The following is a 461,373-nucleotide window of genomic DNA, read 5'->3' as shown; positions in this document are numbered from 1 at the left end:
TGTGGGCTCGCCTGGAGGAATGTGGGGCGCGTGCCTTGTACAAGGCTTCGCATGCCGCACAGTGTTGAGGCGCCAGATATCTGCGTCAAATTGGCTGAAAAAAGCGGGGGGTATCAGTGGGACAAATAACCGGGCGCCTCGCTGCCCTGGATTTCGGGCATCCAGATGATTCGCTGCGCTAGCAGCAGATAGGATGCCGGCAGATCAGACATCATTTTGTTAGCGTAACGAACAAGGTTGAAAGCGATGAAGAAGTTTCATCAACGACATGGATGAATCTGGATAAATTTTATTTACTTGACGAAGGTTGATGGCTTTATTACCGTGTAGTCCAAAATGAATTCCGTCCAATCAACCGTAAGTCGAAAGGAGCATGCATCAAACGTGTTTGTAAAAAAGTACGCGAAACGTGCATCAGGCGTGTCCCAGATAGCGCTGCTCTTCATCATCCTTGTCACCCTTGTTACTCTTTCAATCGACCCCTCATGACCCCAGCGACGATCGAACGCATCGAAACCTGTCTCGTTGATTTGCCGACGATTCGTCCTCACAAACTCTCAGTCGCCACGATGAACGGGCAGACCCTGATGCTCGTCAAGGTGTATTGCAGTGATGGCGTCGTCGGGATCGGTGAAGGCGCGACGATTGCCGGCATGGCATATGGGCCCGAAAGCCCGGAGTCGATGAAGCTGGCGCTCGATGCTTATCTGGCGCCCGCGGCCATCGGCCGTGATGCCGTTCGTGTGCAGTCTTTGATGGCGTATCTCAGCCAGCTCGTGAAAGGCAATCACTTCGCCAAAAGTGCACTGGAAACGGCGCTGCTCGATGCTCACGGAAAGCGTCTGGGTATACCGGTGAGTGAGTTGCTCGGCGGCCGCCGCCGCGATCGCCTGCCGGTGGCATGGACGCTGGCATCGGGCGATACCGCGAGAGACATCGCCGAAGCGCAAAAGATGCTCGAGCTACGCCGCCACAATATTTTCAAGCTGAAAATTGGCGCGCAAGCCCCCCAAGCCGATATCAAACACGTTGCCGGGATTAAGCGTGAGCTGGGCGATCGTGCCGCCGTGCGTGTCGATGTCAATATGGCGTGGAGCGAAACCCAGGCAATGTGGGCCATTCCCGCGCTAGCCGATGCGGGTTGCGAGCTGGTCGAGCAGCCCGTTGCCTCTGCTGCAGCCCTGGCGCGTCTGATGCGCCGTTTTCCGGTGGCGTTGATGGCCGACGAAATTCTGCAGGGGCCAGAGAGCGCGTTTGAGATTGCGCAGAACCATGGCGCGGATGTGTTTGCTATCAAGATTGAGCAAAGCGGGGGGCTCTTCGCTGCACAGCGTGTCGCTGCCATTGCTGATGCCGCGGGTATCGGGCTTTATGGCGGCACGATGCTTGAAGGCGCTTTTAGCACGGTGGCTTCGGCGCATTTGTTCGCCAGCCTGGGGAATCTTCAATGGGGTACCGAATTATTCGGTCCGTTGCTGATTACCGAAGAAATCCTGACGCAGCCCCTTGATTACAGCGATTTTGAGTTGACCGTGCCCCATGGTCCTGGCCTGGGCATCGAGCTGAACGAAGCCGCAATCAAGCGCTTTACCCGCGATGGACTGACGAAAATCATTCTTTAATTTAATTTCGACGTAACCCGAAAGGACATCAACGATGCTGTTTCAAGTACGAATGGATGTGCATCTTCCAGTCGATATGCCTGCCCATATCGCCAATGACATCAAGGCGCGCGAGAAGGCTTATTCACAGGAACTGCAACGCAGTGGCAAGTGGCGCCATATCTGGCGTGTGGTAGGCGAGTATGCGAACTACAGCATCTTCGATGTTGCAAGCCATGCCGAGCTGCACGACATTCTGACGGGCTTGCCTTTGTTTCCGTACATGACGATTTCGGTAACGGCGATGTGCCGCCATCCGTCGTCCATCCGCGACGACGACTTCTAAGCCCGCGCGGTGCGTGCTGTTTTTGAACGAGTGTTTTTTGCCATTTGCCCCAATACAAGCGGAGACAAAATTATGAGCGTCAAGGTGTTTCAAACCGAGGAAGTACAGAACCTGTTAAAGGTTGCCGCCAATCTTGAAGGTGAAAAAGGTCATGCCCGGGCCAGGGCGATTACGCATCGTCTTTTGAGCGATCTGTTTAAGGCAATCGACGATCTCGACATGACGCCCGACGAAGTCTGGGCCGGTGTGAACTATCTCAACCGGCTTGGCCAGGACGGTGAAGCGGCGCTGCTTGCGGCGGGGCTAGGTTTGGAGAAGTTCCTCGACATTCGTATGGATGCGGCGGATCGTGCTGCGCATATCGATGGTGGCACGCCGCGTACCATCGAAGGTCCGCTGTATGTCGCGGGGGCGGTGGTACGCGATGGCATTTCCAGGATCGACCTCAATGAAGATGACGATGCAGGTCCGCTCGTCATTCGTGGCACGGTCACGGGGCAAGACGGCAAGCCGGTCGCGGATGCGATGATCGAATGCTGGCATGCGAACTCCAAAGGTTTTTATTCGCACTTCGATCCAACGGGTGCGCAAAGTGAATTTAATCTGCGCGGTGCAGTGAAAACCGGAGCGGACGGAAAGTATGAATTTCACACGCTAATGCCAGTGGGTTATGGCTGCCCGCCACAGGGTTCAACACAACAGTTACTGAATGTGCTGGGTCGCCATGGCGATCGTCCGGCGCATGTACATTTTTTCGTGACCAGCGACAAACACCGCAAGCTGACAACGCAAATCAATATCGAAGGCGATCCGTTGATCTGGGACGACTTCGCTTATGCAACCCGTGAAGACCTGATTCCGCCCGTCGTGGCCAGGACCGGGGGTAAAGCGTTGGAGCTAAAGACGGATGCCTATAAAGAGATCGAGTTCGATTTCAGGTTGACGCCGCTTGTTCAGGGCAAGGACAACCAGATTGTTCATCGCCTGCGGGCGGTTGTTGAGGCATAGCTGTAGCGATTGTGTTGCAAACGATCGAGATCCACGGAAAGCGATAAGCCAATAACGCTTTGGATCTCGATCTGGCCGATTGCACCGCGACGGGTATTGATCCCGCATTTATATCGACGTAACCCACGACCACGATTGAAATGCCAGCGCGCGCCATATAGCGCGCTGGTTTTAAATTGCTGTCGAGGCCGATGATCCAGCCGTTATTCCATGGCGATACCAAGCGCTTTCATTTTTGTTTTAGTCACGATAGTAAAATTGGCAATTTTCTCGAATTTTTCAAAAAACACATCGTTCAATTCAAGCCAGAGATTTTCGATATGGTTAGCGTGATTGCTATCGCTCTAGGCTGGGTTGTTTATCCCTCCCCCGCCACCCAATCCCCCGATTTCCCCCCGTGCTTTTCCAGCACCTTCACCTCTGTGATAGTCATCCCCCGATCCACGGCCTTGCACATGTCATACACGGTGAGCAGCGCGACCTGAACCGCAGTTAGCGCTTCCATCTCAACGCCCGTGCGTCCGAGCGTTTCGGCTTGTACGGTGCAATGCACACCTGGCAAGCCCTCATCGAGTTCGAAACTGGCCGTGACCCGTGTCAGCGCAAGCGGATGACACAGTGGAATCAGTTCGGCGGTGCGTTTTGCGCCCTGGATCGCCGCGATGCGCGCGATGCCGATCACATCGCCTTTTTTCGCATCGCCGCGGCGGATCAAGGCCAGCGTTTGCGGCAGCATGCGGATCGAGCCGCGCGCCAGCGCGATGCGTTTCGTTTCTGCCTTGCCGCCGACGTCCACCATATGCGCCTGGCCCGTGGCATCGAAATGGGTGAGTTCAGACATGTTCGCGCTCCGTAAGAGGGGGCTTATCATAGCAGCGCCCTTGCTTGATTCATGGTCTGGCGCGCCAGACGCCAGGCTTCCTTTGGTGCCGCAACCCTTTGCCGCGATGTGTTCAAAACGTCTTCTTGCCGTATGCCTGGTCACAACGCTCGCGGTCCCGCCTCATGCCCTGGCCCAGCGCGCCGCTTACGCGGCTGGCGCTGCACCAGCCAGCATGCCTGCAGCGGCACCGGATGCGTCTTTAGCCGCCGATCCCACGCCCCACGTACCACGGCCGATCGCGCAAGGCGTATTCGGCACGTATGGTGGCGCGCAAAGTCGCCTGAATGGCGATGCAGAAGGGTGGCGCGCCTCAGCGCCGATGCCACAACTGCCTGATCTCGGCGATGGCTCAGGTGGAACGCTCACGCCGCAGGCTGAGCGCAAGCTCGGCCTGCGGATGATGCGCGACGTGTGGCGCGATCCCGATTATCTCGATGACTGGCTGATACGCGACTATCTAAATTCCGTCGCGGCGAAGCTCGCTGCTGCGGCGAGTACGCAATACATTGGCGCTTATCGTCCGGATTTCTCTCTCTTTGCCCTGCGCGATGCACAAATCAACGCGTTCTCGCTGCCTGGAGGCTTTATTGGCGTGAATACGGGCTTGATCGTGGCGACACGGACAGAGTCCGAACTGGCCTCGGTGATCGGGCATGAGATGGGGCATGTGTTGCAGCGTCATATCGCACGCATGATGGCGCTCGGCGAGCGCAACAGTTATGCCGCGCTGGCGGGCGTCTTGCTGGGGGTGCTGGCCGGGGTCGTGGCGCGTAGTGGCGATTTGGGCAGCGCGATTGCGCTGGGTAGCCAGGCGTATGCGGTGGATAACCAGTTGCGCTTCTCCCGTGCCGCGGAGCATGAGGCGGACCGGATCGGGTTCCAGATGCTGGCGGGCGCTGGCTACGATCCCTATGGCATGGTGATGTTTTTTCGCCAGCTCGATCATTCCGCGATGGGAGAGGCGGCGGTGCCGTCCTATGTCCGCACGCATCCGCTGACGGGCGAGCGCATCGCCGACATCGATGATCGCGCGCGTCGGGCGCCGTACCGGCAGCCGCGTCAGGCGACGGAGTACGGTTTCGTGCGGGCTCGCGTGCGGGTGTTGCAGGAGCGTTCGCGCGGGGCGTATATGGAGGTCGCATCGCGCTTGCGCAGCGAAATCAGTGAGCGTACTGCGCTGAACGTCGCGGCGAATGAATACGGCATCGCGCTCGCGCAGATGCTGCTGGAACGCTATGACGAGGCCGCCGTGTCGCTGGCGGCGGCGCAGCATGCTTTTACGCTCCAGCAGGCCACGCCGGATCATGCCGCGCCGGGGTCTCCCAGCCTGGATGTGCTGGCCGCCGATATCGCGCGGCGTGCGGGGCGTAATGACGATGCAAGGCGGCTTGCCGCGCTGGCGCAAACGCGCTGGCCGGGGTCTCATGCGGCGCTGGAGATTCACTTGCAAACGCTGTTGGGCGCGCGTCGTTTCGCCGAGGCCGAGGCGCTCGCGGAGCAGGCAACCCGGGCCGATCCGCAGCAACCGATGTGGTGGCGTTATCTGGCGCAGGCCTCGGCGAGTACCGGGGACATGCTCACGCAGCATCGTGCGCTGGCGGAGAAATTCGTGCTGGAAGGCGCGTGGCCTTCGGCGATTCGCCAGTTGCGGCAGGCGCAGGATAGCGGGCAGACCGACTTCTACAAGTTGTCGACAATCAATGCCCGCTTGCATGATTTAGAAGCGCGTTACCAGGAAGAACGCGATGACGAAAAAGCCGGACGTTAGCCGCGCACGGTTGGTGCTAGTGGCTGTTGGTGGTTGTTGGCAGCCGTTGGCGGACGATGTCAAAGGCCGGACGGCGGCGCGGCCAGGGCGGCAGGGCTGGCGACGAAACCGAACCGGCGCGCGACCTGGGCGCGCGCGATATTTTCAAGCGTGAGCGTGTGCGTGCTCCGCCAGTGAAACGCGCCGCTTTGTCCGTCGTCGGCCAGCGTTGCGTGGCTGGCGAATAGCCCGAGATCGTGATCGTGCAGCAAGGCGATACGGGGTGAATGAGGCGTGGCGGCGTGAGTGGCAAAGAGCACGCTGCCTTCTTCGTCGATCAGCCCGAGAGCGGGCTCGAAGGTCTGGCCCGCCTGATCGGTTAGCGTGAGCGCGCCGCTCTCTGCTTCGGCGCCAAGGCGCACGATCCACGGCGTATAGGCCAGCTCGACATAGACGCGTTGCGGTCCATTCTGAAAAAACCATTGCCCCTGCGTATCGCAATCGTAATTACGGTTGATGAAGCCAAGCAGTGCGGCATGGCGAATCACCTCGCCTGCCGTGCCATTGGCCTGGGCCGCTGCATCGCGCATGCGCCACTGGCCGCGCCGGTCCAGCAGCAGCCAGCCGGTACAAGCGGGCACATTGGGCCATTTGACGAGCGCCTCGCGGACGATTTCATCCATGGTGCGCGAACGGTGCCAGATAGCCCAGCACGCGTTGTGCGAGCCAGTCGATACGTCCTGGAAACGGCCCCGTCATGAACCCGACGTGGCCGCCGTGCATGGGCTGATCGAGTTCGACGGCTGTGGCGACTTCGGCGGACGTTGGCAGCGCCGTGCTGGGCAGGAACGGGTCGTTACGCGCGTTGAGTACCAGCGTAGGGACGGTGATTTGCGACAGCAGGGGGCGGGTAGTGGCGCGGCTCCAGTAATCATCGGTATTGCGAAAACCATGCAGCGGCGCGGTGACGACATTGTCGAATTCGTACATCGTGCGGCTGGCGAGCATCGCTTCACGGTCGAAAAGGCCAGGGTATTGCGTGAGCTTTTGCTGTGCTTTGCGTTTGAGTGTTTTCAAAAAATTGCGGGTGTAGATCATGCCGAGCCCCTGGGCTAGCACACGGCCACCGGCATGAACGTCGAGCGGCGCGGAAATGGCGGCGGCCGCGGCGATGAATGTGGCGTCGTCGCGGCGTTCGCCGAGCCAGCGCAGCAGCACGTTGCCGCCGAGCGAGACGCCTGCCACCACGATGGGCCCGCGATGGCGCTCGCGCAGCCGCTGCAAAATCCATTCGACTTCATTGCTGTCGGCAAGGTGATAAAACCGCGGCAACAGGTTAAGCGGCCCGCTGCAACTGCGAAAGTGCGGCACGACGCCATGCCAGCCCCGCGCACGGGCCGCGGCCATCAGCACATGCGCATAGTGCGAAGCCGAGCCGCCTTCCAGCCCATGAAACAGCACAAATAGCGGTGTTGGTGGCGTGTTTGCTCCCTGTGCGTGGGGCTTGCCTGCATGGGGGGCAAGCCAGTCGAGTTCGATGAAATCGCCATCGGGGGTATCCCAGCGCTCGCGTTCGTAGGCGACTTCGGGCCGGTGCGCGAGCAGTGCGGGAATGATGGTCTGGAGATGGCTGCTGGGTAGCCACAAGGGCGCGCGATACGGCGTCACCTGCGGCTCAGCGTGTCCGGACGTCATGCTTGCATTTGCAGAAGCGGCAGATGTCACGGTGCGAGATGAAGTGCGCATGGTCGCTAACGGGGAGGAAAAGCGTGCCGGCGCGTTGCTGAGCCAACGGCGGGCGCTCAGTGCAAGACGCCCTGGCCACGGCGCAATTGCAGTGCGAACTGGCTGGCTGTGGCGGCGGGCATGAGGCTCGAATGAACATGCGCGATGCGCCATTCGCCGCGCTCCTGGACCATGACATAGGTGCTGAAAACCATCGTGGGAGTGCTGTTTTGGCCGGGCGTGCTTTGCGCTTCCACAATCGCGTACACCACGGTGCCGAGGCTGTCGTACACGCGAATATCGAGGGGCTCGATGTTGATGGGCATGGTTTCGAGATGAACTTGCAGCCCGGCACGAATATGGTCGAGTCCGTGCAGGTGTTCGCCATTGGCACAAATAAAACTGGCGAATTCTTCGTCGATCCACAGTTCCATCAAGCGTTCGATATTGGCTTCAGCGATGGCCTGATACCAGGCGTGGAGGGTATCTGCGGCAGCTTCGAAAATATGGGCGAAACGTGGCATGTCAGGTTTGTCTCGTGTGCGCAGTGCGCGGGGTTGCAAGGCGGTAGCCCGTGCGCCGGTGCAAGGGAGGGGCACAGGCTCCGCTCGTTCTGGCTGCTATCGTGTGATGGAACGAATGGAGCGTGGGAACAACCAGGGCGGCTAGCGGTGCAGCAGCATGCCGCGCAGATCGCCGAAGACCTGTTCGGCACTGAGTTGCCGCAGGCAGTTCAAATGGCCGAGCGGGCATTCGCGGGCAAAACAGGGACTGCATTCAAGGTGGAGCCATTGTACCTTTGCCCATTCGGAGAGGGGCGGGGTGTGACGTGGATCGGTCGAGCCATAGATTGCCACAAGGGGCCGCCGGAGTGCGGCGGCGACGTGCATCAGGCCGGAATCATTGGTGACCACCGCATTGGCCCGGGCGATCAGCGCACAGGCCTCGCCTAGTGCGGTTTGGCCGCACAGGTTGCGCACGTTCGGCGCGCGTTCGGCAATGGTTTGTGCCAGCGCGCTGTCTTTCGCCGAACCGAGCGCGATGATCTGCATATACGGAAACGAATGGCTCACCATCTGCGCCAGCGCGGCGAAATGCTCGGGCGGCCAGCGTTTGGCGGAGCCGTATTCTGCACCGGGGCAAAATACCAGCAGTGGTACCCGCGTATCAAGATTGAAACGGGTGCAGACGCGCGCCGCTTCGTTCAGGTCGGTTTCGAGATGCGGTTGCGCCAGCTCGGCCGGTGCCTTGGCGCCAGGCGCGTAGGCGAGCGCGGCATAGTGTTCGACCATCGGCGTGCGCACGTCACGGCGCGGATTGGCGTGCCGCACGTTGAGCAGGCCGTAGCGGTGTTCGCCGGTATAGCCGATACGTAGCGGGATGGCCGCGAGCCACGGGATCAACGCGGATTTCAAAGAATTCGGCAGCACATAGGCGGCATCGTAGCCGACGTCGCGTAAATCGCTGGCCAACTGCCAGCGCCGCAGCATTTGCAATTTGCCGTGCGCGAGGTTAGTGGCGTAGACGTCGTGGATCTCTGGCATGCGTTCCAGCACGGGCGCGACCCAGGTAGGCGCGACCGCGTCGATGACGAGGCGTGGATGCAGCTTGACGAGGCGCGAGAGCAACGGCTGCGCCATCAATGCGTCACCAATCCAGTTTGGTGCGATAACCAGCGCGCGACGCATCAGATAGGGTTCCGGTGTCGAAAGATCGCCCGGCGCGCAACGCGCGTGGCGATTGTGGGTTATCAGGGAAGAAGGGCGGCGCCATGCCGGGGCCGCCTGTGTAACCTGGACGTTTGATGCCGGATGCCCGGCGTCAAACGCGCGGCACTTAGTGGTTCTGGGAGGCCGGGGTGCTGAACTTTGGCTTCGCGGGCTCTGGGCTCTGGTTAATGGCCTTTGACCACTTCGCCATCACGCAGCTTGTAGCGTGTGCTGCAATAAGGGCAGCGCGCTTCGCCGTGCGCGATATCGAGGAAGACCCGTGGATGGGCGCTCCAGCGCGGCATGGAAGGGTTCGGGCAATACGCGGGCAGATCATGCGCCGCGAGTTCGACCAGCGGCATGTCCTTGATTTCGCTCATGAGACGGTTCTCTTTTCTAGCTGGGTTTGTGAGTGGCCTGAGTAGCGGCTGTAACCCGGGCTGTGACCCGGGCTGTGACCCGGGCTGTAACCCGGGGAAGCTGGCGTGGCAGGGCCTAGACTTTGGCTAGCCAGTGCGCGTACTGCGGGTTCTTGCCCTGCACGATATCGAAGAACTCTGCCTGCAGTTTTTCGGTGACCGGGCCGCGCGAGCCTGTGCCGATCGTGCGGTTATCGAGTTCGCGGATCGGCGTGACTTCCGCTGCGGTACCCGTGAAGAAGGCTTCGTCGGCGGTATAGACCTCGTCGCGGGTGATGCGCTTTTCGATCACTTCGATGCCTGCGGCGCGCGCCAGCGTGATGACGGTGTCGCGCGTAATGCCGTCGAGGCACGAAGCGAGATCGGGCGTATACAGCTTGCCGTTGTTGACGAGGAAGAAGTTTTCGCCAGAGCCTTCGGAGACATAGCCATCGACATCGAGCAGCAGGGCTTCGTCGTAGCCATCGGCGGTGGCTTCCTGGTTGGCGAGGATCGAGTTCACGTACCAGCCCGAGGCCTTCGCCCGGACCATCGACACGTTGACATGGTGGCGCGTGAACGACGAGGTTTTCACGCGGATGCCTTTTTTCAGGCCTTCGTCGCCGAGATAGGCGCCCCATGGCCAGGCGGCGATGGCGACGTGGATCGTATTGCCTTTGGCGGAAACGCCGAGCTTTTCGGAGCCGACCCAGATGATGGGACGCAGATAGCAGGATTTGAGCTGGTTGACGCGCACGACTTCAAGTTGTGCGGCGGCGAGGGTTTCGTGATCGAACGGCACATCCATCTGGAAGATCTTCGCCGAGTTGAGCAGGCGTTTGGTGTGTTCGTTCAGACGGAAGATGGCGGTGCTGCCATCGGCGCCCTGATAGGCGCGCACGCCTTCGAAAACGCCCATGCCGTAATGCAGCGTGTGGGTGAGCACGTGGATGTTGGCATCGCGCCAGTCGATGAGCTTGCCATCCATCCAGATTTTGCCGTCGCGGTCGGCCATTGACATGTGATTCTCCAGGCAGGGTGCAGTTTTTGCAGTTTTGTGAGGCTCGGACAATGGGGTGGACCTTGCCGACCGCCCTTGCGGACCCTTGTGATTCGGGGGGGCTGTGTGCCGACCAAGCGGCAAAAGCGCCATTTTAACGTCTTTTTGCCTCTTGAACGGGGCCCGCTGAGCGGGGATTGCCGGGGATGATCCTGGCCTGGCCAGTCTTGCCCGCCCTCCACCAGCGGGCTGCGAAACCTCGACACGGCCTTGGCCACCCCGCCCGCCATGCCTACACGGCAGAAGCCTCTGGACGCTATAATCGGCGCCGCCGCCTGCTATATCAAAAATCCATTTGCGCCAGGGGATCTGCGGAAAAACTGGTGTGTCTTCTCGCCGTATGCTGGCTGCGGCGCTCGTGCTGGGGCGGTCTGCTTCATGTTGTTCCACCTGTCTGATATTGATCGCCGTGCTTTCCGTGAGGGCGTGCGCGCTTATTCCCCGACGCTGATGGCGATTTTCTCCTGGGGTCTCGTCACCGGCATGGCGATGAGCAAATCGGTGCTGACGGTGCCCCAGTCGCTGGGGATGTCGTTGCTGGTCTACGCCGGCTCGTCGCAACTGGCCGTGCTGCCCCTGCTGGCAGCGAAGCTGCCGCTCTGGACCATTCTGCTGACCGCAACCATGGTGAACCTGCGTTTCGTGATTTTCAGCGCGGGGCTGGCGCCACATTTTTCCACCTTGCCACTCTGGCGGCGCTTGCTGATCGGCTATTTCAATGGCGATGTGATTTATTTGCTGTTTCAGAAGAAAAACTTCGCCACCGGCCCGGTGCCAGGCAAGGAAGCGTATTTCTGGGGCATGGCGGCGGCGAGCTGGCTGTCATGGCAGGTTTCGTCGGTCGCGGGCATTTTTCTGGCCAGTCTTTTTCCCGATAGCTGGGGCCTGGCGCTGGCTGGCACGCTGGCGCTGATCCCGATCATGGTGTCCGCGATTGCAACGCGCTCGACGCTGGTTGCGGTGGCCGTCGCCTGCGTCGTGGCGCTGCTGGCGTTCGAGCTGCCGTACCGGCTGGCGTTGCCGCTGGCGGTGGTGGCGGCGCTGGTCGCGGGCAGTCTCACCGACCTGATGCTGGAGCGCGCCGATTTGCGCCGCATTCGTCAATCTCGCTAATTTCACTTCGCTAATCTCGCCAGCACACGCCCGACGCCCCATGAGCACGCTCCAGATCTGGCTAGCCATACTTGGCATGACGTTTGTCACCGCGCTCACGCGCGCACTGTTCTTGCTAGGCGGCGAGCGCACGGTGCTGCCGCCGCGTGTGCAGCGCATGCTGCGCTATGCGCCCGCCGCCGCGCTGGCGGCCGTGGTGTTGCCTGACGTGCTGGCCACACCCGGCGGCTTGTCGTTCGCCCCTTCCAATCATGAGTTTTATGCCACGCTCGCGGGCCTGGGCTGGTATGTGTGGCGGCGCAGCATGCTGGGAACCATTGTCTTTGGCATGGTGGTTTTCACGGTGCTGCGGCTCGCGCTGTAACACCGCTCTCAAGCGAGAGCAGCCCCGATTGGCGCGGCGTCCATGCGGCTCTCGAATACCTGGCATTCGCTATGGCAGGGGCCGAAACAGGAACGGGATCGGCTAAAATGCCCGTCTTTCCCCCTTTCCCTTTTCCTTGAAACACTGCAAACGCAGCAAGCGCCAGATGCCGCATAGCGCGCACTTATTGTTTCCCCTGTGTTTTCCCTGCGCGGCCTGCGTGCCTGCGTGTTTTTCCTACGGTTTCCTTTTCTCTTTTCTCTTTTCTCCTTTCTCTTTGCCCCCGCCATGACCCAGGTACCCCACGTATTGCGTCTTTCTGATCTGATTGCTGCAGGCAAGCTTGCTGGCAAGCGTGTTTTTATCCGCGCGGACCTGAACGTGCCGCAAGACGAGCACGGCAACATCACCGAAGACACCCGGATTCGCGCTTCCGTGCCCGCGATTCGCGCGGCGCTCGATGCGGGCGCGGCCGTGATGGTGACGTCCCATCTGGGCCGTCCTACCGAAGGCGTATTCAAGCCGGAAGATTCGCTCGCGCCGGTCGCGCAGCGTCTGGCTGCATTGCTGGGGTGTGAGGTGCCGTTGCTGTCGCATTGGGTCGAAGATGGCGTCAAGGTCGCGCCAGGTCAGGTCGTGCTGCTCGAAAACTGCCGTCTGAACAAGGGCGAAAAGAAAGACGATGACGCGCTTTCACAGAAAATGGCGCGTCTGTGCGATATCTACGTCAACGATGCCTTCGGCACCGCTCATCGCGCCGAAGCCACGACCCACGGCATGGCCCGCTATGCCCCGGTTGCCTGCGCGGGCCCGTTGCTGGCAGCCGAGCTCGATGCGCTGAGCAGCGCGCTTGGCGCGCCCAAACGTCCGCTGGTGGCGATTGTCGCGGGCTCGAAGGTATCCACCAAGCTCACCATTCTGAAATCGCTGGCCGACAAGGTTGACCAACTGATTGTGGGCGGCGGCATTGCGAACACCTTCATGCTCGCGGCGGGGCTCAGGATCGGCAAATCGCTGGCCGAGGCCGACCTGGTGGCCGAGGCGAAAATCATCATCGAGCAGGCGCGTGCGCGCGGCGCGTCGGTGCCGATCCCTACTGATGTCGTCACCGCCAAAACGTTTTCGTCTACGGCTGTCGCCGAAATCAAGGCCGCCACCGAGGTCGCCGACGACGACCTGATCCTCGACATCGGCCCGGACACGGCCAGGGCGCTAGCCGCGCAGCTAGGCCAGGCGGGCACGATTGTATGGAACGGCCCGGTCGGCGTGTTCGAGTTCGACCAGTTCGGCAATGGCACGAAAATCCTGGCCCAGGCGATTGCCCAATCCCCCGCGTTTTCGCTTGCCGGGGGCGGCGATACGCTCGCGGCCATCGCCAAGTACGGCATTCACGATCAGATCAGCTATATCTCGACGGGCGGCGGCGCTTTCCTCGAATTCCTCGAAGGCAAGACGCTGCCCGCTGTCGCGGTGCTCGAAGCACGGGCTCGCGGCTAACGTGGCCGCGCGCGCCACGCTCGCCCGCCGCGCGCTGCGGCAACGGCAGCAAGCCGCTGCCCGTGTGCGTCGCGCGCGTGTCTCGCGTCTGGCCGCCGCGCCCGCGCCGGGGTTTGAACCCGAGCCCATGGCTCAAGCAGCTCAAGCAGCTCAAGCAGCCCGCTTCCCCCCTCTCACGCTTGTCACAACAACAGCGCCAGATTCCACTGACGCAGCACAACGTGTAACGCCTGCCCCGCGCGGCGTTCATTCCGGTGAATCCATCCAGACGAGGAGATACATGCATCGCGCCACCAAGATTGTCGCCACCATTGGCCCCGCTTCCAGCACGCCAGAAATTCTCTTGCAGATGATGCAGGCGGGTCTCGACGTGGTGCGGCTCAACTTCTCGCATGGCACCGCGGACGATCATCGCCAGCGCGCTGAATTCGTCCGCGAGGCCGCGCGCCGCGTGGGCCGCGAAGTCGCGCTCATGGCGGACCTGCAAGGCCCGAAAATCCGCGTCGGCAAATTCGCGGAGGGCAAAACGACGCTGGTGCCCGGCAACGCGTTCGTCCTTGACGCCACGTGCGAGCTGGGCAACGACGAGCGCGTCGGGCTCGATTACAAGGATTTGCCGCGCGATTTAAAGCCCGGCGACGTGCTATTGCTCAACGATGGCCTGATCGAACTGGACGTGACACGGGTGATCGGCAGCGAGATTCATACCGTCGTCAAGGTCGGCGGCGAGCTGTCGAACAACAAGGGCATCAACCGTCAGGGTGGCGGGCTCTCCGCTCCGGCGTTGACGGCCAAGGACATGGAAGACATCCGCACCGCGATGTCGCTGGGTGTGGATTTTGTCGCGGTGTCGTTTCCGAAAAACGCGACCGATATGGAAATGGCGCGCCAGTTGGCCAACATCGCGGGCGCACCGTACGGCATCAAGCCGAAGATGATCGCCAAGATCGAGCGCGCCGAGGCGATTCCAGCGTTGCAAGGCATTCTCGACGCCTCCGACGGCATCATGGTGGCGCGCGGCGATCTCGCGGTCGAAGTGGGTAACGCAGCGGTGCCCGCGCTGCAAAAGCGCATGATCCGCATGGCGCGCGAATCCAACAAACTGGTGATCACGGCCACGCAAATGATGGAGTCGATGATCCACGCGCCGGTGCCCACGCGCGCCGAGGTGTCGGACGTGGCGAACGCGGTGCTCGATGGCACGGATGCGGTGATGCTGTCGGCTGAAACGGCGGCGGGCAAGTATCCGGTGCAAACCATCGAAACCATGGCGGCGATCTGCGTCGAAGCCGAGAAATCCGAACATGTCGAACTCGACCGGGATTTTCTCGACCGGACTTTTACCCGGATCGACCAGTCGATTGCGATGGGCGCGCTGTTTACCGCGTATCACCTGGGCGCGAAGGCCATCGTCGCGCTGACCGAATCGGGCGCCACCGCGCTCTGGATGTCGCGTCACTGGACTCACGTGCCGATCTTCGCGCTCACACCGCGTCTTGGCAGTGAGCGCACGATGGCGCTGTACCGCAACGTCACCTCGCTGCACCTCGAAACCAGCACCGACCGCGATATCGCCTTGCACCAGGCCCTTGAGATCGTCGTGAGCAAGGGCTATGCATCGCGCGGCGACATGGTGGTGCTGACCGTTGGCGAACCGATGGGGCAGGCCGGTGGCACCAACACGCTGAAAATCGTGCGGGTAGGCGAGCCTTACTGATTTTACTGATTGTATGGATGTGGATTCAGAGCCTTGGGCGGCCGCGTGGACAGCATTCGCCACGCCGCCACTCAAGGCTTGTCGCAAACAGGTTAAAGCCAGCCAGGGCCTGGGCCGGGCCTGGTTCTCGTGCCCCACACACAACCGGCGCAGACCGGCGCTGCCGTCCCGGCGAGACAGACATCTATCGCGTAATAGCGGATATGCGCTTTGCTTCAAGATAAAATCGCGGAATTGATGCCGACGGCACAGAAATTCGTTTCAATCTCAGGAGTCTCACCATGCCTCTCGTATCAATGCGTCAGTTGCTGGACCACGCCGCCGAAAACGGCTATGGGCTGCCAGCATTCAATGTGAACAATCTCGAACAGGTGCAGGCGATCATGGCCGCCGCCGATCAGGCGGGCGCTCCGGTCATCATGCAGGCCTCGGCGGGGGCGCGGAAGTATTCGGGCGAGCCGTTCCTGCGCCATCTGATCGAAGCCGCCATCGAGTCTTATCCCCACCTTCCCGTGGTGATGCACCAGGATCACGGCCAGTCGCCCGCCGTATGCATGGCGGCGATCCGCAGCGGGTTTAGCAGCGTGATGATGGATGGCTCGCTCGAAGCCGATGGCAAGACGGTCGCTTCGTATGAATACAACGTCGACGTGTCGCGCAAGGTGGTGGAGCTGGCGCATTCCATCGGCGTGACGGTCGAAGCCGAGCTCGGCGTGCTGGGCTCGCTCGAAACCATGAAGGGCGACAAGGAAGACGGCCACGGCGCGGAAGGCACGATGACGCGCGAGCAGCTTTTGACCAATCCCGAGCAGGCCGCCGATTTCGTCAAGCTCACGCAGTGCGATGCGCTCGCCATTGCTATCGGCACGTCGCATGGGGCGTACAAGTTCAGCAAGAAGCCGACGGGCGATATTTTGTCGATCGAGCGCATCAAGGAAATTCACCAGCGCATTCCGAACACGCACCTCGTGATGCACGGTTCATCGTCGGTGCCGCAAGAACTGCTGGCCGAGATCCGCGAATTCGGCGGCGACATGAAAGAAACCTACGGTGTGCCGGTCCAGGAAATTCAGGAAGGCATTCGCCACGGCGTGCGCAAGATCAACATCGATACCGATTTGCGTCTGGCGATCACCGGTGCGATTCGCCGCTATCTGGTCGAAAATCCGTCGAAGTTCGATCCGCGCGATTATCTGAAACCCGCGCGCGAAGCCATGAAACAGGTTTGCCTCGACCGCTATCTGGCGTTTGGTTGCGAAGGCCAGGCGAGCAAGATCAAGCCCGTGGCACTCGAAAAAATGGCCGAACGGTACCGCTCGGGCGATCTGGCGCAGATCGTGCGCTAGTGGCTGGCCCGGTTTATTAATTACGCGTTGTTCGTTGTTAGCTGTTAGCTGTTAGCTGTTAGCTGTCGCTGCCCGGACGGCCAGGTTGATGCCTGGGTGCCGTCCGGCGCATGATTCATGATTCGGGGGGCGGTGCTCCTCTTTTTTGCAGCTTCGGTGCTGCTTATTTCTGTTCAATCCTGCTCATTCACGACGATGCCTACCCTTTACGAATCCACGCTCCGTTCGCTGCCGCTGCTGGGCCGCGGCAAGGTCCGCGACAACTATGCGGTGGGTAAAGATCAGTTGCTGATCGTCACCACTGACCGCCTCTCGGCATTCGACGTCATCATGGGCGAACCGATCCCGGCCAAGGGCCAGGTGCTGAACCAGATGGCCAATTTCTGGTTCGGGCATCTCTCGGACATCGTGCCGAACCATCTGACGGGCATCGCACCCGAAACCGTGGTCGCCGCCGATGAAGCCGATCAGGTCAAGGGCCGCGCGGTGGTGGTCAAACGGCTGGAGCCCATTCTGGTTGAAGCCGTGGTGCGGGGTTATCTGGCCGGTAGCGGCTGGAAAGATTACCAGGCGAGCGGTGCGGTATGTGGCGTGCAGTTGCCGCCGGGCCTGCAAAACGCGCAAAAGCTGCCCGAACCGATTTTCACGCCGGCCGCGAAGGCCGAAATGGGCCATCACGACGAAAACATCAGCTACGACGACATGGAGCGCCGCATCGGCACCGAGCTTTCCGCCACGATCCGCGACATCTCGCTCAAGCTCTACCGGCAAGCCTCGGCCTATGCGGCAACGCGCGGCATCATCATCGCCGACACCAAGTTCGAGTTTGGCCTCGATAACCAGGGCAAGCTGTATCTGATGGACGAAGTGCTGACCGCCGACTCCTCCCGTTTTTGGCCCGCTGACCAGTATCAGGTGGGCACCAATCCGCCTTCGTTCGACAAGCAGTTCGTGCGCGACTGGCTCGAAACCCAGAACTGGAACAAAGAGCCGCCTGCGCCGAAGCTGCCCGACGAAGTCGTCGCCAAAACCGCCGAAAAATACCGTGAAGCGCTCGAACGCCTCACGGGCCAGACGCTTGCGTAAGCCTGGTTTAGTACGTTGCCCCACAAGGAAAGCCCGCCGATGAGCGAAATCCAGACCCGTCATACTCACAGCGCGCCGCTTGTTGGCGTGCTGATGGGCTCCAGCTCGGACTGGGACACCATGAAACACGCCGTTGCGATCCTGCAGGAGTTTGGCGTGCCGTATGAGGCGCAGGTGGTGTCCGCGCACCGCATGCCCGATGAGATGTTTGCCTATGCGGCAAGCGCCCGTGAGCGCGGCTTGCAGGCGCTCATCGCGGGCGCGGGCGGCGCGGCGCACCTGCCAGGCATGCTGGCGGCCAAAACCACGCTACCGGTGCTGGGTGTGCCGGTGGCCAGCCGCTACCTGAAAGGCATCGATTCGCTGCATTCGATTGTGCAGATGCCCAAAGGCGTGCCGGTTGCGACGTTTGCCATCGGTGAAGCCGGGGCGGCCAATGCGGCACTGTTCGCCGTCTCGGTATTAAGCGTGACGCACCCGCAGTACGCTGACTCGCTGGCTGCGTTTCGCACGCGGCAAAACGCAGCGGCTCATGCGATGACCTTGCCCGCGCTGTAACCGCGTCTGATGCTGTTTTTCCGGCGGCTACAAACCCGCGCTTGCGCGCGGGCTTGTAGCCGCTAGCCGCTAGCTGCTAGCCGCGATTGACCAACCACCCAGATGAATCCAGACACTCTTCCTTTTTCCCCTATCCTGCCCGGCGCCTGGCTTGGCATGGTGGGGGGCGGCCAGCTTGGCCGCATGTTCTGTTTTGCCGCCCAGGCGATGGGCTACCGCGTCGCGGTGCTCGACCCCGATGTCAATAGCCCAGCCGGAGCGGTGGCGGACCGGCATATCTGTGCCGCCTATGAAGATGAAACCGCGCTCGTTGAACTGGCCCGGCTGTGCGCGGCGGTATCGACCGAATTCGAAAACGTGCCTGCCGCGAGCCTCGATTTTCTGGCGCGCACGACGTTCGTGAGCCCGGCTGGACGCTGCGTGGGCATCGCTCAGGAGCGGATTGCCGAAAAGCGTTTTATCGCCTCGGCGGGCGTGCCGGTCGCGCCATATGTCGCCATTGAGTCGTCCGAGGCGCTTGCCGCGCTCGACGATGCCACGCTCGATGCCGTGTTGCCGGGCATTCTCAAGACGGCACGGCTGGGGTATGACGGCAAGGGCCAGGTTCGGGTGAACCATGCCCACGAAGTGCGTGAGGCCCACGCAGCGCTGGGCGGCATCGCTTGCGTGCTGGAAAAGCGTTTGCCGCTGAAGTTCGAGGTTTCGGTATTGATCGCGCGCGGCGTGAATGGCACCACAGCGGTGTATCCGCTGGCGCAGAACATCCATCGTGATGGCGTACTGGCGCTAACTACGGTGCCCGCGCCCGACGCCAGCGAGCATTTAAGCGCCGGGGCGCAGCAGGCTGCGTTGCAGATTGCCGAAAAACTCGGCTATGTGGGCGTGCTGTGCGTGGAATTTTTCATTCTTGAAGACGGTTCGATGGTGGCCAACGAGATGGCGCCGCGCCCGCACAATTCAGGCCATTACACCGTCGATGCCTGCGCGACGAGCCAGTTCGAGCAGCAAGTCCGGGCGATGACCGGCATGCCGCTGGGCGATACGCGTCAGCATTCGCCCGCCGTGATGCTGAATCTCCTGGGGGATGTCTGGTTTCGTGAACAGAATGCGAGCCATCCCGCGAGCACGGCGCTCACGCCGCCTTGGGCCGAAGTCGCGGCGCTACCGGCCGCGCGCTTGCATCTGTATGGCAAGGAAGAGGCCCGGCGTGGCCGCAAGATGGGCCATGTCAATTTCACCGCCGCCACGCTCGATGAAGCCTGTGCCGCCGCGAACGAGTGCGCGCGGCTTTTGCATATTGTGACGGCCTGATGTTGCAGCCGTCTGACGTCGCCAGGCGGTTTAGCCGCCGGTTGCCCAGCCACTTAACCCTCAGCCGGACTCCTGCTTCCGTCCTCACCGATGACCGACTCTTCGAACCCTGCTGCTGACTCTGGCGCCTCTCGTTCTCGTGGATCTGTGGCTGGCCCCAGCGCCGTGCAGATCGACGCTGCAGCGGCTTTGCTCGATGCGGGTGAGCTGGTCGCGTTTCCCACTGAAACGGTCTATGGCCTCGGCGGCGATGCGGTGAGCCCCACGGCCGTCGCCCGTATTTATGCGGCGAAAGGCCGTCCGGCCAATCATCCGGTGATCGTTCATCTGGCTGCGGGGGCTGATCCGCTGTACTGGGTGGAGGCTTGGCCGTCTGCTGCGCAACAGTTGCTCGAACATTTTTGGCCCGGGCCGTTGACGCTCATTTTGAAGCGTGCATCGCGGATTCCCGCCGCCGTGAGTGGCGGGCAGGATTCGATCGGTTTGCGCTGCCCGTCGCATCCGGTAGCGCAGGCGCTGCTGGCGGCATTCAGCGCGCGCCGCGCTGGCCATGGCGGGGTCGCGGCGCCATCGGCCAACCGTTTTGGCCATGTCAGCCCGACCACCGCGCAACATGTGCGTGAGGAGTTTGGCAGCGCGATCCATGTGCTGGATGGCGGCGCCTCCGGGGTGGGGATCGAATCGACCATTCTGGATTTGTCGCGCGGGTTTCCCGTGCTGCTGCGCCCCGGACACGTGACGCCTGACGACATCGCCGCCGTGCTGGGCGAAGCGCCACGGCTTGCGGATGGCTCGGAGGCGGGTACGCCGCGCGCCTCGGGTACGCTCAGAGCGCATTACGCACCGCGCACACCGCTTGTGCTGCAACCCTTCGAGGGCCTGGAGCCGTTGCTGTTGCAGGCGAGCGCGGCTCAAGCCCGTGTCGCGCTAGTGGCGCGGGCCTCGCGCGCGCGGCGTTGGGTGGGCGTGGAGGGCGTGCATTTCGTTGCGGCCCCTGAAGACCCGCTTGCGTATGCGCGCGAACTCTACAGTTTGCTGCGGGCGCTGGATCGAGCCCAGGTCACGCGCATCCTGATCGAGAAACTGCCCGACACGCCTGAATGGATCGCGGTCAATGACCGGCTGGGCCGCGCGGCAGCGGCGTTCGATGCGCAAACTTAAAGTTCGGGGCCTGGGCTGCGGGCCCGAATGACACAACGCGAGGCAGCTTGAATGCCTGAATGGCCAGGCGTTTTGCCTGTGCGCTTGCAATCAGGGTGGGTTTCGAGGGTGGGTTGCGTGGTTTTGCCCGCGGTTGTGCCCAACCGGGGTCCGCCGTGATCGATGGCGTTGTCGCCATCGATCACTTCTCTTTGACAGCCGTTACTTCACTTGCCCAATCCGGTCGCGGCGATCTGGCTCTGAACATACTGCGCGAACATCGCGTGCACCCGGGTCGTCGGATGCACGGAATCGGCGAAGATGTACGTCTGGTCAGCATTCGCTACGGTATAGGTTTGCGGCGAGCAAAAGAGCGACGTGCCGAACGCGGCCGGCGATGGCGCACCGAACGCCGTTGCGGCTTGCACCATCGCCTTCAGGTTACAGGCGGTGTCGGTGTTCGAGACCGTGAAGCCATTCGCCTGATAGTTGTTCAGCAAGTCATCCTGCCACGCATAGGTATTGATCTGGATCAGCTTGGCCGGATCGGCTTTCAGCGCTTGCAGGGTGCCCGCCAGCGTCTGGTTAAAAAGCATGGTCAAGCGGGTCAGCGTGGTTTGTGAGCCGGTTGAAACAGCCTGCGGGGTGCTGCCGAGGTTCGGCAGATTCATTAGCACCACATGTGTCGCACCCGCCTGGATGATCTGCGCGATCACCTGGGCTAGCTGTTGCGCGGCCAGACTCACTTGCTGCACGGTATTGTTCTGCGTGGCAATAGGGTCCGCACCGGCTGCAATCGCCGCGCCGGCTGCGGTGGCCTGATAAAAGATATCGTTGGCGCCGCCATTCACCAGCACAAGCTGGTTCGCATTGAAGCTGCCTTTGGCCGCGAGGTATTGCTGAACCTGCGTTTGAATAGGCACCGTGGTGGCTTGTGCAAAGTCCGCATTCGGTATCGAGGCGGGGGCGTGGCCGATGCCGTTCGGATCCGTCACGCGCGAGCCGCCCTGGGCATAGCTTAGGCCCGTCGAGGCCACTAGTGGCTTGCCGAAGCCGCCCAGATACGCGGGTGTCAGCGAGCCGCCGTAGTATTCAGCGACCTTTTGTGTCCAGACTTCGCCGGGGTTGGTGGTGAAGCGTCCGCCACCAAAACTGGCCTGAATCACGGGCGAATACGTGCCGGTATCCGACAGGCTGTCGCCGAACGAGACCACCTGCAGTTTGACCCCACCAGCCGGCAGGCTGCCTGAATTGTTGTTATCGCCGCCGCCGCCGCATGCGGCAAGCAGGACGAGCGCCGCGCTGGCGAGAGCAACCTGCGCCATGCGCCGCAGGTTCCAGTGTGGTGAGCCGTAGTGTTTCATTTAACTTCATCTCCTCTTAGGGGTGGCGTTTTTGCCATGTGATGCAGGCAGCGTCCGCTGCGTGAGCGCAGCGTGACGGCCGCTTGCAAACTCTTGTGCGGGCCGCGCAGGGTGGCAAACGGGGCCGTGGAGGTGTCGCTTCGGTGGGACAAGTGCGGTGCCGATGCCATGGCCTGCCACCGATGCCGGCAGGAAAGACCGGCGCCATCATGACAGGCAGGCGCCATTCGGCGCTGAATTGCAGGAATGTCTTCCTCCAGGGCCGCCCCTCCTGGCCGCAAGGCGTAGGGTGGGGCGTTGTCGTTATGGTGTTGGCAACGGGTGAATCAATAACGTGGGTTGCTCCGGTTGCCGGCATTCAGGGCCCGGGACGCGGGACCCGGGCCTGGCCTGCTGCGCGCGGCGCGCCCTGCGTTTTAAACGCTGCCCGACAGCCTACACGTTCCACTGCGGGCCACGCGCGGCTTTTTGAGTGTTTTTGCTAGAGGAATTACTCAATGCCTGGCTTGGCGCTGCGGGTTTTTCCTGGGCTTGGCATAGGGCTTGGCGGGTGCGGCTGGAAACGGTTGCGTTGGCCCGGCATAGACCCATTCGAGCAGGGCATCGTGAGCGGCCTGGCCTGCTTCGGCGTGGTCGTTGTTGATGAGACTCACGATGACGTAACTTGTGCCATCCATCGATGCGACATAACCCGCGATGGCACGAACATCGCGCAGCGTGCCGGTCTTGATGTGGGCGTTGCCGCTGATGGGGCGAGTCGTCAGGCGGCGGCGCATGGTGCCGTCCACGCCCACCACCGGCAATGAATCGACGAAAGCCTGGGCCACGGGGCTGGCATTGGCGTTTTGCAGCAGGTCTGCCAACGACAGTGCCGAGACCTGTTCGTGACGCGAGAGCCCCGCGCCGTTGTCGAGCACGAGATGCTCCATCGGCAGCCCGTTGCGATGCAGGAATGTTTCGATCACGCGCGCGGACTGCTCCGGTGTCGCGGGCGGCTTGCCCGACACCGCGCCAATCGTCAGAAACAGGTTGCGCGCCATGGTGTTGTTGCTGAACTTGTTGATGTCGCGCACCACATCGGCTAGCGCCGGGCTGCGATGGGTGGCGATGAGCCGCGCGCCAGGCGGCACGGCCCCTTCACGTGTCGTGCCGTTAAACGTGCCACCGGTTTGTTGCCACTGCGCAAGAAAACCGCCTGCGAGGAAGTCCATGTGGTTCAGCACGGCGTAGTTGATCGTGCGCGGGCCGCAGCGTAGCGGATAGTTGCCGCTAAAACGCGCGATGATGCCGCCATCCGGGCTGACAGTCACGGCGGGCGTGAGCGTGGTGGCGTCGGGACGGCAGGGCCCGCTGTCGGCGTGAAGCTGATTGTCGAGCCGAAGCTGGGACAGGGCGGGGAGCACGTCGATGGCGACTGTGCCGTCCGGCGCGGGCGTGAGCGTGAACAGTAACGACTTGAAGGCATACAGCAGCGGGTCGGGGCCGACGTTGTAGGGCTCATGGATATCGCTGTCGAAGGGCGGCAGATCGCGCGTTGCAGAAGCAAAAAACCGCTTGTCGAACACCAGTGCGCCGTCAATGCCGTTAATGCCCGACTGACGGATTTTTTGCACCAGGTCAATCAGCTCTTCCGGTACCAGCTTGGGGTCGCCCGTTCCCTGAAGATATAAATTGCCGTGCAGCACGCCCTGGCTGTCGAGTTCGCCATCGGCATAGGCGGTGGTGCGCCAGCGATAGTCCGGGCCGAGCAGCGACAGGCCAGCATAAGTGGTGACGAGTTTCATGGTGGAGGCGGGCATCATCGGCTGCCCGGCGTTGAGCGCGACGATGGGCGTAGGTTCGCCGATTTTCTCGATGACGACGCTGACCGCCGGCAACGGAATGCGTGCGCGTTGCAAGCCGGCCATGACGGCCGGCGGCAAGATGGTGCTGGCGTTGACCGAAGGGTGCGGGGCTTTTTTGCGGGCCTCGGCGGGGGCGGTGCCAAGCAGTGCGGAGCTGGCCAGCAGCAGCGCGGCAGCACGGACGAGCAGGTGGCGCCGTGTGTTGGCGAAGTGGTTGCGCTGGCTGAGCGCAGCGAGATTGGGCGCGGGCGGTGCCGCAGGATGCGGTACGGTGCGCTGGCTGAGCAGCGAAACAAGAAAGGCGTGCGTCATAGGCGAATCATGGACGGGGCGAGTCAATGAAAAAGGCTGCGGTTTTCTGGCAGGCCGTCGAAGGAAGATGAGGCCGGACATTCCGATCAAGATCGGGATCGGGATCGGGTAAAGGCGCTCATTGTAGAGATACCGCATGCGCGCGATAAAAAATCGCCGGGCGGAGCCTTGAGCGACGCGGGCTAGAATGCCCGCTTATTGACTTACGAGATCAAGAGAGCCTGATGCGGATATTGCTAGTCGAAGACGACCGGATGATCGCCGAGGGCGTGCGCCGGGCGCTACGTGGCGAGGGTTTCGCCGTCGACTGGGTTGACGATGGCGCCGCGGCGCTGGATGCGGTGACGCATGAACCCTACGATTTGCTGCTGCTCGACTTGGGGCTGCCTGGGCGCGACGGGCTCGATGTGCTGCGCACCTTGCGCGCGCGCGGTCATGCCTTGCCGGTGCTGATCGTGACGGCGCGCGACGCCATCGCCGAGCGGGTCACCGGCCTCGATGCGGGCGCGGACGATTATCTGGTCAAGCCATTCGATCTGGATGAGCTAGGCGCCCGCATGCGTGCGCTGATCCGGCGTCATGCGGGACGCAGCGATTCGACGATCCGGCATGGCCCGCTGACACTCGATCCCGCTGCGCGCCAGGTCACGCTGAATGGTGCTCCGGTGGTGCTGTCGGCCCGCGAATTCGCGTTGCTCGAAGCGCTGCTGGCACGCCCCGGCGCGGTGCTCTCCAAAAGCCAGCTGGAAGAAAAAATGTACGGTTGGGGCGAGGAGATCGGCAGCAACACGGTCGAGGTCTACATTCACGCGTTGCGCAAGAAGCTGGGCGCTGAACTGATCCGCAACGTCCGCGGGCTGGGCTACATGATGGCAAAGGACATTTGACGCGATGCGCTCCATTCGCCGTCAATTGCTGTTCTGGCTGCTGGCCATTGTGTTGCTCGGGGTTGGGCTGGCCGGCTGGCTCATCTACCGTCAGGCACTGGCCGAAGCCAACGAGCTGTTCGACTACCAGTTACAGGAAATCGCCGCGGCGCTGCCGGCCCAGCCGTTTTCGCAGGTCCTTGGCTCGCGCGATACCGGTGACGAAGGCATCGTGCTGCAGATCTGGAATCGCAACGGGGTCCTGATGTATTACTCGCATCCCCGCGCGCCGCTGGCGCCGCGCGCCGAAATCGGTTTTTCGACCGAGCACACCGAGCGCGGCGACTGGCGCGTGTACGGCGCTATCGTGGGCGATAACGTCGTGCAACTGGCACAACCGGTTTCGCTGCGTAACCGGCTGGCGGCGAATGTCGCGTGGCGTACGATCTGGCCACTGCTGGTGCTGCTGCCCCTGCTGGGGATCGCGGTGTGGGTCGTGGTCGGACGGGGGCTCGCGCCGCTGCGGCGCGTCACGCGTGCGCTCGAAGCTCGCCATCCGGAAGCGCTGGACCCCTTGCCTGTCACGGGCTTGCCGCTCGAAGTCCAGCCACTGGTGCAAGCGCTGAATGGGCTGCTCGAGCGTCTTGCTAGCGTGCTCGAGACGCAAAAAGCCTTCGTCGCGGATGCTGCGCACGAATTGCGCACGCCATTGGCCGCCGTGCAAATCCAGGCGCAACTGGTGGCCCGGGCTCACGATGACGTCACTCGCAGCGAGGCGCTGACCGACCTGCAAGCGGGCGTGGCTCGTGCGACTCGGCTGGTCGGGCAATTGCTGGCGCTCGCCCGCTCCGAACCGGATCAGCACGGCGTGCCGCAGCGCGTTGAATTGCAACCGTTGCTGGGCGAATGTGTGGCCGCGTGCGCCTCGCTGGCTGAGGCGCGCGGTGTCGATCTCGGTATTGAGGCGAGCGAAGCCGCGAGTGTGACGGGCGATGCCGAAGCCCTGCGAGTGATGTTCAATAACCTGCTGGATAACGCGACGAAATACACCCCGGCAGGTGGCCGGGTGGATGTGAGCTTGCAGGTGGAAGCGGGCCATCCGGTAGTGCGGATCGACGATAGCGGGCCGGGTATTGCACCGGCTGAACGTGGGCGTGTGTTCGACCGTTTTTATCGCGTGGGCGCGGGGGCGAACCGTGAGCGCACGGATATCGCGGGCAGCGGGCTGGGGCTGGCGATTGTGCGGCGTATCGCGGGGCAGCAAGGTGCGCAGGTGACGCTGGACGACGCGCCTGCAGGGGGATTGAGAGTGACCGTGCGTTTTTGATTCGGTGCATGACGCTTCCTGGTCCGGGGGCCTTTTCCGGCTTTAAGACTCTTTTAAGCGGTGCTGGGTACGCTTGCGGCTATTCCATTCGTCGGTTTTGCATCCAGGAGCCCGCCCATGAAAGCAAAAATCTTGTCCCGCAGTGCGATTGCGCTGGCCGTTGTGGCTGCGTTGTCCGTCGGCTATTTCGCCGGCCATCGTCAGGAGGCCCCGGTGCCGCAGGTTACAGCGCCGGCTCCAGCGGCGCTGATGCCCGCTGAAGCGGCCGCCCGAACGGGGGTTCCCGATTTTTCCGGGCTGGTCGAAACCTATGGCCCGGCGGTCGTCAATATCAGTGCCCGGCATGTGACGAAGCAGACCGCGCTGCGCGGCAATAACGGTGCGTTGCAGTTGCCGATTGATCCAGACGACCCGTTCTATCAGTTTTATCGGCGCTTCTTTGGCAACCTCCCTGGCATGCCGGGAAGCGGCGAGGGCGGTGGCGGTGGCGGCGGGGCGGGACCATCGGATCGTTCAGGCACGAGTCTTGGCTCGGGCTTCATCGTCAGCAACGATGGCTATATTTTGACGAACGCCCACGTGGTCGACGGCGCGGACATCGTGACCGTGCGCCTCACCGACAAGCGCGAATTTCGCGCCAAAGTGATCGGCGCGGATCGTCAATCCGATGTCGCTGTGCTGAAAATCGATGCGAACAACCTGCCCGTGGTGAAAATCGGCGATCCACGTCAAAGCAAGGTCGGCCAGTGGGTGGTGGCGATTGGCTCGCCTTATGGTTTCGATAACACCGTGACCTCCGGCATCATCAGCGCGAAGTCCCGCGCGTTGCCGAACGAAAACTACACGCCTTTTATTCAAACCGATGTTCCGGTCAATCCCGGCAACTCCGGTGGGCCGCTTTTTAACCTGCAAGGCGAAGTGATCGGTATCAATTCGATGATCTATTCGCAGACGGGGGGGTTCCAGGGTTTGTCGTTCGCCATTCCGATCAACGAAGCGGTGAAGGTCAAGGACGATCTCATGAAAACCGGACATGTGAATCGTGGCCGCCTGGGGGTGGCGGTGCAGGACATGGACCAGACGCTCGCCAATTCGTTTGGTCTGAAAACACCGCATGGCGCGCTAGTGAGTTCGGTTGACCCTGATGGCCCAGCCGCTAAAAGTGACTTGCAGCCCGGCGACGTGATCCTGTCGCTGAATGGCACGCCCGTGACGGATTCCGTCGCTTTGCCCTCCCAGGTGGCCGGTCTGGCGCCGGGTAGCACGGCGGAGCTGCAAGTCTGGCGCGGCAAGGCGACGAAAAACATCAAAGTGACGATTGGCGCGCTTTCCGACACCAAAGTGGCGGCAGCCGATGCGCCTGCGCAATTGCAAGGCCGGTTGGGCGTGGCGGTCAGAGCGCTGACAGCTCAGGAACAGAGCGGTGGCGCCTCGCATGGCTTGCTGGTTTTGCAGGTGAGCGGGCCGGCGGCGAATGCGGGCATTCAGCCCGGGGACGTGATTCTGGCCGTGAATGGCCAGTCGGTTAGCCGCGTCGAGCAACTTCGGCAAGGGGTGGCCCAGGCCGGTAATAGTCTGGCGCTACTGATTCAGCGCGATAACACGCAGATTTTCATCCCGGTTGATCTCGGCTGAGGCAGGCGTAGGCGTATTGAGCGAGGCCGGCTGGGGCAGCCACGTGCTTACGCGCGGCGCGACTGGGGGAACCTGGCTAGCAACGGCTGGGTCCGTCATATAGGCGCGCTGCACGGCAAAACGGCGGGGGTTCAATATGTGTGCGGCATGTTGCATGGCCATGGCATTTGAAACCGGTGAAAAGGGAGCAAGAGCAATGAAAAGTTCAGATCAGCAGTACGGCAGCGTTTATCGAAGTGTCTACAGAAGAAGTGCCGCTTGTGCGGTTGTTGCCGCACTGGCGTTAGGGGCAGGCCTGATGAGTCCGGCTTATGCGAAGGATAGGGCGCCTGCGATCAGCGGCGGCACGACGACGGATAACACCAGCGCAGGTAATGAAAATGGCGGAGGCTTGCCCCAGGTGGAGCAGCAAGGGAATGTCTCATTCGTTTCGGGCGGTGTTGGCCAGGATGAATCGAAAGCCATGCGGCAGGCGCAAAATCATTGGCCGTTATCGTTGAGCTTTACCGGACCGGGTGCGAGTTTCCTGGCGGATGTTCAGGTTCGAATTGCCGATTCACATGGAACGGCCGTATTGAATGCCACCTCAAGAGGCCCGTATATGCTGGTTAAGCTGCGTCCGGGACGTTATGCCTTGCAGGTGGCCTATCAAGGCCACGAGCAAAGCCGGGTGATTACGATTCCTGCTAAAGGCAGCGCTAAAGCGGCATTTCGCTGGGAGATTGAATAAAGCGTTTTTAGCTTTGGGGTGTTAAATGCTTGTGGCGTATTTGTCTGATTAGACATTGGCGCGCATCGGGTGAATCTATCGCCGATAATAAAAACCACGGGTGAAGTTTTCCCCGTGGTTTTTTGTGGCTAAATGGCGTTTCGCCGCTGGCGGCTTTGATGAGGCTGATGACATGACTTTTTCTTGTGCGCCTGATCCTGCGAGGCCTTTGCCTGAGGCGGCCGCGCTGCAGCGGTTTGACATGATGCTGAAGCCGCACCGGGTGCGGGTAATTCAGCATGGCGTGACAGTGGCGGATTCTATAGCGGCGCTGACGCTGGCTGAAGCAGGCTTGCCGGAGGTGATTTATTTTTCGCGCACCGGCGTCAATCTGGCCCGGCTGGAACGTTCTTCTTATACGTCGCATTGCCCTTATAAAGGCGATGCGGCGTATTTTCATTTGCCTACTGAAGAAGGCCGCATTGAAAACGCCATCTGGTGTTATGACCGACCTTTGGCTGGCGTCAATGCAATCAAGGAATATCGGGCTTTTTATGCCGCGCGAGTCGACCGTATTGATCAGACATCTTAATTTTCCAGGTTTGCTGCATATTAATCAGTAGCGAAGTCGGGGAGGTTGCCATGGAACTGAATGACGCATTACGGATTCCGCTTGCGCTATCTGATGTGAGCGCCGCGTTACAGGACATCGCACTGTTGCGCGCGAGCCTTGACCACTGCGAGACCTTCGAGCGCCTGCCGAACGGCGGATATAGGTTGATGCTCGTTGTGCCGCTCGGACCGCTGCGCGCGTGCTACGAGATTCGCGCGCATGTGGCCAGCCAGCGGGCTAACGATGCCATGGCGGCACAGGCAGCGGTGCCCGCACAACGCACGCTGAATTTCAAGGCGCGTGCGGACGGCATTGGTTCGCTACGCGGCCAGATCAGCATCGAGCTTGGCGCCGATGATGGGGCTGGCCAGCCAGACACGGAGCCCGGTACACGGATCGATTATTCAGTGTGGGCGATGTCGGCGGGGGCGCTGGCCGAACTGCCTGCACGTCAGATCGAAAACGCGTTGCATGAACTCGCGGATGATTTTTTCACGGAATTTTGTGCCGTCATCCAGGCCAAGCACGGCGTGGGGCCTAATCATGCGCGCCGGGACAATGCGGTAGGCAGACAGCATGTTTTTTTGCGTCCGATACATCTTGGCGTTGCGGTAACACGACACGCCCGCGGCCGCGACGACATGCTGACGGGCCGCACCGCTGGGTCTTTGCGTAGCGCACACGGCATGGTGCGTGAGGAGCCGGTGCCGCATGCCATGCCTTACTGGGTGTGGGCAGCGATGATTTTTTTTGCAGCGTTGCTGCTGTATCTGGTGCGCTGGCTCAATGTGTCTTAACGCGGCTGGGCATCGGGTCTTGGCCGACCGCTGGAACGAGAGGGATTGGGATGCGCAGCCTGCGGCTTAGACGCAGCGTGTCGAACATGGCTTCGACCGTCGCTTCGGCATAGGCGCCATCGCCCATCGTGCCTGGCAAAAACAGCATGTCGCGCAGTGTGCCGCTGACGAAAGCATGCAACATAGCGGCGGCGCGAGGGGTGTCCAGATCGACGGGCAGTTGCCCTTTTGAAATCGCGTTGCGCAGACCCCCTTCAATATTGCTCAATGCTTCGAGCATATTGGTTTGGTAGCGCAGCATGACGGGCCCCATTTCTTCAACGAATTCACACTTCAAAAATAAAATGTTGAATACCCGGCGCCGTTGTGGGTTATTGAACGTGTCGCGCACGCAAAGCTTGCAGATTTCGATGAGCCGGCCGAGCGGATCGACCTCGTGGGGGTTCAGCGTGGCGGCCTTGAGTTCATCGAGCGGCAAGAGCACACGGTCGAACATTTCCGTAAAAAGATCGCCTTTGTTAGCAAAATGCCAATAGATTGCGCCGCGCGTGACGCCCGCTGCGTGAGCGATATCAGCCAGCGAAGTGCGCGATACACCTTTTTCAAAAAAAATTTGTTCGGCGGCATCCAGAATGCTGTTGCGTGTCTCCTGCGCTTCTTCCTTGGTTCTTCGGACCATATAAATGTGCCTGCTGAAAGGACGGATTATTCTGGCGCCTCGTGCATCTGCGGAATGTTAATGATTTCATCCCGTGTCTCATCGGATCAAACAGGCGACAAATAACCTGCTGGATGAAGACCGGGTCAAAGTTGTGTAGGGTGCCGGGGTTGGACGATTGTCTCATTTTTACATGCGTGTGTGAATGTATGTATGATGGCAACCCGTCGCGTAGATAGCATGCCAATAGCCCAAGCTGCGACGACCGGTTAAAATCCGAGACTGTTGTTTTGCCTGATACTTTTTCGCCCGGCTTGAGTTTTTCCACCGTTTTGCAACACATGTAAAACGTGAAAAAGTGCGACAGATGCGAGACGACAGGCTTTCGGTGTTTGTAAATCTTGGGTTTACCCGGTTTGGCGCGTTGTTTCGGCGTTGCTGCACGCGCTGTGGTTTCAACGGGCTTTCTATCACGCGTTGCGAGACCCATGTTGTGCGCCATCACGCCATCCACGCCATCACTTCCCAGGCAGGCCAGGCAGGTATGGACGCACTTTTTCATTTTCAGATCATTGACAGAGGTCGCTCCATGCGCATCGAACGGATCCCACTCCGCGTAATCAGTGCCGCGACGACTGCCATCTTGCTGGCAGCGTGCGGGCCCAAACAATCAGCGCCACCGGCAAAAATTTTCGAAGTCGGCGTGGTTGCTGTGCAGCAAACGGCAGTTCCGGTTGTCCTCGAGTTGCCGGGCCGCACCAGTGCTTACCTCGTTGCCGAAGTGCGGGCACGGGTGGACGGTATCGTGTTGCGGCGCGAGTTTGTCGAAGGCAGCGAGGTCAAGGCAGGACAGCGTCTTTACAAGATCGATCCAGCGCCTTATGTGGCCGCGCTCAATACGGCGAAAGCAACACTGGCGCGTGCCGAGGCCAATCTGGCAAGCACGACCGCCCAGGCGGAGCGCTACAAAGTCCTCGTGGCCGCCAATGCGGTGAGCAAGCAGGATTACGACAACGCCGTCGCCGCGCGCGGTCAGGCTGCGGCGGATGTCGCAGGCGGCAAGGCGGCTGTCGATACAGCGCGAATCAACCTCGGTTATACCGACGTCACATCCCCCATCACAGGCCGTATCGGCAGGTCTTCTGTCACGCCAGGCGCTTATGTGCAGGCTAGCCAGGCCACCTTGCTGTCAACGGTGCAGCAGCTCGATCCGGTCTATGTCGACTTGACGCAATCTAGTCTCGATGGTTTGCGCTTGCGCCGGGATGTGCAGGAGGGACGTCTCAAGACAGCCGGTCTGCATGCAGCCAAGGTCACGCTGATTCTCGAAGATGGCCGGCCTTATTCTGAGACAGGAAGGCTCGAGTTTTCCGATGTGACGGTGGACCAGACCACGGGTTCGGTCACGGTGCGCGGTCTTTTCAAGAACAAGGACCGGGTCTTGCTGCCAGGCATGTTCGTGCGGGCACGGATCGAAGAAGGCATGAACGAGCGTGCGTTCCTCGTGCCGCAGGTCGGCATCACGCATGACCAGAAAGGCCAGCCGGTGGCGCTGATCGTCGGTGCGGATAACAAGGTGGTATCGCGGCCGCTCGTCACGACGGGTACATCGGGTTCGAACTGGATTGTTGAAAGCGGTCTGAATCCCGGTGATCGCGTGATTGTTCAGGGTACCGACAAGGTCCGTCCCGGCATGCAGGTCAAGGCCGTTGCCGCCCAATTGCCACAACCTGCCACACCAGGCTCTGATGCCCAGGCCGCCGCAGCCGCGTCAGGTGTCAGCAGCGCGCCAGCCCACGCCGCCTCCGCTGCGTCCGGCGCGTAATCACAGGGAGCCTGCTTCATGGCAAAGTTTTTTATCGATCGCCCAATTTTTGCCTGGGTGATCGCCATCATCCTGATACTCGCAGGGGTGGCTTCGATTTTCACGTTACCGATTGCGCAATATCCCACTATTGCGCCGCCGTCCGTGCAGATCACCGCCACCTATCCAGGCGCTTCGGCCACGACAGTAGAAAATACTGTCACCCAGGTGATCGAGCAGCAAATGAGCGGCCTCGATCACTTGCTGTATCTGTCATCTACTTCGGACGATTCAGGCATCGCCACCATCACGCTGACCTTTGCCGCGGGAACCAACCCCGACATCGCCCAGGTTCAGGTGCAAAACAAGCTGCAACTCGCTACCCCACTGTTGCCTGAGGCCGTGCAGCGGCTGGGCACGAAGGTCACGAAGTCGAGCAGCAGCTTCTTGCTGGTGATGGCTTTCGTGTCCGAAGACGGCACCATGAACAAGTACGACCTGGCGAACTACGTCGCGTCGAACATTCAGGATCCGGTCAGCCGTCTGGATGGGGTGGGAACGGTTACGCTGTTTGGTTCGCAGTATGCGATGCGGATCTGGCTTGACGCCAGCAAGCTCACCAACTTCGGCTTGACGCCGATCGACGTGCAAAATGCGTTGCAGGCACAGAACGTCCAGGTGGCGGGCGGTTCGCTCGGCGGCACGCCTTCGGTACCAGGCCAGATGCTGCAGGCCACCATCAGCGAAGCGACACTGCTGACCACGCCGACTCAGTTTGAGAATGTGCTGCTGAAGGTCAATACCGATGGCTCGCAAGTGCGCATCAAGGACGTTGCACGCGTCGAGCTGGGTGGCGAAAACTACAACTTCGACACCAAGTACAACGGCCAGCCGACGGCAGGGTTCGGTATTCAGTTGGCAACTGGCGCGAATGCGCTGCAAACGGCCAATAACGTGCGGGCCAAGATCGACGAGTTGTCGAAGAACTTCCCGCACGGTTTCGCCGTGAAGTACCCGTATGACACGACCCCGTTCGTGCGCCTGTCGATCGAGGAAGTGGTCAAGACGCTGATTGAAGGCATCGTGCTGGTGTTCCTCGTGATGTACCTGTTCCTGCAAAACCTGCGTGCCACGCTGATCCCGACGATCGCCGTGCCGGTGGTGCTGATGGGCACGTTTGCGGTCATGGGCGTGGTGGGTTTCTCGATCAATACGTTATCGATGTTCGGGCTGGTGCTGGCGATTGGGTTGCTGGTCGACGATGCGATCGTGGTGGTCGAAAACGTCGAGCGGGTGATGAGCGAGGAAGGTCTCTCGCCACGCGATGCAACACGCAAGGCGATGGAGCAGATCACCGGGGCATTGGTGGGTGTGGCGCTCGTGCTTTCAGCCGTGTTTGTGCCGGTGGCGCTTTCGGGCGGTTCGGTGGGGGCGATTTATCGCCAGTTCTCGCTGACCATCGTTGCCGCGATGGTGCTGTCGGTGCTGGTGGCCATGATTCTTACCCCGGCGCTGTGCGCGACCATTCTCAAGCCAATTCCACCGGGTCATCACGAAGAGAAAAAAGGCTTCTTCGGCTGGTTTAACCGCAACTTCGAGCGCAGCCGCGACAAGTATCACGTGGGCGTGCATCACGTGATCAAACGTTCGGGCCGCTGGCTGATCATTTATCTCGTGGTGATCGTCGCCGTGGGGCTGCTGTTCGTGCGCCTGCCGAAGTCGTTCCTGCCCGATGAAGACCAGGGCCTGATGTTCGTGCTGGTGCAGACGCCTCCCGGCTCGACCCAGGAGCGCACCGAGCGGGTGCTGGACGATGTGTCCAACTATATGCTGAAGTCCGAAGGCAATATCGTTGACTCTACTTTTACCGTGAATGGCTTCAGCTTCGCGGGTCGTGGCCAGAACGCGGGCCTCGTGTTCGTGCGGATGAAGGATTATGCCCAGCGGCAAAAGGCCGACGAGAAGGTGCAAGCGCTAGTAGGCCGGGTGTTCAAGCATTTCGGCAGCTACAAGGATGCGATGGTGTATCCGGTCAATCCGCCTTCCATTCCTGAGCTGGGCACCGCATCGGGCTTTGACTTCGAGTTGGAGGACCGCGCCGGCTTGGGGCACGTGGCGCTGATGGCCGCGCGTAACCAGTTGCTGGGTATGGCGGCGAAAGATCCGATGCTCGCCCAGGTGCGGCCAAACGGCCTGAGCGATACGCCGCAGTTCAAGGTGTCGATCGACCACGAAAAAGCCTCGGCGCTGGGTGTGTCGCTGGCCGCGATCGACCAGACGTTCTCGATTGCATGGGCCTCGCAATATGTGAACAACTTCCTCGATACCGATCACCGGATCAAGAAGGTCTATCTCCAGGGCGATGCACCATTCCGCATGAATCCAGAGAATCTGGACGACTGGTATGTGCGCAACGCGACGGGGAGCATGGTGCCATTCACTTCGTTTGCGAAGGGCGCATGGACCTACGGTTCACCCAAGCTTGAGCGCTACAACGGTATTTCAGCGGTCGAAATCCAGGGTGCCGCAGCGCCGGGCAAGTCGACCGGGCAGGCGATGGCGGCGATGGAAGCGCTGGCGGCGAAACTGCCCGCCGGGATTGGCTATGAATGGACCGGGTTGTCGTTGCAGGAGCGCCAGTCGGGTTCGCAGGCGCCGTTTTTGTACGGCATCTCGATTCTCGTCGTGTTCCTGTGTCTGGCTGCGCTGTATGAAAGCTGGTCGATTCCGTTCTCGGTGATCATGGTGGTGCCGCTTGGGATCTTGGGCGCGCTGCTTGCAGCCACGCTGCGCGGTTTGGAAAACGATGTGTTCTTCCAGGTGGGGTTGTTGACCACCGTGGGGCTTTCGGCGAAAAACGCGATTCTGATCGTGGAGTTCGCCCGGGATCTGCAAGAAGGTCAGGGCATGGGGCCTGTCGAGGCTGCGCTTGAGTCAGCGCGGCAGCGGCTGCGTCCTATTCTGATGACTTCGCTGGCGTTCATTCTTGGCGTGTTGCCACTTGCGATCAGTAACGGCGCCGGTTCGGCCAGCCAGCATTCGATTGGCACCGGCGTGGTCGGCGGGATGCTGACCGCGACGTTCCTCGCCATTTTCATGATTCCGATGTTCTTCGTCGTGGTCCGCGCGCGGTTTAGCGGTGAGCGGGAAGATCCGGACGTGGCGCTCGCCCACTATGAGCAGCACCATCCCGAGGACGGTAATGGCTCGGGCAAGGAAGGACATTGAGATGCAAAAACACTCTTTGATAGCAGTGGCCGTCGCGTTCATGGCGGCAGGCTGCACGATGGCGCCGAAGTACGAGCGTCCGGAGGCGCCGGTGTCGGACGCTTTTCCGCAAGGCGGCGTGTATGCCACGCAGCCGGTTGCTTCGGCTGAGCGCACGGCGAATGGCCAGGCGGCGACGGATATCGGCTGGCGTGACTTTTTTGTCGACCCACGCCTGCAACGGTTGATCGAGATCGCGCAGAAAAACAACCGCGATTTGCGGGTCTCGGTGCTGAATATGCAGGCTGCGCGGGCGCAATATCAGATCACCCGCGCCGGGCTGATGCCGTCGCTGAATGCAGCGGGTTCGGAAAACAAAACGCGGACGCCGAGCAATCTGTCGTTGCCCGGGCAGGAGGTCTCCAATCAGTATTCGGTGGGGGTCAACGCGTCATGGGAGATCGACTTTTTTGGCCGCATTCAGAGCCTGAAAGACCAGGCGCTGGCGCAATATCTGGCCACGGCGCAGGCACGCAAGGCGGCGGAGATCGCGCTGGTGTCGTCGGTGGCGGACCAGTATCTGACAGTGCTGGCCTACGACGATTTGCTGAAGGTCACGCAAGACACTCAGAAGGCGGCGCAAGATTCGTACAACATTACGAAATTGCAGTTTGATACCGGCAGCGGCTCCGAGCTGGATTTGCGTCAGGCGGAGACGGTTGTTGCGCAGGCCAGCGCCAATCTGCAATCGCAAGCGCGCTTGCGAGCCCAGGCGGAAAACGCACTGGTGTTGCTGGTTGGCGAGCCGCTGCCCGCGGATTTGCCCGCAGGTTTGCCGCTCAGCAGCCAGAATCTGTTAACCGATATTCCGGCTGGCTTGCCTTCCGATCTGTTGACGCGTCGCCCTGACATCATGGAAGCCGAGCAGCAACTGCGCGCGGCCAACGCGAATATCGGTGCGGCGCGAGCAGCGTTCTTCCCGAAGATCTCGCTGACCGGCAATTTCGGCACGCTGAGCCCGTCGTTGGGCGGGTTGTTCAAGGCGGGGTCGGCAGCGTGGGGGTTCGCGCCGCAGATCACGCTGCCGATCTTTAACGGTGGGGTGAACATCGCTAATCTCGATCTGGCTAACGTGCAGAAGAACATCCAGATTGCGCAGTACGAGAAAGCGATTCAAACGGCGTTTCGTGAAGTGGCGGACGGTCTGGCGGCGCGCGGCACGTATGACCAGCAGATTACTTCGCTGGACCGCAACCGCTTCGCGCAACAGCGCCGCCTGGATCTGTCGAACCTGCGTTACACGAACGGCGTGGACAGTTATCTGTCGGTGCTGACCGCGCAGACCGATCTGTATTCCGCGCAGCAAACGCTGATCACCGCGCGGCTGCAACGCCTGACGAACCTGGTTGATCTGTACCAGTACCTCGGTGGTGGCTGGATTGAGCGGGCCGGAGATGAACCGCGCCCGGCGGATGCACCGGTCGATTACAGCACGACGAGTGTTCCGGTGGCTGCGTCTGCGGTGGTGACGGCCAGTCAAGGCAGCGGGGCTACGGCAGGTGGACTGGCTCCTTAAACGGGATGCGGGACGGTCAAATTTGTTTAGCTGACTGAAACGGGCTGGGTTCTGTATGGCACAGGATCCAGCCCGTTTCGTTTGAGGCGGCTGCGTTTGTGACTATCGTAGTGAAGCTAATGGTTGATAGATAACCTGCTGCCCAGAACCTTGCAGTACATCTTTGGATTCAGTTTTTCAAATGGACGGGACCCTGCAAAAGAAAAATATTTGTAATAAATTTTTTTATTGCAGGCAATCTCGTGCCAGCCATATCTTCTAATGAGAAATTGTTGGCTTAATGGGTTGGTAGCTTCTGTAAACATCATCTCGAATTTGTGCTGTTGTGCGATACGTATTTGGGCATCGAACAGTTTTTGTGATTCGGATGAATTTCCCGGTTCCATGGCAGCCGTAAATATATGCAATATTTTGTCGGCTCCAAGTGCCGGCTGCTCAATAGAATGGCTAATCTGATCCAGCAATTCAACTATCGGAGCCATGCTATCCGGTATTTTGTCGGGCATAGCCAATGGGATCGAGTAGTCGTGGGCGATAACAATACCGACAAATTCATTTTTGGGTGATATCGCAATCGTCGACAGTTTGGCCTCTATTGCCTGGTCCACAATGGGCGAAACAAATTTTTTAAAATCATTTTTCGGTACGTTCAGGCAGGCCGTTAATGGTTCTGCTTCGCAAAACTGGCGTGTCAGACAGTCAATGGCCGGGTCTCGCCAGTCATTATTCAGGGTCGTAATCATGGGTATTTCTCCGCTTTGGTAAACGGTTACGCGTCTAAAGTCGCATCGTGTATGTGTTGTAGTGGCGTTGCCCTGGCCGCGGACAATGCGTCTGTTGTTACCGCATCGAGTGAATGCCAGATGTGGTCTACCCAGTCCAGATGTTCCGGTTTCATCAGGGCGGAGCGCAGACAAACTACGTAATCCTGATCCCAATTGATGATCTCGCCTTCTGTTGCTGCAAATAGCTTTCTGGGCATACTCGCAAGCGCCAGATGAAGATTTTGTTCATTAGACCGTTTAAATATTTCTCTAGCCAGTCGTGACGATTCGCTTGCGCTACCGGATTTAACCGCCCAAAAAACAATGTCTAACTGCGGACGAAAAGCAACGATAAAACGGCGGTCACTTTTCAGTTTGTCAAATAAAGCAAGCGCTGCTTCCCGCGACTTGCTGAGAGAAGAGGCAAAGGTTCCACCCCGAATTAAAGGCAGTAGCTTTTGGGTTGCCCATAAGGCAACGGCTGAGGCGCCGGCTCTGGAACATTCCAGGCTGATCTCGCCCAAATGGAGTTCATCGGAACTAAAGTACGTATAGGGCGAATCATGCTTGTAAAACCTGCCCACGGAGGGGTCCTTGAAGAGGATGCAGCCACAACCGTAAGGCTGGAGTCCGTGTTTATGCGGATCAATCACAAGGGAATCGACTTTGTTCAGGCAATCAAACGCAGCCCTGGTTTCAGGATCAAGATTGTCCGTGAGGGAGAAATACCCGCCATATGCCGCATCGGCATGAATACGGAAACCATATTGCGCTTGCAGTTCAAGGATTTGCGGTAAAGGATCAACGGAACCCGTTGCTGTCGTTCCCATGCTCACAACCACGGTACCAATCTCTTCTTCCTGCAAGAGCCGTTGCAATACATTGATATCCATCCGGGCACGGCTATCACATTCTATTGATAGAAACGGAATGCGAAGCACTCCACTTATCCTGGCGTGAGCGTAATGCGCTTGCGCGGAAGCAACGATTTTTTTCGTCGGATGCAAATTCCTGGCGATCCACAAACCCTCGAGGTTGGCCATGGTTCCACCGCTGCACAGATGCCCCAAATGAGTTGTCCAGCCGAATATTCCGGCAAGCTCCGCCACGGCTTCCTTCTCCATTGCTGAACTTGCTTTGCCACCGTCCAGATCATGATTGTTGGGGTTGAGCCAGAGCGAGAGCATGTAAGCAAGACGGGCGATTTCCGTTGGAGGCTTAAGCATCTGGCCGGCATACATCGGATGATGGTACGGATAGTTGTTTTCCATCCGTTTGGCGACTTCCAGCATCACGGGGCGAATGGCCGTTAAATCAACCGATTGATCGAGCTTTGGCAGGTAGTTAAAGCTGGCGTTTAGTTGAGTTAGTGCTTCTTGAAATACTTGAAGGCTTTTGGTTTCAAATGTCATTTTTCTCTCTGGTGAGTTGAATGAAAACGGATGAAGTCAGGTAATGCAGCGACGATCAGGCAAGCGTCGTCGCAATCATTGAACTGCCGATATCCGATCGGCCGTGAACAATTCGTTTGCCGGCATTAGCCGTTTATGCGAGGGAGGGGGTGGCAAATGAGCGGTTTGCCAGGGTGATTAGAACGAGGACGTGAAGAAGCCACAGCCTTACGGAAATTATCCGCAGGCTTGTGGCCGGTAGCGCGTGGATTACATTGCCCACGCGTCCTTCATCTTTCAGTCAGCTTCTATCGGGTTTGCCATTGGCCTTTATTGGCCCGTGGCTGGCTCGATGGTGATTTCTGGCACACTCAAGATCGCTGCTTAGGCTCCCGCGTCGGCCAGCGTGTGGCCGCCGTACGGATTGCCTGGCAGAGCGCGCCTCACCACACGCTCTGCCCTGTGTGCCGCCATTGACACCTTGACGCCCAATTTGTATGGCGTAAGGCGTTTTGCCCTTGGCCGGATATCAATTTCCGGCGCGTAGAGCCTGTTCTTTCTGCTGCGGGAAAATTTGTTTCGTGTGTTCCGTCAAATCCTGCAACGCGCCGCCTCTCCGGCACTTGGGCGATGATTCAGGGTGGTTAGTTAGGGCGAACTTTGGCCGTATGAAGCTGTTCGTCGGGCGCTGCCGTAATGAGTTCGATTTCCGCTTTTTCACCGTGTTGGCTGCCGCGCCGGCCGCCACGACTGCCTACATCCCGTCCGGCATCACCGATGGCTTTCTTGGCCGCGCGCTCGTCCTTGGTGCCGTTAAAAATCAGGTTTAGCAAGACAGCGGAAGCCGAGGCCAGCAAGATTCCGCTGTGCAGCAGGGGTGACAGCGCATTCGGCAAACGCGAGAAGAAATGCGGCGAAACCACGGGTACTAGCCCCAGGCCGACGCTGACTGCAACGATGAACAGGTTATGGTGATTGCCGACGAAATCGACTTTCGACAGTACCTTGATACCGTTTGCCGCCACCATGCCGAACATCACAATGCCTGCGCCACCCAGCACGAACGGGGGCACCGATGCGACCACTTGAGCCATCTTGGGAAAAAGTCCGAGCAACACGAGAATCACACCGCCAGTCGCGCAGACGAAACGGCTTTTGACACCCGTCACCCCAATCAGGCCGACATTCTGTGAAAACGAGGTGTGGGGGAACGAATTGAAGATGCCGCCGATTAGCGTGCCTAGCCCATCGACACGCAAGCCACGTACCAGCGCTTTTTGATCGACCGGACGATCGACCATGTCGCCCACGGCGAGGAACATGCCGGTCGATTCAATGAAGGTGACAAACATGACGGTGAGCATCGTGGCAATGGCGAGTGGATCGAAATGCGGCCAGCCGAAATGAAAGGGCATCACGATGCCGAGCCATGGCGCGCTGGTTACACCGTCAAAGCTGACGTGGCCCAGCAGGGCGGCCAGCACGAAGCCCGCGACGATACCGAGCAGCACCGAAATATTGGCCACGAAGCCTCTGCCAAACTTGTTGATCAGCAGGATCAGCATCAGGACGATAAACGACAAGCCCAGATAGAGCGGGTTGCCGTAATCGGGATTGCCCGAGCCGCCTGCCGCCCAGTTGATGCCGACTTCCATCAGCGATAGCCCGATCACGGCAATCACCGTACCCACGACGACGGGCGGGAAAAAGCGCAGCAGCTTGCCAATGGCCGGGGCGAGGAAAATACCGATCAGCCCGGCGGCCATGGTCGCGCCGAAGACATCCAGAATGCCGAGCTGCGGATTCACGCCAATAGCCACCATTGGCCCTACCGCAGCGAATGTACAGCCCATGATGACTGGCAGGCGAATGCCGAAGATCCACAGGCCAAGCGTCTGGATCAGGGTGGCGATACCGCAGCAAAAGAGATCGGCACTAATAAGAAAAGCGATTTGGTCTTTCGGCAAACTGAGCGCACTGCCAATGATCAGTGGCACGGCGACAGCGCCGGCATACATGACCAGTACGTGCTGAATACCGAGTGTCAGCAACTGCCCGGTGGGCAGCCGCTCATCACACGGATGAACGGTGTTGGAGTGCATCTTGTCTCTCCACATCTAATGTCGGGGGAATCATTCAAGGTATGCGGAACGAAAATCTGCAACAAGCCCACAGGACACTATTTCGTCCTTTCCAGGGCTGATATGTGAGAAGTGGCTTTGCCTGATTCATCGGGCATCGGGTTTCCGAATGCGCTGGCGTGGGCCTTGCAAACCCTTGTGGCAGATGGGCGATTGACAAATGACGTGGGCTTTGGGGTCATTCGGCTAACGCAGCCAACTTATCGTTTGTCTGATGGGATGTATTTGCTTTTACATATAGTGGGGTTTTAGTCCGTGCTCCCGAGCGGATGGGTTAACCCTCTGTCTGGCAAATGGCATACCCATTGCCCACCTCATTGCCCACCTGTTACGAGGGTGAATTCGCGCGTCGGTGAAGCTGCATGATGAACGTTGCGTGATTAATATCCCTGCCGGGTTGATCCGCAATTGCAGCGTTGTCATGCCTACAATGTCGCCTGCCGTCAAAGAGATGACGATCCGGGTCATCAGGCCGAAGGGCTTTTCGGCGACGATGTGGGTTTATTGTGCTGGCCAGTGCAGGTAGTGCGATCGCGCGATGAGGCAGCGCTGGGCGCTTAACGATAACGGATCACCGGATCACCGGATCACGACTTACAGGGAAGATTCACGATGAAAACCAGAGCAGCCATTGCATGGAAAGCGGGCGCGCCCCTGACGATCGAAGAAGTCGATCTGGAAGGCCCGCGAGCGGGAGAAGTGCTGATCGAAGTGAAGGCCACGGGGATCTGCCATACGGATTACTACACGCTGTCGGGAGCGGATCCGGAAGGACTGTTCCCGGCGATACTCGGCCATGAAGGGGCGGGCATCGTGGTGGATACGGGGCCAGGCGTTGGCACGTTGAGCAAGGGCGATCACGTGATCCCGCTCTATACGCCGGAATGCCGCCAGTGCAAGTTTTGCCTGTCGCGCAAGACGAACCTGTGCCAGGCGATTCGTTCGACGCAAGGCCGTGGGCTGATGCCGGATGCGAGCACGCGTTTTTCGTTTGAGGGCAAGCCGTTGTTCCATTACATGGGCACGTCGACGTTTTCGAATTACATCGTGGTGCCCGAGATCGCCGTGGCGAAGGTGCGTGAGGACGCGCCGTTCGACAAGATCTGCTACATCGGCTGCGGGGTGACCACGGGTGTTGGCGCGGTGGTGTATTCGGCCCGGGTCGAGGCGGGTGCGAACGTCGTGGTGTTTGGTCTGGGGGGCATAGGCCTGAATGTGATCCAGGGCGCGAAGATGGTCGGCGCGGACAAGATCATCGGGGTCGATCTGAACCCGGGGCGTATCGAACTCGCGCGGCAATTTGGCATGACGCACTTTATCAATCCGCGTGAAGTGGACAACGTGGTGGATCACATCGTGCAACTCACGGATGGTGGCGCGGATTATTCATTCGAATGCATTGGCAACACGAAGGTGATGCGTCAGGCGCTGGAGTGCACGCACAAGGGCTGGGGGCAGTCGTTCATCATCGGGGTGGCGGCCGCGGGAGAGGAAATCAGCACGCGGCCGTTTCAGCTGGTGACGGGCCGCGAGTGGAAAGGCTCGGCTTTTGGCGGCGCGCGCGGGCGCACGGATGTGCCGAAGATTGTCGACTGGTATATGGAAGGCAAGCTCAATATCGACGATCTGATCACACACCGTCTGCCGCTTGAGCGGATCAACGAGGGTTTCGAGCTGATGAAAAAGGGCGAGTCGATTCGCTCGGTCGTTCTTTACTGAGGGGGGCGATGCTCGAACTTATCGCGGAGCATGTATGCCATGGTGGCGTGCAGCGCTTTTATCAGCATCTGTCCACGGTGACGGGCCTGCCGATGCGTTTTGCGGCGTATCTGCCGCCGCAGGCATTGCAGGCGAATGGCGCACGGGTGCCGGCGCTGTTCTATCTGGCGGGGCTGACTTGTACTGAAGAAACCTTTGCGATCAAGGCGAATGCCCAACGTTTTGCGGCGCGCTATGGCATCGCGCTGATCGCGCCCGATACCAGCCCGCGTGGCGCTAATCTGCCGAACGAAAGCGAAGCGTGGGATTTCGGTGTCGGCGCGGGGTTTTATGTCGATGCGACTGAAGCGCCGTGGTCAAAGCACTATCGGATGTATTCCTACGTGCTTGATGAGCTGCGTGCAACGGTCCTGTCAAACCTGCCTGTTGACGGTATGCGGCTCGGTATCTTTGGCCATTCGATGGGCGGTCATGGCGCGCTGGTGCTGGCGCTGCGCAATCCGGAGGTGTTTCGCTCGGTTTCAGCGTTCGCGCCGATCGCTGCGCCGATGCGCTGTCCGTGGGGCGAAAAGGCTTTCGGTGGGTATCTCGGTGCCGCGCGTGACGCCTGGCGTCAGTACGATGCCAGCGAACTGGTTGCACAGAGGCCCGTGCGGTTCGCGGCGGGTATTTTGCTAGACCAGGGGTTGGCGGATGCGTTTCTCGCCACGCAGCTCAATCCCGATGTGTTCGAAGCGGCTTGCCGTATCGCGGGGCAGCCGCTGACTCTTCGCCGTCATCCCGGCTATGACCACGGCTATTACTTCATTTCGACGTTTATCGAAGATCACATCGCGCATCACGCACGGGCGCTAGGCTGTACGTGATGCGGCTCAAGGAAACAGAACGCTGGCGAGACGAATCACGCCTGGCGCCGCCGTAGCAGGCTGGCGCCATACACCAGCGCGGCGAGTACGGTGATCCAGAAACTGGTTGGCCAGTCGGTGTAGAACGCCAGCGTCACGCCTAGCCAGGCTTGCGCCAGTGCTAGCACTGCAGCTAGCGTTAGCCCGGTCGAAAGCCGGGTTGTCAGGTTTTGTGCCGCGGCGGCAGGCCCGACCATCAGCGTAAACACCAGCAGCACGCCGACGATCTGCGTGCAGGCGGCTACAGCCAGCGCGGCGATAGCCAGAAAGAGCATCGATATAAAGCGTAACGAGATGCCTTTGGCTTCGGCCAGTTCAGGCTGGAGTGAGGCGAACAGCAGTGGCCGCATGATGATTGCCAGCGCGGCCAGGCTGACAACGCCGAGACCTGCCAGCACGCCGAGCATGGCCGTGTTCACGCCGAGGATATTGCCGAATAGCAGCGCGGTCACTTGCGTCGCATAGGCCGTGAAAAAGTGCAAAAACAGTAAGCCAAAACCGAGCGCGAGCGATAGCACCATGCCAATGCCGACGTCGCGCCCCGCGAGTTTTTCGCCGAGCGCGCCCATGCCGATACCTGCGGCAAGCGTGAAGCCGATCATGCCCCAGATGGGCGACAAGCCGATCAGCACCGCTCCTGTCGCGCCGGTAAAGCCCACGTGCGAGAGCGCGTGGCCCGCAAAGGTTTGTCCGCGCAGCACAAGGAAGTAGCCCACGATACCGGACAGCACGGCCACAATGCCCGACGCCGCGAACGCATTCACCATGAAATCGTATTCAAGCATCGTGTGGGTTTCCGTGGCCGTCGCCAGAGGCTTGCGTAGGGTGCGCATGTGCATGGGTGTGCGAATGCGCATGTGAATGATCGTGATCTTCGTGACCGTGATCGTGCTTTTCGATTTCGATATCTCCGGACATGACGAAGATGCGGCCGTTGACGCGCATCACGTCGATGGTCGAGCCGTACAGCTGCGATAGCACAGGTTGGGTGATGACTTCATCGACCGTGCCGAGGGCGGCAACGCCATTTCCCAGGTATAGGACGCGGTCTAGCGCTTGCAGCAGCGGGTTGAGTTCGTGGGCTGAAAACAGCACGGCGATCCCCAGTTCCTGCTGTACGCGGCGCACGAGGCCGACGACACTCTTTTGGTGGTGAGGGTCGAGGCTGATCAGCGGTTCATCGAGCAGCAGCAAGCGCGGGTTGCCTAATAAGCATTGCGCGAGCAGTAGCCGCTGGCGCTCGCCTCCCGAGAGCTCCGCCAATGGGCGCTCAGCGAGCGCGCAGCCATCGACCAGTTCCAGCACGCGCTCCACCTCGGCGCGTGTTTGCGCATTGGCATGCGGCCAGCCCCAGCGATGCCCGTCAGCCGCCATGGCGATGAAGTCGCGGCCACGCACGCGGCGGCCGGCTAGCGCGCTTCGTGTTTGCGGCATATAGCCAATCGCCGGATTGCCCCGCATCACGGGTTTGCCAAGAACGCGGATCGTCCCTTGCGCCACCGGTACGAGGCCAAGCAGTGCGCGCATGAGCGTGGTTTTACCCGCGCCATTCGGTCCGAGTACGCCGATGAATTCGCCCTGGTTGACGCTCAGGCTGGCATCGCGCAGCAGTGCGCGGCCGCCGAGCGTCAGCAGCACGTGCTCCAGTTCCAGCACCGGAGAAGCGGTAGCGGCGTTCATGGGGTGGATTGCGTGGGCGCGGCGTTTGCAGCGCCTGCCGCGAGCGCCTGGCCGAGCGCATCGAGCTGCGTCAGCATCCATTGCTGGAATGTTTTACCTGCTGGCTGGGTTTCGGTGACCTTCAGCGTGGGCACATGCGAGCGCTCGGCCAGCTTGAGCAGGCGCTGGGTCAATGGTTCCGTGGCTTGGCTGTTATAGATCAGCACGTGTACGCGTTTTTCCCGCAAATCGCGCTCGAACGCAGCGATATCGGCGGCGCTGGCTTCCGTGTCATTCATCGCCGCGAGCTGAAAGCGCTGGTTGCGCATCGTCAGGCCGATGGCGTCCGAGAGGTAGCCGAATACGGGCTCGGTGGCGGTAACGGGCACGCCAGCGTAACGGGCGCGCAGCGCGGCGATTTTGTCGTCGAATGGTTTGAGGGAAGCGATGAACTGCGCGAGACGGGCTTCATAAGCCGCCCGGTTCGCGGGGTCGGCGGCAATCAGCGCAGCGCTCACGGCCCGCGCCACGGCGGGCATCGTCGCGGGGTCGTACCACAGGTGAGGGTTATCGCCGCTTTTTTTTCCGGTGAGCTGGGCCGCGACGATCACGGTGCGCTGCGGGTTGCGCGAGGCATCGAGCAGCTTTTTCATCCATGGGTCGTAATCGGCGCCGTTATAGACCACAAGCTGCGCGCGATGCAGCGCGCGGGCGGTTTTGGGGCTGGCTTCGAACAGATGCGGGTCCTGGTCTGGATTATTCAGGATGCTGCTGACTTCCACCCGGTCGCCGCCCAGTTGTTGCACGACATCGCCATAGAAATTCTCGGCGGCGACCACGGGAATCTTCGCGCCAGCGGCGTAGGCCGTTTGTGTACCGACGAGCGCTACAGTGGAAAGGGCACACAGGGCACAAAGTTTCGCTATAAGGAGGGCGCGACGCGCGCCATGCCGCAACGAACAGGCGAGTTTCATGGGCTTTCCTGAAAGAAGAGAAAGAAATGACGCACAAGGCGCCGGGGTTAGCGCGGTTCAATGGGCGCGGTTGCCACCGTGTTCTGGCGTGCCTTGCACGCTGCGCACAGGCCGCTGAGTTCAACCACCTGGTGATGCACTTCGAAGCCCTGCGCCGGATCGGTGTGCGCCAACTGTTCGGCGAGCGCGCCGCCCGGAATTTCAACGGTTTCGCCGCAGACGTCGCAGATCAGAAACTGGCTTTGATGCGGCCGGTCAATTTCACAGCACGCGAAAAACGCATTTTTTGATTCGATCCGGTGAATAAAACCGTTTTCGACGAGAAATTCGAGCGTGCGATACACGGTAGTGGGCGGCACGCGACCTCGTTCGGGCGCGAGCGCGGCAAGCAAATCGTAAGCACCAATGGGTCGAACGCTGGCGACGATCAGCGCGTACACCTGACGGCGCAGCGGTGTCAGTGCGAGACCGCGTTCGGCGGCGAGCGCCTCGGCGTGCTTGAGACGGTCTTCGATGAGGAGGCTGTTGGCGGACGAGTGAGCCATGAATGAGGGCGGATAGGTCCGTTTGAGACGAGGCTGCAATGATATAACGTATCGTAGCGATGTGTCATTGCCTGATGGGACTGATTGGAGTCAAGCGTGACATGGCTATCGTGTCGCACGTACGCGCGCGCCTGCCTTGATCACGGCGATCAAGGCAGGCGCGCGTTAGAAAGGAATCGCTGCTTAGGGGGATGTGGCTTGGACTGTTGGAAGAAGAGGGGGCGTCATCATCCATTGCTTGAGAAAATCTTGTTCTGCTGAAAAGAGGCTATCGAAAATGCGACGAGCGGGTTTCTGAACAGGTGGCTTGACCGGTTCTTTCTGTAAAAGGGGTTGCAGCATTATATTTTCATCATCCGATGATATTTCTTCTGCGTCAGATAATATTTCGGTGTTATCCGATGATATGTCTTCCGCCATATACGAGGATGCCATTTTTGTAAATTCTGTGATAAATCCGGAAATTACGGTAATATTCCAGCGTTTCTGTGCCGCCAAGGCTGGGTTTGTATAAAAGTCGGCATACATTTTTCCATGATGAATATCGTCGGAAAATGTTCTTAAAATATTGAGTCTTGAATCAAGTTCGTTAGAAAGAGATGCGATGATATTTTTTTCTTTATCGGAAAATTGATAAAATCGTTTTTGCACTAACCTGATCAACGCTGAATTGATCGCGTCTGTGTCGAAATTCCTGAGAATCTCGCTATAGCGCTTATGGTGTTGTATGGTTGCTTTTAGCTTGTCAATCTCCTGCCATGATTGTTCAATGAGTTTTATAATAATCTCGAGTAATCGGGTCTTGGATGTTTCAGATGCAATAAGATTATCGATGGATGAATGCAGGAAAGTCCTGTCTTGCAAATGATCCTCGATTATTTCTGCCGCTGATAGCGCTTTGCCTGCAGGATGATTTCCAATGAATGCGTCAAGTTTATTGAGTTTTGTATCTTCAACGAATGCGATGCTCTCGGGGAGTTGGAGTTCGGCCGAATAGAGCCCGGAAACTTCGAAAGTTTTATCCAGATTAACAACGACCTTGTCTGTTATCGCCTCGGCAACCTGCGATGCGGCTGGAAGTGGCGGCACCACAGCCGTCGCGGGTTCACGGTTGAGGCTATCCAGCGTGTCAATCATCTGTCCAATGTGCTGTACCAGGGTTTTGGGCACTTCGATAGCCACCGACTCCAGCCCAACAAAAGTATTGTGTAAAGCATATAAGGGACGCAATAATTGCACGGCATCATTCTGCGTGCATTTTTCCGGTAGTGGAGCCTTGTTTACAGAATCATTGATTTCGTCCAGCAAGGTGTGGATGGAATCTTCCTGTTTCAATGTCCTCAGCGCTTGCACATAAGCTGAATAAGTGAAGCTAAATTTTCCGATTTCGGTTAATTTTGATAATTGCTCATTCGGCTTTAACTGCGTTTTTAATTTTGCTGCAATGATCGTATCGTGCAGATAATTGCTTAAGCCGGACTGCGCGTTTTGTGCGTGTGCTGCTTCGCTTGATAAAAGCCGGCTGACATAATGGGTGATATTGGTGCGGACATCATCTGTAATGCTGATGGAGCAATTCACGTTGAGCGCAGCAAAAGTATTTTTAACCAGTGCGGCGAACGTTTTATTTTTGGGATCAGTACTGCTTTGGGCCCAGTCATTGAGCAGCGCAAGTGCTTCGGCTGTTTTTGTTGTGGTGCCTGTCGTGGCAGGAGTCGGCGAATCCCGATACGGTACGGCAGATGTATTACTGATGACCATCTCCCAGCACATGACGTCGGGAACCTGTTTCATGATGGCGTCAATCTGCCTGGTTACTTCGGCAATTTGCGAAACAACCCCGTTAATATTTTGCAGTTGATGCTGTTTCAGTAATTCCTTGCGGGCCAGTTTGATTTCATGAACCGCGAAGGAAATATTTTTATTCGCGCTCAAAAGGCTCACGGAAGCGAGAAATTTCGAATAATACGGATTTTCGCCGTAGACTTTCATATCGCCGTTATCGAGTAGCGGCTGGATTAATTGACAGGTTCTTTTGCTTAATCCCGCTTGTAGCTTGAGCACTTCCTTTTTATGGGCATTCGTTGTCGAAAGCCGGGTCAGTTCATCTAAAGCCGTTGCTGCCAGCGTGATGATGTTGTGCGCGTGGCCCTGGTGGATCGCGTGATTCGACAGAAAGCCGGGTGCGGGAAGATTACCGTCTTTGGCGTAAGCGTTCAGACACTTGATTAATGCCGTGCGTGCCTTGTTCACGGCAGCATGGTTGCCGGGTTCGGCGGGGTCGATGTGAAGCTTCTGGGCTTTTGCGATGGCCTTTTCGAGGTTATCGGCCACCGTAGCCGGGTTGGTTTTTGTGCATTTGGCCGTGCGTGGTCCATTCGCAGGCTGCTGGGTGATCGTCTTCATGGAGAACGACCTGTTTCCCGGTGTGCTTTTCCCGGTTCCCGTCACACGGTTTTGCAATGATGCTGAGTGAGCGCATGTGTCCGGTGGTAGCGCCTCATAGGGCCGTGATCTTTTCAGATTGGAGAGGCGCGCGAATATCGAAGCGGTCATGGCAATTTCCGAAAATGTATCGCCGCAAGTGCAGCAAGTTACCGCTTTGGTAACGTTGCGCTGCAAACGGTTCCAGGGGCCGCGACGGCTAAAGCCGTGTGCGCACGTGCCACAGTTCGGGAAACAGCACGACATCGAGCATCTGGCGCAAGTAGCGCACGCCGCTGGTGCCACCGGTCCCGGGCTTGAAGCCGATGATCCGCTCGACGGTTGTTACATGACGAAAGCGCCATTGGCGCAACGCATCCTCCAGATCGACCAGTTCCTCGGCCATTTCATACAGATCCCAATGCTGCGTGGGCTCACGGTAGACCGCCAGCCAGGCCGCTTCGACGGAGGCATCGTGGCTCACCGGTCTTGTCCAGTCGCTGTCGAGCCGCGCAGGGGCAATCGCAAAGCCGCGGCGCGCCAGCAGGCGCACGACTTCGTCGTACAGCGAAGGCGCTTCCAGAGCGGCCTTGACCTCGGCGTGAATATCAGGGCGATGGACGTGAGGCTTGAGCATCTGCGCGTTTTTATTGCCCAGCATGAATTCGAGCTGGCGGTACTGGTATGACTGAAAGCCCGATGAGCTTTCGAGGTAGGGCCGCATGGCGCTGTATTCGGACGGGGTGAGCGTGGCCAGCACGCTCCAGGATTGCACCAGTTGCTCAAAAACGCGCGACACGCGCGCGAGCATCTTGAACGCGCTCGGCAAGACACCGTCACGCACGGCGGTGCGCGCCGCCTGAAGTTCGTATAACGCGAGCTTCATCCAGAGCTCGCTGGTCTGGTGTTGAATGATGAACAGCATCTCGTTGTGATCGGGCGAGCGTGGATGCTGGGCGGACAGCAGCGAGCCGAGTGCGAGATAGTCGCCATAGCTCATCGCTTGCGCAAAATCGAGCTGGGCGTTGTGCCAGCCTTCAGGAGGGGCCGCGGGCGCAGCCGTCTCACCGTGTCCGAACGGGCAGCCCGATGAGGAAGAAGACGCTGGGGGTAACGGCGGTGATGACGGCGGCACAGGATTGTGCATGGCGAGCTCCTCAGGTGACGTTGCCGCGTACGGCGAATTCGGGTGCACGCCATGTTTCGCTGGCGAGTACGTGATAGAGCGCATCGACGGCATCCCAGATATCGACGAAACGCGTATACAACGGCGTGAAGCCGAAGCGCATCCCATGCGGTTCGCGGTAATCGCCGATCACGCCGCGCGCGCTCAGCGCCTGGATGACGGCATAGCCTTGCGGATGCTCGAAGCTGACTTGCGAGCCACGCTGCGCATGCTCGCGTGGCGTGATGAGTTTGAGCCCGAAGGCGCCGCAGCGCGCTTGCACCTGGTCGATGAAGAGATCCGCCAGCGCCAGCGATTTACGCCGCAGCGCGTGCATATCGGTTTGCGAAAATACATCGAGCCCGCATTCGACAAGCGCCAGCGACACGATAGGCTGGGTGCCGCATAAAAAGCGGCCGATACCGTCATCGGGCTGATAATCGGAGGTCATGGCAAAGGGCGCGCGATGCCCCCACCAGCCTGACAGCGGTTGGGTGAGTGTTTTTTGGTGTCGCTGCGGAACCCAGACAAACGCTGGGGCGCCGGGGCCGCCATTCAGATACTTGTAGGTGCAGCCGAGCGCATAGTCGGCCTCGACACCATTCAGATCGACCGGTACCGCGCCTGCGGAATGTGCCAGATCCCACAGTGCCAGCGCGCCTTTTTGCTGAATCAGGCGTGTCAGCGTGGCCATGTCATGCATATAGCCGGTACGGTAGTTCACATGTGTCAGCATGACGAGCGCGGTGGTGTCGTCGATGGCGTCGGGCAGCGCGGCGGCGTCATCGACCAGACGCAGCGTGTAGCCACGATCGAGCTGCTTGATCAGCCCTTGGGCGATATATAGGTCGGTGGGGAAATTCGCCCGCTCGGAGACGATGACACGACGCGTCGGCGCCCGTGCCTGTTGCAGGTGCAGGCCCGCTGAGAGCAGCTTGAACAGGTTGACCGAGATCGTATCGGTGAGTACCACTTCGCCGGGCGCGGCGCCGATCAGCGGCGCGAGCTTGTCACCAAGACGGCGCGGCAGCGCGAACCAGCCCGCATCGTTCCAGCTTCGGATCAGTCCTTCGCCCCATTCGGTGGCCAGCACCATTTGCGCGCGTTGCGCGGCAGCGGCGGGAAGCACGCCTAGCGAGTTGCCATCGAGGTAAATCGTGCCGGCCGGTAGCGCGAACTGGTCACGCAAACGGGCGAGCGGGTCAGCGCTATCGAGTGCAAGTGCATCGTCACGGGTTGTCATGGTGCGGAGGCCGAAGAAGAGCGAACAGCGGATCTTCCCGATCATAGGCGAGGTGCGACACAATGTGCTTGCGAAAAAACTTCTTGAACAGACTTTCTCAGCACATAATTTGAACGAAATCAAAAAGGGAGAGCAAAAATGAATGCGATCTCACTGGATGCCACGGATTGCCGTATTTTGGCCGTGCTTCAGCAAGAAGGGCGTATCAGTAATCTTGACCTTGCCGAACGCATCTCGCTATCGCCTTCGGCCTGTTTGCGCAGGTTGCGGCTGCTCGAAGAGCAAGGGGTCATCGACCGCTACCGGGCGTGTCTGAACCGCGAGGCGCTAGGTTTTGAACTGGAAGCCTTTGTCCAGGTTTCCATGCGCAACGATCAGGAAAACTGGCACGAGCGCTTTGCGCAAGCTGTGCGCGACTGGCCGGAAGTGGTGGCCGCCTTCGTCGTGACGGGCGAAAGCCATTATTTGCTGCGCGTGCTGGCGCATCACCTCAAACACTATTCGGATTTTGTTCTGGAGCGTTTGTATAAAGCGCCCGGGGTGATGGATATTCGCTCGAACATTGTGTTGCGCACCTTGAAAGAAGATGCTGGCGTGCCGGTGGCGCTGGTGTCGGGCACGACCGCGGCGAAAGACCTCACGTGAGGGGTGTGACGGCGCCGCGGTGCGGTTTGGCTTTAAAGCGGGCGCAAACCGTGGAACAAGCCGTTCTGGAAAACGAGCGGCGCGAGTTCGGCGGCATCGGGATGCACGCCGCAGCGCTCCACCTCACCGACGAAAATCACGTGATCGCCTTCCTGGTAGCGGCTGCGGTTATGGCATTCGAACCAGGCTAGCGCGCCATCGAGCACGGGCATGCCGCTCGCGCCTGCCGCATGCGACACGCCTTCGAAGCGGTCGCCTTTTAACGTGGCGAAGCGTTTGCATAAATCGAGCTGCGATGCGGCTAGCACGTTGACCACATAGTGGCTGTTCATCTGGAACACCGGCATGGACGCTGAACGGGTGGCGAGACTCCACAGTACCAGCGGCGGCGCGAGCGAGACCGAGTTAAACGAACTTGCCGTGATGCCAATCAGCTCGCCCGCGTCAGTGCGGGTGGTGATGACCGTAACGCCCGTGGCGAACTGGCTGAGAGCGCGTTTGAATGCGCCCTGGTCGAAGTTGGGCGGACTGGCGCGCTTCATTGAACGAAAACCCCTTGAGCCGAGCAAACGGCAGCACTGTGCGCCTGAACGGAAAACAGTGCGGAAAACCTGGATAAAAGAAATAAAGCGAAAGTCATAAACTGGATCGGCGGATTGACGTGATTTTAACGGAAAGCGCGCCAGATACGTGGGGTGGTGGTGGCGAACCGTGACCTTACTCCTCGGAAGGATTCGACGGTGAGGTTCGTGGCGTCCCATGCACGGTCATCCGCACTCCACGCGATCGTGCCTTCCTCGCTACTCAGTTTATTTCTCGACCGGTGACTCGCCTGCGTTCGTATACTCGACAGTCGGGATACCGCGAACCTTGGGGGCGGCCATGAATGACTGTCCTCACATGGGTGCATTCATGGCGTAGGCATAGTGGCTTTGTGCTGTAGGCGGCGGTAGAGTGCTGCATCGGGGGGAGCTCAGCCCCGTTCCAAAAAATCCTAAAATCGGATAGAATGTCCGCATGAATACGATTACCGAACAAATCTCTTTCTTGAAAGAGATTGCGGAACACGACACCGCCAAAGCCAAAAAGAGGACTCAGGGAGGTGTTGCCACATCTGATGTGGTCATGTCTGCCTTTATCTCTGGGAATGCAGAGGTGTTTCCGCAGATTCTTGATTTGCATGTTCCAGACGGTTCCAGGATTGCAGATGTTACTTATGGAACCGGAGTGTTCTGGAAGAATGTGGATCTCAGCCGATACGAGCTTCTTCCGTCAGACATAGCAACCGGCATTGATTGCCGAGCATTGCCATACGAAAACGAAAGCCTTGATGTCATTGTGATTGACCCTCCCTATATGGAAGGGCTTTTGAGAAACAAAAAGGATCACAAGGCTGGTGCTGGAACTCACTCAGCTTTCAGGGAATACTATTCCAATGGAGATGAAGTAAATCACGACGGCCCCAAGTGGCATGGAGCAGTTACCGATCTATATTACAAGGCTGGTGCAGAAGCAATCCGGGTTCTGAAAGACAAAGGGATTGCCATTGTTAAATGTCAAGACGAAGTTTCTGCAAACCGTCAATGGCTAACTCATGTTGAAATTATCAACCACTACGAGGAACTTGGCTTTTACACCAAAGATCTTTTCGTAGTGGTTCGGCAAAACAAGGCCGCTATTGCCAGACTAAAAAAGCAAGTTCATGCACGGAAAAATCACAGTTATTTTTTGGTCTTCGTTAAAGTGCCCAAGGGGAAAAAGCGATCCCAAATGAGGGGTTAAGATTTGGGAGCTTTGACAACATCCACGGTCTTAACCTCTATTACTTCCTCACCAATCACCTCCGGCTTAGGTTGAGCTTTCTCCTGAATCAAGTCATCCAGAATCTTGAATGGGTCACTGGTAAAAGGAGCTTGCGGTGGCCAAGTGACAGGAACTAAAGAAGCTATTAATTGTTTCCGCTGTTCCTCTGTATATTTCTTGTACGACGAAGTGGGTAGATCTTTATTCTTGGCGAAAGCAAAACGCCACTCTTCACCGAAGGCGAAGCAATTTATTGCCAATAGGTCAAATTCACCACGAAGCAGCAAAGTTGTATTTAATTCCGTACCGTCTGCAAACTTCACTATTCGGCGGTCACTACCGTCAACTTGAGATTTCCCGGCCCAAGTGTCATTGCCCAAGTCTTTGCACATGTTTGTTTGCAAGCTTTTGACTTCAACAATGAATTCATGGCCTTTGTATCTAATGCGACGATCCCCCTTCTTGCTTCTATCGTGATCATCGTCTTTTGACGACTCAGTGATTTCAGGGTGATTCAAGAACTGGTCGTGGAATTTCTTCTCGGCAATGTAGCCAAGATTCATGCCTCGCAAGCTTGGGTTCTGGTCTATTAGCTCAGTAAATTCTTCCTCAGAGATCTCCCATCTCTCAAGGATAGATTTCTTCTTGGTCATCGGTATCAAGCCTTTTTAGGATAGAAATAGGCTTGACACCGAGAGCTTTACAGACATCCAGGAACTCAACAACGTCAAGCCGTCGCTCACCGCTTTCGTATTTCGAAACATACGATTGCGGTTTGCCAATGCGAGACGCGACCTCCTGCTGGGTCAGGTTGTTCTTCTGACGGGCCTCTATCAGTGCCCCTTGGAAGTGCTCATACTTTGTGTTTCTCGCCATACTGGCCATTGTCAATCCTCTTTTGGAATATCCCAAAAGAGGATTGGAAGCTAGGGCAGGGAGGGCAAGAGGGCAAAATTCAAAAAAAGAAAGCTAGTCTTACGACTAGCTCAGATTGCTGACGAACCCCACGTTTTTCGGAGCGTGGGGTTTTGAGTTTTAGGCGAAGGCGATTTCGGTGCAGTGCGGGCCGAATCGGCTCAGATCGGCCCGCAAGGTGTCAAACAGACGATCCGCCTTGAGAGGACTACCATCGACATTCCTGCTCATACGAACCCGGAAGGCGCCCTGTTTGTTCTTGGCCTTAGTCTTGTTCTTCCAGACAACTTGAGTGATCCGCGAGGCAATGCAGACACTTTTCGGCTTCTTCACAGCCCCCAGCCGGACAGGGCTCAAGCGTCTTCTTTGGCAAATTTTGGCGTGGATCAGCCACTTTTGCCAAGAAAGCAGAAACCACTTACAGGAGAAAGTATATGGAAAATCAACAAGATACGAAGCTTGAGACGATAGTTTTAGGCGGCGGCTGTTTCTGGTGCCTCGAAGCCGTATTTCTGGAAGTGGAGGGGGTGATAGCGGTCGAATCGGGTTATGCCGGTGGGCATGTTGAGCACCCGGTTTACGAACAGGTTTGCGATGGCGATACCGGTCATGCCGAAGTTGTAAAGGTGGTGTTTGATCCAGAGCGCATCAGCTACCGGGAAATTCTTGAGATCTTTTTTACGGTTCACGACCCGACCCAGTTGAACCGGCAAGGTGGCGATGTTGGCACGCAATATCGTTCCGTGATTTTTACGCACACCGCCGCGCAGCAGGCCTGCGCGCGGCAGGTCATTGACGAGATCGGCGCACAAGGCTTATACGACGGCAAGATCGTCACGCAAGTGGTGCCGCTGGATGGACTGCACGGCGCGACATACTGGCCGGCAGAGGCCTATCATCAGAATTACTTCGCGCAGCATCCCGGGCAGGGTTACTGCACTTTCGTCATCGCGCCCAAAGTGGCCAAATTCCGTCAGAGATTTGCCCACCGGATGCGGCGCGTATAAATCGGCGCATCAGCCCACGTATAAGTTAGTTCGCACATCAAACGCGCGGCGCTGGAACATCAGGTCCAGCGCCGCGCGTTTTTAGGGGCCGTGTTTGTTGTGGTGATCTTAGCGTGCCTTTTCGTACATATAGCGCCGCGACCATGGCAGGGTCGATGCCGGACGCCCAGCTTTGCGGCAAACCACCTGGTAAATCGACACATCGTCTTCGTGGAACGCATAGGCGCAGCCCGCGAGATACACGCGCCAGATACGGAACTTCTCGTCATCGACCAGCTTGCTGGCTTGCTCCGCATGTGCTTCGAAATTCGCTGCCCATAAATCGAGCGTGCGCGCGTAGTGCCGCCGCAAGTTTTCGATATCGAAGGTTTCGAGCCCGCCGCGTTGCATGGTTTCGAGCGCCAGGCTGATATGCGGCAGCTCACCATCGGGAAACACATAGCGGTCGATAAAATCGCCACCGCCTAATGCGGTTTCGCCGCTGTTGTAATCGGTTGAGGTGATGCCGTGGTTCATGACGACGCCGTCATCGGTCAACAGGTCGTGAATTTTCTGAAAATACGCCGCCAGTTTTTTCCGGCCCACGTGTTCGAACATGCCGACGCTGGTGATGCGATCGAACTGTCCGGTGACATCGCGGTAATCCTGCAGACGGATGTCGATCTGGCCTTCCAGCCCGGCTGCCTTGACGCGCTGGGTGGCGAGATCGAACTGGTTTTGCGACAGCGTGACGCCCGTGCATTGCGCGCCGAACTTTTGCGCCGCACGCAGCACCAGCGCACCCCAGCCACAACCGATATCGAGCAGCCGCTGGCCTGGTTGCAGCTGGATCTTCGTCAGGATGTGATCGATTTTCTTGATCTGCGCGGTGGCGAGATCTTCATCGCCATTTTCGAAATACGCGCACGAATACACCATGTTCTCGTCGAGCCACAACTTGTAGAACTCGTTCGAGACGTCGTAGTGATACTGAATGGCTTTTTTATCCGAGTTTTTCGAATGATGGAAATAACGTCGTACGCGTTCCAGCTGACCGGCATGGGTAACCGTGCTGCGCGCTAGCGCATAGCCGATATTAATAATGTCAGACAGCTTGCCGTCGATGTCGATTTTGCCCTTGATATACGCCTCGCCCAGATTGTCCAGGCTGGGCTTGAGCAGATACGGCAGCGCCGTGGCGCTTTTTACGTGCAGCGTGACCTGGGGCGCGGCGAACTGCCCAAAATCGTGTTGCTGACCGTCCCACATTACGAGACGTGCGGGCAGGTTCGCCTGAGTTTTGACCTCTTCAACCCAGTGAGCCAGTTTTTTCTCCCAGAACATGTGATTTCTCCGTGTCCAATGAAATGCAAAGCAAAAACCTGGTGTGTTCCGTTCCGTCTCGTTCCGTTTCACTTTCACTGCATTGCTTAACGTCAAACATGAAGCTTGAAACATGAAACGGACGGGTGCCCCTTTAGCTCAGCCGCGAAGGGGCAATACCGCAATACCGCAATACCGCAAAAGCATTGATGCAAACAGGATGAAAGACCATGAGTCCGTCAGGGCGCGAGCCGTGCCATGCGCCATTCGCCGTTTGCGTCACGCGTATAGCGCAGCCGGTCATGCAGGCGCGAGGGCCGCCCCTGCCAGAATTCGAGCCTGTCAGGCGCGAGCCGGTAGCCGCCCCAGTGCGGCGGGCGCGGCGGATGATCGCCGTATTGCGCCGCCACTTCGTGTTCCCGCGCTTCGAGCCATGCGCGGTTTTCAATGACCTTGCTTTGGGGCGAGGCCCATGCGCCAAGCCGTGAACCGAGTGGACGCGAGGCGTAATACGCATCGCTTTCAGCCGCGTCGATTGGGTGTGCCAGGCCTTCGATCCGGACTTGCCGTTCGAGCTCGATCCAGTAAAAAAGCAGGCTGGCGTGCGGGTTGTGCGCGAGCTCAACGCCTTTGCGGCTGGTGTAGTTGGTAAAGAAGACAAAACCACGCTCATCCACGCCCTTGATGAGCACAATGCGCGTGGAGGGCCGGCCATGTTCGTCGACGGTGGCGAGTGTCATCGCATTGGGTTCGGGAAGCTGGGCCTCAAATGCCTGGGCTAACCAGGCATTGAACTGGCGGATGGGATTGGCGTCGGCATCAGCTTCATCGAGTGAATCGAGCGCGTAGGTTTTGCGAAGTTCTGCGAGCGAAGTCATGGGGTAGGCAAGTGCTTCAGTGCGGAAAGTATAGCGAGCGCATGAATTGTCCGTGCGCAACATGACAGAACGTGTTGCCTTCACGACAAAAGCGGTAGCAGCAGGTCAACAGGCACAGCACAGCAAAACAGCACAGCAGGCCAGGATCACTTTGCGGACGGAGCGGAAGCGGTGTGCCGGGTGACGAGGCATTCAGGCAGAATACGGGCGTTCAATACAGAGCTTTCAATTATGTCAACGTCAGGCGAAGCCAAACGCGCTCCCGATCTTACTCCCAGCGCTTGCGCATTCAAAGTGGCGGATCGTGCGCGCCGTTTTGCTGGTGTCGCGCGTTTATATGGCACCGCCGGGCTTGAGGCGTTCACGCGTGCGCATGTCGCGGTGATCGGCATTGGCGGTGTGGGCTCATGGGCTGCCGAGGCGCTGGCGCGCAGTGCGGTTGGCACGCTGACGCTGATTGATCTCGACAATGTGGGCGAGAGCAACACGAACCGGCAGATTCACGCGCATGACGGCAACTATGGCAAAGCCAAGGTCGAAGCGATGGCCGAGCGGATTGCGCTGATCGATCCGGAGTGCGAGGTAAGGCGGGTTGAAGATTTCATCGGGCCGGAGAATTTCGCGGCGTTGCTAGGTGGCGGCTTCGATTACGTGATCGATGCCATCGACAGCGTGCGCACCAAGACAGCGCTGATTGCATGGTGTGCCGAACGGCGTCAGCCCTTGATTACCGTGGGGGGCGCAGGAGGGCAGCTTGACCCGACCCGTATCCGCATCGACGATCTGGCATTGACGATTCAGGATCCGCTGCTGTCGAAAGTGCGGGCGCAATTGCGCAAACAGCATGGTTTTCCGCGTGGTGCGAAAGCGAAGTTCAAGGTGAGTGCGGTGTATTCGGATGAGCCGCTGATTTATCCGGCTTCGGCGCCTGAGGCAGAGGGTCCTGCCACCGTCACCGGGGTTGAAGCCGAAGCCGAAGCCGAAGCGGGAGTGACAGGGCTTAACTGCGCGGGGTTTGGTTCAAGCGTGTGCGTGACGGCCAGCTTTGGTTTGGCTGCTGCGGCTCATGTGCTGCGCGCCCTGATGCCGCGCGCCTGAAAGTTGTTAGTTCAGCGCCGTTGCTAGTTCAGCGCCGCGCTGAGCTTGCGGCGCCATTGCGCCACCCGCGCGCTTTGATGCGCGGCGAGTTCGAACACGGACAGCATGGTTTTACGGCCAATATCATCGCGGAACGCCCGGTCGCGTTGCACGATAAACAGCAGATGGTTAAGTGCCTCGTCGTACTGGCAACGGGCGATCAACGCGTTAGCCAGATCGAAGCGCGCTTCGAGATCTTCGGGGTGGCTGGCGACGCGTTCGGCCAGGGCGTTGGGTGGGGGCAGGGCCGCGGCGGCATCGAGCGCGTCCAGGCGCGTCTTGAACGCGTTATAACGCGCGTCAATGCCCTGGGTGGTTTTCGGCGAGAGTCGTGCCGCTTCGGCGCGGGCCTTGTCGAGGCGCTGGTCTTCCAGCAGTAATTCGAGCAGGTCGAGCCGGATTTCATCGTCGTCCGGTGTTGCGTCGAGCCCGCTGCTCAGCAAGGTCAGCGCTTCTTCACGACGGCCTTCGCTCAAGGCCGTCTGCGCGAGCGTGCGCACGGAGAGCGTGGCTTGCGGCGCCAACCGTTCGATAAACGCGCGCAACTGGTTTTCAGGCAGTACGCCATTGAACTGGTCAACCGGGCGTCCCTCCGCAAACGCGATGACATGCGGAATGCTGCGCACCTGAAAGTGCGCGGCCAGCTCCGGATTCTGGTCCACGTCGACTTTTACCAGGCGCCATGCGCCTGCGGCTTCGCTTTCGAGTTTTTCCAGCAGGGGGCCGAGGTTCTGGCAAGGGCCGCACCATGGCGCCCAAAAATCGACCAGCACAGGCATCTGCATCGAGGCCGCGATTACATCGTTTTCGAAAGTGGCTAGCGTGGTGTCCATTTCTTCCTCGTCTCTAAAGCGGTTCTGGCGGTTCTGGCGGTTCTGAATCTGTCCGGGGCAGTAGTTGGGGGCACATCGGACTGTTTCAACGCGGTTTGCGGGGTGGCTGGGCAATCCATCCGGTTTCACCGGGCACCTGGCCCATCGTCTGGGCTGCCCATGCGTCACGGGCGCGCTCAAGACGCGCGCGGGTGCTGGCGACAAAATTCCATTCGATCAAGTGCTCGCCCGCCAGCTTTTGGCCGCCGATCAGCATCACGGTTGCGCCCGCGTGGCTGGTGAGCGTGACGCGCTCGCCGGGTGTGAGCACGGCCATGTGCAGCGGCGCCAGCGGAGTGCCATCGAGCGCCAGCTCGCCTTCGACCAGATACACGCCGCGCTCTTCCTGTTCGGCATCGAAGGTGAAACGGCTGGCTGCGGCGAAATGGGCCGCGGCGTAAAGCATGGGGGAGTACGTCGTAACGGGCGAGGTATGGCCCAGAGCCGATCCGGCGAGCAGTTGCAGCGTCACGCCGTCGAGGACGATGCGCGGTAGTGAGGCTGCGGCGTGATGTTCGAATGACGGCGCGATTTCTGCGTGACTGGCGGGGAGCGCGACCCATGACTGGATGCCTCGCAGGAGCTGGCCGCTGGCGCGCTCCGCAGCGGGCGTGCGCTCGGAATGCACGATGCCCCGGCCTGCGGTCATCCAGTTGACGTCGCCTGGGACGATCTTTTGCACTGAGCCGACGCTATCGCGGTGCATGAGTGCGCCTTCGAACAGATACGTCACCGTGGCGATCCCGATATGCGGATGCGGCAGCACATCCATGCCTGCGCCGGGGAGGCTCGGGTGAGCGCGCTGATCCATGTAATCGAAAAAGATGAAGGGGCCGATGAGACGCGCGTCCATGGCGGGCAGGACACGGGCCACCGTGAAGCCGCCGATGTCGCGCGGATGCGGTTTGAGTATCGCCTTGACCGGAGCCTTGACTGGGGCGGACATAAGACACTCCAGGAAAATGGGGGGCGGTCCATTCTACTGTGCTGACCTTGCCTGGCCTTGCTGTGAGGGCCGACGCCAAGCCTTTTGTCGTGGCCGACGCTATCTCAATATAGCGGCTATACTCCGGCGCTTTAAGCCATTGCGCATACAGGGAGCACTTCGTGTCGCCGAAGGATTTATTGCTGGCGTTAGTCGTCGTGATGGCATGGGGCGTCAATTTCGTCGTCATCAAGGTGGGGCTGCACGGCGTGCCGCCGATGTTGCTGGGGGCCTTGCGGTTTACGCTGGCGGCGGTGCCGGCCGTGTTTTTCGTCAAACGTCCGGCGCTGCCCTGGCGCTGGCTGGTGGCATATGGCGGCACGATTTCGCTAGGGCAGTTCGTGTTTTTGTTCTCTGCGATGTCGCTGGGCATGCCAGCGGGTCTCGCCTCGCTCGTGTTGCAGGCGCAGGCGTTTTTCACGCTGATTTTTGCCGTGCTGTTTTTACAGGAACGGTTTCGTCTGCAAAACGCCATTGGGCTGTTGATCGCCGCGGTGGGGCTGGCAGTGATCGGCATGGACGGCGGCCACACGATGACGCTGACTGGTTTTGCGCTGACCTTGTGCGCTGCCGTGTCATGGGCGCTGGGCAATATCGTGACGAAGAAAATCGGCGCCTTTGGCCCGATTGATCTGGTGGGGCTGGTGGTTTGGGGCAGCGTGATTCCGCCGTTGCCGTTTTTCGCGCTGTCGTATCTGTTCGAAGGGCCGCAACGGATCGGGGTGGCCCTCTCCGGGATCAGTGCCGCGTCGATTGGCGCGGTGGTGTATTTGTCGTTTGTGGCGACGCTTCTGGGCTATGGCCTCTGGAGCCGTTTGCTGTCGCGTTATCCGGCCAGCCAGGTGGCGCCGTTTTCGTTGCTGGTGCCGATTGTTGGACTAGCCTCGGCGGCGTTATTGCTCGATGAGCATTTGTCGTTGCTCGCGCTGGGCGGTGCCGCGCTGGTCATGGCCGGGCTGGCGGTGAACGTGTTTGGCGGCTGGATTGCGCGGCGTTTCGGCGTTTGATACCGCGCTGAACTTGGGGCGGCCCAGCCCGCCCCAGCCCGCTCCGCCAAGACCCGTGCCGCGCCGCCTAGGTCATGCGGTTTTTCGACAGCGGCGGATTGGCGGCGAAATAGCGCTTGATGCCATTCAGAATCGAATCAGCCATTTTGTTGCGATAGGCGTCGTCGTTCAGGCGGCGCTCCTCATCGGGATTACTGAGAAAAGCGGTTTCGACCAGAATCGACGGAATATCCGGCGCTTTCAGGACGGCAAAGCCGGCTTGTTCGACCGAGCCCTTGTGCAGCTTGTTGATACCGCCAATTTCTTTCAGCACGAAGCTGCCGTAGCGCATCGAGTCGCGGATTTGCGCGGTGGTGGACATGTCGAATAACGCGCGGTTCACCGTGGCGTCCGCTGATTTGATATTGATGCCGCCGATTTTGTCGGAGGCGTTTTCCTTGTTCGCCATCCAGCGGGCCGCGGCGCTTGAGGCGCCATGTTCGGAGAGGACGAATACTGATGAGCCGCTGGCCGAGGGCGTGGTGAAGGCGTCGGCATGGATCGAAACGAACAGGTCGGCACCGACCCGGCGCGCTTTTTGTACCCGGACATTGAGCGGCACGAAGAAATCGGCGTCACGCGTCATCATGGCGCGCATGTTGGGCTGGGCGTCGATTTTCGCGCGCAGCTTTTTGGCGATATCGAGTACGACGTGTTTTTCATACGTGCCGCTAGCGCCCACGGCGCCGGGGTCTTCGCCACCGTGCCCGGGGTCGATGGCGATGGTCAGCAGACGCGTGGTGCCGCCGCCCGATTTGGGCGTGGTGAAGCCGTAGCTGTCGTCGGCGTTGTCTTTGCGCGCGAGGACGCTGGGTGGCGTGGCGGTAGTCGGGCCTGACGCCGGAGCGGGCCCGGGTTTGGCGGGTGGCTTGCTGCTGAGAATCGGCGGCAGCGCCGCACTGTGCGTGGGCGGAGTCGCGGGCGGGGGGGCGGCGCTGTTGCCCGCGTAGCGTTCGAAGAAGGCTTCGCTATTGTTATCGGCCATGGGGGGCGCGCCTGGGCCGCTCAGTGCAGCGGGCGGCGTGCTCTGGCTGTCGTTCAGGCGTTGCTCCTTGCGCTCGCTCTGCGCTAGCAGTTCCATCAACGGGTCAGGGGCGACCGCCGGATAAAGATCGAACACCAGCCGGTAGCGATATGTGCCAACCGGCGGCAGCGTGAAGACTTGGGGTTTAACCGAGCCTTTCAGATCGAACACCATGCGCACGACATGCGGTTGATACTGGCCCACGCGCACCGCTTCGATTTGTGGATCGTTAGGGGTGATCTTTGACACCAGGTCTTTCAGCGCCTGGTCGAGTTCAAGCCCGTCCAGGTCGACCACCAGGCGATCAGGGCCTTCGAGTAGTTTTTGTGTGTTTTGCAGCGGCTGGTCGGATTCGATCGTCACGCGGGTGTAATCGCGCGCGGGCCACACACGCACCCCAAGTACCGAACTGGCCCACGCCAGACGCGGGGCGATCAGGCCGAGCACGAGGCAAGAGGCTCCCGCGCGCAAGATTTGCCGGCGCTGCCCATTATGGCCAGCGCTAGCGGTGGATTCGATCGAATGAAACGGTTTGATCAGCATCTTTCGAGACATGCCTTTCCTGATTCGCTGTAGGCCCGTGCCATGAGCTGGCGGCCAGAGCCGCTGCTGTCGAGGTCGAGCGAGAAGACAAGATCCGGCAGGCCAAGCAGCGCGCCTGCCCGCTGGGGCCATTCGACAAGGCAAATCGCACCGTGGCCGAAGTAGTCGCGCAAGCCCGCATCGGCCCATTCGGCCGGATCGGTGAAACGGTAGAGATCGAAGTGATACAGCGCAAGTTCCCCATCGGGCTGATCGACCGTGTAGGGCTCAACGAGCGTGTAGGTAGGGCTGCGCACGCGTCCCGTGTGGCCCAGGCCGTGCAGGGTGGCGCGCACCAGCGCGGTTTTGCCTGCGCCGAGCTCTCCGCTCAACTGAATCTGGAGGCCGTGAAACGACGTGCCGCTAGAGTGCCGCAGTTCGCTGATGGCTTCCGCGAGCTGGGCGCCAAAGGCGCGCGTGGCGGCTTCAGTGGCGAGCGTGAACTGGCGCTCGAACAGCACGGTGGCGGATGACGGGAGCGCGGAATCGGGCGGGACAGGCATTCTCGTAAAATAGCGTGATGAAGCGAAGTCCTGAAAGTCCTGAAGAACCCACTGTGTCTGAGTTTGGCGCGCCGCTCCCGGTTTATGAACCGGGAGCGGCGCGCTCATTTGATGCGGCAACGCTAGCGGTTTTGGCGCAGCGTATCCGTCACTGGGGCGAAACGCTGGGTTTTGCCGCCGTGGGCATTAGCGATACCGACCTCGGGGAGGCGGAAGCAGCGCTGGCTGCATGGCTTGAAGCCGGTTTTCACGGCGAGATGGATTATATGGCGAAACACGGCATGAAACGCGCGCGGCCTGCCGAACTGGTGCCGGGCACGTTGCGTGTGATCAGCGTGCGGCTGGCGTATTTGCCCACTGCCACACTGGGCGGTGCGGATGCGGATGCGGCTGGGGCTGGGGCGGCCGACTGGCGCACGGCCGAGCAGGCACGTCTCGCTGATCCCTCGGCAGCGGTGATATCGGTGTATGCCCGTGGCCGCGATTATCACAAGGTGATGCGCCAGCGCTTGCAGCAACTTGCGCAATACATTGAAAGCGCCATTGGGCCTTATGGCTATCGCGTGTTCACGGATTCCGCGCCGGTGCTGGAGGTGGCGCTGGCGCAAAAGGCGGGCCTCGGCTGGCGTGGCAAGCACACATTGCTGTTGCAGCAGGATGCGGGCTCGCTGTTTTTTCTCGGTGAAATATACGTCGACGTGCCATTGCCGACCGATGCGCAAACGGCCCCTGAGCGTGCACCGCAAACCGCGGGTGCACATTGCGGCAGTTGCACGCGCTGCCTGGGGGGCTGCCCGACAGGTGCGATTGTTGCGCCTTATCGGGTTGATGCGCGGCGCTGTATTTCCTATCTGACGATCGAGCTTAAAGGTAGCATCCCCGAAGCATTGCGGCCGCTGATTGGCAACCGGGTCTATGGCTGTGACGATTGCCAGCTGGTATGTCCCTGGAACAAGTTCGCCCAGGCTTCGCCGGTGGGCGATTTCGATGTGCGTCATGGGCTCGACCGCGCAACGCTCGCCACACTGTTCGCGTGGAGCGCGGACGATTTCGACACCCGGATGCAGGGTAGTGCGATTCGCCGGATTGGCTATGAGCGCTGGCTGCGCAATCTCGCGGTGGGCATGGGCAATGCGTTGCGCGCCGATCGGGCTAGCCTCACGGAAGAGGCGCGGCAAGCGATCGTGATGGCGTTGCGCCGCCGTGCCGATGATGCTTCGCCGCTGGTGCGCGAACATGTGTGCTGGGCGCTTGAGGCGGCATAGCGTGGGGCATTGTCGTTGTCGTTGCCTAAGGCCGCTGGGCTTGCTGAGACCGTTCAAGCCCGCGTTTTTCTGAAAACTGCTGTGCCCTCGCAAGGAGTGCCGTGATGTGGAGTGCCGTGATGGATGCCCCCTTTGGCAAGGTTGGCATTCGTGTTGCCGCCAGCCAGGTGCGCGAGATTGTCTACTTGCCGCGATCGAGCGCGCTCATCGCGCCTGATACGCCATTGGCGCAACAGGCCGTCACGCAGATCGAACGCTATTTCGCCCAGCCGTACGCCGCGTTTGACCTGCCTCTGGCGGATCTGGGCACGCCGTTTCAGCGACGTGTCTGGCATGCGATCAGCGCGATCCCGCAAGGCCAGGTGTTGACCTACGGGCAGTTGGCGCAGCAGATCGGCAGTGTGCCGCGCGCGGTGGGACAGGCCTGCGGCTCGAACCGGTGGCCGCTAGTGATTCCCTGCCATCGGGTGGTCGCGGCGAATGGCATCGGTGGTTTCGCGCATCATGCCGGCGACGATTTTTTCCGCCAGATCAAAGGCTGGCTGCTGGCCCATGAGGGCGTTTTGCGCTTTGCGGCATGAGCGACACGGGCGACATGAGCGATACGGGCGACACGGGCGACACGGGCGGCACGGGCGATACGGACGGATTGGATGGCATGGACCAGGCCGTGGCGGCGGAATCCGCGGTTGAGTTGCTGCAACGGGCGAGCATCGCCTCGATCGATACGTTTTGCGATGCGTTGTGGCTTGAGCATGGCTTGTCGTCTAATACCATCGAATCTTATCGTAGCGATTTGCGCATCTTTTCCCAGTGGCTTGCGGCGGCGCGCACGGTGTCGCTGGATGCGGCCAGCGAAGCCGATCTCGATGCCTACAACGTAGTGCGGCAGCGCGATCGGCCGACATCGTCCAACCGTCGTCTTTCGGTGTTTCGCCGGTATTACGCTTGGGCGGTACGCGAGCATCGCGCCAGCACTGATCCGACCTTGCGCTTGTGCTCGGCGAAACAGCCGATGCGTTTGCCCTCGACGCTGACCGAGACGCAAGTCGAAGCGTTGCTGGCGGCACCGCCAGTGGATACCCCACGGGGCCTGCGCGACCGCACGATGCTCGAACTGATGTATGCGAGCGGCTTGCGTGTCACCGAGCTGGTTACGCTGAAAACCGTCGAAGTCAGCCTGAATGATGGTGTTGTGCGCGTGATGGGCAAGGGAGCGAAAGAGCGCCTGGTTCCATTTGGCGAGGAAGCGCATGCCTGGATCGAACGATATTTGCTTGTGGCCCGCCCAGCGCTGCTGGGAGAGCATGCGGCTGATGCGCTGTTTGTCACGAGCCGGGCTGAAGGGATGACACGGCAACAGTTCTGGCACATCGTGAAGCGTCGTGCGGCGGCAGCGGGAATCCATGCCGCGTTGTCGCCGCATACGCTGCGCCATGCTTTTGCCACGCATTTGCTGAACCACGGCGCGGATCTGCGCGTGGTGCAAATGCTGCTTGGCCATAGCGATATCACGACCACACAGATTTATACCCATGTCGCCCGTGAGCGGCTCAAAGTGCTGCATGCACAGCATCATCCGCGCGGTTGATGTGCCGCGCGCTATGGTTCTATTGCCATGCCGCGCAGATGCCGAAGCCGCCGGCGCCATGCCAGGAGCGTGCGCTGAGCCGCTGCCGCCCCGCCGGAAGCCCCGGCGGGAGGCCGGCATACCTTGGTGGTGGATCACAGCAATTCGCGCAAACGATGCTTGAGCAGCTTGCCCGTTGCAGCGGCGGGCAGTGCGGCGAGGACACGGATTTCGGCGGGGCGCTTGTAGGGCGCCAGACGGGCGCTGCTCCAGGAGATCAGTTCGGCGGCCGTCACCTGGGCCTGCGCGCCCAGTTCGACGAAAGCGACGACTTCCTCATTGCCTTCGACTGCCCGCCCGATCACGGCGGATTGCACGACGTCCGGGTGGGCATTGAGCACCTGTTCGACTTCGGCCGGATACACGTTGAACCCTGAGCGAATGATGAGCTCTTTGCTACGGCCCACCACGTGTAGCGCGCCATCCGCGTCTTGCCGCGCCAGGTCGCCTGTTTTCAGCCAGCCCTGCGCGTTGACCGTGAGGCGGGTTTGCTCCGGATTGCGGTAATAACCGAGCATCACGTTTGGACCGCGGACCCATAACTCACCGATTTCGCCGCTTGCCGCGGGTGTGCCATCCGGCAACATGAAGCAGACTTCGATACCCGGAATGATTTGCCCTGCCGAGGTGTCAGTGCGTGGCGCGTCGAGCCGGGTCTGGGCGATGGTTGGGCTGCTTTCGGTCATGCCGTAGCCGTTGTGCAGCACGAGGCCGTAGACGCTTTCGGCACGCGCCTTGAGCGCCGCATCAAGAGGGGAGCCGCCCGAGTAGGCAAAGCGCAGATGCGGCGCCACCCATGGCAGGCGCTGAGTGTGCAGATGCTCGAGAAGCTTGGCGTGCATCGCGGGTACGCCCTGGAAGATCGACACGTGTTCGTGGGCCAGCGCATGACGCACGGCTTCGGGCACGAAGCGCGGCGCGAGCCGCAGTGTCGCGCCTGCGTACAGGCTGCCGAGGCATACGGAAGCCAGCCCATACACATGCGAGACCGGTAACACGGTGTAGACCACATCGCTGGGCTCAATCCGGCGCAAGGCGCTGGACAGGGCGGCGATAAACAGCAGGTTGCGATGCGACAGCATCACGCCCTTGGGCGTGCCCGTGGTGCCGGTGGTATAGATCAGTGCCGCACATGGGCTGTGGCTGGTTGCTGCGGGCTCTGCCGTGACCGTGTCATCGCAGGTATAGGCCCACTGGCCAATCTCCAGACCGTTGCCAGGTGCGGGCGCACTCTGTGCCTGGTGCTGCTGTGCATGCCGTTCGGCATCGCGCGAAGTCTCTGTGACATAGGCCACGACGCGAGGCCGTGCATGGGCCCGGATGGCGTCGAGTTCCGGAGCGGATAGCCGCGCATTCGATACAAGTGCCCACGCATCGAGTTTGGCGCTGGCGAGTAGCAGCACGATTTGCGCGATGCTGTTTTCAGCGACGATCATGACCCGGTCGCCGCGTTGCACCCCCCATTCGCTTAACTGGTTGGCCGTGGCATCGATGGCCAAGACGAGTTGCGCGCGGTTCAGGCGGCGGGCGTCTTCGATGAGCGCGATGGCTTGCGGATCGCTGGCCGCGTTGCGGCGGGCAATGTCGCTGATGCGTGCAGGCAGCGCGGCGAGTAGCGCGGGAATATCGTCGGGGCCAGGCGAGACGCTGGCGTCTGGGTTTGCGTTCAGGCCTGCGCCTGACACGATGCTTGAAGCGTGCGGCAGGGACATCAGTATGGTCTCCTTGACAGGGCGGTAGCCATGAACGTTGTGCGCTTGTGCCGCCAGTTGCCGAGCGATCGTGCCATAGCCGCTGGGCACGCACAATCAGCCATTTGGCTAGTAGCGTGATCAACAAAGCCACCTTTACAATGCGCCGATGAGCAAATCCCGACATGTTTCTGAAACCCCTGCCACGCAGTATTTGCGTCGCCATGGCGTGACGTTTGGCGAGCATCCCTATGTGTATGTTGAGCATGGCGGCACGAAAGAATCCGCCCGGCAGCTTGGCGTGGATGAGCACCACGTCATCAAGACACTCGTGATGGAAGATGAACACGCCCGGCCGCTGATTGTGCTGATGCACGGCGATCGCACGGTTTCAACCAAAAACCTGGCGCGGCAAACCGGGGCCAAGCGTATCGCGCCCTGCAAGCCGGAAGTCGCCAACCGCCATTCGGGCTATCTGGTTGGTGGCACGTCGCCGTTTGGCACCCGCAAACCCATGCCGGTTTATGTCGAAGCGAGCGTGCTGGCGCTGGAAACCATTTGGCTGAACGGCGGGCGGCGTGGGTTTCTGCTGAGTCTTGCCCCCGTCGTATTGACGACGCTTCTCAATGCCACACCTGTGCAATGCGCTAGCCTCGAATAAGCGGGGTGGCTTGGGGTGGATCGGGGCGAATCAAGGGAGGCCGCCTTGATCTGCTGCTGGCTGCGCGCCTGTTATTACAAGCATTACAAGCGGCTTCGGTAGAATGCGCGCTTGTCTCATTTTTGCCCGCAGCGCGCTCGCCGCACGCGGCGGGCGTCCTCGCTCTCTAATAATGACAAGAGTCTTTCAATGGAAAACCTGATTGTCGCCGTTGCCGCTTATCTCATTGGCTCGGTGTCGTTTGCTGTGGTGGTGAGTGCGATGATGGGGCTGGCTGATCCACGCTCATACGGCTCACAAAATCCCGGCGCAACCAATGTCCTGCGCAGTGGCAACCGCCTTGCCGCTGTACTGACATTGCTTGGCGATGCTTTTAAAGGCTGGCTCGCGGTGTGGCTGGTGGGCCATTTCGGGCCGCGTTACGGCCTGGACAATACCGCCGTGGCGGTGGCTGCGCTGGCGGTGTTTCTGGGTCATCTTTATCCGCTTTTTTTTCGCTTCAAGGGCGGCAAAGGCGTGGCGACTGCCGCAGGCGTGTTGCTGGCGATCCATCCGGTACTGGGCCTGGCGACGCTGCTGACCTGGCTGATCGTGGCGTTTTTCTTTCGTTATTCGTCGCTGGCGGCGCTGGCGGCAGCGGTGTTTGCCCCGCTGTTCGATGGGTTTTTATTCGGTGTGAATAGCGTTGCGCTGGCCATCACGTTGATGAGCGTCTTACTGATCTGGCGTCACCGCAGCAATATCGCCAAGCTGGTTGCGGGGCAGGAGAGCCGGCTGGGCAGCAAGCCGGGGGGCGGGAAGCTCGAGGCCGAGCCCGAGCGCCGGCACTAAATAAACGAGGGGGCGTGGCGCGTGATTCAGCGCATGAGCCCCACCTTGTTAGTCGCGGAAGTTATTGAAATCGAGCGGGGTGTCGGTCACATCTTTGCGCAGCATGGCCATCACGCTTTGCAAATCGTCCCGCTTGGTACCCGCAACGCGTACTGCATCGCCCTGAATACTCGCCTGGACCTTGATCTTGCTGTCCTTCACGAGCTTGACGATTTTTTTCGCCAGATCGCCGGAAACCCCTTTTTTGACTGTCACGACTTGTTTGACCTTGTCGCCGCCAATTTTTTCGATCTTGCCGTACTCAAGAAAGCGCACGTCCACGCCGCGCTTGGCCATTTTTGACAGCAGGACATCCTTGACCTGGCTGAGTTTGAATTCGTCGTCGGCGAAGGCGGTCAACTCACGTTCTTTTTGTTCGACGCGGGCGTCTGAACCCTTGAAGTCGAAACGTGTGGCGATTTCCTTGTTGGACTGCTCAAGGGCATTTTTCACTTCGATCATATTTGCTTCTGAGACGACATCGAACGACGGCATGACATTCTCCTGTTGAACCTGTGTGCGGCCGCCTGTGCATGAGCCAATGCGCGTAAGCCGGAGGGCGGGCCTTAAGGGGTCGCTATAATGGCGCGGGCGTCATTTTACCGACGCCTTTCCTGTTTCCCCAAGACAGTTACAGCCAGAGAAGGCATTTCGCCCTCGTCGTCCTCGTTTTGACCCGATTCCAATGCTTCAGCCCGACGCCTCCCGCGACGTTTTCCACGATGCTCCCGCTTTCCTCGCCGATTATTCGTTGCGGGCACATCACACGTTTGGCTTCGATGTCCGGGCGCGTGTTGCCTGCCAGATCGAGCGTGAGACGCAACTGCGCGCCGCATTGCAGGCCGCGCCGTTTGCGGCGTTGCCGCGGCTAGTGTTGGGCGGAGGGAGCAATATCGTGTTCACCCGCGATTTCGACGGGCTGGTGTTGCACATTGCGCTGCGAGGGCGGTGCGTGGTCGCCGAAGACGACGATGCGTGGTACGTCGCCGCCGCAGCAGGAGAGAACTGGCATCAGTTTGTCTGCTGGACACTCGCACAGCGCATGCCTGGCCTTGAGAATCTCGCCTTGATTCCCGGTACCGTGGGCGCGGCACCGATTCAAAATATCGGCGCTTACGGGCTGGAAATGGGGGAGTACCTGTTTTCGCTATGCGCGCTTGAGCTGGCCACTGGCCGCGCGTTCGAGTTTTCCGCGGCGGCATGCCGTCTGGGTTACCGGGACAGCTTCTTCAAGCAGGAAGGGCGCAATCGTTTCGTGATTACGTCGGTGAAGTTTCGCTTGCCGAAAGCATGGACGCCGCGTGCGGGCTACGCCGATCTCGAACGCGAACTCGCCGCACAAGGGCGCGATGTGGCGCCCGATGCACAAGCGATCTTCGATGCCGTGGTGGCGGTACGGTGTGCCAAGTTGCCGGATCCGGAGGTGCTGGGCAACGCGGGGAGTTTTTTCAAGAATCCCGTGATTGAGGCGGCTCAGTTTGCTGCGCTGCGTGCGCGTGAACCCGGGCTCGTGTCGTATCCGCAAGCGGATGGCCGGGTCAAGCTGGCGGCGGGCTGGCTGATTGACCAGTGTGGCTGGAAAGGCCGCGCGCTGGGCCCGGCAGCGGTGCATGAGCGCCAGGCGCTCGTGCTGGTGAACCGGGGCGGCGCGAGCGGGGGGCAGATTCTGGCGCTCGCGCGCGCGATTCAGCATGACGTGGCCGAGCGCTTTGGTGTCGCGCTGGAGCCGGAACCGGTTTGCCTGTAACGCGCGCAAAACCTTGTGCCCAGATAAAACCCCGCTGGATGCCAACCAGGCAATCCAGCGGGGTTTTATTTGGCAGGACGGCACGGCGCGCAATGCGCCGTGTCGCGTGAACTACGCGTGAACTACGCGTGAACTACGCGTGAACTACGCGTGAACTACGTTAACCGCGTTGACGGCGAGCGTTTTCGGCGATCCGCATGCGCAGCGCATTGAGCTTGATGAAGCCGCCTGCATCGGCCTGGTTGTAGGCGCCGCCATCATCGTCGAACGTGGCGATGGTTTTATCGAATAGCGTTTCTTTGGAATCGCGCGCAACCACCGTGACGCTGCCTTTATAAAGTTTGACGCGCACCCAGCCGTTGACCTTTTGCTGCGTATGGTCGATCAGGACTTGCAGCGCGCGGCGCTCCGGGCTCCACCAGTAACCGTTGTAAATTAGCGCGGCGTAACGTGGCATCAAATCGTCTTTCAGGTGGGCGACTTCACGGTCGAGCGTGATGGATTCAATGCCGCGATGCGCCTTGAGCATGATCGTGCCGCCAGGCGTTTCGTAGCAACCGCGTGACTTCATGCCGACGTAGCGGTTTTCGACCAGATCGAGCCGCCCGATGCCATGTTTGCCACCCAGGCGATTGAGCTCGGTCAGCATGGCGGCGGGCGAGAGGCGCTGGCCGTTCAGTGCGACCGGGTCGCCGTGTTCATATTCGATGTCGAGGTATTCGGCTGCATCCGGTGCGGCTTCTGGCGAAACCGTCCAGCGCCACATCTCGGCTTCGGCCTCGGCTTTCGGGTCTTCAAGGTGACGGCCTTCAAACGAGATGTGCAACAGGTTGGCGTCCATCGAATACGGTGCGCCGCCTTGCTTGTGCTTCATTTCGATGGGAATGCCCGCTTTTTCCGCGTAGGCCAGCAGTTTTTCGCGCGAGAGCAGATCCCATTCGCGCCATGGGGCGATGACCTTGATACCGGGTTCAAGCGCGTAGTAGCCGAGTTCGAAGCGGACCTGATCGTTGCCTTTACCGGTCGCGCCATGCGAGACCGCTTGCGCGCCGCTAGCGCGGGCGATTTCAATCTGGCGTTTGGCGATCAGCGGACGCGCGATCGAGGTGCCCAGCAGATACTCGCCTTCGTAGATCGTATTGGCGCGGAACATCGGAAACACATAGTCGCGCACGAACTCTTCGCGCAAGTCTTCAATGTGGATGTTTTCCGGCTTGATGCCCAGTTGCAGCGCTTTTTTGCGCGCGGGTTCCAGCTCTTCGCCCTGACCGATATCAGCGGTGAAGGTGACGACTTCGGCGTCGTAGTTGTCCTGTAACCATTTCAGGATGACGGAGGTATCAAGGCCGCCGGAATAGGCGAGCACGACTTTCTGGGTATCGCTCATGGTGAACTCGTGGCAAAGAGGCTGGCTTTAAGTACCAAGCCGGTGGCGCGGGCCGGGACGGGCCGTCCGGCGCGCGAAAGGCGCTATTTTGACATTAAACCCACAGCGTTTTGCATTTTTGCGTTTTACTTTCCGGGTTGGCGGCCTCGGGCCTTGCATCTCCGAAACGCTGTACAGAGGCCGCCACTGCGCCACTGCTTTAGTGATTAAGCTTGCCGAGCAGCAGGAACTCCATCAGCGCTTTTTGCACATGCAGGCGGTTTTCAGCTTCGTCCCAGACGACGCTTTGCGGGCCGTCGATGACTTCGGCGCTGACTTCCTCGCCGCGATGGGCGGGCAGGCAATGCATGAAGAGCGCGTCGGGGTTGGCACGGGCCATCATCGGCGCATCGACGCACCAGTTGGCGAAGGCCTGCTTGCGCGCTTCGTTTTCAGCCTCGTAACCCATGCTGGTCCAGACGTCGGTCGTGACGAGGTCGGCTCCCACGCAGGCTTCGTGGGGATCGGCGAATTCACGGTAAAACGGCGCGCTTTGCGGCGTAAGTCTGGCGGGATCGAGCGCGTAGCCCGCGGGCGTTGACAGGTGCAGGGTGAACCCGAGGATTTCGGCGGCTTCGATCCATGTGTAAAGCATGTTGTTCGCGTCGCCGATCCATGTCACGGTTTTGCCGCGAATGGGCCCGCGTTGTTCGACATAGGTGAAGATATCGGCTAGCACCTGGCAGGGGTGGAACTCATTGGTGAGCCCGTTGATGACGGGCACCCGAGAATTTTCGGCAAAGCGCTGGATGATGTCCTGGCCGAAGGTGCGGATCATGATGATGTCGACCATCCGCGAGATGACTTGCGCGGCGTCTTCGATGGGCTCGCCGCGGCCCAGCTGGGTGTCGCGCGTGCTCATGAATACCGCGTGACCGCCGAGCTGGAAGATGCCCGCTTCGAACGACAGGCGAGTGCGCGTCGAGTTTTTCTCGAAGATCATGGCCAGCGTGCGGTCGTGCAACGGATGGTAGGTTTCGTAGTTCTTGAATTTGCGTTTCAGAATGCCGGCGCGTTCGAGCACGTATTCGTAATCGTCCAGCGAGAAATCCTTGAACCGCAAATAATGGCGAATTTTCTTGGTTGTCATGAAACGGAGGTCACACCTGCAGCCGGCGACAGGGCCGGGCCGATGCTGTAATTGAAAGAGGGTTGAAAATTGAAGACAGGCCGAAGCAGCATAAAGGATTTTACGGCGTTTGACGAGTTGGCCAAAAGGCTTGCCGGACAAGGCTTGAGCGGGTTGGCTGAATTTTTGCGGGGCCTGGAACGTCACGCGAGCAGGGCGGCTGCGCTATAATTTCGGGGTTTTTGTCTGTCCGGCAAGCTAGCTCATGTGTTGTGCAGTGGTGGTTGTGCAATGCGGTGTTGTGCAGTGTGAGCACATCGTGCGCATTGTGCGCATCGTGCGCATCGTGCAATACGTGGCGCTTACCGTGTCTCTGTGAACCATGGTGGGCATAGGGCCGGATTTGCATACGCAGCAGCACCCACCCGATGTGCCGGCAACTCCCTGAGCCGGGCGCCGTACAGGTATCCCTACATGGTCGAAGTACCTCCAACCGAATTCTTTATCCAAGGCATCACCAAAAGCGGCAAAAAATTCCGGCCGAGCGACTGGTCGGAGCGGCTCGCGGGTGTGCTGTCGTGTTTCGGGCCGGGGGCGCGGGGGCCGAACGCCCGTCTGCAATATTCGCTCTATGTGCGCCCAACCTTGCTGGGCGATCTCAAGTGCGTGATTCTGGATTCGCGCTTGCGCGATATCGAGCCGATGGCTTTCGATTTCGTGATGAATTTCGCCAGAGACAACGATCTCGTTGTGACCGAGGCTTGTGAGCTGCCGCCGGAACACGGTACGCAAAAAGGCAGTGCCCGTTATCAGGGGCGCCCGGACGAGTAGCGAAGTCGCGCACGTGATGGTGCGCGACGATGCAAAAACGCCTCGCAGTTCAGACTGCGAGGCGTTTTTTATTACGGCCAGCATGCTGGCGGAGTCGCTGCTCAATTTCCGTTCAGATCTTGGGCGAGTTCGGCGGAACGAACACTTCCAGCCCATCAGTGCGCTGGCGGGTGAGATAGGTTTTGATCGCCGTTGCACTGACAGCAGGGTATCGTTTTGCAGCCAATGCTACCCACGCGTCACGGTAGCGGAGCCAGGCCCGCTGTGTTTCGCGGATACCTGTGGCGCTGATCGCACCCCACATGGATTCTTCGGCTGACCGGCTACGTGGACGCTGCGTGAAGCGATAGGCCTTGTTCAGCGCTTTGTCGGCTTGTTCAAACGCGGCCTTGGAGGCGCGGGGAAATTTTCCTTTTTCCAGCAAGTCGAGTGTTTCAGTAAAACTATCTTCTTGTGAGGAACGCGCCGCGGCGGCATAAGCGTCACTTGCCCCGTCTGTCCTGTCGATTTCGGATTTGGCGTAAGTATCGAGATATGAGTTCTTCGCTTTTTCGAGCGTAGCAAACGCATTTTTATCCGCGGGGCTCCATGCTTGAGTGATGGCGGCCAGGCGTTGTGCGCGGGCGGCCGAATCGAAGGATAGTTTTATCGCATCGCAATGCTTGCTGCCTGCCGTGCTGCTAACGTCATCGCATTGATCGAATTTCTCAGTTGATCCATCCGAGAGCATTTTTCGAAGATGAGTCGCGCTTTCCAGGAGATCAGGAAACGGGCCATCGCGGGAGGTGCACGCTATTTTCAGGGCAGCCGCAACATCGCGCTGAACGCCGTATCCGTTCGCGTACGACATCGTCAGTACTTGCCGGTCGTTCTTTCGCAAGGCGCATTGGTATGCGGCCTTGTAATCGGGATGACCGCCTGGGGCGTAATAAAGCGCTTCGCAATCCTCGTCCCCTTTTTGTCCTGACTTAGGGTTGAGGTCTACGCCAGGCACAACCTTGTTTTTCACCGGTGCGCAGATTTCCAGGAACGGATCGGTTGACTTTGAGGACGGGCCGTCTTGCGCTGGAGCTGCATGGACGGTGATCAGATTCAATGTCAGAAGAAGTGGGCCAAGCTTGAGAAAACGCATTTTCGTTGTCCGGAGCAAAACTGCAGTAATTTGAGATAGCGTTGGTTTCAGGCGAAAGTTTCAGGCGAAACATGGGGGAGGTGCCCCAACCGGAAGCCATAACGTTATCCCTGCGCTGTCGGGCGGCATCGCAAAATTAATTTCGCAATTATACGGAGAGAATAGTGAGCGCTCCTGTCTTGTGGGAAGGCCGGTGTTGCCCGATCCTGTGCGCTAGTTGCCAGGTGTTTGAGGCTACAGCTTCGTGTACGTGATCTGCCAGCCTGAGCGAGCCTGAACGATCGCAGGCTCGCTGTTCGCGCGATTAATTATCGGTTGAAGCAGGGGGATTTAAAGAGGAACACTGCGGAGGAGCACTGCGGAGGAGCACTGCGGAGGAGCACTGCGGAGAGTCGCTGCGCCAATGAGGTTGGCGGCGTTGAAACAGAAAAAGCCCGCTGCGGCGGGCTTATCCAGAAACTGAGCCAGAAACTGCGAGGCTTTTGTGCTGCGCTGAACTTAGGCTGCGGGAGCTTGCAGGCCTTTGATCGCGGCTGCGAGGCGGCTTTTATGACGTGCTGCCTTGTTCTTGTGAACGATTTTCTTGTCGGCGATGATGTCGATGGTTTTGGCTGAAGCCTGGAAAATTTCAGCAGCCTTGGCCTTGTCGCCACTGTCGATCGCCTTGCGCACGGCCTTGATGGCTGTACGGAACTTCGAGCGCAGCGCCGAGTTGTGCGAGTTGGCCTTGGCGGCCTGGCGAGCGCGTTTGCGTGCTTGTGCTGTGTTAGCCATGACGGTTCCTTATCCTGTTCCTGTTTGCAGCCCGGCTGTTAAAGGTGACCGGACGCTGCTTTTAGATCCGAACCCTTGGAAGCGATTGCCCAAGGGCGCAAAAATATCGAAGAATGACTGATTCAGCGAAGCGAAATCACGCTAGTGCTGCCCGTGTTTGATTCACCCGACTCATCCTCAGACTCATCTCCCCACCTCCACTTCCACTTCCACGTGCGCTGTAAAGCCGCGTTGCAAAGCCGGTTAATACAAGCAATACAAGCGGTTACAGCGAGGTGCAAAGAATGAAGGCGCGAGCAAGCGAGCTTCGAAACCGGCGATTATAACAACAAAATCAGCCATATGCGAAAAAACCAGCCTCGGCCACGCCTCAGCCAGGCGGAGGGCCGTGACCGCTGCGAGATAACGCGGACTAAATCGCGTTCTGGCTCGTCGGGAGTGGGTGGCATCCGTATAATGAGCGCCCCATGAATCTCTTCAGAGCCTTGCTGACGGTCAGCGGCTTCACGCTGTTGTCGCGCGTGACCGGACTGGCCCGTGAAACGCTGATCGCGCGCGCGTTCGGCGCTAGCCCCTACACCGACGCGTTTTACGTCGCCTTCCGTATTCCCAACCTGTTGCGCCGTATTTCCGCCGAAGGTGCATTTTCGCAGGCATTCGTGCCTATTCTGGCCGAATTCAAGAACCAGCAAGGCCATGACGCGACCAAGGCGCTGGTCGATGCGACTTCGACCGTGCTGGCGTGGGCGCTTGCGCTGCTCTCACTGATCGGCGTGGCGGGGGCTTCGTGGGTCGTGCTGATCGTCGCTTCTGGCTTGCGCGCCGAGGGCGAGGCCTTCACCCTGGCCGTGACGATGACGCGCATCATGTTCCCGTACATCGTTTTTATTTCGCTCACGTCCCTGGCGTCGGGCGTACTCAATACCTACAAGAACTTCTCGCTGCCCGCGTTCGCTCCCGTGCTGCTGAATCTCGCTTTTATCGCGGCGGCGGTGTTTGTCGCCCCCTATTTGCAAACGCCCGTATATGCGCTGGCATGGGCCGTGATTGTCGGCGGCGTGCTGCAGTTCATGGTCCAGTTGCCCGGGCTGAAGAAAATCGGCATGTTGCCGCACATTGGACTGAACCCGTTACGTGCGCTGGCGCATCGCGGCGTGAAACGGGTGCTGGCGAAGATGGTGCCCGCGATGTTTGCCGTATCCGTGGCGCAGATCAGTCTCATTATCAACACCAATATTGCTTCGCATATCGGCCCCGGCGCGGTGTCATGGATCAATTACGCCGACCGTCTGATGGAGTTTCCCACTGCGCTGCTGGGCGTGGCGCTGGGCACGATCTTGCTGCCAAGCTTGTCGCAAGCGCATGTCGATGCCGATGCGCACGAATACTCAGCGCTGCTCGACTGGGGTTTGCGTGTGACGTTCCTGCTTGCCGCGCCGAGCGCGGTCGCGCTGTTTTTCTTTGCCGAGCCGCTGACGGCGACGCTTTTTCATTACGGCAAGTTCGATGGCCATGCGGTGGTGATGGTCGCGCGGGCGCTGGCCGCTTATGGCGTTGGCCTGATTGGGCTGATTCTGATCAAGATTCTGGCACCCGGTTTTTACGCCAAGCAGGACATCAAGACGCCGGTGAAGATCGGCATCGGTGTGCTGATCGTGACCCAGATCGGCAATCTGGTTTTTGTGCCGCTGCTAGCGCATGCCGGGCTCACCTTGAGTGTGGGGCTTGGCGCGTGTGTGAATGCGCTGCTGCTTTTCATTGGTTTGCGGCGGCGCGGGATTTACATGCCATCCCAGGGCTGGTTGCTGTTTTTTGCCCAACTGGTAGGGGCGTGCTTTGTGCTGGCAGGGGCGATGCACTGGTTTTCGGGCAGTTTCGACTGGATCGGCCTGCATGCCAGACCGCTTGAGCGTATCGCGTTGCTTGGCGCATGCCTTGTGTTATTCGCCGTACTTTATTTCGGTATGCTCTGGGCGATGGGTTTTAAATACACTTATTTCAGACGACGAGTGGCGTGATGGGTATAACCCGGGTTCTCGATTATTTCAGTACGCTCGTCGCCGAAGATGAGAGCCTGCCGCTGACCGAAGCCGTGCTAGCGCTGGCCCAGGATGCCTATCCGGATCTCGATATGCAAGGCACGCTGGCCGAGCTCGATGCGCTGGTGCTGCGTTTGCAGCAACACTTGCCGGACGACGCCAGCATCGAACACAAAGTGCTCCAGCTGAACGATTTCTTTTTCCGTGAGCTGGGTTTCTCCAGCAATACCAACGATTACTACGATCCCGACAACAGCCATTTGAATATGGTGCTCAAACGCCGCCGCGGGATTCCGGTTTCGCTGGGTGTGCTGTATCTGGAGATGGCCGGACAGATTGGCATTCCCGTGCGTGGCGTGTCGTTTCCAGGGCATTTTCTGCTGCGTGTGATGACGCCTGCGGGCAATGTGATGCTCGATCCGACCACGGGCCATTCGCTTTCCGAAGGCGAAATGATCGAAATGCTGGAGCCTTATGTCGCCACGGCTGGGGAATCGGTGGGACGGGCGCTGCGTTTGCTGCTGCAACCGGCCACGCGGCGCGAGATCGTCGCGCGAATGTTGCGTAATCTGAAGGCCACTTATTTGCAGACGGAGCGTTGGCAGCGCCTGCTCGCGGTGCAGCAACGGCTGGTCATCCTGTTGTCCGACAATATCGAGGAGGTGCGTGACCGTGGCTTCGCGTATGCGCGGCTCAACTATCTGCGCCTCGCACTGGAAGATCTCGAACACTATCTGGGCGACCGGCCGGATGCAGACGATGCGGCTGCCGTCGAGACGCAACTGCACGAGTTGCGCCAACGTGCCCAGCAGAACAATCACGACTGATTTTCAGCTTCACTTTTCACGTTTTGCCTCTTGCTTCTCGCTTCAAATCCATTGAGTCAAATTCCTCTCACACCGCTACTGCTCACGGTTGAGCCGCGCTTTTAGCGGTGTTTTATTTCGGCTGCATCCGAATCGCACCATCGAGCCGGATCACTTCGCCATTGAGCATCGGATTGGCGAAAATCTGCTCCACCAGCATGGCGTATTCAGCGGGCTTGCCTAGACGGGGTGGGAACGGCACCATCGCGCCGAGCGCGGCTTGCACCTCTTGCGGCATGCCTAGCAGTATGGGTGTTTCGAAAATACCTGGGGCAATCGTCATCACGCGGATCGCGTTGCGAGCGAGGTCTCGTGCCAGTGGCAGTGTCATGCCCGCGATGCCCGCCTTCGATGCGGCATACGCGGCTTGGCCCATTTGTCCGTCGAAGGCCGCGACGGATGCGGTGTTGACGATGACTCCCCGTTCGCCGAGCGCGTTCGGTTCGTTTTGCGCCATCGCGGCGGCCGCGAGCCGCACCATGTTGAAGGTACCGCCCAGGTTGATCGAGAGGGTGCGGACAAATGCCTCGAGCGGGTGCGGGCCTTCCTTGCCCAGGGTTTTGATCGCGGGGGCGATACCCGCGCAATTGATGAGCCCGCGGACGATGCCGAACTGTGTGGCCGCGGCGATAGCCGCTTGCGCATCGTCTTCCCGGCTGACGTCGCAGCGCACGAAGCGTCCGCCAAGCGTTTGAGCGAGCGCCTGGCCCGCGTCCTCGTTCAGGTCCGCGAGGACGACCCGGCCGCCCTGTTGCGCGAAACGTTGGGCGGTTGCCGCGCCTAGCCCGGAGGCGCCGCCCGTAATCAGAAATACATTGCCGTTGAGATCCATGGTGTCTCCTCCAGGTCAGGGTTTTCTGCGAACTGATTCTAACGGCTGGCAGGTGTCTGGCTGCGTAAACACAAACACACAAAAACGTAAACACAAAAACGCACAAAAACAAAACCCGCCAGGATGGCGGGTTTTGTGGGGGATGCGTTTTTGGGCCATCAGGCCAGAACAGGCAGCCGCCCAGGGCTGCTATTGGCCGCTATTGCAGCGCGGCAAACACGCGCGAGCGGATTTCATCGACGCTGCCCATCCCTGAAATGCGGCGGTACTGCGGCGCTTTCAGTGGTGTGGCCGGGTCGCCCTGTTGTGCCCAGCGGGTGTAGTACTCGATCAGCGGACAGGTTTGTGCCACATACACATCAAGCCGCTTGCGCACGGTTTCTTCCTTGTCGTCGTCGCGCTGGATCAGCGGCTCGCCGGTGATGTCATCGCGGTTCTCGACTTTAGGCGGATTGAAGCGTGTGTGATATGTCCGGCCTGACGCGGCATGAACCCGGCGCCCGCTCATGCGCACGATGATTTCATCGAATGGCACGTCGATCTCAAGCACGTAATCGATCGCCACGCCTGCCTGCTTCATGGCTTCGGCCTGAGGCAGCGTGCGCGGAAAGCCGTCGAACAGATAACCGTTGGTGCAATCGGGCGCAAGCAGGCGCTCTTTGACCAGATTGATGATGAGCGTGTCCGGGACGAGTTCGCCTGCCTCCATATAGCGCTTTGCTTCGACGCCGAGCGGCGAGCCCGCCTTGACCGCCGCACGCAGCATGTCGCCAGTGGAAATTTGTGGAATGCCGAATTCGGCCTTGATGAAGTTTGCCTGGGTGCCCTTGCCCGCTCCGGGAGCGCCCAACAGGATCAAACGCATGTGATATCTCCAGATCTGTGTAAATGCTGTGCGCTGCTGGCGGCGGTTTGCCCTGCGTGAGCGCTTATGCCGGCCTCATCGAGTTCCGTCGCACGGCACAGTGAAAATGGCAGTGCGAAGGAACGGGTGACGCGGACAAAAGGGAACTGGGGCCAGGCAAACCCGGGCGTCATTGCCGACGCGCGATGTTGCAGCGAGGGGTGCGCAAAACGTCCGATTATGCCACGGCTTATTCTGCCGCTGAACCAAATAGCGACTGCACACGTGCGAGATCGGCGGGGGTGTCGACGCCAGGCAGGGGCGCTTCGCGGGTGAGCAATACCGCGATCCGTTCGCCGTGCCACAGGGCGCGCAACTGTTCGAGCGCTTCGGCTTGCTCAAGCGGTGACGGGCTGAGCATCGGATAGGCGCGCAGAAACTGCGCGCGATAGGCATACAGCCCGATGTGACGGTACACCGCCATCCCGGCGGGGGGGGCGGGCAGAGAGGCCTGTCCAGACCATTGGGACAGGTAGGCGTCACGTGCCCAGGGAATCGGTGCGCGGGAAAAATACAGCGCGAGGCCGCGCGCGTCGAGCACGACCTTGACGACATTGGGATTGAAAACGTCGGCGGCATCGGTGATGGAATGTGCCGCCGTGGCAATGGCGCAGTGAGGATGAGTGGCCAGATGCAATGCTACGTCGCGCACCAGCGCCGGGTCGATCAGCGGCTCGTCGCCTTGCACGTTGACGATCAGCGTGTCGTCGCTCCAGCCGAACTGGGCGGCGACTTCTGCCAGGCGGTCGGTGCCGGAAGGATGGTCAGCACGGGTGAGCACCGCGTCGAAACCATGCGCGCGAGCGGCGTCAAGCACCGCGGGCGCGTCGGATGCCACCAGCACCTGCTGCGCGCCGGAAGCGCGCGCGCGCTCGGCAACGCGCACCACCATGGGTTTGCCGCCGATATCGGCGAGCGGCTTGCCCGGCAAGCGGGTGGACGCCAGACGTGCAGGCACGACGGCAATGAAAGGCACGATGCTGGAATCGGTCATGGAATGGCGGGGAAGAGGGCTGCGGGGCTGCGGGGCTGAAGGGCTGAGGGGCTGAGGGAAGCCAGAGGGGGAAAGCCGGAAGCGGGCCTGGCCCCCGATCTCCAGGCCGGCCAGGATCGGGCTGGGCTGGAGCGGCAGGCTGAAGCCTAGTTGTCGGGCGTCGCTGGCGGTGGTTCGACGACGGTGCCTTCAACGGTTTGCCGGGCTTCATTGACGAGCATGACAGGAATGCCGTCGCGGACTGGATAAGCCAGCTTGTCCACGCTACAGACCAGTTCCTGGGCTGGGCGCACATAACTGAGAGGGCCCTTGCACAGCGGGCAAACAAGAATTTCAAGCAAGCGAGCGTCCACGAAGTTTCTCCACAACAAAAGCAATGAGGCGAGGGTCAAGCACGGCATCGACAGGGACAACCCAGATTCGTGCGTCGTGCCAGGCGGCCAATTTTACTGCATCCTTTTCCGTGATCAGGATGGTGTCGGCATCGGCGCTGGCGAAGGGGTTGCTGGCAAAGGCGTAATGATCGGGCAGCGCTTGTGTGCGAGGGGTGAGCCCCGCTGCACGCACGGTGGCGAAGAAGCGCTCGGGGGCGCCGATACCGGCGGCGGCCAGCACCCGTTCGCTATCGAACTGGGTGAGCGGCCGACGCAACGCGGGATCATCGAGATGCCAGGCTTCGCCGGGAGTGAGATCGAGCGCGAAAGTATTCGGCCAGGGCGGAAGCACGCGATCGTAAGGATTATTGATGAGCGTTGCATCACGCTGGCGTGATAGCGGCTCGCGCAACGGGCCAGCGGGCAGAAGAAAACCATTGCCGCCGAGCCGATGATCGAACACCACGATTTCGACGTCGCGCTTGAGCCGGTAATGCTGCAAGCCATCGTCGCTGACGATCACATCGACTTGCGGGTGGGCCGCACACAGCGCTTGCGCGGCGGCAACGCGATCAGGATGGACCCAGACGGGCGCGCCTGTGCGGCGGGCAATCAGCACGGGTTCATCGCCTGCGGCACTTGCCTGGGACGCCGCCGTGACAGCGGTTGGCCGGTGCAGTTTGACGCCATAGCCGCGCGACACGACGCCCGGCGTGAAGCCTGCATGACGCAAGGCTTCGACCAAAGCAATCACGCTCGGGGTTTTGCCGGTGCCGCCGACAGTGACATTGCCGACCACCACCACCGGCACGGGCAGTTGCACCGTCTTGAGCCAGCCCAAGGCATAGGCGCTGCGGCGTAGACCGGTGAGGGCGCCGAACAGGCATGCCAGCGGTGTGAGCGCCCAGGCCAGTGGACCGCGCTGCTGCCAGGCGCGGGTCAGGTGTGTTTCGAGCGTGGCGCGCAAACCGCTCATGAAAACTGCGCGCTCAACGCGCTGGTTAAGGCTGACATCGGTGCGATTCTCCGGGAAGGGGCGGGGACAGGGCTTCGGCGATAGACCGGCACCGTGAAGATCGGCGCCTGCCGGTGGTTGTCTGGCGGTTGTCTGGCGGTTGTCTGTTTGTTCCGGGCAAGGCGGAGATGATGCGGAAAAAAGCGCCCAGCGCTGCCCTAGCCTGAACCCGGCACTCTAGCGCGCGAGCCCCTCGCCCGGCAAGCCGCGCATCGCATGTGAACGTTTTCAGCGGAAAGGCAGATCAGCTTCATGGCCAGGCGAGATGCGCTGCAATCTGTGGATAACTTTGTGGAGAAGTTGCTGTGACATGTCCTGAAAGGGCCGCCAAACCTTGCTTGTATCGCTATACCCACGTATTTTAGGGATAAAAAACAAATATAAATCATATGCTTATGATGAGATTTGTGGCGCTGGCAGGCAATTGTTACAAATTATGGATGCAGCCCGGAAATTGTGAACACTTTGTTCTCTCCACGTTATGGCGGCTGGACGCCGATGGCTGTCCGGTCTATTGTCTGGGCCGATCTTGTGCAACGGGTGTTCCGTATGACTTTCTCTCAGATGACGCAGGCCATGTCTTCCGGCGCTGATGTCGTGGTGCCGGTTTCGGCGCTGAACCAGGCCATTGGCTCGATGCTGGAGCGTTCGTTTCCGCTGGTTTGGGTGGGCGGTGAAGTCTCGAATTTCACTCGTGCCGCAAGCGGGCACTGGTATTTCTCGATCAAGGATGCGCAGGCGCAGATGCGCTGTGTGATGTTTCGCGGCCGGGCGCAGCACGCGGGATTTCTGCCACGTGAAGGCGACCATATCGAAGTGCGTGCGCTCGTCACGATGTACGAGCCGCGCGGTGAATTGCAACTGAATGTCGAAGCCGTACGCCGCACTGGGCAAGGACGGCTGTACGAGGCGTTCCTCAAGCTCAAGGCGCAACTCGAAGCCGAAGGGCTCTTTGCCGCCGAACGCAAGCGGCCCTTGCCGCTGCATCCGCGGGCGATCGGCATCGTCACGTCGCGCGAGGCCGCCGCCTTGCGCGACGTGCTGACCACGCTCGCACGCCGTGCCCCGCATGTTGCGCTGATCGTTTATCCCACACCGGTGCAAGGTGCCGGCGTGGGCGCGAAACTCGCGGCGATGGTCACGACGGCGAGCGCGCGGCGCGAAGTGGATGTGCTGATCGTGTGCCGTGGTGGCGGCTCAATCGAAGATCTCTGGGCCTTCAATGAGGAAGTGCTGGCGCGCGCGATTGCCGCGAGCGCGGTGCCAGTGGTGAGTGGTGTCGGTCACGAAACCGATTTCACGATCGCCGATTTTGCCGCCGATGTCCGCGCGCCTACGCCGACCGGTGCCGCAGAGCTCGTGAGTCCGCCCCGCGCGACGTTGCTGCGTGAACTCGGGCAACGCCACGCCATGCTGGCGCGCGGCTTCGAGCGCTTGCGCGAGCGGCGCGCGCAGCAACTCGACTGGCTCGCGCGACGGCTGGTGTCGCCCACGGAGCGCCTGGCGCGGCAACGCTTGCACTTGCAGCAACTGGCAGCACGTCTGGCGTCTGCTGGCGCGCGCCCTGTGCGCGATGCCCGGGCTCGCTTCGCGCTATCGCAGATGCGCTGGCAACGCTGGCGTCCAGATCTCGTCGCGCATCAGATCCGGCTGACAGGGTTGGCCTTGCGTCTCGATCAGGCATTGCAATGGCGGCACGAACGCCACAGCGCCCGCGTGACGACGCTGGCCGCGCGGCTTGAAGTGCTGAGCCCGCAGCGCACGCTGGAGCGTGGTTACGCTGCGCTACTCGACAGCCGGAATGGTCGCGCGCTGCGCACGCCAGCGAGTCTCAAGCCTGGGCGTCATCTCACGCTGCATCTCGCCGAAGGCACGGCGGACATCACGCTCGCTGACGTGCAGCCGCGTCTCGGCAGCGATCTATAACACGGTTCAGGAAGCGGACTAGCATAGCTATCGAGCACCTGACGTAGGTAAATACCGCTGGTTTGCGGGGTTATTCCAACTCGCCTACAATTCCTGGTCCTACGGTGTCATCCGCAGAACTCCCCCACGAACAGAAAAGGAACAACATCATGGAACATACGCTCCCGCCGTTGCCTTACGCTAAAAACGCGCTTGCCCCGCATATGTCGGAAGAGACTCTCGAGTTTCACTACGGCAAGCATCACCAAACCTATGTGACAAACCTGAACAATCTGATCAAGGGCACGGAGTTCGAAAGCCTGCCGCTCGAAGAGATCGTCAAGAAAGCCAGCGGCGGTGTTTTCAATAACGCCGCGCAAGTCTGGAATCACACCTTTTTCTGGAACAGCCTGTCGCCGCAAGGTGGTGGCGCACCCACCGGCGCACTGGGTGAGGCGATCAACAAGAAGTGGGGCTCTTATGACAAGTTCAAGGAAGAGTTCGCCAAGACCGCAATCGGCACGTTTGGCTCAGGCTGGGCATGGCTCGTGAAGAAGGCAGACGGTTCGCTGGACCTGGTCTCCACCAGCAACGCAGCGACACCGTTGACGACGGATTCAAAGGCACTGCTGACAATCGACGTTTGGGAACACGCGTATTACATCGACTATCGCAATGCTCGTCCGAAGTTTGTTGAAGCATTCTGGAACATCGTCAACTGGGATTTCGCCGCGAAGAATTTTGCGTAAGCTTGGGCGCTCGGTTGATCATTGCCGCGTGGCGACTCAAGTTGGCGCGCGATAAGGTTTGAAGATTGTTGTGGTGCAAAAAGCCCTCCGTGTGAGGGCTTTTTGCTTTCAGGGCGCCTGGCGGAGCATGAGGTTCATGCATGGTGCGCTACTTCTCCAGTTCTCTCCTTCAGCTTGGCTGAACCAGTCATGGCCCATGCAACGTTTCCCTTTGAGTAGCACAGCGTTTTGATCCCAATGAGCACCGACGTACGTGAGCAGTGCGGACCGGGTAAGCACCTATTGGCCTGAATTTGTCTATACAAGTAAATTCGTGTGCAGGAAAGCTAACTATAGAAGCAGCCGGCACTCAAAAGATCCCATCCGGCTAGGTCCGTCGCTTTCATAGTCTGCGGTTTGCCATGGCATTGGATACGGCATCTGAAACGTAGCGTTCTGGAGGATATTCTGTGGCGGTTTCCACCCAAATCCCTGCTGGCAGTGCGTTGATCGAGTCGCGCTCCATTGATTACATTCCTGATTCAGAACGGCACGGACGTTTGTTTAGTCAATTCACGCTTTGGTTATCGGCCAACCTGCAAGTTACGGCCATCGTGACCGGGGCGCTTGCCGTTGTGCTGGGTGGAGACGTGTTTTGGTCGCTTGTCGGGTTGTTGCTCGGGCAGGTCATGGGTGGCGCAATCATGGCGTTGCATGGTGCACAGGGGCCCCAGCTCGGTCTTCCACAAATGATCTCTAGCCGTGTGCAGTTTGGGGTCTACGGCGCGGTAGTTCCGATCGTTCTTGTCTGCCTGATGTATGTGGGGTTTTCCGCAAGCGGATCGGTGCTGGCTGGTCAGGCGATCGCCCAGTTGCTTAATGTCAGCGATTCATTGGGCATTATGATTTTCGCCCTCGTCATCATGCTGCTGACAATCCTCGGCTACCGTGCGATTCATCGTGTGGGACGTATTGCAAGCATCGTGGGAGTGATTGCCTTTGTGTTTATGTTTGCGCAACTTTTCGCGCGCTACGACATTGGCATGCTGCTTGCAAACCGGCACTTTACCCTTCCAGGTTTTTTATTGTCGATGTCGCTATCTGCCTCATGGCAGATAGCCTTTGGCCCTTATGTTGCGGATTACTCGCGTTATTTGCCCTGTACGACCTCGCCAGTACGAACGTTTTTTGCTGTTGGACTAGGTTCAGTGATCGGCGCACAGGCTGCCATGACCTTCGGTGTGTTCGCTGCCGCGCTTGCGGGAAACCAGTTTTCGCACCATGAGGTGTCGTATATCGTCGGGCTTGGGGCAAGCGGCGCCATCGCAGCGCTGCTTTATTTCAGCATCGCTTTCGGGAAAATTACCGTGACGACGCTGAACGCCTACGGCAGCTTCATGTCGATGGCGACGATCGTCAGCGGCTTCCGCGGTCAGCATATGATTTCGAACCGCCATCGCCTGCTCTACATTCTTGGAATGGTGGGGGTATCGACGTGGGTCGCGCTTGCTGGAAGACATTCGTTTCTAAAAGAATTCAGTGCCTTCATTCTGTTCCTGCTGGCTTTTTTTACCCCGTGGAGCGCGATCAATCTGGTGGATTTTTACTGTTTTACCCAATCACGTTATGACATCCCGGCCTTATCGGATCCGGATGGCCGCTATGGCCGCTGGAATGGAATAGGGATCGGGGTTTACCTGATCGGTGTCCTGGTCCAGTTGCCGTTTATTTCCACCAGTTTTTACACGGGGCCACTGGTCGACGCGCTGGGCGGTACGGATATCTCATGGATTCTCGGCTTGGCCGTACCTGCATTGCTTTATTACGTATGTGCTCGTGCTTCATCTCGCAGCATTTCTGAGGATCTCATCCTTCCCACCCCGGGCCAAGGCAAGGGCAACGTACATGGTTGAGTTCGCGCACGTGCTTTGTCTGACGAACAAGAATACAGACGTGTTCGTGTCCATGTGTTGTGAAGCGCCTGGACAATATCAGGCGTGACTCAATAATTTTCTCCAAACTCGAACGTGGTTTGGACTGGCGACTGCCAGCCCTTTTTCTACGAACTATTCAATGTTCGACCCGCAGGCCGACGCCCGTGCGGCGCGGAAATTCCCTGCACATTCATCCAGCGCAAACAAGATCTGTTTAGCCTTGGCCTATCTCTTTCAGGGTTCGGCAGCGATAGCTCAACGATTTTGATTTCTTGCGCGAGCAACCTTCGTGGCATGGCCGGCGCGCTTCATCTCTTCCTCATCGTCCAAACAAAATGAATTGGTACACGTATTGATACGTCTTGAAAGACGCCATGCGTATGCGTTTTATGTCTTAACTGTCGAGGTTTGAAACGATTTTAATTTTTTGAGGGTTTAATGAATTATAAAATTTTTAAAATCAATATTTGGAATAACGGATTTAATATAAAGAGAGTGTTAAATAATGAAAAATATCATTTTTGCGTGAGATTAGTGGTTGAACTTGGAAAAAATATCGAGTAATCTCGAATCGTGGTATATGGCAAAGACGTTAAATAATTAAGTAAAGCATATGAAGGCGAAGAGATAGGCATTCAGGGAAATCAGCTTTTGCAATAAATCGCCGCAATAAAACTTGCTTGCTTGTCTGGCAGGGTATGCCGTACGTCCATTTAAAATACCATCAATAATATATATGAGAGACTCATTGGCATGGAGGCGTAAGAATTCCGTCTGATGTAAAAATACAATTATTTTGTAACCAGAAGTTATTCATGGCTGGATCAGTCATGGATATTATTCGTCCATTTTCCATGAAAACGGCGATATTCCTGTTTAATTTAATGAAATTGTGCTGATTTGATTCTGCTGGTCTGTATGAATCTGAATAATTTTGTTTTTGTTAAAACCTTAAGGAGATGTCCATGCTTGAAACGCCTATTGCAATCGTAGGAATGGATTGCCGACTTCCCGGCGCAGCCTCTGTTGCGCAATTTTGGGAAAATTTGCGTAATAAGAAAAGTGGCATATTAAGACTCGCGGGTGCTGCTGAAGCAGGAGTGTATCTTGCGGCGGGTTATCTGGATAATGCAGATCGTTTTGATTATCCTTATTTTAAATTGGGTAAAAGAGAAGCGTCGATGATAGACCCGCAACATCGACTGTTTTTAACCTGTGCCTCAGGTGCACTTGAATCGGTTAAGAAACATACTTCTGCGGAAAAATTTTCAAATAATCGGGTGGGGGTATTTGCAAGCTGCCCGATGAATACATATTTGCCCTATACAAGAAATCCCGTTGATACCAGTCTTCATACACTGGAGGGATTGCAATCGACATTACAAAACGACAAAGATTATATTTCGTTGCGAACGGCAAACATACTTAATCTTCAGGGCCCGGCTATTAACGTTCAGGCATCTTGTTCGAGTTCGATCGTTGCCGCCCATCTGGCTTGCCTCGCCCTTGCAGCAAAAGATTGTGATGTTGCACTGGTGGGCGGGGCTAGTGTTATGACGCCTCAATTACGTCCGTATCGCTTTGTCGATGGCAGCATATTTTCTGCCGATGGGCATTGCCGTCCTTTTACAGAAAAAGCAAATGGCACGGTTCATGGCAATGGCGCTGCGGTTGTCGTTCTGAAACGTTTGAAAGATGCTATTCGAGATAAAGATGCGATTTTTGGCGTGATTGTTTCTTCGGCAATCAATAATGATGGAAACCGCAAGGATGGTTTTACTGCGCCCAGTGCAGAAGGTCAGCGTGAGGTCATTGAGCGTGCATTAGAGCATATTGATGTTGAAACAATCGGCCTTGTGGAGGCTCACGGAACTGGAACCAGATTGGGGGACCGGATTGAAATCGAGGGTTTGACCAAGGCATTTTCTGCGAAAAGCAAAAAGAAAGGCTATTGCGGTCTGGGCACAGTAAAGGCGCATATCGGCCATCTGGAAGCGGTATCTGGAGCGGCTAGTTTGATTAAGGTGGCATTGAGTTTAAGCCAGAAACAGATTGCGTCCGATATTTACGATGCAGCACCTGTCGATTTTTCTGATACTCCATTTTATGTTCCACCCACATGTACATCATGGAACTCGGAAAATGGCAAAAAAAGACGGGCATCTATTAGCTCGTTTGGAATGGGAGGGACTAATGCGCATATGGTGATTGAGGAGCCACCAGCCGGGCTTGAGGGTCATATCGGCAGCTTGCCAGAAAAAAAATCTGAACAACAGAATCTCCCAATGAGCTGGATGCGGCCGACTCCGGAAAATACAGAGTCTGGATTGGGTATGTGTATTAATTTTTCAGAAACCGAAGTTGCTTATGAAACGCTCATTAATATCCATTCCTATGAATGGTTAAAAGATCACCTGCTCGCGGAAGCTGCCGTTGTGCCAGGAACATACTTCATTAATTTATTTAAATCAATTGCATTTACATTCGATCACAATATTGTCTGGAAACTTAATGCGATCGATATTAAAAAAAGTCTGACGGTTAATGAAAGCCGAACAGTCCTCAGAATAAATGCCCAGAAAAATACTCAGGGCTGGAAGATTCAAATTGAAAGCAGGGCGGCTGATGGTTGGGAATCGGTAGTTCACGCAACGGCCGAAGCTGTGCCATCAATGTTCTCTGCGAATGATCGGCCTCATCTTTCAGATTTACTAAAAGGCAAACAGGTACCTCTCAGGGTCGAAGATATTTATGCGGGCATGAATGTTTCGTCGGGCATGTATCACGGGCCCCATTTTCAAAAGGTGCGGCACGCAGTGGAAACTCCACTTGGGGTTTTAGGTGTTATTGCGGATTTTGAAGATCATCTGAAAGAGCCAATAGATAGGGAAGTCTGCCTGCTGGATTCATGTTTGCAATTATTCCGGTTTGCACACGGCCAAAAAGACGCACACACAAACAGTGGTTATTTGTTAACCGGGATTGAATCGATCGATTTACCGGCTTTGTCTTTTCGTAAAGGGCAAGGGATGTGGTGCCTGGCGCAGCGTAGGCCGGAATCCGTGGGAAATAGCTACATCACGGATTTTCTATTGTTTTCAGAAGATAGCGATCCTGTAGGGGAAATTCGAGGAGCGCATGAAAAAGCTTTAGGAGGCCGCTCCAGCGAATCAAAAACGGGTACTTCTGTTCCAGTTCAGAAAGAAGTCATGGTGGGAGATCGTTGGAGCCGGGAGCGTCTTATTTCTGTATTAAAAAGCATTGTTGCTGATGCTATTGGTAAGGAAGCAGAAAATATTTCACAAACCGATTCGCTGGAAGTGCTGGGGATGGATTCGTTTTCAATTCTCGAGCTTAGTTTGGTTATAGACGAAAAAATTGGTCAAAAAATAGATAGCGATGATGTCGAGCGGCATTCAACGGTTGAAACCATCGCTGATCGACTCGCTATTAAATTAAATGGTTGAGGGAGCAAGAATAATGACATTGAAAAATAATGTGGGGGACTGTCTTGATAAGCCGGACCGGCTTATTAATGCAGCACGTTTGAATGCGTTATCTCATGGGCATGAATTGGCATGGGTAGATAATGTGGCACAAGAAAAATTCACGCATCAGGATATTCTGGAAAAAACTTTTATTGCAATCGAACGCTTGCGTTCCAGAAATTTAGAACCTGGTCAGGTTGTCTGCCTCATCCTTACCAGAACTGGAAATTTTCTGCCGCTCTTGATGGCTTGTATCGAGTTAGATCTTGTTTTGGCTCCTGTTGCCGAGGATCGGAATGATATTCAAGCCAGTATTCGAGGCCTTCGTGCCAGACTGGTTTTATATGGAGATGGATTTTCATTAGAGCCAGAGAGTATTTCATCGAAGGTAGAAGTTTTATCGATTAGTGCATTTATGTCTGAAACATGTTCCGGCGCAAAGCAGGATTTACAAAATTATGTTCCGTATCACGAGTTGAAGGAAATTCCTGCTTTATTGATTCAGACGTCTGGAACAAGCGGACAACCAAAGTATGTTGAATTAAGCGAAAAAAATCTGGCCTGGGATGGCTTTAGCCTTCAGTCGCGCTATCGATGTAGCTGGGAAGACCGGCTGCTGTGTACATTGCCATGGTCGCACATGAACGCCATTATGCTGACAGGATGTTTGCCATTAATCGCTGGCGCGACCACCGTATATAGCAATATCACCCGGTCAAGCGATCCCGTGGCTGCCATACTTGCGGAAAAAGTATCCATTGTTAGCCTGACTCCAACATTAATTTCTTTTTTAATCAAAAGAAATAATTCGGGTCTGGATTTGTCGACGTTGAAATTTGCTTTTTGTGGTGCGGCGCCCCTGAATTCTGATTTGTGGAGAGAGGGTGAGAAATTATTGAAATGTAAAATTTATCAGGGCTACGGCCTGACTGAAACGACTTGTTGGGTTGCTTCGTCGGTTCCAGGGCAGGTAAACGACTATGTTGGCGCCGGAAATCCGCTCGCGGGTGAGATTAATATCGATACAACCGGAGATTTTGAATTAATAACGCAAACCAGTCCGTTAGGGAATGGTAGCCAAAAGTTAGGCGAAATTCAGATTCGCGGGCCACTTCTTATGTGCGGGTATCGCTTGCAGAATGGCAAACGTAATTCTAGATTGACTGATGCCGGTTATTTTAAAACAGGAGATATCGGTTATTTTGACCAGAATAATAATATTTGCATTGTTGGACGAATTAAAGAGGTGATTATTCGTTCGGGGATTAATGTTATTCCTGAATCGATTGATGCTGTGTTGCGTAAACACCCTGCTATTGCCGAGAGTAAGACAGTCGGGGTGGAGGATCCCCTGTTGGGTGAGCGCATTGTCACTGCTTATGTTCTGAAAGAAGGTGCTTCATTAAAAGATATTGAATTACGCCGCTTTGCAGCTGGGAAATTATCGGGGAAATTTTTGCCTAATGAATACGTGCATGTTTCACATTTGCCATCTACTGCAGTGGGAAAGGTTGCGATTGAAGAACTAAGGCGGTTGGTAAGAGGGGATTATGCCCGTGATGCTTTTGAATCTATTAATACATGGAAATATAAACGCGCACATCCTCAAGAACCAGATCGAATCATCCAGATTTTCCAAAAGAAAATATTGATGTCCCGGCCATTGGAATTTATTACTTATTGGGGAGCAGGGCTAAAAACATCAGCTTCTGATTCTGACCGGCAGGCAATGCAAAGATTGCGTGAATTTGTTGATGCTCCGGCCGCACATTCGCGCTTGCAGGCAAAGCTTAAATTGATATTGACTGATACACATGCATTATTAAACGGAAAACCCAGGGAGCGTATTGAAAGTTATTTCAAGGATGTTCAGGCGCTCTGTCAAAAATATGGTTTTTCGTATGTCCGGTCGAGTGAGTTGTGGCAAAAAGCTGGATTGAGTATGGCCGATGTTTTGCATCAGGCGGAATCAGTTGATTTGCCGGGAGTTATTGATGTGTTAGGCCTGTCTCCTGATCTGGTTAATCGCCTGGTCAATTCAGCCACTCGGCACGTGGAGGTGGGCGGGACTGATGATGGCTTGAAACGATATTTGCTGGCTTGCCAGGCGGAGCGTGCAATGATGGCGGACGAATATGATGGATCTATTTTTCTGACTTACAACGATCCAGAAATGCGCTTTCTTTCCCCACCATTACCCTCTATTTCGATTTCCTCATATAACCGGGGTACGGCAATCAAACCCTGGTTTGCGGATCATTAATGCGGTCGAGCGGTTGAGGTGAATGAAAATGTATAGGTTATTTGTTTCGTTCTTGAATGGAGCGGAATAATAAATTCTTCTATTAAAGCGGAGATGATATGAACACGTTGGAGCAACTTTCTAAAAATGATCTGGTGAAACCAAAAACATATTTTATTACAGGGGCAACGGGTTTTGTCGGAAGCCATTTTCTTTATTGGAGTTTGCGGCAGGCAAGATCGATTTATGTTCTGGTAAGGGCTGATGATCTGCCATCGGCTCGATCGCGTATTATCATGGCGCTAACGAATGTAGCCGCTGCATATAAGTTGCCGCTGAATATAGATTATTTGAATAAAATCACTTTTATAATTGGAGATGTCACGTTGCCGAACTGTGGTATTTCTGATGCGCATATAGCAGAATTGGCGGAGGCTAACATTGATGAGTTTTGGCATATTGCGGCAAATCTCCAGTATGAAGAGAAAAATAAATCTTTGATTTATAATGTTAATGTCAATGGTACCCGCAATGTGCTTGATTTGATAAAGCAGATCAGGGGTAAGCGGTTTTTTTATGTTTCTACAGCATACGTATGTGGCAAGATGCAGGGGCCTATTATGGAGGTGCTGCATCCGCTGGATATTGAATGTAATAACAGCTATGAAGCAAGTAAAAATATTGCGGAACACTCTATTGATGATTTTTGCCGGGAAAATGAAATTGAATACAATATTTTCCGTCCTTCGGTAGTCGTTGGCCCGTCATCGACTCATCATAATGGCAACAGTGATTCCGGTTTGTATGGTTTGGCTCGCGGTTTTTTTGATGCAAGGAAACTTCTGGGAAAAGCAAGCGATCCGATCCGCTGTTATGGAAGAGCTGACTCATATATTAATTTTCTTCCGGTAGATCAGTTGATTGTTGAAATGATAGCGGTTTCAAGGAAGGATTTTATTAATGAGAAGATTTATCACGTGACTAATCCGGAGAATTTTAATTGCGAAAGGGTAATGAATATTATCGCTGCAAATTTTAATTTTCAGATCAAGCTTGAGGATGAGATACCATCCATGTCTGGTGTCGAAAGATTTTTTGTGCGGCGCTGTGATTTTTATTGGCAATATGTTTCGTCGAGGAAGATTTTTCAAAGATCGCAGCCAGCACTGCTAGCGATAAACTGGAATGATGTCGAGCAGTATATAAATAGTTATTGTCAGGAACTGGAGAGCTTGCAAAGTAAAGAGTCTGGATTTGATTCTTATTTGATTAAAACTGGTTCCGAAATCGAGTTTCCTGTTTATGAAATGGGAAAAAATAAAGGCAAGGACAAAACCATTATTATGGTGAATGCAGTGGGAATGTCCGCTGATTTTTTCCTGCCGCTGGCCAAGAGATTGTCGGAGCATGCGCGTGTCATTACGTGGGATCGGCGGGATTTGCCTTTACTCACTCCCTTTGATCCGGGTAATTGCGGTGACGAGCGGCATATCGATGACCTGATCACGATTTGTGATTTTATCGGGGTGGAGCGCGCATCGGTTTTGTCGTGGTGTACGGGGACCCAGTTGGCGATGCGGGCTTTAGCCGCCTATCCCGACCGGTTTATCGCCGGAATATTTTTGAACCCGGATTTTACTTTGGAAACAGACGAAGAGATCAGTCAAACTGAATTTCAACGAAGATTGCGAAAAATGTTGCCGATTATTGCGAATGATTTTTCGGTCGCGGAGCATTATTATGATTTGATGTTTGCGCCGGCGAAAAATGATAATCGTAGTGAAAGTTCTGCGATGATATCGAGTTTTGTTAATTTGACTGACAATGCAGTGTTGATGCGTTTAATGAGTGAGCCGTTTGGCTCACCAGAAAAAATTTATCGATATGCAAATATCTTTAGTAACATGGCCTTGGGCGGTGGTAGGGAGAATAATTTATTGATTAAAGAGGTGGCTCAGCCAGTTTATATTTATACGAGTGTGAATGATTCCATTGCGCATTATAAAATTGCGGAATGCATGGGGGGCAGGCTGAAACATTCAGAAGTTTATATTGATTCTTTTGGTGATCATTTCTCCCATTATCACGATTCAGCGCTGTCTGGGAGAATTTTGTCATTCCTGGATAGGGTGGGAACAGGCAAAATCGAAAAAGAAGTCGAAAAAGAGAGCGAAAGCGAAAAGGTAATGATTTAAATAACGTAAATATCAGGGTTTTGCCGCCGCATCACAAAGAACGAGGTTTTATTTCTTCGTGATGCGGTGATTCCATGAGGTCATGCTGATGACTAGCCGGATATTGCAAATGGCCTGGTATTTTCATCGGCGTAGCGAGCTAAACGAACGGTAAACGATTGTGAACGGTTACCTATTACATACACGAACATACGAAGAGGCAGAGCGATGGTTGGACCACGTTTCCAATGGGATGATCCGTTGTTGCTTGAGCAGCAGCTTACCGAAGACGAACGGATGGTGCGCGATGCGGCCAGAACTTATGTTCAGGATAGGCTCGCGCCCCGTGTAGTTGAGGCATTTCGTCATGAGCGGACTGATGCGGGGATCTTTCGGGAGATGGGCGAAATAGGTCTTCTCGGGCCAACCATTCCTGAAAAATACGGTGGTGCTGGCTTGAATTACGTGAGTTATGGCTTGATCGCGCGTGAGATTGAACGTGTCGATTCGGGGTTTCGTTCGATGATGTCATCGCAGTCATCGCTCGTCATGATGCCAATACTCGAATTCGGCTCTGAAGCGCAAAAGGAAAAATATTTACCGAAACTCGCAACAGGCGAATGGATTGGGTGTTTTGGCCTGACCGAGCCCAATCACGGTTCTGACTCGGGAAGCATGATGACTCGGGCCAAACGGGTGCCCGGTGGTTATTCCTTATCCGGTACGAAAATGTGGATTACGAATGCGCCCATTGCGGACGTTTTTCTGGTGTGGGCCAAACTTGATGAAGAAGGGCGCAATGCGATTCACGGTTTTATTCTTGAGAAGGGATGGAAAGGTTTAAGCGCACCCACTATTCACGGAAAAATAGGTCTGCGCACGTCGGTCACGGGCGAGGTGGTACTCGACGAGGTATTCGTTCCGGAAGAGGGACATTTACCCGGCGCCATCGGAATGGATGGTCCATCCGCCGGTTTGAATTGCGCCCGGTTTGGCGTGGCCTGGGGCGCGCTCGGCGCCGCAGAGTCGTGCTGGCATATTGCGCGTCAATATGTCCTCGATCGTCACCAGTTTGGTCGCCCGCTTGCAGCGAACCAGTTGATCCAGAAGAAACTGGCCGATATGCAAACTGAAATTACCCTTGGCCTGCAAGGCGTACTGCGTTTTGGCCGAATGAAGGATGACGGAATGGCGGCTCCCGAGATTGGATCCATCATGAAACGTAATTCGTGTGGCAAGGCGCTCGAGATCGCTCGCCTGGCGCGTGACATGTTGGGTGCTAACGGTATTTCCGATGAGTTTGGTGTCGCGCGACATATGGTCAATCTTGAGGTGGTGAATACGTATGAAGGCACACACGATATTCATGCCTTGATACTCGGACGAACGCAAACAGGTATCCAGGCATTTTTCGATCTGCGCTCAGCCAAAGAGGCGTCACAGCGCAAATAAATCTGTATTTAAAGTTACTGGAATTTTTAATGAAGTCTGTAAATTCTCAAAAAAATCTGTCATGGCTGGGTTTGGCAGTTTTATTGACCGGAGGTTTTGTCACTATCTTTGATATGTTCGTTGTTAATCTCGCTATTCCCGCAATTCGTGATGATTTGCAGGCGAGTTTTGCACAAATTGGTTTTGTCATTGCTGGTTATCAACTCACTTTTGGCATGTTGCTGATCGCTGGCGGGCGGCTTGGCGACCGGTATGGGCGGCGCAAGCTATACACACTTGGCATGCTTGCCTTTACCGCTGCATCCGCCCTATGCAGTTTTGCGCCAGGTGCATTTTTCCTGATTCTCGCCCGTGCCTTGCAAGGCGCCGCCGCTGCGCTGCTATTACCGCAGGTTTATGCCTCGATTCGTATCCATTTCGATGAACATGGACGCCGCTGGGCTTTCGGCCTGCTTGGCATGACATTCGGTGTTGCCGCAATTAGCGGGCAAATTATTGGAGGAACGATTGTCGGAAATGACTTAATGGGTTTGGGCTGGAGAGTGATTTTTCTGGTCAATATTCCCATCGGAGTCGCGGTGGTGATATTTTGCAAAACGATTAAAGAATCTAGCGTGCCGCACACAATCGGTCTTGACTGGGCTGGAACCGTAATGGCCAGTGCGGGGCTCGGGCTGATCCTTGTTCCATTGATGGAAGGGGCGAGCCTCGGATGGCCAGTCTGGACTTATGTTTCATTGCTTGCGGCGATCATCCTGTTGCTAGCATTTATACGATACGAACGGTATTTATCCGAAAAAGGCGGGTTCCCGGTTATCGATATGGCTTTATTTCGTGAGCATTTATTTTCTGGCGGCACACTTGTTATTTTTCTGGTCTATTCGACATCGTCATCGTTTTTTCTATGCATGGCTTTATTGCTGCAAACGGGATTCGGATTAAACCCCATTACTGCTGGCCTGATTTTCATACCCGCGAATGTCGCCTTCACCCTGGCCTCTCTTGCTGCGCCAAAACTTGTTAACCGTTTCGGTAACGGAACGATTGCAGCTGGCGCGCTGTTGTATGCCGCGAGTTTTGCCGCTCTGATAGGGCAGGTTACTTTCATGCGCGGTTCGGCGTTGTCCCTGTTTGTGCTTACACCCATGCTGTTTGTATTTGGCATCGGTCAGGCACTGTCCATGACGCCGGTGATCAATCTGGTTTTAAGCTTGACGCCCGACCGGACAGCGGGAATGGCGGCAGGGTTGATCTCCACGATGCAGCAAGTCGGTGGAGCATTCGGGGTCGCTATCGTCGGAATATTATTTGTCGATATTTTAAATTTAAGCGGCGTTGGCGAGATGCAGAACAGCGAGCGCTATGCCAAAGCGTTTACAGGCGCCATGGTCTACAACTTTTGCGCGGCTACTGTGGCGGCATGTGTGATTTTCTGGATCGACCGAATGCAGAAAAAACGCATGGCAGCCAGCTTGCCCAAAGCTGCATAGCCTTCAAGTTTCTTGCAACAGCGCGCTACCTGCGAGTACTACAACAATCGCGTTCCCCCAAAAAAACCGCGCCACGCGTGACAAGCGTGGCGCGGCTGACTTTAGCCCTGCGCGTTAAAAAACCTGTTATGTGCCAGGTGAATTATTTTGCTTTGGGCTTCGGCTTCAGCACGTGTTCTGCATCGACCTGTTTTCTGACTCGGGCAACGCTTGTGGCATCCACTGCCGTTGCATGGTTGCCCCAACTGCTGCGGATGAAAGTCAGCACATCCGCCACTTGCTGGTCAGTCAAACGCCAGCCGAAATCGGGCATGGCAAGTGGTGCGGGATCGAGCATGGCCGCTGGCATTTTTGAGCCGCTTAGCACGATGTGAATCAGCGAGGTCGGATCGGGCGAACGAATGACCGGATTATTTGCCAGCGATGGGAACGTAAGCGCCGCGCCTGTCCCATCCGAGCGATGGCAGGCATTGCAGTTGTCCAGATAGACCCGCGCGCCACGAGCGCTCAGATCGCCGTTGCGCAGGGCGTTCGTCGCCGCCGTTGCCTCTACTGCAGCGGTGGCGCCAGATGCGGCTTGCAACGGAGCCGCATGCGGCTGGGCGCTCAGGCTTTTCAGATACACCGCCATCGCGTCCAGATCGGCATTGCTCAGATACTGCGTGCTGTCGTTGATCACGTCCGTCATGGCGCCAAATGCAGCGCTATGAGCTGTCCGCCCAGTTTTCAGGAACTCGGCGATCTGGTCTGCGGACCAGCCCGCCAGACCCCGGCGAATGTCGCCAGTGAGCGTCGGCGCATTCCAGCCGCCGAGGGTCTCGCCGCCAAGATACTGGCGCGCGTTTTTGCTGCCGTTGGCGCTAAACGCTTTCTCCTCGCCCGCCACGCCATGCGGCGTGTGACAGGCGCCGCAGTGGGCGAGGCCCTGGATGAGATAGGCCCCGCGATTCCACTGCGCGCTTTGCGTTGCATCGTAGGCATAGTGCGGCTCGCCTTTGATGAAGAGCAGGTTCCAGCCCATCATCAGCATGCGGATGTTGAACGGAAACTTCAGCCCGGTCGGCCGGTCGGCCTGCTTCACGGGTGTGACGCCTTGCATGAAGTACGCGTAGAGCGCTCGCATGTCGTCGTGCGAGAGGATGCGGTACGACGGATAGGGCATCGCGGGATACAGGTGGCCATAACGTTTCGACTTGCCCTCACGCACGGCATGGTCGAAGTCGGCAAAGGTATAGCTGCCGATCCCGGTGACCTTGTCAGGCGTGATATTGGACGAGTAGATCGTGCCGAAGGGGGTATCGATCGGCAGCCCACCCGCGAATGGCTGGCCTTTGGCGGCGGTGTGGCAGGCAATGCAATCGCCCGCGCGCGCCAGATAGGCGCCGCGTTGCACGAGTGCCTCGGGCGAGCTTGCCGCCGCTGTCGTCGTTGTTGCCGGGGCCGCATGGGCGGCATGAGTCAGGAGCAAGGCGAGCAGCGGCGTGAGCAGCAAAGCCAGTGCCACGATACGGGCACGCATGTCGTGGCGCCCGCTGAGGCGTATTGAGGAAGACACAGAGGAAATTTTCATGTTGGGAGCCCTCGTCAAACGCTGATGAGTGCGCCGGGCTGCTTCAGGTACTGCGTCCGGATCGCATGCGCGGCCCAGTACGCCAGTGCACCGACCGTGCCCGTTGGGTTGTACGAGAAGTTCTGCGGAAAAGCGCTCGCGCCCAGCACGAACACATTCGGCACATCCCAGCTTTGCAGATACTTGTTGACCACGCTGGTATCGGGCCGCTCGCCCATGATCGCGCCACCCGTGGTGTGCGTCGTCTGGTAAGGCCGGACATCGTAGTGATCGCCGAACTGCTTGGTGCTGATCGCCATCTGTTTGGGCTTCATCGCGCGGCCGATTTGCGCCGCCTGGTTCGTGGTGTATTGCGACATGCGGATATCGTTGTCTTTCCAGTCGAAGGACATGCGCAACAGCGGCAAACCGTGGGCATCGCGGTAGGTCGGATCGAGATCGAGGAAGTTTTCACGGTATGACATCACCGAGCCTTCGGTGCCGATCGTCATCGAATGCAGGTAGTGCTCTTTCATCGCGGCTTTCCAGCCCGCGCCCCAGTTCGGGGTGCCGGGCGGCAGGACCGATTGCTGGATCGGTCGTCCGCCCGTGGTGTTGACCGAGGTGTAGGCGCCACCGATAAAGTTCAGCGGGCCGTGGTCGAAGTTGTCGCCGTTGAATTCGTCGATGACCTGGCCGCCGCCGCCTGAGCCGATGAACGGGTTGATATGCACGTCCTTGTCGAAAAACAGCGAAACGCTGCCGTTGAGCTGGTAGGCGTAGTTTTTGCCGACGGTGCCGCGTTCGGTTTTCGGGTCGTATTGCTGGCCGATCTTCGAGAGCAGCAACAGGCGCACGTTATGAAACTGGTAGGCCGCGAGTATCACGAGGTCGGCGGGCTGTTCGACTTCGTTTCCCTGAGCATCGATGTAGGTCACGCCGGTGGCTTTCTTGCCCGTCGAATCCAGATTGACGCGTGTCACATACGCCTGGGTGCGTAGCTCGAAGTTCGGCTTTTTCATCAATGCCGGAATGATGGTGGTTTGCGGTGAGGCCTTGGCATACATGTAGCAGCCAAAGCGTTCGCAAAAGCCGCAGAAGTTACAAGGGCCCAGTTGCATGCCATAGGGGTTGGTATAGGCTGCCGATGCGTTCGAGGCGGGGGCGGCGAACGGATTCAAACCCAGCGAGCGTGCGGCCTGCTCGAACAACGAGGCCGGCAGGTTGTTGGTGAGCGGCGGCAGCGGATAGCCACGCGAGCGTGGGCTTTCGAACGGATTGCCGCCCTTGAGGATCTTGCCCTGAACGTTGCCTGCCTGGCCTGAGACGCCGCAGATGTATTCGAATTTGTCGTAAAACGGTTCGAGTTCGTCGTAGGTGATGCCCCAATCCTGGATGGTCATATTCGCTGGAATAAACGCTTTGCCGTAGCGTCCTTCGTAGTGGCTGCGCAGCTTGAAATCGGTGGCGGTAGCGCGCCAGTGCATGCCGTTCCAGTGCACGCCCGCACCGCCTACGCCATTGCCAGGCAAGAACGAGCCGATCTGCCGGTACGGCAGCGCATCGTCTTGTGGGGTGTGGCGCACCGTCACCGTTTCGCCGGCGAGGTTTTGCATCAGCTTGTAGCGGATGCCGTAGGACAGTTCGTCCACGATCTTCGGATAGGCGAAATCGGGGTAGGTGTCGCGTGCGGGGCCGCGCTCCAGCGCCACGACATTCAGACCGGCTTCGGCAAGTTCCATCGCCATGATGGAGCCGGTCCAGCCAAAGCCGACGATAACGGCATCAACGGGTTTTTTTTGGATGACTGACATTTACTGCTCCCGGCCCAGGATACCGACAGGGCCATACGGATAGGGTTGATTTTTACCAACGAACTCAAGAAAGTCGGCGCGGGCACCGGGAAAGCCGATCATTTTCCAGCTTCCTCCATCTTTATTGCCGCCGTGCATCGGGTCGGCCAGATAACCTTCGATCGTGTTCTCGCGCAGGAAGTCGAAGAAGTTTTTCGCATCGACGTCGTTGAAACTGATTTTGTTGCCATCGAGCTGATGCAATAAGGCATCCTGATCGGCGCTGGAGAGCGCGGCGAAGGGCTTGCCATACTGCTTCACGCAGTATTGATTGGTCGCGGCGATGCCGAGACGGTAGACCTCGCGCGGTGTCAGACGCGACTGATAGCCAAACAGTGGAGAGGCCTTGCGGTAGGGGCCGAGCATGTACCAGCGGGCGGCGTGACCGAACTCGCCTTCCATCTGGGTATCAATGAAAGTCGGCACGTTGAGCTCAAGCGCGCCCGGGCCGTTCTTGTCATTCGGCACGAGACGCGCGACCGCTGCGCGGATAAAGGTCCATTCGTCGGCGGTGAAGTAACGTGGCGAGTGCTCGATGTCAGGGGCGTCGGGCGCGGCAGTCACGCGGGCGGACGCGGCGTTGCCGCTGGCATTGCTGGCATTGTTCGCGGGTGGCCCATCGCAGGCGCTGAGGCCGCCTGCGATGGGCAACAGTGCCGCTGAGCGCGTGATGAACCAGCGCCGGGCGCTTGAGGGCACCTCGGAGTCGGCAGGGGGTATGGGGAGGATAGGAATCTTTTTCATGGATATGCGTTGGCACGTTTCAGGGAACTTGCGCGAACCCGCCTGGCGGATGCAGGCATCTGCATCTGGCGATGGGCACCGTGGAAGCGGGTGAAGTGTCGTGCGGATAAGAGATGCCGTGGGCTATGCGGGGAGCCAAGCCATGGGCGGACAGGTGGCGGGAGTCTGGCGCACGATGCAAAAGCGCAAGTTGCCGCTGAGGGTTAGACATGACGTTCTGCTAAAGCGGGTTTGGTACTGAGTACGGCTAGTCAAAAATGACATGAAACTGGTGCGCTATCTTGTCGCAGACTAGCAGCGGCGCAATTGTACGAATTCCGGAACGTTCTGCACCTGGATTAGGAAGTATCTTGAATTAATGGGAATTTTCTTGAGGTGTGGTCGTGCCGATGAAAATGAAGATAAATGAATCTGTAGGAATTGGCGGTATTGCGAACACGCGAAGAAGGCGGAAAAACGGGGATGAAACGGAGACGATGCGCGGCTCCGGGAGGGGGCGGATATCCAGCGGGATCGGGTGACGGCTTGGGTTTTGTTTTTACTTTTTAAGCCGTCACGCTGAGATGAATGGAATGACGTTATTCAGAATGTGAATCTGAAGAGGCGGTCGTTTTGCGCGGACGACGGCCGCGCGTGGTTTTCTTCGCGGCAGGTTTATCCGGCGCGGTGGTGGGCGATGGCACAGCCGCATCGGGCTGGGGTTCGTCAACCGTGGGCACTTCGTGCGCGGTAGCGCGGCTCGCGTTGGCCTCGGCGCTTTTGTGGCTCTTGCGCGCCACGGTTTTGCGGCTGCTTCGGGGGCTGCGCGGCTTTTGCGCTGGGCGCGCCACGGTGTTATCGGGCACCTCTGCATCCTCTGGGCTGCGGGCATGGGTCGCGGGCAGCGGGGTATCTGCCACGTTTTCCGCGAAGACTTCAACGGCCGGCGGCAGTGCTGTTTCAGAGGTCGTTTCAAGCTCGGTTGCGCATGTCGCAGCCTTGGCGGCAGAGGCCTGCTCATGGCCCGCATCGGCTGAGGCACGGCCGCGCGGCGCGGGCTTGCTGCGTCCGCTCCGCCCTTTACGCCGTGTTTCGTGTTTGTCGCTCGCCGTGGTGCCGGACGTACTGGCCGCGCTGGAGGTATCGCCTGCTGCAATGACGCCAGGCCGCTGCGCTGCGCTATCGGTCGGCTGGCTCACTGTTCGGTCAGACGGGCTGTCACTTCGCGCCACGCTCGCGTTGCTGCGGTACACATAGGTACCTGATTTTTCGTCACGGCCAAACTCAAGCAGGCCACGTGCCTGGGCTTCTTCGAGCAGATTGCCAAAGGCGCGAAAACCGTAATAGGTTTCGTTGAAATCAGGCTTGCGCCGTTTGATCGCGTTTTTCAGCACGGAGGCCCAGATCTTGCCGCCGTCGCCGCGCTCCGTGGCCAGTGCATCGAAGGTCTGTACCGCGATTTCGATGGCTCGGCCACGCCGCGTTTCGAGGTCTTCCTTGGGCGGCTTGGCTTCTTCGGGGGCTCGTCTGGCCGAGGGTGGGGTGGGCTTGGCGCTGTCGCGCCGGACATTGGACGTCCGCTGGCTTTCGCGTACGAGATCGTCATAAAAAATGAATTCGTCGCAATTGGCGATCAGCAAATCCGAGGTGGATTGCTGGACGCCGACACCGATCACCTGTTTGGCGTTCTCGCGCAGCTTGGACACCAGCGGCGAAAAATCGGAGTCGCCGCTAATCACGACGAAGGTGTTGACATGCGATTTGGTGTAGCACAGGTCGAGCGCATCGACCACGAGCCGGATATCGGCGGAATTCTTGCCTGACTGGCGCACGTGCGGGATTTCGATCAGCTCGAAGTTCGCCTCATGCATGGTTGCCTTGAAGCTCTTGTAGCGCTCCCAGTCGCAATACGCTTTCTTGACGACGATGCTGCCTTTGAGCAGCAGCCGCTCAAGCACCAGCTTGATGTCGAACTTCTCGTATTTGGCATCGCGCACGCCAAGCGCGACGTTTTCGAAGTCGCAAAAGAGCGCCATGCTAAGGGTTTCCGGGGGGGACGCCATAAGTTCTCCAGTTCAAGGCAATGTCGTTCAGTGTGCGGGTGGCCAGAGGGTGCGTCTTGATGCTGGAGCCGTGACCGATACGCTGCGATAGCTGCACAGTTATAACTGATTTGCCGCTGCATCCCAGTTGATATCGGCGCACAGCACTTGCATGCCGTGGGCGCTGGGTATGGCAATCGACGCAGTGATGCACAGATGCGCTTCGTTAATCGATAGATACGGTGGCGTCAGATGCACTTGATCGGGCGCGCGCATCGCTTCGATGAAATAAGGGCGGCGCGCCCAGCTGGCGCCTTCCGAGTGCAGCAGCGGCTTGAAGCGCCGCGCCCGTGGCAAGGCGCCGCGCGGCGGCAACACGTTGTCGCCGGTTTGCCGCCCGGTGTGGTCGAGCACAAAGCAGCGCGCCGTATCGGGCAGCGCGAGCAGCGGCCCGGCGGCCTGCGCCAGCGTAACGCCTGCTGCAATCTGCGCGCTGGCTTGCCCGAGTGCGGCGACATAGGGTGCCAGATGCGTGGTTTGCTTCCCTTCGCGCGCCGCAACCCGCTCGCGCAGCGCTGCCGTCAGGCTATCCATCAGATGGGCGGCGGTTTGTGTGTGTAGCGGCTCAGCGCTTGGGCTGGCAAAGTAGCTGCCCTGCACGAAATCGACATTGCATTCGAGAGCGATCAGCGCGTCGCGCTCGCTGGCGAGCCCGCTCATCAGGACCAGTTGCCCCGATTCATGCAGCAGCGATACCAGCCCGGGCAGCACGCGCTCGATATGCGCATGCTGGCTGGCCTGCGCGAGGATGCCGCGATCGAGCGTGACGATGTCCGGGCGCAGGTTCCACACCCGGTCGAGATTCGAATGTTTCGCGCCAAAGCCATCGAGCGCGATCAGAAAGCCGGCTTTATGCAAGGCCCCGACGATTTCGATCACGCGCGTGGTTTCGCCACCGGCTTGTTCCGGCACTTCGAGCACCACGCGCTGTGGCGCCAGACCCAGCGCTTTAAGCCCGGCGAGCAAGGCGTCGCCATAGCTGGTGTCCACCAGCGCGGCAGGGTGCAGGCTGAGAAATAACCACTCGTCATCGTGGTGGTCGAATGCCTGGAAATTACCCAGATGCAGTGATTCGGCGAGCCGTCCCATTTCGAGCAGATCGCCGCGCCGCGCGGCCTGGGTAAAGACTTCGTGCGACGGCACCTGGCGGCCTTGCTCGTCATGCGCACGCAGCGAGGCGTGATAGCCGACGGCTCGCCGGTGCGACACCGAAAACACCGGCGCAAAGACGCTGAATACCGTATAGCCGCCGTATAGCACGGTGCGGCGCGAACCCACGTCACCGGGTATCGGACGCGGGGGCTGAAAGCCAGGAGGATCGAGGTCGATCATGCGAGGTCGGGCGCCTGTGGGTGGAGGGATGGAGCGACGAAGGGGGAGCCAGGCCGGGAACCGGTGACGCGATAGCGTACACGCGGTTTTGAGCTTACAGGATTGAGAAGCAGGAAGCGTGCCCAGGTGCGGCGGGGCAGGCATGATCCGCTTCGAGGTGTGCTGGGCCACGTACTCAAGCCCGTTCCGACGGATCGGTTTTTTTCAGCATGCCTCGGGTTTCGGTCGAAACCTGGGCAAAGATCCACATCGTGCCCGCTGTGATGATCCCCATGCACAAGAAGGTGGCATGAAACGCTGGCAGCGAGTTGCCCGGCGTGTCGCGCGCAATGATGCCGGTGAACGCGGAGAGCAGCGCGCCCGCGACGGTGACGCCAAGGCTCATCGACAGCATCTGCACCAGTGAAAAGAGGCTATTGCCGCTGCTGGCGCCACCGATGCCGAGGTCTTTGAGCGTGAGCGTATTCATCGCGGTGAACTGCACCGAGTTGACCGCGCCGAAAAACGCGAGTTGCACGAGCCGCAGCCAGAGCGGCTGGCCGGTGCTGGTCAGGGAGAAGCTGGCGATGGCAGAGCCGACCAGCAAGGTGTTGACCATCAGCACGCGCCGGTAGCCGTAACGGGTGATGAGCCAGGTGACGATGCGCTTGGACGTGATCGCGGCGGCAGCGATAGGCAGCATCATCAGGCCCGCTTCGAAGGCATCGTAGCCGAGGCTGACTTGCAGCAGCAGCGGAATCAGATAAGGCATCGCGCCACTGCCGATACGGGCGAACAGGTTGCCTAGCAAGCCGACGCTAAACGTATGGATCTTGAACAGGTCGAGCGAAAAGATGGGTTGCGGCGCGCGGGTCGCATACAGCCCATAGGCGACAAAGCACGCCAGCCCGAGAATCAGTAGCACCAGCACGGCGGCGTGACGGATGCCCAGTTCGGTACGGCCATCGAGTGCAAACGAAATGGCCACCATGCCTGCCACCAGCAGCAAATAGCCTTTGTAATCGAACGCAGCGGTATCCGGATTGCGGCTATCCGACATGAAGAAGTAGGTGGCGATGCAGCCGCACAGGCCTACGGGCACGTTGATCAGGAAGATCCAGTGCCACGAGGCGGCGTTGACCAGCCAGCCGCCGAGCGTGGGCCCGATCAGCGGGCCGATCAGCCCTGGAATGGCGACAAACGACAGCGCCGGCAAATAGCGTTCGGCGGGAAAAGTCCGCAGCACGGCGAGCCGCCCGACCGGCAACAGCATGGCGCCGCCAGCGCCTTGCACGATGCGCGCCAGGACGAGCCAGTCCAGCGTAGGTGCGCTGGCGCAGAGGATCGAGCCGATCGTGAAGATGAGGATGGCACTGAAAAAAACGCGTCGCGTGCCGAATCGATCGGCAAGCCAGCCGGAGACCGGGATCATCACGGCCATCGTCAGCGAATACGCGATGACCACCGATTGCATGTGTAGCGGCAACTCATTGAGGCTGTCTGCCATCGCAGGCAAGGCCGTGTTGACGATGGTGGCGTCGAGCGTCTGCATGAAAAAGCCCATGGCGACCAGCCACAGCATGATGGTGAGCGAACGGGCGGTAGGCGGCGTGGACATGGACGAGAGGGCGCAGCGGCCGGTAGCGGATCAGGTTGGATGAGGTTCGCAGGCGTTTTCAGGCAAACGAAATGGCAAACGAAATGGCAAACAGCGTGCACGCTGCGGCGAATGCGCCGTCTAGCTTGTGAGTTCGATGACGAAATCGTAGTAATCGTTGCGGCAATAGGTATCGGTGAGCTCGATGGCACGCGGCTCGGCGGTGTAGCCGACACGGGTGATCAGCAAGAGCGCATCGTTCGGGGCGATGCTCATTTGCCGGGCGATTTCGGGGCTGGCATTGGCCGCGCGAAAGTGCTGCAGCGCCCGCACGATCGACAGGCTGCGCTGGTCCAGATAGCTATAAAGCGAATCGCCGATGGCAAGCGGATCGGGAATCAGCGCGGCGGGAAACGTGGAATTTTCGACGGCCATCACGGTGCCGTTAGCCAGCCGCAGCCGTCGCAAATGAATCACGGGTGCGCCAGGCGAGAGGCCCAACTGGATCACTTCGTCGCGGTTGGCGGGCCGAACTTCGCGCGACAGCCACCTCGATGCCGGCGTGAAGCCGCGCCGCTGCAGCATCTGGCTGAATGACGACAGGCGCGAGAGCGGATCTTCATAGCGCGGCGTGATGAAACTGCCAGCGCCCTGGGTGCGCCGGATCAAGCCCTGTTCGACGAGCAGCGCTATCGCCTTGCGTGCGGTGATGCGCGACACGCCCAATGCTTCGGAAAGCAGTCTTTCCGAAGGTAAGGCTTCGCCTGCTTGCCAACGATTTTTGTGAATCGCGTGGCTGAGCTTGCGTGCGAGTTGCAGATAAAGCGGGGTGTCGTTTTCCGGGTCCGGGCGCAGATCGCGCCATCGGTCTTCCGTGATTGAATTCATGGGACGCTTGCAGGGAGGCTTGGGCGCCAATTCTATGTCATTGGGCTGTGGCGCTTGCGGGCTTTTTGTTGCAGGCGGGCTCTTGAATCCAGCCCGCCTGGCTCGTTTGCCGTCTAGTTGCAAGGATGATGCAAATGGACCGAGCCCAGCACCGCGACTTCGGCGGGGGTGCGCTTGAGCGTTTCAGCATCGATTCCGCGTGTATCGGCGATGAATTCGCTGATGATCGAAGCCACCGGCGCATCGCGCAGACATAACGAGACGCGCTGGGTTTCGTTCGCGGGCAGCGCGGCACGCTGCCCGAGAAACAGCACGGCGTATTGATAGCCGTGGATGATGCCGCGAATGGCTCCCACGCATTGGCCCTGGGCGACGTTATCGCCTTTTTGCAGGCAGCGTTCGGCCAGCGAGTAAGCGGAGAACGAGGGATCGACGCCTGGGGCGGCCTGCGTGAGTTGCTGCGCCTGCGGCGCTGGCTGGGAGGAGGTTTGAGCGTGGGTTAAGGGGGCGAACAGGGCACTGGTGGCAGTCAGCAGACCAACTGCAGCGTGCATGGCCGCACGGAAAACGGATCGTTGCATGGAGCTTGCCCTCTTTGTTAGTGGTTGAACTGGATAGGAGGGAGCCGCGGCTATTTGGTTCCTGAGCCGGGGCGATTTAGCCTGGGGTAAACGTAAACACAAAGGCAAACGTAGAGCGCTTACTTGCGCTTCGCGTTGATGATGGCCTCCGACACGTTGCCCGGCGCTTCGGCGTAGTGGCGGAATTCCATCGAGTACGTCGCGCGCCCCTGGGTCAGGGAGCGTAACGAAGTCGAGTACCCAAACATCTCGGCTAGCGGTACTTCGGCACGCACCAGCTTGCCGCCGCCGCCCGCGATGTCCTCCATGCCCTGAACAATGCCGCGCCGGCTCGAGAGGTCGCCCATCACGTTACCCATGAACTCTTCAGGGGTTTCGACTTCGACGGCCATCGTGGGCTCCAGCAGCACGGGCTTGGCCCGGCGCATGCCTTCCTTGAAGGCCATCGAGCCTGCCATGCGGAACGCATTCTCGTTTGAATCGACATCGTGATAGGAACCGAAAGTCAGCGTCACTTTCACATCGACTACCGGATAGCCCGCGAGCACCCCGGCCTTGAGCGTTTCCTGAATGCCTTTGTCCACCGCTGGAATATATTCGCGGGGCACGACGCCGCCCTTGATCGCATCGACAAACAGATAACCGTCGCCGGGCTTTTGCGGTTCCAGCTTGAGCACCACGTGACCATACTGGCCACGCCCGCCCGATTGCTTGACGAACTTGCCCTCGACATCTTCGACCGTGCTGCGGATGGTCTCGCGGTACGCCACTTGCGGCTTGCCCACCGTGGCATCCACGCCGAACTCGCGCTTCATCCGGTCCACCAGGATCTCGAGATGCAGCTCGCCCATGCCTGAGATGATCGTCTGCCCGGACTCTTCATCGGTTTGCACACGAAACGAGGGGTCTTCCTGTGCCAGCCGGTTCAGCGCAATGCCCATCTTTTCCTGGTCAACCTTGGTTTTCGGCTCCACGGCCTGCGAGATCACCGGCTCTGGAAAGATCATCTTTTCGAGGATGATCACGTGGCTGGGGTCGCACAACGTATCACCCGTTGTGGCTTCCTTGAGGCCCACGGCGGCCGCGATATCGCCTGCGCAGACCTCCTTGATTTCCTTGCGTTCGTTGGCGTGCATTTGCAGGATCCGGCCAAGACGCTCCTTCTTTTCCTTGATCGGGTTGTAGACGGTATCGCCCGAATGCACGACGCCCGAATACACACGAAAGAAAATCAGCTGGCCGACATACGGGTCGGTCATGATCTTGAAGGCCAGCGCGGAAAACGGCTCATCGTCGCTGGGATGGCGCTCGACTTCGTTGTCGTGTTCGTCATGGCCAAGAATGGCCGGGACATCGACCGGTGAGGGCAGATAGTCGATCACGGCGTCGAGCATGGCCTGCACGCCCTTGTTCTTGAATGCACTGCCGCACAGCATCGGTACGATCTCGTTGGCGATCGTGCGTGCGCGCAGGCCCGCCTTGATCTCGTCTTCGCTGAGTGGCTGGCCTTGCAGATATTTGTCGAGCAAGGCCTCGTTCGCTTCGGCTGCCGCTTCGACCATTTTTTCGCGCCATTGCGTGGCGGTGTCGAGCAGCGCCGCAGGAATGTCGGCGTATTCGAACTTGATGCCCTGGCTCTCGTCATCCCAGACAATCGCTTTCATTTTCACCAGATCCACCACGCCCTGGAAATGATCCTCCGCGCCCACCGGAATCTGGATCGGCACGGCGAGGCCCTTCAGGCGCTCGGAGATTTGCCGCTGCACACGGAAAAAATCGGCGCCGACGCGATCCATCTTGTTGACGAAAGCGATGCGCGGCACCTTGTATTTGTTGGCTTGGCGCCAGACGGTTTCGGATTGCGGCTGCACCCCGCCGACCGAGTCATAGACCATGCACGCACCATCCAGCACCCGCATCGAGCGTTCGACCTCGATGGTGAAATCGACGTGCCCGGGCGTGTCGATGATGTTGATGCGGTGTTCGGGATAGTTGCCCGCCATGCCTTTCCAGAAAGCGGTGGTAGCCGCCGAGGTGATGGTGATGCCGCGCTCCTGTTCCTGCTCCATCCAGTCCATGGTGGCCGCACCGTCATGGACTTCGCCGATCTTGTGCGTGACACCGGTGTAAAACAGGATGCGTTCGGTGGTGGTGGTTTTGCCAGCATCAATGTGAGCGCTGATGCCGATGTTGCGGTAGCGCTCGATGGGAGTCTTGCGTAGCACGTGTTTCTCCTTGGAATGGCGCGTGAGCGGAAACGAAAAAGAAAACGAAAACTAAAACTAGAAGAACGTGAAAACGTCTAGGTGCGTCTTTGCGTTTGGGTGGCAGTGCCGTGTACTGCCGTGTACGCATCAAGCGCGGTCAGGCGAAGACAAAAAACAGTGACGGCTGCGCTCGGCAGACGGCAAGCATACGCCTTGGCACGGGCTTTTGCTGGCCTCTGCGATGCCGGGTGACACGGCTGGAGCGGCGGTTCGGCGGCGCGTTTCGCCTCGCACTGGGCCTCAAACGTGAAAAAAGCCGGTGACGTCAAACGTCTTACCGGCTTTCCAAACGGTGGCAGCGAAGCGGTGGCAGCAAAGCGGTGGCAGCAAAGCGGCGGCAGCAAAGCGGCGGCAGCAACGCGGCCCGGCGCGCTTATTGCGGCGGGGGCAGCCCCTGAAGCTTCATGCCAGGCTTGATGCCTTTGGCCGTGAACCAGCCCTGACCCATTTCCAGCGCGTAGACGCCGTTATTCTTCGGACAGTGGTTGCTGGTGGTTTCGGCCTGCATTTCAGCGATATCGGTGATCGTGCCATCTGCGCGTATGAAGGCAATCGAAAGCGGAATCAGCGTGTTCTTCATCCAGAAGCAATGCACAGCGTTTTCATTGAACATAAACAGCATGCCTTCGTTCGCGCCGAGCTGGGTGCGGTACATCAACCCTTGTTCGCGGTCGGCATCGGTGGCGGCGAGCGCGGCGTCAATCACGTACATGCCCGCGGTGAGTTTGACGTGAGGGAACTCGCTGGGCTGTTTGGCGCCGGCTGGCATGCGCTCCGCGGCAAGCGGCGCGGCATTGGCGTGAGGCGCGAGCGCCGCGAGAGAAAGCACGGCGAGCGGCAATGTGAGCGCAAAACGCGCGAGCAATGAGCGCAGGTGAAATTGCACAGCCAGACTCCTTGGTGGAAAAAAGATGAGCGCATGGTACGCGAGCCCGGTAAAAACAAAAAGGCGGACTGCCTTGTGGACAGTCCGCCTTTTTACGCGGGAAAACAGCAGCGGCATGGATACAGCCAATACCGCAACGTTTCCAGACAGCGTTTTACGACATGCTTACTCAGCAGCGCCCGAAGCGGCTTCAGCTGCAGCAGCCTTTTCCTTCTTGTGTGCTGCTTTCTTGTGGTGCGTCGACTTCTTGTGCTCAGCCTTCTTGGCCGACGAAGCAGCAACAGCCGGTGCGGCAGCAGCGGGAGCAGCCGGTGCGTCAGTTGCAGCAGCTTGTGCGAAAGCAGCCGTTGCGAAAAGGCCAGCGACCAGAGCAGCGATCAGTTTGTTCATTTTGTGAATCCTCAGCTTGAGTTGATTAACCAAGTGACCCGGTTAGATAGAGTCATGTCGGTAAACGTGCCGTCCTCCTTTCGGTTGACAGTCACCGCGCAGAAAATTTTGCGGTGCCTGCCAGCGCCTGGACCCTTGGCTAAACCCTTGCAGCAGTTCGCTTTGAGACCCTTAAGGCTGAATGCCGGACGGCTTGGGGTGGCATCTGCGTCGAATAACGCGTGAGCGCGTGGCGCGGTTGACGCGATTTTTCAATTTCTCTGCAGGCCATCCCATGGGGCGTGAGGCGGCAGGCTCCGGTGTTCGCCCGGGGCCAGTCCCAGCGCGAAAATATCCAGCGCGCCGATTCCCACCCGCACCAGACGCAGCGTCGGAAACCCCAGCGCCGCGGTCATGCGGCGCACCTGACGGTTTTTGCCCTCACTAATAGAGAGCGCAATCCAGGTTGTGGGAATGGCCGCGCGAAAACGCACCGGCGGCTGGCGCGGCCAAAGCGTTGACGGCGGTTCAATCAATGCCGCTTGACAGGGACGGCTCACGTAATCGCCGAGATCGACGCCACGAGCGAGCGCGGCCAGATCCGCCGCTTGCGGCGCGCCTTCAACCTGCGCCCAGTAATGCTTGAGCAGTTTGTGCCGGGGCTCGGCGATGCGTGCTTGCAACGCGCCATCATCGGTGAGCAGCAGCAAGCCTTCGCTATCGGCATCGAGCCGGCCAGCCGGATAAACCCCCGGCGTGCTGATCCAGTCCGCAAGCGACGCGCGCGTTGCGTGGGAGGAAAACTGGCAGATCGTGCCAAAGGGCTTGTTGAGGGCAATCAGGGGCATGCGTCAAACCAGGGCGAGATCAGGAGGCGCGGAGGGCGGACAAACGGGCGCAGGGGCGTGCGGTGGCACGTGGCGGGATATTAATGCATAATGCGCAACGTTCAAGTCTTATATAAGACCTAAGAGATGACCTAAGAGGCAAGGCAGCGCCGGATGGCATTGCAGCACGCGTAGCGTGGGCTAGAATGGCCGCCTGGCGCGTCCGGGGTCAAGAGCCTTGTATGCAACGCGCTTTGCCATGCTGTCCTGCCGTATTTCTTCGCTTCATCCGCACAGCCCTCACTGGAGTCCAATCATGTCGTATCAGCACATCAAGGTTCCGAGCGGCGGTGACAAGATCACCGTCAACGCCGATTATTCGCTCAACGTGTCCGACCAGCCGATCATTCCGTACATCGAAGGCGATGGCACCGGGGTCGACATCACCCCGGTGATGATCAAGGTGGTCGATGCGGCTGTGCAAAAAGCCTATGCCGGCAAGAAGAAAATTCACTGGATGGAAATTTTCGCGGGCGAAAAAGCGACTCGCGTGTACGGCCCTGATGTCTGGCTGCCCGAGGAAACGCTCGAGGTGCTGAAAGACTACGTGGTCTCGATCAAGGGCCCGCTCACCACGCCAGTGGGCGGTGGCATCCGTTCGCTGAACGTTGCGCTGCGCCAGGAGCTTGATTTGTATGTGTGCCTGCGCCCCGTCCAGTATTTCAAGGGCGTGCCCTCGCCGGTGCGTGAGCCGGAAAAAACCAACATGGTGATTTTCCGCGAAAACTCTGAAGACATTTACGCCGGTATCGAATGGGCCGCCGAATCCGAGCAGGCGAAAAAAGTCATCAAGTTCTTGCGCGAAGAAATGGGTGTGAAGAAGATCCGCTTCCCGGAAACATCGGGCATCGGCATCAAGCCGGTGTCACGCGAGGGCACGGAGCGCCTGGTGCGCAAGGCGATTCAGTATGCGATCGACAATGACCGGCGCTCGGTGACCCTGGTGCACAAGGGCAATATCATGAAGTTCACCGAAGGCGCGTTCCGCGATTACGGTTATGCGCTGGCGCAAAAAGAGTTTGGCGCTGAGCTGATCGACGGCGGCCCATGGATGAAGTTCAAGAACCCTAAAACCGGCAACGAGATCGTCGTCAAGGATGTGATTGCCGATGCGTTCTTGCAGCAAATCCTGCTGCGTCCCGCCGAATATGATGTGATCGCCACGCTGAACCTGAATGGCGACTATGTTTCCGATGCACTGGCTGCGCAAGTGGGCGGCATCGGCATCGCGCCAGGTGCGAACCTCTCGGATTCGATTGCGATGTTCGAAGCCACGCACGGCACCGCGCCGAAGTACGCGGGCAAGGATTATGTCAATCCAGGTTCGGAAATCCTTTCTGCGGAAATGATGCTGCGCCACCTCGGCTGGACCGAGGCTGCGGACGTCATTATCAAGTCGATGGAAAAATCAATTTTGCAAAAGCGGGTTACCTATGATTTCGCGCGGCTAATGGAGGGCGCGACGCAGGTTTCGTGTTCCGGTTTTGGCCAGGTGCTGATCGAAAATATGTAAGACAGTTTCCTCGTATCGGGTTTGATACGGAGAGCGGAAAACCCCGGCAAAGCTTGGCTTTGCCGGGGTTTTTTATTGTGTGTCCGTTGATCCTGCTGATTTAATTTTCGCCGATGGACAAGCTTGGGAACCTGTTGCTCACGTCGTGTTACTTAGTCGGGAGGAAGAGCGTGTGTCAGGTTCAAATGCGGGGAGTGGGGGCCAGAGCCAGCCTGTTTCAGCCTCACCGTGAAATTCAGTTCGCAAGCAAGGTTTATATATTGAAAGTGTGTCCTTGTTTATTTTAAAGACAATATCGTTGATCTATTTAGTGAAGGTTGAGTGAAATGGGGCGTGCTGAATTTGATTCAGGATTAACGGTGAGGTGGCTAAGCCTTCATTCTGTTCATGAGGAAAGTATCAAGCTGGGCGAATTGAAAGGTTCAAATACCAGGATTGTTGCCTCAGGACGGAATAAGATCGATGCCATCTATCGTAATGGTATCGTGTCAAATCATCTCCCAAAAGTTACTCTGGATCCTTCTGGGAAGCCGCGCGTTCCGGTAAATCGTTCTGGTGATAACAGGGTGATTAAAGTTGCTGCGAATAAAGCACCAAATAATATTGACGGGAAGTCAGCGCTTGATCGTTCTGCAAGCAGTAAAAGTGATGAAGTTAAGCAGGAAAATACAGATATCTTTTCGAATAAACAAAAAATAACCTGGACAAAAAAAGTTATAAATTTCTTCGCCAGATTGCTGGAAACGCTAAGCTTCAGTGAGTTTAGAAAAACCAGGAATGAGATTTCTAATAAAATAAAGGCGAGAGAAAATTTAAAAGAAAAAGCAAAAGTGCTATTTTCTGCTGATTTGGAAATAACTGAAAATTCAGTTACGCAGGTGGAAACATTTTTGCGAGAAATATCGCGCGATGATTTGACGTGGATCTTTGATGCAAGCCAGCATTTGAATAATCCAGGCCAGGATTTAAAGCGTATTTGCCTGAAATTTATTTTCAGGCATTTTTTGCATGAAAATGATTCGACACTGTTTAAATTTTATCTGTCGAATACGGATATTTTTAAAAAATCAGCGAATATTTTGGAAGAAGTGATTCCCATGGATAAATCTCAGTTAATTCTGAACCATGGGCGTGGACAATTGACTTCGCTTGTTTTTACCCTGAATGATTTTGGTGCGGGTGGGGTCGAGGAAGCCATGGCTGGGAAACATTGCATGAATTACGCACATAAGGCATTGGACTGTTTTAGTAAAAGCTATATCGATCATGAAACATATCTTGAAAATAGAACATATATTGACCATTGGAAAAATAATAAAACGGATGTAGTTGATAAAAATATGATTCTTATTGGAAAAATGCTAGAGCATCTTGTCGCCGGATTTAAATCGGGCGTCTTGCCGGGCAAGATCGATAAACCTGTTGCAAAACAGTGGAATTTGATTGAAGAAAATATAATTAAAACGCAGGAAAAGGTAGGGCGGTTTTTTGATCAGGCATTGCTGGAAGCGAAATAAGATTTAATTTCTTCAGCGCTCTCCCCCGGAATTTTTTAATTACCGGGGGATTTTTTTGTCTGTATCAGGCAGCGTTCATATGAAAATGAAATAGAAAATCGCTGCTTTTGCCAATTATTTTTCATTGTTTTAAAAATTGATGCCAGCCTGTGGAACCAGAATGGTCATCATGTTACCTATGCCATGTGAATAAAATCGGGGTGTAAAGCTGATACGGATTTAATTTATATGAGCGAGGCTAGATGACATGAGCAGGATAAAAATTGTTCAAAGTCCAAATTTACAGAGCACGTCGAATTTGGCCTCATCTTCCAGCGAAGGTTATCTGGGTCATCAAGGTGGATCAACCACTACGGAAGATTCCAGCTCATTGTGGTTGGCGCTTGGCAACACGGATGACATTGAGCGGCGAAGTGATACGGAAAATCAAGTCTGGGCGAAAGGGGAGCTTTTGAAAGTATCAGTTAACCCAGATCAAACTGGCCAGCCCAAAAACTATTTATCCCGAGTAACACGGAAAAAGGTAGAGGGATTTTTTTGGGGCGAAATAAAAGATTATAAATTTAATATTGTCGAGCAAAGAGATAATCTGCATAAAACTGATGCGAGTTTTAAAACATTAATCGGTTTCGTTTTGACAGAACGTTTGGCTGATTTTGAAGCATTCTTGCAAATAATGAGTAATAACTGGCTGTCTGAGTTAAGTAGGGATATGTCATGCGGTATTGATTTGCTACGAATTGCCTGTAAAAAAAGAGAAGGCCTCAAGGCCGTTTTGGCTTTGGCAGAAAAAGACAAAATGAGCAGCGGAAAATATTCTGCACAATCCATGCAAATTTGGCTTTGCAACAATCTGGATGGCGTTGCGCCGCTCGAATACGCTTTGAATACATTGATTGCTGGAGCACATGAGGTTACGGCAATCTCACAAGCTGAAGTTGTCGAATTTCTTGAGGGGTTTGATCAGGAGAAGCTGGCATTATTTTTCAGAAAAAATAATACTTTAAAACAGTCATTTCTGGAGATGTGTTTTGGCTTGCCGCAGTATCCGAAATGCCTGCCTCTGGTCAGATTTACCTTGATCAATGATGAAATATTTAATCTTGCGAATTTTGAGGCTGGTTGGCTATCTGAAAGTGAAGGTCAAAATTTGATTCAGAAGATGGCGTATACGTGTAGAACAATTTATAGCAAATTGAATTCTGGCTGGCAAGATGCGATTGAAGATCTAAAACGCCAGATTGATTCTGAAATACAGTGGCATAAGAGTTTTATGAAAGTTATTAAAAATTACGATAAAGATAAAAAACATTATCTCGAAGAATTGGGAAAAATCGATTTGTCAGATAGCGAAAATTTGTTGGTTATTGAAGTGGAAATCGTGCGAGAAATATTTCTAGGATTGGCAAGATATAGAAGAAGAGCGGCAGATGAACGCTACCGGAGACAAAGCAGTCTGGAACAAAGCCAGATCATGAAAGCAAAAGAAAATATTGAAAATGGATTGTCGGGAGAAATTAAAATAAATTCTCCCATATTAAAACAAATGAAAAAGGAACTCGGGCGGCAAATTGATGAGTTAACAGCCCTGTCGGATAAGAACGGTGACAGTGTATGGCTGTCAGATAAATTGAAATTGGAATGCAAATTGGGCAACTTGAAAAAAATTAGAGAAGATGAAGCCGGGTTGATGCATGATATATCTGATAAAGAAGTATATGTTCTTGGGCCAGAACAAAAAGAAAAAATAACAAAAATTCTGCTGGAGCTCGAGAAAAAATATATGATGAATATTGAAGAGCCAGATTTTAATGAAAGATGGACGGCTGATGTGGAGTGGATTAGGTCATATTTTGACAGGACAGTTGGCGATTCAGGCATTCAGGGGAAAGTAATTAAAAAGAGTGACCCTTACTTGCAGAAGGTGAAGGTTGAACTGAAAAAATATGAAGAAGATTTTGCCATAATGTTAAAAGCAGGGCAGGATGAAATAGAACAAAGAAAATTTGATTTAGAAAAACTTCTTGAAGAAAAAAGAAAATGTATTCGTGATGAAATAAATATTTTATCGGAAGCGAAAGTGGCATTGAAGCGATCGAATATTTCTGGAAAACAGGTTGATTATATTGTGACGTTAATGCAGTTGGTCAAGGAAAAAATTGCAGGCGATAGTGATGTAAGTCATATAAAGCTGGATGAAATAAATGCGATTATTCGTCAGCTGGGTGCAAATTGAATTGCGATGGGCTTGGGCTTGAATCGTGCGGGGTTCTCCAGTGATTTTATAATCCGCAAAATAATTGACAAAACGCTTCCTGTTTTATGGAACCTGTTGGATGATGATTGTTACTTAGGTACTGAATTTTCCAGATTGTTGGGTTTTTGATAAATATGGCTATTTGTTATTCTTTGATTTTTGGCCTGCCAACGCTCTGAAAATTAAAATTTAATGCTGTAATTTTATTTTGACACATCGTATTTTAAATTAAGGTTGATATGGAAAATTTTAATAATGTTGGAGGTATCAGGAATATTTTTAGCCGTGCTGTGCCTCGTAAAAAATGTATTGAGTCGGGCTTGCTGACGGTGTCAGGGCTGGTGAGGAAAGTAGAGAGCATGGATGTAAATGGCTCGCCAAAAAGCCAGAGCCATGGAGGAATTAATTTTGAATCTTCGATTGATGGGCGTGATATTTATCTTATTAGTTTGCAAAAGCGGATCGAACACTTTGTTAAAAAACACGAAGAGAAAGGAGACAATCTTTTTTTTAATTTATCCGCGCGTGAAATTTTGGATTCGTTGGGGGAAGGATTTAGAGCGCTGGAAAATGATGACTTGTTTAAAAATATTCAAGGGGGAGAGATGGCTTTTTAAATATAATTGCGGACCATATAGTAAAATCTGGTTGCAAGACAGTCGGGCGAGATTATTGTGCTTCGTTGTTCGCCTGTGTTTTTCATCTAAAACTGAATGGCAAGGTATGCCTGAATGAGTTTAAAAGGGTATTGGGGCTGGAGCAGGACGAGATAATGAGGGACTTGCTGCAGCGTATTTATAATGGTTTGGATGAGATTAATAATATTATTAAAAATATAAAAGATTCTATAGATGATCCGCAGCGGGAAATCAAAAGGCTGAAAATTGATCTTGGAAATAAAAAAGAAAAATTGGAAGCGGAGAAGCAAGCCGGACCGGGTAATATTGCCTGTTTATCCAGTGAAATCAGGGGCATTGAAGATAAAATTATGTTGCTGGAGAAAATTGATCGAAAGCAGGCAACGTTTCCCCGTATTCAAACAGGCGATAGAAAAAAAGCGATCCATAAAAATTTGGATGCGGTAGTGCGAGGCATCAGAAACCGCGCGGCAATTGCTCCTGAAATAATGAATCATCTTTTATATGTGGCGATTAAATATATGGAGCTGGCTGAGATTTTTGATAATGGGGAATATTTCACGATTTCGGCTCCGTCCATTTTTGTTCAGCGCCTGTCTGATTTGCGTAGCTCGGCTGAGGCCTGATTGCAGCTAGCTCTGTGTCATGACGCCAAATATCGCTACGATGCGCCTGGAACGATCGTTGTTTTTCGCCATCCGCGCTTTCTCCCCTGGCTGCGGGCCGATGAGTCTGCCTAATGGGTATTTGCTTCGCAGTCAGTACAGACTGGCTCTCTCACATTTCAATTGTCGTGTGAGGCACATGTACAACCAGTATGGAAATGGGGCGGGGAAAACGAGCGCAGCGATATCGTTGAAAATTCTGGAACTCATTCCCCGTCTTTGTTACCAAGATAGCGGGATATGAATTTTGCGCGCGATAGCGTAGAGATCTAGCATTGTTGTATGCAACACGCTGTCATTTTACATGATTATGGGGTTACTGTGTTGAATGGCAAAGTTGATTATATTTAATCGGATTTTTTCAAATAATAATTTGAAGGCTGGTGTTAGTGTTAATGATGATGTAGCTAGATTTTTTGTAAAAAAGTGGATTGTTGGCTGTATCTGGTTGGAGTATGGCTTGGGGTGCGAATATTTTGATTTATTTTTTATGGGGCTTATGTCATGTACGTTTTCACTAGTAAAGTGAGGTCGGCAAGTTATATTAAGGTCAAGCCTAAAAATTCAGGTGAAGATCTTTCTACGTTTCACGTCCTTGGGGAAGAAAGGAGTGTAACAATCAGTGCGGATGGCGGGAGCGAAAAAAGAAATGTCTATGAAGAAAAGGGATTTAAAAGGAAAATCGATAATTTGCGTACGAGTCAGGTGCCTTCGGCTGATGCATTGAAATGTCAGGCGGGATCATTGTACATCTTGATTGATAATCTGCTATCGACGGATGCCCAGTTTGGTGAAGAGGTAAGTGCTCAGAATTTTAGATCGAATGCAGAAGCGATTTGTACTATTTTTCAAACAATTTTGCGAGAAGATCCTAAGGCTTTGATGAAAAATAAATTTATCACTGAAAATGAGAGGGATAGATTATTGGGGGTAATTTTAAAGCGTTGTTATTTCCCTGAGGCTGCGCTATTGCTTAGATATGTTTTTGGGAATTGTAAGGAAAAAGAAAAATATAAAGTGGAGGTTCTCAGGAACATAAAAGAGGTGGCGCAGTCGGATTTGAATAAGCTTGCATGCAAAATTTATGAATCGATGTCTGAACTCTGTAACTATATCGATATTTATTGCTTGGCATCCCTGCCGGATGGGGATGATAATCAATATGCTTGTGAATTGGCGAATGAAAATCTGGAAAAATTGAAGCGCGAATCGGCTTCAATGGTTGATGGAGTAGAAAAAAAACAAAAAGATAAGAAAGTCAAAAGGGCCGAGGAAATCGTCAAGCGTGTTAGGAGTATGGTCGAACCCGGGAAAAAGCGGCCTCATTGGCCAACTGGAGATTTGAAAAATGACATTCGCTCGTTGTTCGATAAAATCGAGGCTGCTTACAGGAACAATCAGATGGAGAAAATCCCAGGCTGGGTGACCGGACAAATCACGCTGAAAGCCATTGAATTATCTGACCTCTTGGGCTATGTCATGACTACCCATGATTTTAGTAAAACGAATTATGACGAATACGTAGTCCGTGCGGCCCGGATACATTGGCAGACGCCAAATATTTTATTTGGTGAACCAGTTGTTCTGCCCCTGTCGTTCAAGCCGTGACCGCCGCCCCAAGATACAAATGTGCCAGTTGCGGATCACGGGCGATCTCATCGGCAGGCCCATCCAGCCGCATCCGCCCACCTTCCAGCACATAAGCGTAATCGGCCACCTCCAGCGCCAGCCGCACATTTTGCTCAACCAGCAGGATCGAGATACCGGATTCGGCCAGATCCAGAATGATCTGGAAGATCTGCGTGATGATCTTGGGCGCAAGCCCCAGTGAAGGTTCATCGAGCATCAGCAAATCCGGTTCAGCCATGAGCGAGCGGCCAATCGCCAGCATTTGCTGCTGTCCGCCGGAGAGGCGGTTTGCCGAAGCGTGGCGGCGCTCCTCAAGAATCGGAAACAGCGCGTACACCTGCTCACGGAGCGCCGCAGCGGTTTTCGTGCCGCGTCCCAGGTGTGCGGCGACCAGGTTCTCCTCCACGGTTAGCCGCTGGAAAATCTGCCGCCCCTCAGGGCAGTGCGCGAGGCCGCCGCGAATCACCTGGTCAGGGCGGGCCCGGGTGAGATCGCGTTCGCCCAGGGCGATACGCCCGCTCTTGACCTTGACCATGCCCGAAATCGCATTCAGCAGGGTCGATTTACCCGCGCCGTTGGGGCCGACCAGCACGACAATCTCGCCTTTTTGCACCTTCAGGCTGACGTCATGCAGTACCTGCTTGGTGCCGTAGCCGGCGGACAGATTTTCGACGCTGAGCCAGTTGGCGGATGCTTTCGAGTTCATTTTCAGTTCCAAGGTAGGCTTGCTGCACGTCCTGGCTGGCCTGGACTTCGTCGGGCGTGCCGTCGAACAGCAGGGCACCGTTTTGCAGGACGTACACGTGATCGGAGATCGACATCACGAGGTCCATGTCGTGCTCGATGACGATGATGGCGAGGTCCGGGCGGCGTAAGGCCTTGAGCCGCTCGCGCAGCTCGGCGCTTTCGGCTTCGTTCAGCCCGGCGGCGGGCTCGTCGAGCAGCAGCACCCGCGGCCGCCGTGCCAGCGCCCGCACGATCTCGAGCATGCGCTGGCGGCCATAGGAGAGCGAGGCGGCTTCGTCGAAGGCCTGGCGCTCAAGACCAAACTGCTCGAGCAGCGTCATGCAGTAGGCGAGACGTGTTTCGCGCCGTTGCCGCGCGCTGGCGGGCCATACGAGATCGCGCCATACCTGGCGTGCTTCGGCGGGAAAAAGACAGACCTCGATGTTTTCGATTACCTGCATGCGATCGAACAGCCGGATGTTTTGAAACGTTCGCGCGATGCCGGCCAGGCTGATCTGATACTTCTGCAGGCGATGAATGGCCTGGCCATCCAGATAAATCTCGCCCGAGGTAAGCTCATACGAACCGGTGGCAAGGTTGACCAGGGTCGATTTCCCGGCGCCGTTGGGGCCGATGATCGCGTGGATCTTGCCCGCCTCGAAGCGCATCGAGACATCATTGATCGCGGTGACCGCGCCATAGCGTTTGGTGAGGTTTCTGAATTCGAGTGTCATCGTGTCAGCACCGATTTGATGAGACGCTCAATGCCATAGCGCCGTGGCACGAGCCCTTGTGGCCGCAGGATCACCAGCACGACCATGAAGAGGCCGAGCAGCAGCATGCGGTACTCGGCGAAATCGCGCAGCACCTCGGGCAGAAGGACCAGGATCAGCGTGCCGACAATCACGCCCAGGATATTGCCCACGCCGCCAATCACGATCATCAGCACGATCAGTACCGATTCGGTCAGCGAGAAGCTGTCGGGGCTGACATAGCGTTGCGAGGTGGCGAACAGCACGCCGGTCAGGCTGCCGATCGCCGCGCTGATGGCAAAGGCCCAGAGCTTGACCGAAGTCGTATTGATGCCGATGCTGCGCGCCGCGTCCTGGTCTTCGCGGATCGCCGCCCAGGCCTTGCCGAGGATCGAATGTTCAAGGCGGTACACGAGATAGATCACTGCCAGCGTGATGCCCAGCAGCAGCCAGAAGAAACTCTGCGGTGTGACCGGAGCCCAGCCGAACAGGCTGGCGCGGTCGATCTGCGAGATGCCTTGCGGGCCATTCGTCAGGCTGTCGAGGTTGTTGAGAATGATGCGGATGATCTCGCCGAAACCGAGCGTGACGATCGCCAGGTAGTCGCCACGCAACCGCAATACGGGAATGCCTAACAGCACGCCTGCCAGTGCGCCGAGCACGATGGCGACAGGCAGGATCAGCAGAAACGGCACGTGCAGCCCAAGTTGCGGGCTGGCGAGCAGCGCACAGGTATAAGCGCCCACCGCGTAAAACCCGACAAAGCCGAGATCGAGCAAGCCGACGTAGCCGATCATGATGTTCAGGCCGACGCCGAGCATGATGTAGATCAGTACGCTGTTGGCGACACGCGCATAGTGCCCGCTGGCGAACGCCACCGAGACGCAGGCGGCCAGCGCGGCCAGCAGCAGCAAGCTGGAAAGGATGCGCTCGCGCGGAGTGGCCGGGCCGCTATGGCTGGCTGACAAGGTGGTGGCCTTCATCAGTAGTCCCTCTTGTAGACCATGGTTTCTTCGGAGATTTTCTCGCCCAGCAAACCGGTGGGGCGAACCAGCAGCACGACGATCAGCGTCATGAAGGCGAAGATGTCGCGGTATTCGGTGCCCAGCACGCCGTGGCTGACGATGGGCAGCAAGCTGGTACCGAAGACTTCGAGAAAGCCCAGCACCAGCCCGCCGAGCATCGCCCCTGGAATGCTGCCGATGCCGCCCAGAATGGCGGCGGTAAACGCTTTCAGGCCGACGGTCGCGCCCATCGTCGGTGTCACGAGGCCGTAGTAGTTGCCGTACAGCACCCCGGCCACGCCGCCTAGCGCCGGACCCAGCAGAAACACGAGGCTGATCGCACGGTCGACGCGAATGCCGAGCAGCATCGAAGTGCGCGAGTTTTCCGACACGGCACGCACGATGATGCCGAGCCGCGTCTTGTTGACGAACAGGTACAGCGCGCCGAGCAACGCGAAGGCAAAGAACGTAATGCAGATTTGCGTGGAGGTGAGCGTTGCGCCACCTATCGTGAACTGATGCGCGGGGATCAGTTGTGGAAAGGCGACCGGTTGCGGGCCGCAGACCACTTGCACGGCGGCCTGAAATGCCAGTGACAGACCCAGTGCGCTTAGCAGCGGAGCGAGCCGTGACGAATGACGCAACGGTTTGTACGCGAGGCGCTCGACCATGACCCCGACCAGCCCCACCACGGCGAATGCCGCCAGCAAGCCGATGCCGGCAAGCACCGGCCAGGTGATGCTGGTTTGCGGCAGCCACAGCATGAGGCCAACGCAGATATAGGCGCCGAGCATGAAGAACTCGCCATGGACAAAGTTGATGAGCCGCAAGACACCGTAGACCATCGTGTACCCCAGCGCGATCAGCGCATACAGGGAACCGATGGTCAGCGCATTGAACAGTTGCTGTGTAAGAAAGGCTGTCATGGCAAGAGATCCTGATGTTTACAACAAGGTCTGGCATGGCTGCCACCGTTGAGCTGCCCGGTGGTTGGCGCCGCGAGCGGCATGGCGCAAATGACGAATGGCGTATGACAAATGGCGCATGCAAATTGTGTGGCGCGCCGTTATTTTTTCAGCGAAAGCCCGTGCTACTATTCACAACGGTGAATTTATCTCTAAATCTATCACGTTCATGAAAAATTCAAAAATAATTTCACACAAAAAGCTGCGAGGGGAGCCGGAGAAACTAGATCCGGAGGCCGCAAGCCATGGCGTGCGAGGGATTGGCGAAGACATCCGTGGCTTGCGCAAATCGCGCCGCATGACGATCAACCAGTTGGCTCATGCGCTCGATCGCTCGGTGGGTTATGTGAGCCAGATCGAACGCGGCCTGTCGACTCCGACGCTCAAGGATGTCTATGCGATTAGCGCGACGCTCAATGTCACGGTGGGCTGGTTTTTGCGCAATAACGAACCCGGCGTGGCCCCGGCGGATGAACGCGGTTTCGTGGTGCGTCAGAGCAACCGGCGGCGCATGAGCCAGGATGGCATCCTGACTGAAGCGCTGTCGCCGCAACTCGGTGAGAAGCTTGAATTCATGCAGTCGACATTCGATCCTGGCGTGGTCACCGAAGAAAAAACCGTACAGGGCACCGGGCTGGAGTGCGGCATGGTGCTGAGTGGCCAGCTCGAACTCTGGATCGACGATCATTATTTCGTGCTGAACGCGGGCGATAGTTATTCGTTTCGGCGTAGCCAGCGCTATCACTCGCGTAACCCGTCCCAAACCGAACCGGCCGTGATTATCTGGGTATTTGCGCAGTGAGTTTGCTTTCTGCCTGAGGTTGCCGGGGCTTTCGCGGCCTTGTGAACTCGTGAGTTCGTGAGTTCGTGAGTTCGTGAGATTGCCGCCGGGGCCCCGCCTCCCATTCCGGAGAGCGGGGCCTCGTACTTTGCGCGGCTGGCCTTATTTGCTGACCAGTTTGAAACCCTTGCCGTCCACACGGAACATGAAGAGGCCGCCGCCCTTGAGCGCGCCATTCTGGTCGAATACCACCTTGCCCAGCAGGCTATCGAAATGGCTTAGGCGCATCGCAGCCAGGATGCCCGCGCGGTCGAGCGATTTCGCGTTTTTCATCGCATTCACCACGGTTTGGCCCGAGACCCAGCCATATACCGCTTGCGGGCCTGGCGCAGCACCGAATTTCGCCTGATATTTCGCGGCGAAATCGCGCAACTCGGGTGAGGCGTCGTAAGGTAGCGCCTGGAAGGTGACATAGGCATTGGCTGCGGCGCCGCCGGAGAGCTCATTGAACTGCGGCGTGTAAGCGCCGTCCGGGGCCATGAAGGTGGACTTCATGCCGGCCGCGCGCATCTGTTTGACGAACAGGGCGAGCTGCGGCATCGTGCCGCCGAAATACACCACGTCAGGCGCTTGCTGTTTGAGCGAAGCCAGTACCGAGCTGAAATCGACATCCGTGGGGTTCACGCTGGAGGTGCTCACGATGTTGCCGCCCAGGCTCTTGAACTTGCCCGTGAACGCTTGCGAGACCCCCTGGCCGAAGGCCTGCTTGTCGTTCACCACGGCGGCTTTGCGCGAGCCGAGCGTGGTGTAGGCGTAACTGGCGGAGAGCTCGCCCTGCACGGAATCGTTCGGCGCGCCCTGGAAGACCTGTTTGAAGCCGAGCTGTGTGACTTTCGGATTGGTTGAAATGGTCAGTTGCGGCATCCCGCAGCCGCTATAGATATCCATCGTCGGAATCGTGACGCCGCTATTCATGTGCGCCACTGCGGTGACCACGTCGCGCTGGTCGCAAAGCTTTTGCGCGATGAGCGTGCCTTCGCGCGGATCAGCCTTGTCATCGAGTTTTTGCAGCGCGATCTTGCGGCCCCCGATGCCCCCGGCAGCATTCGCCTGGTCGATGTAAAGCTGCAGCCCATTGAGCCAGGAACTGCCGAAATACGCCTGGGCACCCGAGAGCGGGGCCGAGGCGCCGATGGTCAATGGCTCGACAGCGAAGGTGCTGGCGGAAAACGTAGCCAGCGTGGTAAACACGGCGGCAAGAAGCGGTTTCTTCATGTCAGACTCCTGTGGGCACAGGCCAGATGCCGGTGAGATGCACGGGCGCTGGCGTGTGACGGTTCGTGTAGCGATGCGTCGTGTTCAGGTTGGGCAACCCGGTCCTAGCCAGGTAGCAACCCGGTAGCAACCCGGTAGCAACCCGGTAACAAGCGAAGTAGCAAGCGGCTCAGTCCAGCAGACGGCCAAATGCCAGCGTGAAATCCGCGACGATAAACTCCGCGCCCAGCACCTTGAGGACCGGCAGCTCGTGCAGCGGATCCTGCGCATTGCCGCCGAGCGAAACGGTGGCGCTGCCCAACTGACGTTGATGCACGATGGCGTCTTGTAGTTCATTGACGATCACCCGGTCCATGTCGAAGCCCTGACCGTTCACCGCGGGAAAGCGTTTGACCTGAAAGCGCGGCTGCAACGGCGGTTTGTCGAACGCCACGTTATCGTCGGGACGAAAATCGGCGTCGATCAGAATTTCACCGCGCCGCACGACCCGGCCTCGCACCCGGCCTTCATGTTCCGACCAGTCGACCTTCGACATCTTCTTGGGATAGCCCCAGATTTCACGCCCGGCCGCCATTGAATCATCATTTGTGACAAATTCGTATAGAACGTGTCCACCACGTTGTCCGCCGCACTCGACCGGCACCACGATCCCGCCTTCCCGATAAGCGCCCAGCGGGCCGCCGTCGGGCACATCCATCACGAAGACTTCCATCACGTCCGATACGGCACTGAGGTGCCGTGGCAGCATCCGCGCGAGCGCTGCACCGTCCGTGCGGCAAAACACGCTCAGCTTGCGGTAGTTGCGGTAGTAGTACGGCGGCTTGGGAAACAGCGGCGCCGCGTCGGGCAGCGAATATACGGATGCAGTCATGGCGAGTCTCCGGGGAAAAGCAAAAAAGCCGAGGCAAATAAATCTGGTGTGAAATTTTGTCTCAATATATCATCAACGTGAATAATTTGAATATATTTTCATGACCGGGAGTTCCCTGGGCTTGACGGTCCGATCTCGTTCAGATTTTTACTTTGGAGAATCACGTGTCGAAGTATCTGGTGCAAAACGGCAATAACGCCCCGATCCATGCGCCTTTGATCCCGGACCCTTTTGTCCCGTATCACTGCCCGCGTCAGCGCTCGCTGAACGCGGTGTGCCGCGTCGATCGGGCCACCTTGCAACGCTACCTCGCGCCCACGCCGTTTACGCCGGTGGATGATCGGGTGCTGGTGTATGTGGCTGATTTCATGAACTGCAACAAGGTGCCGTTCATGGACGCCGGCATCGTTGTGCCGGTGCATTACGGCGACGGGCAGGGCGGCTATTTTCTGTTCGAGTACGAAGACGACGATGCGGCGATTGCCGCAGGCCGCGACCTCTGGGGTTATCCGAAGAAATTCGGCGTGATCGAGCTGCTTGAAGACGGTGAGCGGGTGCGGGGCACGGTGGTGCGCAAGGGCGTCACGCTGATCTCGATCGATTGCGATTTGGCGCAGGCGAGCGCGCCGCCCGCGCTGGTGACCACGCCGCATCTGAATCTCCACGTTCAACCTGCGCCCGATGGGGGCATCCTGAACAAGCGCGTGATTGCCCGCGATACCTCGGCGGATTTTCAACTGACGTCGGCGCGCCATGGCGCGGCCCAGGTTCAACTGGCTGGTATTGCCACCGATCCGCTGCATGAATTCGCGCCGCTGGAAGTGCTGGGCGCGTCATATGTCATTGGCGATTTTTTCGCCACCGAGCAAAACGGTTGGGGTCGCACCGTTGAAGTGCTGCGCTAGCGCGCAGGCCCGGCTCGCGTCCGGCTTGGGATGATTTCCACAGGTTCCACAGGTTCATATCGAAGATGACAGGCAAACACATGAAGGTAGATCGCAAGGAAGCCGCTCTCATCACGGGCGCGGCCTCGGGTATCGGGCGCGCGAGCGCGCTCGCGCTGGCGCGCCGTGGCGCGAACGTCGCGCTGGTGGATCTCGACCTGGAGCGGTTGCAGGTCGTGCGCGACGAGGTCGCCGCGTGCGGGGGCGAGGTGCTGGCGTTGCGCGCCAGCGTCACGCATTCCGCCGATCTGCAGGCGGCGGTACAGGAGGCGGCACGAGCCTTCGGCGGACTGCATACGGTGGTGGCCGCAGCGGGCATCGCGCGTCGTGGCCGCGTGACCGACATCGACGAGGACGAATGGGACCAGGTGGTGGACGTGAACTTGCGCGGAGTGTTTTTGCTGGCACGCCATGCCATTGGCCACATGATCGAAAGCGGTGGCGGCAGTTTTGTCGCGGTGAGCTCGGACGCGGGTTTGCGCGGCTCGATTGGCTATGCCGCGTACAGCGCGTCCAAGCATGCGGTGATCGGCCTCGTGCGCTGTCTGGCGCTCGATTACGCGCGTGAAGGGATTCGCAGCAACGCGGTGTGTCCTGGCTTCGTCGAGACGCCGATGGCGGATGAACTGTTCGCCGACAACCCGCGCTACGACCGGGCGTTCTATGAAAGCCGCATGCCGTTGGGGCGGCTGGCGCGTGCCGAGGAGGTGGCGAACGTGATCGCGCATCTGTCGTCGCCGGAGGCGAGCTATACCAACGGCATGTTCTACACGGTCGACGGTGGCACGACGGCGGGCACTTTCGGTTGAGGCGAGGGTGCGTGCCGCGCCAGTCGCCGCGCACCCGTGCTCCGAGATAAGGTGGGGCGTGCTGAAAGGCGATGTGTTGCGGGGATATGCCGGCTGATACGCCTCAGAAGACCGGTTTTTCGAGGAAGTCGTCTGCAGAGGCGGGGTGTGCCTGTGCGCTATGATCGCCACGCTGGCGTTTCCGGTTGCGCACGGCGTACCGGAAAATAGGCCTCTATACGCCCCACTATTGAGGATTCCCTGATGAGCCGTAGAACTCGCAGAACCTTTTGCACCCAGACTTTGAGCCTGGCGCTGGCCTCGCTTGTCACGCGCACGGGCTGGGCCCAGCATGCGGGACATGATTTGTCCGCGATGCCGGGCATGAAGCCTGAAGCCGCGCTTGTGCCCGACGGCACGGCGCTGGCCGCATCCGATGCCCTGCCAGTCGGCAAGCCGCTGGCAGCATTACGGACGCTGGCCAATGAAAGCCGGGAAGCGGGCGTGTTTCGTGCAACGCTGGTGGCGCATCCGGTGTCGCATCAGTTGCTCCCGAACGCCGCGACGATGTTCTGGCAATACGATGCGTCAGCGACATCCGGCGCACCGGGGGCACAGGGCGCAGCGGGACACCATGCGGCGATGGGCCCGGCGATCGGTCCACTGATTGACGTCTGGGAAGGCGATACCGTCGAAATTCGCTTCGTCAATCATTTGCCCCAACCGTCGACGATTCACTGGCACGGTTTGCCGGTGCCGCCGGACCAGGATGGCAATCCGGCAGATCCGGTCGCTCCGGGCGCATCGCGCGTCTACCGCTTCACGCTGCCCAAGGGCTGCGCGGGCACGTACTGGTATCACCCGCATCCGCACATGATGACGGCGGAGCAGGTGTTTCGCGGCCTGGCTGGCCCGTTCGTGGTGCGGGCGGCGGACGATCCACTGAAGAGCTGGCCGGAGCGGCATCTGTTTTTCACCGATCTGAAACTCGCCGAAGACGGCACGATCGCGCCCAACGACAGGCTGGACTGGATGAATGGCCGCGAAGGGCAATTTGTCTTGTTGAACGGCGCGCATCAGCCGCTCATCGAGGTGGGCGAGGACGAGCGCTGGCGCGTGTGGAATGCCTGTAACGCGCGTTATTTGCAACTGACGCTGGGCGCGGGTCGGCGTTTTAGCCAGGTGGGCACCGATGGAGGTTTGCTGGAGCACGCGCGCACAGGATTGACGACGTTGCTGCTGGCGCCGGGCGAGCGCGCTGAACTGATTGTGGCCGCGGGCTCGGAACCGGCTCAGGCCAGTTTGAGCGCCGCGCGCTACGACCGCCGCAAGATGGCGCTGTCGCATGGCAGCCTTGAGCCAGAGCCGGAGCGTGTGCTGGCGCACGTGTCGTTCGCACCGCGAGCGGGCGCGGGCAGGGCGCTACCTGCGCTGCGGCCGCTGCCTGCGCTGGGTAAGCCGGTGGCGCGCAAATCGGTGATCTTCACCGAGGCCATGGAGATGGAGGGCAGCCACGCCGGACACGCGATGCCGCCGCGCGCGGCCAATACGAATACGCCGCCGGCCGGGATGAAATTCATGATTAATGGCGCGGTGTTCGATCCGGCGCATATCGCGCTGACCAGCCGGCGTGACGAGGTCGAACTATGGTCGATCGAGAACCAGACCGACATGGACCATCCGTTTCATTTGCACGGCACGCAGTTTCAGGTCGTGGCTCGGGATCAAAACGGTGTCAGCACACCCGAAACCTGGCGCGCCTGGCGCGATACGGTGAATGTGCAGCCAGGTGAAACCGTGCGCATTGCCACTATCCAGCCTATGGCGGGGCTCCGCATGTTTCATTGCCATATTCTTGAGCACGAAGATCTCGGGATGATGGCGATGCTGAAAGTCGTTTAATCAATTCGCATAACCAGAATCAGTCTGCATATAAAAAAACCCGGCATTAAGCCGGGTTCCAGACTACGGGAATCGAGAAGATTCAGACTGCTTCCTGAATATTCGATGCCTGTTTGCCTTTGGGTCCTTGTACAACTTCGAAGCTCACTTTCTGGCCTTCCTTGAGGGTTTTAAAACCGTTCATCTGGATTGCCGAGAAATGCGCAAAAAGATCTTCGCCGCCCTCATCAGGCGTAATGAAACCGAAACCTTTTGCGTCATTGAACCATTTGACTGTACCAGTTGCCATTCCTGCTTCCCCTGTCTCATGTGACTACCACGAGCCCTCGAAAAACTTAACGGCCATATTTAAATACGGCCGCTTCTTCTTTCACAAGCTCACCAACGGCATTACTTCGATTTAATCTGCATTGAAATAAGTGCCAGCTTTTTATTGTTGAGGCTCTTTATTCGAGTGTCAAGAAAATTTTGAGATATGACGGATAACGTTGTAAAGAATCCATTTGCAGATTTCCATGTTGTTTCTGGTATTGCAAAACGACATACGTTCTATCTTGAAAAGTCGCATAATCGACGCACATGAGTCGGGTGGTTGCGGTGCCGGAGGTGGCGCGCTTCATCGGTAACGTGTGTATGGGTTTAGGCCAGGGCGGTGCCAGGTGTGTGCGATACTTCCCGCAATGGGTGCTGTGCCCGGGAACATCGGGTTGCCAGCGGCAAGCCAGCGTTGCTGGCAGCCAGAACCAGGCTGGGCTGGTACCGCGACCGGCCTGGCGCACGACGTAGGGATACATCCCCGTTCGCGGTTCTGGAGGACGAGCCTTAAAGGGCGCTTCAGGTTGTGCGGGCGGGTTTTGGCAGGGGTGCGGGCCTGACCGAATGTTTAAAATGTATGTATGGCGATTATTCCGGACAAGCAGGGCAACACTGTGCTCGAGCGGCAGACGCGCAAGCTGAAGCCGCCGTCTATGTACAGGGTGGTGTTGCTGAACGACGACTTTACGCCGATGGAGTTTGTGGTGATGATCGTGCAGGAGTATTTCAGCAAGGATCGTGAAACGGCCACGCAGATCATGTTGAAGGTGCATCGGGAAGGTAGAGGTGTTTGTGGGGTCTACACGCGGGACATCGCGTCGACCAAAGTCGAACAAGTCGTTACCCACGCACGGCAGGCCGGGCATCCGCTGCAGTGTCTGATGGAGGAAGCATGATTGCCCAGGAGCTGGAAGTCAGCCTGCACATGGCGTTTATGGAAGCACGCCAGGCACGGCACGAGTTCATCACGGTTGAACATCTTTTACTCGCGCTGCTGGACAACCCGGCAGCCGCTGAAGTGCTGCGCGCCTGCGCGGCCAATATCGAGGAGTTGCGCCAGAACCTGCGCAACTTTATTCACGACAACACGCCCACGGTGCCCGGCGCGGAAGACGTGGATACCCAGCCCACACTGGGGTTTCAGCGTGTGATCCAACGCGCGATCATGCATGTGCAATCCACCTCGAACGGCAAGAAGGAAGTCACCGGCGCGAATGTGCTGGTGGCGATCTTCGGCGAGAAAGATTCGCATGCGGTCTATTACCTGCAACAGCAGGGCGTGACGCGTCTCGACGTTGTCAATTTCATTTCCCACGGTATCGCCAAGACCAGCAGCACCGATGCCGCAAGGACAGGCGAAGCCAGCACTGAATCTGATGAGGCCGCCGCACAAAAAGAAACCCCGCTGGCGCAGTTCACGCAGAACCTGAACCAGATGGCCAAAGAGGGGCGTATCGACCCGCTGATTGGCCGCGAGGCTGAGGTTGAGCGTGTCGTGCAGGTGCTGTGCCGCCGGCGCAAGAACAACCCGCTGCTGGTCGGCGAGGCCGGAGTGGGCAAGACAGCCATTGCCGAAGGGCTCGCCTGGCGCATCACGCGCGGCGAAGTGCCCGATATCCTGGCGGACGCCCAGGTGTACTCGCTCGATATGGGCGCGTTGCTCGCGGGCACCAAATATCGTGGCGATTTCGAACAGCGGCTCAAAACGGTGCTCAAGGAGCTCAAGGAGCGCCCGCACGCCATTCTCTTTATCGACGAAATTCATACGCTGATCGGAGCGGGCGCCGCATCGGGCGGCACGCTGGATGCCTCGAACCTGCTCAAGCCGGCGTTGTCCTCGGGCACGCTCAAATGCCTTGGCGCGACAACGTTCACCGAATATCGCGGCATCTTCGAGAAAGACGCTGCGCTGTCGCGCCGCTTCCAGAAAGTCGATGTGTCCGAGCCCACCGTCGAGCAAACCGTGGCGATCCTGCGCGGGCTGAAATCGCGTTTCGAAGAGCACCATGGCGTGAAGTATTCGGCAGGCGCCCTGTCGGCCGCGGCTGAGCTGTCCGCGCGTTTCATTACCGACCGTCATTTGCCGGACAAGGCGATTGACGTGATTGACGAGGCGGGCGCGGCCCAGCGTATCTTGCCGAAGTCAAAGCAGCGCAAGACGATCGGCAAGGGTGAAATCGAAGAAATCATCTCGAAGATTGCCCGCGTGCCGCCGCAAAGCGTGTCGCAAGACGATCGCAGCAAGCTGCAAACGCTCGACCGCGACCTGAAAAGCGTGGTGTTCGGCCAGGATCCGGCGATCGACGCGCTGGCGGCGGCGATCAAGATGGCGCGGGCGGGTTTGGGCAAGACCGACAAGCCGATCGGCTCATTTCTCTTTTCGGGCCCGACAGGCGTCGGCAAAACCGAAGTGGCGCGGCAGCTCGCGTTCACGCTGGGTATCGAGCTGATTCGCTTCGATATGTCCGAATATATGGAGCGGCATGCGGTCAGCCGTCTGATTGGCGCGCCGCCAGGCTATGTCGGTTTCGACCAGGGTGGCCTGCTGACTGAAGCCGTGACGAAAAAACCGCATTGCGTGCTACTGCTCGATGAAATCGAAAAAGCGCATCCGGATATTTTCAATGTGCTGCTGCAGGTGATGGATCACGGCACGCTGACCGATAACAACGGACGCAAAGCTGATTTCCGCAACGTCATCATCGTCATGACGACCAATGCCGGTGCCGAGTCGATGAGCAAGACCTCCATCGGCTTTACGACGCAGCGCCAGGCCGGTGACGAAATGATTGATATCAAGCGGATGTTCACGCCAGAGTTCCGTAACCGTCTGGATGCGACGATCAGCTTCCGTGCACTCGATCAGGAAATCATCGTGCGCGTGGTGGACAAGTTCCTGATCCAGCTCGAAGACCAGCTGCACGAGAAAAAGGTCGATGCGCTATTCACCGATGCCTTGCGCAAATATCTGGCTAAACACGGTTTCGATCCGCTGGCGGGCGCGCGGCCGATGCAGCGCCTGATTCAGGATACGATCCGCCGGGCCCTGGCTGACGAATTGCTGTTTGGCAAGCTGGTGAATGGCGGCCGTGTGAGCGTCGATGTCGATGAAAACGACAAGGTCGTCCTGACCTTCGATGATTCTTCGGCAGCGCCGCGCAAGCCGAATCCGGAGGCGGTTGAAGTCGAATAGTTTGAGTGGTTTGAATGGTTTGAACTGGCTGACTGAAAGCCAGGCCAGTGCTGGATGCTGGATGGCACGACGGCGCAAGGGATGAAGTTTCCCCCTCGCGCCGTTTTTTTTGTGCCCGGCGCGCTAGCGCGTTTGCGGTATCCGGCTTATTGCTTGCCGGTGCTGCCAAAACCGCCCGCGCCGCGCTCGCTCTCAGCGAAATCCTCGACGATATTGAATTGCGCCTGCACCACTGGCACGATCACGAGTTGCGCGAGGCGCTCCATTGGGTTGAGCGTGAACGGCTCAGCGCTGCGGTTCCAGGTGGAGACCATCAACTGGCCCTGGTAATCTGAATCGATTAGACCGACCAGATTGCCAAGCACGATTCCGTATTTATGTCCGAGCCCTGAGCGCGGCAGGATCAGCGCGGCATAGCCGGGATCGGCGAGATGAATCGCCAATCCCGTGGGCACGAGCGTCGTGCCGCCCGGTGGCAGCATCAACGGCTCATCGAGACAGGCCCGCAGATCAAGCCCAGCGCTGCCGGCCGTGGCGTAGGCGGGCAGCAGATCGCGCATGCGCGCGTCGAGAATTTTCAGATCGAGTTTCATGCAGGTCCAAAAAGTTCGCAAAACGTCAAAAATAGAAAAAAGCGATCAGGACGCGCGTTCCAGCTGGAACGCTTCGGCCAGCAGTTCATAAGAGCGCAGGCGGGCACGGTAGCTGCCCGCCACGGTCAGCACGATGAGCTCGTCGGCCTGGAACTGTGTCTGCAGCATATGCAGACGCTCAGTGACGGCCTCCGGCGTGCCGATGATGCTGCGCGGCCTTTCGCGCGCGATGAGAAGTTGCTCGCGCTCGCCGTACTCTTGCGCCTCGCCCTGCTCGAGCGACGGGATCGGCTCATTGAGCCCATACGCCATCTGCACGCGGCGCAGATCAACCGCTTTTTCAAGCGCTGCCGCTTCTTGCATGGTGTCCGCACAAATGACGAAGACGGCTGCCGCAAGATAAGGCCGTGGCTCATGTGTCGCGCGGAATTGCTCCCGGTACATCTGCGCCACGCGCTCGCCAAAATGCGCGTTGATGAAATGCGCAAAGGCGAAACGCATTCCAAGCTGCGCCGCCAGCGCGCCGCCGAAGTCACTGGAACCCAGCATCCACAACTGTGGCCGGGTGCCGGTTTGCGGCTGAAGCAAGACACCATGCGCCAGATGATCGGTGGGCAGGGTCTGATGAATGATGTCCGTGAGATCGGTGACTTGCTGCGTGAAAATATCGCCCCGGTTATAGGCCCCGGCGGCCACCGCCTGAGCCGTGCGCAGGTCGCCACCGGGTGCGCGTCCGACCCCCAGATCGATCCGGTTGGGAAAGAGCGCTTCGAGCATCATGAATTGCTCGGCAATCTTGAATGGGCTGTAGTAAGGCAGCATGATGCCGCCGGAGCCAAGGCGAATGCGCTGCGTGATGCTGCCGATTCTGGCGAGCAGCACTTCGGGGCAGGGGTTGCAGACCGCGCGCAGGCCGTGATGCTCCGCGCACCAGTAGCGCGTATAGCCGAGCTCATCGGCGAGCTGGGCGAGTTCAAGGGTCGCGGCAAGCGCATTGGCGGCGGTGTGGCCGTCAATGACGGGGGTCTGGTCGAGGACAGAAAGCAAAGTCATGGAGGTGCCTCTCTTCCGGGGTGGAAAGGGGGTGGGCTCAGGCGCGCGGCAGCCGTTGGGCAATTTCGGCGATCAGCGCGCGCGCCAGTTCCTGTTTTTCCGCGCGTGGCAGCCGCGTGATGCCGTTGGCGTCAAATAACACGACTTCGTTGTCGTCCTGGCCGAAGGTCTGCGGGCCTAGGTTGCCAACCAGCAGCGGCACGTTTTTGCGCTGCCGTTTTTGCTCGCCGTGACGTTCCAGATCTTCGCTTTCCGCGGCAAAGCCCACGCAATAAGGCGCATCGGGCTGCCGCGCGACTTCCGCGAGGATGTCGGGGTTCTCGACGAAGGTGAAGCTGGGCAGCGCTTGGGCCGCAGTCTTCTTGATCTTGTGGGCGCTGACGTGAGCGACGCGCCAGTCGGCGACCGCTGCGACGCTAATGAAAATATCGGCGCGCGGTACAGCGCACATGACTGCCGCGTGCATCTGCTGCGCAGTTTGTACGTCTTCGCGCAGCACGCCCCACGGCGTCGCCAGCGCGACCGGGCCCGCGATCAAATGAACGTCCGCCCCCGCGTGCTGCGCAGCCCGCGCGAGCGCGAAGCCCATCTTGCCGCTGGAACGGTTGGTGAGGCCGCGCACCGGATCAAGCGGCTCGAAGGTCGGCCCCGCGGTAATCAGCACACGCCGCCTGGCGAGAGGCTTCGCGCTGAAAAAAGATGCGATGGCTTCGTAGGTTGCGCCGGGCTCGAGCATCCGGCCATCGCCGGTTTCGCCGCAGGCCTGGGCGCCCGAGTCGGGCCCCAGCACCGTCACGCCATCGGCGCGCAGCTGCGCAACATTGCGTTGGGTCGCGGGGTTTTGCCACATCTGGCGGTTCATCGCGGGCACGACCAGCAAGGGACAAGCGCGGGCCACGCACAGCGTCGCAAGCAGATCATCGGCCATGCCGTGCGCGAGCCTGGCCAGAAAATCGGTGGAGGCGGGGGCGATCACGATCGCATCGGCTTCGCGCGACAAATCGATATGCGCCATGTTGTTGGCCACGCGCGCGTCCCACTGGCTGGTATAGACGGGGCGGCCAGAGAGCGCTTGCATCGTGACGGGCGTGATGAATTGCGTCGCCGCCTCGGTCATCACGATTTGCACGCTCGCGCCAGCCTTGACCAGCAGGCGCGTGAGTTCAGCGATCTTGTAACAGGCGACGCCACCGGTCAGGCCGAGGACGAGATGTTTTCCAGCGAGTTCTGCGATAGCCATCGGGTGCCTCCGGCACAGCGTAAAGGCAGGGCTCGCCTCTCGCATCGGGCAGGCGAGCCCTGAAATACCATGGCGCGGTCAGCTAGCGTGAGCCGTGCCGCACGCGGCGCAATTCGTCGAGTATCAGCAAAATCGCGCCAACCGTGATGGCGCTATCGGCCAGATTAAAGGCCGGAAAGTGCCACGTGTTCAGATGAAAGTCGAGAAAGTCGATCACATGGCCATACGCCAGCCGGTCGATCACATTGCCCAAAGCGCCGCCCAGAATAAACGTCAGCGCCGTGCAAAAGAGCCGCTGGGCGCTGTGACGCTTGAGCATGTAGCCGATCACCAGCGCCGCAACGAGGCCGAGCGCGGTGAGCGCCCAGCGCTGCCAGCCGCCGGCCGAGGCGAGAAAGTTGAACGCCGCGCCCTGGTTGTACACCAGCACCAGATTGAAAAAACCGGTAAGCGGAACGGCTTCGCCATAAGAGAAGACCCTGAGGATGGCGATTTTGCTCAGCTGGTCACACAGGATGATGACGAAGGCGAGGCCGAGCCAGGGCGCAAGCGACGTGCCGGTAGGTTTGGACAGGGTACGGGCCATTATGCGGCGCTCCGGGTTTCACCCTTGCCGAACAGGTTGTCGATGCAACGGCCGCAGAGCGTGGGATGTTCAGCATGCTCGCCGACATCGGCGCGGTAGTGCCAGCAACGCTCGCATTTCAGATAGCTCGAGGCCGTCACTTCGATGGCTTCCTCGGCTTCGCTTTCGACCTTGACCACGGTGGCCGCCGAGGTAATCAGCACGAACTTCAGATCCGCGCCGAGGCTGGCCAGCGCCGCATGGCGCGCTCCGCTCGCGCGGATTTCGACTTCCGCCTGGAGCGATGAGCCGATCAGGTTCGACACCCGCGCTTCTTCCAGCGCCTTGGTGACGTCGCTGCGCACGGCGCGCAGCAGGGCCCATTTATCGAGCAGCAAGTCCGCATCCGCGATAGCCGGGAACACGTGATAGGTCTCGGTGAAAATGGTTTCGTGGCCAGGCTGGAAGATCTTCCAGGCTTCTTCGGCGGTAAATGACAGGAACGGTGCGATGAGGCGTAGCAGCGCCTGTGCGATATGGTGCAGCACGGTTTGCGCCGAGCGGCGCGCGGTCGAATCAGCCGCGCTCGTGTAAAGCCGGTCTTTCAGCACATCGAGGTAAAAGCCGCCGAGGTCTTCCGAACAGAACGTCTGGAGCCGCGCCACCACCGGATGGAATTCGTACTTGTCGTAATGCGCGAGGATGTCGCCTTGCAGCGCGTTCGCCAGGGCCACGGCATAGCGGTCGATCTCGAGCCAGTCTTCGACCGGGCGCGCGTGCTGGGCAAAATCGAAATCCGACAGATTGGCGAGCAGGAAGCGCAGCGTGTTGCGGATACGGCGATAGCCTTCGGTGACGCGCTTGAGGATTTCTTCGGAGATCGCCAGCTCACCGGAGTAATCGGTGGAGGCAATCCACAGGCGGATGATTTCCGCGCCGAGCCGGTTGGCGACCTCATGCGGGTCGATGCCATTGCCGAGCGATTTGCTCATCTTGCGGCCTTCGCCATCCACCGTGAAGCCGTGCGTCAGCAGCGCCTTGTAGGGCGGGCGGCCGTCGAGCATCGAGGCCGTCAGCAGGGACGAATGGAACCAGCCGCGATGCTGGTCCGAGCCTTCCAGATAGAGATCGGCCGGAAATTGCAGCGAATCTTTGTGCGAGCCGCGCAGCACGTGCCAGTGGGTGGTGCCGGAATCGAACCAGACATCGAGCGTGTCGCGGTTTTTTTCGTACAGGTTGGCGTCGTCGCCGATCAGCTCGCGGGCGTCGAGCGTCTGCCAGGCTTCGATGCCGCCTTGCTCGACGCGCTGGGCGACGGCTTCGAGCAGTTCGGGCGTGCGCGGGTGCAGCGCGCCTGTTTCCTTGTGAATGAAGAACGCCATCGGCACGCCCCATTGCCGCTGCCGCGAGAGCGTCCAGTCGGGCCGGTTGGCGATCATGTTGAAGAGGCGCTGTTTGCCCCATGCCGGATAAAACGCCGTGGCTTCGATTCCGGCGAGCGCCGTTTCGCGCAGCGTCGGGCCGCAGCCGTTGGGGTGGAGATCCATGCCCGCGAACCATTGCGAGGTGGCGCGATAGATGATGGGCGTCTTGTGCCGCCAGCAATGCATGTAGCTGTGGGTGTAATTCTCGGTGCGCAGCAGGGTGCCCGCGGCATCGAGCGCGGCGACGATCTGCGGGTTGGCCGCCCAGATCGACAGGCCGCCAAAGAGCGCGAGTGATTCGATATAACGGCCGTCGCCCATGACCGGGTTGAGGATGTCGGAGTCGTGCATGCCGTGCGCCTTGCACGAGAGAAAATCCTCGACGCCATAGGCGGGCGATGAATGCACGATACCGGTGCCGGTTTCGGTGGTGACGTAGTCGCCGAGATGAACCGGCGCGGTGCGCCGGTACGCCGGATGCGCCGTGGCCAGCGGATGATGAAAGCGGAGTGCCGCGAGTTTGGCGCCCGGCGCCGTAGCCAGCACTTCGCCCGCGAGGCCATATTGCGCGAGGCAGGCCGCGACGCGCTCTTGCGCGAGGATCAGGAGCCCACGCGGCGTATCCACCAGCGCGTAGACGATGTCCGGATGAACGTTGAGCGCCTGGTTGGCCGGAATCGTCCAGGGCGTGGTGGTCCAGATCACGATGCCGCCTTCGTCACGGGGCAGTTGCGCGAGGCCAAACGCCGCCGCCGTGGCGGCGGGGTCGGCGAAGCTGAACAGCACGTCGATGGTGGGATCGGTTTTGTCCTTGTATTCGACCTCGGCTTCGGCCAGCGCCGAGCCGCAATCGAAACACCAGTTGACCGGTTTCAGGCCGCGAAACACAAAGCCTTTTTCCATGATTTTGGCGAGCGCGCGGATCTCGCCGGCTTCATTGGCGAAGTTCATCGTGCGATAGGGGTGGTCCCAGTCGCCCAGCACGCCGAGGCGGCGAAACCCGGCCTTTTGCTTTTCGATCTGTTCGCTCGCGTAGGCGCGGGCTTTTTGCATGACTTCGATGGCGGGCAGCGTCTTGCCGAACTGTTTTTCGATCTGGATCTCGATCGGCATGCCGTGGCAATCCCAGCCCGGCACGTAGACCGCGTCGAAGCCCGCCAGATTGCGCGCCTTGACGATCATGTCCTTCAGAATCTTGTTGACCGCGTGGCCAAGGTGAATGTCGCCGTTGGCATAGGGCGGGCCATCGTGCAGGATGAATTTTTCGCGGCCTTTGCTGGCGGCGCGGATCGTTTCATAAACCTTGCGTTCTTGCCACTCCTTCACCCATTGCGGTTCGCGTTTGGGCAGGTCGCCGCGCATCGGAAATGGTGTGTCGAGCAGGTTGACGGGGTAACGGGCCTCTGCTTTCGAATCAGCTTTCTTGTTGCTCATGATGAGTTCGTCGTGAATCCGGTCGGGGCGCGCGGGGCGCGGAGAAAAATAAAAGCGAATAAAAGCGAATAAAAGCGGGGCAAGAGCAGGGCAAGAACCGTGGGATCAGCGGCGACAATGCCAGGTCGTTACCGTTGCATGACGGGTTCTGGCGGGCGCCGCGTGCGGCCCGCCAGACTAGCTAATTCGATCGGTCGCGGAGGTGGCAAAACCGCCCGCATCGCCACCATGGCGGGCAAACCAGGCCCGGGTCTGGGCGACATCGTGGGCGATGGCGACGGTCAGCGTTTCGAGGTCGATGAATTTTTCCTCGTCGCGCAGCTTGTGCAGAAATTCGACCCGCACGAGTTTGCCATAGGCATTGCCGTGCCAGTCAAGCAGGTGCACTTCGAGCAGCACCCGCCCGGAGTCATCGACGGTAGGGCGCACGCCAAGGCTGGCAACGCCTGGCAGTGGCCGTGCCTCGAGGCCGTGGACGAGCACCACGAAGATGCCGGAGAGCGCCGGACGCTTGTGCTGGATCGGCAGGTTCAGGGTTGGAAAGCCGAGGTCGCGGCCCAGCTTCATGCCGTGCGCGACGTGAGCGCTGATCTGGTAGTGGCGCCCGAGCGCGGCACGCACCACATCGAGCTGGCCGGCACTGAGCGCGGCACGCACGGCCGAGCTGGAAATACGCGCGCCGGAAGCGTCAGCCACGGTCGCCATCTGTTCGACTTCGAAGCCGTGGCGCTCGCCCGCTGCCTTGAGCGAGGCGAAATTGCCCGCACGCCTCGCGCCATAGCAAAAATCATCGCCCACCATGACCCAGCGTGCATGCAGGCCATTGACGATGATGCGTTCGACGAAGGTATCGGGCGACTGGCTGGCGAAGGTCTGGTTGAAATGCTCGACGACGATGCGCTCCACGCCGTTGGCCGCGAGCGCTTCGAGCTTGTCGCGCAGCATGGCGATGCGCGGCGGGGCGCTGGCGGGGTTGAAGAACTCGCGTGGATGCGGCTCGAAGGTCATCACGCAAAGCGGCAGGCCACGGGCGTCGGCCGCTTTGCGCGCGCGCGCCAGCAGCGCCTGATGGCCGCGATGGACACCGTCGAAATTGCCGATGGTCAGCGCGCAGGGCGCACGGCTTTCGGCATTGGGAAGACCGCGGAAGACTCTCACGATAACAGGCTGGGCAGACGGGGCAAACGGGGATAGGGCGGGTGAGTTGCCGCAAAACGGTCGATTATAAACGCTCAAACGCGGGCACGCCGAGATGGCGCGCTTAACCCGTCCTCGCTGGCCCCCTGAATGATAAAATCCGCCGATGAAAAAACTCGTAATCTTGATTTCAGGGCGAGGCAGCAACATGGAGGCCATCGTTCGCGCCTGCGCGAACGAGCGCTGGCCCGCCCGGATTGCCGCGGTGATTGCCAATCGTCCCGATGCCAGCGGCCTCACGTTTGCCGCGGCGCATGGCATTGCCACGGCGGTGGTGGACCACCGCCAGTTCGCCCAGCGCGAGGCTTTCGATGCCGCGCTCGCCGAGGTCATCGATGGCTTCGCCCCCGATCTGGTGGTGCTCGCCGGCTTTATGCGGGTGCTCACGCCCGCGTTTGTCGAGCACTATGCCGCCCGCCTGCTCAATATCCATCCTTCACTGCTGCCCAGTTTCACGGGCCTGAAAACCCATCAGCAAGCGCTCGATGCCGGGGTGCGCCTGCATGGCGCCTCGGTGCACTTCGTCACGGCGCAGCTCGATCACGGGCCGCTCGTGATCCAAGCCGCGGTGCCGGTGCTGGCGGGCGACGACGCCGCGAGGCTAGGCGCGCGGGTGCTGGCCGCCGAACACATCATTTACCCACGCGCAGTGCGCTGGTTCGTTGAAGGACGCCTCGCGTCCGACGGGCTGGCCGTTGTGCTGACGCCACCAGAGCCGCAATGGCTCTTTGCCGACTACACCGCCGGGGAGGGCGTATGAGACTGCATGGTTTTCTGATTGGACAAACTGAAACACTGCTGGCCGAAGTGCTGAAATTCAACGGCCCCGCTGATGCGACCACCAGCCGTTTTTTCCGCGCGCATCCGAAGCTCGGGCACGGCGAGCGTGGCGTGATCGCGGAAGCCGTGTTCGCGGTCTTGCGCCGCCGCATGGAATTCGCCCATTTGTCGGAAAGCGGCAGCGGCAGCCCGGCGCGGCGCCTGACGTTGCTGGGGTTGATGCAAACCGCGGGGCGCTCGGCGCTTAAACCGTTTGTCTCGGAAGCGGAAGCCCACTGGCTCGACCATGTCTCGAAGATCGACCCGGAAAGCCTGCCGCTGCGCATTCGCCTGAATTTGCCTGACTGGATCTATCAGGCGCTGGCGGCGCGCTTCGAAGCCGATGAACTGGCCAGGCTGGCCGCCGCGCTGAATTACCCGGCGCCGCTGGATTTACGCGCCAATCCGGTCAAGGCGAGCCGCGCCGAGGTGCTGGAGGCGCTGTCGCGCGCGGGGATCGAGGCGGGCGAGACGCCCTTTGCTCCATTGGGCGTGCGCGTGGTGGGCAAGCCGCCGCTGACTAAACTGGACGCGTTCCAGCAGGGCTGGCTCGAGGTGCAGGACGAAGGCAGCCAGTTGCTGTGCTCGATGGTGGCGCCCCGGCGGGGTGAGATGGTGGTCGATTTTTGCGCGGGCGCGGGCGGCAAAACGCTGGCGCTGGGCGCGATGATGCGCTCGAGCGGGCGGCTGTATGCGTTCGATGTGGCGGAGCGCCGTCTGGCGAAGCTCAAGCCGCGCCTTGCGCGCAGTGGTTTGTCGAATGTGAACCCGGTGCTGATCGACAGCGAGCACGATGCGAAGATCAAGCGCCTCGCCGGCAAGATCGACCGCGTGCTGGTGGATGCGCCCTGCAGCGGGCTGGGCACGCTGCGCCGCAATCCCGATCTGAAATGGCGTCAGTCGCCGGAATCCGTCGCGGAACTGACGCCGAAGCAGTTGTCCATTCTGACGAGCGCGGCGCGGCTGGTGAAGCGCGGCGGCCGCCTGGTCTACGCCACGTGCAGCATTCTTGAAGCGGAAAACGAAAAGGTGGTGCAGCAGTTCCTGGCGACGCATCCCGATTTCACCCTGGTTCCGGCGCGCGACGTGTTTGCCGAGCAGCGTATCGAGCTGGATACGGGCGATTACCTCTCACTCTGGCCACACCGCCACGCGACCGATGGTTTTTTTGCAGCGGTGCTGGAGCGCCGTGCGCAGCCTGCCGCTGAGCGTGTTGCGGCTTCGGTTCCGGTTCCGGTTGCAGAGGCGGCAGCATTGCCGACGCCGACGCCATCCGGCGAGAGCGAGAGCGAGATCTAGGCCGTTCTCTGTTTTGCTTTTTTCGTTTTTTCCTCGACGTCGGCCGACGCCGGGGCAGGCCGATGCCGGGTGTGGACCCGCACCACGCCCGGCAGCCGGTTGCGCACGGCTGGCACGCCCATCGCCGCGCGCAGCAGAGACCAGCCGAAGCCGCTGAAGCCGTTCCAGCGGATGTCCTCGACGCTCCCGATCGACGCACTCCAGTCGCGCAGGCGGCCAATCTCTTTCCAGTCGAGGCTCCATGGCATCGGCGGGACCTGGTAGTGGGGCGTCTTGCGCAGGCCGCGAAGCGTCTTGCGCGAATACCAGCGGGGAATCACGTCGAACAGCAAGCACGCCGCGCCGAAGTGCCCGGCGATCGTGCGAATCAGCATCCTGACCTCGGCCTTTGCCAAATACATCAGCAATCCCTGGGCCGTGATGAATACCTCTTGAGCTTCCTGAGCCTCGTGGGCCTCAAGCGCGTGATGCGCTGCGGAACGGGCGATGAGGGCATCGACCTCCCGCAGCCATGAGGTGTCGAGCACGCTCTTGCGGACGTAACGGCAGCGCTCGCGCTCGGGCAGAAAACGCTCGCGCAACGCAATCGCCTCCGGGAGATCGACCCCGATCCAGTGCACCTGGCCGTCGTCGCAGCGCTGGAACTGGGTCTCCAGCCCGCAGCCGAGCTCGATCACCGTCCCGCCAGGATGCGCGGCGAGCCAGGGTTTCACGACGTCATCAAAGACCCGTGAGCGCACCGCGTGCGATAAGTCCGCCGCCCCGAAGCTGCGTGCGTAGTCGTAATCGATCGATTCGAGGAGACGTATCGCATCCGGGTCGTGCAGCAGCGCACCGGAGCGCCGCGCGTGGGTTGCCCGGTTGTACAGCGTCCATAGCATCGTCTCGGGCACCCCGGACAGCGTAGCGGCGTAGCGTTCGTCGGTCATGGGCTCATCCTCGCAGGAAGGGGGCGTGTCAGCGGGCGTCCGGGCTCGCCTGTCCGGCTGCGGCGCGCAGGTGCCGTGCGACGGACGCGAGTTTTTCGCAGGTCTCGGTCCATTCGCGCGCCGGTTCCGACAGCGGGACGAGCCCGGCGCCAGCCTGTAGCCAGCAGCGCGTGCCATCCCTGAACACCGAGCGCAGCACGAGCGCGGCGTCGAGCGCCCCATCGCTGTCGATGATCATCACGGCCCCGCTGTACAAACCACGCGGCGTGCGTTCGTGGCGGCGGATGCTTTCAAGCGCCGCGCGCTTCGGAATGCCCGACGCCGTCACCGCCGGAAACAGGCCGATGAAGGCGTCCCATGCGCAGCGCCCGGCGGCAAGCTGGCCTTTGACGCGTGACGCGAGGTGCTGCACGGTGCCGCGACGATGCACCGACATGAATTCGCTGATACCGATCGTGCCGGGTTCGCAGATCTGGGACATCTCGGCCAGCGCGAGCTGCACCGATACCGCGTGTTCGGCGATTTCCTTTGCATCGCGTAGCAACTCGCGCCGCAGGCGCTCGTCCTCGGTGGCGTCGCCGGTCAGCGCACGCGTTCCGGCGAGGGGCTGCGTGCTGACGAAGCCGTTGGCGTCGACTTCGACGACGGTCTCAGGGCTGAAGCCGTAGGCTTCGAATTCGCCATCGCGTAGCAGGAACGAACGCGCGGGCGTGTTGGCGCGGCGGCCTTCCAGGTAGCTCTGCGTCATGTCGAGCGAGAGCGGCGCGTCGAGCGTGCGCGACAAGATCACCTTCTCGTAAGCGCCTGCCCGCATTTCGCGTAGCGCAGCGGCAACCTGCGCCTGGTAAGTCGCCTCGGCGCCGGCCTGCTCGATCGACGTCAGCGCCTGGCCTGGCGGTAGCGCTGGCGCGGCGTCTTGCGCCGCGACCTGCTGCGCAAGCGTGGCCAGCGCCCCCGGATCGAGACTGCGGATCAGCGCTTCGCCGCTGCGCAGACGAATCTCGTGTCGCGGCACGAACAACTGCAATAGCGCTTGATCGCTGGCTGGCGTGCCGAGCCCGTGGAGCCGATGCGCGAACTCGAACGAGACCCGGCCATACGCGCGCCAGTCGTCGAATGGCAGAGCATCCAATGCCTCGGCCACGCGGGTGGGGCTCTGCTTGTTGTCGCTGCGGCACAGATGGCCGTCGGGCGTGAGCGTGAGGCTTAACGCCGCATCGAGCCCGATGCTCCACTCTTCTCCGCGTTCGTACACCGCGTAGCGCCTGGCCGAGGTGGTCCGCGCGAGTCGCGCGGCCAGATCGAGTGGGTGGCTCGTCAGTGGAACGCGGAGTTCGGCATAGCGGCCGCGCGCTGGCGTTCGGGCTGCGGCGGGAACGGCCTGGCATGGCGTGCGTTCGAGCGCCAGCGCGACAAGCCGCGTCTTGTCGATCTTGCCGACTGCGGTGAGTGGCCAGCGCTCGAGCGTTTCGATCTGGTCGGGCCGCTTGAAATCGCTGAGGCCGAGTTCGGTCAGCGCCTGGTTGAGCGTCTCGCGCTCGGGCGCCTCGCCTTCGGCCAGCAAGAAGGCGCAGATCCGTTCGCCGAGCGCGGGGTCCGGCACCGCGACGACGACGGCCTCCCGCACACCGGGCACCTGGACGAGCAGTGTTTCGATTTCGCTGGCCGGGATTTTTTCGCCGCCGCGATGGATCTGCTCCTTGATCCGGCCTTCGACGACCAGGTTGCCCTCTGGGGTCAGCCGGACGAGATCGCCGGTCCGATAGAAGCCGTCGGCGGTGAAGCTGCGCGCGTCGGCTTGCGGCGCGCGGTAGTACGCGCGAATCGTGTACGGGCCACGGGTCAGCAGTTCGCCGACTGCGCCAGCGGGCACGTCGCGCAATGCGGCATCGACCACGCGCAGCTCATCGTCTGGCGAGAGTGGCCGGCCCTGCGTGTTGCTGACGACATGCGGCGGGTCGTCGAGCGCGGTACAGCAGAGCAGCCCCTCGGCCATCCCGAAGACCTGCTGCAACTGGCCGCCGAGCCGCTGCGGCAATTGCGCGGCGAGCTCGGGATCGAGCCGCGCGCCGCCGACCTGGACGACGCGCAGGCTCGACAGGTCACTCTTCTCCCACGCGCGAGCCTGAACCCAGATCCGCGCGAGCGGCGGCACGAGCGCGACATGGGTGACGCGCTCGCGCTCGATCAGCGGCATCACTTCGTCGCAGCTTGCGCTGTCGGACAGCACGACGGTACCGCCACAGGCCAGCGTGCCCAGCACGCCAGGACAGGCGAGCGTGAAGTTGTGGGCGGCGGGCAGTACCGCGAGATAGACGCTATCAGCGCCGAGTCCACAGCGCCTGGCCGCGGCGTTGAAGTTGTACTGATAGTCGGCGTGCGTGCGTGGTATCAGCTTCGGCGTGCCGGTTGTGCCGCCGGAGAGCAAAAGAAGCGCGGTCTCGCCTGGCGCGGGTGAGACGTCCGGCGCGCCCTCGTCCTCGCCCTCGTCATCGTTCTCGCCCAGCGCGGCGACGGACGATAGCGTGACGAACGGGGCGCTCCGTTTATCGACGCTCTCGAGGCTGCCATCGACGACGATCTGCCGCAACGAGGGATGCGCGGCGGCGAGCTCGCCCGCGAGCTGCCGATAGTCGAAGCCGCCGAAGTCGCGGCGGCGCTCGGGGATGAAGTAGGCGACCGGCTCGGCGAGGCGGGCGAGCGCGTCGATATCGCGGGCGCGCTGGGCGGGCAGCGTGAGCACCGGGATCGCGCCGAGACGCATCAGCGCGAAGCAGACTGTGACGAAGCCGATGCTGTTCGGCAACTGGACGAGCGCACGCTCGCCGCGACGGATACCGCTGCGGTGCAAGCCTGCGGCGAGCTGCTCGACGCATTGCGCGAGCTTGAGGTAGGACAGGCGTTCGGCGCCCGCCACGAGCGCTGTTCGCTCGCCGAACGTGGCGGCCCAGCGGGACGGGCACTCGCCGAGAGCGACAGCAGGCAGGGTGCGGATGTCGTGGTCTTGCTGCAGATACGTTTCCATCGAGTTCTCCGAAAGACGGGTTAGCGTGATGCGAGAATCGGCTCGAAATGCCGCAGCACGACCTCCGCGAACGCGTGCGGCTGCGTGGTCAGGTAAAAATGGTCGCCTGCCAGCGTCACCGGCGGCCCGGTGTCGTGCAGCCAGACATCCCATGCCTCGACTTCGTCGCGCGAGGCCTCGCGGTCGTCGCTGCCGTGGAGCAGCAAGGTGGGTGTGCGCACGCGCGGATGCCCCACGTGCTGTTCGCGGCGGTAGCCTTCGGTCGCACGAAAGTCGGCGCGCAGCAGCGGCATGAAGAGCGCGAGCAGCGACGGTTCGGCCAGCAGTTCGGGGCTCATGCCGCCGATTTCGCTCAACGACGCGACAAACGCTTCGTCGCCGAGGGCGCTGAGGCGCCGCCGCGAGCGGAGATGGGGGGCGTGGCAGCCCGAGAGGACGAGGCCGGCAGGTGGGCAGTGGGCGCGCTCAAGCAGCAGGCAGGTTTCGAACGCGACCTGTGCGCCCATGCTGTGTCCGGCGAGCAGCAGCGTGCGGCGCTGGGCCTCGGCCAGTGTGGCGATTTCAGCGGCGAGCGGCGCGGCGAGCTCGCCGGTCTGCTCGGCGCAGGGCTCGCGCATCCGGTGTTCGCGGCCAGGATAGACCACCAGCGACAGGCCGAACCGGTTTCCGGCGAGCGAGCGCCAGCTACGGAACGCGCTGCTGCTCGCGCCAGCGAACGGGCAGAGCAGCAGGTGCGGCGCGTTTTGCGGCGCGGACAGAACGGGCCGCAGCAGCCGTGAGCCTGGCATCATGAGAGTGTCTGAACCGGTGGCGCGTCGAGCAGCTCGCGGGCGGCGATCGTGCGCGGTGGCGGAACGTGGGTTTCACGGGCAGCGCCCGCACAGCGCAGCGTGCGTTGCCACAGTCTGGCGAGCGCCCGTTGATAGCCCGCGCCGAAGCCGGGCGGCACGGCGGCGCCGTCCAGATGCGCACGCAACGCCTGCAGTACGTGGCTGATGCCAGCCGGGCCATCGATTTCGAAGGCGCTTTGCCAATCGGGCGGGGCCGCATGGAGGCCGAGCACCGGCGTTGCGCCGAGCCACGCGCGCTCTTTGGCCTCCGCCGCGCGCCGGTACAGGCTCGCCTGAGCGGTACGGTGTCGCGGGTCGTACAGCGCGGAGGCCCAAAGCACCGGCCCATAGCTCGCCTCCAACGACAGATAACCGGACGGCCAGCCGAGCGTCAGCTGATGCATGGCGAGGCTGTGCATGTCGATGTCGAGCGGATCGACATAGGTTTGCAGGCGCAGCGCCGCATTGAACCCCGGCAACTTCAGCCGCAACGCATGCCAGACAGGATCGTCGTCGGCGAGCGCGGTCACGGCAACGTCGGCAATGTCGGCCTCTTCGGTTTCTTCGGTTGCGCCGCACGCTTGCAGCAGCAGATCGAGCGACGAGTAGAGCAACTGACGGCTCGTGGTGAGGTGAGCGAAAGACGGCGTGGCGCCGTCGAGCAGGCGGCGCACGCGCTGCGCCTGTTCGATCCAGCAGCGTCCGGCTGGCGTATGCGGATAGAAGCTGTTGACCCAGTAGACGCCCCCATGCTGCCCGGCTGTCTGCTGCAGGCGAGCGAGGTCGTCGGGATGCAAGGGATGCTCGTGCACGACGTGCATCCCGCGCCGCAGGAAGGTTTCGGCGAGCGCGCTGCCCGCACCGCCGACGACGGTTGAGCGCACGACCACGCAGACGATGTCGATCTCGTCGGGCACCTGCTCAGGTGCCGTGTAGAGCGGGATGCCGAACGCATGGGCCAGCTGTCGCGCGCGTGCGCTGCCGTGCGCCAGCAGGCCGGCCAGCTCAAGGCCCGGTTGCGCCTGGAGGAACGCGTTTAGATAGATCTCGCCGAATTTTGCGCCAGCGATCAGGACGCGGCGCTTGTCTGGAGGCATCGTTGTCATCTCGTTTCCCTGACGTCGAGGTTGTGCCGCCAGCGCTTGAGCAGCGTCGTTGCGCGTTTGGCCGTGGTTTCGTCCATCACCAGTTGCCAGTGGTCGGCGTCGAGCGCGTGACGCTCGGCATGCCCGGCCCAGCCAGCCCAATCGTGTTCCGCGGGGCGCCAGTGCGCCGGACGGCGGGTCGCGTCGAGCCACAGGCAAGGCAGTGGCAGCCTCTCCGGCGGCGAGGCCTGCGTCAGCAGCGACAGCAGGTGTTCAAGACGCGCGAGCCAGGCGCGGGCTTGCGGCAGGTCGGGGGGGACAGCCTGCCCTGAGCGGGCGGCGGCGTGCATGAAGCACTCGATTTGCTCATCGGCGCCCAGCTGCTCCAGATTCGCCGGTAGCGGTACTTCGACCCGTCCCCGCGCGAGCATGCGCAGCAATCCGGCGCGGCTGTCAGCGCGAAAGTCTTCGCGGCAGACCGGGTCGAGGAGCGCGAGCCCAACCGTTTGCTGCTGCTCATGCAACAGGCGCGCGGCGGCGGCGGCGACGAACGCCCCATACGACCAGCCGACGAGCGCATAGGGGCCGTCCGGCTGCACGGCGCGCAGCGCGGCCACATAGGCGTGCGCCAGCGCATCGAGGCTCGTGGCGGTCGCGGCAGCGGGCGCTTGCAGACCGTAGACCTCGGCATCCAGTTGCCGCGCGAGCGGCAGATACGCGCTGAGTCCGCCATCTGACGCATGGAACAGGAAGAAGCGTCCGGTGCCGCTGCCCTTTGCCAGCAGCACCGGGTTGCCGCCGTCGGCTGACGGCGGCGTATCCAGCGTTGCGCAGAACGCGGCCAGCGTCGGGTGGGCGAACAGGTTTTGCAGGCTCGCGCCGTGCAGGCCTTCGCGGTTGAGCTGAGCGATCATCCTCGTGGCGATCAGACTGTCGCCACCGGCTTCGAAGAAATCGCTGTCGTGCCGGACCGGCTGCGACAGCAGTGAGCGCCAGACTGCGGCGACACGCTCCTCGAATGCGGCAGGCTCGCGTTCGCGGGCCCGCCGCGCCCGTCCGGGCGTTGTTGAGCCCTGCCTGGCTGCGGTTGTGGCGGTACCGGTACCGGTGCCCGCTGCGGCTTGCGGCGCTTGTGGTGCTTGTGATGCGGCATCTTCGCCGTCCGTGGGCAGATGCTCGCGCTGATGCAGTTGCAGCGGCGGCAACGCGATATTGCGCGGCGCGAGCCGGGCGCGCAGGAAGCGTTCGATCTCGTGGGTATCGAGCCGCGCGATGCGCTCGGCTCGCGCGACGATCAAGTGTTGCCGCCACGGCGTGCGGGCCTGTTGAGGCCAAACCAGTTCCTCCGCGAAACCTGCTTCGGCGAGCGCGGCGCGCCACAGCGGCAGGTCCAGCATTGGCTTGTCGTCTGCGGTGCGGATGTCCTTGTAGCCGCCCAGGCCCTCGATGAAACCGACGCTCGCCATTTGCATCGCGCTGTCGCGCTCGGTGGCCTCGATCAGCAGCAACCGGCCACCGGGTTTGAGCAGCCGGCCGAGCCGCCGCAGCGAGTGGACCACATGGCTGGCGTCGTGCAGCGTCTGCGCGGCGACGATCAGGTCGTAGCCGGGGGCCGGGTGCGCGTCGAAAGCGGCGGGCCGGTTGAGGTCGAAGTGCGCGCATTCGAATTGCGGGCAGTCGCTAAAGCGCGCTCGCGCGTCGTCGAGGAACAGCGTTGAGACGTCGGTGAAGCAGTAGCTGGCGAGACGCCCGGCGAGCGCGGGCAGGACGTATTGCGTGGTCGCCGCGGTGCCTGCGCCGACCTCGAGCACGCGATAGCCGGTCGCGCCACGGCTCAGCGCGTCGGCAATCGGGGCGGTACAGGCGTTCAGGCAGCGCATCACCGGGTTCTCGGCGTACAGGCTCCGGGGCACGCTGTCGTCGTCGCCAAAAAAGAGCGCGAGCGGCGCTTGCGTGCCATCGAGCAGCGCATCGTGGCGCGCGGCGCAGGCCTCCAGATAGTGGCCGAGCGTGCGGCTCCAGGCGGTGTCCGGCAGCGCGGCGAGCGGTGGCAGCGGAACCTCCGCCAGCGCTCGCTGGCTAACGAAGCCGTCGCCGTCGCGTTCGAGCCAGCCGAGCTCACTCAGGTGCGCGAGCCATTGGCGGATCAGCCTGCGGTACTGCGGCAGCGCGCGTGTGCGCGCGTGCACCGCGTCGACGGTGTGACGCTCTCCCGTGTGGACGAAGAGCCCGTGACGCAGCAACGTGTCGGCGAGTGCGCGTAGCGCACGGGCTTCCAGCCAGGACCAGGTGGCTTCGATCTCCTGAACTTCCGCATCGCTCAGTGATGGCAGCGTCGCGCTATCGAGGTCGAGCGCCGGGCCGGGCGAGGTGTCCGCGTTCGCGTCCGTGCCCGTATCCGTATCCGTATCCGTGTCCGTGTCCGTGTCCGTGTCCGTGTCCGTGTCCGTGTGCGGTACGTTGTCTTCGGCGACGAGCGTCACGTAAAGCGAGCGGCCGTCCGGGGCGGCTTGCGCCTGCGCGGCGCGCACGGCCGGGTGGGCGCGTAGCGCGGCCTCGATCTCGCGCAGGTCGAAGTCGAGATCGAGGCCGAGGCCCGCGCCGTTGCTCGCTGGCCATGGCATGGAGGGGTACGGCCCATGTCCGCTGGATGCTGGCGCAAGCGGCGCGCCGGGCTGCGACATGCGCTCGGGATCGGCCGCGGCCCAGGCGAGAAGCGCCTGATAGTGAGCGAACATCGCATCGGCGAGGCCCTCGGCCAGCACGTCATCCATGCAGTACCAGTTGAACACGAGCTCGCCGTCGATCTCCATCACCTGATGATCGAGCCAGACCTGCGGCGTCTGCGTGAATACATGCACCGGATCGCCGAGGAGGCGTGTCATGGCCTGATCGATGCTTTGGCCGTCCAGCGACATCCCGAGCACGCTTGTGAACACGATCGGCATCAGCGGTTGCCGCTGGCGCGTGTGGCCGCGGCCCAGCTCGCGGATCACCTCGACGCCGTTGACGCGACTGTGTGCAACGCGTTGCCACAGCCGGGCCTGGGTGGCCTCGATCGTTGCGCGCAAGGTAGCTTCGTTGCCGAGCGCGAAGTCGATCAGGAGCACGGAGGTGAAATCGCCGATCAGTTGGGGCACCTGCGGATGATCGGGACGCCGGTTGAAGAACGTGAGGCTGAGCGTGAAGTCCGGGTGTCGGCTCCAGGGAGCGAGCGTTTGAGCGAACAGCGCGAGGAGCGCGGCGGACGGCGTCACGCCCCAGTCCCGCCAGACGCGTTTGAGCGTGTCCCATGCGGCGCGGGGAAGCCGCGCCTGACGGGTCGTCACACGCGGCCGCGCGCCGGACGGCGAGGCGGCGAGCGGCAGACGCGGTGCGCCTGGCAACGACGGCAGCACGTCATGCCAGTAGCGCCACGCGTTTCGCGTTGCCGGTTCGTCGCGCCGCGCCTCGTCGGCGAGCACATAGTCACGAAAGGTGAGCGACAGCGGCTCGAGCGTTTCGCTGCGATACGCGCGGGCGAGGTCGTCCATCATCACCTTGAAGCTCTGCACGTCGAACAGCAGCAAATCGAGGTGCATGTGCAGGCGGTAGCGGTGTTCGTCGAGCTCGCTTGCCACCAGTTCGAACAATGGCCAGCGGTCGGCGGGCAGGACGCGGCGAGATAACGCGTCACGAGTTTGTTCAAGGGCACGTTCCTGCTGCTCCGGAGACAGTGCGCGCAAATCGTGGCGTGCGAGGCGGTACTCACCGGCCTCCGGCAGCACGCGCTGACGGCCGTCTGGGCCGATCACCAGCCGCAACATGTCGTGCCGGCGCACGAGCGCATTCCACGCGCGCTCGAAGCGTTCGAGGTCCAGTTCGTCGTGCCGCTTGTCCCATTCGAACAGCACATGGCAGGCGAGCCCGCCATACTCGATGAGCTCGGTGCGGCCCAGCCAGTAGGCATGCTGGATGGGTGTGAGCGGAAACGGTTCGTAGCGGTTCGCGGCATCGTGAGTGAGCGCGGGCGGCGCTGCCTGGGGGCTTGCGCCGGTCGGCGGCGCGAGCTCGACGATCAGCCGCGCGAGGCCCGCGAGCGTCAGGTCACGGTACGCCCGCTCGGCATCGAGGTGCACGCCGAACGTGCGCTCGATCTCGGCGCTCAGTTCGAGAAAGAGCAGTGAATCGAGCCCGAGTTGCAGCAAATCGCGCTGCGGTGTCAGCCGGTCCGGATCGTCGAGCCGTAGCTGTTCGGCGATGCGTGTGCTCAGCCAGCGCGCGACAGCGGCACGGTTGGCTTCGGCGTTGCCGTCCAGCAGGGGCGCGGCGGCTGCGGTTGCGGGCGCCGCGGCACGCGGTGGCGCTTGTGCCGGGATGGGCTGCCGTGCGGTTTCCAGCAGCGCGCGGCGGCTCGTGTCGAGGCGCTCTGGTATGACGCGCATCGCCAGACGATACGGCGCACCGCGCATCACGGCTTGCTCCAGGTGCCAGAGCCCCTCCGCCGTGGTGAGCGCGCCCATCCCGGCTGCGGCCAGCCTGGCGAGCGTTGTGGAGTCTGCCGCGCGTCCGGTCTCGGACCATGCGCCCCACGCGATCGAGATCGTCGTTGTTGCCGTTGTTGTTGCTGTTGCCGTGCCCCGATCCTGCGCGAGGCCGTCCAGGTAGGCGCTCGCTAGCGCGTGAGCGCCCTGGCCCGGCGAGCCCAGCGTCGCGGCGGATGAATACAGCAGCAGATAGCTGCCGTGGTGCGCGTGCAGCCAGTCGCGCAGCACGCGCGCGGCATCGGCCTTGACGGCCAGCACCGGCGCGAGCCGGGCTGTGTCGAGCGCGGCGAGCGGCGCATCGTCGAGCACGCCCGCCGCGTGGATCGCGCCCGCGATCCCGCCATCCGCGCTCAACTGCTCCAGTGCCGAGCGCAGTTGCGCCTGATCGGCGACGTCGCAGCGCAGCCAGCGCAGCGTACAGCCATGGCGTTCGTGCCATGCGCGCTGGCACTCGGGCCAAGCCGCAGATGGGCGCGGCGCAAGCAGCGCGATTCGCCGCGCGCCTTGACGCGCGAGCCATTGCATGCTGACGCGGCCGAGGCCGCCGAACGCGCCGGTCACCAGATGCCAGCCGTCGCCGCGCAGGCTCAGCGGGGGCAGCGCAGGTGCCACGTAAGGCTGCGCGGACAGATAGGGCACATAGGCTTGAGCATCGCGCACCGCGACCCAGCGCTCGCCCGCGCCGAGCGCCGCGAGGCCGGACAGCAGGCCGCAGCAGTCGGCTGGCGCGGCAAGGTCGAGCGCCGCGATCGCGCGCTCCGGTTGTTCAGCGGCGGCGACGCGCAGCAGGCCCCACACCGCGTGCTGGGCGGGCTTGACGCATTCGCTGCCGGACACGGCCCAGGCCCCGCAGGTCACGACCACGAGCGGGCGGCGCGCGTCATCGGCGAGCGCGTCGAGCACGCGCTCGGCCAATGACAGCGGAGCGTCGTCGTCTGGATTGAGCAGAAGCAGGAGGCGGCCTGCGTTTGGGGACAGCGCGATTCCGGCCTGCGTGAGCAGGCTGGCCGCCGCTTCGCTGGCGTCGGAGAGCGCGAAACCTGCGCCTGCGAGCTCCGCGCTCTCCGCACTCTCCGCACTCTCCGCACTCTCCGCACTCTCCGCACTCTCCGTTCGTGTGGCGCTGCTGTCGGCGAGGGGCCGCCAGCGCCATGTGAAATGCGTACCGGGCGCGGCGCGCGGCGCGGGCAGGCCGTCATCCGGTGCGTGAACCCCGGCGCTGGCGAGCCGTTGCCATTCGCCTTCGCCCTCGCCTTCGCCTTCGATACCTTCGATCGTCACGCGGGCGGAACCGAACGGCGGACGTTCCCAGCGCAGCCGGACCCGTGAGAGCCAGCCGGGCGCGGCCAGCGGCGCACCGTGCAGCGGTAGCGCGCGGCCGTCACCGTGGCGGCGCGACAGCTCGGCGCACGCGTCTTCGAGCCGGGCGCGCCAGCGCGCGTCGTCGCCGATGCAATCGGACCAGTTGGCGAGGTAGCAGCCATCGCCGCTCAGCGACTGGCCGAGCAGCGGGTCGCCGTTCGGCGCGTTTGACGTGTTCGGCGTGTTCGGCGTGTGCGGCGCATTCGGTGCCAAGGCCTCGGTGGCCACGTGCGACGGCACGCGCGCGATCAGGATGTGCTCGCCGATCCGAGCGGCGGCTGTGCCGTCGTCGGGCAGCCAGTCGAGCTGGGCAAAGCCAGCCGCGCGGCACTGTTCGTCCCAGCGCTCGGGCGTCAGGAACAACTCGCCGCCACGTGCGGCTTCGTCGTGAACCGGCGCGACCAGCGGGCCGAAGGTGAAATCGAAGAGCCGCATCGGCTGGGTGATCTCGCGCAGCAGCAGGCGGCCGCCCGGTTTCAGCAGCCAGCGCAGGTTCGAGAGCGTGCGCCCCACGTGCTGCGTGGCGTGGATCACGTTGGCCGCAATGATCAGGTCGTAGGATTGCGCATCGAAGCCTTGCGCGTGCGCGCTCTTGTGCAGATCGAACAACCGGTAGTCGATGAAGCCGTAGCGGGCAAATTTTGCTTCGGCGCGGCGGATGAAGAGGGCGGAAATATCGCTGAAGTCGTAGCGCAACGCCGGTGCGTCAGCGAGCGCTGGCAGGATCCATGCGCTCGTGCCGCCGGTGCCGCCGCCGACTTCGAGGATGCGCAGCGGCTGATGCATCCGCCCCGCGGCCTCGCGCTCGCGCACGATGCCGTCCACGACCGCAGCGGCAATCTGGTTGAAATAGCGGCCAAAGCTGAATTCCTGGTACAGCGTTTCGACGTCGCCGGAGGCGCCTTCCGGGAAGATCACCGCGACCGGCTCGAGCGCGCCGCTCATCATCGCGTAGAGGCTTGCGCCTGCGCGCTCGACCGTGTCCGCGATCGTATCGAACCCCTCGCAATAGCTGCGCAGCTCGTCGATCAGTGCGCTGCGGCGTTCGTGCGGGATGGGCTGCGCGGGCGCATAGCGGTCGGCGTTGGGGGTGACGTCGGGGGTGACGTCGCGGCGGTAATAACCGTCCTCGGCACACGCGTTTAGCAGGCGCGTGAGCAGTTGCCGGTAGCGGGGCAGCAGGCGGCCGCCACGCAGGATCTCGAGCACGCTCGCACCTTGCTCGATACGCTCGCCGACGCACTGCCGCACCAGCGTGTCGACATCGATCGCATGGAGTTGCGTGACGCAGTCGTACAGCGCTTGAAGGCGCGCCAGGTCCAGTGTCGCTGCGGCGCTCGCCGCGACACGCCGCCCGGCCGCGAGCGGGCCATCGGCGGCGGGGGCGGCGGGCTTTGCGGGCTCGGCTTCGCGCCAGTAGCGCTTCTTCTCGAAGGGATAGAGCGGCGCGTGGATCTTGCGTCCCGGCGCGCGTAGTCCGTCGCGCCAGCGAAGGTCGAGGCCCGCCGCGAAGAGTTGCAACGCGGCCTGCCGCAGCGTGCCGGGCTCTGCCTGGTCACGCCGCACACTGGCGATCCAGCGCGCCGCATGCGGTGAGTCGCGCTGGCCGATGCCCGTGAGCGGGGCATCGGGCCCGAGCTCGACGCACACAGTCGCGCCGAGTGTCAGCGCGCGTTGCAGCGCCTGGCGCCAGCGCACCGGCTCGCGCATGTGGCGGCGCCAGTAATCCGGCGCGTTCAACGCGTTCGCGTCGATGGGCTCGCCGCTCAGCGTCGAGATCAGCGGGATCTGCGCGGGCTCGGCGACGAGCCGTGCGGCCGCGCGCCCGAATTCATCGGCAATCGGCTCAAGCAGCGCCGAATGCGCGGCGCCACTGACCGCCAGGCGGCTGTGGCGAATCGCGTGCTGCGCGAGTTCGGCGGCAAACGCGTCGATCGCGGCTTGCGCGCCGGAAAACACGAGATGGCGTTCGCCGTTGCACACGGCGAGATCGAGGCCGTGGCCCGCGGCCAGCGGCAACAGGGTCGCTTCGTCCGCGAACGCGGCCAGCATGGCGCCGTGTCCGGCGCTCTTTTGCATCAGTTCGCCGCGCAGCCGCACGAGCGGCATCACGTCTTCGATCCGGTAATGCCCAGCCACGACGGCGGCGGCGTATTCGCCGAGCGAATGGCCGAGCACCATGTCGGGCCTGAGGCCCTGCGCCTCCCAATGCGCGGCCAGCGCCAGCTCGAAGGCGACGATCGCGGGCTGCGCATACTCCATCTGGGCGAGCAGCTCGGGCTGTGCGCCGAACAGGGCTTCGGCCAGCGGCGTTTCGAGCCCGGCGTTGCACGCGGCGCAGCACCGGTCCAGGCAGGCGGCGAACGCGGCTGAGTGGGCGTAAAGCGCACGCCCCATCCCGGGCCATTGCGATCCTTGTCCGGTGAAGAGCCAGGCCACCTTGCCGGCCGCTCCGCTACCGGTTTGCAGCGGTACGTCGTCGATGCCGCTCGCATAGGCGGCGAGCAGGGCGGCGGCCTCACCGTCGAGCGGCACGGCGAGCCGGAACCCGAGATCGAGCTGACGGCCCTGCAACGCCGTGTACGCAAGGTCGGCCGCGCTGGCGTGCGGCAACGCGCGGGCATAGACGCCCGCCAGCCTGCGCAGCGCGCTCGCGCTTTCCGCGCTGAGCAGCAACGCGGGGTTTTCCGCGAGCGTTTCAGTCTGTGCGCGGAGCGCACGCAGTTCGTCGGGCAGCGACGAGACGATCACGTGGCAGTTGGTGCCGCCGATGCCGAACGACGAGACGCCCGCGATCCTGACGGGCGCGCTCCATGCCTGCGCTGCGGTGGGCACGTGGAACGGACCGCGCTCAAGCCGGAGCGCCGGGTTCGGGCGGCGAAAATTCAGGCTCGGCGGAATCACGCCGCGCTCGACCGCGAGCACCGTCTTGATCAGGCTGGCGATGCCCGCTGCGGTGTCGAGGTGGCCGAGGTTGCTTTTCACGGAGCCGAGTGCACAAGGCGGGCCACCGTTCGCATGGAACACGCTGTGCAGCGCCTCCAGCTCGATCGGATCGCCAAGCGGCGTGCCGGTGCCGTGTGCTTCGATCAGGCCGATCCCGGTGCTCTCGACATCGGCGACGAGCATCGCCTCGCGGATCGCCTCGCTTTGGCCGAGCACCGACGGAGCGGTGTAGCCGACCTTGTGGTGGCCGTCGTTATTGATCGCGCTGCCGCGCAGCACGGCGAGCACCGGGTCGCCATCGCGCAAGGCATCGGCGAGACGGCGCAGCGTCACCACGCCGACGCCATTGCCAGCGAAGGTTCCGGCCGCGTCGGCGTCGAACGGGCGGCAGCAGCCGTCTGGCGCAAAAATCATCCCCGGCTGGTGCAGATAACCGCTCTGCTGCGGAAACGAGAGGGCGGCGCCTCCGGCCACCGCCATCTCGCATTCGCCCGCGCGCAGGCTTTCGCACGCCATGTGAACGGCGACGAGCGAACTGGAACAGGCGGTCTGCACCGTCAGCGCCGGGCCGCGCAGGTTGAGTTTGTAGGCGGCGCGCGTGGCGAGGTAGTCCTTGTCATTGCCCAGCAGCGACTGGAGGCCTTGCACCCGGGCCACGTCGGCCATCCGCACGGGCTCGCGGCCCGGGTACGTGCTGATCCGCACGGCGCCGAACACGCCGGTTCTGTGCGGCACCTCGCGCGGCGCATAGCCGCCGTGCTCCAGGGCGTGCCACACCGTTTCCAGGAACAGGCGTTGCTGCGGATCGATCAGTTCAGCTTCCTGGCGCGAGTAACCGAAGAGGTCTGCATCGAACGCGTCGGCGTCGTCGAGCACCGCGCCGACGCCGACGAAGTTCGGCGCGTCGAGCGTTGCCGCGTCGAGGCCTGCGGCGATGAGTTCGTCGCGTGTAAAACGCCGGCTGCAATCCCGTCCTGCGACGAGGTTGCGCCAGAAGGCCTCGCTATCGTCAGCCTCGGGGAAGCGGCAGGCGAGGCCGATAACCGCGATCGGCTCGCAGTGCGGGTAGTGGCTAGCGACGAGTGCCTCGAAGTCAACGGAATCATGATCCGCCGCTTCGGGGTTCGAGTGACCGGCGGCGATGCGTGCATCGAAGTCCGGTTTGGCGGAAGCGGTCGCAGCGGTGTTATCCATGGATAACCTCGGATTCGGAAGAGGCAGGGGGGCGCAGCGCTACGGCTTGCGCCGCTTGTGCCGCTTGTGCCGCTTGCGCCGCTTGCGCCGAGCGGGCGAGTCGGCGGCACAACCCGCGCGCTGGCACCAGGCTCGCCAGCGCGACGAGCGCCAGCGTCATCAGTACCGGGCGATAGCCGGTGTGATGGGCGAGCCGTAGCGCGACGACGGACACGCTCATGGCGACGATGGCATCGGCGGACTGGAACAGCGCGTAATCAGCCGCTGGCTGATGCGGCCGCACGAGGCCCATCAGCGCGTTGTAGAGGACGACGAAGCCGATCGCCGCCGCGACGTTGACGAGTCCGAACACGACGAGCCATGCCCAGAGGCCGAAGTACGGGTAACCGAGCGCGGCGAGGGCGGCGAGGGCGGCGTGCAGCAGCATCACCGGCAGCAGGCAGCGCAGGCCACCGAGGCGCCGCGCAAGCTGGCCGCCGAGCATGATTCCGGCACCGCTCCCGAGCGTGCCGTAGAGGGTCGTCGCCTCGCCTAGCGCGCTCAGGCTGAGCCCCTGATCGACGAGCATCACCGTCTGAAGCACCATCAGCCCGCGAATGGCGATGTAGAAGATTGCGGTGAGCGTGAGTGCGGGCCATAACGCGCGCACGCTGCCCAGTTCAAGCCGGGGGCGCTGGCGTGCCGGATTCGGCGGCGTGAGCGGCGCGCGCGCGAGCACCGGCAGCAACAACACAAGCGTGAGCAGCGCCATGCCGAAGAAGCCGCTGCGCCAGCTCGCATGCTGCGCCAGCGTGAGGAAGACGAAGCTGCCGAGCACAAGGCCCAGGTAGCTGCCGCCGACCTGCGCCGCGTTGGCGAACGGACGGCTGCGCGCGTCGGTCGAGCAGATGGCGAAACCGTCGGCATAGACGTCGTGGCTGGCGCTGAGCGTGGCGAGCAGGATCAGCGCCAGCATGACGCTGCCGACCGCGTGCAGCGGTGACACGAAGCCGATGCACACGAGCAGCGCGGCCATCATCAGTTGCACCAGCGCGAGGCTGCCCAGGTAGCGGTTGCCGCAGAGCGGCAGCGTGTGGCGTTCGCACCATGGCGCCCAGAGGAACTTGGCAACCCACGGCAGCATCGTGAAAGGCAGCCAGCTCAACTGGGCGAGGTCCAGCCCGGCGTGACGAAAGTAGCCCGCCACGCCCTGGAACATCAGCCCGGTCACGATGCCTTGCGGCAGGTAGGCGCACCAGTAAGGGAGATAACGCATCATCACGCGGCTCCCTGGCGGCGTGTACGACGCGTGTGGCGCTCGTTGTGCCGCGTGTGCCGTTGCGTGTGCCGTATTGCGCGCGGGTCTGCCAGCGGGGCGGCACCGGCCAGCAGGGCGGCGAGCGCCTGCGGCGAGGGATGCGCGAAGAGATCGGTGAGCGTCAGTGCTCCATAGCCTGCCTGCTGCAACTGGATGTGAAGCTGCACCAGTTTCAGCGACGTGGCCCCGGCTTCGAAGAAGTTTTGCCCAGCGGCGATCGGGCTGCCGACCACCTGATGAAAGTGCCCGCGCAGCGTGTCGATGAGCGCCTGGGTTGCCTCGTTCGCCAGGGCGGCCTGCCCTGGCGCTGGTGCTGACGCTGGCGTTGGCACAATCGGGCCAGGAGCCGGTGCGGCGGGCTTGTCCGCATACTGCGCGAGCGCCTGCGTGGCGCGCGGCACCAGCGTATCGAGCGGCAGACGCCACGCGGGCGCCTCATCGGCGAGACGGTGCAGGAGCGCGACATACTGGCCGAACATCGCGCGCAGCAGGTCCGGCTCGAACAACGCTTCGACCACGTCCCAATTGAAGCGCAGTTCTCCTTCGGACTCGTAGACCTGGTGGTCGAGCCAGACCTGCGGCGTTTGCGAGATGCCCCAGCGTGGTTTTAGCCACGACGCGTGCGCGAGGAAGCGATCGGTGTCGAAGCCGAGCGCGCTCGTGAACACGACCGGCATCTCGGTCGATGCACGGCCGCGCCGCAGCGCCAGCTCGCGCATCACCCAGAGCCCGGAGACGTCGCGCTGTTCAAGATCGCGCCAGAGCCGCTGTTGCAGACGCTGCGCGCTATCCAGCCAGTGTTCGTCAGGCTGCCAGGCGACGAGCAGCAGCGAGGTGAAATCGCCGAGTACGCGTTCGATCTGCGGATGAACCGGGCGGCGGTCGAACAGCGTCAGGTTCACGCACAGGTCGCGGCGCGCGCTCCACGCGGACAGCACCGCGGCGAAGGCGGACAGCAGCAGCGCCGACGGCGTGATCCGCACGGCGGCCGCATGCGTTTTCAGCGCCTGCCAGCGCTCCGCCGTCAGGCACCCGGATAGCCGCCCGAAGCGTGGCACGCCGATCTCGGCGGGCGCACGCGCGAGCGGCAGTTGCGGGGCCGGGGGCAGGCCATCGAGACGCCGCCGCCAGTAAGTGCGGGCCGCCTGTACCGCCTGTGCGGCTTCGCTCGCGCGCAGGCCGGCGGCCTGTTCGAGATAGTCGCGGAAGCCGATTTCGAGCGGCGGCGGTGCGCTGTCCGGAGCGAGATAACGCTGCTCCAGCTCGGCCAGCAGGATCTGCATGCTCAGGCCGTCTAGCAGCAGGTTATCGAGGCAGACGTAGACCCGGGTCAGACGGCCACCGTCACCGGCTGCCTGCACGTCGAACACCGGCCAGTGCGAGGGATCCAGCACCTGGTGCGCGAGCGCGGTGCGCAGCGCGAACGCGTCGGCTGAGTCGAGGCTCACCAGGCGGTGGTAGCGCAGCACGAAGTCCGGCACGTGCGGCAACACTTGCTGCCGGCCATCGACGATGATCGCGCGCAGCATGTCGTGACGCTCGATCAGCCAGCGCCACGCTGCCTCGAAGCGTGGCAGGTCGAGATCTTCGACTTCGAATTCGACAAAAAACTGCGAGCCGACGCCGCTCAGCGCAAAGCCTGGCTGGCGGCCGACCAGATACGCCTGCTGGACCTCGGTCAGCGCGAATGGCGTATACCGTGCCGCTGCGTCGTGCCGTAGCGAGCGTGGGGTGGGCGCGGCGCCTTGGCGTAGCGTGGCCGCGAAGGCGGCCAGCGCCGGGTAGTCGAACAGGTCGCCGAGTTGCGCGTCGTAGCCGAGCTGGCGCAACGCGCCGATCAGCCGGGTCGCCAGCAGGCTGTCGCCGCCTAGCTCGAAAAAATCGCTGCGCCGGTGCACCGTGGGAGCCTCAAGCAACGTTTGCCAGAGCCCGGCCAGCGCCTGTTCGGCAGTGCCGTTGGGCGCTTCGCCGGTGCAGTTCGGCACGGTAGGTTGCACGGCGAGGGCGGCGAGCGCGGCATGGTCGATCTTGCCGTTGGCCGTGAGCGGCAGCGCGTCGAGACAATAGAGCCGCTGCGGCAGCATGTACGACGGCAACTGTGCCGCGAGCGCCGCGCCGATCTTCTGGGGGTCCGGCTGCGCCAGATGCGCACGGGCGCGCAGCACGAAGCGCTGTTGCGCGCCGATGAGGTCGGCTCGCTCGTGATGCAGTCCGTGCGCGTCGAACAGCGCACGCCATGCAGCGCCGTCGCGCAGTGGTGTGCTCGCGCCGTCATCGTCCGTGTTTAGCAGGTCGGCGCCGACGAGGGTGAGCGCCGACGCAGCGCGCCGCTCCAGCACGTGCAGCAGCGCGGACGGTGCGGCCAGCGCCACGATCCGGCCGAGCGTTGCAGTGCCGAGGCGGTGCAGCACGTTGTTCGCCAGGACCACGTCGGCGCTGTGCCGCAACGCGGTGTCGGCTGCGGCATCCCAGCGGCGCACGTCCGCCTGCGGATAGGCGGCGAGGCGCTCGCGGGCGCGCAGCACCATTTCTTGCGATTCGTCGAGCGCGGTGTAGACGAGCACGCCCTGGCCGACGCGTTCGAGCAGCGCCGCGCCACCGAGGCCGCTGCGCGCGCCCGCCTCGACGACTCGCACCGGCCGCCCGAGTTCGCGCGACATCCGTTCGAGCGCCTCCGCCAGGGCGGTGAGTGTCTCGGCGTTGCCGTCGTCGTTTTGCAGCAGGCTTTCGGGCGAGAGCAGCGGGTGGTCGAGCAGGGTCTCGGCGGCGCGCTCGCCGCGCAGGATCGCGGCCAGCGCGGCGTGTTGCGAGGCCAGCGCGTCAGCAAGCCCGAAGAGTGGCTCGGCGGGCTCAAGCGGCAGCGCGTGCGTCTCGTAGTGCGGTCCGCGCACACGGCGGCCGTCGGCATCGCCTTGCAGGCGCTCCGCCTGGTCGAGCAGCGCGAGCCAGCGCGCGAACAGGCCGCGCCACCGGGGCGCCGCGCGGTAGCGGGCGCGCAGCGCATCGGCGTCGAGCGGCTCGGCGAAGTCGAAGCCTTGCCGTTGCAGATGCTCGTGCAGGAAATCGGCAACGAGCCGCGCGACACGCGCGTCATAGGCCTCGTGCGACTCGCTGGCGTCCGTTGCGTGGCGGAGGTTGCTTGCCAGGCTTGCACCCGTGTGGCCGGGATCGAACAGGGCGCCGTAGTCGGACGGCAGCGCCGGGTCGGGCTGCCGCTCGGTGCACAGCCGGTTCCCGGCCACGACGACGAACGCGGCCAGCGATTTCTCGCGTTCGCCAAGCGCGAGCGTGATGCCGCTCTTGATGCCGTCGATCCGGGCTAACGCGGCATCGATCTCGCCGAGCTCGATCCGGTAGCCGCCGATCTTGACCTGCTTGTCGCGCCGGCCGAGAAACTCAAGCGTGCCATCGGGCCAGTAGCAGCCGAGGTCGCCCGTCCGGTACCAGCGCTCGCCGGCTGCCTGCACGAACTGCTGCGCACTGCGTTCGGCGTCGTTGAAGTAACCGGGCGCGACGCCGACGCCGCCGATCCACAACTCGCCAGGCACCCAGTCGGGGCAGTCGCGGCCGAGCGCGTCGACGACGCGATAGCGCTGGTTCGTGAGCGGGAAGCCATACGGGATCGAGCGCCACGCGGGCGGCACGTCGCGCACGTCGAACGCGTTCGACCAGATCGACGCCTCGGTCGCGCCGCCCAACGCGACCAATGCGCCATCGGGACGGAAGGCGCGATAGCGGGCGGGCAGATCGAGCCCGATCCAGTCGCCGGAGAGGAGCGCCACGCGCAGCCGCGACGGTGCGTCGAGCGCGAAGCCTTCGCTGTAGGTGAGCAGCATGTCGAACAGCGCGGGCACGCTGTTCCAGAGCGAGACCTGATGGCGCTCGATCAGTTGGCACCAGACGGAGGGATCGCGCCGCTCGCGCTCGTCAAGCAGCACGAGTGCGCCGCCCGCGCCGAGCACACCGAAGATGTCATAGACCGAGAGGTCGAAGTGCAGTGCCGAGAGCGCGAGTACGCGCTCGCCTGGGCCGACCCGGTAGCGGCGGTTCAGGTCGTCGCAGGTGTTGAGCGCCCCCCGGTGCGAGATGACGACGCCCTTCGGCATGCCTGTCGAGCCGGATGTGTAGATCACGTAAGCAGGCCCGGCGGGGGCGCACCCGATGGGAGCGGCAAGCGGCTCGCTGCGCACGGCGTGGCGCCAGTTGAGATAGCGTGCGGCATCGGTGGCATCGGTGGCATCGCGGGTTGCGCTCGCGTCGTTGCTGGCATCGACCTCGACCTCGACCTCGGCATCGACGAGCACAAGCGCAACACCCGCGTCCTTGTAGATTTTGCGGCGCCGGGCGAGCGGCTGGTCGAGCGGCACAGGCACGTAGACCGCGCCCGCGTAGAGCGTGCCCAGCACCGCGATGATCTGGCCGATTCCCTTCGGCATGCTGATTGCAACCGTCGCCCCGGCAGGTACGCCGTGCGCGGCCAACGCGCCAGCGCAGCGCCGCGCGAGCTCGGCCAGTTCGGCAAAACTCAGTTGCACTTCGCCGTGGAGCAGTGCCACGGCATCCGGCGTGCGTTCAGCCAGGCGAAAGAACGCTTCGTGGAGCAGCCCTTCGGGCACCGGCCGCCCGGTCGCATTCACGCGCTCGCGGGTGTCGCGCTGGGCTTGCGGCATCAGGTCCGGCAGCGCTGCGCGCCACGCGTCCGGTTCGGCGGCGAGCTGGTGCACGAGCGCCGTGTAGGCGTTAAACAGGGCCTCGATCAGGCCGGGCGGGAACAGCGCATCGTTGCTGTCCCATTGCAGCCATACCGACGAGCGGTGTTCGAACGCGAGATGGTCGAGCCACACCTGGGGCGTTTGCGAGATTCCCCAGGCGGGCTCGCCCAGCACGCTTTCGCTGCCGTCGCCGTAGAGCGGGCGGCCCAGGTTGCTCGTGAACACGACCGGCGCGCCGTGTGGATGGCGATTCTCCTTTTTCAGTTCCCGCAGCGCTTCAACGCCCGACCAGTGGCGCTGTTCGTGAGCCTCGGTGAACGCGTCCTGGTTCGCACGTGCGAGCGCGTCGAAGGTCGCGCTTGCGCCTTCGCCCGCGCATGCAAGGTCGAGAAGCAGGATGCGGGTGAAATCCGCGATCATCCGCTCGACCGCCGGATCGAGCGGCTGCCGGTCGAACAGGGTCAGGTTCAATAGCAGCCGCGACTGGCCGCTCCAGCGCGCGAGCACCGCGCCGAACGCCGTGGCGAGCGCCATCGTCGGCGTCACCCCGCAGGCGCCCGCGTGCTGCTTGAACGCGCGCCATGTCGCGGCATCGAGTTCGGCGCGGCGGCGCTGGATCCGGACTGCTGTGATGCGCCCGGGCTCTTGCGCGAGCGGTAGCTCGGGCGCGGCCGGTAACGTCGGCAGCCGGTGGCGCCAGTAGCGGATCGCGTGTTCACGGGCCTCGCGCGTCTGCTCGCGCGTCTGGGCCAGATAGCTGCGGAAGTCGTAACGCGAATCGGCTGGCGGCAGCGCGCGGCCGGAGACAAGCGCGGCGAGCTCTTCGAAGATCAGCGTGAAGCTCGCGGCGTCAAGCACGAGCAGATCCAGGTTGACGTGCAGACGGTGGCGGCCTTGCGGCAGCAGCGTTAGCTGGAAGTCGAAGGTTGCGCCACGTTCGACTTCCAGCACGCGATGGCTGAGCGTGTCCCGCAACGCGAGCAGGCGGCGTTCCTGCTCCGGCGCGCTCAGCTCGCGCAGATCGTGGACCGCGACGCCTGGCCAGACGGGCCGCTCAAGCCACTGCTGTCGGCCGTCCGGAAGAAAGGCAACTTGCAGCATCGGGTGGCGGGCGAGCAAGGTATCGACCGCGCGCTCAAGCGCGTCAGCGGTGAGCCCTGTGCCGTCGAACTCCTGGTACAGGTGACAGCCGACTCCGCCGAGCGTCTGCTGCGGCGAGCGACCCACCAGGTACGCGTGCTGGACCGGCGTCAGTTCGAACGGAACGCCGTCGCGCATTGTCGGCCACGACGCGGCTGGCGTGTAGGGCAGGCAGGGCAGGCAGGAGGCACGGTCGGGTGGCGGCGTGCGCCGCGCGATGAGGCGGCTCCACCCGGCGAGCGTCGGTTCACGATACAGCTCGCGCAGCGTGAGCGGATGGCCATCGACGCGCAGCCGGTCGAGCCACGCCATCAGATGAATCGAATCCAGGCCGAGCTGCAGCAGGCTGGCGTGCGGATCGAGTTGCTCCGGCGCGAGCCGCAGTTCGGCGGCGAGGGCGTGGTGCAAGGCTGCATCGAGCCTCACGCCGTCGCCCGTCTCGACAACGTGCGCGGCTTCGAGGTGGCGGGGTGTCTCGGACATGCGCGTTCTCCTGCGAGTCAGTCAGTGAGCCGGTTGCGCTCGGGCGGGGGGACACGGGCAGGCGCCAGTTGTGCGCGTGAGCCTCGCATTGCCAGAGACGGGCATAGACGCCCCCGGCGGCAATGAGTGCGTCGTGCTGCCCGGTCTCGACGAGCCGGCCGTTGTCGAGCACGAGGATCTGGTCGGCATGCGCGATGCTGCGCAGCCGGTGCGCGATCACGACGACTGTCCGGTTGCGCACGAGCGCGCTGAGCGCCTGCTGGATTTCGGCCTCGGCGGACGGATCGACGCTCGCAGTCGCTTCGTCGAGCAGCAGGATCGGTGCGTCTTTCAGCAGCGCGCGGGCGATGGACAGGCGCTGGCGCTCGCCGCCCGACAGCGCCGCGCCGCCGGTGCCGAGCCGCGTGTCATAGCCATGCGGCAAGCGCTCGATGAAGCCGTGCGCATGCGCAAGCCGGGCGGCCGCGATCACGTCGTCGCGTGTCGCGCCAGGCCGGCCGAGCCGCAGGTTCTCGAGCACGGTGCCGGAGAACAGTACGACGTCCTGGAACACCATCGAGACCTGCGCGTGCAGCACGTCGGTGCCGATCTCGCGCACATCGACACCGCCGATCCGGATCGCGCCTTGCTCGACATTCCACAAGCGCGCGATCAGATGGACGAGCGTGCTCTTGCCCGCGCCGCTCGGGCCGACGATCGCGGTCAGCGTGCGTTCGGGCAGCGTGCAGCTGAGGGTGTCGAGTACCCGAGGCTCGCCGCTGCCGTAAGCGAAGCCGACGCCATCGAACACGATCTCGTAGCCGTCGGGTTTGCGCGGCGTGGCAGGCTCCGGCAGCGATGGCTCGTCGAGCAGCGCTTCGATCCGCTCCAGCGCACGCCGGGCGAAGCGCAGCAGCAGCGTGGTGAAGCCGATGTCGTACAACTGGCGATAGAGCGGTAGCGACAGCACGGCGAAGCTCAGCAGTGTGTCCACGCGCAGGCTGCCGCCTGCAACCTGGTAAGTCCCCGCCAGCACCATCAGCACGAAGCCCGCTTCGAGCGCAAAGCCGAATGCACCGAGCCATGGCGCGGGCTTGAGCTCGAGTCGCAACGCCGCATCGCGCTGCTGGCGCAGCGCACACTCGACACGCGACCACGCCGCGCCGAAGCGGCCAAAGCTGCGGATCACCGCGATCCCCTCGACATAGTCGTGCAACTCGGCCTGGGCATTGCCTGCCGCGCGTGCGAGCGCAGGGCTCTCGCGCGCGGCGAGGCGCTGGCCCCACCAGAGCGCGAGCGCGGCGAGTGGCAGGAGCGCGAGGACGGTCAGCGCGAGACGCGCATCGAGCCAGCAGAGAAACAGCAGCAGGAAGCCGGCCATGGCGAGGCCCGAGGCGAACACGCCGAGAAAATGCGACCACAGGTGCTCGACAAGCTCGAGATCGCCGGTGAGCCGTGCGCCAAGATCGCCGGTCCGCGCCTGCGAGAACCAGCCCATGGGCAGCCGTTGCAGATGTTCGGCGATCCGGATTCGCGCTTCGCCCATCATCGCGTAGGCGCCGCTGAAGACAAGCGGCAGCGCCCGCGCGCCGACGGCGATCCGCGCGAGCAGGCACAGCAGCATGCCTGCGGCGAGGGCGGCAATCGCAGCCGGGCTGGCGGAGCCGCCGAACACGCGCCGCAGCAGCAGGTAGAGGAGCGGATAGGGCGCGGCGCTCAGCAGCCCCTCGAGCACGGTGAGCGCCAGGCCCCGCGCGAGACGCGCGTCGTGTTCGCCCGAGAGCCGGTAGCCGGCTTGCAGCAGTTCGCGGATCATGCGTGGGCCTCCGGCTCGGCGTTCCGCTCGCCGCGGGCGAGGCCGTCTTGCCGCTCACCGAGCCGCCAGTCGCGCGCACGGTTGTGGTCGCGCCACAGTTGCCGGTAGGTCGGGCACTCGGCCAGCAATTGAGCATGACGGCCGTTGCCGACCACGCGGCCCGCGTCGAGCACGACGATGCGCTCGGCGTCGACGATGGTGTGCAGCCGGTGCGCGATCGTCAGCACGGTGCGGCCGCGGCACAGTGCCGTGAGCGCTTGCTGGATCAGCGCTTCGTTCTCGGCGTCCGCATAGGCGGTGGCCTCGTCCAGCACGAGCACCGGGGCATCCTTGAGCAGCGCGCGGGCGATCGACAAGCGCTGGCGTTCGCCGCCGGACAAACGCGCGCCTCGTTCGCCGAGCAAGGTGTCGTAGCCCTGCGGGAGCCGCTCGATGAACGCGTGCGCGCACGCCGCGCGGGCGGCGGCGATGACTTCGTCGCGGCTCGCGTTGGCGCGGCCAGCGCGCAGGTTGTCGAGCACGCTGCCAGGGAACAGGTGAACGTCCTGGAATACCGTTGCGACCTGCTCGCACAGCGCGTCGAGCGGCCAGTCGCGCACGTCGAGGCCACCGAGCGTCACGTGGCCCGCGTCGGCCTCGGCGAGGCGCGAGACGAGCCGCGCGACTGTGGTCTTGCCCGCGCCGCTCGCGCCGACGATGGCGGTCAGTTCCCCGGCGCGGGCGATGAAGCTGACGTCGGCGAGCGCGGCGCGTCCGTCGTAGGCATGGGCGACTTGCTCGAAGGCGATGTCGAGCGGCTGATCCGGCACGCGTGCGCCGGGTGTTTCGCGCAGCACGGGTGCGCCGAGCACCGCATTGACCCGCGCCAGCGCTTCGGCGCGGCGGTTCTGCTCACCGGCCGCGAAGGTCAACCGCAACAGCGGCAGCAGCACGGCTGGCGCGACGAGCAGAAATAGCAGATACGTCGCCAGATCCAGCGATCCACGCACGTAAAGCCAGGCGCCGAGCGGAGCGACGACGATCAGGTTGGCCGAGATCAGGGAGGCGAACATCACCCAGCCCAGCGATGCGGCGCGCGAGAACGCGGCGACCCACGCGGCTGCGCCGCGAATGCTTGCGGCCAACTGGCCGAAGCGTTCGGCAGAGACGCCGAAGCTCTTCACGACGTGGACGCCACGCACGTACTCGCCGAGCTCATCCGAGATCCGCCGTTGCAACGCGTCCCATTCGCGCATCCGGGACGCCGCGCCACGCATGGCGAGCCGCTGCGCGCAAAGCGCCAGCAGCAGCGGCGCGAGCGATGCGAGCGCGAGCCGCCAGTCGGCCGCGAACAGCAGCGCCAACGCGGCGAGCGGCATCGCGGCGGCGGCGGTGGCGTCGGGCAGCAGATGCGCGAGGAAGCCTTCGAGCGAGGCGACGTCATCGCCGAGCGTGCGGCGCAGCGAGCCTGATCCCTGCGCGCCGAAGAACGCCAGTGGCACTGCGCCGAGGTGCCGCGCGAGGCGCACACGCAGCCGGTGCAGCAGATTGATCGCGCCCAGATGAGCGGCAATGTGGCTCGCGCTCATCGCGGCGGCGCGCAGCGCGCTCGCCGCGAGCGCGTACAGCGCGAAGCGCAGTGCCGCAGCCGGGTCGGGCGTCGGCGCCAGCAGCACGACGGCGATCTGGTAGACACACCAGAGCGGCAGCAGATTGAGCGCCGCCGCTAAAACCGCCAGTGCGGCGGCGGCCCCGAGGGGCAGGGGAGCGAGCCGCAGCAAGCCGGGGAGCGTTAGCGCACGCGTATCGGCATCCGCCTTGCCGACGCCTCGCTCGGGTGCCCGATGCACGCCTGGGCTCATGACGCATTCCTGTGCGCGAGCCAGGCCTGCGCGTGTGCGACGGCTTGTGCATCGGTTGCGACGATCGCATACGGATGGGGCGGCTTGACCGATTTCGCCCGGGCGCGCATCCGTACTTCGAACGCCCCCCGCGTCGCGGCATCGGCTTCGATCCGCACCGCGCGGATACACCCGCGCCGTTGCAGCTCGATGGCGTTGCTCATCCGCAGCGCGAACGGTTCGCCGCGCGCATCAAGCGCCTCGATCTGGACGAGCAGCGCCTCGGCTTGTGCGTCGGGCACGGGCTCAGGCCGGTGAAGCTGGACGATCGGCCAGGCAGGGGTATCGACAGGCTTGATGGATTCGATGACTTCGATGACTTCGATGGATTCGGCCATGGCCTTGCCTCCTCAGAAAAAGTCGAGGTGGAGATTGACGCCGACGGTGCGCCCCATGTTGATCTGCGCGTAGGCGAGGCCGGGGCCGCCTGTGAATGCGTAGGTCCGGTACAGCCGGTTCGTCAGGTTGAGCGCGTACGCGGTCAGTTCGATGCGCGAGTTCGGCCGCCAGCCGAGGCGAACATCAACGGTCGTGTAAGACGGCTGGCTCAGCGAGTTGGCGACGTCGAAATCCTGCGGGCCGACACTCCTTACGTCGAGCCCCGGGCGCAGTGCGCCATAGCGCGTACCGATCCGTCCTTGCAGGTGCGCGCCGAAGCTGTAGCGCGGAACGAATGGCACGCGGTTGCCGCCATAGCTGATCCCATTGCCCGCGTCGAAGCGGCTGAACTTCGCTGCGGCGGCGGTGCCGTCCAGGCCCAGCGACCAGCCGGGCAGGAAGCGCCAGCCGGTGTTGAACTCCAGGCCGTTCGCGTAAGCGTGGCCCGCGTTCCTGATCGTCTGCGCGCCGACCGCGCCGACGTACAACTGCATGTCGCGGGTTTGCGTCCGGAAGAGCGCGGCCTGGAGGCTCACGTCGCCGTGCTCGTAGCGTGCGCCGAGCTCGTAGTTCATCGACGTTTGCGCAGCGAACGGCCGTGCATCGGCCAGCGCTGCTGGCGCGAGGTTGTAGCCGAGCGGCTTGTAACCCTGGGCGATGCGCGCGTAGACGCGCCACGCGGGGGTCAGCCAGTAACCGGCGGACAGTTGCCCAAGCACGTGATACCGGCTGTCGCTGCCGTCTCCGTCGAATTGGAGGGCACCGAGATAGCGGTTGTCGAAGCGCGTGTTCGCGGAATCGCGCGAGACGCGCACGCCGCCGCCGAGATCGAACGCTGGCGTGACGTGCCAGGTGCCGTCGCCGTAGACGGCGAGCGTCTGGCTATCGTTGTTCGAGCGCGTCACCGCCCCGGGCACGACAGTGGGGGTGAACTGATAGAACGTCGACGTGCGCTGCTGCATCACGTCTTGCCGGTACAGGCCGAACACGGCGTCCCACGGGCGGCCTTTGCCTTGCGTGGCGAGCTTGATTTCCTGCGTGTTTTGCCGCCAGCGCTCCGGCTGGTCGGCGAGGTACGGGCCGTACGGGAACGTGCGCGAAAAATGGACGTTCTGCCACGCGGCGACCCCGCTCAGCCGCCAGTCGCCGAAGCGGTAGCTGCCGGCCAGCGATTCGCTGTTGCTGCAGCGGTGCATCCTCGGGTCCGGCGTGCCTGGGCTCGCGCTCGACAGCGTCTTGGTATCGACCGCGTTGAACGGCAGATACACGTCCTGCTGAGCGCGGCTACATTCGGCGCTCACGCCGACGTTGATCTCCCACGGCTTGCCCTCCGGCGCGAGCCGCAAGCGCGCCGCCCCCGCCTGGTTGCGGACGCCGCCCAGATTGCTGCTGCCGCTCGCGGGGTTGCTCAGGTTGCCCGGCTGCGAATCGGCGACGACGCTCAGCGAGCCGTACAGCAACCCTGGCTTGAGCGCGCCGCTGATGTTGCCTTTCGTGTAGTAGCCATGGCGGCTTGAGAGCCCGCCGTCGACCGACGCGAGCGTTTCGCCATCGGGCTTGCGCGTGACGATGTCGATCACGCCACCCTCGGCGCTTTTGCCGTAGAGCGTGCCTTGCGGGCCACGCAGCAGTTCGACCTGCTCGACGTCGGTGAGCGTCTGGAGCGAGAACGTTGGCAACTGCGGGACGCCATCGATGTAGAAGGTGACGGCCGGGTTGTAGAAGTCCTGCGCGGACGCCACGCCGCGCACCGAGACGATCGGAAACAGCTCGCTGCCGGCCTCACTGATCTGCACGCCGGGCAACACGCGCGCGAGACCGGCGGTGCTGTGAACTTGCGCGTCGTCGAGCGCCTGGGCTCCCACCCTCGCCACGCTGCCGTTGATGTCCTTCACGGCCTGCTCGCGCTTGTCCGCGGACACGGTGATCGGTGCGAGCGTTGGGACGTCGCTGGCCGGTTGTGCGAGCGCGCTGGCGGACAGTGCGAAGCCTGCCGCGATGAGCGCGGGCGAAAAAGCGGAAGACCGCGAGGGGGGGCGAGCGAAAAATGGGATGGACGGCATGACGGCGTTTGCTAGCGTGGCTTGCTTCGGTAATGAACAAGTCAGCAAGGCTAGGGCGCGAAGACTCGGAAAAGTCGCACGATCGGTAGCGAAACAGCATAATCAGTAGTTAATAACGATTCTTATTTATACTGCGCGGATTGTGGGGCCCCCAGTAGGATCGCTAAGCGTTTCTCGTATCTCGTATTAAGTTTCGATGCAGGTTAGTCATGCCATCCGAAGTCACTCAATGCCGAGTCGTTTCGCCCGACGAACGGAACATCAAACCCATGCCCGGCATCCGCTGGGGACGGATCAGTGCGGACTTGCGGATTTGCCTCGTCGACGAGATGCCCCGCAGCGACATTCTGTTGCCGGCCGACGCGGGCCGGCACGTGTCGCTAGCGATGATGCTTGACGGCAGTGGGCACTTCCTGATGGATGGCGGGGCACCGTGCCTGTATCAGCCGGGCTGGTGCTATTTGAGCTGCGCGTGGGAGCGTTTTGGCGGGATCGATTATTTCCCCGCCTATCACCGTCTGAAAGTGGTGCTGCTGCAATATCGGGAAGACTGGCTCGACGCGCTGACACCGCTGCTGCTTGAGGTACAGCCGGGCGCGCAGCGTTATCTGCACCCGGCGCGGCGGGCTTGTGTGACGCGGATGCCGATGTCGCCCGAGCTGCGCGCGTTTGCCCAGACCTTGTTCGACGACGGCATTCCCGTGCGTCCACTCGATTTGTTGAAGCTTGAGAGTCACGCACTGTCCGTGTTGTGGCAGGTCGCGCACCGGTTGAGCGGCGGCGCGGGCGGGGACGAGGGCGCGCACGGCGGGCCGGCCGCGCAAGCCGACCGGCTGACGGGCCGCGAGCGGCGGCTGCTGGTCGGCGCTCGCGCGTACATCGACGCGCACTGTCTGGAGCCGCTTGAAGTGGCGACGATCGGGCGCGCGGTCGGCCTGGGGCATCATGCGCTGAAGCAGGGCTTCCAGACGCTGTTCGGCACCGGAGTCTACGGTTACGTGCTTGAACGGCGGCTTGAGCATGCGGTGAAGCTGCTTGACGAAAGCGCGCTGCCCGTCAAGGAAATCGCCTGGCGCTGCGGCTTCGCCCATGCGAGCCATCTTGCGCGGCAGTTCCGGCAACGCTATGGCGTCACCCCGCGCGCTTACCGCAGCCGTTGATTCTCCCGTACTGGCTCCATGCCTTGCCGCTGTGAGGTTTGTTAAACCCCTGTTAAAAACGGTCCGCGAGGTATCATTGCCGATTGGCGTTTTGTTTGCCTTGCGGCTGAATGTCCGGCTTGGCCTCCGGGTTCCCGGAGCGTAAAAGAAGCACGGCGGGAAGCACGGCGGAAGCACGGCGGGAACTGTGGGAGCGGCGGTAAGGAACTGCTGCAAGGAACTGCCACGAAAGGACGGGACGAGACCGCGGGCAGGCATCGTCTTCTCGCCTGAATTTAGCAGCACGATTTAGCAGCACGACGCAGCGTGCCTGTCACTGCTGCGCCCCGGCGTGTCGACCGACGCGCTTCACTGTCACTTTATCGTTCAAGCATGGCTGTCATGTCCGATCGTTTCTTCTCTCATATGTTTGGCGACGTTGTGCGCGACTACGGCCAGCCCGCGATGCTCTGGCAGGCCGGCGTGTTGCTGGTGACACTCCTGCTGGCCTGGGTGCTGGCGCGGGTGTTGCGCCGCTATCTCGATTTGCGCCGCCAGACGCGCTACGAAGCCTTGCGTTTTGGCGCGGAAAGCCTCAACCGGGCGTTTTTTCCCTTGATCGGTGCGGTGCTGGTATGGCTGGCACGGGCGATTACCTCGCCGTTCATGCATACGGCGTTGCTCAATCTGGCGCTGGTGCCGTTATTTGGCATCGGCCTGATTTACATCGTGTTCTTTTTCGCCCGGCGCGTGTTTGGCCGCTATGGCGAAAACCAGACCTGGCTGTCGCTGGTTGAGCGGCTGGTGTCGCTGATGGTCTGGATCGGCATGGTGTTGACCGTGATGGGCATTCAGGATGATGTGCTGGCCTGGATGGGCAGTGTGCATTTTCGTATCGCCAACACGCATCTGTCGCTGCTGTCGCTGTTCTCGGGGGTGCTGTGGGTGGGCGTGACGATGATCGTGGCGATGTGGCTCGGTTCCGCCTTCGAAGATCGTGTGATGCGGGCCAGCTCGCTCGACGCCAATCTCAAGGTCGTGCTGGCCCGGCTCGGGCGGGCGCTACTGGTGGTGGTGGCGGTGCTGGTCAGCCTGTCGCTGGTCGGTATTGATATCCGGGTGCTAGGTGTGTTTGGCGGTGCGCTGGGTGTGGGGTTGGGCTTTGGCTTGCAGAAGATCGCCAGCAATTATGTTTCGGGCTTCATTATCTTGCTCGACCGCTCGCTGCGGATTGGCGACACGATCAACGTGAGCAGCTTGCAAGGCATGGTGACGCAGATTCGTACGCGCTATACGGTGGTGCGTGGCCTCGACGGGGTCGAAACGCTGATTCCGAATGAAAAGCTCATCACCGATGTGGTGCAAAACAGATCGTCATTCCAGACGCAAGGTTATGCCAAGGTCGCAGTCCAGGTCGCTTACGAAACCGATCTGCCGCAAGCGATGGCCTTGCTCGTCGAAGCCACGCAAGACGTGCCGCGGATCTTGCAGGAGCCGGCGCCGGCGCCTTATCTGGTGGATTTCGGCTCGGATGGCATTGATCTCGAACTCGGTTTCTGGATTGAAGATGCCGCGACGGGCACGGTGAGTGTGCGCTCGGCGGTCAATCTGAATATCTGGCGGCTCTTTGCCAAACACGAGATTTCGATTCCTTTTGCGCAGCGCGAAGTCCGCATTCTCAATGCAGGTGGCATATTGCCGCAGAATGACGGGGCTGACGCAAGCCTTGCCGCGCCGCCGCGTGGCGCATGAGGCCACGAGGGAAGGCCTCTGGCCGGTATTGGGGGCCAGAATTTCCACCAGCCGCAGAAATTGCCCCTATTTTTTTCCAGACGATATACGGGAACGCTTCGCGTAGAATGGCGTCCAACCGCGCTGTAAGCTTTTATTCGCTTTCCTTCATTGACACCCGCTGTTCCACCAGGGTGCCATCGACCTAAAAGGTAAATAGCCTTGCTGAATTCCCTGCTCGACTTCCTGGCTCACGGACTGCTGCGTTTTTCCTGGTGGCAGCTCGTTATCTACACGTTCGCTGTCACACACGTGACGATCATCGGCGTGACTGTCTATCTCCACCGTTGCCAGGCGCATCGCGCGCTGGACCTGCATCCGGCGGTGGCGCATTTCTTCCGTCTCTGGCTCTGGATGAGCACGGGCATGCTGACGGGCCAGTGGGCTGCGATTCACCGCAAGCACCACGCCAAATGCGAAACCGAAGAAGATCCACACAGCCCGCAAACCCGTGGCATCTGGAAGGTGCTGCTGGAAGGCGCCGAGCTTTATCGTGCCGAAGCCAAAAACGAAGAAACCATGCGCAGGTTCAGTCATGGCACGCCCAATGACTGGATGGAGCGCAACGTCTATACCCGTTACCCGATTTTGGGCGTGAGCCTGATGATGATCATCAACGTCGCGCTGTTCGGCGTGGTGGGGTTGACGGTCTGGGCGGTGCAGATGATCTGGATCCCATTCTGGGCCGCGGGCGTCATCAATGGCCTCGCCCATTTCTGGGGCTATCGCAATTTCAATTCATCGGATGCCAGCACCAACATCTTTCCGTGGGGCATCCTGGTTGGCGGCGAAGAGTTGCATAACAACCACCACACCTATGCGACCTCGGCCAAGCTGTCGAACAAATGGTACGAGTTCGATATTGGCTGGATGTATATCCGGATTCTGTCGGCGCTGCGTTTGGCCACGGTCAAGAAAGTCGCGCCGATGCCGCGTTTGGCCGCGGGCAAGCTGGTGCTTGACCAGGATACTTTGCAGGCCGTGCTGGCAAACCGTTACGAAGTGATGGCCCGTTATGGCAAAGCGCTCAAGCGGGCTTACCGCCAGGAGTTGGCGCATCTGAAGGAAGTCGGCGCGCGCGAAAAGTACTTGCTGGTCCGCGGTGCGCGTAGCTGGTTTCACAAGGAGGAAGCGGGCCTGGATGAGCCGCAGAAGCGCCAGTTGCCACAAATTTTCGCCAGCAGCCAGAAGCTGCGCACGTATATCGAGTTGCGCAATGAGCTGGCCGCGATGTGGGAGCGCTCGAATGCCTCACGCGAACAATTGCTGCTTCAGTTACAAGACTGGTGTGTGCGGGCTGAACAAAGCGGCATCAAGGCCCTGCAGGAGTTTGCAACCCGGCTGCGCCGCTACGCCTGAGCTTGAATTCCATTAAAATCCGATGACGTCACAAAAACCCCGCGTTGGCGGGGTTTTTGCATTTGGGGCTAGTAAAACAGCCCGGCAGGCGCATCAACCAAGGCAGAGGAGACCATGAACCAGGCGATCAGGAGCGTCGAATATGACCGGCCGCAAGCGTCGGGCACGACGTGTGGCGTGGGTGAAGCGTGGGCCAGCGTGCCGGAGACACCTTCAGCGGAAGAAAAGATCGCGCTCAAGACACGCATTCGCGCTTTACTCGCCCGCGAAAAAGCGGTGCTCGTGGCGCATTACTACGTCGATGCCGAGCTGCAGGAGCTGGTCGATGAAACCGGTGGCTGCGTGGCGGATTCGCTGGAAATGGCGCGTTTTGGTCGCGATCACGAAGCGCAAACGCTGGTTGTCGCAGGGGTACGCTTCATGGGCGAGACGGCGAAAATTCTGAGCCCGTCCAAGCGGATTCTGATGCCTGATCGGGATGCGACGTGTTCGCTCGATCTGGGCTGTCCAGTTGATGATTTTTCCGCGTTTTGCGATGCGCACCCAGACCGCACCGTGGTGGTTTATGCCAATACCAGCGCGGCAGTCAAGGCGCGAGCGGACTGGATGGTGACGTCGTCGATCGGGCTTGAAATCGTAGCCGAGCTGCATGCACGCGGAGAAAAAATCATCTGGGCGCCGGACCGTCATCTAGGCGGTTATATCCAGAACAAGACAGGTGCCGATATGTTGCTGTGGCAAGGCTCATGTCTCGTTCACGACGAATTCAAAGGGATCGAACTCGATTTGCTGCGCGCGCAATATCCGCAGGCCAGGGTGCTGGTGCATCCCGAGTCGCCCGCGAGCGTGGTGGCGCTGGCCGACGTGGTGGGCTCCACGACACAACTGATTGACGCCGCCCAGCGGCTGCCCGCGACGCATTTCATCGTGGCCACCGATCTGGGTATCTTGCACAAGATGCGTCTCGCGGCACCGGGCAAAACGTTCATCGCGGCACCCACCGCAGGCAACAGCGCGACGTGCAAAAGCTGTGCGCATTGTCCGTGGATGGCGATGAACGGTCTGGCCAATCTCGCTCGCGTGCTTGAGAGTGGAAATAACGAAATCTTGATTGACCCGGCGCTGGGCCAGCGGGCCAGACTGCCGATCGACCGGATGCTCGATTTCGCTGCCAGGCATAAGACGCGTGTGCAGGCAAGCGGCGATCTGGCACGCGATCGGATGCTTTTTTCTAATGTGGGAGCGGCATGATGGCTGCACTGGACACTACGTTGCTGGATCCTGTTTCGCCGTTATCCGGGCAAATCCGGGCTCAATACGGCGAGATTTTCGCTGCCACGCTGAGACGCAACGTGATGGATGCGCTTGCCGAGGATATCGGCGCAGGGGACCAGACCGGGCGTCTGGTGCCTGCTGAGGCGATGCGCACAGCGCGTATCGTGGTGCGCGAGGCGGCGGTGTTATGCGGTGTGCTCTGGTTTAACGAGGTGCTGCATCAGGTCGATTCGCGTATCGAGGTGCGCTGGCATTACCGCGAAGGTGCGCGGATGGCGGCGGATTCAACCGTGTGCGAGCTGTATGGGCCGGTGCGCGGATTATTGACCGCCGAACGTAATGCGCTGAATTTTCTTCAGCTTTTGTCGGGCGTATCGAGCGCGACCCGGCGCTATGCCGAAGCGGTGTCGCATACCTCCGCGCGTATTTTCGATACCCGTAAAACGCTGCCGGGCCTGCGTTTGGCGCAGAAGTACGCCGTGCGCATTGGCGGCGGTGAGAACCAGCGGCTGGCGTTGTACGACGGCATTCTGATCAAGGAAAACCATATCGCGGCGGCCGGTGGGGTGGGTGCTGCCATGGATGCGGCGCTGGCGCTGGATGCGGGGGTGAGTATCCAGATCGAAGTCGAAACGCTTGAGCAGCTTGACACCGCGTTGGTGCATGGGGCGCAATCGGTCCTGCTGGATAATTTCTCGTTCGACGCGATGCGCGATGCGGTGCGTATGGCTCGAGGGCAAGCGGTGCTTGAGGTATCGGGCGGGGTGAGTTTTGAAACGGTGCGGATCATCGCGGAAACAGGGGTTGATCGTATTTCGGTTGGGGCGTTGACCAAAGACGTCCGGGCGACGGATTACTCGATGCGTATTGTTTGATGCTGCTTCGGAGCGATGCCGCGGAGGTGAGGTTGATGCGGCGCCGACGTGCGGTTGATCTGAAATAAGCCGCCGTTTTAAAAGGAAAAGGCCATCGAAACCCGGTTTCGATGGCCTTTGTACTTTGTACTGTGGCTGACCCGCTTACACGTTGCGATTGCGGATATGTTCAGGTGCGAGGACCGTGGGTAGCGCTTTGGGCAGCGTCGCCGGCCAGTCGCGGCTGTAGTGGAGCCCGCGGCTTTCGCGCCGCGAACGCGCACTATCGACAATCAGCGTGGCCACCTCCACCAGATTGCGCAGCTCAAGCAGATCGCGGGTGACCTTGAAGTTCGCGTAGTACTCGTGGATTTCGTCGCGCAGCAGCATCAGCCGATGTTTGGCTCGCGCCAGCCGCTTATCGGTGCGCACGATACCGACGTAATTCCACATCAGGCGGCGCAATTCGTCCCAGTTGTGGGCGACCACGACCTCTTCATCGGGATCGGAGACCCGGCTTTCATCCCAGTCGGGCAGGGGCGCGTGTATGGCGCCGCCGAAGCCCTCGTGCTCGATTGCCGCCGCCGCTGTGCGGCCCGTGACAAGGCATTCGAGCAGCGAATTGCTGGCCAGCCGGTTGGCGCCGTGCAACCCGGTGCATGCGGTCTCGCCGACGGCATACAGGCCGCTCAGGTCCGTTCGGCCAGACAGGTCGGTGACCACTCCGCCGCAGGTGTAATGCGCGGCCGGAACGACGGGAATCGCTTCTTTCGTGATGTCGATGCCGAATTCAAGGCAGCGGGCCAGGATGGTTGGGAAATGTTCGTGCAAGAACGCGGCGGGTTGGTGGCTGATATCAAGATAAACGCAATCGACGCCCCGTTTTTTTATTTCAAAGTCAATCGCGCGCGCCACGATATCGCGCGGTGCGAGTTCAGCCCGTTCGTCGTGATGGGGCATGAAACGCGTGCCGTCGGCAAGCTTCAGAATGCCGCCTTCGCCGCGCACGGCTTCGGAGATCAGGAACGATTTGGCGTAGGGATGAAAGAGGCAGGTGGGGTGGAACTGGATGAACTCCATGTTCGACACGCGGCAGCCTGCGCGCCATGCCATCGCCACGCCGTCACCGGTGGCCGTGTCTGGATTGGTGGTGTACAGATACACCTTGCCTGCGCCGCCTGTCGCTAAAACGGTGTGGGGCGCTTCAATCGTGACAATGCGATTGGTGGCGAGATCGAGGGCATACAGGCCGTGACAGCAGCGCCCCGGCAGGCCCAGCCGGTCCGAGGTGATCAGGTCGATGGCGTAGTGATTTTCCAGCAGCGTGATGTTCGGATGATGCCGCACCCGTTCGCCCAGCGTAGCGACCACGGCATGGCCGGTTGCATCGGCTGCGTGAATGATGCGCCGGTGGCTGTGTCCGCCCTCCCGCGTCAGGTGAAAACCGAGTTCGGCTGCATCATCGCGGGTAAAGGGCACGCCCTGGCTGATCAGCCATTCGATCGCTTCCCGGCCATGTTCAACGATGAAACGCGTGCTGGCTTCGTCGCACAGGCCACCGCCGGCGATGAGCGTATCGCGGACGTGGTTTTCAATGCTGTCGCCTGAATCGAGCACGGCAGCGATGCCGCCTTGGGCCCAGTCGCTGGCCCCTTCGGCCATGGGCCGCTTGGCGATGATAGCGACTCGCCGGGTTTGCGCGAGATTAAGGGCAACACTCAAGCCAGCCAGACCGCTGCCGACAATAGCGACATCGAAATTCATCTCCGAAAAGCTCCAGATTCTTTAGGGTTGCTGCGACAGGCAGCGTAAAGAAAAGAGAATACGCGCTGGCTGCTGGCTGTTACGGCGATCCGTTAGCCGAAAGGCTTTAAGCGCAAATGTTCAGATGCAAAAACAGGGGCGGTGGTGAACCGCTGAAGCGAAAACCCGCGCAGAAAAACAAAAGCCCCGCACGAATGCAGGGCTAGTGTCATGTTGTCTTTTCAGACTGAAACCAGATCGAGGATTACTTGATCTTGGTTTCTTTGTACTCAACGTGCTTGCGGACGACGGGATCAAATTTCTTGATCAGCATCTTTTCAGGCATGTTGCGTTTGTTCTTGGTGGTTGTGTAGAAGTGACCCGTGCCAGCGGTCGATTCTAGCTTGATCTTGTCGCGTGCGCCTTTTGCCATGATTTACTCTCCTTAGGCGTTTTTGCCGCTAGCGCGCACTTTTTCGAGCGCGGCGTCAATGCCGATTTTGTCGATCAGGCGCATAGCGGCGGTTGTCACGCGCAAACGCACGAAACGCTGCTCGCTTTCTACCCAGAAGCGGTGCCATTGCAGGTTCGGCAGGAACCGGCGCTTGGTCTTGTTGTTTGCGTGGGAAACGTTATTGCCGCTTTTCGGGCCTTTCCCAGTTACTTGGCATACGCGTGCCATCAGAGCACTCCTAATACGCTTAAATTCTGAGTTCGAATGCCGCGAAAAACTTGCCTGGAAGCCGTGCCGAGCAGAAAAACCGGTCATTCCAACCTCAACCGGTTACAACCTGCAACCTTTTACAACCTTTTCTCACAACCTTTGCTCACAACCTTTGAATCAACAAACCCATCCAGCTGGATGGGCTCAAGGCTGATTGCTAAAAATTGCCCAAAATTGCTAAAAAAGCTGGTTCTCTGGATCGACCCGCAACTTCCCGGAATATTTTTGTGACGTTAGAACCGGGTTGGAAACAGGAAAAAAGCGATTCTAGCAGAAAAAAAGCCGAAAAATCAAACGCTTTTTGTTCTGGATGCTGCGGACAGCAAGGGCTGGGGCCCGGCTGGGAGAGGCATCCTGTCTGGCCGTTCCGGCGCTAAATCCAGCCCGTCTGGGCAAACGAGTACGTATCGCTCGAACCGATCACCAGATGGTCGATCAGGCAGACGTCGATCAGTGCCAGGGCTTCGCGTAACACGCGGGTCAGTTTGTGATCGTTGGCGCTGGGTTTGACGGCGCCGGACGGATGATTATGCGCCACGATCAGGCTGGCGGCGTTCAGTGTCAGCGCCTGGCGCACGATCTCGCGCGGATAGACCGCCATGCGCGTCAAGGAGCCCCGGGCGCTTTCTTCCGATCGGATCAACTGATGACGCGCGTTCAAAAACAGGCAGACAAACACTTCATGCGGCCGGGCGCCGATCAGCAGGCGCAGATAATCCTCGACGGCCTGGGGAGAATCGAGCAGCGAGCCTTCACTCATTTTTTCTGCCAGCGCGCGGCGGGCCAGCTCAAGTACAGCGAGCATCTGCGCGATTTTGGCGGGCCCAATACCGTGCAGCCCGTTGAAATCGGCAGGGGTTGCGTGGAGCATCGCGCGCAGTGACTGAAAACGCCGAAGTAGCGAGCGCGCCAGTTCGAACACGTTGCGCCCTTGCATGCCGGACCCGAGCACAAGCGCGATGAGTTCCGTGTCGGAGAGTGCGGTGGGCCCCACGTTGAGCAATCGCTCTCGCGGCATGTCGCGCTGGGGCCAGGTGCGGCAACGCCCGCTTGTTCCGGCTGGCGTGGGTTCAGGGAGGTCATTCGAAACGTGCCCGATGACGTCGATGACAGGCAAGAAACAGTGGGTGTTTTCCATCGTGGATCTTCCGTAGGGGAGGGCTGGGCGGGCGTCGGGCTGCCTGAGCGCCGCGATCCCGCTTTAGCCGGGGAGAAATATGTGGCTTACAATGTCGCCTTCGCATGCGGCGCTGCCTGTGCTGCTGTGCTGTCACAGTCTGCCCAGATGGCATATGCCCTTATCCGCCGCGCTTCACCGCACACGCGTTCGCGTGTCTCGCGCTGACTGAACCCGTTGATCGAACCTACACCATGAGCATTATTGACATCTCCGAAGTGAAACCTGGTTCGCACGTCACGCTTCATTACCGCCTGGCGCTAGCCGATGGCACCGAGATCATCAATACTTTCACTGAAAAGCCCGCTACGCTGCTGCTGGGGGTAGGCCAACTGGCACCGCCGCTGGAAGATATTCTGCTTGGCCTGAAGGTCGGGCACCACTCTACCTTTCAGCTAGCAGCGGGGCAGGCATTCGGGCCGCGCAATCCTGAACTGCTCCAGCGGGTATCGCTGGCCACGCTGCGTGAAAACAGCATGATTGGTGAAAATTTCGCTCCGGGCGACCTCATCGAATTCAACGCGCCCGATGGTGGGCGCTACGCCGGGGTACTCAAGGAAGTCGGCGAAACCTCGGCGCTTTTTGATTTCAATCACCCGCTTGCGGGCCAGGCGCTGGCATTCGAAGTGAAAATCATCGGAATTTTGTAAATCATGGGCATCATGGATACGACACTCGCCGAAGCTGAAATCCTGCTGGCGCAGCCGCGCGGATTTTGCGCTGGCGTCGATCGGGCGATCGAAATCGTGGAACGCGCGCTCAAACTGCATGGCGCACCGATATACGTCAGGCATGAGATCGTGCATAACGCATATGTGGTTGAGGACCTGCGGAAAAAAGGCGCGATTTTTATTGAACTGCTCGCAGAGGTGCCTGAGGGCAATACGGTGATTTTCAGCGCGCATGGTGTGTCGCAAGCCGTGCGTGCCGAAGCCGCGGAGCGGGGGTTGCGAATCTATGACGCGACCTGTCCGCTCGTCACGAAAGTGCATATCGAAGTCGCCAAGATGCGCCAGCAAGGTTTCGATATCGTGATGATTGGCCACAAGGGGCACCCTGAGGTCGAAGGCACGATGGGCCAAACCGACGAAGGCATGCATCTGGTCGAAGACATTGCCGATGTCCTGGCGCTTGATCTGGCCGATCCCGAGCGCATTGCCTTTGTCACGCAGACCACTTTGTCGGTGGATGACGCCGCCGAAATCATCGCCGCGCTCAAGACACGTTACCCGGCGATTCGTGAGCCGAAAAAGCAGGATATCTGTTACGCCACGCAAAATCGTCAGGATGCCGTGAAGTTCATGGCGCCGCAGTGCGATGTGGTGATTGTCGTTGGCAGCCCGAACAGCTCCAATTCGAACCGCTTGCGCGAAGTGGCCGAGAAGCGCGGCATTCCGTCTTATATGGTGGATTCGCCCGATCAGATCGACCCAGCCTGGGTCGCGGGCAAGCGCCGCATTGGCGTGACCGCTGGCGCATCGGCCCCCGAGGTGCTGGCTCAGGCGGTGATCGGACGTTTGCGTGAGCTGGGCGCCCGGAATGTACGGGCGCTCGATGGCATCGAGGAAAACATCGCGTTTCCGTTGCCGCGCGGGCTGGGCCTGCCTGCTGAATAACAGGGCGGCCGGTTTGGCGGGTTCGTTCAGGCCATCGGGCTATTCTGCGCCCGATGGCCCTTGATCGGGCCGGGCTGTCCGGTTCCGTGTTTTTTTGTGTGTTGGTGTGTTTGTGTATTGTTTTCGGGTTGTTTCCGGCTTCTGGTTTCTAGTGACGGGCTTCATCCGGCGGGGCAGTTTTGCTGATCGCTGGCGGCGGCGCGTCCTGGTTGTTGCGCGCCCAGAAAAACCGGTCGGGGATGCACGCCCCCATTCCTGGGCGAAACGCTGAACGCACGGCGCGGTAGAGATACTCCTGGGCTTCGCGTACGGCATCGACGGGCTCCTGGCCATTGGCCAGCAGTGCCGCGATGGCTGAGCCCAGCGTGTCGGTGAGCCCCATCACCCGCTGGGTATCGCGCTCCCAGATATCCTGACGCAATTGTCCATCGTCGCTATAGAGCGTATTGACGAGCCGGTGCGTGCCTGTTTCCAGCGACAAAATATATTCGCAGCCTTGCGCCAGCAAATGAGTGATCGCGGCTTCAAGGCTGGGTGCATCGGCATCGCCATCGGGCTGCGCGAGTGCGAGGAGCGTGGCGGGGCCGGCGACGAGCAGCGAGGTTTGCGGCACCAGCAATTCAGCCATGGCTTCGCGTAATTCGTCGGCGGCGAGCATATGTTCGTCGGCGAGTGTGAAATCCGGGGCAAGTATCAGCGGCACATCGTCGTAATCGGCCACGACTTCCGCGATGGCGCTGACGACTTCGGCACGAATGGTCGCGCCCACCTTGAAGACCGCGATGGGCATGTCTTCAAGCAGCATGCGCGCCTGGGAGGCGACCACTTCGGGTTCGAGACTGGTCACTTCGTCGCAGCCTGCCGAATCGCGCACGGTGTAGCCAGTGAGTACGGTAACGCCATGGCAGCCCATGCTGGCGAGCGTCATCAGGTCGGCTTGCAGCCCGCTGCCGCCGGTTGGGTCGGAGAGGCCGAAGGTGAGAGCGATCGGGGGGGAGGCACTAGGCATGAAAAATGAAGGAAAGTGAGAGGGACCGATAAAACACGGTGGGCGGCTACGCCGGCTGCCCACCCAACTGGCTGGATTATGCGGCCTAAAACGCCACCAGGGCGTTTTTTCACACCGCCGCCCGCAGGCGCATCGCTAGGCACTGGGGCGGCAACACGGTACCATCACGGCTCCCGTTGTGCGGGGTTCCCCTGATTTTTGACTCGATACAAGCATGGAATACAAAAGCTGGATGTGCCTGATTTGTGGCTGGATTTATGAAGAAGAAGCCGGATTGCCCGATGAGGGCATCGCACCTGGCACGCGCTGGGAAGACGTGCCGATCAACTGGACTTGTCCCGAATGTGGCGCGCGCAAGGAAGATTTCGAAATGATCCAGATCTAGGAATCCCAGGAACCGGATGTTTTCTCGGGCGGCGTTGCCAGCCGCCGTCAGGCTGTTTCTTCGTCGTTTTGCGTTTTTTCTGCCTGGCTTATGACAGACCGTTTGACAGACCGTTTGACAGACCGTTTTGCCCATCCTCCTTTCAGCACTGTTTTGCCGCATCCACATGGTGGTTCTGTGCTTGCCGCTGAGCGTGCGCTGACCGATGCGCGCTACGCGCTTGCGCGGCAGCAAGACCCGGGTGTTGCGCTAGCCCGGGCGGCGGAGGTTTTGCGTGAGGCAGGCTGGCTAGCCGGTCACCGCTTTGCCAGCGTGTTGTTACAGGCTTCGCGGTTGATACAGGCGCAAGGAGCGCAAGAGGCGCCGGAGCGTGGGATGCGTGTCTTGCTGTGCCGGGCGCTCGATGATTTCCGGGCGCTCATCGACCGGCATGATTTGCGTGAAACCGCAAGTTCGCCCACGCTTTTTGCCCACTATGTGCAACTGGGCGCGGCATTGCCGCCTACCCAGGCCGGTTTTGTCCTCGATGATCTCGCGCTGGCAGGCCGCCCCGTGCCCCCGGTCACGCATGGGTTGCAACCGGCGCATCGGCTGGCGCACCTGCGAGCCCGCTACGAGCGCGCCTTGTTGCCGGTTTTGCGTGCGGCTCCGGCTCCGGCGCTGTCGTCGGATACGGATACGGATGCCGCCGCTAGCTTTGATGTGTCTGACGTTGCCGCCAGAGAGGCGGCGTGCGACACGCTTGATGCCTGTCTCGAAGCGTTGCGCGGTTATGGCCCTTACGATTTCTGGCAGCTTGCTGCATCGTGCGCGCAGGTGCTGCGGGCGAGTGCCTGTGCTTCACGTGACGCCGCTCTGCGGCGTTTTTACGCGCGCTGCAATCTGGCGCTAGCCGATTGCGCACGCGCTGACTGGCAGCCGCCACGGGCATGGGTGCGTGGCATGCTGGCACTGATCTGGTGTGAATACGCATGGTTTGGCGCGGCGGCCAGCGAGGATGGCCAGAGCGAACAGGCCGGACAGCATATCGGGCTGTTGCTGGATTACGGGCTGACGGTGCCGGCTTTTCAGGCCCTGGGCGCGGCCACGGCCACGGCCGGGTTATCGGACTTCGGTGGCAGGCTGGATGCCGCGCGCTCGCCGGAGGGCGAGCCGCCGGTGACGCGAACGCTCGGCGTACTCACCGTCACGCTTCGCGCCTATGAAGATTTTCTGCAAACGGCGGATGCTGCCATGGCCGTTTTGGCTGATTACGCGCATCGCGCACGTGATGGGGCGCCTGTCCATCCGAGCGCGGCGTTTCAGGCGAGTGTCGCTGCGGCCCGTCTGGGTGCGGCGGCGGGCGTACTGGGCCTGGGCCATATCGCGCTGCTGGCGGATGCGCTGGGCCTCGCATGGCGGATGCAAGCCCATGAGGCCGCAGGTGCATTCAGGCGGCGTGGGCGGTTGCCATCAGGCGCGAGCCCAGCGGATGACGTCCGCGTCTTGGGCCTCGCGCTCGAAAAGCTGCATGCGATGCTGCATAAAGTAGCCGCGGGCGTTGCCCCGCCTGAGGGCGGCACCGCCTTCGCCGCGCTGGTGCGCTGGCTGGAGCAGGCGGACTAGAGGGCGCCGCGGTGGCGGGGGCGGGTGGGCGCCCGCTGGCCCCGCGCTCCGGTTACAGACTCGCTAACCCATATCCGGCGCGGCTGTCGCCCATGATAGAGTGCGGGCTAAATGAATTGCTCCTGATTGGCCTGCTGATTGGCCTGCTGATTGGCTTGCTGATTGGCCTGATTACGCAGCTTGCTGTGCTTTGCCATGACACCAGGCCTATTGTTTTGCACTGTCTTTGCTAGAATTCGACCCATGTCTACGAGTCCCGATCGCATCAACCTGACTAACCAGTTCCTGATCGCCATGCCAGGCATGGCCGATCCCACTTTTTCCGGGGCGCTGATTTATCTGTGCGATCACAGCGAGCGCGGCGCGCTCGGGCTTGTCATCAACCGTCCCACCGATATTGATCTGCAAGCGCTCTTCAACCGTATTGATCTCAAGCTCGAAATCGAACCGCTGTTGCATGTGCCCGTGTACTTTGGCGGCCCGGTGCAAACCGAGCGCGGCTTCGTGCTGCATGATTCGGCCGAAGGCCATACGTATACCTCGTCGATGCAAGTGCCTGGCGGCCTCGAAATGACCACTTCGAAAGATGTGCTGGAAGCCGTCGCCAGCGGCACGGGCCCTGCGCGTTTCCTGCTCACGCTCGGACATGCCGGTTGGGGCGCGGGCCAGCTTGAGGACGAAATTTCGAAAAACGGCTGGCTGACGGTCGAAGCCGATCCCAAGATCGTCTTCGACGTGCCTGCTGATGAGCGCCTCGAGGCTGCGCTGGGGCTGCTTGGCGTGTCGCTGCCGATGCTCTCCGGCGAAGCGGGCCACGCATGATCCATGCGGGTGGACGCGAGGCCACGCTGCTTGCGTTCGACTATGGCGAAAAACGTATCGGTGTGGCGCTCGGCAATACGCTGACCCGCCGTGCCCGCCCTCTTGCCGTCTTGCACAATCGCAGCCGCGAATATCGTTTCGAAGCGGTAGGCAAGCTCATCGACGAATGGAAACCCAATGCGCTCGTGGTCGGGTTGCCGCTGCATCCCGATGGCGCGCCGCATGCCATGACGCAACTGGCGCGGCGCTTTGGCAATCAGCTCAATGGCCGTTTCAGCCTGCCGGTGATATGGATCGACGAACGCTACTCGTCGGTCGAGGCGCAAGCCGGCATCCGCGCGGGCATTGGCCGGGCGGACATGCTCGACGCCGAGGCCGCCAGCATTATTCTTCAGCAATATCTGGACAAACTTTCCGACGATCATGAATTCCATTGACGCCGAAGCGCTTTATCGCGTTCTGCTTGAGCAGATTCGCGCCGCGCTGGCCCACTCCTCTGGCGAAGTGGCGCTTGTAGGGATTTACAGCGGCGGGGCATGGCTCGCCGAACGCCTCGCGCATGACCTGAAACGCCCTGCATTTGGCGTGGTCAACGTGGCCTTGCATCGTGACGATTACGCGCAAAAAGGCCTGCATGCCCAGGCGAGCCCAACGGCGCTGCCGTTCGCCATCGAGAACTGCCACATCATTCTGGTGGACGACGTGCTGTCTACCGGCCGTACCGTGCGCGCCGCGCTCAACGAGCTATACGACTACGGCAGGCCCGCCTCGGTTGAGCTGGCCGTGCTGGCCGATCGTGGCGGGCGCGAGCTGCCCGTGGCGGCGCGTTTTGTCGGCGGTGTGGTGACGGTGCCGGAGGGCCAGACGCTGGTTCTCGCCCGCGATAGCAGCCAGCATTTCTCGTTTCGCACTGAAGCCAGCACTGACACTGACATGGGCTCAGCCAGCACGGCTAGCGTCTGAGGCTTGAATCCTGTTGTTTCCGGGGTGCCAGACGCACCACGATGAACCGCCACGTTTGAACCAGGTACACCATGAACATTGATACCCCAGGCCCATCGGGCAGCGCTACGCCAGTGGAGCGTTTTCGCTACGGCTTCCTGAAGGGGCATCCGCAACTCACGAAAAACGGCGAGTTGAAGCATCTGCTGTCGATCGAGGGCTTGCCGCGCGCCATCGTGAACCACATTCTCGATACGGCCGAACAGTTTGTCAGCGTGACCGACCGCGAGGTGAAGAAGGTGCCGCTGTTGCGCGGCAAATCGGTCTTCAATCTCTTTTTCGAAAATTCCACACGAACCCGCACAACCTTCGAGATCGCCGCCAAGCGGCTCTCGGCGGATGTGATCAATCTGAATATCAATGCATCGTCGGCCAGTAAGGGGGAATCCCTGCTCGACACGATCAACAATCTTTCCGCGATGCATGCCGACCTGTTTGTTGTGCGGCATGCCTCAAGTGGCGCTCCTTATCTGATCGCGGAACATTGCGCGCCGCATGTGCATGTGATCAACGCGGGCGACGGCCGCCATGCACACCCCACCCAGGGGTTGCTCGACATGTACACGATCCGTCATTACAAGCGTGATTTCACCCGTCTGCGAGTGGCGATCGTCGGCGACATCCTGCATTCGCGTGTCGCGCGTTCGGATATCCATGCGCTCACCACGCTTGGCGTGCCCGAGGTGCGAGCCATCGGGCCGCGCACCCTGCTGCCGGGCGGCATCGAGCAGATGGGCGTGCGTGTCTTTCATAATCTCGATGAAGGGCTGCGTGATGTTGACGTGATTATCATGTTGCGCCTGCAAAACGAGCGCATGAGTGGCGCATTGCTGCCCTCGGCGCAGGAGTATTTCAAGACCTGGGGGCTGACGCCGGAGCGGCTTGCACTGGCCAAACCCGATGCCATCGTGATGCATCCGGGGCCCATGAACCGCGGCGTCGAAATTGATTCGCACGTTGCGGATGGCCCGCAATCGGTGATCCTGAACCAGGTGACCTTCGGTATCGCGGTGCGGATGGCGGTGATGGGGATCGTCGCCGGCGCTAACGATTAATACACGTTGAATGAACGATTGATTGATTCATCACCGTGTTGCACCGCGGCGCACGCATTGCAACACGCATACGCCGGTCGCGGAACATGCACGCGAAGGGCCAACGCAGAAATGCAGAAATGCAGAAATAAAGGCAGCGTATGAAGATTCATATCCAGGGTGGCACGCTGATCGACCCAGTCGCGGGAATCGAGCAACAGCAGGACGTGTTTATTGCCGCAGGCAAAATCATCGCGCTGGGCGCAGCCCCCGCTGATTTCCATGCCACGAAAACGCTCGATGCCCGTGGTTTGTCCATAGCTCCTGGCCTCGTCGATTTGTCGGCGCGGCTGCGCGAACCTGGCTCTGAGCACAAGGCAACGCTCGAGTCGGAGATGGCCGCGGCGCTCGCGGGGGGCGTGACGAGTCTCGTGTGTCCGCCCGATACCGATCCGGTGCTTGACGAGCCCGGTCTGGTCGAGATGCTCAAGTTTCGTGCGCGCAACCTGAACCAGGCGCATGTTTATCCGCTGGGCGCGCTGACGGTGGGCCTTAAAGGGCAAACCATCACTGAGATGGTCGAATTGACCGAAGCGGGCTGCATCGGGTTTTCCCAGGCGGATGTGCCGGTGTTCGACACGCAGGTACTGCTGCGTGCGCTGCAATATGCCAGCACTTACGGCTACACCGTCTGGCTGCGTCCGCAAGATGCCTGGCTGGCGCGTGGCGGGGTGGCCGCGAGCGGGGCGCTGGCATCGCGCATGGGGCTTTCGGGTGTGCCGGTTGCGGCGGAAACCATCGCCTTGCATACCCTTTTCGAGCTGGTGCGAGTGACCGGCGCCCGCGTGCATCTGGCGCATGTGTCGTCCGCGGCAGGCGTTGCGCTGATGCGCGAGGCGAAAGCCGAAGGCTTGCCGGTGAGCTGTGACGTGACGGTGAATCACATTCATCTGATCGACCTCGATATAGGTTATTTCGACGCGCAATACCGGCTGGATCCGCCCTTGCGCGGGCAGCGCGACCGCGAAGCGATCCGCGCGGGGCTGCTTGACGGCACGATCGACGCGATCTGCTCCGATCACACTCCGGTCGATGACGATGAAAAACTGCTGCCCTTCGATGAGGCAACGCCGGGTGCGACGGGGCTTGAGCTGTTTTTGTCGCTGACGGTGAAGTGGGCCAATGAAGCGGGGATTCCGCTGGCGCAGGCGCTGAACCGGGTGAGCGCGGCGGCAGCGGATGTGCTGAAGCTTCCTGCCGGGCGCATCGCGTGCGGCGCGTCCGCCGATTTGTGCCTGTTCGACCGCGATGCCCACTGGCGCGTCGAGCCGCGCATGTTGAAAAGCCAGGGACGCAATACGCCATTTCTGGGCTACGAACTGCCCGCCCGGGTGCGCGCGACGATCGTCGCAGGCCACATCGCGTTCGAGCAGCGCTAAGGCATTGCCTCATTTTTTTGCCTCACCTCATTCCATGAAACCATGAAACTCGCATGGCGCAAGGCGCGGCTGATGCTCCACCTGGCCAAGGGCTACTGGCTGGTGACAGTGCGTTTTCCGCGAGCTAGCGCGGCAAGGCAGGACGCGCTGAATCAGGCCTGGTCGCGCGATGTATTGCGACTATGCGGCATCCGTCTCGTGGTGCATCACGACGCTGCCCGCATCGATCAGGGCGTGCTGATGGTCAGCAATCACGTGTCGTGGATGGATATCTCCGTCATCAACGCATGGCGTCCGACACCGTTTGTCTCGAAAGCCGAGGTCCGTCACTGGCCGCTCGTCGGCTGGTTGGCGCAGCGGGTGGGTACGGTGTTTATCCAGCGTGAAAACCGCAGGGACGCCCGGCGCATCATGCATGAACTGGCGGAGCGGCTGACGGCAGGCGAGCGCATGTGTTTGTTTCCCGAAGGCACCACATCTTCTGGGACGGCGCTCCTGCCGTTTCACGCCAATCTGTTGCAGGCTGCTGTTTCAGCCGCCTGTCCGGTGCAGCCGGTGTGCCTGATGTATGAGGATGCCGCTGGCCGGCAATCGGCCGCACCGGCGTATATCGGCGAGATGTCGCTGGCGGCTTCTCTTGATGCGATCTTGCGTCAGGGGCCGCTGACCGCCCATCTGCATATTGGTCAGCCACTCGATGCGGGCACGAACCGGCGGCAATTGGCACAGCGCGCGCAGGCGGCGGTGGGCAGCGCCTTGTGCGCCTTGCAGCAACGCAAGCAGAACAATGCGTTGCCGGCCATGGACGAGCCGGTTCATGTCCCCGCCGCCGCGCTTTCTCCTGCGCTATTGGCGAGGTACGAGACGCAGGACTAACTGCGGAGTCGGCTCATAGAGCCCCGGTTACGGCGCTTAGGCGCTGGACGGGCCGCAGCCCGGGCAATTGACCTGGGTGAGTTGCCGCTCCGCAGGCCGGGATGCCAGCCGCACGGCAGAGAGCCGATTGCCCCAGACACAGCCTGAATCCAGCCCAACCAGGTTGTCGCGCAAGGTCAGCCCAAGCGCGGCCCAGTGCCCGAATACCACCGTCGTGCTGGCTGTTTTGCGGTGAGGCACGTCAAACCATGGAACACAGCCTGGCGGCGTGGCATCAAGCCCACCGCTCGTGGTGAAATCGAGTACCCCCTCGGCCGTGCAAAAACGCATCCGCGTAAGGGCGGTGCACGTCAGGCGCAGCCGCTCGATTCCTTTCAGATGCGGGTTCCACTGATTGGGTGTATTGCCGTACAAGCCCGCCAGGGTTTCTTTCCAGTCCGGCGCGCGCAACGCGCGCTCAAGCTCATCGGCCAGTTCCAGCGTGAGCGAGACATCCCACTGCGGCAGCACACCCGCATGTACCAGCAACATGTCATGAGCGAAATGGGCGATGGGCCGGTGCCGGACCCAGTGCAGCAGATCGGCGGCATCGGGCGCATTGAGAATGTCGTCAAGCGTGTCGCCTTTTCGTGCGCGCCGAATGCCCGCCGCAACCGAAAGCAAATGCAAATCATGATTGCCGAGAATCGCCACCGCCCGTTCACCCAAGGCCATCAGGTCGCGCAGCATGACGAGCGATTGCGGTCCGCGATTGACGATATCGCCTGAGAACCATAACGGCGTGTCGCTGGAAGGCGCGGCTTTGGCAAGGAGTTGCTGAAACGAAGCCCGGCAACCGTGCAGATCGCCGAATGCGAGCGGCGTGGAGGAGGGCGGGAGAGGAAGGTTCATAGGCGCTGGAGGAAGGTGGACTGTGCAGGGGGCCAATCTGGTTGGACCCTCCGAAGGGGGATATTGTGACACTCGGAGGATCGGGGTGATCCGTGATAGACGCCATGACTGTGGTGAGCCATGCGTGGGTGGTATAGCGCGACGACTAAAAAAAGAACAGATATGTAACGCTGGCCTATATGGCCACTTCGACAACCGGCGGAAAACGAGTCCACCTGGCCCGAATCGACGAGCGATTTATAACCTGAAACCTTTGCGCTGACGATCCCCCGGCTCGGGTGCCATACGTACGCTACGTACGCTACGGGCGTTGAGCGATATAGGCGGAATGTCACGCCCGAATATTGAGCTGATCCAAGGTAACCGGACATGATCCTCCTTGCCCAGCAAAACGACACGATTGATTCACTGTGCTGGCAGTACTACGGCCGCATGGATGGTTCAGAGGGCTGTCTCGAAGCGAAGGCGGGAGCGCCACCCATGATGTTTTTTTGCCGGCCGGCATCCTGCTTGTCCAGCTTCTGGCCTGATCCGGCGCAAATCGAAACTACGACGCGCTATTACAACTTTCGATTAATAAAAGGAGAGCCGTCAAATGGCTGAACCCAATACGACTGCACTGATCATCTCCAAACTGACTGTTGGCATGGCCCGCCTGGCACCTGGCGTGGACGGCAACGCCTTGATTGGCGCGTTCGCAGGAGCGGCGCTCGTTGTTGTTACGTCGAAAGATCTCGGCATTTTCACCCGTGTTGTGCACATGCTGATTTCCTTCGTCATGGGATATGTCGCGGCTGGGGAAATCGTGAACCAGACTCCAATCGGATCGACGGGTGTTGCCGCGTTTTTTGCGGCTGCGCTGGTGATTGCTGTCACGTTGCAGCTGCTCGAGCGCGTGAAAACACTCGATCTGTTATCGATGTTCAAAAAGAGAGGTTAAACATGTCAATCGTGTTTTCGCTTATCGCCGTGGTGGCCTACCTTATCGTCATCGTTCGCGTGGTGACGTACCGCAAGCACGGGGCGCGATACCGTCCGCATGTGTCATGGATTGCATGGATCCTGGTCGCCGTGATGGGCGGAGCGGTGATCGACGCGGTGATTCATGCCCAGTCAGTCGGCCTGTTTGAGGCAGGCTGCGCTGTGTTACTGGCGTTTTTCGTTTCGCGGGTGCGAGGCAATATCGCCTGCCTGCTGGAGAACAGGTGAATCATGAAAATACATCGACGTGGCGATTGCGGTGATGACGTGGGCCTGTTGCAGCATCGGTTGATTCGTGCGGGCCAGCCGGTGACGGTGAATTACCTCTATGACGATGAGACGGAATTAGCGGTTGCCGCGCTTCAACGTTGTGCCGGGCTTGTCGTCGACGGCATAGCCGGACCCAAAACCTATGCCACGCTAGCGAACGGGCAGCGTGATCGCAAGCATCTGCGCGACGCCGATCTGATTGAGGCGGCAGATGCGCTGGGTGTGCCGGTTGCCTGCATCCGGGCGGTGAATGAAGTCGAATCGCGCGGTAGCGGTTTCTTGCCCGATGGGCGGCCCGTCATTCTTTTTGAGCGTCACAAGTTCTGGCAGCGGCTCGAAAACCATGGCATCGACCCTGCGCCGCTTGCCGTGCAACTGCCCAATATCGTTTCGCAGAAGGTCGGGGGCTACCAGGGGGGGGCCGCCGAATACACGCGTCTCACCCGCGCCGAGCGGATCGACCCCGTTGCGGCATGGGAATCGTCGAGCTGGGGCGCATTTCAGATAATGGGCCACCACTGGCAGCGCCTCGGTTACGCCAGCGCCGATGACTTCGTCGCCCACATGGAGAGCAATGAGAGCGCCCAGCTCGATGCCTTCGTGCGCTTCATCGCGGCGGATTCCTCCCTGCTAGCGGCCCTGAAAAGCCGCAAGTGGATTCAGTTTGCCAAGCTTTATAACGGCCCGAACTACGCGAGAAACCTGTACGACGCGAAGCTGGCGCAGGCGTATCTGAAATACGTCGCCCCACACTACCCACGTGTGGATGCGGCGGCGGCATGAGTCTGCCGGCCAGGGCGATCAGGGCGATTAAGGCGATCAGCTTGCCGTTCGCGGAGCCGGGTTATAGGTTCTAAGCGAGAGGTTCTAAGCGAGACAATCTCCGATCAAGAAAAATCTTAATTATTTGAAAATAACTTAAGTTAAATCCACGAATAATCCCAGTTCCAGTTAATAAATAAAGAGTATTTCGATTGGAAGTGACTAAACGGGGTTCGGATTGTGATAGTTTTATCCGGCTTTTTGGAAGGCAGGCCGACAATCGGCCTGATGAGATTGGGCATTAATGGAACGTGTTTTTAAAAATTAACCTGTCACATTGAAGTGGCTGACTTGCTGGCCTGATTTTTCCACCCTCTTGCTGCCGGGTGCTTCAATCAGTGACAACAAATGAGGTTCATCGCTTATGAATAAAATTATTGCTTGCATGGTCCTTGCATTATCAAGCGCAGCTTCTGCACAAGAGACGGTAATTAATGGCATGGACTTTGGCCCGCTAGCTAAACTGGCTGGAACCTGGAAAGTAGTGGATTCTGGCGGCGTGGATTTGGCGCCAGGACAAACGGGTTCGAACGTTGGCAAAGGGGGTTCCGCAGTCGAGCCCTATGATGAAGTATGGACTTTTGAGCCAGCCGCGGATGCAACCAATGCAAGTGACCAGTATCTGGTTGCGATGTATTTCAAACAGGAGGCATTTAGAAAAAAAGACAAGAAAAAATTTCATGACCAGAGAGGTTATTTAATCTACGACAAAAAAAATCAAATGGTTTATGACTCTTTTTGTATCCCAAGGGCTGTTTGTATTGTGGCGGAAGGTAAGGCGGGGGATAAAATGGTTTTGCAATCCGGACCTCAAGGGGTAGCTGAATCCAGATATATGTCGAAAAATGCTAAAACCAAGGATTTTTCAATTAGTTTTGATATTTCTGATAAAACTGTGAAATATACGCAAAAAACCAGGTTGCGGATATATGGGAAATCATTCGATCATATCGATACAAGCACGCTGGTTAAAACTAAATAATAAGGTTTTGATTCAGTCTGTTTAGCTGGCTGAACCGTCCCGGGAATCGTGGAGGCTGGCTGGTTTAAGTTGATGCGGGTTCAGCGGCAGCTGTTTCAAGTTGCCGATAGAAATTTGCCTCAGCTTCGGCGGGCGGGATATAGCCGAGGGGTTCCATCAATCGATAATGATTGAACCAGGCCACCCACTCCAGCGTTGCCAGTTCAACGGATTCCTTTCAAGCGTGGAGCCTCCGCAAAATCCGGGGCGGTTCAATGCGGATTGAATGCGCTTGGGCGCTCATGTGTCCCGGGGAATTTTCCGAAAATGCGATATCTGGTCGGGGTTCACGTGTGGTTTCACCATTCTCAAGCCCAACTGCATCGGAATGCCGGGGTGAAGCGAGCAAATTACGAGACGATGAAGTGCGTGAAAATAGCATCAAATGATGCTATAACTAGTGCCTATATTTCTGGAGAGTCCCATGCGAACAACCATTGCGCTTGATGACGATTTGATCGCCAAAGCTCAAGCTTATACAGGTGTTGAGGAAAAAACGGCACTCGTGCGCGAAGCGCTAAAGGCCTTGATCCAGCGTGAAGCCGCGAAACGACTCGCTAATCTTGGCGGTAGCCAACCCGGCATCAAGGGCGCGCCGCGGCGCCGGCAGGACGTCGAATGATTCTTGTCGACACGTCGGTCTGGATTGACCATATCAACGCTTCTGATCCTGTGCTGAGTACCTTGCTTGTCGAGGAGCGTGTGCTGGCTCATCCTTACGTGATAGGTGAGATTTCGCTCGGTAGTCTGCGCGAGCGTGACCTCGTGCTTGGCGCGTTGCTCGATCTTCCACGTGCGCCAGTTGCAACACCGGAGGAGACGTTTTATCTGATCGAGCGCGAAGGTTTGTTCAATCGTGGAATTGGATACGTCGACACGTCGCTGTTGGCGTCCGCGCGACTACAACCGGGCATCACCATCTGGACGCGTGACAAGCGATTGAAGAAAGTTGCCGACGAACTCAGTCTTGGCGCGATGCTCGCGCATTAGGTAACGGAAAGCCCGTGGGGGCGAGATGAGATGGATGAACGCGCCGGTGTGGCGACGACACGTCTTGGGCGCAGGATGGGACGATGTCGAGCCGGACGCGTTAGTTTGGGTTTCCATTGTTGCACTCGACATGGCATGGCGTGATAGCGACGAGTATATTGGCGAAGCGGGCCGAGGCTCGAAGCATGGCGATCGCTACGTGAGGTTTGGACGGTGGTTAGAGGCCGCAACTTTTGTAGATGTGCCTATCTTCACAGACGGTCGTCACCGTTCGCCTGGATGCGCGATCACGGATTGCGTTCGCTACCGATAGAAGTGCCGCTGGACTTCAGCTTTTGTGGGAAATGTTGCAGATTGAGTTGGGAAGCCTTGCTTGTGGACCTTTGCAGTCCAGTTCCCTTTGCAGTTTAGTTCCCATTTGGGCGCTGCTGGAATGTTGCCATGCTGCTTTATGCTGCTTCTCTATTCGGGACCACTGTCTCCGTATTGTCTCGGAGAGTGGTGGGTGGTACAGGGATTGAACCTGTGACCCCTGCCGTGTGAAGGCAGTGCTCTACCGCTGAGCTAACCACCCGAATAGCTTTCCATTATGTCAGTGTAATCGCGCCCCGTAAAGCATTTTCTATCTATTGGGTACTCAATCAGGTGCCCCAGCGAGGCGTCCAGGTGGCTTCGTCACTTCGGCCCTCACTTAAGCCCCCGGCATTAAGCCCCCGCATTAAGCCCCGGCACGCCAGACACTGCTAGCCTTGAGCGCCTGATCCAGCCCATCCAGCACGGCTTCGTGGGCTTTCTGCTCTTCATCGCTGGCAGCCAGTACCAGCAAATCAAGCGCTTCAAGCGCTATCCCAGGCAACGGCAGGGCCATCTCGTGATTCGCGGGGGTCTCGTCGCCTAGCTCAATGACCAGGTTTTCCTGGCCTCGCGTCATGGCTAGATAAACATCTGCGAGCAGTTCGGAGTCGAGCAGCGCGCCGTGCAGCGTGCGATGCGCATTGCTGATGCCGAAGCGGTCACACAGCGCATCCAGTGAGTTCCGCTTTCCGGGAAACATGCTCTTGGCTTGAGCGAGCGTGTCGATGATGCCGTCGCAATGCTGTTCGAACGGCGGTAATCCCAGCCGGGCGAACTCGGCATTGAGAAAGCCGATATCAAATGGCGCGTTGTGAATGATCAGTTCCGCGCCCTGGACGAAATCGCGCAAGGGTTCGGCAATCTCAGCGAACTTCGGCTTGTCGCTTAAAAACTCTGTGGTCAAGCCATGAACGGCGAGCGCCCCGGGGTCGCTGTCACGTTCTGGATTGACATAAAAATGCAAATTCTTGCCTGTCAGGCGGCGATTCAGAAGCTCGACGCAGCCGATTTCGATAATGCGGTCGCCCGTGCGCGGATTCAGGCCGGTGGTTTCGGTATCGAGAATAAGTTGACGCATGTCGGATGACTTTGCTCTAAGGCGAATGAAAAACGTATGAAAAAAACAGGAAAGCCAGGCGCGCAAACGCCGCGTGACTCAATGACTCAATGACTCAATGACTCAATGACTCAATGACTCAATGACTCAATGACTTAAACCTGTGCCAAAAGCGCCGCGACGCCCTGATTGGCTAGCGCATCGGCGCGTTCGTTTTCTGGATGACCCGCGTGGCCTTTGACCCAGCGCCATTCGATGTCGTGTTGTTGCACGATCGCATCGAGCCGCTTCCATAGATCGGCATTTTTCACCGGGGTTTTGGCTGCCGTCATCCAGTTTTTCTTTTTCCAGCCGTGAATCCATTCGCTAATGCCTTTTTGCACATACTGCGAATCGGTATGAACGATGGCTTTGCACGGGCGCTTCAAAGCCTCCAGTGCGGCGATGACGGCCATCAGCTCCATGCGGTTATTGGTGGTGTTGGGTTCGCCGCCAAACAGCTCTTTTTCCTGAGTGCCAAAGCGAAGCAGTGCGCCCCAGCCGCCGGGCCCAGGATTGCCCTTGCAGGCGCCGTCAGTGAAGATGTCGATGAAATCTGGCGTCATGGTGTGTGGTCGCGTGCATTACGTGTGTGGGGTGTGGCGGCCGGCGTGAGTCCGGGGGGCAAAACAGTTTTTTTGACTTTCACTGGCCCGACCAGATGCATGCCGCGCACACGCTTGACAGCCTTGATCATGTACGCCGCACCAAAGATGGGCCACCAGCGGTCGCCCGCGGCTTCCATGAAAGCGTAGCGCGAGAGCCATTTGTCGCTGGCAAGCGGTGGACGGTAACAGCCGAAGCGTCCGCGTTCAAGGTCAAAACCCAATAATTTGATCCAGTCTTTGATGCGGGTGAAGGCGATCAGATCGTGCGTGGCGGGGACAAACGGGCAACCGGTCATTTTGCCAACCGATTGCCGTGCGCCCCACAGCGAAAGCGAATTAAATCCGAGAATCACCAGTTGCCCCTCGGGCATCAGGACGCGTTCGGCCTCGCGCAGCAGCCGGTGCGGGTCGCTGGTGAACTCAAGCGTGTGAGGCATCACGATCAGGTCGACGCTTTGCGCTTCGAACGGCAAATCGAGCAGGTCGCACCAGAGGGTGCTCCGGTCTGCTGGCGCATGCTGCTGGGCAAGGGTTTTAATCCGGGTGGCCGGAGGCACGGTGTACGGCGCGCTGGCGCCGCTGGCCGTGTCGAGCACCAGACCCCGGCACGGCATCCGGTTTTCGCGCAGCGCATCGAGTTGCGGCAAGCCAAGCTGGAGCGCGTGGTAGCCGAAAATATCCGAAACCACATGATCGAGTTGTGCCTGCTCCCATTGCAGGACATAGCGTCCTGGCGGGGAATGGGTCCAGGCAGGCCAGTCTATAATCGGTCGGTTAGACATATTGAAGAATGCGTCGCCTATGAATGCGCTTGAGTACGTACCCGTCCCGGCTTTCGAGGACAACTACATCTGGCTGGTGTCGGACGGAACGCATGCGGTGGCTGTCGATCCGGGGGATGCTGCTCCGGTGCGTGCCTGTCTGGCGCAACGGGGCTGGCGGCTGGGTGCTATTTTACTCACGCACCACCATCGGGATCACGTCGGTGGAGTGGCCGATCTGCTGAATGACCATGTGGTTCCTGTGTATGGGCCAGCCCGCGAGGCGATCAGGCATCTGACCTACCCCGTGGGTGCGGCTGACCGGATAAGTCTTGAGCAACCTGCGCTCGATCTGGCTGTACTCGATGTGCCAGGCCATACCTTGGGGCATATCGCATACTTTCAGGCGGCAGATAATAACGGTCCGCCGCATCTTTTTTGTGGCGACACGCTTTTTTCCTGCGGCTGTGGCCGGCTTTTCGAAGGTACGCCCGCGCAAATGCTGGCTTCGCTCGATGCGCTCGCCGCGTTGCCTGACGCTACCCTGGTTCATTGCGCCCACGAATATACGTTATCCAATATTCGCTTCGCCCTTGCGTGCGAGCCTGGCAATGCCGCGCTTCAGGCTTGGCGTACCGAAGCCGAAGCGTTGCGCGAGCGCGGCTTGCCCACTTTGCCTACGACATTGGCTCATGAACGGAAGGTCAACCCTTTTTTGCGAACCGGTAGCGCCGAAATTCAAGAGACGCTCGCACAACAGTTTCATGAAACGGTGCCGGATCGGCTAGCCGTATTCACATTGATGCGCGAATGGAAAAACCGTTTTCGTTAATCTTGCGTAGCATCCCGGAAAGCTCATCCTGAAAATTTGAATGCTTCTCCAAGCCCAAGATTTGTTTGGGTTTTTTGTTATTTTTTATTGACTCGGGCGAGGCACTTTCGTACTATCGGCTGCAAATTCCAGTCCCTTCGGAAGTGCACACATTCATGCGATTTATTTTTAGTGCGTTACTGGTTCTGACGCTTGCTGCCTGCGCCAGCACGGAACCCGTAGCCAAGCGTTCTCCCGCCGCCTCAACCGTCTTCAATCCAGCCAGCAAGCAAGCCGTCGCCGACGCGCTTCGCAAAACAGCCAGCGCTAACGAAACCATCGATATTGATCAAGGCTCCGTCACTCAGCTGACGAGTGGCGATAGCGATCTTTGGGGCCGGATTCGACGCGGTTTCCAGATGCCTGATCTGCGAAGCGATCTGGTTGATATGCAGGTGACCTGGTACGCCCAGCGTCCCGAGTATGTGCAGCGTATGACGGAGCGTTCGCAAAAATACCTGTACCACATCGTCGAAGAGCTCGAGGCGCGGCATATGCCCACCGAGCTCGCGCTGCTGCCCTTTATCGAATCCGCCTATAACCCCCAGGCGTTATCGGTGGCCAAAGCGGCAGGCATGTGGCAGTTCATTCCTGGCACGGGCCGCTCGTACAAGCTCAAACAGAACATGTGGCAAGACGAGCGCCGTGACGTGCTCGCGTCGACCAGCGCTGCGCTGGATTATCTGTCGCGCCTGCATGACATGTTTGGCGACTGGTACCTTGCGCTGGCGGCCTACAACTGGGGCGAGGGCAATGTGCAACGCGCGATCGCGCGCAATGAGGCGGCCGGCTTGCCGACCGATTATCAAAGCTTGCGCATGCCTAACGAGACCCGTCATTACGTGCCCAAACTGCAGGCGGTCAAGGATATCGTGGCCAATCCGCAGACGTATGGTCTGACCTTGCCGCCGATTCCAAACCATCCGTATTTCGTGACCGTCACGACATCGCGCGATATCGATGTCGACACGGCTGCGAAGCTGGCGAACATGACCAGCGACGAGTTCCGCTCGCTGAATCCGTCGTTCAGAAAACCCGTGATTCTCGGCGCGACCCAGCCGCAAATCCTGCTGCCATTCGACAATGCCAGCGCGTTCGAGCGCAATCTAAGGACGTACACGGGCTCGCTTTCGTCGTGGACGACTTACACGGTAACCGAGCGTGCCGGTCCAGCAGTCATTGCACAAAAAATCGGCGTGGATGCTTCAACGTTGATGGCCGTCAACAAGATTCCCGCTGGAATGCGTCTGAAACCCGGTTCCACCATTGTTGTGCCGCGTGGCGACGATGATGAGGATATCAGCGCCGATGTCGCGGAAAGCGGCATGCTGGCCATGGAGCCCGATGTGCCGGACACACGCAAGATGTTGATTCGCGTGCGGCGCAAGCAAACGATGGCTGCGCTGGCAGTGCGCTATGGCGTGTCGGTGGCGCAACTCAGATCCTGGAATAAATCGCATGGCACTGTGGTGGCGCCGGGGCAGGTTGTGGTGTTGCATGTGCCGGTTGGCCGGGCGTTGCCGAGCGAGCCGGGGCCGCAGCGGATTGCGACGAATGTGCGGGGCGGCCGGGTTGAGAAGATCAGTACCCATGTGCGTGCAGCAAAGGGCGCACAGGGAGCGCACGGCAAAAAAGCGAGTGCTTCATCGGGTACCGCCAGGGGGGCGAAAACCGCTTCTCCGGCGAGCAAAGGCAAGCCCGTGGCGAAAGCAGCCAGCAAGACGTCGAAGGTTGCAAGCCGCTAATCAGTCATCGCTCACGCGTGAAAATGCGGACAAGCGCTCAGTTACAACAAGAGCGAGAGCGGGCCCTATCGGGTGGTGAGGCGTATGTGAGCCGAGCCTGATGTCAGCTCGGCTCATGCCTTGTCAGCAGGTGCCGTCATCTTTGCGATGACGGCATTTTTGTTTGCGGCAGGTTTATGACAGGTTTTTGATGCATTTCGCGCTTGAGGCCTGGTCAAGGCCGCTTTGTCCTGTCGCGCTGGTTTTTTGATCGTTTGTGTTTGCTCGTTTCAGGTCCAATCAGAAAGGCTCGATTTTTCCTCACTATGTCGTCAACACAAACTCGTGTTTTCTTCCTGTTTTCTCTCGGCTATTTTGTTTCCTACGTTTTTCGGGGCATCAATTTAGGTTTTGCGCCGTTTATTACGCATGATCTAGGGCTATCCGCTGTCGATCTGGGTTTGCTCACCAGTCTTTATTTTCTGGGCTTTGCCAGTGCGCAAATTCCGGCAGGTGTTTTTCTGGACCATTACGGTTCGCGCCGGGTGACCGCTGCCACGCTGCTTTTTGCCGCAGTAGGCGTTTGGGTGTTCGGCACGGCGCATAGCCTCGGCGTGATGATGGTCGGGCGGCTTTTGACGGGGGTTGGCGTCTCGGTATGCCTGGGCGCGGCTTTCAAGGCGCTGGCGCAGTATTTTCCCGTTGGACGTTTGCCCTTGATGAATGGCCTGGTGATGGCGGTGGGCGGGCTGGGCGGTGTGGTAGTGGGTTCGCCGCTCACCTGGATGCTGGGTTTCACCGGCTGGCGCACTATCTGTATGGCGCTAGGCGTGTTGACGGTTCTCGTGGCCGTATCCATTTGGGCGTGCGTGCCCGATACGCGCGAAACCCACCGCCAGGCGAGCCTTGCGGGTCAGTTCAAGGGGACGCTGCACATTCTGAAAAGCGCCGCGTTCTGGAAGATCGCATCGTTTTCGGTGGTGACCCAGGGCGTGTTCTACGCCATGCAATCGTTGTGGGTGGGCGCGTGGTTGCGCGATGTCGCCGGGCTGGCATCGGCAGAGGCGGCGGCACTGGTTTCCGTGCTGGGCGTGGCGATGATGGCGGGCTGCGTGGGTTTCGGCGCGGCGGCGCGTAGCCTTGAGCGGCGGGGCGTGTCGCTTTACGCCTTTTGCGGTGGGGGCATGGTGCTTTTCGTGATGGCCCAGTTGCTGATCATGTTGGGCGCGCCACTACCTGCCAGCCTGCTCTGGGGCGCGTATGGGATTTTTGGCGGAACCGGTATCTTGAGCTACGCGATCCTGGCCCGGCATTTCCCGGCGCATTTGATCGGCCGGGCGAATACCACTTTCACGCTAGTGATCTTTTTGCTGATTTTTGGTTTTCAGCTTGGCGTGGGCGCTGTGCTGTCGCTTTGGCCGATGACCGCAGGGCATTATCCAAGTGCCGCGCACCTGAGCGCGTGGAGCATTTTGCTGGTGCTGCAGGTGTTGAGTGCGATCTGGTATTTCCTGCCCAGCCGCACGCTGGCCAGGCCATTGGCCTGAAATCAAGGGCTAAAGCGCCTTGGCGATGCGGTGAGCGCGAATATTCCACGAGTCTCACCGCACCGTGGATGGCCATCCTGAATTTGAAAGAAAGGGTATTTTGGCGCTATAATCCGAAAGTTTGAGCTTATCAACCCGAACCCTAGCGCCTACCTTTTTCATCCCGTTCATCCGCCGCGCGTCATCCAGGTTACCTATCTCATTCACAGCGAGCCAATTCCGCGAGCTACACACGACCAACGGCACAATCCGCCATGACAGGCAAAAATTCATCGGCCTCAAGCTTTAAAGCGGAAGCCTTGCTGGATTTCCCTGCGGGTTTTGTGCCCGAACTGTGCGAATGATAGGGTTTGCCTTCCACGCGCCGGGCGAGTCTGCGCGCGCATCGTTTGATGCGTTTCGACGCGGCTTTGCTGGCCGGATAAACAGGTTGGCAACAGGGTGTTCCCCCAAGGAGTTCCCCCCGTGTTGCCGTCCCTTCCCCCCGCTTTACTCGCGCTTGCCGACGGCACGGTCTTTCGTGGTTATTCGATCGGCGCTGCTGGTCATACCGTCGGCGAAGTCGTTTTCAATACGGCAATGACTGGCTATCAGGAAATCCTGACCGACCCCAGCTATGCCCGCCAGATCGTTACCCTGACGTATCCGCATATCGGTAATGTGGGCGTCAACGACGAAGACGTCGAAGCCTCGAAAGTTCATGCTGCTGGCCTGATCATCCGCGACCTGCCGGTTCAGATGTCGAATTTCCGCGCGCAGCGTTCGCTTTCCGACTATCTCACCGCAGAAGGCGTGGTTGCCATCGCGGGTATCGACACCCGCAAGCTGACGCGCCTGCTGCGCGACAAGGGCGCCCAGAATGGCGCGATTGTCGCGGGTCTGGACGACGAAGCCCGGGCCATTGAGCTGGCACGCGCGTTTCCTGGGCTAGCCGGCATGGATCTGGCCAAAGTGGTGTCCACCCCGTCTTCTTTCGCCTGGACCCAGGCCGAATGGCGTCTGGGCCAGGGCTATGGCGTGCAGGAAGCGCCGAAGTATCGCGTGGTGGCCTTCGATTTCGGCGTCAAGTACAACATTTTGCGCATGCTTGCCGAGCGCGGCTGTCACGTCACCGTGCTGCCCGCTGAAGCCTCTGCGGCTGATGCGCTCGCGCTCAGGCCCGATGGCATTTTCCTCTCGAATGGCCCGGGCGATCCGGAGCCTTGCGAGTATGCGATCGCCGCCACGAAAACCTTGATCGAGCAGGGCATTCCGACCTTCGGCATTTGCCTTGGACACCAGATCATGGGCCTCGCGCTGGGCGCCAAAACCGTGAAGATGAAAACCGGACATCACGGCGCCAATCATCCGGTGAAAGATCTCGAAGACGGTCGCGTTGTCATTACGTCGCAAAACCATGGTTTTGCGGTCGATGCGGCTACCTTGCCCGCCAATGCCCGTGTGACACACGTTTCGTTATTCGATGGCTCGCTGCAGGGTTTTGCGCTGACGGACCGTCCGGCGTTTTGCTTTCAGGGCCACCCGGAAGCATCACCGGGGCCGCATGACATCGCCTACCTGTTCGACCGCTTCACGGCGTTGATGGATGCCGCACAGGGTAGCCGAAGCACCGCGGCATAAGCGCGGCACGCAGCCTGGCGGCAGATGCGACTGGCCGCAAACATGCAGAAAGTAGAAAGCGCGCGCAATGGCAACCCCGACGCGCGCCAACCGAAAGAATTGAGCAATACATTAGCGAGAGCGTTATGCCGAAGCGGACAGACATCAAGAGCATTCTTATCATCGGCGCGGGTCCGATCATCATCGGGCAGGCGTGCGAGTTCGATTATTCGGGCGCGCAGGCGTGCAAGGCGCTGCGTGAGGAAGGCTTCAAGGTCATTCTCGTCAACAGCAATCCGGCGACGATCATGACGGACCCGAACACGGCCGATGTCACCTACATCGAGCCGATCACCTGGGAAGTGGTTGAGCGGATCATTGCCCGTGAGCGCCCGGATGCCATTTTGCCGACGATGGGCGGACAGACCGCGCTGAACTGCGCGCTTGATTTGCATCAGCACGGCGTGCTGGCCAAGTACAAGGTCGAGCTGATTGGAGCCTCGCCCGAAGCGATCGACAAGGCCGAAGACCGGCAGAAATTCAAGGATGCCATGACGAAGATTGGCCTCGGTTCGGCCAAATCGGGCGTTGCGCATTCGATGGAAGAAGCCCTCAAGGTGCAAGCTGAGATTGCCGCGGCCACGGGTAGCGGGGGTTATCCGGTGGTGATCAGGCCATCGTTCACACTGGGCGGCTCGGGCGGCGGGATTGCCTATAACCGCGACGAATTTGAAGAAATCTGCAAGCGCGGGCTAGACCTGTCGCCGACGCGTGAACTGTTGATCGAAGAATCGTTGCTGGGCTGGAAAGAGTACGAGATGGAAGTGGTCCGCGACAAAAAGGACAACTGCATCATCGTGTGTTCGATTGAGAACCTCGACCCGATGGGGATTCACACGGGCGATTCGATCACCGTCGCTCCCGCTCAGACCTTGACCGACAAGGAATATCAAATCCTGCGCAATGCTTCGCTGGCCGTGCTGCGCGAGATCGGCGTGGATACCGGGGGCTCGAATGTCCAGTTCTCGATCAATCCCAAAGATGGCCGGATGGTCGTGATCGAAATGAACCCGCGTGTGTCGCGCTCGTCCGCGCTGGCCTCCAAGGCGACGGGGTTTCCGATTGCCAAGATTGCCGCGAAGCTGGCCGTGGGCTACACGCTCGACGAGCTGAAAAACGAAATCACCGGGGGCCAAACCCCCGCCTCGTTCGAGCCGACGATTGACTACGTCGTGACGAAAATCCCCCGTTTTGCGTTCGAGAAATTCCGCGCCGCCGATTCGCGTCTGACGACACAGATGAAATCGGTGGGCGAAGTGATGGCGATTGGCCGCACGTTCCAGGAGTCGTTCCAGAAAGCGTTACGCGGGCTGGAAGTCGGCGTCGATGGGCTTGATGAGAAAACCGTCAGCCGCGATGAAATCATCCGCGAGATCGGCGAAGCGGGCCCTGACCGGATCTGGTACGTCGGCGATGCATTCCGGATCGGCATGACGCAGCAGGATATCTTCGAAGAGACCTCGATCGACCCGTGGTTCCTCGCGCAAATCGAGCAGATCATCCTGAAGGAAAAGGCGCTGGCGGGCCGCACGCTTGCCAGTTTGTCCAAAGCCGAACTTTATTTTCTGAAGCAAAGCGGTTTTTCCGACCGGCGTCTGGCGAAGCTGCTGGACGCGAGCCCGGCGCAAGTGCGCCAGCGTCGCATCGAGCTCGACGTGCGCCCGGTGTACAAGCGCGTCGATACCTGTGCGGCCGAGTTCGCCACGAAAACCGCCTACATGTATTCGACCTACGAGGAAGAATGCGAAGCCCATCCCACCAGCAACAAAAAGATCATGGTGCTGGGCGGCGGGCCGAACCGCATTGGCCAGGGGATCGAGTTCGATTACTGCTGCGTGCACGCGGCGCTGGCGATGCGCGAAGACGGCTATGAAACGATCATGGTCAACTGCAACCCTGAAACCGTTTCGACTGATTACGACACGTCCGATCGCCTGTATTTCGAATCGTTGACACTCGAAGACGTGCTTGAAATCGTCGACAAGGAAAAGCCTGTGGGCGTGATCGTCCAGTATGGCGGCCAGACGCCGCTGAAACTGGCGCTGGATCTGGAAGCCAATGGCGTGCCGATCATCGGCACCTCGCCGGACATGATCGATGCCGCCGAGGACCGCGAGCGCTTCCAGAAACTGCTGCACGATCTGGGTCTGCGCCAGCCGCCAAACCGCACCGCTCGCGCTGAAGACGAGGCGTTGCGGCTGGCCGATGAGATTGGGTATCCGCTGGTGGTGCGTCCATCCTATGTGCTGGGCGGTCGCGCGATGGAAATCGTGCATGAGCCACGCGATCTCGAGCGCTATATGCGCGAGGCGGTCAAGGTTTCGCACGATTCACCGGTGCTGCTCGACCGTTTCCTGAACGATGCGATTGAATGCGATGTGGACTGTATTTCCGACGGTGAAGCGGTCTTTATCGGCGGTGTCATGGAACACATTGAACAGGCCGGCGTTCACTCGGGCGATTCGGCCTGTTCGCTGCCGCCGTATTCGCTGTCGGCCCCCACCATTGCCGAGCTCAAGCGGCAGACGGCGGCGATGGCTCGCGCGCTGAACGTCGTTGGGCTGATGAACGTGCAGTTCGCCATTCAGCAGGTGCCACAGGAGGGCGGGGGCGCGCAGGACGTGATTTACGTGCTCGAAGTCAATCCCCGGGCATCGCGCACGGTGCCTTATGTCTCGAAGGCGACCAGTTTGCCGCTAGCGAAGATCGCCGCACGGGCGATGGTGGGCCAGACGCTGGCCGCCCAGGGGGTAACGAAAGAAATTGACCCGCCGTATTTCAGCGTGAAGGAAGCGGTGTTTCCGTTCGTCAAGTTCCCGAGCGTTGATCCTGTGCTGGGGCCTGAGATGCGCTCGACGGGTGAGGTGATGGGGGTGGGGCAGACCTTCGGTGAAGCGCTCTTCAAGTCGCAACTGGCCGCCGGTTCGCGTTTGCCTGAATCGGGCACGGTGTTGCTGACGGTGATGGATGCGGACAAGGCCAAAGCGGTCGAAGTCGCACGCATGCTGCACGAGCTGGGTTATCCGATTGTCGCCACCAAGGGGACCGCCGCGGCAATTGATGCAGCGGGCGTGCCTGTGAAGGTGGTGAACAAGGTCAAGGACGGCCGTCCGCATATTGTCGACATGATCAAGAATGGCGAGATTGCGCTGGTGTTCACGACGGTCGATGAAACGCGTGCGGCCATTGCCGATTCGCGTTCGATCCGGATGAGTGCCCAGGCCAACAAGGTCACGTATTACACGACGATGTCAGGCGCGCGGGCGGCGGTTGAAGGCCTGCGTTATCTGAAGGACCTCGAAGTCTATGATTTACAAGGGCTCCACGCTCGCCTAAACTGAGGCTTCAAATTTTTGCCAACGATGTACGTGCCGCGGTTAAGCGGTGTTCTGTCAGGCACCGGCCCTTTTAGCCGGTTTCTTGCGGAATGCGCTTAACCGCGGTGATTTTTTATGGCCATTTTTGCCACAAGAACTGTTATGAGCACTATTCCATTGACGAAGCGCGGCGCAGAGAAATTGCGCGAAGAGTTGCAGCGCATGAAATCGGTTGAACGCCCGGCCGTGATTAATGCCATTGCTGAGGCGCGGGCACAGGGCGATTTATCGGAAAACGCCGAATACGATGCGGCCAAGGAAAAGCAGAGCTTTATCGAGGGCCGGATTGCGGAAATCGAATCGATGCTGGCTGGCGCGCAAGTGATTGATCCCGCGCTGGTGGATGCGGATGGCCGCGTGGTGTTTGGCGCGACGATTGCGCTGGAGGATCTTGATTCGGGGGTCTCGGTGACTTATCAGATCGTCGGTGACGATGAGGCCGACCTCGAACATGGTCTGATTTCGATTAGCTCGCCTATTGCGCGGGCCCTGATCGGCAAGTCCGAAGGCGATGTGGCCTCGGTGCAGGCGCCAGGCGGGGTGCGCGAATACGAAATCATCTCGGTGCGTTACGTGTGAGGTGCTTGATGAAGCGCGGTACAAAGTGTTGTCCGATGATGTCCGGTGCGCCGCAGCGCATTTTCTGCCTGCTAACGGTGGTTTGGGTCGGCAGCCTGCTCACATTGGGTTATGCGGTGGCGCCAGTGCTGTTTACGTCGCTCGACCGGATGACGGCGGGCATGATGGCGGCGCAGTTGTTCCGCCTCGAAGCTTTCACGGGTGTGGTTTGTGGCGTGTTGCTGCTTGGGCTGGCCAACATGCTGGTCCGCCGTGGCTGGCAGGGCTATCGCAAGCTGCGCTGGCTGGTCGCCGGAATGCTGCTGTGCGTGCTGGTGGGATACTTCGGGCTGCAACCGTTTATGAACGCGTTGCGGCTTGCCGCGCTGAGCGAGGGCACTGACGTGGGTCATTCCGCTTATGCCAGCCGTTTTGGCATGCTTCATGGCGTGTCGAGCGTCTTTTATCTGCTTGAAAGCCTGCTGGGGCTCGCACTGGTATGGATGCTGCCGGTGGGACCACGTTCCCTACCTGATGATGCAGCCATGGCGGAGGAGAATGCCGGTTAACCCGTCGCGCCACGGTATGTAACGGGTAATGGGTAACCGGTAACCGGCAATTGCATCAGTTGTGCATCATGGCCGCTTGTGCCTGGCGCTGGTCCAGGCGCCGATCGAGCCGCCCTGGCGGGAGCCGCGACCCTTACTTTGATGATTGATGCTGGCGTTTGGCGCTTACCTGGCGTTTTTTCGCCCGTTTGATGTTGCCACCCGCGGTGACGCGTTCATTGCCCCGAACCAGCACTTTTTTGGCGCGAGGTTTATGCATGGGGTTTTCGGTAGGTTTGACGACTTTCACTACGCGTGGCGCACGCCCTTTGCTGTCGGTCTTGGTGTCCTGCGCAGCTTCGCGCGCACTGGGAAGCGCGCCGCGTTTGACCTTGACGGGAGCCGTTGGCGCTGCCTCGGGTTTCCAGATCACCAGCAGCTTGCCAATGTGCTGAATGGGCGCGGCGTTCAACTGGTCGCAGATTTGCTCATAGATGGCGACGCGCGCTTCACGTTCGTCGCCAAACACGCGGATCTTGATCAGTTGATGGACATTAAGGTGCACGCGGATTTCCGCCAGTACGGCGTCAGTCAGACCTTCGGCGCCGATTAGCACAACCGGTTTGAGCGCATGTGCCTGGGAGCGCAATTCGGCGCGCTGGTCGGAAGATACTTTAAGAACTGGCATGGAAAGTGAAAGGCTCGACTAAAATGGCGGCACCCGGTGTCCGGCTAAAATCATGGCCAGACAGGGAAAGCGCGTTAAGAACGACAGAAGGATCGCGGTTGCAGGCCTGTTACGGTTCAAAAGAACAGAACACGGCGTAACACATACGGTACGCATGTAGATGCTTGTAGATGCTATTTCAGCAAGACATCTGCAAGGTATCAAGGCAGGCCAGCCGCCGCGCGATATAAACGCGTATTATCCGCTAAAAGCACGACGTTACGTACAAGAGTTCATCGCTTAATGGCAAAAAACCGTTTCAACCATTCGTGGCTCCACGATCATATCAACGATCCCTACGTAAAACTGGCGCAACGCGAGGGCTATCGTGCCCGAGCGGCTTACAAACTCAAGGAAATCGACGAGCAGGACAAACTGGTTCGGCCTGGCCAGCTCATCGTCGATCTCGGTGCGACGCCAGGCAGCTGGAGCCAGTACGTCCGCAACAAACTGGCCGCGAGCACACGGCGCGGCGCTGAACGCGAAGGCGGAATTGATGGCACGATTATTGCCCTTGATTTGCTGCCGATGGAACCGATTGCGGATGTGCATTTTATTCAGGGCGATTTCCGTGAGGATAGCGTGCTGGCACAGCTTGAAGAAATCGTCGGCGAACGTCAGGTTGATCTTGTAATTTCAGACATGGCGCCCAATCTGTCAGGCGTTGCGCTCGCGGATGCGGCCCGGATTGAGCATGTTTGCGATCTTGCGCTGGAATTTTCACAAAATCATTTAAAGCCTGACGGAGCATTGCTGGTCAAATGTTTTCATGGCAGCGGCTATAGCCAGATCGTTGAAAAATTCAAGCAACAGTTTCGCACCGTGGCCGCGCGCAAACCCAAGGCATCGCGCGATAAATCGGCAGAAACGTTTATTTTGGGCAAACATTTGAAGCATCCCCGCTAAACCACTGTTAAACGGGAATAAAGCGGGAATTAAAGCTGGAATATACGCCGTCCTGCATGACTTGCCGCACCAGAAAACACGCGTGATCCTGGTTTGCCAGGCTATTTGCGCGTTAGTGAATGGTTATGGCAGGGGTCTGCAGACTGGATTAGAATGCCTGAGGGTTCGCCGCAAGGAAAATGTAGGCGCCCGTTCTATGAGTGAAGGAGTGGTGCTTTGAACAACAATATGTTTTCGAAGGCGGCAGTGTGGCTGGTTATCGCACTGGTGCTGTTTACTGTGTTCAGGCAGTTCGACAAGCCGCGAGTCCAGGAAAGTGTCTCGTATTCCCAGTTCATGGACGACGCCAAAAATGGCAAGGTCAAGGACGTCGTGGTCCAGGGCCGCAATCTGACCGTGACGCCGGCAGACGGGCAAAAATATCAGATCGTGTCGCCGGGCGATATCTGGATGGTGGGCGACCTGCTGAAATATAACGTCCAGGTGAGCGGCAAGGCAGACGAAGAACCGAGCATGCTGGTGTCAGCGCTGACTTATCTCGGCCCGACTCTTCTGATCATCGTGTTCTGGTTTTACATGATGCGGCAGATGCAAGGGGGCGGCAAAGGCGGGGCCTTCTCGTTTGGCAAGTCGCGGGCGCGTTTGCTGGATGAAAACAATAACGCCATCAATTTCACCGATGTCGCCGGCTGCGACGAAGCGAAGGAAGAAGTCTCCGAACTGGTCGATTTCCTGCGCGATCCGCAAAAATTCCAGAAGCTCGGTGGCCGCATCCCGCGTGGTGTGCTGCTGGTTGGCCCGCCCGGAACCGGCAAGACCTTGCTGGCCCGAGCCATTGCCGGTGAGGCAAAAGTACCGTTCTTCAGCATTTCCGGTTCGGATTTCGTTGAAATGTTCGTTGGCGTGGGCGCCGCCCGCGTGCGTGACATGTTCGAGCAGGCCAAGAAGCATGCGCCCTGCATCGTGTTTATCGACGAAATCGACGCCGTTGGCCGCCATCGTGGCGCGGGCATGGGCGGTGGCAACGACGAACGTGAGCAGACGCTCAACCAGATGCTCGTCGAGATGGATGGTTTCGAAGCCAATTCCGGTGTGATCGTGATTGCGGCCACTAACCGCTCGGACGTGCTCGACAAGGCCTTGCTGCGCCCGGGCCGTTTTGACCGTCAGGTTTATGTGGGCCTGCCCGACATTCGTGGCCGCGAGCACATCATGAAGGTGCATTTGCGCAAGGTGCCCATTTCAAATGACGTGGATGCTGCGGTCATCGCGCGCGGCACACCGGGTTTTTCAGGTGCGGATCTGGCCAATCTCGTCAACGAAGCGGCACTTTTTGCCGCACGGCGGGGCAAGCGGATTGTCGAAATGGTCGATTTCGAAGATGCCAAGGACAAGATTTTCATGGGTCCGGAGCGCAAATCCGCGGTTATTCGTGAAGAGTCCAAGCGTGCAACGGCTTACCATGAGTCGGGCCATGCGGTGATCGCCAAGCTTTTGCCCAAGGCCGATCCCGTGCACAAGGTCACGATTATTCCCCGTGGCCGCGCGCTGGGTGTGACCTGGCAGTTGCCGGAACACGATAACGAGACTTATTCGAAAGATTATCTGCTGGACCGTCTCGCTATCCTGTTTGGCGGGCGAGTGGCTGAAGAGCTGTTTCTTAACCTGATTAGCACGGGCGCATCGGACGATTTCAACAAGGCGACAGCGACGGCACGGGCGATGGTGGCGCGCTTCGGCATGACGGATGCCTTGGGGCCCATGGTTTATGTCGATGACGAAAACGATGCGACGCCGTTTGGCCGCGGGTTCACGCGGACGATCTCCGAAGCGACCCAGCAAAAAGTCGATGCTGAAATCCGCCGGGTGCTCGATGAGCAGTACAACCTTGCCAAACGCCTGCTCGATGAAAACCGCGACAAGGTCGAGGCGATGACTGCAGCGCTGATGGAGTGGGAGACCATCGATGCCGACCAGATCAACGACATCATGGCAGGCCGTCCGCCACGTTCGCCTAAAAATGCGCCGCCGCCTGCCGGTGGTGCGGCGCCCGGTGGCAGTACGGGCACGGAAGTCAAGCCAGGCAATGCGGCTGCACCTGCCTGATCGTTGAGCGGTTCAAGATACGGGCCGGTGTGAATTCACACCGGCCCGTTTTGCATTTTTACAGTCGTTGTCGTTCTGAAGTGGCATCCCGTGTCCAACCCTGATCTGCTTTCCCGTACGTCCCATCCTGTTGCCCGTCCACTGCAATGCGGCCGGTTCACGCTGACATTCGAGCGGCCGTTGGTGATGGGTATTCTGAATGTCACGCCTGACTCGTTTTCGGATGGTGGCAAGTTTGTCACTGAAGCCGATGCGCTGCGTCAGGCGGAGCAGATGTTGCGCGATGGCGTGGACATCATTGACATTGGGGGCGAATCGTCGCGTCCCGGTGCGCCGCCTGTACCGCTCGATGCTGAGTTGGCGCGGGTGATTCCGCTGCTCGAACGGTTGCGCGAGGCGCCTGTGCCGCTGTCGGTCGATACCTGCAAGCCGGAGGTGATGCGCGCCGCGCTGGCCGCTGGAGCCGACATGATCAATGACATCTGGGGGTTTCGCTTGCCTCGCGCGATCGAGGCGGTGCGCGACAGCGCTTGCGGCCTTTGCATCATGCACATGCGCGGTGAGCCGCAAACCATGCAGCGCGATGAACCTCAGGGCGAGCCGTTCTATCAGGATGTCGTAACCGAGGTGCGTGATTTTCTGGAGGCGCGCATCGAGGCGCTGCTTCAAGCCGGTGTAGCGAAGGCGCGTCTTTGCGTCGATCCGGGCTTTGGTTTTGGCAAGAGCGTGATCGAACACAACTATGCCTTGCTGGCCCATTTGCCCGAAACGGCACCGCATGATGTCCAGCCGTTTCCACTTTTGGCCGGCATGTCGCGCAAGTCGATGCTCGGTGCCGTGACGGGCCGTGCGGCCTCGGAGCGGCTCGCGGCCAGCCTCGCTGCCGCCGTTTGTGCAGCGGAGCGTGGCGCGGCCATCGTACGTGTCCATGACGTGGCGCAGACGGTCGATGCACTCAAAGTCTGGAGCGCGATGCGCGCGGCCGCATCGCATATCTAATCCTGCAAGCACAGCAACAAGGGGGAAATTTCAACGATGGGACGTCGCTATTTTGGTACGGATGGGATTCGCGGCAAGGTGGGCGATGCGCCGATCACACCTGATTTCGTGTTGCGTCTTGGCTATGCTGCGGGCAAGGTGCTCGCCGGCGCGGATCATTGGGCGGGCTCGGCGCAACGCCCCACGGTGCTGATCGGCAAGGACACACGGGTTTCGGGTTACATGCTCGAAGCAGCACTGGAGGCCGGGTTTTCGGCTGCAGGCGTGGATGTGATGCTAGCCGGGCCGATGCCGACACCCGGCATCGCCTATCTGACCCGTGCGCTGCGCCTGGCGGCGGGCGTGGTCATTAGCGCCTCGCACAATCCGTATTACGACAACGGCATCAAGTTTTTCTCCGCCGATGGCAACAAGCTACCGGATGAAGTCGAAGCCCAGATCGAGGCCCAGCTCAACGAACCTCTCGCCTGCGCGGCCTCGGAGCAGCTTGGCAAGGCGCGCCGCCTCGACGATGCCGCAGGCCGCTACATCGAGTTTTGCAAAAGCACATTTCCGGCTGCGTTCGATCTGCGTGGCATGACGCTCGTCGTGGATTGCGCGCACGGCGCAGCCTACGACGTCGCACCGCACGTGTTTCATGAACTGGGTGCAGACGTGATTCCCATCGGCGTTGCGCCTAATGGTTTCAATATCAACGATGGTGTGGGTGCCACCGCGCCCGATGCGCTAGTGCGCGCGGTTCGCGCCAATCACGCGGATCTCGGTATCGCGCTCGATGGCGATGCGGACCGGCTGCAAATCGTCGATGCGGCGGGGCGGCTCTATAACGGTGATGAACTGTTATATGTGCTGGTCAAAGACCGGATGAGCACGGATGGCAAAGTGCCCGGTGCGGTCGGCACGCTGATGACCAACATGGCTATCGAAGTGGCGCTGAAACAGGCGGGTGTGCCGTTCGTGCGCGCGGCGGTGGGCGACCGTTATGTGCTTGAGCAATTGCGTGAGCACGGTTGGCAGTTGGGCGCGGAAGGCTCGGGGCATATTTTGTCGCTCGACCGTCATTCGACGGGAGATGGCATTGTCTCGTCGCTGCTGGTGCTCGCGGCGCTCAAGCGCAGTGGCCGGACGCTGGCGCAGTTGCTTGAGGGCGTGGCCCTCTTTCCGCAAGTACTGGTTAACGTCCGGATCAAGCCGGACATGGACTGGAAAGGTAACGCCGCGCTCCAGCAGGCGCTTGGCGCCGCCCAGGAGGCGCTTGCCGGGCACGGCCGGGTGTTGCTGCGCGCCTCGGGCACCGAGCCGCTGTTGCGCGTGATGGTCGAAGCGCCGCAGCGCGCCGATGCGCAATACCACGCCGAAGCCATTGCCGCCGTGGTGCGCAGCGCCAGCGCCTGAGCGTGCGGGGCGGCCGCTTCGGCCCCCCGTGCTGGGTGGCCGGATATGACAGTCCGATGACTGTCATATCCATTTCATCATTCGTCACGGTTTTGTCATAAAACGTCCTTAAGCTGCGTGGTGTTGTGTGATCCGCTCATCCCTTCTGGAGGTTTTATGAAACTGATGTACACCGCGTTCGTGGGTCTTGCTAGCCTGGGCTTCGCGCTGGCCGCGCAGGCTGCCGATATCACCGGTGCGGGCAGCACTTTCGCTGCCCCGATCTACACGAAATGGGCCGATGCCTACCAGAAATCCGGCGGTGGCAAGGTCAACTACCAGGGGATCGGCTCCTCGGGCGGGGTCAAGCAGATCACGGCGAAGACCGTCGATTTCGCCGGTTCGGACGCGCCGCTCAAGGACGATGCGCTCACTAAGGAAGGCCTGTTCCAGTTTCCGACCGTGGTTGGCGGCGTGGTGCCCGTGATCAACGTGCCAGGCGTCAAGCCTGGCGAGCTGACGCTTTCCGGTGAAGTACTCGGCAATATCTATCTGGGCAAGATCACCCAATGGAATGATCCCGCCATCGTCGCGCTTAATCCCAAAGTCAAGCTGCCTGAAAGCGCTATCGCCGTCGTGCGCCGGGCCGATGGGTCGGGCACGAGCTTTATCTGGACCCACTATCTGTCCAAGGTGAATCCCGAATGGAAAGCGAAGGTGGGTGAAGGTTCGACGGTGAACTGGCCGACAGGAACGGGAGGCAAGGGCAACGATGGCGTCGCGGCATTCGTGCAGCGCTTGCCGGGTGCGATTGGCTACGTCGAATGGGCCTATGCGAAGCAAAACCGCTTGGCTTATGTCGGGCTGAAGAACGCCGCAGGCACCCGGGTTGAGCCGAAAACCGAAACGTTCAAAGCCGCAGCGGCCGGGGCCGACTGGTCGAAGTCGTTCTACCAGATCCTGACCAACGAACCCGGCAAGAACGCCTGGCCTATCGTGGGTGCCACTTTCGTGCTGCTGCACACGACCCAGGACAAGGCGGCACAAGGCACCGAGACACTGAAGTTCTTTGACTGGGCGTTTCAGCATGGCGCACAGGCGGCCAGCGATCTCGACTACATCACGCTGCCGGAATCCGTCGTAGCCGAAATTCGCACGCAATGGAAAGCGAAGATCAAGGATGCGGCAGGCAAGGCGCTTGTCGAATAAATGGCTCTCACGTGACGTTCGTCATGTCCGCGCCGGCAGGCCATGTTGGCGCGCGGTTGTTTTCAGCAGTGGGTTCCCATGTCCGATGATCGTTTTGCTGCGCCTTCACCGCGTGCTGTTTCCGGCCCGGCTGGGCCTTCCGTGCAAAAAGCGCCGGGCCGTTTCGGCGATCTGATTTTCGCCGGTCTCGCGCGTGGCTGCGCCATCATCACCTTGCTGCTGCTCGGCGGCATCCTGGTGTCGCTGGTGCATGCCTCGCTGCCGTCACTCAGGCAGTTTGGCTGGCATTTTCTGTGGAATGCCGATTGGGACCCGCCCGCTGAGCAGTTCGGTGCGCTCGTGCCGATCTACGGCACGCTCGTCACGTCGGCGATTGCCCTGGTGATCGCGGTGCCGGTCAGCTTCGGTATCGCGCTTTTTCTCACGGAACTGGCGCCTGCCTGGTTGCGCCGCCCGCTTGGCATCGCCATTGAACTGCTCGCGGCGATTCCATCGATTGTCTATGGCATGTGGGGGCTGCTGGTGTTCGCGCCCATCTTTGCGCTTTGGTTTCAAAAGCCGCTGGGCCAGGTGCTGGGCGGCATGCCTTATGTGGGTGCGCTGTTTCGCGGCGCACCGATTGGCATCGGCATCCTGTGCGCGGGCGTGATTCTGGCCATCATGATCATTCCGTACATCGCCGCGGTCATGCGCGACGTGTTCGAAGTCACGCCCGTGCTGCTGAAAGAGTCGGCGTATGGCGTGGGCTGCACCACCTGGGAAGTGATGTGGAAGATCGTCCTGCCCTTTACGCGCACCGGTGTCATCGGCGGCATCATGCTGGGCCTTGGCCGCGCGCTGGGCGAAACCATGGCGGTGACCTTCGTGATCGGCAATACCAATCTGCTGGACAACGTCTCGCTGTTTTCTCCGGGCAACAGCATTACTTCCGCGCTGGCCAATGAATTCGCCGAAGCCAGCCCTGGCTTGCATACCGCGGCGCTGATGGAGCTGGGCCTGATTCTTTTTGTGATCACCTTCATCGTGCTGGCGGTCTCGAAGCTGTTGCTCTTGCGTCTTGAGCGCAAAGAGGGGGTGAAATGAGCCGTTCCTTGCCGGAGACGCCGGAGACGCCGATGACAGGCATGCCCGCCTCAGGCACGGGAGCCGCGTTTGAAACGATGCGTGTGCGTTTGCAACGCCGCCGCCGCATCACCAATGCCGTGGCGCTGTCGCTGTCGCTGGCGGCGATGGTGTTTGGCCTCGTGTGGCTGATCTGGATTTTGTTCACGACCTTGCGCCTCGGCGTGGGGGGCTTGTCCCTGGCGTTATTCACCGAATCGACGCCGCCGCCCAATACCGATGGCGGTGGGCTGGCCAATGCCATCGTCGGCAGTTTGATGATGGTGGGGCTGGCAACACTCACGGGTACGCCGGTCGGGGTGCTTGCGGGCGTGTTTCTGGCGGAGTATGGCCAGAAAAGCCCGCTGGCCAGCATCACGCGTTTCGTCAACGACATCCTGCTGTCCGCGCCGTCGATCATCGTCGGGCTGTTCGTGTATGCGCTGGTGGTGACCCGGATGGGGCATTTCAGCGGCTGGGCCGGAGTGATCGCGCTGGCGCTGCTGCAGATTCCCATCGTGATCCGCACCACCGAAAACATGCTTAAGCTGGTGCCTCATTCATTGCGCGAAGCCGCATTCGCGCTTGGCACGCCGAAGTGGCGGATGGTGCTGACAATCACGCTCAAGGCATCGCTGGCGGGCATCGTGACCGGCGTGCTGCTGGGCGTGGCGCGGATTGCGGGTGAGACCGCACCGCTGTTATTCACGGCGTTGTCGAACCAGTTCTTCACCTGGGACATGAACCAGCCGGTCGCCAATCTGCCGGTGACCATCTTCAAGTTTGCGCTGAGTCCATTTGCGCAATGGCAGTCGCTCGCGTGGGCCGGGGTGTTCCTGATCACGCTCGGCGTGCTGGGATTGAATATCCTCGCGCGCACGATCTTCTCAAAACGCTAAGGAAACCGACCGATGAACCTGATGACGAGGTCTTCTCTTCACACCTCTTCCCGCAACGCGATGGCCCATGCGTATGAGCGCACCGCCACGCAGGGGCAGCACCTGGCGCACGCCGTGCAGGCGGCAAAGATCGAAGTCAACGATCTGAACTTCTTTTACGGCAAATTTCATGCGCTGAAAAACATCAACCTGCGGATTCCCGAGCACAAGGTCACGGCTTTCATTGGCCCTTCCGGCTGCGGTAAATCCACGCTGCTGCGCACCTTCAACAAAATGTATGCGCTGTATCCCGAGCAGCGTGCCGAAGGCGAGATCCTCATGGATGGCGAAAACCTGCTGACGTCACGGCGCGATATCTCGCTGCTGCGTGCACGCGTGGGCATGGTGTTTCAGAAGCCGACGCCGTTCCCGATGTCGATCTACGACAACATTACCTTCGGCGTGAAAATGTTCGAGAAGCTCTCGCGCTCCGAGATGGACGATCGTGTTGAATGGGCCTTGACCAAGGCGGCGTTGTGGAATGAGGTCAAGGACAAGCTGGGCCAAAGCGGCTACGGGCTCTCGGGCGGCCAGCAGCAGCGGCTGTGCATCGCGCGCGGCATTGCGGTGCGCCCGGAAGTGCTGTTGCTCGATGAGCCGTGTTCCGCGCTGGATCCGATTTCGACGGGCCGCATCGAGGAGCTGATTGCGGAGCTGAAAAGTGACTATACGGTGGTGATCGTCACGCACAACATGCAGCAGGCCGCGCGTTGCTCGGACTACACCGCCTACATGTATCTGGGCGAGCTGATCGAGTTCGGCGACACTGAAAAAATATTTATTAAACCCGCCCATAAAGCAACCGAAGACTACATCACCGGCCGTTTTGGCTGATATTTTTTTGCCTGGGCCACGGAGCGCGACATGTCCGACAAACATCTTTCCAGCCAGTTCGATGCCGACCTGAACCTGGTTTCATCCAAAGTGCTCGAAATGGGCGGGCTCGTTGAGTCGCAGATCATCAATGCGATGTACGCGCTGAATCATTTCGATGCCGAGATGGCCGATCAGGTGAGCGCTGCCGAAGTCCGCCTCAATGCAATGGAAATCGAAATCGACGAAGAATGCAGCAACATCATCGCGCGCCGTCAGCCTGCGGCGCGCGATTTGCGTTTGCTGATAGCGATTTCGAAGACCATCACCAACCTCGAACGCGCTGGCGACGAAGCCGAAAAAATCGCCAAGCGCACCCGGCGCCTGATGGAAGACGGCGCTTCGCGCACGATCAACATCGCGGAAATCAAGCTCTCTGGTGAGCTGGCGGTGTCGATCCTGCGGCGCGCCCTCGATGCCTTTGCCCGGCTCGATACCGTGGCAGCGGCGCAGATCGTGCAGGACGACCGTGCCATCGATGAGGAATTCCGTGCATTCGTGCGCAAGCTGATTTCGTACATGACAGAAGACCCGCGCTCGATTTCGGTTGGGCTCGATTTTCTCTTTATCGCCAAGGCGATTGAGCGCATCGGTGACCACGCTAAAAATATCGCTGAATTCATCATCTATATCGTCAAGGGCACCGACGTGCGGCACCAGCCGCACGACGCGCTTGAACGCGAAGCCCTGGGCTGATGGGCCGCGGCGTTAAACTCAACCAGACCAGATAAAACCAGAGGTGCCAATGCCGGGCAGCATTCTCGTCGTCGAAGACGAACCCGCGATTGCCGAGCTGATAGCGGTCAATCTCCAGCATGCGGGTTATTGCGCGATTCGCGCGTACAACGCGGAGCAGGCCGAGAGCCTGATCCGCGACGTATTGCCCGATCTGGTCCTGCTCGACTGGATGTTGCCGGGGTGCTCAGGCGTGGCTTTCGCCCGCGAGCTGCGTGCGAGCGAGCGCACCAGACATATCCCGATCATCATGCTGACCGCGCGCGGCGATGAGCGCGACAAGGTGCTGGGCCTCGAAACCGGCGCGGACGATTACGTCACCAAGCCGTTCTCGCCCAGGGAACTGATGGCGCGCATCAAGGCGGTGCTGCGCCGCCGTGCGCCGCAGCTTACCGAAGACACCGTGGTGATCAACGGCCTGAGGCTCGATCCCGCCACGCATCGGGTCGCGGCGCACACGGTGCAAGGCGAGCTCCGGCTGGAGCTGGGGCCAACCGAATTTCGTCTGCTGCATTTTTTCATGACGCATCCGGAGCGAGTGCATAGCCGCACGCAATTGCTCGATCAGGTGTGGGGCGACCATGTGTTTGTCGAAGAGCGGACCGTTGACGTGCACATCAAGCGGCTGCGCGCGGCGCTCAAGCCCGCAGCGTGCGACGCGATGATCGAAACCGTGCGCGGTAGCGGCTATCGTCTTGCCATGGGCGTTAGCTGACCGTTTGGCGGGCCATGGGTCATGGGCAGTGGGCGGTTGATGACAGTGGTGTTTTCCCGTGTTTTTCTCAACGCAAGGTCATGAATTCCATCTGGGCGCGCTTCCTTGTTTTCCTCGTGCTGCTGCTTGTGCTGTGTGCCGCTGTGGCGGCCATAGCTGGGCTGCAAGCGGCATTGCTCCTGGCGGTGCTGCTGCTGCTGGCGCACGGCCTGGTGGGGGCGTTTCACCAGCAGCGTCTGTGGCGCCTGCTCGATACCCCGGCGTATGGCGAGATTCCGAGCGCCTCGGGTGCCTGGGGCGAAATTTATTACCGTCTGTACAGGCTCGCCAAGCGCTGGCATGGCCAGATTCGTGATGTCGAACAGCAGCATGCGCGATTTATTCAGGCGATTCAGGCATCGCCTAACGGCGTCGTGATGCTCGACGAGCGTGACCGGATCGAGTGGTGCAATGCGATTTCGCAGGCGCATTTCGGCCTCGATGCGCCGCGCGACTTGCACCAGTACATGACGCATCTGGTCCGTCAGCCTGACTTCGTGCGCTATCTCAACGCGCATCAGTACGCCGGTGCGCTCTTGATGCCGGGCATGGGCGAGGCGCGCCACAACGTGCTGTCGGTGCAGGTAATTCCCTATGGCGAGCGGCGCAAGCTGGTGCTGTCGCATGACATCACTGAGCTCGAGCGCACCGATGCGATGCGGCGCGATTTCGTCGCCAACGTTTCGCATGAACTCAAGACACCGTTGACCGTGCTCACCGGGTTTCTTGAAACGATGCGCGAGTTGCCGCTTAGCGTGGCCGAGCAGCAGCGCTATCTGGCGCTGATGGCGCAGCAGGCTGCGCGTATGCAGCACATCGTGAGCGGCCTGCTGGTGCTGGCGCAGCTCGAAGGCGATAGCCGCTTGCCAGGTGAGCAGGCGCTCGAGATGCACGCGGTGTTGCGCCACCTGCGCGAGGATGCTGAGAATCTCTCCGGTGGGCGGCACCGGATCACGTTCGACTGTGATGAGCGCTTGAGTGTCACGGGTGCCGAAAGCGAGATTCTGAGCGCCCTGGGCAACCTCGTCACGAATGCGATTCGCTACACACCCGAGGGCGGAGCGATTGACGTGAGCTGGTACGAGGTGAAGGGCTGTGCGACGTTCGCCGTGAGCGATAGCGGGCTAGGCATTCCGATGGCTGACATGTCGCGGCTCACCGAGCGTTTTTATCGCGTGGACCGTAGCCGTTCGCGCGATACCGGTGGCACCGGGCTGGGTCTGGCGATCGTCAAGCACGTCTTGCAACGGCATGATGCGCGGCTCGAAATCAAAAGCGAAGAAGGGCGCGGCAGCACGTTCACCGTGCAGTTCCCGGTGGCGCGTACCGTGCGCTGTGAGACACCCGCGGCTTGAAAGCGCTTGAAGGCGCTTGAAGGCGGGTACAACTTCGTCAAGGCGGGCAAAACTTCGCTAGCAGATTCAACTGTGCGTTGCGCGCGATTTTGCCGGTGCGGCGGCGTACGTATTCGCCGTTGCTTTGCATGAGCCAGGCCGTCTGGTTGTCGCTGAGCAGCGCCGACAGGCCTTCGGCAATCACGCGTCGCTTGAGCTGCCGTTCGCATACCGGAAACGCGACTTCAACGCGCCGGAACAGGTTGCGATCCATCCAGTCGGCGCTGGACAAATAAACCTGTTCTTCGCCACCGGCATGGAAGTAAAAGATCCGGTGATGCTCCAGAAAACGCCCGATGATCGAGCGCACCGTGATGTTTTCGGAGAGCCCCGGCACGCCGGGTTGCAACGCGCACACGCCACGCACGATCAGGTCGATTTTCACGCCGGCTTGCGAGGCGGCATAAAGCTCGGCAATGACCGTCGGTTCGAGCAGCGCATTCATCTTGGCGATGACGCGTGCTTTCCTGCCCGAACGCGCATGGTCGGCTTCGGTGCGGATCGCCTCCAGCAGTTTCGGCTGCAACGTGAAGGGCGCTTGCCACAGTTCGCGCAGCGCCAGCTTGCCGCCGATACCGGTGAGTTGCTGGAACACGTTATGCACGTCTTCGCACAAGGCCTGATTGGCGCTCATCAGGCCAAAGTCGGTATACAGGCGCGCGGTGCGGGGATGGTAGTTGCCTGTGCCGAGATGGATGTAGCGTTTCATCGTGGTCTTGCCCGCAACGGATACGCGACGCACGATCAGCATCATTTTCGCGTGGCATTTATGACCCACGACGCCGTAGACCACATGCGCGCCCACGGCTTCGAGCTGGTCCGCCCAGTTGATATTGGTTTCTTCGTCGAAGCGCGCCAGCAGTTCGACCACCACCGTGACTTCCTTGCCGTTACGTGCGGCCAGCATCAGCGCATCCATCAGCGGCGATTCGCTGCCGGTGCGATAGATGGTCTGCTTGATCGCCACGACGCTGGGATCGCGTGCGGCTTGCAACAGTAGCTCCAGCACGGGCTGGAAGCTCTCGTAAGGATGATGCAGCAGGACGTCGCCCTGATCGAGCGCGTCGAACAGGTTGGCGCCGTTTTTCAGCCGCGGCGAGATGGCGGGTGTGTGTGGAATAAATTTCAGATCGGGCCGCTCCACCATCTCGGGCAAGGACATCAGGCGCGCGAGGTTCACTGGGCCCGTGATGTAATAGCAATCGGATTCGGAGAGCGCGCTTTCATGGAGCAGGCGGCGCACCAGATGGGCGGGCGTATCGGCGGCGACTTCCAGACGCACCGCATTGCCCAGGTGGCGCGCGGGCAGCTCGCCTTGCAGCGCGACACGCAAGTTCGTGATTTCGTCTTCATCGACGAAGAGTTCGCTATTGCGTGTGATGCGAAACGGATAGCAGTGACGCACGACCAGATCCGGAAAGAGCGCATTGATAAAACGTTGCAGCAGCGAACTCAGCAAGACGAAACCATAGGAATAGCCCGAGAGCGCTGGCGGCATGCGCACGAGGCGCGGCAGGGCGCGAGGGGCCTGCACGATACCGAGCAGCGCTTGCCGCCCGAAGGCATCCTTGCCCTCGAGCTCGACCACGAAGTTCAGGCTTTTGTTGAGCACGCGCGGAAACGGATGCGCTGGGTCGAGCCCGATGGGCGTCAGCACGGGCAGCAACTCATCGGTGAAGTATTGATGCGCCCATTCGGTTTGCGCCGCGTCCCAAACGGGCGTGCCATGAAAATGGATGCCTTCGCGCTCAAGCGCGGGCAGGATGGTGTCGTTAAGCAAGGCATATTGCCGCTGCACGAGCCGGTGCGTGCGCTGCGCGACCTGATCGTAAACATGCTGTAGCGACATGCCATCCGGCGCCAGGGCCCCCAGGTTGTCGCCCATCTGCTCTAGCAGGCCCGCGATCCGGACTTCAAAGAATTCATCGAGGTTATTGCTGGTGATGCAGATAAACCGCAGGCGCTCGAGCAAGGGCATGGCAGGATCGGCGGCCTGCGCCAGAACCCGCTCGTTGAACCCGAGGATGCCCAGTTCGCGGTTCAGCAGAGGAGGAGAAGGGGGCATGAGGAGCAAGCTGGGAAGGACGGCGGGCAGGGGACGTGACACTCGGCGCAACTCGGGGCGAAACTCGGGGCGCAACTCGGCGAAGCCAGGCATGCCGGATGTCCGGAAACTCTCACAGTATGATGGCGCTTTGATGACAGGCCTAATGCGGTAAATTCTACGCTGTATTCGCGGTGCTTTTTTTTGCGCCGGCAGGTGTTTCCTTGCACCCTTATCTGTCCCGTTGGCCCACCCATTTTCTTGCACCTCACGGAATGTCTGGCCATAGCCTTGTCGAGTGACGCTGCAAGGCTCAAGATGGCCGGGATGTTTTTTTCAACAGCGCGTCCGGAGTTCGCATCGCCATGGCTCAACCTCCGCTTTTGCTGGCCGCCGTCGATCTTGGCTCGAACAGTTTCCGGCTGATTGTGGGCCGGGTCGAGGAAACCGGGGCTGGCAGCCAGATCTATCCTGTCGATGCGCTGCGCGAAACGGTACGCCTCGCGGCCGGGCTCTCAGGCGACAAACTGCTCGATCAGGCTTCCCAGGTGCGCGGCTGGGATGCGCTGAAACGCTTCGGCGAACGCTTGCGCGATTTCCATCCCGAGCATGTGCGGGCGGTGGCGACCAATACGTTGCGCATTGCCAAGAACGCCGCTGATTTTTTACATGAAGCCGAGGCCGCGTTGGGTTTTCCGATCGAAGTCATCGCGGGCCGGGAAGAAGCCCGGCTGATTTATGCCGGTGCCGCGCATTCGGTGCCCGCCAGCCCTGGCAAACGGCTGGTGGTTGATATTGGCGGCGGCTCGACCGAGTTCATCATCGGCGCGCATTACACGCCGCTGCAAATGGAAAGCCTGTATATCGGCTGTGTGAGCCATAGCCGCACGTTTTTTCCGGCGGGCAATGTCGATGCTTATACGATGCGTCAGGCCGAACTGGCGGCCGCGCGTGAAATCCAGATCATCGCCAGCGAGTACAAAAAGACCGGCTGGGATCAGGCGATCGGCTCTTCCGGCACCGCGCGGGCGCTAGCCGAACTGATCGAGGCTAACGGTTTCAATGATTCGGGCGTGACGCATGGCATTTCGCGCGGTGGGCTGGAGCGGCTCAAGCGCGCGCTGCTCAAGGCGGAGAACGTCAACCGGCTGAAACTCGTCGCGCTCAAGGCGGACCGGATTCCGGTGTTGGCGGGGGGGCTGTCGATCATGCTGGCGGTGTTCGATGAACTCGACATTCGCTACGTGGACACGACCGATGGCGCGCTGCGCCTCGGTGTGCTGTATGACCTGCTGGGCCGCTCGCAGCATGAAGACATGCGCACCGTGACGGTGGAGGGCTGCATGCGCCGTTACGGGGCCGATCGCGCCCAGGTGCGGCGCATCAGCGAGCTGGCGCTGCATTTTTACAACCAGTTCACGGAACCCGATGCCGAGCGCCGCGCCGAGAGCCTGATGTTTCTGGGCTGGGCTGCAGCGTTGCACGAAATTGGACTGTCGATATCGCACAGCGCCTATCACAAGCATTCGGCTTATATCACCAGCCATGCCGACATGCCGGGTTTTTCCCGCACGGACCAGGCGCGGCTGGCGGCGCTCGTGCTGGGGCACGTCGGCAAACTGGGCAAGCTGGCGCAGGCGCGTGAGGTCGAATGGCGGCTGCTTTTTTGCTTGCGCCTGGCCGTGCTGCTGTGCCGGCGACGTGCCGACAACGGCTTGCCCGAGATTCAGGTCGCCGAAGCCCATGGCGGCTATGAAGTGCGCATCCCTGGGCGCTGGGTGAAACATAATCCGCTGACCGATTACAGCCTGATTCAGGAAGCCGCCGAATGGGAGAAGGTGCGCATGCCTTACCGCGTGGTGTATGGCGATTAGCACGGGGTGATTCGCTATAATGCGGGCCTTGGCGCTTCAGGCTTGGCCGAAGCGCTTGGCCAAAGGCCTGGCTGAAGTTTCGCTTGCGTACCCGCCAGGCTGTGCCGCAATCCTCCGACTTCCCTTCCGATCAGAGAGCGCTCATGAGTTTCAATCACGTCCCCGCAGGCAAAGACCTTCCCCACGATTTCAACGTCATCATCGAAATTCCCGCGCAAAGCGATCCGGTGAAATACGAAGCGGACAAGGAGCTGGGCTTGCTCGTCGTCGACCGCTTTATCAGCACGGGCATGCGTTATCCCGCGAATTACGGTTTTATTCCGCAAACGCTTTCAGGCGATGGTGATCCGGTGGATGTGCTGGTGCTGACGCCGTTTCCGCTGCTGGCGGGCTCCGTGGTGCGGGCGCGGGCGCTCGGCATGCTGCAGATGACCGACGAAGCCGGCGTTGACGCCAAGCTGATCGCGGTGCCGCATGACAAGGTGTGCCCAATGACGGCCAGCCTGAAGTCAGTCGATGATGTCCCGGCCTATCTGAAAGACCAGATCAAGCATTTCTTCGAGCAATACAAGGCACTCGAAAAAGGCAAGTGGGTGAAGGTCGAAGGCTGGGCGGGCGTCGAAGCCGCGCACAAGGAAATCGCCGACGGCGTGGCCAATTACGGCAAATGAGCCGTCAATGAGCGAGGGCTGGGGCCGCCTGGCTGTCACCGGTATCCCGGACTGCCCGGGTGGCGCGGCCTGAGTTTCTGCTGCTCCGCTGCTCCGCTTCACCGCGAGATAACCGCGCGTGCCTTGTCAGGGCCGCGCGGTTTTTCATGGGCAGAAGGGCAAGGGGGCACTTAGCGCTTGCGGCGGGCCTTGGCGGGTTCATCCGGCACGGGCTCGGCTGGAGTGGGCAGCACCGAATCGAGCGTGCGCTGGCCGGTGGCGAGCGCCCGTTTTTCGCGGGCGGGAAGACGCTTGATCCAGTACTCCGCCCGTGAGGCGCTGGCGCGATCGGCGCGCTCGAACGCCACCAGCAGGCAGACCGGTTTGCGCAAACGGGTATAGCGTGCCCCGGTGCCGTTGAGGTGTTTGTGATAGCGCGCCTCGACATCGGTGGCGATGCCGGTATAGATGCTGCGGTCAGCGCATTCGATCAGATAGACAAACCAGGGCATAAGGACGACAGGTTCAAGGATCAGGCCTCAGAGGCCTTGCACAATGCCGTGACAGGCGGCTGGCGGCAAGGGATTTCGTCCATTGCCGCCAGGACGCCAGGACGCTATGGGCGGGTTTGCGTCATTGTGGCGCCACCCAGGATGTACCCGGTTCACCTATAACGTTCTATTACGCCCTATATAACCCCATTACCCCCATTAACCATTAACCCATTTACCAGGAGGCGATCATGAAGCCCAGGCAGTGCAATCCGCTGTGGTCAGGCCTTCTCGTCTGCGCGCTTATGCTGGGTGTGTCTGGCGCCGCGCGGGGCGAGACTGGCCTGAGTGACCCGCAATCCAGCCAGACCATCGAAGTCGCAGGAGCACGGGCGCATTTTGCCCAGGAGTTCTGCGGCTTTTCGCCGGATAACGTGGCCAGCTATCGGGCAACGCTGAAAAAAGCCTTTGCGACGGTTGAAGATTTCGATGAGCGTTGGCAAACCGGTTGGCAGCAGGAAGAAAAGGGCGCGATTCCGATGCGTGCGTTGCGTCTGAGCGACCCTGCCGATTTCGCGGCGCGGCTCAAAGGCGATTGCAGCCGCGTGAAGTGGCAGGCAGATAACCTGTTGCGCACGCATCCCGTCGCACCTTGAGCCCGGGGCCGCGCATGCAACGCAACGCAGCGCAACGTGATAGGGCATCGGAGTGTGGAGTACAAGCGAAAGTACAAGCGAGAGTACAAGCAGGAGTGCAGGTACGGTGAGCAGTCACAACATTGAGATCCAGGTCGTCGATTCCCTGGCGGACATTCCTGCCGCGCAATGGGATGCCCTCGCGCAGGGCAATCCGTTTGTGCAGCATGCGTTTCTCAGCGCGTTGCACGACAGCGGTGGCGCATGCGCCGCGACGGGCTGGCAGCCCTATTACCTGCTCTTGCGCGAGGCGGGGCGCCTGACAGGTGCGCTGCCGCTTTATCTGAAGTCCCATTCACGGGGCGAATACGTGTTCGACTATGCCTGGGCCGAGGCCTTCGAGCGTCATGGCTTGCGCTATTACCCCAAGCTGGTGTCGGCGGTGCCCTTTTCGCCGGTGACAGGGCCCCGGCTGCTGGCTGCCACGCATGCGGCACGCGTGCTGCTCGCGCGGGGCGCAATTGCGCTGGCGATGCAGCTTGGGGTGTCATCGCTTCACGTGTTGTTTACCCATGAGGCCGATTTGCCTGCGCTGACCGAGGCGGGTTACATGCTGCGCGAAGGGGTGCAGTTTCACTGGAGCAACGTCGCTTACACCAGCTTTGAAGCTTTTCTGGCGCAGATGAGTCAGGACAGGCGCAAGAAGATTCGCCAGGACCGGCGGCGTGTGCAGGACGCGGGCGTCACGTTTCGCTGGTTGAGGGGAGCGCAGATTGACGCGGCGGCGCTCAGTTTTTTCTACGAGTGTTATGACAACACTTACCGCGAGCATGGGAACCCGCCTTATCTGAGCCTCGCGTTTTTCACCCAGCTCCACGCGGCCATGCCCGAGGCGCTGATGCTGGTGCTGGCCGAGCGCGCGGGCGAGCCGCTGGCCTGCGCGCTGAACCTGGTCGCGGGCGAGACGCTGTATGGCCGCTATTGGGGGACGCGGGCGTTCGTCTCGGGGCTGCATTTTGAAACCTGCTACCTGCAGGGCATCGAATACTGCATTGCGCATGGGCTGGCCGCTTTCGAGGGCGGCGCGCAAGGCGCGCACAAGATCGCGCGCGGGCTGTTGCCCGTGCCGACGTGGTCGGCGCACTGGATTGCCGAGCCCCGTTTCGCGGAGGCGATTGCCACGTTTCTCGACCGCGAGACCGCCGTCATGGAGCAGCATATCGGCGAGCTTGAAGCGCATACGCCCTTCAAGCGGCCCCAGCGCTAGCCGTTGCGATGAGCCTTCAGTGGGCGGGCCGTGGATGAGGCGCCATGAAGCCCGTGCAGCGGCAATCTCCGGGGTGGCCCCGTGAGATAATCAGGCGCTTTTTGCCTTGCCCCGTTTTTATTCAGCCGTATTGACCCTTGACCCTTGACCCGCCCCGGCTTTGCTTTGCCTTCGGACAGCATGCATCATCCGCTCCTGAATGTGCTTCTGTATCGCCTTTGTCTCGGCCTTGTGCGTCGTGCCGTCCGTTTTGCCCGTCTCCGCTCCTGCCATGAAGACCCTAATCGCTCTTGCTCAACTCAATGTCACTGTTGGCGACTTCGCGGGTAACGTCGCGCGTCTCGTCGCCGCCGCGCAACGCGCGCATCGCGCAGGCGCGCAGTTGCTGGTGGCGCCGGAACTGGCGCTGTCCGGTTATCCGCCTGAAGATCTGCTGCTGCGTCCCGCGTTTTACGCCGCCAGCGCCGCCGCGTTAAGCAGCCTCGCGGCCCAACTCAAGGCCTTGCCGGGCTTGCATGTGCTGGTTGGCCATCCCCATCGCACCGCGCGGGCTGACGCGCCAATCGGGCGTGACCTGCCGCCGGTCGATACCTTCAACGCCGCCTCGCTGCTGTGCGATGGCGCCATCGTGGGCACTTATCTGAAGCAGGAACTGCCGAACGCCGAAGTCTTCGACGAAAAACGTTATTTCGCCTCCAACCCGCAGCCGTTTGTGTTCGACCTCAATGGCGTGACCTATGGCGTGCTGATCTGCGAAGACGTCTGGCATGCCAGGGCAGCGCAGCAGGCGAAAGCCGCCGGCGCCCAGGTGTTGCTGATTCCGAATGGCTCGCCGTATCACCTGAACAAGGAGGCCGTGCGCGTCGACATTCTGCGCGAGCGCATCCGTGAAACCGGCTTGCCCATGGTCTACGTGAATATGGTCGGTGGCCAGGACGAACTGGTTTTCGATGGCGGCTCGTTCGTGCTTGATGCACAGGGCGAATTGGTCGCGCGCATGGCGCAGTTCGAAGAAGCGTGCGCCCTGGTCGAGTTCGATGGGCCGAGGCCGGTGCCACCTGGGTCGATTCCGGCGGCATCCATGGCAGCTGCATTGCCGCTTGCATCGCTCGCACCATCGCTGTCACTGGAAGCGCAGGTTTATGCCGCCCTGGTGCTCGGCGTGCGCGATTACATTGGCAAGAATGGTTTTCCGGGCGCGCTGCTGGGCTTGTCCGGCGGTGTGGATTCCGCGCTGGTGCTGGCCGTGGCCTGCGACGCGCTCGGCCCTGAGCGCGTGCGTGCCGTGATGATGCCGTCGCGCTACACCGCCGATATCTCCACCACCGACGCCGCCGACATGGCCCGCCGCACCGGTGTGCGTTACGACGAAATAGCGATCGCGCCGATGTTCGATGCCTTCCACACGGCACTGGCAACCGAGTTCGCAGGCCGCAAGCAGGACGCCACCGAAGAAAACATCCAGGCGCGCATCCGCGGCACGCTGCTGATGGCGCTTTCCAACAAGTTCGGCTCGATTGTGCTGACCACGGGCAACAAAAGCGAGATGGCGGTGGGATATTGCACGTTGTATGGCGATATGGCCGGAGGCTTTGCGGTGCTCAAGGATATTGCGAAGACGCTGGTCTACCGGCTGTGCCGCTACCGCAATGCGGCGACTACCTTTGCCACGCGCGATATCATTCCTGAGCGCATCCTGACGCGCGCGCCGTCGGCCGAGCTGCGCGAAAACCAGACCGACCAGGACAGCCTGCCGCCCTATGAGGTGCTCGACGCGATCATGCGCCTGTATATGGAAGAAGACCGCCCGCTGGCCGATATCGTGGCGGCGGGCTATGCGGCTAAAGATGTGCAGCGCGTCACGCATCTGCTCAAGGTCAACGAATACAAGCGCCGTCAGGCGCCGATCGGGATCCGGGTGACGCACCGGGCATTTGGCCGCGACTGGCGCTATCCGGTGACTTCGCGTTATAACGAGCCGCTGGCCTGACGCCGCGCCAAATCGGACGTACGGCCCGGCGCCGCTTTTTGTCTTCCGCATGACCCTGACACGAGACGAGGTTTTCCATGAAACGCATCACCGCCATCATCAAACCGTTCAAGCTGGACGAAGTGCGCGAAGCGCTCGCTGAAGTGGGGCTGACCGGCTTGACGGTGACCGAGGTAAAAGGCTTTGGACGGCAAAAAGGTCATACCGAGCTGTATCGCGGCGCGGAATATGTCGTCGATTTTCTGCCCAAGGTGAAGATCGAAGTGGTGGTGACGCAGGACCAGTGCGATCAGGTCATCGACGCGATCATCGGTGCGGCGCGCACGGGCAAGATCGGTGACGGCAAGATTTTTGTCGCTGAAATCGAGCGGGTGATCCGCATTCGCACGGGCGAGGAAAACGAAGCCGCGGTGTGAGGTAACAGGCATGCCAGCCCCGGCCAAACTGTTTTCACCTCGTGCCTAAAAAAAACGGTGCAAAGCCCATGTGGGTTTCGCACCGTTACGCGCCTCTCATAGCAGCGTGAAAACAGTTCTGTGGCCGCCCTGTGGTGGGCCATGCCTTACATAAAATAGCCCGCGCGTTAGAACACGTGCTGAATGCCCGCGTACACGCCCGACTGGTTATGGCCAACCAGTGGATTGTCTGACGCTGCGCTGACGCCGGCGTTATTGGCATTCAGGCCGAAGTTTGCCGTGCTGCTGTTGCGCACGGTGGCAATCTGGATGTCGAGTAGCGTGCGTCTCGACAGGTTGTACGAGCCGCCGACGGTGTAGATCGTCGCATTGCCACCGCCCTTGTTGGCATTCACGTGATATACGGCTGCGATCAATGCCGCGACCGGCGTGGCTTGCCAGGTCACGCCGCCCCATTCGTGATCGACCGAGGTTGGCACGATGCCCGAGACTGCCGTAGCTGCGCCGCTGGTGCGAATTGCCTGGTAAGCCGCCTGAATCTTGAACTGGCCGAGGAAGACATTGACGGCGGCGGTGTACTCGCGTGAGTACTGGAATGCATTGGTGAACTGACCGTTATTCGGATTGCGGATTTCGTCGTAGATCCCGCGCACCTGGAAGAGCGGCGCCGTGTAGGTGACCTGCAGGCCGGCCTGACGGCCTTGACCCGTTGGGTTGCCATTGGCGTCCAGCGGCGAATTGCCGTTCCAGTTAGTGGTATTGGACAGCGAATACTGGCCGTACACGTCAAAACCCGCGATTTTCGGCGACTGATACGAAATGTTGTTGCTCGACTGGGTCCAGTTACGGCCGCGCACCAGCGATGCCGATGACCAGTTCGACTGGCCAAACGGGTCGAAATCCCAGACGCCGTTGGCGATGAACAGCTCACGGCCCAGCAGCAAGGTGCCGTAGTTGTCGTTCGACATACCTATCGTGGCCCAGCGATTGAAAATCCCGCCTCCGCCTGGGCCTGCGCCCGTCATCGTGTTAAAGCTGCCTTCGAGGTGAAACAGCACCTTGTTGCCGCCACCGATGTCTTCGATACCTTTTATGCCCCACAGGCTCGTGCCCCAATCGCCGCTTTCGGCGCGGAAACGGTTTCCGCTGCCTGTTGCCTGGCCTTTCGGACCTGAGCCTGTCGGTACACCCGACATATATTCGAGCCCAGCGTCGAGACGGCCGTAAAGCGTGACGCTGCTTTGCGCATGGGCAGCTGCGCCCATGGTCAGCAACGAGGCGGCGAGCAAAGCTTTTTTCATTGTTTTCTCCATACCCTGTCAAAAAATAAACCCAGCATTGCGAACGGCGTCCGCATGCCGGTGGCACGGGACAGAAAGGCTAAAACTGGGCGCTATAGGGGTAGACCGGCACCTTGATGGCTGATTGTCATGGGGTGCAGCAGGCAAAAACTCAAGGCTTTTCTGCCCGATGACACACCGCGATGCAGCGTTGCTGCCGGTCTGTCTCCTCGTGATTTTGAAGTAAAACTACTTTTAATGTCCATCATTTTGCTACTCTGGTTACTAATTTAGCAAAAATAGTTGGGCCACGGGCGAAGAAAATAAGCGTGTTTCACGAAGGTGTCTCGAAATTGCCATGGCCGGGGCAGGTTGGCTGACAGGGGCGATGCCGGAAAAATGGCGTGGAGCCTTGTCTGTCAAGGCGAGCAGCTTGGCCCAGGATGCGCCCTAAGGATTGCCACTATTGACGCATGAGATGGCTCGGGTTAAGCGCGTTGCGCGTATGCCGTGACGGCATAAAAAACATGAAAAAAAGCGCTGCCCGTTCGGCAGCGCTTTCGTTTTAGGGCCGTTCACCCTGCGGCTGGCGCGATCGCCCCGGAGATGAGAGCTTAGGGTGTGGCGTTGATGTGCCGCCGCCTGCCGTTCTTCGTTTTTCGTTTTTGTTTTTCGTTTTACTTCAGGCTGCCGGACAGAAACTGCTTGAGCCGTTCGCTTTTGGTGTGCTGAAACACTTCGTCGGGGTGACCTTGCTCTTCGACCCGGCCTTGGTGCAAAAACATCACCTGATTCGACACGCTGCGCGCGAACGCCATTTCGTGCGTGACCACGACCATCGTGCGGCCTTCTTCCGCCAGCTTCTGCATGACCTTCAGCACTTCGCCAACCAGCTCCGGATCGAGTGCCGACGTGGGTTCGTCGAACAGCATCACATCGGGGTTCATGGCCAGCGCACGGGCAATCGCCACGCGCTGTTGCTGGCCGCCCGACAAATGCGACGGATACTGCTTTTCGAGGCGCGGCGCCAGCCCCACTTTCTCCAGATAGACCCGTGCGCGCTCTTCTGCTTCGCGGCGTGACAGGCCCAGCACATGCACTGGCGCTTCGATGATGTTTTCCAGCACGCTCATGTGCGACCACAGGTTGAAGTGCTGAAACACCATCGCCAGCTTGGTGCGCACGAACTGCAACTGCTTGTGATTGGAGACGCACAGCGCCCCGGTTTTGTCCTTGTGCGTGCGCACCTCTTCGCCATCGACGACGATCCGGCCGGCATTGGGCTGCTCGAGAAAGTTGATACAGCGCAGCATCGTGCTTTTGCCGGAACCGGACGAGCCGATCACGCTGATCACATCGCCACGGTTGGCTTTGAGCGACACGCCTTTGAGGACTTCGTTGTCGCCATATTGCTTGTGGAGGTTATCGACAAAAAGTTTTTGTATCGGGGAATTCATCGGGGTCCTTGACAGGCTTATTTGCCCTGCGGCCGCAGATAGGCGAGCCAGCGGTGCTCGGCTGCGCGGAACAGCCAGACGAGCGCGAATGAAACGACGAGATAGATCAACGCGGCAATGCCGAAGGCGCCAAACGACTGATAGGTGGCGGAGTTCACATCGCGGGCGATCTTGAGGATATCCGGCACGGTGGCCGTGAAGGCGACCGTGGTGGCGTGCAGCATCAGGATCACTTCGTTGCTGTAGTAGGGCAGGGAGCGGCGCAGTGCCGAAGGCAGAATCACCCGCCGGTACAGCGTGAAGGGCGACATGCCATAGGCTCGTGCAGCTTCGATCTCGCCATAAGGTGTCGCGCGGATGGCGCCCGCGAAAATCTCGGTGGTGTAAGCGCAGGTATTGAGCGTGAACGCCAGCAGCGTGCAATGCATGCCATCGCGGAAGAAGGCATCGGTGAGCGGGTGCGCACGGATGAAATCGAGGCTGTAGAGGCCTGTGTAGCAAAGCAGCAACTGCACGTAAAGCGGCGTGCCGCGAAAAATATAGGTGTATAGCCACACGCTGCCCGAGAGCCATTTGCGCTTTGAAACACGCGCGACCGCAAGCGGGACCGACAGGCAAAAACCGAGGCCGATCGACACCACCAGCAGCCACAGCGTGATGGCGAGACCGGTAAAGCGGTAGCCATCGGTATAAAGATAGTTGCGCCAGTATTCGTGAATCAGCTCGATCATAGGTCCGCCTTGCGCACGCCCGTCGAATAGCGTTTTTCGAGGTACATCAGCACGAAGTTCGACACGGTCGTGATGGCGAGATAGATGGCTCCAGCGAGTAGCGTGAAGAAAAAGAAGCGCAGCGTGCCTTTGCCCGCGTCTTGCGAGGCCTTGACCACATCGGCCAGACCGATGATCGACACCAGTGCGGTGGCCTTGACCATCACCTGCCAGTTGTTGCCAATGCCTGGCAAGGCAAAACGCATCATCTGCGGAAACATGATGCGCGAGAACACCTGCCAGCCGCTCATGCCGTAAGCTGAGCCGGCTTCAAGCTGGCCGCGCGGCACCGCGAGAAACGCGCCGCGAAAGGTTTCGGTGAAATACGCGCCATAAATAAAGCCCAGCACGATGACGCCTGCAATGAAGGGGTCGATGTCGATCTGGTCCCAGCCGAGCAGGTCGGTGAGTTGATTGAGCCAGATCTGGATGCCGTAAAACAGCAAAAGCATCAACACCAGGTCAGGCACGCCGCGCACGAGCGTGGTGTAGAGCGTGCCGATGCCAGACGAGATGCGGTTGCGTGAGAGCTTCGCCGCCGCACCGATCAAGCCAAGCACGAAAGCAAAGGCCAGCGATAGCAGCGCAAGCTCGATGGTTTGCCAGGTGCCCGCGAGAATCTGCGGGCCGTAGCCTTGAAAAAGCATATGAGAGTCCTTGACGGCCCGACTGGATAACTGCGGGGCAATAGCGCTGCGCGATTGCGGCGTTAAGCCGTGGACGCATTAAAACACTTCAATGACGAATGAGTGGCCCTGCTTGAGCCCCTGGCTAGCGGTTCTGATAGATATCGAAATCGAAATACGGCTTGGCGAGTTTGTCGAAGGTGCCATCCTGGTGCATTTGCTTTATTGCCTGGTTGAATTTGGCCTTGAGCTCGGTATCTTCCTTGCGCAGGCCGATGGCGGTGCCTTCACCCAGTATCTTGGGATCGCTCAGCGCGGGGCCGGCCCATGCGAAACCTTTGCCGCGCGGGGTCTTCAAAAAGCCGACTGACGCTTGCGCCTCATCTTGCAGCGCGGCGTCGAGCCGGCCTGAGTCCAGATCGGTATAAACCTGATCCTGAGTCTGGTAGGGCACGACGATCACGCCCTGAGGCTCCCAGTAGGTCTTGGCATAGACTTCCTGGATGGTGCCCTGCTCAACGCCGACGCGGCGGCCCTTGAGCGACTGGACGGTAGGCCGCAGCGGCGAACCCGCGCGAGCGACCATTCGGGTGCCCGCATCGAACAGCTTGTCGGAGAAGTCGATTTGCTGGCGGCGTTTCTCGGTCGCGGTCATGGACGAGACGATCGCATCGAATTTTTTCCCCTTGAGCGCCGGAATCATGCTGTCGAAATCCTGCTCGACCCAAACGCACTTGACGTTGATCCGGGTGCAGAGCTCCCGGGTCAAATCGACGGCGAAACCGACAATCTGGCCATTCGGAGCTTTCGATTCAAACGGCGGATAGCTGGGGTCGACGCCGATGCGCACGGTTTTCCATTCTTTTGCTCCCGCGCTGACAGCCATCATGGCCAGCGCGATGCACAGTGCGAACTTCTTCATGTTTCTCCTGACTCTGCTAATAGGGGTGCTGTGGGGACTGCGACATGACAATTTTCAGGGCGTGCCCCGGCACGGTTGTCTGCTGCCATTTGTCATTTGCCATTTGTCATTTGTCATGCCACACAGCGGTAAAAATAGCCTCCCGGCGTCATGGCGCGATGCCATCATGCCAGAGGTCAAAATTATGCGGCCCGGGTAAGGTGGCCTGATAGAGCCTAAAAGAGCCTAAAAGGCCGGGAAAATGCCCCGGATGGCCTATTAAGACAAACAGCGGCAGTGACGACGGCTAGTGGCGAAAAGCGCGCGGTATTTTACCCGAAGCCGGATTCGTCGTTACGAATGCCACCTTCGGCGGGGGGCGAGGCTAGCCAGGACGCGCAGGCATCCCCGGCGCCGGAAGGCTTCAATGTCTGCTAACGGCAGACAAGTGACGTTCTTTAACCGCCACAAGCCATGTGGCCTCCTGCATAATGCAGCGCTGCATGGCGCGGCGTTTCGGGCTTCGCTTCGAACGCCCGTGCACAGCGGCCCGCAAGGGCCATTCAGTGGTTTATCGTTCCTCGTTTCTGGTGGTGTGCCGCCATGTTCTCCTGCTTTCCCCCTCAAACTTCCCGCGCGCCGCGGCGTGTCTCATCTGGCCTGGGGCCATCCGCCCGCGACGCTTCACCGTGTGCGCTCGTACGGGCGGGTTGATTCGATGGCCTGGTCTTTTTCGTCCCGTTTTTCTTTCCGTTTGCTTCCCCGCCTTGCGTCCCGCTTGCCGCTCAGGCTGCCCCAAACTCGTGGCGGGCGGATCGCCCTGGCGCTGGCCGTGGTGTATCTGGTGTGGGGCTCGACCTATCTGGCCGTACATGTGGCGCTCGGGTCGTTTCCGCCGTTGCTGATGTCGGGCCTGCGTAACCTGTGCGCGGGTCTTGGGTTGCTCGTGTTCGCCCTGCGGCGTCAGCCCGTGTGGCCGACGCTGCTTGAGATTCGCAATGCGGGGGTCGTCGGCACGATGCTCGTCGGCATGTCGAGCGGCATGCTGGCTTATGGCATGCGCACCGTCAGTACCGGGACCACTGCCGTGATGGTGGCTACCGTGCCGCTCTTTGTGACCGTGATTGCCGCGGTGGCGGGACGCAAGGTCGCCCGACTCGAATGGTTCGCCGTTGCGCTTGGCCTGCTGGGCATCGCCATCCTGAGCCATGGCGATGCCTCGTCGGGTTCCGCAGGCGGGAGCCTCGCTATTTTGTGTGGCGCGCTGTTCTGGGCGGGCGGGGCCTTTCTGGCGGGACGCCTCAAACTGCCCGCCGACCTGTTCGTTTCGACCGCTTTGCAAATCGGCCTGGGGGGCGTGGTGGCAACGCTCGTGGCGTGGATCTCGGGTGAGCGCATGCTCGATTTGCACGTGTTACCAGTGCTCGCGTTTTTGTATCTGATGCTGGTGGGCTCGATGGTGGCTTATGTCGCCTATGGCTATCTGATCCAGAACACCAGCCCGATCATTGCCAGCAGTTGCATGTATGTGAATCCGGTGGTCGCCGTCGCGCTGGGCGCGTTGCTGCTGGGCGAGCCCGTGACACGTTCGACAGTCATCGCAACGGGCGTGATCCTGGCGAGCGTGGGGCTTTCGTTCTGGTTCGATTTCAGACGGCGCGATGCCTGATTTTGTCTGATGCCACAACCGGCTAGAGCCGGGCTGCGAGTTCCGCACCTTCGCGGATCGCCCGTTTTGCATCGAGTTCTGTCGCCATGGCCGCGCCTCCGATCAGGTGATAGCGTGGCCCGGTGGCCGCCGGGGTGGCCGGATAGAGTTCGCGGCGCGCTTCTTGTCCCGCGCAGACCACGATGGTGTCGACGTCCAGCCATTGCTCGCTGCCCGCGCGCGCGATTTTCAAGCCGCGCGGCGCGATCTCCCGATACGACACGCCATCCAGCATCTTCACCGCGCCGCGCGCCAGCGTGGCGCGATGGACCCAACCCGAGGTCTTGCCCAGCCCCGCTCCGAGTTTGCCCAGCTTGCGCTGCAAGAGCCAGATCTCGCGCGGTGGTGGCGCGACGCGAGGCGGCTTGAGGCCGCCGCGCTCACGCACTGCAAGATCGACTCCCCATTCGTCGAGCCAGTCTTCTCCCGGCTGGGGTTGCGGAGCGCCAGCCGGATGCAGCAGGAATTCGCTGACATCGAAACCAATTCCGCCCGCTCCGATCACGGCGACACGCTGCCCTACGGGTGCGCCGCGCAGCACCTCGAGATAGGACAGGACGTTCGTCCCCTCGGCGCCCGGCAGCGACAGGCGACGTGGCACGATGCCGGTGGCGACGATGACATCGTCAAAATCGGCCGCTGCCAGCTGTGCCGCATCGACATGAGTATTCAGCCGGACGTCGACACGGTGACGTTGCAGCTGGCTGGCGAAGTAGCGCAGGGTTTCGCTGAATTCTTCCTTGCCTGGCACACGCATGGCCAGATTGAACTGGCCCCCCAGCACAGCTTGTGCCTCGAACAGCGTCACCTGATGGCCGCGCGCCGCCGCCACGGTTGCAGCGGACAAGCCCGCCGGCCCCGCGCCGACGACCGCAATGCGGCGCAAGCGTTGCTGGGCGCTCAGGGGTTGATAGCGCAATTCGGTTTCGCGGCCGGCACGCGGGTTGACGAGGCATGTGGCGCGCCGGTTCTGAAACGTGTGATCGAGGCAGGCCTGATTACAGGCGATGCAGGTATTGATTTCATGGGCGCGGCCGGTCGCTGCCTTGGCGACAAACTCAGGATCGGCGAGCAACGGCCGCGCGAGCGAAACCAGATCGCCCATGCCTTGCGCTAGCAAGGTTTCGGCAACCTCTGGCGTGTTGATCCGGTTCGAAACGATGACCGGCACACGCACCGCCTGCTTGAGCCGCATCGCAAGCGGGGCGAAAACCGCACGCGGCACGGAAGTCACGATGGTCGGAACCCGCGCCTCATGCCAGCCAATGCCGGTATTGAACAGCGTGACGCCTGCCGCTTCGAGCTTCTGCGCGACGTGCAGGGTTTCTTCCCACGTATTGCCGTCCTCGACCAGATCGATCAGCGACAAACGGAAGATCACGATAAAGTGCTCGCCGCAAGCCGCACGGACCTGCTCGACGATGTCACAGGCGAGCCGCGCGCGGTTATCGATGCTGCCGCCATAGTGGTCGGTGCGCTGGTTGGTCCGCAGGCACAGGAACTGGCTCAGCAGATAGCCCTCACTGCCCATGATTTCGACGCCGTCATAGCCCGCGCGTTGCGCGAGCCGGGCACAGCGCACGTAGGCGCGCACCGTGCTGGCGATGCCGCCCAGGCTCAGCGCCCGCGGCTTGAACTTCGAAATCGGGGATTTGAGCGCCGAGGCCGACACGACGAACGGCTGATAGCCATAGCGTCCGGCATGCAGGATCTGCAGGGCGATCTTGCCGCCTTCGTCATGCACCGCGCGTGTGAGCAGGCGATGATGGCGCAGATCGAACACGGAGTTCAGGGTTCCGCCGAACGGCAGCAGCCAGCCCGCGCGATTCGGCGAAAAGCCTCCCGTGATAATCAACCCAACGCCCCCTTTGGCACGTTCGCGGAAATACGCCGCGAGCTTGGGATAATTCCAGAAGCGGTCTTCCATACCCGTGTGCATCGAGCCCATCACGACACGATTGCGCAGCGTCGTGAAGCCGAGATCAAGCTTCGATAGCAGATGAGGGTAAGACATGTGGGGTGCCTGATTGGTAAAGATTGAATGCGCACGAACGATACACTGCGTATCCTGGCGGCTTTGCCGAAGAAAAATTCTAATGACGTAGCGGCTGGGTGAAACTGCTTCTGGCGATAACGATAGCGATACGGGTAACGAAGCCATGCCAGGGGATGAACTACTGCGTTAGACATCGAGAGGTTGAACGAAGTGGACGTGATATCGAAGCCGTCGTCGCAACTGCAAGACGAGCCGGTTCAGGCGAATACGGCAAGGTCGGCCGCCCCGGACATGGAGCCCACGCCCAAAGGCTTGCGGGGCTGGCTATTGCTTGCCGTGCTGGGTCTGGTGTTGCTGCTGGCCGTGACCGTCGCGCAATTGCGCGACCCCATCAAGTTGATGTTGACGTGGGAGCTGTATGCGGTGTTCTTTCGGCCTGAAACCGCGGATTGGTACCGCGTCGTGCTGCTGCTAACGGGCTTGGGTGTCGCACTTGATCTTGTCGTTGCGATGGGGCTGGGATGGCTTTTACTGCTGGTGTACCGGCGCTCGCGGCGTTTTGTGCGGCATGTTCAGATCTGGCTGGTGAGCGTTGTGGCGCTGCAGTTTCTGCTGTATCTGGCGGGCACGTATCTGAGTGATGCGATTGCTGTGCCCATCGCGTTGCCGCTGGGTGGATTGCTTCGCTCGGCAGTGCTGGCGGCACTTGGGGTGCCGTATTTCAGCGCATCGCAACGGGTCCGCCACACTTTTGACCAGCCATGATTGAGATGAGCCATGCTTGTGTCGTTTTTGTGCTGGATAAGCGGTTGGTATGGCCGCAACGCGGTGGTAGAATCTCGTCCGCCCTGCCGGGGTGATGAAATTGGTAAACATAGCGGACTTAAAAAAATTGAGTGCCCAGCCGGAAACGGCTGGTGTAGAACCCCTCAAATTCGGCGAACCCCCTGATGCGCAGTTCAGCCATCGAGGCAATACCGAGCCAAGCCCGCCAACGCTTCCTGAATCAGATCGTTACGTTTAACGGTTCAGGCGCCAGGTGTGGAAGGTGTAGAGACTAGACGGGGGGCGCCTAAGACGGCACGCTGGCAACATGTTGCATGCAGCGCGTCGGGATGGCGAAGGCATAGTCCAGCGCACGAACGTTCATGTCTTCAGGCTCGAATGGCGTCGAAAGACGTAGTGTGACGAAAATCCGCCGCCTAACGGCTTGCCGGTTCAAGTCCGGTCCCCGGTACCAGGGCCCCCCACCTTTTCCTTCACTTTTTTAACAAAAGTGCATGGAATATCAAAGATTTACTGGCTTTACAGCGCCACCGCTTTCCATCAATATCTCCATCAATTTATTCGAAGATTGGCACCTGAGTGCACCAGGTTTGCACCGGGATTTGCACCAGGGTGTTGGATGGCAACATATGCAAAGCGGGGCGGCGTCTGGCGTGCACAGGTCAGGCGTAAAGGTGTGTACCTGTCCGAGACCTTCAAAAGCAAGGCCGATGCCGTTGCCTGGGCGACAGGCAAGGAGCACGAGATCCATATCGGTGCGATCACTCCGGGAACCGTTCATACGGTAGCGGATGCCATGCGCGAATATGAAAAACGCGTGTCGCCCACAAAAAGAAGCGCGCGCTGGGAAGCCATCCGGTTTGGGGCGTTTATCCGCGATTTCCCGGAGTTGGCCGACATGCCGCTTGCTGATGTCACGGCGGAACATATGGGCCGATGGCGAGACGCGCGGCTTGCCGGTGACGCCGGTGCGAAGCGGCCGCCCGTTGGTTCCGCTACGGTGTTGCGAGAAATCAACCTGTACTCGCATGTGTTCACAACCGCGCGTGATGAGTGGAAGTGGACGAAAGAAAGTCCCTTTACAGGTATGCGCCGCCCCACAGAACCGCAGCCGCGGAAGCGGCGGATATCGGATGACGAGCGCGATCGGGTTTTGCTCCAGCTCGGCTATCGGCATGACGCAACGCCGAAAACAAAATCCGCGCGAATCGGCGCGATGTTCGTTTTAGCGCTTGAGACAGCGATGAGGGCGGGTGAGATTGAAGGGCTTCGCTGGGATCGTCTGGACGATGCGGGCCGCTATGCGCATTTGCCGCGCACGAAAACAGAAATCGCGCGTGATGTGCCTCTTTCGCCCAAAGCGTTGCGGGTTATCGAGCAAATGCGCCCGTTACACAATGAATTCGACGGTTTTATTTTCGGCGTAAAAAGTGAGATTCGAAGCGCTTTGTTCCGCAAGGCAACGAAAGCTGCAATGCTGGAAGATTTGCATTTTCACGATGCCCGCCGAGAGGCGCTCACGCGATTATCAAAAATATTCAATGTGATGGAGCTGGCAAAAATCAGCGGGCACCGCGATCTGAGCATTCTTCAGTCAGTGTATTACGCGCCGCATGCCGCTGATCTTGCCGATAAACTCCATCATTTTGTGACTACATGAGATTCCGCCCATAGTATTACGTCTCTGGCGCGCCAAAGACGGCTACCGATGCCACCTTTTTGATTCGGCAAGCGGATCGGCCTGGGGAATAGATCAACGTTCACAATCACGTTTCTCACATAATTTTCACTCCGCTTTAAATATCCAGAGATTAACCGGATGTCCCATAAATCGACATCGAGTGGAATAGCTGCGCGTTTTTTATCTAACAGCTCTACAACTTTTCCGGCCAGGGTTTCAATTTCACTCATGATTAAATTCCTGTGCCTCTTGGGCTTGTTTCGATACCGGTTCGAATTATTTCCAGATCAGGGCAATAAATTTTTCTATATAACTCGGCCAAAATTCGTTATTTTATGGATTAAGTAAACTGCCAATTTTTGATACTTCAATCCATGTTCGCGGCATTAGCCCATATGTGCGCATTTTGAGCCGCTTGATGTCGGCTATCGCTACCGCTATCGCGCTCCTCGCGCATGCGATGCAATAGCGGATTCCACTTCCCTGAGCGTTTGAGGTGACAACCTGTTGACGGCGGGATCACTCAGCACCAGCTGTAATGCTTGCAAAAGTTGCTTTGCAGCAGCGACGGTGATCTTTCCAGCCAGTGGTTTTGTGATTGCTTTTTTTGTGATTCTGCTTTGCCCGGCTTCGGCGGCTTGATCAACCGCATTTTGCAAACGGCGAAATGCCTCGTCGGCGCCGTTCGCGCGAATTTCATTAATAGCGAGTGTTGATGAAATATGTTTTGACCGGACTAGTTCATGGAGCCCAGCAGGCGCATTGGCTAGCAGTAGGACATCGCGGATTGTCTGGTCAGTAATATTGAGGCGAGTACGGATTGTCTCGTTATCAACATTTAACGCCTGGAGTTCGACAACCTTGGCTGCAAGTTCGAGTGGCGTTAGTTTTTCACCCTCATTGTTCACGATGCCGGAAAAAATCAGATTGATTCGATTCACCGATTTAGCATCGTCAATGACAATAGGCAGCCGCTCAATTTGAAACCCTTCTTTAATGGCAAGAAGCGCCGCATGATACCGGTGTTGTCCTTCGTAGACGAAAATTAAATCTTTGCTATTCACTTTTCGGATAAAGCAGCCCAAGGGCTTTTTCCGATCATAGCCGTTAGCTTTTATCAGCTCGGCTATGTGACGTACACGGCCAGGATCAAGCGGGCGAACGTTGTCGGATGGATCGTAATGAATCTGATCAGGTGGGACAGCCCATAAATCCGAGGAGCTGCCGCCAGCGGATTTAATAGCCGCTTTTGTATTGCCATTGATCATTGATTCACTGGCATCACGGGTTTTATGCCGCAGTGACCGAAGCCACTCACGGTGGCCTGGACCATGTATATCAGCCTCAAAAATTCTTTTGGCGGGCGTAGCAGGGTGTCGCGGCATTTTTTCTCCATCGGTGAGTTGATGGATCGAGTATTGCAAATGTACTTTCAGTGGTCAAGTGCATTTGCAATTAAATTTTTGAGTTATAGCCTCAACATGGTGACAGCGACGCGTTCTGCTGACTTCGATGCGGTAAGCAACTGTTCGCCCCGGCATTCGGGATCTCCTCCTACAGCTCTCACCGCGTAATTTGCACGAGGGCCGTGACAGACAATGAGAATGAAGTCGATTGCGCCCGACAGTACGTCAGCTCGTAGACAGTTAAGGGCCGTGAGCATTTCGTGCAATCCTTTATCGCCGCATGCCTGTTTTGTATTCGTTGCCGAGCGGCTGTTAAACGGTGCACCACGGCGGCGATCATCGAAATAAAAAAGTTCTGCAATGCGATCTGATTCATGGGTGCCTGCCTCTGTTGCGGTGCAGTTATTTCGATAATCTTGGTCCACATTCAGCCTCTCTGAGTATTTTTTGAATGACAACTTGCCGTGCCCCGCGGTTGGGTTCCTCGCCGGATGGGTGTCGTTATTTACTCAAAATCACGGGCCGAAAGAAATGAAGGATTTTGCAACCTAATGTCTGATACAGAAACATTTTCGAGATAATGCCGGGTGTATGAGATGAAACAAGACATATCTAAAAATAATTTTGAAATAATCAGACAAAACAAAATTTACTGGGAATTTTGTTTCTAATATGTCAAATCTCAAAAATATAGTGAGGCGAAATGTCGCAACCTCCCGTGATCTGAACTGGGATTTGTTTCGACGATTTCTTCAGGTGACGGGCTACCGCAGTTATACGGAAGCTGCGCGTGGCTTGGGCGTGCATCGTCCGACGGTCGGCCAATGGATCGTGGATTTAGAGGCCGCGCTGGGTTTGAATCTAGTCATCCGGTACCCTGGGGGACGAGACTTTGGACTAACCCCAGAAGGATTGAAATTGCGGCGTCTGCTCATTATTGGCGATGCTCGCTTATCCGAAATATTGGGTTTACAGCCGGATGGGCGCAATACACGAGACGCATGGAGTTACGTTGATGAAGCGTTCGCCGCTTTGTTGCAAGCGAGCAAGATGAGAAATCGTTGATTTCCAGGCTATCTGTGCGGCAGTGACCGGGCGCTACAACTACGCCATCTGCTTTTTCTTTTTCTTGCCGTGAGGCACGGGGGTGATGAGAGAAGGGGTATTTTTCAAAAACAGGGATTCGGGCGCTGTACTGGTTACTGTGTGCCCGGAGGCTCGCGGTTTTCGCGCGGATAGCTCTTCCAGTAACCGGTCGTTTTCGGCGACTTGCGCTTCCAGCCTGATCAAGAGTTCTTTTTGCTGCGTTGGCGTTAGGGACTCGGCAAGGTCCGCAATTTGCTCAGCAATAGAACTACGGCGTGGGAGCGGTTTATTCGATTTTGAATCGCCACCCGTTCGCCCTCCATTTTGAAGCCATAGGGCTGTCACGTGCAGTGCTTCTGCAAGCGCCAGAAGATGCTTGCTACCCTGATTTCGCCCTGATTCAATTTGAGCGATCGTAGACTGAGAAATGCCGGAATCGCGCGCTAGATCGGCCTGCGTTAACCCGGCCTCAATCCTTTTCGCCCGTACCCGTTCGCCGAAAGTATCCATATTGCAATCGTAATATGCAGATCAATCGCTTTGGTACTTGAAAGACAAGTGCAAATGCAATAATATTTGCCGCATGAGCGCTCACCCGATTCTTTCAAAGCTTCTATCCCATGGATTAACGCAGATGGAGATTCATCGCCGATCCGGGATTCCCCAATCGACAATTTCCCATCTTCACACAGGTAGAAGAGGGAAGCGACCGTCTTACGACGTGATTGTAAAACTCGAAAAACTGCTGCGCGATATAAGCACGGCTTCAGCCAGTTTTACTGATGTCAGTAGTTTGGGTGAAGGAGCGAACGAGCATCATCCGTGTGATTGACGGCCATTCAACAGGACAGGTTTTGACGATTTTATTTCGTCCGCTGCGCTCTATGCTCGCGTCGATCAATGCTGTGAGAGGGCCACGATTTGTAGCGGGGCGAGCGAGATGGCGGCGTTGTTTTGTCAGCACATCATTATTCGTAGGAGGCGCGGCGCGTGGCAACCATTGATCAGATCACCGGCCAGCTCGTGGCCGCAGGCCATCCACCCTTGCCTGATGGCCATCCGGTCGCGGATGGCCGACCTCATCGATATGGCCCACGAAAAAAATACTGGTATTCATTACACGAGATAGTCAAGTCTGGACAGGTTGCGGGTTATGCCGGGGCGTTCGGCTACTGGTCGGGCGATGATAACGGTGCGAAAGCGTTTGTGTGGCAGGGCGATTCACTGTCAAAAGAGGATATGGAGGCAACGCGGGCGCGTCAGCAGGAAACCGAACGAAAAGAAGAACAAAAGCATCAGCAAGCGGCAAAGCTGGCCGCCCGACGTGCGCATCAGCAATGGGAAGCATCGTCGGATGCGAGCGATTCGCCCTATCTTGAACGAAAACAGATTTCCGCTGAAGGCGTTCGTGCTGACAAGGAGGACGGTACGCTTTTTGTTCCCATGTATCGCTACGACACGGGTGAAGCGCAACTGGCTGGTTTGCAAAAAATTACCGATACCGGGGCAAAAAGGTACAACCGTGGCGTTGAAAAAAAAGGGGCGTCTCTTCGGCTGGGTGAAATTCAGGCCAATGACCGGATTGCCTTGATTACAGAAGGCTATGCGACGGCGCGATCCATTCGCATGGCAACCGGCGAACGTATTTCTGTTGTCGTGTGTTTTGATGCGGGCGGAATTTTGCCGGTTGCCGTTGCATTGCGGGCAGCGTACCCCGATTTGCATGTGCTGATTTGCGCTGACGACGACTGGAAAATCGAGCAGCGCATGCGGGATTGTCTGGCGACAGAGTACGGCTACAGCGGTGCTTTGGTCATCGGTGGGGCCGCAGTGCCGGTGACGGTAAAAAAATCATCCTGTCTGATGCAGGCCGAGTTCGCCCAGAAGAACGGTGGCGTGAAATTCTTGCGGCTTTCCGTTCGAAATGACTCGGGAGCGGAGCGGGTTCATTTCTTTGCCAACACGGGACGCATGCGTGCTGAAGAAGCTGCTGCGGAGGTCGGGAACGCAAGCGTTGTTTTCCCATGCTTTGCCAATCGTGAAGAGCGGAAGTTCACAGATTTTAATGACCTGCATGGCGAAGAGGGTTTGCATATTGTCAAAGCCCAAATTGAACGGGCGATTTTGTCTGCTTTGGCCCTTGGTGATGAGCCTCTTCCGCGAAGCGTTGAAGATGTGACTGACCCGTTGTATAGCGATGCTGTGGCGTTGGTTAGGCAAGGGACGCATGCAACGGTATCGGGAGTTCAACGAGGCTTGCGGATCGGTGTCAATCGCGCCATGCGATTAGTCGAAGATATGGAAAAAGCCGGTGTTCTCACGGCTCCTGTCGCAAATGGCGTCAGGGCAGTGATCAAGGCTGGAGGCACTGCGTCGATGTCCGCTGGCGCGGCGGATGATGAGGCCGCTGATAGGGATCGTGAGGCACACACCTGGCAACGTGATTTGCGGCGCACGGACAGAGGCGCCTTACTGCCTAGCCTCGATAACGTCTTCGCCATTCTCTCGAATGATGCATCGTGGCGCGGCGTTTTCGGCTTTGAGCAGTTCGCACTTCGCATCGTGAAGCTCAAACCGCCACCATTTGAAGGTGGTGAAACTGGCGCATGGTCAGACCGTGATGATGCTCGCTGTGTGCTGTGGCTCGGACAACGGTACTCGTTCAGTCCGCGCAGCGATATCGTTGCCGATGCAGCATTTCTTGTCGCAGACCGAAATCGCTATCACGAGGTGCGCGACTATCTTGATGGTTTGAGATGGGATGGAACGGCACGACTGCGCACGTGGCTCATCCGGCATGCACTTGCCCCGGATACGGAATATGTGCGGCTCGTCGGATACAAGTTTCTTCTCGGCGCCGTAGGGCGTGTGATGAAGCCCGGCTGCAAAATGGACAATCTGTTGATTCTCGAAGGCATACAGGACGCAGGCAAATCAGGCTTGTTTCGCACGTTGTTTAGCGAGCGCTGGTTCACGGATGCCAATATCGTGATCGGAGACAAAGATACGTTCGCGGTCATGGCGGGCAAGTGGTTTATCGAACTTGCTGAACTCGATGCATTAAGCAAGAGCGATTCGTCGAATGCAAAGCGTTTTTTCACAACGGCAGTAGATACGTATCGACCGCCTTATGCTCGCCGTGCGGTTGACGTGCCTCGCCAGGGCGTTTTTGGTGGCACGGTCAACTTTGATACATACCTGAAGGATGAATCGGGCAACCGTCGCTATTGGCCGGTCAAAGTGGGGGCTTCGCTTGATCTTCCTACCCTTGCCCGCGAGCGCAATCAGATATGGGCAGAGGCGTATCAGGTGTATCTGGAATGGGAAGCCGGGAACAAGGCCGCGGATGGCAGCCTGCCTGCACCATGGCGAGTCCTGCCGCACGAAAAACCCCTGTTCTCTATCGAACAGGACGCCCGGTACGAAGGTGATATTTACGAAACGATGATTGCCCGTCACCTTGCCAGGCACAATAAAGTGACGATGGAGCAAATCCTTCTCGACTGTCTGAAGCTGGAGATATCGAAGTGGACACCCGCTGAGCAGCGTCGCATTGGCAAGGCCATGAAGTCGCTAGGCTGGGTGCGCAAACGCGAAGCGACGGGTACCCGTGAGTGGTACTACACCCCGCCAGATCCCGTTGGCATGCAAGCGGCGCATGACGATAATGCGCCGCTTTAATCTCGGGGCCGCGACTCCCCGCTCATGGTTTGCCGCCAGCTTTGGCGCGCGCGATCGCGTATTACGGCGCGCCGCGTTGTGCATCCTGGCGCGCCGTAATACGTCTCAAGTTCCATGTTTTGGCGTCCCATGTCCCGGCGTCCCAGGCGCTTCACCTCGCCTGCGTGCGTGTGATGCATGCGACGTGCAGGCGAGGGCGCGCATGTCGTGGGTGCGTGCCCGCGGACAGGATATTTTTTTCTGGGACGTTGGGACGTTGGGACAACGAAGGGGGAAGCGATGATTGATCTCAAGGAAAAAGCCGGTGTGGCGATGAATGCCCGGGGGCCATTTTCAGAGCGCGGCGGTGATCCGGAAGTTACTTTGGGCGCGCTCGCTTTTGCAAACGATCTGGGCCGCTTGCTGTGGCGGATGAAATACGGACAGGACATAACGCGTGCGGGCATGCGGCGGACAACGCTGCTTCTCGCAGAGCGCGTGCGCGCATCGGGAAAATTCAAGCGGGCGCGGTTTGCCGGATTGAATCAATCAGACCGTCAAAAGAAGGGGCTGGGAAAAGACGTTGATAAAAAAATGGCGGATATCGTTGAGCGTTTCGCGGAGCGGCTAATTGTCGAGTGGGTTGCAGACGTGTGTCCGCATTGCAATGGCCAGCGATCACATTCGTTATCAGCATTGCCGCGCCGGGTGATGGCGACGTGTTCAAAATGCAAGGGCGCGGGCCGTATTTGCATAAGCGAAGAGCGAATACCGTTTGCTCACGGCATGCATGGCCCGATGATTTTCAGAGAGTGGGACCGTTGTGATGCGTGTCACGGGCAGCGGTCGGTGCTTGAATCTGTTGCAGTAGAAAAAACGAACGCATCGCAGATTTGCCGATACTGCAAGGGGGCCGGACGCTTGCCAGTAGATGACGCGGCGCGCGCGGTGGCGCTGGGTGTCTCACTTGATATCTATCGCCGACGTTGGGTCGATCAGTTTTCCGCGATGCTGTCGATGCTGGATCAGATTGATGGACGAGTTGGAGACGTGATGCGAGCGCAATTGCGATTCGGAACAGCTTGAAAATGAGAAATTCCTGGAATAGTATTCGTTCTATCCTTTACGGCGGCACTGGATTTCGCTGGCACAGCGCGTTAGTCGTGCAAACCTTTCGAGACATAAGAACAATTCAAAGCGCTTGTCAGGTTCGGTGGAGTCGTGCGTCTTCATGAATCGTTAAACAAAGCCCTGAACGCTAAAACGTCAGGGCTTTTTTGCGGATGGATGACGGGCATTGCTGAATAGCGCAGTGTCATGCTGCGTAATTGCGTAATTACGTAATCGATAACGTTACGACTGATTTCAACAAATACATGTTTCGCGCAACCCGCTTGGCGGGTTTTTTTACGACCGCCTTCGGGCGGTTTTTTCTTGATGGACATCGTGATTGAACTGGAGGGGGAGATGTACGACGCTAAAAAAATGAAGGCTGAACTGGCGCGCGATGAGGACCGGCGAGCGCGTATTTACGTTGATACCGTGGGGAAAGTCAGCGGTGGGATCGGTCGAAATCTGACGGATAAAGGCTTCCGCGAAAGCGAGATAGATCTGATGTATGTGAACGACATCGCGGATACGGAGCAATTTCTCGACCGGAATTTACCGTGGTGGCGGAATCTGGACGACGTGCGCCAGCGCGTCGTCGTCAACATGGCTTTCAACATGGGCGGCAAGCTGCTCACGTTCGTGAACGCACTCGCCGCGCTGCAGCGTTGTGATTATGAGGCGGCGGCCAACGGCATGAATGATTCGAAGTGGGCTAAACAAGTTGGTGCGCGAGCGCAGCGTCTGGTCAATATGATGCGCACCGGGAGGGTCTGATGCAGCTCGACGATCATGAAAAAGAACTGTTGATGATGCTGATCGTTGGGGCTGCGATTGGGCTTGGAAAGTTACTTGTGGGCGAAGAGCGAATCTCCGCGCGCATCGTGCTAGGACGGATGATTGTCGGTGCCGCGTTATCGGCCAGCGCTGGCGCAATTCTCATCATGTTTCACGATCTACCCCCGACCGCTTTGATCGGCGTGGCATCCGCACTTGGGATTCTCGGGCAGTCGGTGCTTGAGGGGGTGGTGCAAAAGTTTCTCGAAAGGCTGCCGGGAAATGAGGGGACCTGAGGAGGGGACCTGAGGAGGGGACCTGAGGAGGGGGCCTGAGGAGGAGGCCTGAGTCAAAGCAGGGAATGGTTTTATGTCGTGGTAATGGGCGATTCCGGCGCGGTGTGTATGTGTGTATACATCCGCTTCGGTCTCGCTTTTTTATTTTCATCTGAATTTTTAAGGAGCACATTGTGAATGCCGAGATCATGAAAAAATCGCTCATTTTGCGTTCGTGCAATGCGGACATGACATCTAGAAATCAATTCATCTGGCCACAGGTTGGCGGTGTCGTGGAAGCCAGCGACTGGCAAGCTACATCGCAATGCGGTAACGGCTTGCATGGCTGGCTGTACGGTCAGGGGGATTATCGTTGTAGCGCGTATCTACACGAAACTGCAAAATGGCTCGTCGTTGAAGTTGACGAAGCTGACATTATTCCGCTTGATGGAAAATGTAAGTTTCCTCGTGGCACGGTGGTGTTTGTCGGCGACAGGGCCGCGGCGGCAGCGTATATGACCGAGCATGAGCCCCGCTCGCAAAACGTTGCTGTAATAGGCCTGGCTAAAATAGTGAATAACAATCAGGTAGCGGAAGGCGGGGCCTTTTCAAACCTGATTGGCGGCCATGGGTCCGCGTTAACGGGTTCGGCGTGCTCGAAGCTTATCGGTGGAAATAATTCTTCGTTAATCAGTGGAATGCGTTCAACTCAGCATGGTGATGAAGAATTAAACAAGGTTAATGATTTTTCCATGTTAATTGGAGGAAGTTACTCAAAGCTTATTGGTGGCAGTCATTCAAGCTTAATCGCGGATGAAAATTCGACGTTAGTCGGTAGCAACGATTCAAAGCTCGTATGCGGTCATCGTTCGGCCTTAACTGCAGGGTCTCGTTCGATGCTGATCGGCGGTGAACTTTCTGCGTTGACCGGCGATGATCGTTCAATCCTGGTGGGCGGGGCTCGCTCGAAGTTAACCGCGGGTTCACGCACGGTGCTCGTCGGAGGCGCGCTCTCCGGGCTAACGGGAGGGGATCGTTCGATGCTTATAGCGGGCGACCGTTCCATGCTGACGGGCGGTTTGTACTCCGTGCTAGTGAGCGGTAACCGGGCGATGCTCACGAGTGACGATGAGTCAACGTTGACAGGTGGCTTCGACTCCGTACTGGTGAGCGGCGATAAATCGCGGCTCACCGCAGGAGATGACTCCCGGCTTACAGCAGGAGACAACTCCATGTTAACGGCGGGCCATCACTCGATCGTGACGAGCGGTGATAACTCCGTTCTGGCCGCAGGCGATGGCAGCAAGTTGACGGCAGGAAAAGATTCGGTCTTGTCCGGTGGAAATCAGTCAGTGTTGACCGCGGGGGCTAATTCGGAACTGCGTGTGCGTTACTGGGATATGGAAGCGGAGCGCTATCGCACAAAAGTGGGATACATCGGTGAAGAAGGGCTGGAGCCGAACGTATCGTATTCTTTAAACGCGGCGTATCAATTCACCAAGGCTGAGGAAAGCGCCGCACCATGAAGTTATAAATTCTTGGGGTAATAAATAGCGTGTTTTCGAGGTACCCGCTTCGGCGGGTTTTTATTGCCTGAGGGAACCGGTGTTGCCGATGAGCAGCATTCGTCGGCGGCAATTTACTGTTATGCAAAGTCCTGGGAGCTTGAAGGTGCTGCACCATTTTTGCAGCGCGTGGAGTTATGTGGTTGATTATTGGGGATTTATAAGTCCGGTCCCCGGTACTAAAGCGTATCGGGGCAATACCCGGGTTTCACCATCAACCCCCACCAAGTCTAGCTTCGCGGGGTTTTTTGTTGATATGGCTCTTGGTGGAATTTCGGTCGAACAAATCAATAAAGTTAACGGCCACAGGCGTCAGGTGTGAAGCCATGTGCTCTGACTCGTGTTTAGCTCCGGCCTCCCAACGAAGACATTCCGGAAATATCGAGTTTTCTCCTGAAAACTCGCCAGCTTAAGCTTGTCTGGCTAAATCAGCGCTCACAAAAATTGTATTCGTTGTCACAGTTAAAACGGCGAACCGCTTGACAGTAGTGATACGCCGTTTTGATTTCAGTATGAGCGTCCACGCGAACTAATTACCGCGATATTCAACCTTGAACTGGGCCTCTTTATCCTGGCCGAGCGCCTCTACTAGCCAGGGCATCACCGCCTTCAAGGTAGCGGCCAGCGTATACGGCGGGTTCAGGATGAACATGCCACTGCCAAACAGGCCAAAGCCGCCACTCGGCGGGCGGCTTACCGTCAGCGACACATGCAGCCAGTTTTTCGCCTGCAGGCGTTTGAGCTGATCGGGAAAACGTTGCGCTTCGAGCCGCGTCACCTGGGGATACCACACGGCATAAGTGCCCGTAGCAAAGCGGCTCAGACATTCTTCGAGGCAGTGCAGCGTGCGCGAATAATCGCGTTTGTCTTCATAGGATGGGTCAATAAGTACCAGCGCCCGGCGCGTTGGCGGGGGCAAAAGCGCCTTGATACCTTCAAAGCCATCGCCGTCGTGCAGCATGGCGCGTCTGCCCGCATCACGAAAATTGTGGCGCAGCACTTCAATTTCTGTCGTATGCATTTCGAACAGCCGCATCCGGTCTTGCTCGCGCATTTGCCGCCACGCGACATAAGGCGAGCCTGGGTAGTAACGGAGCTGGCCATCGGGATTCAGTGCGGCAACCTCATCGACATAAGCGGCAAGCGCGGCGGGCAGATCGGTCCGGCTCCATAACCTGGCGATGCCGCTTGCGAACTCGCCAGTCTGGATGGCATAGCCTTCCTGAAGCGAATAAACGCCCGCACCCGCATGGGTATCGATATACCAGTAGCCCTTGTCCTTTTGCTTCAGGTAGTCCAGCAATTGCACGAGAACAGCGTGTTTCAGAACGTCGGCATGATTGCCTGCATGAAAGGCGTGGCGGTAACTGAGCATGAGAGAGGGTGAGGCGAGATGAACAGCGAGGGTGGGTAGGGCAAAACCTTGTGGGCATGACGTATGGTATGTAGCGCCGCCGCGTATTGTACGCGACACGTTTTCAGGCGGAATCAGGCTGGGGGCAGCGTGCGGGTTGAAAGGTGCCTGGCAGCGGGTTCATGCACAATAGCAGCGCAAATTGGGCGATGCTATTCGGCTAGATGGCCTACCTCATCTGGTTAGTTCCCCGACATTGCGTAATCGGGTTTGATTGCATATCTATTGCGGAGATTTTTCATGACTTCACTGAGTACCAGTCTGAATGGCAAGGTCGCGGTTGTGACGGGTGCGGCGAGCGGCATTGGCAAAGAAATTGCACTTACGCTGGCACAGGCAGGTGCGGCCGTTGCCATTGCCGATCTGAATCAGGAGGGGGCCAATGCCGTGGCCGCGGAAATCCGCGAGGCGGGTGGCCGTGCGCTGGGTGTGGCCATGGATGTGACTGACGAGGATGCGGTGGCGGATGGCATGGATGCCGTCGCGGCCGAGTTCGGCTCAATCGACATCCTGGTTTCCAACGCAGGTATCCAGATCGTTAATCCTATCGAGAACTACGCGTTTTCCGACTGGAAGAAAATGCAGGCCATCCACGTGGATGGCGCGTTTCTCACCACCCGCGCAGCGATCCGGCATATGTACAAGGGCGACCGGGGGGCGTCGTGATTTACATGGGATCGGTCCATTCGCATGAGGCTTCGCCGCTCAAGTCAGCCTATGTCGCGGCCAAGCACGCCTTGTTGGGCTTGGCCCGTGTACTGGCCAAGGAAGGCGCCAAACACAATGTGCGTTCGCACGTGATTTGCCCCGGTTTCGTCCGGACTCCGCTGGTCGACAGGCAGATTCCTGAGCAAGCAAAAGAGCTGGGCATCAGCGAAGAAGAAGTGGTCAAGAAAGTCATGCTGGGCAATACCGTCGATGGTGTGTTTACGACGGTCGAAGATGTCGCGCAAACCGTTCTGTTCCTGTCGGCATTCCCGAGCGCGGCGCTGACTGGCCAGTCATTCGTCGTGAGCCACGGCTGGTACATGCAGTAATTCGGCCTCGGTCGTTCAGTCATTCAGGGGAATGAGCATGGCGCAACGCAATGTCAGGCGTACCCGCATCGAGCTGCCGCAGTACGAAACCATTGCGCTCATGCTCCAGGGCGGGGGCGCGCTGGGGGCTTATCAGGCCGGGGTTTATCAAGGTTTGAGCGAGGCTGGCATCGAGCCCGACTGGATCGCCGGGATTTCAATCGGTGCGTTGAATACCGCGATTATCGCGGGCAATGCACCTGAAAACCGGGTGGCACGGTTGCGCGAATTATGGGAGACCATTTGCCAGCCAGCCTACAGCTTGCCGCTGCCGGGTTTTATCGAACATACGCTGTTTGATTCGACAGATGCGGTGCGCAAGACTTTGACCGCGATGCAGGCAATGGGCGCAATGCTCGAAGGGCAAAAAGGGTTTTTTGTGCCGCGCTTTCCGCCGCTCATGCCGACGGTTACGGTTGAGCCCAGTCTCGCCAGCTATTACGACACCACGCCGCTCAAGGCCACGCTTGAGCGTCTGTGCGACTTCGACCGGATCAATACTGGCGAGATGCGGGTTGCCGTTGGGGCGGTCAACGTAGGGACAGGCAATTTTGCCTATTTTGATAACCGCGACACGATATTGCGCGCTGAGCATTTCATCGCCTCAGGCGCTTTGCCCCCGGGTTTTGCCGCGGTCGAAATTGACGGCGAGTATTACTGGGATGGCGGCCTGATGTCGAACACGCCGCTTTACGAGGTGATCCAGACCACGCCACGGCATGACACGCTGGCTTTCCAGGTTGATTTGTGGAGCGCGCGCGGACCGGTTCCCGACAATCTCCTGGATGTTCAGGGGCGCACCAAGGACATCCAGTTTTCGAGCCGGACACGGCTTGTGACGGACATGTTGCAGCGTTCGCAGCGCTTTCGCCATGTTTTGCGTGAAGTCCTGGCGCGGGTCGCACCCGAGCACCGCGATGATCCATGGTGCAAGCTTGCGGAAGATTTATCGTGTGCCAAACGTTACAACGTGATTCATCTGATTTACCGGCACAAGGAATACGAAGGGCATTACAAGGACTACCAGTTTGGTGTGTCAACCATGCGGGAACACTGGCGCAGCGGCCTGGAGGACATTCGCCGTTCGCTGGCCCAGCCGGGATGGCTTGCGTTTCCAGACAACGATGCGGGCTTTGTGACCCACGATATTCATCGGGATGGAAGCTGAGACGGACACGAACACGAACATGAATGCGAACGCTTGCCCCATGCGGTCACGGCGGCTCATGTAAAAACTGCGCACCGCTTTTTCAGAACGGTGCGCAGTGCAAAAACAGAACAACAGAAATACAACGATAGCCCGCCAGATCATAAAGAAAGCGGGCGGGCCAGGTGCCCCGAAGGGCTTAAACCTTGGGGCCTTACAACCCGATGGCCTTTACTTCAGGACCTGTGCAATGGCATGGGCAACCCCATCGAGGTTGCGCGTATTGAGCGCTGCCACGCAGATTCGGCCGGTGCTGACCGCATAGATGCCGAACTCTTCGCGCAGACGGTCCACTTGTGCTGCAGTCAAGCCTGAGTACGAGAACATGCCGCGTTGCGCATTGACGAAACTGAAGTCGCGCTCGACGCCCGCCGCTTGCAGGCGTGCCACCAGACCATTGCGCATGGCGCGAATCCGGTCGCGCATTTCACCCAGTTCGGTGTCCCACATCGCGCGCAGTTCCGCGGAGCCCAGTACCGCCGCGACGACTGAACCACCGTGGGTCGGCGGGTTCGAGTAGTTCGTGCGGATCACGCGCTTGAGTTGCGACAGCACGCGTGCCGCTTCTTCCTTGCTGCTGGTGATGATGGACAGCGCGCCGACACGTTCGCCATAAAGCGAGAACGACTTTGAAAACGATGACGAGACGAAGACATTCAGGTCGGCCGCCGCGAACAGGCGCACGGCTGCCGCGTCGGCTTCGATGTTTTCGCCGAAGCCCTGATAGGCGATATCGAGGAATGGCACCAGTTGCCGCGCCTTGACGACGGCTACGACCTGCTGCCATTGGTCTGCCGACAGATCGACCCCTGTCGGGTTGTGGCAGCAGGCATGCAGCACGACAACCGTGCCGGCGGCATAGTGGTTGAGCGCGTCCAGCATGCCGTCGAAATTCACGCCGCTGGTTGCCGCATCGTAATAAGGATATGAAACGACTTCGAAGCCTGCGCTTTCGAACAGCGCACGGTGGTTTTCCCAGCTTGGGTCGCTAATGGCTACCTTGGCGTTCGGGTTGACGCGCTTCAGGAAATCGGCGCCGATTTTCAGCGCGCCGGTGCCGCCCAGCGCCTGGGCTGTGACGACCCGTCCGGCGGCAAGCAGGGGTGAATCGTTGCCAAGCAACAGTTTTTGTACGGCGGCATCGTAAGCGGCGATGCCCTCGATAGGCAGATAGCCGCGTGGCAGGGCGGCCTCGATACGGGCTTTTTCTGCTTCACGCACTGCGCGTAACAGGGGGATTTTGCCGTCTTCGTTGGTGTAGACGCCCACGCCCAGATTGACCTTGGTGGTGCGGGTGTCGGCGTTGAAAGCTTCATTGAGTCCCAGGATGGGGTCGCGGGGGGCAAGTTCGAGGGCGGAGAAAAGGGACATGATGGTTCGGCAGTAGTGGAAAGTGTGGAACGTGTGGAAAAAGGGGCTTTCAGCGCGGGCGTTCGCCAGCCTTGGGGCAGCACCCAGCGGGCGGCTGGTTGGCATCGAACTGCGGCGATGGGTGGAATGCAGTGCAACATTGTAGCGAATCCCGCCTGTTTTATTTGCGACATGGAGTAGCCGGGCGCGACTTTGTTGACAGCTTGCATGGCGTTTGGGCGCCTGACTGAAGGGCGATGTCGATCCAGCATCTGGGGCCATATCGTCAGCGGGCAAGTTGGCAAGCCGGCTTATAGCTTGACACTTGCCTGCCTGTTCGTCCTCAAGGCCCGAGCCAGCAGCCAACAGCACGTGCCGCTGATTTGCAGGCAAACCGCTAGAATGTTCGTTTGTTCCTGGCCGGGGGCCGCCTTTATGTCCGGACATTCCACGCGTGACGCAGCCGACACGCTAGACGAAAGCAAATTCGTTTCGTTCGATGGCTCTCCATTTCAGCTTTACCAGCCGTTCGAACCCGCGGGCGACCAGCCCAGTGCTATCAGCACACTCGTCGAAGGGGTCGAAGACGGCCTGTCGTTTCAGACGTTGCTAGGTGTAACGGGGTCGGGCAAAACCTTCACGATGGCCAACACCATTGCCCGGCTGGGCCGTCCGGCTATTGTCTTTGCGCCCAACAAGACGCTGGCGGCGCAGTTGTACTCAGAGTTCCGCGAGTTTTTCCCGCGCAATGCCGTCGAATATTTCGTTTCGTATTACGACTACTACCAGCCCGAAGCTTACGTGCCGCAGCGCGATCTGTTCATCGAAAAAGATTCGGCAATCAACGAGCATATCGAACAGATGCGGCTGTCCGCGACCAAAAGCCTGATGGAGCGGCGCGATGTCGTGATCGTGGCGACGGTGTCGGCCATTTACGGTATTGGTAATCCGTCCGAATATCACCAGATGATTCTGACGGTGCGCACTGGCGACAAGCTTGGCCAGCGCGACATCATTGCACGGCTGATTGCGATGCAATACAACCGCAACGAGACCGATTTTCAGCGTGGCACATTCCGCGTGCGGGGCGACACGATTGATATTTTCCCGGCCGAACACGCCGAAATGGCGGTGCGTATCGAGCTTTTCGATGACGAAGTCGAAACCCTGCAATTGTTCGATCCGCTGACAGGCCGGGTGCGACAGAAAATCCCCCGGTTTACGGTGTATCCGTCGTCACACTATGTGACGCCGCGCGAAACCGTGATGCGGGCGGTCGAAACCATCAAGGACGAACTGCGCGAGCGGCTCGAATTCTTCTATCAGGGGGGCAAGCTGGTCGAGGCGCAGCGTATCGAACAGCGCACGCGTTTTGATCTGGAGATGTTGCAGGAGCTGGGTTTTTGCAAGGGGATCGAAAACTATAGCCGGCATTTCTCGGGCGCGGCCCCCGGCGAGCCGCCGCCGACCCTGATCGACTATCTGCCGCCAGATGCCTTGATGTTGCTGGACGAATCGCATGTGCTGATCGGCCAGCTCAATGGCATGTACAACGGCGACCGGGCGCGCAAGGAAAACCTCGTCGATTATGGTTTTCGCCTGCCGTCGGCGCTGGATAACCGGCCGCTCAAGTTCGCCGAATTCGAGCGCAAGATGCGTCAGATCATTTTTGTCTCGGCGACGCCGGCTGATTACGAAAAGAAAACTTCAGGGCAGGTTGCCGAGCAACTGGTGCGCCCGACGGGGCTGGTCGATCCTCTTATCGAGGTGCGCCCGGCGAGCACGCAGGTCGATGACGTGCTTTCTGAAATTCACGAACGGGTCAAGGCTGGGGACCGGGTGCTGGTTACCGTGCTGACCAAGCGCATGGCCGAGCAGCTTACCGAGTTCCTGGCGGAGCATGGGATCAAGGTGCGCTATCTGCATAGCGACATCGATACGGTCGAGCGGGTCGAGATTATCCGCGATCTGCGCTTAGGGACGTTCGATGTGCTGGTGGGGATTAACTTGCTGCGGGAAGGTCTGGATATTCCCGAGGTGTCGCTCGTGGCGATTCTGGATGCCGACAAGGAAGGGTTTTTGCGAGCGGAGCGTTCGCTGATTCAAACCATTGGCCGTGCGGCACGTAATGTGAATGGCCGTGCGGTGCTCTATGCCGACCGGGTGACCGATTCGATGCGGCGCGCTATTGACGAGACCGAACGGCGGCGGGCCAAACAGATTGCCTTCAACGAAAAAATGGGTATTACGCCGCGCGGCGTCGTGAAACGGATCAAGGACATTATTGATGGCGTCTATAACGTTGATGAAGCACGCGCCGAACTGAAAGAGCAACAACAACGGGCCCGGTTCGAAGACATGTCTGAAAAACAGTTGGCGAAAGAACTCAAGCTGCTAGAAAAGCAAATGATGGAACATGCCAAAAATCTCGAGTTTGAAAAAGCCGCGCAGGCCCGCGATCAGCTTGCGCTGTTGCGTGAGCGTGTGTTTGGGGCCAATGTCGGCGACCACGTGAGTGGCGCGGGGTGAAGCCACGGAAAACGCTACTGAAAACGCCATTGAGGATGCGACTTGATGTCACGGAGCATCGGGCGACCGGTTAGCCGGGCTTCCGCCAAAGCTTGTTCTAACCTTCTGAAACCCTTACAGGGAAAGGTCTTGCGCCGATTTGCCTGGTTCTCTGCAATGAAGAATGCTACACTTGACGATTATTGAGAATTGTTCGCATTAACACTATTGATTGCTTTCGCAATCGTGTTGAATAGTGTGGGTGGTGTTGATGTTCAGGGTGCGGACAGTATTCGAAGTGGGCTGTTGTGCGGCGCACTTATCTTCCTTCCAGTCTGATTTACCAGGAGTTTCCATGCGGGTTTCTTCATTTTTGCGTGGTGGGGTTGCCACCGCAGCGGCGATTATTGCACTGTCGGCCGTGGCCGCCGAGTATCCGATTGGCAAGCAGCAGATTCAAGGCGGGATGGAAATCGGCGCGGTATATCTGCAGCCGATCACGATGGAGCCGGAAGGGATGATGCGCAAGGCATCGGATTCGGATATTCACCTCGAAGCGGATATTCACGCGGTGAAAAACAACCCAACGGGTTTCGCCGAAGGCGACTGGATGCCGTATCTGCAAGTGCGCTATGAGTTGTCGAAAGCGGGTTCGAAGGATGTGCAAAAGGGCGATCTGATGGCGATGGTGGCAAGCGATGGTCCGCACTATGGGGACAACGTGAAGCTGTCGGGCCCGGGCAAATATCATTTGAAGCTGTTTATCGCGCCGCCGGTGCAAACCGGTCACATGGCGTTTGGTCGCCACGTGGACAAGGAAACAGGCGTGGGCCCGTGGTTCAAGCCGTTCGAACTGAACTATGACTTCACTTTTGCAGGCATTGGCAAGAAGGGTGGTTACTGACCGGCGTCTTGACAGACGGTTTTGTGGCATGTGGTGCGTCTTTGGCGCGCCATCTTCTTTCTGGAATAGCCAATGAGATTCAACAGGATATTGACGGTTTTCGCGGTTTTCGTTCTGGTAGGCGCGCGCGCCAATATTGCGCAGGCGGTCGATTTGCCGACGTTCAAGCTCGAGATGAACGACGGCAAGCTGACGCCGGCGCGTATCGAGGTGCCGGCCGGACAGCGCATCAAGATTGAAGTGCGTAACACAGGCAAAGGCGCGGCTGAATTTGAAAGCGTGCAGTTGCGCAAAGAGAAAGTGCTGGCGCCGGGGGCTGATTCATTCGTCGTGATCGCCCCGCTGTCACCCGGCGAATACAAGTTTTTTGATGATTTTCACCAGCAGGCTCAGGGTGTGATCGTTGCCAAATAAACAAAATAATCAAATAGCCAGATAAGGCGATCTTGATGGCGTCTGGCGCAGGTTAAGTGTTGGAGGTTTTCGATGGGTCAGGTGTTGTTTGTCGTGTGGCGGGAAAGTGTCGAGGCGCTGCTGGTGGTCGGCATTTTGTATGCGTGGCTGACAAACGGAGACGCCGATGCCCGGCGGGGCTTGCCTTATTTATGGGCTGGCGTGGCCGTGGGTATCCTGGCGGCGATCGCGCTGGGTGTGGCGCTGATCAGTTTTACCGAAGTCTTGTCAGGTGACGCACAGGATTATTTTCAGACCGCGATGGTGCTGGTGGCCTGCGTGCTGATCGTGCAGATGGTGCTCTGGATGAAGCAGCATGGCCGCACGCTCAAGCGCGACATGGAGCAGTCGCTGCAACAGAGCAAACGGGATGCGAACTGGTGGAGCGTTGGCGTGCTGGTCGCGCTGGCGATTGCGCGTGAAGGTAGCGAAACGGTCATCTTTCTTTATGGCCTTGGTTTTGGCCAGTCGGGACATGTCGATAGCGCCCAGATGCTCGCCGTCGTCATTGGCCTGGCGCTGGCGTTCCTGACGTTTTATGTGCTTCAGCTCGGGGGCAAGTTCTTTTCCTGGCGGCTCTTTTTCCGTGTGACCGAGATCATGCTGTTATTTCTCGGCGCAGGCCTGTTCCAGACAGGGGTCGACAAGCTGATCGACAAGGAAATCTTGCCGACGCTGGTCGATCAGGTGTGGAACACTTCGGCCTTGCTGGATGATTCGAGCACATTGGGTTCGCTGGTGGCGACACTGACGGGTTATCGCGCTCATCCGGCATTGATGAACCTGCTGGCCTACGCGTTGTACTGGGGCGTTGTTTATCTACTGGTGCGCCGTGCCAACCGGCGCCCGGTACAGCAAGCGACAGGGCGTGCAGCATGAGCCAGGTGAGCCAGACAAGCACGGTATCAAGCCCTTCTGGCCGCCAGCGGCTGGCTGCGGCCGGGCAATGGATGCAGCGTCACGGTTCGCTGATTCGTGGCATCCAGTGGCTGGTTGTCGCGGTTTATGCTTTCCTGATTCTCGTACCGGTTTTTATGCCACTGCCGGGCGATACCGCACATCTCTGGAATAACCTCACGCTTGCTGCGCAGTTTGTCTTTTGGGGCATCTGGTGGCCGTTCGTGCTGCTGTCGATGGTGCTGCTCGGGCGCGTGTGGTGCGGGGTGCTGTGTCCTGAAGGCGCGCTCGCTGAGTTTGCCAGCAAGTACGGCCGGGGCCGGGCTATTCCACACTGGATGCGCTGGGGGGGCTGGCCTTTTGTCGCGTTCGGCCTGACAACCATCTATGGCCAGATGGTCAGCGTTTATCAGTATCCACGGGCGGTCTTGCTGGTGCTGGGCGGGTCGACGCTCGCAGCGATGGTCATCGGTTTGCTGTACGGGCGCGAAAAACGTGTCTGGTGCAAGTATCTGTGTCCGGTCAATGGTGTTTTTTCGTTGCTGGCACGGCTTGCGCCGTTTCACTACAAGGTCGATGAAGACGCCTGGCGCCGCTCTTATACCGCAGGCGAACATGGACATCGGGTCATTCCGGTCAATTGCGCGCCACTGGTGCCTCTGCGCAAAATGAAAGGCGCGGCGCAATGCCATATGTGCGGCCGCTGTAGCGGCCACCGCGATGCGATTGCATTGACATGGCGCCCACCGTCGCAAGAAGTGGTCGAACTGGGGGACAAGCAGGCGAGCGCGTGGGATACCGCGCTTATCCTGTATGGCTTGCTGGGCATCGCGCTGGGCGCATTTCACTGGACGGGCTCACCCTGGTTCATCTCTCTCAAGACGTTTTTTGCCACGTGGCTGATTGATCACGACATCACATGGCCGCTTGAAACAAACGCGCCCTGGTTTCTGTTTACGCACTATCCCGAACAGAACGACGTGTTTTCCTGGCTCGATGGAACGATGGTGATCGGCTACATCCTCGCCACGGCGCTGGTCTATGGCACAACGCTGCTGCTGCTGCTTGCCGGGGCCGTCCGGATGTTGGGACGTTTTGTCCCGGTGCGCTTGCATCATCTGGCGCAAGCGCTGATTCCCATAGCGGGTGCGGGTGTGTTTCTGGGGCTGTCCGCGACGACTCTTTCGTTACTTCGTGCGGAGCATGTGCCGTTATGGTGGGCCTCGGACATGCGGCTTGCCATTCTGGTTGTGGCCAATACATGGAGTGCCTGGCTAGCGTGGCTTGTGACGCGGCGCTATAGCGCGCAATTTTTATCGCGCGGCCTTGCCATGGTCTGGTTTGCCGGCGCGCTCGCCGTGGTTGATAGCGCGTGGTGGCTGATGTTCTGGGGCTGGGTGGGCTGAACTCATAAAAAGCTGGCCTCATAAAAAATAACCCGTGGAACGGTGCCGTTCCACGGGTTATTTTGTTGCCTGACTCGTTAATGACTCTAATGACTCGTTAAGGCGGCGCTTTAACGTAAAGCACCCGCGTTGCAATGAGAACCAAAAAATGGCCTGGCTGGCTGCGACGGCTGGCTTGGTGTCTGCACGAAGGGGTCTAGATCTCGCGTGCAAGCCGTCGTGGCTGGCTAATGCCAACACCTCTCTGGGAGGTGGTCCCCACAATACCCGGTGTTACTACTTCGTCAGAATCAGCTTGCCTAGCCGCGTTGTCCGAAGGTAATAAATCTCGCCATTGTGCTCAATGCCGATCTGTTTTAAACCCTGTAGCACGGCATGGCTTTGAACGGTGCGTGCTGTTGCGGTGGTTGCGGTAACAGCAGCGGAAGCTGCAACTGCTGCCGGAAGGCGGCTGGTTAACGCTGAAGCCGTTGATGAGGCTGTTGAGCGACGCACATTAAGCGTAGAAGGGCGGGTCCGTTCAGTCATTCTTGGCATCAGGTTGGTGAGTCGATGGATGAATTCTAAATGATAATAGTTCCTATTTGCAATATCTAAAAATTCATCGAATCTTCTTTTCAATAGTCCAACAATCCTGTGGCTCGAGGGCCTGACTCGAGGGTGACCCACCTGACGAATGCGGTACATCGGGAACGCGTTATCCGTCAGGCGCGAAAAACCGGGCTGACGGGGTTTCTTTTAGTGCAGTGGGCTAGAACTGGCGTTGCCCTGAACGTATTGACGGATCAGCCGAACGGTATCGATATCCGCTTCGTGATAGGCCGATTTGACGATTTCCTGGGTCTGGATCGCGTCCTGGTCGTCAGTGACCGGCAAGGTGGTGTGGTAGCTGAAACGCAAAAACAGTTGCGTGGGTCCAGGCTGTTCGATGGTCATCGTCAGTGAACCGCCTACATAGGTTTCGGTGGCCTCTATGTCGTAACGCACGCTTTTGTTTTCAATCAACGTCACGCGGTCGCGCACGATAACTGTGCCGTAATGGAGTTCACGCTCCATCGTCGTGCTGGAGCGGGAGGCAATCGTGCAGCTATCGAGACCGATGACGAATAGTTGCGGTTGCTCTGCCCGCAACACGAGCCCCTCCCAGAGCTGGGCGAGCGTCATGGGCTCGTGCTGCGGATTGAGCGGATCGTTGATCTGGATCAGGTGTTCGAAATTCAAGGCAAGGGCTTCCTTTGGGAGCGGGGTGGTGGGGTTTTGCGTGTCTGGGCGAGCGCGCTCGCTGAGTGCCGGGAGGGCGGGCTGCGTGGTTCAGGCTGCAGCGAGCCCGGTTCTGATCGAAACCGGATGCGTCAGGATTTTATGGACTGGGCATGCATTGGCAATTTGTAGCAGGCGCTCCCGTTGCTCGCCAGACAAGTGGCCTTCAAGCACGATCCGGCGTTCGATGGCCGCACCTTCGTTGCTGTTTGTGCTGTTTGTGCTGTTTGATTCGAGCGCGAGTGTGACATGGACATCATCCAGCGGCCAGCCCTTGCGTTGTGCGTACATCTTGAGCGTGATGGCGGTGCAGGCCCCAAGACTGGACAACAACAAGGCCACAGGGGTGGGCCCGCGATCGCCACCACCATCGGCTTTGGGTTCGTCGGCGAACCACGCATGAGCGCCGTCATCGAGTGCAACCTTGAAATTCGTCGAACTGATCTGTGCGGTAACGCTGGGTGCGGCCATATCCACTCCTGAAGTGTCTGAAATAAGCGTGCGTCTGGCGCGCCTGGCGCATTTGGCACGAAATAACTCACAAATGAACATTGTGAACGAAACTTGCCTCTCCAGCCGGTGCCTTCAGGCTGCGTTGGGAGGGCGGGGTGGGGCCATAAGGGTAAATAGACAAAGCGCTGGAGCCGTCTCGTTTCGTTGCGCGAAGCTATTATAGAGGCCGCTTTTAGCGCCTATTGGTGTTGATTGGCGTTGACTGGCGTTTAACGTTCGCAGGTTGTTCTAATAGATGGGGCGATAGTATGAAAATTGATTCGCATAATCTGAATGACCTGATGTATTTCTCGCAAGTGGTCGAACACGGCGGGTTTTCCGCGGCTGAGCGGGTGTTGGGCATTTCCAAATCGCGGCTGTCGCGGCGTCTGACCGAACTGGAGGCTTCATTGGGGGTGCGTTTGCTGCAGCGCTCCACACGCAAGCTGGCGCTTACCGAAGCCGGGCAGCTCTTTTACCAGCATTGCCAGGCGATGCTGCTGGAGGCGCAAGCAGCGGTCAATATCGTGCAGCAGTTGCGCGCTTCGCCGCGAGGCACGGTCCGGGTGAGTGTGCCGGTCACGATAGCGCAGACCATTCTGTCGCAGATTTTGCCGGAATTCATGCGGCGTTATCCCGAAGTCCGGGTGTCCATGCGCGTGACAAACCGTGTGATCGATCTTTATGAAGACGCGATTGATGTGGCGCTGCGTGTGCGTTCGGTGCCGCCCGAAAGCGCGAATATCATTGTCCGGCCGCTGTGGCGCACCCATCAGATGCTGCTTGGCGCGCCAGCCTTGCTGGATCAGCATGGGCCTTCTTTACAGCCCGCCGATCTCGCGCGCTTCGATACGCTGGATACGCCGACCCATGACGGACGACACATCTACCATCTGATCGCGCCGGATGGCAGACGCCATACGCACGAGCATCAGCCGCGTCTGGTGAGCGCGGACATCACCACCTTGCGTGCCGCGGCGCTAGCGGGTATTGGCATCACCGCCTTGCCAGAAATGATGTATAGCGCCGCGCTGCGCACGGGGCAACTGCTGCCGGTGATGTCTGGCTGGACGTTACCCGTGCCGCAACTGTATGCCGTATTTCTGTCGCGCCAGGGCATGGTGCCCGCCGTCAGAATCTTCGTCGATTATCTGGTCGAGATGCTTGACCCTGAAGTGGGGAAGTATCGGGATCAGGAGTGTCCGGAAAGCGCGGCTGGCGCACCGGTTACACCGTAAGTGCCAGCGCGCCGTAACGTGCAGGCTGAACGTCATAGTGCTTTTGGATTGAAGCGCTGACGAGCGATCGGCACTTTCAATGGAGGCGGGCTTGTATCTATACGTTACGCCACCTATATTGAAATCCCTTCCTCTAAGAATTTTCTTATGTGGATCTTAACGGCCGCCGTGATGGCGAGCCTTATAGGGCTGATTGCGCTGTCCGTGGCTGCCACGGCTGTCGCATGCATGGGTGACGAGCTGCTCGAAAACCGTGTGATTCCTCTGCCCGAAAGCGCCGGGTGCGCAAAAAAAGGCCTTCATCGTTTTGATGAAGGCCTTTTACTTTGTGGCTTGAGCGCCGTGGCGCCGGGCGAAGTTAATGGCTTTCAGGCTGGGTGACAAAGCCTATTTTGGTCAGGCCGCCCGCTTGCGCGGCGGACATGACCTTCGCCACGTTTTCGTAGGCCACTTTGCGGTCGGCGTTCAGGTGCAGCTCGGGCTGCGGGCTAGCCTGGGCCGCCAGCGCGATTTTCTCGCGCAAGCCCGCTTCGCTCACGACCTGCTCGTCCCAGAGAATGGTGCCGTTGGCCTGTACGGAAACATTTACCTGAGCGGGTTTGGTCTCTTCTTTCTGGCTGCTGGCATGCGGTAAATCAATTTTCACGGCGTGACGCATGACCGGAATCGTCACCATGAAGACAATCAGCAAAACCAGCATGACGTCCACAAGGGGCGTCATGTTGATTTCATTCATCAGGCCGTCGTCATCGTCGTCGGCAAAGGGGCTCATGGCCATGTCGGTGCCTCGCCCGGATTAGTGGTTGTGCGTCGTGGCGAGGCGCAGGCCATCGCGGCGGCGGGAGGATGACAGGCGTGTCCCTGTCACAAAGAAGGCGTGCAGGTCGTGGGCAAAGCGGCTCAGTTTGTTGACCATCGCCTTGTTGGCGCGGGTCAGCGCGTTGTAGCCCAGCACAGCCGGAATTGCGACGAAGAGGCCAAAGGCCGTCATGATCAGTGCCTCACCCACGGGGCCCGCGACCTGATCGATGGACGACTGGCCTGTCGCGCCGATTGTCAGCAACGCATGATAAATACCCCAGACCGTGCCAAACAGCCCGACGAAAGGTGCGGTGCTGCCAATAGAGGCGAGTATGGCCAGCCCGCTTTGCATGCGCGCGATGCTTTCGTCCATGGTGTTTTTCAGACAACGCGTGATCCAGTCGGATACGTCCATGCGGTCATGCAGATGGGGTTGAGTCTGATGATGATGATCGGCGGCTTCCTGACCGGCCAGGGCGAGCGCCAGAAAAGGGTTGTTTTGCGGGGTGGAGGTGTCATGCCCCAGTTTTTTGATGCCATCGGCGAAATCGTCGGAATGCCAGAACGCCTGTTCCGCATTCTGGGTCAGCCGCTTGAGACGAAAGACGTTCCAGCCTTTGATGACCATGACGCTCCATGACAGCACGGACATGATCAGCAGCGCGATTGCGATCCCGCACGTGACGAAATCGCCCTGTGCCCAAACGTGCGCTAAACCATAGTTTTGCATTGCAATTCCTTTGTCTTTGTGTGAGTTCTGCTTCAGTCATTGAGACCGAATTCAAAAGGCTGGGTGTACATGGCCCGGATGGGGGTGCCGTTTTCGATATACGGACGACACGAACTGGCGCGCATCGCCGCAACGGCCGCGTCATCCAGACGGCTATAACCACTGCTCTTTTTGAGCTCGATACTTTCGATTTTGCCGCTCAGGCCAACGACGAAGCGAACATGCGCGGTGCCGCTTTCCCCTCGGCGCTGCGAGAGCGCGGGATAAGCCGGCTGAATGATATTGCAGTCGAGGTGAGCCACGTTTTTGGGTGCGCTCAGCGCCATCGTGGGCCCGGGTGCTGGTGTGGCGGCAGCGGCAGGTGCCGCGGCGGCAGGCGCGGGCTCGGTTGAGGGCTCGGTTGAAGCAATGGCGTGGGCCGAAGGCGCGGTGGCTTCCGGTAACGGTACGGACGGCGCGGGTTTGGCCGCAGGCGCAGGCCGGGGTTGTACTTTGGGCTTGGCCCGCGGTGGCGTGGGCGGTGCTGGAGTGGGCGGCAGTGGCGTTGACTGTAGCGCTGCTGGCGCGGCGGTGGGCGTCGGGCTGAGCAGCTCAGCGGTGATCGTGCGTGATTCGATCGCGCGAGGAGGCGTGTCGTTGTGGGCACGAAGCAAGACCGTGAGCAACACGATATGGATCACGACCACGACAGCTATCGCTGCAATGATGCGAGGATTCATTCGGGTAAGGTCGGCTGACAAGGAGCCGGTAGAGGCCGGGGATGAGGCTTGCATGCTAGCGCAACCGGATGCGTGGGTTCTGCACTTTCAGGTAAGGCAGTGTCATTTGCGGAAGATCAGCAACGAAATGCACAGGGTGGTTACAAAGCCGAGCAGCAATTCCATCTCGAACTCCTTGGATGGGGGTGAGAGTGGTCAGCTGGCTGAATAGCATGCGGCTTGCAGACGGGGTGCGCTAGATGAAGCGCGGTGCGCAGCGAATGAGGTGGGTGAGGTGGGCCTGGCGTGTTGGGTTTCGTGCAATCACGTGCAACGGGAAGGCCAATAATGGCACGGTGTTCAGTGTTGAATGTTAAAAGATGTCAAGCAGTATCAATCAGTATCAATCAGTATCAAGCAGCCGTACGCTGATAAAACGTCACCGGAGCAGACTGTTGTGCATAGTGCTCAACGCCACAGCGGCTGGCGCAGACACCTGATTGCGCCATGACATCACGCACGGACTCTTCGCATTTGCCACAGCATGTCGCCACGCTGAGCTCAAACTGAAGCTCATCGAACGAGTCCACGCCTTCTGCGATAGAGGCGCGGATTTCCCGGTCGGAAACAGATTTGCAGACACAGACAATCATGATGGGGTACGAAGAGTAACGGTAATGCGAATTATTATCATTATGTTTTGTGGGTTTGGCAAGCCTGATACGGGAATATTGTTGTGCACAGCGCAATTGTCCGGTTTTTACGCGGGTAGGGCGTGATGAGGGCGCATGCGCACGTCACGCCTGTCACCCAGGTTGGCCGGGATATCAGGACGTCCTGTCGTCATGAAATGGGGGACAGGGCGTAGCAGGCGGACCCGCCGCCCGTCAGGGCAATTTACGCCGTTCGAATAACGGCACGTTCTCTGGGACGTGGTGGAACGTCTGCCTGTCAATAGCGAAGATGGCGGCGTCGGGGCGCCCAAAGACAGCGGGCTCGTCCAGCGTGCCGACCTTGATCAGAACCAGGCCGCTCAGGCGCGGTGAGCGCGTCAGCAAGTGCGTCCCGCAGGTGCCGCAAAACTCGCGCGTGACGGGCTGGTCGATATCGTTGCGTGTGAATGACTTCGGTTGCCCGGTGAGATAACGGAATCCGTCGGCGGGCATGACCATGATGACATTCGGATGGCCGCCTGAAAGGTACTGGCATTCGCGGCAGTGGCACTGAAGGCGGCTGCGCACTTCACCCTGTGCCTGATAGCGAATTTCACCGCAATAACAACCCCCGGACACTGACCTGACGATTGGCATGCCGGTGCGGGCGCGGACCCGTCCATGCTGACACCACCGCAGTGCGGGAAGGCGACGATTACCTCATCAACGGCACCAAATGGTTTATCACGGGTGCGCTCGGCGCTGCCTACGCCATCGTGATGGCCCGGATGGAAGACGTGCCGGATGACGACGAGACCACACTCATCCACGGCGATTACCGGCTCGACAATCTCGTCTTTCATCCAGCCGAGCCCCGGGTGATCGCGGTGCTTGACTGGGAATTGTCCACGCTGGGTCATCCACTCGCGGATTTTGCCTATCACTGCATGAGCTGGAGGATCCCGTCGACGGTCTGGCGCGGCATCGGAGGGTTGGATCTGGCCACGCTTGGCATTCCCACAGAGACGCAATATATCGGCCAATACGAAGCAGCCACTGGGCGTTGCGTTCGGCAGCATTGGGATTTCTATCTGGCCTATAACCTGTTTCGCATGGCTGCAATCATGCATGGCATCGGCGAGCGGGCTCAGCACGGCAATGCCGCGGCGGCGGATGCCCTCGAGACGGCCGCGAAGGCAGAGCCACTGGCCGCTATCGGCTGGCAGTGCGCGCAGCGGTATGACGACACCCGCCGGGAACGCGAGCCAGCGCGCTTTGATGGAGGAGGCGACACATGAACCGGGGTAATCCGGACGCTGCCATGCTTTCCAGGAGCTAGTGCGGGACGGTCAACGTTGACGGTTGACGGTTGACCATCGGCGGATTCGGTCTATGCGGTATTCCCGAGAGGCTGACCGACGCGATGATGCATACCGGCGTGCAGGGTCTCACGGCGATTTTCAGCCACGCGGGCATCGATGCGGTTGGCCTGGGGAAATGACTGGATGACGCTGTATTTATGGTTACGGCCGGGGTTCGGCCGATGAGAGGTATTCCGGGGGCGCGGTGCGGCGTGAGGCGATCTCGATCTGCTCCACGGGGGCGTCGATTTGCAGCAGCAGGGCGGCGAGTTGCCGCTGATGCGCGCCATCGCTCGTTGAGCAAAAGCGCGGTAAGCCTGCATGACTGTCATGACTGGCCAGTAGCGCATGCCGGCCGAGAACGCGCTCCAGTTGCTGGGCAATGGCGATGCTGGTGTCGATCAAGGTGAGCTGCTCGCCGGCGATATCGCGGATCGCCGCGTCGAGAAACGGATAGTGCGTGCAGCCGAGGACGAGGGTATCCGCCCCCGCATCCAGCATGGGCTGCAGATAGCTTTGCAGCAGGGTACGGAGTGCGTCGGAGTTGATATCGCATTGTTCAACGGCTTCGACCAGGCCGTGGCCAGGCTGGCACAAAAAGCGGCAGTCAGAGCCATATTGATCGAGCAGTGCCTGAAAACGGATGCTGCGCAATGTGGCTTGTGTGGCCAAAACGCCCACGATGCGTGTTCTGGATATCTGGGCGGCAGGCTTGATGCCGGGCTCAACGCCCACCAGTGGAATGGCCAGTTGCTGGCGGACAAGGGCGATGGATTGCGCCGTCGCCGTATTGCAGGCGACGACCAGCGCCTTGGCTCCCTGCGCTACCAGCCACTGACCGATCGCCAGGGTCCGGTCGGCGATGAAATCGTCATCGCGCTCGCCATAAGGTGCATAACGGGAATCGGCGACATAAATCAAAGCTTCGTCAGGAAGCTGCGCCCGAATGGCCCGCAACACGGACAAGCCCCCTAAGCCGGAATCGAAAACCCCGACTGGTGCCGTGGCCGACATCGTCAGCGAGGCATGGCGTGGCGAAGGGGTCATAAGAGGCGGGAGGCGAAAGGAAGCAGCCGGTAAGCGGTGCCCGGCAGATCATCAGCCACCATGAGTCACCATCAGCCACGCCATCGCGTGAATCGTGAATGTAAACACCGTAGACATGGACTGATGCTGACTAGTGCTGGCTGACGTTGTGCATTCAGGAATCGAGTGTCATGGCGGATTGCTGGTAGTTTTGAATCCCAACTTTGCCGATCAGATCGATTTGTGTTTCAAGCCAGTCGATGTGTTCTTCTGTGTCGTCGAGAATTTTTGTAAAAATCTCACGTGAAATAAAATCGCGTACTGATTCGCAATACACAATGGCTTCCTTACATGTGCTTTGCGCGATCTTTTCAAGTTTCAGATCGCATTCCAGAATTTCCCCGGTTTCCTCGCCAATCAGCAGCTTGTGCAAATCCTGAAGATTAGGCAGGCCATCCAGCATGAAAATGCGTTCAATCAGCCAGTCAGCGTGTTTCATTTCGCCGATGGATTCGTCGTATTCGTGTTTGCCGAGTTTTTCCAGACCCCAGTGCCGGTACATGCGGGCATGCAGGAAATACTGGTTGATCGCTGTCAGTTCATTCTTCAACTGCGCGTTGAGATATTCGATAACTTTTTTGTCGCCTTGCATGATTCTTCCTTTTTGTTTGTGGGGGTTTTAAAGCAGCAACAACAATAAACGCCGAGCCTGAAAAAGCCAAGGCCCGGATGCATGAGTTCACAGTTGCGAACAGATTTTCTTGACACCATGTCAAAGCAAACCGCTGCGGCGTGGTGTCATGGCAGCCTGAAAAAACCGTGCTGTTCAGACAGACACCCGCGGCAACTTGCCGATCTTCGCCTGCCACTCTTTAGGCCCTGTCTGATGAACTGACGTGCCTGTCGAATCGACCGCCACGGTCACCGGCATGTCCTGAACATCGAACTCGTAAATCGCTTCCATGCCCAGGTCTTCGAAGGCCAGTACCCTGGCACCCCGAATGGCTTTTGAAACCAGATAGGCGGCCCCACCTACGGCCATCAGATAAGCCGCCCGGTGTTTCCGGATCGCCTCGATGGCGACCGGGCCGCGCTCCGCTTTGCCGATCATCGAAATCAGGCCGGTTTGCGCCAGCATCAGCTCGGTGAACGAGTCCATGCGCGTGGCGGTGGTGGGGCCGGCTGGGCCCACCACTTCGTCGCGTACCGGATCGACCGGGCCCACGTAATAGATGACGCGATTAGTGAAATCGACAGGCAGCTTTTCGCCTTTGGCCAGCATGTCGGCAAGCCGTTTATGCGCCGCATCGCGGCCCGTCAGCATCTTGCCGGACAGCAGGAGCGTCTGGCCTGGCTTCCAGCTGGCAACCTGCTCGGGCGTCAGCGTATTGAGGTCGACGCGCTGGCTGGTTTCAGTATTGGCTACCCATTGCACTTTCGGCCAGGCGTCCAGCGAGGGCTGCTCAAGCTGGGCGATGCCCGAGCCATCGAGGGTGAAGTGCGCGTGTCGCGTAGCCGCGCAGTTCGGGATGATGGCCACCGGTTTGCTGGCGGCATGTGTGGGCGCGGCCATGATTTTCACGTCGAGGACCGTGGCCAGACCGCCCAGCCCCTGAGCACCGATACCCAGCGCATTCACCTTTTCGTACAGCTCGATCCGCAGGGCCTCGATCCAGTCACGTGGCCCACGGGCGATGATGTCCTGGATATCGATGGCATCCATCAGCGATTCTTTGGCCATCACCATCGCTTTTTCCGCGGTGCCGCCGATGCCGATGCCCAGCATGCCTGGCGGGCACCAGCCTGCGCCCATCAAGGGCACGGTTTTGAGCACCCAGTCCACGATCGAATCGGAGGGGTTGAGCATGGCGAACTTCGTCTTGTTTTCGGAGCCGCCGCCCTTGGCCGCGATCTGGACCTCGACGGTATGGCCCGGAACGATTTCGTAGTGGATCACGGCCGGGGTGTTGTCTTTCGTGTTTTTGCGCGCGCCCTCGGGCGGGCTCACGATGGAGGCGCGCAGCACGTTGTCCGGATGGGTATAGCCCCGGCGCACGCCCTCGTTGATCATGTCGGTGACGCTGAGTGTGGCGCCATCCCAGCGGACATCCATGCCGACCTTGACGAACACCGTGACGATGCCGGTGTCTTGGCAAATAGGCCGGCGGCCTTCGGCGCACATGCGGCTATTGGTCAGGATTTGCGCGATCGCATCTTTCGCCGCGGGGCTTTGTTCGAGTTCATAAGCGCGGCCAAGCGCCTGAATGTAATCGAGTGGATGGTAGTAGCTGATGTGCTGAAGGGCGTCAGCAATGCTCTGGATTAAATCTTCCTGCTGGATAACGGTCATGACGCTCTCGTGGGGACGGGGGCACTTGATCTGCCGCGTTCTTGGGCGGAACGAAGTCAGTCGTGCGCTTTTTCGGGGAAAACAGTATTGGGCACAGCAGGGTGCCCGTGAGCGTTCTCGTGGAAATGCTCGGGATGCGTATAGGTGGTCAGACGATCGACCCACGCCATCACTAGCGCCGAGGCGAGGAACGCAATATGGATGATGACCTGCCACATCACCGCATGCGCGGAATGCTGGTCGGGATTGATAAAGGTTTTCAGCAGGTGGATGGATGAAATGCTGATCAGCGCCATCGACAGCTTGACCTTCAGTACACCCGCATTGACGTGATCGAGCCATTCGGGCTCGTCGGGATGGTTTTCGATGCCAAGACGCGAAACAAAGGTTTCATAGCCGCCGACGATCACCATGATGAGCAGGTTTGAAATCATGACGACATCGATCAGGCCCAGCACGACGAGCATGACGTTGGTTTCGTCCAGCGTCATCGAGGCGGTGACCAGATGCCAGACTTCTTTCAGAAAGAGGACGACGTAGACCCCTTGCGCGACGATGAGCCCGAGGTATAGCGGCACCTGTAGCCAGCGGCTCATGAAGATCACGGCAGGAAGCGGGCGCATGGGACGGCGAGGCTGCGTAGCAAGGGGACGGCGTGGAGCGGACATGGGACTCGGGAGGATGAACGCGGAAAAAAAGAGCGTGCAGGGCTGGATTGCCCCTGGCGCCAGGCGCGCTATTGTACAGCCTCAGGTATCGGAATCGCATCGCCATGGACAAGCGCCCAGGGGCCTGGGGTCAAGCCCTGGGTGTGGTTTTCAGGCGCGGCCTGAAGGAAGCGGGGGCGCCTGTTTTTTCTGGCGGCCCTTGCCGCTGGCAAGGCCAATGCCCGCGATGACACAGATCAGCGCCACACCGTGCGCGAGCGTCGGACGCTCATGCAGGAACAGGATGCCGTAGAGCGCTGCCGCAATCGGCAGCACCGCACAGAACACGCCGGCCTGGCTGCCGGGGATATGACGGATGCCTTTCATCCAGAGCCAGAATGCGAAGATGCTGGCGGCCAGGCTATACCAGAGCACCAGCAGCCAGATACCGGCGGGCACGCTTGAATAATCGAAATGCAGCAGCGCGCCCGCACCGAGCGGCAGCATCAGCAACAGGCCGAACAGGTGGGTATAGGCGCAGATCTCGAGCGGTGCGAGCGTTTGCGTGAGGCGGCGCGACAGGATGACATAGAGCGATTCGCAGCACACCGCGCCTAGCACCATCAGATTGCCCGCGAACGAGCCTTGTGCCGCGGCGTTGGCATGAACGTCAGCCTGCGCCAGATTGATCACGCCGATGCCGACGATGGCGAGCGCAATCGATGCCAGGGTCCATCCATTGGGCCGTTCTTTCAGAAAGAGCCAGGCAAACAGCGCGACGATCGCGGGAATGGTGCTGGTAATCACGCCCGCTGCGACGGCGCTGGTGCGCTGCACGCCGTTGAGCATGAGCAGCGTAAACCCGAAGGTGCCGAAGAACGCCTGCAAGAACAGGTTGAGCCATTCGCTGGCGGTGACGCGCCGCAGTTTGGGCCAGCGCAGGAGCGGCCCAAGCACCGCCATCGCAAGCAGAAAGCGCAGCAAGGCGAACAGCGAAACCGGGAGAAACGCGACAATGGATTTACCAATGCCGACATTGCTGCCGACGAGCAGCATCGATGCGATCAGGAGCAGGGCGTAGCGATTCAAGCTGGAATCCGGTCGGCGAGTTCAGTGAGGTTCAGTTAGCATGACGCGAGGGCGTTTGTTATAGCGTAAACAGGGTGCAGGGTGCGAGTAGTGATTTGCCGCGACTCGCATGCGCTCACGCCAGGCGTGCGGTGCAGGGCGCCAGACCTCCTCTCCGACGTAAGTGCCGGGTAAGTTGTAGCGCTTATTGTCGCGTGACCATACAGGTTCCAGTTCGGCTTACAAGTTTGATCATCATCAGGGGGTAGTCGATGTCTGCGATTGAATCGGTTCTTCACGAACACCGGGTTTTCCCGCCGTCGGCAGCGGCGATGGCCGGGGCTGCGGTGTCCGGCATGGAGGCCTATCACGCGCTTGCCGCCGAGGCCGAGCGCGACTACGAAGGCTTTTGGGCGCGTCTGGCACGCGAAACATTGAGCTGGAGCAAGCCTTTTACCAAGGTACTCGATGAATCAAACGCTCCGTTTTATACGTGGTTCGAAGATGGCGAACTCAACGTTTCCTACAACTGTCTTGACCGTCATGTCGAAGCGGGCAATGGCAACCGGGTCGCGGTGATCTTCGAGGCGGATGACGGCCACGTCACCCGCGTTACTTACCTCGATTTGTTGCAGCGCGTGTGCCGGATGGCGAATGCGCTCAAAAAGCGCGGCGTCAAAAAGGGCGACCGCGTGGTGATTTACATGCCGATGTCGGTCGAAGGCATCATCGCCATGCAGGCATGCGCGCGTCTTGGCGCGATCCATTCGGTGGTGTTTGGCGGGTTTTCGTCGAAGTCGCTTCATGAGCGCCTGGTGGACGTGGGCGCGGTCGCGCTGATTACCGCCGATGAACAGATGCGAGGCGGCAAGGCGCTGCCGCTCAAGCAGATCGCCGACGACGCCCTGGCGCTTGGGGGGTGCGAGCATGTCCAGAGCGTGATCGTTTATCGCCGCACGGGCGGCAAGGTGGCGTGGCACGCCAGCCGCGATGTCTGGATGCATGAGCTGATGCAAGCCGAAGCCGATACCTGCGCGCCGGAGCCGCTGGGCGCGGAGCATCCGCTCTTTATTCTCTATACCTCGGGCTCGACAGGCAAACCAAAGGGCATTCAGCACAGCACCGGCGGTTATCTGCTGTGGGCCGCCCAAACCATGAAATGGACCTTCGACTGGAAGCCCGCCGACGTGTTCTGGTGTACCGCCGATATCGGCTGGGTGACGGGGCATAGCTACATCACTTATGGGCCGCTGGCGCTGGGCGGCACCCAGGTAGTGTTCGAAGGCGTGCCGACCTGGCCGGACGCCGGACGTTTCTGGCGCATGATCGAAACGCACAAGGTCAGCGTGTTCTACACTGCGCCGACAGCGATTCGCTCGCTGATCAAGCTGGCCGAAGCGGATGCGAAAGTGCATCCGCAACGCTTCGATCTTTCGTCGTTACGCATCATTGGGACGGTGGGGGAGCCGATCAATCCCGAAGCCTGGATGTGGTATCACGACAAGGTCGGCGGTGGACGCTGCCCGGTTATCGATACGTGGTGGCAGACCGAAACCGGCGGACACATGATTACCCCGCTGCCCGGCGCGACCCCGCTGGTGCCGGGCTCCTGCACCTTGCCGCTGCCCGGCATCATGGCCGCCGTGGTGGACGAAACCGGCCACGATGTGCCCAATGGGCAAGGCGGCATCCTGGTGATCAAGCGTCCATGGCCCGCGATGCTGCGCACTATCTGGGGTGATCCTGAACGTTACAAAAAAAGCTATTTTCCGGCCGAGCTAGGCGGCACGCTCTATCTGGCGGGAGATGGTACGGTGCGCGACAAGGAGACCGGATACTTCACGATCATGGGTCGTATTGATGACGTGCTGAACGTATCGGGCCATCGCCTTGGCACGATGGAAATCGAATCGGCGCTGGTTTCCCATCCCCTGGTGGCGGAAGCGGCGGTGGTGGGCCGGCCCGACGACACGACAGGCGAAGCCGTGGTGGCTTTTGTGGTGCTCAAGCGCTCGCGCCCGGCAGGCGATGAAGCAACGCAACTGGCGCAAGAGTTACGCGCCTGGGTCGCCAAAGAAATTGGCCCGATTGCGAAGCCGAGAGATATCCGCTTTGGCGACAATCTGCCCAAGACGCGCTCGGGCAAGATCATGCGCCGGCTGCTGCGCTCGCTGGCGAAGGGCGAGGCGATTACGCAGGATGTTTCGACGCTGGAAAATCCAGCGATTCTGGAGCAGTTGGGGCAGGTGCTCTAGGGGCAGGCTGGTTACACGCGCTAATTTTTTGTGTTTTTACAGCGTTTGAAACAATCGCGTCAATCGCGTCAATCGCGTGCGAAAGACGCTGTAACAGTTGGGCGAGGTAGTCTGTTTGCCATCGCTTCGGCAAAATACTACCTCGCGGTTTTGCTGTTTATCCCGGTGCGGCGGGTCATACGATGTCTACGAGAACCTCATCGTTAGGGGCGGCCCGACATCGCTGTACATGACCCCTCGGCACCGCCTGGAAGCGCCGTGCCGGTTCAGCGTGTCAGGTTCACTTTCGCCAGATCGATCAGCTCGCTGCCGCGGCCGTTCATGACCGCTTTCATCATGAAGAGGCCGAAATGCCAGGCTTCACCGAAGGTCGTTTTGGACGGCATGATCAGTTCCTGGGGCGAGCTGACGACATCGACCAGCACCGGCCCGTCATGTGCGAGCGCGGCCTTGAGCGCGCCTTCGAGCTCTTGCGGTTTCTCGACGCGGAAGCCTTTCACGCCCACCGCCTCAGCCATGCGTGCGAAGTTCGGGTTGACCAGATCGCAGCCGGAATCGACGAGGCCCGCCGTGCGCATTTCGATTTCCACAAAACCCAGCGTGCCGTTGTTCAGAACGATCAACTTCACCGGCAGCTTCGCCTGAACCAGCGTGAGGAAATCGCCCATCATCATCGTGAACCCGCCATCACCGGACAACGAGATCACCTGACGTCCGGGATACGTGGCTTGTGCGCCAATGGCATGCGGCATCGCGTTGGCCATCGAACCGTGATTGAACGAACCGATCAGGCGACGCCGACCGTTTAACTGCAAATAGCGCGCCGCCCATGCGACCTGCGTTCCGACGTCGCAAGTGAAGATCGCGTCGTCAGCCGCGAGCTGGCTCACGAGCCGCGTCACGTATTGTGGATGGATCGTCGTACTCGACGGACGGCTCTCCGCAAGCGCGTCGAGATCCTTGCGCGCTTGCCGGTAATGCGCGAGCGCGCTGTCGAGATACGCTGAATCGGTTTTTTCGTTGAGCGCGGGCAGCAACGCGGCAAGCGTGTCCTTGACTGTGCCGAGCAGGCCAAGATCGAGCGCACAGCGGTTGCCGAGTGCTTCGGGACGCACGTCGATCTGGGCGACCTTCGCGTTTTCCGGATAGAACTGGCGATAAGGAAAATCGGTGCCGAGCAGCAGTAGCATGTCGCATGCCTTCATCGCGGCGTAGCCCGACGCGAACCCCACCATGCCGGTCATGCCGACGTCGTAAGGGTTATCGTGCTCGATGTACTCCTTGCCGCGCAACGAGTGCACGATAGGCGCTTTCAGGCGCCTGGCAAGCTCGATCACTTCGTCGTGCGCGCCCGCGCAGCCAGCGCCACACATCAGCGTTACGCGCGATGCCGCGTTCAGCATGCCCGCGAGGCGTGAGACCTCGTCGTCGGCCGGGCGCAGCATGGGCGGCGCCGAGGGTAGCAGCCAGGGTGCCGGCTTGGCCGTCGTAGGGGACAGCATGATGTCGCCCGGCACCACGATGACCGCCACACCGCGCCGTGCGACCGCGACACGCATCGCGCGGGCCAGGATCTGTGGCAACTGGCTGACGTTCGACACCAGTTCCACGTAATGGCTGCACTCCTTGAACAGGTTTTCCGGATGCGTCGCCTGAGCGTAGTCGATGCCGATCTCCGAACTGGGAATGTGCGCGGCGATGGCGAGTACCGGCACGCCGCTGCGGTGGCAGTCGAACAATCCGTTGATCAGATGCAGGTTGCCCGGTCCGCAGCTCCCGGCGCATACCGCCAGGTCGCCAGTGAGATGGGCTTGCGCCCCCGCCGCGAAGGCGGCGCCTTCCTCATGCCGGACGTGGATCCAGTCGATCTTGCCGGAGCGTCTGAGCGAATCAGAGATGCCGTTCAGTGAATCGCCGACGATACCGTAAATGCGCTTTACGCCAGCTTGAATCAGTGTATCGACCAGGTAGTCCGCTGCTGTTGCCATGATGTTCCTTTGTGAGTGAGCGGATTCGCACAGCGCTTTCAACCGGTCAACCTGTATTGCGTTGCATCAGGTTCTTGAGCACGTGCGGGTCCGCGACCGTGTCTGAAATGTCCATGTGTCAGGCCCGCGCTATTTCTTCGTACCGATGCGAGCGTCGACAGTTTATCGCCCGTCGCGTTGGGGGATCGGTGAGGAATGCAATATATGGATAACGAAGCAGGAAGTCGGCAGAACGGACGGCAAGAATGCTTCGCGGAACGCGTACCGTTGCTGTCAGCGGTGCTGGGTGTGAGGGAGGGAGGAGGGTTGGGGCGAGTGCTTTTCCTGGCGGGTTGTCTTCCTGGACTACAACGAGGAACGACCTCACAGCGCACTGAACTATCTTTCGCCAGCAGAGTTCGCGGCGAAACATCGGGCAACAGCGGATGTGACCTGACGGATATTTTCGTACCACTGGTTTCTAGAGATTCACAGCTCCAGTGGTTGAACTACGTCCGCTAGCCCGGCGAAATTCTGCCGGGCTTAGGTACTGCAAACTCGAATGCGGGCGCACTTCGTTGTAGTGTGTACTTCGACGACTCGACTTGAGCGAATCGATCCCGCCACATCAATCGCCAGGCACTCCCGCGTATATTCGTCGACCACCGTCAGGCATTTGACCTGCTGGCCATTCGCACAGGCGTCGAATACGAAGTCATAGCACCACACCGAGTTTCGAGCTACCAGCGCCTGGTCGGCGACCAGCTTCTTCAGCCTGACATTCTCTGCTTCAAGCGCTTTGAGGCGTTTAACGTCGTCGCGGACCATCTCGCCGAAGCGCTTTCGCCAGGCGTAGATCGACGCTTCGCTTACGCCGTGGCGCTTGGCCACTTCAGGAACGCTCTCCCGATCCGCCTCGCGCAATATCCGCACAATTTGTTCGTCGTTGTACCGGCTCTTCTTCATACCAACTTCTCTCTAGATTTCTTTGGTACGAAATTTCACGGTCAGGTCACTACCGCTAAACCCGCATTAACTTAAACCAACCAGCCTCCACGATTCCCGGGGCGGTTCACCACCTCAATGGAACGTTATTTCGAGTAATGTTACTAAAATCATGAGGCGGCAATAAGCCGACTTCATATACATCAACCAAAAAGTTAATTCGAACATGCAAACTTCATCAGCAACATCTTCTAGAATTGATAGAAATCTGTCGATTAATACGGATCAGAACAACGAAACTACATCATCAAATATCGGAGGAAAAATATGTACTATTGACTCGGTTGATACGGGCTCTACAACTGCCAAGTCGCAGTCATCTTTCACGGATCAAATCAAGATTGAAAATCGAAGTGTTACGCTAGCCAGTCCCCAAACGGAGACGCAGGATAAGGTCGACAACCCAGGGAAAGTTCCGCACAATTTTTCAGATAATATTTCCAAAGAACAAAATATTACAACTGAAAAATTTAATTTTTTAAAAAGAGTTGATGAGGAAAGACTGGCGCACGTGAAAATTTTAAAATTAGCCGCGCAAAAACTTTCATCTGAAAATTTTATAAAAAATAACTCGGATTATGAAAGCAACCGCCTCTCTCCTCTGATCAGAGCAATTCAGATCCTATTAAGCAAAAGTGAAAATATTTCCGAAGAGTCCTTTAGCACAGATTTAGCGAATTTTTCGTTTATGAACTCGTTGCCTCCCGAATCTATCCCACTCCTGAATAGCCATATTTCTAAAATAGAAGAATTCAATAAAGACGCCAATTCATTAATATATGAAACGCTTCTGGGGGCCCCAGTGGGCAGCATGGGTCGTCCTACTATACCGACGCAGAAGAGGAATGAAAAACTTGATGCTTACAAAAAAAATTTGGAGCAAATGAAAAATTGCAAGAAATTTCTGGAAGGGACTGTGAGGGTACTTTCCGGTGTTCTTTCCACGAAAAGTGATTTAACCGATAACCAAAAAGATGGAAATAATAAAGTTATCAACATGGCCAGCACCCTATTAAAACACAGTGATAATATTAATGAAAAATACAAAATAGAGTCCTTCGACAAAAATTTTCCGGAATTTTTGTCCGGCGAGCCGCTATCTCCCGATTTTTACCAGATCCTGGATAACCTGATGGCAGATATGGGAAAATTTATTATCCGTGCATCGTCTTTAATGAATAGCTTAATGTCTGACAAGCCAGTGTACTTCGTAGATTACTCATAGACTCCGTTGACGCGATACGCCCACGTCACACTTGGGCATATCGCGCATACAATGTAGTATCGTCGTCACCAAAGCCGAATCGCGTATCTAGCTAGCTCACTAACTTGATACGCGACCGGAATTTTGGAAAGGGCGATTTTATATAAACAGGCAACTTAAAGATCAACGAAACGCGGCAACAGGTCCTGGTCAGCCAAACGGATTTCGATATCGTTTGCCGCCTTGACGTGATCGCGGTTGTTCACATCGAATACCGCGTCCGTCACGCTAACGATGATCGTGCCTTGCTGCCTGTCGTCGCGCATGACAGGAATCAGGTCGCGTGCTTCGGGAACCTGGCTTGACTCGAGGACATGCGGCAAATAAAGCATCCAGCTAACGCCGGGCCGATCTTCGAATACCTGCTTTCCCTGATATTTCCTTGGCCCAAACGTTAAATTCGACGGAGTATAAATTTCGACGACCTTTTCTACAACTTCCACCGCCGATCTATAGTCTCCAAGCCTGGAGGTTTCGGCAGTCATTTCATTGACCGTCAACTCGAAAGTATTGGAAAACACCGTGCTGTCAATGCAAAATTCAATCGAGCTGCCACAACCTTTTTGTAAATCTCCATTCCATATTCCGATGAACTTGGCGTCGTCAATAACATCAGCATTTTTTCTTCGCAATTCGTCAATGACTTCTTTTCTGATCGCGCGACCACTGAAAACCGGGAATCGTTGAGCATCGGCAATACTACTTCCGCCCAGAAACCAATCCCCATCCAATTTCGCATCCTTTTCAGCAAGAAGTTCAATGACAGGTCGCAAACGTCGGAGGTGAAATTCAAAATCTGCCTTTCTTAGGTTTTCACTATCTCGATGCTGTGAAGTTAAGTACATGAAATTCTCACGGCTGATAAACAGAGGGGACACTGGCGCGCGCAAGCGTATCCATCAGATACACTCGTGCTTCGGGTGTTTGAAAGTACCATATCAATTTTGTTGGTGGATTTTTCTTAACAAGCGTGCCTTGTTTAAATATTTGGGTTTTTGTCGAGGTAAATCCATCAAAGTTGTATTTCGGATCGCCATTTTCATCAAAAAATTTATCCAGTAATTGATCGTAATTTCCCTTGGCTTCCTGCAATAGGCACTGCTCTTTTACAAAGCCGTCGAAATCCGTCCCCAGCCAGGCAAACTCCATATTCCAGTCATCCTTAGTCTCTCGGCCTCTGCCATCCGTCGTGATACCGTATTCGTATCCAGTGATGCGGGCTTGATAACGCCGCGGCTCGGGGTTCATGTTGTGCTTTCTCCGCACTTTTTCGCCGCTTTTCTCAGGCGGGCACTTGCAACGCGGTTGCTGCGTGCGCGTGTTTGCCTGTGCTTCCGCTCTCGCCTTGTCATTGTCCTGTGCCGTGTCTCCCGGCAACGCCAGAACAGCCGCCGCCGCCGCGCCGCCCGCCACCGCCGTTGCGGCACCTGATGAAACGAACGCCGACAATGCGGCTGCAATGGCTTCGCCAGCCCCTCCGAGCAGGGGAATTACGAATACCGCCATTTACCTGTTCTCCTTCTTCTCACGCAGCTTCGCGCGTGCTACATCCATTGCCATATCAAAGCGCTGTTCAGGGGGCATGCCCGGTTTGCCGAGCCATGCCGCGATGGCTGGCTTCGTGTAAAAGCCAGCTGCAATCGCTTCAAGATATAGAAACTGAACGATCTGCCGGTCGTAGGTGAATCCAAGCTCTTTCGTGCGCGCATAAGCTGCATTGAGCCGGTCGCGCAAAGTCGGATCGTCGGCCAGCCTGGGATAATCGCGCACGATATGGCCGCGGATAAAGTCCACATAGTTACGGTCTTCGTAGACTTTCAGGATCGCCCATTGTTCTTCAGTGAGTTGCATTGTCGTTGATGGTGAACCGTTGTCCTTCGTTGAGGTATTGCCATGCTTCGGCGGTCCTGAAAAGGCTCCGGCTGGCCTTGTCCTGGTACGCTGCATTCAGCGCATGCAATACCCTGGGGTCCCAGAAGCGCAGCAGTGCAGACTGCCCGGTTGGTAGCCTGGTATTCAGGTGCGGGCGCAACTTTGCGGCTTGCCTCTCCAAACTCTCTGAAGTAATCAGCCAGATCACCCCAGGGCGGCCCTGTTCGAGTTTGCCAAGGTCTCCAACACGCTCCCGCGCTGTCTTCGGGTCAATCAGCCACGGACCCGCATGCGCAAGCGCAATCTCTTTCGTGCCCGCGAACAGCGAAACCGCCATGCCATCTTCGGGCGTGAGTTGCCAGCCGGTGTGCTGCTGATACTGGAGCCCATCAACCAGCGCCACGACATGGCTACTGTAGTGGTGACGCTTACGGAATTCGCGGAGTTGTGCAGCAACAGAGGCAGGAATCATCAGCGTTCCAATGTCATCGAGCCTTGCTCGGCGGCGTGAATCATGCATTCGAGACAAATACTCGGCTGGGGCAGGAGCGACCACGGCGTAACGCCATACATCGATGCCTTGCCCTGCTTTTGCACGGTAATGGTCTTGAGGAACAGGTCGCCGGGCCCGCCGAGCGTAATGCTGCCGTCCTTGATTTGGACGAACGCGCCGCCGCACTCCAGGATGATTTCCTGCGCCGCAGAAACCTTGACCTTGCCGTTGACGCTGGCGACGTTCACGTCCTTGTCCGCAATGAGAGACATCGGGCCGCCTTGGGCCTGGACTTCGACAGGGCCTTTGGTCGCAAAAATCTTGATGCCGAACTTCTGTGCGAACAGTGAAATTCTTTCGCCCGCCGTGACCGTGAAGCGCTTCAGCACACTCCAGTCGGCATTTTTCCCGGCAACGGTTGAAATGCTGTCCTGCGCCGAAAGCTGAACGCCACCGCCCGCGACAATGCCCGCCGATGCGGGCGTGCTCATCAGCAGGCCTGGTTTCTTCAGGCCGTCCAGATCGTCCTTCATCTGCTGTTGTGCGGCGGTGTCGGCAGGCTCGGCCTTCGCGCTGCTGGCCGAACCAGCCAGTGTCTTCGCAAGTTCCAGCGCGCTTTCCAGTTGCGCAATGGTTTCCTGCATGTCGAGCTGGTGCCCGGTTGCGCCGGGGCGGTCATAGGTCGTGACCATCACGCCCTTGCCCGCACGGTTCACGCCGTAACCGGACGTACGCGCTTCAAAGCCTTCGCCCCGATATTCGAGCTTGCTGTTTACCAGGTAGCCGAGATTCAGTTGTGACTTGCCCGAGTGGTCGGTGCTGAGCTTGATGCCCTCCTGGCCCGACCAGTCCTCCATGCGCAGCTTGTTGTTCTTCTGCGTGCGGATCACGTTGCGCGAGAGCCAGCGCCGGTCATTCGTCACCAGGTCGCGCGCCTGGCTGTGATGGTGAAACGCAACGATTTCAGGCTTGTCCGGGTCGCCATCACGACAGGTAATCACGGCTTCGGCATCGTCCAGCGCTGGGAAATGCATGCCGGTTTGCAGCTTGCCCGCGAACGGTTTTGCCAGCCTTAGCGGTACGCTCTCGCCACCGTTAGGCCAAGTCTCGAAGTCCGCATCGAAGCGAACGATGTAGTGGCCGTCTTTTGTGATGTACGCGTATGAGTAGGCGTCCGGGCTTGTGACGCGCGCTGACAGGGTACCGGTCACTTTGGCCCAGGTTTCCGGCTCAAATTGGAGACGAAAACGGCGGTCGGCGGGAATCGCCCTGTAGCTGTTCATATAGGACGCATCGCGTGCGCCGCTATGGGTGACTTCGACAATCAGTTGGCCTTTCGGTGCATCGGGCAAGACAATATCTGTTTCCAGCACGTAGCCCGGCTGCAAGGCCAGGACATTGCTTTCGCCTTCATAGACGACCTGCCAGGCAATCGCCGCTTCGTGGCGGAGTTGCGCTTCCCACTTCGCGCCTGCCTGGTCCAGGTGGTGAGTGCCATAAATATAGGGCTGACCATAGGTGGTGGAATCGCCTGGGGCCACATTGACTTCGTCTTTCAGACGCTCCCACGCTTTTTCAGGGTTGTAATCCGCAACCACGAACGACTGCGGCACGATCACGGTATGGGTCCTGATCGCCGTTACGGCCTCGACGCCGTCCGCCTCAAGTCCCGCCGCTTCGCGGTACGGCACGATGCGTTGCGGCTCATCGTAAATGTAATGATCCTGATCATCTCCGTAGACCACCTGGTCGCCGTATTCCGTCTCCTGGATATAGCTGTAGATACCCGCTTTCTCCTGGAGCATGTGGGCATAGGCTGCATCGCTCATGCCGTGCTGCATGCGGAACGCGTGTGTCGGGTACTGACGGCGCAGACGAAAACTGAATTGATGCTCACGCATTCCATGACCGCGCAGGATTTCCGCGAGAATGCCGGGCGTTGAAGCATGCTGGAAAATCCTGTTTCGGGTGACTGCGGCGAGCCGACCGACATGCGACTTCAGGACAATTTGATACTTTACATAGTCGCTCGTGGTCTGAATCGTGGAAAAGCGTTCTATGAAGCCGCTGAATTTTCGCGGTTGGCCATCCTCGGACACGATGCTAAACGTCGCATCAAGGTTCAGATAATCGGTGCGTGGAAGCTGTTCGGGATGCGTCACCTCGACAATCACTTCGGACGGTGCGCCCATCTTTTCGGTGGCCTTGAACGACACGACCGAGAGCGCCGCCGCGCTGGCGGTGCCGGGCACGTCGAGAAAATACATCTGGCGCCCCGCGACACCCTGACGTAATGGATCAAATTCTGCCACTTCCCGCTCCCTGAAAAGATCAGCGATGCAGCATTAGCTGTCAAACCTGTTACCTGACCATTTAAATCCATTAAGGTCCACGAATTTAATATGGGATAAGCAGCGATTAACAAACCGTGACAGAATTTCGCATTAATCTATTCCCGATGCATATTTCTGCGGCAATGTACTGGCGATTGATGTGGCGTGATCGATTCGCTCAAGTTGAGTCGTCGAAGTGCTTGGTCGATTGATTAGCGTGCATGGCGCACCGCGTTATCTCCGGTCAGACAATGGGCCAGAGTTTGTCAGCACAGCGCTATTGAAATGGGCGGTTCAAGAGCAGATTGAGACGGCACTGATTGATCCGGGTAAGCCTTGGCAAAACGGCACCAACGAAAGCTTCAACGGAAAATTCCGTGATGAATGTTTGGCGATGGAATGGTTTCGCAACCGGATCGGAGCGAAGATCGTGATCGAAGACTGGCGTACACATTACAACGAAGTGCGTCCGCATTCGAGTTTGCAGTACCTAAGCCCGGCAGAATTTCGCCGGGCTAGCGAACGTAGTTCAACCACTGGGGCTGTGAATCTCTAGAAACCAGTGGTACGAAAATACCCGTCAGGCCAGATGGACCAGAAAAAACAAAAACCCCGTAAGTTCTTGAACTTACGGGGTTTTGATATTCCATTGTGGCGGAGAGACGGGGATTCGAACCCCGGATAGGTATTAACCTATACACGCTTTCCAGGCGTGCGACTTAAACCGCTCATCCATCTCTCCGCGAGGACGCAGAGTATAGCAAACTCTCGCCCATTCGCCAGGTTTTCCGCGCCTCTCCTTTGGCTTGCCAGCATCGCTCCATCTCACGGATGCCGGATATAGTCGACCAGTGCCCGGGTATAGGCATCGGGACGCGTATCCAGCAAGCTCACCGCAATCGCGCCCAAAAAACCAGCAGGGACACCAAACACGCCCGAACTGATCGGATCGATACCGAACCAGTGCACGCCGCGATACCCCGTGAGCTGGATGAAAAACGGATAAGTCGAGACGATGTAGTAAACGCACACCAGCAATCCAGCCACCATGCCTGCCACCGCGCCGCGCCGTGTGATTCTTTTCCAGAACACACCCAGCACCAGGACCGGAAAAAGACTCGATGCCGCCAGCGAAAACGCGGCACCCACCAGAAACAAGATATTTCCCGCATTGAGCGATGCCACATAAGACGCAAAAAGCGCCACGCCTAGCAATAAAAGCTTCGAAACACTCACCCGACGCTGGCTCGAGGCCGTCGGGTCCACCATGAAATAGTAGATATCGTGCGAGAGCGCATTGGCAATCGTCAGCAATAACCCATCCGCTGTCGAAAGCGCGGCCGCGAGCGCTCCTGCTGCAATCAGGCCTGACATGACGTAGGGCAGCCCGGCAATCTCGGGTGCCGCTAGTACCAGCATGTCGGGTTGTATCTGAATTTCGCCCCAATGCACGATGCCATTGAGATTGCTATTGCTGATACTCAGCAAATAAGGCTCGACCTTGCGCCATTGCATGACCCATTGCGGCAGTTCGCTAAAACGTTGGCCTACCAGGTGAGTCAGGATTTCGTATTTGATCAGGACAGCCAGCAACGGCACGGTCAAATAGAACAGGGCGATGAAAAAGAGTGTCCAGCCTACCGAGCGGCGCGCAGAGGCCACCGATGTCGTGGTGTTATAGCGCGTCAGAATATGCGGCAGACTCGCGGTCCCAAGCGAGAGGCACAGCAACAACGCAAGAAAATTGATGCGATGGTGCTCGCGTGCTTCTTGTGTCGCAGCGGGAAACGGTTCATGCATCGGCAGGGGCGCGGCTGCGCGGGCTAACAGGGTGTCGCGCTGCTCCGTCCACCTGATCTGCGCGCTTGCCGCATTCAGTGGAAACGCTTCGAACGCCCGCTCAAGCGTGTTGATCTCGCGTAACGGACCGTTACGTCGCCGCAACGTCTTGATCTCCTGCTCCATGCGCTGCCGTTCGGTCACAAATGAGCCAGGCAAGGTATCGAGCAGGCTCTGGATGTGTGCCGCCCGTTGCCGGTACTGATCCCGGATGATCTGTTCCTCTGGCGCAGCAAGCACCTCGTGCTCACGCGTTTCGACTTGCGTCATCAGCTTGCCGTAGCTGAAATGCGGTATCCAGCCGAGCCCATCCTTGTGCGCAATCATTGCCACGGGAATCAGGATGGCGGCAATCAGAATGATGTATTGCGCCACTTGCGTCCAGGTCACCGCGCGCATGCCGCCGAGAAACGAACAAACCAGAATGCCCGCCAGCCCGCAGAAAATACCGATGGCGAAATCGACGCCGATAAAACGCGCGGCAATCAGGCCGACGCCCTGAATTTGCGCGACAAGATAGACAAACGAACACAGAATCGTGGCGAGTGCGGCGAGACCACGGACCAGATTGCTTGAAAACCGTGTGCCGAGAAAGTCGGCGATGGTATAGCGCGCCAGCTTGCGCACATACGGGGCGAGCAACAAGGCCACGAGACAATAGCCGCTGGTCCAGCCCATGAGATAGGCGAGGCCATCGTAGCCGGTTGCATAGAGTGACCCGGCGAGGCCAATGAAAGAGGCCACTGAGAGCCAGTCGGCGGCCGTCGCCATGCCGTTGAAGACGGCTGGCACACGCCGCCCGGCGACGTAGTATTCGACCAGATCCGAGGTGCGCGATAACAGGCCGATGACCGCATAAACCGCGATGGGCACAAACAGAAAGACATAGCCGATCCACGTGCCAGGCCCGGTGCTGCGCTCGATTTGCAGCATCACATAGATAAATGCCAGAAAGCCCAGCGTGTAGAACGCGTATGAACGAATCAGCCGGTGCGTGAGCGTCATGAGGTAGACGGTTGGGGCTTGCCGTTTGCCGGAGCGTCTGCATGCTGCCGCAAGATTCGGTCCGCGCGTTGCATCAGCACGATGTAGCTCACGACGAGCGCCAGATAAATCAGGATCGCGCCTTGGGCACCGAAGTAAAACGGCAAGCGGAATCCAGCGAAAGAGATTTCATTGAGTTCGCGTGCGGCAAATGGGAGCGCAAACGTGACCAGGCCGCCTAACGTCAGTAATCCCGCGATCAGACGCAGGTTAAAACGCCAATACCGTTGGTAAGCGAGCGCCATTTCGGCCGAAACGGCTGGCGGCTCCACGGGCGGCGGTGGGCGGAAAGGAGAGGGCCTGGACATGTGTCTGTGTACCAAAAAGAGATAGCGTTCGCAATTAGGATTGCCCATGCAGACCGCTAGATAAGGACATCGTCACAGAATGATTTAATTTTGAGATTTTATTGAGGAAGGGTTAAACACCTTGATGTTCTAGAGTGGATCAATTTTAAGATTGATCCCATAGGTTTAGGACTGGGGCGACGTGTATTTTTCTCGGCTAGGTAAATAAGTCAATAAGAAAAAGCAAAGGCCAGAGATGGGTGCACCGATATCGTTTCGGATGGAGATTATTTTTTTAACATTTGCGCGACAGTATTCATGGCGATATGAAATGTCGCGCTCGCTACGAACGTTACGAAATTCTGATTTCGATACAGTCGGGCAATGGCCTTCTTATCTTGAAAATAAGGTGTTGAAAGACATCCGCAATTTTAAAAGCAATATCGAAATACAAAAAATAAAGGCCCGACAGGCAAGCCTGTCGGGCCGGGTTCGGTTCATCGCAATGAAGCGATAACCTTATTGTAGCAACGGCTCTCACCCCGGAAGACTACAACGAGGGCCACTCTAAATGATTAGGATCGTCAGTGCAATTAAAAAATCTACCGTATACATTGGGCCTGGATATTGGCATGGCTTCAGTGGGCGCTGCGCTTTTGCTGCCCGATGCCCAACGTATTATTGCGATGCATGTTCGAACTTTCGATCGGGCCGAGGTGGCTAAAACAGGAGAGTCGTTGAATAGCATTCGGCGTGAATCTCGTTTAACCCGCCGTAGGCTTCGGCGGCATGCCCATCGGCTGGTCAGGCTGGCGCGTTTGATGAGGCGGAGGGGAATCATTGATTCAATCGTGCCGAAAGAATTTATCGATCCTCTGGTTTCGCCGTGGACGTTACGGGCTGAGGGTCTTGAACGGAAACTCGAGCCGGGAGAGTGGGCAACGGCTCTTTACCATCTTGTTAAACATCGCGGCTTTCAGTCCAATCGAAAATCTGAAGCCAGGATAGACGAGAAAGCCGGACAAATGCTTGCTGGTGTTGGGCATATTCAGTCTCTTTTGAAGGCGCAAAACTACCGGACGGTAGGCGAGCTAATCGCACATGATCAATATTTCAAGGAGGCGAAACGCAATAAGGGTGGGAGTTATAGCCATACCGTTGCGCGCTCGGATATCGAAGCGGAATTAAACACTTTATTTGAGTGTCAGCGTGAACTGGGGCAGCGTTATGCCGATGCGAATTTCCAGAACGAAGTGCGCACTTTGCTGTTGGCGCGGCGTCCTACATTATCGGGGGAGAAACTATTGCAAATGGTTGGCCGTTGTACGTTCGAAAAAGACGAGTTCCGTAGCCCCAAAGCGAGCTATCGTGCAGAGCGTTTTGTCTGGTTGGGCAAGCTGAATAATCTGAAAATTATCAATGGTGGAGATGCGCGTCCCCTGACAGATGATGAGCGACGGAAAATCATTGAGTTGCCATTTATCCTGTCGAAATTAACTTTCCAGCAGGTACGAAATGTCCTGGATCTGAAGCGAACACAGCGGTTTAACATGGTGTCGTATCGCGTTAATCCTGACGCAGCGGAAAAAAATCATGAAGACAGTGTTTTTTTTGAAGCAAAATATTTTAAAGAACTATGTGGTGCATACAGGAAGGCTGGCCTGGATAAAGAGTGGCAACGGGACTCTATTAATCCAGACCGGCTCGATACGCTGGCTTATGCATTGACCTGTTATAAGAATGATGCCGAGAGCCGTGACTGGATGATGGAACAAGGTATCGAGCCCGGAATTATCGAGGCGGTGCTGGTCGAATCATTTGACCAGTTTATCCATTTGTCACAAAAGGCATTAAAAAAAATCATTCCTTTTATGGAGCAAGGTCAGCGTTATGATGAGGCGGCTGCGGCGGCAGGTTATCACCCTAGCCAGTTGAATAGGGATGCGATTAAAACGAAATGGCTCCCACCGCCTGACTCGGGGTTGATTCGTAATCCAGTAGTGTATCGCGCGCTGAATCAGGCACGGAAGCTGGTTAATGCGGTTGTGCGTCAATATGGGCCTCCGGCCGCCGTGCATATCGAATTGGCCAGGGATTTATCAAAATCTTATGATGAACGTAAAAAAATAGAGCGGGAGCAAAAAGAGTTTCAGATGGAAAAAGAAAAATCGGTTTCTGATTTTGAGGAACGCTTTGGTTTCAGGCCCAAAGCGCTAGACCGTGAAAAGTGGCGGCTTTTTCGGGAGCAACTGGATCAATGCCCCTATTGTCAGAAAGCGCTGGATATTAATCAGCTGTTTAGCGTGGGTTATGCGCAGGTGGATCACGTATTGCCGTACTCGCGCAGCCTGGATGATGGAATGAATAATAAGGTTGTTGTGCATATTGCCTGCAACCAGAACAAGGGGAACCGCACGCCTTATGAATTTCTTGATGGAGAAAATGATAGTGAGCGCTGGCGGTACTTTAAAGCATGGGTGGAAGGAAACAAGGCATTGCGCCAGGGCAAGAGAAATAGTCTGTTACGGATTCATTTTGGCGCGGAGCAAGCAGAAGAATTTCGGGCGCGCCATCTTAACGATACCCGTTATATTTGCCGGGAATTTAAACGGCTCGTTGAGACTTATCTGGAATGGCATCCCGACGTGAAAGGCTCAGAACGTTGCGTGGTGGTATCGGGCAGGCTCACCTCGCTGCTGCGAGCGCGCTGGGGATTAATCAAGATTCGGAAAAATGGTGATTTGCATCATGCGATGGATGCGGCTGTTATTGCTGCCACGGGACGTAATTTGATCAAGCGGATGGCCAACTATGCTCGTAGAAGGGAACTGGAGAGCGTCACTGAACGATATACCGATCCAGAAACAGGGGAAATTCTGAGCAAACTTACCACGGTCATTCCTGAGTCTCGTTTTCCTGAGCCATGGCCGCATTTTCGCAAGGAATTACAGGCCTGGCTGACGCCCGATCCGGCTAGCCAACTGATTGACGTACCGGGTTACGACGATGCGTTGCGCGAAGCCATCCGTCCGGTAAGGGTGTCACGCGCACCGACGCGACGGGGTTTGGGTGCGGCCCACCAGGACACGATTCGCTCGATACGGGAAGGATTTGTCTCGGCCATCAAGACACCGCTTAAAGAGCTGGGCATGAAGGATCTGGAAAATATCGTTGGGTATGGGCGTGATACAGGGTTAATCAATACAATTCGGGCGCGGCTTGAAGCATTTGGCGGAGATGGAAAAAAAGCATTTGATGAAAAACAGCCGCCTTTATGTAAGCCATCAGCTAATCCGGAGAATGCGCCGATTATCCGTAGCGTCAAATTAATCACAACACAAAAAAGTGGCGTACTGGTGCGTGGCGGTATTGCAAATAATGGTGCAATGCTTCGGGTAGATATTTTTTCTAAAGATAGCCGGTTTTATTCTGTGCCACTTTATGTGTCGGATATCGTGAAAAAAGAAATGCCGAATCGAGCTTATACTTCTGGAAAAAATGAGAATGATTGGGTGGTAATGGACGATGGTTATCAATTTTTATTTAGTTTGTATCCCAATGACTGGGTGACGGTTCGCCTTAAAGATGAGGTACGTGAAGGCTACTATGCCGGTTTTGACCGGGCAACCGGCACCATCAATATCTGGTTGCATGATCGTAATCAGTTACAGGCCAAACAGGGTCTGCTTAGAAGTAATGGGATTAAAACCGCACTGTCGATTGAGAAATGTCATGTGGATTTTCTGGGAAATCTGCATCGTGTGCGGCAGGAAAAACGTGAACCATTGCGTGTCTCTAAAGGGCAGAGGTAAACGGTGGGCTGGCGCAGTGTGGTTATTGCTAATCCAGCCGCGCTGACGCTGGACAATGGTGCCATTGGCATTCGGCAAGCAGGGCAAAGCGCGAGAGTGATGCTCGAAGACATTAATGTTCTGATACTGGATCATCCTCAGATCAGTCTGACTGCTCCACTTCTTGCGGCTTGCGCCGAAGCCTGCGTGGCTGTCTTGACCGTCGACGCGGCTCATTTGCCTAATGGTGTGCTGCTGTCGTACTTGCCGCATAGCCGGGCATTAAAAGTGATGACCGCACAATTGGCTATTGGCCTGCCGACGCGGAAATGTCTGTGGCGACATATTGTGAAAATGAAAATTATGAATCAGGCAGCCATACTAAAGATTGTGGGGCGAGATGAATCTGGACAGCGCTTGTTTAAATTGGCCAGGACGTTACGTTCGGGTGATCCGGATAACCATGAAGCGCAAGCTGCACAAGTTTATTTTCGACATATTTTTCATGCTAATTTTAATCGAGGACAAAGTTGTTTTTATAATGCGGCATTAAATTATGGTTATGCAGTGATTCGCGCTGCAATTGCCAGATCGCTGACGAGTTATGGATTTTTACCGGCATTCGGAATTTTTCACCATAACGAACAGAACGCTTTTAATCTCGCGGATGACTTGATTGAACCGTACCGGCCTTTTGTAGATGCTGTTGTGTTGCACCATTATCCGGATGAGCCTGAACGCGAACTGGCGCCAGCTGACAAAGCCAGGCTTGTTAAGGTACTGCACCAGGATATCAGGATTTCAAGTCATCGTGCAGAAGAAGGGCGCTGCACATTAATGGCTGCAGTGGATGCAACGGTGTCAAGTCTTTCGGGTATCGTATTGAATGGTACCCGGATTGAAAGCCTGGTTTTGCCGCTGTTTGATGTTTCAGTTCATGACGATTTGTGATCATGAGCCAAATTACTCGTCGATATATGCGTCTACTTGTTTTCTTTGACTTGCCAGTTACGACTCGGGAAAAACGTCGGACATATACTATTTTCCGTCGGTTTCTGATTCAGGACGGTTACGACATGATCCAGTGGTCGGTTTACGGGCGAATGGTGAATGGTTTCGATGATGCGGAAAAGCACATGAAACGTCTCGCCAACAATCTTCCAAAAGAGGGCTCGATACGCTGTCTTCAGGTTAGCGAGAAGCAGTTTGCCAATATGAAGTTGCTGGTCGGGTTGCAAAGTTTTCAGGAAAAGAAGGTCAATGCCAACCAGATGCTGCTTTTTTGAAGGAAAAAAAGCGTCGGAATTCCTTGCAAAGCTATGCTGGCAGGGGATTCCGGCGGGGATATTGTAGGCTTCCGGGGTGAGAGAGGGAGCTACAACACTCTTCTTCGACGTAAGCTTGAACTTTTGATTGTAGGCTTCCGGGGTGAGAGAGGGAGCTACAACACTCTTCTTCGACGTAAGCTTGAACTTTTGATTGTAGGCTTCCGGGGTGAGAGAGGGAGCTACAACCGATAAAGCCATGCAGGCCATCAAGGTCTTATTGTAGGCTTCCGGGGTGAGAGAGGGAGCTACAACACATATTCCGGCGAATGCGCGTGTCTCATCATTGTAGGCTTCCGGGGTGAGAGAGGGAGCTACAACGGTAGTCGACAACGCCCCTCTGCTGGTCAAATTGTAGGCTTCCGGGGTGAGAGAGGGAGCTACAACTTTGTGACGATGCGGGCCTGACTCGATATGATTGTAGGCTTCCGGGGTGAGAGAGGGAGCTACAACTTGAAACAGGCGCATCGTATTGCGCAGTGCATTGTAGGCTTCCGGGGTGAGAGAGGGAGCTACAACTGCCGTCGTTGCCGTCTGCGAAATCGCAGGATTGTAGGCTTCCGAGGTGAGAGAGGGAGCTACAACCGGGAAGCCATCATTTAGTGATGCCGCGCCATTGCAGGCTTCCGGGGTGAGAGAGAAATCTATAACGCGAAACATCATGAAGAAACGAAGCCCCGGATTGTAAGCTTCCGGGGTGAGAGAGGGAGCTACAACTGCGAACGGCACCGTCTTTATGACCGTTCATTGTAAGCGTCCGGGATGGAAAAAGGCGTCCCAAAAAAACCATTGATGAGGCTCGACGATGCCCCCAAACGTTCAAAAAACGCATCGAGGATCCCATCATAAAAAGCCATCACAAGCATAAAAAGCCATCACAAGCACACATAAAACATACGGCTGGTTGCTGGCTGTCTGAGCGACACGGCGCATGCCCGACGCTTTATTTTCTGCGGTCCCCATACGCCAATCCGCTAGCCTCCCTATCTCTATTTAAGTATCGCCGTAATTTTTGTATGCCTTCTTGAGCGGAGCGGCTAAATTACGGCATTCGGCATGCATGCCAATACCCGGCGCCGGTGTCGGCGGGCGATAGGCGCCGCGCCTTGCCAACCTGCTGCAGACCACTACAGACTGCGGCCAGTAACAGGCGTTGAAGCGGACAGCGAGTGCCGGCTGCCTGTGCTGCTCTTTCACGGAAAAGGGCAAAAGATAAAAGGAGAAACCTGCCGTGTCTGAACAGAACGTTTCGCCATCCCGTTTCACCCGAATCGTCACGACGCTGTCCGCTCCCGTCGTCATCCCATCATTGCTAGCCGTGGGTGTCTTGCTGCTGTTGTGCGCAGTCTGGCCTCAGGAGGCCGATGATCTTTTCTCTCAGGGGCAACGGTGGGTCAGCCATCATTTCGACTGGTTTTATTCCCTGGCCGTTACGGTTTTCCTTGTTTTTCTCATCGTGGTGGCGGCAAGCCGCTTCGGTGATATTCGTCTCGGTCCGGATGACGCCAAGCCCGAGTTCAGCTTTATTTCCTGGAGTGCGATGCTGTTCGCGGCAGGCATGGGTATTGGCCTGATGTATTTCGGCGTGGGCGAGCCGATGCAACATTATCTGAAGCCGCCCACCGTTGCGGGCAGCACGCCTGCGGCAGCCCGTGAAGCGATGCTCACGACGTTTTTCCACTGGGGTTTTCATGCATGGGCCGTGTATGGCGTGATGGGGCTGGTGCTAGCGTATTTCGGCTTTCGCTACAACTTGCCGCTCACCATGCGTTCGGGGCTCTACCCGTTATTGCGGCACCGGATCAATGGGGTTTGGGGTCACACCGTCGATGCTTTTGCGCTTGTCGCAACCATCGCCGGGATTGCCACGACGCTGGGCTATGGCGTGCTTCAGTTGAGCGCGGGCCTGCATCAGGTGGGGGGCTGGAATACCGATTCTGACTGGTTCCGCACGGCGCTGGTGCTGGCTGTTGTGGTGCTGGCGGGTCTTTCGGCGGCTACGGGGCTTGACCGGGGCGTGCGGCGTCTGAGTGAAATCAATCTCACGCTCGCATTCTTGCTGCTGGCGTTTGTGATCGTTACGGGCCCTACAGTGTTTTTGTTTCAGGCACTGAGCGAAAACATCGGCAACTATTTATCGAGCGCGGTTGCCCTGTCGTTGCATACCTTTGCCTATGAGCCAGCGCGTGAGGCCAACTGGTTTGGCAACTGGACGATTCTCTACTGGGCGTGGTGGATTTCCTGGTCGCCGTTTGTCGGCATGTTTATCGCGCGTATTTCGCGGGGGCGCACGATTCGTCAGTTTGTCGTGGGTGTGTTGCTGGTGCCGACGGCGTTCAATCTGCTCTGGATGACGGCATTTGGTAATAGCGCAATCTGGCTGGATACGCACGTGGCACTGGGAGGGCTGGCGCAAACGGCGACCAACGTCGATGCGCTGCTGTTTCATTTCTTCGAATATTTCCCGCTGACGAAGCTGTTGTCGTGGTTGGCCATCGTACTGATCGCGGTCTTTTTTGTGACGTCGGCGGATTCAGGGGCGTTTGTGATCGACACCATTGCATCGCGCGGGGCGGTGAACTCGCCGCTCTGGCAGCGCTTGTTCTGGGCGGCGGTGCTGGGCGCGACGGCGACGATCCTGCTGGCGGCGGGCGGCTTGAAAGCCTTGCAGGCGGTGACGCTGGTGGCGGCGTTGCCCGTTGCCCTCATCATGCTGGCGCTGTGTTATGGGCTGTGGCAAGGCTTGAGGGCCGACCGGGCGCATTATTCGCAGGATCTCGCGCCTTCGACGAATTTCTGGAGCGGACGGCATTGGCGGCGGCGTCTGGAGCAGATGGTGCATCAGACGACCGAGCCCCAGGTGCGTCAATTCTTGCGCGAAACGGTGTTGCCCGCCTTTCAGGACGTGGCGGCCGAATTGCGCGGGACAGGCGCTGACGCGGTGATTCATCAGGATGAAAACGACGGCTCAATGCGTTTGATCGTGCCGCACGATGGCTTGCGTGATTTTGTTTATGGGGTGCGTCCGGTGCGCAAAACGTTGCCTGCGTTTCTGGTTCGCAATGCGGCTGACCCGGAGGCCCAGGGGCATATCCATGAACCGGTGACTTTCTTCGAGGATGGCCGGGAAGGCTACGACATCCAGTATTTGCGTCAGGAAGAAGTCATCGCCGATATCCTGCGCCAGTATGAGCGCTACCTGTCGCTCAACGCGGATCAGCGCACGCATTTGTTGAGCCGTGCGCCGGGACATACGGAGGCGCGGAAAGCGGCTCCCGATTGAGAATGAAGCGGCTTCCCAGGGACACTTCAGAAGCCGTGCAACGCTTTTTATTGGCCCGTGGCGTCAAGCGTCATTCCCGCTGGACGCTGGGCCAGATGCGCGCTGAGTACTTGCCGGATTGCCGTGTCGAACGGTGTTCGGCATCCTATTTCCAGGTTTTCCAGACGGCTTGAATCAAGATGGCAATTGCGTGGCCGGGGTGTCGCGTCAAGCGGCATGGGCACGGCGGTAATCGGTGCATCGAGCTGTAACGCATCGGCCAGCCGCACGGCCATATCGTATTTGCTCATCGCTTCATTGCCCGACCATTGCGTCATGCCGCAAACCGGCGTGCCGTTGGCATGGCATTCGAGCAGTTGCCGGATGACGACGGCGACATCCGGCGTAAAAGTGGGATACCGGATGGCCCATGCATCCATGGCGGCGGCTTGCGGTTGCGCGCTCGCGCGGGTTGCCGCGGCCGCTATCAGCGGAGGCACGAGGCTGGTGACGGCGGATTCCTGCCAGTCGTCGATCGGCCCATAAAGCAGGGGGAGCCGGAGCACGCATCCGAGTGGCGTGGTTTCCGTCAATGCCTGTTCACCCTGGAGCTTGCTGCGGCCGTAGGCATTGAGAGGGGCGGGCAAGTCCGTGCAGCGATACGGCGGGTTCGTGCCATCGAAGACGTAATCCGTCGAAATAGAGAGCACCCAGGTGCCTGTTCGCCGCGCGGCTGTGGCGAGGGTGCGCACGGCTTCAACGTTGAGCGCCGAGGCGAGTGCGGGGTTGTGCTCGCATACGTCGGGGCGGCGTTCCGCGGCCAGAATGACCAGGGCATCGGGGGCTTCGTGTTCGACGAACTGGGTGAGTGCTGCCGCATCGCGGATGTCGAGTGTGATGTGACCGGGCGCGGCCCGGCGCAAGCAGGTCGCAATGGTTTGCCAGCTGCGCTGTCGCCCCAGTTCAGCCGTCACGGCGCGTCCCAGCAGGCCCGACGCGCCAATCACGGCGACCTTGAAGCGGGATGTGGTCTTTCGAATCATGGATTGCGCGGTGCGGCCGTGACGGTATAACCGGCTTCCTCGATGGCGTGCTGAAGTGTTGCAGCGGGTTGGGCTGATTCGATGGCGACCCGTCCGGCAGCCAGATCGATCTCGACGCGTGCCGTGGCGTCCAGGGCCTGCACGGCACGCGTGACGGCCGCAACGCAATGCTGGCAGCTCATGCCTTCCACTTTGAATGCGAGGTTCATGTGTTTTCCTGTTAAAGATCAAGAGGGGGAGTTGAATTATGCCTTCCTGCATGCACCTGAGCAGCAGGATAGGCGAGGGCGTAGGCGCCGTGCGCACCGTGCGCACCGTGCGGAAAGGGAAATCAATAAAAAAGGTGATTGATAGGAGAAAGTGCTGATGAATATCGGAGAAGCGGCGCGCCTGTCGGGCGTCACGGCGAAGATGATTCGCTATTACGAAAGCGTTGGCCTGCTTGCCGCAAAGGCACGGACGTCGTCGGGGTACCGGATTTATGGCAAAGCGGAAGTGGAGGCCTTGTGTTTTATCCGGCGCGCGAGGCGGCTTGGGTTTCTGGTCGACGATATTCGCCAGTTGCTGATGCTTTGGCGGGATGGTTCGAGGTCCAGTGCGGAGGTCAAGCGGATCGCGCTTGAACAAATTGCCGACCTCGATCTGCGCATTGCCGAGCTGACGGTGATGCGCGATAACCTGGTGCAACTGGCGCGACAGTGTCATGGCGATGAGGGGGCGGAGTGTTCGATCATCGATGGCCTGGCGGATCGGGCCGGGTTGCCAGGCGGCGCCCATCATGGCGCCCGGTCCAGCGAATAAACGGAGCCGCAGACGATTGTTGGGATTTGCCCACAAGCGTGCACCAGCAGGGTGCAAAAAATATCCGGATATTTTTGAATCTTACTAATAATCAATAAAATCAAAGGGTTGAATTTGCATTTTGATGCTCGTGGAGGGGGCTTGATGCCTGTTGACAGTGCATGCCCCCTAGCCAAACTCCGTTAGATGTCTATAATCCGGGTTAACCCGTTTTAGGGTAATCCCTGATTTTTCAGCCGCCGGGGATAGGTCGAATCCTTGGAGAACATTATGTTTGCTTATTTTCTTGAAAACTTGAGTAACTGGTTTGAACGTGCTGAGCGCAACCGCCGCGAAGCCTATCTGGCGTCATCAACGGATATCGTTCAGCTTGAACAGCGTATCCGCTCTCTCGAAACGAACGGCTACTCGCTGTAAGCATTCGTTTTCGCCTGTGTGAGCGGCATCTGAGCAGCACCTGAGCCGCAGCTCTGGATCCAAAGCCCCGTACATCGGGGCTTTGCCGTATCTGAACGACGCTTTATGATTTTTTGCCTGTATCGAGCGCGCTTCACGCTAGCCTGAATTTTTTTACACCGTTAAGGTAAAGCGCTTAAGCGCTCTTAGGCCGTTCGTTTCATTGGATTCATTGGCCTGATTTGTCACCGGATTCCCTATGTTGCCTGCTATGCGAATACTTCGTTCGATACGAACCCGGCTTCCCGTTATGTTGCTTTTGGCATGGGTGACTGCGAGTGCCACTGCGGCGGGGACAGGGCAGGGCGGCGCGCGGCCGCCCAAGGTGCTGGACTCGCAGCAAGGCATCCAGGATGGGGAAAATGGGTTGATGCTGCAAACAGCGCCCTTATTGCGAGCCCCGATCGTTGCGCCGCAACCGATGGCGGCCCCGGCTGAACTGGCACCATCGAATACTCCACCGCTCATCGTGGCGCCTTATATCGAGTACCCGGTTGGCCGCCCCGTACCCTATCCACCTCATCCGCCTCATCCACCCCGTCCTCATCCGCAGCCTATGCCCACACCACCGCTGCCGTGAGCCCCTTGGGGTTTGCGCTAATGCGGTTCACCAGACCCGCGAGACCCTTTTCGCATCTTTCCGAAATGCCTGTGCCATGTGCAATACGGCTCATTAAATCGACAAGTTTTGTGCAGATCGCCATAATCCGTTGCCATATGCCTTATCTCATAAATGGCGGGAAGGGGATTAAGCGATGGGCAAAGGACGTATCGAAGCGTTTAGCGATGGCGTAATCGCCATCATCATCACGATCATGGTGCTTGAGTTGCGAGTCCCGGAAGGCGCGAGTCTGGCCGCCTTGCGCCCGCTTTTGCCGGTTTTTTGCGCATATGTGCTGAGTTTCATCTACGTCGGCATTTACTGGAGCAACCATCACCCTATGTTCCATGCCGTGCAGAAGGTGAATGGCGCCATTTTATGGGCCAACCTGCATTTGCTTTTCTGGCTCTCGCTGTTGCCCGCGGTGACGCACTGGATTGGGGAAAGCCCCTTGTCGGCATGGCCTGGTGCGATGTATGGCATGGTGCTTTTTATGGCTGCCATAGCCTATTTCATTCTGACGCACGTCCTGATGCGCCATCACGGCGCTGACTCAACCCTTGCCCGGGCCATGGGGCGGGACGTGAAAGGCAAGATGTCGGTCGGTCTCTATCTCGCGGGCGTTGCGCTGGCGTTTGTCGCGCCATGGGTTTCGGCACTGCTCTATACGCTGACCGCGGCGATGTGGCTCATACCGGACCGGAGGATTGAGCGCGTGCTGAGCGCTGAATCATGATTCATGAATGATGAAGGCTAATCGCGCGTGGGCCCAGGCGCATGGCCCAGCGCGCCATGACGCTGCGCTGGATTGATGGCTGATGGGGTTGATGGGGTTGATGGGGCGTTAAGCCCGCGCCACGGCCTCCGGGGCATAACACACCTCATCGGCCTCGAGGTTTGCCGCGTCCTCGCGCAAAATGGCATGCGCTTCAGCCTGCGTGGCGACCGAGGGGGCCGAGCCCAGCAAGGGCTGGCGAGCGGTTTCGGTCAAGGCCAGCACCGCCACGGCCCCGATCAGCGAAGCGCCCATCAGGTAATACGCGGGCATCATCAGGTTGCCGCTGAAATCCACGAGCCACGCCGTGATGAGAGGGGTCGTGCCGCCGAACAGCGATACCGAAATATTGAAGCCAATCGCCAGCGCACCGTAACGGATGCGCGTCGGGAACAGGGCGGGCAGCGCGGAAGGCATCACACCGGTAAAGCACGAGAGCAGCACGCCGATGATCAGCAAGCCGCAGAACACCGGAAGCATCGTGCCTGTGCGGATCAGCAGGAGTGCGGGGATCGACAGGATAAAAAGACCGATGCAGCCCACGAGCATGACGGGCTTGCGTCCAACCGTATCCGAGAGCCGTCCTGCCAGCAGGGTCATGGGCATCATGAGCAGCATGACCAGCAACACCAGAAAGAGGCCGTGGGTTTCGTTGAAATGCAGCGTGGCCGACAGATAGCTGGGCAGATACGACAGCGCCATGTAATCAGTCACATTGAAAATCAGCACGAGGCCGATGCAGATGAGAAGCGGTTTCCATTGCTGGACGAGCAACTGGATAAACGAGGGCTGGGGCCGGGCCTTGTCTTCGGCTTCGCGCGCCTCAGCCTGTTTTTTGAAGGCGGGCGTTTCTTCGAGCTTCATGCGGATATATAGCCCGACCAGCCCTAGCGGGCCCGCGATCAGGAACGGTATACGCCAGCCCCATGACAGCAGGGCTTCCTGCGAGAGCAGCGCAGTGAGCAGGGTGACGGTGCCTGCGCCCAGCACATAGCCAATCAGCGTGCCGAACTCAAGAAAGCTGCCCATGAAACCCCGCCGCCGGTCGGTCGAGAATTCAGCGATGAAGGTGGCCGCGCCGCCATATTCGCCACCGGTCGAAAAGCCTTGCACGAGCCGCGCCACGAGCAGCAAAACCGGCGCGAGAATGCCGATCGAGGTGTAGCTCGGGATCAGGCCAATGGCGAACGTGCCCAGTGCCATCATGATCATGGTCATGGCGAGCACGCGCTGGCGGCCGATCCGGTCGCCCAGCGGGCCAAAAACCATGCCGCCGATGGGACGCACGACAAACGCCGCAGCAAAGGTGCCGAAGGTGGCTAGCAGTTGAGCCGAGGGGCTGCTGGCGGGAAAGAACACTTTGCCGAGCGTCACCGCAATGTAGCTATACACGCCGAAATCGAACCATTCCATCGCATTGCCCAGCGCCATCGCGCTCACCGAGCGTTTGAGCAGGCTGTGATCGACGACGGTGATGTCGCTGGAAGAAAGGTTGTTGTCTTGCTTGTGCTGGCGCCACAAGCCGTTGCCGAAAGCGGTCATGAAAACTCCAATGACGGCGACACAATGCGTCAGGCATTGCACGCAGTTGCTGGGCAAGTGCAGTTTTCCGGGAGCGGAAAGGGGGTGCCGCCGGGGGGGGGCCGCGGCCACTGGCCCACAAGCATGAGGAAAAGCAGGTCCCATGCGGCGCCGGTTGCGTACCAGTTGGCCGTGAAACTGCACTTGAAGGGTAGGGTTGCCGGGAGGCGTCTTTACCTGGCCGGGACACGGGGGCAAAGAGCCGGGCGGGTGCGGCTGGAAGCGTCACTGAAAAATCAGTTTGACGGGCCGTGTGCCGCGAAAGATTGAAACTGAAAAACGTGTGTCCGATGCGAGGTGGACATACCCGTTTTAGGGTTTCAAAATTGAAAATGAAGTGGGTTACTGTTAGAAGAGCGAACATGATAGCACGATGACAGAGGATTATGCAAACCCAAAACCCGCCAACGCGCCAGCCAGCGGGGCGCAAATGCTTTTGCCACAGGCCTTTACGCGCAATTGTCAAAAATTGATGATGACCGGATAAGCTGCCTGGCTCAGGAAATGCAACGCCGCTCACGCTTCAAAAAAAGCGTCCGTCATCCGGCTGGCCAGACCATAAAAAATCCGCGCACGCGGCGCGGATTGGCGGGGGACGAGTTGGGTGTACGTCATTTAGCCCGGTGGCGGCACAAAGCCTGTGGCCTGATCCGCGCCTTCACCGAAGAAGAATTTTTCGGTTTGCTTGAGCAGATACTGGCGTGCCCGGGCGTCGGCCATATTGAGCCGGTTTTCGTTGATGAGCATCGTTTGCTGTTTCAGCCACGCCTGCCACGCTTCTTTCGAGACGCTTTCGTAAATGCGCTTACCGAGTTCGCCCGGCAGCGGTGGGAAATCAAGGCCTTCCGCTTCCTTGCCAAGTTTCGCGCATTGAACCATACGAGCCATGTTGTGCTTCTCCTGTTTCTTGTGATCAGTGTGGGGGCTGGCGCTTTGAAATCCGGCGCAACCTTGAAAAATGCGCTTCAGAGATGCTTCATCAGAACCAGCGATTTGCGTTGCCAGTTATAGAGCCGGCGCCGGTCTTCAGGAAGGTCGTCGACCGTCACCTTGACGAAGCCGCGCTTCAAAAACCAGTGCTCGGTGCGTGTGGTCAGCACGAAAATGCGTGTCAGGCCACGAGCGCGGGCACGCTGTTCGATGCGCTTGAGCAGCCGCTCGCCATCGCCGGAGCCCTGGGCTTCGGGGGCGACCGTGAGGCATGCCATTTCGCCGATGCGCTCTTGCGGATAGGGATAGAGCGCCGCGCAGCCGAACAGCACGCCATCGTGCTCGATGACCGAGAAATGATCGATGTCGCGCTCGATCTGGTGACGCCCGCGCCGTACCAGCGTGCCATCGGTTTCGAGCGGCTCGATCAGTGTCAGGATGCCGCCGACGTCGTCAGGCGTGGCTTCGCGCAGGCTTTCGAGGTTTTCATAGGAAATCATCGTGCCCACGCCGTCGTGCAAAAACAGCTCGAGCAACAGGCTGCCATCCAGCGCGTAAGGCACGATATGCGCCCGTGCCACGCCGCCGCGGCAGGCACGAATCGAATGCTTCAGATAAAAGCCTGCATCGCCTTGCACCTCGCCGCTTTCGTGCAGCCGGTAGGCGTCGTCGAGCGAGAGTTCGCGGACGAGCTCACCCGCTTCGTCCATGAGCCCGGGGGTTTCGGTCAGAAACACGATCTTGTCGGCGCGCAGCGCGATGGCGGCGGCCGAGGCGACGTCTTCCATGGCCAGGTTGAAGGCTTCGCCGGTGGGCGAGAAGCCGAGGGGCGAAAGCAGCACCAGCTTGCGGCTGGCTAGCGAATGACGGATCGAATCCGCATCGATCTTGCGGACAAGGCCCGTATGGGCGAAGTCGACGCCATCCAGAATGCCGACCGGCCGCGCCGTGACGAAGTTGCCCGACACCACGCTGATGTGCGCATGCGCCATCGGCGTATTGGGCAAGCCCTGGCTGATGGCGGCTTCGATGTCGAGACGGACTTCGCCTGCGGCCTCCTTGGCGGATTCGAGCGCGCGGGCATCCGTGATGCGCATGCCATGAGAAAACTCGGATTCGACGCCATGCAGGCTCATCTGTTCTTCGACCTGGGGCCGCGAGCCGTGAACCAGCACGATCTGGATGCCCATGGCCTGCAATAGCGCGATGTCGGACACGAGCGCGTTGAGCAGGCCCTGATGCACGACTTCGCCGCCAAAACCGACGACGAATGTCTTGTTGCGAAAGGCATGGATGTACGGTGCAACCGAACGCATCCAGTCAACGAACTGGGCGTGTGGCAGGCCGGTTTCCGCCACGCCAGGCGCGGCTGGCGCGCTGGCGGAGGGGGGAGGGATGTCGGTTGGGGAATTCATGGCCCGGATTATAATGCGGCCCATGTCGAATGTACCCAAAAGCCCCGCTCCGGCGCGCCCTGATTTGCCGTCCGAGGCCCGACAGCGCAAGCCCGTCCGCCGCGCGTCTGCCCCTTCCGCTTCCGTCGCCGCTTCTGCGGCTTCCTCTCCCCAGGCCCCCGTCAAATCCCGCCAGACGCCACCCGCAAGCAACACCCGCGCGCCGCGCGGCGCGCGAGCGGCGGCGCGTCAGGTCACGCCCAACCCGGTGCCACCGGTCACCTTTCCTGAAGCGCTGCCCGTCTCGGGCCGCCGCGATGAGATCGCCCGGGCGATCACGCAGCATCAGGTGGTCATCGTGTGCGGTGAAACCGGTTCAGGCAAAACGACGCAATTGCCGAAAATCTGCCTCGCGCTTGGACGCGGGCTGGGTGCCGGAGGCACCGGCCTGATCGGCCACACCCAGCCGCGCCGGATCGCGGCGTCAGCGACCGGGCGGCGTATCGCCGAAGAACTGGGCACGCCGTTTGGCGAGGTGGTCGGCTACAAGGTGCGGTTTACCGATAACCTGGCGCCGGGGGCTTCGGTGAAGCTGATGACGGATGGCATCCTGCTGGCCGAAACCCAGACCGATCCGCTGCTGCGTGCCTATGACACGCTGATCATCGACGAGGCTCATGAGCGCAGTCTCAACATCGATTTTCTGCTGGGCTATCTGCGCGAAATTTTGCCCAAACGCCCTGATCTGAAGCTGATCGTGACGTCGGCGACGATCGACGCCGAGCGCTTTGCCCGCCATTTCAGCCAGGGCGGCACGCCCGCGCCGGTGATCGAGGTGAGCGGACGGCTGTATCCCGTGGAAATCCGCTACCGCCCGGTGGTCGAAGACAGTCCCGCCGTGAAAGCTGCGGAAGGCAGCGCCACGGCCGCGCGCGAGCGGGCCCGGCCACAGCGGGCCGCTTCAGGCAAGGACCGCGACCTGATGGACGCGATCGTCGACGCTGTCGACGAACTCTGCCGCGTGGGGCCTGGCGACGTGCTGGTGTTCTTGCCCGGCGAGCGCGAAATCCGCGATGCGGCCGAAGCCTTGCGCAAGCACCATCCGCCGCATACCGAAATCCTGCCGCTGTTCGCGCGTCTGTCGGCGGCGGAGCAGGAGCGCGTGTTCCGTGCCTCCAACGCTCGCCGCATCGTGCTGGCCACCAACGTGGCTGAAACCTCGCTGACCGTGCCCGGTATCCGCTATGTGGTGGATACCGGGCTGGCGCGCGTCAAGCGCTATTCGTATCGCAACAAGGTCGAACAGTTGCAGGTCGAGCCGATTGCCCAGGCGGCGGCGAACCAGCGCGCGGGCCGCTGCGGCCGGGTCGCGGATGGCGTGTGCATTCGCCTGTACGAAGAGAGCGACTTTCAGGCGCGCGCGCGCTTCGCCGATCCGGAAATCATGCGCTCGTCGCTGGCGGCGGTGATTTTGCGGATGAAATCGTTGCATTTGAGCGCAATCGAAACCTTTCCCTTTATCGAGCCGCCCCCCGGCCGCGCCATCGCGGATGGCTACCAGTTGCTCAACGAGCTGGGCGCGGTCGATGACAGCAATGCGTTGACGCCGCTTGGGCGTGAGCTGGCGCGCTTGCCGCTCGATCCCCGGGTGGGCCGGATGATTCTGGCGGCGCGTGAGCAGCACGCGTTACGCGAGGTGCTGATCATTGCGAGCGCGCTCTCGGTGCAAGATCCGCGCGACCGGCCGAGCGAAGCCCAAGAGCAGGCAGACCAGGCGCATCGCCGTTTCGCCGACGAGCGCTCGGAGTTTTTGCCATGGCTGAAGATCTGGACATGGTTCGAAGAGGCCATCGCCCACAAAAAATCGAACCGGCAACTGGGTGAGGCATGCCGCGCGCAGTTTCTGTCCCAGTTGCGCCTGCGCGAATGGCGCGATGTGCACGCGCAATTGCTGACCGTGGTGCGCGAGCACGGCTGGCGGCTGAACGAGGCCGAAGCGACCTTCGAACAGATTCATCTGTCTTTGCTCACAGGCCTGCTGGGCAACATCGGCCTGAAAGCCGATGACGAGCCCTATTACCTGGGTGCACGCGGCATCAAGTTTTATCTCTGGCCCGGCTCGACGCTGGTGAAAAAAGCGGGGCGCTGGGTGATGGCGGCGGAACTGGTCGAAACCAGCCGACTGTACGCGCGCGGCCTCGCCAAAATCGAGCCGGAATGGATCGAGCGCGTCGGCGCGCATCTGCTGAAAAAATCGCTGTCTGAACCGCACTGGGAAAAGCGTGCCGCACAGGTCAGCGCTTATGAGCGGGCGGTGCTTTACGGCCTGCCGGTTTATCACCGGCGGCGCGTGAGTTTTGGCCGCCAGGACCCCGCGCGGGCGCGCGAGCTGTTCATCCGCGGCGCACTCGTGGAGGGCGAATTCGAGACAAAACTGCCGTTTTTCGCCCATAACCGCAAATTGCTGGCCGACATCGAACAGCTTGAGCACAAATCGCGGCGCCAGGATGTGCTGGTGGATGACGAGCTGATTTTTGCCTTCTACGATCAGGCGATTGCGCCGGGGATTTACACCGGCGCGTCGTTCGAGCGCTGGTACCGGGACGAAGCGGGCAAAAGCGGCCAGCCGGAGGGGCAAACGCGGTTGCTGTACCTGTCGCGCGACGATCTGATGCGGCATGAAGCCGCGGGCGTGACCACCGATCTCTTTCCGAAGCGCATGACGATGGCGGGCGTCGAGATGGCGCTGACCTATCACTTCGAGCCCGGCACGCCGCGCGATGGCGTTACGCTGGCGGTGCCGCTCTTTGCGCTCAACCAGGTCAATACGCGGCGTTGCGAATGGCTCGTGACCGGCATGCTGAAGGAAAAGGCGCAATTGCTGCTGAAATCGCTGCCGCAAAAACTGCGGCGCCATTGCGTGCCCTTGCCCGACTATGCAACGGGCTTTGCACAACGGATGAGCGGCGCGCGTTTTGGCGCGGGCGGCCTGATCGAGACCTTGATCGCCGATGTGCGCGAGCAAACCCAGGTCGTGCTGAAAGTGACCGATTTCAAGCTGGAGACGCTGCCTGCGCATCTTTTCATGAATTTCAAGGTGCAAGACGAGCATGGCCGGCAACTGGCGATGGGCCGCAACCTGGCGCAATTGCGCGCTGAGCTGGGCGGCCAGGCGCAGCAGCATTTCCAGAAAATAGCGAGCGGTGCGGCAGGTGTGGCGCTGGCCAGCGCCACGCTCGCGCTGGGCTCGGCGTCAGCGGGGGTGCCGGAGGCGGCGGATGCGGAGGCGGCGGGGCGCAAGCGGCACCCGTCTAAAGCGTTCGCCACGGCGCCAGGTGCCGCCGGTGCAACTCAGGCGGCAGCGGCGGCATCCTCCACCGCGCTGTACGAAAATCTCACGACATGGAATTTCGGCAAGTTGCCGGAGCTCCTCGAAATTCGCCGGGGCGGACAAACGCTCTTTGGCTATCCGGCGCTGGTGGACCGGGGCACGCATTGCGATGTCGAGGTGTTCGATTCGCCGGATGAAGCGGCCCGGATTCATCGTGCAGGGTTGCGGCGGCTGTTCGCGTTGCAACTGAAAGAGCCGATCCGCTATCTGGAAAAGAACTTGCCCGGATTGCGCGAGATGGCGCTGCAGTTCATGCCGCGCGGCACGCAAGAGGCGCTGCGCGAGCAGCTGGTCGATACGGCGCTGGACCGGGCCTGCCTACAAACGCCGTTGCCTGACGATGACGCCAGCTTTCACCAGCGCCGCGACGAAGGACGCAGCCGTCTGACCTTGCTGGCCCAGGAAATCGCCCGGCTGGCGGGGCAGATTCTCACTGAATACGCGACGGCGGGTAAAAAGCTGATGCAGGCCAAACCCTACGCAAGCGCCCACGCGGACATGCAAAACCAGCTGGATGCGCTGATCGGCAAGCGCTTCGTGATTGATACGCCGTATCTGCAACTCACGCATTTCCCGCGTTATCTGAAGGGGATTGCGCTGCGTATCGACAAGCTGAAAGCCGATCCGGCGCGCGATGCGCGCCAGTTGGCCGAGTTCCAGCCGCTGTGGCAGCACTATCAGCGCGCCTTGGCACTGCGCGGTGGGGTGCCGGATGCACGTCTGGTGGAGTTTCGCTGGTTGCTGGAGGAATTGCGGATTTCGCTGTTTGCCCAGGAACTGCGCACGCCGATGCCGGTTTCAGTGAAGCGCTTGCAGAAAGTGTGGGAATCCATGCAACGCTGACCTCACGCCGGGTTTTGCCGCTTTTGGCGCTGGGCCGCCCGTTCGTGTGAAGCCGAAACCAGACTGGCGTCAACCGTCCAGCAAGGCAAACGTTCTACAATAACGATCGTTTTCCGATATAGGTTTTTATGCGTATTTCTTTTTTCTCAACTTTTGCTCGCACGTTCGCGGCGAGTGCGGTATTGAGCGCCGCGGCGGGTTTTGGGGCGCCGCTTGCTCACGCGGACAACGTGATTGTGCTCAATTCCGGTGAGGCCACGCTCAGCCTGATCGACCAGGCCAGGCGCGAAGTCGTCGGCACGGTGCCCACCGGCAAGGAGCCGCATCACTTGATGGTGACGCCCGACAACACGTCGCTGATCGTCGCTAACTCGGTGTCGGACAACCTGATGTTCGTCGATCCTAAAACGGGCAAAGTGCAGCGCTGGCTCGAAAACATCGAAGATCCTTATCAACTGGGCTTCTCGCCCGATCGCAAATGGCTCGTGACCGCGGGCTTGCGCCTCGACCGTATCGATATTTATCACTACGACGGCCATAACCCGACGCTCGCCGCACGCCTGCCGCTGGCCACGATGCCCAGCCATCTGGCATTCACGAGCGATAGCAAGACGGTTTTTGTCACGCTGCAGGTTTCCGGCGAGCTCGCCGCAGTGGATCTGCCCACGCAAAAAGTGAAATGGAAGATGAAGCTGGGCAAGGCGCCCGCCGGGCTCTGGATGACGCCGGGCGAAAAGTATCTGCTGGTCGGCATGACGGGGGCGGATTACGTCGCGGTGGTGGATTGGCGTAACCAGAAAATCATCAAAACCATCCCCACGGGCAAGGGCGCGCACAATTTCCGCTCGCTGGCCGATGGCCGCCATGTGGCCGTCAGTAATCGCGTCGCCAGCACCATCAGCATCATCGACGAAGACACGCTGACCAATGTCGGCAATATCACCGGCTTGCTGCCAGGCCCCGACGATATGGAACTGACCGCCGACAAACGCTATTTGTGGGTGACGTTCCGCTTTGCCAAACGGGTCGGCATTATTGATTTGACTACCCGCAAGCTGATTCAGACCATTGCGGTGGGGCGCTCGCCACACGGCATTTACTTTTTCGATCGTGCGCCGGTGACTGCGCCGAATGGCGCCTGACGGCCCGATATGCTGAAGCGGAGGCGGCACGCATTATGTTTCACCTGATTTTTTCTTCGATAGACGGTTTTATTTCGACGGTGCAGACGTGGCTATACATCGAAGTGGTGCAGCCGTTGCTGTTCCACTTCGACCTGATGGTCTACGACGAAGACACTTACGACAGCCTGTACTGGGTCCTGGTCGGCGTGCTCGAAGTGCTGGTGATGTATGCGCTGCTGCGGCCGCTGGAAGCATTGCGTCCGGTTGAACAGTGGGACAACCGCAAAGCGGTGCGGGTGGACGTGATCTACACATGGATTGCCAAGCTCGGCATTCTGAACCTGTTTTTCTTCTTCGCGCTTCAGCCCTGGTTTGACGAACTGCAAGGCTGGCTGCGCCTGCACGGCATCGCCAACATCGAGTTCGATAATCTCTGGCCCGGTGTGACCACCCAGCCGCTGGTCACCTTCGTGATGTATCTGCTGGTGCTGGATTTCGCCGGTTACTGGTATCACCGCTGGCAGCACCGGATTGGCGTCTGGTGGGAGCTGCACGCCGTGCATCATAGCCAGCGCCAGATGTCGCTCTGGTCCGATGACCGCAATCACATACTCGACACTTTGCTGCAAGCGTCGTTTTTTGCCGCGATTGCGCTCGTGATTGGCGTCTCACCAGGGCAGTTTGTCGTGCTGACCGCCATCACCAATCTCGCGCAAAGCGTGCAGCACGCCAATATCCGGCTGTATTACGGCTGGCTGGGCGAGCGCTTGCTGGTCAGCCCGACGTTTCACCGGCGTCACCATGCCATCGGTTATGGCCATGAGGGCCTGAAATACGGTTGCAATTTTGGCGTGCTGTTCCCGTGGTGGGACATGCTGTTTCGCAGCGCATCCTTTAGCCGCGAGCTTGAACCGACCGGCATCTCCGATCAGCTCGAAGGCCGGCATTATGGCGAGGGCTTCTGGGCCCAGCACGGGCTGGCGTTCAAGCGCATCGGCGAGCGGCTGGCGTTCAGGCGCCGCCGCGTGGACAACGATGCGTCTGCCGTCTGATCACGCCGGGGTTCTCACGCGCCGCTCCGGCTTGCCGGGCGGCGCGCCTGATGATGACTGTCTGACGGCATCCTTGCGTTTGACGGTTCGTTTGACTGTGCGTTTGACTGTTCGCTTGACGGTTTTTGCCGCGTTTTCTGCTGTTTCTTCCGCCCGCTTGTCCTGTTCCCGCCTCTGTCCCTGTCTCTGTCCCCCTTCTTTTTTCGGCTCTCCGCTCGCATGAACGATCTATTGCGCTCGTTTGGGCGTGCGCTTCTGGCTGTATTTCATCCGCGCATGCTGTGGCTCACGTTTTTGCCGTTTGTCGTGGCCGCGATCCTGTGGGGTGGGGTGTTCTGGCTGTCATGGCAGCGGCTTGCCGGCGCGGTGCGTTTCTGGCTCGACGGCGGCGCGTTGACAGGCAATCTGTACGGCCTGCTCGACTGGTTTGGGTTTGCCTCGTTGCATTCGGTGATCGCGCCGTTTCTCGTGATGATCCTGGCGATCCCGCTGATTGTTCTCACGGTGCTACTGCTGATCGCCACGCTGTCGATGCCGGGCGTGGTCCGCTATCTGGCGGTACGCCGTTTTGCCGGGCTCGAGATGCGGCACGGGGGCACCTGGTACGGCGGTCTTGCCCATGCGCTCTGGACCACGCTGGTCTGTGCCGTGCTGCTTGCGATCACGCTGCCGTTATGGCTCGTGCCACCCTTTTTCGCGGTGATTCCACCGCTGTTGTGGGGCTGGCTGACCTATCGCGTGATGACGTATGACGCGCTGGCCCTGCATGCCAGCCAGGAGGAGCGCCGTGCGCTGGTGCGGCGCTATCGCTGGCCGTTGCTGCTGATCGGCATCGTCAGCGGGCTGTTGGGGACGCTGCCGTCGCTGCTCTGGGTGTCGTCGATCTGGCTGATCGCGCTGTTTCCGTTCATCACGGTGGCGATGATGTGGGTTTATGCGTTGATTCTCGTGTTCTCGGCGCTCTGGTTTGGCGATTACTGTCTGAGTGCATTAGCGCGTATGCGTGCTGAGGCGGGGCAGGAGCCCCAGTTCAGGCGTTTGCCGGAACGTCATTTCTGAATTTGCATTTTGCGAGGTAGCCATGGCAGTCGGGGCCATCATCATCGGCGACGAAATCCTGTCGGGCAGGCGCCGTGACAAGCATCTGCCGAAAATCATCGAACTGTTACAGGCCAGAGGGCTGTCGCTGGCCTGGGCGGAATATATCGGCGACGATCCCGCCCGTATCACGGCGACGCTGCAACGCACGCTGGCTTCGGGCGATATCGTGTTTTCAACCGGCGGCATCGGCGCGACGCCGGACGATCACACGCGGCAATGCGCGGCGGCGGCGCTGGGTGTGCCGCTTGAATTGCATCCGGAAGCGGCGGAGCTGATCCGTCAGCGGATCGTCGACATGCATCCGGCAGATGCCGCCACGCCCATCGATTTCGCTTCGCCTGAAAGCCTGCACCGGCTCAACATGGGCACGTTTCCGCGTGGCGCGTCGATTATTCCGAACGGCTATAACCGGATTCCTGGCTTTTCGCTGGCCGATCATCATTTCGTGCCGGGGTTTCCCGTGATGGCCTGGCCGATGATCGAGTGGGTGCTGGATACGCGTTACGCGCATCTGCATCACGCCACGCCGCACACGGAGAAATCATTGCTGGTGTTCGAATTGCCCGAATCGACGCTCACGCCGCTGATGGAACAAATCGAGCGCGATTTCGCTGGCGTGCGGGTTTTCAGCCTGCCCAGCGTGGGCGATGCAGAGCGTGGCGGGATTTACGCCCGGCGGCATATCGACCTCGGCGTCAAGGGCGAGCCGGAGGCCGTGGCAGCGGCGTTCGTCAAGCTGCGCGAGGGGGTGTATCTGCTAGGCGGCGATATTGTCGAGCCCTAGAGCCCTAACTCAAGGCGCTCTGGCGCGCTGGCCTGATCCGTCGCGCCTTGCCTGTTTCAGGCGCCAATCCAGGGCAAGCCGCGAAAGCACCATCCCGAAACGGTCTTGCGATGCCCCTGGCTATCCTTGTCGCCTTCGAACCCTTCGAGCAAATCAAACGCCCGGCTGAATCCCGCCTGGCTGGCCGCCACCGCCGCCAGCTTCGAGCGCGCCGCGCTGCGGCACAGCAGCAGCAGCGGGGTATCTGGCGTGAGCGCCTCGCATAATTGTCCGATGAATGCCTCATTGGGTGCGCCACCGGGGTAGCGGATCCATTCGAGATGAAGATATTGCCCGTCGCCAACAACCGGACGTCCCACCCAGTCCAGTTCGGCGCGGGTGCGCACATCGACCAGCCGCGCCTCGGGATCGAGCTGCAAGAGCTCGAAAGCCTCAGCCGGCGAGAGCGCCCCCGCATAGGGCAACTGGTTGCTGGCGCGGCGCTTGCCGGCCTCTGCATAGAGCTGTTCGAGCGTACTCATGGCGCTTGCCTCCTGTAACGGCAAAACGGCATTCTAGCGCGCTGCCCGCGACGAAGAATTTTGGCATGGCCAGCATGTTGAGCGCGTCAGATGTGCCATATCGGTGCAAAATGCTCCCCGCGCACCAAAACCATGAGCGGGATCAACGGCATCTTCTGGTTTGCACGATGCTGGTGCAAGCGCGCGTCATGCCTGCCATGTGGCGCTCGGATCGAGCTGCATGGCACGGATGATGCTTAATAGTTCCACGTGACCGGTTCACCGCATGTTGCCAGGCCTCGCTGCCAGGGTGCTCCGGTGCTTTAAGCCCGCTTGAAGCGGCGGCCCATCCGCCGAATTCCGAATTCGTTAATCAGGAGAAAAGGTTATGAGTAAATCCGTGGCTGACGTCATGCAGCTCGTCAAGGACGAAGACGTCAAATTTGTCGACTTCCGTTTCACCGATACACGCGGTAAAGAACAGCACGTTTCGGTGCCGGTATCGGCCTTCGACGACGACAAGTTCGAAAGCGGCCATGCCTTCGACGGCTCCTCGATTGCCGGCTGGAAGGGCATCGAAGCTTCGGACATGCTGCTGGTGCCGGACCCGGATACGGCTTTTCTCGACCCGTTTTACGAAGAAGCGACACTCGTGCTGACGTGCGATGTGGTCGAACCCGCCGATGGCAAAGGGTATGAGCGCGATCCGCGCTCGCTGGCCAAGCGCGCCGAGGCCTATCTGAAAAGCACGGGCCTGGGTGACACGGCCTTCTTTGGTCCTGAACCTGAATTCTTTATTTTCGATTCGGTGCAGTGGAATACGGATATGTCCGGCTGCTTTGTCAAGATCGGTTCGGAAGAAGCGCCGTGGTCGTCGGGCAAGGAATTCGAAGGCGGCAATACGGGCCACCGTCCCGGCGCCAAGGGCGGTTATTTTCCGGTCGCGCCCGTCGATGCGTTTCAGGACATCCGCTCGGAGATGTGCCTGCTGCTCGAACAGATCGGCATTCCCGTCGAAGTGCATCACCATGAAGTCGCAGGCCAGGGCCAGAACGAGATCGGCACGCGCTTTTCGACGCTGGTACAGCGCGCCGACTGGACCCAGCAAATGAAATACATCATCCATAACGTTGCCCATACCTATGGCAAAACCGCGACGTTCATGCCCAAGCCCATCGTGGGTGACAACGGTTCGGGCATGCACGTGCACCAGTCGATCTGGAAGGATGGCCAGAACCTGTTCGCGGGCAACGGCTATGCAGGCCTGTCGGAATTCGCGCTGTTTTACATCGGCGGCATCATCAAGCACGCCCATGCCCTGAACGCGATCACGAACCCGACGACGAACTCGTACAAGCGTCTGGTGCCGCACTTCGAAGCGCCGGTCAAGCTGGCGTATTCGGCGCGTAACCGCTCGGCCTCGATCCGCATTCCGCATGTCTCGAACCCGAAGGGTCGCCGCATCGAAACCCGCTTCCCGGACCCGATGGCCAACCCGTACCTGTGTTTCTCCGCGCTGATGATGGCGGGCCTCGACGGCGTGCAAAACAGGATCCACCCGGGCGAAGCCGCCGACAAAAACCTGTACGACCTGCCGCCTGAAGAAGACGCACGCATTCCGACGGTTTGCGCTGGGCTCGACCAGGCGCTCGACGCGCTCGATAAGGACCGTGAATTCCTCACACGTGGCGGGGTATTCACCGATTCGATGCTGGACGCGTATCTGGAGCTCAAGGGCGGCGAATTGCAACGCTTCCGCATGACGACGCATCCGATCGAGTTCGAGATGTACTACTCGCTGTAAGCGGCAAGGTCGATGTCGATGTCGATGTCGATGCCAATGCCGGTGTTATTTCTCGCAGGGCGGGCAGCGCAGTGTCTGTCCTGCCGTGGCAGATGACATGAATGGCGTAACAGCAAGGAGGGACGGCGGTGCCGTCCCTTTTTCGTTGGCCTGCGATGTTGGCCTGCCGATGTTGGCCTGCCGATGTTGGCCTGCGATACCTGGCAGGACGCGATAGGGAGCAATGAAGCCATGGATCTTCCGACGCGCAAGGCGGCGCTAAAAAATCTGGAACACAGCAAAAGTGGCCAGCCCGAGCCGCTCACGAACGATCTGGCGCTGGCCGAATCCGGTTTGCTGCCGGGCTTCGAGGCATTCCCGACGGTGGTGCTGGTGCTGGAAAAACACACGTTGCGCGTGGCGTTCGCCAACCCGTCCGCGGAATCGCTGCTGGAGCTGTCGCGGCGGCAACTGGCCCATCTGGCCTGGTCCGATCTCTTTAGTAACGCCGATGAACTGATCGCCATGATCGCGGCGATTGCCGGGCACCGGTTTCAGGCGACACATCTCGACGCGGTGCTAGAGCGCCCCGGGCACGAACCGTTGCCGGTGCATGCGGTCATCGGGTTTCTTGAAAGCGCGCCTGACTACGTGCTGCTGGAGCTGTTCGAGAACGAGCGGCATTTGCGCACGGACCGCGAAGCGCGCATTCACGATCTGACGGCCGTCAACAAACAACTGATCCGCAACTTGGCGCATGAGATCAAAAACCCGCTGGGTGGGATTCGCGGGGCCGCGCAGTTGCTCGAATTCGAACTGGATGCGCGCGAGCGCGGGGCGCTGCGCGAGTACACCCAGGTCGTGATTAAAGAGGCCGACCGTTTGCAGACCCTGGTGGACCGTTTGCTTGAGCCGCACCGTCATCCGCATATCGTCGGTGATGTGAACATTCATGAAGTGTGCGAGCGGGTGCGCGCGGTGATTCTCGCGGAGTTTCCGCAAGGGCTGACGATCGGGCGTGATTACGACGTGAGCGTGCCCGAGTTGCGCGGCGACAAGGAGCAGCTCATTGCGGCCTTGCTCAATATTGTGCGCAACGCCGCCGAGGCGCTGCGCGAACAGATCGGGCAGGGCACCGCGCGCATTGAACTGCGCACGCGCATCGCGCGCAAGGTCACGATCGCCCGGCGGTTGCGCAAACTGGCACTGGATTTGCGAGTGATCGATAACGGCCCCGGCATTGCCGAGGACATCCGCGAGCGGATTTTTTTCCCGCTGGTATCGGGCCGTGAAGAGGGCAGTGGCCTGGGGCTGACGCTGGCACAGACCTTCGTCCAGCAACACGATGGCCTGATCGAAGTCGAAAGCCGGCCAGGTCATACCGAGTTTCAGATTCTGTTGCCGTTCGCGGATTGATGCGATGGAGGCGATTGACGTGATTGAGGCGATTGACGTGATGAAGGCCTCGCTGGCCTTTTATTTTCCCGAGCCACTTATATGAAGCCGATCTGGATAGTCGATGACGATGAATCAATTCGCTGGGTGCTGGAGAAGGCACTGGCGCGTGGCAACCTGCCGAGCCGCAGTTTTGCCAATATCCGCGAGGCGTTAGCCGCGCTGGAGCATGACCGTCCCCAGGTGCTGGTTTCCGATATCCGCATGCCAGGCGGCTCGGGGCTGGAACTGCTGCAAGCCGTGCGCGAGCAGGTGCCGGGGCTGCCCGTCATCATCATGACGGCGTTTTCGGATCTGGATAGCGCGGTGTCGGCATTTCAGGGCGGCGCGTTCGAATATCTGGCGAAGCCCTTCGACGTCGATCGCGCCGTGGAGCTGATCCGCCGTGCTGTCGATGAAAGCCTGCGCGGCGCGCCGGTTGCCGCCGAGCGCATGGCCGATACCCCCGAAATGCTAGGGCAGGCGAGCGCGATGCAGGATATGTTCCGCGCGATTGGGCGGCTCTCGCATTCGGTGGCGACCGTGCTGGTGACGGGCGAATCGGGCACCGGCAAGGAGCTGGTGGCGCGGGCGCTGCACCGTCATAGCCCACGCGCGAGCGGCCCCTTCATCGCGCTCAATACGGCGGCCATTCCTAAGGATCTTCTCGAATCCGAGCTGTTCGGCCATGAACGCGGGGCGTTCACGGGCGCCCAGGCACAACGTCTGGGACGGTTCGAGCAGGCCGAGAACGGCACGCTCTTTCTCGATGAAATCGGCGACATGCCCTTCGATTTGCAAACGCGCTTGTTGCGGGTGCTATCGGACGGGCAGTTTTATCGTGTCGGCGGACATCAGCCGGTGCGTGCCAACGTCCGGGTGATTGCCGCGACGCATCAGAATCTCGATGCGCGTGTGCGCCAGGGGCTATTCCGCGAAGACCTGTTTCACCGTTTGAATGTGATCCGGCTGCGCTTGCCCGCCTTGCGTGAGCGCAGCGAGGATATCCCTTTGCTGATGCGCCATTTTCTGCAAAAAAGCGCGCGCGATCTGGGCGTCGAGCCCAAGCGCGTCTCCGCAGCAGCGCTGGCGCATCTCGCTTCGCTGCCGTTTCCGGGCAATGTGCGTCAACTGGAGAATCTGGCGAACTGGCTGACCGTGATGGCGCCCGCGCAAACCATCGAAGTCAAGGATTTGCCGCCGGACCTGCTACCCGGGCAACTGGGTGTGTTCGAGATGAATGCGGGCCCAATGCTGGATGCGGGTCAGGGGTTTCCTGCCGCTGAGCAGGGCACCGGGGGCGCAGCGCAGCCCGCGTCCGCGATCGTTGCCGCGCAGGCCAGGGGCATGGCCGACAACGGCTGGGAGAGCGGCTTGCGCAGCGAAGTCGCGCGGCTTTTGCGGGAAAACGGCGAGGGCGTGATGGATGCGCTCTCGCGGCGCTTCGAGGCGGCGATCATCCGCGAGGCGCTCGATTTCACCCGTGGGCGCAAGGTCGAAGCGGCGGAGCGGCTCGGCATCGGCCGCAATACGATCACGCGCAAGATTCAGGAGCTGGATCTCGAGCCCTGAGAGACGGGGCATGGGGCTCGCCGGAGCCCGTATTTCAGTTGTGCTCATCGGCCCCCGAGCTGGGGCATGGATCGACCTCATATAATTAGCCTCGAACTCAAAACGGCGTGTGCACGCGAGGCCAGGCTGGCGCGTCCGTAAAAGAAAATTTATTCGGCACAACGAGGTTGGAGATGCAACAGCACACGATTCAACAGGAGACCCTACAGACAGCTTCTGCCCGGGATCTCTTCATGCCGCGGTTCCTCATCGGTATTTCCCAGGGATTAGTCCTGTATCTGCTCACGAACGCTGCCCATCAGCGCAGCGGCATCGCAACGATCCCGCTTCTGTTTTTTCCGCTGGTTCTGCTTAGCTTGTTCATCCCGCCAGCGGTTATCGTGGGTCTGTACCGGATGAGAGGGGACCGGCTCACGATGTGGGTCGCCGTGCTCACCGCAGTTGTCGCGGTCTTGGGCTATCACGACGCGTGGCGCTCGACAGGCGCTGAACTGGCCGGCATGCAATTGTTCGGCCGCGCCGGAGGCCCGCTGCCGTCAATGGCCGTGACCTTCTACAGCGGCGTGATCCTATTTATCGCTTATGGCCTGATTCTCGCCGGCGAGCATGCAAGGTCGTGGTACGCCCCCTACGAATCGTATTTCGAGTTCGCCTGGAAACTCGGGCTTCAGGTCGGCCTTTCCGCGTTGTTCGTCGGTGCGCTCTTTCTTGTGCTTTGGCTGGGAGCCGGGCTCTTCCTGTTGCTGAAGCTGGATTTCCTCACGCGGCTTTTGCTCGAATCGTGGTTCAACATTCCCGTGAGCGCGATGGCGTTTGCCTCAGCCTTGCATATCACCGATGTGAGGCCGGACATCATCCGGGGCTCGCGCACGCTGGTCTTGTCGCTTCTTTCGTGGCTGCTCCTGGTCCTCGTGATCATCGTTGGCGGCTTCCTCGCCTCGCTGCTGTTCACCGGGTTCGACCTGTTATGGGCCACGCGCTCCGCGACAGAGATCCTGCTCGGTGTCGCGGTATTGGAAATCGTTTTCGTGAACGCTGTTTTCAAGGGGGGGCTGGCATCCGATCTCGCTCCGCGTGTGTTGCGTGTCTGCATGAGAATGGCCTGCCTGACGCTGCCCATACTGGTGGTCCTTGCGATTTACGCGCTCGCACTGCGGATTGGGCAGTATGGGTTCACGCCGCATCGTATTGGGGCCTGTGCGGCAACGTTCGTGGCTTGCCTCTATGCCATGGGCTATGCGTGGGCGGCGCTGGCCCGTACCGCTATCCTCACAAGGATCGCGCCCGTGAACGTGATCGCAGCATGGGTTTCAATCGCGGTTCTCGTGGCTGTATTCACGCCGTTGGCGGATCCGGCACGCCTGTCGGTGAACAGCCAGGTGGGCCGCCTGCTCGCCGGCAGGGTTGAGCCCGACAAGTTCGATTACAACTTTCTGCGCTACCGCTCCGTGAGATACGGACTGCAAGCGCTCGTGCGCCTGCAGGGGGAGACTCAGGCCGCCCATGCCGCGCGCATCCGCGCACTGAGCGCGCAGGCTGCCCGTCTGCCCGGCCAAGACCCTTTGGCCGCGGACCATCCGGATACGGCAGCGCTCGCGCTTAACATCGTGTCGCGGACTCCCGGGCAGCCGGTTCCGGCCTCGTTTCTCTCGCAGGACTGGCAACGGGTCACGCTGCAGCGGCGTCTTCCCGATTGCCTGAACTATGGTTCGATGAAGTGTGACGCTTACCTCGTCGATCTGGGCGGCGCGCACAAGCCTAACGTGGTGCTCTTTTCTGGCAGTGACAGTACGGGATTCGTTTTTGGCGAGGCCAGCGATGGCGCTTGGCAACTGGTGGGCAAGCTTTCGATCGCACCGCACTGCACTGCGGTTCGGGATGCCCTGGCGCAGGGGACTTTCCAGCTCGTTGAACCGCAGCTTCGAGATATTCAGGTCAACGGTCAGCGTATTGGCGTCACGGTGACGCCGGAGCGTGATGCCGCCTGCTCGGGATGAGCCTGGGTTCGCGCGGGGTTCACGGCGCCCATCAGGATGCGACCGGCGCAGGGTGCGCCGGTCTGCGCGCTCAATCCAGCACGGCGAAGACTGGCGCGTGATCCGACGGTTGTTCCCATTTGCGCGGCGTGCGGTCCACATCGCACGCACTGCAGCGCGCGGCGAGCGCGGGCGACAACAAAATATGGTCGATGCGCAAGCCGGCATTGCGGCGAAACGCCAGCATCCGGTAATCCCACCACGTGAAGGTTTTATCCGGGTGTTCGAACTGGCGGAAGGCATCGCTTAGCCCCAGCTCCGTGAGCCGGAGAAACTCCGCGCGCTCTTCCGGCGACACCAGGTTTTGCCCTTGCCATTGGCTGGGATCATGCACGTCCCGGTCTTCGGGCGCGATGTTGTAATCGCCCAGCAGCGCGAGCGCGGCATATTGCTTGAGCTCGGCGCTAATCCAGTCATGCAGCGCATTGAGCCAGGCCAGCTTGTAGGTGAACTTGTCCGTGCCAGGCGCCTGGCCGTTCGGAAAATAAGCTGAAATCACGCGTACGCCTTCGATGGTCGCCGCAATCACGCGTTGTTGCGGATCTTCAAAACCAGGAATATTGCGCGTCACGCTCGCTTCATCGACGATGAGCCCATCGCGCACCAGAATGCCGACGCCGTTATAGGTTTTTTGCCCGGCAAACCAGCTGCGATAGCCTTGCGCTGCGAATTCGGCGCGCGGAAATTTATCGTCGGTCAGCTTGAGTTCTTGCAGGCACAGCACGTCGGTCTGGCTGAGTGCGAGCCAGTCAGCGACATGTTGCTGGCGTACTTTCAGCGAGTTGACGTTCCAGGTGGCGATTTTCACGGAAAATTCCCAGTTCTCAGGCTTGAAGGGTGGGGGGTGTTCAGCAGGCGGAGTTTGCCAGAATTCCGCTTGCAGTAGAGCGGGGGAGGGTGGCGCAACGCGGGGCGCATTTTATCGTTTCAGGCTGGGCCGCGCGTCTTTTCGTGGCCCGGCTTTTCATGACACACCAGGGTGGCGCGGGAATGCCGCTGGTGGAAAAACGGGTTAATTCGTGTTTGCTATGTCATGCATTGCGCTTAAAAATTCAGACATGTCTTTGTGTGTGGCGACATAATCCAGATTTTTTAATTTATAGCTTGTGCAATAAATTCCAGAAAACAGAACTTCCAGTAATTTTATTGCGTCAGGATGTTTCATGCTGCTTTCCTTGTAAAGTGACAGAGATTCCCGGATTTTTTCTTTAAAAGCACCCGTTTTTATTTTAAGCGAGGATTTCAAGGTGAGGTTGGCTATATTTTCAGACAGATAGTGATGGTATTGCTTGATCTCGTTTGGTTCGACAGGGTTTTCGTCTTTATTGCGCTCAAACAGGAATTGGTGAAGCTCTGACCCAGGCTTGGCATGATTTTGAATTATTAGCTTGGAGGTATTTTTCCACCTGGCTGAAGGATCTCGAGATATCTGTGCGGCCGATTTGACGATTTCCATTGTATTTATAATTCGTTTTAATTCGTTTCTAATGGATTGATAGTAATAGATATTTAAGGAGTCAAATGTGCCATACTTGTTTTGATTAACAAAAGGGATTTCGAAGAATTTATTGGCATCAGTTGCCAGACGGTTGGCAAGCGCAAGATACTTGTAAAAATAAAAAACATCCGTCACCAGATTTTCTTCTTCAGCGTTGACAAAAGTAATACCCATTGCCTCTTTTTCATTGAGTTTGGAGGTTTCTGGATTGTTTATTTCTTCTGTGAAAAATTGATTAAAAGCAGTGCTGAAAAGTTCCAGCGGGTCTGCCAGGTCGTTATAAATATTTTTTTCTCGTTGTATTTCTGCGGCGCTTTGGGTGAAGGGCAGAAGTGGGAACTCCTTTTTTTGCTGGGGCGGCAGTTTAAATTTGCGGATGCAGAGCAAAATTTTCTTGCTGTCTGAAAAATCGTTGCCTTCGATTAAGGTTTTAATTTCATCTGTGAATTCCTGATTAAGCGAATTATTTATAACTTGATCGCTTTTTCCCATCAGAAGTTTGGGTGAAAATATTAATTTAGGATGAGACTGTACGCTTGGGTCATAGTCGGTGGCATCTGGTTTTGCTTTTGCGGCCGTGGCTAATAAAGTTTTATATAAATTCTGCTGTGTAGATTGGGTGGAAGTAAGATTGGCTCGGATCATGTGATATGTGTAATTTTAAAATAATAAAACCATGAGTTTCATCATGGCTGGGCAGGCGTAAATAACGCAAGAGTTGCCTGGGCTGGGTTCTTCAGCAGTTGTCTGAAGTAGTTAGTGAGTAACATGGCAGCTTGACCCGTTCCAGAATTCGCCCTGCCTGCCACATGTCCCGCAGCAAGAAACAGATGATTTTCCGCCGCCGCCTGCTGGCCGCGTTGCGTGGTGAATCGTCGCGGAAACCGGGGGGCGCGGGAAATATATCCGATGCCCGACAGCGGCACAGCGTATAGTCAGGCGACTCTTAACGTCTCTAATCATTCTGGGGGAAGCATCATGGCCGATTTATATCCTGCGCTGTATAAAGATTTCGAAGTTCACCCGCTCGTGTTTTCCCGCAAGTTCGACAAGTTCGATGGCCACAAACGCCAGGCCGAGGGCTATGACGTTGCGGTGCGCGTGTGCCGTCCGGGCGCGATCAGCGGCTCGAAAGCGAGCCGCGTGTTTCGTCTGTTGCAGACGCTGACGTTCTCCGATTTTGGCGTGGCCAAGCGCAGCGCCAGCCAGTATGGCGCGGACATTATCGACGGCAAGATCAAGGGCGCGACGGTCGCCGATCTCTGAAGACGAAAATAAGTGACGGATTCGTTTGACGGCCAGGCCTGACTGCCCGTAGAATCCGGTCTCTCTGACGCGGGGTGGAGCAGTCTGGCAGCTCGTCGGGCTCATAACCCGAAGGTCACAGGTTCAAATCCTGTCCCCGCAACCCGCTTGATCCAGCGCCGCCCGCTACAGCAACCTGTACCGGGCGGCGTTGTTGTATCTGGCTGGGTGAGGGGTTCTTTTCTGCGCGGACCTTGGCCCGCTCGTCTTGGCTTGCCGGAAACACTGTATTTTTGTACAGTGCTGGCATTGTGCCTGTTTCCTCTATTTTTCCCTTTTCGCCGGGTTCCACGGCATCGCCGCTGCGCAAGATCATTCATTGCGATTGCGACTGTTTTTATGCATCGGTCGAAATGCGTGATGACCCTGCGTTACGTGGCCGCCCGCTTGCCGTAGGCGGCCAGCCTGGGCAGCGCGGGGTCGTGGCGGCTTGCAATTACGAGGCGCGCCGCTTTGGCGTGCATTCGGCCATGCCGTCGGCGCTCGCGTTGCGCAAATGCCCGGCGCTGCTGATCGTGCCGCCCGCGATGGATAAGTACCGCGCGGTGTCACGCCAGATCATGGCGATCTATCACGATTACACCGCGGAGGTCGAACCCTTGTCGCTCGATGAGGCTTACCTCGATGTCACGCAGACAGAGCGTTGCCGTGGCAGCGCGACGCTGATGGCGGCCGAGATCCGCGAGCGTGTGCGGATGAGTGTCGGCGTGACGGTCTCGGCAGGAGTTGCGCCGAACAAGTTCGTAGCCAAGATCGCATCGGACTGGAACAAGCCCGATGGCCTGTACGTCGTGCGTCCGCACGAGGTCGACGCCTTCGTGGCGGCGCTGCCGGTGCGCAAGCTGTTTGGTGTGGGCAAGGTGACGGCGGCCCGGCTCGAAAAGCTGGGCGTGACCACCTGCGCCGAATTACGCGAGTGGCCGCTAGTGGCCCTGCATGGGGAGTTTGGCGTTTTTGGCACGCGTCTCTATGAGCTTTCGCGGGGTATCGACATGCGTCCGGTGCAAGCAGACCGGGAACGTAAATCCGTCAGCGTCGAGACCACTTATGTAACCGATTTGCGCACCTATGACGAATGCGCTGCCGAGCTGGTGCATTTGACGCAATTGCTGGATGCGCGCATTGCGCGTGTCGGGGCCGCGTCCGCGGTGTGCAAGTTATTCGTCAAGCTGCGCTTCGCTGATTTTCAGCGCACCACGGTTGAGTGCGTCGGTACGGCCACGCATGTGCCCACGCTGCTGGGCTTGCTTGAAAAAGGCTTCGCGCGGCGCAGCCAGCCCGTGGTGCGGCTGCTGGGTGTGGGCGTGCGGCTGGAAGAGGGCCTGGCGCCAAACGGGCAATACGGGCTGTTTGATGAGGGTGCTTGAAGCGAACCCGCCCGGTGAGCCGGGCGGGCTACGTGCCTGATGGCGCTATGCGGTCATGCCGTTATGCCGCAGCAGCGCATCGACGCTGGGTTCGCGGCCACGGAAGGCCTTGAATGACTCCATCGCGCTGCGGCTGCCGCCCACTTCAAGAATTTCCTTGCGATAACGCCGGCCTGTTGCCGCATCGAGCACGCTGCCCTGGCTGGCCTCGGCCGCTTCCTCGAAGGCGGCGTAGGCATCGGCTGACAGCACTTCGGCCCACTTGTAGCTGTAATAGCCTGCGGCATAACCGCCCGCGAAGATGTGGCTGAAGGTATTGAGCCAGCGCGAGAACGCCGCTTGCGGAATCACATGGAACTGCTGGTTGATATCGCGGGCCAGATCCATTGGGCTCAGGGGCCCCGCCGGATCGAAATCGACGTGCAGGCGCATGTCGGTCAGCGAAAACACGATCTGCCGTAACGTGCCAAGGCCGCTCTGGAAGTTTTTCGCCGCGAGCATCTTGTCGAAGAGCGCACGGGGCAGCGGCGCGGCGCTATCGACGTGCGAGGTCATGCCGCTGAGCACATCCCATTCCCAGCAGAAATTTTCCATGAATTGCGAGGGCAGCTCGACAGCGTCCCACTCGACCCCGTTGATGCCCGAGACGCCTGCTTCATCGACTTGCGTCAGCATGTGATGCAGCCCGTGGCCGAACTCGTGGAATAGCGTGATGACTTCGTCATGCGTGAAGCACGCGGGTTTGCCGCCAACGGGCGCAGAGAAATTGCAGGTCAGGTAGGCCACGGGGGTTTGCACGCCCTGGGCATGGCGCCGCCGGGTGCGGGCATCGTCCATCCAGGCGCCGCCGCGTTTGCCTTCGCGGGCGTACAGGTCCAGATAAAACTGCGCGATGAGCGCGCCGTCTTGCCGCTCCACCCGGAAAAAGCGCACGTCCGGATGCCAGGCGACGGCCTCGTCGGGGCGAATGCGCACATCGAAGAGGGTTTCGGTGACGTTGAACAGGCCCTTGAGCACGATGTCTTGCGGGAAGTACTGTTTGACCTCGTTTTCAGAGAAGGCGTAGCGCTTTTGCCGCAAGCGCTCGGCGGCGAAGGCCATGTCCCAGGGCTGCAAGTCGCTCAAGGCGAGTTCGCTGGCGGCGAATTCGCGTAATTCCTGCCAGTCCTGTTCCGCATAGGGGCGGGCCCGCACGGCCAGGTCGTCGAGAAAGGCGATGACCTGCTCGGGCGATTCCGCCATCTTGGGTGCGAGCGAGACTTGCGCGAAGTTCGCGTAGCCCAGCATGTGCGCCTCTTCGGCACGTAAGGCGAGCTGTTCAGCGATGTTGGCGGTGTTGTCCCATTCGGGCTGGCCGCCGCCGTATAGGACGCCCTGCTCCGAGGCGCGTGTCACATAGGCGCGGTACAGCGTTTCGCGCATCGGGCGGTGCTCCGCATACTGCATCACCGGAAAATACGACGGAAAGTGCAGCGTGAATTTCCAGCCCGGCTGGCCATCGCGTTCAGCGGCTTCACGGGCGGCGGCAATCACGTCGTCGGGCAGGCCCGCGAGTTCGCTCTGCGCTTTGACGTAATACGTGTAGGCGTTGGTGGCATCGAGCACGTGGTCCGAATAGGTTTTGGCCAGTGTGGCCAGGTGCTCCTGCAATTGCGCAAAGCGGGGCTTTTGTTCTTCCGGTAACTCGGCGCCCGACAGGCGGAAGTCGCGCACGGCGTTATCGAGGATCTTCCTGCGCTCGTGCGAGAGCGAGGCGAATTCACCGCTTGCCTTGAGCGCCTTGTATTTGTCGTACAACGCGAGGTTTTGCCCGACGCTAGACCAGAACTCGGTGACGCGCGCCAGGTTGGCGCCGTAGGCTGCGCGTAGTTCGGGCGTATCGGCGACGGCATTCAGATGGCCGATCACCCCCCAGGCGCGCGCAAGCGGCTCGGTGGCGCGTTCGACGGGTTCGACGACATCGGCCCATGAGGCGGGCGTGGCGCTCGCGCTGGCACGCTCGACGGCGGCCTGCGCGGCGGCGAGCAGCACATCGAGGGCGGGGGTGACGTGTTCGGGGCGGATATCGCCAAAGCGGGGCAGATCGCTGAAATCGAGCAGCGGATTATCAGAGGCCGGTTGCGAGAGGGGCATGAGAGGCTTCCTGTCAGGCGCGATGAGCGCGGGGGTGGAGGGCGGGCCGGTGCGCGGCCGAAGCGGGCACCGGATGACCCGGTGATGATCCGATGATGGGGCCGTATGTGCCGATTCCAATCGGGGCAGAGGACAAACTAGCAGAAGTTGGGCCGCCGCGCGCTGGGCGCACGGTGGCCCCAAGCGGCGCAGGCCGTCAGGCCGCCAAGCCGCCAGAAGAGGCGGCGTGGCACGGTTTTAAGCGTGTGCTGCTGCGCGCTCGGCGGCTTCAAGGGTATTGACCAGCAGCATGGTGATGGTCATGGGGCCTACGCCGCCGGGCACAGGCGTGAGATAACCCGCCACGCTGCTGACCCCGGCAAAATCAACATCACCGCAGAGTTTTCCCGCCTCATCGCGGTTCATGCCGACGTCGATCACGGCAGCGCCTGGCTTCACCATCTCTGCCGTCAGGAGGTTGCGCTTGCCCGTGGCGGCCACCACGATATCGGCTGTGCGCGTGTGCGCGGCCAGATCGCGGGTTTTGCTATGACAGACAGTGACGGTCGCGCCGGCATCGAGCAGCATCAGCGCCATGGGCTTGCCGACGATATTGGAGCGGCCGATGACCACGGCATGGGCTCCGGCTAGCTCGATGCCATAGGCTTCGAACATTTTCATCACGCCATACGGTGTGCATGGACGAAACAGCGGTCTGCCTGTCATCAGCGCGCCCGCATTGGCGACGTGAAAGCCATCGACGTCTTTTTCCGCGGCGATGGCTTCGATCACCTTATGGCTGTCGATATGGGCGGGAAGCGGCAACTGTACCAGGATGCCGTGAATCTTCGGGTCCTGGTTGAGCGCCTCGATACGCGCCAGCAGCGCGGTTTGCGTGAGCGTTGCCGGATAGCGCTCGCAGGTCGAGGCGAGGCCGTTGTCCGCACAAGCCTTGATCTTGTTGCGCACATAGACTTCGCTGGCCGGATTGTCGCCAACCAGCACGACGGCGAGACCTGGCTGATGGCCACGGGCAGCAAGCGTGGCGGCGCGCGTGGCGACCTCGGCGCGCAGGGTTTTCGAAAGGGCGTTGCCGTCGATCAGTTGGGCTGTCATGGTCGGTCGAGGAGTGGAGCAGTGGATGGGTGTACCGGTGTATCGGTGTATCGGTGTATCGGTGTATCGCGGTGTATCAGGAAAGCGGATGCGGGAGGATTTCCCGGGAGGAAAAACCGTGACGCGCGCGGGTATCCGTCATGCCCGCCATGCCCGCCATGCCTGCCATGCCTGCCGTGCGCGCCGGGCTGCCGCCGAGCGGCCCGAGCGGCTATACCTGTGCAAACGGCACGGCCTGGCATGGCCGCAAGGGGCGGCATTATACCGGTGTGCCGGGGCCAGGCCGCCCGCGCGGCGCCTCATGGGACGCCGCGCGCGAGCGGTGACGCACCGCAGCGCGGGCGAAAACAGCGGCAAACGATAACCGCGAGCTTGATTTACTGCGGCGGCTGCGGCTTATTGGAGAGCGCGAGACGCAGCAAGTCAGCGACCGTGTTGACGTTGAGTTTTTCCATGATGTTGGCGCGATGCGCTTCGACGGTCTTGATGCTGATGCCCAGATCGTCGGCAATCTGCTTGTTCAGGCGTCCGGCCATGATCCGCTCCAGCACCTGGTGTTCGCGCGCGGTCAGCCGGCTGAGCCGCTCCGAAGTGGCGCGCTGCTGCTGCACGCTGCTGCTTTCGTTGCGTGCGCGCTCCAGCATGCGTTCGACGAGCTTGCGCAATTCGGCTTCATCGAACGGCTTTTCGATGAAATCCATCGCGCCTTTTTTCATCGTCGAAACGGCCATCGGCACGTCGCCGTGGCCCGTGACGAAGATGATCGGCAGCAGGGCATCGTCGGCCATCAGGCGCTCTTGCAACTCAAGGCCGCTCATGCCGGGCATGCGCACGTCAAGGATCAGGCAAGCGATCTGGCCGGGGTGCTGATGGGGCTGCCAGGCTTCGAGAAACTGTTCGGCTCCGGCGAAGCACTGGACGCGATAACCATTCGCTTCCAGCAGCCAGCGCAGCGAATCGCGCACGGCCTCATCGTCATCGACAACAAAGACAGTTTCCTGTGTGACGGCCAGACTGGGACTGTTCATAGCTCTCTCGTAACGGTTCGTGATGGGAAGGCCTGTGTCCCGCTTTGACCTGGAACGTCAGGATCTCCAACAGGCAAGCTGCAATGGAAGGTGGCGCCTGTGATGCGGCCGTCGGCTTCAAGATTGTTGACGACCCACAGGCGCCCCCGGTGCGATTCGATAATCGAACGGCAGATGTTCAGCCCCATGCCCATACCGTCGGACTTGGTGCTGTAAAACGGTTCGAACAGGCGCTCGGCGGTTTTTTCATCGACACCGGGCCCCTGGTCGATCACGCTGATGCAGACAAAACCATGATCGAGCCGCACGACGATCCGGATCACCGGATCAGGCGCCTGAGGGGCGGCGTCATACATGGCTTCGGCGGCGTTTTTGAGCAGGTTCACCAGCACCTGTTCGATCAGTACAGGGTCAACGTAGATCACGGGCAGGCGCGAGCGCAGTTCGGTGACGATGCGGATGCGGCGCTTGCGTACCTCGATTTCAGCGAGACCGACGGCATCGGCGACGATATCCGCGACACGGCTGGCCTGGCGTTTGGGTTCGCTGCGTTTTACAAACTCGCGGATGCGCTTGATGATCATCCCGGCGCGCACCGCCTGCTGCGAGGTTTTTTCGAGGGCGGGCAACAGGTTGTCCGCCGTGGAGCGCCCCGAGCGCACCAGCGCGACCGCGCCGGAGCAGTAGTTGTTGATCGCGGCCAGCGGCTGATTGAGCTCATGCGCCAGCGACGACGCCATTTCGCCCATCGTCATCAGGCGGCTGGTGAACTGCAGTTTTTCGTCTTGCTGCCGTGCCAGCTCCTGGGCTTCCTTGCGCGTGGTGATATCGGTGGCGATCTGCATTTGCGCCAGATGCCCATCCACCCACTGAATATACTGGCGCCGCACTTCGAACCATTTCTGGATGCTCTGCACATAGACTTCCTGGGCATCGGCGGCGCTTTCAGTCAGGGCCGCAGCGGGCAGGCCGGCATAGGCGTCGACCATGTCGATCGAATCCGATGAGGCCTCGCCCGCATCGAAGGCGTCACCGGCGAGTTCCAGATGGCCGTCGGGCCGGATGCCGAACAGATGGCGGTAGTAGCGGTTGGCGAACAGCAGCTCGGCCTCGTCGGCGGCCAGCACCGAGACCGCCGCGTCAAGGCTCTCCAGCACGGTGGTGAAGCGTTCATGGGCGGCGGCGAGTTCTTCGCGGGCCCGTTTGGGTTCGGTGATGTCGGTCATCGACGACATCCAGCCGGTTTGCCGCCCCGCGCTATCGATCAGCGGCGAGACATAAAGGCGTGCGTGGAACAGCGAACCGTCCTTGCGCCGCACGCGCAGCTCGAACCCCGACGAGGGCGCCTTGCCGCGCAAAGTCATTTCGTACTGGCGCTGCATTTCGGGATAAGCGTCGTGCGGCCAGTAAGGAAAGGGGGCGAGCTTGCCGACCAGATCGCTTTCATCCCAGCCGGTCATGCGGCAAAACGCGGGGTTCACGTGGGTGATGCGGCCATGCATGTCGAGCACGCGCATGCCGATCAGCACGGAGTTTTCCATGGCCCGGCGAAAGAACGCTTCGGCGTACAGCGCCTGTTGCGCCTCAAAGCGCTGGCGGGTGTGCTTCCACAGGCTCCAGAGGCTCCACAGCACGAAACACGACAGCCCGGCTACCAGCCAGACCAGCGTGTTGTTCGTGAAGTTGGTCATCTGCGGATAGGCATAGACCCTGACCGACACGCCCTGGCCGGGAGGATCGAGCGGCAGGTCGTAGGAGGCGTCGCGCGGCAGGCGGGGGCGAGTGGAGGTGGTCGCCAGTTCGCGGTTATTGACGTCGATGATCGAGATTTTGTATTTCGCGGAGAGCTCGGGCGGGATGTCGTGTTTCAGGATGCCTTCGATCGAAAACACCGTGGCAATCGAGCCCAGAAACTCCCGTTCACGATAGACCGGCGTTTGCAGTGTGAGATAGCCGTTGCCGAGGTCGTCATAGATCAGCGGCGAATAGATTTGCCGGCGCGTGCTGCGCGCCTCGCTGAAGGCGGCCTTGACGGCTTCGTCCATCTGCGCGTCGCTGGGCCGCGTGAGGCGCTGGCTGAAAATGGACAAGGCGGTGGTGGGCCAGCGCGGCTGCTGCTCGCTGATGTACCAGTTCATGTAGAGGATCTCGGGATGCCCCTGCATGATGTCCGCCGTTGCTTTCTGGAATGAATGAGGATCGGCGCGGGCGACAACCAGATCGCGGGCGAGTGCCTGGACCTGCTCTTGCGAGCTGGTCATCGACAGACGGATTTGCTGCTGCGCCCAGGCAACGTTGCGGTAAAGGGTGTCTTCCTGCTGCTGCCGCTCGCGCCGGTTCAGGCTCCAGAGGATCAGGCTCATGACGATCAGAAAGACGAGGATCGACAGAAGCGGCGTGAGTAGATAGGAATTGGACCACCATGGTCCATGGTGCCAGCGGGACGGCGACGAATCCGCCGGCGAACCAGACGGGCGCGCCGAGCGTGCAAAAAGCCGTTCGGTCAACATGGCAGGCATTGTAGCGCAGCAGGTACGGCGCAAATGGCGCAAAAAACGGCGAATCCCGGCCTGAGGGTTGATTCAGGATCATGCCCAGGGGAAACCCTTGGCTGCCCGGTGATTTTTATGAGATAAAGCATGAAATTGAGCGCAAGATCAGGGTGCGTTGCAGCAATTTTCCGCATTATGGGAAACCATCCCGTCATTCGAAAGTTTTGTTGCGCAGATCACGAACGGCTTATTACAATCGTCCGCACGTTGCCGCGGCGGGGTCTGGTCCGCGTCGTCTGTTCAAGAGCGTTCCTTATATTCAGGAGACGAGCATGTCTGCAGTACCCGATGAAGTCATGAAATATGTCGCCACCGATAAAGACGACGACCCACAGGAAACCGGTGAATGGCTGGAAGCGCTTGATGGCGTGATTTCCGCCATGGGCCCTGACCGCGCTCACTATCTGATCGAAAAGCAGATCGAATTTGCCCGCGTACATGGCGAGCATCTGCCGTTTTCCGCCAATACCCCCTATATCAATACGATTCCGCTGACCGCCCAGGCCAAAATTCCGGGCGACCAGGATATCGAACACCGTATCCGTTCGTACACGCGCTGGAATGCCATCGCCATGGTGCTACGGGCGGGCAAGGAAACCAACGTTGGCGGCCATATTGCTTCGTTTGCGTCCGCCGCAACGCTTTATGACGTTGGCTTCAATCACTTTTGGCATGCGCCGTCCGAGGCGCATGGCGGCGATCTGGTCTTCATTCAGGGCCATTCATCGCCGGGCATCTATTCGCGCGCGTTTTTACTGGGCCGCCTGTCGGCCGCGCAGCTCGATCATTTCCGCCAGGAAGTGGGCGGCGAAGGGATTTCGTCCTATCCGCACCCGTGGCTGATGCCTGATTTCTGGCAGTTCCCGACGGTTTCGATGGGCCTCGGGCCGATCATGGCGATCTACCAGGCGCGCTTCATGAAGTACCTGCAAGCGCGTGGCATCGCCCAAACCGATGGGCGCAAGGTCTGGGCCTTCCTCGGCGACGGCGAGACGGACGAGCCGGAATCGCTCGGCGCGATTGGCATGGCGGGCCGCGAACGGCTGGATAACCTCGTCTTCGTCATCAACTGCAATTTGCAGCGGCTGGATGGCCCGGTGCGCGGCAATGGCAAGATCATCCAGGAGCTCGAAAGCGAATTCCGGGGTGCAGGCTGGAACGTGATCAAGGTGATCTGGGGCAGCCGTTGGGATGCCCTGTTCGCCCGCGACAAATCAGGCGCGCTGATGCGCCGGATGATGGAAGTCGTCGACGGCGAGTATCAAACCTACAAGTCGGAATCCGGCGCCTTTGTGCGCGAGCACTTTTTCAATACATCGGAGCTTCGCGCGCTGGTGGCGGACTGGTCCGATGAAGACATCTGGAACCTGAACCGCGGCGGCCACGATCCCCACAAGATTTACGCGGCGTTCCAGCAGGCGTCCCAGGCTGTCAGGCAGCCCACCGTGATCCTGGCGAAGACGATCAAGGGTTATGGCATGGGCGAAGCGGGCCAGGCGATGAACATCACCCACCAGCAAAAGAAAATGCAGGTGGAGCAGCTCAAGAAGTTCCGCGACCAGTTCCGTTTGCCGATTTCCGACGACGATATCGGCAACGTGCCCTATCTGACGTTCGAGGAAGGTTCCAAAGAACTCGAATACATGCGTGCGCGCCGCCAGGAACTGGGTGGCTATCTGCCCGCCCGCCGGCAAAAGGCCGAGCCCTTGCCGATACCCGCGCTCGACGCGTTCGAGGCGGTGCTCAAGGGCACAGGCGAAGGCCGCGAGATTTCAACCACGATGGCTTTCGTGCGCATTCTCAACATCCTGCTCAAGGACAAGGCGCTCGGTAAGCGCATCGTGCCGATCGTTCCGGACGAGTCCCGTACTTTCGGCATGGAAGGCCTGTTCCGCCAGATCGGCATCTGGAACCAGGACGGCCAGAAGTACGTGCCGGAAGATTCCGACCAGTTGATGTTCTATCGTGAATCGGAAACCGGCCAGATTCTTCAGGAAGGGATCAACGAAGCCGGTGGCATGTGCGACTGGATCGCGGCCGCCACGTCGTATTCGACGCATGGCGAGATCATGATTCCGTTTTACATTTTCTATTCGATGTTCGGCTTCCAGCGCATTGGCGACCTGGCCTGGGCCGCGGGCGACATGCGCTCGCGCGGCTTCCTGCTGGGCGGCACGGCAGGGCGTACCACGCTGAACGGCGAAGGCTTGCAGCACGAGGATGGCCATTCCTTGCTATGGGCCGCCTCGGTGCCGAACTGCATCAGCTATGACCCGACCTTCGGCTATGAGCTGGCGGTCATCATGCAAGACGGGCTGCGCCGCATGATGCAAGAGCAGGAAGACGTGTACTACTACGTCACCGTGATGAACGAAAACTACGAGCATCCCGCGATGCCGCAGGGCGATAGCGTAGCCGCCGACATCATCAAGGGCATGTACGCGTTCCGCAAGGCCGAGGCGGCGGGCAACGCGCCACGGGTGCAACTGATGGGCGCGGGCACGATCTTCAATGAGGTGATTGCTGCCGCGGAACTGTTGCACAAGGACTGGGGCGTGGCCGCTGATCTATGGAGCGTGCCAAGCTTTACCGAACTGGCCCGCGAAGGCCATGAAGTCCAGCGCTGGAACCTGCTGCACCCGGCCGAGGCCCGCAAGATCTCGCACGTCGAGAAGCTGCTGACGGGCACGAAAGGGCCGGTGATCGCTTCCACCGATTACGTCCGCGCGCTGACCGAACAGATCCGGGCCTTTGTGCCGCAACGTTTTGTCGTGCTCGGCACGGATGGCTACGGCCGCTCGGATACACGCGAAAAGCTGCGCCACTTCTTCGAAGTCGATCGCTACTGGGTAACGGTCGCTGCGTTGAATGCACTGGCAGATGAGGGCACGATCGAACGCTCGGTCGTTGCCGAGGCGCTCAAGAAGTACAACCTTGATCCCGCCAAACCTAACCCGATGACCGTCTAACGCATCATCCCCCGCGTGCCGTGACGCGCCGCCGTTTTCAGGCGTGCGCGGGCACGGTTCAGGAGACATCAACAATGAGTCAAGCGATCGAAGTCAAGGTGCCGGATATCGGCGATTACAAGGACATTCCTGTGATCGAAGTGCTGGTGAAGGCGGGTGATGCCGTCGAAAAAGAGCAGTCGCTGGTCACGCTGGAATCCGACAAGGCGACGATGGATGTGCCGAGCCCGGCTGCGGGCACGGTCAAGGAAGTGAAGGTCAGCCAGGGCGATAACGTGTCCGAGGGCACGCTGATCGTGGTGCTGGAAGGGGCTGCAGGTAGCGCCGCGGTGAATGGCGCAGCGGGCCATGCGGAGTCCGCGCCTTCGCCTGCCCCGGCGCCTGCCCCGGCGCCTGCTCCAGCACCGGCTGCGGCACCTGCTCCCGCGCCCGCTGCGGCGGGTGGCGTTCAGGAAGTCAAGGTCCCGGATGTCGGCGATTACAAAGACATTCCCGTGATTGAGGTGGCGGTCAAGGTAGGCGATCGCATCGAAAAAGAGCAGTCGCTGGTCACGCTCGAATCCGACAAGGCAACGATGGATGTGCCGAGCCCGCTTGCGGGCGTTGTCAAGGAAGTCAAGGTCAAGGTGGGCGACGCCGTCTCAGAAGGCTCGGTGATCGTGCTGGTTGAAGCAGCCGTGGCAACTGCGGCGGCTGCGGCGTCCGCCCCTCAGGCTGCGGCAGCCAGCACCCGGCCCGCGGAGGCGCCGCAGGTGCCCGCACCCGCTGCAACGGCTGCGCCCTCCGCACTGGCCCAGGCACCGGTCATTCCTGCTGGCGAAGGGGGGACGCGCCAGGCGAGCCATGCCTCGCCTTCCGTGCGTAAATTCGCGCGCGAGCTGGGTGTTGACGTGGCGCGCGTGCGGGGCAGCGGTCCGAAAGGGCGCATTACCCAGGCGGATGTGACGGCCTTTATCAAGGGTGTGATGACGGGGCAAGGCACGGCCTCTTCGGCCGGCGCGGCGGGCAGTGGCGGTGGTGAGCTGAACCTGCTGCCATGGCCGAAGATCGACTTCACGAAGTTTGGCCCGATCGAGCCCAAACCGCTGTCGCGCATCAAGAAAATTTCGGGTGCCAACTTGCATCGCAACTGGGTCATGATCCCGCACGTCACGAACAACGACGAAGCGGATATCACTGAGCTTGAAGCGCTGCGCGTGCAGTTGAACAAGGAAAACGAAAAAGCAGGCGTGAAGGTCACGATGCTGGCTTTCGTGATCAAGGCGGTGGTGTCGGCGCTGAAGAAATTCCCGACGTTCAACACCAGTCTTGATGGCGACAATCTGGTCTACAAGCAGTATTACCACGTTGGGTTTGCCGCCGATACGCCAAATGGCCTCGTCGTACCCGTCATTCGTGATGCGGACAAAAAGGGCTTGCTTGATATCGCACGTGAAATGACCGAACTGTCGAAGGCCGCGCGCGAAGGCAAACTCAAGCCTGATCAGATGCAAGGCGGCTGTTTCTCGATTTCATCGCTGGGCGGGATTGGCGGAACGAACTTCACACCGATTATCAACGCGCCCGAAGTCGCCATTCTGGGCCTGTCGCGCGGCGCGATGAAGCCGGTCTGGGATGGCAAGCAGTTCGTGCCACGGTTGATGTTGCCGCTGTCGCTGTCCTACGATCACCGCGTGGTGGATGGTGCTGAAGCCGCACGTTTCAACGCTTTCCTGGCCGCTATTCTTGCCGATTTCCGGCGTGTAATCCTTTGATCGCTGAATAGGTACTTGCTGGCGGGAGTGCGGCCCTGACGGCTGCGCTCCCGCTTATTTTCCTGTGAACGCGATTAATAAAAGAAGGGGACACTGATGAGTCTCATCGAAGTAAAAGTGCCGGACATCGGCGATTTCAAGGAAGTCGATGTCATTGAAGTCAACATCAAGCCAGGCGATGTGATCGAGAACGAGCAGGCGTTGATGACGCTCGAATCGGACAAGGCCTCGATTGAAGTGCCCAGCGATGTGGCGGGCACCGTTAAGGAAGTCCGCGTGAAAGCGGGTGACAAGGTTTCAGAGGGGACGGTGATTGCGCTTGTCGAGGCCTCGGCGGCCACGCCGGCCAAGGAAACCGGGGCCCGGGCGGCAACACCGGCTCCGGCTCCGGCTCCGGCTCCGGCTTCAGTGGCAAAAAGCACAGCGAGTGCGGCTCCTGCGCCGCAGGCCGGTCATTTCTCGGGCAAGGCTGATGTCGAATGCGACATGCTCGTGCTGGGCTCGGGCCCGGGCGGTTATTCCGCGGCGTTTCGTTCGGCGGATCTGGGCATGAAAACGGTTCTGGTCGAGCGTTATGCCACGCTGGGCGGCGTTTGCCTGAATGTCGGCTGTATTCCATCCAAGGCGCTGTTGCATACGGCGCTCGTGATGGATGAAGCCGCGGCGCTGGCCACGCATGGCATCACATTCGGCAAGCCGCAAATCGATCTCGACCGTCTGCGCGAGTTCAAGTCCGGCGTGGTCAAAAAGCTGACCAGCGGGCTGGCCGGGATGGCGAAGGCCCGCAAGGTGGAGGTATTGACCGGTGTGGGAGCGTTTGTCGATCCGCATCATCTGGAAGTGCAGACGGAGAATGGCAAGAAGGTCGTCAAGTTCCGTCAGGCCATCATTGCCGCGGGTTCGCAAGCCGTGAAGCTGCCGTTTATTCCTGACGATCCACGGGTGGTCGATTCCACCGGTGCGCTGGAACTGAGGCAGGTGCCCCAGCGCATGCTGGTGATTGGCGGCGGCATCATTGGCCTTGAAATGGCGACGGTGTACGCAACGCTCGGCGCGCAAATCGACGTCGTGGAAATGCTCGACGGGCTGATGATGGGTGCGGACCGCGATCTCGTGAAAGTCTGGGAGAAGTACAACAGCAAACGGTTTGCCAACCTGATGCTGAAAACCCGAACGACTCGGGCTGAAGCGAAAGACGATGGCATCTATGTGTCGTTCGAGGGCGAGCAGGCACCGGCTGAGGCCCAGCGTTACGATCTCGTGCTGGTGGCGGTGGGGCGTAGCCCGAACGGCCGGAAAATCGGAGCTGAGCAAGCGGGCGTTGTCGTGACCGAGCGCGGTTTTATCGACGTCGACAAGCAGATGCGCACGAACGTACCGCATATTTTTGCCATTGGCGATATCGTGGGTCAGCCCATGCTGGCGCATAAGGCCGTGCATGAAGGGCACGTCGCGGCAGAGGCGGCTCACGGTGAAAAAGCGTATTTCGATGCGTTGCAGATTCCTTCGGTGGCCTATACCGATCCAGAAGTGGCGTGGGCGGGCAAAACGGAAGATCAATGCAAGGCCGAAGGGATCCAGTACGGCAAGGCGGTTTTCCCGTGGGCGGCATCTGGCCGGGCGATTGCCAATGGTCGGGATGAAGGCTTTACCAAGCTGATCTTCGATAAAGCCAGCCACCGGGTGATAGGAGGCGGCATTGTCGGCCTGAATGCGGGTGACCTGATCAGCGAAGTGTGTCTGGCTATCGAGATGGGTGCGGACGCGACCGATATCGGCAAGACCATTCACCCTCATCCGACGCTGGGCGAATCAATAGGTATGGCGGCGGAGCTGTATGAAGGCGTCTGCACTGATTTACCGCCGCAGAAGAAAAAATAATGAGGTTGTGCTGAGCCGGTGAGCCGTGATTCCGGCCAGATGAAAGCGATAAAAAAGCGCGCCTGGGGTATGAACTGCACCCCAGGCGCGCTTTTTTTGTACGCCCGTGGCCGGGCGCTGCTAACGGTTGGCTGCTAGCGGTTGGCCGCTAGCTGTTTCAGCCTGAACTCAGGCTTTTTTGGCCGTGCGCGAAGCTTGGGCCGCGGCGGCTTGCGAAGCGGCTTTCGATGCAGCGGAAGCGGCTGCATTGAAGTTGCTTTCTGCGATTTCGACGGCTTGCCGGGCTGCCTTGTGCACTGTTTCGTAAGTGGTGTTGGCTGCGGTGATGGCCGACTTGATGACGGCAACCGCTGTTTCTGAACCTGCCGGTGCGTTTTTCGCGGCGTTGTCGATCAACGATTGCACCTTGCGGTTTTGTTCTTCGTACTGTGTTTCGGCAACACGGGCGAATTCGTTTTGTGTTGCCGACAGGATTTCGTACAGGTGACGGCTATAAGACAAGGCTTTTTCTGCAACCGGCTGGCTCAGGCTGGCTTGCAGCGCGAGGAGTTCCTGTGCGTCTTTTACCGACAGCGCGCGTTGTGCGTTTTCCTGGGTTTCCGCGAGGGTCGATTTCACAACTTGCAGATTCAGTTCAACCAGTTTTTCAACGCCTTCGAAAGCCTTGGCTGTCAAGCCGAACAGTGCTTCGAGATTGGCTTTTTGGGCTGCGGCGAATTGTTCTGGGGTCAGCATTGTCACGTTTTTCGCTCCTGAAAACGATCCGTCTGATGTGGATCGTGTGGGGTTAAGTGGCTGTTTAATATAAAAATAATAGAAAAATTTAAAGGGTGATCCAAGCTGGGGAACTGTCTGGTTTAGTTTGATGCGCCGCAGCAATGGATGCCATTTTAGGATGGGCGGAGCGAATGTCAAGTATTTTTTGTGCGCCGCACAATGTCGATAAATTATCGATAAAACAATGATTTAAACAAAATGAATAATTTGAGATTGAAACAGGAAAATTCTTTTCCGGGAAAAATCGAGATGTATTAAAAAAATATATGCAGGGCCTGTTTATGGCGGGGCATGCTACGTGCCCGTGTAGCGCTTGTGTACCCGGTACCGCTAAATCTAATATCATCGTGGAACGTTCCGCTTTTGCTGTAGTCGAATGCCCGGTTTGATCGTAATTTCTGCGTGGCACCTGGTTTATCAACACATCTGGCAACCCATGTTGTCTGGCCCTGCGCTGGTTTCCCGGGCTGGACACGATGTTTGGGACCCACGCCGGATCGTGATCGTCCCTGGCAAATGAGTGTGGGCCTGGCGCCCAAGTCTAGTGGACCTCTCATTTATTTTTGTCGCAGATACGCATTGCGGCTACGGGTCTGCCTGATTCGATCGAAATTTGCGATCGAGTGCTTTGATTTGATTGGGTTTTAGCAATCAGATCTTACAACTCGGTTTAAAGAATGCGGGTAAGTATCTAATATTGCTAATTTTTAACACTTTTACTACACTTGCGGAAACTCTTGCCGCTCCCTCTAAAATTCCCATGAAAACCGACATGTTTTCGTCGTTCAAAATGATTCGCGGTGTTGCGTTCAGCACCGTTGTCTCGACTGCTACGGCGCTGGTTCTGGTGGCCACGGCGGGATTGCCGGCCGTGGCTTATGCCGCGCCTGCCAAGTCCTCCAAACCGGTCAAATCTGCCACATCGGCTAAAACCGCCAAGGCTGTTAAAAAGTCCGCCACCGCGACCCGGGTCGCAGGCCGGAAGCCACAGGCCTCGGCCGCCAAAATTTCGGCCAGGGCCGGCGTCGCGCTACAGGCGGGCGCCAAAAAGAAGCGCGTGAGTTACACGATGAATGCGCATTCACGCATGGCCGTGCGCAAGGTGGCGTTCCAGCCTCGCCCGCCTACCGTGGGCCAGGCGTTTGGTTTGCATGACACGCCCGATGCGCTGGCATTGCGTTCAAGCGTTGCTTATGTCGTCGACCAGAACACCGCCGAGCCGCTTTTCGAGAAAAATTCACGCGCCGTGGTGCCGATTGCCTCGATTACCAAGTTGATGACCGCCATGGTGGCGCTGGATTTACAAGCGCCGATGACCGAGCCGCTGGAAGTCACCGACGAAGACCGCGATTACGAGAAAAATACCCGCTCACGGTTGTCCGTCGGCTCCGTGCTGTCACGTGAGGACATGTTGCATATCGCCTTGATGGCATCGGAAAATCGCGCGGCCGCGGCGTTGTCGCGTTACTACCCAGGTGGCCGTCCGGGTTTTCTGGCGGCGATGAACGCCAAGGCGAAACAGCTCGGCATGATGGATACCCACTTCGAGAATTCGACGGGGCTGACTAGCCAGAATGTTTCGAGCGCCCGCGATCTGGTGAAGCTGGTCAACGCAGCGTACCAATACCCGATGATTCGCAAGTTCTCGACGGATCGCAGTTACGAGGTTTATACCGGCAAGCGCTCGCTGGCTTATGGCAGCACGAACGCGCTGGTGCGCAATCCGACGTGGGATATCGGCTTGCAGAAAACCGGTTTTATCAATGAAGCAGGCGAATGTCTGGTGATGCAGGCCACGATCCATGGCCGTCCGATGATTATGGTGCTGCTGGATTCATCCGGAAAATATTCACGCTTTGCTGATGCCGCGCGTTTGCGCACCTGGCTCGACAATGGCGGTGAACGTTTCACCAGTGCCGATACCGGTAGCTCAGGCATGTGAAGGTTCAAGGGTGGGCGGCTTGCCTGGCGCAGGCTGTTCGGGCAGGAAGCCGCTCACCCGGAAGAGAAAGCCGCCCGATGCATTACAAAAGCCTCGTCAGTGAATATGACGAGGCTTTTTTTTGAACGGGTGAACTCGCATAAGCCGTGTGAGTGGGCCTGTACGGTTTAAGTCTGGGTTTGATCGGGTGCGGGAGGGGGGCGATAGCCGAGCGCACCGGAAATCAGCAACGCGGTTTCGCCAAGCGGTCTAAGCCACGCATCTTGCAGACGGTCAGCCGGTGCGGAGAGCGACAGCCCGGCCACGAGCTGTCCCGTGTCGTCATAAATGCCCGCCGCGATACAGCGCACGCCGAGTTCCAGTTCTTCGTTATCGCGCGCGCAGGCCTGCTGGCGCACGTGCAGCAGTTCGCGTTCCAGTTTGACGAGATCGGTGATGCTGTTTTGCGTGTGGCCCGACAAGCCCGTGCGAGTGGCGTAGGCGCGGACCCGGCTGGTTTCGTCGGCGGCAAGAAAGAGCTTGCCTACCGAAGTGAGGTGCAATGGCGCCCGCCCGCCGATGGCGCGCACCACCTGCATGCCGGAGCGCTCCGAGTAGGAGCGCTCGATGTACACAATCTCATCGCCTTGCCTGACAGACAGATTGACCGTTTGCCCGGTCTGGCGATGAAGCTCGCGCATGGGCAGAAGCGCTGCCTCACGGACTGACAGGCGCGCCTTGACCAGATTGCCGAGCTCCAGCAAACGCATGCCCAGCCGATAGGTGCCGGGGTCCGAGCGATCGACCAGACGGCAGCTCACCATGTCGTTCAGGATGCGATGTGCCGTTGAAGGATGTAAGGCCGTGCGTCTGGCGAGTTCTTTCAGGCTGACTGGATCGCTATGTCCAGCGAGGTCATCGAGCAGGCGCATCATCCGTTCGATGACCTGGATCGAGGTTTTGTGATCCGGATTGGGGTCGCTCATGGAGAAAGGAAGATGGCGTGTCAGGCAGTGACAGCGGAGCGTGCATTGTATCTCACAATGTGAAAGCGACGAACACGATCCGAAGTGGTTTGCCGGCTGATGTCGACTGTTTCGCGGCGTTTGCTGGGCGATAGCGTTGCGGATCGGGCGCAAAGCGCTGCGCGTTGGTTTTACGAGTTAAACGGCGGATAATCGGGGGCGTTTTTTCTCAACGGAGGGTGCATGCGAGTTGGTTTGTTCGTTACCTGCCTGATTGACATGATGCGTCCCGAGATTGGGTTTTCCGCGATCAAGCTGATCGAGGGCGCGGGTTTCGAAGTGATGGTGCCGCCCGCGCAGACCTGTTGTGGACAGCCCGCGTACAACTCGGGTGAACGGGGTATCGCGCGCGACCTCGCTGAAAAAACCCTGCGCGAATTCGAACAGTTCGATTACGTCGTGATCCCTTCGGGTTCCTGCGGCGGCATGATCCGCGCGCATTACGGCGATCTTTTTCGTGACGATCCCGAGTTAATGAACCGCTATGGCCGCTTGCAGCCCAAGGTGTTCGAGCTGACCGATTTTTTGCTGAATGTTGCCCGGGTTGAGTTAAAGCCTGGCCAGTATGCCGGCCCGGTGGCTTATCACGATTCATGCGCCGGGCTGCGTGAGCTCGGCGTCAAGACCCAGCCCCGCGCCTTGCTGGCCCAGGTGGGCGTGGCGGTCACCGAGCTGCGGGATTGCGAAACTTGCTGTGGCTTTGGCGGCACCTTCGCGCTGAAGTACGGCGATATCTCCACGGCGATCGTCGACGAGAAATGCGCGAATCTCCATGCCAGTGGCGTCGATACCCTGGTGCTGGGGGATCTCGGTTGCATGCTCAACATCGAAGGGCGTCTGCGCCGCACGGGTGACGCCACGACACGCGTGTTGCATGTGGCGCAAGTGCTGGCAGGCGATGTCTCAGGCGATGTCTGAGTCGCACCCGCGCCAGCACGCTCCCCATTTCCGACTGACCTGACCGATTTCCAGGCACCCACGCGATGCAAGTTCAAACGATGCAGTTCAAGGCGCGTGCCGGCCAAAAGCTGGCCGATCAGCGTCTGCAGCAAAATCTCACCAAGCTTTCCAGCAAGTTCGTTTCAGCGCGGGCAGCTTCCCTGGCGGACCTCGATTTTCCGGCGACGCGCTCGGCGCTCAAGGAGCGCCGCAATCGCGCGCTGGATAATCTGGACGTCTGGCTCGAAACCTTCGAACGCGAAGCGACTCGCCGCGGCGTGACAGTGCTCTATGCCGAAACCACCCAGGACGCGGCCCAGCTCATCGCGGATATCGCCCGCCGTCATGCGGTTAAAAAAGTCATCAAGACGAAGTCGATGGTGACGGAAGAGATGGGTCTGAACGCGGTGCTGGAGAAGATCGGTGTGCAGTCCATCGAAACCGATCTGGGCGAATACATTCTGCAAATCAATGGCAACGAACCACCCAGCCACATCATTGCGCCGGTCGTGCATAAAGATAAGGACGAGATCGCCGACCTGTTTGCAAAGACGCACGGCCGCCCGCGGCTCACTGAAATCCCGGCGATGACGCGCGAAGCGCGCGAGGTGCTCCGGCCGCATTTCATCACCGCCGATATGGGCGTGACGGGCGGCAATTTTGTCATTGCGCAGACGGGCTCGGTGGCGCTCGTGACCAATGAGGGCAATGAAGGCATGTGCACGGTGATGCCACGCGTGCATGTGGCGGTGACAGGCATCGAGAAAGTACTGCCCACGCTCGAGGATCTGGCGACTGCCATGCGGCTCTTGCCGCGTTCGGCCACCGGGCAGGCGACGTCCAATTATTTTTCCCTGCTTACAGGCCCGCGCGGTCCCGGTGACCGCGATGGGCCCGAGCAGATGTATGTCGTTTTGGTGGATGGCGGGCGCAGTGGGCTGCTTGGCGGGGAGTTTCAGGACATGCTGCGTTGTATCCGGTGCGGCGCGTGCATGAATCATTGCCCGGTGTATCAGAAGATCGGCGGCCATGCTTATGGCTGGGTTTATCCTGGGCCTATGGGCTCGGTGCTGACGCCGAGTTATATCGGGCTCGATAGGGCGCTGGATCTGCCCCAGGCCGCTACGCTCTGCGGCGCGTGCGATAGCGTGTGCCCGGTGGGCATTCCGCTCTCCGGGTTGCTGCGCCGGCTCCGCGAAAAACAGGTGGAGCGCCATCTGCGTCCGTGGCGCGAGCGCGCAGGGCTGGCGCTGTGGGGTTACCTCGCACTGCATCCGTCGCTATACGCCCTGACGACAAAACTGGCGGTGCGGGTGCTCGAACTCATGGGCGGGGATAAGCGCAGGATCGTGCGCTTGCCGCTCGGGGCGGGGTGGACGAAAACGCGGGATATGCCCGCACCGGCAGGCCGGACGTTTCGTGAGCTTTATGCCGCGCAGCGCAGCCATCTGGGATAAAGCGCTGCTGGTTCAAATGGTTCAATGTGTTGCACATAACGGGGAGGGTATGACGATGAAAGCGGCAGGCACTGACATGGGCGATTACCAGGAAAGCTACAAGGCCTACGAGATCGAAGTGGCCATCGAACAGCTTTTGACCGGCGTGAAAGCCCATTTCCGAATACTGAAAGACACCGCCCTGGTGCACGACTGGCAACTGGTTGCGATAGACGATCTGATGCCGACTGAGCATGCCGCCGCTGAGGCAGCCTTTGCTGCGGGCCGGGCGTGGATCGATAGCGGGCGGGTGGCGGGTGTAGGTAGTAGCCCTTCAAACGGGGCTTGAGTGCCTTCGTGTGCCCCAATGAACACCGTGTGCGGAGAAGAAATGATGCATTTGTCGCCTGCTATTCCTGTGTTGCGTATTTTTTCCGAAGAAAAAGCCCGCGAGTTTTACGTGGATGTGCTTGGCTTCGCGGTGGATTGGGAGCACCGCTTCGCCGACGATTTCCCGCTGTATCTGCAGGTGCATCGGGCTGAGCTGAAAATTCACCTCAGCGAACATCATGGGGATGCGACACCGGGCTCCACGATTTTTGTTCCAGTGACAGGAATCGAGGCGCTGCGCGACGAGATTCACGCCAAAAAATACAAATATGGCAAACCCGGCATCGAGGTGATGCCTTGGGGCAAGGTGCTGGAAGCGACTGACCCGTTCGGTAACCGGATCCGGTTTTGCGAGTTTGACGGGACTCATGCCAACGATGCCTGAGGTTTTAGCCCGCCATAAGGCTGGGTTTGTCAATTTTTTTCAAGATGTTGCGTCCCGGTTTTTTGGCCGTTACCGCTTTATAATCTGGGCTTCGCAAAATTACGGCAACTGACGTCCTTTGCTAGACCAAGGCTCAAGCATGGGGCAAGTATGGCGGTCATAAGCATCCATACAACCACAACGCAGGCGCTCGGGGCAGCATCTCCTGTCGCCGCGACGATGAATATCTAGAAGGCAATTTCATGATCCTGGTAACGGGCGGCGCCGGTTTTATCGGCGCCAATTTTGTGCTTGACTGGTTGAATACCTCGCAAGAGCCGGTCCTCAATCTCGACAAACTGACCTACGCAGGCAATCTGCGTACCCTCAAGTCCCTGCAAAACAACCCGCGCCACATCTTTGTCCGTGCCGATATTTGCGACCGGGCAGCGCTCGATGCCCTCCTGGCTGAGCATAAGCCGCGTGCGGTCGTGCATTTCGCCGCCGAAAGCCATGTCGACCGTTCGATTCATGGCCCGGCGGATTTTGTTCAAACCAATGTCGTCGGTACTTTTACGTTGCTCGAGGCGACGCGTTCCTACTGGAATACGCTGGGCAGCGCAGACAAAGCCGCGTTTCGCTTTTTGCATGTTTCGACGGATGAGGTGTTTGGTTCCCTGTCCGCCACGGATCCGCAGTTTTGCGAAACGACCCCCTATGCACCGAATAGCCCGTATTCCGCAACCAAGGCGGGTTCGGATCACCTGGTCCGGGCGTATCACCATACTTACGGGCTGCCAACGCTCACGACAAACTGTTCGAATAACTACGGCCCCTACCAGTTTCCTGAAAAGCTGATTCCGCTCATGATCGCCAGTGCGCTGGCGGGCAAGCCGCTGCCTGTCTATGGCGATGGCCAGAACGTGCGCGACTGGCTGTATGTCGGCGATCACTGCAAGGCGATTGGCGTAGTGCTGGCGCGCGGCCTGGCCGGCGAGACTTACAACGTCGGCGGCTGGAATGAGAAAAAGAACCTTGAGGTGGTCCACACGCTGTGCGATCTGCTCGATGAACAGCGCCCGAAGGCATCAGGCTCATACCGCGACCAGATCACGTATGTGACCGATCGCCCAGGCCATGACCGCCGTTATGCCATCGACGCCCGCAAGCTTGAGCGCGAACTGGGCTGGAAGCCCGCCGAAACCTTCGAAACAGGCATGGCAAAAACAGTGCGCTGGTATCTCGACAATCAGGAATGGGTCGATGAAGTCGCTTCGGGCGATTACCGCAAGTGGGTTGAGACCAACTACACGCAACGCGCGTAAAAGGAAGGGAACGGGCCATGGCGCGCAAAGGCATTATTTTGGCAGGCGGCTCGGGCACTCGCCTGTATCCGATCACTCACGTCGTTTCAAAGCAGCTGCTCCCGGTCTACGACAAGCCGATGATCTACTATCCGCTGTCGACCTTGATGCTGGCGCAGATCCGCGACGTGCTGATTATTTCCACGCCCCAGGACACGCCGCGCTTCGAGGCGATGCTGGGCGATGGCAGCCAGTGGGGCATGAATATCCAGTATGAGGTTCAGCCGTCCCCGGATGGTCTCGCGCAGGCTTTTATCATTGGCCGCGATTTTATCGGCCATGATCCGTCGGCGCTGATTCTCGGCGACAACATTTTTTATGGCCACGATCTCGCGCGCCAGCTCGATCGCGCGAATCAGCAAGATCATGGCGCCACGGTGTTTGCCTATCACGTACACGATCCCGAGCGCTATGGCGTGGTGGAGTTCGACCCGCAGTTCCGCGCGCTTTCGATCGAAGAAAAACCTGCCAGGCCGCGCTCCAGCTATGCGGTGACGGGCCTGTATTTTTATGACCAGCAAGTGTGCGATATCGCTGCCGGCATCAAGCCTTCCGCGCGCGGGGAGCTTGAAATCACCGATATCAATTCACGTTATCTCGCAGCCGGCCAGCTCAACGTCGAGATCATGGGGCGTGGTTATGCGTGGCTCGATACCGGGACGCATGATTCGCTGACCGAAGCGGCAACGTTCATTGCCACATTGCAAAAACGTCAGGGGCTGATGGTGGCCTGCCCCGAGGAGATCGCGTTTCGCCGGCGCTGGATCGACGCGGCGCAACTGGAAAAGCTGGCTGCCCCGTTGTCGAAAAATGCTTATGGCCAGTACCTTAAAAATCTACTTTCGGACCCAATGGCATGGCAATCAACGTAATCGAAACCGCGTTGCCAGACGTGAAGATCATCGAACCCAAAGTGTTTGGCGACACCCGGGGGTTTTTCTACGAAAGCTTTAACGCCCGCGAGTTCGCCCATGAAACAGGCGTGAGCGCCGCATTCGTGCAGGACAATCATTCCCGCTCGGTGAAAGGGGTACTACGCGGCCTGCATTACCAGATTCAGCATCCGCAAGGAAAGCTGGTGCGCGTGGTCGCAGGGGAAGTTTTCGACGTGGCGGTGGATCTGCGCCGTAGCTCATCGACTTTCGGCAAATGGGTGGGGGTGTATCTGTCAGCGGATAACAAGCGTCAGCTTTGGGTGCCGCCTGGTTTTGCGCACGGTTTTTGCGTGACATCGGACAGTGCCGAGTTTCTCTATAAAACGACTGATTACTGGTACCCCGAGTACGAGCGCAGCCTGCTGTGGAATGATCCCGCCTTGCAGATCGAATGGCCGCTTGAGCAAGCGCCCCAGGTGGCCGCGAAAGATGCCGCGGCCCGCGTGCTGAATGACGCGGAGGTCTTTGCATGAGGATCTTGCTGACTGGCCGTAATGGGCAGGTTGGATGGGAACTGCGGCGAGCGCTGGCGCCACTGGGCGAGGTCGTCGCCTTTGATCGCCGCGAAGCTGATTTGACGAGGCCGGATACGCTGGCCCGGCTGGTGGCCTCGGTGCGTCCGCACGTGATTGTGAATGCGGCGGCCTATACCGCGGTCGATCTGGCGCAAACCGAAGCGGAACTCGCCCACCGGGTGAACGCCGAAGCGGTGGGGGTGCTGGCGGAGGCCGCGCGTGCGCAGAAAGCGCTGATGATTCATTACTCGACCGATTACGTGTTCGATGGCTCGGCAACCGTGCCTTATGTCGAGAGCGATGCGGTGGCGCCGCTCAACGTGTATGGGGCGAGCAAGCTGGCGGGCGAGCGCGCGCTTGAATCAGTGGCGGGCGACTGGCTGACGTTGCGCACCACGTGGGTGTATGGTCTGCGCGGACATAATTTTTTGCGGACCATGCTGCGTCTGGCGGGTGAGCGTGAGACATTGCGTGTCGTGTCTGACCAGACAGGGGCGCCGACTTCCGCGCGAATGATCGCCGACCTGACGGCCCATGTGGTCGCGCAAGCTCAGCGTGAACGTCTGGCGGGCGAGTTCGAATCCGGCCTGTTTCATATGACTGCGGCGGGACATACCACGTGGCATGGTTTTGCCAGCGCGATCATCGAAGCCGCTCGCGCTGCCGGCCTTGACATCAAGACTACCTCGATCGAGCCGATCCCGTCCGATGCCTGGCCGGTGCCGGCTCCCCGTCCGCGATACTCGATACTCGAGAACGATAAATTCGACCGTCGTTTTCGGCTTGGGCGCCTCGACTGGCGTGAGGGCCTGGCACTGGTGCTGGACGACCTTTTGGGGCGCTAGGCGTGCTCACATTACAAACAGGAACACGAATGGAAACACCAAAACGGCTGCTGCATCCGCTGGCAGTCTTGTATTCGCTGACCGGGAACTGGCATCTGATTGTCCAGTTCGTCAAGCGCGAGGTGGCCGGCCGCTACAAGGGTTCATTTCTCGGGCTTTTCTGGTCTTTCATTACGCCTTTGCTGATGCTCAGCATTTATACGTTTGTTTTCGGCTACGTGTTCAAGTCGAGATGGCGTCCCACCTCCACCTCTCACATCGAGTTCGCCGTGGTGATGTTCGTCGGCGTGCTGGGACACAATTTGATTTCCGAGTGTTTGACCCGGGCTCCGATGCTGGTGGTAGGCAATCCGAACTACGTCAAGAAGGTCGTTTTCCCGCTGGAGACACTGCCGTGGATCGCCATTGGCACCGCGCTCTTTCACATGCTGGTGGCCTCGGTGATCCTCTTCGCGGCGATTCTGTTCTGGCAGGGGCATATTCCCTGGACGGTGGTCTTCGTGCCCGTCATCCTGCTGCCTTTTGTCGTGCTGGTGGCCGGGCTGGTGTGGTTTCTGGCCTCCTTTGGCGTATTCATGCGCGATCTGGGGCAAATCATGGGCATCGTGTCATCGCTGCTGATGTTCCTCGCGCCGGTTTTTTACCCGTTGGCCTCGGTGCCGCCGCGTTTGCAGGCGGTCATCATGCTCAACCCCTTGACCTTCGTGATCGACCAGCTGCGTAACGCGGCGATTTGGGGCGTGCCATTGAACTGGACGGGCTGGATAATTTATTCGGTGATTGCCTACGTCATTGCCTCGCTTGGTCTGATCTGGTTCCAGAAAACGCGTAAGGGATTCGCCGATGTGCTCTGATAGCGTGCAACAACCGCAAGAACAGGAAGCGTCGCCGACGGCCATCGACGTGCATGGCCTCGGCAAGCGTTACGAGATTTATAGCGCGCCGCAAGACCGGCTAAAGCAGATGATCTTTCCCCGCATCGCACGGATGTTCGGGCGCAAACCCAAAGAATATTTCCGCGAGTTCTGGGCGCTGCGAGACGTCGATCTCACCGTGAAACGGGGCGAGACGGTGGCGATCATCGGCCAGAATGGCTCGGGCAAGTCGACGTTCCTGCAACTGGTGTGTGGCACGCTGTTCCCAACTCAGGGGCAGGTGCGGCATCATGGCCGGATCGCCGCGCTGCTCGAACTTGGCGCAGGTTTTAATCCGGAGTTCACCGGCGAAGAGAATGTCTATCTGAGCGGCATGCTGTACGGGCTGACTGAGCAGCAACTCAAAGAGCGCTATGCGTCAATTGTCGAGTTCGCAGAGATCGGCGATTTCATTTCGCAGCCCGTGAAAACCTATTCAAGCGGGATGTATGTGCGTCTGGCGTTTGCGATCGCCGTGCACGTTGATGCCGATGTGCTGGTGGTGGACGAAGCGCTATCGGTGGGCGACGTGCGCTTCACGCAAAAATGCATGCGTTTTTTGCGCGGTTTTCAGAAGTCCGGCACCCTGCTGTTTGTCAGTCACGATGCAGGAGCCGTCACCAGTCTATGTTCTCGCGCCGTCTGGCTGGATCATGGTTCGGTGCGCATGGACGGGGCAGCGAAAGACGTGGTCGAGGCCTATCTGGCCGAGCAGCATATGCTGGATCGCAAGGCTCAGGGCGTAGCGGTCAGCACGGTAAAAACCGAACGTGGGCGAGCCAGAATGAAGGCGCTGGACGTAATCGATCCACGGCTTGAGCTGATAAAAAGCTCGAATACAATCCGCGTGTTCGAATTTGATCCAGATGCGCATCGGAACACCTTCGGTGCGGGTGGGGCGGCGATCGTCAACGTGTCGCTGATTGACAGCGATGGACATGAAGTTCAGCTCCTGCACGGAGGCGAGCTGGTGACGCTGCAACTGAAGGTCGCGGTGAACGTCAGCGTTCGTGGACTGATTTTTGGTTTTTACGTGAAAGACCGCCTCGGGCAGCGCCTCTTTGGCGATAACTCCCATTTGACTTACGAAGAGGTCATTGACGGCAGTGAGGGCGATACTTTCCTTGCTTCATTCCAGTTTCGCCTGCCCATCTTGCCGGTGGGTGCGTATTCCATTGATGCCGCAGTGGCATCGGGCACCCAGGATGATCACACGCAACAACACTGGCTTCACGATGCGTTGCAGTTCCGTACCATCGACAGCACGATGCGTCACGGTCTGGTAGGTATTCCCATGCTGCGTATCAGCGTCGAAAAAGAGAGGTTACTGGCGTGATTGAGTTTACAGGGGAGCGCTATGTCCCAGACGAAACGGGGGACATTCGTTATGAGCATTGGCACCGTTATGGCTGGGCAGCCCAGGCGGTCAAGGGTCTCGATGTGCTCGACATTGCCTGTGGTGAAGGTTATGGCACAGCGATTCTTTCGGGGTACGCCAAAACCGTCATGGGCGTCGATATCTCTCCGGAAGCCATCGAGCATGCCGCGGAACATTACGGACATATTCCGAATCTTTCTTTTACGAGCGGCAGCGCGGCAGCCATCCCGTTGCAAGATGCTTGTTTCGATGCGGTAGTTTCGTTCGAAACGCTTGAACATCTGACGCAGCACGACGAGATGATGTCGGAGATACACCGCGTGCTCAAGCCCGGTGGCTTTTTGATCCTGTCTTCGCCGAACAAGAAAGTGTATTCGGACGAGCGCAATTTCTATAACAAGTATCACGTCCGCGAGCTTTATTTCGACCAGCTCGACGCGCTGATGAAGCGTTATTTCAGCAATGTGACGTACTACAACCAGCGTCTGGCGACGAGTTCGCTGATTCTGCCGGACGGGCGTGAGGATTGCACCTACGCGGCGCTGACGCTCAGCGACGACAACATCGCGGTGCGCACGCCGCATCTCGCTTCGGTGATGTATTTCCTCGCGGTCGGCATGAAGGATGGCGCGCAGGCAGCGCCGGTATTACAGGCCTCCGTTTTTTTCGAGGAGGGCAGCGATCTTTATGCCCGGCAGCAGGAACTCGTGGCCTGGGCGAGCCGTCAAGGCGCCGAAATTGAAGCACGAGATACCGAAATCCGCCGTTTGCAAGGCGAATTTGCGGAACGCACCGCCTGGGCACTCCAACTCGATGCTGAACTTCAACAGCAACGCAAGGCGACCAGTAAAAACGGAGTCTGGAGCCAGGCGGAGGCCGAGACCGCGAGCCGGAAAATTGCTGAGCTGACCCAGCGTTGCGAGGCGGTGGGCCTCGAGCGTGACGAGTTGCAAAAGCAAGTTGCGCGGTTGCAGCGAGAGTTCGATGACCGCACGGAATGGGCGCTGAAGCTCTACGGGGAACTCAAGGAGAAGCGCAAGGCTGTTCGGGAGCGTGACGCGCAGTTGCAGAAACTGGCTGACAGCGGCGATGCCGCGGGGTTGATCCGGCGTTGCGATGCTTTTCGCCATGAGCGTGATGAGTTGCAGGCCGTGGTTGGCGCCTTGCAGGCCAGCCTGGCGGATGTGCATGCCTCAAGTTCATGGAAGATCACGCGCCCGATACGCGGTGTCAGGCGGCTGGCACGGGGGGATATGGGGCCTGTGCTGCAGCCGCTGCGGCCCTATGCCAAACGCTGGGGGCGCGCACTGTACCAGGCCTTGCCCCTCACTCAGGCGCACAAGGCCCGGCTGGTGAACGGGTTGTTTCGCGTAGCGGGACCGCTATTCGAAGGCATGGTCTATTACGAGACCTGGAAGCGTCAGAGAGAGCCTCTGAAGCAAGTGTTAGGGCGCCCGAAGATTTTGCCGCAAGAGTTTGATTCGGTTCTTGCCAGCCTGAGGCTTCCCGAACTGCTGGCGCCGCGGGTATCGGTGATCATTCCGGCCTATGGCAATTTGCCGTATACCGCTGCCTGTGTGCGCTCGATTGTCGAGCATTTGCCCACCGTTCCGATCGAAGTGATCGTGATCGAAGATGCTTCGGGTGACCAGGACATTCTGCGGCTGCAGGAAATTCCGGGTCTGCGCTTTTTAGTGAACCCGGAAAATCTGGGCTTTATCCGTTCCTGCAATCATGCCGCAACGCAGGCGCGCGGTGAGTTCGTCTACTTCCTGAACAACGATACGGAAGTGACGCCTGGCTGGCTTGATTCGATGCTGAAGTTGTTCGAGACACATCCCGATTGCGGCATGGTGGGCTCGAAGCTGGTTTATCCCGATGGCCGTCTGCAAGAGGCGGGCGGCATTTTATGGAAGGACGGTTCGGCGTGGAATTATGGCCGTCTCGACGATCCCTGCAAAAGTGCCTACAACTACGTCAAGGAAATCGACTACGCGTCGGGCGCCTCGCTTTTGCTCAAGACAACGCTGTTTAAACACCTGGGCGGCTTCGACGAGTATTACCTGCCGGCCTACTGTGAAGATTCAGACCTGGCATTCAAGGTTCGCCAGGTGAACAAGAAGGTTTATTACCAGCCTGAGTCGGTCATTGTTCACTATGAGGGCGTCTCAAACGGCACGGATACCGGGGCGGGCATCAAGGCGTATCAGGTTGAAAACCAGAAGAAGTTTTTTCTGCGCTGGCGTGATGTGCTTGAAGCAGAACATTTCGCGGGCGGCACGCAGGTTGCCGCGGCGCGGGACCGGACCCGCGAGCGCAAGACCATTCTGATCGTCGATCACTATGTGCCGCAGCCGGACCGCGATGCGGGTTCGCGTTCCCTGATCTGTTTTATTCGCGTGCTCGTGGCAATGGGCCTTAACGTCAAGTTCTGGCCGCTGAACCTCTGGTATGACGCCGCTTATGTGAAACCGTTGCAGCAACTGGGAGTTGAGGTTTTTTACGGCCCGCAGTTCATCAGTGGCTTTGATGAGTGGCTCAAAAACACCGATCAAACCATTGATTTTGCCTTCCTGAACCGGCCCAACGTGAGCGAGCCTTTCATTGCGCCGCTGCGCAACTATGCGCCCGCCGCGAAGCTGCTCTTCTACGGTCACGACCTGCATTTCGAACGCACCTTGAAGGAAGCCGAGGTGTCGGGCGAACAGCGGCTGGTGCGCCGGGCGGAAGCGGAGCGTGAGCTTGAACTGAAAGTCTGGAAGGCCGTCGATGTCGTGTATTACCCGTCCGCCACGGAAGTCGCCACCGTCGAACAGATGGCGCCAGGCGTCGTGGTGCGTACTTTGCCGCCTTACTTTTTCGAGCCCCATGGCAAGGCTGATAGCGTGTTGACGTTGCGCGAGCGCAGCCAGATTATCTTTGTCGCGGGTTTTGGTCATCCGCCTAATGTCGATGCGGCCAAGTGGCTGGTTCACGAAATCTTGCCGCGCATCGTGGCCGAGCTGCCGCATATTCAACTGGCGCTAGTGGGTTCGAACCCGACCGATGAAGTGCTGGCGCTGGCCGGGCCGAAGGTTGCCGTGACAGGCTATGTCAGCGACGAACGGCTCGCCGAACTCTACGAACTCGCGCGCGTGGCCGTCGTGCCTTTGCGGTTTGGCGCGGGCGTCAAGAACAAGGTCGTTGAAGCGCTTAACTTTGGTACGCCGCTGGTGACGACGCCCGTGGGTATCCAGGGGTTGCCAGGCCTCGACGGCATCCTGCCCGTGAATGATGATCCCGCTGTTTTTGCGGCGAGCGTCGTGGAACTGGTGCGCAATGACGAGCGCTGGTTCCAGGTCGCTCAGGCCGGGCGCGAATATGTCGCGGCGAACTTCTCGAGCCAGGCCATCCGCGAGGTATTCGCAGAGGATCTGGCTCTCAACCATTGATTGATCCCTTATGAAGAATTTTTTAAAATCCGCAACGGTTCGCGCTCGCGCACCGCTGCGTCTTGGGCTGGCAGGGGGCGGCACGGATGTGTCGCCGTATTCCGATGAATTTGGCGGGCTGGTTCTGAACGCGACCATCGACAAGTTCGCTTACGCGACGATCACGCCTCGTGAGGATGACACGATCGAACTGGTCGCCGCCGACAATTCGGTGCACTGGTCGGGCCCGGCCACGGCCTCGCTGGGGTTGGTCAAAGGGCTGGAGCTGCATGTCGGCGTGTATAACCGCATTGTGCGTGACTACAACGCGGGCGTGCCGCTGCCGGTGCATGTGACGACTCACTCGGAAGCGCCGCCGGGCTCGGGGCTGGGTTCGTCATCGACGATGGTGGTCGCACTGGTGCATGCGTTTGTCGAATATCTGCAGATTCCGCTGGGTGAGTACGATATCGCGCAGTTGGCGTACAACATCGAGCGTGTCGATCTGGCCTTTGCGGGGGGGAAACAGGACCAGTACGCGGCAACGTTTGGCGGCTTCAATTTCATGGAGTTTTACCAGGACCGGGTGATTGTGAACCCGTTGCGGGTCAAGCACGCCGTGCGCGCGGAACTCGAATCGTCGCTGGTGCTGTTTTACACCGGCGTTTCGCGCGAGTCCGCCAGCATCATTCAGCAGCAAACCGATAGTGTGCGCAGTGGCAACACCACGTCGCTGGAAGCCTTGCATCGCGTCAAGGATGAGGCGCTCAAGATGAAAGAAGCCATTCTGCGGGGCGACTTCGACAGCTTTGCCGAGTCGATGCGCCTGTCGTGGATCTCGAAAAAACAGATGGCCAACAGCATTAGCAACGCGGGCATCGATGCTATTTACGATGCCGCTATCGCCGCGGGTGCGCGGGCGGGCAAGGTATCGGGCGCGGGTGGAGGCGGCTTTATGATGTTTGTCGCCGATCCCACGAAGCGGCCTGACGTGATGCGCGCCCTCGCGCAATTTAATGGTCAGGTGTTTAGCTGCAATTTCACCGAACACGGTGCGTATTCCTGGAGAACCTAATGAAAGACACGATCCGTCAGGAGATCTCGAAAGCCATCGACGTATTGACTGCCATGCGCGCCGACGAAGACCTGATGATCCGGGTGGCGGGCTTTGCCCAGACCATCGTCGATACCTTCAAGGCGGGCAACAAGGTGCTGATCGCCGGAAATGGCGGCAGCGCGGCCGATGCCCAGCACATCGCAGGCGAGTTTGTCAGCCGCTTCAATTTCGATCGCCCGGGTTTGCCGGCGTTTGCCTTGACCACGGATACCTCGGCCTTGACTGCGATCGGCAATGATTACGGCTACGAGAAAGTATTCGCGCGCCAGGTGCAGGCGGGTGGGGCCAAAGGTGATTTTTTCTGGGGCATTTCGACCTCGGGTAAATCGCCGAACGTTCTGCTGGCGATGGAAGAAGCGCGCAAGAAAGGCATGTATGTCGCAGGTTTCACGGGCGCCAAAAGTAACGCGAGCAACGCGATGCGCGATCTGTGCGACGTTTGCATCGAAGTGCCCGCGCTCGAAACCCCCAAGATTCAGGAAGGGCATATCGTGCTGGGCCACATCATTTGCGGCCTGGTTGAATCCAGTCTTTTTACTCCGCCTGTCCGGGCTACTCCGGCATGATCCCGGCCATCGTTTTAGCCGGTGGGTTGGGCACGCGCTTGCGTTCGGTCGTGCCGAACCTGCCGAAACCCATGGCGCTGGTGGCGGGCAAGCCGTTTCTGTGGTGGGTGATGCGTCGCCTGGAGCAACAAGGCGTGACGGAGGTTTACCTGTCCGTCGGCTATAAGCGCGAGGTGATCGAAGATTACTTCGGCGATACGTTTGGCGCATTGAAGGTGCACTACGTCGTAGAAGATGAGCCGCTCGGCACGGGTGGCGCGATTGCCCGGGCGATGGCCCGGATCAGCGGCCATGAAGCGTTTGTGCTCAATGGCGACACAATGACCATCGTCGATTTCGCTGACCTGCGCGCAGCGGCAGCGTCGGGTGAGGCAGATGTCGTGATGGCGGTGGCACGGCTCGATGACGTCGCGCGATATGGGGCGGTCGAATTCGACGCGGCATTGCCGCGGCGGGTCACCGCCTTCCGTGAGAAGGGGCAAACCGGTGCGGGCTTTATCAATGCAGGGGTCTATTTGCTCAAGCGCGCGCCTTTTGAACGTTACGTGACGCAAGAGCGGTTTTCATTCGAACAGGATTTTTTGCACGCGCACCTGGCCCAGCTTCAGGTGCATGCGGTGCCGGCTGTCAGCCAACTGATTGATATCGGCGTGCCGGACGATTACGCGCTCGCACAAACGGCTGTGCCGCAAATGGTGGCCTGAGATGGTGACCGCTGTGAGGCGCGCCTTGTTTCTCGATCGGGATGGCGTGATCAACGTCGATATCGGTTACCTGCATCGCCCCGAGGACTGTGTGTTCGTGCCGGGGATTTTCGAACTGGTGCGGGTAGCCCGCAAGGAACACTACGAGGTGCTGGTCGTGACCAATCAGGCCGGGATTGCACGCGGCTATTACAGCGAGCAGACGTTCGCGGCCTTTACGGCGTGGATGCTCGAACAGTTTGTCAAAGAGGGCGCACCCATCACGCAGGTGTATCACTGCCCGCATCATCCAGAGGCAGGGGTTGGCCCTTACCGGGTGGCTTGCGCTTGCCGCAAGCCTGCCCCGGGCATGCTGCTACAGGCGGCCGCAGATCATCATATTGATACGCACGCATCGGTGATGGTGGGCGACACGCTGAGCGACATGCAGGCGGCGCGTGCTGCCGGGGTGGGGCGCCTGTTCCTGTTGGGCGAGGGCGCGGCGGCTTGTACCGGGACGGCCAGTTCCGGCGTGGTTCACGTCAGCGATCTGATGCAGGTGGCGGCTGAACTTTCGTCCGTGGCCTGACTACGCCTGACGGCCAGAAACGAAATAGCCCAGCGGATCTTCCTCCCCGCCTTTGCCGAGGGCATCGGCGCAATGTGCCGCGACAAGAAACCTCGACGCGAGCGGCAAGCACACGAGTGAGAGCGGTAACGTCCAGATCCAGTCGAAGGGTTTTTCGGGGTGCAGCAAACGCAAGGTGAGTACCGTGAGCTTGTTGGCGATGGCCCCGATGTCACTGCCGCGCTCGGTAATCTGGATTTCGTCAAAACCGCTTTGATCCAGCAGTATTCCGAGGCGCTCGCGCGTAAAACGATGATAGTCGTGCGGAATGTAATGCCTGCGTGCCGACCACGGAACCGTCAATAGGAGGGTGTTTTCGCGTTTCAGTACTCGGGCCATCTCTTGTATGAACTGCTCGGGATCCTCGGCGTGCTCAATCACTTTTTCCGGCAGTTATTGAGACTTTCCTGCTTTGCTGGTGGGGGAAGTGAATACCACGCGTGACATCAGCAGATACGCCACGATAGCCATGAAGGGTGTCAGGATAACCTGACTCAGAATCGGTCTGCCCATCAGCGTCGTCAGACGGTGTATCAGAACCAGGTTGAGGCAATAGAGGCCGGTGTAAGCCGCCACGAATCTGGGGATTCGAGCCGGGGAGCAGTCGGCAAAGACCAGCCCCCCGGTCGTCAGGAAATTAAACGCCAGCCCAGCGAGATTGCCGCCGGCCAGCGCTAGCCACGTTGGACTACCCAGCCAGATGAATAACGCATAGATGCCGAGGCCAAACAGCGTATTGAGTACGCCGACCATCATGAACCGGTTGATACGGCCGTAGCGGCTGAACAATGTTTGCCGCATGTTATTGGCCTGGCTTGTAGCCAAACGCCACGGTATTGCCGACATTCATGGAAATTTTGATTGCGCCGAGACCAGACGAGGCCAGCAGGTTTTGCGTGAAAGTCTTGATGCCGGATGGCAGGGGCGCTAGCCGAGTCCAGTAGCGCAGGGTATAGCGGTTCATGAAAGGTTGCGCCTGAACGCCCGTATAACCGGCATGGACCAGCAACGCTTCAATGCTGCGTGCGGAGAAGAGTTGCATATGTTCGATATCGAGAATGGGTGAGCGCTTTCCCATCAGACGGTTGACGATGCTGCGATAGTCGTGAGTGACGCTGACGAATACGCCACCGGGCTTGAGCAGGTTCAAGGCCGAGCAGACGATTTCCCGGGGCTCACGCACGTGTTCGAGCGTCATGAAACAACAGATCAGGTCAAACGATTCGGCTTCGTAGTCGCTCTCCACGAAAATGCCTTCCCGAAGCCAGCCTTGCCGGTGCGCAGGAGCGGCTGCAATGGCCGCAGTCGAAGGTTCGATACCGCAGACCTTGTCAAATCCGTTCTGCTTGAGTTTGTCGAGGAACACACCGGTGCCCGCGCCAATTTCCAGGGCGCATCCGCGAGCGTGGTTACCGAGTATCGGCTGAATCACACGGGCATAGGCTGCTGCTGCGTCGTCAGCCTCTTCGCTGCTGTCATAGTGGGCGGCATGGTAGACCTCGGCCAGCGCTTGCTGCGAGGGTGGCTGGTCGACGTAGACGAGATCGCAGGTGGGACATTGCACCATCTGGTAGCACAGGTACTCCGGCACTTTTCTTGAGGCAAAGCTGAATGCCGTTAGCTTTGAGGCGTCGAGATGTTCTGCGAAATAAAGCTTGGCGGTTTCAGGCGAGCTGCCGCAAACAGGACAGTTGCGCTGCGCGCGGTGTGAGAGTTCCATCTGGGCGGTTGGTGTGGGATGAGATCAACGTAGCGTGGCGGCAGGGCGCCACAGACTGCGACCCGGACGGCAGGGCGGCATCTGTCCGGATTGCGCTCAAAAGCTATAGGGTTTTGGCGGTTTGTTCCGTGATGGCGCCATGGCGGATCAGCGCGGCCCGGATCAGCCGGGGGCGGCCTTTGACCTCGATCATGATCTTGCTCACGTATTCGCCCACGAGGCCGATGCCAAACAGGTTGATGGAGCCGAACATCAGGATCGCAATCAGCAGGGTGGTCACCCCTCGTGGCGCGATGTCGGGAACTATCAGTCTAAGAATGGCGATGATGATCGCTATGACCAGCGACAGGCCAAACAGGCCGAGGCCTGCAGTGGTCAGCATGGTGAGCGGTACATTGCTGAACGAGAAAATCCCTTTCTTGGCCCAGTCGATGTTTTTGGCCAGCGAGTTCGTCGTGTGGCCGAACATCCGTTCTGGACGTTCATACGGTACGCCGGTTTGACGAAAGCCGACGTAGGCACGCAAGCCCCGCATGAATAAATCGCGCTCAGGACAGGTCAGCAGCCATTGCACGACTTTGCGATCGATGAGAGAAAAATCACCCGCATCGAGTGGGATCTTCACATAGCTGAAGGCGGCGAAGATCCGGTAGAACGCCTTGTATAGCAAGCCCCAATGCCATGGCATCGCGCGTCGCACGCGTTGGCCATAGACCACCTCATAGCCTTGCTCCCAGGCGGCATAAAACGCTTCGATCAGCTCCGGCGGGTCTTGCAGATCGCCATCTAGCAGTACCACCGAGTCTTTCGTCGAGAGCTCCATGCCGCTGCGAAACGCCATCTGCGAGCCAAAATTGCGGGAGTGCGAGATCCCGATTACCTTGGGGTCCGCCACCGAGATTTCGCGGATGGTTTCTGCCGAATTATCGGGGCTGCAATCGTTCACAAAGATGATTTCGTAGTCGATGTCGAGCTTGCGGAATGTCTCCGTGAGCCGTTGGTACATCACCGGAATGGCGGGCTCATCCTTGTAGCATGCGATGATGGCCGAGATGCTGCGGCGGCGTTTGTGCTGGTTGAGTTTGGAGCGTTGTGCGAGTTCTTCTTCGCTGAGCGTCCGTACCCAGTTTGCCGTTTGTTGCAGGCCCTCAGCGAGCGGCGTGGTTGCTTGCCAGCCCAGACATGACAGGGCTTTTTTCGGATTCGCGTACCAGTTGGCCAAATCCCAGGGGCGTTCGTCCATGGCCTCGAAGTCCGGCGCTTCGCTGATGTCGAATAACGCGCGCGTCAGCTCCGCGAGCTCACGAATGGTTGTTTTGACTCCGCTGCCGATATTGAAGCTTTCGCCATAGAGGGAGGGATTCATCCGTAGCGCTGCGCTGATAAAGGCTGCGCACACATCATCGACATGCACGAAGTCGCGTGAGGTGTCAGGCGCCACGAACGGCGGGAGTGTGCCAGACAACGCTTTGCGCAAGAGTGTAGGGATCAGGCGCGCGCTGTCTTCCAGGGGACCGTAGACCGAATAAAGGCGCAGGTTGACACAAGGAAACTGGCGCTCGACGCCCATATAACTCAGGTAGTCAGACACGGCAAGCTTCGACAGCGCATAGTGACTGTTGGGTTCGCGGGTGCTGTCTTCGAGTGGGGCGGCGCAGTTTTTCCCGTATTCGGACGAACTCCCCGCATGCACGAATGCGGCTAGCGGACGCTGGGCCAGCAGGCTGGTGAGCGTGACGATCGAATTGAAGTTGGTCTGGTAAATCAGGTTGGGATCTTGTTCGAACGAATACGCGCCATACGCCACGCAATCGAAAACCGTTTGCGGTGCAATGGTCTCGAGCATGTGCTTGACCGCGGTGGGGTCATTGACGTCCGCCGTGATCACATGGGTGTCGGGGACCTCGGCGAGGCGCCATGCCCTGGCGTGATGAACCACGGCATAGACATCCTGTCGCACCGCAAAAATTTTCAGAAACAGGTTGGCACCGACGAACCCCGAAGCACCGGTGATGAGGATCGGCCCTCGCAGGGCGGCGATATCTGGATTCGAACGGGTCATAAGCGTGGTGGGTAACGGAATTAGGAAAGGCCGAGCGCGCTGAGCAGGCTCTGCGGATCGAGGCCAGACGCTTCGCGCAGATAGCGTTGCGAGCCGTAACGCGGGTAATGATGCGCCTTCGCCGGCAAGTGATGCATCTTCGAGAAGACACCGTGGCCAAGCAGATGCAGTGCCAACTCAGAGCCAAAACTGCCTCGCGCGACATGCTCTTCAACCACGAAACAGGTTCCGGTCAGGGCAATTTGTGTCATCAGTTGTTCGGGGAGGGCATTGGCCGCGAGCGGCAACTCGCTCACGACCCACAGGTTGGGCCTGAGCGCGCTGGCTAGCGCGGTTAGTGCCTCGAGATAGGTTCCCGCAAGCGGGCCGACGACGATCACTGGCGGGCCTTCACCCGCGACGAGATGACGCCAGGGCGAGTAGGCGGGGAGCACAAAATGCCGGGGCGCTTCGCTCCGGCCCAGGCGGATATAGGCCGCGCCCGGCAAGGCACCTGCGCGCTGTATCACTGCGGCGATATCTTCATCGAAGGCTGGGATGAAGGCCGTGAGATTGGGCAGCGTCAGCAAGATACCGTAATCCTCGATGGCATGGTGCGTGGGCCCCATCACGCCATAACCGTAGCCGCCGCCATTGCCGATGATCCGCACAGGCAAGTTGTGAAAGGTCACGTCGTTGCGGATTTGCTCGAAAGGCCGGGCATAGCAAAAAGGCGCGATGCTATAAACCCAGGGCTCCCAGTTTTGCCGGGCCATGGCTGCGGCGACCGAGATCATGTTTTGTTCCGCCACGCCCGCATTGATGAAGCGTTGCCCCATCGCTTCACGCAAGGGTTCAAGCGCCGCGAAACCCAGGTCGCCTGTGAGGAACACCATCTCCGGTGTGGTGGCACGCGCCACCAGGGCGTCACATAATGGTTGTCTCATATCCGCCTAGCTCTGCGATGGCCTGCTGGTATTGCGCTTCGTTGAGTGGCAGATAATGCCACTCCATACGGTTTTCCATAAATGAAACCCCTTTACCCTTGAGCGTTTCGAGCATGACGAAATGAGGTCGGCCAGGCCGTTTGTCGAGTACAGCCCGAATGGCGTCGAGGTCATGCCCGTTCACCACGTCGATCTCGATGTCGAAACCTTGCAGACGCGTCCAAAGTGGTGCCATGGAAGCCACGGACTGAGTGGAGCCGAAGCCCTGGAGCTGGTTGTGGTCAACCAGTACGGTCAGATTGGCGAGGCGCTGGTGACTGCAGAAGATCAGCGCTTCCCAGGTGGAGCCTTCCTGCCATTCGCCGTCCGAGGTCATGCAATAGACGTGGCTTGACGTGTTGCGCATGCGGCCAGCGAGTGCTGTGCCCGCTGCGAGCGAGAGCCCATGACCCAGGCTGCCGGTGGCAAACAGGATTTCAGGAATGCCCCTGGCCGGCGGATGGCCTGCCAGCAGGGTGCCGTCCTTGTGAAACGTGGTGAGTGTCTTATCGTCAAGCTTACCCACGCTCCAGAGCGCGCTGTAGAGTGCCCCGGCGGAGTGTCCCTTCGACAAGATGAAATGATCAGCTGGCCCAACATATTCGTTAAAGAGCAGGGCGAGTGCATCCAGTGACGACAGGTTGCCGCCGATATGACCTACGCCGCTTTCGAAGTGCATGCGAATCAGCCTGAGGCGGATTTGCGTCATCCGTTGCTGATCCAGGATTTGAGGTTGTTCCATACGATTGCACGGCAGAAAGAGTGGTTAAGGCCTGGCTGCTGGTGTGAAAGATACGCCAGGGGTGTAGGTCCATGCGTGTGCATGCGGATACTTGCGCTGCAAGGCTTTAAATGCTTCATCGGTATCCGCGCAGTAGAGCTTGCGTGCTTCGCCTTCGTATATTGCAAAGAAGCGGCCCTGGATCAGGGTCCATTTACATTGATCGAGCGCTATACGTAATACCAGGTCTTGACCCAGCGAAGCCGCACGGGCATCGACGAGGTCGCGTTTGGCCAGGGTTGCGGTGGTCGAGGCGGAGATGAAGAAGATGCGAGGGATGTACGAGCTCATCAGGAAGTCGATGGCTAGCAATGACAGGCAGGCTGCAAGGCTTGCGAGGGTTGGCACAAGCCGTGCTCGCCCGTGCAGACGCGCCGTCCAGGCGAGCAATAACAGAAAGAGCGCGAAGGGCGCATACAGCCAGCGTTGCTCCATGCGAATGGTGAGAATGGGCGGAACCAGGATGGCGGCCAGCATGGCCGCGCCAAACAGGGGATACCAGCGGCGCGCATCATGGGCTCGTCGCCCCGCGACGATTGCATAAACGGTGGCAATCATCGCAGCACATACCACCACGCTTGCCAGAACGCGGACAATGCCGTCGCCTGGAAGCGATTCGCCAAATACGATGCTGTGGCCTGCCAGAAAGTCAGGACCGTAGTTAAAGCCAACTATTGAGAAGATTGCCTGAAGCGTTTGCCCGATGATGCGCTGCAGGTTCACGTCAAAATACGTCGTTCCTGTTCCAACCAGAAATGCCGACCGTAGAACCACCGTTTTGATGAACACGTTGAGCAGCGCTACCGCTACGCATGCGAACGCCGCGCAACACCGGTTGGCCCGGTTTCCGCGTAACGCGATGAGCGCGATAGCGAGTACCGGTGTGAGTGCAATGTATCGTTCATGCGTATAGATACACAGGGTAAAAGCCATGACCGTGAACCACGGCCAGCGTTTTTCGTCGGGTTTCTGACATGCGCCGACGAGGGCGGCGAGGGTCAGCAGAAACAGCATGAGTGCGATGCCTTCGACCGGCCCTGTGGCTTGCGTGACCTGATACAGGGCAAAACGCGAGCTGGCAAAGGTGAGTGCGACAAGCGCGCTGACGGCCCGGTTGGCATTGGACAACTGCATGGCTATCAGGAACAGGATCGCCGCACTCAGCAGATGCAGGCACAGGTTAAAGGCGAGGTAGCCGCGCAGACTGGTCTGAAAAGTGCGGACTAGACCCAGCCAGGCTAGCTCGAATACAGGGCGGTACTTTTCATAGAACTGCATGGTGAACGCCTGCTGCCATTCGCTGATAAAACTATGGTCCTTTAGCGTGGCAAACACGTTATAGAGATCGTCCCCATAAAAAACCGTTGGCATCCATTGAGCAAAGCGCCAATAGATTGCCAGTCCCAGCGTAACCACGACAACAAGCAGAAAAGGCAGGGTGAGGCGAGTGCCTGATGCAACCGGGGCAGATACTTTTGTCAAAGGGGGTAACGGCTCGTCGTTCGCGTAGTGACGCATGGGCTTAGCCTCGATGGAACAGAAATTATTTTATTTCCGGCTGCAATGTCGTGTGATGATGGCATTCTGTTTTGCCATCCGGCCTGCCGATTAAGTGCCAGCGCGGAGAGAGGATAACGTACCAACGGGTAAAACGGCGAATTCAGGAAGCACGCCCAAGCATTAAACCCGAGTCTGGATGTTATTTGAACAGTTCGAATTTTAACCACTGCTTGACGCGTGGCCAGCCGCTGCTTTGCCCTGATGCTGGGATCTTGCCTGTCTCATGACGAGCACAGTTTTCCGCGAACAGTTGTTGAGCCTGGCGATATAGCAGCATGTCCAGCGCATTGTGCTCGAGTAGTTCCCGGTAGAGCGAGGGCCCGAGTTCCTTTTCAATCTGTTCGAGGCGGGCTTCCAGCGTTGCTTTTCGTCCCGGACTGAAATTTTTGATCGTAAAGTCGAGGTCGAGCTGGTTTAACTCGGGTGGGAGAGCATTTCGTAGTAACTGGATCGACGCTTCAAACGATTCAACGATACCGAAAAAGGGCAGGTTTTTAAGGTGGGCCAGCGCTTGCAGGTAATCGTCGTGGGTGGCGCGTGCTTCCCGCATGTCGTGCTGGGCATGGGCGAGATGGGCCACCTGGAAGTTGCGGCAGACCGCGGTGGTCTCGCGTCCGACCACCCAGTTCACGAACGCGGCGAACCCGCCATTTTGCGCGATGGCCACGCTCGGGCTGAGACTGTCCGCCGGTTCCCGCCGCTCAAACTCGTATACCGATGCCACACGATCAATCGGATGGCGCAAAAACAGGATCGGGACAAACGTGATGCCGGGATGCTGCGGCACGGGCAAGCGGGCCTGATGGCTGGAGATAGCGCGCACTGCCGGGTTGGCGAGGGCGTATTCCAGCAGTTCCTGCGGACTGACGGTGGACCAGGGGAGAGGGCCTTCGAGGTGGCCGTGGGCTTCACCGGGGAAGTTGCGTTCAAGAATGCTGTCTATAGTAGAGCCTGCATTTTTGAATAAATGATAATGAATCAGAATGGTTCGCATTTCGCTAATTTATAAGAAAATTATTAGATAATTTTTCACGCTTTCGTGATTAATCAACTTTCGTGATTAATCAAAATACGCACCCGTGAGCATTTTTTGCCAATGCGGGAGTGCGTGTTGGAGAGATTCCGCATTGGCTGATCGCGGCGTTCATGGATGGCTTTTGCGGGGCGCCGTGACGCAGGCGATGCAGCAGGTCCAGCATGTCAGGGAAATTGCCGGGCGCAATTATAACGTTTTTGAGATCTAAACCTGGCGTCTGCGATTTCCGTTGCACAATGCCATGTGTCGCCCGTCGTTGAGCGGCGTTTTTCTTCTTCCGGCTTCCGGGAGGCCAGATGCAGCGGCATGTATGATGTCCGCTTTTCAATATTGGGCGGCTTGCTGACGTGGGTTTTATCCGCGCGATGCTGATTGCGCGGAATTGATGCAGACAACCGTCTGGGACCGTTCAAATTACGCTTTAACAAGCGGGTATCTGTCGCGCATGCACCTTGAGAATCAAAATCAGATCTTGTCGGTGTCCGTTGTCGTCTATCGGCCGGACGTTTTACTGCTGACACGGACGCTAGCGAGCCTGGCGAGTGCCTGTGCTGCATTGCGTGCCAAAGCGCCAGATGTACCGGGCGTTACCATGACACTGTATCTGGTCGACAATGGCGGTCTTCCCGATATCGCCACTAGCCTGAGCGTATTGCATGACTGCGGCGTGACACCGGTTTTGCTCAGCGGGCATGGCAATGTGGGATATGGCCGTGGCCATAACCTGGCGCTTGGACGTGCCACTAGCCGTTACCACCTCGTGCTGAACCCCGATATCGATCTCGACGCCGACGCCTTGGTGAACGCGGTGAATTTTCTCGATCAGCATGCTGATGCAGGTTTATTGACGCCTTGTATCAAGGACGATGAAGGACATTTACAGTATTTATGCCGCCGTTATCCGACGGTGTTTGACCTGTTTGTCAGGGGCTTTTTGCCGCTGCGTTTCCGGCGTTATTTTGCCGCACGGCTTGCGCGTTACGAAATGCGCGAGGTGATTAATGCTAATGATGTCGTTTGGGATCCACCTATTGCCAGCGGCTGCTTCATGATGTTTCGAACAGCCTTGCTGAAGCAGCTGAACGGCTTCGATTCCCGCTATTTTCTTTATTTCGAAGATTATGACCTCAGTTTGCGCACGCATGAGTCTGCGCGCGTGGTGTATGTACCGGAGGTACGGGTGCGCCATTACGGCGGTGGCGCTGCGCGCAAAGGATGGGCGCATATCAGGATGTTTGTGGCTTCGGCATTCAGGTTTTTCAGCCGGTTTGGCTGGCGATGGTTTTGAGCGGTTTTTTCGTGCAGGCATTGGGTACTTGAAATTTCCATTAATCTTAATTAAAACGCAGCCATTTAATTTATTTTATTGCGGCAGGTATTTATTTTTCATGGTTTAAACAGTTTTCCATTTTCCATATCCACACTTGTTGCCAATGGCGTGGGTGATGGAATATCCGCTTTAAGTTCAATGGTGAGCGCTACCGCCCCCGAAGGGCTGCTGGCCCATCATGGGGTACTGTAAAATTGTGCTCCGGCGTAATTCAGCAGATAGTTCAGCAGATTCAGCCAATCCTCCGATTTTTCCTTGCCGCTTTGTTACGGAGCATGCCCTGTTCGGCAAGATTTCACGATTTCACCTATACGTATTGGCAACATCTTGATAGATCCGAAAAATTTGAAGCAATCCACACCCACACCCAGACGCGTAGCCGTGGCACCGATGATGGACTGGACTGATCGCCACTGTCGTTCGTTTCACCGGATACTGTCGCGCCATGCATGGCTTTACACCGAAATGGTCACAACCGGCGCCCTCATCCATGGCGACGTTGCACGGCATCTGGCATTCACGGCCGACGAAGCCCCTGTTGCATTGCAGCTTGGCGGCAGTGATCCTGGCGACCTCGCGCGCTCAGCCAAACTCGGCGCGCAATGGGGCTACGATGAAATCAACCTGAATTGTGGCTGTCCCTCAGAACGCGTGCAGCGCGGCGCGTTTGGCGCTTGCCTGATGAACGAACCGCAACGGGTTGCCGATTGCGTGAAGGCCATGCGTGATGCGGTCTCGATTCCGGTGACGGTCAAGCATCGAATCGGTGTCGATGCGGTAGAAAGCTACGGTTTTGTGCGCGACTTCGTCGGCACCCTCGCTGAGGCGGGCTGTGAAGTCTTCATCGTGCACGCGCGCAATGCCATCCTGAAAGGCCTCAGCCCCAAGGAAAACCGGGAAATTCCGCCGCTCAAGTACGAATACGCGTATCAGTTGAAACGTGATTTTCCGGCCCTCGAAATTATTCTGAATGGCGGGGTCAAAACGCTCGACGAAGTCGATCTGCATTTGCGCCATGTTGACGGCGTCATGTTAGGACGGGAGGCTTATCACAATCCCTATGTGCTCGCGGAAGTCGACCAGCGTTTTTACGGCTCTATCGATCCGGTCTTAAGCCGTGAAAAGGCCGAGGCTCAGTTGCTCATCTATTGCGCGACCGAACTGGCACGCGGCACCTCGCTCGGCGCCATTAGCCGCCACGTGCTCGGCTTGTATCACGGCGTCGCGGGTGCGCGCGGCTGGCGGCGGATTCTGTCGGATAACAAGTGGCTTGCCAAAGGAGATCTGACGATTTTTGACGAAGCGCGGCAGTATCTGCGCTTGCCTAGCGAAATTCTTGAATAAGAGACTAGGCAAACGTGATCTGTCTTTGTATAATCGCTCTTCTTTACCGGGCAGAGCCAAAATTCAGTCTGTTCAGAAGCATGGTGCATGGTAAAGATCGAAGGATCGAAGTAGAGGTAACGAAGTAGAAACACAGCGATGTTCCAGTGGTGGCTGTAGCTCAGTTGGTAGAGTCCAGGATTGTGATTCCTGTTGTCGTGGGTTCGAGCCCCATCAGCCACCCCAAGAATTTCAAAAAAGCCCGCCACTGAGCGGGCTTTTTTGCGTCTGAGCACTCTCTGGGTACGTTGTTTTCACGACTTGCCGGTCAGTTGCGGCGGCTTTGAGGCTCTCACGCGAATGGCCTGAGAATGACCTGAATCGCAGCAGGGATACTTGACTAAATCACTCATGTATTTATACTTGACGAAAATTGTCGAGAATTGCACTTTCCCTGCATCCCTTACACACCATGAGACTCACCACAAAAGGCCGGTTTGCCGTCACGGCGATGATTGATCTGGCGTTACGCCATGATTCAGGGCCGGTGACGCTTGCGGGTATCAGCCAGCGCCAGCACATCTCGCTGTCCTATCTTGAACAGCTGTTTGGCAAGCTACGCCGCCACGAGATCGTCGAATCCGTGCGTGGCCCCGGCGGTGGCTACAATCTCGCCCGTAACGCGGCCGACGTGACTGTAGCCGACATCATCATCGCCGTTGACGAGCCTCTCGATGCCACGCAATGCGGCGGCAAGGGCACCTGCGAAGGCTCCAAGCAGCCGGATGGCCACTGCATGACACATGAACTCTGGTCAACCCTGAACCAGAAAATGGTCGAGTATCTCGATTCTGTTTCGCTGCAAAACCTGGTCGATCAGCAGCGCGTCCGCGAGGCTGCGCCCGCGGTATTGCGTGACAGGCGCACCGAAGCTGCGCCGGCCACGCCAAAAGGTCCCAATTCAGTTTTCAATATGGCCAGTTCATCGGGGCAGTAAGCGGGTGCCCAGAACCAGAAGCCAGGAAGCCAGAACATTGATGTCCCCCGGAGCGATTGATGAATAACGATATTCCCCACCTGCCCATCTATATGGATTACAGCGCGACGACGCCCGTCGATCCGCGCGTGGTGGACAAAATGATTCCGTATTTGCGCGAGCAGTTTGGTAACCCCGCATCGCGCAGTCATGCGTATGGCTGGGATGCGGAGCGTGCAGTTGAAGAAGCGCGCGAAAATGTCGCCGCGCTGGTCAACGCGGACCCGCGCGAAATCATCTGGACCTCGGGCGCGACCGAATCCGACAACCTGGCCATCAAGGGCGCCGCGCACTTTTACAAGAGCCGCGGCCGCCATATCGTCACGCTCAAGACTGAGCACAAGGCGGTGCTGGATACATGCCGCGAACTGGAGCGCGAGGGCTTCGAGGTGACTTATCTGGACGTTCTGGATAACGGCCTGCTTGACCTCGACGTGTTCAAGGCGGCCTTGCGCCCGGATACGATTCTGGTTTCGGTGATGTCGGTGAATAACGAAATCGGCGTGATTCAGGACATTGCCACAATCGGTGAAATCTGCCGCGAGAAAAATATTATTTTTCACGTCGATGCGGCTCAGGCGACAGGCAAGATCGACATCGACCTGCAACAGCTGAAAGTCGACCTGATGTCTTTTTCGGCGCACAAGACTTACGGCCCGAAGGGCATCGGTGCGTTGTATGTGCGTCGCAAGCCGCGGGTGCGGATCGAAGCGCAGATGCACGGCGGCGGTCACGAGCGTGGTATGCGCTCAGGTACCCTGGCGACGCATCAGATCGTCGGCATGGGCGAGGCGTTTCGCCTTGCCCGCGAAGAAATGGCAACGGAGAACGAGCGCATCCGCATGTTGCGTGACCGTTTGCTGCACGGCCTCGCGGAAATGGAAGAAACCTACGTGAACGGCGATATGGTGCATCGCGTGCCGCATAACCTGAACATCAGTTTCAATTTTGTTGAAGGCGAGTCCCTCATCATGGCCGTGAAGGACGTGGCGGTGTCGTCGGGCTCGGCATGCACCTCGGCTTCGCTGGAGCCGTCGTATGTGCTGCGTGCGCTGGGCCGCAACGATGAGCTTGCGCATAGCTCGATCCGCTTTACGGTTGGCCGCTTTACCACTGAGCAAGACGTCGATTACGTCATCAATCTGCTCAAGGGCAGGATTGCCAGGTTGCGCGAGTTGTCGCCGTTATGGGAAATGCATCAGGACGGAATTGATATTTCGACGATCCAGTGGGCCGCGCACTAACGCGCTTTCCGCTGGACGCTTGTTATCGCATGCAGTTGAATCGAATCAGGGAGTTTCATCATGGCTTATAGCGACAAGGTTCTGGATCATTACGAAAACCCGCGTAACGTCGGCTCGTTCGCCAAGGACGACGATGCGGTTGGGACGGGGATGGTCGGCGCACCGGCGTGCGGCGACGTCATGAAGCTGCAAATTCGCGTGGGCGAAAATGGCATCATCGAAGATGCCAAGTTTAAAACCTACGGTTGCGGCTCGGCGATTGCATCGAGCTCACTGGTTACCGAGTGGGTGAAAGGCAAAACACTCGATGAAGCCATGTCGATCAAAAACACGCAGATCGCCGAAGAGCTGGCGCTGCCGCCGGTAAAAATCCATTGCTCGATTTTGGCCGAGGACGCGATCAAGGCCGCCGTGGCAGATTACCGGCAGCGTCATGGCGCAGCGGCTCAGCCAGGTGAAGTGCAAGCTGCCTGAGCGCGCGGTTTGTCAAGGTTGGCAATGCGTTCAGATGCGTTCAGTACGAAGAGAGAGATATGGCTATTACGGTGACCGAGAAGGCAGCACAACATGTCCAGAAGTACCTCGCGCGCCGTGGCAAGGGTGTCGGGCTGCGGCTCGGCGTGCGCACCACGGGCTGCTCGGGTCTGGCGTACAAGCTCGAATATGTGGACGAACTGGCGCCTGAAGATGCGGTCTTCGAATGCCATGGCGTGAAGATCATCGTCGATCCGAAAAGCCTTGCTTATATCGACGGCACTGAACTCGATTTTGCCCGTGAGGGATTGAACGAGGGTTTTCGTTTTAACAATCCCAACGAGAAAGACAAATGCGGTTGCGGCGAGTCGTTCCGGGTGTGAGTGTGGCATCACGCAAAGAGGAAGGCGGCGCGGGCCGCCTTTTTCATTCCATCGCATCCATGGCCTATGTGCCGCTGCGCCGCTGCGCCGCTGTGCCTCAACTGTGCCTCAACTGTGCATTTACCAGGCTTCTTTTTCATGGAACAGGCTTAACTGATGGCCTCGCTTAACGACAGCCACTTCGATCTTTTCGCTTTGCCGGTGCAGTTTGCGCTCGATACATCGACGCTCGATCATGCGTACCGCACGGTGCAAGCCCAGGTTCATCCCGACCGTTTTGCCGCAGCGGGTGAAGCGCAAAAGCGCGTCGCCATGCAATGGGCGACCCGCGCCAACGAGGCCTACCAGACGTTGCGCGATCCGTTGAAGCGCGCGGCCTATCTGCTGGCGCTACGGCACGTCGAGGTGGGCGCGGAGAACAACACCGCGATGGAGCATGCCTTTTTGCTGCAACAGATCGAATGGCGCGAGAGCATTGAAGACGCCGCTGCAGCGAAAAACATCGGCTCGCTGGAGGCCCTGTTAGCCGAGTTGCGCGACGAGGAGCGTTTGCGTTTCGCCAAACTGGCCGCCTTGCTCGATAGCGGTGCCGATCAGGCAGCCGCCGAGGCCGTGAGGCAATTGATGTTCATCGAGCGCGTGGCGGCTGAAATCACCACGCAAATCGGACAGCTCGATGCTTGAACGCGCCGCGGCGCGCTAGCTTGAGCTGTAGCAGGCATGAATAGCAGATCTTGACCGAACTCCCATTTGTTACCGCGCACATCACGTCATTCAGCCGCTGGGCTGTACAGTCTCAAGAGATAAATTCAGATGGCCTTATTGCAAATTTCCGAGCCGGGCATGGCGCCGGCGCCCCATCAGCGGCGTCTCGCGGTCGGCATTGATCTTGGCACGACGAACTCGCTGGTCGCCGCTCTGCGCAATGGCGTGCCCGATGTGCTGCCCGATGAGGAGGGCCATGTGCTGCTGCCCTCGGTCGTGCGCTACCTTGAAAACGGCCGCCGCAACATTGGCCGCGAGGCAAAAGCGCAAGCCGCCAGCGATCCCCGCAATACGATCGTTTCGGTCAAACGCTTCATGGGACGCGGCAAACACGAGGTCGAAGGCGCGGAAAACGCACCTTATGATTTTCTCGATGCGCCAGGCATGGTGCAGATCCAGACCATCGACGGGGTGAAGAGTCCCGTTGAGGTTTCCGCCGAAATTCTTGCCACGTTGCGCCAGCGCGCGGAAGACACGCTCGGCGATGAACTGGTGGGCGCAGTGATTACCGTTCCCGCGTATTTCGATGAAGCGCAGCGCCAGGCCACCAAGGATGCGGCGCGCCTCGCCGGGCTCAACGTCTTGCGCTTGCTCAACGAGCCGACCGCGGCCGCCATCGCCTATGGTCTCGACAATGGCGCTGAAGGCCTGTATGCCGTCTATGACCTGGGGGGCGGCACATTCGACCTGTCGATTTTGCGGCTGACGCGCGGCGTATTTGAAGTGCTCGCAGCAGGTGGCGATTCCGCGCTGGGCGGAGACGATTTCGATCATGCGCTCTACCGTCACGTCATCGCCCTGGCCGGGCTGGCACCGCAGCAACTGACGCCAGGCGATGTCCGTTTGCTGCTCGACAGTGTGCGGGTAGCCAAGGAGGCGTTGTCCAGTGCCCCCGAGACGCGCTTGACCGTGACGCTATCGAGCGGCACAACGCTCGATCAACTCATCAACGCCGCGACCTTCGAGACACTGACGCAGACGCTGGTGCAACGCACGCTAGGGCCGACTAAAAAAGCGTTGCGTGATGCGGGCGTGACCCCGGCCGGGATCAACGGCGTAGTGCTGGTGGGCGGCGCGACGCGCATGCCGGTGATCCGCCGCGCGGTCGAAGCGTTTTTTGGCCAGCCGCCGCTGACCAATCTCGATCCTGATCAGGTGGTGGCGCTAGGCGCGGCGATCCAGGCCGACCTGCTGGCGGGCAACCGCCAGGGCGAGGGCGATGACTGGCTGCTGCTCGACGTGATTCCGCTGTCGCTGGGCGTGGAGACGATGGGGGGCTTGAGCGAGAAAATCATTCCGCGCAACTCGACCATTCCGGCTGCGCGTGCACAAGACTTCACGACGTTCAAGGACGGCCAGACGGCGATGGCGATTCACGTGGTGCAGGGCGAGCGTGAACTGGTGTCCGATTGCCGTTCGCTGGCACGTTTTGAGCTGCGCGGCATTCCGCCGATGACGGCGGGCGCTGCCCGGATTCGCGTCACTTATCAGGTCGATGCCGACGGCTTGTTGTCCGTGTTTGCCCGTGAGCAGCAATCGGGCGTGGAGGCCTCGGTCGTGGTCAAACCGTCGTATGGTCTCGCCGACGACGAGATTGCAAAGATGCTCGAAGACAGCTTCAAAACAGCGGATGTCGATATGCGTGCCCGTGCGTTGCGCGAAGCCCAGGTGGAAGCGCAGCGCCTCGTCGAAGCGACGGATGCCGCGCTGAGCGCTGACAGCGAGTTGCTCGACACGGCGGAGCGCACGGCGCTGGATGCGCTGCTTGCGGCGTTGCGTGCACGGCTGCAAAGCAAGGATGTCGCAGTCGAAGCGCTTGAAGCCGCGACGCATGCACTGGCCGAAGGCACGGACGAATTCGCTGCGCGCCGCATGAACAAGGGCATTCGCCGTGCACTGGCGGGGCGCCGGCTCGACGATCTCTAAAGCGGGGATGCCTGCCGGCCAGGCGGGACGCGCGCTTTAAAAAACCACGCGGCACCTGCCGCACTTCACGAAAACACGGACTTTGTATGCCTCAAATCATTGTGCTGCCTCACGTCGAACTGTGTCCCGAAGGCACGGTGATTGACGCCGTGCCAGGCAAGAGCATCTGTGACAACCTGCTTGAGCACGGCATCGAGATCGAACATGCCTGTGAGAAATCGTGCGCCTGCACGACATGCCACGTGATTGTGCGCGAAGGCTTCGATACACTTGCGCCATCCGACGAAAGCGAAGACGATTTGCTCGACCGGGCGTGGGGGCTCGAACCTGAATCCCGTCTGTCATGCCAGGCGCTCGTGCCGGCCGATGCGGATCTGGTGGTCGAGATTCCGCGTTACTCGATCAACCACGCGAAAGAAAATCACTAAATCACTCAATTATTCAATCACGGACAGGAGCGATCAGCCATGAAGTGGACCGATACGCAGGACATTGCGATGGCGTTAACGGACAAGCATCCGGAGATTGATCCGCAGCAGGTGCGTTTTACGGATCTGCATCGCTGGGTGATGGAGCTGGAAGGGTTCGATGACGATCCGAACCGTTCTAGCGAGAAAATTCTGGAGGCGATTCAGACCGCGTGGATCGAGGACTCGGATTATTGAGTCCGTTTTTGATGGCCGCTTCAATGCGGCTTTTTGCTTCCCCAGACCTGTAGCGCGCGGATGAGGAGGTTGAGCATGGGTATGACCGTGCTCGCGTCCTCGTGGTCCGGCCAAACCATACCGCGCGGTATCGCTGCCGGAGCTCTCCGCGATGTCGAACTTGATGGCCGGTTGACCGGTTTATCTCAGTCCTCGCGCCGCAGATGCGGAAACAGGATGACGTCGCGGATGCTCGGGCTGTCGGTCAGCAGCATCACCAGCCGGTCGATGCCAATGCCGCAGCCGCCTGCTGGCGGCATGCCGTATTCGAGCGCACGGATGTAATCGGTGTCGTAGTACATCGCTTCCTCGTCGCCGGCGTCTTTCTGGTCGACCTGCTTTTTAAAGCGCGCGGCCTGGTCTTCCGGGTCGTTCAGTTCAGAAAAACCATTGGCGATCTCGCGTCCGGTGATGAACAGTTCGAAGCGCTCGGTAATGCCTTCCACCGTATCCGATGCACGCGCCAGCGGGGAAACTTCGACCGGGTAGTCGATGATGAAGGTCGGCTCCCATAGCTGGGCTTCGGCGGTTTCTTCGAAGAGCGCCAGTTGCAGTGCTCCGGCGCCTGCATTCAAAAACTGCGGCTGGCTGGCATCGACGCCGAATTTCTTCAGCTCCGTGCGCAGGAACGCGCTGTCGGCGAGTTGCGCAGCGGTGTAGTGCGGTGCGTACTTCTGGATCGCCTGGGTGATCGTCAGCCGGTGAAACGGTTTGGCGAAGTCCAGCTCGCGGCCCTGATAGGTGATGCTAGCCGTGCCCAGGGCATCGATGGCGGCCTGGCGAATCAATTGCTCGGTGAAATCCATGAGCCACGTGTAGTCGGTGTACGCCGCGTAGAACTCCATCATCGTGAATTCCGGATTGTGCCGCGGCGATACGCCCTCGTTGCGGAAATTCCGGTTGATCTCGAAGACGCGTTCGAAGCCGCCCACCACCAGGCGTTTCAGATAAAGCTCAGGCGCGATGCGCAGGAACATCTGCATGTCCAGCGCGTTATGGTGCGTGACGAACGGTTTGGCTGCCGCGCCACCGGGGATCGGGTGCAGCATGGGCGTTTCGACTTCCATGAAATCGGCGTCGGCCATGAACTTGCGAATCGACGACACAGCCCTGGTGCGCGCGACGAAGGTTTTGCGTGTCTCCGGCGTGACGATCAGATCGACATAGCGCTGGCGGTAGCGCATTTCCTGGTCGGCCAGCCCGTGGAATTTATCCGGCAGCGGACGCAGCGCTTTCGACAGCAGGCGCAGCTCGGTGCAGCGCACCGACAGCTCGCCCTTGTTCGTGCGAAACAGCACGCCGCGCGCGGCGACGATATCGCCCAGATCCCACTTTTTAAAGGCGTCGTACGTGGCCTCACCCACATCGGCGGGCGTGATGAAAAACTGGATCTGGCCCGAACCGTCACGTACCGTGGCGAAACTGGCTTTACCCATGACCCGTTTGAGCATCATCCGGCCCGCGAGGGCGACGGCAGGCGCTTGCGCTTCGAGCGCTTCCTTGTCGCTTGCCGCGTAGTGCTCTTGCAGATCCGCGGCGTGATGGGTGGGGCGGAAATCGTTCGGGTAGGCGATACCCTGTTCGCGCAACGCGCGCAGCTTGTCGCGGCGCTCCGCGATGATCGAGTTGTCATCCAGCTCGGCGGCGGCAGGCGTCTGGGTGGGTTGGTTCATGATGAGGTGTCTGCACAGGGCGCCAAAAGCGGCGCGGTAAAAGAAACAAAATCCGGCGAAGTGACCAGCGTGGCCAGCGGCCACGCCATCGGCGCCGGGAAAACTCAATACTCAAAACTCAATGCTCAATCTGGGCTGAAAGCTCGCCGCAACCGGGCCGAAGCTTAAATGCCCTGTTTCAGGCTGGCGCTGATGAAATCATCCAGATCGCCATCCAGCACGGCTTTGGTATTGCTGATTTCGACGTTGGTGCGCAGATCCTTGATGCGGCTGTTATCCAGCACGTAAGAGCGAATCTGATGCCCCCAGCCGACATCCGTTTTGCTCGATTCGAGCTTGTCCTGCTCGGCCTGGCGTTTGCGGATTTCGGCCTCGTAGAGACGCGATTTCAGCATGGCCATGGCTTCGGCGCGGTTGCGGTGCTGCGAGCGGTCGTTCTGGCACTGCACGACGATACCGCTGGGCAAGTGCGTGATCCGCACGGCGGAATCGGTTTTGTTGATGTGCTGGCCACCCGCCCCCGAGGCGCGGTAGGTGTCAATGCGCAGATCGGCGGGGTTGATATCGACTTCGATCGAATCGTCGATCTCGGGATAAACGAAGACCGATGAGAACGACGTGTGCCGCCCCCCCGACGAATCGAACGGCGATTTGCGCACCAGCCGGTGCACCCCGGTTTCGGTGCGTAAAAAACCGTAGGCGTATTCGCCTTCGATCTTGATCGTGGCGTTTTTCACCCCGGCGACATCGCCCGCGGATTCTTCGAGAATTTCGGTTTTGAAGCCCTTGCGCTCGCAGTAGCGCAAGTACTGGCGCAGCAGCATGGCGGCCCAGTCGCACGCTTCGGTGCCCCCCGCGCCTGCCTGGATATCGAGAAACGCGTTGTTGGGATCGGCCGGGTTCGAGAACATCCGGCGGAACTCCATGTCGGCGATGCGGGTTTCGAGCGCGGCGGCGTCAGTTTCGCAGGCGATGAGCGTGTCTTCGTCGTTTTCGTCGCGGGCCATGTCGAACAGGTCCCGCGCGTCGCGCAGATCGTTATTGAGTGCCGTCAGTGTGCCGACGACCCCATCCAGCAGTTTTTTTTCCCGGCCGAGTGCCTGGGCATGTTTGGAATCGTTCCAGACCGTGGGATCTTCGAGTTCCTTGTTGACTTCTTCCAGACGCGCAGCCTTGGCGTCGTAGTCAAAGATACCCCCGTAGCTCGCCGGCGCGCTGGCGCAGGTCTGCCAAAGAGGCTTCGATCGCGTTGAGACGTTCCGCTTCCATGTCGTTTTTTCCGCTTTTTCGTGTCGTAAAAAGACGAAATTATAGCCGATCAGGGCTCCGCGCCGGACCTCCATGCGGTGTCAAAGGCCACTGTCAGGCGAATTTTGCCGCGCTTTTAGCGCTTTTTCGAAGGCGTTGGCGGCCGCCTTGCTGCGACTGTGCCAGGGGCGCTCGCTTCAGGCCAGCGCATGTTCGACGATCAACTGCACCCGGGCGACGCCGTTCCAGCTATCGGCGGAAAGCCGGTATGCCACCGTCGTGTGTTGCGGCAGGGGCTCGGTGTGATTGAACCAGATCGCGTTAAAGCGCTGGCGCGCGCGTCCCAGTTGCAGTTTCAGATGCCGCTCTTTTACCAGCGCCTGCGATAGCACCTCGAATTCGCCCGAAAACACCGGCGCGGGAAACCCCTGGCCCCACACCTGCTCCTCCAGCATCTCGACGAACTGCGGCGTGAAGTAGGCGTCCTCGAGCGTGCCGTCGGTCTCGATAGTGCGCGCCAGCGTCTCGGCCGTGAGCCACTCGCGGCCGACGGCTTCGAAGGCCGCCGTGAAGCGCGCGAGGTCCGCCGTGGCCAGCGTCAAGCCCGCCGCCATGGCATGGCCGCCGAATTTGCCAATCAGCAAAGGCTCGCGTTTCGAGATCAGATCGAGCGCATCGCGGAGATGAAAACCCGCGATGGAGCGGCCCGAACCTTTAACGGTGGCGCCGCTATCGTCGGCCAGCGCGAAGGTGAAGGACGGGCGATGGAATTTTTCCTTGAGACGCCCCGCGACGATACCAATCACACCTTGGTGCCAGGTGGGATTAAAGAGCGTGATCGTGGCCGTAGCCATCGTCTGCGCCGGGTCGAGCGCGTTGAGTTCGGCGAGCGCCTGGCTTTGCATGCCGGCTTCGATATCGCGCCGCTCGCGGTTCATGGCGTCGAGCTGCTGCGCCAGATCCCAGGCGCGGCCCACGTCGTCGGTAATCAGGCATTCGATTCCCAGCGACATGTCCGACAGCCGCCCCGCGGCATTCAGGCGCGGCCCGAGGGCGAAGCCGAGATCAAAGCCGCAGGCGCTGCGCGCTTCGCGTCCGGCTGCGCGAAAGAGCGCGGCGATGCCAGGCTGCAGACGGCCCCGGCGCATGCGTTGCAGGCCTTGCGCGACCAGCACGCGGTTATTGCTATCGAGCTTGACGACATCCGCGACCGTTCCGAGCGCGACCAGGTCCAGCAGGCCATCGAGGCGCGGCTCGGGCCTGGCCTCGCTGAAAACCTGGCGCTCGCGTAGCGTGGCGCGCAAGGCGAGCAGCACATAAAACATCACGCCCACGCCCGCCAGGGATTTGCTGGGAAACGGGCAGCCGGGCTGATTCGGGTTGACGATGGCGCGGGCGGCGGGCAGGGTCTCGCCCGGCAGATGGTGATCGGTGACCAGCACATCGATACCCAGCGCATTGGCCGCCGCCACGCCTTCGACGCTGGCGATGCCGTTATCCACGGTGATCAGCAGCTCGGGCGGGCCGCCTGGCCGTTGCGCCGCGAGGGCGACGATCTCGGGGGTGAGGCCGTAGCCGTATTCGAAGCGGTTCGGCACCAGATAGTCCACCTGGGCGCCGAACATGCGCAGGCCACGCACCGCGACCGCGCAGGCGGTGGCGCCGTCGCAATCGTAATCGGCGACGACCAGCATGCGGCGCTTCTGGGCGATCGCGTCCGCCAGCAGCGCGGCGGCGTCGGCGCAGCCTTTGAGCTGCTCGGGAGGCACGAGGCGGGCGAGCCCGGTTTCGATCTCGGCGGGAATGCGGATCCCGCGCGCAGCATAGAGGCGCGCGAGGACCGGATGCAGGCCATGTCGCGTGAGGGCTTCGGCATCGGCGGGGGAGCAGGTGCGGGTAATGATTCGAGTCATCGGGAACAGGGAACAGGGAACAGGGAACAGGGAACAGGGAACAGGGAACAGGGAACAGGGAACAGGGAACAGGGAACAGGGAACAGGGAAAAGAGCGAAGAACGATGGACGAAGGGCTGGGCTGGGCTATTCGATGAAGAGCGAGGCGAGCGGGCGGCGGCGCCAGAAGCGGCGCAAATCGCCGCGCGTGATGGCCAGCGTGACCGAGCCGGTATCGCTGCACAGCGTCAGGCCGAGTTCGTCGAGTTGCCCGCTGTGCAAGGCGGCGAGCGCCGGGGCGAACCAGTCGCGCTCAAGCGCGGTGCAAGCGTGGTTCCATGCATCCCAATCCTGTGCGAGATATGCCGTCGAAAACGGATCGAGTTCGATCAAGGTCGTGGGCCTGGTGCGGGTGCTGGTGCTGTTCCCCGTGCTGGCAGGCGCGGCCGGGCGGGCGTCGAACGAGAGGGGGGCCGGGTGCAGCCCGGCTTGTGCCGCGAGCGCAAGCCCTCGCGTGGCGGGGGCGTCCGAGCACACCTGATGAAACGGCTGGCTGACAGGACGGAGCGCACCCGGCGCGTGAAACCATAACGAATTGACGGCGGGCAAGCCGCGCGCTTCGCGGGCTTCGTTGACGGGATGCTCGAACCAGGCCATCTGGACTTCGTTCTGCAGCTTCATCCAGGCGCGCGAGCGTTCGCCGGAGCGGGTTTCGTGCGGCAGCCAGATTTCGATGTTGTGGCCACTGGCGCGCAAGGGCGAGGCGCCTGCGAGCGCGCCCAACGCCGCGCTAGACAAATACCAGCGCTGCGGCAACGGCGCTTCGAGACGTACCTCGAGGGCTTCGACCAGCGGGCGGGCGACCTCGAGCAGCGCGGTGGCTTCGGCCGCGGAGAGATCGAGCGAGGCCGGATCGATGAGCACCAGATGATCGCGGGCGATGCGTACATGAACAGGCTGCACGCAGGCCCAGAGCGCATCGCCGGGGATGCCGCCATCGGCCAGCAGCATGTAGGGCGCGAGCGGTGCGGAATCGTTGGCCTCGCTTGCATGGGCTGCGCCGGGCACATCGGGCGCGGGGCTGAGGCCAAAGCGGCGCGTCAGCCAGCGCTCGTGCGGCAGGGTGCGCTGGAAATCGTCGCCGACGCTGCGCTCGATCTGCCGCGCACGGGCAATGAGGCGCGTGAAAGCGGGATGAGCCAGACGGTGGAAGGTGGCGGGTGCCGCGGCGGCGCTGGGCAGCGCAAACGGCAGCAGTAAGTGGAGATGAGACGTGTGGGTGGCGGGCATGGTGCTGCGCATTGTAGGGCAGCCGGGCCGTAGCCGGTGGGGCGGCGATGGCTGTTGGGCGGTTGGTTGGCACGTGGCCGCGAGGGGGATGGGGAGGCGGACGCCAAATAACTTGGGGAAACGATGGAACGTTTCGCTCGGAATCGTTCCATAGGGTATGTACCGATCAAATTAGGTTTGGGGTTTGTTATGAGTCGCGTCAAAAGTTCAGGTGTGAATCGGTTTCGTCAGCGTCATGAGGTGGCTGACGAGAGATTGAACCAGAATGTGGGGATCAATGGTAGGCGGGTTGGCATCGTTCTTCCCGATGCAGAGCGCAAGTCCTTTGCCAGCAGCGTCAAGCAATTCTTTAGCAACATTTATGGCTGGTTATTTGGCAAGAAGAAAGAGATTGCCGAATTGCCGTCGCAGGCAACCGCCGGCAAGCGTCAAAGCGAGCCGCAGCAGTTGAGTCAGGCCAGGCCGCGGCAGTTGGATCAAGCCAAGCCGCAGCAGTTGGATCAAGCCAAACCGCAGCCGTCGAATCAGACCAAGCCACAGCCGTCGAATCAGACCAAGCCACAGCCGTCGAATCAGACCAAACCGCAGCCGTCGAATCAGACCAAACCGCAGCCGTCGAATCAGACCAAGCCGCAGCCGTCGAATCAGACCAAGCCACAGCCGTCGAATCAGACCAAGCCACAGCCGTCGAATCAGACCAAGCCACAGCCGTCGAATCAGACCAAACCGCAGCCGTCGAATCAGACCAAACCGCAGCCGTCGAATCAGACCAAACCGCAGCTATCGTCGAATCAGCAGTCTTCCAAAAAAGCGTCAGCGAAGAACGAGACACCTTCGCTGGTAACGGCGCTGAAGGGCAAGAACTATGATGAATTTGCTCGTACATTGAAGCTGCAAAAGCCGACTTTGGATACGTTTCTTGGCTTGCTTGAAAATGCCGATGAATTCGGTGGCAGCCGGTCGCTGGAAATGGGTTTGGCCAGATTTATCGAATTAAATACCAAGGAAAACTGGGGATTTTTCCCGGATTCCGAAATAAAAAATAATCCGGCCAAGCTTGCACGATTTAAGTCGTATTTGGATTCGGTTATTTCACAGACAAAAACGAAGGGCGAGGGAGGCGCTATCAAGGAAATAACCCATGCGCTGCTAAACCAAAAAAACAAACGTGTTGTCTGATGAATGAAATAAGTCAATAGCCTTAAATCTTCGCGGCCACGCTCAATCAGCCAGCGCAATACCGTTCACGGGGCGCAGTTCGATCTGAACTGCGCCCCGTTTGTTTTTTGTTGTGCCTCCCGGCGTTCCGCCCAGGACGCTTCACTATCCGCGCGCCCCCCCATCAAGCCGCCGCTGCCCAGCGGGATATGGCAAACTTCGCGTTTGGCCGATTCCGGGCCCATGGCCGCCACGCGCACTCCGCCGTGACTGGCGGCCGCCCTCATCGCACAACCCAGAGGATCGCTTGAAATTTCCCTATGAATGGCAGATCGGCTGGCGCTATACCCGCGCCGGCAAACGCACGACCGGCAATGGTTTTATTTCGTTCATCGCGCTTGTGTCGATGTCCGGTATCGCGTTGGGCGTGGCCGCGCTGATTGTCGTGCTGTCGGTGATGAACGGTTTTCAGAAAGAAGTGCGCGACCGGATGCTTTCGGTGCTGGCGCATGTTGAAATTTTTTCGCCCACGGGCTCGATGCCCAACTGGCAGCTCACCGCCAGTGAAGCCCGGCGCAACCCCTCGGTGCTAGGCGCGGCGCCTTATGTCGATGCCCAGGCGCTGCTGACGCGTCAAGGCGCGGTGAGCGGGGTGGCCTTGCGCGGCGTCGAACCGGCGCTTGAGCCGCAAGTTTCCGATATCAGCCGCGAAATGAAAGGCCCGGGCCAGTTGACCGATCTCGTGCCCGGCGCCTTTGGCATCGTGCTGGGCGCGGATCTCGCCGTCAGCCTCGGCGTGCGGCGCGGCGACAAGCTCACGCTGGTCGCGCCGGAAGGCACCATGACACCCGCGGGCATGCTGCCCCGGCTCAAGCAGTTCACGGTGGTGGGCATCTTCGAATCCGGCCATTACGAATACGACAGCACGCTCGCGCTGATCCATCTCCGCGATGCCGAAGCGCTGTTCCGCCTGTCCGCGCCCACTGGCGTGCGCTTGCGCCTCAAGGACATGCAGCGCGCGCCGCAAGTGGCCCATGAACTGGCGCGCACGCTCTCGGGCGACCTGTATATCCGCGACTGGACTCAGCAGAACAAAACCTGGTTTTCCGCCGTGCAGATCGAAAAACGCATGATGTTCATCATCCTCACGCTGATCATCGCGGTCGCGGCGTTCAACCTGGTGTCGTCGCTGGTCATGACGGTGACCAACAAGCAGGCGGACATCGCCATCTTGCGCACGCTGGGCGCGCAGCCGCGCTCGATCATGAAGATTTTCGTCGTGCAGGGCGTGACGATTGGCTTTGTCGGCACCGCCACGGGTGTCGCGCTAGGGTGCCTGCTCGCGTGGAGCATTCCGTGGCTCGTGCCGCTCATCGAGCAACTCTTTCACGTGCAGTTCTTGCCGCCGTCGGTGTACTTCATTAGCGAGCTGCCCTCCGAACTGGTGGCCACCGATGTCATCCGGATTGGCGTGATCGCTTTCGTGCTGTCGTCGCTGGCGACGCTGTATCCCAGCTGGCGCGCGGCCAAAGTGCGCCCCGCCGAGGCCTTGCGTTATGAATGAGCGTTTTGCTGCGGCTTCTGCGGCTTCTGCTGTTTCCGCTTCCACTTCTCTTTCCGGGCAAACCCCAACCATGTCGCCTCCGTATGTGCTTGAAGCCACGGGTATCTCCAAGACGTTTGTGCAGGGTGGCCTGAATGTGCAGGTGTTGAACAACACGCAACTTGCAGTGCGTCGCGGCGAAAAGCTGGCGATCGTCGGCGCTTCGGGCTCGGGCAAGAGCACGCTGCTGCACGTGCTAGGCGGGCTGGATGATCCCAGTGCGGGCCAGGTGTCGGTGCTGGGCAAGCCGTTCACCCAACTTTCCGAGCGCGAGCGCAACGATTTGCGCAACCACGCGCTGGGGTTCATTTATCAGTTTCATCATTTGTTGCCGGAGTTTTCCGCGCTCGATAACGTGGCGATGCCGCTGCGCATTCGCCGCATGGCCACCGAGGTGGCGCGCCGCGAAGCGCTGGAGATGCTGGAGCGCGTGGGTCTCGCGGCCCGGGCGAAGCATCGTCCGGGTGAGCTATCGGGGGGCGAGCGGCAGCGGGTGGCGGTGGCCCGGGCGCTGGTGACGAAGCCCGCCTGCGTGCTGGCCGACGAGCCGACTGGCAATCTGGACAGCGGCACGGCGGATACGGTGTTCAACCTGATGCTCGAGTTATCCGGGACGTTTGACACCAGTTTCGTGATTGTGACGCACGACACCGATCTGGCGGCGCGGTGCGATCGCATCATGCGTTTGCGCGATGGCGTGCTGGCTGAGGAAACACCGGCTCCGCTGTCATCCTGAGCTTGAATGGGGGTCGCTCTAACATAACCGGGTAACCGGAGGCGCGCATGTGGATCGATACACACTGTCATCTGGATGCGGCCGAGTTCGATGCCGACCGCGAGGCGGTCGCGGCTGCGGCGCGGGCTGTGGGTGTGGCGCGCATCGTGATTCCGGCGGTCGCGCGGGCCAATTTCGATGTTGTCCGGACGCTGGCGCAGCGGCTGGATGGCGCGGCTTACGCGCTGGGCATCCATCCGCTGTTTACGCCACAAGCGCAAGAAATCGATCTTGACGTGCTGCGGCGGCAAATCGAAGCGAGTCTGGACGACCCCTGCTTTATCGGCTTAGGCGAGATTGGCCTCGATTTTTTCGTGCCGGGGCTGGATGTGGCGCGCCAGCAGTTTTTCTATGAAGCGCAACTGGCGCTGGCCCGCGAGTTTGCCTTGCCGGTGATTTGCCATGTGCGCAAAGCGCAGGATCAGGTACTCAAAGGGTTGCGGCGCTATGGCATCCAGTGTGGAATTGCGCACGCCTTCAATGGCAGTTTCCAGCAGGCGCGGGCGTTTATCGATCAGGGCATGCACTTGGGCATGGGCGGCAACGTGACGTTTGAGCGCGCCTTGCAGATTCGCCGTCTGGCGGCGCAACTGCCGCTCGATGCGCTGGTGCTGGAAACCGATTCTCCCGATATCGCGCCCGCCTGGCGCTACCGTCAACGCAATACGCCCGACCAGATCCCCGCGATTGGCGCTTGCCTTGCGCGCTTGCGCGCTCTCGACGATACCTCGCTTGCCCTTGGCACATCGGCTAACGCGCTCGCCGCATTGCCGCGGCTCGCGCTTTCGTCCGCATAATCGACGCTGCGGGTTCAAGCGGGACGGGGACGTTTTCTGATTCGATGTGATTTCGATGTGATTTCGAAGTGATTTGATTCGTCCAGACTCCGGCGTGCAGCCAGACGGAGGGCGAATGAGAGCGGTGTGGTGCGGTTTTGCCTTGGGCGTGATGGGGTTGCAGCAGCAGGCGGCGTTACCGGGCGTGTGTGGCGTCTGGTGGCTGCTGGCGCTGGCCGGCGTGGCGCTGGGCGGTGCCGCTTGGGGCATGTGGGGCGGGTCGGGCGGTAGCCGCTGGCGTGTGCGTGGCGGTTGGTGCGCGCTGGGCTGTGCGGCGTTTTGCAGTGGCTTCGGCTATGCCGCATGGCAGGCGCATGCGCGCCTGGCGCTGAGTTTGCCGGTGGCCTGGGAAGGGCGCGAGATCGAGGTGATTGGCGCGATCAAGGGGCTGCCCACGCGTGATGCAAAGGGCGTGCGCTTTCTTTTCGAGGTCGAGGCAACCAGCGCGCGGCTCGCGCATTTTCCTCAAATACTGCAACTATCGTGGCTCACGCCAGCCCTGGTACAGGGGCTGGCGCAAACGCCAGCATCTGCATCTGCAACGGCAACGGCAACGGTACCGCCTGAACTGGTGCCCGGTGAGCGCTGGCGTTTGCCGGTGCGGCTCAAGCGGCCGCATGGCAATGCCAATTTCGGTGTGCGCGAGGTTGAGGCGGTATGGCTGGCGCGTGCGATCCGGGCGCGAGGTTATGTCAGTGCGCCGCAGTTGGCGCAACGCTTGCCCGGGATGGCGGGCGGCGTTGGCATGCAGGTGAATCGCTGGCGTGCCGCTCTGCGCACACGCATCGATACCGCGCTGGCGCAAGCCCCGCAGCGCGGAATCGTCACGGCGCTGGCACTCGGTGCGCAAGACGCGATTAACCAGACCGACTGGCAGGTGTTGCGGGCCACCGGCACGAGCCATCTCGTGGCGATTTCGGGCATGCATATCGGGATCGTCGCGGGTTGGGCCGGGTGGCTGGCGGGCGGATTGTGGCGGGGCCTGGCGCGAGTCAGGTTCAACGGGGCGCTTTTCATGCCCGCGCCGATCGTGGCATGGCTTGCGGGTGTGCTGCTGGCCGCCGCTTATGCCGCGTTGGCGGGGTTGAATGTCCCCGCTCAGCGAGCGCTCTGGATGCTCAGCGTGGCGGCGCTGGCGCGGTTGAGTGGCCGTCAGTTGCCGGTTTCGGTGGTGCTGGCGTGGGCGCTGGGCCTCGTGCTGCTGCTCGACCCATGGGCGGTGGTGTCAGCGGGGTTCTGGCTGTCGTTTGGCGCGGTCGCGGCGATTCTCTTCGCGCTCTCGGGCCGTCCGGCCGTGCGCGACCTCGCGCGTGACAGCGAAGGCGAACAGGATGTCATGCGCCGGGATGGCATCGTGCGCGACCTCGCGCACGACAACGCAAGGCCAGGGCTGGCAAGCGATGCCGCGAGGGGCGCGCACGATAGCGCGGAAGCGAAAGCAGAAGCGGAGGCCGGGCAGCCGGGCGCCGCCGAGGGCGGCGGTCATGGCCGGGGCGGCCTGCATGTCCCCACCAGGAGGCGAGGGCGGCGGGCATGGGCGCGGGCCGCGTGGATGGGCTGGTGCGCTGCCGGGCGGCGTTGCCGCACGCATTTGCAGCGCGCCGCGCTGGTGCAGTTTGCCGTGACACTCGCGCTTGCCCCGCTTACCGTGGTCTGGTTTTCGCAAATTCCATTGCTAGGTGTGCTGGCCAATGCGTTCGCCATTCCATGGGTGAGCCTGCTGGTGACGCCGATGGTGTTGCTCGGCGTCGTGCTGCCCGCACCGCTCGATGCTGCGCTCTGGCAGGGCGCGCATTTTTTGCTCGCGGTACTGATGCGTTGCCTGCAGTTCGTGGCGGGGCCGACAGGGACGCTCTGGCGCTTGCCCCAGCCCGATCGCTGGGCGCTGGCTGCGGCGCTGGCGGGCGTGGTGTGGTGTCTCGCACCACGCGGCTGGCCGCTGCGCTGGGCGGCGCCGCTGGCCTGGTTGCCCTTGCTCTGGCCGATGACTACCGCACCCGCGCCAGGCACCTTCCGGCTTACTGCACTGGATATCGGCCAGGGCTCGTCGATTCTGGTCGAAACCGCGCGCCACAGGTTGCTGTTCGACGCGGGGCCAGGGCCGGAGTCGACTCACGCGGGCGAACGGATCGTCGTGCCGTTTCTTCAGGCGCAGGGCATGCACACGCTCGACACGCTGCTTATCAGCCACGCGGATTCGGATCATTCCGGCGGCGCCCCAGCCGTGCTGGAGAGCATCAAGGTGCGGCAACTGCTGGCGGCGCTCGTGCCGGGCAATCCGCTCTGGGCCGAGGCGCGCTCGCGCGGGGCCGACACCGTGCCGTGCGCCGCAGGCCAGCGCTGGCACTGGGATGGCGTCGATTTCACCCTGCTCTGGCCCGATCCGGGGCCCTTGCAAGGCCGTCCGAATGCGCATAGCTGTGTGCTGCGTATCAGCATCGCTCATGCCGCTCATGCCACGGGTCCGGCAAAGGCCCCCGGAATGCGTGTCCGTGCCGCGCCGGGCATGGCGGCGCTGCTCACCGCCGATATCGAAGCCGCGGCAGAGCGCCGCCTGCTCGAGCGCGATCCGCAGGCCCTGCAAGCGCAAGTGCTGCTCGTGCCGCATCACGGCAGCAAGACCTCTTCGACAGAGCCTTTCCTCGACGCCATCGATCCGCAACTCGCGGTTTTTCAGGTAGGCTACCGCAGCCGTTTTCATCATCCGCACCCTTCGGTCTGGGCGCGCTATCAGGCCCGGCAGATCGAACTCACACGCAGCGACGAAGACGGCGCCGCGCGTATCGACGTCACGCGCGCAGGCCTGGTGCTAGAGCGCTATCGCAGCATGCACCGGCGCTACTGGATGGATCCATGAAGCCCCCCGGTACCCGGTCTGAGAGGCTTTGATGCGTTTGCTACCTTGACGCATGCGCTTGTTAAAAAAGCTTGTCAAAAAATTCAGCGGAAGACATCGCATTTGAAAGACATCCTGCATTTCTCGCACGCCAATGGGTTTCCGGCTTCGACTTACCGGACGCTTTTCGCGGAACTCGGCGACGACTACGACTTGCGTTTTATCGAACGCATCGGCCACGACAGCCGTTTTCCGGTGACCCGCGACTGGCCGCATCTGGTCGAGCAGCTCCTCGACGATATCGGCCGCGCGTATGAGCGGCCTGTGTGGCTGGTGGGGCATTCGCTGGGCGGGTATCTGTCGCTGATGGCGGCGCTGCGCCAGCCGCACTGGGTGAAGGGCGTGGTCATGCTCGATTCGCCAGTGATTGCAGGCTGGCGCAGCCGTGTGCTGCGTGTGTCGCAATGGACCGGGCTCGATGAGCGGCTCTCGCCGGCTGCGGCAACCGCCAGGCGCCGCACGCAATGGGCGAGCCGCGATGAGGCGTGGCGTCACTTTCGCGCCAAGCCCGCGTTTGCCCGCTGGGATGAGCGGGTGCTGTCGGACTACGTCGATTTCGGCATGCCCCAGGTAGCGCCGGACGGTGCGCGGAGGCTGGCCTTCGAGCGCCATATCGAATATCTGATTTACAAAACCTTGCCTCATACCTTGGGGCACGGCTGGCGCACGGTGTGCCGGTGCCGGTCGGGATGATCGCGGGCACGCAGTCGAAAGAAGTGCGCCAGGTCGGGCTGGCGGCAACCGGGCGTATCACCGGAGAGCATCTCGAATGGATCGAGGGCACGCATCTGTTTCCGATGGAACAGCCGCTCGAAACTGCCCGGGCGCTCCAGTGCATGCTGCAGGCGCTGCGGCGCGGCTAAGCCGTTTAAGCTGCCGCAGCGGCTAGCGTAGGCGTGGGGTGGGCGTCAAGCGGTTCGAGGTGTATCAAGGCGAAAAATCGAGGCGGGATCAGTGCGGGAACACCTTGTTTGCGGCTGGTTGGGGCGCGCCTTTACGGTATAATCCGTTTTTCCCGCGAGCATCCAGCGATGACCAAATATGTTTTTGTCACCGGCGGCGTGGTTTCTTCCCTTGGAAAGGGTATTGCCGCCGCCTCTCTCGCCGCGATCCTCGAATCGCGCGGTCTCAAAGTCACACTTCTTAAGCTCGATCCCTACATCAACGTTGACCCCGGCACGATGAGTCCGTTTCAGCACGGCGAAGTGTTCGTGACGGAAGATGGCGCGGAAACCGATCTTGACCTTGGCCACTACGAGCGCTTCATCAGCACGAAGATGCGCAAGGCCAATAACTTCACCACGGGCCAGATTTACGAATCCGTGATCCGCAAGGAGCGCCGGGGCGATTATCTGGGCAAGACGGTGCAGGTCATCCCGCATATCACCAACGAAATCCAGGCTTTCATCGAACGCGGCGCCGCCTCCGCAACCTGCGGCGAGCCCGATGTGGCGATCGTCGAGGTGGGTGGCACGGTGGGCGATATCGAATCGCTGCCCTTTCTCGAAGCGGCACGCCAGATGAGCCTGCGCATGGGCCGCAATAGCGCGTGTTTCGTGCATCTGACTCTGGTGCCGTTCATCGCCACGGCGGGCGAACTGAAAACCAAGCCAACCCAGCACAGTGTGCAAAAGCTGCGCGAAATCGGTATTTCACCGCATGTGCTGCTGTGCCGGGCTGACCGCCGTATCCCCGACGACGAATGCCAGAAAATCTCGCTGTTCTCGAACGTGCCGGAAGATGCGGTCATCTCCGTCTGGGACGTCGACAGCATTTACAAGATCCCGCAGATGCTGCATGACCAGGGCCTCGACGCGATCATCTGTGAAGAACTCAAACTCGCTCCCAAGCCTGCTGACCTGTCGTTGTGGGCCGATCTGGTCGACAAGCTCGACAATCCGCAACACGAAGTCACGATCGGGATGGTCGGCAAGTACGTCGATCTGACCGAGTCCTACAAGTCGCTGATCGAGGCGTTGCGTCACGCTTCCATTCATACGGCGACCCGGGTCAAGATCGAGTACATCGATTCCGAAGAAATCGAAGCCAATGGCGTCCAGTGCCTCGCGCATCTCGATGCCATTCTCGTACCGGGCGGCTTTGGCCGGCGCGGCACGGAAGGCAAGATCGCGGCCATTCGCTATGCCCGCGAAGCCCAGGTGCCTTATCTGGGTATTTGCCTTGGGATGCAACTGGCGGTCATTGAATTCGCGCGCGATGTGGTGGCGCTCGAAGGCGCCAATAGCACCGAGTTCGATGCGGCCACGCCTAACCGCGTGGTGGCGCTGATCACCGAGTGGTACGACCGCGAAGGCCGCGTAGAAAAACGCACCGAGGAATCCGATCTCGGCGGCACGATGCGCCTGGGTTCACAGCGCTGCCCCGTCAAGCCTGGCACGCTGGCCGAGGCTATTTATGGCCAGGACGTGAATGAACGTCACCGCCATCGTTATGAAGTCAATAACCGGTTTGTGCCGCAACTTGAAGCGGGTGGCCTGGTGATCAGCGCGCGCACGCCGAGCGAAGACCTGCCTGAAATGATGGAGCTGCCGCGCAGCATGCATCCCTGGTTCGTGGGCGTGCAGTTTCACCCTGAATTCACTTCCACGCCACGCGATGGCCATCCGCTGTTCAAATCGTTTGTTGAAGCCGCGCTGGCGCGTCAGCAATCGCGTGCCGGAGAAAAAGCATGAAGCTGTGCGGATTCGAAGCCGGTCTTGACCAGCCGTTTTTCCTGATCGCGGGCACGTGCGTCATCGAGTCCGAACAGATGGCGCTCGACACCGCCGGCAAGCTGCAAGAAATCTGCGCGAAGCTCAAGATCCCGCTCATCTACAAATCGTCTTACGACAAGGCTAACCGCAGTAGCGGCAAGTCGTTTCGCGGCCTGGGGATGGACGAAGGCTTGCGGATTTTGTCGGAAGTCAAGCGCCAGCTCGGTTTGCCGATCCTCACCGATGTCCACAGCGAGCCTGAGATCGAGCCCGTGGCCGCCGTGGTGGATGTGCTGCAAACCCCCGCGTTTTTATGCCGCCAGACGGATTTCATCCATGCATGCGCCCGTTCGGGCAAGCCGGTCAATATCAAGAAGGGCCAGTTTCTCGCGCCGCACGACATGGTGAATGTGATCGACAAGGCGCGCATCGCCGCGCGCGAGGCGGGGCTTTCCGAAGATCGCTTCATGGCCTGCGAGCGCGGCGCGTCTTTTGGTTATAACAATCTCGTGTCCGACATGCGCTCGCTGGCCATCATGCGTGAAACCGGTGCGCCCGTGGTGTTCGATGCCACGCATTCGGTGCAATTGCCAGGCGGGCAGGGCACGAGCTCCGGCGGACAGCGCGAGTTCGTGCCGGTTCTCGCACGCGCGGCGGTGGCGGCGGGCATCGCCGGCATTTTCATGGAAACGCATCCCCATCCGGCCGAGGCAAAATCAGATGGGCCGAATGCGGTGCCGTTGTCGCGCATGGCCGACTTGCTCGAAACCCTGGTGATACTCGATCAGGCCGTCAAGCGTATGCCGCTGCTCGAAAACAACTTCAACTGAGCTGATTCAACCGTGTCTGGCGCAGCATGGACAGGTGTCACCTGCCCATGCTGCGCATCGATGTGATGCAAACCGGGCCGTCGCCATCAGAATTCAACGTCATTTCTTGAGGAAATCATGAGTGCAATCGTAGATATCATCGGCCGCGAGATTCTCGATTCTCGAGGCAACCCCACCGTCGAATGCGACGTGCTGCTTGAGTCCGGGACCATGGGCCGTGCTGCCGTGCCGTCGGGCGCATCGACCGGCTCGCGCGAGGCCATCGAGCTGCGCGATGGCGAAGCGGGCCGTTACGGCGGCAAGGGTGTGCTCAAGGCCGTGGAACATATCAACACGGAAATCTCCGAAGCCATCATGGGGCTCGATGCGTCGGAGCAGGCGTTTCTCGACAAGACCCTGCTCGAACTCGATGGCACCGACAACAAGTCACGCCTCGGGGCAAACGCGATGCTGGCGGTGTCGATGGCGGTCGCCAAGGCCGCCGCTGAAGAAGCGGGCTTGCCGCTGTATCGCTACTTTGGCGGCTCGGGCGCGATGCAGTTGCCGGTGCCCATGATGAACATCGTCAACGGCGGCATGCATGCGAACAACAGCCTGGATATTCAGGAATTCATGATTGTGCCGGTCAGCCAGCCGACCTTCCGCGAGGCCTTGCGCTGCGGCGCTGAGGTGTTCCATGCGCTCAAGAGCATCCTGAGCGGCCGTGGCATGAGTACAGCGGTGGGTGACGAGGGGGGGTTCGCGCCGAATTTCGGCAGCAACGACGAGTGTCTGTCCACCATCTTGCAGGCGATCGAAAAAGCGGGTTATCGCGTGGGTGAAGACGTGTTGCTGGCACTCGATTGCGCTGCCAGCGAGTTTTATCACGATGGCAAATACCAGTTGGCGGGCGAAGGCCTGCAATTGTCATCGGCGGAATTCGTCGATTACCTGGCCACATTGGCCGATAAATTCCCGATTGTCTCGATCGAAGACGGCATGCACGAAAGCGACTGGGATGGCTGGAAACTGCTGACCGATCGCCTCGGCAAAAAAATTCAGCTCGTTGGCGACGATCTCTTCGTGACCAACACGCGCATTCTGAAAGAAGGCATCGACCGGGGCATTGCCAATTCGATCCTGATCAAGATCAATCAGATCGGCACCTTGACGGAAACCTTCGCCGCTATCGAAATGGCCAAGCGGGCAGGCTATACCGCGGTGATTTCGCACCGCTCGGGCGAAACCGAAGATTCCACGATTGCGGATATCGCGGTGGGCCTTAATGCAGGGCAGATTAAAACGGGTTCGCTGTCGCGTAGCGACCGTATCTCGAAATACAATCAGTTGCTGCGCATCGAAGAAGACTTGGGCGATGTCGCCAGCTATCCGGGCAAGTCGGCGTTTTACAATTTGCGCTGAAGCGTTGATCGGGTTTTTCTCCGTTAATGTTTTATTCACCGCCGCCCTGCGTATAGCGCAGGGCGGCGCGTATTATTCGCGTTGAATTCATGAGGCTTGTTACCGTTGTTCTGGCCGTTCTGCTGGTGCTGATCCAGTACCCATTGTGGTGGGGACATGGCGGCTGGTTGCGCGTGCATGACTTGCAACAGCAACTGGCGCTGCAGCAACAGAAGAACGATGAGGCAAAAGTGCGCAATGAACGGGTCGAGGGCGAAGTGCGTGACCTGCAAAATGGCACGGCCGCGGTTGAAGAGCGGGCCCGCTATGAGATGGGCATGATCAAGGACAGCGAGGTGTTCGTGCAGTTTGTGGCGTCGGATGCTTCCGTGCCGCAAGCCGTGGACAAGGCGAGCCCGGCAACCTCAGCGGTTTCGACGCGAGGTCAGGTCTCTGCGGCGCCTGTGCGGGTAGTGCCGAATCCGGAATCACGTGTGCTCAGGGCTGAGAAAAAACACGCCGCTAAAAAAGAACCCAAAGCCAAACATGCGGGCTAAGCGGTAAGCGGTTTTCAGCCACTTCTCAGCCACTTCTCAGCCACTTCTGACGGAATGCCACCGGCCCCTGATCCGGCTGCGCTTTTTCAACGCGCGTTTGGGGTCTGCCTGGGGCCTGCTTGAAGCCTTGGCCTTCCTGGTATTACCAACCCCAACCCCAGCCCCAACCGGGGCCATAGTTGTAACCGATTCCGGTGCCCCAGCCGCGTCCCCAGCCACCGCCGTAATAACCGCCATAGACCATCGTGGGTGGTGCGTAATAGCGGGCATAGGCCTGTGCGGCTGCTTCGGCAGCGATGGCCTGGTTTTGCTCCGTCATCACCTGGCGGTCGATGGCGTCGTAACGCTGGCGTTCCTGCTCGGTGAGCGGCTGCACGCCATTGGGCAGGCCCGACTGATCGGCGGGCAGGCGGCTATAGATCGGCGAGGGGCCGGGTGGTGTGATGACGCAGCCCGTCATCAGCGTGAGGCCGCAGAACGCGAGCGGCAGGGCGTATGCGGACTGTTTGATACGGGTTAAGAAAAACATAGAGGTTTTCATGTGATGGTCTGCTGCATGGTACGAGGCGTGAAGAACGTGTGGCGTTAATGATGCTAATGATGTTGTCCGGCGGGCGGTGTAATGCTCGCGGAGAGTCCGTTGGCGCTAAATAGCTGGGCGACGTCAACCGGATCGAATTCATAGCGCTGATTGCAAAATTCGCAATGAATTTCGACATGGCCGCGTTCTTCCAGGACTCCGTCGACTTCTTCGCGGCCCAGCATTTTGAGCATTGCACCGACTTTTTCGCGCGAGCAACTGCATTCGAAGCGCGCTGAGGCGGGTTCAAAATGGTGGACGTTTTCTTGCCAGAAAAGACGTTTGAACACGGTTTCAGGATCTTGCTGCAAGAGCTCTTCTTGCGACAGGGTCCCGCCCAGGGTGCAGACGCGCGCCCAGGTATCGGCATCGAGCTCATTGGGGTGCGGAACAATTCCGCCGTCGCCCGGCAGTTTTTGCAACAGCATGCCCACGGCGCGCTCCGTATTGGCGGCAAGCCATAGGCGCGTATCGAGTTGTTCCGAATGACGCATGTAATGTTCGAGCACTTCGGCCATGGATTGCAGCGGCCCGTCCACGCCGGACAAGGGCACGATGCCCTGGTAGGGCTGCTGGCCAGGCTGCTTGTCGCGCGGGTCCAGCGTGATGACGCAGCGGCCCTGGCCGTTGACATTGATGAGTTCAGCCAGCGTGGCGTGATCGGCAATGGCACTGTTGGCAAAGTGTTCGGAGAATTTCGCGGTCGCGCGCAATGAGAGCTCGGAGCTGCACTGCACGACCAGCATGCGGACGGGGCCTTCGCCAAAGATCTGCATGATGAGGGTGCCGTCGAACTTCAGATTGGCTGACAAAAGCGCGCACGCGGCCATCATTTCACCGAGCACGGCCCGCACGGGCGCGGGATAGTCACGGCGCGCCAGGACTTCTTGCCAGGTGTTGCGCAGCGAAACGATCTCACCCCGGACGGGCGCTGCGCTGAACATGAATTTTTGCAACTGGTCGCTCACAACGGTTCCTTGATCAAATTCGAATGAGGGCTGGCGCGCTTTGCCATGACGCAATGAAGAGGCCTGAGGCCATCGCGCGTAACAAGCCGGGCGAAGCCGGGCGCGCCTGGCGCGTTAGCCGATACGGACAAGCTGCGCCTTGAAATGCTGCCGTCGCTCGGCATAAGCGGCGGTATTGCGCCGCATGCTGGCGATATCGGTTTCGCTGAGCTCGCGCACGACTTTGGCGGGCGCGCCCAGAATCAGCGAGTTATCGGGAAATACCTTGCCTTCGGTCACCACCGCGCCCGCGCCAACCAGGCAATTGCGGCCAATCACCGCGCCATTCAGAACGATAGCCTGAATGCCGATGAGCGCGCCTTCGCGGATGGTGCAGCCGTGCAGCATGGCCTGATGGCCGACGGTGACATGGGCTTCGATCGTCAGCGGGTGGCCAGGATCGGTATGCAACACGGCGCCTTCCTGGATATTGCTGCCCGCGCCCACCGAAATGGGTTCGTTATCGCCTCGAAGGGCGGCGCCGAACCAGACGCTCGCGTTTTCTTCCAGGGTGACCCGGCCGATGATCGTCGCGGTATCGGCGACAAATACGCTTTCGTGGATGGTCGGCGCGGCGTCGCCGAGTTTGTAAATGGCCACAGGATCTCCTTTGCACGAGTTGGCGCCATGTGCATCGCCAGTCGAATCGCGTATTGTAGACGGTTCGGTGGCGGGCCAGAGGGTGGCTCGGTATAGGCCAATCAGGGTAGGGCGCCCCGAGCGTCTCTGCTGCCGCGGGTTTTCATGTCTTCATGTCTTCATGTCTTCAGGTCTTCAGGTCTTCATGTGTTTTTCCTGCCTTTCCTGCCTATGTCCAGTCACGCCCTGCCGGTTACGCCTGATTTTCCTGTGACGCGCGTTGTGGATGCGCGCCAGACCGCGCTGGCGGTCTTGTGCGAGTGTGATCCGTTCGTCAAGGCGCAGGCTGCGCGCGATCTCCATGCCCAGGTGGGCTTGGGTGCCGCGCGCTGCATGCCCGAACGACAGCTCGAAGCGCCGGCTGCGCTGCCAGGGCGGCCTGCGCGCCCGGAACTGGTCGAGCCGCGCCAGCTTGCGCGGCGCGGCATGCGTTCGGTTGAGGGCCGCGTGGTGCTGCTTCATGCGTTGGCGCATATCGAGTTCAATGCGATCAATCTCGCGCTCGACGCCGTCTGGCGTTATGCCGCTATGCCTCTGGCGTTTTATACCGACTGGCTCAAGGTCGCGGCTGAAGAGGCGCATCATTTTTCGCTGCTGAGCGCGCGACTGGCCGAGCTGGGCTATGGATACGGCGAATTTGCCGCTCACAATGGCCTGTGGGACATGTGCGAGCGCACCCGGGACGACGTGCTGGCGCGCATGGCGCTAGTGCCGCGCACGCTCGAGGCCCGGGGGCTCGACGCCGCGCCCCCCATCCGGGCCCGCTTGCAGCAGGCGGGGGATCATGCCTCGGCGGCCATTCTCGATGTGATTCTGCGCGATGAAATCGGCCATGTGCTGATTGGAAACCACTGGTTCCGCTACCTTTGCGAGCAACAGGGGCTGGCGCCACATGACACTTACGCGCGTCTGGCGCAGCAATACCGTGCGCCGCGACTGCGCGGCCCGTTCAATTTTGCCGCCCGGCGCGAGGCGGGTTTCGACGAGGCGGAACTGCTGGCACTCGCGGGCCTGGAGCAGGCCGATGCGCTGCCTGCAGATCAGGATGGTCAGGATGGTGCCGCCTGAGCGCTGACCTGAGCCTCGATCCAGGCGGCGCTGCTGCAAGGGCTCCCTGGCGAACCCGGCCGCTTTGCCTTGTGCCTTGTTCGTTATCATCGGGCGCTCATTTTTTCTTGTCGTCACGGATATAACAGGCCGATGAATTCCTCACAGTCCGATTTTGTTTCTATTCGCGGAGTGCGCTTGCATGTGCGGCGCTGGGGTAAGCGGGATGCGCCAACGCTCTTCATGCTGCACGGCTGGATGGATGTCGCGGCTTCGTTCCAGTTTGTGGTCGATGCCCTCGCTGGCGAGTGGCAAGTGCTGGCGCCCGATGCGCGTGGCTTTGGCCTGTCGGACTGGCCGGTAGCGGCCCAGGGCGGAGGCCATTACTGGTTTCATGAGTACCTGGCGGATCTCGACGCCTTGCTTGACCACTACGCGCCCAATGACACCGTGAATCTGGTCGGGCACAGCATGGGGGCCAACGTCGTGTGCCTGTATGCGGGCGCGCGGCCGCAGCGCGTGCGGCGCGTGGTCGATCTGGAAGGCTTTGGGCTGGCTCCGGCGCTGGCGGCTCAGGCTCCGCACCGTCTGGAGGGCTGGCTCGATGGCCTGCGTGCGCCGCCCGCGCTTAAAAGCTATGCCTCGCTCGACGAGGTCGCGGCGCGCCTGAGACGAACCAATCCGCGTCTTGCTTTGACCCATGCCCGTTTTCTCGCGCAACACTGGTCGAAGCCCGATGGCGCTGGGCGTTTCGTGTTGCAAGCAGACCCGGCGCACAAGCTGCGTGGCCCGCTGCTGTATCGCCTCGATGAAATCATGGCGGTGTGGGCGCGGGTTCAGGCTCCGGTGCTGCATGTCGAAGCGGTGGCGTCGCCGATCCTGAGTGAGCTGGCTGGGACGATGCCGTTGGCCGAATTCAAGGCGCGTTTCAGCGCGTTTGCAGACTGGCGTGAAAGATTGATTAGTGATGCGGGGCACATGGTCCATCATGACCAGCCTGAGCAGGTCGCGGCGCTGATCGAGGCGTTTTGCGCGTGACTTGTCTGCCATTTGTATCGTTTATCGTTCGTACCATTTGCACGGTTTGCACCGTTTGCGGCCTCTGTACGGTGCGGACATAACAAGATGGTCGCGGTGTTCATACTGCATTGCAGTAAAATGCCCGCTTCCCCTTCTTGAAGCTGCGATGAACGCTGATCTGCATTGCCATTCCACGGTCTCCGATGGCCAGCTTGCACCCGCCGAGGTCGCACGCCGGGCCCATGCCTGTGGGGTAACGCTTTGGGCGCTGACCGACCATGATGAAATCCGGGGCCAGCTCGAGGCCCGCGAGGCCGCTCAGGCATTAGGCATGGGCTATCTGGCTGGCGTTGAAATTTCGGTCACCTGGGCTTCGCGGACGGTGCATATCGTTGGGCTGAATATCGATCCCACTTGCCAGACGCTGATCGACGGTCTGGCGCGCACGCGCAACGGACGCTCGGCACGGGCCGAGGCGATCGGCGAACAGCTCGCCGCCCTGGGCATCCCGGATGCCTACGCGGGGGCACTGAAGTACGTCTCGAACCCCGACATGATTTCGCGCACCCATTTCGCGCGCTATATGGTCGAAAGCGGTTACGCGGCCTCCACCCAGGACGTTTTTTCCCGCTATCTTGGCGATGGCAAGTCCGGCAATGTGCCGCATCGCTGGGCCAAACTGGCTGATGCCGTAAGCTGGATTCAGGCCGCAGGCGGCGAGGCGGTGATCGCCCATCCTGGTCGTTATGCCTATACCCCGGTTGAATTCGATGCGCTATTCGGCGAGTTTATCGATCTGGGCGGCAAGGCTATCGAGGTCGTCACGGGTAGCCACACGCCCGATCAATACCGCGAATATGCTGAAGTGGCGCGGCGCTTTGGTTTTGAAGCTTCACGCGGCTCTGACTTTCATGCCGTGGAGCCTGGCCGCGTAGACCTGGGCAGCTTGCCGCCTTTACCTTCTTTCCTGACCCCAGTCTGGACCCGCTGGCTGTGATGCCAGGCGCTGTCGCGTTGCATCGCGTTGAAGTTAACGCTGATGCCGATGCCGATGCCGATGTCGGCGTGCACACTGCGTTCAGGGGCGGGCCGCTGCGTTAACTTATTCCAGTAACAATCATGTCCCAATTTTTCCGGCTTCATCCCGACGACCCCCAGCCAAGGTTGATCAAGCAGGCGGCGCAGATCATCAACGATGGCGGAGTCGTCGCGCTGCCCACCGATTCCAGCTATGCGCTGGCCTGTCATCTCGACGACAAGAATGCGGTTGAACGTTTGCGGCGCATTCGCGGCATCGATGAGCGGCAACTGCTGTCGCTGCTGGTGCGCGATCTCTCCGAGCTGGCCAGTTTTGCCACGGTGGATAACCGTCAGTACCGGCTGATTCGCTCTGTCACGCCGGGGCCTTATGTGTTCGTGCTGCAGGCCACCAAAGAGGTGCCACGGCGCCTGTCGCATCCTTCGCGCAAGACGATTGGCTTGCGTGTCCCCGATCATGCGATTACGCTCGCCCTACTTGAAGCATTGGGCCAGCCGCTGCTGGGCTCGACGCTCATCATGCCGGGCGACGAGATGCCGCTCAACGATCCCGAAGAAATCCGTCAGCGTCTCGAGAAGCAGATCGACCTGGTGATCGACGGTGGCGCCTGTCCGCGCGAACCCTCGACCGTGATCGACCTGAGTGGCCCTGAGCCTGTGCTGGTGCGGGCAGGACGTGGTTCAGCCGCACCTTTTGGGCTTGCATAGGGCTGGCATAGGGCATGGATAGTGCCCCCAGGCCCAATCAGTATCTGAAGTATTCGAAAGCGGACAAACGCACGCAGTCGCGTTGTTACAATCATGAGTTATGGATTCTTCCCTGATACAGGCCATTACGGTCTATGCCTTACCGGTGATTTTCGCCATTACGTTGCATGAGGCCGCTCACGGCTACGTCGCACGCATGTTGGGCGACAACACGGCTTATGTGCTTGGGCGCGTTTCGCTTAATCCGATGCGCCATATCGATCCGCTGGGCACCATCGCTATTCCGCTTTTGCTGTATTTCGCCACCAGTGGCGCTTTTATGTTTGGCTATGCCAAACCCGTTCCCGTGGCTTTTGGCAATCTGCGCAACCCGCGCTGGGGCAGTCTCTGGGTCGCGCTGGCCGGGCCCTTGTGCAATTTCGTGCAGGCGCTGCTGTGGGGCGTGGGCGGCGTTGCGCTCGCGGTGGCCGGTGTTTCCGAACCTTTCCTGACACGCATGGCGGCTGCGGGCGTGGGCGTCAATCTGGTGCTGGGCGTGCTCAATCTTTTTCCGCTGCCGCCGCTCGATGGCGGCCGGGTGCTGGTGGCGCTGTTGCCGCCAGGCCCTGCGTTCAAGTTCTCCCGCATTGAGCCGTATGGTTTTTTCATCGTGATGGCGCTGGTGCTGACCGGGCTGCTGACAACCTACTGGCTCAGTCCGCTGGTCAATCTGGGCTATGCGGCAGTGAGCGCTGTGCTGACTCCTCTTGTTTCGCTTTTCTAATCCAATCATGTTCCCAGACCGTATTTTCTCTGGCATGCGGCCCACCGGGTCGCTGCATCTCGGCCACTATCACGGCGTGCTGAAAAACTGGGTGCGCTTGCAGTCCGAATACCCCTGTTTTTTCTGTGTGGTTGACTGGCATGCGCTCACGACGCACTACGAAACCCCCGAAGTCATCGAAAAAAACGTGTGGGATGTCCTGATCGACTGGCTGGCGTCCGGTATTGATCCCGCCCAGGCGACGCTTTTCATCCAGAGCCGTGTGCCAGAACACGCTGAGCTGTCGCTGCTGCTCGGCATGAGCACGCCGCTGGGCTGGCTCGAGCGGGTGCCGACCTATAAAGAGCAAATCGAGAAGCTGCGGGATAAGGATCTTTCGACCTACGGCTTTCTGGGCTATCCGGTGCTGATGGCTGCCGACATCTTGCTGTATCGCGCCTCGCTGGTGCCGGTGGGCGAAGATCAGGTGCCTCATGTCGAAATGACCCGCGAAATCGCCCGGCGCTTTAACTATCTGTATGGTCGTGAAGCGGATTTCGCCGACAAGGCGCTCGAAGCCGCGAAGAAGCTCGGCGGCAAGCGCTCGAAGCTGTATCACGAACTGCGCAACGCCTATCAGCAGGAAGGCGATGATGAAGCGCTGGAGCAGGCGCGGGCGATGCTGCAAGAATCGCAAAGCCTGTCGCTGAATGACCGTGAGCGTCTTTTTGGCTATCTCGAAGGGACGCGCAAGATCATCCTGGCGGAGCCGCAAGCGCTCCTGACCGAGGCCTCACGCATGCCGGGGCTCGACGGCCAGAAAATGTCGAAATCCTATGGCAACACCATTGGCTTGCGCGAAGACGCGGAAACGATTGCGAAAAAAGTCCGCACGATGCCGACCGACCCTGCGCGGGTGCGCCGTACCGATCCGGGCGATCCGGATAAATGCCCGGTGTGGCAACTGCATCAGGTGTACACCGACGAAACCACGCACGCCTGGGTGCAAAAAGGGTGCCGCTCGGCGGGGATTGGTTGCCTTGAGTGCAAGCAGCCGGTGATCGAAGGCATTTTGCGTGAGCAGCAGCCGATGCTCGAACGGGCGCAAAAGTATATGGACGACCCGACGCTATTGCGTGCGATTGTCGCCGATGGTTGCGACAAGGCGCGCCGTTTTGCCGTCGAGGTCATGCGCGATGTGCGCGAGGCGATGGGGCTTTCGTATAACTGATGCCCTGTGTCTCGCATCCCGCATCCCGCATCCTGCGCTCAGGACGTCGCCGTGACCGATGACGCTTTGCCTCATCCCTCTTCGGCCCTGGCTGCGCCGTCGGAGTGGGTGCAACAGTGGGCTCATCTTGTCGCTCCCGGCGAACCCGTGCTGGATGTCGCGGCGGGCTCCGGGCGGCATGCACACTGGTTTGCCGCGCGGGGCCACATGGTGCTGGCGCTTGACCGCGATGCCACTGCGCTGGCCGCCGCGCGGGGCGAGCGCATCGAGACACGGCTTGCCGATCTTGAGCAGGCGCCCTGGCCGCTGCTGCCGGAGAGGAAGTTCGCGGCGGTCGTGGTGACCCACTATCTCCACCGGCCGCTCTTTCCTGCCTTGCTGAATGCGCTCGCGCCGGGTGGCGTGCTGCTCTACGAAACGTTTGCGCAAGGCAACGAGACGGTTGGCCGGCCCTCTAACCCTGCATTTTTGCTGGGGCCCGGCGAGTTGCTCGACGTGGTGCGCGGCCAGTTGCGGGTGATCGCGTTTCAGGACGGGTTTCTGGCCCAGCCGCGCATGGCCTACATCCAGCGGATTTGCGCGGTCAAACCCGCGCCGCATGGGCCTTTTACATCCCGTTACGGTTTGACGGGCTAATCCGCTACAATCGCGTTTTCCTGAACACATTTAATGGCGTTTCATGACTAACGGCATTTATAGCAATGGCGGTAACGTGAATAACGGCGGTAGTGCCAGCCTTCAGATTCGCGGCAGCATTCCGGCAATCGTCACGCCGATGCTCGAAGATGGAAGCCTTGATCTGCCCGCGTTTCGCAAGCTGATTGACTGGCATGTCGCAGAAGGAACCAACGCCCTGGTTGTCGTCGGCACCAGCGGTGAATCCGCGACGCTCTCCGTTGAAGAGCATGTGCTGATGGTCAAAACCGCAGTCGAACACGTCGCCGGGCGCATCCCGGTGATCGCAGGTTCCGGCGGCAATTCCACCGCCGAGGCGATCGAGCTCACCGAGCAGGCGCGGCGGGTCGGTGCGGATGCCACGCTTCAGGTCGTGCCGTACTACAACAAGCCGACCCAGGAAGGCATCTACCGGCACTTCCGCAAGATTGCCGAAACCGTCGATTTACCGATCATTCTGTATAACGTGCCTGGCCGCACCGTGGCGGACATGGCGCATGAAACCATCTTGCGTCTGGCCGAGGTGCCGGGTGTGACGGGGGTCAAGGAAGCGACGGGCAATATCGACCGTGCGGCCCATCTGATCAAGGCAGCCCCGGCTGGTTTCAGCATTTACAGCGGAGACGATCCCACGGCGATTGCGCTGATGCTGCTGGGCGGCCATGGCAACATTTCAGTGACGGCCAATGTGGCGCCGCGCGCGATGAGCGAACTATGTGCCGCTGCGCTGGCCGTCGATGTGCCGCGTGCGCGCGAGATCCATATGAAGCTCTTGTCGTTGCACAAGCATTTATTTATTGAAGCGAATCCAATTCCTGTGAAATGGGCGTTGCAGCAGCTCGGCCGTATTCAGGGCGGTATCCGCTTGCCATTGACCCCACTCGATGCGCGTTATCACGACGTGGTACGTGGCGCATTGCATGAAGCTGGCCTGCTGGGCTGAAGGTCTGGGGCCCGGTCTGCTCGTGGGGCGCGCGAATAGCCTCTGCGTTTTGCCTTCTTGTTCGGGCTTTTATCCCATCTTTTTTCGTGCTTCGTCTTTTTTAACTAGCGTCGATTTCGCCTGTGTTCCTGCTCTTTGCTCCTGAATGACACGAACGGCGCGCCGCGTTCCCGCGTTCTCGCTTTACGAAGGCCCACATGAAACGTTCTGCAATTTCCCTCCACGCAACCCGGATGGCGGCACTGGCGCTGGCGCTGTCCACGCTCGCTGGCTGCGAGTCGCTGAACGAATGGTTTGCGCCTGATCGAGTCAATTACAAGACGACCAGTAGCGCACCGTCACTGGCTATTCCAAGTGATCTGACTCCGCCGCAGGTCGATCAGCGTTACATCGCGCCACCCGTGGACCTGTCGCTCGGTGGCGCGCCACACCGCACTGTCACGGCAGCCGGTAACGCCACGGAAGGGGTGCCAAACGCCCAGGATCCCTACGGTATGCATATCGAGCATGATGGCGATCGTCGCTGGCTAGTCGTGGATGGGCGCACGCCGGAGCAGTTGTGGCCACAAATCAAGAATTTCTGGGATGACAACGGCTTCACATTAAAAACAGATGCGCCTGCCACGGGCATCATGGTCACCGACTGGGCTGAAAACCGCGCCAATATTCCCGACGACTGGTTCCGCCGAACCTTGGGCAAAGTGGTCGATTTCGTTTATTCATCCGGCACCCGGGATCGTTTCCGCACGCTGGTCTCGCGTGGCGCGAATGATTCGACCGATATTTCGATCACCCACAGCGCCATGGAAGAAATGCTGACCGGGCAAGACAAAACATCGTCGCGCTGGGTAGAGCGTCCGCGGGATCCGGCGCTGGAAGGCGCTTTTTTGGCGAAGCTGATGCAAAAGTTTGGTCTGACCGATGCCCAGGCCAAGCAACTGCTCACAGAGGCGAGGCGAGCAACGGCGCCGGTGCAGGTCGATAGTACGGCGGGCGCGGTAACGCTGGATCTGCCGGAATCCTTTGATCGGGCATGGCTGCGGGTGGGTCTCGCACTGGATCGCACCAATTTCGCGGTGGATAACCGGGACCGTGCCAAGGGGATTTATTACGTTCGCTATGCTGATTCGATGCAGGAGCTCAAGCGCGACGGCCTGTTCGGCAAGCTGCTGTTTAGTGACAGCAGCGTGAAAAAGCCGGGCCAGGCATTTCTTGTGAATGTGCGCTCGAAAGATACGGCATTGACAGAAGTTTCGGTCGTTGACGCGAATGGACAAACGGATACGTCGTCCCAGGCGCGGCGCATTCTGTCGTTGCTGCAAGCCCAGCTCAATTAGGCGCGCGATGCGTTTTGCCAGTTTGGGAAGCGGCAGCGAGGGTAATGCATTACTCATTGAAAAACGCAGCGGCACCACGACGACGCGTGTGCTGCTCGATTGCGGCTTCTCGGCAAAAGAGATCGAGCGGCGTCTGCTGCGCTTGGGTATAGGCATCGACGAGATCGACGCGATCCTGATCACGCATGAACATAGCGACCACATTGGCAGCGCCCTGACGCTTGCGCGCAAACGCGCTATTCCGTTGTATATGAGCTGGGGAACGGCGCGTGCAGTGGGGGCGGATGCGCTGGAATCGGGCTTGCATGTCTTGTGGGGGACGAAGAGATTGCGCTGGGCGATCTTGGCATCTTGCCTTATACCGTTCCGCACGATGCACGCGAGCCGTTGCAGTTCGTGTTGTCTGACGGTGCTAGCCGTCTGGGGGTGCTGACCGATGCGGGAATGGGGACGCCGCATATTAGCGCTGTGCTGAGTGGATGCGATGCGCTGGTGCTCGAATGTAATCACGATGTCCAGATGCTCGCCGCGAGCCGCTATCCGCAGTCGTTAAAGGCGCGTATTGGTGGAATGCACGGACATTTGAACAACGAGGCAGCGGCGGCCATTCTGGCTTCGCTGGACCGCTCGCGTTTGCGTTATCTGGTTGCCGCGCATCTGAGCCAGCACAATAACTCGCCAGAACGGGTACGAATCGCGCTGGCTGCGGTGCTGGGTGTTGCCGCGACCGAGGTGGTGGTGGCTTCGCAGGCGAGCGGCTTCGACTGGTTGAGCCTTTAAGTTTTTAAGTCTTTAAGTCTTTTTAGTCTTTAGGCCGATGGCGCGAAAGCGGGCGCCTCGTGCAAATCACATGTAAAAAACTTCCATGACATGCCGTGGGCCAACTGACTGATCAGAAACGGCCCATCGCGGCCTCACGTCAATTTGCCTCCTCTGGTTTTCTATAATTCGCGTGCCGGGCTTAAAAGTAATGTTATACCGCACTAAAAATAGAAAGCCTGACACATTACGTGCTATGGAGCATTTTCTCAAAACCGTTGTGGATTTTTACGGTTACAGAATGGGGTTTGCGAAACGGATTGCGCGTATTGAATATGCCATGTTAGGGGGTAATTATTTTAAATAATATGTATCGCCTCAACAGAACAGTATCGGGTTTTTTGTTGGCGGATACTGATCGAGTCATGATGTTATTGATAAATAGGCTAATTCCTTGAGTATGATTTTCAATGGTATTTTCGGGAGGCATTATGAGAGTAAGAGCTTCTGTCTACGCATTGATGTTGTCTGCGTTGCTATCTAATACATTATTTGTGAGTCCGGCGAGTGCGCATGGTGCCGTGGATTACCCACCTGCACGGCAAGTTATCTGCAAGTTAGCGGGAGGGGAATGGGGGCCGCCTGGATCAATACCTGACGCAGGGTGTCGTGATGCGGCTTTGGCATATCCAGGGACCTTGGGGCCTACCTTGAGTCAATGGCCTGGTTTTTGGGCAAATGTTGCTGACTACAATAATCAAAAGGCGGTTGAAAAAGAAGTTCCCGATGGAACGATGTGTTATGGCGGGCAATTGGCATTTTCTAGTATGGGAGTTGTGACGCCAAATTGGACAAAAACTCCGGTCAAACTGCGCAATGGAAAATTAACCGTCAGATTTTCAACGACTGTTGATCATGTGCCGAGTTTTTTTAAAATATATTTAAGCAAGCCAGGCTACCGTGGTGATCGGCCGCTAACCTGGGCCGATCTTGAACAAATCGGTGAGGAGCGTTACGAGGTGAATGGGCACCGTACCGATTGGGATCCTGCCTTGCCACCCCCGCCGAGGTTTGACCCGCGAATCGTGGGTTTCCATCAGTTCGAGGTTCCGGTGCCGGAAGGTCGCACAGGCAATGCCGTTTTATTTGTCCGCTGGCAGCGCACGATGAGTTCGATCGAGGGTTTTTATAATTGCAGCGATATCTCGTTTAGTAACGACGATATAGCTTTCCCGTGGTACGACAAGGAAGCGCTCACGCCGTTTTCTGTCCGGCCCGGAGATCGGATACGTTTTCGCATAATGGACGGTACCCGGGATAGCGGCAATGAAATTGTCGATGTTTCTGTGGATATCACCGACCAGAATCTGGCGCCTTTGCAATGGAGCCGGGCGTTAGTCAACAAACTGTCGGCGTATACGAAAATCGTCCAGATTGGAGAGCGTAAAGAGAAAGAGATCGTATTTAATCCGGCTCGTTTCGAAAAAAACCGGATATATACATCCAATGCCAGATATGTGCCGGTATTGGATTATCTTCCAAAAGATGATCCGGCTAATTTACCGTTGAAAGCGAAAATTACGGGCCCTGCGAGCGTGACTGCTGGGCAGACGGCGACATACGATGGCACGTCATCTTCCGGTGGGATGCCACCCTATAAATACAGCTGGACAGCCCCTATGTTTAACGTATCCCAATTGACGGGGCCGTCTATTCAAGTGGTGGCACCACGGGTGACACAGCCAGTAAGCGGAAATGTAACTTTAAAGATGGTTGATAGCCTGAATAAAGAAGCGACAGTCACGCTTGATGTGACAAACAATCCGGGCAATTCTGAAGGTGGTTCGTGCGGCAATATCCCTGCCTGGGATCCCGTTAAAATTTATCAGACATACCTGGAGCCGGTTTACTACAAAGGCAAGGTGTATCGGCAGAATTTTTACAATATTAATAAAAACCCTGAAACTCATTCGGCCGATTATGGCAAGGAATGGTTTACCGGGACCGCTTGCCCGGTAAGCGTAAATCATTAACAGCAAAGCCCGCCTCGGTATTTTCTGTAGGCGGGCTTTAAAATGATGACGAGTCTGATTGAGATGATGTTGAAAATTATAATAAATATTTATTTGAAACAGTTAATAATGCCAGGATATTTTCAGTAATATTTTTTGGGAGATTTGCCATGAGAGCAAGCATTTTTCCATACGCATTGGCAGCGATCGTGTTGTTATTTAATACAGCATTCGTTAATACGGCGAGTGCGCATGGTGCGGCAGATTATCAAGCCACAGAACAGTCTGCATCGAGTTCTGCCACAGAAGAAAATACGGATGGCTTTTCGTTTAAGGCGAGGATTACGGGGCCAGTGAGTGTCGTTTCGGGAGACACGGTAACCTACGATAACGTAACGTCTGGCGGAGAGCCTCCATATAAATACACATGGTCGACCCCTGCATTCAGTTCAACTGCGTTCAAAACATCGTCTGTTCAACTGACGGCACCCGATGTTGATAAGCCGGTGACCGAAAAGATAACTTTCGTCGCTGCTGATACACAGATGCATGCTGCAATCGCTACGCTGGATGTCACAATTAATCCTCGTCCTGATACGGGTGTGTGTGCAGGCATTCCCGCCTGGAGTCCCGCCAGGATTTATCAGACATATGGGGAAAAGGTGTACTACAAGGGCAAGATGTATAAACAGAACTTCTACAACATTAATAAGGACCCTGAGCATCATTCAGCCGATTATGGCAAGGAATGGTTGACGGGTGTTCCTTGTCAGGCTGGAGCAGGTCATTGACAGCCAGGCCCGCCTCAGCCTTTGCTGCAGGTGGGCCTGGTTTCTTGTGCATGAGGGCAGGTTGGGCCGCTCATGATTGCAGGACTAAACTGGCCGGTAAACGACAAAGCCCCGGTTGAAACCGGGGCTTTGTCAACAACCTGAACCCATGATATGGCATGGGTTTTTGTGGCATGTCCAGCGCGAGAGGGCAAAAGCGCCCCCGACATTAAAAAGCTAGTTCCGGTTGCCGCCAAAGATGCTCAGTAGCGACAGCAAATTGACGAATACGTTGTAAATGTCGAGATAAATTGCCAGCGTGGCGCTGATGTAGTTGGTTTCTCCACCATTGACCACCCGTTGCACGTCGTACAGCATATACGCCGAGAAAATGACAATGGCGAGTACTGAGACGGTCAGCATCAACGCTGGCAGCTTCAGGAACATATTGGCGACCATGGCCAGAAGCAGCACGATGACACCCATGAACAGCCACTTGCCCATGCCGGAAAAATCACGCTTGCTGACAGTCGCAATGGTGGCCATCGAGGCGAAGATAATACCGGTGCCGCCAAAGGCCAGCATGATCAGGGACGGGCCGTTCGAAAACCCCAGAACAAAGCTGAGCAGGCGCGACAGCATCAGGCCCATGAAGAACGTGAAGCCAAGCAAAACAAAAATACCCGTCGCGCTGTTTTTGGTTTTCTCGATAGCGAACATGAAGCCAAAAGCAATGGCGAAAAAGGCGAGCAGGCTCATCGCTGGGCTAGTCGCGGCGAAGAGCGAGAAGCCTGTGGCAACGCCGATCCACGCTCCAAAGACGGTAGGCACCATCGAGAGCGCGAGCAGCCAGTACGTGTTGCGTAACACGCGATTGCGGGTTGGCGCTGTGCTGACAGCACCACCGCGGCCGAAGTTATAGGAATGGTCGTTCATTGTTTCTCCTTGCGTCTGACGCAGTGTAGCGCAGTGGTGATGTAGCTAGCGGCGCTATCGGCTTTGAGCAGATTTATCCGACGTTGCGCGCTTTCAGTATAGTAAGGGTTCGATCGCAATCATACAACGAAACATGCTACAATGGTAGATTCATTTGGATCTGTAACCTCTTAATTTTCTGGAGTTTTTATGGCGATTGAACGCACCCTGTCAATTATCAAGCCGGACGCAGTAGCCAAGAACGTAATTGGCCAAATTTACAGCCGTTTTGAAAATGCAGGTCTGAAAATTATCGCTGCGCGTATGGTTCACCTGTCGCGCGCCGATGCTGAAAAATTCTATGCAGTCCACGCCGCGCGTCCGTTTTTCAAGGATCTCGTTGAATTCATGATCTCGGGCCCGGTGATGATCCAGGCACTTGAAGGCGAAAATGCGATTCTGAAAAACCGCGACCTGATGGGCGCAACAGATCCGAAAAAGGCCGACAAAGGTACGATTCGTGCGGATTTCGCTGATAGCATCGATGCCAATGCGGTTCACGGTTCTGATGCAGCAGAAACAGCACGTGCTGAAATCGCATTTTTCTTCCCGGAAGTTAACGTCTACTCGCGTTAATTATCGCACTGAGACGTTTTAAAAGTAGCAGCAGGAACGGGCGCGAGCGGTATTTGCGTTCATGTAGCTTGTTGCATGAACGCAGTTTCGCACTGAAATGGCAGGATTCGATATGACGAGCAATCCAACCGTCAACCTTCTTGATCTCGATGCCGCAGGGCTAGTCGCCTATTGCGGCAGTCTCGGCGAGAAACCGTTTCGTGCCAGGCAGTTGCAACGCTGGATCCATCAGTACAACGCGGCTGATTTCGATGGCATGACCGATCTGGCCAAATCCTTGCGCGAAAAGCTCAAAGGCCGGGCCACGATCACCATGCCCGCTATCGTCAGCGACCATCTTTCTACCGACGGCACACGCAAGTGGCTGATCGATGTCGGTAACAGCAACGCAGTTGAAACCGTTTATATCCCCGAAGAAACCCGGGGCACGCTATGCGTGTCGTCGCAGGCGGGGTGCGCCGTCAACTGCCGTTTCTGTTCAACGGGCAAACAGGGTTTTTCACGCAATTTGACCACCGGTGAAATCATCGGCCAGTTGCGGATGGCTGAATTCGCGCTGCGTGCCTCGTCGGGCGCGGCAGCAGCGTCTGGTGGGCGTGATGCCGGCAGTGACGGCAAGGGCGAGCGGGTCATTACCAATGTCGTGATGATGGGTATGGGCGAGCCGCTGCTCAACTACGATGCCGTGGTGCCCGCCATGCGGCTCATGCTCGATGATTACGCTTATGGCCTGTCCCGGCGCCGCGTTACTTTGTCTACGTCGGGCGTGGTGCCGATGATGGACCGGCTCGGCGCCGATTTGCCGGTAGCGCTTGCGGTATCGCTGCACGCGCCGGCCGATGCGCTGCGTGACATGCTGGTTCCGCTCAACAAAAAATACCCGTTGCGCGAGCTGATGGCCGCGTGTCAGCGTTATCTGAAAGTCGCGCCGCGTGATTTCATCACGTTTGAATATTGCATGCTCGATGGTGTGAACGACAGCGAAGCGCAGGCGCGTGAGCTATTGGCGCTGACGCGCGATGTGCCATGCAAGTTCAATCTCATCCCGTTCAATCCATTTCCCGAATCCGGGCTTGTCCGTTCCAGATCAGACCAGATCCGGCGTTTTGCCGAGGTTTTGCATGGGGCTGGCGTCGTGACGACGATACGTAAAACGCGCGGCGATGATATCGACGCTGCGTGCGGCCAGCTTGCGGGAGCGGTTCAGGATCGCACGCGTCTTGCCCAGCGTACAGCCACAGGAATGAAAGCTGGAGCGAAGGTCATCGGGTTGCATCCGGTTTAAGGTACGGGGTTAAGGTATGAGGATATCGTCGGCCAATTTTTCAGGGATGCTGAAGGGTCGAAGGGTTTTGAGTCGTATGCGTCGTATGACTCGCATGTGATATAGGGTTTGGCGGTGGCATGGCGAACTCCATTTTGTTATAAACAGCCTGCGAAGCGGATCTGGACATGCTGGCCAGACGGGGCACAGGCCTAAAAAAATCGACGTCAAAGGATCTGAGATGAGTGAATCGCGGCAGCCGCATGAGTTTGATACAGGCGCTAACGCAGACCATCTGGCATCGGTCACCGGGCACTCCGCAGTGCCGTCTGGCGGGCTGGATTCTCTACTGGAGGTAGGGGCACGGCTGACTCAGCTGCGCGAGGCCAAGGGCTGGTCGATTGACGATGTCTCGGCTCGTCTGAAAGTCGCTGCAATCAAGCTGCGAGCCCTGGAGGCAGGTGATATCAGTCATCTCCCTGATGCAACTTTTGCGCTTGGCGTGGTGCGTGGTTACGCGAAAATGCTGGGTGCCGATCCTGCACCGTTTGCTCAGGCGCTGCGCCGCGAAAACGGTGCCCAGGAGCCGGATCTGTCGATGCCCGCATCTTCCGGCAAGGATTTGCCACGGGGCCGGGCCGCGCCATCACTGGGCGGTACCGGGCGTCATCGCTCCTGGCTGTGGGGGATTGCGGTAGTTTTTATCGCGTTGATCGCGCTGGCGGTTTGGCATACGAATGGTAGTGACGCCCCCCCATGGTTCACCCGTTTTAAGGCGGGGGCCAATGGGGCCAATGGGGCCGGTCAGTCCACGGCTGCAGCGGCTGCGGCGGTTCCGCCGGCAGCGTTGCCAGTTCCCGCATCGGCTTCTGCGCCGGTCACGGCCGCCGCCGGAGCCGATGCGGGCTCGACGGTTGTGCCTGCGCCTGCTGCATTGCCGGCTAGCACATCCGCGCTACCGTCATCTGCTACTGTGGCAGTGCCAGCCACTGCGGCGTCAATGGCGGTGCCCGACGTGCCGTCTTCCGCTGTCGTGACCACTTCTGAGGCTAGCCTTGTGGCGAGTTCGCCGGTTGCCGGTGCCGATACGCTGAAAGCCGGTGAGGCGATCGTCTCCCTGCGGGTAACGCAAGATAGCTGGTTTAGCGTTCGGCAGCAGGATGGCAAGGAGTTATTTTCAGGTCTCGTGCCAGCCGGTGAAACCAAGGCAGTGGCTGGTGTGGCACCGTTCCGGATTACCGTGGGTAATCGCGCGGGGCTGGAGTCGATATCACTTGATGGCAAACCGGTCGATCCCGCGAAATTTGCGGCAGCCAAGGGTAATGTGGCGCGTTTCGTCCTGCCGTGACGGATACATGATTTGACGCAGGTTTTTGTCGATATTCTCGATACTTAAAGGCGTTTTGAATGCAGACTAACTCATTAAATTCTGGCAGCCAGATTTGCTCAACTGAGCCTGTGCTGGGTGGCCACGCGGCGCGTCGCCGCTCGCATGCCGTCGATGTCCGTTGGGGTGGGCAGCTTGTCACTATTGGTGGCGATGCGCCGGTGCGGGTGCAGTCAATGACCAACACGGATACGGTCGATGCGATCGAAACCGCGATCCAGGTCAAGGAGCTGGCACAAGCGGGTTCGGAGCTCGTGCGGATCACCGTGAATACGCCGGAAGCCGCGGCGGCGGTGCCCGTCGTGCGCGAGCAGCTTGACCGGATGGGTGTATCGGTGCCACTGATTGGCGATTTTCACTATAACGGCCACCTGTTGCTGCGTGATTTTCCCGAGTGCGCACAGGCACTGTCCAAGTACCGGATTAATCCGGGTAACGTGGGTCACGGAGCCAAACGCGATACACAGTTCGCACAAATGATCGAGGCAGCAATCCAGTACAACAAACCCGTCCGGATTGGCGTGAACTGGGGCAGTCTGGATCAGGATCTGCTGGCAAGGATGATGGATGAAAATGCCGCGCGCACCACGCCGTGGGAAGCGCAAAGCGTGATGTACGAAGCGTTGATCCAGTCGGCGATTGGTTCCGCTGAACGAGCGATCGAGCTCGGATTGGGCCGCAACCAGATCATCCTGTCATGCAAGGTCAGTGGTGTGCAGGACCTGATTACCGTTTATGGGGAACTGGCGCGCCGCTGCCAGTTTGCCTTGCATCTTGGGCTGACCGAGGCCGGGATGGGTTCGAAAGGTATTGTCGCTTCGACCGCGGCGTTATCTGTCTTGCTGCAGCAAGGCATAGGCGACACGATCCGGATTTCGCTTACGCCCGAGCCGGGCGCATCGCGCACGGGCGAGGTGATTGTGGGCCAGGAAATTTTGCAGACCATGGGGCTGCGTTCCTTTACTCCCATGGTGATTGCCTGTCCAGGTTGCGGTCGCACGACAAGCACGCTATTTCAGGAACTGGCTTCGCAGATCCAAACGTATTTGCGTACCCAGATGCCAGTCTGGCGTGACCAGTATCCAGGCGTTGAAAAAATGCACGTCGCCGTGATGGGCTGCATCGTCAACGGCCCCGGGGAGTCGAAGCAGGCCAATATCGGCATTAGCTTGCCGGGGTCTGGGGAACATCCGGCAGCGCCAGTATTTATTGATGGCGAAAAAGTCAAGACGCTGCGTGGCGAGCATATCGCAGCAGAGTTCCAGCAAATCGTGAGTGAGTACGTCGCACGTACCTATGGCCGCGAAACAGTACCTAATTGAATAGAGCCAGATCAATCCAGATGACCGAACAAAAAAAGAAACTTGAAAAACTCTCCGGTGTGAAAGGCATGAATGACCTGCTGCCAGAGGAAGCAGGGCTATGGGAGTTTTTTGAAGCGACTGTCAAGTCGATGTTGCGCGCATACGGTTATCAAAATATTCGCACGCCGATTGTCGAGCCAACCCAGTTATTCACGCGCGGCATCGGCGAGGTCACCGATATTGTTGAAAAAGAGATGTATAGCTTTACCGATGCCCTGAATGGCGAACAGTTGACATTGCGTCCCGAAAATACCGCCGCAGTGGTGCGGGCGGTCATTGAACACAATCTGCTTTACGACGGTCCGAAGCGCCTTTGGTACATCGGTCCGATGTTCCGCCATGAGCGTCCGCAACGCGGACGGTACCGCCAGTTTCATCAGGTGGGGGTTGAGGCACTGGGTTTCGCCGGGCCGGACACCGATGCTGAAATTATCTTGATGTGCCAGCGCCTCTGGGACGATCTGGGTTTGAGCGGTATCAGGCTTGAAATCAATTCGCTGGGTTTGGCTGAGGAGCGCGCCGCACACCGTGTTGAGCTGATTGCCTATCTGGAGAAACATCAGGATGCGCTGGACGAAGATGCCCGGCGCCGGCTGTACACCAATCCACTGCGTGTGCTGGATACGAAAAACCCTGCGTTGCAGGCGATCGTTCAGGACGCACCGAAACTGATTGATTTTCTGGGCGATGATTCGCGGGCGCATTTCGATGGGCTGCAGCGTATTTTAAAGTCGAACAATATTCCGTTCAAAATCAATCCACGCTTGGTGCGCGGGCTGGATTACTACAACCTGACGGTGTTCGAATGGGTAACCGACAAGCTAGGTGCGCAAGGCACGGTTGCGGCGGGCGGCCGTTATGATCCGCTGATCGAGCAGCTCGGTGGCAAGCCGACAGCGGCATGTGGCTGGGCGATGGGTATCGAGCGCATTCTCGAGTTGCTCAAAGAAGAGAAGCTCGTCCCCGAAAACGAAGGATGCGATGTCTACGTTGTGCATCAGGGAGAAGCCGCGCGTGAACAGGCGTTTATCATTGCGGAGCGTTTGCGCGACACGGGGCTGGACGTCATTTTGCATTGCAGCCAGGACGGCCAGACGGCGAGTTTCAAGTCACAAATGAAGCGTGCCGATGCGAGCGGTGCCGCATTCGCAGTCATTCTCGGCGAAGATGAGATCTCGGCTGGAACGGCAGGCGTCAAGGTGCTACGTGAGCGTCAAGGCGAGGGGAAAAGCGAACAACGCACCGTGCCTGTTGAAGACTTGACCGAATTTCTAATCAATGCGATGGTTGCAACCGCCGACGAAGGCGACGACTGAGCGTTTTGTGGTTCAATCTGCGGTTCGGCGCAGTCCGATTTACCAAGATATCAAGGATGAAGGAATCGCCCGGCGATGAGTTACCACGACGAACAAGAATCGATTGAAAGTCTGAAAGCCTGGTGGACCAAGTGGGGCAACGCAACAACCTGGATTGTGTTAGCTGTGCTGGTTGCATTGGCGGGCTGGAATGGCTGGAATTTCTGGCAGCGGCGCCAGGCTGCGGAGGCCGCGGCATTCTATGACCCAACCGTGCAGCAGGCGCTGGCTTCGGGCGACAAGGCGAACATCACGCGTGCTGCCGCGGACATGGAAAGCAAGTTCGGTGGCACGGCCTATGCACCCATGACCGCGCTGGCGGCAGCGAAAGCGCTCTATGCCGCGGGTGATACGGCGGGAGCCAAGGTCCAGTTGCAATGGGTGATTGATCACGCTGGAATGGCTGAATTCAGTCAAATTGCCAAGTTGCGTCTGGCCGCTGTATTGCTCGACGAAAAAGCGTATGACGCGGGCCTTGCATTACTCTCGGGCACGCCAGAGGACGCCTTTAAAGGTGTAGTCGCAGATGGCCGGGGTGATCTGCTGGCGGCCCAGGGGAAACGCGATGAGGCACGGACGGCGTACAAGCTCGCACTGCAATCGTTTCCTAAAGACAATACTTCGGCACGCCAGTTGATCCAGTTCAAACTGGATGCGCTAGGTGGTTAAATGCTGAACACCGCATTTGGCCACGCCACATAACTCTTTTTATCATTGCTTCGCTGACCGATGACCCTGCTGAAACGTATTGCTGTGCCTGTTGCCTGCGCGATGGCTATGTTGATGATGGCTGCCTGCTCATCGTCGAAAGACGCGCGCCGCGTTCCGACGCCACTCACCGAATTCAAATCTGTGCTTGACGTACAGCAAGCATGGAAGGCGAGCGTCGGCAAGGGTGGGCGCTACCTCTTTTCACCGGTTGCGGTTGGCGATTCGATCTATGCGGCCGCGGCTAATGGATCCGTGGTGAAAATCGACGCACAGACGGGTAAGGATGTCTGGCGCACCCAGGTCGATAGCAAGTTGTCGGCTGGTGTGGGCAGTGATGGCACGCTGACCGCGGTCGGTGCGCTTAAGGGCGGTGTTTATGTGCTGGGTCCGGATGGCAAGTTGCTCTGGAAGGCCACTGCACCAGGCGAAATTATTTCGCCTCCGCTAGTCGGCAATGGTCTGGTTGTCGTCCGGACCGTCGATGGCCAGATTTCAGCGTTTAACGCTGATACGGGGGAGCTGCGCTGGGTCTATCGCAATCGCGCCGTGCCGCTGAATTTGCGCGTTTCGTCCGGGATGACGTTTGCTGCGGATGCCGCCGTGCTCGCGGGCTTTCCGGGTGGCACGTTTGCGGCAATCAACCTGCAAACGGGTGACGTGTACTGGCAAACGCCCGTGTCTTATCCGAAAGGGGTGACCGAAGTTGAGCGGATCAACGATGTCACGGGTCCGCCTACGCTTGTTGGTTCACAAACTTGCGCCGTGACATTCCAGGGGCAACTTGGCTGCTTTGATGCCAATTCGGGCCGCGCAGTGTGGGAGCAGCCGTTTTCTAGCACGAGTGGTCTGGCGCAGGATGACCGCGTGGTCGTAGCCGCCGATGACTGGGCGATCGTGTCCGCGTTTGATTCGCAAACAGGCAAACCGTTGTGGCGCAACGAGAAACTGAAAAGCCGCGATCTCGGTATCCCACTTTTGCTAGGCCCAGCGATTGCGGTGGGCGATTATCAAGGCTATGTCCATTTTCTGTCCCGTGACGATGGTGCTTTTGTTGCTCGTGTAAAGACCGATGACAGTCCCATTACTGCGGCACCGGTCATGGCAGGCGAGACGCTGGTTGTGCAAACCCATGATGGAGACCTGTACGGTTTTCGTCCCCGCTGATCTCGCACGGAACGTGATGTAGATGCGGCCGGCATTGCCGGCCGCATGTGTTTTTGTAGTCAGGCGGCGCGTTTTAATCCTGGGAGCCACGATGGCCCATGGGCATGTCTGCCCTGGCTGTGCCAGCAAGGTGAAATCCTGTAAATGGGGTTTTCATCGCGTATTTGAATTTGATGGCAGTCTGGGCCCATATCCAGATTTGACTGGATTCGTATAATTTTCGCCAAGTGCAGCTATCAGGCAGTTGCACGACGCGCTTCGCGGCTTGTCGGTTTTCGCTTTGCCGCGCCTCACCGTGAATAACATCTGATGAAACCCGTTATTGTCCTTGTTGGACGCCCCAATGTGGGGAAATCTACGTTGTTCAACCGTCTTACCCGTTCGCGTGATGCGCTGGTGGCTGATTTGCCCGGGCTCACGCGTGATCGCCATTATGGCGAAGGACGAGTCGGCGAGCGGCCGTATCTGGTCGTCGATACGGGTGGGTTTGAGCCGGTTGCAAAAGAAGGCATCTTGCACCAGATGGCGCGGCAAACCCGTCAGGCGGTTGAAGAATCAGACATCGTGGTTTTTATCGTCGATGGCCGTAATGGCCTGGCGCCCCAGGATAAATCCATTGCGGATTATTTGCGTAAAGTGGGGCGGCCGATTTTTCTCGTCGTGAACAAAGCAGAAGGCATGAAATACAGCACGGTAGCGGCTGATTTTTATGAGTTTGGCTTGGGCGATCCACGGGCGATTTCCGCGGCGCACGGCGACGGCGTGACGGAGATGATTAACGAGGCGCTTGACGTCGCTTACGCGGGATATGTTGAAGAGGACACCGGAGACAAGGAGCCACGCGGCACCAAAATAGCGATCGTGGGCCGCCCGAACGTCGGCAAATCCACACTGGTCAATACGCTGCTGGGCGAAGAGCGGGTGATTGCGTTCGATATGCCTGGCACGACGCGAGATTCGATTTATATCGATTTCGAGCGCCAGGGCAAGAAATACACGCTGATCGATACCGCTGGCTTGCGCCGGCGGGGCAAGGTATTTGAAGCGATCGAGAAATTCTCAGTGGTGAAGACCTTGCAATCCATTTCGGATGCGAATGTCGTCATCTTGCTGCTTGACGCGCAGCAAGATATTTCCGAACAGGACGCGCATATTGCTGGTTTTGTGGTGGAACAGGGCCGCGCGCTGGTGGTAGGGGTGAATAAATGGGATGGCCTGGATGCCCATGTTCGTGAGCGCACGAAAGCCGATTTGCAGCGCAAGCTGAAATTTCTTGATTTCGCTAAATTTCACTTTGTTTCAGCCGCGCAAAAAACTGGAATTGGCGCGTTGATGCGTTCGGTCGACGATGCTTATGCCGCTGCCATGGCCAAACTGCCAACGCCCAAACTGACACGTGCGTTGATCGAGGCGGTTGAGTTCCAGCAGCCGCGCCGCCGCGGGCCGGTACGACCCAAGCTGCGCTATGCCCACCAGGGCGGGCAAAATCCGCCGCTCATTGTGATTCATGGCAATGCGCTCGATGCCATCACCGATACCTACAAACGCTATCTTGAAAACCGCTTTAGGGAGGTGTTTTCGTTGACGGGCACGCCCTTGCGGATCGAGTTCCGTTCGACGGTCAATCCTTATGCGGATAAGGGCTGAGCCTTGCCTGTGTGCGCTGGCATAGCCGGATGGTTAGCGCGCGGGGTAACGAAAATCGGCTATAGTGTACCGGTTGACGGCGGATTTCTTTTTCTTCGCCGTCAATTTAGTTAACCTGCAAAAAAATACGGAGTTTGCTATGAGCAACAAAGGGCAATTGTTACAAGACCCGTTTTTGAACGCACTGCGTAAAGAACATGTGCCTGTTTCAATCTATTTGGTGAACGGCATCAAGCTTCAGGGGAATATCGAATCATTTGACCAGTACGTTGTGTTGCTCCGAAACACGGTGACCCAGATGGTGTACAAGCATGCTATTTCGACTGTCGTGCCAGCCCGTCCAGTGAATTTCCACCCGGACTCCGAACAGCCCTAACCTTGGTTGCGGCCGATTTGACATCGCCTGCTGGCGATTTGATCTTCGGCCGCTTTTATTTTGGCTATTTCCAATTTGATCAATGCAGCGCTTGTAGGTCTCGATTTCGGCAAGATTGATTTCGCAGCCAGCCTCGAAGAACTCAGTCTGCTCGCACAAAGTGCGGGTGCCCATCCTGTCATAACGCTCACCGGACGTCGCTCCAGTCCTGATGCTGCCTTGTTTATTGGCAGTGGCAAGGCGCAAGAACTGAAGCTCGCCTGTGAGGCCAACGACATCGAACTCGTCATTTTCAATCATGCACTGGCGCCTGCCCAGCAACGCAATCTTGAACGCGTACTTGAGCGGCGTGTGATTGACCGGACCAGTCTCATTCTGGATATCTTTGCGCAGCGCGCCCGCAGCCACGAAGGCAAGCTTCAGGTCGAGCTTGCCCAGCTGCAGTATCTGGCAACGCGGCTGATTCGCGCCTGGACCCACCTTGAGCGGCAAAAAGGGGGATTGGGTTGCGCGGGCCAGGCGAAACGCAGCTTGAAACCGACCGTCGCCTGATCGGTGAGCGCATCAAACTGCTGAAATCGCGCCTCGCCAAGCTGCGCCGGCAACATGGCACGCAAAGACGTGCGCGCGAGCGTAACCGTACCCTGTCAGTTTCGCTGGTGGGTTATACCAACGCGGGCAAGTCGACGCTGTTCAATGCTTTGACCAAAGCCGAGGCATATGCCGCCGATCAGCTATTCGCCACGCTGGATACAACTTCGCGGCGCGTTTATCTGGGTGAGGAAGCCGGTCAGGTTGTGGTTTCCGACACCGTTGGCTTTATCCGCGAGTTGCCCCACCAACTGGTTGCCGCTTTCCGTGCGACGCTGGAAGAAACCATTCACGCGGATCTGCTGTTGCATGTCGTTGACGCCTCAAGCGCGGTGCGCCTCGATCAGATCGACCAGGTCAACGAGGTATTACGCGCAATTGGTGCCGATACAGTCCGTCAGGTGCTCGTATTCAACAAGATTGACGCCGTGCCTGAGCTGGCGGCCCGCGGCGGCTCAGTGGAGCGGGATGAGTATGGTAATATTTCGCGCGTCTTTCTCAGTGCGCGAACGGGGCAAGGACTGGATACGTTACGTGCCGCTATCGCTGAATTTGCCCTGTCAGCGGCGCTTTCCAGCAAGCCGGACGAAGCGGATGCAGCGCTTCCAGCGCCCCCTCTCGATGGCCATGAGCTTCCTTTGCCTGGGCATTGATCCCTCTCCTCCCAAGGCGCAGACCGGCTTTTACTCTGGTGATAAACACAGGTGAACGATTACAACGAGCGGAGTATCCGGCGGAGTGTGCGCGCCATGCTTTCGATGAACGACCCGCGGTGGGGCCGGGGTGACACCAACGGTGACCGGCGGCGTCCAGATGAACCCAAACGTCCGTCCAATGGCAAGGATGGAGAGGGCCCTCCGGATCTTGACGAAATGTGGCGCGAGTTTAATCGCCGTTTGAACCGCTTGCTGGGGCGTAAGCGCTCCGGTGGTGGCGGGCGGCATTCAGACGATGGTCGCAGTGGACGCATTGGCGTTGGAATTGTGATTGGCGTGCTGGTGGCGGCGTATGCCGGCAGTGGCGTGTTCGTCGTCCAGGACGGCCAGGCCGGTGTGGTGTCCCAGTTTGGCAAATATCGCTATACCGCGGCCCCTGGTGTCCACTGGCGTTTGCCTTATCCATTCGGGACACATGAACGTGTCAATCTGGCGCAGCAGCGCTCGGTGGAAATCGGTCGCAATAACGTCGTGCCGCTGGCTGGCGTGAAGGATGCGTCGATGCTGACACGTGACGCGGATATCGTCGATGTGCGCTTTGCTGTCCAGTTCCAGGTGCGAAATCCCACCGATTACCTGTTTCGCACGGTCGATCCCGACCAAAGCGTGACGCAGGCGGCACAGGCGGCGGTGCGAAAAATTGTCGGCGCTTCGGCTACGGACGACATCCTCAAGCAAAACCACGACGTGCTCAGCCAGCAACTGACCGATGCGATTCAGCGTTCCCTGACCGAATCCCGCACAGGCCTTGCTGTGACGCGCGTAACCATCCAGTCGATTCAACCTCCCGAACAGGTGCGTGTTGTCTTTGATGCCGCAACCAGGCTGCATCAGGAGCAGGAGCGGGCCAAACGCGAAGTGCAGGCGCAGTCAAACGAAGCCTTGCCTCGTATCAAAGCTGATGCGGCGCGTTTGCTCACTGAGGCAAAAACGTATAGCGATCAGGTCGTCGCGCAGGCGCAGGGCGATGCCGAACGTTTCGAGCGGGCGTATGCGCAGTACAGCAAGGCCCCCGCGGTGATCCGCGAGCAGATGTATCTGGATACCATGCAGCACATTTATTCGAACTCAACCAAGGTGTTCGTCGATAGCAAGACGAGTAATAACGTGGTGTATCTGCCGCTCGACAAGCTGGTCGAGCAGACGCGCCAGAATGCTTCCGGTGCGGCCTCTGCTGCTGGCGCCGTGGCACCTGCTACCGCCGCCTCTACCGCCGCCGTGGCTTCTGGCGCTGCTGCTGCCTCAGGGGCCGCGGCGCTGGGTCAGGCGAGCCAGAGCGTGGTTGCCGAGCCATCCCGTTCACGCGAGTCGTTCCGCAATCGCAGTCGTGAAGACGACCTGCAATGAGAAACGCGAATATGAAGCGAATTATTGTGCTGGCTGTCGTCGTCGTGCTTGTGTTGCTGGCGTTGTGGTCCATGGTGTATAGCGTCGACGAGCGGCACGTTGCTTTGGTTGTGACACGTGGTAATCCGGTGCCGCTACTCGCGGGCCCAGGTTTGCACGTGAAACTGCCGCCGCCGCTGCAACAGGTGACGCGCGTCGATACGCGAACCGAAACCTTCGATGCGCCCGAGGAGGGCCGTTACCTCACCTCAGATAAAGCCGAACTGCTGGTGAATCCGGTGGTTAAATACCGCGTGACTGATCCACTCAAGCTTTTCGCTGAAACCAAAGGCGAATTGCGTAATGCCCGTAACCAGCTCGCCTTGCTGTCGCGCAATGCCTTGCGCGATGTGTTGACGAAGTACACGCTGACCGATGCGCTGGCCAAACAGCAGGATGTCGCAGTCGAGACGCGCAGTGCGATACAGAAGGCCGCGGCATCGCTGGGTATCGAAGTGCAGGAGGTTGCGTTGACGCGTATTGATTTTCCGGCTGCAGTGGCGGAGTCGATCTACAAGCGCATGAGCGCTGCCCGCGAAGAAGCGACCAACGCGGAGAAAGTTCAGGACGCCGCTGAAATAGAGCAGCTCAAGGCGCAAGCCAGACGCCAGCAGGAAGCGCTCATGCAGGAGGCTTCCAGCCAGGCGCAGGAGATCAAGAGCGAGGGTGACGCGAAGGCAGCGCTGATGGCGGCTGGGGGGTATAACCGCGATCCGCAGTTCTACCAGTTTTACCAGAGCATGCAGGCGTACCGGCGTGTGTTCAAGCCGAATGACGTGATTGTCGTTGATTCCGGCAACGCGTTTTTCCGCTTCATGCATAGCCCGGATGGCGCGGCGTCACCGTCTGCCGCAGCACGCAAACCCTGATCGCCGTCACGTTCTGGAGCGCAAGGCAGGCCGCCCATGCATATGGACATAGCTGGTTCGTTACTGCTTGCGATCGCCCTGATGCTGATTATCGAAGGGATATTTCCCTTCGTTTTTCCTGATACATGGCGCGACACGTTTCGCAAAATCGCGGAACGGCCCGTACACCATATCCGCATGGGTGGGCTGATCGTCATGGTACTGGGGCTCATCTTGCTGCTCATCGCAACCTGATGCCGAGGCCGTAGCCCAAGGCCAGCGGGCATTGCAGACAAGCCCTCCGCACGGGGCACCTTTCTTCCATTATTGGCGCGATGGCGCCGCGCTTAACGTCGCAGGACGATATTGATGTCGATCTGGTTACTTCCCGAAAATATTGCCGATGTATTGCCGTCAGAAGCCCGCAAGATCGAAGAGTTGCGGCGTCGCTTGCTGGATCGCTTTCGTGTGTATGGCTATGAAATGGTCATGCCGCCGTTGCTCGAGTATCTCGAGTCCCTGTTAAGTGGGGGCGGTGGGGATCTGGACCTGCGTACCTTCAAGCTGGTGGACCAGTTGTCTGGCCGCACGCTGGGCTTGCGGGCGGACATGACACCCCAGGTTGCACGGATCGATGCGCATTTGCTCAATCGTCAGGGGGTGACGCGGCTGTGCTATGCGGGCAATGTGCTGCATACGCGTCCGCGTGGCCTGCACGCCACCCGCGAGCAAATCCAGATCGGTGCCGAAATCTATGGTTATGCAGGGCTTGAGGCGGATCTGGAGATTCAGCAACTCATGCTCGATGCCCTGCGCTTGACCGGGCTGACGCGCGTGCGTCTTGATCTGTGTCACGCGGGTGTGCTGGCTGCGCTGATCGAGGCAGAGCCTGCCGCGGCAGCGCTGGGTGAAGTGCTATACGACGTTCTGGCGAGCAAGGACGTGCCACGGCTGACAGAACTGAGCGCTCATTTTTCTCCAGTCACACGGGATGCGTTGCGTGCGCTTCCAGCACTTTATGGCGACATCACCGTGTTGGCCGAGGCACGAGCGCGCTTGCCCCAGAAGCCCGAGATTGCACGTGCGCTGGATGATCTGGCATTCCTCGCGGGTCAGGTTCGCGGCGCGGAGGTGATGATCGATCTGGCGGATCTGCGTGGCTATGCCTATCACAGCGGTGTGATGTTTTCGGCTTATGTAGACGACGTTCCGAACGCGGTTGCACGGGGCGGCCGCTACGACCACGTAGGCCAGGTGTATGGCCGCGCACGGGCAGCGACAGGCTTCTCACTCGATCTGCGCGAAGTGGCTCGTATTTCGCCTGTCGAGGCGCGCAGCAGTGCCATTTTGGCGCCGTGGCAACTCAATGACGCGTTGTGCGCGCGCGTGGCTGCCTTGCGTGAGGTGGGTGAAGTGGTGATCCAGGCTTTGCCGGGCCATGAGCACATGCTTGACGAATTTGCCTGCGACCGCGAACTGGTCGAGCGCAATGGCGTCTGGACGGTTGTGCCGCGTACCTGATACAAGACAGGGGCCCGGGCAGGTTGCAAGGCGGCTACAAGGGCATGCGGATGGCCTGGCGCGATATGAACTTGGGAGTTTGGGGGCTTGGGCTCCTGCCGTTCGGAGATCGCTGAAAAATTCAGGGCCCGCCGCGAACATGGGTAGAATACGTTTTTAACCAGCTTACAAAACAACATGTCTGCTAGCGCAGTGAATGTGAACTCCGGACGCAATGTCGTCGTCGTGGGTACTCAATGGGGTGATGAGGGTAAAGGCAAGATTGTCGACTGGCTGACGGACCACGCCCAGGGCGTCGTCCGTTTTCAGGGCGGTCACAATGCGGGCCACACGCTGATCATCGGCGGCAAAAAAACCATTTTGCGTTTGATCCCATCGGGCATCATGCATCCCGGCGTCGCATGCTATATCGGCAATGGCGTGGTGTTGTCCCCCGAAGCCCTGTTCAAGGAAATCGGCGAACTCGAAGCCGCAGGCATTGACGTTCAGAAGCGCCTCTTCATTTCCGAAGCCACCACCCTGATTCTTCCCTACCATATCGCCATCGACCAGGCGCGCGAAGCGCGTCGTGGCGTGGACAAGATCGGTACGACTGGACGTGGCATCGGCCCGGCTTACGAAGACAAAGTCGCCCGTCGCGGCTTGCGGGTGCAGGATTTGTTCGAAGTGAAAGTCTTCGCTGAACGCCTGCGCGAAACGCTCGATTTCCATAATTTTGTCCTGACTCAATATCTGGGCGCACCCGCGGTCGATTTTCAGCAAACGCTCGACATGATGCTGAGCTATGCAGACCGCCTGAAGCCGATGGTCACGGATGTCTCGCGCCGTCTCTACGAAGAAAACCATGCTGGCCGCCATTTGCTGTTCGAGGGCGCGCAGGGCACGTTGCTCGATGTCGACCACGGCACGTATCCGTTTGTCACTTCAAGCAACTGCGTGGCGGGTGCGGCCGCGGCAGGCGCGGGCGTCGGTCCGCAAAAGCTGAACTATATTCTCGGCATCACGAAAGCCTATTGCACGCGGGTCGGCGCGGGGCCTTTTCCTAGCGAACTGTACGACGCGGACAATGCACAACGCCAAGACCCGGTCGGTCTGAATCTCGCTACGGTTGGCAAGGAATTTGGCTCGGTTACTGGCCGTCCGCGCCGCACGGGCTGGCTTGATGCGGCAGCATTGCGCCGTTCGATCCAGATCAATGGTGTATCGGGTCTGTGCATGACCAAGCTCGACGTGCTGGATGGACTGGACGAAGTCAAGCTATGCGTGGGCTATCTGATGGACGGCAAGAGCGTTGATCTTCTGCCGCGCGGTGCAGCCGAAGTTGCGCGCTGCGTCCCAGTTTATGAAACGTTTCCCGGTTGGCAAGAAAGCACGGTGGGTATCCGTGAGTGGGAGCGCTTGCCTGCTAATGCCCGTGCGTATCTGACGCGTGTGCAGGAAGTGGCGGGTGTGCCGGTGGATATGGTCTCGACAGGGCCCGACCGGGATGAAACCATTTTGCTGCGCCATCCGTTCAAGGTTTGAACCATGACGCAGGGCATCCCCATGATCACCATGAAAGACCCGCGCAATGATGAGCGCAATCTATGGGTCGGCTGGGACGAGTATCACCGCTTGATCGAACTGTTGGCGCTCGCTGTCCATGATTCAGGCTGGAAGTTCGACAAAATTTTGTGTCTCGCGCGCGGTGGCCTGCGTGTTGGCGATCAACTGTCACGCATCTACGACCTGCCGCTGGCGATCCTCGCTACGAGTTCATACCGCGAGGCGGCGGGCACGGAGCAGGGTGAACTCGATATCGGGCAGTACATCACGATGACGCGAGGTGAGCTATCGGGCAACGTGCTGCTCGTAGATGATCTGGTCGATTCAGGCGTGACGCTCGCACGCGTGCAGCAGCATCTGAAGGACCGTTATCCCGCTGTTACGGCTGTGCGTTCGGCGGTGCTCTGGTACAAGGGGTGTTCGAGCGTGAAGCCTGATTATTACGTGCAGTCTTTGCCGACCAACCCATGGATCCACCAGCCATTTGAAGAGTGGGACACGGTGCGGCCGCATAATCTCGGCGCGTGGATCAAGCGCGGCACGGCTCAGGCAGCGGGCTCAGGCAGCGGGCTCAGGCAGCGGACTCAGGCAGCGCCCCCCGGCGCCTGAAAGCCTGAGATAAGGCAGGCCTCGCTGTAGCGGATGTGAAAACGGAGTTCAAAACGGGCTCCGTTTTTCTTTGTGCGCTGGGCCGTTAGCGAGCAATACGGACAAGCGCGCGGACAAGCGCGATATTGGGCGGCCTCGAAGGGGTATGCCCAGTGCTACACTGCGCGAGCTTTTCAAGTGGCACATCCGCAACAGGCCAAATAACACACTGGTGTGGCCCGTTTAGAATAGCGTTCGTTTTTTCCGCTCAGGACGGGATTTCCCGCGTTTATGACAGATACCCATCACGTGCGCAGGCAGCCTTTGCCTTCCATGGCCATTGCTGCAATCGGCGTAGTTTTCGGCGACATTGGTACCAGCCCGCTCTATTCACTCAAGGAAGCTTTTAGCCCATCGCATGGCATTCCATTAACCGATGCCTCGATCCTGGGTGTGATCTCGCTGCTGTTCTGGGCGATCATGATCGTCGTGGGCATCAAATACGTATTGCTCGTGATGCGGGCCGACAATAACGGCGAAGGCGGCGTGCTGGCCTTGATGGCGTTGTCGCTGCGTTCATTCGATCAGAAAAGCCGTATCGCCAGCTTGCTGATGATGCTGGGCATTTTCGGCGCATGCATGTTTTATGGTGATGCCGTCATCACGCCCGCCATTTCCGTACTCTCCGCAGTCGAAGGCCTGAAGCTGGCCATGCCCAGCATGGCGCATCTGGTGTTGCCGCTCACCATGGTGATTCTCGTGATGCTGTTCTGGATCCAGCGTCACGGCACGGCCCTGGTTGGGCGTCTGTTCGGGCCCATCATGGTGATATGGTTTTTGACGCTCGCGGTGCTGGGCATTTCGCACATCGTGCAGTCGCCTGGCATCATCGCGGCGCTGAACCCGTATTACGCCATTTCGTTTATGTCCGCGCACGTATTGCAAGCCTATGTGGTACTGGGCTCGGTGGTGCTGGTGCTGACGGGTGCCGAGGCGCTATATGCCGATATGGGGCACTTCGGCGCGAAGCCGATTCGTTTTGCGTGGTACGCCCTGGTGATGCCATCGCTCGTGCTGAACTACTTTGGTCAGGGCGCGTTGCTGATGCATGACCCCCAGGCCATTGCCAACCCGTTCTTTTTGCTGGCGCCTGACTGGGCGCTGCTACCGCTGGTTGTGCTGGCTACGGTGGCGACCGTCATCGCGTCGCAGGCCGTCATCTCGGGGGCTTACTCGCTGACTAGCCAGGCGATTCAACTGGGCTACGTGCCTCGCATGAAAGTCCTGCACACGTCTGAGCTTGCGATTGGACAAATCTACGTGCCCGTCGTGAACTGGATGCTGCTTTTTATCATCCTGTGTATCGTGGTCGCGTTCAAAAGCTCGGATAACCTTGCTGCGGCCTATGGTCTTGCGGTAACCGCGACGATGGTCATCACCACCATACTGGTATGCGTCGTGATGCTGAAGGTCTGGAAGTGGAACAAGTTGCTCGTCGCGCTGATTACCGGTGTGCTGATTACGATTGATCTGGGTTTCTTTGGGGCCAATCTGCTGAAGGTGGCCGAGGGCGGGTGGCTGCCGCTGGGTATTGGCGCGTTGCTGTTTTTCCTGCTGATGACGTGGTTCAAAGGCCGCCTGATTGTCAAGGAGCGCACCGCGGCGGATGGGATTCCGCTGATGCCATTCCTGCAAGGTTTGCTGGCGCATCCACCGCACCGGGTATCCGGCACGGCGATCTATCTGACGGGAAGCGATACGCTGGTGCCGGTTAGCCTGCTGCACAACCTGAAGCACAACAAGGTGTTACATGAGCGCACCATTTTCCTGACCTTTGTCACACGCGATATTCCTTATGTGAATGACGCGGAGCGCGTCACTGTGAAGGATGTGAGTGGCGGGCTGTATCTGGTGAAAGCGCTTTACGGCTTCAATGAAACACCGGACGTTAAAGCCGTTTTGCTGGAAGTCGGGCGCACGCATAACATGACGTTCGAATTGATGGACACGTCATTTTTCCTCGCGCGGGAAACCGTTGTGCCAACCCAGTTGCCGGGGATGTCGGTCTGGCGCGAACGGGTGTTTGCATGGATGCATCAAAACGCGGCGAAACCTACCGACTTTTTCAGCATTCCCGCCAACCGGGTGGTCGAGCTGGGGACCAAGATCGAGATTTGAGGGCTGAAGCGAGGCATGAACCTTCGACTCAAGGTCGAAGGTTCTAAAAATACATTGAGAGTAGGGCAGAAACGGGTTTTCAGGTCATCCCCCGTTTCTAACCTTCCGCGACTAAAAAACTCTACCTAACGTGACGCCTGCTTTGCGAGGGATTGCTCACTTGAAGATCAAGCTGCTGTGGCATAACTGGTTTGCCGATAAAGAAATCCAGGAGGCGGTTGGAAAAAAGTAGCGTTAAAATTCTAATAAAAAATCTTGCTGGCGAGGGCAGCGACAGTAATTTCAGTTTGGTAATGAATTTATTGTCTTCAATCCCGCTATTATTTAATGCTGCATGAACATTAATGCCCATCCTGACTTTTTTTTCTGTCTCTTTTTTCAGATTTTCGTGTTCTTTTTTATAGCGCTCAATAATCGGTCTGGTTTGTAAGGTTGCGGTAATATCACGGCCTTGTCTGATATTTGAGAATTGCTTGCCGACTGTTCCCATAAAATCAGTAAGATATTGGCTTTGAATGTCATTTTCTGTGGCGATTTTTATATGGTCCACCCTCTTTTTTAGCTGTTCCAGAGCGCGGCCAAACTGCGTTAACTGCTCTATTTGCTTTTCCGTAAAATCCAGATATTTTCCATCGGAATTTACAAAATTCTCAGGGACCGGATCACCGAGCATCAAGTTCTTGAGTGCGCTGTTAAAACCATGTAATTTCTGTGTGGCCTGAGGATTCTTGTTCCCGCCGAGGCCCGCAGCTTTCTGTACCGTATAGAGCGCCTCCCCTTGGAGAAGCTTGTCCGTCCAGTCAGTCGACACTGTATTGGCCTGTTTTTCCGCCTCGCCCCGCTGAGTCGCGCGGTTTTGTGCGGCTTTAAGATCCTGTTCGATACATACATCCCACTCAGATTTAAACTTTTTGCGTATGAGAATAAATTCTTGCGTGATATTTGAAGTTCGTGGCGAGCTTCCATTTTTATCAGGGTGAATGATGTTCAAATGAATGTTGCTTAGTAATTTAACTCTTGAGTTATAGTCTTCTACTGTACGGTATTCGTTTATGTTTGGAGCATTGATGGTCTTAAGATACTCCTGATTATTTTCGATTACATCAATGTATTTCTGGCGGGAACTTTGATTTTGATATATTGTCATTTTCTTCTCGGTTTGAAATTATAAAATATAAAGCCGGAAAATAAATTAATCCGTTATTCCGGGCGATTTCAGAAAAACGACTTTAATTCTGAAACTTTTCAAATCAAAAATAAGATTACGGGTTGGGCAAACGTATTCTAAGTAACCATGCGGCGGCCAAAGTTCCATATAAAAATCAAACTTTTGGCGATACGGTTTCTTTGACTGTCTGGCTTCGTGGTCGCGGTTTGCCGCATGGGCTTAACGAAAGGCCTCCTCCCCCGACGACGCGTGCTGCTCACCGGGTGGAAGAGGCCTTCGTTTGTTTCGGGTTTGCGGCATGGCGCCAACCCGATGGCTTAACGCTTGACGCAGCGCTTAACCTGGGCGCTTGAGCTTGGCGAACGCCGCAGCCATGGCGCCTCCCGCCGGCTCAGGCTGGCGGCCGCGCGGTTGGGGCGAACGGACTGCACCGCGCCCGGCGGGGCCGGTAGCGTTGCCGCCATGACGCGTCGCCGCACCAGGCGCGAAATCATCGTCGAGCCGCATGGTCAGCGCAATCCGTTGGCGTTTGACATCGACCTCCAGCACCTTGACCTTGACGATCTGGCCCGCCTTGACGACTTCGTGGGGATCCTTGATGAACTTGCTGGACATCGCCGACACGTGCACCAAACCATCCTGGTGCACGCCGATATCAATGAACGCACCGAATGCCGCGACGTTCGTCACCACGCCTTCCAGCACCATGCCCGCTGAGAGGTCGGAGATTTTCTCGACCCCGTCACGGAACGTGGCGGTTTTGAATTCGGGGCGAGGGTCGCGGCCCGGTTTTTCGAGTTCCGCCAGAATGTCGCGCACCGTAGGCAGCCCGAAGCGCTCGTCGGCAAATTCAGCCGGCGACAGCCCTGCGAGCGCTTCGCGGTTGCCGAGCACTTCGCTGGCCTGGCGGTTGATCTTGCCCAGAATCCGCTCGACCACGGGATAGGCTTCGGGGTGAACCGATGAGCAATCGAGCGGATTGTCTCCGCCATTGATTCGCAAAAAGCCTGCGGCCAGTTCGAACGTTTTGTCTCCGAGGCGGGGTACCTGGCGTAGATGCTCCCGTGACGGAAACGGACCATGCGCATCGCGGAAATCGACGATATTGCGCGCCAGTGTCGCATTCAGCCCGGAAACCCGGGCCAGCAGCGCTATCGAGGCTGTATTGGCATCGACCCCCACCGCGTTCACGCAATCCTCGACCACCGCATCGAGCGATCGAGCCAGCTCGCGCTGGTTGACGTCGTGCTGATACTGGCCGACGCCGATGGCCTTGGGCTCGATCTTCACGAGTTCCGCTAGCGGATCTTGCAGACGGCGGGCAATCGAGACGGCTCCGCGCAGCGTGACATCGAGTTCAGGAAATTCTTTCGCCGCGAACTCGGACGCCGAATAAACCGATGCCCCGGCTTCGGAAACGACGATTTTTTGCAGCTTGAGTTCAGGATGGCGCGCGATCAGCTCGCTAGCGAGCCGGTCGGTCTCGCGCGAGGCCGTGCCGTTGCCGATGCTGATCAGCTCCGCCTGGGTTTGCGCTGCGATGCGCGCGAGGCGGGCCAGCGAGCCGTCCCAGTCGCGGCGGGGCTCGTGGGGATAGATGGTATCGGTGACGAGCAGCTTGCCGGTGCGGTCCACGACCGCGACTTTCACGCCCGTGCGCAAGCCAGGGTCCAGGCCGATCACGGCTTTGGGGCCAGCGGGCGCGGCCAGCAACAAATCTTTGAGGTTGCGCGCGAAGACCCGGATGGCTTCGTGTTCCGCTGCCTCGCGCACCTGGGTGAGCAACTCGTTTTCGAGATGCGGCTGGACCTTGACACGCCAGCACCAGCGGCAAACATCGGCGAGCCATTTGTCGCCTGGGCGGCCGAGATTCTCAAGCGCGAAATGGCGTGCGATCAGTGCTTCACCTGGATGCGGCACTTGCGCATCGAGTTCCTCGCCAAGCCCCAGCTTGATCATCAGCACGCCCGCGTTGCGGCCGCGAAAGAGCGCCAGCGCACGATGCGACGGGATGGTTTTGAGGGTTTCGGCGTAATCGTAATAGTCGCGGAATTTCTCGCCTTCTTCGTTTTCCTTGCCTTCGACCACGCGTGCGGAGACCACGCCCTGCGTGAACAGATAATCGCGCAGCTTGCCCAGCAGTTCCGCGGTTTCGCCGAATTGTTCGGAGAGAATGTCCCGCGCGCCGTCCAGTGCGGCTTTGATATCGGCGACACCCTTTTCGGCGTTCACATAAGCCGCGGCTTCGGTTTGCGGATCAAGCAGGGGGTTGGCCCGCAACGCCTGCGCCAGCGGCTCGAGACCCGCCTCGCGCGCGATCTGGGCCCGGGTGCGCCGTTTGGGCTTATACGGCAGATAGAGGTCTTCGAGTATCTGTTTGCTGTCCGCGCTTTCAATGGCGGCCTGTAGCAGGTCGGTCAGCTTGCCTTGCTCGGCGACGCTCGCAAGAATGGTGGCGCGCCGGTCTTCGAGTTCGCGTAAATAGAGCAGCCGTTCTTCCAGATTGCGCAATTGCGTATCGTCGAGATTGCCTGTCACTTCCTTGCGATAGCGCGCGATAAACGGAACAGTGGCACCTTCGTCGAGAAGTTGTACTGCAGCCGTGACCTGGCGGGGCGAAACGGTAAGTTCGGAGGCGATGCGCTGTACGATTTTGAGTGCTACGGTTTCCGTCATAAGGTCTAGATGTTCCTGCCGGATTCGATGTGAGACTGGGCAAAACCGGGTTCGCCGCAGCCGGGTTGGAAAGCGGGGCATTTTGCCATAAATGCCTGGTGCCTCAGGCTCCCGATGATAGAATTTCGCGCATGTCCGGCTGCCATCTGTGATGACGTCGGCCACTTGGCCGCCGGCGCCTTTTATTCACGTCTTCCTTGCCTTCTCCATCAAGTTGCCCACTTTTCGTTCTCTATTGATTGACCTCGCCGGCGTGGCCGTGGCGGTATCGCTTGGCGTACCGTCGCTGGCGGCGGCGCAAGACTATCCGGCATCGCCAGGGGCGGCATCGGATGCCGCTCCGATCCGCGCTGATGTGGCAAGTGCTGCAAGTGCCGGAGATACCGCGGAAGCGGCCGGTGTCGCGGCGGTTTCAACGGAAGGTTTTGCCGAACGCCAGGCCGTGCTGGACCATCGCAGCGAAGAAAACAATTACCGCTATGCGTTGGCGCAGCACAATTGCTACAGCCGGTTTTTTGTCAATTACTGCCTGAACAAGGCACGTGCTGCAATGCGCGTTGTGCAGGCCGATGTGCGCAAGGAGCAACTGGCGCTGGACGATGAACAGCGCGTGGCGCGGGCGACTCAACGCGATGAGCAGACCGCGCTCAAGCGGGCGCAAAACGAAAAGGAAGCCCCGCAGCGTGCAGCCGATGCGGCTCGCAATGCTCAGGCCTTTGAAGACAAGCAGCGCCAGCATGCGCTGGATGAGGCGCAACGCAATGCGGAGGCGCCGCAGCGCGCCGCGAACGAGCAGGCGTTTCAGGAAAAGCAGCGTCAGCATGCGCTGGATCAGGCGCAACGTGGCATCAGCGCGCCACTCAGCGAAGCGAACCAGAAGGCTTACGACCAGAAACAGACGGATTTCCAGCGCAAACTGGATGCCGCACGCCGTGAAGGTGCGCAAAAGGCCCAGGAGCGAGTGCAAAACGAACAACGTTTTCAGAAAAAGCAGGTTGACGCGGCGCGGCATAAAGCCGATGTCGAAGCACGTCAGAAGCAGGCCGCCGAAAAGGCGCAGCAAAAGCAGCAGGAGCAACAGCAACAGCAAATGCAGTAGCAGTCAGGCCAGTAACGCGTTTTTAGCCGATCAGCGACTTCGGGCGAAGTGGCTGAACAGACCAGATTCAGGCCACTTCGGACAGAGGAGGCGAGTATGCGCGATCAGCACCATGCCATCAGTGCGGAAGCTTTACGTGACCGTGTTTTGCAACTGGAGTTCGAGCATAGCGAGCTCGACAGGTTGATCGACAAGATGTCGGATGAGTCTGGCGTCGAGGATCTGGAGCTGCAGCGTTTGAAAAAACGCAAACTGAAGGTTAAAGACACCATCATATTGCTGCAATTGCAGCTTGAACCGGACAAGCGCGTTTAAACCCGTGTTCCAGAGATTTCCAGGGATTTGAAGCGTTTCCTGGGTATTGGAACAAAAAAGCGGGGACAAAAAGCGAATGCGTGCCGGATTTGCAGGAATTGTTTGCCTTGAATTCATCGCGTGTTTCTACTTCCCCGGTATCGCGGGACGATTCGGCCCAGGCTCATGGCGGCCGTGCTGATGGCGTGGGCGCGCCGGTGTTGGGCGCGCAGCGTAGCCACGAACTCGAGCATATTTTTTCGGCGGACGGCCTTCTGGCAAGCCAGATTGACGGCTATCGGCCACGTGCTGCGCAGATCGACATGGCTCGGGCGGTGGCTGCGGCCATGGAAGCCTCTAGCCGGGCGTTGCCCGAGCCCGCGATGTTCGATTCGGCACGTCCTGCACGCCGCCTGCCACCTTCTAGTGCCTTGCCTGGCACAACGGACCCGGCACCCGCCGGGCTGGCGCCGGGTGCGTCTGAGGGTGGCGAAAATACGTTGATTGTCGAAGCGGGGACCGGCACAGGCAAGACCTACGCTTATCTCGTGCCTGCGATGCTATGGGGCGGGAAAGTCATCGTTTCGACCGGGACCAAGCATTTGCAGGATCAGCTATTTCAGCGCGATATCCCCACTGTGCGCGACGCCTTGGCTGTGCCGGTTTCGGTGGCGATGCTCAAGGGCCGCGCGAATTATCTGTGTCACTACTACTTGCAGCGCACGGCGGATAACGGCCGCTTGCCGTCGCGCCAGGAAACCGCTCATCTGCAGGAAATTATCCGTTTTGCGAAGATCACGCGCACCGGTGACAAGGCCGAGTTGGCGAGCGTGCCGGAAACGGCGGCGGTCTGGCCGATGGTGACCTCGACGCGCGAGAACTGTCTGGGCCAGGAATGTGCGCATTACAAAGACTGTTTCGTGATGCAGGCGCGTAAGGAAGCGCAGCAGGCGGACATCGTGGTGGTCAATCACCATCTGTTTTTCGCTGACATCATGCTGCGCGATACCGGAATGGCCGAATTGCTGCCTACCGCCAACACCGTTATCTTCGATGAAGCCCATCAGTTACCCGAAACAGCCACGCTGTTTTTCGGCGAAACGTTATCCACGGCGCAGTTTCTCGAACTCGCCCGCGATTGCGTCGCGGAGGGCCTGAGTCATGCACGTGACGCGGCCGACTGGGCCAAACTGAGCGGTGCGCTTGAGCGTGCGGCGCGTGATGTGCGCCTCGCGTTTCGTGAGGATTCGGTTCGGCTTTCGCTGGCGCAACTGCCGGGTGACCATGCGCTTTTCCCTGCGCTAGCGGCGCTGGAGCGCGAGCTTGATACGCTGGCGGCCATGCTGGGCAGCCAGGCCGAGCGGGCTGAATCCCTTGGCGCCTGTCTGCGGCGCGCGCGCGAGCTGCAAGCTGTGCTGGTGGGCTGGACGGTGCCCGTCTCCGCTATCGGGCGTAGTGCCGCGGCAGAGGAAGCCTCTGACAGCACAGATGCCACTGAAAAAGTGCGCTGGATTGAAGTGTTTTCGCAAACGGTGCAACTGCACGAAACTCCGCTGTCAGTGGCGCCGATCTTTGCGAAGCAGCGCGCGGGTGTGCCAAGGGCGTGGATCTTCACGTCGGCGACCTTATCGGTGCGAGGTGACTTTACGCACTATGCGGCGCAAATGGGTTTGAATGTGCGGCGCTCCATGACGCTGCCAAGCCCGTTTGATTACGCGTCTCAAGGTTTGCTGTACGTGCCGCGTAACTTGCCACAACCCTCATCACCCTTGTTCACCGACGCCGTGTTCGATGCGGCGCTCCCGGCCATCGAGGCCTCCGGCGGGGGGGTGTTCATGTTATGTACGACGCTGCGGGCGGTTGACCGGATTGCAGCGAAACTACGTGACACGATCGAGGCGCGTGGCTGGGGCTATCCGTTGCTGGTGCAAGGCGATGCTAGCCGGACTGAACTACTCGAGCGTTTTCGCGCGTATGGCAATGCCATTCTGGTTGGCAGCCAGAGCTTCTGGGAAGGGGTTGATGTGCGCGGGGATGCCTTGTCGCTGGTGGTCATCGACAAGCTGCCGTTTGCGCCGCCTGATGACCCGGTGTTATCGGCGCGGCTGGATGCCTTAACCAAAAAAGGGTTAAGTCCGTTTGCCGTGCATCAGTTGCCACAAGCGGTGATTACACTCAAGCAAGGCGCTGGGCGCCTGATTCGTGCCGAGACGGACCGGGGCGTGCTGATGATTTGCGATACCCGTCTGGTCGACAAACCCTATGGCCGCCGGATCTGGCAAAGCCTGCCGCCATTTCGGCGAACCCGCGAAATCGACACTGTCCAGGCATTTTTCGCCGAAGCTGAAGTGGTGACGCCACTTGCTTAAAAAAACTGGAAAGATGTCCGGCAAATAAAAAAGCCAAAACCGAAAAAACCAAAACCAGAAAGCAAAACGCCACGGGTTTAAAACCGTGGCGTTTTGCTTTTTCGCCTGAAAGGCCAATTGGCCTTTCGATACCGCTATCGCCCGAAGGCAATAGCAATAGCTCAAGCGAAAGCTTACTGGCTTGCGCCCGTAGCGGCAGCGGCAGCGTTCGATGCAGCAGCAGCAGCGTCCGAAGCAGCAGCAGTAGCCGAAGCGACAACATCGCTCGCAGCAGCAGCAGCGTTTGAAACAGCAGCGGATACATCTGAAGCAGCTGCAGCAGCTGCTGAAGCAGCCGTTGCTGCGGCATCGCTAGCAGCAACAGCTGCCTGATCGCTGCTCTTGTTGCATGCAGCCAGTGCGACGGCTGCCAACAGGGAAGCTACGAGGAGGGATTTCTTCATGATCACGTCCTTTTATGGTTAAAGGTAAGCAACAGCGCAAAATATTACCGGTAATGTGCTCCAACACCGACCTGGGCCGCTGGTGGAGATGCACTTCAGAGCGTGAATCTTTCCTACGGCTTGGGCGGGAATTATAGGCACTTTCGTTCTGACCGTCGATAAATCCGGGGTCAATACGTTGTCTTTCCCATACAAAATTTGACAGTACGGAAAGATACACGAACGAGACTAAGCGTGGGCGCCAATCTGGATCCAGCCCGCACAATACCACTCGTGCAGTAGTGCTGTCACCGACGAATCGCTTGAGAGTGTTAAAAAGCGTGCCGCTGTGAGATAGCGCTTGTCCGCTAGCTCGGGTAACCACTTCTTCAGGCCAGACACACGATTTTCTTCTCCATTGAGAAAATACGACCGGTTGTCGTAAAGCAAAAGGGTTTTTCGGTCGAGCCGGAGGCCGGAGATTAATGCGCGCCGAATAAAGCGCATTTCGTCGAGCGGCCGCTGCGGCGGCTCAAATACCACATGAGGTTTCGGTTCGCTGAAATGGGTACCCAGAAAAGACGCAACATGACGTGAGTTCCATGTTGCCTTGGCAAGAATAGCTTCAACCCGTTCAACCAGTGCATCCGGCAACTGGGCGGGATGCTGCACGGCAGTTTGCTGGGGGTCACGGTAACGTGCCGCCGATGAACGTGCCGAGAGTTCACCGCGTTCAGCCAGGTAGTAGAGAAACTGCGTGGTCAGCTCGTCCGCCGAAGGCGCGCGAAAGCCAATGGAACAGGTCATGCACTCGCCTTCGGCGACACCATCGTGAGCGATATGAGGCGGCAAATACAGCATGTCGCCGGGTTCGAGCAGCCATTCCTCATCGGGCTCGAAATGCTGCAGTACTTTTAGCGGCAGATCGGCTCGCAGCGACAAATCGCGTTGCGCGCCAATACGCCAGCGGCGCTTGCCGTGCACTTGCAGCAAAAACACATCATACGAGTCGAAATGCGCTCCTACGCCACCGCCATCGGTTGCGTAAGACATCATCAGATCATCGAGCCGCACATCGGGCACAAAGCGAAACCGCTCAAGCAGGGCGCGGGCACAGTCGTTGTGCAGGTCGACCCCCTGGACGAGCAGGGTCCATGCGCGCTGCCGCACAGACGGGAGGTCCCCCGCGGCAAACGGACCCTGTTGCATCTGCCATTTGTGGCGAAAGTGCGTGACAAGCCGGGCTTCGGCGTCCTCGCCAGCCATCTCGAACAGCGCATCGCGGGACACGGGAGGTGTCACGCCGGGAATCGCCTGGCGCACGAGCAAGGGCTTTTTTTGCCAGTACTGGCGCATGAACTGGGCCGGTGTCAGATTGCCGAGAAGGGCCGTCGGGATATCGGGAGCAGGAGGCTGAGGCGGCACTGAAATTTGGCTTAAGCCAGGGCCGGTTGTATGCGCTTGGGGCCGCTTGGGCATCGTATAATTGAACTCTGTATTCTGGAGAATCGAATGAAAATAGCAAAGAACACCGTCAAAATAGCAAAGAACACAGTCGTGTCAGTCGCTTATAAGCTTTCGGATGCGCAGGGCAATCTGATTGAGGAAAGCGACGAGCCGATGGTTTATCTGCACGGCGGCTATGATGGCACGTTCCCCAAGATCGAGGAAGAACTCGACGGCCGTGAGTCGGGCTTCGAAACCCAGATTCAGCTCGAACCGCAAGATGCTTTTGGCGAATATGATCCAGAGCTCGTCAAGATCGAGCCGCGTAGCCGCTTCCCCGAGCCGCTCGAAGTGGGCATGCAGTTTGAAGGCACGCCAGAAGAAGGCGACGAAGACCTGGATTCCCTCATCTACACGGTGACAGAAGTCACAGAAGACAAAGTCGTGCTGGATGGCAATCATCCGCTGGCGGGCATGGCCTTGCGGTTTTCGCTGGTTGTTCAGGAAGTGCGGCTTGCCACGCAAGATGAAATCGAGCAGGAACATCCCCACGGCGTCGATGGCATCGAAATTCCCGGTGAAGACGACGAGACGGATGGCGTCAATGGCGCACCGGGCAAATCAGGTCCTACCTTGCATTAATCCTTCTGCAATTCTGCAATCGCGTTCTGCGATTGTTCTGTATTCAGCAATTGTTTTGCTCAAGCCACGCGGTTGTCCGGGTCAGGGCAGGTTTGTTTCCTGCTCTTGCCAGTCGTGTTCGTTATGTTCCTGGTGTCTGTTGTGCCACGTGGGGCCCGGCTCCTGGACGGGCTCCGACTCCGGTTCCGGCAGAATCGGTGGCATGTCGGGCCGTGGCGCTGACGGCGCTGGATGCGGCACGGGCACCGGCGGCCTCGCGTTTTCATGACGCTCATCCGCTGTTGCGGGTGGCGCTTGTACGGGCAGCAGTGGCATGTGTTTCGGCACAGTGTGCATGCTGACTTTAAATGGCGGATGACGTGCCATGTCAGCATCAATCTGAAGCCACTGGTTGAGCCGGTCTTCTGGCGCGAAGGTGATCCGCGTCAGGTTCGGCACGATGAGGCCCTTGTCATTGTGTAGCGGCCGATTAATCGAAAACCCTCCGCGCATGGGGCTCACATCAGGGTGAATCAGCACAACCGGGCCACGGAACGTTTGCGCCAGCTTGAGCAGATTCCGTTTGAATTCCAGATAGCCATCCCGTCGTGGATACGCTGTAAAACGTAGCCACCTGAAATGCTCAGGCCGCTCATAGCGTTCGAAGTTAGGGTTGCCCTGAATCAGCACGACGATGGCGCTGGCTGCCCGCCGCTTTGCATATTCGGCGGCGTGCGCGAGCCAGAAGCCGTTAGCGATGGTTCTGTCCTCGAATTCGCCATTGCGTCCACCCGCGTTGAGGTAATGATTATTTGCGCCGGACACATTCAAACTAATAAATACCGTATTGCCAACCAGCCAGCGCACATTTTCACGGTAGGGCCGAAAACGGGAGATTTCACTTTCGCGTCTTAACGGAAGCGGGTTTTGGCCCATCGAGCTCGCGCTGGCAAAAAGCGTCTGCCGCAGTAAATCCAGACGCTCGACCGGATCGAAGCCGCCTGCACCCGCCTTGCCGCAGTCAATCCAGTCATGCGGGCCCGGCACAAAAATCAAGGCGGGCCGGGCGGCTTCGAGGATCGCCTGGCGACGTTCGTAAAGCGTGTCCTGACACGCTTCCCGGGCACTTTTCAGGTTGCCGTCATACACGATGAATGACACGGCTGGATCGTGGCCAATGGCACTGAGCATGCGTTGCGTCGGGGCTTCGTCGGCCGGGCTTTGCAACGTGTCGGCGATGACCGCGAAGGTATAGCGTGCGTCAGGCGCCGGTTGTGAGGGATGCACCTGGCGTGCCAGGGTGGGCGGCACGGCAGCCCAATACAGGGCCGCCGCCATGAGCAACAGGCCAGGCCGAGGCTGTCGCGGCAGCCACGATAGCCATTGAGGCCGCAAGCTAGTGGCCCACATCCGCGGCATGGGCCTGTTCGTGCAATTCATAGAGCAGGTCAAGCGCATCTTTGGCGCGCAGCTCATTGGGATCGAGGGTGCGCAGCCGTTCGACGAGCGCCTGGGCTGCCAGGGAGGCGGATTCTAGAGGAGGGGGGGGATGGCCGGAGGGCGTATCGTCCATATTGTCTGAATCGTCCGTAGCCACTGCCGGCGCCAGGGCAAAGAGATCGAGTTGCGGGGTTGGCCGCATCGCGGATTGCTGTTCCAGATGCGCCAGATGCTTTCGTGCCGCGCGGATCACGGCGGCGGGCACGCCGGCCAGTTGCGCGACCTGCAAGCCATAGCTCTGGTTTGCCGGGCCTTCGCTGACCGCGTGCAAGAACACAATGCCATGATCATGTTCGACGGCCGAAAGATGCACGTTCGCGGCCTGAGGAAACTCGGCAGGCAGTTGGGTCAGTTCGAAATAATGGGTGGCGAAGAGCGAATGGCAGCCGTTCTGGTTCAGCAGGTGGCGCGCGATCGCCCATGCGAGGGCGAGGCCATCGAAAGTTGAGGTGCCACGGCCAATTTCGTCCATTAACACCAGGCTTTGCGGCGTTGCCTCGTTGAGGATCGCGGCGGCTTCCGTCATTTCCACCATGAAGGTCGAGCGGCCGCCGGCCAGATCATCCGCGGCGCCAATGCGGGTGAAGATCCGGTCAATCGGGCCGAATGCCGCCCGCCTGGCAGGCACGTAACTGCCGACATAAGCCAGTAAGGCGATCAGCGCGGTTTGCCGCATGAACGTGGATTTGCCCCCCATGTTGGGGCCGGTCACCAGCAACAGTTTGCGTTCGGCGTTGAGCGTGCAATCGTTGGCGATGAACTGCTCGACCTGGGCTTCGACGACCGGATGCCGCCCCTGTTCGATCTCAATACCCGCGTTAGCGGCAAAGACCGGCGCGATCCAGTCCAGCGCGCGGGCGCGCTCGGCAAAGCTGGCCAGCAAATCGAGTTCGGCGAGCGCCGCCGCGACGCGCTGGCAATCGGCAATAAACGGCAGGAGCGCTTGCAGTAGCGCGTCATAGAGCGCGCGTTCGCGGGCCAGGGCCCGTTCCTGGGCGGAGAGCGCTTTGTCTTCGAAGGTCTTGAGTTCGGGGGTGATATAGCGTTCGGCGTTTTTTAAGGTCTGACGTCGCCGGTAGTGCTCGGGCACCTTGTCGGTCTGGCCGCGCGTGACTTCAATATAAAAGCCATGCACCTTGTTGTATTCGACGCGCAAATTGCTGATACCGGTCCGCTCGCGCTCGCGGGTTTCGAGATCAAGCAGAAACTGCCCGCAGTTGTCCGACATGTCGCGCAGTTCATCCAGTTCGGCATCGTAGCCGCGTGCAATCACGCCGCCATCGCGCACCATGGCGGCGGGTTCGGCGGCGACGGCGCGAGCCAGCAGTTCGGCGCACGGGACTGGGGGCGCTAAGGCCGCATCGATGCGGATGAGCGCCGCCGCATCGGCCACTAACGCTTGAAGCTGGGTGCGCAATGCGGGCAATGCTGTAAAGGTGTCGCGCAGGCTCGATAAATCGCGGGGCCGCGCCGACAGCAAGGCGAGGCGGCCAGTGATGCGTTCGATATCGGCGATCTGGCGCAAGGCGCTGCGCAAGCCGTCGAGGCCCGCACCGGTAGGCCCATTGAGTAGCGCACCGAGCGCCTGCTGGCGGGCTTGGGCGATGCGGGCATCGCGCGGCGGATGATGCAGCCAGTGACGCAGCAGACGGCTGCCCATCGTGGTGCAACAGGTGTCGAGCAGCGAGCAGAGCGTCGGCGCTTCGGTGCCACGCAGTGTTTCGGTGAGTTCGAGATTGCGCCGGGTAGCGGGATCGAGGCCGATGTATTCGGATTCGTTTTCGACTTTCAGGCTGAGCACATGGCGTAACTGCTGGCCTTGCGTGGCGGCCGCGTATAACAGCAGCGCCCCGGCGGCGCCGTAGGCGCTGGAGAGCGTGTGCGCGCCGAAGCCTTCGAGGCTCGCCACGCCTAGCTGGTCGCGCAGGCGCTGGGCGCCGGTGGCGGGATCGAAATGCCAGACCGGGACCCGCGTCAATGCGCCAAACCCGCTGGGTGGCGACCAGCTAGCGGCTTCAGCGGAGGTATCCGCGACCAGGATTTCCGCGGGCCGGATGCGCTCGAACACCGCGCTGACCTGGTCGGCGGCGACTTCCGCGAGGCGCAACGCGCCGCTAGCCAGATTGAGCCAGGCGAGGCCGATATGAGTGACGACTCCGCGCCGGTTATGTCCCGCGCACACCGCGAGCAGATACACGTCGCGTTTGTCGGATAGCAGTGCGGCATCCGTCAGCGTACCGGGTGTGACGACGCGCATGACCTTGCGCTCGACCGGGCCTTTTGACGTGGCCGGGTCGCCAATTTGCTCGCAGATAGCGACGGATTCGCCGAGCTTGACCAACTTGGCGAGATATTGTTCGACGGCGTGATGGGGAACCCCGGCCATCTTGATCGGGTTGCCACCCGAGGCGCCACGCTGGGTCAGCGTGAGGTCGAGCAGGCGGGCGGCTTTTTCGGCGTCGTCAAAAAACAGCTCATAAAAATCGCCCATACGGTAAAACACCAGCGTGCCGGGGTGCTCCGCCTTGATGCGCAGGTACTGCTGCATCATCGGCGTGTGATGGCTCATGATGTTTGACGCGTTGGGTTGTGCGTGCGTTTCTTCCATTTATCCTTGATCCAGAAAAGCGCGGGGTTTGGGGCGGTTTTTTGTTTGAGCCTGCTACGCAGGGTAGCGCCATTGTCGCTGGGAAAACGCTGGGTGAGCTGCGCAAAAAAGAACGCTAGCCGAACGGCAAGAGCCAGTTGGACTAGCCGGGAGCGCGCGCCAGGGAAGCCCATGCCGGAAACGGCGTTATGGTACCGCAGGCGTTGGGCGATCCCGTGCGAAACCTTTGCCGTGGTGATCTGGAAGGGCGCGCTGGGCGCGTAGGGCCGCTGGGTGTAGGGATCGTTCCAGCGGTTGAGGCTCCGGCTATCAGTTTCCTGTCTGGGAGGACGTTAAAGTCACTGGGGAGATGACCGGTTTGCGAATCGAGCCATAGCGTGTTGCGGAAAATACTTGCCGGCAAGGTTTAAGTCGTCTGCCAGGAATAAAACGTGGCGGCTGAAATATCAGACACCACGCCTTAGTTAATTAAACGTTATTGTCTTTTTTAATATTGATGCTAATGTCCGTTGAATTGTAATTTTGGATCTGGTCATTGTCTTTGATTAACGCTTGATTTTCTGCATCGGGGAGGCGGCAAGCACGAATGATACCGTGCATGCCAGCTATAGTTAGTATGGTGCCAGAAACAAATAGCCCCGCCATGCCTGCAAGAATTGGCTTCTCATTTTCAGTGAGAAAATTTCCGTGAAAAGCAGTGCTTGAACTATCGGGCCCGATCGCTTGTTTCATGTCGTCAACGATAAGCATTGCGGGTATGCCGTCAAGAAAACTTATTGCAATCAGTGCGGCGCCCACTGTCATTGAATAGCCGGCGGCCCTGGGTGACAAGGGGAAAGTTGAACTAATTTTTTTATTTAAACCGGAAAAAAATCCCTGTTTTATGCTGTTGTCTTGATCGTTATCAGAATGGTTGATGGAATTATTTGAAGGATTATTTGATTTATTTTGAATTGGCGTGGAATGTATCATCGAATGGCTCTCATAATAATTAATAATATTGGTCTGCCGCATGTGTTGTGGCATTCATCCATGACCCAACACCGGGCTTGTCGTTAATGCAGGGTGGGACAGTGTTGCGATGCCATAACGATTACGGGTCGTCGTGATTCATAAGGTTCCTCTCGGTGATTAATTGAATTTATTTATCGGACATGCCTTGCATGTGTTATCCCCATCAGGCAGGTCATTGGCGACCCGCCTTATTGAGACATCACTCGCTCAGCTCTCGTCTAGGTAACGCACTCCAACGGAAAGTTCCACGCTTTGCTGGCATGGCCCTTGCCAGAACCCGCCAGCGCTGGAATCGCCCCGCTCAAATCAGCCGGGAGCCTTGACCACAAAGGCTCCTGGCTGAATGGTTTACCCCTGTTCTACCTCTGTTGTGAGCGTGTCTATCGCCGTATCCCAAAAATAATTGCCTAAAACCGGAACGGATTCTGACGCAATGTTACTGAAAGAATATTCAGGCGGCATAGCGTCCGCCTGATACAGCAACCGTTGCTATTCAGACTGCTCAACGGCCTTTGAGTGAATAACAACATGCGTGGGCATGGACATGCCGGTCGAGGATCGAATCATCGTGACCACGGATGCGTTCGTGGTTTGTCAGCATCAATCGGTGGGTGACGCTGCGAGAGCGTGTTCGCGTTTGCCGCGTTTGCCGCATCTGCCGCATCTATTGCGTCTATCGCATCTGTTACCGCCGCGTTTTCCGGCTTCATCCGGCAGGGCCGCGGAGTATCCGCAGCCGCGCCCACACCCGCCATGCCGCGCTCAGACGCGATCTCTGCGCGAAAGTCTTCGCGCATTTCACTCAACACACAACGTATCCGCTGACGGACAGGCTCCGCTTCGCGCCATGACGGCCATTCGTGTCTGCAAACCGAAGCCGTCGATACATCGAACTGAACAAAATTGACGGGCGGGGAACAATGAGCAAGGTCTATCGGGTGGTGTGGAGTGGCGTGCACAACGCGTTTGTGGTGGCTTCCGAGTTGGTGAAAGGACGTGGCCGGGGGCATTCCGAACAACGTGCGCAAAGGCGGGAACGGGGCGCCGCGTCTGGCGTTCGCGGTGCCCAGCCTGGCGCGGGCGGGACCGGCCGCCTTGATGGGCTCGCGCGCGCAAGCTTGTTACGGTCACTCGGTTGGGTGTTTTTCACCGTGGTTTTTTACGCGAGCGGCAGCCCTGTGGCCTGGGCGGCGTGCGTAACGGCCGGTGCAAGTGTGACATGCTCGGGTTCGACGAACGTTTTTAGCAGCGGCACAAACGGCTTGATCGTGTCTGTTCTCCCTTCCGCCACCGTGGGCATCAGTGCGGGATTAGGCGGGACGCCGATGAGCCTGACGGGAGCCAATATCCAGTTTTCCAACCAGGGAACAGTCAGCGCGGCTCTGAGTGGCTCCGCAACGTCTCCCACGACTGCCGTCGTGCTGGGAACGACGTCGCTGCTTGGTCTGAATGTCGTGAGCAATCTGGCGGGCGCTACGATCTCGGGGAGTAACAGCACCACGTATAACCCGACAACCGGCTCGCTATCTTCGTTAGGAGGTCTGGCGCTGGATCTCCGCAATAGCGCAAACGGCACGACCACGATTAGCAATGCGGGCACCCTGAATCTCGTGGCGTTAACCGGTGCGCCGGGAAAGCTGGCTTCGGAGGCGCCGGTCGTTGCCGTCCAGGGCGGCGGCAAGGTCATCATGACCAATGAGGCAACTGGCGTGATCACCGGCCGCGTGGCGTTCGATAAATCGAGCGCAGGCAACACGTTTTTCAATGCCGGGACGATCAACGGCAGCGTCTCCCTGGGAGCGGGCGGTGCCAATACCTTTACTGCGATAACGGGCTCGGTCATTAGTGCGGGGGGCAGCACAGCCAGCGTGCCGCTCACCGGGCTAGCGAGCAATCCTGCCCTTACCTTTGCCGCACCAGGCGTGGTTGATGGCGGTGCCGGAGGCAATAACACGCTGGAGCTGAGCAATAACGGCGACGCGGCGGGCTCATTGTCTGGCTCCGGGAATGTCTCGACCAATACCTACCGGAATTTTTCCCATTTGACGCTCACCAGCGGCACCTGGACGCTCAGTGGTGCGACCGCTTTCATGGATACGGCACTCAACAATGGCGCGCTGGTGATCGCGGGCGGGGCCGGTGCGCTACCCGGTACGATTACCGCGAATGGCGGGGAGCTTCAATCGGGAGAGCCAGGTGGTGTGGACGTGAGCGGCAACGTCATTTTGGGTGCCGGTGGCCTGACCGTGCGGGGAAACTTCCCCTTGACGCTTTCCGGCGTGGTTTCCGGTTCGGGCAGGCTGATGAATGGCGCAGGACAACTGATATTGACGAACAGCAACACCTATTCGGGTACCACTTCCCTGTATAGCGCGATGCTTCGAGTCGGGAGTGATACCGCGCTGGGTACAAGCACGGTCGAGGTGCAGGGCAATTCGAGACTGAGTTCCACGCAAGGCGTGACATTGAACAATCCGATCACCTTGTGGAATGCACCAGACACTCTGGAGGTGTTGGCGAACGATCTCGCTCCGCTCACGCTGAATGGCACCATTACCGGAAATGGGAGGCTGGCCAAAAGTGGCAGCGGCACGCTCACGCTGAATCAGACCAATCTCTATCGCGGCACGACTGAGCTTAAGAACGGTACGTTGCTGCTAGGTAGATCGGGGACGATGGGCTTCGGCGAGCTCATCGTGAGCGGCCCTTCATCGCTTGGCGCTAGGGATGGCTTACCACTGGAACTGAATACCCCGATCTACCTGCAGAACACGCTGACCGCGCTGTCGAGCAGTCCGTTGACGTTGAGCGGCTACATTTCAGGCACGGGGGGGCTGATCAAAAGTGGCAGCGACACGCTCACGCTGAATGGCGCCAATAGTTTTTTTGGCGCAGTGTCTATCGGGTCAGGGAAGCTGGTTGTGGGGAGCGATACCGCACTAGGGATCGGCAACCTGCAAGTGTCGGGCAACGCCATGCTGGATAACAACCGCAACGTGAGCTTGTCCAACCGGATCGTCCTGAATGGCAGCCTCGAGCTCCCGGGTGTCAATGATCTGAGATTGAATGGCCCGATTGTGGCGGGAGGCAGTAGCCACCTGTCAAAAACAGGTAGCGGCACACTCACGCTGAATGGCGACAACAATTATTCTTCCGGCACGTCCTGGAGTAACGGCAAGATCGTGGTGGGATCGTCCACGGCATTCGGCGCCGGCGCAGTCCAGATGTTCGGCACCACGCTCACGCTGGATAGCAGCACGGCCGTGTCGCTCGGCAATCACTTTGTTATGAATCCGGGGGCCTCGCTCAATCTGGGTGGCTCAAACGCTCTGGGCTTGAGCGGCGTGATTAGCGGCGATGGCGGCCTGACCAAAAACGGCGCGTCGAGCGTGACGCTGTCGGGGACCAATATCTACACGGGCTACACCACCATCAACGCGGGCACGCTGGCGCTGAGCAGCAGCGGGTCGCTGGCGAACAGCAGACAGGTGAATCTTGCGGGTGAAACGGCGGTTTTCAGTATCGCCGACAGCCTCATCGGCCAGACCGTGCAGGCGCTAAATGGCGTCAGCGGCAGCCAGGTCTTGCTGGGCAGCCGTGTCTTGACGCTCGATGGTTCCACGATTAACACTTTTTCGGGCGTGGTGAGCGGTGAGGGGGGCAGCCTCATCAAGCAAGGCAGCGGCATACAGAACCTGAATGGCGCGAACACCTATACCGGCGGCACCACCATCAACGAGGGCACGCTGGCGCTGGGCAGCCAAGGCTCGCTGGCGGCGACAGGCTTGGTGAATACCGCTGCTTCGGGGACGGTTTTCAATCTTGCCTCGGCCGGTAACCAGACCATCGGCGGGTTGTTGGGGGTGGCGGGCAGCAGCGTTATTCTGGGGGGCAACACGCTGACGTTGGGGGATGGTTTAGACCGGACCTTCGCGGGTGAGATGAGCGGCACGGGAGGCATCGTCAAACAGGGGGGCGGCACGCAGACGCTGAATGGCGCGAATACCTATACCGGTACCACCACCATCAACGGCGGCACGCTAGCGTTAGGCGCGACGGGCAGTCTCGCCGGGAACAATACGGTGGTCCTCAGCGGGCCGAATGCGACCTTCAGCATTGCTTCCGTCGCTGCAAGTGGCGGCAGCCGGACGATTGGCGGGCTCGATGGCGTGGGAGGCGCTTGGGTAGAGCTGGGCGGCAACACGCTGACGCTGGGCGACACTACGGCCGGTGGCAGCACGCACGATTTTGGCGGCACGATCAACGGCACGGGGGGCATCGTCAAGCAAGGCACAGGCACGCAAACGCTGAGCGGCGCCAACACCTACACCGGTGAAACCACGATCAACGCGGGCACGTTGTCACTTAAGGATGACGGTCGCCTGGCGATGGGCGCGGTGGTGAACGTGGCAGGCAACGGCGCGACCTTCGATATTTCCGCCAGCAGCGGCAAACAGATCGTGAGCGTGCTGAAGGGCGGCGCAGGTAGCGCGGTCACGCTCGGCGACAACACGTTGCAGTTGGGCGATGCGACCCAGCAGGATTTTGCCGGCACGATCAGCGGCAGCGGCGGCATCGACAAGTCGGGGGCAGGCCAGCAAAGGCTGACCGGCGTCAATACTTATACCGGCGACACCACGATCTATAACGGCACGCTGACCTTAAGCGCCAGCGGCCGTCTCGCGCAAAACAGTACCGTGGTCCTGTCGGGGCCCAATGCGGTGTTCGACATCGGGGACAACGGCGCGGGCGCGAACCAGACCATCGGCGGCATGAGCGCCATGGCGGCGGGCAGCCGGGTGGTGCTGGGCGGCAACACGCTGACCTTTGGCGATGCCAATGATCACCCCCTTGGGAGTGTCATCAGCGGTACGGGGGGCATCGTCAAGCAAGGCGCGGGCAAGGACACCGTCTATGCAGCCAACACCTTTACCGGCGAAGTGCGAGTGAACGAGGGCACGCTCGCGCTGAACTGGACGGGCAGCCTGGCCTCCGCGAGCCGGGTCAACGTGGGTGCTGGGGCCACGTTCGATATTTCGGAGACGTATGGCGCTAACCTCACCGCGCTGGCCGGGGCGAGTGGCAGCACCGTTGCGCTCGGCGGGCAGACTCTGACCTTTGGCGATGCGAGTGCGCAAACCTTCAGCGGCGTTATCACGGGCAGCGGCGGCATCATCAAGCAGGGCTCGGGCACGCAAACGCTGGAGGGGGCCAATACCTATACGGGCGGCACCACGGTCAATGTCGGCACGCTGGCGCTGGGCGCAAACGGCAGTCTGGCCGCCACGGGTGGGCTGCGGCTCGCCAACGACCAGACCGTATTCGATATTTCGGCGGCCCACGCCAACCAGACGATCGGGGATCTGGTTACGGCGGTGGGCAGCACGGTTGTCCTGGGCGCCAATACGCTGACATTCGGCGCGGCGTCAGGCGGATATGTCGAGGGTGCGATAAGCGGTACCGGTGGCATCGTCAAGCAAGGGATAAGCCCGACTTACTTGTTCGGGGCGAATACCTATACCGGCGGCACCACGATCAACGAAGGCGAACTGAATGTGATGGGAAGCGGCTCGCTGGCAGCGGGGAGTGCGGTGAACCTGACGGGGGCAAATGCCGCGCTGGTTTTTAACTCAGGCGTGAATCCGGTTCTCGGGTCGCTGAACAGCAGCGTGGCCAGTAGCACGGTATCGCTAGGCTTGACGACACTGACGCTGGGCGACAACGATGACCATAGCTTCGCTGGCATGCTTTACGGCTCGGGCGGTCTGGTCAAAACGGGCAGCGGCACGCAAACGCTAGGCATCTCGACCAATTACAGCGGCAGCACCACGATCAATGACGGCACGCTGGCGGTGGGTTCGGGCGGCAGTTTTCAAGGCGAGGGGGAGGTGAACCTCACAGGCCAGAACGCGAAGTTTGATGTCACGAATGGCAGCACACTCCAGAACGTTGGCGCTTTAAACGGCGTAGCGGGCAGCCAGGTGGTGCTGGGCGCAAACAACCTGGTGCTGGGGCTGGGCAACGCGGGTGATGCGACGTTCGCTGGCGTGATCCGTGGCAGCGGCGGTCTTGTCAAACAAGGTGCGAATACGCAAACGCTGACGGGTGCCAATACCTACACCGGTACGACGGACATCAGCCAGGGCACGCTGGCGCTGGCTGCGGACGGCAGCCTGGATAGGACGGCGGTGCGTTTAGGTGACCTCGGGGGATTCGATATTTCCGCGAGCAATGGCGACCAGAGTATCGGCGGCTTAAGCAGCATTGGGGTGGGGGGCACGGTGGCGCTGGGCGAGCGCACGCTGACACTGAACCTGCTGGCCGACCAGGTTTTCAACGGCACGATTAGCGGCAACGGTGGCGTGATCAAGGAGGGGCGCTATAGCCAGACGTTCGACGGCTACAACACATACACCGGCGACACCTTGATCCGGCAGGGCTCGCTCGTACTAGGCCAGTTCGGACGTTTGTCGAGTAGCGGCAAGGTCTGGGTAGGCACGGGCGCGACACTGGATCTCTCGGCAGGCGGGTATCAGAGCGTCGGTGCGCTCACGGGCGAGACGGGCAGCACGGTGATACTCGGCGCCGATGCGCTGACGCTCGGCGATGACGACGACCATACCTATGACGGCAATATCGCGGGCGCGGGCAGTATCTACAAGATCGGCAGCGGCCGTGAAACGTTGACGGGCAACCATAGTTATACCGGCGGCACCACGATTAACGCGGGAACGCTGGCACTGAGCGGCGAGGGTTCGCTCACCGCGACCGGCATGGTGAATCTCGCAATGGCGGGTGCGGCGTTCGATATTGCTGACAGCCGTGGTGGCCAGACCATTGGCCAGTTGGAGGGGGTGGCGGACAGCCAGATCGTGCTGGGCGCTAACACGCTGAGTTTTGGCCGCGAATATGATGGTTTCTATTCTGGCGTGATCAGTGGCACAGGGAGCATCGTCAAGCAGGGCAGCGGCACGCAAACGCTGGACGGCGCTAACACCTATACCGGCAAAACCACCATCAATAACGGCACGCTGGCGCTGGGCATGACGGGTAGCCTCGCCGCGAACAACACGGTGGACGTCGCCGCGACGGGCGCGACCTTCAGCATCGCCTATAGCGGGGGCGGCCGGACCATCGGCGGGCTCGATGGGGTGGGCGGCGCGCAGGTGAAGCTGGGGGACAACACGCTGACGCTGGGCGACACCACGGCCGGTGGCAGCGCGCACGATTTTGGCGGCACGATCAGCGGCTCGGGGGGCATCGTCAAGCAAGGCGCAGGCACGCAAACGCTGAGCGGCGCCAACACCTACACCGGTGAAACCACGATCAATGAGGGCACGCTGTCACTCGCAGGCGGCGGCAGCCTGGGGAGTGGCGCGGTGGTGAACGTGGCGGGCAACGGCGCGACCTTCGATATTTCCGCCAGCAGCGGCAACCAGACCGTAGGCGTGCTGAAGGGCGGCGCGGGTAGCGCGGTCACGCTCGGCGGCAATACGCTGACGCTGGGCGATGCGAGCAACCAGAGCTTCGACGGCGCGATCAGCGGCACGGGCGGCATCACCAAACAAGGCGGCGGCACGCAGACGCTCAATGGCGCCAACACCTACACCGGCGATACCACCATCAACGAAGGCACGCTGACCCTGGGCGCGAACGGCAGCCTCTCGGGGCAAAGCACGGTGAACCTGGCCGGTGGCGGCGCGGTGTTCGACATCGACAATTACGGCGCGGGCGCGAACCAGACCATCGGCGGCTTGAGCGGCACGGCGGGCAGCCGGGTGGTGCTGGGCGGCAACACGCTGACCTTCGGTGACGGTTATGACCATAACTTCGCCGGTTCGATCGAAGGCACGGGCGGCATCATCAAGCAAGGTGCGGGCAAGGAAACGTTTACCGGCGTCAGCACGTTTACCGGCAACACGCTGATCAAGGACGGCACGCTAGTGGTCGGAGTCGGCGGACGTTTATCCGCGAACAGCACCGTGGTGGTGGGCTCGGGCGCGGTGCTCGATCTGGCGGCAGGCGGGCTGCAAACCATCGGCTCGCTGGTTGGCGAAGAGGGCAGCACGATTGCGCTGGGCGCTAACCAGCTGACGCTGGGCGGCACCGGCGATGAAACCTTCAATGGCGGCATGGCGGGGACGGGCAGCATCGTCAAGGAGGGGAACGACAAACAAATGCTGAATGGCACCAACACCTACACCGGCAGCACCACGATCAACGGCGGCACCCTGGCGCTGGGCGAGAACGGTAGCCTGACGGGCGGCGGCGCGGTGATCCTGGCGAATCAACAGACGATCTTCGATATTTCCGCCAGCAAGACGAACCAGAGCATTGGCGCCTTAAGCGGTGTGGCCGGCAGCAAGGTGGCGCTGGGCGCGAAAACGCTGAGTTTTGGCGATGCCACGGCCCAGCGTTTTGACGGCGTGATCGAGGGCAGTGGCGGCATCGTCAAACAGGGCGCGGGCACGGTGACGCTGAGCGATGCCAGCACCTATACCGGTGGCACCACCATCAAGGAAGGCACGCTCGCGCTCACGGGCAACGGCGCGCTGGCGCAAAACGGAGCGATGAACCTGGCAGGCGATGGCACGCGCTTCGATATGTCGGGCGGCGCGAACCAGACGCTGGGCTCGCTGGCCGGTTCGGCGACGAGCAAGGTGGCGCTCGGCTCGAACACGTTGACGCTCAGCGATGGCGGCAACCAGACCTTCGCTGGGGTGATCGGCGGCAGTGGCGCACTGGTCAAGGACGGCGGCGGCACGCAGACGCTGAGTGGCGCCAATACCTACAGCGGCGGCACGGTGATCAACAACGGCACGCTGGCCCTGGGCGCGGGCGGCAGCCTCGCCGCCACGGGAGCGGTGAATCTGGCTCAGGCCAATGCGAAGTTCGATCTCGCCGCGGCCAGTGGCCCGCAAACCATCGGCGCGCTCTCCGGTGTGGGGCACAGCACGATTGCCCTCGGCGGCAACACGCTGGCCTTTGGCGATGCGAGCGACCAGCACTTCGATGGCGTGATCAGCGGCAGCGGCGGCATCGTGAAGCAGGGCTCAGGCGTCCAGACCCTGAGTGGCGCGAACACCTATACCGGCGGCACCACGGTGCGCAACGGCACGCTGGCACTCGGCGCGGGCGCGAGTTTGGGCGGAGCGGGCGCGCTGAATCTCGAACAGACCGGCACGAAGGTCGACCTGTCGGGCAGCGGCCGCAGCCAGCGCATCGGGGGCTTGAGCGGCGCGGGCGGCAGCCTGCTGGAGCTCGGCGGCAGCACGCTGGCGCTGGGCGATAGCGCGAACACGGAATTCGCCGGGGCGATCAGTGGCAGCGGCGGCCTGGTCAAGGAGGGCAGCGGCACGCAGACCTTGAGCGGCGTGAATACCTACAGCGGTGGTACCACGGTCAACGCGGGCACGCTCGCGCTGAAAGGCGGCGGCCGCCTCGCGGCGGGCAGCGCGCTGAATCTGGCGGCAGCGGGCGCGGGCTTCGATCTCGCGGCGGGCGGCAGCAGTACGCTGGGTGCCCTGGCGGGTGCTCGAGGCAGCACGATCGCACTCGGCAACAACACGCTGACTTTCGGCGACAGCACGAACCAGACCTTTGGCGGCTCGATCAGCGGCAGCGGCGGGCTGGTCAAGCAAGGCAGCGGCACGCAAACGCTGGATGGCGCGAATACCTATTCGGGTGAAGCGACCATCAACGGTGGCACGCTGGCGCTGGGTGCGAACGGGCGGCTGGCGGCAGACAGCACGGTGAACCTGGCGCAAGCCGCTACCGTCTTCGATCTCTCGGGCAGCCAGAGCAGCCAGACACTCGCCCAGCTCAAGGGCGTGGCGGGGACCTCGGTGGCGCTGGGGGCCAATACGCTGACCTTCGGCGACAGCAGCGACCAGCAGTTCGGCGGCTCGATCAGCGGTAGCGGCGGTCTCGTGAAACAGGGCAGCGGCACGCAAACGCTCAAAGGCGCGAACACCTTCACCGGCGATTTGAGCGTCAGCGCGGGCGCGCTGGTGCTGGGCCAGGACGCGAGCCTCGCTTCTATCGGCGCGCTGAGCTTAGGTCAGGCGGCGACGCTGGATGTGGCCTCGGGCCGGATCGGCCGCGTACGTTCGCTGGCGGGGGCGGCGGGCAGCGCACTCGCGCTGGGCGCGAACGCGCTGAGTTTTGGCGACGCCAGCGACCAGCGTTTCGATGGCGCGATCAGCGGCAGCGCGGGCGTGACGAAGGAAGGCAGTGGCACGACCGTCTTCGGCGGGGTTAATTCGTATTCGGGCGCGACCACGGTGAATGCGGGCACGCTGGTGATCGACGGCACGGCGGCGCGTTCGGCCGTGACAGTCAACGATGGCGCCACGCTGGGTGGGGGCGGCACGGTGGGCGCGCTTACCGTGAAAACCGGTGGCACGGCGGCGCCAGGTGCGCCGGCTGCCACGCTCAAGGTAGCGGGCGACGTCAGCTTTGCGCCGGATTCGGTGTATCAGGTCGCGGCCAGCGCGCAGCAAGCGGGCAACCGGATCGACGCGACGGGCACGGCCAGCCTCGCGGGGGCACGGTGCACGTGCTGGCGGCGAGCGGCAACTACGGTTCGAACAGCAAGTACACGATTCTGAGCGCGGCGAGTGGCCTGAGCGGCACCTTTGCCAACGCCACGTCGAACCTCGCGTTTCTCGCCCCGAGCCTCGGTTATGACGCCAATAACGTGTACCTGACGCTGGCGCTAAACGGCACGATATTCCCGGATATCGCGCTCACGCCGAACCAGCGCGCTGTCGCCAGCGGGCTGGCGGCGCTGCCGACCAATAACCCGATCTACACCGCCTTGCTCTCGCTCGATGCCGCCAGCGCACGGCGCGCCTTCGACAGCCTGTCGGGCGAAATCCACGCCAGCGCCCGCAGCGTGATGCTCGACGACAGCCGTTATCTGCGCGATGCCGTGACGGACCGTCTGCGGCAAGCCAGCACACCCGACGCCGATTCACTGGCGGCGCTGAACGCCAGCGCGGCGGCCTGCAAGACGGCTGCGGCTTCGGATCTCGC

380 protein-coding genes, 4 tRNA genes, 9 pseudogenes and 1 CRISPR repeat array (2 of these 394 cut by a window edge) are annotated in these 461,373 nt (G+C 59.4%); of the genes and pseudogenes, 227 read left to right on the top strand and 166 right to left on the bottom strand.

Annotated elements, in window-relative coordinates; translation table 11 throughout:
* Position 1, bottom strand: a 1-nt sliver of a protein-coding gene (locus GH657_RS12195; RefSeq protein ID WP_153101093.1) for an MFS transporter. Its footprint begins 1,307 nt before the window's first position; only 1 of the gene's 1,308 nt is visible here; only part of the start codon is in view: it crosses the left edge, with 1 base visible at position 1; the stop codon falls past the left edge of the window.
* A 484-nt stretch (positions 2-485) separates the two neighbouring features.
* Here GH657_RS12195 and GH657_RS12190 point away from each other — a divergent pair, with 484 nt between their 5' ends.
* The 3 genes from GH657_RS12190 to catA all read left to right on the top strand — a co-directional run bounded on the left by GH657_RS12190 (position 486) and on the right by catA (position 2,955).
* A complete protein-coding gene (locus GH657_RS12190; RefSeq protein WP_153101090.1) occupies positions 486-1,622 on the top strand; it encodes a muconate/chloromuconate family cycloisomerase in 1,137 nt (378 codons plus the stop codon).
* 34 nt (positions 1,623-1,656) lie between these two features.
* Positions 1,657-1,947 (top strand): muconolactone Delta-isomerase, encoded by a 291-nt coding sequence (gene catC / locus GH657_RS12185; RefSeq protein WP_153101088.1) that lies wholly within the window; start codon positions 1,657-1,659, stop codon positions 1,945-1,947.
* Positions 1,948-2,019: 72 nt separating this feature from the next.
* Positions 2,020-2,955 carry a catechol 1,2-dioxygenase gene (gene catA / locus GH657_RS12180; protein WP_153101086.1) on the top strand — a complete coding sequence of 312 codons (936 nt, stop codon included), beginning with the start codon at positions 2,020-2,022 and terminating at the stop codon, positions 2,953-2,955.
* A 358-nt stretch (positions 2,956-3,313) separates the two neighbouring features.
* Here catA and moaC read toward each other — a convergent pair whose 3' ends face one another.
* Positions 3,314-3,796, bottom strand: coding sequence for a cyclic pyranopterin monophosphate synthase MoaC (moaC, locus tag GH657_RS12175; protein WP_153101084.1), 483 nt, complete (start codon positions 3,794-3,796; stop codon positions 3,314-3,316).
* Positions 3,797-3,902: 106 nt separating this feature from the next.
* Between moaC and GH657_RS12170 the strand changes: the two genes are divergently transcribed.
* Entirely contained in the window at positions 3,903-5,606 is a 1,704-nt protein-coding gene (locus GH657_RS12170) for a M48 family metalloprotease (RefSeq protein ID WP_153101746.1), read from the top strand.
* Between the two features lie 59 nt (positions 5,607-5,665).
* On the opposite strand, the gene GH657_RS12165 is transcribed toward GH657_RS12170, so the two are convergent.
* The 6 genes from GH657_RS12165 to GH657_RS12140 form a co-directional block, all read right to left on the bottom strand.
* Positions 5,666-6,268 carry a DUF2946 family protein gene (locus tag GH657_RS12165; protein WP_153101081.1) on the bottom strand — a complete coding sequence of 201 codons (603 nt, stop codon included), beginning with the start codon at positions 6,266-6,268 and terminating at the stop codon, positions 5,666-5,668.
* Positions 6,261-7,280, bottom strand: coding sequence for a YheT family hydrolase (locus GH657_RS12160; RefSeq protein WP_246174064.1), 1,020 nt, complete (start codon positions 7,278-7,280; stop codon positions 6,261-6,263). Before GH657_RS12160 ends, GH657_RS12165 begins: the two co-directional genes overlap by 8 nt.
* Before the next feature lie 107 nt (positions 7,281-7,387).
* Positions 7,388-7,834, bottom strand: a complete 447-nt coding sequence (locus tag GH657_RS12155) for a nuclear transport factor 2 family protein (RefSeq protein ID WP_153101078.1) — start codon at positions 7,832-7,834, stop codon at positions 7,388-7,390.
* 141 nt (positions 7,835-7,975) lie between these two features.
* The gene (gene waaF, locus GH657_RS12150) at positions 7,976-8,998 is read right to left on the bottom strand and encodes a lipopolysaccharide heptosyltransferase II (protein WP_153101076.1); all 1,023 of its coding nucleotides are present in this window, start codon (positions 8,996-8,998) and stop codon (positions 7,976-7,978) included.
* A 206-nt stretch (positions 8,999-9,204) separates the two neighbouring features.
* On the bottom strand, positions 9,205-9,399 hold the full coding sequence (locus GH657_RS12145) for a zinc-finger domain-containing protein (RefSeq protein ID WP_153101073.1): 195 nt from the start codon (positions 9,397-9,399) through the stop codon (positions 9,205-9,207).
* Positions 9,400-9,514: 115 nt separating this feature from the next.
* Positions 9,515-10,438 carry a branched-chain amino acid transaminase gene (locus GH657_RS12140; RefSeq protein WP_153101071.1) on the bottom strand — a complete coding sequence of 308 codons (924 nt, stop codon included), beginning with the start codon at positions 10,436-10,438 and terminating at the stop codon, positions 9,515-9,517.
* Positions 10,439-10,855: 417 nt separating this feature from the next.
* Here GH657_RS12140 and GH657_RS12135 point away from each other — a divergent pair, with 417 nt between their 5' ends.
* The 9 genes from GH657_RS12135 to GH657_RS12095 all read left to right on the top strand — a co-directional run bounded on the left by GH657_RS12135 (position 10,856) and on the right by GH657_RS12095 (position 20,630).
* Positions 10,856-11,590 (top strand): AzlC family ABC transporter permease, encoded by a 735-nt coding sequence (locus GH657_RS12135; protein ID WP_153101069.1) that lies wholly within the window; start codon positions 10,856-10,858, stop codon positions 11,588-11,590.
* Positions 11,591-11,630: 40 nt separating this feature from the next.
* Positions 11,631-11,954 carry an AzlD domain-containing protein gene (locus tag GH657_RS12130; protein ID WP_153101067.1) on the top strand — a complete coding sequence of 108 codons (324 nt, stop codon included), beginning with the start codon at positions 11,631-11,633 and terminating at the stop codon, positions 11,952-11,954.
* Positions 11,955-12,242: 288 nt separating this feature from the next.
* Positions 12,243-13,451 carry a phosphoglycerate kinase gene (locus GH657_RS12125; protein WP_153101065.1) on the top strand — a complete coding sequence of 403 codons (1,209 nt, stop codon included), beginning with the start codon at positions 12,243-12,245 and terminating at the stop codon, positions 13,449-13,451.
* Between the two features lie 280 nt (positions 13,452-13,731).
* Positions 13,732-15,168 (top strand): pyruvate kinase, encoded by a 1,437-nt coding sequence (pyk, locus tag GH657_RS12120; RefSeq protein WP_153101063.1) that lies wholly within the window; start codon positions 13,732-13,734, stop codon positions 15,166-15,168.
* Between the two features lie 281 nt (positions 15,169-15,449).
* Positions 15,450-16,514, top strand: a complete 1,065-nt coding sequence (gene fba / locus GH657_RS12115) for a class II fructose-bisphosphate aldolase (RefSeq protein WP_153101061.1) — start codon at positions 15,450-15,452, stop codon at positions 16,512-16,514.
* 195 nt (positions 16,515-16,709) lie between these two features.
* Positions 16,710-17,600, top strand: coding sequence for a phosphoribosylaminoimidazolesuccinocarboxamide synthase (locus GH657_RS12110; protein WP_153101059.1), 891 nt, complete (start codon positions 16,710-16,712; stop codon positions 17,598-17,600).
* Between the two features lie 39 nt (positions 17,601-17,639).
* Positions 17,640-18,158 carry a 5-(carboxyamino)imidazole ribonucleotide mutase gene (purE, locus tag GH657_RS12105; RefSeq protein ID WP_153101057.1) on the top strand — a complete coding sequence of 173 codons (519 nt, stop codon included), beginning with the start codon at positions 17,640-17,642 and terminating at the stop codon, positions 18,156-18,158.
* Between the two features lie 102 nt (positions 18,159-18,260).
* Positions 18,261-19,469: a 5-(carboxyamino)imidazole ribonucleotide synthase gene (locus GH657_RS12100; protein ID WP_153101055.1), complete on the top strand. Its 1,209-nt coding sequence runs from the start codon at positions 18,261-18,263 to the stop codon at positions 19,467-19,469.
* 90 nt (positions 19,470-19,559) lie between these two features.
* Positions 19,560-20,630 (top strand): L-threonylcarbamoyladenylate synthase, encoded by a 1,071-nt coding sequence (locus tag GH657_RS12095; RefSeq protein ID WP_153101053.1) that lies wholly within the window; start codon positions 19,560-19,562, stop codon positions 20,628-20,630.
* A 206-nt stretch (positions 20,631-20,836) separates the two neighbouring features.
* On the opposite strand, the gene GH657_RS12090 is transcribed toward GH657_RS12095, so the two are convergent.
* Together GH657_RS12090 and dacB are read right to left on the bottom strand one after the other, a co-directional pair.
* A complete protein-coding gene (locus GH657_RS12090) occupies positions 20,837-21,973 on the bottom strand; it encodes an SGNH/GDSL hydrolase family protein (protein WP_153101052.1) in 1,137 nt (378 codons plus the stop codon).
* A gap of 494 nt (positions 21,974-22,467) precedes the next feature.
* Positions 22,468-24,129: a D-alanyl-D-alanine carboxypeptidase/D-alanyl-D-alanine endopeptidase gene (dacB, locus tag GH657_RS12085; RefSeq protein ID WP_153101050.1), complete on the bottom strand. Its 1,662-nt coding sequence runs from the start codon at positions 24,127-24,129 to the stop codon at positions 22,468-22,470.
* 224 nt (positions 24,130-24,353) lie between these two features.
* Here dacB and GH657_RS12080 point away from each other — a divergent pair, with 224 nt between their 5' ends.
* The 6 genes from GH657_RS12080 (at position 24,354) to GH657_RS12055 (ending at position 30,076) form a co-directional block, all read left to right on the top strand.
* Positions 24,354-25,016 carry a response regulator gene (locus tag GH657_RS12080; RefSeq protein ID WP_153101048.1) on the top strand — a complete coding sequence of 221 codons (663 nt, stop codon included), beginning with the start codon at positions 24,354-24,356 and terminating at the stop codon, positions 25,014-25,016.
* A 4-nt stretch (positions 25,017-25,020) separates the two neighbouring features.
* Positions 25,021-26,322, top strand: coding sequence for an ATP-binding protein (locus tag GH657_RS12075; protein WP_153101046.1), 1,302 nt, complete (start codon positions 25,021-25,023; stop codon positions 26,320-26,322).
* Between the two features lie 117 nt (positions 26,323-26,439).
* Positions 26,440-27,957 (top strand): DegQ family serine endoprotease, encoded by a 1,518-nt coding sequence (locus tag GH657_RS12070; protein ID WP_153101043.1) that lies wholly within the window; start codon positions 26,440-26,442, stop codon positions 27,955-27,957.
* A gap of 196 nt (positions 27,958-28,153) precedes the next feature.
* Positions 28,154-28,687, top strand: a complete 534-nt coding sequence (locus GH657_RS12065) for a carboxypeptidase regulatory-like domain-containing protein (protein ID WP_153101745.1) — start codon at positions 28,154-28,156, stop codon at positions 28,685-28,687.
* A gap of 241 nt (positions 28,688-28,928) precedes the next feature.
* Complete coding sequence (locus tag GH657_RS12060; RefSeq protein ID WP_246174154.1) at positions 28,929-29,258, top strand: DUF427 domain-containing protein; 330 nt, start codon at positions 28,929-28,931, stop codon at positions 29,256-29,258.
* Between the two features lie 50 nt (positions 29,259-29,308).
* Positions 29,309-30,076, top strand: a complete 768-nt coding sequence (locus GH657_RS12055) for an SRPBCC family protein (protein WP_153101039.1) — start codon at positions 29,309-29,311, stop codon at positions 30,074-30,076.
* On the opposite strand, the gene GH657_RS12050 is transcribed toward GH657_RS12055, so the two are convergent.
* Positions 30,063-30,755 (bottom strand): TetR family transcriptional regulator, encoded by a 693-nt coding sequence (locus GH657_RS12050; RefSeq protein ID WP_153101037.1) that lies wholly within the window; start codon positions 30,753-30,755, stop codon positions 30,063-30,065. The two genes, GH657_RS12055 and GH657_RS12050, sit on opposite strands and share 14 nt — an antisense overlap.
* Entirely contained in the window at positions 30,679-31,296 is a 618-nt protein-coding gene (locus GH657_RS12045) for a hypothetical protein (protein WP_153101035.1), read from the bottom strand. The genes GH657_RS12050 and GH657_RS12045 overlap by 77 nt, the downstream gene beginning before the upstream one ends.
* 27 nt (positions 31,297-31,323) lie before the next feature.
* Between GH657_RS12045 and GH657_RS12040 the strand changes: the two genes are divergently transcribed.
* From GH657_RS12040 to GH657_RS12030, 3 genes are read left to right on the top strand one after another with little or no spacing between them, the layout of a single operon-like run.
* Entirely contained in the window at positions 31,324-32,559 is a 1,236-nt protein-coding gene (locus tag GH657_RS12040) for an efflux RND transporter periplasmic adaptor subunit (RefSeq protein WP_153101033.1), read from the top strand.
* An 18-nt stretch (positions 32,560-32,577) separates the two neighbouring features.
* Positions 32,578-35,766: an efflux RND transporter permease subunit gene (locus tag GH657_RS12035; RefSeq protein WP_153101031.1), complete on the top strand. Its 3,189-nt coding sequence runs from the start codon at positions 32,578-32,580 to the stop codon at positions 35,764-35,766.
* Between the two features lies 1 nt (position 35,767).
* Complete coding sequence (locus tag GH657_RS12030; RefSeq protein WP_153101029.1) at positions 35,768-37,321, top strand: efflux transporter outer membrane subunit; 1,554 nt, start codon at positions 35,768-35,770, stop codon at positions 37,319-37,321.
* Between the two features lie 116 nt (positions 37,322-37,437).
* On the opposite strand, the gene GH657_RS12025 is transcribed toward GH657_RS12030, so the two are convergent.
* From GH657_RS12025 to GH657_RS12015, 3 genes are all read right to left on the bottom strand, one after another.
* Entirely contained in the window at positions 37,438-38,064 is a 627-nt protein-coding gene (locus tag GH657_RS12025; RefSeq protein WP_153101027.1) for a hypothetical protein, read from the bottom strand.
* Positions 38,065-38,090: 26 nt separating this feature from the next.
* A complete protein-coding gene (locus GH657_RS12020; protein WP_153101025.1) occupies positions 38,091-39,497 on the bottom strand; it encodes a pyridoxal phosphate-dependent decarboxylase family protein in 1,407 nt (468 codons plus the stop codon).
* A 623-nt stretch (positions 39,498-40,120) separates the two neighbouring features.
* Entirely contained in the window at positions 40,121-41,578 is a 1,458-nt protein-coding gene (locus GH657_RS12015) for a nucleobase:cation symporter-2 family protein (protein ID WP_153101023.1), read from the bottom strand.
* Positions 41,579-42,229: 651 nt separating this feature from the next.
* On the opposite strand from GH657_RS12015, the gene GH657_RS12010 reads away from it, so the two are divergent.
* Positions 42,230-43,336, top strand: a complete 1,107-nt coding sequence (locus GH657_RS12010) for an S-(hydroxymethyl)glutathione dehydrogenase/class III alcohol dehydrogenase (protein ID WP_153101021.1) — start codon at positions 42,230-42,232, stop codon at positions 43,334-43,336.
* A gap of 8 nt (positions 43,337-43,344) precedes the next feature.
* The gene (gene fghA, locus GH657_RS12005) at positions 43,345-44,202 is read left to right on the top strand and encodes an S-formylglutathione hydrolase (RefSeq protein ID WP_153101019.1); all 858 of its coding nucleotides are present in this window, start codon (positions 43,345-43,347) and stop codon (positions 44,200-44,202) included.
* A 35-nt stretch (positions 44,203-44,237) separates the two neighbouring features.
* On the opposite strand, the gene GH657_RS12000 is transcribed toward fghA, so the two are convergent.
* From GH657_RS12000 to kynU, 7 genes are all read right to left on the bottom strand, one after another.
* The gene (locus GH657_RS12000; protein WP_153101018.1) at positions 44,238-45,026 is read right to left on the bottom strand and encodes a metal ABC transporter permease; all 789 of its coding nucleotides are present in this window, start codon (positions 45,024-45,026) and stop codon (positions 44,238-44,240) included.
* Entirely contained in the window at positions 45,019-45,921 is a 903-nt protein-coding gene (locus GH657_RS11995; protein WP_153101016.1) for an ABC transporter ATP-binding protein, read from the bottom strand. The genes GH657_RS12000 and GH657_RS11995 overlap by 8 nt, the downstream gene beginning before the upstream one ends.
* Entirely contained in the window at positions 45,918-46,874 is a 957-nt protein-coding gene (locus GH657_RS11990) for a metal ABC transporter solute-binding protein (protein WP_153101014.1), read from the bottom strand. The genes GH657_RS11995 and GH657_RS11990 overlap by 4 nt, the downstream gene beginning before the upstream one ends.
* A 47-nt stretch (positions 46,875-46,921) precedes the next feature.
* Positions 46,922-47,419 (bottom strand): Fur family transcriptional regulator, encoded by a 498-nt coding sequence (locus GH657_RS11985; RefSeq protein WP_153101012.1) that lies wholly within the window; start codon positions 47,417-47,419, stop codon positions 46,922-46,924.
* Between the two features lie 183 nt (positions 47,420-47,602).
* Positions 47,603-49,825 carry a hypothetical protein gene (locus GH657_RS11980; RefSeq protein WP_153101011.1) on the bottom strand — a complete coding sequence of 741 codons (2,223 nt, stop codon included), beginning with the start codon at positions 49,823-49,825 and terminating at the stop codon, positions 47,603-47,605.
* A gap of 238 nt (positions 49,826-50,063) precedes the next feature.
* Positions 50,064-50,990 (bottom strand): tryptophan 2,3-dioxygenase, encoded by a 927-nt coding sequence (kynA, locus tag GH657_RS11975; protein WP_153101008.1) that lies wholly within the window; start codon positions 50,988-50,990, stop codon positions 50,064-50,066.
* A gap of 10 nt (positions 50,991-51,000) precedes the next feature.
* Positions 51,001-52,251: a kynureninase gene (gene kynU / locus GH657_RS11970; RefSeq protein ID WP_153101006.1), complete on the bottom strand. Its 1,251-nt coding sequence runs from the start codon at positions 52,249-52,251 to the stop codon at positions 51,001-51,003.
* A gap of 138 nt (positions 52,252-52,389) precedes the next feature.
* Between kynU and GH657_RS11965 the strand changes: the two genes are divergently transcribed.
* Positions 52,390-52,896 carry an Lrp/AsnC family transcriptional regulator gene (locus GH657_RS11965; protein WP_153101004.1) on the top strand — a complete coding sequence of 169 codons (507 nt, stop codon included), beginning with the start codon at positions 52,390-52,392 and terminating at the stop codon, positions 52,894-52,896.
* 32 nt (positions 52,897-52,928) lie between these two features.
* Here the strand turns inward: GH657_RS11965 and GH657_RS11960 are convergent, their stop codons facing one another.
* Positions 52,929-53,438, bottom strand: coding sequence for a flavin reductase family protein (locus GH657_RS11960; protein ID WP_153101002.1), 510 nt, complete (start codon positions 53,436-53,438; stop codon positions 52,929-52,931).
* Positions 53,439-53,913: 475 nt separating this feature from the next.
* On the opposite strand from GH657_RS11960, the gene GH657_RS11955 reads away from it, so the two are divergent.
* The gene (locus GH657_RS11955; RefSeq protein ID WP_153101000.1) at positions 53,914-54,678 is read left to right on the top strand and encodes a DNA methyltransferase; all 765 of its coding nucleotides are present in this window, start codon (positions 53,914-53,916) and stop codon (positions 54,676-54,678) included.
* Here GH657_RS11955 and GH657_RS11950 read toward each other — a convergent pair.
* The 3 genes from GH657_RS11950 to GH657_RS11940 form a co-directional block, all read right to left on the bottom strand.
* Entirely contained in the window at positions 54,675-55,352 is a 678-nt protein-coding gene (locus GH657_RS11950) for a restriction endonuclease (protein WP_153100998.1), read from the bottom strand. The two genes, GH657_RS11955 and GH657_RS11950, sit on opposite strands and share 4 nt — an antisense overlap.
* Positions 55,327-55,584 carry a helix-turn-helix domain-containing protein gene (locus tag GH657_RS11945; RefSeq protein WP_220094849.1) on the bottom strand — a complete coding sequence of 86 codons (258 nt, stop codon included), beginning with the start codon at positions 55,582-55,584 and terminating at the stop codon, positions 55,327-55,329. Before GH657_RS11945 ends, GH657_RS11950 begins: the two co-directional genes overlap by 26 nt.
* A gap of 150 nt (positions 55,585-55,734) precedes the next feature.
* Positions 55,735-55,947, bottom strand: coding sequence for a hypothetical protein (locus GH657_RS11940; protein WP_153100996.1), 213 nt, complete (start codon positions 55,945-55,947; stop codon positions 55,735-55,737).
* Between the two features lie 101 nt (positions 55,948-56,048).
* Here GH657_RS11940 and msrA point away from each other — a divergent pair, with 101 nt between their 5' ends.
* Entirely contained in the window at positions 56,049-56,621 is a 573-nt protein-coding gene (gene msrA / locus GH657_RS11935) for a peptide-methionine (S)-S-oxide reductase MsrA (protein WP_153100994.1), read from the top strand.
* Positions 56,622-56,729: 108 nt separating this feature from the next.
* Here msrA and GH657_RS11930 read toward each other — a convergent pair whose 3' ends face one another.
* Both GH657_RS11930 and pdxH read right to left on the bottom strand, forming a co-directional pair.
* On the bottom strand, positions 56,730-57,944 hold the full coding sequence (locus tag GH657_RS11930) for an SAM-dependent methyltransferase (RefSeq protein WP_153100992.1): 1,215 nt from the start codon (positions 57,942-57,944) through the stop codon (positions 56,730-56,732).
* Positions 57,945-58,162: 218 nt separating this feature from the next.
* A complete protein-coding gene (gene pdxH / locus GH657_RS11925) occupies positions 58,163-58,801 on the bottom strand; it encodes a pyridoxamine 5'-phosphate oxidase (RefSeq protein ID WP_153100990.1) in 639 nt (212 codons plus the stop codon).
* Between the two features lie 231 nt (positions 58,802-59,032).
* Between pdxH and tcdA the strand changes: the two genes are divergently transcribed.
* Positions 59,033-59,899, top strand: coding sequence for a tRNA cyclic N6-threonylcarbamoyladenosine(37) synthase TcdA (tcdA, locus tag GH657_RS11920; RefSeq protein WP_153100988.1), 867 nt, complete (start codon positions 59,033-59,035; stop codon positions 59,897-59,899).
* Positions 59,900-59,922: 23 nt separating this feature from the next.
* On the opposite strand, the gene trxA is transcribed toward tcdA, so the two are convergent.
* Positions 59,923-60,771: a thioredoxin gene (gene trxA, locus GH657_RS11915; RefSeq protein ID WP_153100987.1), complete on the bottom strand. Its 849-nt coding sequence runs from the start codon at positions 60,769-60,771 to the stop codon at positions 59,923-59,925.
* A gap of 85 nt (positions 60,772-60,856) precedes the next feature.
* Complete coding sequence (locus GH657_RS11910) at positions 60,857-61,756, bottom strand: pirin family protein (protein WP_153100985.1); 900 nt, start codon at positions 61,754-61,756, stop codon at positions 60,857-60,859.
* Between the two features lie 161 nt (positions 61,757-61,917).
* Here GH657_RS11910 and GH657_RS11905 point away from each other — a divergent pair, with 161 nt between their 5' ends.
* Entirely contained in the window at positions 61,918-62,802 is an 885-nt protein-coding gene (locus tag GH657_RS11905) for an EamA family transporter (RefSeq protein WP_153100983.1), read from the top strand.
* Between the two features lie 67 nt (positions 62,803-62,869).
* Here GH657_RS11905 and GH657_RS11900 read toward each other — a convergent pair whose 3' ends face one another.
* Together GH657_RS11900 and tsaE are read right to left on the bottom strand one after the other, a co-directional pair.
* Entirely contained in the window at positions 62,870-64,420 is a 1,551-nt protein-coding gene (locus GH657_RS11900) for an N-acetylmuramoyl-L-alanine amidase (RefSeq protein ID WP_153100981.1), read from the bottom strand.
* Positions 64,402-64,950 carry a tRNA (adenosine(37)-N6)-threonylcarbamoyltransferase complex ATPase subunit type 1 TsaE gene (gene tsaE / locus GH657_RS11895; RefSeq protein WP_153100968.1) on the bottom strand — a complete coding sequence of 183 codons (549 nt, stop codon included), beginning with the start codon at positions 64,948-64,950 and terminating at the stop codon, positions 64,402-64,404. Before tsaE ends, GH657_RS11900 begins: the two co-directional genes overlap by 19 nt.
* A gap of 17 nt (positions 64,951-64,967) precedes the next feature.
* On the opposite strand from tsaE, the gene queG reads away from it, so the two are divergent.
* From queG to xerD, 3 genes are all read left to right on the top strand, one after another.
* Complete coding sequence (queG, locus tag GH657_RS11890; protein WP_153100966.1) at positions 64,968-66,215, top strand: tRNA epoxyqueuosine(34) reductase QueG; 1,248 nt, start codon at positions 64,968-64,970, stop codon at positions 66,213-66,215.
* A gap of 104 nt (positions 66,216-66,319) precedes the next feature.
* On the top strand, positions 66,320-66,796 hold the full coding sequence (locus tag GH657_RS11885; RefSeq protein WP_153101743.1) for a methylated-DNA--[protein]-cysteine S-methyltransferase: 477 nt from the start codon (positions 66,320-66,322) through the stop codon (positions 66,794-66,796).
* Positions 66,797-66,873: 77 nt separating this feature from the next.
* Complete coding sequence (gene xerD / locus GH657_RS11880; protein WP_153101742.1) at positions 66,874-67,806, top strand: site-specific tyrosine recombinase XerD; 933 nt, start codon at positions 66,874-66,876, stop codon at positions 67,804-67,806.
* A gap of 134 nt (positions 67,807-67,940) precedes the next feature.
* Here xerD and GH657_RS11875 read toward each other — a convergent pair whose 3' ends face one another.
* Complete coding sequence (locus GH657_RS11875; protein WP_153100965.1) at positions 67,941-69,557, bottom strand: class I adenylate-forming enzyme family protein; 1,617 nt, start codon at positions 69,555-69,557, stop codon at positions 67,941-67,943.
* Between the two features lie 148 nt (positions 69,558-69,705).
* Here GH657_RS11875 and GH657_RS11870 point away from each other — a divergent pair, with 148 nt between their 5' ends.
* Entirely contained in the window at positions 69,706-70,197 is a 492-nt protein-coding gene (locus GH657_RS11870; RefSeq protein WP_153100963.1) for an aminoacyl-tRNA deacylase, read from the top strand.
* A gap of 189 nt (positions 70,198-70,386) precedes the next feature.
* Positions 70,387-71,028, top strand: a complete 642-nt coding sequence (gene plsY, locus GH657_RS11865; protein WP_153100961.1) for a glycerol-3-phosphate 1-O-acyltransferase PlsY — start codon at positions 70,387-70,389, stop codon at positions 71,026-71,028.
* A 48-nt stretch (positions 71,029-71,076) separates the two neighbouring features.
* Here plsY and GH657_RS11860 read toward each other — a convergent pair whose 3' ends face one another.
* Positions 71,077-71,562 (bottom strand): YajQ family cyclic di-GMP-binding protein, encoded by a 486-nt coding sequence (locus tag GH657_RS11860; RefSeq protein WP_153100959.1) that lies wholly within the window; start codon positions 71,560-71,562, stop codon positions 71,077-71,079.
* Between the two features lie 190 nt (positions 71,563-71,752).
* Between GH657_RS11860 and murB the strand changes: the two genes are divergently transcribed.
* The gene (gene murB, locus GH657_RS11855) at positions 71,753-72,814 is read left to right on the top strand and encodes a UDP-N-acetylmuramate dehydrogenase (RefSeq protein WP_153100957.1); all 1,062 of its coding nucleotides are present in this window, start codon (positions 71,753-71,755) and stop codon (positions 72,812-72,814) included.
* A gap of 160 nt (positions 72,815-72,974) precedes the next feature.
* Here murB and GH657_RS11850 read toward each other — a convergent pair whose 3' ends face one another.
* Together GH657_RS11850 and argF are read right to left on the bottom strand one after the other, a co-directional pair.
* On the bottom strand, positions 72,975-74,201 hold the full coding sequence (locus GH657_RS11850; protein WP_153100955.1) for an argininosuccinate synthase: 1,227 nt from the start codon (positions 74,199-74,201) through the stop codon (positions 72,975-72,977).
* Between the two features lie 199 nt (positions 74,202-74,400).
* Entirely contained in the window at positions 74,401-75,330 is a 930-nt protein-coding gene (gene argF, locus GH657_RS11845; RefSeq protein WP_153100953.1) for an ornithine carbamoyltransferase, read from the bottom strand.
* 453 nt (positions 75,331-75,783) lie between these two features.
* Between argF and GH657_RS11840 the strand changes: the two genes are divergently transcribed.
* Complete coding sequence (locus GH657_RS11840) at positions 75,784-76,140, top strand: DUF3579 domain-containing protein (RefSeq protein WP_153100952.1); 357 nt, start codon at positions 75,784-75,786, stop codon at positions 76,138-76,140.
* A gap of 112 nt (positions 76,141-76,252) precedes the next feature.
* On the opposite strand, the gene GH657_RS11835 is transcribed toward GH657_RS11840, so the two are convergent.
* Positions 76,253-77,272 (bottom strand): lysozyme inhibitor LprI family protein, encoded by a 1,020-nt coding sequence (locus GH657_RS11835; RefSeq protein WP_153100950.1) that lies wholly within the window; start codon positions 77,270-77,272, stop codon positions 76,253-76,255.
* A 498-nt stretch (positions 77,273-77,770) separates the two neighbouring features.
* Positions 77,771-78,046, bottom strand: coding sequence for a 30S ribosomal protein S20 (rpsT, locus tag GH657_RS11830; RefSeq protein WP_153100949.1), 276 nt, complete (start codon positions 78,044-78,046; stop codon positions 77,771-77,773).
* A 467-nt stretch (positions 78,047-78,513) separates the two neighbouring features.
* Between rpsT and murJ the strand changes: the two genes are divergently transcribed.
* Together murJ and GH657_RS11820 are read left to right on the top strand one after the other, a co-directional pair.
* Positions 78,514-80,064: a murein biosynthesis integral membrane protein MurJ gene (murJ, locus tag GH657_RS11825; RefSeq protein WP_153100947.1), complete on the top strand. Its 1,551-nt coding sequence runs from the start codon at positions 78,514-78,516 to the stop codon at positions 80,062-80,064.
* 5 nt (positions 80,065-80,069) lie between these two features.
* Positions 80,070-80,912: a SirB1 family protein gene (locus tag GH657_RS11820; protein ID WP_153101741.1), complete on the top strand. Its 843-nt coding sequence runs from the start codon at positions 80,070-80,072 to the stop codon at positions 80,910-80,912.
* Positions 80,913-81,024: 112 nt separating this feature from the next.
* On the opposite strand, the gene GH657_RS11815 is transcribed toward GH657_RS11820, so the two are convergent.
* The 5 genes from GH657_RS11815 to lpxK form a co-directional block, all read right to left on the bottom strand.
* A complete protein-coding gene (locus GH657_RS11815; protein ID WP_153100945.1) occupies positions 81,025-81,783 on the bottom strand; it encodes a 3-hydroxyacyl-CoA dehydrogenase in 759 nt (252 codons plus the stop codon).
* A gap of 199 nt (positions 81,784-81,982) precedes the next feature.
* Positions 81,983-82,648, bottom strand: a complete 666-nt coding sequence (adk, locus tag GH657_RS11810; RefSeq protein WP_153100944.1) for an adenylate kinase — start codon at positions 82,646-82,648, stop codon at positions 81,983-81,985.
* Between the two features lie 229 nt (positions 82,649-82,877).
* Positions 82,878-83,681, bottom strand: a complete 804-nt coding sequence (kdsB, locus tag GH657_RS11805) for a 3-deoxy-manno-octulosonate cytidylyltransferase (protein WP_153100942.1) — start codon at positions 83,679-83,681, stop codon at positions 82,878-82,880.
* Between the two features lie 146 nt (positions 83,682-83,827).
* Complete coding sequence (locus GH657_RS11800) at positions 83,828-84,034, bottom strand: Trm112 family protein (RefSeq protein WP_153100940.1); 207 nt, start codon at positions 84,032-84,034, stop codon at positions 83,828-83,830.
* Entirely contained in the window at positions 84,015-85,031 is a 1,017-nt protein-coding gene (gene lpxK / locus GH657_RS11795) for a tetraacyldisaccharide 4'-kinase (protein ID WP_153100938.1), read from the bottom strand. Before lpxK ends, GH657_RS11800 begins: the two co-directional genes overlap by 20 nt.
* Positions 85,032-85,619: 588 nt before the next feature.
* On the opposite strand from lpxK, the gene xseA reads away from it, so the two are divergent.
* The 8 genes from xseA to GH657_RS11755 all read left to right on the top strand — a co-directional run bounded on the left by xseA (position 85,620) and on the right by GH657_RS11755 (position 100,483).
* Positions 85,620-86,996 carry an exodeoxyribonuclease VII large subunit gene (xseA, locus tag GH657_RS11790; RefSeq protein WP_153100936.1) on the top strand — a complete coding sequence of 459 codons (1,377 nt, stop codon included), beginning with the start codon at positions 85,620-85,622 and terminating at the stop codon, positions 86,994-86,996.
* A 149-nt stretch (positions 86,997-87,145) separates the two neighbouring features.
* Positions 87,146-87,724: a superoxide dismutase [Fe] gene (gene sodB / locus GH657_RS11785; RefSeq protein WP_153100934.1), complete on the top strand. Its 579-nt coding sequence runs from the start codon at positions 87,146-87,148 to the stop codon at positions 87,722-87,724.
* Positions 87,725-88,209: 485 nt separating this feature from the next.
* The gene (locus GH657_RS11780; RefSeq protein WP_153101740.1) at positions 88,210-89,616 is read left to right on the top strand and encodes a purine-cytosine permease family protein; all 1,407 of its coding nucleotides are present in this window, start codon (positions 88,210-88,212) and stop codon (positions 89,614-89,616) included.
* 986 nt (positions 89,617-90,602) lie between these two features.
* A complete protein-coding gene (locus GH657_RS11775) occupies positions 90,603-93,104 on the top strand; it encodes a beta-ketoacyl synthase N-terminal-like domain-containing protein (RefSeq protein WP_174769940.1) in 2,502 nt (833 codons plus the stop codon).
* A 13-nt stretch (positions 93,105-93,117) separates the two neighbouring features.
* Positions 93,118-95,388: a class I adenylate-forming enzyme family protein gene (locus tag GH657_RS11770; protein ID WP_174769939.1), complete on the top strand. Its 2,271-nt coding sequence runs from the start codon at positions 93,118-93,120 to the stop codon at positions 95,386-95,388.
* A gap of 98 nt (positions 95,389-95,486) precedes the next feature.
* Positions 95,487-97,562, top strand: a complete 2,076-nt coding sequence (locus tag GH657_RS11765) for an alpha/beta fold hydrolase (RefSeq protein ID WP_153100929.1) — start codon at positions 95,487-95,489, stop codon at positions 97,560-97,562.
* 207 nt (positions 97,563-97,769) lie between these two features.
* The gene (locus tag GH657_RS11760) at positions 97,770-98,993 is read left to right on the top strand and encodes an acyl-CoA dehydrogenase (protein WP_153100927.1); all 1,224 of its coding nucleotides are present in this window, start codon (positions 97,770-97,772) and stop codon (positions 98,991-98,993) included.
* A 29-nt stretch (positions 98,994-99,022) separates the two neighbouring features.
* A complete protein-coding gene (locus GH657_RS11755) occupies positions 99,023-100,483 on the top strand; it encodes an MFS transporter (protein ID WP_153100926.1) in 1,461 nt (486 codons plus the stop codon).
* Between the two features lie 142 nt (positions 100,484-100,625).
* Here the strand turns inward: GH657_RS11755 and GH657_RS11750 are convergent, their stop codons facing one another.
* The 12 genes from GH657_RS11750 to GH657_RS11695 all read right to left on the bottom strand — a co-directional run bounded on the left by GH657_RS11750 (position 100,626) and on the right by GH657_RS11695 (position 115,457).
* Positions 100,626-102,002, bottom strand: a complete 1,377-nt coding sequence (locus GH657_RS11750; protein WP_153100925.1) for a c-type cytochrome — start codon at positions 102,000-102,002, stop codon at positions 100,626-100,628.
* 65 nt (positions 102,003-102,067) lie between these two features.
* Positions 102,068-103,846, bottom strand: a complete 1,779-nt coding sequence (locus GH657_RS11745) for a GMC family oxidoreductase (protein ID WP_153100924.1) — start codon at positions 103,844-103,846, stop codon at positions 102,068-102,070.
* Positions 103,847-104,629 (bottom strand): gluconate 2-dehydrogenase subunit 3 family protein, encoded by a 783-nt coding sequence (locus tag GH657_RS11740; RefSeq protein ID WP_153100923.1) that lies wholly within the window; start codon positions 104,627-104,629, stop codon positions 103,847-103,849.
* A gap of 578 nt (positions 104,630-105,207) precedes the next feature.
* Positions 105,208-106,671, bottom strand: a complete 1,464-nt coding sequence (locus GH657_RS11735; protein WP_153100922.1) for an NYN domain-containing protein — start codon at positions 106,669-106,671, stop codon at positions 105,208-105,210.
* Between the two features lie 99 nt (positions 106,672-106,770).
* Complete coding sequence (locus tag GH657_RS11730; protein WP_153100921.1) at positions 106,771-108,042, bottom strand: sensor domain-containing phosphodiesterase; 1,272 nt, start codon at positions 108,040-108,042, stop codon at positions 106,771-106,773.
* A gap of 175 nt (positions 108,043-108,217) precedes the next feature.
* On the bottom strand, positions 108,218-109,639 hold the full coding sequence (mdtD, locus tag GH657_RS11725) for a multidrug transporter subunit MdtD (RefSeq protein WP_281349389.1): 1,422 nt from the start codon (positions 109,637-109,639) through the stop codon (positions 108,218-108,220).
* A gap of 120 nt (positions 109,640-109,759) precedes the next feature.
* Positions 109,760-110,506: a GntR family transcriptional regulator gene (locus tag GH657_RS11720; protein WP_153100920.1), complete on the bottom strand. Its 747-nt coding sequence runs from the start codon at positions 110,504-110,506 to the stop codon at positions 109,760-109,762.
* Between the two features lie 113 nt (positions 110,507-110,619).
* On the bottom strand, positions 110,620-111,087 hold the full coding sequence (locus GH657_RS11715) for a hypothetical protein (protein WP_153100919.1): 468 nt from the start codon (positions 111,085-111,087) through the stop codon (positions 110,620-110,622).
* 119 nt (positions 111,088-111,206) lie between these two features.
* Positions 111,207-113,312: an elongation factor G gene (gene fusA / locus GH657_RS11710; protein ID WP_153100918.1), complete on the bottom strand. Its 2,106-nt coding sequence runs from the start codon at positions 113,310-113,312 to the stop codon at positions 111,207-111,209.
* A 415-nt stretch (positions 113,313-113,727) separates the two neighbouring features.
* Complete coding sequence (locus GH657_RS11705) at positions 113,728-114,240, bottom strand: DUF192 domain-containing protein (RefSeq protein ID WP_153100917.1); 513 nt, start codon at positions 114,238-114,240, stop codon at positions 113,728-113,730.
* A gap of 165 nt (positions 114,241-114,405) precedes the next feature.
* Entirely contained in the window at positions 114,406-114,630 is a 225-nt protein-coding gene (locus GH657_RS11700; RefSeq protein ID WP_153100916.1) for a hypothetical protein, read from the bottom strand.
* Positions 114,631-114,881: 251 nt separating this feature from the next.
* Positions 114,882-115,457 (bottom strand): pseudouridine synthase, encoded by a 576-nt coding sequence (locus GH657_RS11695; RefSeq protein WP_153100915.1) that lies wholly within the window; start codon positions 115,455-115,457, stop codon positions 114,882-114,884.
* Positions 115,458-115,752: 295 nt separating this feature from the next.
* Here GH657_RS11695 and icd point away from each other — a divergent pair, with 295 nt between their 5' ends.
* The 6 genes from icd to GH657_RS11665 all read left to right on the top strand — a co-directional run bounded on the left by icd (position 115,753) and on the right by GH657_RS11665 (position 123,694).
* Complete coding sequence (gene icd / locus GH657_RS11690) at positions 115,753-117,009, top strand: NADP-dependent isocitrate dehydrogenase (RefSeq protein ID WP_153100914.1); 1,257 nt, start codon at positions 115,753-115,755, stop codon at positions 117,007-117,009.
* A gap of 326 nt (positions 117,010-117,335) precedes the next feature.
* A complete protein-coding gene (locus GH657_RS11685; protein ID WP_153100913.1) occupies positions 117,336-118,526 on the top strand; it encodes a hypothetical protein in 1,191 nt (396 codons plus the stop codon).
* A gap of 247 nt (positions 118,527-118,773) precedes the next feature.
* Positions 118,774-120,762, top strand: coding sequence for a synaptonemal complex protein 1 (locus tag GH657_RS11680; protein ID WP_153100912.1), 1,989 nt, complete (start codon positions 118,774-118,776; stop codon positions 120,760-120,762).
* Between the two features lie 260 nt (positions 120,763-121,022).
* Positions 121,023-121,400: a hypothetical protein gene (locus tag GH657_RS11675; RefSeq protein ID WP_153100911.1), complete on the top strand. Its 378-nt coding sequence runs from the start codon at positions 121,023-121,025 to the stop codon at positions 121,398-121,400.
* Positions 121,401-121,555: 155 nt separating this feature from the next.
* Complete coding sequence (locus GH657_RS11670) at positions 121,556-122,047, top strand: hypothetical protein (RefSeq protein WP_153100910.1); 492 nt, start codon at positions 121,556-121,558, stop codon at positions 122,045-122,047.
* A gap of 543 nt (positions 122,048-122,590) precedes the next feature.
* Entirely contained in the window at positions 122,591-123,694 is a 1,104-nt protein-coding gene (locus GH657_RS11665; RefSeq protein ID WP_153100909.1) for a hypothetical protein, read from the top strand.
* On the opposite strand, the gene GH657_RS11660 is transcribed toward GH657_RS11665, so the two are convergent.
* Genes GH657_RS11660 through GH657_RS11645 form a run of 4 tightly spaced genes read right to left on the bottom strand, consistent with a single transcriptional unit; the run spans position 123,684 to position 127,123 of the window.
* A complete protein-coding gene (locus tag GH657_RS11660; protein WP_153100908.1) occupies positions 123,684-124,421 on the bottom strand; it encodes an ABC transporter ATP-binding protein in 738 nt (245 codons plus the stop codon). The genes GH657_RS11665 and GH657_RS11660 overlap by 11 nt on opposite strands.
* The gene (locus GH657_RS11655; protein WP_153100907.1) at positions 124,342-125,175 is read right to left on the bottom strand and encodes an ABC transporter ATP-binding protein; all 834 of its coding nucleotides are present in this window, start codon (positions 125,173-125,175) and stop codon (positions 124,342-124,344) included. The genes GH657_RS11660 and GH657_RS11655 overlap by 80 nt, the downstream gene beginning before the upstream one ends.
* On the bottom strand, positions 125,172-126,176 hold the full coding sequence (locus GH657_RS11650; RefSeq protein WP_153100906.1) for a branched-chain amino acid ABC transporter permease: 1,005 nt from the start codon (positions 126,174-126,176) through the stop codon (positions 125,172-125,174). Before GH657_RS11650 ends, GH657_RS11655 begins: the two co-directional genes overlap by 4 nt.
* Complete coding sequence (locus tag GH657_RS11645; protein ID WP_153100905.1) at positions 126,176-127,123, bottom strand: branched-chain amino acid ABC transporter permease; 948 nt, start codon at positions 127,121-127,123, stop codon at positions 126,176-126,178. Before GH657_RS11645 ends, GH657_RS11650 begins: the two co-directional genes overlap by 1 nt.
* Positions 127,124-127,412: 289 nt before the next feature.
* Between GH657_RS11645 and GH657_RS11640 the strand changes: the two genes are divergently transcribed.
* Complete coding sequence (locus GH657_RS11640) at positions 127,413-127,964, top strand: helix-turn-helix domain-containing protein (protein WP_174769937.1); 552 nt, start codon at positions 127,413-127,415, stop codon at positions 127,962-127,964.
* A gap of 141 nt (positions 127,965-128,105) precedes the next feature.
* Here the strand turns inward: GH657_RS11640 and GH657_RS11635 are convergent, their stop codons facing one another.
* Positions 128,106-129,218, bottom strand: a complete 1,113-nt coding sequence (locus GH657_RS11635; RefSeq protein ID WP_153100903.1) for a branched-chain amino acid ABC transporter substrate-binding protein — start codon at positions 129,216-129,218, stop codon at positions 128,106-128,108.
* 169 nt (positions 129,219-129,387) lie between these two features.
* Entirely contained in the window at positions 129,388-130,089 is a 702-nt protein-coding gene (locus GH657_RS11630; RefSeq protein WP_153100902.1) for an acetoacetate decarboxylase family protein, read from the bottom strand.
* Positions 130,090-130,253: 164 nt separating this feature from the next.
* Here GH657_RS11630 and GH657_RS11625 point away from each other — a divergent pair, with 164 nt between their 5' ends.
* The 3 genes from GH657_RS11625 (at position 130,254) to GH657_RS11615 (ending at position 133,723) form a co-directional block, all read left to right on the top strand.
* The gene (locus GH657_RS11625; protein WP_174769936.1) at positions 130,254-130,994 is read left to right on the top strand and encodes an acetoacetate decarboxylase family protein; all 741 of its coding nucleotides are present in this window, start codon (positions 130,254-130,256) and stop codon (positions 130,992-130,994) included.
* An 80-nt stretch (positions 130,995-131,074) separates the two neighbouring features.
* Positions 131,075-131,842: an SDR family NAD(P)-dependent oxidoreductase gene (locus tag GH657_RS11620; protein WP_174769935.1), complete on the top strand. Its 768-nt coding sequence runs from the start codon at positions 131,075-131,077 to the stop codon at positions 131,840-131,842.
* A 243-nt stretch (positions 131,843-132,085) separates the two neighbouring features.
* On the top strand, positions 132,086-133,723 hold the full coding sequence (locus GH657_RS11615) for a multicopper oxidase family protein (protein ID WP_153100899.1): 1,638 nt from the start codon (positions 132,086-132,088) through the stop codon (positions 133,721-133,723).
* 82 nt (positions 133,724-133,805) lie between these two features.
* On the opposite strand, the gene cspD is transcribed toward GH657_RS11615, so the two are convergent.
* Positions 133,806-134,012 (bottom strand): cold shock domain-containing protein CspD, encoded by a 207-nt coding sequence (gene cspD / locus GH657_RS11610; RefSeq protein WP_153100898.1) that lies wholly within the window; start codon positions 134,010-134,012, stop codon positions 133,806-133,808.
* A 607-nt stretch (positions 134,013-134,619) separates the two neighbouring features.
* Here cspD and clpS point away from each other — a divergent pair.
* Together clpS and clpA are read left to right on the top strand one after the other, a co-directional pair.
* Positions 134,620-134,934, top strand: coding sequence for an ATP-dependent Clp protease adapter ClpS (clpS, locus tag GH657_RS11605; RefSeq protein ID WP_153100897.1), 315 nt, complete (start codon positions 134,620-134,622; stop codon positions 134,932-134,934).
* The gene (gene clpA, locus GH657_RS11600) at positions 134,931-137,231 is read left to right on the top strand and encodes an ATP-dependent Clp protease ATP-binding subunit ClpA (RefSeq protein WP_153100896.1); all 2,301 of its coding nucleotides are present in this window, start codon (positions 134,931-134,933) and stop codon (positions 137,229-137,231) included. The genes clpS and clpA overlap by 4 nt, the downstream gene beginning before the upstream one ends.
* 146 nt (positions 137,232-137,377) lie before the next feature.
* Here clpA and dut read toward each other — a convergent pair whose 3' ends face one another.
* From dut to GH657_RS11570, 6 genes are all read right to left on the bottom strand, one after another.
* Positions 137,378-137,824, bottom strand: a complete 447-nt coding sequence (gene dut, locus GH657_RS11595) for a dUTP diphosphatase (protein ID WP_153100895.1) — start codon at positions 137,822-137,824, stop codon at positions 137,378-137,380.
* A gap of 45 nt (positions 137,825-137,869) precedes the next feature.
* Positions 137,870-138,877, bottom strand: a complete 1,008-nt coding sequence (locus GH657_RS11590; protein ID WP_153100894.1) for an LLM class flavin-dependent oxidoreductase — start codon at positions 138,875-138,877, stop codon at positions 137,870-137,872.
* A gap of 37 nt (positions 138,878-138,914) precedes the next feature.
* Positions 138,915-140,117 (bottom strand): bifunctional phosphopantothenoylcysteine decarboxylase/phosphopantothenate--cysteine ligase CoaBC, encoded by a 1,203-nt coding sequence (coaBC, locus tag GH657_RS11585; RefSeq protein ID WP_153100893.1) that lies wholly within the window; start codon positions 140,115-140,117, stop codon positions 138,915-138,917.
* A gap of 82 nt (positions 140,118-140,199) precedes the next feature.
* Positions 140,200-140,703, bottom strand: coding sequence for a signal peptidase II (gene lspA / locus GH657_RS11580; RefSeq protein ID WP_153100892.1), 504 nt, complete (start codon positions 140,701-140,703; stop codon positions 140,200-140,202).
* Positions 140,703-143,540 carry an isoleucine--tRNA ligase gene (ileS, locus tag GH657_RS11575; RefSeq protein WP_153100891.1) on the bottom strand — a complete coding sequence of 946 codons (2,838 nt, stop codon included), beginning with the start codon at positions 143,538-143,540 and terminating at the stop codon, positions 140,703-140,705. The genes lspA and ileS overlap by 1 nt, the downstream gene beginning before the upstream one ends.
* 177 nt (positions 143,541-143,717) lie before the next feature.
* Positions 143,718-144,698, bottom strand: coding sequence for a bifunctional riboflavin kinase/FAD synthetase (locus GH657_RS11570; protein ID WP_153100890.1), 981 nt, complete (start codon positions 144,696-144,698; stop codon positions 143,718-143,720).
* A gap of 145 nt (positions 144,699-144,843) precedes the next feature.
* Here GH657_RS11570 and purN point away from each other — a divergent pair, with 145 nt between their 5' ends.
* Both purN and GH657_RS11560 read left to right on the top strand, forming a co-directional pair.
* A complete protein-coding gene (gene purN, locus GH657_RS11565; protein WP_153100889.1) occupies positions 144,844-145,497 on the top strand; it encodes a phosphoribosylglycinamide formyltransferase in 654 nt (217 codons plus the stop codon).
* Positions 145,494-146,855, top strand: a complete 1,362-nt coding sequence (locus GH657_RS11560; protein ID WP_153100888.1) for an RsmB/NOP family class I SAM-dependent RNA methyltransferase — start codon at positions 145,494-145,496, stop codon at positions 146,853-146,855. The genes purN and GH657_RS11560 overlap by 4 nt, the downstream gene beginning before the upstream one ends.
* Here GH657_RS11560 and GH657_RS11555 read toward each other — a convergent pair.
* From GH657_RS11555 to GH657_RS11505, 11 genes and pseudogenes are all read right to left on the bottom strand, one after another.
* On the bottom strand, positions 146,852-147,784 hold the full coding sequence (locus GH657_RS11555; RefSeq protein WP_153100887.1) for a class I SAM-dependent methyltransferase: 933 nt from the start codon (positions 147,782-147,784) through the stop codon (positions 146,852-146,854). The genes GH657_RS11560 and GH657_RS11555 overlap by 4 nt on opposite strands.
* 28 nt (positions 147,785-147,812) lie before the next feature.
* Complete coding sequence (locus GH657_RS11550; protein ID WP_153100886.1) at positions 147,813-150,809, bottom strand: salicylate synthase; 2,997 nt, start codon at positions 150,807-150,809, stop codon at positions 147,813-147,815.
* 20 nt (positions 150,810-150,829) lie between these two features.
* Positions 150,830-151,600, bottom strand: coding sequence for a thioesterase II family protein (locus GH657_RS11545; RefSeq protein ID WP_281349388.1), 771 nt, complete (start codon positions 151,598-151,600; stop codon positions 150,830-150,832).
* On the bottom strand, positions 151,597-152,745 hold the full coding sequence (locus GH657_RS11540) for a Gfo/Idh/MocA family oxidoreductase (RefSeq protein WP_220094848.1): 1,149 nt from the start codon (positions 152,743-152,745) through the stop codon (positions 151,597-151,599). Before GH657_RS11540 ends, GH657_RS11545 begins: the two co-directional genes overlap by 4 nt.
* Positions 152,742-162,752, bottom strand: a complete 10,011-nt coding sequence (locus GH657_RS11535; RefSeq protein ID WP_153100885.1) for a polyketide synthase — start codon at positions 162,750-162,752, stop codon at positions 152,742-152,744. The genes GH657_RS11540 and GH657_RS11535 overlap by 4 nt, the downstream gene beginning before the upstream one ends.
* On the bottom strand, positions 162,745-164,007 hold the full coding sequence (locus GH657_RS11530; protein WP_246174063.1) for an MFS transporter: 1,263 nt from the start codon (positions 164,005-164,007) through the stop codon (positions 162,745-162,747). Before GH657_RS11530 ends, GH657_RS11535 begins: the two co-directional genes overlap by 8 nt.
* Before the next feature lie 2 nt (positions 164,008-164,009).
* Positions 164,010-170,384: a non-ribosomal peptide synthetase gene (locus GH657_RS11525; protein ID WP_153100884.1), complete on the bottom strand. Its 6,375-nt coding sequence runs from the start codon at positions 170,382-170,384 to the stop codon at positions 164,010-164,012.
* A 304-nt stretch (positions 170,385-170,688) separates the two neighbouring features.
* A pseudogene (locus GH657_RS18300) lies at positions 170,689-172,179 on the bottom strand (ABC transporter ATP-binding protein); the annotation flags it as partial.
* Positions 172,176-174,020, bottom strand: a complete 1,845-nt coding sequence (locus GH657_RS11515) for an ABC transporter ATP-binding protein (RefSeq protein WP_153100883.1) — start codon at positions 174,018-174,020, stop codon at positions 172,176-172,178. The pseudogene GH657_RS18300 and the gene GH657_RS11515, both read right to left, overlap by 4 nt.
* The gene (locus tag GH657_RS11510; protein ID WP_153100882.1) at positions 174,017-174,397 is read right to left on the bottom strand and encodes a hypothetical protein; all 381 of its coding nucleotides are present in this window, start codon (positions 174,395-174,397) and stop codon (positions 174,017-174,019) included. The genes GH657_RS11515 and GH657_RS11510 overlap by 4 nt, the downstream gene beginning before the upstream one ends.
* Before the next feature lie 12 nt (positions 174,398-174,409).
* Positions 174,410-176,500 (bottom strand): TonB-dependent receptor, encoded by a 2,091-nt coding sequence (locus GH657_RS11505; protein ID WP_153100881.1) that lies wholly within the window; start codon positions 176,498-176,500, stop codon positions 174,410-174,412.
* Between the two features lie 209 nt (positions 176,501-176,709).
* On the opposite strand from GH657_RS11505, the gene GH657_RS11500 reads away from it, so the two are divergent.
* The 5 genes from GH657_RS11500 to nadC all read left to right on the top strand — a co-directional run bounded on the left by GH657_RS11500 (position 176,710) and on the right by nadC (position 182,939).
* Positions 176,710-177,660, top strand: coding sequence for a helix-turn-helix transcriptional regulator (locus tag GH657_RS11500; RefSeq protein ID WP_153100880.1), 951 nt, complete (start codon positions 176,710-176,712; stop codon positions 177,658-177,660).
* A 381-nt stretch (positions 177,661-178,041) separates the two neighbouring features.
* A complete protein-coding gene (locus GH657_RS11495) occupies positions 178,042-179,391 on the top strand; it encodes a mechanosensitive ion channel family protein (RefSeq protein WP_153100879.1) in 1,350 nt (449 codons plus the stop codon).
* Between the two features lie 201 nt (positions 179,392-179,592).
* A complete protein-coding gene (locus GH657_RS11490) occupies positions 179,593-180,789 on the top strand; it encodes a DesA family fatty acid desaturase (RefSeq protein ID WP_153100878.1) in 1,197 nt (398 codons plus the stop codon).
* 114 nt (positions 180,790-180,903) lie between these two features.
* Positions 180,904-182,040, top strand: coding sequence for a quinolinate synthase NadA (nadA, locus tag GH657_RS11485; protein ID WP_153100877.1), 1,137 nt, complete (start codon positions 180,904-180,906; stop codon positions 182,038-182,040).
* On the top strand, positions 182,040-182,939 hold the full coding sequence (gene nadC / locus GH657_RS11480; protein WP_153101736.1) for a carboxylating nicotinate-nucleotide diphosphorylase: 900 nt from the start codon (positions 182,040-182,042) through the stop codon (positions 182,937-182,939). The genes nadA and nadC overlap by 1 nt, the downstream gene beginning before the upstream one ends.
* Before the next feature lie 144 nt (positions 182,940-183,083).
* On the opposite strand, the gene nadB is transcribed toward nadC, so the two are convergent.
* The 4 genes from nadB to radC form a co-directional block, all read right to left on the bottom strand.
* Positions 183,084-184,682: an L-aspartate oxidase gene (nadB, locus tag GH657_RS11475; RefSeq protein WP_153100876.1), complete on the bottom strand. Its 1,599-nt coding sequence runs from the start codon at positions 184,680-184,682 to the stop codon at positions 183,084-183,086.
* A gap of 244 nt (positions 184,683-184,926) precedes the next feature.
* Entirely contained in the window at positions 184,927-185,094 is a 168-nt protein-coding gene (gene rpmG, locus GH657_RS11470) for a 50S ribosomal protein L33 (protein WP_007180630.1), read from the bottom strand.
* 12 nt (positions 185,095-185,106) lie between these two features.
* Complete coding sequence (gene rpmB / locus GH657_RS11465; protein WP_153101735.1) at positions 185,107-185,343, bottom strand: 50S ribosomal protein L28; 237 nt, start codon at positions 185,341-185,343, stop codon at positions 185,107-185,109.
* Positions 185,344-185,758: 415 nt separating this feature from the next.
* Positions 185,759-186,523: a RadC family protein gene (radC, locus tag GH657_RS11460; RefSeq protein WP_153100875.1), complete on the bottom strand. Its 765-nt coding sequence runs from the start codon at positions 186,521-186,523 to the stop codon at positions 185,759-185,761.
* A gap of 233 nt (positions 186,524-186,756) precedes the next feature.
* On the opposite strand from radC, the gene GH657_RS11455 reads away from it, so the two are divergent.
* Positions 186,757-187,212, top strand: a complete 456-nt coding sequence (locus GH657_RS11455; protein ID WP_153100874.1) for an FKBP-type peptidyl-prolyl cis-trans isomerase — start codon at positions 186,757-186,759, stop codon at positions 187,210-187,212.
* Positions 187,213-187,215: 3 nt separating this feature from the next.
* Positions 187,216-188,178, top strand: a complete 963-nt coding sequence (gene ispH / locus GH657_RS11450; protein WP_153100873.1) for a 4-hydroxy-3-methylbut-2-enyl diphosphate reductase — start codon at positions 187,216-187,218, stop codon at positions 188,176-188,178.
* Between the two features lie 148 nt (positions 188,179-188,326).
* On the opposite strand, the gene thiD is transcribed toward ispH, so the two are convergent.
* Positions 188,327-189,187, bottom strand: coding sequence for a bifunctional hydroxymethylpyrimidine kinase/phosphomethylpyrimidine kinase (gene thiD / locus GH657_RS11445; RefSeq protein ID WP_153100872.1), 861 nt, complete (start codon positions 189,185-189,187; stop codon positions 188,327-188,329).
* Between the two features lie 214 nt (positions 189,188-189,401).
* On the opposite strand from thiD, the gene GH657_RS11440 reads away from it, so the two are divergent.
* The 8 genes from GH657_RS11440 (at position 189,402) to GH657_RS11405 (ending at position 196,350) form a co-directional block, all read left to right on the top strand.
* On the top strand, positions 189,402-189,572 hold the full coding sequence (locus GH657_RS11440) for a rubredoxin (RefSeq protein WP_153100871.1): 171 nt from the start codon (positions 189,402-189,404) through the stop codon (positions 189,570-189,572).
* A 102-nt stretch (positions 189,573-189,674) separates the two neighbouring features.
* Complete coding sequence (locus GH657_RS11435; RefSeq protein ID WP_246174062.1) at positions 189,675-191,177, top strand: hypothetical protein; 1,503 nt, start codon at positions 189,675-189,677, stop codon at positions 191,175-191,177.
* A gap of 243 nt (positions 191,178-191,420) precedes the next feature.
* Positions 191,421-191,999: a YqgE/AlgH family protein gene (locus GH657_RS11430; RefSeq protein ID WP_153100870.1), complete on the top strand. Its 579-nt coding sequence runs from the start codon at positions 191,421-191,423 to the stop codon at positions 191,997-191,999.
* Complete coding sequence (ruvX, locus tag GH657_RS11425; protein WP_153100869.1) at positions 191,996-192,436, top strand: Holliday junction resolvase RuvX; 441 nt, start codon at positions 191,996-191,998, stop codon at positions 192,434-192,436. Before GH657_RS11430 ends, ruvX begins: the two co-directional genes overlap by 4 nt.
* Positions 192,423-192,962 (top strand): bifunctional pyr operon transcriptional regulator/uracil phosphoribosyltransferase PyrR, encoded by a 540-nt coding sequence (gene pyrR, locus GH657_RS11420; protein WP_153100868.1) that lies wholly within the window; start codon positions 192,423-192,425, stop codon positions 192,960-192,962. Before ruvX ends, pyrR begins: the two co-directional genes overlap by 14 nt.
* Positions 192,963-193,033: 71 nt before the next feature.
* Positions 193,034-194,056 (top strand): aspartate carbamoyltransferase catalytic subunit, encoded by a 1,023-nt coding sequence (locus GH657_RS11415; protein WP_153100867.1) that lies wholly within the window; start codon positions 193,034-193,036, stop codon positions 194,054-194,056.
* Between the two features lie 140 nt (positions 194,057-194,196).
* The gene (locus GH657_RS11410; protein ID WP_153100866.1) at positions 194,197-195,474 is read left to right on the top strand and encodes a dihydroorotase; all 1,278 of its coding nucleotides are present in this window, start codon (positions 194,197-194,199) and stop codon (positions 195,472-195,474) included.
* Between the two features lie 42 nt (positions 195,475-195,516).
* Positions 195,517-196,350, top strand: coding sequence for a lysophospholipid acyltransferase family protein (locus GH657_RS11405; protein WP_153100865.1), 834 nt, complete (start codon positions 195,517-195,519; stop codon positions 196,348-196,350).
* Between the two features lie 36 nt (positions 196,351-196,386).
* Here the strand turns inward: GH657_RS11405 and GH657_RS11400 are convergent, their stop codons facing one another.
* Positions 196,387-197,241 carry a symmetrical bis(5'-nucleosyl)-tetraphosphatase gene (locus GH657_RS11400; RefSeq protein WP_153100864.1) on the bottom strand — a complete coding sequence of 285 codons (855 nt, stop codon included), beginning with the start codon at positions 197,239-197,241 and terminating at the stop codon, positions 196,387-196,389.
* Positions 197,242-197,610: 369 nt separating this feature from the next.
* Here GH657_RS11400 and GH657_RS11395 point away from each other — a divergent pair, with 369 nt between their 5' ends.
* The 5 genes from GH657_RS11395 to GH657_RS11375 all read left to right on the top strand — a co-directional run bounded on the left by GH657_RS11395 (position 197,611) and on the right by GH657_RS11375 (position 200,296).
* Positions 197,611-197,844, top strand: a complete 234-nt coding sequence (locus GH657_RS11395; RefSeq protein WP_153100863.1) for a tail protein X — start codon at positions 197,611-197,613, stop codon at positions 197,842-197,844.
* On the top strand, positions 197,837-198,181 hold the full coding sequence (locus GH657_RS11390; protein ID WP_153100862.1) for a putative holin: 345 nt from the start codon (positions 197,837-197,839) through the stop codon (positions 198,179-198,181). The genes GH657_RS11395 and GH657_RS11390 overlap by 8 nt, the downstream gene beginning before the upstream one ends.
* A 2-nt stretch (positions 198,182-198,183) precedes the next feature.
* Entirely contained in the window at positions 198,184-198,450 is a 267-nt protein-coding gene (locus GH657_RS11385; RefSeq protein ID WP_153100861.1) for a phage holin family protein, read from the top strand.
* A 3-nt stretch (positions 198,451-198,453) separates the two neighbouring features.
* Positions 198,454-199,275 (top strand): N-acetylmuramidase domain-containing protein, encoded by an 822-nt coding sequence (locus GH657_RS11380; RefSeq protein WP_153100860.1) that lies wholly within the window; start codon positions 198,454-198,456, stop codon positions 199,273-199,275.
* 403 nt (positions 199,276-199,678) lie between these two features.
* A complete protein-coding gene (locus GH657_RS11375) occupies positions 199,679-200,296 on the top strand; it encodes a heme-binding beta-barrel domain-containing protein (RefSeq protein WP_153100859.1) in 618 nt (205 codons plus the stop codon).
* A 64-nt stretch (positions 200,297-200,360) separates the two neighbouring features.
* Here the strand turns inward: GH657_RS11375 and GH657_RS11370 are convergent.
* Positions 200,361-200,513, bottom strand: a pseudogene (locus GH657_RS11370) (IS3 family transposase); the annotation flags it as partial.
* A 246-nt stretch (positions 200,514-200,759) separates the two neighbouring features.
* Here GH657_RS11370 and GH657_RS11365 point away from each other — a divergent pair.
* Together GH657_RS11365 and GH657_RS11360 are read left to right on the top strand one after the other, a co-directional pair.
* The gene (locus tag GH657_RS11365) at positions 200,760-200,957 is read left to right on the top strand and encodes a type II toxin-antitoxin system VapB family antitoxin (RefSeq protein ID WP_046565138.1); all 198 of its coding nucleotides are present in this window, start codon (positions 200,760-200,762) and stop codon (positions 200,955-200,957) included.
* Positions 200,954-201,325, top strand: a complete 372-nt coding sequence (locus GH657_RS11360; protein WP_153100858.1) for a type II toxin-antitoxin system VapC family toxin — start codon at positions 200,954-200,956, stop codon at positions 201,323-201,325. Before GH657_RS11365 ends, GH657_RS11360 begins: the two co-directional genes overlap by 4 nt.
* Before the next feature lie 499 nt (positions 201,326-201,824).
* On the opposite strand, the gene GH657_RS11355 is transcribed toward GH657_RS11360, so the two are convergent.
* From GH657_RS11355 to GH657_RS11340, 4 genes are all read right to left on the bottom strand, one after another.
* Positions 201,825-201,899 (bottom strand) — tRNA-Val (locus GH657_RS11355).
* 144 nt (positions 201,900-202,043) lie between these two features.
* Positions 202,044-202,757 (bottom strand): DNA polymerase III subunit epsilon, encoded by a 714-nt coding sequence (gene dnaQ, locus GH657_RS11350; RefSeq protein ID WP_153100857.1) that lies wholly within the window; start codon positions 202,755-202,757, stop codon positions 202,044-202,046.
* A gap of 134 nt (positions 202,758-202,891) precedes the next feature.
* On the bottom strand, positions 202,892-203,341 hold the full coding sequence (gene rnhA / locus GH657_RS11345) for a ribonuclease HI (protein ID WP_153100856.1): 450 nt from the start codon (positions 203,339-203,341) through the stop codon (positions 202,892-202,894).
* The gene (locus tag GH657_RS11340; RefSeq protein WP_153100855.1) at positions 203,338-204,165 is read right to left on the bottom strand and encodes a class I SAM-dependent methyltransferase; all 828 of its coding nucleotides are present in this window, start codon (positions 204,163-204,165) and stop codon (positions 203,338-203,340) included. The genes rnhA and GH657_RS11340 overlap by 4 nt, the downstream gene beginning before the upstream one ends.
* A 19-nt stretch (positions 204,166-204,184) precedes the next feature.
* On the opposite strand from GH657_RS11340, the gene gloB reads away from it, so the two are divergent.
* The 7 genes from gloB to GH657_RS11305 all read left to right on the top strand — a co-directional run bounded on the left by gloB (position 204,185) and on the right by GH657_RS11305 (position 214,449).
* Positions 204,185-204,976 carry a hydroxyacylglutathione hydrolase gene (gene gloB, locus GH657_RS11335; RefSeq protein WP_153100854.1) on the top strand — a complete coding sequence of 264 codons (792 nt, stop codon included), beginning with the start codon at positions 204,185-204,187 and terminating at the stop codon, positions 204,974-204,976.
* A gap of 155 nt (positions 204,977-205,131) precedes the next feature.
* The gene (locus GH657_RS11330) at positions 205,132-206,760 is read left to right on the top strand and encodes a transglycosylase SLT domain-containing protein (protein WP_153100853.1); all 1,629 of its coding nucleotides are present in this window, start codon (positions 205,132-205,134) and stop codon (positions 206,758-206,760) included.
* 305 nt (positions 206,761-207,065) lie between these two features.
* Positions 207,066-208,286: an MFS transporter gene (locus tag GH657_RS11325; RefSeq protein WP_153100852.1), complete on the top strand. Its 1,221-nt coding sequence runs from the start codon at positions 207,066-207,068 to the stop codon at positions 208,284-208,286.
* 465 nt (positions 208,287-208,751) lie between these two features.
* On the top strand, positions 208,752-209,906 hold the full coding sequence (carA, locus tag GH657_RS11320; RefSeq protein ID WP_153100851.1) for a glutamine-hydrolyzing carbamoyl-phosphate synthase small subunit: 1,155 nt from the start codon (positions 208,752-208,754) through the stop codon (positions 209,904-209,906).
* A 125-nt stretch (positions 209,907-210,031) separates the two neighbouring features.
* Positions 210,032-213,286, top strand: coding sequence for a carbamoyl-phosphate synthase large subunit (gene carB, locus GH657_RS11315; protein ID WP_153100850.1), 3,255 nt, complete (start codon positions 210,032-210,034; stop codon positions 213,284-213,286).
* 138 nt (positions 213,287-213,424) lie between these two features.
* A complete protein-coding gene (gene greA / locus GH657_RS11310; RefSeq protein WP_153100849.1) occupies positions 213,425-213,901 on the top strand; it encodes a transcription elongation factor GreA in 477 nt (158 codons plus the stop codon).
* Between the two features lie 8 nt (positions 213,902-213,909).
* Positions 213,910-214,449 (top strand): DUF4149 domain-containing protein, encoded by a 540-nt coding sequence (locus GH657_RS11305; protein ID WP_246174061.1) that lies wholly within the window; start codon positions 213,910-213,912, stop codon positions 214,447-214,449.
* A gap of 133 nt (positions 214,450-214,582) precedes the next feature.
* On the opposite strand, the gene GH657_RS11300 is transcribed toward GH657_RS11305, so the two are convergent.
* Positions 214,583-215,116 carry a YhbY family RNA-binding protein gene (locus GH657_RS11300; RefSeq protein WP_153100848.1) on the bottom strand — a complete coding sequence of 178 codons (534 nt, stop codon included), beginning with the start codon at positions 215,114-215,116 and terminating at the stop codon, positions 214,583-214,585.
* A gap of 282 nt (positions 215,117-215,398) precedes the next feature.
* Between GH657_RS11300 and GH657_RS11295 the strand changes: the two genes are divergently transcribed.
* The 11 genes from GH657_RS11295 to phoR all read left to right on the top strand — a co-directional run bounded on the left by GH657_RS11295 (position 215,399) and on the right by phoR (position 227,505).
* On the top strand, positions 215,399-216,061 hold the full coding sequence (locus tag GH657_RS11295) for an RlmE family RNA methyltransferase (protein ID WP_153100847.1): 663 nt from the start codon (positions 215,399-215,401) through the stop codon (positions 216,059-216,061).
* A gap of 216 nt (positions 216,062-216,277) precedes the next feature.
* Positions 216,278-218,167: an ATP-dependent zinc metalloprotease FtsH gene (gene ftsH, locus GH657_RS11290; RefSeq protein WP_153100846.1), complete on the top strand. Its 1,890-nt coding sequence runs from the start codon at positions 216,278-216,280 to the stop codon at positions 218,165-218,167.
* A 90-nt stretch (positions 218,168-218,257) separates the two neighbouring features.
* Positions 218,258-219,166 (top strand): dihydropteroate synthase, encoded by a 909-nt coding sequence (gene folP / locus GH657_RS11285; RefSeq protein WP_246174060.1) that lies wholly within the window; start codon positions 218,258-218,260, stop codon positions 219,164-219,166.
* A gap of 36 nt (positions 219,167-219,202) precedes the next feature.
* Positions 219,203-220,561, top strand: coding sequence for a phosphoglucosamine mutase (gene glmM / locus GH657_RS11280; protein WP_153100845.1), 1,359 nt, complete (start codon positions 219,203-219,205; stop codon positions 220,559-220,561).
* A gap of 156 nt (positions 220,562-220,717) precedes the next feature.
* Positions 220,718-221,749 carry a phosphate ABC transporter substrate-binding protein PstS gene (gene pstS, locus GH657_RS11275; protein WP_153100844.1) on the top strand — a complete coding sequence of 344 codons (1,032 nt, stop codon included), beginning with the start codon at positions 220,718-220,720 and terminating at the stop codon, positions 221,747-221,749.
* Between the two features lie 78 nt (positions 221,750-221,827).
* A complete protein-coding gene (gene pstC / locus GH657_RS11270) occupies positions 221,828-222,832 on the top strand; it encodes a phosphate ABC transporter permease PstC (protein WP_153100843.1) in 1,005 nt (334 codons plus the stop codon).
* Positions 222,833-222,864: 32 nt separating this feature from the next.
* Entirely contained in the window at positions 222,865-223,749 is an 885-nt protein-coding gene (gene pstA / locus GH657_RS11265) for a phosphate ABC transporter permease PstA (RefSeq protein ID WP_153101731.1), read from the top strand.
* Positions 223,750-223,770: 21 nt separating this feature from the next.
* A complete protein-coding gene (pstB, locus tag GH657_RS11260) occupies positions 223,771-224,622 on the top strand; it encodes a phosphate ABC transporter ATP-binding protein PstB (RefSeq protein WP_425495756.1) in 852 nt (283 codons plus the stop codon).
* A 30-nt stretch (positions 224,623-224,652) separates the two neighbouring features.
* On the top strand, positions 224,653-225,357 hold the full coding sequence (gene phoU / locus GH657_RS11255; protein WP_153100842.1) for a phosphate signaling complex protein PhoU: 705 nt from the start codon (positions 224,653-224,655) through the stop codon (positions 225,355-225,357).
* 49 nt (positions 225,358-225,406) lie between these two features.
* Positions 225,407-226,111, top strand: coding sequence for a phosphate regulon transcriptional regulator PhoB (gene phoB, locus GH657_RS11250; protein WP_153100841.1), 705 nt, complete (start codon positions 225,407-225,409; stop codon positions 226,109-226,111).
* An 80-nt stretch (positions 226,112-226,191) separates the two neighbouring features.
* Complete coding sequence (gene phoR / locus GH657_RS11245; protein WP_153100840.1) at positions 226,192-227,505, top strand: phosphate regulon sensor histidine kinase PhoR; 1,314 nt, start codon at positions 226,192-226,194, stop codon at positions 227,503-227,505.
* A 37-nt stretch (positions 227,506-227,542) separates the two neighbouring features.
* On the opposite strand, the gene ppk1 is transcribed toward phoR, so the two are convergent.
* A complete protein-coding gene (gene ppk1 / locus GH657_RS11240; RefSeq protein ID WP_153101729.1) occupies positions 227,543-229,609 on the bottom strand; it encodes a polyphosphate kinase 1 in 2,067 nt (688 codons plus the stop codon).
* A gap of 344 nt (positions 229,610-229,953) precedes the next feature.
* Between ppk1 and ppx the strand changes: the two genes are divergently transcribed.
* Both ppx and ppa read left to right on the top strand, forming a co-directional pair.
* A complete protein-coding gene (gene ppx / locus GH657_RS11235) occupies positions 229,954-231,462 on the top strand; it encodes an exopolyphosphatase (protein WP_153100839.1) in 1,509 nt (502 codons plus the stop codon).
* A 143-nt stretch (positions 231,463-231,605) separates the two neighbouring features.
* Positions 231,606-232,133 carry an inorganic diphosphatase gene (gene ppa, locus GH657_RS11230; RefSeq protein ID WP_153100838.1) on the top strand — a complete coding sequence of 176 codons (528 nt, stop codon included), beginning with the start codon at positions 231,606-231,608 and terminating at the stop codon, positions 232,131-232,133.
* A gap of 170 nt (positions 232,134-232,303) precedes the next feature.
* On the opposite strand, the gene GH657_RS11225 is transcribed toward ppa, so the two are convergent.
* A complete protein-coding gene (locus GH657_RS11225; RefSeq protein WP_153100837.1) occupies positions 232,304-232,624 on the bottom strand; it encodes a GIY-YIG nuclease family protein in 321 nt (106 codons plus the stop codon).
* Between the two features lie 230 nt (positions 232,625-232,854).
* On the opposite strand from GH657_RS11225, the gene GH657_RS11220 reads away from it, so the two are divergent.
* The 4 genes from GH657_RS11220 (at position 232,855) to glnK (ending at position 236,911) form a co-directional block, all read left to right on the top strand.
* The gene (locus GH657_RS11220; RefSeq protein ID WP_153100836.1) at positions 232,855-233,259 is read left to right on the top strand and encodes a hypothetical protein; all 405 of its coding nucleotides are present in this window, start codon (positions 232,855-232,857) and stop codon (positions 233,257-233,259) included.
* 106 nt (positions 233,260-233,365) lie between these two features.
* A complete protein-coding gene (locus tag GH657_RS11215; protein WP_246174059.1) occupies positions 233,366-234,505 on the top strand; it encodes a GNAT family N-acetyltransferase in 1,140 nt (379 codons plus the stop codon).
* Positions 234,506-234,776: 271 nt separating this feature from the next.
* Positions 234,777-236,495 (top strand): NAD+ synthase, encoded by a 1,719-nt coding sequence (locus GH657_RS11210; RefSeq protein WP_153100835.1) that lies wholly within the window; start codon positions 234,777-234,779, stop codon positions 236,493-236,495.
* A 77-nt stretch (positions 236,496-236,572) separates the two neighbouring features.
* Positions 236,573-236,911 (top strand): P-II family nitrogen regulator, encoded by a 339-nt coding sequence (gene glnK / locus GH657_RS11205; protein WP_153100834.1) that lies wholly within the window; start codon positions 236,573-236,575, stop codon positions 236,909-236,911.
* A 167-nt stretch (positions 236,912-237,078) separates the two neighbouring features.
* Here the strand turns inward: glnK and GH657_RS11200 are convergent, their stop codons facing one another.
* From GH657_RS11200 to GH657_RS11180, 5 genes are all read right to left on the bottom strand, one after another.
* Positions 237,079-238,212 carry a porin gene (locus tag GH657_RS11200; RefSeq protein WP_153100833.1) on the bottom strand — a complete coding sequence of 378 codons (1,134 nt, stop codon included), beginning with the start codon at positions 238,210-238,212 and terminating at the stop codon, positions 237,079-237,081.
* 656 nt (positions 238,213-238,868) lie between these two features.
* Positions 238,869-239,648: an ABC transporter ATP-binding protein gene (locus GH657_RS11195; protein WP_153100832.1), complete on the bottom strand. Its 780-nt coding sequence runs from the start codon at positions 239,646-239,648 to the stop codon at positions 238,869-238,871.
* A gap of 17 nt (positions 239,649-239,665) precedes the next feature.
* On the bottom strand, positions 239,666-240,379 hold the full coding sequence (locus GH657_RS11190) for an ABC transporter permease (protein ID WP_153100831.1): 714 nt from the start codon (positions 240,377-240,379) through the stop codon (positions 239,666-239,668).
* Positions 240,376-241,065, bottom strand: a complete 690-nt coding sequence (locus GH657_RS11185) for an ABC transporter permease (RefSeq protein WP_153100830.1) — start codon at positions 241,063-241,065, stop codon at positions 240,376-240,378. Before GH657_RS11185 ends, GH657_RS11190 begins: the two co-directional genes overlap by 4 nt.
* Positions 241,066-241,189: 124 nt before the next feature.
* Complete coding sequence (locus GH657_RS11180) at positions 241,190-241,966, bottom strand: ABC transporter substrate-binding protein (protein ID WP_153100829.1); 777 nt, start codon at positions 241,964-241,966, stop codon at positions 241,190-241,192.
* 697 nt (positions 241,967-242,663) lie between these two features.
* Between GH657_RS11180 and GH657_RS11175 the strand changes: the two genes are divergently transcribed.
* The gene (locus tag GH657_RS11175; RefSeq protein ID WP_153100828.1) at positions 242,664-243,614 is read left to right on the top strand and encodes an EamA family transporter; all 951 of its coding nucleotides are present in this window, start codon (positions 242,664-242,666) and stop codon (positions 243,612-243,614) included.
* A gap of 22 nt (positions 243,615-243,636) precedes the next feature.
* On the opposite strand, the gene GH657_RS11170 is transcribed toward GH657_RS11175, so the two are convergent.
* Positions 243,637-245,667, bottom strand: coding sequence for an NADPH-dependent 2,4-dienoyl-CoA reductase (locus GH657_RS11170; protein ID WP_153100827.1), 2,031 nt, complete (start codon positions 245,665-245,667; stop codon positions 243,637-243,639).
* A gap of 198 nt (positions 245,668-245,865) precedes the next feature.
* On the opposite strand from GH657_RS11170, the gene GH657_RS11165 reads away from it, so the two are divergent.
* Together GH657_RS11165 and GH657_RS11160 are read left to right on the top strand one after the other, a co-directional pair.
* Entirely contained in the window at positions 245,866-246,414 is a 549-nt protein-coding gene (locus GH657_RS11165; RefSeq protein WP_153100826.1) for a DUF2569 family protein, read from the top strand.
* A 640-nt stretch (positions 246,415-247,054) separates the two neighbouring features.
* Positions 247,055-248,095, top strand: a complete 1,041-nt coding sequence (locus GH657_RS11160; RefSeq protein WP_153100825.1) for a tyrosine-type recombinase/integrase — start codon at positions 247,055-247,057, stop codon at positions 248,093-248,095.
* On the opposite strand, the gene GH657_RS11155 is transcribed toward GH657_RS11160, so the two are convergent.
* The 3 genes from GH657_RS11155 to GH657_RS11145 all read right to left on the bottom strand — a co-directional run bounded on the left by GH657_RS11155 (position 248,077) and on the right by GH657_RS11145 (position 249,947).
* Entirely contained in the window at positions 248,077-248,346 is a 270-nt protein-coding gene (locus GH657_RS11155) for a hypothetical protein (RefSeq protein ID WP_153100824.1), read from the bottom strand. The two genes, GH657_RS11160 and GH657_RS11155, sit on opposite strands and share 19 nt — an antisense overlap.
* 207 nt (positions 248,347-248,553) lie before the next feature.
* Positions 248,554-249,540, bottom strand: a complete 987-nt coding sequence (locus tag GH657_RS11150; protein WP_220094847.1) for a ParB/RepB/Spo0J family partition protein — start codon at positions 249,538-249,540, stop codon at positions 248,554-248,556.
* 44 nt (positions 249,541-249,584) lie between these two features.
* On the bottom strand, positions 249,585-249,947 hold the full coding sequence (locus GH657_RS11145; RefSeq protein ID WP_153100823.1) for a hypothetical protein: 363 nt from the start codon (positions 249,945-249,947) through the stop codon (positions 249,585-249,587).
* 247 nt (positions 249,948-250,194) lie between these two features.
* Here GH657_RS11145 and GH657_RS11140 point away from each other — a divergent pair, with 247 nt between their 5' ends.
* Complete coding sequence (locus GH657_RS11140) at positions 250,195-250,587, top strand: helix-turn-helix domain-containing protein (RefSeq protein WP_153100822.1); 393 nt, start codon at positions 250,195-250,197, stop codon at positions 250,585-250,587.
* A gap of 39 nt (positions 250,588-250,626) precedes the next feature.
* On the opposite strand, the gene GH657_RS11135 is transcribed toward GH657_RS11140, so the two are convergent.
* Complete coding sequence (locus tag GH657_RS11135) at positions 250,627-251,118, bottom strand: helix-turn-helix domain-containing protein (protein WP_153100821.1); 492 nt, start codon at positions 251,116-251,118, stop codon at positions 250,627-250,629.
* 73 nt (positions 251,119-251,191) lie between these two features.
* On the opposite strand from GH657_RS11135, the gene GH657_RS18540 reads away from it, so the two are divergent.
* The 3 genes from GH657_RS18540 to GH657_RS11120 all read left to right on the top strand — a co-directional run bounded on the left by GH657_RS18540 (position 251,192) and on the right by GH657_RS11120 (position 255,354).
* Positions 251,192-251,440 carry a helix-turn-helix domain-containing protein gene (locus tag GH657_RS18540; protein WP_153100820.1) on the top strand — a complete coding sequence of 83 codons (249 nt, stop codon included), beginning with the start codon at positions 251,192-251,194 and terminating at the stop codon, positions 251,438-251,440.
* A gap of 158 nt (positions 251,441-251,598) precedes the next feature.
* Positions 251,599-254,289 carry a VapE domain-containing protein gene (locus tag GH657_RS11125; protein WP_153100819.1) on the top strand — a complete coding sequence of 897 codons (2,691 nt, stop codon included), beginning with the start codon at positions 251,599-251,601 and terminating at the stop codon, positions 254,287-254,289.
* A gap of 279 nt (positions 254,290-254,568) precedes the next feature.
* Positions 254,569-255,354, top strand: coding sequence for a DnaJ-like cysteine-rich domain-containing protein (locus GH657_RS11120; RefSeq protein WP_153100818.1), 786 nt, complete (start codon positions 254,569-254,571; stop codon positions 255,352-255,354).
* A 143-nt stretch (positions 255,355-255,497) separates the two neighbouring features.
* Here the strand turns inward: GH657_RS11120 and GH657_RS11115 are convergent, their stop codons facing one another.
* Positions 255,498-255,713: a hypothetical protein gene (locus tag GH657_RS11115; protein WP_153100817.1), complete on the bottom strand. Its 216-nt coding sequence runs from the start codon at positions 255,711-255,713 to the stop codon at positions 255,498-255,500.
* Between GH657_RS11115 and GH657_RS11110 the strand changes: the two genes are divergently transcribed.
* The 4 genes from GH657_RS11110 to GH657_RS11095 all read left to right on the top strand — a co-directional run bounded on the left by GH657_RS11110 (position 255,706) and on the right by GH657_RS11095 (position 258,314).
* Positions 255,706-256,152, top strand: coding sequence for a glycoside hydrolase family protein (locus GH657_RS11110; protein WP_246174058.1), 447 nt, complete (start codon positions 255,706-255,708; stop codon positions 256,150-256,152). The genes GH657_RS11115 and GH657_RS11110 overlap by 8 nt on opposite strands.
* Positions 256,152-256,448, top strand: a complete 297-nt coding sequence (locus GH657_RS11105; protein ID WP_153100816.1) for a phage holin family protein — start codon at positions 256,152-256,154, stop codon at positions 256,446-256,448. The genes GH657_RS11110 and GH657_RS11105 overlap by 1 nt, the downstream gene beginning before the upstream one ends.
* Positions 256,449-256,621: 173 nt before the next feature.
* On the top strand, positions 256,622-257,953 hold the full coding sequence (locus GH657_RS11100) for a DUF7666 domain-containing protein (protein WP_153100815.1): 1,332 nt from the start codon (positions 256,622-256,624) through the stop codon (positions 257,951-257,953).
* Positions 257,954-258,041: 88 nt separating this feature from the next.
* Positions 258,042-258,314, top strand: a complete 273-nt coding sequence (locus GH657_RS11095; RefSeq protein WP_153100814.1) for a hypothetical protein — start codon at positions 258,042-258,044, stop codon at positions 258,312-258,314.
* A gap of 207 nt (positions 258,315-258,521) precedes the next feature.
* Here the strand turns inward: GH657_RS11095 and GH657_RS11090 are convergent, their stop codons facing one another.
* Positions 258,522-259,367, bottom strand: coding sequence for a 23S rRNA (adenine(2030)-N(6))-methyltransferase RlmJ (locus tag GH657_RS11090; protein WP_153100813.1), 846 nt, complete (start codon positions 259,365-259,367; stop codon positions 258,522-258,524).
* A 279-nt stretch (positions 259,368-259,646) separates the two neighbouring features.
* Here GH657_RS11090 and GH657_RS11085 point away from each other — a divergent pair.
* Both GH657_RS11085 and GH657_RS11080 read left to right on the top strand, forming a co-directional pair.
* Positions 259,647-260,443: pseudogene (locus tag GH657_RS11085) on the top strand (3-hydroxybutyrate dehydrogenase).
* A gap of 31 nt (positions 260,444-260,474) precedes the next feature.
* The gene (locus tag GH657_RS11080; protein WP_425495741.1) at positions 260,475-261,650 is read left to right on the top strand and encodes a patatin-like phospholipase family protein; all 1,176 of its coding nucleotides are present in this window, start codon (positions 260,475-260,477) and stop codon (positions 261,648-261,650) included.
* A 210-nt stretch (positions 261,651-261,860) separates the two neighbouring features.
* Here GH657_RS11080 and GH657_RS11075 read toward each other — a convergent pair whose 3' ends face one another.
* On the bottom strand, positions 261,861-263,060 hold the full coding sequence (locus tag GH657_RS11075; RefSeq protein WP_153100811.1) for an amino acid aminotransferase: 1,200 nt from the start codon (positions 263,058-263,060) through the stop codon (positions 261,861-261,863).
* Between the two features lie 414 nt (positions 263,061-263,474).
* Here GH657_RS11075 and uvrB point away from each other — a divergent pair, with 414 nt between their 5' ends.
* From uvrB to GH657_RS11050, 5 genes are all read left to right on the top strand, one after another.
* The gene (gene uvrB / locus GH657_RS11070; protein WP_153100810.1) at positions 263,475-265,568 is read left to right on the top strand and encodes an excinuclease ABC subunit UvrB; all 2,094 of its coding nucleotides are present in this window, start codon (positions 263,475-263,477) and stop codon (positions 265,566-265,568) included.
* Positions 265,569-265,902: 334 nt separating this feature from the next.
* On the top strand, positions 265,903-266,451 hold the full coding sequence (locus GH657_RS11065) for an iron transporter (protein ID WP_153100809.1): 549 nt from the start codon (positions 265,903-265,905) through the stop codon (positions 266,449-266,451).
* A 72-nt stretch (positions 266,452-266,523) separates the two neighbouring features.
* Complete coding sequence (locus GH657_RS11060) at positions 266,524-266,865, top strand: cupredoxin domain-containing protein (protein ID WP_153100808.1); 342 nt, start codon at positions 266,524-266,526, stop codon at positions 266,863-266,865.
* A gap of 72 nt (positions 266,866-266,937) precedes the next feature.
* Positions 266,938-267,783, top strand: coding sequence for an FTR1 family iron permease (locus tag GH657_RS11055; protein ID WP_153100807.1), 846 nt, complete (start codon positions 266,938-266,940; stop codon positions 267,781-267,783).
* Positions 267,780-269,207, top strand: a complete 1,428-nt coding sequence (locus tag GH657_RS11050; RefSeq protein ID WP_153100806.1) for a 4Fe-4S binding protein — start codon at positions 267,780-267,782, stop codon at positions 269,205-269,207. The genes GH657_RS11055 and GH657_RS11050 overlap by 4 nt, the downstream gene beginning before the upstream one ends.
* A 276-nt stretch (positions 269,208-269,483) precedes the next feature.
* Here the strand turns inward: GH657_RS11050 and hemP are convergent, their stop codons facing one another.
* From hemP to GH657_RS11035, 3 genes are all read right to left on the bottom strand, one after another.
* Entirely contained in the window at positions 269,484-269,735 is a 252-nt protein-coding gene (gene hemP, locus GH657_RS11045) for a hemin uptake protein HemP (protein ID WP_153101725.1), read from the bottom strand.
* Positions 269,736-269,945: 210 nt separating this feature from the next.
* Positions 269,946-270,428 (bottom strand): SRPBCC family protein, encoded by a 483-nt coding sequence (locus tag GH657_RS11040; RefSeq protein ID WP_153100805.1) that lies wholly within the window; start codon positions 270,426-270,428, stop codon positions 269,946-269,948.
* 90 nt (positions 270,429-270,518) lie between these two features.
* Positions 270,519-270,938 carry an OsmC family protein gene (locus tag GH657_RS11035; RefSeq protein WP_153100804.1) on the bottom strand — a complete coding sequence of 140 codons (420 nt, stop codon included), beginning with the start codon at positions 270,936-270,938 and terminating at the stop codon, positions 270,519-270,521.
* 290 nt (positions 270,939-271,228) lie between these two features.
* On the opposite strand from GH657_RS11035, the gene GH657_RS11030 reads away from it, so the two are divergent.
* Positions 271,229-272,197 carry a LysR substrate-binding domain-containing protein gene (locus GH657_RS11030; RefSeq protein ID WP_153100803.1) on the top strand — a complete coding sequence of 323 codons (969 nt, stop codon included), beginning with the start codon at positions 271,229-271,231 and terminating at the stop codon, positions 272,195-272,197.
* Between the two features lie 358 nt (positions 272,198-272,555).
* Here GH657_RS11030 and GH657_RS11025 read toward each other — a convergent pair whose 3' ends face one another.
* The 5 genes from GH657_RS11025 to GH657_RS11005 all read right to left on the bottom strand — a co-directional run bounded on the left by GH657_RS11025 (position 272,556) and on the right by GH657_RS11005 (position 275,736).
* Positions 272,556-272,975 carry an ExbD/TolR family protein gene (locus GH657_RS11025; protein ID WP_153100802.1) on the bottom strand — a complete coding sequence of 140 codons (420 nt, stop codon included), beginning with the start codon at positions 272,973-272,975 and terminating at the stop codon, positions 272,556-272,558.
* Between the two features lie 18 nt (positions 272,976-272,993).
* Entirely contained in the window at positions 272,994-273,728 is a 735-nt protein-coding gene (locus tag GH657_RS11020) for a MotA/TolQ/ExbB proton channel family protein (RefSeq protein WP_153100801.1), read from the bottom strand.
* 32 nt (positions 273,729-273,760) lie between these two features.
* Positions 273,761-274,501, bottom strand: coding sequence for an energy transducer TonB (locus GH657_RS11015; RefSeq protein WP_153100800.1), 741 nt, complete (start codon positions 274,499-274,501; stop codon positions 273,761-273,763).
* A 338-nt stretch (positions 274,502-274,839) separates the two neighbouring features.
* Positions 274,840-275,079, bottom strand: a complete 240-nt coding sequence (locus GH657_RS11010) for a (2Fe-2S)-binding protein (RefSeq protein WP_153100799.1) — start codon at positions 275,077-275,079, stop codon at positions 274,840-274,842.
* Between the two features lie 234 nt (positions 275,080-275,313).
* Complete coding sequence (locus GH657_RS11005) at positions 275,314-275,736, bottom strand: GFA family protein (RefSeq protein WP_153100798.1); 423 nt, start codon at positions 275,734-275,736, stop codon at positions 275,314-275,316.
* A 41-nt stretch (positions 275,737-275,777) separates the two neighbouring features.
* Here GH657_RS11005 and GH657_RS11000 point away from each other — a divergent pair, with 41 nt between their 5' ends.
* Complete coding sequence (locus GH657_RS11000; RefSeq protein ID WP_343031266.1) at positions 275,778-276,377, top strand: phosphotransferase; 600 nt, start codon at positions 275,778-275,780, stop codon at positions 276,375-276,377.
* A gap of 71 nt (positions 276,378-276,448) precedes the next feature.
* A pseudogene (locus GH657_RS18415) lies at positions 276,449-276,577 on the top strand (CoA-transferase); the annotation flags it as partial.
* A gap of 25 nt (positions 276,578-276,602) precedes the next feature.
* Here the strand turns inward: GH657_RS18415 and murI are convergent.
* From murI to GH657_RS10970, 5 genes are all read right to left on the bottom strand, one after another.
* Positions 276,603-277,487, bottom strand: coding sequence for a glutamate racemase (murI, locus tag GH657_RS10990; RefSeq protein ID WP_153100796.1), 885 nt, complete (start codon positions 277,485-277,487; stop codon positions 276,603-276,605).
* Positions 277,488-277,641: 154 nt separating this feature from the next.
* On the bottom strand, positions 277,642-278,118 hold the full coding sequence (bfr, locus tag GH657_RS10985; protein WP_153100795.1) for a bacterioferritin: 477 nt from the start codon (positions 278,116-278,118) through the stop codon (positions 277,642-277,644).
* 174 nt (positions 278,119-278,292) lie between these two features.
* Positions 278,293-279,816, bottom strand: coding sequence for a fumarate hydratase (locus GH657_RS10980; protein WP_153100794.1), 1,524 nt, complete (start codon positions 279,814-279,816; stop codon positions 278,293-278,295).
* A 56-nt stretch (positions 279,817-279,872) separates the two neighbouring features.
* Positions 279,873-280,484 carry a TIGR00645 family protein gene (locus tag GH657_RS10975; protein WP_153100793.1) on the bottom strand — a complete coding sequence of 204 codons (612 nt, stop codon included), beginning with the start codon at positions 280,482-280,484 and terminating at the stop codon, positions 279,873-279,875.
* Between the two features lie 150 nt (positions 280,485-280,634).
* Positions 280,635-281,552 carry a DMT family transporter gene (locus tag GH657_RS10970; protein ID WP_153100792.1) on the bottom strand — a complete coding sequence of 306 codons (918 nt, stop codon included), beginning with the start codon at positions 281,550-281,552 and terminating at the stop codon, positions 280,635-280,637.
* A 251-nt stretch (positions 281,553-281,803) separates the two neighbouring features.
* Between GH657_RS10970 and acs the strand changes: the two genes are divergently transcribed.
* Positions 281,804-283,786 carry an acetate--CoA ligase gene (acs, locus tag GH657_RS10965; RefSeq protein ID WP_153100791.1) on the top strand — a complete coding sequence of 661 codons (1,983 nt, stop codon included), beginning with the start codon at positions 281,804-281,806 and terminating at the stop codon, positions 283,784-283,786.
* A 266-nt stretch (positions 283,787-284,052) separates the two neighbouring features.
* On the opposite strand, the gene poxB is transcribed toward acs, so the two are convergent.
* Together poxB and GH657_RS10955 are read right to left on the bottom strand one after the other, a co-directional pair.
* On the bottom strand, positions 284,053-285,774 hold the full coding sequence (gene poxB, locus GH657_RS10960) for a ubiquinone-dependent pyruvate dehydrogenase (protein WP_220094843.1): 1,722 nt from the start codon (positions 285,772-285,774) through the stop codon (positions 284,053-284,055).
* Between the two features lie 567 nt (positions 285,775-286,341).
* A pseudogene (locus tag GH657_RS10955) lies at positions 286,342-286,719 on the bottom strand (transposase); the annotation flags it as partial.
* Between the two features lie 205 nt (positions 286,720-286,924).
* Between GH657_RS10955 and GH657_RS10950 the strand changes: the two are divergent.
* Complete coding sequence (locus GH657_RS10950; RefSeq protein ID WP_153100790.1) at positions 286,925-287,983, top strand: synaptonemal complex protein 1; 1,059 nt, start codon at positions 286,925-286,927, stop codon at positions 287,981-287,983.
* Positions 287,984-288,138: 155 nt separating this feature from the next.
* Here the strand turns inward: GH657_RS10950 and GH657_RS10945 are convergent, their stop codons facing one another.
* The 5 genes from GH657_RS10945 to GH657_RS10925 are packed head-to-tail and all read right to left on the bottom strand — an operon-like array spanning position 288,139 to position 292,654.
* Positions 288,139-288,900 (bottom strand): Imm52 family immunity protein, encoded by a 762-nt coding sequence (locus GH657_RS10945; RefSeq protein WP_246174055.1) that lies wholly within the window; start codon positions 288,898-288,900, stop codon positions 288,139-288,141.
* On the bottom strand, positions 288,875-289,528 hold the full coding sequence (locus GH657_RS10940) for a Tox-REase-5 domain-containing protein (protein ID WP_153100788.1): 654 nt from the start codon (positions 289,526-289,528) through the stop codon (positions 288,875-288,877). Before GH657_RS10940 ends, GH657_RS10945 begins: the two co-directional genes overlap by 26 nt.
* A complete protein-coding gene (locus GH657_RS10935) occupies positions 289,529-289,873 on the bottom strand; it encodes a hypothetical protein (RefSeq protein WP_153100787.1) in 345 nt (114 codons plus the stop codon).
* Positions 289,860-290,366 carry a DUF4123 domain-containing protein gene (locus GH657_RS10930; protein ID WP_174769934.1) on the bottom strand — a complete coding sequence of 169 codons (507 nt, stop codon included), beginning with the start codon at positions 290,364-290,366 and terminating at the stop codon, positions 289,860-289,862. Before GH657_RS10930 ends, GH657_RS10935 begins: the two co-directional genes overlap by 14 nt.
* Entirely contained in the window at positions 290,366-292,654 is a 2,289-nt protein-coding gene (locus GH657_RS10925; protein WP_153101722.1) for a type VI secretion system Vgr family protein, read from the bottom strand. Before GH657_RS10925 ends, GH657_RS10930 begins: the two co-directional genes overlap by 1 nt.
* 253 nt (positions 292,655-292,907) lie before the next feature.
* Between GH657_RS10925 and GH657_RS10920 the strand changes: the two are divergent.
* A pseudogene (locus GH657_RS10920) lies at positions 292,908-293,276 on the top strand (integrase core domain-containing protein); the annotation flags it as partial.
* Positions 293,277-293,372: 96 nt separating this feature from the next.
* Here the strand turns inward: GH657_RS10920 and GH657_RS10915 are convergent.
* The 3 genes from GH657_RS10915 to GH657_RS10905 all read right to left on the bottom strand — a co-directional run bounded on the left by GH657_RS10915 (position 293,373) and on the right by GH657_RS10905 (position 295,911).
* Positions 293,373-293,462, bottom strand: a tRNA-Ser gene (locus tag GH657_RS10915).
* An 83-nt stretch (positions 293,463-293,545) separates the two neighbouring features.
* Positions 293,546-295,564, bottom strand: a complete 2,019-nt coding sequence (locus GH657_RS10910) for a sodium:solute symporter family protein (RefSeq protein ID WP_153100785.1) — start codon at positions 295,562-295,564, stop codon at positions 293,546-293,548.
* Positions 295,561-295,911 (bottom strand): DUF4212 domain-containing protein, encoded by a 351-nt coding sequence (locus tag GH657_RS10905; RefSeq protein ID WP_153100784.1) that lies wholly within the window; start codon positions 295,909-295,911, stop codon positions 295,561-295,563. Before GH657_RS10905 ends, GH657_RS10910 begins: the two co-directional genes overlap by 4 nt.
* A 566-nt stretch (positions 295,912-296,477) precedes the next feature.
* On the opposite strand from GH657_RS10905, the gene cas9 reads away from it, so the two are divergent.
* The 4 genes from cas9 to GH657_RS10885 all read left to right on the top strand — a co-directional run bounded on the left by cas9 (position 296,478) and on the right by GH657_RS10885 (position 304,289).
* The gene (gene cas9 / locus GH657_RS10900) at positions 296,478-299,702 is read left to right on the top strand and encodes a type II CRISPR RNA-guided endonuclease Cas9 (protein WP_281349385.1); all 3,225 of its coding nucleotides are present in this window, start codon (positions 296,478-296,480) and stop codon (positions 299,700-299,702) included.
* Between the two features lie 18 nt (positions 299,703-299,720).
* Positions 299,721-300,632 carry a type II CRISPR-associated endonuclease Cas1 gene (gene cas1 / locus GH657_RS10895; protein WP_174769933.1) on the top strand — a complete coding sequence of 304 codons (912 nt, stop codon included), beginning with the start codon at positions 299,721-299,723 and terminating at the stop codon, positions 300,630-300,632.
* Between the two features lie 2 nt (positions 300,633-300,634).
* The gene (gene cas2, locus GH657_RS10890) at positions 300,635-300,967 is read left to right on the top strand and encodes a CRISPR-associated endonuclease Cas2 (RefSeq protein WP_153100781.1); all 333 of its coding nucleotides are present in this window, start codon (positions 300,635-300,637) and stop codon (positions 300,965-300,967) included.
* A 60-nt stretch (positions 300,968-301,027) separates the two neighbouring features.
* Positions 301,028-301,723: a CRISPR direct-repeat array (repeat unit 36 nt; unit sequence ATTGTAGGCTTCCGGGGTGAGAGAGGGAGCTACAAC).
* A gap of 553 nt (positions 301,724-302,276) precedes the next feature.
* On the top strand, positions 302,277-304,289 hold the full coding sequence (locus tag GH657_RS10885; RefSeq protein WP_174769979.1) for a BCCT family transporter: 2,013 nt from the start codon (positions 302,277-302,279) through the stop codon (positions 304,287-304,289).
* Positions 304,290-304,336: 47 nt separating this feature from the next.
* Here GH657_RS10885 and GH657_RS10880 read toward each other — a convergent pair whose 3' ends face one another.
* Complete coding sequence (locus GH657_RS10880; RefSeq protein ID WP_153100779.1) at positions 304,337-305,311, bottom strand: dTDP-4-dehydrorhamnose reductase family protein; 975 nt, start codon at positions 305,309-305,311, stop codon at positions 304,337-304,339.
* Positions 305,308-305,520, bottom strand: coding sequence for a heavy-metal-associated domain-containing protein (locus tag GH657_RS10875; protein WP_153100778.1), 213 nt, complete (start codon positions 305,518-305,520; stop codon positions 305,308-305,310). The genes GH657_RS10880 and GH657_RS10875 overlap by 4 nt, the downstream gene beginning before the upstream one ends.
* 157 nt (positions 305,521-305,677) lie before the next feature.
* Here GH657_RS10875 and cueR point away from each other — a divergent pair, with 157 nt between their 5' ends.
* The 4 genes from cueR to GH657_RS10855 all read left to right on the top strand — a co-directional run bounded on the left by cueR (position 305,678) and on the right by GH657_RS10855 (position 307,905).
* A complete protein-coding gene (gene cueR, locus GH657_RS10870; RefSeq protein ID WP_153100777.1) occupies positions 305,678-306,112 on the top strand; it encodes a Cu(I)-responsive transcriptional regulator in 435 nt (144 codons plus the stop codon).
* Between the two features lie 270 nt (positions 306,113-306,382).
* Entirely contained in the window at positions 306,383-306,529 is a 147-nt protein-coding gene (locus tag GH657_RS10865) for a DUF3563 family protein (protein WP_153100776.1), read from the top strand.
* Positions 306,530-306,818: 289 nt separating this feature from the next.
* The gene (locus GH657_RS10860; protein WP_246174054.1) at positions 306,819-307,148 is read left to right on the top strand and encodes a hypothetical protein; all 330 of its coding nucleotides are present in this window, start codon (positions 306,819-306,821) and stop codon (positions 307,146-307,148) included.
* Positions 307,149-307,323: 175 nt separating this feature from the next.
* Positions 307,324-307,905 (top strand): TMEM175 family protein, encoded by a 582-nt coding sequence (locus GH657_RS10855; RefSeq protein WP_153100774.1) that lies wholly within the window; start codon positions 307,324-307,326, stop codon positions 307,903-307,905.
* A gap of 108 nt (positions 307,906-308,013) precedes the next feature.
* Here GH657_RS10855 and proP read toward each other — a convergent pair whose 3' ends face one another.
* From proP to argA, 3 genes are all read right to left on the bottom strand, one after another.
* Positions 308,014-309,486, bottom strand: a complete 1,473-nt coding sequence (proP, locus tag GH657_RS10850; protein ID WP_153100773.1) for a glycine betaine/L-proline transporter ProP — start codon at positions 309,484-309,486, stop codon at positions 308,014-308,016.
* Between the two features lie 654 nt (positions 309,487-310,140).
* Positions 310,141-310,413 (bottom strand): oxidative damage protection protein, encoded by a 273-nt coding sequence (locus GH657_RS10845; RefSeq protein ID WP_153100772.1) that lies wholly within the window; start codon positions 310,411-310,413, stop codon positions 310,141-310,143.
* Positions 310,414-310,490: 77 nt separating this feature from the next.
* Positions 310,491-311,870: an amino-acid N-acetyltransferase gene (gene argA / locus GH657_RS10840; protein WP_153100771.1), complete on the bottom strand. Its 1,380-nt coding sequence runs from the start codon at positions 311,868-311,870 to the stop codon at positions 310,491-310,493.
* Here argA and hrpA point away from each other — a divergent pair.
* The 5 genes from hrpA (at position 311,869) to GH657_RS10815 (ending at position 320,144) form a co-directional block, all read left to right on the top strand.
* On the top strand, positions 311,869-316,083 hold the full coding sequence (hrpA, locus tag GH657_RS10835; RefSeq protein ID WP_425495740.1) for an ATP-dependent RNA helicase HrpA: 4,215 nt from the start codon (positions 311,869-311,871) through the stop codon (positions 316,081-316,083). The two genes, argA and hrpA, sit on opposite strands and share 2 nt — an antisense overlap.
* Before the next feature lie 128 nt (positions 316,084-316,211).
* Positions 316,212-317,225, top strand: a complete 1,014-nt coding sequence (locus GH657_RS10830) for a YVTN family beta-propeller repeat protein (RefSeq protein ID WP_153100769.1) — start codon at positions 316,212-316,214, stop codon at positions 317,223-317,225.
* Between the two features lie 35 nt (positions 317,226-317,260).
* Positions 317,261-318,259 (top strand): sterol desaturase family protein, encoded by a 999-nt coding sequence (locus tag GH657_RS10825; protein WP_153100768.1) that lies wholly within the window; start codon positions 317,261-317,263, stop codon positions 318,257-318,259.
* 219 nt (positions 318,260-318,478) lie between these two features.
* Entirely contained in the window at positions 318,479-319,318 is an 840-nt protein-coding gene (locus GH657_RS10820; RefSeq protein ID WP_153100767.1) for an EI24 domain-containing protein, read from the top strand.
* Positions 319,319-319,340: 22 nt separating this feature from the next.
* On the top strand, positions 319,341-320,144 hold the full coding sequence (locus tag GH657_RS10815; RefSeq protein ID WP_153100766.1) for a competence/damage-inducible protein A: 804 nt from the start codon (positions 319,341-319,343) through the stop codon (positions 320,142-320,144).
* Positions 320,145-320,200: 56 nt separating this feature from the next.
* On the opposite strand, the gene GH657_RS10810 is transcribed toward GH657_RS10815, so the two are convergent.
* Positions 320,201-320,665, bottom strand: a complete 465-nt coding sequence (locus tag GH657_RS10810) for a rhodanese-like domain-containing protein (protein ID WP_153100765.1) — start codon at positions 320,663-320,665, stop codon at positions 320,201-320,203.
* 367 nt (positions 320,666-321,032) lie between these two features.
* On the opposite strand from GH657_RS10810, the gene glnA reads away from it, so the two are divergent.
* From glnA to GH657_RS10790, 4 genes are all read left to right on the top strand, one after another.
* Positions 321,033-322,448 carry a type I glutamate--ammonia ligase gene (glnA, locus tag GH657_RS10805; protein WP_153100764.1) on the top strand — a complete coding sequence of 472 codons (1,416 nt, stop codon included), beginning with the start codon at positions 321,033-321,035 and terminating at the stop codon, positions 322,446-322,448.
* 231 nt (positions 322,449-322,679) lie between these two features.
* Positions 322,680-323,843: a nitrogen regulation protein NR(II) gene (gene glnL / locus GH657_RS10800; RefSeq protein ID WP_153100763.1), complete on the top strand. Its 1,164-nt coding sequence runs from the start codon at positions 322,680-322,682 to the stop codon at positions 323,841-323,843.
* A gap of 81 nt (positions 323,844-323,924) precedes the next feature.
* Positions 323,925-325,433 (top strand): nitrogen regulation protein NR(I), encoded by a 1,509-nt coding sequence (ntrC, locus tag GH657_RS10795; protein ID WP_153100762.1) that lies wholly within the window; start codon positions 323,925-323,927, stop codon positions 325,431-325,433.
* A 233-nt stretch (positions 325,434-325,666) separates the two neighbouring features.
* Positions 325,667-327,430 (top strand): DUF4153 domain-containing protein, encoded by a 1,764-nt coding sequence (locus tag GH657_RS10790; RefSeq protein WP_174769932.1) that lies wholly within the window; start codon positions 325,667-325,669, stop codon positions 327,428-327,430.
* A 70-nt stretch (positions 327,431-327,500) separates the two neighbouring features.
* Here the strand turns inward: GH657_RS10790 and xth are convergent, their stop codons facing one another.
* A complete protein-coding gene (gene xth, locus GH657_RS10785; protein ID WP_153100760.1) occupies positions 327,501-328,277 on the bottom strand; it encodes an exodeoxyribonuclease III in 777 nt (258 codons plus the stop codon).
* Positions 328,278-328,481: 204 nt separating this feature from the next.
* Positions 328,482-329,612 (bottom strand): hypothetical protein, encoded by a 1,131-nt coding sequence (locus GH657_RS10780; RefSeq protein ID WP_153100759.1) that lies wholly within the window; start codon positions 329,610-329,612, stop codon positions 328,482-328,484.
* A 333-nt stretch (positions 329,613-329,945) separates the two neighbouring features.
* Between GH657_RS10780 and GH657_RS10775 the strand changes: the two genes are divergently transcribed.
* The 3 genes from GH657_RS10775 to dinB all read left to right on the top strand — a co-directional run bounded on the left by GH657_RS10775 (position 329,946) and on the right by dinB (position 331,639).
* A complete protein-coding gene (locus tag GH657_RS10775) occupies positions 329,946-330,233 on the top strand; it encodes a hypothetical protein (RefSeq protein ID WP_153100758.1) in 288 nt (95 codons plus the stop codon).
* A gap of 68 nt (positions 330,234-330,301) precedes the next feature.
* Positions 330,302-330,375 (top strand) — tRNA-Met (locus GH657_RS10770).
* 145 nt (positions 330,376-330,520) lie between these two features.
* Complete coding sequence (gene dinB, locus GH657_RS10765; RefSeq protein WP_153101721.1) at positions 330,521-331,639, top strand: DNA polymerase IV; 1,119 nt, start codon at positions 330,521-330,523, stop codon at positions 331,637-331,639.
* Positions 331,640-331,684: 45 nt separating this feature from the next.
* Here the strand turns inward: dinB and GH657_RS10760 are convergent, their stop codons facing one another.
* Positions 331,685-333,772, bottom strand: coding sequence for a M3 family metallopeptidase (locus tag GH657_RS10760; protein ID WP_153100757.1), 2,088 nt, complete (start codon positions 333,770-333,772; stop codon positions 331,685-331,687).
* A gap of 237 nt (positions 333,773-334,009) precedes the next feature.
* Positions 334,010-334,867: a bifunctional methylenetetrahydrofolate dehydrogenase/methenyltetrahydrofolate cyclohydrolase FolD gene (gene folD, locus GH657_RS10755; protein ID WP_153100756.1), complete on the bottom strand. Its 858-nt coding sequence runs from the start codon at positions 334,865-334,867 to the stop codon at positions 334,010-334,012.
* Positions 334,868-335,007: 140 nt separating this feature from the next.
* Here folD and GH657_RS10750 point away from each other — a divergent pair, with 140 nt between their 5' ends.
* Positions 335,008-335,193 carry a hypothetical protein gene (locus GH657_RS10750; RefSeq protein ID WP_153100755.1) on the top strand — a complete coding sequence of 62 codons (186 nt, stop codon included), beginning with the start codon at positions 335,008-335,010 and terminating at the stop codon, positions 335,191-335,193.
* 51 nt (positions 335,194-335,244) lie between these two features.
* Here the strand turns inward: GH657_RS10750 and fixJ are convergent, their stop codons facing one another.
* Entirely contained in the window at positions 335,245-335,895 is a 651-nt protein-coding gene (gene fixJ / locus GH657_RS10745; protein WP_153100754.1) for an oxygen response regulator transcription factor FixJ, read from the bottom strand.
* Complete coding sequence (gene fixL / locus GH657_RS10740; protein ID WP_220094861.1) at positions 335,892-338,405, bottom strand: oxygen sensor histidine kinase FixL; 2,514 nt, start codon at positions 338,403-338,405, stop codon at positions 335,892-335,894. The genes fixJ and fixL overlap by 4 nt, the downstream gene beginning before the upstream one ends.
* Positions 338,406-338,719: 314 nt before the next feature.
* Here fixL and aceE point away from each other — a divergent pair, with 314 nt between their 5' ends.
* The 3 genes from aceE (at position 338,720) to lpdA (ending at position 345,051) form a co-directional block, all read left to right on the top strand.
* Positions 338,720-341,416, top strand: a complete 2,697-nt coding sequence (aceE, locus tag GH657_RS10735) for a pyruvate dehydrogenase (acetyl-transferring), homodimeric type (RefSeq protein ID WP_153100752.1) — start codon at positions 338,720-338,722, stop codon at positions 341,414-341,416.
* A 74-nt stretch (positions 341,417-341,490) separates the two neighbouring features.
* Complete coding sequence (gene aceF / locus GH657_RS10730) at positions 341,491-343,170, top strand: dihydrolipoyllysine-residue acetyltransferase (protein ID WP_153100751.1); 1,680 nt, start codon at positions 341,491-341,493, stop codon at positions 343,168-343,170.
* A gap of 96 nt (positions 343,171-343,266) precedes the next feature.
* The gene (gene lpdA, locus GH657_RS10725) at positions 343,267-345,051 is read left to right on the top strand and encodes a dihydrolipoyl dehydrogenase (protein ID WP_153100750.1); all 1,785 of its coding nucleotides are present in this window, start codon (positions 343,267-343,269) and stop codon (positions 345,049-345,051) included.
* A 168-nt stretch (positions 345,052-345,219) separates the two neighbouring features.
* Here lpdA and GH657_RS10720 read toward each other — a convergent pair whose 3' ends face one another.
* Positions 345,220-345,792, bottom strand: coding sequence for a phasin family protein (locus tag GH657_RS10720; RefSeq protein ID WP_153100749.1), 573 nt, complete (start codon positions 345,790-345,792; stop codon positions 345,220-345,222).
* A gap of 796 nt (positions 345,793-346,588) precedes the next feature.
* On the opposite strand from GH657_RS10720, the gene pbpG reads away from it, so the two are divergent.
* Complete coding sequence (gene pbpG / locus GH657_RS10715) at positions 346,589-347,770, top strand: D-alanyl-D-alanine endopeptidase (RefSeq protein WP_153100748.1); 1,182 nt, start codon at positions 346,589-346,591, stop codon at positions 347,768-347,770.
* Between the two features lie 167 nt (positions 347,771-347,937).
* Here pbpG and GH657_RS10710 read toward each other — a convergent pair whose 3' ends face one another.
* Positions 347,938-348,735 carry an IclR family transcriptional regulator gene (locus tag GH657_RS10710; RefSeq protein ID WP_153100747.1) on the bottom strand — a complete coding sequence of 266 codons (798 nt, stop codon included), beginning with the start codon at positions 348,733-348,735 and terminating at the stop codon, positions 347,938-347,940.
* Between the two features lie 222 nt (positions 348,736-348,957).
* Here GH657_RS10710 and GH657_RS10705 point away from each other — a divergent pair, with 222 nt between their 5' ends.
* From GH657_RS10705 to gmhB, 15 genes are all read left to right on the top strand, one after another.
* Complete coding sequence (locus tag GH657_RS10705) at positions 348,958-349,692, top strand: (Fe-S)-binding protein (protein ID WP_153100746.1); 735 nt, start codon at positions 348,958-348,960, stop codon at positions 349,690-349,692.
* Between the two features lie 65 nt (positions 349,693-349,757).
* Positions 349,758-351,170, top strand: coding sequence for a LutB/LldF family L-lactate oxidation iron-sulfur protein (locus GH657_RS10700; RefSeq protein WP_153100745.1), 1,413 nt, complete (start codon positions 349,758-349,760; stop codon positions 351,168-351,170).
* 55 nt (positions 351,171-351,225) lie between these two features.
* On the top strand, positions 351,226-351,498 hold the full coding sequence (locus GH657_RS10695; protein WP_153101720.1) for a hypothetical protein: 273 nt from the start codon (positions 351,226-351,228) through the stop codon (positions 351,496-351,498).
* Between the two features lie 45 nt (positions 351,499-351,543).
* Positions 351,544-351,924, top strand: a complete 381-nt coding sequence (locus tag GH657_RS10690) for a glyoxalase superfamily protein (RefSeq protein ID WP_153101719.1) — start codon at positions 351,544-351,546, stop codon at positions 351,922-351,924.
* Between the two features lie 242 nt (positions 351,925-352,166).
* Positions 352,167-353,228, top strand: coding sequence for a dTDP-glucose 4,6-dehydratase (gene rfbB / locus GH657_RS10685; RefSeq protein ID WP_153100744.1), 1,062 nt, complete (start codon positions 352,167-352,169; stop codon positions 353,226-353,228).
* 17 nt (positions 353,229-353,245) lie between these two features.
* Positions 353,246-354,139: a glucose-1-phosphate thymidylyltransferase RfbA gene (gene rfbA, locus GH657_RS10680; protein WP_153100743.1), complete on the top strand. Its 894-nt coding sequence runs from the start codon at positions 353,246-353,248 to the stop codon at positions 354,137-354,139.
* Positions 354,124-354,675, top strand: a complete 552-nt coding sequence (gene rfbC / locus GH657_RS10675; protein WP_153100742.1) for a dTDP-4-dehydrorhamnose 3,5-epimerase — start codon at positions 354,124-354,126, stop codon at positions 354,673-354,675. Before rfbA ends, rfbC begins: the two co-directional genes overlap by 16 nt.
* Positions 354,672-355,562: a dTDP-4-dehydrorhamnose reductase gene (gene rfbD, locus GH657_RS10670; protein ID WP_153100741.1), complete on the top strand. Its 891-nt coding sequence runs from the start codon at positions 354,672-354,674 to the stop codon at positions 355,560-355,562. The genes rfbC and rfbD overlap by 4 nt, the downstream gene beginning before the upstream one ends.
* Positions 355,563-355,591: 29 nt before the next feature.
* Entirely contained in the window at positions 355,592-356,416 is an 825-nt protein-coding gene (locus GH657_RS10665) for an ABC transporter permease (protein WP_153100740.1), read from the top strand.
* Complete coding sequence (locus GH657_RS10660) at positions 356,406-357,812, top strand: ABC transporter ATP-binding protein (RefSeq protein WP_153100739.1); 1,407 nt, start codon at positions 356,406-356,408, stop codon at positions 357,810-357,812. The genes GH657_RS10665 and GH657_RS10660 overlap by 11 nt, the downstream gene beginning before the upstream one ends.
* Positions 357,809-361,285: a glycosyltransferase gene (locus GH657_RS10655; protein WP_153100738.1), complete on the top strand. Its 3,477-nt coding sequence runs from the start codon at positions 357,809-357,811 to the stop codon at positions 361,283-361,285. The genes GH657_RS10660 and GH657_RS10655 overlap by 4 nt, the downstream gene beginning before the upstream one ends.
* Before the next feature lie 10 nt (positions 361,286-361,295).
* The gene (locus tag GH657_RS10650) at positions 361,296-362,339 is read left to right on the top strand and encodes a GHMP family kinase ATP-binding protein (protein ID WP_153100737.1); all 1,044 of its coding nucleotides are present in this window, start codon (positions 361,296-361,298) and stop codon (positions 362,337-362,339) included.
* On the top strand, positions 362,339-362,947 hold the full coding sequence (locus tag GH657_RS10645; RefSeq protein WP_153100736.1) for a D-sedoheptulose 7-phosphate isomerase: 609 nt from the start codon (positions 362,339-362,341) through the stop codon (positions 362,945-362,947). Before GH657_RS10650 ends, GH657_RS10645 begins: the two co-directional genes overlap by 1 nt.
* Positions 362,944-363,651 (top strand): nucleotidyltransferase family protein, encoded by a 708-nt coding sequence (locus GH657_RS10640; RefSeq protein WP_153100735.1) that lies wholly within the window; start codon positions 362,944-362,946, stop codon positions 363,649-363,651. The genes GH657_RS10645 and GH657_RS10640 overlap by 4 nt, the downstream gene beginning before the upstream one ends.
* 1 nt (position 363,652) lies before the next feature.
* Entirely contained in the window at positions 363,653-364,219 is a 567-nt protein-coding gene (gene gmhB, locus GH657_RS10635) for a D-glycero-beta-D-manno-heptose 1,7-bisphosphate 7-phosphatase (RefSeq protein WP_153100734.1), read from the top strand.
* On the opposite strand, the gene GH657_RS10630 is transcribed toward gmhB, so the two are convergent.
* The 8 genes from GH657_RS10630 to GH657_RS10595 form a co-directional block, all read right to left on the bottom strand.
* Entirely contained in the window at positions 364,220-364,597 is a 378-nt protein-coding gene (locus tag GH657_RS10630; RefSeq protein ID WP_153100733.1) for a hypothetical protein, read from the bottom strand.
* A gap of 54 nt (positions 364,598-364,651) precedes the next feature.
* On the bottom strand, positions 364,652-365,059 hold the full coding sequence (locus GH657_RS10625; protein WP_174769930.1) for a GtrA family protein: 408 nt from the start codon (positions 365,057-365,059) through the stop codon (positions 364,652-364,654).
* 1 nt (position 365,060) lies between these two features.
* Positions 365,061-365,978, bottom strand: a complete 918-nt coding sequence (locus GH657_RS10620) for a class I SAM-dependent methyltransferase (RefSeq protein WP_153100731.1) — start codon at positions 365,976-365,978, stop codon at positions 365,061-365,063.
* A 103-nt stretch (positions 365,979-366,081) separates the two neighbouring features.
* Complete coding sequence (locus GH657_RS10615; protein ID WP_153100730.1) at positions 366,082-368,040, bottom strand: NAD-dependent epimerase/dehydratase family protein; 1,959 nt, start codon at positions 368,038-368,040, stop codon at positions 366,082-366,084.
* A 20-nt stretch (positions 368,041-368,060) separates the two neighbouring features.
* Positions 368,061-368,966, bottom strand: a complete 906-nt coding sequence (locus GH657_RS10610) for a transketolase family protein (RefSeq protein ID WP_153100729.1) — start codon at positions 368,964-368,966, stop codon at positions 368,061-368,063.
* Positions 368,947-369,747: a 1-deoxy-D-xylulose-5-phosphate synthase N-terminal domain-containing protein gene (locus tag GH657_RS10605; protein WP_153100728.1), complete on the bottom strand. Its 801-nt coding sequence runs from the start codon at positions 369,745-369,747 to the stop codon at positions 368,947-368,949. The genes GH657_RS10610 and GH657_RS10605 overlap by 20 nt, the downstream gene beginning before the upstream one ends.
* Before the next feature lie 24 nt (positions 369,748-369,771).
* Positions 369,772-371,268, bottom strand: coding sequence for a hypothetical protein (locus GH657_RS10600; RefSeq protein ID WP_153100727.1), 1,497 nt, complete (start codon positions 371,266-371,268; stop codon positions 369,772-369,774).
* Between the two features lie 217 nt (positions 371,269-371,485).
* The gene (locus tag GH657_RS10595; protein WP_153100726.1) at positions 371,486-372,340 is read right to left on the bottom strand and encodes a sulfotransferase family protein; all 855 of its coding nucleotides are present in this window, start codon (positions 372,338-372,340) and stop codon (positions 371,486-371,488) included.
* Between the two features lie 487 nt (positions 372,341-372,827).
* Between GH657_RS10595 and GH657_RS10590 the strand changes: the two genes are divergently transcribed.
* From GH657_RS10590 to iscX, 11 genes are all read left to right on the top strand, one after another.
* Positions 372,828-373,670, top strand: coding sequence for a glycosyltransferase (locus tag GH657_RS10590; protein ID WP_153100725.1), 843 nt, complete (start codon positions 372,828-372,830; stop codon positions 373,668-373,670).
* Positions 373,671-374,057: 387 nt separating this feature from the next.
* The gene (gene dusA / locus GH657_RS10585) at positions 374,058-375,056 is read left to right on the top strand and encodes a tRNA dihydrouridine(20/20a) synthase DusA (RefSeq protein ID WP_281349411.1); all 999 of its coding nucleotides are present in this window, start codon (positions 374,058-374,060) and stop codon (positions 375,054-375,056) included.
* A 149-nt stretch (positions 375,057-375,205) separates the two neighbouring features.
* Positions 375,206-375,281, top strand: a tRNA-His gene (locus GH657_RS10580).
* A 226-nt stretch (positions 375,282-375,507) separates the two neighbouring features.
* Positions 375,508-376,032, top strand: a complete 525-nt coding sequence (gene iscR / locus GH657_RS10575; RefSeq protein WP_153100724.1) for a Fe-S cluster assembly transcriptional regulator IscR — start codon at positions 375,508-375,510, stop codon at positions 376,030-376,032.
* A 59-nt stretch (positions 376,033-376,091) separates the two neighbouring features.
* Positions 376,092-377,315, top strand: a complete 1,224-nt coding sequence (locus GH657_RS10570) for an IscS subfamily cysteine desulfurase (RefSeq protein ID WP_153100723.1) — start codon at positions 376,092-376,094, stop codon at positions 377,313-377,315.
* Positions 377,316-377,375: 60 nt separating this feature from the next.
* Positions 377,376-377,789: a Fe-S cluster assembly scaffold IscU gene (gene iscU, locus GH657_RS10565; protein ID WP_153100722.1), complete on the top strand. Its 414-nt coding sequence runs from the start codon at positions 377,376-377,378 to the stop codon at positions 377,787-377,789.
* A 59-nt stretch (positions 377,790-377,848) separates the two neighbouring features.
* Complete coding sequence (iscA, locus tag GH657_RS10560) at positions 377,849-378,172, top strand: iron-sulfur cluster assembly protein IscA (protein WP_153100721.1); 324 nt, start codon at positions 377,849-377,851, stop codon at positions 378,170-378,172.
* A 156-nt stretch (positions 378,173-378,328) separates the two neighbouring features.
* Positions 378,329-378,856 carry a Fe-S protein assembly co-chaperone HscB gene (gene hscB / locus GH657_RS10555; protein ID WP_153100720.1) on the top strand — a complete coding sequence of 176 codons (528 nt, stop codon included), beginning with the start codon at positions 378,329-378,331 and terminating at the stop codon, positions 378,854-378,856.
* 129 nt (positions 378,857-378,985) lie between these two features.
* Positions 378,986-380,863: a Fe-S protein assembly chaperone HscA gene (hscA, locus tag GH657_RS10550; protein ID WP_153100719.1), complete on the top strand. Its 1,878-nt coding sequence runs from the start codon at positions 378,986-378,988 to the stop codon at positions 380,861-380,863.
* An 86-nt stretch (positions 380,864-380,949) separates the two neighbouring features.
* Positions 380,950-381,291: an ISC system 2Fe-2S type ferredoxin gene (fdx, locus tag GH657_RS10545; RefSeq protein WP_153100718.1), complete on the top strand. Its 342-nt coding sequence runs from the start codon at positions 380,950-380,952 to the stop codon at positions 381,289-381,291.
* A gap of 39 nt (positions 381,292-381,330) precedes the next feature.
* Positions 381,331-381,528: a Fe-S cluster assembly protein IscX gene (gene iscX, locus GH657_RS10540; RefSeq protein ID WP_153100717.1), complete on the top strand. Its 198-nt coding sequence runs from the start codon at positions 381,331-381,333 to the stop codon at positions 381,526-381,528.
* Between the two features lie 185 nt (positions 381,529-381,713).
* On the opposite strand, the gene lysS is transcribed toward iscX, so the two are convergent.
* Positions 381,714-383,240, bottom strand: a complete 1,527-nt coding sequence (lysS, locus tag GH657_RS10535) for a lysine--tRNA ligase (protein WP_153100716.1) — start codon at positions 383,238-383,240, stop codon at positions 381,714-381,716.
* On the opposite strand from lysS, the gene GH657_RS10530 reads away from it, so the two are divergent.
* A complete protein-coding gene (locus GH657_RS10530; RefSeq protein WP_153100715.1) occupies positions 383,232-383,408 on the top strand; it encodes a hypothetical protein in 177 nt (58 codons plus the stop codon). The genes lysS and GH657_RS10530 overlap by 9 nt on opposite strands.
* Here the strand turns inward: GH657_RS10530 and prfB are convergent.
* The 3 genes from prfB to GH657_RS10515 form a co-directional block, all read right to left on the bottom strand.
* Positions 383,405-384,509 (bottom strand): peptide chain release factor 2 gene (gene prfB, locus GH657_RS10525; RefSeq protein ID WP_153100714.1). Its coding sequence is split into 2 segments (ribosomal slippage): positions 383,405-384,427 and positions 384,429-384,509, totalling 1,104 coding nucleotides; the frame shifts between segments, so codons are not numbered across the junction. The two genes, GH657_RS10530 and prfB, sit on opposite strands and share 4 nt — an antisense overlap.
* 176 nt (positions 384,510-384,685) lie before the next feature.
* A complete protein-coding gene (gene recJ, locus GH657_RS10520; protein ID WP_153100713.1) occupies positions 384,686-386,401 on the bottom strand; it encodes a single-stranded-DNA-specific exonuclease RecJ in 1,716 nt (571 codons plus the stop codon).
* Between the two features lie 126 nt (positions 386,402-386,527).
* Positions 386,528-387,682 carry a regulator gene (locus GH657_RS10515; protein WP_153100712.1) on the bottom strand — a complete coding sequence of 385 codons (1,155 nt, stop codon included), beginning with the start codon at positions 387,680-387,682 and terminating at the stop codon, positions 386,528-386,530.
* 111 nt (positions 387,683-387,793) lie between these two features.
* On the opposite strand from GH657_RS10515, the gene GH657_RS18595 reads away from it, so the two are divergent.
* The 10 genes and pseudogenes from GH657_RS18595 (at position 387,794) to ftsB (ending at position 400,419) form a co-directional block, all read left to right on the top strand.
* Positions 387,794-388,849, top strand: a complete 1,056-nt coding sequence (locus tag GH657_RS18595; RefSeq protein WP_153100711.1) for a hypothetical protein — start codon at positions 387,794-387,796, stop codon at positions 388,847-388,849.
* A 286-nt stretch (positions 388,850-389,135) separates the two neighbouring features.
* A complete protein-coding gene (locus tag GH657_RS10505; protein WP_153100710.1) occupies positions 389,136-390,392 on the top strand; it encodes a lipoprotein-releasing ABC transporter permease subunit in 1,257 nt (418 codons plus the stop codon).
* Complete coding sequence (gene lolD / locus GH657_RS10500) at positions 390,385-391,167, top strand: lipoprotein-releasing ABC transporter ATP-binding protein LolD (protein WP_174769929.1); 783 nt, start codon at positions 390,385-390,387, stop codon at positions 391,165-391,167. The genes GH657_RS10505 and lolD overlap by 8 nt, the downstream gene beginning before the upstream one ends.
* Positions 391,168-391,214: 47 nt before the next feature.
* Entirely contained in the window at positions 391,215-392,003 is a 789-nt protein-coding gene (locus GH657_RS10495) for a TatD family hydrolase (protein ID WP_153100708.1), read from the top strand.
* 115 nt (positions 392,004-392,118) lie between these two features.
* Positions 392,119-394,899, top strand: coding sequence for a DNA internalization-related competence protein ComEC/Rec2 (locus GH657_RS10490; RefSeq protein ID WP_153100707.1), 2,781 nt, complete (start codon positions 392,119-392,121; stop codon positions 394,897-394,899).
* A 102-nt stretch (positions 394,900-395,001) separates the two neighbouring features.
* Positions 395,002-395,801, top strand: a pseudogene (locus GH657_RS10485) (alpha/beta fold hydrolase).
* 168 nt (positions 395,802-395,969) lie between these two features.
* Positions 395,970-397,631, top strand: coding sequence for a CTP synthase (gene pyrG, locus GH657_RS10480; protein WP_153100706.1), 1,662 nt, complete (start codon positions 395,970-395,972; stop codon positions 397,629-397,631).
* Positions 397,628-398,482: a 3-deoxy-8-phosphooctulonate synthase gene (gene kdsA / locus GH657_RS10475; protein ID WP_153100705.1), complete on the top strand. Its 855-nt coding sequence runs from the start codon at positions 397,628-397,630 to the stop codon at positions 398,480-398,482. Before pyrG ends, kdsA begins: the two co-directional genes overlap by 4 nt.
* Before the next feature lie 117 nt (positions 398,483-398,599).
* On the top strand, positions 398,600-399,883 hold the full coding sequence (eno, locus tag GH657_RS10470) for a phosphopyruvate hydratase (RefSeq protein ID WP_153100704.1): 1,284 nt from the start codon (positions 398,600-398,602) through the stop codon (positions 399,881-399,883).
* Positions 399,884-399,972: 89 nt separating this feature from the next.
* Complete coding sequence (gene ftsB, locus GH657_RS10465; RefSeq protein ID WP_153100703.1) at positions 399,973-400,419, top strand: cell division protein FtsB; 447 nt, start codon at positions 399,973-399,975, stop codon at positions 400,417-400,419.
* Between the two features lie 142 nt (positions 400,420-400,561).
* Here the strand turns inward: ftsB and GH657_RS10460 are convergent, their stop codons facing one another.
* The 3 genes from GH657_RS10460 to GH657_RS10450 form a co-directional block, all read right to left on the bottom strand.
* A complete protein-coding gene (locus tag GH657_RS10460; RefSeq protein ID WP_153100702.1) occupies positions 400,562-400,948 on the bottom strand; it encodes a hypothetical protein in 387 nt (128 codons plus the stop codon).
* Positions 400,949-401,013: 65 nt separating this feature from the next.
* Positions 401,014-401,967, bottom strand: a complete 954-nt coding sequence (hslO, locus tag GH657_RS10455) for an Hsp33 family molecular chaperone HslO (RefSeq protein ID WP_153100701.1) — start codon at positions 401,965-401,967, stop codon at positions 401,014-401,016.
* 114 nt (positions 401,968-402,081) lie between these two features.
* Complete coding sequence (locus GH657_RS10450; protein WP_153100700.1) at positions 402,082-402,606, bottom strand: gamma carbonic anhydrase family protein; 525 nt, start codon at positions 402,604-402,606, stop codon at positions 402,082-402,084.
* Between the two features lie 210 nt (positions 402,607-402,816).
* Between GH657_RS10450 and GH657_RS10445 the strand changes: the two genes are divergently transcribed.
* The 12 genes and pseudogenes from GH657_RS10445 (at position 402,817) to GH657_RS10390 (ending at position 414,948) form a co-directional block, all read left to right on the top strand.
* Complete coding sequence (locus tag GH657_RS10445) at positions 402,817-403,713, top strand: ferritin-like domain-containing protein (RefSeq protein ID WP_153100699.1); 897 nt, start codon at positions 402,817-402,819, stop codon at positions 403,711-403,713.
* 132 nt (positions 403,714-403,845) lie between these two features.
* A complete protein-coding gene (locus GH657_RS10440) occupies positions 403,846-404,730 on the top strand; it encodes an alpha/beta fold hydrolase (protein WP_153100698.1) in 885 nt (294 codons plus the stop codon).
* Positions 404,731-404,878: 148 nt separating this feature from the next.
* Positions 404,879-405,709 (top strand): 3',5'-nucleoside bisphosphate phosphatase, encoded by an 831-nt coding sequence (locus tag GH657_RS10435; protein WP_153100697.1) that lies wholly within the window; start codon positions 404,879-404,881, stop codon positions 405,707-405,709.
* A 122-nt stretch (positions 405,710-405,831) separates the two neighbouring features.
* On the top strand, positions 405,832-406,458 hold the full coding sequence (locus GH657_RS10430) for an L-threonylcarbamoyladenylate synthase (RefSeq protein ID WP_153100696.1): 627 nt from the start codon (positions 405,832-405,834) through the stop codon (positions 406,456-406,458).
* A gap of 100 nt (positions 406,459-406,558) precedes the next feature.
* The gene (locus tag GH657_RS10425) at positions 406,559-407,221 is read left to right on the top strand and encodes a site-2 protease family protein (protein ID WP_153100695.1); all 663 of its coding nucleotides are present in this window, start codon (positions 406,559-406,561) and stop codon (positions 407,219-407,221) included.
* Positions 407,222-407,228: 7 nt separating this feature from the next.
* Positions 407,229-408,431, top strand: coding sequence for a tryptophan--tRNA ligase (locus GH657_RS10420; protein ID WP_153100694.1), 1,203 nt, complete (start codon positions 407,229-407,231; stop codon positions 408,429-408,431).
* Between the two features lie 51 nt (positions 408,432-408,482).
* A complete protein-coding gene (locus tag GH657_RS10415) occupies positions 408,483-409,067 on the top strand; it encodes a class I SAM-dependent methyltransferase (RefSeq protein ID WP_425495739.1) in 585 nt (194 codons plus the stop codon).
* A gap of 43 nt (positions 409,068-409,110) precedes the next feature.
* Positions 409,111-410,049 carry a 4-hydroxy-tetrahydrodipicolinate synthase gene (gene dapA / locus GH657_RS10410; protein ID WP_153100693.1) on the top strand — a complete coding sequence of 313 codons (939 nt, stop codon included), beginning with the start codon at positions 409,111-409,113 and terminating at the stop codon, positions 410,047-410,049.
* Positions 410,050-410,246: 197 nt separating this feature from the next.
* Positions 410,247-411,386, top strand: coding sequence for an outer membrane protein assembly factor BamC (gene bamC, locus GH657_RS10405; RefSeq protein ID WP_153100692.1), 1,140 nt, complete (start codon positions 410,247-410,249; stop codon positions 411,384-411,386).
* A gap of 7 nt (positions 411,387-411,393) precedes the next feature.
* A pseudogene (locus tag GH657_RS10400) lies at positions 411,394-412,166 on the top strand (MBL fold metallo-hydrolase).
* A gap of 449 nt (positions 412,167-412,615) precedes the next feature.
* Entirely contained in the window at positions 412,616-414,178 is a 1,563-nt protein-coding gene (locus GH657_RS10395) for a lytic polysaccharide monooxygenase (RefSeq protein WP_153100691.1), read from the top strand.
* Between the two features lie 149 nt (positions 414,179-414,327).
* Positions 414,328-414,948 (top strand): hypothetical protein, encoded by a 621-nt coding sequence (locus tag GH657_RS10390; RefSeq protein WP_153100690.1) that lies wholly within the window; start codon positions 414,328-414,330, stop codon positions 414,946-414,948.
* 216 nt (positions 414,949-415,164) lie between these two features.
* Here the strand turns inward: GH657_RS10390 and GH657_RS10385 are convergent, their stop codons facing one another.
* The gene (locus GH657_RS10385) at positions 415,165-415,863 is read right to left on the bottom strand and encodes a Bax inhibitor-1/YccA family protein (protein ID WP_153100689.1); all 699 of its coding nucleotides are present in this window, start codon (positions 415,861-415,863) and stop codon (positions 415,165-415,167) included.
* Between the two features lie 189 nt (positions 415,864-416,052).
* On the opposite strand from GH657_RS10385, the gene ndk reads away from it, so the two are divergent.
* The 17 genes and pseudogenes from ndk to GH657_RS10300 all read left to right on the top strand — a co-directional run bounded on the left by ndk (position 416,053) and on the right by GH657_RS10300 (position 435,119).
* The gene (gene ndk / locus GH657_RS10380) at positions 416,053-416,478 is read left to right on the top strand and encodes a nucleoside-diphosphate kinase (protein WP_153100688.1); all 426 of its coding nucleotides are present in this window, start codon (positions 416,053-416,055) and stop codon (positions 416,476-416,478) included.
* A 112-nt stretch (positions 416,479-416,590) separates the two neighbouring features.
* On the top strand, positions 416,591-417,763 hold the full coding sequence (gene rlmN / locus GH657_RS10375) for a dual-specificity RNA methyltransferase RlmN (RefSeq protein WP_153100687.1): 1,173 nt from the start codon (positions 416,591-416,593) through the stop codon (positions 417,761-417,763).
* A 220-nt stretch (positions 417,764-417,983) separates the two neighbouring features.
* Positions 417,984-419,090: a helix-turn-helix domain-containing protein gene (locus GH657_RS10370; RefSeq protein WP_153100686.1), complete on the top strand. Its 1,107-nt coding sequence runs from the start codon at positions 417,984-417,986 to the stop codon at positions 419,088-419,090.
* A 59-nt stretch (positions 419,091-419,149) separates the two neighbouring features.
* On the top strand, positions 419,150-420,451 hold the full coding sequence (ispG, locus tag GH657_RS10365; protein ID WP_153100685.1) for a flavodoxin-dependent (E)-4-hydroxy-3-methylbut-2-enyl-diphosphate synthase: 1,302 nt from the start codon (positions 419,150-419,152) through the stop codon (positions 420,449-420,451).
* Between the two features lie 20 nt (positions 420,452-420,471).
* Positions 420,472-421,809: a histidine--tRNA ligase gene (hisS, locus tag GH657_RS10360; protein WP_153100684.1), complete on the top strand. Its 1,338-nt coding sequence runs from the start codon at positions 420,472-420,474 to the stop codon at positions 421,807-421,809.
* A 75-nt stretch (positions 421,810-421,884) separates the two neighbouring features.
* A complete protein-coding gene (locus GH657_RS10355) occupies positions 421,885-422,517 on the top strand; it encodes a YfgM family protein (RefSeq protein WP_153100683.1) in 633 nt (210 codons plus the stop codon).
* A 60-nt stretch (positions 422,518-422,577) separates the two neighbouring features.
* Positions 422,578-423,723, top strand: coding sequence for an outer membrane protein assembly factor BamB (gene bamB, locus GH657_RS10350; RefSeq protein WP_153100682.1), 1,146 nt, complete (start codon positions 422,578-422,580; stop codon positions 423,721-423,723).
* Between the two features lie 309 nt (positions 423,724-424,032).
* The gene (gene der / locus GH657_RS10345; RefSeq protein WP_153100681.1) at positions 424,033-425,370 is read left to right on the top strand and encodes a ribosome biogenesis GTPase Der; all 1,338 of its coding nucleotides are present in this window, start codon (positions 424,033-424,035) and stop codon (positions 425,368-425,370) included.
* A 139-nt stretch (positions 425,371-425,509) separates the two neighbouring features.
* Positions 425,510-425,746: an RNA chaperone Hfq gene (gene hfq / locus GH657_RS10340; protein WP_153075043.1), complete on the top strand. Its 237-nt coding sequence runs from the start codon at positions 425,510-425,512 to the stop codon at positions 425,744-425,746.
* A gap of 147 nt (positions 425,747-425,893) precedes the next feature.
* Positions 425,894-426,987 (top strand): annotated as a pseudogene (locus GH657_RS10335) (HflX-like GTP-binding protein); the annotation flags it as partial.
* Between the two features lie 54 nt (positions 426,988-427,041).
* Positions 427,042-428,400, top strand: a complete 1,359-nt coding sequence (gene hflK, locus GH657_RS10330; RefSeq protein ID WP_153100680.1) for an FtsH protease activity modulator HflK — start codon at positions 427,042-427,044, stop codon at positions 428,398-428,400.
* Between the two features lie 11 nt (positions 428,401-428,411).
* Positions 428,412-429,308, top strand: a complete 897-nt coding sequence (gene hflC / locus GH657_RS10325; protein ID WP_153100679.1) for a protease modulator HflC — start codon at positions 428,412-428,414, stop codon at positions 429,306-429,308.
* A gap of 42 nt (positions 429,309-429,350) precedes the next feature.
* Entirely contained in the window at positions 429,351-429,542 is a 192-nt protein-coding gene (locus tag GH657_RS10320; RefSeq protein ID WP_153101716.1) for a DUF2065 domain-containing protein, read from the top strand.
* Between the two features lie 114 nt (positions 429,543-429,656).
* On the top strand, positions 429,657-430,808 hold the full coding sequence (locus GH657_RS10315; protein ID WP_153100678.1) for an ATP phosphoribosyltransferase regulatory subunit: 1,152 nt from the start codon (positions 429,657-429,659) through the stop codon (positions 430,806-430,808).
* Between the two features lie 177 nt (positions 430,809-430,985).
* Positions 430,986-432,332, top strand: coding sequence for an adenylosuccinate synthase (locus tag GH657_RS10310; RefSeq protein ID WP_153100677.1), 1,347 nt, complete (start codon positions 430,986-430,988; stop codon positions 432,330-432,332).
* 3 nt (positions 432,333-432,335) lie between these two features.
* Entirely contained in the window at positions 432,336-432,962 is a 627-nt protein-coding gene (locus GH657_RS10305) for a phosphoribosyltransferase (protein ID WP_153100676.1), read from the top strand.
* Between the two features lie 270 nt (positions 432,963-433,232).
* The gene (locus GH657_RS10300) at positions 433,233-435,119 is read left to right on the top strand and encodes a potassium transporter Kup (protein ID WP_153100675.1); all 1,887 of its coding nucleotides are present in this window, start codon (positions 433,233-433,235) and stop codon (positions 435,117-435,119) included.
* Between the two features lie 121 nt (positions 435,120-435,240).
* Here GH657_RS10300 and GH657_RS10295 read toward each other — a convergent pair whose 3' ends face one another.
* Both GH657_RS10295 and GH657_RS10290 read right to left on the bottom strand, forming a co-directional pair.
* Complete coding sequence (locus GH657_RS10295; protein ID WP_153100674.1) at positions 435,241-436,266, bottom strand: hypothetical protein; 1,026 nt, start codon at positions 436,264-436,266, stop codon at positions 435,241-435,243.
* Between the two features lie 357 nt (positions 436,267-436,623).
* Positions 436,624-438,963: a Tex family protein gene (locus tag GH657_RS10290; RefSeq protein WP_153100673.1), complete on the bottom strand. Its 2,340-nt coding sequence runs from the start codon at positions 438,961-438,963 to the stop codon at positions 436,624-436,626.
* Positions 438,964-439,198: 235 nt separating this feature from the next.
* Here GH657_RS10290 and GH657_RS10285 point away from each other — a divergent pair, with 235 nt between their 5' ends.
* The 3 genes from GH657_RS10285 (at position 439,199) to yoaA (ending at position 442,725) form a co-directional block, all read left to right on the top strand.
* Positions 439,199-440,062, top strand: coding sequence for a hypothetical protein (locus GH657_RS10285; protein ID WP_246174053.1), 864 nt, complete (start codon positions 439,199-439,201; stop codon positions 440,060-440,062).
* A gap of 96 nt (positions 440,063-440,158) precedes the next feature.
* Entirely contained in the window at positions 440,159-440,377 is a 219-nt protein-coding gene (locus GH657_RS10280; RefSeq protein WP_153100672.1) for a DUF465 domain-containing protein, read from the top strand.
* A gap of 107 nt (positions 440,378-440,484) precedes the next feature.
* Positions 440,485-442,725 (top strand): DNA repair helicase YoaA, encoded by a 2,241-nt coding sequence (gene yoaA, locus GH657_RS10275; RefSeq protein ID WP_153100671.1) that lies wholly within the window; start codon positions 440,485-440,487, stop codon positions 442,723-442,725.
* Positions 442,726-442,898: 173 nt separating this feature from the next.
* On the opposite strand, the gene GH657_RS10270 is transcribed toward yoaA, so the two are convergent.
* Entirely contained in the window at positions 442,899-443,168 is a 270-nt protein-coding gene (locus tag GH657_RS10270; protein ID WP_174769927.1) for a hypothetical protein, read from the bottom strand.
* Between the two features lie 228 nt (positions 443,169-443,396).
* The gene (locus tag GH657_RS10265; protein WP_153100669.1) at positions 443,397-444,626 is read right to left on the bottom strand and encodes a JmjC domain-containing protein; all 1,230 of its coding nucleotides are present in this window, start codon (positions 444,624-444,626) and stop codon (positions 443,397-443,399) included.
* Between the two features lie 33 nt (positions 444,627-444,659).
* Here GH657_RS10265 and GH657_RS10260 point away from each other — a divergent pair, with 33 nt between their 5' ends.
* On the top strand, positions 444,660-445,235 hold the full coding sequence (locus GH657_RS10260; protein ID WP_153100668.1) for an FKBP-type peptidyl-prolyl cis-trans isomerase: 576 nt from the start codon (positions 444,660-444,662) through the stop codon (positions 445,233-445,235).
* Between the two features lie 81 nt (positions 445,236-445,316).
* On the opposite strand, the gene GH657_RS10255 is transcribed toward GH657_RS10260, so the two are convergent.
* From GH657_RS10255 to GH657_RS10245, 3 genes are all read right to left on the bottom strand, one after another.
* Entirely contained in the window at positions 445,317-446,552 is a 1,236-nt protein-coding gene (locus tag GH657_RS10255) for a hypothetical protein (protein WP_153100667.1), read from the bottom strand.
* A 58-nt stretch (positions 446,553-446,610) separates the two neighbouring features.
* Positions 446,611-449,322, bottom strand: coding sequence for a DNA mismatch repair protein MutS (gene mutS / locus GH657_RS10250; RefSeq protein WP_153100666.1), 2,712 nt, complete (start codon positions 449,320-449,322; stop codon positions 446,611-446,613).
* A gap of 468 nt (positions 449,323-449,790) precedes the next feature.
* The gene (locus tag GH657_RS10245) at positions 449,791-450,336 is read right to left on the bottom strand and encodes a hypothetical protein (protein ID WP_153100665.1); all 546 of its coding nucleotides are present in this window, start codon (positions 450,334-450,336) and stop codon (positions 449,791-449,793) included.
* Positions 450,337-451,256: 920 nt separating this feature from the next.
* Here GH657_RS10245 and GH657_RS10240 point away from each other — a divergent pair.
* Entirely contained in the window at positions 451,257-460,946 is a 9,690-nt protein-coding gene (locus GH657_RS10240; RefSeq protein WP_153100664.1) for an autotransporter-associated beta strand repeat-containing protein, read from the top strand.
* Positions 460,889-461,373 carry the 5' end (the start) of an autotransporter outer membrane beta-barrel domain-containing protein gene (locus GH657_RS10235; RefSeq protein ID WP_153100663.1) on the top strand. The gene runs 862 nt beyond the window's last position, so the window shows 485 of its 1,347 coding nt (coding positions 1-485); it begins with the start codon at positions 460,889-460,891; its stop codon lies beyond the right edge, outside the window. Before GH657_RS10240 ends, GH657_RS10235 begins: the two co-directional genes overlap by 58 nt.

The sequence above is a fragment of the Paraburkholderia hayleyella genome (assembly GCF_009455685.1).
Classification (GTDB): domain Bacteria; phylum Pseudomonadota; class Gammaproteobacteria; order Burkholderiales; family Burkholderiaceae; genus Paraburkholderia; species Paraburkholderia hayleyella.
Note: the sequence above shows the minus strand (reverse complement) of the source record. Positions and strands in the feature narration are given on the sequence as shown.

What these genes read in the sequence shown, in the direction of transcription:
- GH657_RS12190 (WP_153101090.1), top strand. Translation starts at nt 486, where the DNA reads ATGACCCCAGCGACGATCGAACGCATCGAAACCTGTCTCGTTGATTTG.
- catC (WP_153101088.1), top strand. Translation starts at nt 1,657, where the DNA reads ATGCTGTTTCAAGTACGAATGGATGTGCATCTTCCAGTCGATATGCCT.
- catA (WP_153101086.1), top strand. Translation starts at nt 2,020, where the DNA reads ATGAGCGTCAAGGTGTTTCAAACCGAGGAAGTACAGAACCTGTTAAAG.
- moaC (WP_153101084.1), bottom strand. Translation starts at nt 3,796, where the DNA reads ATGTCTGAACTCACCCATTTCGATGCCACGGGCCAGGCGCATATGGTG.
- GH657_RS12170 (WP_153101746.1), top strand. Translation starts at nt 3,903, where the DNA reads ATGTGTTCAAAACGTCTTCTTGCCGTATGCCTGGTCACAACGCTCGCG.
- GH657_RS12165 (WP_153101081.1), bottom strand. Translation starts at nt 6,268, where the DNA reads ATGGATGAAATCGTCCGCGAGGCGCTCGTCAAATGGCCCAATGTGCCC.
- GH657_RS12160 (WP_246174064.1), bottom strand. Translation starts at nt 7,280, where the DNA reads ATGACGTCCGGACACGCTGAGCCGCAGGTGACGCCGTATCGCGCGCCC.
- GH657_RS12155 (WP_153101078.1), bottom strand. Translation starts at nt 7,834, where the DNA reads ATGCCACGTTTCGCCCATATTTTCGAAGCTGCCGCAGATACCCTCCAC.
- waaF (WP_153101076.1), bottom strand. Translation starts at nt 8,998, where the DNA reads ATGCGTCGCGCGCTGGTTATCGCACCAAACTGGATTGGTGACGCATTG.
- GH657_RS12145 (WP_153101073.1), bottom strand. Translation starts at nt 9,399, where the DNA reads ATGAGCGAAATCAAGGACATGCCGCTGGTCGAACTCGCGGCGCATGAT.
- GH657_RS12140 (WP_153101071.1), bottom strand. Translation starts at nt 10,438, where the DNA reads ATGTCAATGGCCGACCGCGACGGCAAAATCTGGATGGATGGCAAGCTC.
- GH657_RS12135 (WP_153101069.1), top strand. Translation starts at nt 10,856, where the DNA reads ATGTTGTTCCACCTGTCTGATATTGATCGCCGTGCTTTCCGTGAGGGC.
- GH657_RS12130 (WP_153101067.1), top strand. Translation starts at nt 11,631, where the DNA reads ATGAGCACGCTCCAGATCTGGCTAGCCATACTTGGCATGACGTTTGTC.
- GH657_RS12125 (WP_153101065.1), top strand. Translation starts at nt 12,243, where the DNA reads ATGACCCAGGTACCCCACGTATTGCGTCTTTCTGATCTGATTGCTGCA.
- pyk (WP_153101063.1), top strand. Translation starts at nt 13,732, where the DNA reads ATGCATCGCGCCACCAAGATTGTCGCCACCATTGGCCCCGCTTCCAGC.
- fba (WP_153101061.1), top strand. Translation starts at nt 15,450, where the DNA reads ATGCCTCTCGTATCAATGCGTCAGTTGCTGGACCACGCCGCCGAAAAC.
- GH657_RS12110 (WP_153101059.1), top strand. Translation starts at nt 16,710, where the DNA reads ATGCCTACCCTTTACGAATCCACGCTCCGTTCGCTGCCGCTGCTGGGC.
- purE (WP_153101057.1), top strand. Translation starts at nt 17,640, where the DNA reads ATGAGCGAAATCCAGACCCGTCATACTCACAGCGCGCCGCTTGTTGGC.
- GH657_RS12100 (WP_153101055.1), top strand. Translation starts at nt 18,261, where the DNA reads ATGAATCCAGACACTCTTCCTTTTTCCCCTATCCTGCCCGGCGCCTGG.
- GH657_RS12095 (WP_153101053.1), top strand. Translation starts at nt 19,560, where the DNA reads ATGACCGACTCTTCGAACCCTGCTGCTGACTCTGGCGCCTCTCGTTCT.
- GH657_RS12090 (WP_153101052.1), bottom strand. Translation starts at nt 21,973, where the DNA reads ATGAAACACTACGGCTCACCACACTGGAACCTGCGGCGCATGGCGCAG.
- dacB (WP_153101050.1), bottom strand. Translation starts at nt 24,129, where the DNA reads ATGACGCACGCCTTTCTTGTTTCGCTGCTCAGCCAGCGCACCGTACCG.
- GH657_RS12080 (WP_153101048.1), top strand. Translation starts at nt 24,354, where the DNA reads ATGCGGATATTGCTAGTCGAAGACGACCGGATGATCGCCGAGGGCGTG.
- GH657_RS12075 (WP_153101046.1), top strand. Translation starts at nt 25,021, where the DNA reads ATGCGCTCCATTCGCCGTCAATTGCTGTTCTGGCTGCTGGCCATTGTG.
- GH657_RS12070 (WP_153101043.1), top strand. Translation starts at nt 26,440, where the DNA reads ATGAAAGCAAAAATCTTGTCCCGCAGTGCGATTGCGCTGGCCGTTGTG.
- GH657_RS12065 (WP_153101745.1), top strand. Translation starts at nt 28,154, where the DNA reads ATGAAAAGTTCAGATCAGCAGTACGGCAGCGTTTATCGAAGTGTCTAC.
- GH657_RS12060 (WP_246174154.1), top strand. Translation starts at nt 28,929, where the DNA reads ATGATGCTGAAGCCGCACCGGGTGCGGGTAATTCAGCATGGCGTGACA.
- GH657_RS12055 (WP_153101039.1), top strand. Translation starts at nt 29,309, where the DNA reads ATGGAACTGAATGACGCATTACGGATTCCGCTTGCGCTATCTGATGTG.
- GH657_RS12050 (WP_153101037.1), bottom strand. Translation starts at nt 30,755, where the DNA reads ATGGTCCGAAGAACCAAGGAAGAAGCGCAGGAGACACGCAACAGCATT.
- GH657_RS12045 (WP_153101035.1), bottom strand. Translation starts at nt 31,296, where the DNA reads ATGAAAAAGTGCGTCCATACCTGCCTGGCCTGCCTGGGAAGTGATGGC.
- GH657_RS12040 (WP_153101033.1), top strand. Translation starts at nt 31,324, where the DNA reads ATGCGCATCGAACGGATCCCACTCCGCGTAATCAGTGCCGCGACGACT.
- GH657_RS12035 (WP_153101031.1), top strand. Translation starts at nt 32,578, where the DNA reads ATGGCAAAGTTTTTTATCGATCGCCCAATTTTTGCCTGGGTGATCGCC.
- GH657_RS12030 (WP_153101029.1), top strand. Translation starts at nt 35,768, where the DNA reads ATGCAAAAACACTCTTTGATAGCAGTGGCCGTCGCGTTCATGGCGGCA.
- GH657_RS12025 (WP_153101027.1), bottom strand. Translation starts at nt 38,064, where the DNA reads ATGATTACGACCCTGAATAATGACTGGCGAGACCCGGCCATTGACTGT.
- GH657_RS12020 (WP_153101025.1), bottom strand. Translation starts at nt 39,497, where the DNA reads ATGACATTTGAAACCAAAAGCCTTCAAGTATTTCAAGAAGCACTAACT.
- GH657_RS12015 (WP_153101023.1), bottom strand. Translation starts at nt 41,578, where the DNA reads ATGCACTCCAACACCGTTCATCCGTGTGATGAGCGGCTGCCCACCGGG.
- GH657_RS12010 (WP_153101021.1), top strand. Translation starts at nt 42,230, where the DNA reads ATGAAAACCAGAGCAGCCATTGCATGGAAAGCGGGCGCGCCCCTGACG.
- fghA (WP_153101019.1), top strand. Translation starts at nt 43,345, where the DNA reads ATGCTCGAACTTATCGCGGAGCATGTATGCCATGGTGGCGTGCAGCGC.
- GH657_RS12000 (WP_153101018.1), bottom strand. Translation starts at nt 45,026, where the DNA reads ATGCTTGAATACGATTTCATGGTGAATGCGTTCGCGGCGTCGGGCATT.
- GH657_RS11995 (WP_153101016.1), bottom strand. Translation starts at nt 45,921, where the DNA reads ATGAACGCCGCTACCGCTTCTCCGGTGCTGGAACTGGAGCACGTGCTG.
- GH657_RS11990 (WP_153101014.1), bottom strand. Translation starts at nt 46,874, where the DNA reads ATGAAACTCGCCTGTTCGTTGCGGCATGGCGCGCGTCGCGCCCTCCTT.
- GH657_RS11985 (WP_153101012.1), bottom strand. Translation starts at nt 47,419, where the DNA reads ATGGCTCACTCGTCCGCCAACAGCCTCCTCATCGAAGACCGTCTCAAG.
- GH657_RS11980 (WP_153101011.1), bottom strand. Translation starts at nt 49,825, where the DNA reads ATGAAGACGATCACCCAGCAGCCTGCGAATGGACCACGCACGGCCAAA.
- kynA (WP_153101008.1), bottom strand. Translation starts at nt 50,990, where the DNA reads ATGCACAATCCTGTGCCGCCGTCATCACCGCCGTTACCCCCAGCGTCT.
- kynU (WP_153101006.1), bottom strand. Translation starts at nt 52,251, where the DNA reads ATGACAACCCGTGACGATGCACTTGCACTCGATAGCGCTGACCCGCTC.
- GH657_RS11965 (WP_153101004.1), top strand. Translation starts at nt 52,390, where the DNA reads ATGAATGCGATCTCACTGGATGCCACGGATTGCCGTATTTTGGCCGTG.
- GH657_RS11960 (WP_153101002.1), bottom strand. Translation starts at nt 53,438, where the DNA reads ATGAAGCGCGCCAGTCCGCCCAACTTCGACCAGGGCGCATTCAAACGC.
- GH657_RS11955 (WP_153101000.1), top strand. Translation starts at nt 53,914, where the DNA reads ATGAATACGATTACCGAACAAATCTCTTTCTTGAAAGAGATTGCGGAA.
- GH657_RS11950 (WP_153100998.1), bottom strand. Translation starts at nt 55,352, where the DNA reads ATGACCAAGAAGAAATCTATCCTTGAGAGATGGGAGATCTCTGAGGAA.
- GH657_RS11945 (WP_220094849.1), bottom strand. Translation starts at nt 55,584, where the DNA reads ATGGCCAGTATGGCGAGAAACACAAAGTATGAGCACTTCCAAGGGGCA.
- msrA (WP_153100994.1), top strand. Translation starts at nt 56,049, where the DNA reads ATGGAAAATCAACAAGATACGAAGCTTGAGACGATAGTTTTAGGCGGC.
- GH657_RS11930 (WP_153100992.1), bottom strand. Translation starts at nt 57,944, where the DNA reads ATGTTCTGGGAGAAAAAACTGGCTCACTGGGTTGAAGAGGTCAAAACT.
- pdxH (WP_153100990.1), bottom strand. Translation starts at nt 58,801, where the DNA reads ATGACTTCGCTCGCAGAACTTCGCAAAACCTACGCGCTCGATTCACTC.
- tcdA (WP_153100988.1), top strand. Translation starts at nt 59,033, where the DNA reads ATGTCAACGTCAGGCGAAGCCAAACGCGCTCCCGATCTTACTCCCAGC.
- trxA (WP_153100987.1), bottom strand. Translation starts at nt 60,771, where the DNA reads ATGGACACCACGCTAGCCACTTTCGAAAACGATGTAATCGCGGCCTCG.
- GH657_RS11910 (WP_153100985.1), bottom strand. Translation starts at nt 61,756, where the DNA reads ATGTCCGCCCCAGTCAAGGCTCCGGTCAAGGCGATACTCAAACCGCAT.
- GH657_RS11900 (WP_153100981.1), bottom strand. Translation starts at nt 64,420, where the DNA reads ATGTCTCGAAAGATGCTGATCAAACCGTTTCATTCGATCGAATCCACC.
- tsaE (WP_153100968.1), bottom strand. Translation starts at nt 64,950, where the DNA reads ATGCCTGTCCCGCCCGATTCCGCGCTCCCGTCATCCGCCACCGTGCTG.
- queG (WP_153100966.1), top strand. Translation starts at nt 64,968, where the DNA reads ATGAAGCGAAGTCCTGAAAGTCCTGAAGAACCCACTGTGTCTGAGTTT.
- GH657_RS11885 (WP_153101743.1), top strand. Translation starts at nt 66,320, where the DNA reads ATGTGGAGTGCCGTGATGGATGCCCCCTTTGGCAAGGTTGGCATTCGT.
- xerD (WP_153101742.1), top strand. Translation starts at nt 66,874, where the DNA reads ATGGACCAGGCCGTGGCGGCGGAATCCGCGGTTGAGTTGCTGCAACGG.
- GH657_RS11875 (WP_153100965.1), bottom strand. Translation starts at nt 69,557, where the DNA reads ATGTCCCTGCCGCACGCTTCAAGCATCGTGTCAGGCGCAGGCCTGAAC.
- GH657_RS11870 (WP_153100963.1), top strand. Translation starts at nt 69,706, where the DNA reads ATGAGCAAATCCCGACATGTTTCTGAAACCCCTGCCACGCAGTATTTG.
- plsY (WP_153100961.1), top strand. Translation starts at nt 70,387, where the DNA reads ATGGAAAACCTGATTGTCGCCGTTGCCGCTTATCTCATTGGCTCGGTG.
- GH657_RS11860 (WP_153100959.1), bottom strand. Translation starts at nt 71,562, where the DNA reads ATGCCGTCGTTCGATGTCGTCTCAGAAGCAAATATGATCGAAGTGAAA.
- murB (WP_153100957.1), top strand. Translation starts at nt 71,753, where the DNA reads ATGCTTCAGCCCGACGCCTCCCGCGACGTTTTCCACGATGCTCCCGCT.
- GH657_RS11850 (WP_153100955.1), bottom strand. Translation starts at nt 74,201, where the DNA reads ATGAGCGATACCCAGAAAGTCGTGCTCGCCTATTCCGGCGGCCTTGAT.
- argF (WP_153100953.1), bottom strand. Translation starts at nt 75,330, where the DNA reads ATGACAACCAAGAAAATTCGCCATTATTTGCGGTTCAAGGATTTCTCG.
- GH657_RS11840 (WP_153100952.1), top strand. Translation starts at nt 75,784, where the DNA reads ATGGTCGAAGTACCTCCAACCGAATTCTTTATCCAAGGCATCACCAAA.
- GH657_RS11835 (WP_153100950.1), bottom strand. Translation starts at nt 77,272, where the DNA reads ATGCGTTTTCTCAAGCTTGGCCCACTTCTTCTGACATTGAATCTGATC.
- rpsT (WP_153100949.1), bottom strand. Translation starts at nt 78,046, where the DNA reads ATGGCTAACACAGCACAAGCACGCAAACGCGCTCGCCAGGCCGCCAAG.
- murJ (WP_153100947.1), top strand. Translation starts at nt 78,514, where the DNA reads ATGAATCTCTTCAGAGCCTTGCTGACGGTCAGCGGCTTCACGCTGTTG.
- GH657_RS11815 (WP_153100945.1), bottom strand. Translation starts at nt 81,783, where the DNA reads ATGGATCTCAACGGCAATGTATTTCTGATTACGGGCGGCGCCTCCGGG.
- adk (WP_153100944.1), bottom strand. Translation starts at nt 82,648, where the DNA reads ATGCGTTTGATCCTGTTGGGCGCTCCCGGAGCGGGCAAGGGCACCCAG.
- kdsB (WP_153100942.1), bottom strand. Translation starts at nt 83,681, where the DNA reads ATGACCGATTCCAGCATCGTGCCTTTCATTGCCGTCGTGCCTGCACGT.
- lpxK (WP_153100938.1), bottom strand. Translation starts at nt 85,031, where the DNA reads ATGAGCGGTTTGCGCGCCACGCTCGAAACACACCTGACCCGCGCCTGG.
- xseA (WP_153100936.1), top strand. Translation starts at nt 85,620, where the DNA reads ATGACTTTCTCTCAGATGACGCAGGCCATGTCTTCCGGCGCTGATGTC.
- sodB (WP_153100934.1), top strand. Translation starts at nt 87,146, where the DNA reads ATGGAACATACGCTCCCGCCGTTGCCTTACGCTAAAAACGCGCTTGCC.
- GH657_RS11775 (WP_174769940.1), top strand. Translation starts at nt 90,603, where the DNA reads ATGCTTGAAACGCCTATTGCAATCGTAGGAATGGATTGCCGACTTCCC.
- GH657_RS11770 (WP_174769939.1), top strand. Translation starts at nt 93,118, where the DNA reads ATGACATTGAAAAATAATGTGGGGGACTGTCTTGATAAGCCGGACCGG.
- GH657_RS11765 (WP_153100929.1), top strand. Translation starts at nt 95,487, where the DNA reads ATGAACACGTTGGAGCAACTTTCTAAAAATGATCTGGTGAAACCAAAA.
- GH657_RS11760 (WP_153100927.1), top strand. Translation starts at nt 97,770, where the DNA reads ATGGTTGGACCACGTTTCCAATGGGATGATCCGTTGTTGCTTGAGCAG.
- GH657_RS11755 (WP_153100926.1), top strand. Translation starts at nt 99,023, where the DNA reads ATGAAGTCTGTAAATTCTCAAAAAAATCTGTCATGGCTGGGTTTGGCA.
- GH657_RS11750 (WP_153100925.1), bottom strand. Translation starts at nt 102,002, where the DNA reads ATGCGTGCCCGTATCGTGGCACTGGCTTTGCTGCTCACGCCGCTGCTC.
- GH657_RS11745 (WP_153100924.1), bottom strand. Translation starts at nt 103,846, where the DNA reads ATGTCAGTCATCCAAAAAAAACCCGTTGATGCCGTTATCGTCGGCTTT.
- GH657_RS11740 (WP_153100923.1), bottom strand. Translation starts at nt 104,629, where the DNA reads ATGAAAAAGATTCCTATCCTCCCCATACCCCCTGCCGACTCCGAGGTG.
- GH657_RS11735 (WP_153100922.1), bottom strand. Translation starts at nt 106,671, where the DNA reads ATGGCGTCCCCCCCGGAAACCCTTAGCATGGCGCTCTTTTGCGACTTC.
- GH657_RS11730 (WP_153100921.1), bottom strand. Translation starts at nt 108,042, where the DNA reads ATGATCGACCTCGATCCTCCTGGCTTTCAGCCCCCGCGTCCGATACCC.
- mdtD (WP_281349389.1), bottom strand. Translation starts at nt 109,639, where the DNA reads ATGTCCACGCCGCCTACCGCCCGTTCGCTCACCATCATGCTGTGGCTG.
- GH657_RS11720 (WP_153100920.1), bottom strand. Translation starts at nt 110,506, where the DNA reads ATGAATTCAATCACGGAAGACCGATGGCGCGATCTGCGCCCGGACCCG.
- GH657_RS11715 (WP_153100919.1), bottom strand. Translation starts at nt 111,087, where the DNA reads ATGCAACGATCCGTTTTCCGTGCGGCCATGCACGCTGCAGTTGGTCTG.
- GH657_RS11700 (WP_153100916.1), bottom strand. Translation starts at nt 114,630, where the DNA reads ATGAACAAACTGATCGCTGCTCTGGTCGCTGGCCTTTTCGCAACGGCT.
- GH657_RS11695 (WP_153100915.1), bottom strand. Translation starts at nt 115,457, where the DNA reads ATGCCCCTGATTGCCCTCAACAAGCCCTTTGGCACGATCTGCCAGTTT.
- icd (WP_153100914.1), top strand. Translation starts at nt 115,753, where the DNA reads ATGTCGTATCAGCACATCAAGGTTCCGAGCGGCGGTGACAAGATCACC.
- GH657_RS11685 (WP_153100913.1), top strand. Translation starts at nt 117,336, where the DNA reads ATGGGGCGTGCTGAATTTGATTCAGGATTAACGGTGAGGTGGCTAAGC.
- GH657_RS11680 (WP_153100912.1), top strand. Translation starts at nt 118,774, where the DNA reads ATGAGCAGGATAAAAATTGTTCAAAGTCCAAATTTACAGAGCACGTCG.
- GH657_RS11675 (WP_153100911.1), top strand. Translation starts at nt 121,023, where the DNA reads ATGGAAAATTTTAATAATGTTGGAGGTATCAGGAATATTTTTAGCCGT.
- GH657_RS11670 (WP_153100910.1), top strand. Translation starts at nt 121,556, where the DNA reads ATGAGGGACTTGCTGCAGCGTATTTATAATGGTTTGGATGAGATTAAT.
- GH657_RS11665 (WP_153100909.1), top strand. Translation starts at nt 122,591, where the DNA reads ATGTACGTTTTCACTAGTAAAGTGAGGTCGGCAAGTTATATTAAGGTC.
- GH657_RS11660 (WP_153100908.1), bottom strand. Translation starts at nt 124,421, where the DNA reads ATGAACTCGAAAGCATCCGCCAACTGGCTCAGCGTCGAAAATCTGTCC.
- GH657_RS11655 (WP_153100907.1), bottom strand. Translation starts at nt 125,175, where the DNA reads ATGACACTCGAATTCAGAAACCTCACCAAACGCTATGGCGCGGTCACC.
- GH657_RS11650 (WP_153100906.1), bottom strand. Translation starts at nt 126,176, where the DNA reads ATGAAGGCCACCACCTTGTCAGCCAGCCATAGCGGCCCGGCCACTCCG.
- GH657_RS11645 (WP_153100905.1), bottom strand. Translation starts at nt 127,123, where the DNA reads ATGACAGCCTTTCTTACACAGCAACTGTTCAATGCGCTGACCATCGGT.
- GH657_RS11635 (WP_153100903.1), bottom strand. Translation starts at nt 129,218, where the DNA reads ATGAAGAAACCGCTTCTTGCCGCCGTGTTTACCACGCTGGCTACGTTT.
- GH657_RS11630 (WP_153100902.1), bottom strand. Translation starts at nt 130,089, where the DNA reads ATGACTGCATCCGTATATTCGCTGCCCGACGCGGCGCCGCTGTTTCCC.
- GH657_RS11620 (WP_174769935.1), top strand. Translation starts at nt 131,075, where the DNA reads ATGAAGGTAGATCGCAAGGAAGCCGCTCTCATCACGGGCGCGGCCTCG.
- GH657_RS11615 (WP_153100899.1), top strand. Translation starts at nt 132,086, where the DNA reads ATGAGCCGTAGAACTCGCAGAACCTTTTGCACCCAGACTTTGAGCCTG.
- cspD (WP_153100898.1), bottom strand. Translation starts at nt 134,012, where the DNA reads ATGGCAACTGGTACAGTCAAATGGTTCAATGACGCAAAAGGTTTCGGT.
- clpS (WP_153100897.1), top strand. Translation starts at nt 134,620, where the DNA reads ATGGCGATTATTCCGGACAAGCAGGGCAACACTGTGCTCGAGCGGCAG.
- clpA (WP_153100896.1), top strand. Translation starts at nt 134,931, where the DNA reads ATGATTGCCCAGGAGCTGGAAGTCAGCCTGCACATGGCGTTTATGGAA.
- dut (WP_153100895.1), bottom strand. Translation starts at nt 137,824, where the DNA reads ATGAAACTCGATCTGAAAATTCTCGACGCGCGCATGCGCGATCTGCTG.
- GH657_RS11590 (WP_153100894.1), bottom strand. Translation starts at nt 138,877, where the DNA reads ATGACTTTGCTTTCTGTCCTCGACCAGACCCCCGTCATTGACGGCCAC.
- coaBC (WP_153100893.1), bottom strand. Translation starts at nt 140,117, where the DNA reads ATGGCTATCGCAGAACTCGCTGGAAAACATCTCGTCCTCGGCCTGACC.
- lspA (WP_153100892.1), bottom strand. Translation starts at nt 140,703, where the DNA reads ATGGCCCGTACCCTGTCCAAACCTACCGGCACGTCGCTTGCGCCCTGG.
- ileS (WP_153100891.1), bottom strand. Translation starts at nt 143,540, where the DNA reads ATGAGCAACAAGAAAGCTGATTCGAAAGCAGAGGCCCGTTACCCCGTC.
- purN (WP_153100889.1), top strand. Translation starts at nt 144,844, where the DNA reads ATGAAAAAACTCGTAATCTTGATTTCAGGGCGAGGCAGCAACATGGAG.
- GH657_RS11560 (WP_153100888.1), top strand. Translation starts at nt 145,494, where the DNA reads ATGAGACTGCATGGTTTTCTGATTGGACAAACTGAAACACTGCTGGCC.
- GH657_RS11555 (WP_153100887.1), bottom strand. Translation starts at nt 147,784, where the DNA reads ATGACCGACGAACGCTACGCCGCTACGCTGTCCGGGGTGCCCGAGACG.
- GH657_RS11550 (WP_153100886.1), bottom strand. Translation starts at nt 150,809, where the DNA reads ATGGAAACGTATCTGCAGCAAGACCACGACATCCGCACCCTGCCTGCT.
- GH657_RS11545 (WP_281349388.1), bottom strand. Translation starts at nt 151,600, where the DNA reads ATGATGCCAGGCTCACGGCTGCTGCGGCCCGTTCTGTCCGCGCCGCAA.
- GH657_RS11540 (WP_220094848.1), bottom strand. Translation starts at nt 152,745, where the DNA reads ATGACAACGATGCCTCCAGACAAGCGCCGCGTCCTGATCGCTGGCGCA.
- GH657_RS11535 (WP_153100885.1), bottom strand. Translation starts at nt 162,752, where the DNA reads ATGGATAACACCGCTGCGACCGCTTCCGCCAAACCGGACTTCGATGCA.
- GH657_RS11530 (WP_246174063.1), bottom strand. Translation starts at nt 164,007, where the DNA reads ATGCGTTATCTCCCTTACTGGTGCGCCTACCTGCCGCAAGGCATCGTG.
- GH657_RS11525 (WP_153100884.1), bottom strand. Translation starts at nt 170,384, where the DNA reads ATGTCCGAGACACCCCGCCACCTCGAAGCCGCGCACGTTGTCGAGACG.
- GH657_RS11515 (WP_153100883.1), bottom strand. Translation starts at nt 174,020, where the DNA reads ATGAGCCCAGGCGTGCATCGGGCACCCGAGCGAGGCGTCGGCAAGGCG.
- GH657_RS11510 (WP_153100882.1), bottom strand. Translation starts at nt 174,397, where the DNA reads ATGGCCGAATCCATCGAAGTCATCGAAGTCATCGAATCCATCAAGCCT.
- GH657_RS11505 (WP_153100881.1), bottom strand. Translation starts at nt 176,500, where the DNA reads ATGCCGTCCATCCCATTTTTCGCTCGCCCCCCCTCGCGGTCTTCCGCT.
- GH657_RS11500 (WP_153100880.1), top strand. Translation starts at nt 176,710, where the DNA reads ATGCCATCCGAAGTCACTCAATGCCGAGTCGTTTCGCCCGACGAACGG.
- GH657_RS11495 (WP_153100879.1), top strand. Translation starts at nt 178,042, where the DNA reads ATGTCCGATCGTTTCTTCTCTCATATGTTTGGCGACGTTGTGCGCGAC.
- nadA (WP_153100877.1), top strand. Translation starts at nt 180,904, where the DNA reads ATGAACCAGGCGATCAGGAGCGTCGAATATGACCGGCCGCAAGCGTCG.
- nadC (WP_153101736.1), top strand. Translation starts at nt 182,040, where the DNA reads ATGGCTGCACTGGACACTACGTTGCTGGATCCTGTTTCGCCGTTATCC.
- nadB (WP_153100876.1), bottom strand. Translation starts at nt 184,682, where the DNA reads ATGAATTTCGATGTCGCTATTGTCGGCAGCGGTCTGGCTGGCTTGAGT.
- rpmG (WP_007180630.1), bottom strand. Translation starts at nt 185,094, where the DNA reads ATGGCAAAAGGCGCACGCGACAAGATCAAGCTAGAATCGACCGCTGGC.
- rpmB (WP_153101735.1), bottom strand. Translation starts at nt 185,343, where the DNA reads ATGGCACGCGTATGCCAAGTAACTGGGAAAGGCCCGAAAAGCGGCAAT.
- radC (WP_153100875.1), bottom strand. Translation starts at nt 186,523, where the DNA reads ATGGAAAACACCCACTGTTTCTTGCCTGTCATCGACGTCATCGGGCAC.
- GH657_RS11455 (WP_153100874.1), top strand. Translation starts at nt 186,757, where the DNA reads ATGAGCATTATTGACATCTCCGAAGTGAAACCTGGTTCGCACGTCACG.
- ispH (WP_153100873.1), top strand. Translation starts at nt 187,216, where the DNA reads ATGGGCATCATGGATACGACACTCGCCGAAGCTGAAATCCTGCTGGCG.
- thiD (WP_153100872.1), bottom strand. Translation starts at nt 189,187, where the DNA reads ATGCCTAGTGCCTCCCCCCCGATCGCTCTCACCTTCGGCCTCTCCGAC.
- GH657_RS11440 (WP_153100871.1), top strand. Translation starts at nt 189,402, where the DNA reads ATGGAATACAAAAGCTGGATGTGCCTGATTTGTGGCTGGATTTATGAA.
- GH657_RS11430 (WP_153100870.1), top strand. Translation starts at nt 191,421, where the DNA reads ATGTCTACGAGTCCCGATCGCATCAACCTGACTAACCAGTTCCTGATC.
- ruvX (WP_153100869.1), top strand. Translation starts at nt 191,996, where the DNA reads ATGATCCATGCGGGTGGACGCGAGGCCACGCTGCTTGCGTTCGACTAT.
- pyrR (WP_153100868.1), top strand. Translation starts at nt 192,423, where the DNA reads ATGAATTCCATTGACGCCGAAGCGCTTTATCGCGTTCTGCTTGAGCAG.
- GH657_RS11415 (WP_153100867.1), top strand. Translation starts at nt 193,034, where the DNA reads ATGAACATTGATACCCCAGGCCCATCGGGCAGCGCTACGCCAGTGGAG.
- GH657_RS11410 (WP_153100866.1), top strand. Translation starts at nt 194,197, where the DNA reads ATGAAGATTCATATCCAGGGTGGCACGCTGATCGACCCAGTCGCGGGA.
- GH657_RS11405 (WP_153100865.1), top strand. Translation starts at nt 195,517, where the DNA reads ATGAAACTCGCATGGCGCAAGGCGCGGCTGATGCTCCACCTGGCCAAG.
- GH657_RS11400 (WP_153100864.1), bottom strand. Translation starts at nt 197,241, where the DNA reads ATGAACCTTCCTCTCCCGCCCTCCTCCACGCCGCTCGCATTCGGCGAT.
- GH657_RS11395 (WP_153100863.1), top strand. Translation starts at nt 197,611, where the DNA reads ATGATCCTCCTTGCCCAGCAAAACGACACGATTGATTCACTGTGCTGG.
- GH657_RS11390 (WP_153100862.1), top strand. Translation starts at nt 197,837, where the DNA reads ATGGCTGAACCCAATACGACTGCACTGATCATCTCCAAACTGACTGTT.
- GH657_RS11385 (WP_153100861.1), top strand. Translation starts at nt 198,184, where the DNA reads ATGTCAATCGTGTTTTCGCTTATCGCCGTGGTGGCCTACCTTATCGTC.
- GH657_RS11380 (WP_153100860.1), top strand. Translation starts at nt 198,454, where the DNA reads ATGAAAATACATCGACGTGGCGATTGCGGTGATGACGTGGGCCTGTTG.
- GH657_RS11375 (WP_153100859.1), top strand. Translation starts at nt 199,679, where the DNA reads ATGAATAAAATTATTGCTTGCATGGTCCTTGCATTATCAAGCGCAGCT.
- GH657_RS11365 (WP_046565138.1), top strand. Translation starts at nt 200,760, where the DNA reads ATGCGAACAACCATTGCGCTTGATGACGATTTGATCGCCAAAGCTCAA.
- GH657_RS11360 (WP_153100858.1), top strand. Translation starts at nt 200,954, where the DNA reads ATGATTCTTGTCGACACGTCGGTCTGGATTGACCATATCAACGCTTCT.
- dnaQ (WP_153100857.1), bottom strand. Translation starts at nt 202,757, where the DNA reads ATGCGTCAACTTATTCTCGATACCGAAACCACCGGCCTGAATCCGCGC.
- rnhA (WP_153100856.1), bottom strand. Translation starts at nt 203,341, where the DNA reads ATGACGCCAGATTTCATCGACATCTTCACTGACGGCGCCTGCAAGGGC.
- GH657_RS11340 (WP_153100855.1), bottom strand. Translation starts at nt 204,165, where the DNA reads ATGTCTAACCGACCGATTATAGACTGGCCTGCCTGGACCCATTCCCCG.
- gloB (WP_153100854.1), top strand. Translation starts at nt 204,185, where the DNA reads ATGAATGCGCTTGAGTACGTACCCGTCCCGGCTTTCGAGGACAACTAC.
- GH657_RS11330 (WP_153100853.1), top strand. Translation starts at nt 205,132, where the DNA reads ATGCGATTTATTTTTAGTGCGTTACTGGTTCTGACGCTTGCTGCCTGC.
- GH657_RS11325 (WP_153100852.1), top strand. Translation starts at nt 207,066, where the DNA reads ATGTCGTCAACACAAACTCGTGTTTTCTTCCTGTTTTCTCTCGGCTAT.
- carB (WP_153100850.1), top strand. Translation starts at nt 210,032, where the DNA reads ATGCCGAAGCGGACAGACATCAAGAGCATTCTTATCATCGGCGCGGGT.
- greA (WP_153100849.1), top strand. Translation starts at nt 213,425, where the DNA reads ATGAGCACTATTCCATTGACGAAGCGCGGCGCAGAGAAATTGCGCGAA.
- GH657_RS11305 (WP_246174061.1), top strand. Translation starts at nt 213,910, where the DNA reads ATGAAGCGCGGTACAAAGTGTTGTCCGATGATGTCCGGTGCGCCGCAG.
- GH657_RS11300 (WP_153100848.1), bottom strand. Translation starts at nt 215,116, where the DNA reads ATGCCAGTTCTTAAAGTATCTTCCGACCAGCGCGCCGAATTGCGCTCC.
- GH657_RS11295 (WP_153100847.1), top strand. Translation starts at nt 215,399, where the DNA reads ATGGCAAAAAACCGTTTCAACCATTCGTGGCTCCACGATCATATCAAC.
- glmM (WP_153100845.1), top strand. Translation starts at nt 219,203, where the DNA reads ATGGGACGTCGCTATTTTGGTACGGATGGGATTCGCGGCAAGGTGGGC.
- pstS (WP_153100844.1), top strand. Translation starts at nt 220,718, where the DNA reads ATGAAACTGATGTACACCGCGTTCGTGGGTCTTGCTAGCCTGGGCTTC.
- pstC (WP_153100843.1), top strand. Translation starts at nt 221,828, where the DNA reads ATGTCCGATGATCGTTTTGCTGCGCCTTCACCGCGTGCTGTTTCCGGC.
- pstA (WP_153101731.1), top strand. Translation starts at nt 222,865, where the DNA reads ATGACAGGCATGCCCGCCTCAGGCACGGGAGCCGCGTTTGAAACGATG.
- pstB (WP_425495756.1), top strand. Translation starts at nt 223,771, where the DNA reads ATGACGAGGTCTTCTCTTCACACCTCTTCCCGCAACGCGATGGCCCAT.
- phoU (WP_153100842.1), top strand. Translation starts at nt 224,653, where the DNA reads ATGTCCGACAAACATCTTTCCAGCCAGTTCGATGCCGACCTGAACCTG.
- phoB (WP_153100841.1), top strand. Translation starts at nt 225,407, where the DNA reads ATGCCGGGCAGCATTCTCGTCGTCGAAGACGAACCCGCGATTGCCGAG.
- phoR (WP_153100840.1), top strand. Translation starts at nt 226,192, where the DNA reads ATGAATTCCATCTGGGCGCGCTTCCTTGTTTTCCTCGTGCTGCTGCTT.
- ppk1 (WP_153101729.1), bottom strand. Translation starts at nt 229,609, where the DNA reads ATGCCCCCTTCTCCTCCTCTGCTGAACCGCGAACTGGGCATCCTCGGG.
- ppx (WP_153100839.1), top strand. Translation starts at nt 229,954, where the DNA reads ATGGCTCAACCTCCGCTTTTGCTGGCCGCCGTCGATCTTGGCTCGAAC.
- ppa (WP_153100838.1), top strand. Translation starts at nt 231,606, where the DNA reads ATGAGTTTCAATCACGTCCCCGCAGGCAAAGACCTTCCCCACGATTTC.
- GH657_RS11225 (WP_153100837.1), bottom strand. Translation starts at nt 232,624, where the DNA reads ATGCCCTGGTTTGTCTATCTGATCGAATGCGCTGACCGCAGCATCTAT.
- GH657_RS11220 (WP_153100836.1), top strand. Translation starts at nt 232,855, where the DNA reads ATGAAGCCCAGGCAGTGCAATCCGCTGTGGTCAGGCCTTCTCGTCTGC.
- GH657_RS11210 (WP_153100835.1), top strand. Translation starts at nt 234,777, where the DNA reads ATGAAGACCCTAATCGCTCTTGCTCAACTCAATGTCACTGTTGGCGAC.
- glnK (WP_153100834.1), top strand. Translation starts at nt 236,573, where the DNA reads ATGAAACGCATCACCGCCATCATCAAACCGTTCAAGCTGGACGAAGTG.
- GH657_RS11200 (WP_153100833.1), bottom strand. Translation starts at nt 238,212, where the DNA reads ATGAAAAAAGCTTTGCTCGCCGCCTCGTTGCTGACCATGGGCGCAGCT.
- GH657_RS11195 (WP_153100832.1), bottom strand. Translation starts at nt 239,648, where the DNA reads ATGAATTCCCCGATACAAAAACTTTTTGTCGATAACCTCCACAAGCAA.
- GH657_RS11190 (WP_153100831.1), bottom strand. Translation starts at nt 240,379, where the DNA reads ATGATCGAGCTGATTCACGAATACTGGCGCAACTATCTTTATACCGAT.
- GH657_RS11185 (WP_153100830.1), bottom strand. Translation starts at nt 241,065, where the DNA reads ATGCTTTTTCAAGGCTACGGCCCGCAGATTCTCGCGGGCACCTGGCAA.
- GH657_RS11180 (WP_153100829.1), bottom strand. Translation starts at nt 241,966, where the DNA reads ATGAAGAAGTTCGCACTGTGCATCGCGCTGGCCATGATGGCTGTCAGC.
- GH657_RS11175 (WP_153100828.1), top strand. Translation starts at nt 242,664, where the DNA reads ATGGCCTGGTCTTTTTCGTCCCGTTTTTCTTTCCGTTTGCTTCCCCGC.
- GH657_RS11170 (WP_153100827.1), bottom strand. Translation starts at nt 245,667, where the DNA reads ATGTCTTACCCTCATCTGCTATCGAAGCTTGATCTCGGCTTCACGACG.
- GH657_RS11160 (WP_153100825.1), top strand. Translation starts at nt 247,055, where the DNA reads ATGGCAACATATGCAAAGCGGGGCGGCGTCTGGCGTGCACAGGTCAGG.
- GH657_RS11155 (WP_153100824.1), bottom strand. Translation starts at nt 248,346, where the DNA reads ATGAGTGAAATTGAAACCCTGGCCGGAAAAGTTGTAGAGCTGTTAGAT.
- GH657_RS11140 (WP_153100822.1), top strand. Translation starts at nt 250,195, where the DNA reads ATGTCAAATCTCAAAAATATAGTGAGGCGAAATGTCGCAACCTCCCGT.
- GH657_RS11135 (WP_153100821.1), bottom strand. Translation starts at nt 251,118, where the DNA reads ATGGATACTTTCGGCGAACGGGTACGGGCGAAAAGGATTGAGGCCGGG.
- GH657_RS18540 (WP_153100820.1), top strand. Translation starts at nt 251,192, where the DNA reads ATGAGCGCTCACCCGATTCTTTCAAAGCTTCTATCCCATGGATTAACG.
- GH657_RS11120 (WP_153100818.1), top strand. Translation starts at nt 254,569, where the DNA reads ATGATTGATCTCAAGGAAAAAGCCGGTGTGGCGATGAATGCCCGGGGG.
- GH657_RS11110 (WP_246174058.1), top strand. Translation starts at nt 255,706, where the DNA reads ATGGACATCGTGATTGAACTGGAGGGGGAGATGTACGACGCTAAAAAA.
- GH657_RS11115 (WP_153100817.1), bottom strand. Translation starts at nt 255,713, where the DNA reads ATGTCCATCAAGAAAAAACCGCCCGAAGGCGGTCGTAAAAAAACCCGC.
- GH657_RS11105 (WP_153100816.1), top strand. Translation starts at nt 256,152, where the DNA reads ATGCAGCTCGACGATCATGAAAAAGAACTGTTGATGATGCTGATCGTT.
- GH657_RS11095 (WP_153100814.1), top strand. Translation starts at nt 258,042, where the DNA reads ATGAGCAGCATTCGTCGGCGGCAATTTACTGTTATGCAAAGTCCTGGG.
- GH657_RS11090 (WP_153100813.1), bottom strand. Translation starts at nt 259,367, where the DNA reads ATGCTCAGTTACCGCCACGCCTTTCATGCAGGCAATCATGCCGACGTT.
- GH657_RS11080 (WP_425495741.1), top strand. Translation starts at nt 260,475, where the DNA reads ATGAGCATGGCGCAACGCAATGTCAGGCGTACCCGCATCGAGCTGCCG.
- GH657_RS11075 (WP_153100811.1), bottom strand. Translation starts at nt 263,060, where the DNA reads ATGTCCCTTTTCTCCGCCCTCGAACTTGCCCCCCGCGACCCCATCCTG.
- uvrB (WP_153100810.1), top strand. Translation starts at nt 263,475, where the DNA reads ATGTCCGGACATTCCACGCGTGACGCAGCCGACACGCTAGACGAAAGC.
- GH657_RS11065 (WP_153100809.1), top strand. Translation starts at nt 265,903, where the DNA reads ATGCGGGTTTCTTCATTTTTGCGTGGTGGGGTTGCCACCGCAGCGGCG.
- GH657_RS11060 (WP_153100808.1), top strand. Translation starts at nt 266,524, where the DNA reads ATGAGATTCAACAGGATATTGACGGTTTTCGCGGTTTTCGTTCTGGTA.
- GH657_RS11055 (WP_153100807.1), top strand. Translation starts at nt 266,938, where the DNA reads ATGGGTCAGGTGTTGTTTGTCGTGTGGCGGGAAAGTGTCGAGGCGCTG.
- GH657_RS11050 (WP_153100806.1), top strand. Translation starts at nt 267,780, where the DNA reads ATGAGCCAGGTGAGCCAGACAAGCACGGTATCAAGCCCTTCTGGCCGC.
- hemP (WP_153101725.1), bottom strand. Translation starts at nt 269,735, where the DNA reads ATGACTGAACGGACCCGCCCTTCTACGCTTAATGTGCGTCGCTCAACA.
- GH657_RS11035 (WP_153100804.1), bottom strand. Translation starts at nt 270,938, where the DNA reads ATGGCCGCACCCAGCGTTACCGCACAGATCAGTTCGACGAATTTCAAG.
- GH657_RS11030 (WP_153100803.1), top strand. Translation starts at nt 271,229, where the DNA reads ATGAAAATTGATTCGCATAATCTGAATGACCTGATGTATTTCTCGCAA.
- GH657_RS11025 (WP_153100802.1), bottom strand. Translation starts at nt 272,975, where the DNA reads ATGGCCATGAGCCCCTTTGCCGACGACGATGACGACGGCCTGATGAAT.
- GH657_RS11020 (WP_153100801.1), bottom strand. Translation starts at nt 273,728, where the DNA reads ATGCAAAACTATGGTTTAGCGCACGTTTGGGCACAGGGCGATTTCGTC.
- GH657_RS11015 (WP_153100800.1), bottom strand. Translation starts at nt 274,501, where the DNA reads ATGCAAGCCTCATCCCCGGCCTCTACCGGCTCCTTGTCAGCCGACCTT.
- GH657_RS11010 (WP_153100799.1), bottom strand. Translation starts at nt 275,079, where the DNA reads ATGATTGTCTGTGTCTGCAAATCTGTTTCCGACCGGGAAATCCGCGCC.
- GH657_RS11005 (WP_153100798.1), bottom strand. Translation starts at nt 275,736, where the DNA reads ATGCCAATCGTCAGGTCAGTGTCCGGGGGTTGTTATTGCGGTGAAATT.
- murI (WP_153100796.1), bottom strand. Translation starts at nt 277,487, where the DNA reads ATGACCCCTTCGCCACGCCATGCCTCGCTGACGATGTCGGCCACGGCA.
- bfr (WP_153100795.1), bottom strand. Translation starts at nt 278,118, where the DNA reads ATGCAAGGCGACAAAAAAGTTATCGAATATCTCAACGCGCAGTTGAAG.
- GH657_RS10980 (WP_153100794.1), bottom strand. Translation starts at nt 279,816, where the DNA reads ATGACCGTTATCCAGCAGGAAGATTTAATCCAGAGCATTGCTGACGCC.
- GH657_RS10975 (WP_153100793.1), bottom strand. Translation starts at nt 280,484, where the DNA reads ATGTCCGCTCCACGCCGTCCCCTTGCTACGCAGCCTCGCCGTCCCATG.
- acs (WP_153100791.1), top strand. Translation starts at nt 281,804, where the DNA reads ATGTCTGCGATTGAATCGGTTCTTCACGAACACCGGGTTTTCCCGCCG.
- poxB (WP_220094843.1), bottom strand. Translation starts at nt 285,774, where the DNA reads ATGGCAACAGCAGCGGACTACCTGGTCGATACACTGATTCAAGCTGGC.
- GH657_RS10950 (WP_153100790.1), top strand. Translation starts at nt 286,925, where the DNA reads ATGCAAACTTCATCAGCAACATCTTCTAGAATTGATAGAAATCTGTCG.
- GH657_RS10940 (WP_153100788.1), bottom strand. Translation starts at nt 289,528, where the DNA reads ATGGCGGTATTCGTAATTCCCCTGCTCGGAGGGGCTGGCGAAGCCATT.
- GH657_RS10935 (WP_153100787.1), bottom strand. Translation starts at nt 289,873, where the DNA reads ATGCAACTCACTGAAGAACAATGGGCGATCCTGAAAGTCTACGAAGAC.
- GH657_RS10930 (WP_174769934.1), bottom strand. Translation starts at nt 290,366, where the DNA reads ATGATTCCTGCCTCTGTTGCTGCACAACTCCGCGAATTCCGTAAGCGT.
- GH657_RS10925 (WP_153101722.1), bottom strand. Translation starts at nt 292,654, where the DNA reads ATGTATTTTCTCGACGTGCCCGGCACCGCCAGCGCGGCGGCGCTCTCG.
- GH657_RS10910 (WP_153100785.1), bottom strand. Translation starts at nt 295,564, where the DNA reads ATGACGCTCACGCACCGGCTGATTCGTTCATACGCGTTCTACACGCTG.
- GH657_RS10905 (WP_153100784.1), bottom strand. Translation starts at nt 295,911, where the DNA reads ATGTCCAGGCCCTCTCCTTTCCGCCCACCGCCGCCCGTGGAGCCGCCA.
- cas2 (WP_153100781.1), top strand. Translation starts at nt 300,635, where the DNA reads ATGAGCCAAATTACTCGTCGATATATGCGTCTACTTGTTTTCTTTGAC.
- GH657_RS10880 (WP_153100779.1), bottom strand. Translation starts at nt 305,311, where the DNA reads ATGATTCGAAAGACCACATCCCGCTTCAAGGTCGCCGTGATTGGCGCG.
- GH657_RS10875 (WP_153100778.1), bottom strand. Translation starts at nt 305,520, where the DNA reads ATGAACCTCGCATTCAAAGTGGAAGGCATGAGCTGCCAGCATTGCGTT.
- cueR (WP_153100777.1), top strand. Translation starts at nt 305,678, where the DNA reads ATGAATATCGGAGAAGCGGCGCGCCTGTCGGGCGTCACGGCGAAGATG.
- GH657_RS10865 (WP_153100776.1), top strand. Translation starts at nt 306,383, where the DNA reads ATGTTTGCTTATTTTCTTGAAAACTTGAGTAACTGGTTTGAACGTGCT.
- GH657_RS10860 (WP_246174054.1), top strand. Translation starts at nt 306,819, where the DNA reads ATGTTGCTTTTGGCATGGGTGACTGCGAGTGCCACTGCGGCGGGGACA.
- GH657_RS10855 (WP_153100774.1), top strand. Translation starts at nt 307,324, where the DNA reads ATGGGCAAAGGACGTATCGAAGCGTTTAGCGATGGCGTAATCGCCATC.
- proP (WP_153100773.1), bottom strand. Translation starts at nt 309,486, where the DNA reads ATGACCGCTTTCGGCAACGGCTTGTGGCGCCAGCACAAGCAAGACAAC.
- GH657_RS10845 (WP_153100772.1), bottom strand. Translation starts at nt 310,413, where the DNA reads ATGGCTCGTATGGTTCAATGCGCGAAACTTGGCAAGGAAGCGGAAGGC.
- hrpA (WP_425495740.1), top strand. Translation starts at nt 311,869, where the DNA reads ATGGCCCGGATTATAATGCGGCCCATGTCGAATGTACCCAAAAGCCCC.
- argA (WP_153100771.1), bottom strand. Translation starts at nt 311,870, where the DNA reads ATGAATTCCCCAACCGACATCCCTCCCCCCTCCGCCAGCGCGCCAGCC.
- GH657_RS10830 (WP_153100769.1), top strand. Translation starts at nt 316,212, where the DNA reads ATGCGTATTTCTTTTTTCTCAACTTTTGCTCGCACGTTCGCGGCGAGT.
- GH657_RS10825 (WP_153100768.1), top strand. Translation starts at nt 317,261, where the DNA reads ATGTTTCACCTGATTTTTTCTTCGATAGACGGTTTTATTTCGACGGTG.
- GH657_RS10820 (WP_153100767.1), top strand. Translation starts at nt 318,479, where the DNA reads ATGAACGATCTATTGCGCTCGTTTGGGCGTGCGCTTCTGGCTGTATTT.
- GH657_RS10815 (WP_153100766.1), top strand. Translation starts at nt 319,341, where the DNA reads ATGGCAGTCGGGGCCATCATCATCGGCGACGAAATCCTGTCGGGCAGG.
- GH657_RS10810 (WP_153100765.1), bottom strand. Translation starts at nt 320,665, where the DNA reads ATGAGTACGCTCGAACAGCTCTATGCAGAGGCCGGCAAGCGCCGCGCC.
- glnA (WP_153100764.1), top strand. Translation starts at nt 321,033, where the DNA reads ATGAGTAAATCCGTGGCTGACGTCATGCAGCTCGTCAAGGACGAAGAC.
- glnL (WP_153100763.1), top strand. Translation starts at nt 322,680, where the DNA reads ATGGATCTTCCGACGCGCAAGGCGGCGCTAAAAAATCTGGAACACAGC.
- ntrC (WP_153100762.1), top strand. Translation starts at nt 323,925, where the DNA reads ATGAAGCCGATCTGGATAGTCGATGACGATGAATCAATTCGCTGGGTG.
- GH657_RS10790 (WP_174769932.1), top strand. Translation starts at nt 325,667, where the DNA reads ATGCCGCGGTTCCTCATCGGTATTTCCCAGGGATTAGTCCTGTATCTG.
- GH657_RS10780 (WP_153100759.1), bottom strand. Translation starts at nt 329,612, where the DNA reads ATGATCCGAGCCAATCTTACTTCCACCCAATCTACACAGCAGAATTTA.
- GH657_RS10775 (WP_153100758.1), top strand. Translation starts at nt 329,946, where the DNA reads ATGGCCGATTTATATCCTGCGCTGTATAAAGATTTCGAAGTTCACCCG.
- GH657_RS10760 (WP_153100757.1), bottom strand. Translation starts at nt 333,772, where the DNA reads ATGCCCCTCTCGCAACCGGCCTCTGATAATCCGCTGCTCGATTTCAGC.
- folD (WP_153100756.1), bottom strand. Translation starts at nt 334,867, where the DNA reads ATGACAGCCCAACTGATCGACGGCAACGCCCTTTCGAAAACCCTGCGC.
- GH657_RS10750 (WP_153100755.1), top strand. Translation starts at nt 335,008, where the DNA reads ATGCCCGCCATGCCCGCCATGCCTGCCATGCCTGCCGTGCGCGCCGGG.
- fixJ (WP_153100754.1), bottom strand. Translation starts at nt 335,895, where the DNA reads ATGAACAGTCCCAGTCTGGCCGTCACACAGGAAACTGTCTTTGTTGTC.
- fixL (WP_220094861.1), bottom strand. Translation starts at nt 338,405, where the DNA reads ATGTTGACCGAACGGCTTTTTGCACGCTCGGCGCGCCCGTCTGGTTCG.
- aceE (WP_153100752.1), top strand. Translation starts at nt 338,720, where the DNA reads ATGTCTGCAGTACCCGATGAAGTCATGAAATATGTCGCCACCGATAAA.
- aceF (WP_153100751.1), top strand. Translation starts at nt 341,491, where the DNA reads ATGAGTCAAGCGATCGAAGTCAAGGTGCCGGATATCGGCGATTACAAG.
- lpdA (WP_153100750.1), top strand. Translation starts at nt 343,267, where the DNA reads ATGAGTCTCATCGAAGTAAAAGTGCCGGACATCGGCGATTTCAAGGAA.
- pbpG (WP_153100748.1), top strand. Translation starts at nt 346,589, where the DNA reads ATGAAAACCGACATGTTTTCGTCGTTCAAAATGATTCGCGGTGTTGCG.
- GH657_RS10710 (WP_153100747.1), bottom strand. Translation starts at nt 348,735, where the DNA reads ATGAGCGACCCCAATCCGGATCACAAAACCTCGATCCAGGTCATCGAA.
- GH657_RS10705 (WP_153100746.1), top strand. Translation starts at nt 348,958, where the DNA reads ATGCGAGTTGGTTTGTTCGTTACCTGCCTGATTGACATGATGCGTCCC.
- GH657_RS10700 (WP_153100745.1), top strand. Translation starts at nt 349,758, where the DNA reads ATGCAAGTTCAAACGATGCAGTTCAAGGCGCGTGCCGGCCAAAAGCTG.
- GH657_RS10695 (WP_153101720.1), top strand. Translation starts at nt 351,226, where the DNA reads ATGAAAGCGGCAGGCACTGACATGGGCGATTACCAGGAAAGCTACAAG.
- GH657_RS10690 (WP_153101719.1), top strand. Translation starts at nt 351,544, where the DNA reads ATGCATTTGTCGCCTGCTATTCCTGTGTTGCGTATTTTTTCCGAAGAA.
- rfbB (WP_153100744.1), top strand. Translation starts at nt 352,167, where the DNA reads ATGATCCTGGTAACGGGCGGCGCCGGTTTTATCGGCGCCAATTTTGTG.
- rfbA (WP_153100743.1), top strand. Translation starts at nt 353,246, where the DNA reads ATGGCGCGCAAAGGCATTATTTTGGCAGGCGGCTCGGGCACTCGCCTG.
- rfbC (WP_153100742.1), top strand. Translation starts at nt 354,124, where the DNA reads ATGGCAATCAACGTAATCGAAACCGCGTTGCCAGACGTGAAGATCATC.
- rfbD (WP_153100741.1), top strand. Translation starts at nt 354,672, where the DNA reads ATGAGGATCTTGCTGACTGGCCGTAATGGGCAGGTTGGATGGGAACTG.
- GH657_RS10665 (WP_153100740.1), top strand. Translation starts at nt 355,592, where the DNA reads ATGGAAACACCAAAACGGCTGCTGCATCCGCTGGCAGTCTTGTATTCG.
- GH657_RS10660 (WP_153100739.1), top strand. Translation starts at nt 356,406, where the DNA reads ATGTGCTCTGATAGCGTGCAACAACCGCAAGAACAGGAAGCGTCGCCG.
- GH657_RS10650 (WP_153100737.1), top strand. Translation starts at nt 361,296, where the DNA reads ATGAAGAATTTTTTAAAATCCGCAACGGTTCGCGCTCGCGCACCGCTG.
- GH657_RS10645 (WP_153100736.1), top strand. Translation starts at nt 362,339, where the DNA reads ATGAAAGACACGATCCGTCAGGAGATCTCGAAAGCCATCGACGTATTG.
- GH657_RS10640 (WP_153100735.1), top strand. Translation starts at nt 362,944, where the DNA reads ATGATCCCGGCCATCGTTTTAGCCGGTGGGTTGGGCACGCGCTTGCGT.
- gmhB (WP_153100734.1), top strand. Translation starts at nt 363,653, where the DNA reads ATGGTGACCGCTGTGAGGCGCGCCTTGTTTCTCGATCGGGATGGCGTG.
- GH657_RS10630 (WP_153100733.1), bottom strand. Translation starts at nt 364,597, where the DNA reads ATGGCCCGAGTACTGAAACGCGAAAACACCCTCCTATTGACGGTTCCG.
- GH657_RS10625 (WP_174769930.1), bottom strand. Translation starts at nt 365,059, where the DNA reads ATGCGGCAAACATTGTTCAGCCGCTACGGCCGTATCAACCGGTTCATG.
- GH657_RS10620 (WP_153100731.1), bottom strand. Translation starts at nt 365,978, where the DNA reads ATGGAACTCTCACACCGCGCGCAGCGCAACTGTCCTGTTTGCGGCAGC.
- GH657_RS10615 (WP_153100730.1), bottom strand. Translation starts at nt 368,040, where the DNA reads ATGACCCGTTCGAATCCAGATATCGCCGCCCTGCGAGGGCCGATCCTC.
- GH657_RS10610 (WP_153100729.1), bottom strand. Translation starts at nt 368,966, where the DNA reads ATGAGACAACCATTATGTGACGCCCTGGTGGCGCGTGCCACCACACCG.
- GH657_RS10605 (WP_153100728.1), bottom strand. Translation starts at nt 369,747, where the DNA reads ATGGAACAACCTCAAATCCTGGATCAGCAACGGATGACGCAAATCCGC.
- GH657_RS10595 (WP_153100726.1), bottom strand. Translation starts at nt 372,340, where the DNA reads ATGCGAACCATTCTGATTCATTATCATTTATTCAAAAATGCAGGCTCT.
- GH657_RS10590 (WP_153100725.1), top strand. Translation starts at nt 372,828, where the DNA reads ATGCACCTTGAGAATCAAAATCAGATCTTGTCGGTGTCCGTTGTCGTC.
- iscR (WP_153100724.1), top strand. Translation starts at nt 375,508, where the DNA reads ATGAGACTCACCACAAAAGGCCGGTTTGCCGTCACGGCGATGATTGAT.
- GH657_RS10570 (WP_153100723.1), top strand. Translation starts at nt 376,092, where the DNA reads ATGAATAACGATATTCCCCACCTGCCCATCTATATGGATTACAGCGCG.
- iscU (WP_153100722.1), top strand. Translation starts at nt 377,376, where the DNA reads ATGGCTTATAGCGACAAGGTTCTGGATCATTACGAAAACCCGCGTAAC.
- iscA (WP_153100721.1), top strand. Translation starts at nt 377,849, where the DNA reads ATGGCTATTACGGTGACCGAGAAGGCAGCACAACATGTCCAGAAGTAC.
- hscB (WP_153100720.1), top strand. Translation starts at nt 378,329, where the DNA reads ATGGCCTCGCTTAACGACAGCCACTTCGATCTTTTCGCTTTGCCGGTG.
- hscA (WP_153100719.1), top strand. Translation starts at nt 378,986, where the DNA reads ATGGCCTTATTGCAAATTTCCGAGCCGGGCATGGCGCCGGCGCCCCAT.
- fdx (WP_153100718.1), top strand. Translation starts at nt 380,950, where the DNA reads ATGCCTCAAATCATTGTGCTGCCTCACGTCGAACTGTGTCCCGAAGGC.
- iscX (WP_153100717.1), top strand. Translation starts at nt 381,331, where the DNA reads ATGAAGTGGACCGATACGCAGGACATTGCGATGGCGTTAACGGACAAG.
- lysS (WP_153100716.1), bottom strand. Translation starts at nt 383,240, where the DNA reads ATGAACCAACCCACCCAGACGCCTGCCGCCGCCGAGCTGGATGACAAC.
- recJ (WP_153100713.1), bottom strand. Translation starts at nt 386,401, where the DNA reads ATGACTCGAATCATTACCCGCACCTGCTCCCCCGCCGATGCCGAAGCC.
- GH657_RS10515 (WP_153100712.1), bottom strand. Translation starts at nt 387,682, where the DNA reads ATGCGCAGCACCATGCCCGCCACCCACACGTCTCATCTCCACTTACTG.
- GH657_RS18595 (WP_153100711.1), top strand. Translation starts at nt 387,794, where the DNA reads ATGGAACGTTTCGCTCGGAATCGTTCCATAGGGTATGTACCGATCAAA.
- lolD (WP_174769929.1), top strand. Translation starts at nt 390,385, where the DNA reads ATGAATGAGCGTTTTGCTGCGGCTTCTGCGGCTTCTGCTGTTTCCGCT.
- GH657_RS10495 (WP_153100708.1), top strand. Translation starts at nt 391,215, where the DNA reads ATGTGGATCGATACACACTGTCATCTGGATGCGGCCGAGTTCGATGCC.
- GH657_RS10490 (WP_153100707.1), top strand. Translation starts at nt 392,119, where the DNA reads ATGAGAGCGGTGTGGTGCGGTTTTGCCTTGGGCGTGATGGGGTTGCAG.
- pyrG (WP_153100706.1), top strand. Translation starts at nt 395,970, where the DNA reads ATGACCAAATATGTTTTTGTCACCGGCGGCGTGGTTTCTTCCCTTGGA.
- kdsA (WP_153100705.1), top strand. Translation starts at nt 397,628, where the DNA reads ATGAAGCTGTGCGGATTCGAAGCCGGTCTTGACCAGCCGTTTTTCCTG.
- eno (WP_153100704.1), top strand. Translation starts at nt 398,600, where the DNA reads ATGAGTGCAATCGTAGATATCATCGGCCGCGAGATTCTCGATTCTCGA.
- ftsB (WP_153100703.1), top strand. Translation starts at nt 399,973, where the DNA reads ATGAGGCTTGTTACCGTTGTTCTGGCCGTTCTGCTGGTGCTGATCCAG.
- GH657_RS10460 (WP_153100702.1), bottom strand. Translation starts at nt 400,948, where the DNA reads ATGTTTTTCTTAACCCGTATCAAACAGTCCGCATACGCCCTGCCGCTC.
- GH657_RS10445 (WP_153100699.1), top strand. Translation starts at nt 402,817, where the DNA reads ATGTCCAGTCACGCCCTGCCGGTTACGCCTGATTTTCCTGTGACGCGC.
- GH657_RS10440 (WP_153100698.1), top strand. Translation starts at nt 403,846, where the DNA reads ATGAATTCCTCACAGTCCGATTTTGTTTCTATTCGCGGAGTGCGCTTG.
- GH657_RS10435 (WP_153100697.1), top strand. Translation starts at nt 404,879, where the DNA reads ATGAACGCTGATCTGCATTGCCATTCCACGGTCTCCGATGGCCAGCTT.
- GH657_RS10430 (WP_153100696.1), top strand. Translation starts at nt 405,832, where the DNA reads ATGTCCCAATTTTTCCGGCTTCATCCCGACGACCCCCAGCCAAGGTTG.
- GH657_RS10425 (WP_153100695.1), top strand. Translation starts at nt 406,559, where the DNA reads ATGGATTCTTCCCTGATACAGGCCATTACGGTCTATGCCTTACCGGTG.
- GH657_RS10420 (WP_153100694.1), top strand. Translation starts at nt 407,229, where the DNA reads ATGTTCCCAGACCGTATTTTCTCTGGCATGCGGCCCACCGGGTCGCTG.
- dapA (WP_153100693.1), top strand. Translation starts at nt 409,111, where the DNA reads ATGACTAACGGCATTTATAGCAATGGCGGTAACGTGAATAACGGCGGT.
- bamC (WP_153100692.1), top strand. Translation starts at nt 410,247, where the DNA reads ATGAAACGTTCTGCAATTTCCCTCCACGCAACCCGGATGGCGGCACTG.
- GH657_RS10395 (WP_153100691.1), top strand. Translation starts at nt 412,616, where the DNA reads ATGGTATTTTCGGGAGGCATTATGAGAGTAAGAGCTTCTGTCTACGCA.
- GH657_RS10390 (WP_153100690.1), top strand. Translation starts at nt 414,328, where the DNA reads ATGAGAGCAAGCATTTTTCCATACGCATTGGCAGCGATCGTGTTGTTA.
- GH657_RS10385 (WP_153100689.1), bottom strand. Translation starts at nt 415,863, where the DNA reads ATGAACGACCATTCCTATAACTTCGGCCGCGGTGGTGCTGTCAGCACA.
- ndk (WP_153100688.1), top strand. Translation starts at nt 416,053, where the DNA reads ATGGCGATTGAACGCACCCTGTCAATTATCAAGCCGGACGCAGTAGCC.
- rlmN (WP_153100687.1), top strand. Translation starts at nt 416,591, where the DNA reads ATGACGAGCAATCCAACCGTCAACCTTCTTGATCTCGATGCCGCAGGG.
- GH657_RS10370 (WP_153100686.1), top strand. Translation starts at nt 417,984, where the DNA reads ATGAGTGAATCGCGGCAGCCGCATGAGTTTGATACAGGCGCTAACGCA.
- ispG (WP_153100685.1), top strand. Translation starts at nt 419,150, where the DNA reads ATGCAGACTAACTCATTAAATTCTGGCAGCCAGATTTGCTCAACTGAG.
- hisS (WP_153100684.1), top strand. Translation starts at nt 420,472, where the DNA reads ATGACCGAACAAAAAAAGAAACTTGAAAAACTCTCCGGTGTGAAAGGC.
- GH657_RS10355 (WP_153100683.1), top strand. Translation starts at nt 421,885, where the DNA reads ATGAGTTACCACGACGAACAAGAATCGATTGAAAGTCTGAAAGCCTGG.
- bamB (WP_153100682.1), top strand. Translation starts at nt 422,578, where the DNA reads ATGACCCTGCTGAAACGTATTGCTGTGCCTGTTGCCTGCGCGATGGCT.
- der (WP_153100681.1), top strand. Translation starts at nt 424,033, where the DNA reads ATGAAACCCGTTATTGTCCTTGTTGGACGCCCCAATGTGGGGAAATCT.
- hfq (WP_153075043.1), top strand. Translation starts at nt 425,510, where the DNA reads ATGAGCAACAAAGGGCAATTGTTACAAGACCCGTTTTTGAACGCACTG.
- hflC (WP_153100679.1), top strand. Translation starts at nt 428,412, where the DNA reads ATGAAGCGAATTATTGTGCTGGCTGTCGTCGTCGTGCTTGTGTTGCTG.
- GH657_RS10320 (WP_153101716.1), top strand. Translation starts at nt 429,351, where the DNA reads ATGGACATAGCTGGTTCGTTACTGCTTGCGATCGCCCTGATGCTGATT.
- GH657_RS10315 (WP_153100678.1), top strand. Translation starts at nt 429,657, where the DNA reads ATGTCGATCTGGTTACTTCCCGAAAATATTGCCGATGTATTGCCGTCA.
- GH657_RS10310 (WP_153100677.1), top strand. Translation starts at nt 430,986, where the DNA reads ATGTCTGCTAGCGCAGTGAATGTGAACTCCGGACGCAATGTCGTCGTC.
- GH657_RS10305 (WP_153100676.1), top strand. Translation starts at nt 432,336, where the DNA reads ATGACGCAGGGCATCCCCATGATCACCATGAAAGACCCGCGCAATGAT.
- GH657_RS10300 (WP_153100675.1), top strand. Translation starts at nt 433,233, where the DNA reads ATGACAGATACCCATCACGTGCGCAGGCAGCCTTTGCCTTCCATGGCC.
- GH657_RS10295 (WP_153100674.1), bottom strand. Translation starts at nt 436,266, where the DNA reads ATGACAATATATCAAAATCAAAGTTCCCGCCAGAAATACATTGATGTA.
- GH657_RS10290 (WP_153100673.1), bottom strand. Translation starts at nt 438,963, where the DNA reads ATGACGGAAACCGTAGCACTCAAAATCGTACAGCGCATCGCCTCCGAA.
- GH657_RS10280 (WP_153100672.1), top strand. Translation starts at nt 440,159, where the DNA reads ATGCGCGATCAGCACCATGCCATCAGTGCGGAAGCTTTACGTGACCGT.
- GH657_RS10270 (WP_174769927.1), bottom strand. Translation starts at nt 443,168, where the DNA reads ATGAAGAAATCCCTCCTCGTAGCTTCCCTGTTGGCAGCCGTCGCACTG.
- GH657_RS10265 (WP_153100669.1), bottom strand. Translation starts at nt 444,626, where the DNA reads ATGCCCAAGCGGCCCCAAGCGCATACAACCGGCCCTGGCTTAAGCCAA.
- GH657_RS10260 (WP_153100668.1), top strand. Translation starts at nt 444,660, where the DNA reads ATGAAAATAGCAAAGAACACCGTCAAAATAGCAAAGAACACAGTCGTG.
- GH657_RS10255 (WP_153100667.1), bottom strand. Translation starts at nt 446,552, where the DNA reads ATGGCGGCGGCCCTGTATTGGGCTGCCGTGCCGCCCACCCTGGCACGC.
- mutS (WP_153100666.1), bottom strand. Translation starts at nt 449,322, where the DNA reads ATGGAAGAAACGCACGCACAACCCAACGCGTCAAACATCATGAGCCAT.
- GH657_RS10245 (WP_153100665.1), bottom strand. Translation starts at nt 450,336, where the DNA reads ATGCGGCAGACCAATATTATTAATTATTATGAGAGCCATTCGATGATA.
- GH657_RS10240 (WP_153100664.1), top strand. Translation starts at nt 451,257, where the DNA reads ATGAGCAAGGTCTATCGGGTGGTGTGGAGTGGCGTGCACAACGCGTTT.